377 protein-coding genes and 1 other RNA gene (1 of these 378 running past the window's edge) are annotated in these 400,900 nt (G+C 36.4%); 194 read left to right on the top strand and 184 right to left on the bottom strand.

Features of this window, described 5'->3' with window-relative positions; translation table 11 throughout:
- The 5 genes from AC27VX_RS03810 to AC27VX_RS03830 form a co-directional block, all read left to right on the top strand.
- Window positions 1-138: the final stretch of a DEAD/DEAH box helicase gene (locus tag AC27VX_RS03810; protein WP_488693939.1), read on the top strand. It extends 1,005 nt beyond the left edge of the window; the window shows 138 of its 1,143 coding nt (coding positions 1,006-1,143); its start codon lies off the left edge, out of view; its stop codon occupies window positions 136-138.
- Between the two features lie 203 nt (window positions 139-341).
- The gene (locus tag AC27VX_RS03815) at window positions 342-878 is read left to right on the top strand and encodes a YfiT family bacillithiol transferase (RefSeq protein ID WP_236859263.1); all 537 of its coding nucleotides are present in this window, start codon (window positions 342-344) and stop codon (window positions 876-878) included.
- The gene (locus AC27VX_RS03820; protein ID WP_236859264.1) at window positions 872-1,333 is read left to right on the top strand and encodes a DUF1569 domain-containing protein; all 462 of its coding nucleotides are present in this window, start codon (window positions 872-874) and stop codon (window positions 1,331-1,333) included. The genes AC27VX_RS03815 and AC27VX_RS03820 overlap by 7 nt, the downstream gene beginning before the upstream one ends.
- Window positions 1,330-1,710, top strand: coding sequence for a bacillithiol system redox-active protein YtxJ (gene ytxJ, locus AC27VX_RS03825; protein ID WP_236859265.1), 381 nt, complete (start codon window positions 1,330-1,332; stop codon window positions 1,708-1,710). The genes AC27VX_RS03820 and ytxJ overlap by 4 nt, the downstream gene beginning before the upstream one ends.
- Window positions 1,707-2,303 (top strand): Crp/Fnr family transcriptional regulator, encoded by a 597-nt coding sequence (locus tag AC27VX_RS03830; RefSeq protein ID WP_236859266.1) that lies wholly within the window; start codon window positions 1,707-1,709, stop codon window positions 2,301-2,303. Before ytxJ ends, AC27VX_RS03830 begins: the two co-directional genes overlap by 4 nt.
- Before the next feature lie 10 nt (window positions 2,304-2,313).
- Here the strand turns inward: AC27VX_RS03830 and AC27VX_RS03835 are convergent, their stop codons facing one another.
- On the bottom strand, window positions 2,314-3,726 hold the full coding sequence (locus tag AC27VX_RS03835; RefSeq protein WP_300691161.1) for an aminotransferase-like domain-containing protein: 1,413 nt from the start codon (window positions 3,724-3,726) through the stop codon (window positions 2,314-2,316).
- A 95-nt stretch (window positions 3,727-3,821) separates the two neighbouring features.
- Between AC27VX_RS03835 and AC27VX_RS03840 the strand changes: the two genes are divergently transcribed.
- The 5 genes from AC27VX_RS03840 to AC27VX_RS03860 all read left to right on the top strand — a co-directional run bounded on the left by AC27VX_RS03840 (window position 3,822) and on the right by AC27VX_RS03860 (window position 7,147).
- Window positions 3,822-4,706: a DMT family transporter gene (locus AC27VX_RS03840; protein WP_488693943.1), complete on the top strand. Its 885-nt coding sequence runs from the start codon at window positions 3,822-3,824 to the stop codon at window positions 4,704-4,706.
- Window positions 4,707-5,026: 320 nt separating this feature from the next.
- The gene (locus AC27VX_RS03845) at window positions 5,027-5,638 is read left to right on the top strand and encodes a Crp/Fnr family transcriptional regulator (protein ID WP_236859269.1); all 612 of its coding nucleotides are present in this window, start codon (window positions 5,027-5,029) and stop codon (window positions 5,636-5,638) included.
- 179 nt (window positions 5,639-5,817) lie between these two features.
- Entirely contained in the window at window positions 5,818-6,120 is a 303-nt protein-coding gene (locus AC27VX_RS03850) for a hypothetical protein (protein ID WP_236859270.1), read from the top strand.
- Window positions 6,121-6,134: 14 nt separating this feature from the next.
- Window positions 6,135-6,518, top strand: a complete 384-nt coding sequence (locus AC27VX_RS03855) for a hypothetical protein (RefSeq protein ID WP_488693945.1) — start codon at window positions 6,135-6,137, stop codon at window positions 6,516-6,518.
- A gap of 128 nt (window positions 6,519-6,646) precedes the next feature.
- A complete protein-coding gene (locus AC27VX_RS03860; RefSeq protein ID WP_236859272.1) occupies window positions 6,647-7,147 on the top strand; it encodes a CinA family protein in 501 nt (166 codons plus the stop codon).
- 14 nt (window positions 7,148-7,161) lie between these two features.
- Here AC27VX_RS03860 and AC27VX_RS03865 read toward each other — a convergent pair whose 3' ends face one another.
- A complete protein-coding gene (locus AC27VX_RS03865) occupies window positions 7,162-7,962 on the bottom strand; it encodes a helix-turn-helix domain-containing protein (protein ID WP_300691238.1) in 801 nt (266 codons plus the stop codon).
- Window positions 7,963-8,149: 187 nt separating this feature from the next.
- On the opposite strand from AC27VX_RS03865, the gene AC27VX_RS03870 reads away from it, so the two are divergent.
- From AC27VX_RS03870 to AC27VX_RS03880, 3 genes are all read left to right on the top strand, one after another.
- Window positions 8,150-9,292: an Atu1372/SO_1960 family protein gene (locus AC27VX_RS03870; protein WP_236859274.1), complete on the top strand. Its 1,143-nt coding sequence runs from the start codon at window positions 8,150-8,152 to the stop codon at window positions 9,290-9,292.
- A gap of 523 nt (window positions 9,293-9,815) precedes the next feature.
- The gene (locus tag AC27VX_RS03875; protein ID WP_488693948.1) at window positions 9,816-11,693 is read left to right on the top strand and encodes a hypothetical protein; all 1,878 of its coding nucleotides are present in this window, start codon (window positions 9,816-9,818) and stop codon (window positions 11,691-11,693) included.
- Between the two features lie 276 nt (window positions 11,694-11,969).
- Window positions 11,970-12,908 (top strand): hypothetical protein, encoded by a 939-nt coding sequence (locus AC27VX_RS03880; RefSeq protein WP_300691182.1) that lies wholly within the window; start codon window positions 11,970-11,972, stop codon window positions 12,906-12,908.
- Between the two features lie 113 nt (window positions 12,909-13,021).
- Here AC27VX_RS03880 and pdxR read toward each other — a convergent pair whose 3' ends face one another.
- On the bottom strand, window positions 13,022-14,455 hold the full coding sequence (gene pdxR, locus AC27VX_RS03885) for a MocR-like pyridoxine biosynthesis transcription factor PdxR (RefSeq protein WP_488693950.1): 1,434 nt from the start codon (window positions 14,453-14,455) through the stop codon (window positions 13,022-13,024).
- 101 nt (window positions 14,456-14,556) lie between these two features.
- Here pdxR and AC27VX_RS03890 point away from each other — a divergent pair, with 101 nt between their 5' ends.
- The 3 genes from AC27VX_RS03890 to AC27VX_RS03900 all read left to right on the top strand — a co-directional run bounded on the left by AC27VX_RS03890 (window position 14,557) and on the right by AC27VX_RS03900 (window position 16,369).
- Entirely contained in the window at window positions 14,557-15,012 is a 456-nt protein-coding gene (locus tag AC27VX_RS03890) for a cupin domain-containing protein (protein ID WP_236859278.1), read from the top strand.
- A 228-nt stretch (window positions 15,013-15,240) separates the two neighbouring features.
- Window positions 15,241-16,125, top strand: a complete 885-nt coding sequence (locus tag AC27VX_RS03895) for a dihydrodipicolinate synthase family protein (RefSeq protein ID WP_488693952.1) — start codon at window positions 15,241-15,243, stop codon at window positions 16,123-16,125.
- A 10-nt stretch (window positions 16,126-16,135) separates the two neighbouring features.
- Entirely contained in the window at window positions 16,136-16,369 is a 234-nt protein-coding gene (locus AC27VX_RS03900) for a thioredoxin family protein (protein ID WP_488693954.1), read from the top strand.
- 105 nt (window positions 16,370-16,474) lie between these two features.
- Here the strand turns inward: AC27VX_RS03900 and AC27VX_RS03905 are convergent, their stop codons facing one another.
- Window positions 16,475-16,981 carry a pyridoxamine 5'-phosphate oxidase family protein gene (locus AC27VX_RS03905; protein WP_236859281.1) on the bottom strand — a complete coding sequence of 169 codons (507 nt, stop codon included), beginning with the start codon at window positions 16,979-16,981 and terminating at the stop codon, window positions 16,475-16,477.
- Between the two features lie 273 nt (window positions 16,982-17,254).
- Between AC27VX_RS03905 and AC27VX_RS03910 the strand changes: the two genes are divergently transcribed.
- From AC27VX_RS03910 to AC27VX_RS03920, 3 genes are read left to right on the top strand one after another with little or no spacing between them, the layout of a single operon-like run.
- Window positions 17,255-18,493, top strand: coding sequence for a Na+/H+ antiporter (locus AC27VX_RS03910; protein WP_236859282.1), 1,239 nt, complete (start codon window positions 17,255-17,257; stop codon window positions 18,491-18,493).
- A gap of 2 nt (window positions 18,494-18,495) precedes the next feature.
- Window positions 18,496-19,296 (top strand): AraC family transcriptional regulator, encoded by an 801-nt coding sequence (locus AC27VX_RS03915; protein ID WP_488693957.1) that lies wholly within the window; start codon window positions 18,496-18,498, stop codon window positions 19,294-19,296.
- 60 nt (window positions 19,297-19,356) lie between these two features.
- Window positions 19,357-20,313: a nitrilase family protein gene (locus AC27VX_RS03920; RefSeq protein ID WP_236859284.1), complete on the top strand. Its 957-nt coding sequence runs from the start codon at window positions 19,357-19,359 to the stop codon at window positions 20,311-20,313.
- 78 nt (window positions 20,314-20,391) lie between these two features.
- On the opposite strand, the gene AC27VX_RS03925 is transcribed toward AC27VX_RS03920, so the two are convergent.
- The 4 genes from AC27VX_RS03925 to AC27VX_RS03940 form a co-directional block, all read right to left on the bottom strand.
- Window positions 20,392-20,745 (bottom strand): rhodanese-like domain-containing protein, encoded by a 354-nt coding sequence (locus AC27VX_RS03925; protein ID WP_488693959.1) that lies wholly within the window; start codon window positions 20,743-20,745, stop codon window positions 20,392-20,394.
- A complete protein-coding gene (locus AC27VX_RS03930) occupies window positions 20,742-21,044 on the bottom strand; it encodes a DUF3817 domain-containing protein (protein ID WP_236859286.1) in 303 nt (100 codons plus the stop codon). The genes AC27VX_RS03925 and AC27VX_RS03930 overlap by 4 nt, the downstream gene beginning before the upstream one ends.
- A 2-nt stretch (window positions 21,045-21,046) precedes the next feature.
- A complete protein-coding gene (locus AC27VX_RS03935) occupies window positions 21,047-21,505 on the bottom strand; it encodes a hypothetical protein (RefSeq protein WP_300691209.1) in 459 nt (152 codons plus the stop codon).
- A gap of 68 nt (window positions 21,506-21,573) precedes the next feature.
- A complete protein-coding gene (locus AC27VX_RS03940; RefSeq protein WP_236859288.1) occupies window positions 21,574-22,164 on the bottom strand; it encodes a TetR/AcrR family transcriptional regulator in 591 nt (196 codons plus the stop codon).
- 152 nt (window positions 22,165-22,316) lie between these two features.
- Between AC27VX_RS03940 and AC27VX_RS03945 the strand changes: the two genes are divergently transcribed.
- Complete coding sequence (locus tag AC27VX_RS03945) at window positions 22,317-23,537, top strand: MFS transporter (protein ID WP_236859289.1); 1,221 nt, start codon at window positions 22,317-22,319, stop codon at window positions 23,535-23,537.
- Between the two features lie 154 nt (window positions 23,538-23,691).
- On the opposite strand, the gene pdeM is transcribed toward AC27VX_RS03945, so the two are convergent.
- From pdeM to AC27VX_RS03975, 6 genes are all read right to left on the bottom strand, one after another.
- On the bottom strand, window positions 23,692-24,336 hold the full coding sequence (pdeM, locus tag AC27VX_RS03950; protein ID WP_236859290.1) for a ligase-associated DNA damage response endonuclease PdeM: 645 nt from the start codon (window positions 24,334-24,336) through the stop codon (window positions 23,692-23,694).
- Between the two features lie 83 nt (window positions 24,337-24,419).
- A complete protein-coding gene (locus AC27VX_RS03955; RefSeq protein ID WP_236859291.1) occupies window positions 24,420-25,022 on the bottom strand; it encodes a 2,3-bisphosphoglycerate-dependent phosphoglycerate mutase in 603 nt (200 codons plus the stop codon).
- 264 nt (window positions 25,023-25,286) lie between these two features.
- Window positions 25,287-27,719: a ligase-associated DNA damage response DEXH box helicase gene (locus AC27VX_RS03960; RefSeq protein WP_488693963.1), complete on the bottom strand. Its 2,433-nt coding sequence runs from the start codon at window positions 27,717-27,719 to the stop codon at window positions 25,287-25,289.
- A gap of 1 nt (window position 27,720) precedes the next feature.
- The gene (locus AC27VX_RS03965; protein ID WP_488693965.1) at window positions 27,721-29,301 is read right to left on the bottom strand and encodes an ATP-dependent DNA ligase; all 1,581 of its coding nucleotides are present in this window, start codon (window positions 29,299-29,301) and stop codon (window positions 27,721-27,723) included.
- Window positions 29,298-30,320, bottom strand: coding sequence for a ligase-associated DNA damage response exonuclease (locus tag AC27VX_RS03970; RefSeq protein ID WP_236859293.1), 1,023 nt, complete (start codon window positions 30,318-30,320; stop codon window positions 29,298-29,300). Before AC27VX_RS03970 ends, AC27VX_RS03965 begins: the two co-directional genes overlap by 4 nt.
- Before the next feature lie 223 nt (window positions 30,321-30,543).
- Window positions 30,544-31,992, bottom strand: a complete 1,449-nt coding sequence (locus AC27VX_RS03975) for a S41 family peptidase (protein ID WP_488693967.1) — start codon at window positions 31,990-31,992, stop codon at window positions 30,544-30,546.
- 183 nt (window positions 31,993-32,175) lie between these two features.
- Between AC27VX_RS03975 and AC27VX_RS03980 the strand changes: the two genes are divergently transcribed.
- The 3 genes from AC27VX_RS03980 to AC27VX_RS03990 are packed head-to-tail and all read left to right on the top strand — an operon-like array spanning window position 32,176 to window position 34,192.
- Window positions 32,176-32,964, top strand: a complete 789-nt coding sequence (locus tag AC27VX_RS03980; RefSeq protein WP_236859295.1) for an SDR family oxidoreductase — start codon at window positions 32,176-32,178, stop codon at window positions 32,962-32,964.
- A 4-nt stretch (window positions 32,965-32,968) separates the two neighbouring features.
- Complete coding sequence (locus AC27VX_RS03985) at window positions 32,969-33,370, top strand: GlcG/HbpS family heme-binding protein (protein WP_488693969.1); 402 nt, start codon at window positions 32,969-32,971, stop codon at window positions 33,368-33,370.
- An 18-nt stretch (window positions 33,371-33,388) separates the two neighbouring features.
- A complete protein-coding gene (locus AC27VX_RS03990; RefSeq protein WP_300691232.1) occupies window positions 33,389-34,192 on the top strand; it encodes a helix-turn-helix domain-containing protein in 804 nt (267 codons plus the stop codon).
- Window positions 34,193-34,415: 223 nt separating this feature from the next.
- Here the strand turns inward: AC27VX_RS03990 and AC27VX_RS03995 are convergent, their stop codons facing one another.
- The 3 genes from AC27VX_RS03995 to AC27VX_RS04005 form a co-directional block, all read right to left on the bottom strand.
- Window positions 34,416-35,483 (bottom strand): SDR family oxidoreductase, encoded by a 1,068-nt coding sequence (locus AC27VX_RS03995; protein WP_488693971.1) that lies wholly within the window; start codon window positions 35,481-35,483, stop codon window positions 34,416-34,418.
- An 88-nt stretch (window positions 35,484-35,571) separates the two neighbouring features.
- Window positions 35,572-36,156 (bottom strand): Crp/Fnr family transcriptional regulator, encoded by a 585-nt coding sequence (locus tag AC27VX_RS04000; protein ID WP_236859299.1) that lies wholly within the window; start codon window positions 36,154-36,156, stop codon window positions 35,572-35,574.
- A 36-nt stretch (window positions 36,157-36,192) separates the two neighbouring features.
- Window positions 36,193-36,648, bottom strand: a complete 456-nt coding sequence (locus AC27VX_RS04005) for a PPC domain-containing DNA-binding protein (protein WP_488693974.1) — start codon at window positions 36,646-36,648, stop codon at window positions 36,193-36,195.
- A 258-nt stretch (window positions 36,649-36,906) separates the two neighbouring features.
- Between AC27VX_RS04005 and AC27VX_RS04010 the strand changes: the two genes are divergently transcribed.
- From AC27VX_RS04010 to AC27VX_RS04025, 4 genes are all read left to right on the top strand, one after another.
- Entirely contained in the window at window positions 36,907-37,536 is a 630-nt protein-coding gene (locus AC27VX_RS04010; protein ID WP_236859301.1) for a chloramphenicol acetyltransferase, read from the top strand.
- Window positions 37,537-37,954: 418 nt separating this feature from the next.
- A complete protein-coding gene (locus AC27VX_RS04015; RefSeq protein WP_300691138.1) occupies window positions 37,955-39,433 on the top strand; it encodes a tellurite resistance TerB C-terminal domain-containing protein in 1,479 nt (492 codons plus the stop codon).
- Window positions 39,426-40,742: an ATP-binding protein gene (locus AC27VX_RS04020; protein ID WP_488693976.1), complete on the top strand. Its 1,317-nt coding sequence runs from the start codon at window positions 39,426-39,428 to the stop codon at window positions 40,740-40,742. Before AC27VX_RS04015 ends, AC27VX_RS04020 begins: the two co-directional genes overlap by 8 nt.
- Window positions 40,739-42,883: a DEAD/DEAH box helicase gene (locus tag AC27VX_RS04025; RefSeq protein ID WP_488693978.1), complete on the top strand. Its 2,145-nt coding sequence runs from the start codon at window positions 40,739-40,741 to the stop codon at window positions 42,881-42,883. Before AC27VX_RS04020 ends, AC27VX_RS04025 begins: the two co-directional genes overlap by 4 nt.
- A gap of 61 nt (window positions 42,884-42,944) precedes the next feature.
- Here AC27VX_RS04025 and AC27VX_RS04030 read toward each other — a convergent pair whose 3' ends face one another.
- Complete coding sequence (locus AC27VX_RS04030) at window positions 42,945-43,682, bottom strand: MBL fold metallo-hydrolase (RefSeq protein WP_488693980.1); 738 nt, start codon at window positions 43,680-43,682, stop codon at window positions 42,945-42,947.
- A 334-nt stretch (window positions 43,683-44,016) separates the two neighbouring features.
- Between AC27VX_RS04030 and AC27VX_RS04035 the strand changes: the two genes are divergently transcribed.
- Entirely contained in the window at window positions 44,017-45,213 is a 1,197-nt protein-coding gene (locus AC27VX_RS04035; protein ID WP_488693982.1) for an MFS transporter, read from the top strand.
- A 158-nt stretch (window positions 45,214-45,371) separates the two neighbouring features.
- Here AC27VX_RS04035 and AC27VX_RS04040 read toward each other — a convergent pair whose 3' ends face one another.
- Entirely contained in the window at window positions 45,372-45,746 is a 375-nt protein-coding gene (locus AC27VX_RS04040) for a winged helix-turn-helix transcriptional regulator (RefSeq protein ID WP_236859307.1), read from the bottom strand.
- Window positions 45,747-45,908: 162 nt separating this feature from the next.
- Between AC27VX_RS04040 and AC27VX_RS04045 the strand changes: the two genes are divergently transcribed.
- The 7 genes from AC27VX_RS04045 (at window position 45,909) to AC27VX_RS04075 (ending at window position 51,700) form a co-directional block, all read left to right on the top strand.
- Entirely contained in the window at window positions 45,909-46,847 is a 939-nt protein-coding gene (locus tag AC27VX_RS04045; protein ID WP_488693984.1) for an alpha/beta hydrolase, read from the top strand.
- Entirely contained in the window at window positions 46,847-48,007 is a 1,161-nt protein-coding gene (locus AC27VX_RS04050) for an MFS transporter (protein ID WP_300691130.1), read from the top strand. The genes AC27VX_RS04045 and AC27VX_RS04050 overlap by 1 nt, the downstream gene beginning before the upstream one ends.
- A gap of 75 nt (window positions 48,008-48,082) precedes the next feature.
- The gene (locus tag AC27VX_RS04055; protein ID WP_488693986.1) at window positions 48,083-48,784 is read left to right on the top strand and encodes a DsbA family oxidoreductase; all 702 of its coding nucleotides are present in this window, start codon (window positions 48,083-48,085) and stop codon (window positions 48,782-48,784) included.
- Window positions 48,785-48,906: 122 nt separating this feature from the next.
- Window positions 48,907-49,488, top strand: coding sequence for a 5'-methylthioadenosine/S-adenosylhomocysteine nucleosidase family protein (locus AC27VX_RS04060; RefSeq protein ID WP_300691127.1), 582 nt, complete (start codon window positions 48,907-48,909; stop codon window positions 49,486-49,488).
- A gap of 12 nt (window positions 49,489-49,500) precedes the next feature.
- A complete protein-coding gene (locus AC27VX_RS04065; RefSeq protein WP_236859312.1) occupies window positions 49,501-50,022 on the top strand; it encodes a GNAT family N-acetyltransferase in 522 nt (173 codons plus the stop codon).
- Window positions 50,023-50,044: 22 nt separating this feature from the next.
- A complete protein-coding gene (locus AC27VX_RS04070) occupies window positions 50,045-50,620 on the top strand; it encodes a Crp/Fnr family transcriptional regulator (protein WP_236859313.1) in 576 nt (191 codons plus the stop codon).
- Between the two features lie 267 nt (window positions 50,621-50,887).
- Window positions 50,888-51,700 carry an alpha/beta hydrolase gene (locus AC27VX_RS04075; RefSeq protein ID WP_236859314.1) on the top strand — a complete coding sequence of 271 codons (813 nt, stop codon included), beginning with the start codon at window positions 50,888-50,890 and terminating at the stop codon, window positions 51,698-51,700.
- A gap of 304 nt (window positions 51,701-52,004) precedes the next feature.
- Here the strand turns inward: AC27VX_RS04075 and AC27VX_RS04080 are convergent, their stop codons facing one another.
- The 6 genes from AC27VX_RS04080 to AC27VX_RS04105 all read right to left on the bottom strand — a co-directional run bounded on the left by AC27VX_RS04080 (window position 52,005) and on the right by AC27VX_RS04105 (window position 62,907).
- Window positions 52,005-53,357 (bottom strand): MATE family efflux transporter, encoded by a 1,353-nt coding sequence (locus tag AC27VX_RS04080; RefSeq protein WP_488693989.1) that lies wholly within the window; start codon window positions 53,355-53,357, stop codon window positions 52,005-52,007.
- Window positions 53,333-54,646, bottom strand: a complete 1,314-nt coding sequence (locus AC27VX_RS04085; RefSeq protein WP_488693991.1) for a lysine N(6)-hydroxylase/L-ornithine N(5)-oxygenase family protein — start codon at window positions 54,644-54,646, stop codon at window positions 53,333-53,335. Before AC27VX_RS04085 ends, AC27VX_RS04080 begins: the two co-directional genes overlap by 25 nt.
- Window positions 54,647-54,769: 123 nt before the next feature.
- Entirely contained in the window at window positions 54,770-57,193 is a 2,424-nt protein-coding gene (locus tag AC27VX_RS04090; protein WP_488693993.1) for a GNAT family N-acetyltransferase, read from the bottom strand.
- Window positions 57,171-58,688, bottom strand: coding sequence for a pyridoxal phosphate-dependent decarboxylase family protein (locus tag AC27VX_RS04095; RefSeq protein ID WP_488693995.1), 1,518 nt, complete (start codon window positions 58,686-58,688; stop codon window positions 57,171-57,173). Before AC27VX_RS04095 ends, AC27VX_RS04090 begins: the two co-directional genes overlap by 23 nt.
- A gap of 207 nt (window positions 58,689-58,895) precedes the next feature.
- On the bottom strand, window positions 58,896-61,127 hold the full coding sequence (locus AC27VX_RS04100) for a TonB-dependent receptor (RefSeq protein ID WP_488693997.1): 2,232 nt from the start codon (window positions 61,125-61,127) through the stop codon (window positions 58,896-58,898).
- A gap of 292 nt (window positions 61,128-61,419) precedes the next feature.
- Complete coding sequence (locus tag AC27VX_RS04105; RefSeq protein ID WP_300691112.1) at window positions 61,420-62,907, bottom strand: aminotransferase-like domain-containing protein; 1,488 nt, start codon at window positions 62,905-62,907, stop codon at window positions 61,420-61,422.
- 66 nt (window positions 62,908-62,973) lie between these two features.
- On the opposite strand from AC27VX_RS04105, the gene AC27VX_RS04110 reads away from it, so the two are divergent.
- From AC27VX_RS04110 to bioA, 5 genes are all read left to right on the top strand, one after another.
- The gene (locus AC27VX_RS04110) at window positions 62,974-63,597 is read left to right on the top strand and encodes a hypothetical protein (protein ID WP_236859322.1); all 624 of its coding nucleotides are present in this window, start codon (window positions 62,974-62,976) and stop codon (window positions 63,595-63,597) included.
- Entirely contained in the window at window positions 63,590-64,699 is a 1,110-nt protein-coding gene (locus AC27VX_RS04115) for an aminotransferase class I/II-fold pyridoxal phosphate-dependent enzyme (RefSeq protein ID WP_488693999.1), read from the top strand. The genes AC27VX_RS04110 and AC27VX_RS04115 overlap by 8 nt, the downstream gene beginning before the upstream one ends.
- Window positions 64,700-64,794: 95 nt before the next feature.
- On the top strand, window positions 64,795-65,406 hold the full coding sequence (bioD, locus tag AC27VX_RS04120) for a dethiobiotin synthase (RefSeq protein ID WP_488694001.1): 612 nt from the start codon (window positions 64,795-64,797) through the stop codon (window positions 65,404-65,406).
- Window positions 65,407-65,408: 2 nt separating this feature from the next.
- Window positions 65,409-66,392: a biotin synthase BioB gene (gene bioB, locus AC27VX_RS04125; protein ID WP_488694003.1), complete on the top strand. Its 984-nt coding sequence runs from the start codon at window positions 65,409-65,411 to the stop codon at window positions 66,390-66,392.
- A 258-nt stretch (window positions 66,393-66,650) separates the two neighbouring features.
- The gene (bioA, locus tag AC27VX_RS04130) at window positions 66,651-67,940 is read left to right on the top strand and encodes an adenosylmethionine--8-amino-7-oxononanoate transaminase (RefSeq protein ID WP_488694005.1); all 1,290 of its coding nucleotides are present in this window, start codon (window positions 66,651-66,653) and stop codon (window positions 67,938-67,940) included.
- A 78-nt stretch (window positions 67,941-68,018) separates the two neighbouring features.
- Here bioA and AC27VX_RS04135 read toward each other — a convergent pair whose 3' ends face one another.
- Complete coding sequence (locus AC27VX_RS04135; RefSeq protein WP_488694007.1) at window positions 68,019-68,570, bottom strand: hypothetical protein; 552 nt, start codon at window positions 68,568-68,570, stop codon at window positions 68,019-68,021.
- A gap of 138 nt (window positions 68,571-68,708) precedes the next feature.
- Window positions 68,709-69,017 (bottom strand): winged helix-turn-helix transcriptional regulator, encoded by a 309-nt coding sequence (locus tag AC27VX_RS04140; protein WP_488694009.1) that lies wholly within the window; start codon window positions 69,015-69,017, stop codon window positions 68,709-68,711.
- 94 nt (window positions 69,018-69,111) lie between these two features.
- Between AC27VX_RS04140 and AC27VX_RS04145 the strand changes: the two genes are divergently transcribed.
- Window positions 69,112-69,528 (top strand): MBL fold metallo-hydrolase, encoded by a 417-nt coding sequence (locus tag AC27VX_RS04145; RefSeq protein WP_488694011.1) that lies wholly within the window; start codon window positions 69,112-69,114, stop codon window positions 69,526-69,528.
- Window positions 69,529-69,691: 163 nt separating this feature from the next.
- Window positions 69,692-69,877, top strand: coding sequence for a hypothetical protein (locus tag AC27VX_RS04150; RefSeq protein ID WP_236859330.1), 186 nt, complete (start codon window positions 69,692-69,694; stop codon window positions 69,875-69,877).
- 175 nt (window positions 69,878-70,052) lie between these two features.
- On the opposite strand, the gene AC27VX_RS04155 is transcribed toward AC27VX_RS04150, so the two are convergent.
- Window positions 70,053-71,258 (bottom strand): CynX/NimT family MFS transporter, encoded by a 1,206-nt coding sequence (locus AC27VX_RS04155; protein WP_236859331.1) that lies wholly within the window; start codon window positions 71,256-71,258, stop codon window positions 70,053-70,055.
- Window positions 71,259-71,328: 70 nt separating this feature from the next.
- Between AC27VX_RS04155 and AC27VX_RS04160 the strand changes: the two genes are divergently transcribed.
- Window positions 71,329-72,111 carry a helix-turn-helix domain-containing protein gene (locus AC27VX_RS04160; RefSeq protein WP_488694013.1) on the top strand — a complete coding sequence of 261 codons (783 nt, stop codon included), beginning with the start codon at window positions 71,329-71,331 and terminating at the stop codon, window positions 72,109-72,111.
- A 519-nt stretch (window positions 72,112-72,630) separates the two neighbouring features.
- Window positions 72,631-73,239 (top strand): hypothetical protein, encoded by a 609-nt coding sequence (locus AC27VX_RS04165; protein WP_488694015.1) that lies wholly within the window; start codon window positions 72,631-72,633, stop codon window positions 73,237-73,239.
- A 126-nt stretch (window positions 73,240-73,365) separates the two neighbouring features.
- Here the strand turns inward: AC27VX_RS04165 and AC27VX_RS04170 are convergent, their stop codons facing one another.
- Window positions 73,366-73,959, bottom strand: a complete 594-nt coding sequence (locus tag AC27VX_RS04170; protein WP_488694017.1) for a LysE family transporter — start codon at window positions 73,957-73,959, stop codon at window positions 73,366-73,368.
- Window positions 73,960-74,042: 83 nt separating this feature from the next.
- On the opposite strand from AC27VX_RS04170, the gene AC27VX_RS04175 reads away from it, so the two are divergent.
- From AC27VX_RS04175 to AC27VX_RS04200, 6 genes are all read left to right on the top strand, one after another.
- Window positions 74,043-74,954, top strand: coding sequence for a LysR family transcriptional regulator (locus AC27VX_RS04175; RefSeq protein WP_236859335.1), 912 nt, complete (start codon window positions 74,043-74,045; stop codon window positions 74,952-74,954).
- A 57-nt stretch (window positions 74,955-75,011) separates the two neighbouring features.
- Window positions 75,012-75,374 (top strand): hypothetical protein, encoded by a 363-nt coding sequence (locus tag AC27VX_RS04180; RefSeq protein ID WP_236859336.1) that lies wholly within the window; start codon window positions 75,012-75,014, stop codon window positions 75,372-75,374.
- Window positions 75,375-75,643: 269 nt separating this feature from the next.
- Window positions 75,644-79,981, top strand: a complete 4,338-nt coding sequence (locus AC27VX_RS04185) for a CusA/CzcA family heavy metal efflux RND transporter (RefSeq protein WP_488694019.1) — start codon at window positions 75,644-75,646, stop codon at window positions 79,979-79,981.
- Window positions 79,982-79,988: 7 nt separating this feature from the next.
- Window positions 79,989-81,140 (top strand): efflux RND transporter periplasmic adaptor subunit, encoded by a 1,152-nt coding sequence (locus tag AC27VX_RS04190; protein WP_236859338.1) that lies wholly within the window; start codon window positions 79,989-79,991, stop codon window positions 81,138-81,140.
- 395 nt (window positions 81,141-81,535) lie between these two features.
- Window positions 81,536-83,347: a hypothetical protein gene (locus tag AC27VX_RS04195; RefSeq protein ID WP_488694021.1), complete on the top strand. Its 1,812-nt coding sequence runs from the start codon at window positions 81,536-81,538 to the stop codon at window positions 83,345-83,347.
- A 196-nt stretch (window positions 83,348-83,543) separates the two neighbouring features.
- Window positions 83,544-84,488: an aldo/keto reductase gene (locus AC27VX_RS04200; protein WP_488694023.1), complete on the top strand. Its 945-nt coding sequence runs from the start codon at window positions 83,544-83,546 to the stop codon at window positions 84,486-84,488.
- A gap of 80 nt (window positions 84,489-84,568) precedes the next feature.
- Here AC27VX_RS04200 and AC27VX_RS04205 read toward each other — a convergent pair whose 3' ends face one another.
- The 3 genes from AC27VX_RS04205 to AC27VX_RS04215 form a co-directional block, all read right to left on the bottom strand.
- Entirely contained in the window at window positions 84,569-86,416 is a 1,848-nt protein-coding gene (locus AC27VX_RS04205; protein WP_300691085.1) for a chloride channel protein, read from the bottom strand.
- Between the two features lie 159 nt (window positions 86,417-86,575).
- Window positions 86,576-87,568 carry an SDR family oxidoreductase gene (locus tag AC27VX_RS04210; protein ID WP_488694025.1) on the bottom strand — a complete coding sequence of 331 codons (993 nt, stop codon included), beginning with the start codon at window positions 87,566-87,568 and terminating at the stop codon, window positions 86,576-86,578.
- Between the two features lie 48 nt (window positions 87,569-87,616).
- The gene (locus AC27VX_RS04215; RefSeq protein WP_236859343.1) at window positions 87,617-88,885 is read right to left on the bottom strand and encodes an NAD(P)/FAD-dependent oxidoreductase; all 1,269 of its coding nucleotides are present in this window, start codon (window positions 88,883-88,885) and stop codon (window positions 87,617-87,619) included.
- A gap of 161 nt (window positions 88,886-89,046) precedes the next feature.
- Between AC27VX_RS04215 and AC27VX_RS04220 the strand changes: the two genes are divergently transcribed.
- The 9 genes from AC27VX_RS04220 (at window position 89,047) to AC27VX_RS04260 (ending at window position 98,276) form a co-directional block, all read left to right on the top strand.
- A complete protein-coding gene (locus tag AC27VX_RS04220) occupies window positions 89,047-90,039 on the top strand; it encodes an aldo/keto reductase (protein ID WP_488694027.1) in 993 nt (330 codons plus the stop codon).
- Window positions 90,040-90,147: 108 nt separating this feature from the next.
- Entirely contained in the window at window positions 90,148-90,822 is a 675-nt protein-coding gene (locus AC27VX_RS04225; RefSeq protein WP_488694029.1) for a response regulator transcription factor, read from the top strand.
- Window positions 90,823-90,874: 52 nt separating this feature from the next.
- Window positions 90,875-92,161 (top strand): sensor histidine kinase, encoded by a 1,287-nt coding sequence (locus tag AC27VX_RS04230; RefSeq protein WP_488694031.1) that lies wholly within the window; start codon window positions 90,875-90,877, stop codon window positions 92,159-92,161.
- A 245-nt stretch (window positions 92,162-92,406) separates the two neighbouring features.
- Entirely contained in the window at window positions 92,407-92,571 is a 165-nt protein-coding gene (locus AC27VX_RS04235) for a bacteriocin-like protein (protein WP_236859348.1), read from the top strand.
- A gap of 78 nt (window positions 92,572-92,649) precedes the next feature.
- Window positions 92,650-93,501, top strand: a complete 852-nt coding sequence (locus AC27VX_RS04240; RefSeq protein ID WP_488694033.1) for a GLPGLI family protein — start codon at window positions 92,650-92,652, stop codon at window positions 93,499-93,501.
- Window positions 93,502-93,590: 89 nt separating this feature from the next.
- Entirely contained in the window at window positions 93,591-93,767 is a 177-nt protein-coding gene (locus AC27VX_RS04245; RefSeq protein ID WP_236859350.1) for a hypothetical protein, read from the top strand.
- Between the two features lie 92 nt (window positions 93,768-93,859).
- On the top strand, window positions 93,860-94,894 hold the full coding sequence (locus tag AC27VX_RS04250; RefSeq protein ID WP_488694035.1) for a sulfite exporter TauE/SafE family protein: 1,035 nt from the start codon (window positions 93,860-93,862) through the stop codon (window positions 94,892-94,894).
- Window positions 94,894-97,437: a TonB-dependent receptor domain-containing protein gene (locus AC27VX_RS04255; RefSeq protein WP_488694037.1), complete on the top strand. Its 2,544-nt coding sequence runs from the start codon at window positions 94,894-94,896 to the stop codon at window positions 97,435-97,437. The genes AC27VX_RS04250 and AC27VX_RS04255 overlap by 1 nt, the downstream gene beginning before the upstream one ends.
- Window positions 97,438-97,472: 35 nt before the next feature.
- Window positions 97,473-98,276, top strand: coding sequence for a phosphatase PAP2 family protein (locus AC27VX_RS04260; protein ID WP_488694039.1), 804 nt, complete (start codon window positions 97,473-97,475; stop codon window positions 98,274-98,276).
- 60 nt (window positions 98,277-98,336) lie between these two features.
- Here AC27VX_RS04260 and AC27VX_RS04265 read toward each other — a convergent pair whose 3' ends face one another.
- The 3 genes from AC27VX_RS04265 to AC27VX_RS04275 form a co-directional block, all read right to left on the bottom strand.
- Window positions 98,337-99,140 (bottom strand): SDR family oxidoreductase, encoded by an 804-nt coding sequence (locus AC27VX_RS04265; protein WP_488694043.1) that lies wholly within the window; start codon window positions 99,138-99,140, stop codon window positions 98,337-98,339.
- Between the two features lie 27 nt (window positions 99,141-99,167).
- Window positions 99,168-100,835: an FAD-binding dehydrogenase gene (locus AC27VX_RS04270; RefSeq protein WP_488694045.1), complete on the bottom strand. Its 1,668-nt coding sequence runs from the start codon at window positions 100,833-100,835 to the stop codon at window positions 99,168-99,170.
- Window positions 100,836-100,956: 121 nt separating this feature from the next.
- Window positions 100,957-102,069, bottom strand: coding sequence for a hypothetical protein (locus tag AC27VX_RS04275; RefSeq protein ID WP_488694047.1), 1,113 nt, complete (start codon window positions 102,067-102,069; stop codon window positions 100,957-100,959).
- A gap of 169 nt (window positions 102,070-102,238) precedes the next feature.
- Here AC27VX_RS04275 and AC27VX_RS04280 point away from each other — a divergent pair, with 169 nt between their 5' ends.
- Both AC27VX_RS04280 and AC27VX_RS04285 read left to right on the top strand, forming a co-directional pair.
- The gene (locus AC27VX_RS04280) at window positions 102,239-102,667 is read left to right on the top strand and encodes a rhodanese-like domain-containing protein (RefSeq protein WP_300691060.1); all 429 of its coding nucleotides are present in this window, start codon (window positions 102,239-102,241) and stop codon (window positions 102,665-102,667) included.
- 1 nt (window position 102,668) lies between these two features.
- On the top strand, window positions 102,669-103,169 hold the full coding sequence (locus AC27VX_RS04285) for a TlpA family protein disulfide reductase (RefSeq protein WP_300691058.1): 501 nt from the start codon (window positions 102,669-102,671) through the stop codon (window positions 103,167-103,169).
- A 169-nt stretch (window positions 103,170-103,338) separates the two neighbouring features.
- Here the strand turns inward: AC27VX_RS04285 and AC27VX_RS04290 are convergent, their stop codons facing one another.
- Entirely contained in the window at window positions 103,339-104,010 is a 672-nt protein-coding gene (locus tag AC27VX_RS04290; protein WP_488694049.1) for a hypothetical protein, read from the bottom strand.
- Window positions 104,011-104,017: 7 nt separating this feature from the next.
- Between AC27VX_RS04290 and AC27VX_RS04295 the strand changes: the two genes are divergently transcribed.
- The 7 genes from AC27VX_RS04295 (at window position 104,018) to mug (ending at window position 112,381) form a co-directional block, all read left to right on the top strand.
- Window positions 104,018-104,356, top strand: coding sequence for a hypothetical protein (locus tag AC27VX_RS04295; protein WP_300690826.1), 339 nt, complete (start codon window positions 104,018-104,020; stop codon window positions 104,354-104,356).
- Between the two features lie 234 nt (window positions 104,357-104,590).
- A complete protein-coding gene (locus AC27VX_RS04300) occupies window positions 104,591-104,974 on the top strand; it encodes a DoxX family protein (RefSeq protein ID WP_300690824.1) in 384 nt (127 codons plus the stop codon).
- Window positions 104,975-105,136: 162 nt separating this feature from the next.
- The gene (locus AC27VX_RS04305) at window positions 105,137-106,210 is read left to right on the top strand and encodes a sensor histidine kinase (RefSeq protein WP_300690822.1); all 1,074 of its coding nucleotides are present in this window, start codon (window positions 105,137-105,139) and stop codon (window positions 106,208-106,210) included.
- Window positions 106,191-106,892, top strand: coding sequence for a LytR/AlgR family response regulator transcription factor (locus tag AC27VX_RS04310; protein ID WP_300690820.1), 702 nt, complete (start codon window positions 106,191-106,193; stop codon window positions 106,890-106,892). The genes AC27VX_RS04305 and AC27VX_RS04310 overlap by 20 nt, the downstream gene beginning before the upstream one ends.
- Window positions 106,893-107,034: 142 nt before the next feature.
- On the top strand, window positions 107,035-110,058 hold the full coding sequence (locus AC27VX_RS04315; RefSeq protein WP_488694053.1) for a SusC/RagA family TonB-linked outer membrane protein: 3,024 nt from the start codon (window positions 107,035-107,037) through the stop codon (window positions 110,056-110,058).
- A gap of 11 nt (window positions 110,059-110,069) precedes the next feature.
- Window positions 110,070-111,509 (top strand): SusD/RagB family nutrient-binding outer membrane lipoprotein, encoded by a 1,440-nt coding sequence (locus AC27VX_RS04320; RefSeq protein ID WP_488694055.1) that lies wholly within the window; start codon window positions 110,070-110,072, stop codon window positions 111,507-111,509.
- Between the two features lie 371 nt (window positions 111,510-111,880).
- The gene (mug, locus tag AC27VX_RS04325) at window positions 111,881-112,381 is read left to right on the top strand and encodes a G/U mismatch-specific DNA glycosylase (protein ID WP_300690814.1); all 501 of its coding nucleotides are present in this window, start codon (window positions 111,881-111,883) and stop codon (window positions 112,379-112,381) included.
- A 21-nt stretch (window positions 112,382-112,402) separates the two neighbouring features.
- On the opposite strand, the gene AC27VX_RS04330 is transcribed toward mug, so the two are convergent.
- Window positions 112,403-113,008: a DNA-3-methyladenine glycosylase gene (locus AC27VX_RS04330; RefSeq protein ID WP_488694057.1), complete on the bottom strand. Its 606-nt coding sequence runs from the start codon at window positions 113,006-113,008 to the stop codon at window positions 112,403-112,405.
- A 153-nt stretch (window positions 113,009-113,161) separates the two neighbouring features.
- On the opposite strand from AC27VX_RS04330, the gene AC27VX_RS04335 reads away from it, so the two are divergent.
- The 14 genes from AC27VX_RS04335 to AC27VX_RS04400 all read left to right on the top strand — a co-directional run bounded on the left by AC27VX_RS04335 (window position 113,162) and on the right by AC27VX_RS04400 (window position 129,669).
- Complete coding sequence (locus AC27VX_RS04335; protein ID WP_488694059.1) at window positions 113,162-113,647, top strand: GNAT family N-acetyltransferase; 486 nt, start codon at window positions 113,162-113,164, stop codon at window positions 113,645-113,647.
- 96 nt (window positions 113,648-113,743) lie between these two features.
- Entirely contained in the window at window positions 113,744-114,160 is a 417-nt protein-coding gene (locus tag AC27VX_RS04340) for an RrF2 family transcriptional regulator (RefSeq protein ID WP_262912527.1), read from the top strand.
- An 81-nt stretch (window positions 114,161-114,241) separates the two neighbouring features.
- Window positions 114,242-114,955, top strand: coding sequence for a phosphoadenylyl-sulfate reductase (locus AC27VX_RS04345; protein ID WP_236859369.1), 714 nt, complete (start codon window positions 114,242-114,244; stop codon window positions 114,953-114,955).
- An 11-nt stretch (window positions 114,956-114,966) separates the two neighbouring features.
- Window positions 114,967-115,875 carry a sulfate adenylyltransferase subunit CysD gene (gene cysD, locus AC27VX_RS04350; protein WP_488694062.1) on the top strand — a complete coding sequence of 303 codons (909 nt, stop codon included), beginning with the start codon at window positions 114,967-114,969 and terminating at the stop codon, window positions 115,873-115,875.
- A 42-nt stretch (window positions 115,876-115,917) separates the two neighbouring features.
- On the top strand, window positions 115,918-117,156 hold the full coding sequence (locus AC27VX_RS04355; RefSeq protein WP_300690805.1) for a sulfate adenylyltransferase subunit 1: 1,239 nt from the start codon (window positions 115,918-115,920) through the stop codon (window positions 117,154-117,156).
- 5 nt (window positions 117,157-117,161) lie between these two features.
- Window positions 117,162-117,992, top strand: a complete 831-nt coding sequence (gene epsC, locus AC27VX_RS04360; protein ID WP_236859372.1) for a serine O-acetyltransferase EpsC — start codon at window positions 117,162-117,164, stop codon at window positions 117,990-117,992.
- A 23-nt stretch (window positions 117,993-118,015) separates the two neighbouring features.
- On the top strand, window positions 118,016-118,927 hold the full coding sequence (cysK, locus tag AC27VX_RS04365) for a cysteine synthase A (protein ID WP_236859373.1): 912 nt from the start codon (window positions 118,016-118,018) through the stop codon (window positions 118,925-118,927).
- 24 nt (window positions 118,928-118,951) lie between these two features.
- Window positions 118,952-119,797: a uroporphyrinogen-III C-methyltransferase gene (gene cobA / locus AC27VX_RS04370; protein WP_236859374.1), complete on the top strand. Its 846-nt coding sequence runs from the start codon at window positions 118,952-118,954 to the stop codon at window positions 119,795-119,797.
- Window positions 119,787-121,499: a diflavin oxidoreductase gene (locus AC27VX_RS04375; RefSeq protein ID WP_300690798.1), complete on the top strand. Its 1,713-nt coding sequence runs from the start codon at window positions 119,787-119,789 to the stop codon at window positions 121,497-121,499. Before cobA ends, AC27VX_RS04375 begins: the two co-directional genes overlap by 11 nt.
- Window positions 121,500-121,523: 24 nt before the next feature.
- Complete coding sequence (cysI, locus tag AC27VX_RS04380) at window positions 121,524-123,218, top strand: assimilatory sulfite reductase (NADPH) hemoprotein subunit (RefSeq protein ID WP_488694320.1); 1,695 nt, start codon at window positions 121,524-121,526, stop codon at window positions 123,216-123,218.
- A gap of 354 nt (window positions 123,219-123,572) precedes the next feature.
- Complete coding sequence (locus AC27VX_RS04385) at window positions 123,573-126,449, top strand: TonB-dependent receptor (RefSeq protein ID WP_488694065.1); 2,877 nt, start codon at window positions 123,573-123,575, stop codon at window positions 126,447-126,449.
- A gap of 5 nt (window positions 126,450-126,454) precedes the next feature.
- Window positions 126,455-127,972 carry a TSUP family transporter gene (locus AC27VX_RS04390; protein ID WP_488694067.1) on the top strand — a complete coding sequence of 506 codons (1,518 nt, stop codon included), beginning with the start codon at window positions 126,455-126,457 and terminating at the stop codon, window positions 127,970-127,972.
- 221 nt (window positions 127,973-128,193) lie between these two features.
- Complete coding sequence (locus AC27VX_RS04395) at window positions 128,194-129,003, top strand: hypothetical protein (RefSeq protein WP_236859378.1); 810 nt, start codon at window positions 128,194-128,196, stop codon at window positions 129,001-129,003.
- A gap of 54 nt (window positions 129,004-129,057) precedes the next feature.
- Entirely contained in the window at window positions 129,058-129,669 is a 612-nt protein-coding gene (locus AC27VX_RS04400) for a hypothetical protein (RefSeq protein ID WP_488694069.1), read from the top strand.
- A 32-nt stretch (window positions 129,670-129,701) separates the two neighbouring features.
- On the opposite strand, the gene AC27VX_RS04405 is transcribed toward AC27VX_RS04400, so the two are convergent.
- A complete protein-coding gene (locus AC27VX_RS04405; protein ID WP_300690790.1) occupies window positions 129,702-130,610 on the bottom strand; it encodes a helix-turn-helix domain-containing protein in 909 nt (302 codons plus the stop codon).
- Window positions 130,611-130,759: 149 nt separating this feature from the next.
- The gene (locus tag AC27VX_RS04410; protein ID WP_236859503.1) at window positions 130,760-131,695 is read right to left on the bottom strand and encodes an NAD-dependent epimerase/dehydratase family protein; all 936 of its coding nucleotides are present in this window, start codon (window positions 131,693-131,695) and stop codon (window positions 130,760-130,762) included.
- 410 nt (window positions 131,696-132,105) lie between these two features.
- On the opposite strand from AC27VX_RS04410, the gene AC27VX_RS04415 reads away from it, so the two are divergent.
- Window positions 132,106-132,576 (top strand): NUDIX hydrolase, encoded by a 471-nt coding sequence (locus AC27VX_RS04415; RefSeq protein WP_236859381.1) that lies wholly within the window; start codon window positions 132,106-132,108, stop codon window positions 132,574-132,576.
- A 109-nt stretch (window positions 132,577-132,685) separates the two neighbouring features.
- Here AC27VX_RS04415 and AC27VX_RS04420 read toward each other — a convergent pair whose 3' ends face one another.
- Window positions 132,686-133,177 carry a hypothetical protein gene (locus AC27VX_RS04420; RefSeq protein WP_236859382.1) on the bottom strand — a complete coding sequence of 164 codons (492 nt, stop codon included), beginning with the start codon at window positions 133,175-133,177 and terminating at the stop codon, window positions 132,686-132,688.
- 158 nt (window positions 133,178-133,335) lie between these two features.
- On the opposite strand from AC27VX_RS04420, the gene AC27VX_RS04425 reads away from it, so the two are divergent.
- Window positions 133,336-133,839, top strand: coding sequence for a GNAT family N-acetyltransferase (locus AC27VX_RS04425; RefSeq protein ID WP_236859383.1), 504 nt, complete (start codon window positions 133,336-133,338; stop codon window positions 133,837-133,839).
- Between the two features lie 69 nt (window positions 133,840-133,908).
- On the opposite strand, the gene AC27VX_RS04430 is transcribed toward AC27VX_RS04425, so the two are convergent.
- Window positions 133,909-135,177, bottom strand: coding sequence for a M24 family metallopeptidase (locus AC27VX_RS04430; protein ID WP_488694072.1), 1,269 nt, complete (start codon window positions 135,175-135,177; stop codon window positions 133,909-133,911).
- A 148-nt stretch (window positions 135,178-135,325) separates the two neighbouring features.
- On the opposite strand from AC27VX_RS04430, the gene AC27VX_RS04435 reads away from it, so the two are divergent.
- Entirely contained in the window at window positions 135,326-136,201 is an 876-nt protein-coding gene (locus AC27VX_RS04435; RefSeq protein WP_488694074.1) for a helix-turn-helix domain-containing protein, read from the top strand.
- Window positions 136,202-136,219: 18 nt separating this feature from the next.
- Here AC27VX_RS04435 and AC27VX_RS04440 read toward each other — a convergent pair whose 3' ends face one another.
- Entirely contained in the window at window positions 136,220-136,609 is a 390-nt protein-coding gene (locus AC27VX_RS04440; protein ID WP_236859386.1) for a Fur family transcriptional regulator, read from the bottom strand.
- A gap of 90 nt (window positions 136,610-136,699) precedes the next feature.
- Between AC27VX_RS04440 and AC27VX_RS04445 the strand changes: the two genes are divergently transcribed.
- From AC27VX_RS04445 to AC27VX_RS04465, 5 genes are all read left to right on the top strand, one after another.
- Window positions 136,700-137,038 carry a MerC domain-containing protein gene (locus AC27VX_RS04445; RefSeq protein ID WP_488694076.1) on the top strand — a complete coding sequence of 113 codons (339 nt, stop codon included), beginning with the start codon at window positions 136,700-136,702 and terminating at the stop codon, window positions 137,036-137,038.
- A 12-nt stretch (window positions 137,039-137,050) separates the two neighbouring features.
- The gene (locus AC27VX_RS04450) at window positions 137,051-138,250 is read left to right on the top strand and encodes a GTP-binding protein (protein ID WP_488694078.1); all 1,200 of its coding nucleotides are present in this window, start codon (window positions 137,051-137,053) and stop codon (window positions 138,248-138,250) included.
- A gap of 77 nt (window positions 138,251-138,327) precedes the next feature.
- Window positions 138,328-139,722, top strand: a complete 1,395-nt coding sequence (locus tag AC27VX_RS04455; RefSeq protein ID WP_488694080.1) for an alkaline phosphatase — start codon at window positions 138,328-138,330, stop codon at window positions 139,720-139,722.
- 221 nt (window positions 139,723-139,943) lie between these two features.
- On the top strand, window positions 139,944-141,266 hold the full coding sequence (locus tag AC27VX_RS04460; RefSeq protein ID WP_236859390.1) for a phosphatidylserine decarboxylase family protein: 1,323 nt from the start codon (window positions 139,944-139,946) through the stop codon (window positions 141,264-141,266).
- 326 nt (window positions 141,267-141,592) lie between these two features.
- On the top strand, window positions 141,593-142,081 hold the full coding sequence (locus tag AC27VX_RS04465) for a hypothetical protein (protein WP_236859391.1): 489 nt from the start codon (window positions 141,593-141,595) through the stop codon (window positions 142,079-142,081).
- A 53-nt stretch (window positions 142,082-142,134) separates the two neighbouring features.
- On the opposite strand, the gene AC27VX_RS04470 is transcribed toward AC27VX_RS04465, so the two are convergent.
- The gene (locus AC27VX_RS04470; RefSeq protein ID WP_488694082.1) at window positions 142,135-142,944 is read right to left on the bottom strand and encodes an anti-sigma factor; all 810 of its coding nucleotides are present in this window, start codon (window positions 142,942-142,944) and stop codon (window positions 142,135-142,137) included.
- Window position 142,945: 1 nt separating this feature from the next.
- Window positions 142,946-143,455 carry an RNA polymerase sigma factor gene (locus tag AC27VX_RS04475; protein WP_236859393.1) on the bottom strand — a complete coding sequence of 170 codons (510 nt, stop codon included), beginning with the start codon at window positions 143,453-143,455 and terminating at the stop codon, window positions 142,946-142,948.
- Window positions 143,456-143,605: 150 nt separating this feature from the next.
- On the opposite strand from AC27VX_RS04475, the gene msrB reads away from it, so the two are divergent.
- From msrB to AC27VX_RS04495, 4 genes are all read left to right on the top strand, one after another.
- A complete protein-coding gene (gene msrB, locus AC27VX_RS04480; protein ID WP_488694084.1) occupies window positions 143,606-144,121 on the top strand; it encodes a peptide-methionine (R)-S-oxide reductase MsrB in 516 nt (171 codons plus the stop codon).
- 120 nt (window positions 144,122-144,241) lie between these two features.
- Window positions 144,242-144,811 (top strand): fasciclin domain-containing protein, encoded by a 570-nt coding sequence (locus tag AC27VX_RS04485; protein WP_488694086.1) that lies wholly within the window; start codon window positions 144,242-144,244, stop codon window positions 144,809-144,811.
- 79 nt (window positions 144,812-144,890) lie between these two features.
- Window positions 144,891-145,604 carry a ferritin-like domain-containing protein gene (locus AC27VX_RS04490; protein ID WP_300690745.1) on the top strand — a complete coding sequence of 238 codons (714 nt, stop codon included), beginning with the start codon at window positions 144,891-144,893 and terminating at the stop codon, window positions 145,602-145,604.
- A 24-nt stretch (window positions 145,605-145,628) separates the two neighbouring features.
- Window positions 145,629-146,444, top strand: a complete 816-nt coding sequence (locus AC27VX_RS04495; RefSeq protein ID WP_488694088.1) for a ferritin-like domain-containing protein — start codon at window positions 145,629-145,631, stop codon at window positions 146,442-146,444.
- A gap of 127 nt (window positions 146,445-146,571) precedes the next feature.
- Here the strand turns inward: AC27VX_RS04495 and AC27VX_RS04500 are convergent, their stop codons facing one another.
- Window positions 146,572-147,360 (bottom strand): XRE family transcriptional regulator, encoded by a 789-nt coding sequence (locus tag AC27VX_RS04500; protein ID WP_236859398.1) that lies wholly within the window; start codon window positions 147,358-147,360, stop codon window positions 146,572-146,574.
- Between the two features lie 446 nt (window positions 147,361-147,806).
- Between AC27VX_RS04500 and AC27VX_RS04505 the strand changes: the two genes are divergently transcribed.
- The 3 genes from AC27VX_RS04505 (at window position 147,807) to AC27VX_RS04515 (ending at window position 149,652) form a co-directional block, all read left to right on the top strand.
- Complete coding sequence (locus AC27VX_RS04505; protein ID WP_236859399.1) at window positions 147,807-148,091, top strand: bacteriocin-like protein; 285 nt, start codon at window positions 147,807-147,809, stop codon at window positions 148,089-148,091.
- 340 nt (window positions 148,092-148,431) lie between these two features.
- Window positions 148,432-148,857, top strand: coding sequence for a RidA family protein (locus tag AC27VX_RS04510; RefSeq protein ID WP_236859400.1), 426 nt, complete (start codon window positions 148,432-148,434; stop codon window positions 148,855-148,857).
- 204 nt (window positions 148,858-149,061) lie between these two features.
- Entirely contained in the window at window positions 149,062-149,652 is a 591-nt protein-coding gene (locus AC27VX_RS04515) for a methyltransferase domain-containing protein (protein ID WP_488694091.1), read from the top strand.
- Between the two features lie 126 nt (window positions 149,653-149,778).
- Here the strand turns inward: AC27VX_RS04515 and AC27VX_RS04520 are convergent, their stop codons facing one another.
- From AC27VX_RS04520 to AC27VX_RS04530, 3 genes are all read right to left on the bottom strand, one after another.
- A complete protein-coding gene (locus AC27VX_RS04520; RefSeq protein ID WP_488694093.1) occupies window positions 149,779-150,609 on the bottom strand; it encodes a hypothetical protein in 831 nt (276 codons plus the stop codon).
- Window positions 150,610-151,016: 407 nt separating this feature from the next.
- Window positions 151,017-151,358 carry a helix-turn-helix domain-containing protein gene (locus AC27VX_RS04525; RefSeq protein WP_488694095.1) on the bottom strand — a complete coding sequence of 114 codons (342 nt, stop codon included), beginning with the start codon at window positions 151,356-151,358 and terminating at the stop codon, window positions 151,017-151,019.
- Window positions 151,359-151,394: 36 nt separating this feature from the next.
- A complete protein-coding gene (locus AC27VX_RS04530; RefSeq protein WP_488694322.1) occupies window positions 151,395-151,466 on the bottom strand; it encodes a hypothetical protein in 72 nt (23 codons plus the stop codon).
- Window positions 151,467-151,992: 526 nt separating this feature from the next.
- Between AC27VX_RS04530 and AC27VX_RS04535 the strand changes: the two genes are divergently transcribed.
- On the top strand, window positions 151,993-153,378 hold the full coding sequence (locus tag AC27VX_RS04535; RefSeq protein WP_488694097.1) for a tetratricopeptide repeat protein: 1,386 nt from the start codon (window positions 151,993-151,995) through the stop codon (window positions 153,376-153,378).
- Between the two features lie 648 nt (window positions 153,379-154,026).
- Here AC27VX_RS04535 and AC27VX_RS04540 read toward each other — a convergent pair.
- Both AC27VX_RS04540 and AC27VX_RS04545 read right to left on the bottom strand, forming a co-directional pair.
- Window positions 154,027-155,427: a hypothetical protein gene (locus AC27VX_RS04540; RefSeq protein ID WP_488694099.1), complete on the bottom strand. Its 1,401-nt coding sequence runs from the start codon at window positions 155,425-155,427 to the stop codon at window positions 154,027-154,029.
- Window positions 155,428-155,554: 127 nt separating this feature from the next.
- A complete protein-coding gene (locus AC27VX_RS04545; RefSeq protein WP_300690733.1) occupies window positions 155,555-155,992 on the bottom strand; it encodes a transposase in 438 nt (145 codons plus the stop codon).
- A 600-nt stretch (window positions 155,993-156,592) separates the two neighbouring features.
- Here AC27VX_RS04545 and AC27VX_RS04550 point away from each other — a divergent pair.
- A complete protein-coding gene (locus AC27VX_RS04550) occupies window positions 156,593-157,477 on the top strand; it encodes a GLPGLI family protein (RefSeq protein WP_488694101.1) in 885 nt (294 codons plus the stop codon).
- A gap of 227 nt (window positions 157,478-157,704) precedes the next feature.
- On the opposite strand, the gene AC27VX_RS04555 is transcribed toward AC27VX_RS04550, so the two are convergent.
- A complete protein-coding gene (locus AC27VX_RS04555; RefSeq protein ID WP_236859408.1) occupies window positions 157,705-158,298 on the bottom strand; it encodes a hypothetical protein in 594 nt (197 codons plus the stop codon).
- Between the two features lie 578 nt (window positions 158,299-158,876).
- On the opposite strand from AC27VX_RS04555, the gene AC27VX_RS04560 reads away from it, so the two are divergent.
- Entirely contained in the window at window positions 158,877-159,746 is an 870-nt protein-coding gene (locus tag AC27VX_RS04560) for a DMT family transporter (RefSeq protein WP_488694103.1), read from the top strand.
- A 99-nt stretch (window positions 159,747-159,845) separates the two neighbouring features.
- Complete coding sequence (locus tag AC27VX_RS04565; protein WP_488694105.1) at window positions 159,846-160,721, top strand: YDG/SRA domain-containing protein; 876 nt, start codon at window positions 159,846-159,848, stop codon at window positions 160,719-160,721.
- 77 nt (window positions 160,722-160,798) lie between these two features.
- Here AC27VX_RS04565 and AC27VX_RS04570 read toward each other — a convergent pair whose 3' ends face one another.
- Window positions 160,799-161,581 (bottom strand): YdcF family protein, encoded by a 783-nt coding sequence (locus AC27VX_RS04570; protein WP_488694107.1) that lies wholly within the window; start codon window positions 161,579-161,581, stop codon window positions 160,799-160,801.
- A gap of 248 nt (window positions 161,582-161,829) precedes the next feature.
- Here AC27VX_RS04570 and AC27VX_RS04575 point away from each other — a divergent pair, with 248 nt between their 5' ends.
- The 3 genes from AC27VX_RS04575 (at window position 161,830) to AC27VX_RS04585 (ending at window position 164,625) form a co-directional block, all read left to right on the top strand.
- Window positions 161,830-162,642 carry a DUF6597 domain-containing transcriptional factor gene (locus tag AC27VX_RS04575; RefSeq protein WP_488694109.1) on the top strand — a complete coding sequence of 271 codons (813 nt, stop codon included), beginning with the start codon at window positions 161,830-161,832 and terminating at the stop codon, window positions 162,640-162,642.
- Window positions 162,643-162,708: 66 nt separating this feature from the next.
- Complete coding sequence (locus tag AC27VX_RS04580) at window positions 162,709-163,182, top strand: DUF6265 family protein (RefSeq protein ID WP_488694111.1); 474 nt, start codon at window positions 162,709-162,711, stop codon at window positions 163,180-163,182.
- A gap of 678 nt (window positions 163,183-163,860) precedes the next feature.
- The gene (locus AC27VX_RS04585) at window positions 163,861-164,625 is read left to right on the top strand and encodes an O-methyltransferase (protein ID WP_300690715.1); all 765 of its coding nucleotides are present in this window, start codon (window positions 163,861-163,863) and stop codon (window positions 164,623-164,625) included.
- A 235-nt stretch (window positions 164,626-164,860) separates the two neighbouring features.
- On the opposite strand, the gene AC27VX_RS04590 is transcribed toward AC27VX_RS04585, so the two are convergent.
- The 3 genes from AC27VX_RS04590 to AC27VX_RS04600 form a co-directional block, all read right to left on the bottom strand.
- Window positions 164,861-165,424, bottom strand: coding sequence for a hypothetical protein (locus tag AC27VX_RS04590; RefSeq protein ID WP_300690714.1), 564 nt, complete (start codon window positions 165,422-165,424; stop codon window positions 164,861-164,863).
- Window positions 165,424-166,521: a DUF6973 domain-containing protein gene (locus AC27VX_RS04595; RefSeq protein ID WP_488694114.1), complete on the bottom strand. Its 1,098-nt coding sequence runs from the start codon at window positions 166,519-166,521 to the stop codon at window positions 165,424-165,426. The genes AC27VX_RS04590 and AC27VX_RS04595 overlap by 1 nt, the downstream gene beginning before the upstream one ends.
- A 151-nt stretch (window positions 166,522-166,672) precedes the next feature.
- Complete coding sequence (locus AC27VX_RS04600) at window positions 166,673-166,906, bottom strand: SymE family type I addiction module toxin (protein ID WP_300690711.1); 234 nt, start codon at window positions 166,904-166,906, stop codon at window positions 166,673-166,675.
- Window positions 166,907-167,055: 149 nt separating this feature from the next.
- Here AC27VX_RS04600 and AC27VX_RS04605 point away from each other — a divergent pair, with 149 nt between their 5' ends.
- From AC27VX_RS04605 to AC27VX_RS04625, 5 genes are all read left to right on the top strand, one after another.
- On the top strand, window positions 167,056-167,478 hold the full coding sequence (locus AC27VX_RS04605; RefSeq protein WP_300690709.1) for a helix-turn-helix domain-containing protein: 423 nt from the start codon (window positions 167,056-167,058) through the stop codon (window positions 167,476-167,478).
- A 78-nt stretch (window positions 167,479-167,556) separates the two neighbouring features.
- Complete coding sequence (locus tag AC27VX_RS04610; protein ID WP_236859418.1) at window positions 167,557-167,883, top strand: hypothetical protein; 327 nt, start codon at window positions 167,557-167,559, stop codon at window positions 167,881-167,883.
- Window positions 167,795-168,361 carry a DUF6705 family protein gene (locus AC27VX_RS04615; protein ID WP_488694117.1) on the top strand — a complete coding sequence of 189 codons (567 nt, stop codon included), beginning with the start codon at window positions 167,795-167,797 and terminating at the stop codon, window positions 168,359-168,361. The genes AC27VX_RS04610 and AC27VX_RS04615 overlap by 89 nt, the downstream gene beginning before the upstream one ends.
- A gap of 333 nt (window positions 168,362-168,694) precedes the next feature.
- Complete coding sequence (locus AC27VX_RS04620) at window positions 168,695-170,029, top strand: hypothetical protein (protein ID WP_236859420.1); 1,335 nt, start codon at window positions 168,695-168,697, stop codon at window positions 170,027-170,029.
- An 18-nt stretch (window positions 170,030-170,047) separates the two neighbouring features.
- Complete coding sequence (locus AC27VX_RS04625; RefSeq protein ID WP_236859421.1) at window positions 170,048-170,614, top strand: DUF6705 family protein; 567 nt, start codon at window positions 170,048-170,050, stop codon at window positions 170,612-170,614.
- A gap of 49 nt (window positions 170,615-170,663) precedes the next feature.
- On the opposite strand, the gene AC27VX_RS04630 is transcribed toward AC27VX_RS04625, so the two are convergent.
- Complete coding sequence (locus tag AC27VX_RS04630) at window positions 170,664-171,017, bottom strand: recombinase family protein (RefSeq protein ID WP_236859422.1); 354 nt, start codon at window positions 171,015-171,017, stop codon at window positions 170,664-170,666.
- A gap of 245 nt (window positions 171,018-171,262) precedes the next feature.
- On the opposite strand from AC27VX_RS04630, the gene AC27VX_RS04635 reads away from it, so the two are divergent.
- From AC27VX_RS04635 to AC27VX_RS04655, 5 genes are all read left to right on the top strand, one after another.
- Complete coding sequence (locus AC27VX_RS04635; RefSeq protein WP_236859423.1) at window positions 171,263-171,592, top strand: ArsR/SmtB family transcription factor; 330 nt, start codon at window positions 171,263-171,265, stop codon at window positions 171,590-171,592.
- A 114-nt stretch (window positions 171,593-171,706) separates the two neighbouring features.
- Entirely contained in the window at window positions 171,707-172,171 is a 465-nt protein-coding gene (locus tag AC27VX_RS04640) for an SRPBCC family protein (protein ID WP_236859424.1), read from the top strand.
- A 101-nt stretch (window positions 172,172-172,272) separates the two neighbouring features.
- On the top strand, window positions 172,273-172,851 hold the full coding sequence (locus AC27VX_RS04645; RefSeq protein WP_236859425.1) for a YdeI/OmpD-associated family protein: 579 nt from the start codon (window positions 172,273-172,275) through the stop codon (window positions 172,849-172,851).
- An 18-nt stretch (window positions 172,852-172,869) separates the two neighbouring features.
- Window positions 172,870-173,268, top strand: coding sequence for a DoxX family protein (locus AC27VX_RS04650; protein ID WP_488694121.1), 399 nt, complete (start codon window positions 172,870-172,872; stop codon window positions 173,266-173,268).
- Window positions 173,269-173,496: 228 nt separating this feature from the next.
- Window positions 173,497-174,054 carry a DUF4256 domain-containing protein gene (locus AC27VX_RS04655; RefSeq protein WP_488694123.1) on the top strand — a complete coding sequence of 186 codons (558 nt, stop codon included), beginning with the start codon at window positions 173,497-173,499 and terminating at the stop codon, window positions 174,052-174,054.
- Between the two features lie 137 nt (window positions 174,055-174,191).
- Here the strand turns inward: AC27VX_RS04655 and AC27VX_RS04660 are convergent, their stop codons facing one another.
- On the bottom strand, window positions 174,192-175,157 hold the full coding sequence (locus AC27VX_RS04660; protein WP_488694125.1) for a hypothetical protein: 966 nt from the start codon (window positions 175,155-175,157) through the stop codon (window positions 174,192-174,194).
- Window positions 175,158-175,326: 169 nt separating this feature from the next.
- On the opposite strand from AC27VX_RS04660, the gene AC27VX_RS04665 reads away from it, so the two are divergent.
- The gene (locus AC27VX_RS04665) at window positions 175,327-175,827 is read left to right on the top strand and encodes a hypothetical protein (RefSeq protein WP_236859430.1); all 501 of its coding nucleotides are present in this window, start codon (window positions 175,327-175,329) and stop codon (window positions 175,825-175,827) included.
- A gap of 65 nt (window positions 175,828-175,892) precedes the next feature.
- Here AC27VX_RS04665 and AC27VX_RS04670 read toward each other — a convergent pair whose 3' ends face one another.
- Both AC27VX_RS04670 and AC27VX_RS04675 read right to left on the bottom strand, forming a co-directional pair.
- Window positions 175,893-176,897, bottom strand: coding sequence for a phosphotransferase enzyme family protein (locus AC27VX_RS04670; RefSeq protein WP_236859434.1), 1,005 nt, complete (start codon window positions 176,895-176,897; stop codon window positions 175,893-175,895).
- A 35-nt stretch (window positions 176,898-176,932) separates the two neighbouring features.
- Entirely contained in the window at window positions 176,933-177,964 is a 1,032-nt protein-coding gene (locus AC27VX_RS04675) for a threonine aldolase family protein (protein WP_488694127.1), read from the bottom strand.
- Between the two features lie 85 nt (window positions 177,965-178,049).
- Between AC27VX_RS04675 and AC27VX_RS04680 the strand changes: the two genes are divergently transcribed.
- On the top strand, window positions 178,050-178,703 hold the full coding sequence (locus AC27VX_RS04680; RefSeq protein WP_300690682.1) for a metal-dependent transcriptional regulator: 654 nt from the start codon (window positions 178,050-178,052) through the stop codon (window positions 178,701-178,703).
- A 214-nt stretch (window positions 178,704-178,917) separates the two neighbouring features.
- On the top strand, window positions 178,918-179,637 hold the full coding sequence (gene blaIND / locus AC27VX_RS04685; protein WP_488694129.1) for an IND family subclass B1 metallo-beta-lactamase: 720 nt from the start codon (window positions 178,918-178,920) through the stop codon (window positions 179,635-179,637).
- Between the two features lie 55 nt (window positions 179,638-179,692).
- Here blaIND and AC27VX_RS04690 read toward each other — a convergent pair whose 3' ends face one another.
- From AC27VX_RS04690 to AC27VX_RS04705, 4 genes are all read right to left on the bottom strand, one after another.
- Window positions 179,693-180,859 (bottom strand): aminotransferase class V-fold PLP-dependent enzyme, encoded by a 1,167-nt coding sequence (locus AC27VX_RS04690; RefSeq protein ID WP_236859443.1) that lies wholly within the window; start codon window positions 180,857-180,859, stop codon window positions 179,693-179,695.
- 100 nt (window positions 180,860-180,959) lie between these two features.
- Complete coding sequence (locus tag AC27VX_RS04695; protein ID WP_236859444.1) at window positions 180,960-182,099, bottom strand: hypothetical protein; 1,140 nt, start codon at window positions 182,097-182,099, stop codon at window positions 180,960-180,962.
- Between the two features lie 26 nt (window positions 182,100-182,125).
- On the bottom strand, window positions 182,126-183,028 hold the full coding sequence (locus AC27VX_RS04700) for a TssN family type VI secretion system protein (RefSeq protein WP_262912529.1): 903 nt from the start codon (window positions 183,026-183,028) through the stop codon (window positions 182,126-182,128).
- A 54-nt stretch (window positions 183,029-183,082) separates the two neighbouring features.
- A complete protein-coding gene (locus AC27VX_RS04705) occupies window positions 183,083-184,024 on the bottom strand; it encodes a type VI secretion system baseplate subunit TssG (protein WP_236859446.1) in 942 nt (313 codons plus the stop codon).
- Between the two features lie 376 nt (window positions 184,025-184,400).
- Between AC27VX_RS04705 and AC27VX_RS04710 the strand changes: the two genes are divergently transcribed.
- From AC27VX_RS04710 to AC27VX_RS04745, 8 genes are all read left to right on the top strand, one after another.
- Entirely contained in the window at window positions 184,401-185,192 is a 792-nt protein-coding gene (locus tag AC27VX_RS04710) for a S1/P1 nuclease (RefSeq protein WP_488694132.1), read from the top strand.
- Window positions 185,193-185,512: 320 nt separating this feature from the next.
- Window positions 185,513-186,379 (top strand): sigma-70 family RNA polymerase sigma factor, encoded by an 867-nt coding sequence (locus AC27VX_RS04715; protein ID WP_002979276.1) that lies wholly within the window; start codon window positions 185,513-185,515, stop codon window positions 186,377-186,379.
- A gap of 81 nt (window positions 186,380-186,460) precedes the next feature.
- Window positions 186,461-187,033 (top strand): Imm26 family immunity protein, encoded by a 573-nt coding sequence (locus tag AC27VX_RS04720; protein ID WP_488694137.1) that lies wholly within the window; start codon window positions 186,461-186,463, stop codon window positions 187,031-187,033.
- A gap of 95 nt (window positions 187,034-187,128) precedes the next feature.
- Window positions 187,129-188,361 (top strand): hypothetical protein, encoded by a 1,233-nt coding sequence (locus tag AC27VX_RS04725; protein ID WP_488694139.1) that lies wholly within the window; start codon window positions 187,129-187,131, stop codon window positions 188,359-188,361.
- Between the two features lie 8 nt (window positions 188,362-188,369).
- Window positions 188,370-189,173 (top strand): alpha-ketoglutarate-dependent dioxygenase AlkB, encoded by an 804-nt coding sequence (locus AC27VX_RS04730; RefSeq protein WP_488694141.1) that lies wholly within the window; start codon window positions 188,370-188,372, stop codon window positions 189,171-189,173.
- A 12-nt stretch (window positions 189,174-189,185) separates the two neighbouring features.
- On the top strand, window positions 189,186-189,686 hold the full coding sequence (locus AC27VX_RS04735; RefSeq protein WP_236859452.1) for a GNAT family N-acetyltransferase: 501 nt from the start codon (window positions 189,186-189,188) through the stop codon (window positions 189,684-189,686).
- 31 nt (window positions 189,687-189,717) lie between these two features.
- Window positions 189,718-190,836, top strand: a complete 1,119-nt coding sequence (locus AC27VX_RS04740) for an FAD-dependent monooxygenase (protein WP_300687392.1) — start codon at window positions 189,718-189,720, stop codon at window positions 190,834-190,836.
- Window positions 190,837-190,915: 79 nt separating this feature from the next.
- The gene (locus tag AC27VX_RS04745; protein ID WP_236859454.1) at window positions 190,916-192,949 is read left to right on the top strand and encodes a S9 family peptidase; all 2,034 of its coding nucleotides are present in this window, start codon (window positions 190,916-190,918) and stop codon (window positions 192,947-192,949) included.
- Window positions 192,950-193,155: 206 nt separating this feature from the next.
- Here AC27VX_RS04745 and AC27VX_RS04750 read toward each other — a convergent pair whose 3' ends face one another.
- The 8 genes from AC27VX_RS04750 to AC27VX_RS04785 form a co-directional block, all read right to left on the bottom strand.
- Complete coding sequence (locus tag AC27VX_RS04750) at window positions 193,156-195,945, bottom strand: multicopper oxidase domain-containing protein (RefSeq protein WP_488694144.1); 2,790 nt, start codon at window positions 195,943-195,945, stop codon at window positions 193,156-193,158.
- 89 nt (window positions 195,946-196,034) lie between these two features.
- Window positions 196,035-196,508: a DUF3347 domain-containing protein gene (locus AC27VX_RS04755; RefSeq protein WP_488694146.1), complete on the bottom strand. Its 474-nt coding sequence runs from the start codon at window positions 196,506-196,508 to the stop codon at window positions 196,035-196,037.
- A gap of 121 nt (window positions 196,509-196,629) precedes the next feature.
- Window positions 196,630-197,010: an HYC_CC_PP family protein gene (locus AC27VX_RS04760; RefSeq protein ID WP_236859456.1), complete on the bottom strand. Its 381-nt coding sequence runs from the start codon at window positions 197,008-197,010 to the stop codon at window positions 196,630-196,632.
- Window positions 197,011-197,196: 186 nt separating this feature from the next.
- On the bottom strand, window positions 197,197-199,440 hold the full coding sequence (locus AC27VX_RS04765) for a TonB-dependent receptor plug domain-containing protein (protein WP_236859457.1): 2,244 nt from the start codon (window positions 199,438-199,440) through the stop codon (window positions 197,197-197,199).
- Between the two features lie 43 nt (window positions 199,441-199,483).
- Window positions 199,484-200,293, bottom strand: a complete 810-nt coding sequence (kdsA, locus tag AC27VX_RS04770) for a 3-deoxy-8-phosphooctulonate synthase (protein ID WP_076351837.1) — start codon at window positions 200,291-200,293, stop codon at window positions 199,484-199,486.
- 530 nt (window positions 200,294-200,823) lie between these two features.
- Window positions 200,824-201,354 (bottom strand): DUF1697 domain-containing protein, encoded by a 531-nt coding sequence (locus AC27VX_RS04775; RefSeq protein ID WP_488694149.1) that lies wholly within the window; start codon window positions 201,352-201,354, stop codon window positions 200,824-200,826.
- Between the two features lie 96 nt (window positions 201,355-201,450).
- Window positions 201,451-202,944: a DUF8728 domain-containing protein gene (locus AC27VX_RS04780; protein ID WP_300687381.1), complete on the bottom strand. Its 1,494-nt coding sequence runs from the start codon at window positions 202,942-202,944 to the stop codon at window positions 201,451-201,453.
- A 90-nt stretch (window positions 202,945-203,034) separates the two neighbouring features.
- On the bottom strand, window positions 203,035-206,520 hold the full coding sequence (locus AC27VX_RS04785) for a glycosyltransferase family 117 protein (RefSeq protein WP_488694151.1): 3,486 nt from the start codon (window positions 206,518-206,520) through the stop codon (window positions 203,035-203,037).
- Between the two features lie 223 nt (window positions 206,521-206,743).
- Here AC27VX_RS04785 and AC27VX_RS04790 point away from each other — a divergent pair, with 223 nt between their 5' ends.
- From AC27VX_RS04790 to AC27VX_RS04805, 4 genes are all read left to right on the top strand, one after another.
- Window positions 206,744-207,781 (top strand): PLP-dependent cysteine synthase family protein, encoded by a 1,038-nt coding sequence (locus AC27VX_RS04790; RefSeq protein WP_300687377.1) that lies wholly within the window; start codon window positions 206,744-206,746, stop codon window positions 207,779-207,781.
- Window positions 207,782-207,864: 83 nt separating this feature from the next.
- The gene (locus tag AC27VX_RS04795) at window positions 207,865-209,136 is read left to right on the top strand and encodes an aminotransferase class I/II-fold pyridoxal phosphate-dependent enzyme (RefSeq protein ID WP_236859504.1); all 1,272 of its coding nucleotides are present in this window, start codon (window positions 207,865-207,867) and stop codon (window positions 209,134-209,136) included.
- A gap of 77 nt (window positions 209,137-209,213) precedes the next feature.
- On the top strand, window positions 209,214-210,095 hold the full coding sequence (locus AC27VX_RS04800; RefSeq protein WP_236854468.1) for a DMT family transporter: 882 nt from the start codon (window positions 209,214-209,216) through the stop codon (window positions 210,093-210,095).
- A 146-nt stretch (window positions 210,096-210,241) separates the two neighbouring features.
- Window positions 210,242-212,431: a B12-binding domain-containing radical SAM protein gene (locus tag AC27VX_RS04805; RefSeq protein WP_488694154.1), complete on the top strand. Its 2,190-nt coding sequence runs from the start codon at window positions 210,242-210,244 to the stop codon at window positions 212,429-212,431.
- Between the two features lie 273 nt (window positions 212,432-212,704).
- Here the strand turns inward: AC27VX_RS04805 and AC27VX_RS04810 are convergent, their stop codons facing one another.
- From AC27VX_RS04810 to atpD, 3 genes are all read right to left on the bottom strand, one after another.
- Entirely contained in the window at window positions 212,705-213,523 is an 819-nt protein-coding gene (locus AC27VX_RS04810; RefSeq protein ID WP_488694156.1) for a hypothetical protein, read from the bottom strand.
- 80 nt (window positions 213,524-213,603) lie between these two features.
- Window positions 213,604-213,885, bottom strand: a complete 282-nt coding sequence (locus tag AC27VX_RS04815) for a FoF1 ATP synthase subunit delta/epsilon (RefSeq protein WP_236854471.1) — start codon at window positions 213,883-213,885, stop codon at window positions 213,604-213,606.
- An 89-nt stretch (window positions 213,886-213,974) separates the two neighbouring features.
- Window positions 213,975-215,483 (bottom strand): F0F1 ATP synthase subunit beta, encoded by a 1,509-nt coding sequence (atpD, locus tag AC27VX_RS04820; RefSeq protein ID WP_236854472.1) that lies wholly within the window; start codon window positions 215,481-215,483, stop codon window positions 213,975-213,977.
- Between the two features lie 288 nt (window positions 215,484-215,771).
- Here atpD and AC27VX_RS04825 point away from each other — a divergent pair, with 288 nt between their 5' ends.
- Window positions 215,772-216,698: a bifunctional riboflavin kinase/FAD synthetase gene (locus AC27VX_RS04825; RefSeq protein WP_236854473.1), complete on the top strand. Its 927-nt coding sequence runs from the start codon at window positions 215,772-215,774 to the stop codon at window positions 216,696-216,698.
- 209 nt (window positions 216,699-216,907) lie between these two features.
- On the opposite strand, the gene AC27VX_RS04830 is transcribed toward AC27VX_RS04825, so the two are convergent.
- Together AC27VX_RS04830 and AC27VX_RS04835 are read right to left on the bottom strand one after the other, a co-directional pair.
- The gene (locus AC27VX_RS04830) at window positions 216,908-217,390 is read right to left on the bottom strand and encodes a hypothetical protein (protein ID WP_488694158.1); all 483 of its coding nucleotides are present in this window, start codon (window positions 217,388-217,390) and stop codon (window positions 216,908-216,910) included.
- 84 nt (window positions 217,391-217,474) lie between these two features.
- Window positions 217,475-217,831 (bottom strand): MmcQ/YjbR family DNA-binding protein, encoded by a 357-nt coding sequence (locus tag AC27VX_RS04835; RefSeq protein ID WP_488694160.1) that lies wholly within the window; start codon window positions 217,829-217,831, stop codon window positions 217,475-217,477.
- Window positions 217,832-217,959: 128 nt separating this feature from the next.
- Between AC27VX_RS04835 and AC27VX_RS04840 the strand changes: the two genes are divergently transcribed.
- Complete coding sequence (locus AC27VX_RS04840; RefSeq protein WP_488694162.1) at window positions 217,960-218,619, top strand: NAD(P)H-binding protein; 660 nt, start codon at window positions 217,960-217,962, stop codon at window positions 218,617-218,619.
- 150 nt (window positions 218,620-218,769) lie between these two features.
- Here the strand turns inward: AC27VX_RS04840 and AC27VX_RS04845 are convergent, their stop codons facing one another.
- From AC27VX_RS04845 to AC27VX_RS04900, 12 genes are all read right to left on the bottom strand, one after another.
- Window positions 218,770-219,345, bottom strand: coding sequence for a glutathione peroxidase (locus AC27VX_RS04845; protein ID WP_236854477.1), 576 nt, complete (start codon window positions 219,343-219,345; stop codon window positions 218,770-218,772).
- Between the two features lie 36 nt (window positions 219,346-219,381).
- Window positions 219,382-220,044: a histidine kinase gene (locus AC27VX_RS04850; protein ID WP_300686793.1), complete on the bottom strand. Its 663-nt coding sequence runs from the start codon at window positions 220,042-220,044 to the stop codon at window positions 219,382-219,384.
- A 116-nt stretch (window positions 220,045-220,160) separates the two neighbouring features.
- Complete coding sequence (kdsB, locus tag AC27VX_RS04855; protein WP_488694164.1) at window positions 220,161-220,883, bottom strand: 3-deoxy-manno-octulosonate cytidylyltransferase; 723 nt, start codon at window positions 220,881-220,883, stop codon at window positions 220,161-220,163.
- Between the two features lie 131 nt (window positions 220,884-221,014).
- Window positions 221,015-222,001: a phosphatase PAP2 family protein gene (locus AC27VX_RS04860; RefSeq protein ID WP_236854480.1), complete on the bottom strand. Its 987-nt coding sequence runs from the start codon at window positions 221,999-222,001 to the stop codon at window positions 221,015-221,017.
- Between the two features lie 466 nt (window positions 222,002-222,467).
- Window positions 222,468-222,785 (bottom strand): hypothetical protein, encoded by a 318-nt coding sequence (locus tag AC27VX_RS04865; protein ID WP_488694166.1) that lies wholly within the window; start codon window positions 222,783-222,785, stop codon window positions 222,468-222,470.
- Window positions 222,786-222,904: 119 nt separating this feature from the next.
- Window positions 222,905-224,158 (bottom strand): pyridoxal phosphate-dependent aminotransferase, encoded by a 1,254-nt coding sequence (locus AC27VX_RS04870; RefSeq protein WP_236854482.1) that lies wholly within the window; start codon window positions 224,156-224,158, stop codon window positions 222,905-222,907.
- A 28-nt stretch (window positions 224,159-224,186) separates the two neighbouring features.
- Window positions 224,187-225,068, bottom strand: a complete 882-nt coding sequence (locus AC27VX_RS04875) for a hypothetical protein (RefSeq protein WP_488694168.1) — start codon at window positions 225,066-225,068, stop codon at window positions 224,187-224,189.
- Between the two features lie 33 nt (window positions 225,069-225,101).
- Window positions 225,102-226,817 carry a phospho-sugar mutase gene (locus tag AC27VX_RS04880; RefSeq protein WP_236854484.1) on the bottom strand — a complete coding sequence of 572 codons (1,716 nt, stop codon included), beginning with the start codon at window positions 226,815-226,817 and terminating at the stop codon, window positions 225,102-225,104.
- A 107-nt stretch (window positions 226,818-226,924) separates the two neighbouring features.
- A complete protein-coding gene (locus AC27VX_RS04885; protein WP_236854485.1) occupies window positions 226,925-227,626 on the bottom strand; it encodes a GIN domain-containing protein in 702 nt (233 codons plus the stop codon).
- Between the two features lie 788 nt (window positions 227,627-228,414).
- Entirely contained in the window at window positions 228,415-228,807 is a 393-nt protein-coding gene (locus AC27VX_RS04890) for a hypothetical protein (protein WP_236854486.1), read from the bottom strand.
- Entirely contained in the window at window positions 228,807-229,757 is a 951-nt protein-coding gene (locus AC27VX_RS04895) for a glycosyltransferase family 2 protein (protein WP_236854487.1), read from the bottom strand. Before AC27VX_RS04895 ends, AC27VX_RS04890 begins: the two co-directional genes overlap by 1 nt.
- A gap of 16 nt (window positions 229,758-229,773) precedes the next feature.
- Complete coding sequence (locus AC27VX_RS04900; RefSeq protein ID WP_236854488.1) at window positions 229,774-230,376, bottom strand: DUF4199 domain-containing protein; 603 nt, start codon at window positions 230,374-230,376, stop codon at window positions 229,774-229,776.
- A gap of 131 nt (window positions 230,377-230,507) precedes the next feature.
- Here AC27VX_RS04900 and ffs point away from each other — a divergent pair.
- Window positions 230,508-230,605, top strand: an RNA gene (gene ffs / locus AC27VX_RS04905) — signal recognition particle sRNA small type.
- 117 nt (window positions 230,606-230,722) lie between these two features.
- Here the strand turns inward: ffs and AC27VX_RS04910 are convergent.
- The 7 genes from AC27VX_RS04910 to gyrA all read right to left on the bottom strand — a co-directional run bounded on the left by AC27VX_RS04910 (window position 230,723) and on the right by gyrA (window position 238,194).
- Window positions 230,723-231,409 carry a metal-dependent hydrolase gene (locus AC27VX_RS04910; protein WP_300686774.1) on the bottom strand — a complete coding sequence of 229 codons (687 nt, stop codon included), beginning with the start codon at window positions 231,407-231,409 and terminating at the stop codon, window positions 230,723-230,725.
- A 74-nt stretch (window positions 231,410-231,483) separates the two neighbouring features.
- Window positions 231,484-231,771: a hypothetical protein gene (locus AC27VX_RS04915; protein ID WP_488694172.1), complete on the bottom strand. Its 288-nt coding sequence runs from the start codon at window positions 231,769-231,771 to the stop codon at window positions 231,484-231,486.
- Window positions 231,772-231,776: 5 nt separating this feature from the next.
- Window positions 231,777-232,223: an SRPBCC family protein gene (locus tag AC27VX_RS04920; RefSeq protein ID WP_488694174.1), complete on the bottom strand. Its 447-nt coding sequence runs from the start codon at window positions 232,221-232,223 to the stop codon at window positions 231,777-231,779.
- Between the two features lie 17 nt (window positions 232,224-232,240).
- The gene (gene menA / locus AC27VX_RS04925; RefSeq protein WP_236854492.1) at window positions 232,241-233,170 is read right to left on the bottom strand and encodes a 1,4-dihydroxy-2-naphthoate octaprenyltransferase; all 930 of its coding nucleotides are present in this window, start codon (window positions 233,168-233,170) and stop codon (window positions 232,241-232,243) included.
- Window positions 233,171-233,257: 87 nt separating this feature from the next.
- The gene (locus tag AC27VX_RS04930; protein WP_236854493.1) at window positions 233,258-234,094 is read right to left on the bottom strand and encodes a 1,4-dihydroxy-2-naphthoyl-CoA synthase; all 837 of its coding nucleotides are present in this window, start codon (window positions 234,092-234,094) and stop codon (window positions 233,258-233,260) included.
- Window positions 234,095-234,537: 443 nt separating this feature from the next.
- A complete protein-coding gene (locus AC27VX_RS04935; RefSeq protein WP_236854494.1) occupies window positions 234,538-235,572 on the bottom strand; it encodes a tetratricopeptide repeat protein in 1,035 nt (344 codons plus the stop codon).
- 30 nt (window positions 235,573-235,602) lie between these two features.
- Window positions 235,603-238,194, bottom strand: coding sequence for a DNA gyrase subunit A (gene gyrA, locus AC27VX_RS04940; protein WP_236854495.1), 2,592 nt, complete (start codon window positions 238,192-238,194; stop codon window positions 235,603-235,605).
- A 148-nt stretch (window positions 238,195-238,342) separates the two neighbouring features.
- Here gyrA and AC27VX_RS04945 point away from each other — a divergent pair, with 148 nt between their 5' ends.
- Window positions 238,343-238,657, top strand: a complete 315-nt coding sequence (locus AC27VX_RS04945; protein ID WP_236854496.1) for a DUF4286 family protein — start codon at window positions 238,343-238,345, stop codon at window positions 238,655-238,657.
- Between the two features lie 66 nt (window positions 238,658-238,723).
- On the opposite strand, the gene AC27VX_RS04950 is transcribed toward AC27VX_RS04945, so the two are convergent.
- From AC27VX_RS04950 to AC27VX_RS04960, 3 genes are all read right to left on the bottom strand, one after another.
- Entirely contained in the window at window positions 238,724-238,948 is a 225-nt protein-coding gene (locus tag AC27VX_RS04950) for a hypothetical protein (protein ID WP_236854497.1), read from the bottom strand.
- A 222-nt stretch (window positions 238,949-239,170) separates the two neighbouring features.
- Window positions 239,171-239,662: a GNAT family N-acetyltransferase gene (locus AC27VX_RS04955; RefSeq protein WP_488694178.1), complete on the bottom strand. Its 492-nt coding sequence runs from the start codon at window positions 239,660-239,662 to the stop codon at window positions 239,171-239,173.
- Between the two features lie 5 nt (window positions 239,663-239,667).
- A complete protein-coding gene (locus tag AC27VX_RS04960; protein ID WP_236854499.1) occupies window positions 239,668-240,180 on the bottom strand; it encodes a DUF421 domain-containing protein in 513 nt (170 codons plus the stop codon).
- A gap of 193 nt (window positions 240,181-240,373) precedes the next feature.
- Between AC27VX_RS04960 and AC27VX_RS04965 the strand changes: the two genes are divergently transcribed.
- Window positions 240,374-240,922 carry a hypothetical protein gene (locus AC27VX_RS04965; RefSeq protein WP_488694180.1) on the top strand — a complete coding sequence of 183 codons (549 nt, stop codon included), beginning with the start codon at window positions 240,374-240,376 and terminating at the stop codon, window positions 240,920-240,922.
- A gap of 78 nt (window positions 240,923-241,000) precedes the next feature.
- Here the strand turns inward: AC27VX_RS04965 and AC27VX_RS04970 are convergent, their stop codons facing one another.
- From AC27VX_RS04970 to AC27VX_RS05005, 8 genes are all read right to left on the bottom strand, one after another.
- A complete protein-coding gene (locus AC27VX_RS04970) occupies window positions 241,001-241,135 on the bottom strand; it encodes a bacteriocin-like protein (protein ID WP_410679954.1) in 135 nt (44 codons plus the stop codon).
- Window positions 241,136-241,254: 119 nt separating this feature from the next.
- The gene (locus AC27VX_RS04975; protein WP_236854501.1) at window positions 241,255-241,659 is read right to left on the bottom strand and encodes a hypothetical protein; all 405 of its coding nucleotides are present in this window, start codon (window positions 241,657-241,659) and stop codon (window positions 241,255-241,257) included.
- Between the two features lie 307 nt (window positions 241,660-241,966).
- Entirely contained in the window at window positions 241,967-242,566 is a 600-nt protein-coding gene (locus AC27VX_RS04980) for a hypothetical protein (RefSeq protein ID WP_236854502.1), read from the bottom strand.
- 9 nt (window positions 242,567-242,575) lie between these two features.
- On the bottom strand, window positions 242,576-245,407 hold the full coding sequence (gene uvrA / locus AC27VX_RS04985) for an excinuclease ABC subunit UvrA (protein WP_236854503.1): 2,832 nt from the start codon (window positions 245,405-245,407) through the stop codon (window positions 242,576-242,578).
- 311 nt (window positions 245,408-245,718) lie between these two features.
- The gene (locus tag AC27VX_RS04990; protein WP_300686749.1) at window positions 245,719-246,648 is read right to left on the bottom strand and encodes a YiiG family protein; all 930 of its coding nucleotides are present in this window, start codon (window positions 246,646-246,648) and stop codon (window positions 245,719-245,721) included.
- A gap of 29 nt (window positions 246,649-246,677) precedes the next feature.
- Complete coding sequence (locus AC27VX_RS04995) at window positions 246,678-248,561, bottom strand: type VI secretion system baseplate subunit TssF (RefSeq protein ID WP_236854505.1); 1,884 nt, start codon at window positions 248,559-248,561, stop codon at window positions 246,678-246,680.
- Between the two features lie 23 nt (window positions 248,562-248,584).
- Window positions 248,585-249,025 carry a GPW/gp25 family protein gene (locus tag AC27VX_RS05000; protein ID WP_236854506.1) on the bottom strand — a complete coding sequence of 147 codons (441 nt, stop codon included), beginning with the start codon at window positions 249,023-249,025 and terminating at the stop codon, window positions 248,585-248,587.
- Window positions 249,026-249,186: 161 nt separating this feature from the next.
- Window positions 249,187-250,599, bottom strand: coding sequence for an APC family permease (locus AC27VX_RS05005; protein ID WP_488694184.1), 1,413 nt, complete (start codon window positions 250,597-250,599; stop codon window positions 249,187-249,189).
- Window positions 250,600-250,740: 141 nt separating this feature from the next.
- On the opposite strand from AC27VX_RS05005, the gene AC27VX_RS05010 reads away from it, so the two are divergent.
- Complete coding sequence (locus AC27VX_RS05010; protein WP_236854508.1) at window positions 250,741-251,241, top strand: DUF4920 domain-containing protein; 501 nt, start codon at window positions 250,741-250,743, stop codon at window positions 251,239-251,241.
- A gap of 73 nt (window positions 251,242-251,314) precedes the next feature.
- Here AC27VX_RS05010 and AC27VX_RS05015 read toward each other — a convergent pair whose 3' ends face one another.
- Complete coding sequence (locus AC27VX_RS05015; RefSeq protein ID WP_488694186.1) at window positions 251,315-251,716, bottom strand: hypothetical protein; 402 nt, start codon at window positions 251,714-251,716, stop codon at window positions 251,315-251,317.
- A gap of 56 nt (window positions 251,717-251,772) precedes the next feature.
- On the bottom strand, window positions 251,773-252,882 hold the full coding sequence (locus AC27VX_RS05020; RefSeq protein WP_236854510.1) for a M14 family zinc carboxypeptidase: 1,110 nt from the start codon (window positions 252,880-252,882) through the stop codon (window positions 251,773-251,775).
- A gap of 968 nt (window positions 252,883-253,850) precedes the next feature.
- On the opposite strand from AC27VX_RS05020, the gene AC27VX_RS05025 reads away from it, so the two are divergent.
- Window positions 253,851-254,384, top strand: a complete 534-nt coding sequence (locus AC27VX_RS05025) for a helix-turn-helix domain-containing protein (protein WP_236854511.1) — start codon at window positions 253,851-253,853, stop codon at window positions 254,382-254,384.
- Window positions 254,385-254,442: 58 nt separating this feature from the next.
- Here AC27VX_RS05025 and AC27VX_RS05030 read toward each other — a convergent pair whose 3' ends face one another.
- The 30 genes from AC27VX_RS05030 to atpB all read right to left on the bottom strand — a co-directional run bounded on the left by AC27VX_RS05030 (window position 254,443) and on the right by atpB (window position 285,243).
- A complete protein-coding gene (locus AC27VX_RS05030) occupies window positions 254,443-255,462 on the bottom strand; it encodes a T9SS type A sorting domain-containing protein (RefSeq protein WP_488694189.1) in 1,020 nt (339 codons plus the stop codon).
- A gap of 229 nt (window positions 255,463-255,691) precedes the next feature.
- A complete protein-coding gene (locus AC27VX_RS05035; protein ID WP_236854513.1) occupies window positions 255,692-256,858 on the bottom strand; it encodes a proline dehydrogenase family protein in 1,167 nt (388 codons plus the stop codon).
- 63 nt (window positions 256,859-256,921) lie between these two features.
- The gene (locus AC27VX_RS05040; RefSeq protein ID WP_236854514.1) at window positions 256,922-257,851 is read right to left on the bottom strand and encodes a UbiA family prenyltransferase; all 930 of its coding nucleotides are present in this window, start codon (window positions 257,849-257,851) and stop codon (window positions 256,922-256,924) included.
- Window positions 257,852-257,861: 10 nt separating this feature from the next.
- Entirely contained in the window at window positions 257,862-258,788 is a 927-nt protein-coding gene (locus AC27VX_RS05045; protein ID WP_236854515.1) for a mevalonate kinase family protein, read from the bottom strand.
- 161 nt (window positions 258,789-258,949) lie between these two features.
- Window positions 258,950-261,112: a M12 family metallo-peptidase gene (locus AC27VX_RS05050; protein WP_236854516.1), complete on the bottom strand. Its 2,163-nt coding sequence runs from the start codon at window positions 261,110-261,112 to the stop codon at window positions 258,950-258,952.
- A gap of 179 nt (window positions 261,113-261,291) precedes the next feature.
- A complete protein-coding gene (locus tag AC27VX_RS05055) occupies window positions 261,292-262,782 on the bottom strand; it encodes an MFS transporter (RefSeq protein WP_236854517.1) in 1,491 nt (496 codons plus the stop codon).
- A gap of 106 nt (window positions 262,783-262,888) precedes the next feature.
- Window positions 262,889-264,067, bottom strand: a complete 1,179-nt coding sequence (locus tag AC27VX_RS05060; RefSeq protein WP_300686726.1) for an acetyl-CoA C-acyltransferase — start codon at window positions 264,065-264,067, stop codon at window positions 262,889-262,891.
- A 58-nt stretch (window positions 264,068-264,125) separates the two neighbouring features.
- On the bottom strand, window positions 264,126-264,542 hold the full coding sequence (locus tag AC27VX_RS05065; protein ID WP_488694193.1) for a hypothetical protein: 417 nt from the start codon (window positions 264,540-264,542) through the stop codon (window positions 264,126-264,128).
- Window positions 264,539-264,943, bottom strand: coding sequence for a hypothetical protein (locus AC27VX_RS05070; RefSeq protein ID WP_236854519.1), 405 nt, complete (start codon window positions 264,941-264,943; stop codon window positions 264,539-264,541). The genes AC27VX_RS05065 and AC27VX_RS05070 overlap by 4 nt, the downstream gene beginning before the upstream one ends.
- Before the next feature lie 378 nt (window positions 264,944-265,321).
- Complete coding sequence (locus AC27VX_RS05075) at window positions 265,322-266,704, bottom strand: nucleoside permease (protein WP_236854520.1); 1,383 nt, start codon at window positions 266,702-266,704, stop codon at window positions 265,322-265,324.
- 22 nt (window positions 266,705-266,726) lie between these two features.
- Window positions 266,727-267,326 (bottom strand): bifunctional nuclease family protein, encoded by a 600-nt coding sequence (locus AC27VX_RS05080; protein WP_236854521.1) that lies wholly within the window; start codon window positions 267,324-267,326, stop codon window positions 266,727-266,729.
- A 195-nt stretch (window positions 267,327-267,521) separates the two neighbouring features.
- Window positions 267,522-268,469, bottom strand: coding sequence for an electron transfer flavoprotein subunit alpha/FixB family protein (locus tag AC27VX_RS05085; RefSeq protein WP_236854522.1), 948 nt, complete (start codon window positions 268,467-268,469; stop codon window positions 267,522-267,524).
- 38 nt (window positions 268,470-268,507) lie between these two features.
- The gene (locus AC27VX_RS05090; RefSeq protein ID WP_236854523.1) at window positions 268,508-269,254 is read right to left on the bottom strand and encodes an electron transfer flavoprotein subunit beta/FixA family protein; all 747 of its coding nucleotides are present in this window, start codon (window positions 269,252-269,254) and stop codon (window positions 268,508-268,510) included.
- Between the two features lie 149 nt (window positions 269,255-269,403).
- Complete coding sequence (locus tag AC27VX_RS05095) at window positions 269,404-270,111, bottom strand: SDR family oxidoreductase (RefSeq protein ID WP_236854524.1); 708 nt, start codon at window positions 270,109-270,111, stop codon at window positions 269,404-269,406.
- Between the two features lie 80 nt (window positions 270,112-270,191).
- The gene (locus AC27VX_RS05100; protein WP_488694197.1) at window positions 270,192-271,106 is read right to left on the bottom strand and encodes a T9SS type A sorting domain-containing protein; all 915 of its coding nucleotides are present in this window, start codon (window positions 271,104-271,106) and stop codon (window positions 270,192-270,194) included.
- Between the two features lie 252 nt (window positions 271,107-271,358).
- The gene (locus tag AC27VX_RS05105) at window positions 271,359-272,738 is read right to left on the bottom strand and encodes a dipeptidase (RefSeq protein WP_236854526.1); all 1,380 of its coding nucleotides are present in this window, start codon (window positions 272,736-272,738) and stop codon (window positions 271,359-271,361) included.
- A 169-nt stretch (window positions 272,739-272,907) separates the two neighbouring features.
- Window positions 272,908-273,180: a hypothetical protein gene (locus AC27VX_RS05110; RefSeq protein WP_236854527.1), complete on the bottom strand. Its 273-nt coding sequence runs from the start codon at window positions 273,178-273,180 to the stop codon at window positions 272,908-272,910.
- A gap of 138 nt (window positions 273,181-273,318) precedes the next feature.
- Entirely contained in the window at window positions 273,319-274,464 is a 1,146-nt protein-coding gene (locus tag AC27VX_RS05115; protein WP_488694200.1) for a THUMP-like domain-containing protein, read from the bottom strand.
- A 704-nt stretch (window positions 274,465-275,168) separates the two neighbouring features.
- Entirely contained in the window at window positions 275,169-275,552 is a 384-nt protein-coding gene (locus tag AC27VX_RS05120) for a GxxExxY protein (protein ID WP_236854529.1), read from the bottom strand.
- A gap of 218 nt (window positions 275,553-275,770) precedes the next feature.
- On the bottom strand, window positions 275,771-276,934 hold the full coding sequence (locus AC27VX_RS05125; protein WP_488694202.1) for a methylmalonyl-CoA mutase family protein: 1,164 nt from the start codon (window positions 276,932-276,934) through the stop codon (window positions 275,771-275,773).
- Between the two features lie 99 nt (window positions 276,935-277,033).
- Window positions 277,034-277,390: an FtsB family cell division protein gene (locus tag AC27VX_RS05130; RefSeq protein WP_300690569.1), complete on the bottom strand. Its 357-nt coding sequence runs from the start codon at window positions 277,388-277,390 to the stop codon at window positions 277,034-277,036.
- Between the two features lie 4 nt (window positions 277,391-277,394).
- Window positions 277,395-278,009 (bottom strand): uridine kinase, encoded by a 615-nt coding sequence (gene udk, locus AC27VX_RS05135; RefSeq protein ID WP_109617533.1) that lies wholly within the window; start codon window positions 278,007-278,009, stop codon window positions 277,395-277,397.
- A 208-nt stretch (window positions 278,010-278,217) separates the two neighbouring features.
- Complete coding sequence (locus AC27VX_RS05140; protein WP_236854532.1) at window positions 278,218-278,523, bottom strand: ATP-dependent Clp protease adaptor ClpS; 306 nt, start codon at window positions 278,521-278,523, stop codon at window positions 278,218-278,220.
- Window positions 278,524-278,533: 10 nt separating this feature from the next.
- Window positions 278,534-279,892 (bottom strand): hemolysin family protein, encoded by a 1,359-nt coding sequence (locus tag AC27VX_RS05145; RefSeq protein ID WP_236854533.1) that lies wholly within the window; start codon window positions 279,890-279,892, stop codon window positions 278,534-278,536.
- A gap of 272 nt (window positions 279,893-280,164) precedes the next feature.
- Entirely contained in the window at window positions 280,165-281,028 is an 864-nt protein-coding gene (atpG, locus tag AC27VX_RS05150; RefSeq protein WP_236854534.1) for an ATP synthase F1 subunit gamma, read from the bottom strand.
- A gap of 84 nt (window positions 281,029-281,112) precedes the next feature.
- Window positions 281,113-282,690 (bottom strand): F0F1 ATP synthase subunit alpha, encoded by a 1,578-nt coding sequence (gene atpA, locus AC27VX_RS05155; RefSeq protein ID WP_236854535.1) that lies wholly within the window; start codon window positions 282,688-282,690, stop codon window positions 281,113-281,115.
- 16 nt (window positions 282,691-282,706) lie between these two features.
- On the bottom strand, window positions 282,707-283,246 hold the full coding sequence (gene atpH, locus AC27VX_RS05160) for an ATP synthase F1 subunit delta (RefSeq protein WP_236854536.1): 540 nt from the start codon (window positions 283,244-283,246) through the stop codon (window positions 282,707-282,709).
- A gap of 2 nt (window positions 283,247-283,248) precedes the next feature.
- Window positions 283,249-283,743 carry a F0F1 ATP synthase subunit B gene (locus tag AC27VX_RS05165; RefSeq protein ID WP_236854537.1) on the bottom strand — a complete coding sequence of 165 codons (495 nt, stop codon included), beginning with the start codon at window positions 283,741-283,743 and terminating at the stop codon, window positions 283,249-283,251.
- Window positions 283,744-283,844: 101 nt separating this feature from the next.
- Entirely contained in the window at window positions 283,845-284,063 is a 219-nt protein-coding gene (locus AC27VX_RS05170; RefSeq protein ID WP_034681712.1) for an ATP synthase F0 subunit C, read from the bottom strand.
- 52 nt (window positions 284,064-284,115) lie between these two features.
- On the bottom strand, window positions 284,116-285,243 hold the full coding sequence (gene atpB, locus AC27VX_RS05175) for a F0F1 ATP synthase subunit A (protein WP_236854538.1): 1,128 nt from the start codon (window positions 285,241-285,243) through the stop codon (window positions 284,116-284,118).
- A gap of 634 nt (window positions 285,244-285,877) precedes the next feature.
- Between atpB and ffh the strand changes: the two genes are divergently transcribed.
- Complete coding sequence (ffh, locus tag AC27VX_RS05180) at window positions 285,878-287,239, top strand: signal recognition particle protein (RefSeq protein ID WP_236854539.1); 1,362 nt, start codon at window positions 285,878-285,880, stop codon at window positions 287,237-287,239.
- Window positions 287,240-287,309: 70 nt separating this feature from the next.
- Here ffh and AC27VX_RS05185 read toward each other — a convergent pair whose 3' ends face one another.
- The 6 genes from AC27VX_RS05185 to AC27VX_RS05210 all read right to left on the bottom strand — a co-directional run bounded on the left by AC27VX_RS05185 (window position 287,310) and on the right by AC27VX_RS05210 (window position 292,368).
- Window positions 287,310-287,978 (bottom strand): porin family protein, encoded by a 669-nt coding sequence (locus AC27VX_RS05185; RefSeq protein ID WP_488694208.1) that lies wholly within the window; start codon window positions 287,976-287,978, stop codon window positions 287,310-287,312.
- A 64-nt stretch (window positions 287,979-288,042) separates the two neighbouring features.
- Window positions 288,043-288,702 carry an outer membrane beta-barrel protein gene (locus AC27VX_RS05190; protein ID WP_488694210.1) on the bottom strand — a complete coding sequence of 220 codons (660 nt, stop codon included), beginning with the start codon at window positions 288,700-288,702 and terminating at the stop codon, window positions 288,043-288,045.
- An 86-nt stretch (window positions 288,703-288,788) separates the two neighbouring features.
- Window positions 288,789-289,445: an outer membrane protein gene (locus AC27VX_RS05195; protein WP_236854541.1), complete on the bottom strand. Its 657-nt coding sequence runs from the start codon at window positions 289,443-289,445 to the stop codon at window positions 288,789-288,791.
- Window positions 289,446-289,907: 462 nt separating this feature from the next.
- The gene (locus AC27VX_RS05200) at window positions 289,908-290,408 is read right to left on the bottom strand and encodes a hypothetical protein (RefSeq protein WP_488694212.1); all 501 of its coding nucleotides are present in this window, start codon (window positions 290,406-290,408) and stop codon (window positions 289,908-289,910) included.
- Window positions 290,409-290,625: 217 nt separating this feature from the next.
- On the bottom strand, window positions 290,626-291,291 hold the full coding sequence (locus AC27VX_RS05205) for a porin family protein (protein WP_488694214.1): 666 nt from the start codon (window positions 291,289-291,291) through the stop codon (window positions 290,626-290,628).
- 117 nt (window positions 291,292-291,408) lie between these two features.
- Complete coding sequence (locus AC27VX_RS05210; RefSeq protein ID WP_236854544.1) at window positions 291,409-292,368, bottom strand: PhoH family protein; 960 nt, start codon at window positions 292,366-292,368, stop codon at window positions 291,409-291,411.
- 134 nt (window positions 292,369-292,502) lie between these two features.
- Between AC27VX_RS05210 and AC27VX_RS05215 the strand changes: the two genes are divergently transcribed.
- The 5 genes from AC27VX_RS05215 (at window position 292,503) to AC27VX_RS05235 (ending at window position 297,485) form a co-directional block, all read left to right on the top strand.
- Window positions 292,503-293,330 carry an SAM hydrolase/SAM-dependent halogenase family protein gene (locus AC27VX_RS05215; protein WP_236854545.1) on the top strand — a complete coding sequence of 276 codons (828 nt, stop codon included), beginning with the start codon at window positions 292,503-292,505 and terminating at the stop codon, window positions 293,328-293,330.
- Window positions 293,331-293,393: 63 nt separating this feature from the next.
- A complete protein-coding gene (locus tag AC27VX_RS05220; protein WP_488694217.1) occupies window positions 293,394-294,686 on the top strand; it encodes a dihydrolipoamide acetyltransferase family protein in 1,293 nt (430 codons plus the stop codon).
- Between the two features lie 258 nt (window positions 294,687-294,944).
- Window positions 294,945-295,292: a hypothetical protein gene (locus AC27VX_RS05225; RefSeq protein WP_488694219.1), complete on the top strand. Its 348-nt coding sequence runs from the start codon at window positions 294,945-294,947 to the stop codon at window positions 295,290-295,292.
- Between the two features lie 168 nt (window positions 295,293-295,460).
- A complete protein-coding gene (locus tag AC27VX_RS05230; protein ID WP_236854548.1) occupies window positions 295,461-296,087 on the top strand; it encodes a hypothetical protein in 627 nt (208 codons plus the stop codon).
- Between the two features lie 42 nt (window positions 296,088-296,129).
- A complete protein-coding gene (locus AC27VX_RS05235) occupies window positions 296,130-297,485 on the top strand; it encodes a chloride channel protein (protein ID WP_236854549.1) in 1,356 nt (451 codons plus the stop codon).
- Window positions 297,486-297,501: 16 nt separating this feature from the next.
- On the opposite strand, the gene AC27VX_RS05240 is transcribed toward AC27VX_RS05235, so the two are convergent.
- On the bottom strand, window positions 297,502-297,966 hold the full coding sequence (locus AC27VX_RS05240; protein ID WP_488694221.1) for a hypothetical protein: 465 nt from the start codon (window positions 297,964-297,966) through the stop codon (window positions 297,502-297,504).
- 306 nt (window positions 297,967-298,272) lie between these two features.
- Between AC27VX_RS05240 and rpsF the strand changes: the two genes are divergently transcribed.
- From rpsF to rplI, 3 genes are all read left to right on the top strand, one after another.
- Window positions 298,273-298,614, top strand: a complete 342-nt coding sequence (gene rpsF / locus AC27VX_RS05245) for a 30S ribosomal protein S6 (RefSeq protein WP_236854551.1) — start codon at window positions 298,273-298,275, stop codon at window positions 298,612-298,614.
- A gap of 32 nt (window positions 298,615-298,646) precedes the next feature.
- A complete protein-coding gene (rpsR, locus tag AC27VX_RS05250) occupies window positions 298,647-298,949 on the top strand; it encodes a 30S ribosomal protein S18 (protein WP_034706728.1) in 303 nt (100 codons plus the stop codon).
- 111 nt (window positions 298,950-299,060) lie between these two features.
- The gene (rplI, locus tag AC27VX_RS05255; RefSeq protein WP_236854552.1) at window positions 299,061-299,564 is read left to right on the top strand and encodes a 50S ribosomal protein L9; all 504 of its coding nucleotides are present in this window, start codon (window positions 299,061-299,063) and stop codon (window positions 299,562-299,564) included.
- 142 nt (window positions 299,565-299,706) lie between these two features.
- On the opposite strand, the gene AC27VX_RS05260 is transcribed toward rplI, so the two are convergent.
- The gene (locus AC27VX_RS05260; RefSeq protein WP_488694225.1) at window positions 299,707-300,510 is read right to left on the bottom strand and encodes a helix-turn-helix domain-containing protein; all 804 of its coding nucleotides are present in this window, start codon (window positions 300,508-300,510) and stop codon (window positions 299,707-299,709) included.
- Window positions 300,511-300,646: 136 nt separating this feature from the next.
- Here AC27VX_RS05260 and AC27VX_RS05265 point away from each other — a divergent pair, with 136 nt between their 5' ends.
- The 5 genes from AC27VX_RS05265 to AC27VX_RS05285 all read left to right on the top strand — a co-directional run bounded on the left by AC27VX_RS05265 (window position 300,647) and on the right by AC27VX_RS05285 (window position 306,414).
- The gene (locus tag AC27VX_RS05265) at window positions 300,647-301,981 is read left to right on the top strand and encodes a TolC family protein (RefSeq protein ID WP_236854554.1); all 1,335 of its coding nucleotides are present in this window, start codon (window positions 300,647-300,649) and stop codon (window positions 301,979-301,981) included.
- Window positions 301,982-301,986: 5 nt separating this feature from the next.
- Complete coding sequence (locus AC27VX_RS05270) at window positions 301,987-303,033, top strand: HlyD family secretion protein (RefSeq protein WP_488694227.1); 1,047 nt, start codon at window positions 301,987-301,989, stop codon at window positions 303,031-303,033.
- A gap of 1 nt (window position 303,034) precedes the next feature.
- Window positions 303,035-303,295: a hypothetical protein gene (locus AC27VX_RS05275; protein ID WP_236854556.1), complete on the top strand. Its 261-nt coding sequence runs from the start codon at window positions 303,035-303,037 to the stop codon at window positions 303,293-303,295.
- Window positions 303,285-304,847 (top strand): MFS transporter, encoded by a 1,563-nt coding sequence (locus AC27VX_RS05280; RefSeq protein WP_236854557.1) that lies wholly within the window; start codon window positions 303,285-303,287, stop codon window positions 304,845-304,847. The genes AC27VX_RS05275 and AC27VX_RS05280 overlap by 11 nt, the downstream gene beginning before the upstream one ends.
- Window positions 304,848-305,052: 205 nt before the next feature.
- Window positions 305,053-306,414, top strand: a complete 1,362-nt coding sequence (locus AC27VX_RS05285; RefSeq protein WP_488694229.1) for an aldehyde dehydrogenase — start codon at window positions 305,053-305,055, stop codon at window positions 306,412-306,414.
- A gap of 63 nt (window positions 306,415-306,477) precedes the next feature.
- Here AC27VX_RS05285 and AC27VX_RS05290 read toward each other — a convergent pair whose 3' ends face one another.
- A complete protein-coding gene (locus tag AC27VX_RS05290) occupies window positions 306,478-307,041 on the bottom strand; it encodes a thioredoxin family protein (RefSeq protein WP_488694231.1) in 564 nt (187 codons plus the stop codon).
- 81 nt (window positions 307,042-307,122) lie between these two features.
- Here AC27VX_RS05290 and AC27VX_RS05295 point away from each other — a divergent pair, with 81 nt between their 5' ends.
- The 3 genes from AC27VX_RS05295 (at window position 307,123) to AC27VX_RS05305 (ending at window position 309,668) form a co-directional block, all read left to right on the top strand.
- Window positions 307,123-308,001 carry a lysophospholipid acyltransferase family protein gene (locus AC27VX_RS05295; protein ID WP_236854560.1) on the top strand — a complete coding sequence of 293 codons (879 nt, stop codon included), beginning with the start codon at window positions 307,123-307,125 and terminating at the stop codon, window positions 307,999-308,001.
- Window positions 308,002-308,013: 12 nt separating this feature from the next.
- Window positions 308,014-308,997 (top strand): glycosyltransferase family 2 protein, encoded by a 984-nt coding sequence (locus AC27VX_RS05300; RefSeq protein WP_488694233.1) that lies wholly within the window; start codon window positions 308,014-308,016, stop codon window positions 308,995-308,997.
- Window positions 308,998-309,113: 116 nt separating this feature from the next.
- Window positions 309,114-309,668: a 3'-5' exonuclease gene (locus AC27VX_RS05305; protein WP_236854562.1), complete on the top strand. Its 555-nt coding sequence runs from the start codon at window positions 309,114-309,116 to the stop codon at window positions 309,666-309,668.
- 70 nt (window positions 309,669-309,738) lie between these two features.
- Here the strand turns inward: AC27VX_RS05305 and apaG are convergent, their stop codons facing one another.
- The 7 genes from apaG to glgB form a co-directional block, all read right to left on the bottom strand.
- Window positions 309,739-310,128, bottom strand: a complete 390-nt coding sequence (apaG, locus tag AC27VX_RS05310; protein WP_236854563.1) for a Co2+/Mg2+ efflux protein ApaG — start codon at window positions 310,126-310,128, stop codon at window positions 309,739-309,741.
- Window positions 310,129-310,209: 81 nt separating this feature from the next.
- Window positions 310,210-311,463, bottom strand: a complete 1,254-nt coding sequence (odhB, locus tag AC27VX_RS05315) for a 2-oxoglutarate dehydrogenase complex dihydrolipoyllysine-residue succinyltransferase (RefSeq protein WP_236854564.1) — start codon at window positions 311,461-311,463, stop codon at window positions 310,210-310,212.
- Between the two features lie 38 nt (window positions 311,464-311,501).
- Window positions 311,502-314,315: a 2-oxoglutarate dehydrogenase E1 component gene (locus AC27VX_RS05320; protein WP_488694236.1), complete on the bottom strand. Its 2,814-nt coding sequence runs from the start codon at window positions 314,313-314,315 to the stop codon at window positions 311,502-311,504.
- Between the two features lie 125 nt (window positions 314,316-314,440).
- Window positions 314,441-315,481 (bottom strand): SRPBCC family protein, encoded by a 1,041-nt coding sequence (locus AC27VX_RS05325; RefSeq protein ID WP_488694237.1) that lies wholly within the window; start codon window positions 315,479-315,481, stop codon window positions 314,441-314,443.
- 197 nt (window positions 315,482-315,678) lie between these two features.
- Window positions 315,679-316,947 (bottom strand): glucose-1-phosphate adenylyltransferase, encoded by a 1,269-nt coding sequence (locus AC27VX_RS05330; RefSeq protein ID WP_236854567.1) that lies wholly within the window; start codon window positions 316,945-316,947, stop codon window positions 315,679-315,681.
- A gap of 296 nt (window positions 316,948-317,243) precedes the next feature.
- The gene (locus tag AC27VX_RS05335) at window positions 317,244-318,650 is read right to left on the bottom strand and encodes a glycogen synthase (protein ID WP_488694239.1); all 1,407 of its coding nucleotides are present in this window, start codon (window positions 318,648-318,650) and stop codon (window positions 317,244-317,246) included.
- A gap of 3 nt (window positions 318,651-318,653) precedes the next feature.
- Window positions 318,654-320,600 (bottom strand): 1,4-alpha-glucan branching protein GlgB, encoded by a 1,947-nt coding sequence (gene glgB / locus AC27VX_RS05340; RefSeq protein ID WP_488694241.1) that lies wholly within the window; start codon window positions 320,598-320,600, stop codon window positions 318,654-318,656.
- Between the two features lie 195 nt (window positions 320,601-320,795).
- On the opposite strand from glgB, the gene AC27VX_RS05345 reads away from it, so the two are divergent.
- From AC27VX_RS05345 to AC27VX_RS05395, 11 genes are all read left to right on the top strand, one after another.
- A complete protein-coding gene (locus AC27VX_RS05345) occupies window positions 320,796-321,917 on the top strand; it encodes an alpha/beta hydrolase-fold protein (protein ID WP_488694243.1) in 1,122 nt (373 codons plus the stop codon).
- A gap of 81 nt (window positions 321,918-321,998) precedes the next feature.
- A complete protein-coding gene (locus AC27VX_RS05350) occupies window positions 321,999-323,414 on the top strand; it encodes a M17 family metallopeptidase (RefSeq protein WP_300687580.1) in 1,416 nt (471 codons plus the stop codon).
- 141 nt (window positions 323,415-323,555) lie between these two features.
- Window positions 323,556-324,770, top strand: coding sequence for an ATP-grasp domain-containing protein (locus AC27VX_RS05355; RefSeq protein ID WP_488694245.1), 1,215 nt, complete (start codon window positions 323,556-323,558; stop codon window positions 324,768-324,770).
- Between the two features lie 4 nt (window positions 324,771-324,774).
- Entirely contained in the window at window positions 324,775-325,026 is a 252-nt protein-coding gene (locus AC27VX_RS05360; RefSeq protein ID WP_488694247.1) for a hypothetical protein, read from the top strand.
- Window positions 325,027-325,077: 51 nt separating this feature from the next.
- Window positions 325,078-325,791 (top strand): alpha/beta hydrolase-fold protein, encoded by a 714-nt coding sequence (locus AC27VX_RS05365; RefSeq protein ID WP_488694249.1) that lies wholly within the window; start codon window positions 325,078-325,080, stop codon window positions 325,789-325,791.
- 177 nt (window positions 325,792-325,968) lie between these two features.
- Window positions 325,969-326,922 (top strand): ATP-grasp domain-containing protein, encoded by a 954-nt coding sequence (locus AC27VX_RS05370; RefSeq protein ID WP_488694251.1) that lies wholly within the window; start codon window positions 325,969-325,971, stop codon window positions 326,920-326,922.
- A gap of 28 nt (window positions 326,923-326,950) precedes the next feature.
- The gene (locus AC27VX_RS05375) at window positions 326,951-328,069 is read left to right on the top strand and encodes a carboxylate-amine ligase (RefSeq protein ID WP_236854577.1); all 1,119 of its coding nucleotides are present in this window, start codon (window positions 326,951-326,953) and stop codon (window positions 328,067-328,069) included.
- 33 nt (window positions 328,070-328,102) lie between these two features.
- Window positions 328,103-328,936, top strand: a complete 834-nt coding sequence (locus tag AC27VX_RS05380) for a type 1 glutamine amidotransferase (protein ID WP_488694253.1) — start codon at window positions 328,103-328,105, stop codon at window positions 328,934-328,936.
- Between the two features lie 79 nt (window positions 328,937-329,015).
- Window positions 329,016-330,194 carry a hypothetical protein gene (locus AC27VX_RS05385; RefSeq protein ID WP_488694255.1) on the top strand — a complete coding sequence of 393 codons (1,179 nt, stop codon included), beginning with the start codon at window positions 329,016-329,018 and terminating at the stop codon, window positions 330,192-330,194.
- Between the two features lie 661 nt (window positions 330,195-330,855).
- On the top strand, window positions 330,856-331,182 hold the full coding sequence (locus tag AC27VX_RS05390; RefSeq protein WP_488694257.1) for a hypothetical protein: 327 nt from the start codon (window positions 330,856-330,858) through the stop codon (window positions 331,180-331,182).
- 36 nt (window positions 331,183-331,218) lie between these two features.
- The gene (locus tag AC27VX_RS05395) at window positions 331,219-331,668 is read left to right on the top strand and encodes a hypothetical protein (RefSeq protein WP_488694259.1); all 450 of its coding nucleotides are present in this window, start codon (window positions 331,219-331,221) and stop codon (window positions 331,666-331,668) included.
- Between the two features lie 74 nt (window positions 331,669-331,742).
- Here AC27VX_RS05395 and cphA read toward each other — a convergent pair whose 3' ends face one another.
- Window positions 331,743-334,373: a cyanophycin synthetase gene (cphA, locus tag AC27VX_RS05400; protein WP_236854583.1), complete on the bottom strand. Its 2,631-nt coding sequence runs from the start codon at window positions 334,371-334,373 to the stop codon at window positions 331,743-331,745.
- A 198-nt stretch (window positions 334,374-334,571) separates the two neighbouring features.
- On the opposite strand from cphA, the gene AC27VX_RS05405 reads away from it, so the two are divergent.
- The 3 genes from AC27VX_RS05405 (at window position 334,572) to AC27VX_RS05415 (ending at window position 336,876) form a co-directional block, all read left to right on the top strand.
- Complete coding sequence (locus AC27VX_RS05405; RefSeq protein WP_236854584.1) at window positions 334,572-335,462, top strand: cyanophycinase; 891 nt, start codon at window positions 334,572-334,574, stop codon at window positions 335,460-335,462.
- 234 nt (window positions 335,463-335,696) lie between these two features.
- Window positions 335,697-336,539, top strand: a complete 843-nt coding sequence (locus tag AC27VX_RS05410) for an isoaspartyl peptidase/L-asparaginase (RefSeq protein WP_236854585.1) — start codon at window positions 335,697-335,699, stop codon at window positions 336,537-336,539.
- Between the two features lie 100 nt (window positions 336,540-336,639).
- On the top strand, window positions 336,640-336,876 hold the full coding sequence (locus AC27VX_RS05415) for a YtxH domain-containing protein (RefSeq protein WP_236854586.1): 237 nt from the start codon (window positions 336,640-336,642) through the stop codon (window positions 336,874-336,876).
- A 113-nt stretch (window positions 336,877-336,989) separates the two neighbouring features.
- Here AC27VX_RS05415 and AC27VX_RS05420 read toward each other — a convergent pair whose 3' ends face one another.
- The 9 genes from AC27VX_RS05420 to AC27VX_RS05460 form a co-directional block, all read right to left on the bottom strand.
- On the bottom strand, window positions 336,990-337,781 hold the full coding sequence (locus AC27VX_RS05420) for a class I SAM-dependent methyltransferase (RefSeq protein WP_488694262.1): 792 nt from the start codon (window positions 337,779-337,781) through the stop codon (window positions 336,990-336,992).
- 95 nt (window positions 337,782-337,876) lie between these two features.
- Entirely contained in the window at window positions 337,877-338,524 is a 648-nt protein-coding gene (locus AC27VX_RS05425) for a GNAT family N-acetyltransferase (RefSeq protein ID WP_488694264.1), read from the bottom strand.
- A gap of 7 nt (window positions 338,525-338,531) precedes the next feature.
- Window positions 338,532-339,371 (bottom strand): PH domain-containing protein, encoded by an 840-nt coding sequence (locus AC27VX_RS05430; RefSeq protein WP_488694266.1) that lies wholly within the window; start codon window positions 339,369-339,371, stop codon window positions 338,532-338,534.
- A gap of 11 nt (window positions 339,372-339,382) precedes the next feature.
- Window positions 339,383-340,255: a PH domain-containing protein gene (locus tag AC27VX_RS05435; RefSeq protein WP_488694268.1), complete on the bottom strand. Its 873-nt coding sequence runs from the start codon at window positions 340,253-340,255 to the stop codon at window positions 339,383-339,385.
- Between the two features lie 174 nt (window positions 340,256-340,429).
- Window positions 340,430-341,290, bottom strand: a complete 861-nt coding sequence (locus AC27VX_RS05440; RefSeq protein WP_236854591.1) for an SHOCT domain-containing protein — start codon at window positions 341,288-341,290, stop codon at window positions 340,430-340,432.
- Window positions 341,291-341,530: 240 nt separating this feature from the next.
- Complete coding sequence (locus AC27VX_RS05445; protein WP_488694270.1) at window positions 341,531-342,616, bottom strand: leucine-rich repeat domain-containing protein; 1,086 nt, start codon at window positions 342,614-342,616, stop codon at window positions 341,531-341,533.
- The gene (hisS, locus tag AC27VX_RS05450) at window positions 342,613-343,992 is read right to left on the bottom strand and encodes a histidine--tRNA ligase (protein ID WP_236854593.1); all 1,380 of its coding nucleotides are present in this window, start codon (window positions 343,990-343,992) and stop codon (window positions 342,613-342,615) included. Before hisS ends, AC27VX_RS05445 begins: the two co-directional genes overlap by 4 nt.
- A gap of 125 nt (window positions 343,993-344,117) precedes the next feature.
- The gene (locus AC27VX_RS05455; RefSeq protein ID WP_488694272.1) at window positions 344,118-344,573 is read right to left on the bottom strand and encodes an HRDC domain-containing protein; all 456 of its coding nucleotides are present in this window, start codon (window positions 344,571-344,573) and stop codon (window positions 344,118-344,120) included.
- Window positions 344,574-344,587: 14 nt separating this feature from the next.
- Window positions 344,588-344,920 (bottom strand): single-stranded DNA-binding protein, encoded by a 333-nt coding sequence (locus AC27VX_RS05460; protein WP_236854595.1) that lies wholly within the window; start codon window positions 344,918-344,920, stop codon window positions 344,588-344,590.
- Between the two features lie 339 nt (window positions 344,921-345,259).
- Here AC27VX_RS05460 and AC27VX_RS05465 point away from each other — a divergent pair, with 339 nt between their 5' ends.
- The 4 genes from AC27VX_RS05465 to AC27VX_RS05480 all read left to right on the top strand — a co-directional run bounded on the left by AC27VX_RS05465 (window position 345,260) and on the right by AC27VX_RS05480 (window position 348,764).
- The gene (locus AC27VX_RS05465; RefSeq protein WP_236854596.1) at window positions 345,260-345,634 is read left to right on the top strand and encodes a helix-turn-helix transcriptional regulator; all 375 of its coding nucleotides are present in this window, start codon (window positions 345,260-345,262) and stop codon (window positions 345,632-345,634) included.
- A gap of 134 nt (window positions 345,635-345,768) precedes the next feature.
- Complete coding sequence (locus AC27VX_RS05470) at window positions 345,769-346,644, top strand: AraC family transcriptional regulator (RefSeq protein ID WP_488694275.1); 876 nt, start codon at window positions 345,769-345,771, stop codon at window positions 346,642-346,644.
- Between the two features lie 68 nt (window positions 346,645-346,712).
- The gene (locus AC27VX_RS05475) at window positions 346,713-347,879 is read left to right on the top strand and encodes an iron-containing alcohol dehydrogenase (protein ID WP_488694277.1); all 1,167 of its coding nucleotides are present in this window, start codon (window positions 346,713-346,715) and stop codon (window positions 347,877-347,879) included.
- A 162-nt stretch (window positions 347,880-348,041) separates the two neighbouring features.
- Window positions 348,042-348,764, top strand: a complete 723-nt coding sequence (locus AC27VX_RS05480) for a polysaccharide lyase family 7 protein (RefSeq protein WP_488694279.1) — start codon at window positions 348,042-348,044, stop codon at window positions 348,762-348,764.
- A gap of 105 nt (window positions 348,765-348,869) precedes the next feature.
- On the opposite strand, the gene AC27VX_RS05485 is transcribed toward AC27VX_RS05480, so the two are convergent.
- Window positions 348,870-349,196: a hypothetical protein gene (locus AC27VX_RS05485; protein WP_236854600.1), complete on the bottom strand. Its 327-nt coding sequence runs from the start codon at window positions 349,194-349,196 to the stop codon at window positions 348,870-348,872.
- 177 nt (window positions 349,197-349,373) lie between these two features.
- On the opposite strand from AC27VX_RS05485, the gene AC27VX_RS05490 reads away from it, so the two are divergent.
- The 11 genes from AC27VX_RS05490 to AC27VX_RS05540 all read left to right on the top strand — a co-directional run bounded on the left by AC27VX_RS05490 (window position 349,374) and on the right by AC27VX_RS05540 (window position 357,546).
- Window positions 349,374-349,967 (top strand): HPP family protein, encoded by a 594-nt coding sequence (locus AC27VX_RS05490; protein ID WP_488694281.1) that lies wholly within the window; start codon window positions 349,374-349,376, stop codon window positions 349,965-349,967.
- Window positions 349,968-349,974: 7 nt separating this feature from the next.
- Window positions 349,975-350,319, top strand: coding sequence for a hypothetical protein (locus AC27VX_RS05495; protein WP_236854603.1), 345 nt, complete (start codon window positions 349,975-349,977; stop codon window positions 350,317-350,319).
- A 30-nt stretch (window positions 350,320-350,349) separates the two neighbouring features.
- Window positions 350,350-351,261, top strand: coding sequence for a TIGR01777 family oxidoreductase (locus AC27VX_RS05500; protein WP_488694283.1), 912 nt, complete (start codon window positions 350,350-350,352; stop codon window positions 351,259-351,261).
- A gap of 9 nt (window positions 351,262-351,270) precedes the next feature.
- Window positions 351,271-351,846, top strand: coding sequence for a hypothetical protein (locus AC27VX_RS05505; protein ID WP_488694285.1), 576 nt, complete (start codon window positions 351,271-351,273; stop codon window positions 351,844-351,846).
- A gap of 90 nt (window positions 351,847-351,936) precedes the next feature.
- Window positions 351,937-352,518: a GDP-mannose pyrophosphatase NudK gene (gene nudK / locus AC27VX_RS05510; protein ID WP_236859506.1), complete on the top strand. Its 582-nt coding sequence runs from the start codon at window positions 351,937-351,939 to the stop codon at window positions 352,516-352,518.
- Between the two features lie 59 nt (window positions 352,519-352,577).
- Complete coding sequence (locus tag AC27VX_RS05515; RefSeq protein WP_236854606.1) at window positions 352,578-353,036, top strand: DUF2750 domain-containing protein; 459 nt, start codon at window positions 352,578-352,580, stop codon at window positions 353,034-353,036.
- 14 nt (window positions 353,037-353,050) lie between these two features.
- Complete coding sequence (locus AC27VX_RS05520) at window positions 353,051-353,746, top strand: DUF2306 domain-containing protein (RefSeq protein ID WP_488694287.1); 696 nt, start codon at window positions 353,051-353,053, stop codon at window positions 353,744-353,746.
- 511 nt (window positions 353,747-354,257) lie between these two features.
- A complete protein-coding gene (locus AC27VX_RS05525) occupies window positions 354,258-354,638 on the top strand; it encodes a VOC family protein (RefSeq protein ID WP_488694289.1) in 381 nt (126 codons plus the stop codon).
- 262 nt (window positions 354,639-354,900) lie between these two features.
- Entirely contained in the window at window positions 354,901-355,665 is a 765-nt protein-coding gene (locus tag AC27VX_RS05530; protein ID WP_488694291.1) for a hypothetical protein, read from the top strand.
- 293 nt (window positions 355,666-355,958) lie between these two features.
- The gene (locus AC27VX_RS05535; protein ID WP_488694293.1) at window positions 355,959-356,750 is read left to right on the top strand and encodes a retropepsin-like aspartic protease; all 792 of its coding nucleotides are present in this window, start codon (window positions 355,959-355,961) and stop codon (window positions 356,748-356,750) included.
- 349 nt (window positions 356,751-357,099) lie between these two features.
- A complete protein-coding gene (locus AC27VX_RS05540; protein ID WP_236854612.1) occupies window positions 357,100-357,546 on the top strand; it encodes a KTSC domain-containing protein in 447 nt (148 codons plus the stop codon).
- 299 nt (window positions 357,547-357,845) lie between these two features.
- On the opposite strand, the gene AC27VX_RS05545 is transcribed toward AC27VX_RS05540, so the two are convergent.
- The 4 genes from AC27VX_RS05545 to AC27VX_RS05560 all read right to left on the bottom strand — a co-directional run bounded on the left by AC27VX_RS05545 (window position 357,846) and on the right by AC27VX_RS05560 (window position 364,157).
- On the bottom strand, window positions 357,846-361,031 hold the full coding sequence (locus AC27VX_RS05545) for an efflux RND transporter permease subunit (RefSeq protein WP_300687526.1): 3,186 nt from the start codon (window positions 361,029-361,031) through the stop codon (window positions 357,846-357,848).
- A 7-nt stretch (window positions 361,032-361,038) separates the two neighbouring features.
- Window positions 361,039-362,100, bottom strand: coding sequence for an efflux RND transporter periplasmic adaptor subunit (locus tag AC27VX_RS05550; RefSeq protein ID WP_236854613.1), 1,062 nt, complete (start codon window positions 362,098-362,100; stop codon window positions 361,039-361,041).
- A gap of 6 nt (window positions 362,101-362,106) precedes the next feature.
- Window positions 362,107-363,474, bottom strand: coding sequence for a TolC family protein (locus tag AC27VX_RS05555; protein WP_236854615.1), 1,368 nt, complete (start codon window positions 363,472-363,474; stop codon window positions 362,107-362,109).
- Window positions 363,475-363,563: 89 nt separating this feature from the next.
- Entirely contained in the window at window positions 363,564-364,157 is a 594-nt protein-coding gene (locus AC27VX_RS05560; RefSeq protein ID WP_236854617.1) for a TetR/AcrR family transcriptional regulator, read from the bottom strand.
- A 185-nt stretch (window positions 364,158-364,342) separates the two neighbouring features.
- On the opposite strand from AC27VX_RS05560, the gene AC27VX_RS05565 reads away from it, so the two are divergent.
- The gene (locus AC27VX_RS05565; RefSeq protein WP_488694296.1) at window positions 364,343-368,251 is read left to right on the top strand and encodes a DUF7948 domain-containing protein; all 3,909 of its coding nucleotides are present in this window, start codon (window positions 364,343-364,345) and stop codon (window positions 368,249-368,251) included.
- A 38-nt stretch (window positions 368,252-368,289) separates the two neighbouring features.
- Here the strand turns inward: AC27VX_RS05565 and AC27VX_RS05570 are convergent, their stop codons facing one another.
- Window positions 368,290-369,114: a CvfB family protein gene (locus AC27VX_RS05570; protein WP_236854619.1), complete on the bottom strand. Its 825-nt coding sequence runs from the start codon at window positions 369,112-369,114 to the stop codon at window positions 368,290-368,292.
- A 141-nt stretch (window positions 369,115-369,255) separates the two neighbouring features.
- On the opposite strand from AC27VX_RS05570, the gene AC27VX_RS05575 reads away from it, so the two are divergent.
- A complete protein-coding gene (locus AC27VX_RS05575) occupies window positions 369,256-369,702 on the top strand; it encodes a hypothetical protein (protein WP_236854621.1) in 447 nt (148 codons plus the stop codon).
- A 224-nt stretch (window positions 369,703-369,926) separates the two neighbouring features.
- Here the strand turns inward: AC27VX_RS05575 and lpdA are convergent, their stop codons facing one another.
- From lpdA to recQ, 4 genes are all read right to left on the bottom strand, one after another.
- Window positions 369,927-371,330: a dihydrolipoyl dehydrogenase gene (gene lpdA, locus AC27VX_RS05580; protein WP_488694298.1), complete on the bottom strand. Its 1,404-nt coding sequence runs from the start codon at window positions 371,328-371,330 to the stop codon at window positions 369,927-369,929.
- 209 nt (window positions 371,331-371,539) lie between these two features.
- Complete coding sequence (locus tag AC27VX_RS05585) at window positions 371,540-371,890, bottom strand: hypothetical protein (protein WP_488694300.1); 351 nt, start codon at window positions 371,888-371,890, stop codon at window positions 371,540-371,542.
- Between the two features lie 67 nt (window positions 371,891-371,957).
- Window positions 371,958-373,037, bottom strand: a complete 1,080-nt coding sequence (locus tag AC27VX_RS05590) for a glycosyltransferase (RefSeq protein WP_236854626.1) — start codon at window positions 373,035-373,037, stop codon at window positions 371,958-371,960.
- A gap of 410 nt (window positions 373,038-373,447) precedes the next feature.
- On the bottom strand, window positions 373,448-375,652 hold the full coding sequence (recQ, locus tag AC27VX_RS05595; protein WP_236854627.1) for a DNA helicase RecQ: 2,205 nt from the start codon (window positions 375,650-375,652) through the stop codon (window positions 373,448-373,450).
- 158 nt (window positions 375,653-375,810) lie between these two features.
- On the opposite strand from recQ, the gene AC27VX_RS05600 reads away from it, so the two are divergent.
- The 5 genes from AC27VX_RS05600 to AC27VX_RS05620 all read left to right on the top strand — a co-directional run bounded on the left by AC27VX_RS05600 (window position 375,811) and on the right by AC27VX_RS05620 (window position 384,766).
- Window positions 375,811-376,770: a KpsF/GutQ family sugar-phosphate isomerase gene (locus AC27VX_RS05600; RefSeq protein WP_236854628.1), complete on the top strand. Its 960-nt coding sequence runs from the start codon at window positions 375,811-375,813 to the stop codon at window positions 376,768-376,770.
- A gap of 179 nt (window positions 376,771-376,949) precedes the next feature.
- On the top strand, window positions 376,950-377,777 hold the full coding sequence (gene tatC / locus AC27VX_RS05605; protein WP_236854629.1) for a twin-arginine translocase subunit TatC: 828 nt from the start codon (window positions 376,950-376,952) through the stop codon (window positions 377,775-377,777).
- Between the two features lie 271 nt (window positions 377,778-378,048).
- Window positions 378,049-380,994: a reprolysin-like metallopeptidase gene (locus tag AC27VX_RS05610; RefSeq protein ID WP_488694303.1), complete on the top strand. Its 2,946-nt coding sequence runs from the start codon at window positions 378,049-378,051 to the stop codon at window positions 380,992-380,994.
- A 147-nt stretch (window positions 380,995-381,141) separates the two neighbouring features.
- A complete protein-coding gene (locus AC27VX_RS05615) occupies window positions 381,142-382,773 on the top strand; it encodes a M1 family metallopeptidase (RefSeq protein WP_488694305.1) in 1,632 nt (543 codons plus the stop codon).
- 136 nt (window positions 382,774-382,909) lie between these two features.
- On the top strand, window positions 382,910-384,766 hold the full coding sequence (locus AC27VX_RS05620) for a M61 family metallopeptidase (protein ID WP_236854634.1): 1,857 nt from the start codon (window positions 382,910-382,912) through the stop codon (window positions 384,764-384,766).
- 144 nt (window positions 384,767-384,910) lie between these two features.
- Here AC27VX_RS05620 and AC27VX_RS05625 read toward each other — a convergent pair whose 3' ends face one another.
- The 4 genes from AC27VX_RS05625 to pepE form a co-directional block, all read right to left on the bottom strand.
- Entirely contained in the window at window positions 384,911-386,077 is a 1,167-nt protein-coding gene (locus tag AC27VX_RS05625; RefSeq protein ID WP_236854635.1) for a sensor histidine kinase, read from the bottom strand.
- 7 nt (window positions 386,078-386,084) lie between these two features.
- Window positions 386,085-387,458 carry a D-alanyl-D-alanine carboxypeptidase/D-alanyl-D-alanine endopeptidase gene (dacB, locus tag AC27VX_RS05630; protein ID WP_488694308.1) on the bottom strand — a complete coding sequence of 458 codons (1,374 nt, stop codon included), beginning with the start codon at window positions 387,456-387,458 and terminating at the stop codon, window positions 386,085-386,087.
- 93 nt (window positions 387,459-387,551) lie between these two features.
- A complete protein-coding gene (locus AC27VX_RS05635) occupies window positions 387,552-388,418 on the bottom strand; it encodes a hypothetical protein (RefSeq protein WP_488694310.1) in 867 nt (288 codons plus the stop codon).
- The gene (gene pepE, locus AC27VX_RS05640) at window positions 388,418-389,110 is read right to left on the bottom strand and encodes a dipeptidase PepE (protein ID WP_236854639.1); all 693 of its coding nucleotides are present in this window, start codon (window positions 389,108-389,110) and stop codon (window positions 388,418-388,420) included. Before pepE ends, AC27VX_RS05635 begins: the two co-directional genes overlap by 1 nt.
- Before the next feature lie 196 nt (window positions 389,111-389,306).
- Here pepE and AC27VX_RS05645 point away from each other — a divergent pair, with 196 nt between their 5' ends.
- Both AC27VX_RS05645 and AC27VX_RS05650 read left to right on the top strand, forming a co-directional pair.
- Window positions 389,307-389,861, top strand: coding sequence for a tetratricopeptide repeat protein (locus tag AC27VX_RS05645; RefSeq protein ID WP_488694312.1), 555 nt, complete (start codon window positions 389,307-389,309; stop codon window positions 389,859-389,861).
- A gap of 936 nt (window positions 389,862-390,797) precedes the next feature.
- The gene (locus AC27VX_RS05650) at window positions 390,798-392,195 is read left to right on the top strand and encodes a hypothetical protein (RefSeq protein ID WP_488694314.1); all 1,398 of its coding nucleotides are present in this window, start codon (window positions 390,798-390,800) and stop codon (window positions 392,193-392,195) included.
- Window positions 392,196-392,412: 217 nt separating this feature from the next.
- Here the strand turns inward: AC27VX_RS05650 and AC27VX_RS05655 are convergent, their stop codons facing one another.
- Window positions 392,413-392,907: a YdeI/OmpD-associated family protein gene (locus AC27VX_RS05655; protein ID WP_236854642.1), complete on the bottom strand. Its 495-nt coding sequence runs from the start codon at window positions 392,905-392,907 to the stop codon at window positions 392,413-392,415.
- Window positions 392,908-393,121: 214 nt separating this feature from the next.
- On the opposite strand from AC27VX_RS05655, the gene fsa reads away from it, so the two are divergent.
- Window positions 393,122-393,775, top strand: coding sequence for a fructose-6-phosphate aldolase (fsa, locus tag AC27VX_RS05660; protein WP_236854643.1), 654 nt, complete (start codon window positions 393,122-393,124; stop codon window positions 393,773-393,775).
- 128 nt (window positions 393,776-393,903) lie between these two features.
- On the top strand, window positions 393,904-394,896 hold the full coding sequence (locus AC27VX_RS05665) for a serine hydrolase domain-containing protein (RefSeq protein WP_300687346.1): 993 nt from the start codon (window positions 393,904-393,906) through the stop codon (window positions 394,894-394,896).
- 64 nt (window positions 394,897-394,960) lie between these two features.
- Here the strand turns inward: AC27VX_RS05665 and AC27VX_RS05670 are convergent, their stop codons facing one another.
- The 5 genes from AC27VX_RS05670 to AC27VX_RS05690 form a co-directional block, all read right to left on the bottom strand.
- Window positions 394,961-395,833, bottom strand: a complete 873-nt coding sequence (locus AC27VX_RS05670; RefSeq protein WP_236854645.1) for a GLPGLI family protein — start codon at window positions 395,831-395,833, stop codon at window positions 394,961-394,963.
- Between the two features lie 7 nt (window positions 395,834-395,840).
- Window positions 395,841-396,413, bottom strand: coding sequence for a sugar O-acetyltransferase (locus AC27VX_RS05675; protein ID WP_236854646.1), 573 nt, complete (start codon window positions 396,411-396,413; stop codon window positions 395,841-395,843).
- 204 nt (window positions 396,414-396,617) lie between these two features.
- On the bottom strand, window positions 396,618-397,523 hold the full coding sequence (locus AC27VX_RS05680) for a GLPGLI family protein (protein WP_236854647.1): 906 nt from the start codon (window positions 397,521-397,523) through the stop codon (window positions 396,618-396,620).
- A gap of 58 nt (window positions 397,524-397,581) precedes the next feature.
- Entirely contained in the window at window positions 397,582-399,570 is a 1,989-nt protein-coding gene (locus AC27VX_RS05685) for a M56 family metallopeptidase (RefSeq protein ID WP_488694317.1), read from the bottom strand.
- 6 nt (window positions 399,571-399,576) lie between these two features.
- Complete coding sequence (locus AC27VX_RS05690) at window positions 399,577-399,942, bottom strand: BlaI/MecI/CopY family transcriptional regulator (protein WP_236854650.1); 366 nt, start codon at window positions 399,940-399,942, stop codon at window positions 399,577-399,579.
- 334 nt (window positions 399,943-400,276) lie between these two features.
- On the opposite strand from AC27VX_RS05690, the gene AC27VX_RS05695 reads away from it, so the two are divergent.
- Window positions 400,277-400,858, top strand: a complete 582-nt coding sequence (locus AC27VX_RS05695; RefSeq protein ID WP_236854651.1) for a hypothetical protein — start codon at window positions 400,277-400,279, stop codon at window positions 400,856-400,858.
- Window positions 400,859-400,900 lie beyond the last annotated feature (42 nt).

A 400,900-nucleotide genomic window follows, 5' to 3' on the forward strand; every position in this document is an offset into this window, starting at 1 on the left:
GGCCGTGCCAACGAAAAAGGAACTGCTATCAGTATTCTGACGGATGATGAACTGCAGCATTTCAGAGTGATTCAAAAGAAAATGGGTAAAAAAGTAACTTTACAAAGAACAGAGGGTATTGACCTGCATGGTTATTAACCGATCAATTAAAATACAAAAAAGCTTCAATTTTATAGAATTGAAGCTTTTTTTATTCCGTGAATGCATCTTCCTTTCATAAGTACAATTAACACTTTTTTTACATTTGAATTTCTCGAATTTTTGATAAATTTACAAACATAACGTCCAAACACTGAATGATCGGACAAATCGGCAATATTAAAAAATTAAAACCTTGAACAATGAGTGATTTAGAGAATAAAAAATTTCCAATAGGGCCGTTTGAAGCTCCTGAAAATATCTGTGACACAACACTAGATACCTATATCAAAGTGATCAAAGATTTTCCGGGCAGGCTGAAAAATCTCATTGAACATTTTACAGAAGATCAGTTAGATACGCCTTATCGCGACGGGGGATGGACTGTAAGACAGGTGGTAAATCATCTTTCAGACAGCCACATGAATAGTTTTATCCGTTTTAAACTGGCTTTAACGGAAGATAACCCGACCATTAAACCCTACGATGAAGCTAAGTGGGCAGAACTTCAGGATAGTTTTCATATGCCTGTAAAACCGGCCATGAGAATATTGAAAGGAACACATCAGAGATGGGTTACATTGCTTAAAAGTCTTACTAATAAACAGTTTGAGAGAACATTTCATCATCCTGAGCACAATAAAAACTATGATCTCAGGGAAAGTCTTGCATTATATGTCTGGCACTGCAATCATCATTTTGCCCATATTGAAAATCTGAAGAAAGAAAAAGGTTGGTAAAGAAAAGACTTGGTAACCCCATATATTATAAGGAAATTGTGGACAGAATTTCCAAATTATCTGAAAACTCCTCTGGGAAATGGGGGAAAATGGATGTGTCTCAAATGTTTAAGCATTGCGACCTTGTACTGCAGGTGGCTTTGGGGAAAATTGAACTTCCTCCTATCAACGTCCTTTTTGAGACAATAGGGGTGATCACTAAAATAGAAATGTATGTTTTCAATAACGGAATTCCCAGAAACATGCCCACTTTTCAAAAACTTATCGTTAATTTTGAGTGTGATTTTGATGAATCAAAAACCAATCTACTGAAAACACTGGAGGGATTCCGGGCGGCCTGTGAAAATAAAAGCCTTCCCGGCCACCACAGATTATTCGGGAACATGACTGAAAAAGACTGGGAATTTTTAGAATATAAGCATCTTGATCATCATTTAAAACAATTTAATGTATGAGTTTTTTTGATAAAATATTTGGTGGAAAAAATGAAACCCCTGATCAAAAATCTTTTTGGAAAAAGATAGAATCTGAGGAAGATCTGGCAAAAGCCATTGAGGAATCTTACCAACATAAAATAGCGATATTTAAGCATTCTACAAGTTGCTTTATCAGCAGGACGGTATTGAAAAATTTTGAAAAAGAAGTTGAAAGCTCAGATCAGCCTGTGGAAGTCTATTACCTGGATTTATTAGCTTACAGACCTATTTCTAATAAAATTGCTGAAGACTTTGATATCAGACATGAAAGTCCGCAATTAATCGTTATAGAAAATGGAAAACCTGTGAACAATGCTTCCCACCAAAGTATTTCTTTAAGCCAGATTATATCATGAAGAATATCAATAATTATTTAGCCAAAGTTTTGAATGTTCCGCTTCAGAGTGTGAACACCTGCAGCCTGCATTACGAAGTAAAAAAGATCCCTAAAAATCAGTTTCTTCTTCAGTATGGTGAAATATGCAGACATATATTTTTTGTAGAAAGAGGGCTGATAAAGATGTATTCTATAGATAAAAACGGGAAAGAGCACATTATACAGTTTGCTCCGGAAAGCTGGCTGATCTCAGACCGAAGCAGTCTTTATTTTAATGAAAAATCAAATTATTACATAGAAGCCGTTGAAGATTCCGAAGTGTTATTTTTACATCCTGATTTTTTCAATAAACTGGTAGAACAATTTCCGAACAGTATTGAAAGAAGTGATTTTCTACTTCAGAAACATATCAGAAGCCTTCAGAACAGGATCAATTCTTTATTAGGGGAGACTGCAGAAGAAAGATACATGAAGTTTATTAAAATGTATCCGGATTTATTGCTTCGTGTTCCCCAATGGATGATTGCTTCTTATCTGGGAATTACTCCGGAGAGCTTAAGCCGTGTGAGAAAAGAGCTGGCAAGGAAAAATTTCGTTCCCGATAACAAATAATGATAAGTCTTTAAATCTTTTTTGCAAGATTTCCGATCTGTCTGAGCTTTGTTTGGGTATCTTCTGACCACGGAAGACCAATACAAAGCCTCATACAGTTTTCAAACTGCTCCTGAAAGGTAAACATCCTTCCGGGAGCTATGCTTATATTCTGTTTAATCGCAAGATCATAAAGTTCAGTAGTACGAATCTTTTTATCAAATTCTACCCAGAGAGAAAGCCCTCCCTGCGGACGGCTTGTTCTGGTGCCTTCAGGAAATGATTCTGCAATAGTCTGTACATAATTCTGATAATTACTTTGAAGCGTTTTACGAAGCTGCTGAAGGTGTTTTTCATATTTCCCAGATTTTAAAAAATTAGCAACCGCTTCATTCACAATTGAAATGGATGAGGTAGAATGAAGCAACTTAAGCTTTAGTATTTTCTCTTTGTATTTGCCGGGAGCAATCCAGCCTACGCGATATCCGGGGGCCAGTGTTTTTGAGATAGAACTGCAGTAGAGTACACTGCCGTCTTTATCGAAAGATTTACAGCATTTTGGACGGGACGACCCGAAGTAAAGGTCTCCGTACACATCATCTTCAATAAGCGGAATATTATTTTCTGAAAGTATTTTTACGATTTCCTTCTTATTTTCATCAGGCATACAACTTCCCAGAGGTGAGTTGAAATTGGGAATCAGCAGGCACAGATCAATTTTAGGAATTAATTTTTTTAAGGCATCAATTTCTATTCCTGTAGTAGGATGGGTAGGAAGTTCCAGAACTTTTAATCCCATACCGTTGGCGAGCTGCAAAATGCCGGGGTAGCAAGGGCTTTCGATAGCGATGGTATCACCGGGTTTTCCTAATGCCATCAGACAGAAAGACAATGCATTCATTCCTCCATTGGTGGTAACCAGATCATCTTCTTTAAGATTGCCTCCCCATTGAAGGGAGCGCACAGCAATCATTCTTCTGAGTTTAAGATTCCCCTGAAGTTCTTCATATTCCGTTCCGCCTTCTTTAAGCTCACGGATGGCGTTTACAATCTCCTTTTTCAGTTTAGCCTGAGGGAGAAGATCTCCGGAAGGGATTCCAATAGAGAAAAAGGTAAGATCTTTCCGGCCCATATTTTCATAGATCTTACTGATCAGCTCATCAGGTTCATCATTATTGGCAATTAAAGAAGGGCGGCTTACCTCAGGCAGAGGAAGTTTCACAGATAGAAGCTGGCTTACAAAATAGCCCGATTGAGGCTTGGATTCAACCATTGATAGTGATTCAAGCTCCAGAAAAACTCTTTTTGCGGTATTCATGCTTACCTGATGCTCCTGGCACAGCATTCTTACTGACGGAAGCTTGTCCCCAGCTTTTAAAACGCCGTTTCTGATCTGATTGGCAATACCGTCTGCAATTTCTGTATATAAAAATTCTTTGCTCATAATTTTAAACTGTGCTCGTGCAAATATACAAAACTGATACTGTGTTTATTTGTTTTTCCTTTCTAATTTTGGCCCAATAATTAAAACTTAAAGAAATGATGATCAATACAATCTCAAAAGACCAGGCTCTAAGCGGCTGGATCAACGGGTTCATAGGAGTATTGCTTTTTAGTGGGTCTATGCCCGCCACCAAGCTTGCAGTAATGGAAATGGATCCTATATTTGTAACTATTGCACGGGCTGTGATTGCAGGTGTTCTTGCTCTCTCAGTATTGATGATCTATAAAGAAAAACGTCCTGCCAAAAACCAGCTGTTTTCTTTGGTTTTAGTAGCAATAGGATGTGTAATAGGGTTTCCGTTGCTTTCTGCATTGGCACTGCAATACCTTACTTCAGCACATTCTATTGTATTTCTTGGAATGCTGCCATTGGCCACTGCCATTTTTGGAGTAATCCGTGGGGGAGAGAGGCCTCATCCTATATTTTGGATGTTTTCTATTATCGGAAGCCTTCTGGTCATTGGTTATGCTTTCTCTCAGGGTATTTCTGTATCTCCAATAGGAGATATTCTGATGCTTCTGGCAGTTATTGTATGTGGAATGGGGTATGCCGAAGGAGCAAAGCTTTCAAAAACATTAGGGGGATGGCAGGTTATTTCATGGGCATTGGTAATATCCCTGCCAATAATGCTTCCTCTGTTTTTTGTCTATTTTCCTGAAAATATTGAAACGGTAAGCTTTAAAGGATGGTTTGGATTGGGCTATATTTCTCTATTCAGTATGTTCATTGGTTTTATATTCTGGTATAAAGGACTTGCGCAAGGTGGTATTACTTCTGTAGGGCAGCTCCAGCTTTTGCAGCCTTTTTTTGGGCTGGCGCTGGCAGCTTATCTTCTCCATGAACAAGTCAGTATGGGAATGTTGGGAGTAACTGTAGGGGTTATTTTATGTGTGGTAGGAACTAAGAAGTTTGCTAAATAGAACAATTTATAGATAGAGGAGATGATATTCTGAATTCTCAAAAGATAATTCCCCGGATAAAAAGACGAATTGAGTAATAAGTCAAAGCCTGTTTTCATTTTATGAAAACAGGCTTTTTTATATCTGATATTTTGAATGAATTGGAATGGTTTATTTTTAATAAATAGTCAATAGTCGTTTTTTGATGGTAAATAGAATTATATAAAGATGATAAATGAGAAATTTGATAATTAATTTAACGATATTTAACATTTTTATTAATTTGTAAGGTTTAATATTTGTATAATATAAAGACCAATTATAAAAACCAACACGAAATTATGAAAACGATAAGTTGTATGAATATCGATGAGAATTTGCTGTATTCATGGGGTGCAGAAGATAAAACTTACAAGCCCAAAGAAATGATTTTTGAAGAAGGCGATCATACCCTTTATTATTTTCAGATTGCTAAAGGAAGAGTAAAACTCAATAACTATAATGAAGATGGAAAAGAGTTTATTCATAATATTCTGGGGAAGAATCAAAGCTTTGGTGATCCTCTGCTTTTTCTGGATCATCCTTACCCTATGAATGCAGTATGTATTGAATCCTCAGATATTATAAAACTTCCCAAAAGTAATTTCATGGAAATGCTTAGAGAAAATCCTGAGCTTTCGCTTGAAATGAATGCCTGCTTTTCTCAGCAGGTGTACTATAAACTAATTATGATGCAGAGTCTGGCTTCACAAAATCCGGTTCAGCGGTTAAAGGGAATTCTTAATTATCTCAAAAGTTTTCATGATGAAGGCTGTGGGAGTTTTCAGGTTTCTTTTACAAGACAAGAACTTGCTAATCTGGTAGGGTTGCGCGTAGAAACCGTAATCCGTACTTTAAAAAAAATGGAAAAAGAAGGGAGTATAAGATTAGAAAACAGAAAAATATTTTATTAATATGATCCAAGTCATAATGAAGTGAGTTATTTTGACGTAAATTTCAAATATAAATTTTCAACAAAATTCTGGTAAGCTCAGAGGAAAACTGGAGTAAAGTTTTTAGCTTTTATCCCACAATTTTTCGGAACAGGTTCTTCTTAAGATGTATGGTTACCACGAACTCAAATATATGATGTATGGATTCTCAGAAAATAATAAAAAATTTAAAGCATAAAGATTTTGTAAAAGTACCCAATATAGGAAAATGGTATGAAGAAGGATCTGCTATTTATGCCAAAGAAATAAAAGAGAATATATTTCTGTTATTTATTATCTTAAAAGGTATAGATATAGAAAACATAAAAGCCTTGATAGCCTGCTTCGACTGTTTCAGCAGTATTGGAATTAAAGAGCCTGAACAGATCATGTTCTACCTGCACATTAAAGACAAGGATGATCTTCATTATTTTGAACAATATTTAAAAACTTCCAACAACTAATGACCATTTAAAATATGATATTTGAAAACGAGACCTTACTGCATTCCGGATTGAATGATAAAAATAATGCTATTGAAAATGAATCTTTATTTCCGCTTATTATCAATTCATATGGAGTAACCGCATTTCTCATCAAATCTTTGGAAAAAATTAAAAACAACGCGAAATGTGAGGTGCTTAAAAAAGTAATTGACGGTTATGTGGAAGAATATTTTCTTCATATCCGTGAGTTTCATAGTAAAAATACAATGGAAACAGCAGATGCTAATGATGAAATAAGAGTAGAGACCGATTCTTTTACTTTATATGCCAAAACAGCATATTATAAAGTAAAAAAAGAGGAGGAGTATATGAACAGGTTTCTTGAAATACTTGAGAATAGCAAGAAAATAGATTAAATATAATCTTCACCCCCAATCTGGTATATAAGAGAACTAAAAAGCCGCTGTTCCTATCCATTCAGCAACTTTTTCTTCCTTATTTTTTCCGGAATAAGATGATCACCAATCCCTTAAAATAGTATATTATGGACTTTCAAAAAAATCTGCTGGAATATATCAGCCAATCTCTACTGTCGATAGACGAAACGATTGCAGTGGCCGAAAGTGTTACTTCCGGATGTTTACAGCTTGCTTTCTCACAGATGCCCAGTGCCTCTTTATTTTACAAAGGTGGAATGACAGCCTATACCTTGCCGGAACAAGTGAGGTTATTAAAAGTAAGCAGAGAAGAAGCAGAGGATTGCGATTCTGTTTCAAAAAATATAGTTGAAACAATGGCACTGCATATTGCAAAGTTATTTGAATCTGACTGGTCTATTGCCACTACCGGTTATTCTACATCAAGCGAAAATTCATCCTATAAAGTATTTGCGTATTTTTCATTTTCTTATAAAGGAGAGATCATTTTCACCAAGAAATTGGAACTGCATCCTAAAACGCAGGCTTTGAACGCTCAGCTATATTATACAGAATTTATTTTGGGCTGCTTTAAAAGTCAGCTCAACAGATTATTAATTTTAAAATAATACCACACATTTTATCAGTGTTCTCTTTTATTTTTATTGTTTCCCGGCTTTGCTTTCATCACAGTGAAATAAGAGGATGTAAAAGCTGAGAGACTCTGATAACCTATTTTGTAGGCAATCTCGCTTAAAGTATACTGTTGGGAATCTATCAGTTCTATACTTTTTAAAATCCTTGTAAGCTGAAGGTATTTTTGTAAAGTGATACCTGTTTCATTTTTAAAGATCCTCTGAAGAGATCTTACAGACATCTTAGCTTTTTCAGCTAAAGAATCAATGTCCAGATTATATTTAAAATTAGCGTTAATCTCGTTACAAACAGGGATCAGCCTCGCATCGGTGGGCACAGGAATTTCCAGTCCGTTACTTTCTTTACAGAAGTTAGGCAGACTTTTCAAAATCGCTTTGAAGAAAATATCCTGCTCATCATTTTCTATTAAAGATTTATTCCATTTTGAAGCATAAAGCAGCATCTCTTTGAGAACAGTGGGAACGGCAAAGACATGAATATTCTGATAAAACTCTTCTTCAAAAACTGATTTGAATAAAAATACCATCAGATTGACCGTTTTCGCCTCAGAAGTTATTTTGTGTGCTTTTCCGGAAGGTACCCAGATCACATGATGCTGAGGCACAAGGTAAATCTTGTGATCAATATGGAAATACTGATAACCCTCTTCTACAAAAGTGAGCTGAGCGCGATGATGAATATGCTCATAATCATCATGTTTCCAGTTTTTTTCACACCATACATAGGCTTCCTTATCAATGGTATCTACAAACTGGCTCTCTGTTTTCTCTAGCAGGCCGCATTTCATTGTCGTTTTGGATATATATTTTGGCAAATTTAATAAAAACGCCAATAGTAATTTTGTAACATCAAAGAAATAGATATTTTAAGTCATCATTTTTTTAATCAGAGGGTGATGATAACCTGCCTTTTCAGGGATTAAAATATAGCATTGAGAGTCAAACAAAAAAATATAAACTTATATCTTATTTATAATGAAAAAACTATGTTCTTTTTTTATCTTAATTTTACTATTAAACACCATTCATATCATGGCACAAAATAAAGCTAAAATATTGGTTTTGATCCATTCTGATAATGGAGGAACCTACCAACTGGCTAAAGAAATAGCCAAAGGCATTGAAAGTGAAAATAATGCAGTCTCTTATATCAAATTGGTTAAAACATCACAAAATCCTACTCTTAAAAACCTGCCTGTAGCAACAGTAGATGAACTTACCAGCTATGATGGAATTGCTTTTGGTTCTCCTGTTTATTTCGGAAATATCAGTACTGGGATGAGCGAATTTTTATCAAAAACCGTTCAGCTTTGGACCAATCATGGATTGGAAGGTGTTCCGGCTACAGTTTTCATGTCTGCGGGAAGCGGCGCAGGAAAAGAACTGGCACTTCAGGCATTCTGGAATAGCCTTGCTGTCCACGGAATGGTTTTGGTTTCGAACGGAATCCGCGGTACTGAAGAGCTTAATAAATCGATACCTCAAGGAAATACAGTATTGGGAATCACCAGTATGGCTTCCTTAAAGGACGTAGAAAGACCTACAAAAGATGAGCGTCAGCTGGCAGAACTTCAGGGGAAAAACTTTGCAAAAGTAGCCCTGGCAATGAAAGGTACTTTCAGTAAAAAAATGACAACTGCTTCTCCTGCAGTACAGGCTGAAGGTATCAATACCGTTTTAAAACAGAAGAATATAACATTACCCAAGGTTCCCCAGCCAGCAGGAAATTATAAACCTTTTGTACGTTCAGGAAACCTGGTGTTCATTAATCAGGTTGCTTTGAAAGACGGTAAGATTCTAAATCCCGGAAAATTGGGTGTGGATGTTAATGAACAGCAGGTAAAAGAAGCTACTAAAGCCACAATGCTTAATGTTATTGCAGTGTTAAAAGAAGCTGTTGGGGGAGACCTGGACAAAGTGAAGCAATGTGTTCAGCTTACAGGGATTTTCAATACAAAAGATGATTATACAAAACATGCTGACCTTATGAATGTAGCTTCAGACCTTACCGTTGAGGTTTTTGGAGAGAAAGGGAAACATGCACGGGCTACTTTGGGCGCCTCATCTATTCCTGTGAATTCTTCCGTGGAAATTCAGGCTGTTTTTGAAGTCGAATAAAAAAATTAAACAGATATTGAGACCTTGCGCTTACTTGTAAGCGCAAGGTTTTTTTTATCAGGTTTTGAAATCCGGTTTTTTTTGCTGGTTATTCACTCTTTTATTTTTTTTTAGGTATAAACTGGCGTTAATAAAAAATCATAGAGCAGTGAATTTTGGATAAAAAAAACATTTTTCTGTTAATATTCGAGAATATTAATAGACGTTTTGCTTTTCTTTTTAACAGTTTTAAACCCATTCAATATGAATGGATTACCCTTTTTTACTATTTCATTCAAATGATCTGTAAGGTATTAATATTCCAGAATATTAACAGCTATCTTATTGCAGAACGGTTTAGAGAATCCTAAGTTAACTGCAGAAAAGCAAATAAGCATTACAGATCAAATCACTCAGTAAACTGAAATCATTTTAGCTGACGGTTTAAAAAGGATATCTGTCTTCTGCGGTTTTGTTTTTTAAAATTTATCATGTTAAAAATTTATCACCAATAATCATTACTAATTTTAAAAAGATCACCAATATGAAACTAATACAAAACGGGCAAACATTTCTGTCAGCAGGTATGATTCTTTTCTCTATATCTGTCTACTCCCAAATAGGAATAAATACTCCGTCTTCTGCTGCTACTTTAGATATCAAAGCTAAAAATGAAACAGGAACAACCTCTAATGTTGATGGACTTCTCATTCCAAGAGTCGACCGTCAGAGGGCAGAAAGTATGCTTGGAGTTCCTGCGTCAACATTAATCTATATCAATAACGCGACAACAGGCTTTGGGGTGGGGCAGGCGGCTAATATTACATCTACTGGATATTATTTTTATGATGGCAGTGCATGGGTAAAATTAATAGACCCTAACAATTTGAATATTTATAACAGTAACGGATTTCTTACAGAGAACAGACTGGTAAATCAACTTGCTTATCAACTTGCTTTTATAGGGTCGGCAGAGAATGCGTTTTCTATAGACAGAAATACTTTTTCAGTGGATGCCGCCAATCACAGGGTAGGTATAGGCAGTATTAATCCGGTACAGCGGCTTACTGTTGTAGACGGAGATACCACAAATCTTTATCAGGTTATTGCTTCATTTATGAATGCGAATCTTACGGGAGGTTTGGGAATTGGTTCTACAGGGATACAAACGGTAGGTTCAACTTCTAATCTTGATCTTACACTAAACGCAAAAGGAAAAGGGAATATCATCATGCAAACTGCTGATGGTGTCGCTGGAAATGTTGGAATAGGAACTTCTGTTCCTCAAAAGAAACTGCATATCAATGGATCAATGCAATTAACCAATGAACTGAACGTGGGAGGGAATGCAACCGTATCAGGTACAGCGGGGACGTCAGGGCAGGTCCTTACATCGAATGGTGCCGGAATAGCCCCTTCATGGACAACAGCTGCTGCTAATATCAACATCTACAATTCAAATGGAACGATCAAAGAAGACAGAACCGTAACCCAGGAAGATAAGTCACTAACATTTACCGGAACCACAACCAATATGTTTTCTGTAGATGGAACTACTTTTTCTATAGATGCTTTGAATAAACGAGTAGGGATAGGTACTTCTAACCCTCAAACCAAACTGGATGTGACTACTTCCAATAATTCTTACGGAATACAGCATAGTAACGGAACGGTGAAGTTAAGATCATATATAGGTACAGATGCTGCCTGGCTGGGCAATTACAGCAGCCATTCCTTATATTTTATGACCGGCAATTCTGTACGTCTGGGGATAGATACCAGCGGTAATGTAGGGATAGGTACAACGACTCCGGATACAAAACTTCATGTGGCTGGCGGCGCTAAAATTGAAAGTCTCCCGCTGAGTACCAGTACTTCGGATGTTGCTTTGGTAGCAGATGCAGACGGTACCATAAAAAAAAGGAGAAATGATGTTCAGGGAATTACCAGAGCTTATCTGGCTCAAAACAAATTAACGGGGCCAGGTTTATATTCGATCAATAGATTAACCGGTTTTACAGCTATTGATAATTTAGGAAGCTATTTCAATACAGCCAGTGGCTATTTTACAGCACCGGATACGGGGATGTACCGGATTTCTATGACGGTTTCCTCTAAGTTCACGGACCCTAACCAAAATATATCTTCAATTTCTAATGTTATGTTTGGCTTTGTAGATGGAACAAGTAACAATTGGGTGATGTGTTTTTCAGTTCCTTCTTCTTATATAAAAGGGGATTTTGGAACAGGGATTAACAATGTAGGCGTAGCCAACACCTTCCTGGGAATTTGCCAGTTAACTGCTGGTAAAACCTATTATTTCGGTGCTACAGGAGGACTTACCCTTATATCTAACCCTACTACACTTTCAGGGGCGGGTGTCGGAAGTTATTTTGAAATTCAGTTACTGAATAATAATTAAGGATTATAAAAAATATAAACATATTATCTTATTCTGAAAATTCTTAAACGGAGTAGTTCAGCATATCAAATAATGGTACTTTCACTATAGTAGATTTTGGTTGATATGCTTACTGCTTTTCGTTTATAAATCAATTCATTATATATTGATGTTTAACACTATGATTTTATTCACTTATAATAGGATATTGTGTGAAATAATTTTGTTATATGTTTTTTTTGATTTAAATTTATATACCATTCATTACTGAAAATTAACAATCATAAAAAATATTAAATGAAAACAAGTTTATTAACCACAGCATTTTTATTTTGTTTTTCGCTAAATTTTGCACAAGTAGGGATTAATAATGTTCTTCCAAAAGCAACATTAGATGTTACAGCAAAAGCTGTTGACGGAACAAGCGCTGAAGGAGTAATTGCTCCCAGGCTGACAGGTGATCAGTTAAAATTAGGGGATTCAAAATATGGATCTGATCAGACTGGAACATTGGTTTACGTCACCTCTCCCGTTACAAGTCCTTCTATTAAAACGGTTAATGTTGTAAAATCCGGCTACTATATGTTTGATGGCAGTGTATGGAAATACGCATTTGGAAGTAGTGAAAATGATGGAAGTATTGATAAAGGTGAACAAATTTTTTATCACGGAACCTGGGGAAGTGCGAATTTAGGGGGAGGAGGAGTCAATGGAACGATTTCTTCAAACTGGCTAAGTTCCAATTTATTTGATCTTCCAATTTTAGGGGACAAGATCAGACTTGACGGGTATTTTTCAAGTCCTGTATCCGGATCTTCCTCTATTGCCTTCAATCCCAGATTAGTGAATATTTCTAATGCAAAAGTAAAAATCTGGGTTTCTGCCTTGTCCAATGTTGACCGGTTTGCTTATAGTAATATTGTTCTAAATCCTGCAGGTTCTTCCAGTGGAGCACCGGGAAATGATGGCTCCTTATCAAGTACAACAGCCAACGGAGGCTGGGTAAATCTGGATAATGGAATTTATCAGGGATATGGCGACAACCAGACTCTTACAGGAACAACTACAGCCAATATAAATCCTACAACCCCTTCTCAGGAAGTAGAAGTGCTGGATATCATCATGGAAGCAAAATGGTATAGAGTCTATTTCTTTATCATCGTAGATAATAAAGATGATACTAACGTGGCCAATATGAAGCGGGAGGTCTATCTCTCCATACAAAGGCTGTATTAGGATATATATAATTCGCCCGCTTTTTACAGATTTACATAGTTTTTCAATAGAACTGTCTCAATACAAGAGTAATAAGGATTGACTTTGTAAATCTGTTTTCAGTGGCTGAAAAACTATTTTGATAACTTTGTAAAGACCATGGAAATAGTTTTAATACTTTGTTCCAGCTGCTCTTCCGGAAGTGCTCCGTAGCTTAATCTGAAACCATTAACGGGATGATGGCTATATTGCTTAGGATGAATGATTTTAATATTTTTTTCCAGTAATAATGCGGTAACTGTATCCCAATCGAGTTTTGCTTTTGGTACGATCCAAAAAGCAAGGCCTCCTTCGGGTAATACAAAATCAGCAACTTCTTTCATATATTGGGTTAAAAGCTCATAGACAAAGTCTCTCTTATTTTTGTAGTGAATGGTTGCTTTTTTAATATGTTTTTTTACCGCCCCCTCCTTGATGAGCTGAAGAACGGCATGCTCCATAATTACGTCCCCATGTACATCAATAATCTTTCTCAGATTTCCTATTTTTTCTAATAATTTTTGATCTTTGGTCGCAAGATAGCCAATTCTTAAAGCAGGTGCTACCACTTTACTTAACGTCCCAATATAAACATAATTATTCAGCTCAGGAAAACTTGAGAGAGGAAGAATGGGACGATATCCGAAATGAAATTCATTATCATAATCATCTTCAATAATGGTGATATTATACTGATTGGATAGCTCTACCAGCCTAAGTCTTCGTGCCAAACTGAGAGTGACTGTTGTAGGATACTGTCTGTGGGGAGTAATATAAATTGCTTTTATATTTTTATTTTGGTTCAAAAGTTTTTCGACAGATTCAATACAAATCCCTTCTTTATCTACAGGTGCAGGCACAAGTTGGGCCCCCGCATATTCGAAAGCCTGCCATGCCGGTTTATAGCCGGGATCTTCTACAATAATGTAATCATCAGGGGCTAATAAACTCTGAGCAGTAAGAAACATAGCCATCTGGCTTCCTCTGGTGATAGAAATTTCATTTTCATCAATTTGCATTCCCCTTTGATGGTTGAGCATTTTGGAAATCATTTTCCGGAATTCCGTTTCTCCATGTTCATTTCCGTATCCCATCATCTGCCACTTTGCTTTTATACTGAAAATCTGTCTGTAAGCTCTGGCAAGTTCGTTTACAGGTGCAATTTTACTGTCCGGATGCCCATCATCAAAATTAATTATGGCTCCATGTTGCTGGACTCCCCGGTCTGACTGAACAGGGGTTTTTTCTTTCCTTTTTTCATTTAAAACATGGAGCTTGTCAGAGATAAAAATTCCTTTCCGTTCCTTAGAAATCACCCATTCTTCATTGATCAGTACCTGATATGCTTCCACAACCGTATTTCTATTGATTTTTAGTGTTGCTGCCATATTTCGGCTGCCGGGAAGTGCATCACCTGCTTTTAACCGGCCAGAGCGTATATCTGTTATAATACTGTCAGCAATCTGCAAATAAACTGCTTTGTCAAGATTTTTATCTATTTCCAATTCTAATTTCCAAGGTCGAAGCATCTGGACTATCTATTTATGTGAAAACTGAGTCATTTAAACAGTCCAAATATAAGATAATTTTGTCATGCAATAAAGCACAAAACAATTAATTTTAAAACATCATGGACAAAAAAGATTTCAGTTCAAAAGATTTTCACGAAACATTTGCAAGACCAAAGTATGTAAAGCCAAGCCACTTAATCCATAAGAATGTAGAGAATGCAGGGGAGCATAATCAGTTTTCTACAGAAAGAAAGCATCCTGTCTTCTTTGTGGATCTTCCGAGTAAAAATGTAAGCATGACGATTGGCGGATTGCTTCCGGGGCAGCAAACCAACAGACACCGTCATACGTATGAGACGGTACTTTATGTGATTGAAGGAAAAGGATGGACAGAAGTAGAAGATGAAAGAGTATACTGGGAAGCGGGTGATGCAGTTTATATTCCTTCATGGGCATGGCACAGGCATCAAAACCTCAGCGATACAGAATCAGCCAAATATCTGGCATGTGAAAACGCACCCCAGCTGCAGAATCTTGGCGTAGCCTTGAGAGAAGAAGAGGGGAGAGACCTGTAAATCATTAAGAATAGGTAAAGTTTAAGCAGATTAAAGAGAACTAAGCTTATTTTAAATAAAAGGCGAATCAAATACTATTTAATCATGGTGAAAATCTTCTGAAAAAAACACAATACAGATAATGAAGATTTTTAAAAAATTAAAAAAGACTGATTGTTTTCTTTACGCTTAAACTTTTCTTAATGATTAATAAGAAATAAACATCTTTAATTTTAAAACATATAAAACATGAAAAATGTTCCATTTAAAGGAATAATCGCTTATCCTATCACTCCTTTTGACCGGAATGAAAAGGTAGATATTCCTCTCTTTAAAAAATTGGTAGAAAGACTCATTGTTTCCGGAAGCCACGGGATTGCACCATTGGGAAGTACAGGGGTAATGCCTTATCTGTCTGATGATGAAAAGGAAGCAATTACGGAAGCAGCGGTACAACAGACGGGCGGAAGGGTTCCTACGCTGGTGGGAGTATCAAATCTTACCACTGAAAAGACTATTCATCATGCTCAATTTGCTGAAAAAGCCGGTGCTGATGCTGTTATGATCATTCCTATGAGTTACTGGAAGCTTACTGATGATGAAATTGTTACCCATTATGATGCTGTTGCAAGTAAAATTTCGATTCCTATTATGGCTTATAACAATCCGGCAACCAGTGGAGTGGATATGTCTCCGGCTCTTCTTAAAAGACTTTTGGAGATTCCAAATGTTACTATGATCAAGGAAAGCACGGGAGATATCCAGAGAATGCATTATTTACGAAAAGAACTGGGTGAAGAAACAGCTTTCTATAATGGTTCCAATCCGCTGGCACTCGCAGCATTTACTGCGGGCGCAAGAGGATGGTGTACAGCAGCTCCCAATTTGATTCCGGAACTAAATATCGATCTGTATAGGGCTATTGAAGAAGGGAATCTGGAGAAAGCAAAAGATGTATTCTACAGACAGTTTGACCTTTTGAAATTTATTGTCAATAAAGGTCTGCCAAGAGCTGTTAAGGCAGGTTTAAACATCTTAGGAGAAGAGGGCGGAAATTTAAGAAGTCCGTTAAAACCTCTTACTGAAAAGGAAACAGAAGAACTTAAAACAATTCTTAATACGATTAACAGTTAAAGTAGATCTTATGAAAAAGCCAATTTTTTATCACGCAGGATGTTCAGTCTGTGTAAGTGCAGAACACGATATTATCAACCTTATCGGGGCCGGAAATATAGAGGTTGTACATTTGGGAAATGACAGAAACAGAATTCAGGATGCGGAAAAAGCCGGCGTAAAATCTGTACCAGCTTTGGTAACGCCAAACGGAAATGTTCTGCATATCAATTTCGGAGCATCAATGGAGGAGGTGAAAAAATAAAAAGATTCTAAAATCAGTGATCAGGATTCTGAATCCTATGTTTTTTATTGCCAATATTTTATGTTGTAAAAAGATGGATCGGGAAACCCCGATCCATCTTTTGCTTTATACAATTGCGTTTCCTTCTACGCCGTCAGAGTTATTTGTTTTATGACCTACAATAGCAGAGGCTACAAAGTTGAAAAGACTGACCAGTTTTCCTGCTTTAGTATCCCAGTAGTACGTTTCTTTGGGCTCTACACGAATGATTGTAACGTTGGGATCATCTTTTCCGTCAAACCATGCTTTTGCAAGAGGAGACCATTTTTCTTCTATGGTTGCTTTATCTTTATAGACAGAGGCTTTACCGTAAACTGAAAGATATTGGGCATCACTATTATTCATAAAAAACAACTGTACTCTGCGGTCTTCCTTTATTTCAAAATTTTTATTGCTGGTTCCGCTGCTGATAAACCAGAGATTGCCGCTGTCATCAGTTTCCTGTAGTGTCATAGGGCGGGAATTGACAGGCACTGTTTCTAATTCTGTACAAAACATACATATTTTTGCACTTTCAGAGAGTTCCTTGATCTTTTTGATCGCTTCCAGATGGGTGAGATTTTGTGTTGACATATTATATTATTTTAAGTGATTTGGAATTTAGAGTAATGAAGAAATAAATTATTTCAACTTACAGGATAGAGTTCAAAAATCTAACCAAAAAAAAAAAACCAATTTATATTCATAAATAAAGCTTTTCCAGATCATTTTTTACTGTTGGTAAAATGATTTTAAAGGCAGGTAAATTATAATTAAAGCTTAAAAAAGGCAGACGCTCATTAGAAATAATTACTTTTGCTGATAAGAATTTATGTTTACAAACTTTAAAAGATTCAATACAGTCTGATGGAAAACTATGCAGTCATATTAGTAATCATGGCCTTAATGATCGGATTATCAGGACTAGCCGGAAAAATAAAAATTCCGGTACCTATGCTTCTTTTAATTGCAGGTATTATGATAGGTTTTGTTCCTGCAATGCCTGAAATAGAAATCAATCCTGAAATTATTATGCTGTTGTTCCTGCCTCCGCTGCTGTATGATGCGGCTTTTAATATTTCTTTTCAGCAGTTTAAGACCAATCTGAATACCATTGGAACATTAGCCATAGGACTTGTATTTCTGACTACAGCCGGTATTGCGGTCATTGCCTATTATTTAATTCCGGGGATGACATGGCCTCTGGCCTTTGTTCTTGGCTCTATTCTTTCCGCTACTGATGCTGTAGCCGCAGTGGGGGTTACGAAAGGACTTGGGCTTTCGCACAGAACAATAACTATACTGGAAGGGGAGAGCCTCATCAATGATGCTTCTGCTTTGGTTGCCTATCGCTTTGCCATAGCAGCTGTTACAGGGATCAGTTTTGTAACCTGGAAGGCTTCGCTTGAGTTTTTTATGGTTTTAGGAGGTGGTTTTTTGATTGGCTGGATTATTTTTAAAGCTTTATCCCTTACCATCGGTTTTTTTCGAAAAGATGCGATGGTAGTTAACAGCTTAATTCTTTTAATGCCCTTCGTTACTTACCTTATCGCAGAACATTTTGAGGTATCAGGAGTTATTGCCGTTGTCGTATTGGGGCTGGGAATGTCCAGACTCAGCAGAAATAAGTTTCCGGATCATGTGAAAGAACAGTCCAGAAATTTTTGGGATATTATTATTTTTCTGCTTAATGGCCTGATCTTTTTGTTAATAGGTCTTGAATTTCCGATTATCCTGAAAAAAATCCCTCATATTCAGGTATGGACTTATGCAGGATATGCTCTGGTAATTGTTCTGGTCACTTTACTGATAAGGATGGCAAGAGTGTATCTGCAGCAGTTTAATCTTCAGAAAGCATTTCAGGGTAAAAGAAAAATCAGTGAAGAAGCATTATTCGACTCCAAAACCAGTTTTATTATTACCTGGTCGGGAATGCGTGGTATTGTCTCATTAGCGATTGCTTTGGGGATCCCTGTGACGTTAAATAGCGGTGAATCTTTTCCTCTGCGAAGCGAAATTATTTTTTTATCGATAGCGGTTGTATTAATATCACTTTTAGGGCAAGGACTTACTTTGCCGTGGATCATAAAAAAGCTTAAATTGTAGTTATGCAGATCGCTCCTCCCAAGCCACTGGCAAGTTATATAAAACATTATATCTTTTTAAAAAATCCAGAAGATATAAACAAAAATCTGCGGTTATTTGCTGATGGTAATACAGGTCTTATCATTTCACCGGATATAAGTATGTATAACGGACAGAATAAGAACCTGCCATTATCTTTTTTCTATGGACAGCCTACACAGTATAAAGATCTGAGTACAAAAGGACGGTTTTCTTTACTGGCAGTTGTATTTCAGCCTTATTTTTTTAATCTTCTTTTCGGTGTTGCAGCCAAAGACATCAAAAATGAAATTATCTCAGCTTCAGATATTGTAAAGGATGAGCTTCTTCCATTCCAGGAAGGTCTTTATAATAACGAAGATCCCCAATCCATCATATCGGCATTGAATCATTATTTCATGGAGCTTATTTCGGCCAGAAACAATCCGGAATTGTGGCTTATTAAAGTTCAGCAGTATATACTCCTGAAACGGGGTGTCTTGTCTCTGAAAGAACTGGAATATTTTACAGGGTATTCTGAACGGCATATTGAACGCAAGTTTGAAGACCATATCGGGCTGTCTCCTAAGAAATACAGCACCATCATCAGACTTCATCATTTTTTAAGCCTGATGAAGAATAATCCAAATCAAAAAAATATAACCAGTCTTTCCTATGAAGCAGGTTATGCTGATCAGTCCCACCTGATCCGGGAATTTAAAAATACCATCGGACTCACTCCGGGGCAGTATCTTAAAACAGAAAATAAGCTGGCTGTCAATTTTATAGAGATTCCGTTTACATAGCAGATGTCGGTTTTATACAATTTCCAAATAGAACTGATGGATAGCTTTGCAGAAAAAAAGATGAACAATCTCAAAATTTCAACCGCACAATTTGAAAATAAAAGCGGAGACAAAGAATACAACCTTTCAGTGATAGAGAAACTGGCATCCGAAGCCGCGGCGAAAGGTTCACAGGTTATTGCTTTTCACGAATGTTCCATTACCGGATATACTTTTGCCAGAAAACTTTCCAGAGAACAACTGCTTGATATTGCTGAACTTATCCCTGAAGGAAAAAGCATTCAGAAGCTGCAGCAGATTGCTGATACCAATAATATCACAATACTGGCAGGTCTTTTTGAAAAAGATGAAAATAATAATCTGTTCAAAGCTTATGTATGTGTTGATAAAAGCGGTCTGAAAGCCAAGTACCGAAAGCTGCATCCATTTATCAATACCCATCTGACTCCAGGAAATCAATATTGTGTTTTTGATATTCACGGCTGGAAATGCGGCATCCTTATCTGCTATGATAATAATATCGTTGAAAATGTAAGAGCTACAAAACTTCTTGGTGCTGATATTATCTTCATGCCTCATGTTACAATGTGTACTCCTTCAACCAGACCCGGAGCAGGTTTTGTAGATCCTGAGCTTTGGCAAAACAGAGAAAAAGATCCTACCTCCTTACGTCTGGAATTTAACGGAATGAAAGGACGGGACTGGCTGATGAAGTGGCTGCCGGCAAGAGCTTACGATAACGGAATTTATGTGGTTTTCTCAAATCCTGTAGGAATGGATGATGATCAGCTGAAAAACGGATGTTCCATGATTATTGATCCGTTTGGCGATGTCATTGCAGAATGCCGTTCTTTCGATGACAGTTTTGAAACGGTTACTATTTCCGGTGAAAAGCTTATTCAGTCGGGGGGAAGCAGGTATGTAAAAGCAAGAAGACCGGAGCTCTACAGAGATATCATTGGTATGGATCATGATTCTGAGCAAAAGGTAGTCTGGATGAAAGACAATACGATTTAGCCTGATTTTCATTAAAGAGTAAGGACACTGGCTGGAAAAGGGATAATTGTTTTCAGTAATTCCCAGATCCGGCCTTCCTTATTTTATAATTTCCTGAAGATCACTCCATGCACCTCCGTTATATACATGTTTAAAACCTCTGTCTTTCAGAATACTTTCAGCTTTTACACTGCGTAACCCGTGCGAACAGACCGTGATATAAGTTTTATCAGGATCAAGTTCCGTATATCTTTCCCTTATAGTTCCCAGTGAAATATTAACTGAACTTTCGATATGGCCCATATTATATTCTTTTTCTGTCCTTACATCAAGAATGATGGCACCTTTCTCAATAAGCTGGTTCAAGCCATCATCTAATGTCTGATATTTATATAGGCGGTAAATAACATAAACGCTGAGAACTATTCCGCAAAAGATCAATACGTTTTTCATAATCTGCTGAGAATTTTTTTATCAATATAAAATGTTCCGAAAGGAATGAAACAGGCTAAAATCACTTTCCAGGTAGTTTCTTTAAATTTCCATTGCTGCTCAACGCCCACACTTAAAGTATTAAACAGGAAAAGCAGAAATAAAGTTCCGTGAACCGGGCCCATCATCTTTACCATGGCAGGGTTTCCCAGCCAGTATTTCATTGGAACAGCTACCAATACAAGAGTAAGAAGAGAGATCCCTTCCAGAATAGCCAGAATTCTCAGGCGTCCGATTTTTGTTTTTAATAAATGTGTCATAATTATCTGAAATAAGGTCTGTTTACAAAAGGAGAGAAAGGCCATGGAATTGCTATAAAGATAACAGCCAGCGCGGCTGCGAACCAGATAAGCATCGTTTTGAATTTTTCAGGGTCTGTGCTTTTTCTTTTGGACAAAGCGGAACCAATGGTTAGTGTAACAACAGCCGAGATCATAAGTACGATATGAATCAATCCAAAGAACAGTAGGTCCGGAGATTCTTTCGCTTCACTGAAATTCTTCCAAAAATACTTAACAACAGGACTTTTAATGTAGAGAATGATCCCTAAGATCAATTGAATATGAGCAACTGTTGCAGTCCAGTGACGCACAGAATCATCCGTTTTTGAAAATGTTTTGTGATAAAAGCAGCCTCTGTAAGCTCTCCATAAAGCGTAGATCATGCTTAACAAAACCACCCACCGGAATGTGGAGTGCAAAAATGTAAGGGTCTGGTACATTGTTCATTTTTTGAATGCACCAAAGATATATAAAAAACATACTAATTAGTATGTTTTTGTGCAAAAAATTATTCCAATGATTGAAAATAAGACTTAAGTCCTTTTAAATAAATAAGATAAACTGATTTTGAATTCTCCAGTTTTCCTAAATTGCGTACGCCCCAATAGCCGGACATTACAAATACAGCAATTTCTTTGGCATTCACATTCTGTTTTACGGTACCTTCTTTTTTACCATTTTCAATGCAGTTGATCATAGCATTTTCCCAGCGTGAGGAGAGTGCATTCAGTGCTTTTGTGAAATCTGTATGCCAGGGAGCCATTTCCTGTGTAAAATTGGAAGTCGGACAGCCGTACTCAACCTTCAAAAGATCATTTTCCATTAAAATACCATATACCATCTTGTAAATAGTTTCCAATGGATGATCACTGTTTTCAAGCGGTTCAATAAAAGTACTTTTAAAGTTATTTTTCAGAAGTTCATTGATGATTGCCAGACCCATCTCATCCTTGGTTTTAAAATGATAATAGAAAGCACCTTTTGTAACCTGCGTAGTGGCAATAATCTCATCTATACTGGTGGTCTGATAACCTTTTGCGTAGATGAGTTCAAAGGCTTTCTGAAGGATGTTCAGTCGGGTTACTTCTGATTTTTTCATTAGGATTCTTTGGCTTTTTGCAAAGGAACGGATTTTTTATGTAAAATGACAAACTATCATTATTATGATATATTGCTACAATTTAAATAATTTTTATAATATATTATTTCGTCGGAAATTTGCACTGTCAACATCAATAAAATTACAATACAATGAATTTCCAAAAAGAAATACAGATCAGCCCGGCCTCAAAAAGCCTCAAAAATAAAGGTCTTCCTGCTGCATTATGGGCACTTACTATAAGTGCATTTGCCATAGGAACAACGGAATTTGTGATCGTGGGACTTCTTCCCACAGTTGCAGCAGACCTGGGTATCACGATCCCTTCAGCAGGCTTATTGGTAAGTCTCTATGCAATAGGGGTAGCGATTGGAGCACCGATTTTAACAGCCTTAACAGGTAAAATTCCCCGCAAACAACTTTTGGTTTCAATCATGCTGTTATTTGTAATCGGAAATGGACTTGCCTCTGTTGCTCCCGGTTTTATAACCCTGATACTGGCCAGAATACTGACAGGATTTGCACATGGGGTTTATTTTTCTATAGGTTCTACCATTGCAGCATCACTGGTTCCTGAGGAAAAAAGAGCAACTGCTATCTCTATTATGTTTGCCGGGCTTACCCTGGCGATTGTAACAGGAGTGCCATTGGGAACTTTTATAGGACAGCATTTCGGATGGAGAGCAACCTTCATAGGTGTTTCTATTCTTGGAATAATCGGATTGGCCGCCAGCCTGCTGCTCGTTCCAAATAATTTAAAGAATGGCAAAACAGCTTCTTTAAAAAGCCAGTTTAAAGTATTGGCTAATAAACGATTGATTTTCGCCTTTTTAATGACTGCTATGGGATATGGGGGAACATTTGTGGTATTCACCTACTTATCACCTGTTTTACAGGAAATAACAGGATTTCAGGAGACTACAGTAACTTTTATACTGCTCATCTATGGAGTGGCAATTGCTTTGGGAAATCTGATTGGGGGTAAAGTTGCCAATAAAAATCCATTAAGAGCACTTTTGTGGATGTTTGCAGCTCAGGCATTAGTATTACTGGCGTTCTATTTTACAGTAAGCAGTCCGTTACTAAGTATCATTACTCTTTTCTTTCTGGGAGCTTTATCTTTTGCAAGTGTTCCGGGGCTGCAGCTTTTGGTAGTACAGATCGCTGAGAAAGAACTTCCGGGAACCGAAGATGTAGCATCAGGAATTAATATTGCCGCATTCAATATTGGTATTGCTATCGGATCTTATGCAGGAGGGATTATTGTGACTTCAGCCCTGGGACTGGAAAGTACACCATGGATAGGCGCATTATTTCTGGTTGTTACCGTATTTATAACGCTGTACAGCATCCGTTTAAGCAGAAAGAAATAATGACCTTTCTTTTTTGCAATGATTTATTCTTTCAGCCACTAATTCAAAAAGAAAAAGAAGTGATCTCACTTTTGGGGATAACTTCTTTAATTTTAAGGCAAACGTCGATAGAGTATCTTATTCTCCGGTTAAGTATTTGTTTTCGGAAGTGCTTCTATATTTCATAGATATCAGTATCCGTAAAAACAAAAAATGTGCTCTTTTTCGGCAGATTTTTGGTATCCAATCCTGTAAATTCACTAAAAGCAGGTAATAATAATTGATGATCAGTAAGAGCAAAGCAGGGGAGTCTTATTTTACTTACAGCTGAGTTTAAAACTATTCCAGGATGAATATGTCCGGTAATCTGAAACTCTGATTTTGTTTTCTCAAAATCATGAATGAAAGTAAACTTATCCATTTCCAGGGAAGCTGTTCTCAAATTTAAACAAAGCTTTTTCTCCAGCGATTTTGAAATGCGGTCATGATTTCCTTCTATCAGATAAAATTCTATTTCAGGATATTGATTTCTCCACCTGCAGAACTCATCCACATCAGAATTGTCGCCTGCATGCAGCAAATCTCCAACCACAATGAATTTGTCGGGATGAAAGTATTCAATCAATGCCGACAACCTTTCCAGATCACTTTTCATGATGTGATTGGCAAGTGCGATTCCGTTTTTCCGAAAATGCGCTGTTTTTCCGATATGAAGATCAGAAAGGACTAATGCTTTTTCTTTTTCAAGGAATGCAGCCCGCTGATTGGTGAGAATGAAAGTCTCCTTTTGGACGGTAATTTTTTTGGTGGCTATAAACACTGATAATAAGATGAAGTTAAAAAATATGAATGGTATTGAAATTTGTTTTTTATGCTAATAAACTAAATATTTTTCAAAAAGAATCAGTTTCCTTTTCTGCTGCAATGAAATTTTTCATCAAAGATATAGGTCAGGGGAACTCCGGTAGCGATTTCCCTTTCTAGAATTTCATCCGGAGAAAGATGTTCCAAATACATAATCAGCGCCCGGAGACTGTTTCCGTGGGCGACGATTAATACATTCTTTCCCTTTTTCAAAACCGGTAAAATTTGACTTTCATAATAGGGAATAACCCTGTTGTAGGTGTCTTTAAGGCTTTCTCCTCCCGGCGGGACCACATCATATGATCTGCGCCAGATATAAACCTGTTCATCACCATATTTCAGGGCAGTTTCAGCTTTGTTGAGCCCTTCAAGATCTCCATAAGAGCGCTCATTCAGGGCTTTATCAATAATGATTGGAATGTTTCTCTTTCCCATTTCATCAAGAATAATAGTGAGAGTATGCTGTGCCCTGATCAGAGCAGAAGTAAAAGCAATATCTATAATTTCTCCTTTCAGTGCAATTCCTGCTTTTTTTGCCTCTTCAATCCCAACTTCCGTAATATCTATATCTTGCCATCCTGTAAATCGGTTTTCCAGATTCCAGAGTGACTGTCCGTGACGGACTAAGAATAATTTTGCCATTTGTATATTGTATTTAACCTTCAGAGAAGATACTCTAAGTTACGATGATTATTAAACTTTTCAAAGGATTTTAACTATAAAATACGGAAACATTCCAGACGATTGTCGCCAATCGGATGAGTAATTATTATTTTGATGACAGGTTTGGGATAAAGCTCTTTTGAAATGAATATTTATTCTTCTTCTGATTTATTTTTAAGCTAAAACAATACCTCTTTCAGATAGATCATTTTCAACCTTCAACTTCGCATTTCCCCCTTTTCCCTACAGTTTCAGCATTCTTTTAATTCTCGCATCCAGCCCTTCACTGGAAAGGGTTTGACGTAGGCTGTCTACTTTTATAGGAAAGCTTAACGGAGTGAAAGAACGGGAACGTTTTAAAATAATTTCAGATTTTTCAATTCTTTTAAAGGCTTCCACGAGTCTCTGTTCCTGAAGCTGCATATTAAAAACTTCAGTATAGGCCTGCTTGATGAGGAAATGATTGGAGTCATAGTCTTCCAGCACTTTAAAAATAAGTCCTGCGGAGCTTTGTAAAGATTTATTTGATCTCTGTTTGCCTGCATAGTTTTGGATTACCATTCCTGAGATAACAGCTATATCCCTGAATTTTCTTCTTGCCATTTCTGCAGAATTAATACTTGCTATCACGTCATTCATAAGATTATCTCTGCTTAATATCTGCTGGAGATTGTCTTCATTGAGTGGAATTTCCTTATCGCTGAAGAGCTCAAATCCATAGTCATTCATTGCCATAGAAAAAGAGATGGGAGCAAGTTTTGAAACCCGGTAAGCAATCAATGCTGCCATTACTTCATGCACCAGACGGCCTTCAAAAGGATACATAAACAAATGATAGCCTTCACGGTTTCTGATCATCTCTACCAGAAATTCATCTTCTTTTGGAATATGGGAGTTTTCTTCCTGATTGATCAACAGCGGATGAAGGAATTTCAATTCTTTTTCTGAAGCTTTAGGATTTAATGCATGGGACAGTTTTTCTCTTAGAAAATGCCCTAGATTTGAGCTTAGGGGCAGTCTGCCACCGAGATAACTTGGTACGAGAGCTTTTCCTTTTGCAGCCCTCACATAAACTGTCATATCCTTGATCATTGCTACTTCAAGCGTGCGTCCTGCAAGAATAAACTTTTCTTCCTTTTTCAGTTTTGAGATAAAGTATTCTTCAATCATTCCGACATAACCACCGGAAATGAATTTTACTTTCAGCATTGCATCACTTACAATGACTCCCATATTCATACGGTGGAGCATTGCAATTTTCCGTGAGGTTACTTTGTACAAGCCGTCTTCCAAAATGACAATTTTATGGAATTCTTCATAGTTTTTTAAAACGCTTCCGCCGATGGTGAGAAACTCAAGAATTCCCCGCCACTCTTCATCCATTATCTCCTGAAAAGCATATACTTTTTTTATCCTCTCATAGACCTCATCCGGGTAGAAACCATCACCCACAGCAAGCGTCATCAGAAACTGAACCAGTACATCAAAACATAAAACCTGAGGTTCTCTGGGTTCTACAACATTTTGTTTCACAGCCTCTTTTAAAGCTGAAACCTCTATAAGTTCGAGGGAATGGGTAGGTACACAATAAATTTTGGATGTTTCAAAAGGCGAGTGCCCGCTACGTCCTGCCCGCTGAAGGAATCTGGCAACTCCTTTTGCCGAACCAATCTGAATAACAGTATCAACAGGTTTGAAATCGATTCCCAAATCCAGTGATGAGGTTGAGACGACGGCTTTTAATTTTCCCGAACTCAAATTTTCTTCGATCCAGATTCTTAAATGGGCATCAATAGAACTGTGGTGGATGGCAATTTGCCCCGCAAAATCAGGATAAGCATCCAGTAATAGCTGATACCACATCTCACTCTGGCTTCTGGTATTGGTGAAGACAATTGTAGATCTGGAATCAAGGATGATCGGAACAACTTTATCCGCCAGTTTGTTTCCCAGATGTCCCGCCCAGGGTAATATCTCAATTTCATTGGGGAAAACAGGAATGATATCTATTTTTTTATGTTCTTTGGCGGTAATTTTTACTTTTTTAATGTCATACGGAATCAGAACTTCCATTGCCTCATCCAGATTACCGATGGTTGCGGTAATACCCCAGATTTTAATCTTCGGAATATATTTTCTGAGTTGTGATATTCCCAGTTCTACCATTACCCCTCGTTTTGAGCCTAAAAGTTCGTGCCATTCATCAACAACGACACATTTAATATCACGGAAAAAAGTTTCATTATTCTTCTGAGCCAAAAGAAGGTGTAGGCTTTCTGGGGTGACGACAAGAATTTCCGGCATTTTTTTTATCTGCTGTTGTCTTACTTTCGGATCAGTATCTCCGTTTCTTACCCCCACAGCCCAATCAAGCCCGATTTCGTCAATGGCTTCCTGCATTGCTTTGGCAATATCTTTAGACAAAGACCGAAGTGGAGTGATCCAAATCATTTTCAGCCCCTTTTTATAGTTTTCCGGATGGTTCAGGAAATCTGAAATCAAACCCAGAAAAACAGAATAAGTTTTCCCAAATCCCGTAGGCGCTACAACCATTCCGCTATAGCCGTTACCAAACTTCCACCATGTATCAATCTGGAATTTAAAAGGGGATATGCCTTTATCCTTCATCCATTGCTGAATGATCTTAAATCCGTCGGTATGTTCAAAGGCTGCCAAATTATTGTATTAATTTTTTGATTTCTTCTAAATGGTCAATTTCATCCACGGTTTTGTCTTTCCGCCATCGTACAATTCTTGGAAAACGCAGTGCTACACCACTTTTATGCCGGTTACTGAAACCTATTCCTTCAAAGGCTATTTCAAAAACAAGTTCTGCCTTTACCGTTCGCACAGGCCCGAATTTCTCAATGGCATTTTTGTTTACAAATCTGCTTACTTCCATAATCTCTTTATCTGTTAATCCGGAGTATGCTTTGGCAATAGTTACCAGCGTATCCCCATTTTTAACGGCAAAAGTATAATCCGTATAGTAAGCACTCCTTCGGCCGCTTCCTTTTTGTGCATAGATCAAAACAGCATCAATAGTGAATGGATTGATTTTCCATTTCCACCAGTCTCCCTTCTTCCGTCCGGAGTGGTAGGGGGAGTTTTTTTGTTTAAGCATCAGCCCTTCACTGTTGACGTCCCTTGAATGGTCTCTGATGAGGTTCAGCTCTTCCCATTTTTCAAAACCTATACTTTGGGAAAGTCTGATGTTCTCAGGGTTCTGATTTAATAATAATTCTTCAAGCATGGCCCTTCTTCCTGAAATAGGTTTTTCTCTGAGATCATTATTTTCAAATTCCAGCAGATCATAAGCAAATACTTCGATCGGGATTTCGGAAAGCATTTTCTTAGTTAAAGTTTTCCTGTTTAATCTTTTTTGTAATTCGTTAAAATTTAAAACCTTACCTTCCTTTACCGCAAGTATTTCTCCATCTAAAACGAAATTCCCTTTCATTGCTTTAATGGTGTCAGCGATTTCAGGAAACTGTTCTGTAACAAGCTCTTCTCCTCTTGACCAAATGAAGACTTCATCATTTCTGCGGATAATCTGACCGCGTATTCCATCCCATTTATATTCTACCAGCCATTCATCCGGTTCTCCAAGTTCTTCAGTCTTTTTTTCCAGAGGATAGGCAAGGCAGAAAGGATACGGTTTGGAATTGTCCGGGTTTATATTTTCAGCTGAAATGAGTTCCTGAAAAGAAGCTTCAGCCGGCTGCCATTTCCCCATCAGGCTGTGCATGAGTGTGCTGGATTCCTGTCCGGAAAATTTTGTCAGGGCATTGATTAATGTTTTATCGGAAACACCAATCCGGAAGCTTCCGCCAATTAATTTATTGAAAATCAATCGTTCTGTGTAATCCAGGCCGTTCCATGAATTGAGTACGAATTCTTTTTTTTCAGTCTCTGTTTTATCTTTTAAATTGACAATATCATTCATCCATTGTGATAAAGTACGTTCAATTTTCTCTTGAGGTGGCGGAAGAATCAATGAGAGGGTTTCTCCAAGATCGCCTACAGAAGAATAGCTCTCCTGAAACAGCCAAAACGGAATACCGGTGATTTCCAGTGCCCACTCTTTCATATAATTGGTATTGACATTTCTTTTGGGCCTTTTTCCTGTAAACAGAGCAATGAACCATACTTTATCTTCATCCGGAGCACGTTCCAGATAATCGATAATGGCCTCAATTTTTGCGTTGGTTTTATTGGTGGTTTCCAAGGCGTTGATTAAGTCTGCAAAATGTCTCATAGCCCTTTGTTTTCAATGGTTTCCTTTTCTGTCTCTTCGTCATCTTCACCAAACAGGGTTTCCACAACATCTGCCCGGACTCCGATTTCATTAAGGTATTTTGAAAATACTTCCGTCTGCCCATGGGTAACATGTACAATCTCTGCCTCAGTAGCTTTTACAGTTTGTAATAAGCCTTTCCAGTCTGCATGGTCGCTCATGGCAAATCCAGCATCTGCGCTCCGCCACCGTCTGGCGCCACGAACCTGCATCCAGCCGGAGCATAGGGCTGTTGCGGGATCTGGAATCTTTTTAATGATGTTACTGTCTAACAGAGCTGGCGGAACAATTACAATTTCATGCTCCATTTCTTTAGGGCGTTCTCTGAAATCAGCAATCGTATACTCCGGAAGGTTGATCCCCACGGTTTCGAAAGCTTCATTTAGTTTTCCTATGGAATAATGAACATATATTTTCCCCAATCCTTCAACTGCTTTCATAATACGCTGAGCTTTACCAAGAGAATATCCGATAAACACAGAAGTTTTATTATTTTCCTGATTTTTCAGTACCCAGTTCTGAAGCTTTTGATTGAGTTCAGGAACTTCCAGCCAATTGTAAATAGGCAGCCCAAAGGTACTCTCAGTTACAAATTCATTACATTTTATAAGCTCGAAAGGAGTACTCAGACCATCGTCCTGAATTTTATAATCCCCCGAAATTACGGTTACATACCCTTTATATTCCAGCCTTACCTGTGCTGAACCAATAATATGCCCAGCAGGATGAAGGGAAAGTTTGACTCCATTGATCATCAAAGCTTCACCATATCCAATACTCTGACATTCTATATCAGCCCCAATTCTTTGGTAGAGAATAGGCTTTGTAAAATGATGACAAAGGTATTTTTTCATTCCCCAGCGCGCGTGATCGGCATGTCCGTGGGTAATGACAGCCATATCAACGGGCCTCCATGGATCTATATAGAATTTTCCCTGCGGACAGTAAATTCCTTTTTTGGTAAATGTGATTAATTTCAATGGTGTGATTGGTTTGTAGGATAAGCTTCAAAAACTTAACCAAATTAGAATAATGAGTTGAAATTTTCACTAAAAATTAGTGTTTTTTTGGTTCAAAAACGGCAGAAGCACCAAGTTTTCATTCTTTATTCTATGTTTAAAGCGCAGGAAAGTTCAAATACCATGAAAATAAATATCTGACATAAAAAAAACAGGCTGCTTCTCCTGGAAACAACCTGCTCTATTATTTTTCATTAAGTACATCACTTACAAAATCAATCCATTGATAAACAGGAATTGTTTTGTCTATAAAGTAATCCGGCTGAATACCTTTTTCGTCTATCGCCATATCCGGGATTCGGAAGCTTTTGGAGAGACTGTATCCCATTTTAAATTCGTTGCAGGGAGAGTTGACAAAGTACATATTTGAAATATCCAGTACTCCAGCTGTAGTAGTCCCGAAAAGTTTCACTTTTTTACTTTGCTTTGCTGCAAGTAAAAATTCTTCAGCTGTACTTCCGTTGCCGTTATTGATGATAATTCCTATATTTTTTGGAAAAGGAAGAACTTTATCTAATTTGTTTATACTTACCGGACTGCCGTCACCCTGTATTGTGATAAACTTGCCCAGATTGGCATTTAGCTTATCATAAGCCTTTTTTAGATATTCTTTTTCTTCAATTGGAATTCCATACTTCTCATAGTTTTCATATAAATCAAGCATTCTCTGGTTATTCAGTTTGGTAGAATACATTTGTGTTCTTATACTTCTAATAGGATTGGTATAGAGATAAGGAATGATTTTGGCAAAACTGTTATCACTTCCCCCGCCATTATTTCGGATATCTATTATAAGATTTTCTGTGCTTTCTATTTTTGCTTTATTTGTGGTAATTACACTGTCTATCTGCTTTTTTATGGCACCATTGAATGAGGGTATTCTTAAAAGAAGGGTATTTTTATTAAGTTCTTTTAAAAACGGACCCTGAGCCTGCATAGCTTCATAATACGTTTCAATTCCTTCTTCACGTTCAAATACCGGGGAAACTCTTTTTAAGGTAAAATCTCCGACTTCAAGATAATTTTTTCCGATCAATTCAATATGGTTTATGTTCTGACCAGATTTGTCTCTTAAATAATAAATACCTTTTGTTTTGTCAGCATTTATCGTGAATTTTAATTCGCCTGGCTTCCAATTGTCAGCACTGGATTTAATAATAAAACCTTTGTAAGTATCACCGAGCTTTTTAACTCCTATGGTATAAGGATTAGCTTCCCATATACCTTCAATGTCAGAACTCTTTTTAGACTGAACTTCTTTTTTAAACTTTTCAAGATCTATTTTTACAAGCTCTGTTTGAGGCTGTTGTCTGGGAGAGGGTTGGGTTTGCGGGGTTTTATTGTCAATTCTTGATATTGAAAGGTGTCCGGATCTGAAGAACTTCATCCAGTCATAGATAGTCTGCGTACATTCAGCATCTGATTTTACATTTTTTATCCTATTCAGAAAATCGGTATTATGCGCCTGGTATGCTGAATTACCTTTTTTATCAATGACGTATTGAAATCCTGCATCATTTTCCTCGAAGGTTTGTTTTACCCATTGAAAATTACTTTCACATGTACAGTTTTGGGCAAAGCCAAAAGCAGAAGACGCTATGAAAACTAAAAAAAAGGTTTTAATTTTAATCATGGTTTAGTTTTTACTTATAAATATTTTGAAGGTTACAAATCTAACAATAAATAAAGTTTAATCTTCGCTATGAAAAAAAATGATAAATAAAGTAAGCTTTTGAGCAATAAAAAATGAACTTCTTACCAATACTGATCCTCCGGAATTCTTTGAAATTTGTATCATCATTTTAAAAAAAATACAATGAACAAAACAATTCTGATCACAGGCGCCGCAAGCGGATTCGGAAAAATTGCCGCATTTGATCTTGCCAAAAAAGGACATAAAGTAATTGCCACCACACAGGTTTTTCCTCAGATGAGTGATTTGATCCGTGAAGCGAAAGAGCTGGATATAGACCTGACAGTTGATAAACTTGACGTAATGAATCCAAGGGATATTGCTTATATACTGAACAAATATGATATTGATATTTTAATAAGCAATGCAGGCATTATGGAAGGCGGCCCTGTTGCCGAGCAGCCTGTAGATATTATCCGTTCCATGTTTGAAGTGAATGTTTTCGGTGCATTGGAACTTGCTCAGGGGTTCATCAAAAAGTTTGTTGAAAAAAAGAGTGGTAAAATTGTCTTCACCTCATCAATGGGAGGTTTATGGACTGTTCCTTACGTGGCCGCTTATTGCGCTTCAAAACACGCTTTGGAATCAATTGCTGAGGGATTAAAAACAGAACTCGCTCCATTTAATATCAAAATAGCGACCTGCAATCCGGGTGTTTTTGGAACAGGTTTCAATGACAGGGGAGTAGATTCCATATTCCGTTGGTATAATCCGAAGGTAAATTTCACGCCTGAATCAGCTTTTGATGCAGCAGCGGAATCTCTTGCGCATCAGCTGGATCCGCAGTCAATGGCACAGGTTATTGTGAATGTAGCTTTGGATGATGACAGTAATTTCAGAAATGTACATCCTAAAGATACTGAAGATTTTGTAAAACAGCTTCAGGCTGATGCCTGGACAGTAAAAAGCTAATAGAATGGAAATGAGTTATAAACTTGCTGAAAAAGTACTTTCTGCAGCTCAAGAAAAGGCTAAGGCGTTCAACATTCCTGTAAGTATTGCGATTGTAGATACGGGAGGACATCTTATGAGCTTCGCAAGGCTGGATAGCGTCTATGGTGTGGTTGATTTTGCTGTTAAAAAAGCGAAAACTGCTGTTATGTTTGGAATTGACAGTGAGATAATGGGAGATATTATTTCAGGTGCTGGCCCTCAAAGCTATGGAATGCTGAATTCGAATAACGGACTTCTAACCATTGCCGGAGGTGTTGTTATAAAGAATAAAAATGGAAAAGTAATAGGCGCTATAGGTTCATCCGGAGGAACTCCTGAACAGGATAAAGAAATTGCTGTGACAGGAGCATCTGTTATAGCTTAAATTTCAGATATTTGTATAATGGAAAAAACGTCTGAGATCATATTTGATAAACTGGCTTATTCATGTTCCTTTGAATCTTACCGTGGACATGAGGAGTTTATTCCTGACCATTTTCTGGGATTTCAGATATCAGGGGAAACACATGCTTTTCATGAGCAGGGCAAAACTGTGATAAAAGAGAATACCGTAGTTCTTGTACGGAAAAACCAGCTGATCCGAACAATAAAGCATCCTTCGAAAACTCAAAAATACCAGTTTGTATCTATTACTCTTGACGATGAAACTCTCAGACGGTATGCAGCAGAAAATAAAATAGGAATAGCAACTCCTTTTCCTGATTATAAAAGGCTTTTTTTTGAACCGGACGAGTTTTTTAAGAGCTATTTTGCCTCGCTTGTACCCTATATCAACAAAACAGAAAGTATACCACCCAGGCTGGCTGTTTTAAAAGTAAAAGAAGCCATAGAACTTCTTTTGCTGAGTAATCCTGATCTTAAAAACCTTCTTTTTGATTTTTCTCAGGCACATAAGATTGATATTGAGGAATTCATGAACAAAAACTTCATGTTTAATGTTTCCGTAGACACTTTTGCCCGGCTTACAGGACGCAGTCTTTCCGGTTTTAAAAGAGATTTTGACAAATCATTTCAAAAGAGCCCGAAGCAATGGCTGAAAGAAAAACGATTAAAGGAAGCTTATTATTTAATAAAAAATAAAGACAAAAAGCCTTCGGATATCTATCTTGATCTGGGATTTGAGAATTTGTCACATTTTTATTCTTCTTTTAAAAAACAGTTTGGTGTAACCACTACAGAAGTTTAGTCAGGTGATAACAGGAAATAATAAGACACAAAATTACAGCCATAAGAAAATTAAAAATTTAAGATATCTTTTATTAACCACGAATGCACGAATTTTATTTGATTCGTGCATTCGCGGTAATTATAAATCTTTCGAAGATTAAGCATATTCGAGAAATTCTTAAGTAAATATACTCTGATAGATGATATTCTACCTGTAAGAAAAACGGTATGCTTTATCCTGTTTAAGGAATCATTTTTTCAGCTTTCAGTCTTTCAAATACTTCTATAAAAGAATCTTCAGTGCTTTTGAATGCTGAAAAGCCTAATTTTCTGCTTCCGGACATATCACACATCACTTCCAGAGGTCTTCCAAGATCAAGATCCGTATGCCAGGCTGAAGATAAGCGGTCAATATTTTGCTCATTCAGACTATATTTTTTAGCTATTTCTTTCCAAATCTGATGATCATTTTCCAGCTCTTTTTCCAGGGGTCTTATTGTATTTTCAAAACCTTCAGATTCAATTCCAAACCAGTCTGCCAGCCTTTTCCAGAGCCATTTCCATCTGAAAACATCTCCATTGGTAATATTGAAGGCCTGGTTTTTTGCAGAATCAGTACTAGCTGCCCATACCAGCTGTTTGGCCAATATTTTCGCATCTGTTACATCAGAAATGCCATTCCATTGAGCTTCAGATCCGGGCCATATCAACTTTCGTCCGGTTTCTTTACATATACTTGCATAGACTGCTAAAGTGGTTCCGATATTCATCAGATTCCCAACGGCATAGCCTACAACCGTATGCGGTCTGTGGATGCTCCATGTAAAACCATCTCTTTCAGAAGCTTTATAAACTTCATCTTCCTGAGCGTAATAGAAATTGGGAAGAGGAAGTCTTGGATGTTCTTCACGCACTGGGGTTTCAGGAAGGATACCATTTTTAGCATAAGCCTCAAAAGGCCCAAGATAATGCTTAAGCCCTGTTACCAAGGCAACGTGCTGAACTGATTTTTTTTCTGATAAGACATTCAGCAGATTTCTGACTAGTGAACTGTTGACCCGGATGTTTTCCTCTTCAGTGTCATTTCGCATCCATGTTGTAAAATAAACATGCGTAGGAGAGATTCCTTCCAATGCTTCCGTAAGGTTTTGCTCATCCATCAGGTCTGCCTTAATGGGGCGAAGATTTGGAATATTGTTATTCGGATTTCTGGACAGTCCATAGGTAGTCCAGCCCTGTGCGATTAATTCGTCTGCAAGATTACTTCCAGTAATTCCGGTAGCGCCTACTACCAATGCAATATTTTCCATAAGTATTGTTGTAAAATTTCTTAACAAAATTATGGCTGATATCACGCTTTTGCACTTGATCTGAATCATGCATTTGACTTGATCTGGATCAAGTATTATTCAGGGAAATCTTCTTACGTATTCTGCTTATCGTTTCCGGAGCCAGCCCAAGATAAGAGGCAATAAGGTTGTGTGGAACCCTTTTGATCATTTCAGGGTTTTTCTGTGCCAGCTGAAGGTACTTTTCTTCGGCCGTATAGCTGTTGGAAACTATTAGCCGGTAGTCTTTCGTGACAAGGCTGTTTTGATACAAAATCCTGAAATACCGGTCCATTACAGGGATTTCTGACAGCATTTTATCATAATCTTGCAATGTGATCATCAATATCTCCGTTTCCTCTACCGCATCGATATTCAGAACCGCTTTTTCCTGATGAATAAAGCTGTTGAAATCGGATATCCACCAGCCTTCAAAGGCAAACATATTGATATGTTCATTTCCTTTTTCATCCGAAAAATAGGATTTGAGTAATCCTCTACTTACAAAAGACAAACATTTGCAGATATCTCCCTCCTGAAGCAGATATTGTTTTTTTTTAAGCTTTTTAAAAGTAAAGAAAGACCGCAGCTGTTTTTTCTGATCTTCGGTTATATCAACCTTATTCTGAATATGGGAAAGAAGGACGTCTAACATCAGATAAATATTTCATCAAAAATAAGACTTTGAAGACTATTGTTCAAAATCATAAAGATTAATCCCGGTTTCTTCATTTTTAGCCTTTACCATTCTTGTATTAAGAGGATAGAAAATAAATTCTGCAGCGCCCTGAATCCTGGCTTCCAAAAGATGACCTGCCAGTGCGGTATAATCTTCTCTGCCTAAAGTAATGTGAAGATGAAGCATTATTTTTCCTTCTATTTCTGATACATTTCCGGAAATATTGGTTACTTCCATCTGTTCTTTAAACGTTTTATCAACATAATTTTTAGTGGAAGGATTAAAAAAACGAAGGGTCGCTTCACTCACAGCACCAATTCCGGTAACTTCTCCTGCCTCAATTTTTTGATTCTGGACGAAGTCTGTTAAGGTTTCTACAATATGGGAATGATTTTTAATACTTACAATATAAATATGATCCACTTTTCTTGCCGACCAATGATTTCCTTTAAGGTTTTGTACATTCATAATACTAAAAAATTAAATGATTGTTGAGTCAAATAAAAGCTTTTAATGATCTTCGTTTTAAAGACTTTATATTTGAAAAAATGAGTCATAAAAATGCTGACAAAAGCATCAGTTCTCATCCTTTCTTATTCGAATGCAATAATTATGCTTTGCCTGCCTGTTTAAGAAAAAAAACTGATCATTTGCTTTGAAATTTATTGGCTGTAAGACCTGAAAACCGATAAAAAATCCTGAAATTTGCAGCAAAATAAAAAATCAATGAAGATCGTAGACCTTGAAAAATGGAACAGAAAGGAGCATTTTGAATTTTTTTCAGGAATGGCAAGCCCATACTTTGGATTTACAACAGAAGTAGACTGTACTAAAGCTTATGATACAGCAAAAAGTAAAGGGTATTCATTCTTTGCCTATTATTTTTACAAATCTATGGTTGCTGTTAATACCGTTGATGAATTAAAATTAAGAATTATTGACGGACAGGTTGTTCAGTTTGATACCGTTCATGCTGGAAGTACGATTGGCAGACCAGACGGGACTTTTGGATTTTCATTTACCCGTTTCTCAGAAGATTTTGAGACCTTTAATGCCGCTCTGCAGGAAGAAATAAAAGGAGTACATGAAACTTCAGGACTTCGCATAAGCAATGAAAGACTGGGAAAAGACCATGTAAGACATACCACCATTCCATGGAATTCTTTCAGTGCCATTCTGCATCCTACAGACTTTAATACGGGTGAATCTATACCGAAGATTGCTTTTGGAAAATTCAATATTCGTGAAGGTAAAAAATATCTTCCTGTTTCTGTTGAAGCCCATCACGGATTAGCAGATGGAATCCATCTTGCGAAATATATGGAAGAATTTCAGAGACAGCTTGATCTGGAGTAATATTTTTGGTTTTAATGTTGGAAAATTTGAAAATTTTAAGTTCGATAGGAGTGAAGGGGTGGTAAGAAGCCAATATCAAGGATAAAAACATATCATATTCATTTTCAATTCTCAGCTTTCAATTCAATAATTATAAAAGGTAGAACAGCCATCCTAATTTTAAACTTTCCGCTTAATTTCCAACTCCATTACGGTTTTCCGTAAAGAATTTTTACCCGTTTTCAGTACATTTGAGGCAATATATTGCTATATTAGAGCATTGATCTTTCCTTTAGGGGAAGCTAATTAACCAATAACTCAAATGTATTAAGATGACCAGTTTTGAAAATTCGGACCTACAAATATTCATGTTCACGACAGCGGATCAGGGAGATAATTATTCAAAAAGAAGGTTATATAATTAACAGCCTGATGACCCATGCAGAACGATAACCATTCTCTACATACCGATGATTTTATTATCGATGTCTCCGGAAATACTGATATCCCGATTCATTTCAGGAATGATATTTATCTTTCCGAAAGTGAACCCATACCTCATCAGAACGGATCTTATAATACTGATTCATGGAAAATCGGTAAAAAATACAGCAGGAAACTGAATCTGACCGAAGATCAGATTAAAATACTGGATAAAATGTCCTTTTCAGGAAATGTATTTAATGAGATTGAATACTGTAAAATCCAGATATTAAAACAGTTTTTAAGAGCGGTTGATTACCTTTATCAACACTGTATTCCTGTCAATAAATCTTATCTGACAGTCATTGATGAATTATCGGAAATCATCGTTTGCCTTCGTTACAATTACAGAAAAGAAAGCTTGAACTACAGCTACACTTATGATTCTGTACAAACGGAAATTTTCAACCATATTTTGAAACTGTGCGAAAATAATGTCCGTGAAATCTATGGTATTAAAAGAAAAATTAATACTGATTTTAACTATAATGAACCTGATATTCTTCATCAATACAACAAAAAAATAGTTTCTAAACTTGAAATCTTTCTGAAAGAAAATCAGCATCAGATTCTGGATGCAGATTATAAGACGAATATTATTCTCAACGAAAATAATACCAGCCGATGGAAGACCAAATTTGACCTGATTAAAGAAGATTATTCAAATCCTCTTGCTTTTGAAAGAGAAATTTTCAGACTTGTAGAGGTGAACGTGAAAAATCCATCTGCTGATGCTATATTCTTTGAGGCTTCAAAATTTGCGGCAGACTATGACAGAACCTGTGCATTGCGGCTTTATATCCATTATCTGGAAAAAGATCTCAACTCATCCAGATTTGATCAGAGACCACTGAACAAAACGATTCAGAAGAGCTTATTTTCAACCCGGGAACAGCTTGCCGATTTTGAGAAAATTCTGAATGACTTCATTGCAGACAGAAATCTGGAAAAGGCTATTGAAAGTGCCAACCTTCTTTATCAGCCTAAAAGAAAAAAAATTACGATTGATCCGGAAGCCATTAAAGATATCCAGGCCCAGGATTCTGAAACAGCGGATATTCTGGGACAGATTCTCAATACTGAAGATGAAGACGAAACTTTTATAGAAACTGTTCAAATTACTAAGGAAGAAGAAGAACTTACTATTACCATAAGTCCTCAGGTTTCTGAAAATCAAACTTCCAAATATCTTGATAGTTTGAATTTATCAGATATTCAAAAGGAAATTCTGGATCTATTTGAGAAAAACAGTTTCAATATACTTCAGTGTGATTTTGGAGATTTTATAAAAACAAAAGGTCTGTTTATGGGCTCTGCAATAGATTCTATTAATGAATGCTGTTTCGAGACCCTGGATGATGTCCTGATTGAAGAAGAAGATGAATATTTTATTATTAGCACAAATTATTACCAAAAACTTTTAAATAATGATTGACAATATTAAACCCAAAGAAGCAACTTCCATTATCAACTCTCTGGTAAGCGGGGTAGTACCTAAAATTGGAGTTCAGCATATTACCGTGGGAAGATCTGAGGAGATTAACGCTGTTATAGGCTCTTTGGAAGATGTGAAAAATGGTCTCAGCCTGGTCAAATTCTGGATCGGAGACTTCGGAAGCGGAAAATCATTCATGCTTCATTTGTTGAATACAGTAGCTTTAAAGCAAAAATTTGTAGTAGCCAATGCAGATTTTACACCAGATAACAGGCTCTATGCCAATGATGGGAAAAGCGTCATTCTATATTCTGCCATCATGGATAATATTGCCATCCAGACGAAACCCGAAGGTGGAGCATTGCAGACCTTACTTGAAAAATGGATTGAGCAGGTGATTACAAAAACGGCTGAAGAAAATCATCTTTCTCTGATGGAGATCAGGAATGATCAGTATTTAAGCCTAATTCAGAATTCTATTATAAAAACAGTCAATGAAATTACAGAAGTAGGTGGTTTTGATTTTGGTTCTGCGATTGTCAAATATTATGAAGGGTATATCAAAGGGGATGAACTTCTACGTAGAAATGCCCTGAAGTGGCTGAAAGGAGAGTACACTACGAAAACGGAAGCCAGACATGACCTTGGAATAAGAGAGATCATCAATGATTCCAACTACTATGATATGCTGAAGAATTTCTGTAAGCTCTTTGTGAGTATGGGATATAGCGGTTTTATGATCAATCTGGATGAGGCCATTAATCTTTATAAAATTTCTGTTGCAGCTTCCCGTGAGAAGAATTATGAAAAAATTCTCTCTATTTATAACGATTGTTTTCAGGGAAAAGTAGCCAATCTATTCATTAATTTTGCAGGAACGAAAGAATTTCTCGAAAATGAAAGAAGAGGGCTATTCAGCTATCCGGCTTTAAAAACAAGGTTAGAATCCAATAAATTTGAAACTTCTGAGCTGCGTGATTTTGCACAGCCCGTTATTAAACTGATGCCTTTGAATCATAATGAAATTTTTGTTTTGCTTAAAAAACTCAAGCTGATCTTCGATTTCAATTATAAAATAGAACTGAATATTACTGATGAAGAAATTTCCTTATTTATGGAAGAAATATTCAATAAACCCGGAGCCGCAGAATTTCTTACGCCAAGGGAGGTCATTCGTGATTTCCTGAATATCCTGAACATCATCAGACAAAATCCTGACGTGGATAAAAGAATACTTTTTGGAGAAATTGAAATTGCTGACGAAAGGCCGGATGATCTTGTTCTTTTAGACAGTATTGAGGAATTATGACAGCATTCGACCAGCTTTCTGAACCAATCAGAAAATATATCCGTGATAAAAAATGGGAAAGTTTAAGACCTATTCAGGAAGCGGCTATCCAAAGGATTATTTCCACTGACAATAATTATATTTTAATATCAAGAACAGCTTCAGGCAAAACCGAAGCTGCTTTTCTTCCTATTTTATCAAAAATCAATTTTAAAGAACCGGGAGTAAAAGTATTGTATATTTCTCCGTTGATTGCCCTGATTAACGATCAGTTTTTACGGGTCGGAAACCTTTGTGAATATTTGGATGTTCCTGTAACGAAATGGCATGGAGAAGCCTCGCGGGGAGCCAAAGACAGACTGCTTAAAGCTCCGGAAGGGATTGTTCTCATTACCCCGGAATCTTTAGAAGCCATGTTTGTGAATAAACCTTACAACATTCACCATCTTTTCTCTAATTTGGAATACATTGTTATTGATGAGATCCATTCTTTTTTAGGTTCCGATCGGGGTACTCACCTGCAGTCGCTATTGAATCGTCTTCAAAAAGTTAATATGAAGAAATTCAATATTGTGGGGCTGTCAGCAACGGTAAGTGATGCTAATCAATATCAGGAGCTTAAAGACTTTCTCGGAGATCCGGATCGTACAAAGATTATAAGAGATAGTACGCCGAAACCAATCAATGCTGTTTTCAAATATTTTGCAGGAACGGTTGATGAATTGCCTTTACCACTCTTGAAAGATCTGTATACCCGGACAAGAGACAGCAAAGTTTTGATATTTCCCAACGCAAGAGGAAGAGTAGAAGAAGTTGCTGTAAAGCTGAAACAGATCTCTGAAAGAGTAGGAGGTCATAAGAATTACTTTTCCCATCACTCATCTGTAGACCGGGAAGTTCGTGAATATGTAGAGTTTTTTGCAAAAAATTCTACTTTACAAAACTTTTGTATTTCCTGTACATCAACTCTGGAACTGGGAATTGATATAGGGAATGTAGATGAAGTGGTACAGATTGATGCCACTCACAGTATTGCTTCTCTGATCCAGCGGGTCGGGAGAAGTGGCAGAAGGGAAGGTAAAGCCAGTAATCTGTTTCTATATGCTACAGGACCATGGAGCTTGCTTCAGTCTTTAGCGTGTTGGTTATTATATAAGGAACATTATATAGAACCTGTTTCTATCAATAAAAAGCCTTATGATGTGCTTGTTCATCAACTTTTGTCCATTGTCAAAGGGACATCTGGGATTCCTCTGCCTCAGCTGTTGGGAGAGATTACGTCCAATATTACTTTTTCAAATATTAAAGCAGAGCAGATAGAAGAAGTAATCACCTATCTCATAGCTAATGATTTTTTAGAGAAACTGGGCAGCGAACTGATCATTGGTATTGAAGGAGAAAAAGTGGTCAACAGTAAAGATTTCTACACTCTTTTTGAAACACCTGTTTTCTTCAAAGTTTCAGGGAATGGAGTGAAAATCGGAGAACTTCCGTTAACTCCACAGATCAAAGAAGATGAAAATATTTACCTGTCTGCCAGGATATGGCGAATCATTGATATTGATTATAAATCAAAGAAAATTGAAGTGGTTCCTGCTGTAGATGGAAAAAAACCGATGTTTCTGGGTGATTCTGCTGACACAGCGTATAAAATCCGGGAAAAGATGCTCGAAATTCTTGTTTCAAAAGAGGAATTTGATCTTTTAGATCAGACAGGGCATGAAGCTATTGAGATTTTACGTAAAGATTTTTCTGTTTTTAAAATCAATGATTTCAGAACAGACAGACCTTTGCTAAAGCGTAATGAAAACCTTACTTTCTATTCTTTTACAAGCTCTAAAATCAACAAAACACTGCATTTTATTTTAAACAGGCTGGGAATAGAAAATGTACTCACCGATAATGAAAGTTCATTTGAAATAAAAAGTTGTCTTGCGTCTGAATTTATAATCGCTCTCAAAAATACGGATCAGGCCTCAGAGATTACGGATGCCCTTACTGAATTATTGGAAGATTCTCCTGGGATGATTGATTTTTCAAAATGGGGAAAATACCTACCGATTCAATATCAGGCAGAATTACTGAAAGAAAAATATTTCGACTTTGAAGGCTGTTATGCTTATCTCCGGAATTTAGAAATCATAGAAAATAATCCACAATAAAAAGGATATTTTTATCATCGGGCTTTCTCAAAAGTGAGAAAGCCCGATGATTTATTTGAGATTAATCATTGATTTCAATTACATCGTTATCCAGATCGTGATAAAGAAGGATTTTCCAGCCATTATCTCTGGCTTCTTTTTCCCATTTGAGCCTTAGTTCCATTGCTTTTCTTCCGTTAAAATCACTTTTGTAAGCGAGTTGGTATTTCAAATAAGAAGCTTGCGGAAGATCATCAGCACCATAGAAAACAGTTTCTCCATTCTCTCTGATCCAGAAAACCTGCATAAAAGGCGTATGCCCTCCCACGACTTCGTAGGAAATTTCATCAGTAATATTTCCCTTATCATCATCCATCCAGATAACATTGGGCAGCTGAATCAGTTTTTCCAGAATATCAAAATCGAAAGAAGGATTCCCTTTATTTTCCATAGCAAAATCCAGCTCACGCTTTTGAATATAGATTTCCGCATTTGGAAAAACAGCTTCAAAACCATGGTCCGTAAGTCTTACAGCTCCTTCAATGTGGTCTTTATGCAGATGGGAAAGCAGTAGTTTTGTGATCTGACCGGGACTGATTCCATTTTCTTCAAGAATCTTGGAAATTACAGATGTTCCGGTTTCATTTTTCCAGCCAATACCTGCATCTAAAAGGATATAATCATTTTCAGTAATGATAAGAAAAGGCTGTACAGACATTTTAATTCCTTTAACGGTATCAAAATTGTCTGTTGTTAAAAGAGTAAAGTCTTTGGCTTTGCTTGCTGAGAAATTACCTTCTTTAAGGGGAATGATTTTCATATTGCAAATTTCCTTACTATTTCTAAAATTTCAAAGGTTTTCCGTCAATAAGGATTATCAACAAAAACAATCTTAGTGTATGATCCGGTTTTTATCACCGATTTTATCCGTAAAAAGCAGTAAAATACTATATACAGGCTAAGAAATATTGAAAAAATATTTTATTAATGCTTATTGGGAGACTTTGGTTTATATATATGAGATTAAATTAATAATTTGTTTTTATTAAAATAACTACCTTTGGGCTCTTTAAAAAGCAGCAGATTTCTGAATGTGATAACATATTTTGATCATCCGAAACAGCTTTTCTATTCACTAAAACTTTATTTGTAGTATGCAGGAGAATTCTTCCAATGGCATTTCCCGGACTGTTATATGGCTGATGGCCATTATTTCCGGACTTGTGGTGGCCAATAATTATTATAACCAGCCTTTACTGGCCCTTATTTCTGAAGATCTGAAGGTTTCTGAAAGTGCCGCCAGTCGAATTTCCGTACTTACACAGATCGGGTATGCATTAGGGCTATTGCTGATTGTACCTCTAGGGGATAAATTCTTTCGTAAAAGATTGATTTTGATTGATCTGTTCCTTGTTTTCGGATCTTTGCTATGGATGACTTTTGCCACTCAGTTGTGGATGCTGTACGCAGCCAGTTTACTGATTGGAGCAACATCTGTTATTCCGCAGTTATTCGTTCCCATAGCAGCTGAGCTTTCATCAGACAAAGAAAAATCTGCTAATATCGGGCTTGTCATGTCAGGACTTTTGCTGGGGATTCTTCTTTCCCGTTTCATAGGAGGTATTGTAGGAGAAGTCTGGGGTTGGAGGGCGATGTTTGGTATTGCAGCGGGGCTCATGATTTTAGTTTGGCTGGCTGTCTATAAAATGCTTCCGGAACTGCATCCCAATTTCAAAGGAACCTACAAAGAACTGATGCGTTCTGTAGCCCACCTTGCCAAAACACAGCCTATTCTTCAGCTTGCGTCATTCCGTGGAGCAATGGCTTTCGGTTCTATGTGCGCATTGTTTACAACATTGGTATTCCACATGGAAAAACCACCTTTTAATGCCGGATCTTCTGTGGTAGGAAGCTTTGGACTGGCAGGGGCAGTTGGGGCTTTAGCAGCAGCTAAAGTAGGGAAGCTGCAGAAATATCTGGATATCAACCGTATTATACTATATTCATTACTGATTGTTATAGGAAGCTGGGGATTCACTTATTTTGCAGGAGAAACCTATTGGGGGCTTATTATAGGAGTTATTTTGGTAGACCTTGGCGTACAGTCAAGCCACATTATGAACCAAACGAACTATTTCCTTATAAAATCCAATGCAGTTAACAGACTGAATACGGTATATATGGTTTCCTATTTTATTGGAGGCTCTCTGGGAACATGGTTAGCTTCTGTTGCATGGCAAAAAGCACAATGGGGAGGTGTTTGCTTTGTAGGGACAGTATTTGGAGTGCTGGCGCTCATCGCTCATATCCTTTTCTGTAATAAAGTAAACAAGCATACTTTAAATACTTAATTCTTACTGGAAAAGCGCATAAAGACATAAATGTAATGCATTCAATTTTATCAGAGATTGATATGAGAAAACTTACGTCTTTATGTTTTTTGATATTTTAAACTAACAAATTTTTAGATATTTATTTGGTGAATATCTTTGATCAGGGGGGAAGGATTTTATTCAGATTCTTCCTGTTCCTGGATCAATTCTCTGTGTTTTCCACCCCATTCACTCAGGGAATTCCATATTGGGATCAGTTCTCTTGCAATATCTGTAAGTTCATAATCTACTCTTGGCGGAACCTGAGCATAAACCGTTCTTTTTACCAACCCTTCCTTTTCAAGCTCTCTCAGCTGTAAAGTGAGCATCCTTTCCGTTATTCCTAAAATAGATTTCCTAAGCTCACTAAACCGTAGCTTTTCGATCTTTAACTTATCAAGAATCAGAAGTTTCCATCTGCCTCCGATCTTACAGACGGCATAGGTCAAATCACACTCATGGATATACTGTCTGTTGATGCTGTTCGTTGAATTTTCTTTTATCTTTCCCATTACTTACAAATTTGTTAGTACCATACAATTCGCTGTATACCGTGCAAATGTAAGGCTTGAAGTTTAATTTTGCTAACAGAAAAAGAAAATAGTCAGCAGTAAAGAACAATAGCGCTCACGTTCACTGCAAAAAATAATACTAACATAAATTTTAAAACAAAAATGCAGTTAACATCCAAGGTTACCCAGATATTAGATCATTTAGATAAAATACAGCCGTTCAATGCTCAGAATCCATTAGATGGAATGCGGAAATATCTTGAAACAATGTCTTTCCAGCTCAGTGGAAAAAAAGAGCCGGTAGTTATGATTGAAGAAGTCAGTATTCCAAAAGAAAATCACCGGATTCCTGTTCGTATTTACCGCCCTAAAGGAATGAATGTTGAGAAATCATCTGTTATTATTTATATCCATGGCGGATGGTTTATTGCGGGAGGTTATGAAACCCATGATGCGGTAGTTCGTAAATTAGCCAATAAAACAGGATCTGTAATTGTTTTTGCAGACTACCGTTTAGCTCCTGAACATCCGTTTCCGGCAGGTTTGAATGATTGTATGGATACTGTAAAATGGATCGTAGATAACGCAGAAGTTCTGGGAATTGATCAAAATAAAATAGGCATTATAGGTGACAGTGCAGGCGGAGCTCTTGCAACAGCGGTCTCTACCCAAATGGGGAAAGATTTTAAATTTCAGGTATTAATTTACCCTGCGGCGGATAATAAGCTCAATACAGGAACCTGGGAAACCTATGAAAACGGCCCGGTTCTCAACAGGCAGGGCGGTGTGGAAGCATGGAATTCATATCTTCCCGAAGAAGAGATTGATAATCCTCTTGCTATCCCTGTTTTGATAAAAAATTTTAAAGAAACACCACCCACTTTGGTCATCCTGGCTGAACATGATCCGTTGCTGGACGACGGGAAACAGCTTTCTGGGAATATGAAAAATGCCGGAATACCTCTCCAGACACGTTTTTATAAGGATATGATTCACGGGTTTATGCATATGGGAGATGTACTGGATGAAGTGCAGACCGCAATAGATGAGATGTCTCTGTTTGCCCATCAGAATTTTGAAAATGTCAAAAAACATCAATAATGAAAACATTCGCCTATATTGGATGTCTTGGATTCATTGCTGTTATTACCACAGAATTCGGGATTATCGGAATTCTGCCACAGGTTGCAGAGTATTATAAGATCAGTATTGACAAAGCAGGTTATCTTTTAAGTGCCTTTGCATTGGTGATTGCTCTTACAGGTCCTTTTATGACCTTATGGACTTCGGGGATTGACCGGAAGAAAATAATGTCAGCATCCTTATTTATGTTTCTGATTACAGGGATTGTTTCCTCTTTTTCACCGCCTTTCTGGCTGTTGATGCTGGTAAGGATTCTTCCTGCATTTTTACAGCCTGTTTACATTGCCACCGCTTTGTCTGTGGCAGTAGCTCAGGCAGATGAAAGTAAGAAAAATGAACTGATGAGTATCGTTTTCAATGGGGTAACAATTGCTATGGTAACTACGGTTCCTTTTGCGACATGGATATCAGGGCTTTATTCCTGGGAATATTCTTTTATGGTGCAGACAGCGGTAAGTTTAATAGCCTTAATTATTATTCAGCTGATGCTGCCTTCTATTCCGGTAAAAGAAAAAAAATCCTATGGAAGCCAGATCAATATTCTGAAAAAGCCTGTATTTATTTTCAGTACGCTGACTAATTTTTTTATGATTACAGCCTGGTTTTCTACCTACAGTTATTTCGCTGATTATCTGAGTAAAGCAAAAGGAATGGATACTTCAATGATCAGTTATATGCTTTTCCTGTTCGGAATTATAGGAATTGTGGCGAACTGGACGGCTGGCAAGATGCTCAATAAAAATGTAGCGGGGACGACTGCTTTTTTCCTTTCGGGAACGATTTTGATACCGATACTCTTTTATATTTCTGACGGAAACCTTTGGGCTACCATTCTAGTGATAGGTATTTGGGGTTTTCTTTACTCACCAAGTTTCCTGAATGCATCTACGTATATGATTTCTTCAGCTCCTGGTGCACTGGAGTTTGCCAACAGTCTGGCTACATCATTTGGAAACCTCGGAGTTACCTTAGGGACCACAATTGGCGGTTGGATCATTGTTACAAAAGGAGCAGAATACACTCCATGGATTGGTTTAGTTTTCGGGCTTCTTGCTTTTTTAATGATGATTTTAAGAAGCATATTTGAAAAGCGCAATCAGCAGTTAGCTCCTTGTTAAATTTAAACTGTAATAAATTTTATTACATTAAAAAAATGTCGTAAATTTGTAGCCTAGAATTTAATATAAAATACAATGAAAATAGAAATCTGGTCGGACGTAATGTGTCCGTTTTGCTATATCGGAAAAAATAATTTTGAACAGGCTTTAGAGAAACTGCCATTTAAAGATCAGGTAGAAGTAGAATGGAAGAGTTTTCAGCTGGACCCAACTTTAGATCCTGGCAAAACTCAGAATACAATAGAATATTTTAAAGAAAAGAAAGGTTTTCCTGAAGCTCAGGCTTCACAAATGATCAGCCAGGTTGCCCAAATGGGAAAAGGAGCCGGAATTGACTTTAATTTTGAAAAAGCTTTGATTACAAATACCTTTAGTGCTCACAGACTGCTTCATCTAGCAAAAAAGCATAACAAATCGAATGAGATGGAAGAAGCTTTATTTATTGCTCATTTTATTGACGGTAAAAATGTAGGTGATGCTGAAGTATTGGTATCTCTTGCTGAAAATGTAGGAATTGATAAAGAAGAAGCTATGCAGGCTGTTACTTCCGATCAATTGGACTACGAAGTGAATAAGGATATCATGGAAGCAAGAAATAATGGCGTTTCCGGCGTACCATTTTTTGTGCTCAACGGTAAATATGCAGTTTCCGGAGCCCAGCCGGTAGAAGTGTTTGAAAATGCGCTTCAGCAGACGTATAATGAAACCGTAAGTCCTTTCAAGGATCTTTCCGGTGGAAGCGGTGCTTCCTGCGATGCTGACGGATGCAGTATTTAATCTTTAACCCCAGAACAAGTGAAACCGTTTTGGGGTTTTATTTTTTTATTTGGGATTGATTGTTTATAATATCTCTCTTATCTTTGTAGAAACCGCTAAGTAGATACAAATCCATTTTTTCAATGATAAAAATTAATAATGAGCTCCATTATCCTATTGCAGACACTCTTTTTGTTTTTGCATTGGATTCAGAAGCAGGAACAGTGTTTGAAGGGAAAAACAAATTGATCACAGGGATCGGAAAGGTGAATGCAGCTATTGAACTGACCAAAGAAATTCACGCAAGGAGACCGAAACTGATTGTCAATTTAGGCTCTGCAGGGAGTAAAGGATTTCATAAAGGAGAAGTGGTATGCTGCACAAAATTTATCCAGAGAGATATGGATGTAAGGGGCCTTGGATTTAAATTATATGAAACCCCTTTATCCGGAGTTCCTCCTGTACTTGAATATGGTCTTAAAATGGATACTTTGAAAGAAGGGACCTGTGGAAGCGGCGACAGTTTTGAAATGAATCATACCGAAACAGATTATAATATCGTAGATATGGAAGCATATCCGCTGGCACTGATTGCCAGGAAGGAAAATATTCCGTTTCTATGTTTAAAGTATATCTCTGATGATGCAGGAAGTGACGCGGCGGACGATTGGAGTGTACAGGTACATCTGGCTTCTGAAGCATTTAAAAAAATATTATTTTCATAAAATCTGACAGTCATGACATCCATTATTATCAATAAAGCTTTATCTGAAGATGTAGAAATTATCCGTGATCTGGGGATACAGACTTTTTCTGAAACGTTTGCAAAAGACAATTCTGCAGAAGCCATGAAAAAATACCTGGAAGAAAGCTTTAATGCGGAAAAGGTAAAATCAGAGCTAAACAATCCGGACTCTCATTTTTATATTGCCTGGGAAGAGGACAATCCTGTAGGATATCTGAAAATGAATATAGGGAATGCCCAGACGGAATTGCAGGACGAGACGAGTCTTGAAATTGAAAGGATTTATGTAAAGAAAAGTCATCATGGTAAAAAGGTAGGCCAGCTTTTGTACAATCAGGCACTGGAAACCGCTCAAAGTTTTAAAAAATCTTATGTATGGCTGGGAGTTTGGGAAGAGAATCTAAGGGCTTTAAATTTTTACAGGAAAAATGGCTTTATTGAATTTGATAAACATATTTTCAGGCTAGGTGAGGAGGAACAGACGGATCTTATGATGAAGAAAATGTTGGATTAAAAATGATATTCAATTTCCCATCATGAACAACTCTGAATTTTTGAAGCAGCTTAATCAGTATTATCCGTTATCCGATGAAACGGTTAAAGACCTGATGGATATTTGTACAGAAGAAAGATATGTGAAAAATGAGCTTCTTCTGGAAGCCGGGAATATGGCAAGGTATTATTATTTTATAAAATCAGGGCTGATAGGATATTATACAACAGATCACGATGGAGATACTATTTATAAAATTTTCTTTGAAGAAAACAGTTTTGTAGCTTCTACGGCTGCCATTATTAAAAATGAGCCCAGTGATTTTAATATTATTGCTCTTGAAGACTGTTCAGTAATACAATATCCCGTAAAAGCCTATAGAGATCTGCTTACAAAACACCATGATCTGGCTCTTTTTCAAATTCATTATTTAGAAAAAAACTGGGTGGTAAAAAAAGAACCGCTGGAAGTTTCTTTGAAATATGAAACAGCAAAGAAACGGTATTTACAGCTCCTTGAAAACGAATCCCTTTATAAAAGATTAAAACAGCATCATATTGCTTCCTATCTGGGGATTACTCCTACACAGCTTAGCCGCATAAAAAAGGAAATAAATTAACAAACGCTTCAACATATGTTGAGGCGTTTCTGTTTTTTTCAACGGACCTTTGTCACGTCATAAGATCAAAGTATAAATTTTTAACTACAGAGATGATGTATAGAGGTCCGTTTTAATCAGTCATATCTGATTGTATTCTTAACCATTATATATTCGTGAATCTTTAGGTTAAAATTTATAAAACTCTTTTATTTAAAACAAAAACAGCTTAAATTTATAGAAGATGTACTCTGATGCGATGCTCATCATTAATTAAATATTTCAAGCATGAAAAAGTTAATCAACATTCTATTTGTTCTGACTGCTTTTGCACAGTTTTCAGCACAAAAAATTATTCATCAGGAAATTTTCAGTCCGAAAATGAATAAAAAGATCAAAACCATTATTATCACTCCTAATCTTCAAGCCAATACAACGTATCCATCGGTGTACATTCTTCATGGTTTCAGTGGAAATCCGGATAGAATTATCAAACAGGACATTCCGGATCTTGTTCAGAAAGCTCAGCAGAACAAAACCATTTATGTTTTGCCGGACGGAAATTACAGCTCATGGTATCTGGATAGTCCAATTATCAAGGATTCACAATATCAGACTTTTATAGGAAAAGAACTGGTAGAATTCATTGATAAGAACTATCCTGTGAAAGCTGAAAAAAAATACAGAGGTATTTTGGGCTGGAGTATGGGCGGCTATGGTGCTACAAACATCGGGGTAACTTACAATAAAACATTTGGAATTGTGGGAAGTTCTTGCGGTGCATTGGATTTCAATGTATTTGGAGAAGGGTATCAGAAATACATGGTTAATAAAGTAGCTGGACCATTAGAGTCTATCAATCCCAATTTTCTTACTGATAATAAAATAAAACTTATGGCCGCGGCAGGACAGCAGTATATTTTTGACTGTGGTACAGACGACACCCAAATGATTGCCATGAACAGGAATTTTCATAAGAAGCTGACGGAACAGAAAATTCAGCATCTGTACACGGAATCTCTGGGAGGACACGTTACCGAATACTGGAGCAGGTCATTATCAGAACAACTGGCTTTGTTTGACCGATTTTTTAAACAATAAATTATAAAACCCTCATACAGTACAGATGAGGGTTTTGTTTCTGATGTAAAATCAGGAGATTTATGTAATCTGATGTTACGAAACACCGTATTTGTAAGTTTCGGCTAAAGCCTATGGAATTCTAATTTTTTAGTAAAACGGACTTTAGTCCGTTTTTATTGAATAGAAATCTTCTGTATATTTTCAGAATGATAAGCTTTAGCGAAAACGTAAGAAAAACAAAACTCCGGAAAAATTAATTCCAGAGTTTTTAGTAAAATAAGATCTTTATGTGACTTTGATTATATTGCTGTATTACAAGTTTTTATGAAGTTTCAATTATAGCTTTATTTAACTTGGTTTTATAATTCTTAAGTAAAAATAAAGTAACAATTCCTACTGTTAATTCTATCATTGCGCTTCCCCAATAAATACTTTTAATTCCAAAGTAATGCGGTAAAATCAGCATCAAAGGAATATAAAGAATAATCTGACGGAAGAAAACCAGAAAGCTGGCTTTCTTACTCTGGTTGACGGCCGGATAATAGGAGAGAGCCAGCACGGTAACAGGAAGTAAAGGCAATACTGAAAAGAACAATCTGAAATCAATAATTTGATGGTACTCGGCAGAATAACCGGGAAGCATCAGGCCAATCAACTGTTCCGGGAAAACTAGAGCAACCAGAAAGAAGGGGGAAAGAATACCTACTCCTGCCAGGATATAGGTTCTGAGGAATTTTTTGGCCCTGTTATATTGTCCGGCCCCAAAATTCATTCCTACCACAGGCTGCAAACCTCTCATCAATCCAAATAATGGGGTCATCAGAAAGAGGAAAAGCCTGTTCAGAACCGTAAAAAAGGAAATATCCCTTTCTGTTCCATAGGCAGCAATAGCATTAAAAATAATAATGCTCTGAATGACTCCCATTACTGATAATATCATCTCCGGAAGGCCCAGTTTTAAAATTCTTTTTCCAATATTTTTATCATAAGAGAGGGATTTCCAGTTGGTAGAAAAAGAGCTTTTTCCTTTAGCATAATAATAAAATCCTAATAGAGAATAAATCAGCATGCCGCAGTTGGTAGCCCATGCAGCTCCGGCCACTCCCCATCCGAATACAGAGATAAAGACAGGTTTTAGGATAATATCAATAATAAGTCCCACGGTGATCATTGACGCTGCAGTTTTCATTTTTCCTTCCGCTCTTACCAGCATATTCAATGCTAAACCGTAAATCCAGAAAACGGTTCCGATAAGGGTAACCCGGAAATATTCTACAGCAATATTCTGGAGATTTCCTTTTGCGCCCATCATTGCCATTAATTCATGGGCATAGATATAAGCAGGGACGGTACATAAAATTGAAAAGCAGATACACAGGACATTAAAGCTTCCAAATAACCGGTAAAGCTTATCTTTATTATTTTCTCCTATCCAGATGCTGACTGCCGCTCCTGCTCCGGTCCCGGCTAGCCTTCCAAAGCCCAAAACAATCTGAGAAAGGGGATAGGCCATTCCTACAGCAGCTAGTGCCTGAGTATTGATAAGATATCCTACAAAAATGGCATCCAGAAAATTGTTGATTCCATAGAGAACGATAGCCGCAACGGCAGGCCATGAGGTTTCCCACATGACCTTTTTCATATCACCTTCTAAGATGAATGTTTTGCGGTCCATGTTTTTTGGGTATTAAACTCCTGAAAAGCAATTCTTTTTTCCACTTTATAAATTTCTCTTCCGGCAATAGCATTAATGATCAGTGCATTTCTGTAGGCTCCCATCCCAAGATCCGGTGTTACAAAACCATGGGTGTGAAGTTCTACATTCTGCACAAAAATATTTTCTGCCTGATCTACCGTGTAATAACGGCTTACTTCAAATAGCCCTTCTTCAGTTCTCTGGATAAGGTTTTCTATTCCTTTTAAGAACTTCGGCTCTTTGTATTGGTAACCTGTTGCGAGGATTATATAATCTGAAATATGTGTAAATGTGGTATTATCCTGTATATGTGTAAAATTCAATGCGTAAGAATTTCCTTCAGGAAGGATGTTATCCAGTTGGCAGCTAGGTTTTAGTGCTACGTTTAAAGGTGTGTTTCCTACACTCATTCCGTACAAGGTGTCGAAAATATCATTGATAAGCTCAAAGTTGATCCCTTTATATAGCGGTGGCTGCTTGGCAAGAACTGCCTTACGTTGTGAAGCAGGCATATTATAAAAATGATCTACATATTCCGGTGAAGTTAATTCCAGAGTTAATTTGGAATATTCCATTGGGAAAAATCGGTCCGGTCTTGTAAACCAGCTCATGAAAAAACCATTTTCCGTTTCCGGAAGAAGATCCTGGAAAATTTCTGCAGCACTCTGCCCGGAACCTATAATGGAAACGGAATTTGCATTAAGTATATTCTCCTTATTATTCAGGTATTCTGAAGTATGAATAACATTTGGGAAGTCTTTATCCTGCATAAATGCCGGTAGGCTTGGTTGTGTACCCGTTCCCAATACAATCTTTTTAGTCTGATATTTTTTAACATCATTATTCTTAAGATCCAGTACATCAATGATAAATACCTGTTCAGCTTCGTTATAGGCAATACTTTCTACTTTTTTTCCAAACAAACAGCTCTGCAGCTGATTAGCAGCCCACTGACAGTATAAATTATATTCTTTTCTTAAAATAAAAAAATCTTCCCTTATATAAAATTTGTACAGACGATCTGTTTCTTTCAAAAAGTTGAGAAAGCTATATTTGCTTTTCGGGTCAGCCATTGTTACCAGATCTGCCATAAAAGGAACCTGTAATGTTGCATTATCAAGCATCAGCCCTGGATGCCAGTCAAAACCATCCGCCTGATCCAGAAACAGGGCAGAAATACTTTCTACAGGATCAAGAAGAGCTGCCAATCCAAGGTTGAAAGGACCAATCCCGATCCCGATAATATCGTATGTTTTATTATTTTCCAATGTATTCTATTTTATAAATTCTTAGTAAAAACTTCGACTCTTTTCATGTAATTTTTTTGATTACAGTCAGGCTGAACAGAGTCGAAGCCTGATCATTATTTTTTTGAAAGCCTTTTCAATCAATTATGCATTATTTGCCTCCAATTTACTTTCCGGGCATTTTTCCCAGTAATTTTCACGGGTGCAGAAAGTAAGATAAGCTGTTTTATGAGGCATGGTAATGATTCCTTCTCTTGTATACCCTAGCTTGGTGATCAGCCTGTCAGTAGGAACAGCCTCTACAGAAGCTTCACCAATGCATTTTCCAACTTCCGGAAGAGAGAAAATATAATCTAACGCCACCTGGAAGGATTCAAAAGAATATTTTTTATCCTTATGGGTTTCTGCAACAAAGAAGTGGGTTCCGTAATCTGTAGGAAGGGAATCATAATAAGCCCCTACAATGTCTCTCATTGGCCAGTAAGGCTCAAAGCTGAACTGTGGTATACCGTTTATTTCTCCGATAAAGCTGTGTTGCTCATCACTTGGAAGAATTGTTCTGAACCAAAGTTCGAGATCTCTTTTCGGACCATCCATTTTCCAGTAAGGTTTTGCGTGTTCCATATTGAACCATTCATGGATCATTTCAAAATCATTTTCAATATCGAAAGGCCTGATGCTGATGGTTAGATTTTCATCCTCAAAATGACGGGAATACACGGTTTCAGTTGTAGAAGGCTTAATCAACTGATGACTGTAGAAATATTTGGTAAGAGGGTTAGGCGTATCAAGAAAAACAGCCGGATATTCCAGAGACTCATCTGCCTCATTGATATTCTGTAAGCTGGTGATCAGATTTCCTTTAGTATACCAGTTTCTTTTGTTGGTAATATAGCTTACCAGCCCTGTTTCGTCTTCATTTTCAAGCTCTTTGAAGGCTTTGTATACCAGGTTGATCAATTTTTTCTCATCCGCTAACCTGTTGCATCCTAAAGCGTTAACCACTCCTAAGATATTGTTGGTGACCAGATAATAAGTGTACTTTGGTGCAAGAGATTCTTCATCGATAATCGATTGACTTTCATCTGCTATTCCCGGAAGAGCGGCGGAAACCAGTTCTTTTCTTCCTTCTCTGAAGAAGAATCCCTGATTGTCTCTGAAGTAAATTTTCGCAGGAAATCCGTTTTTATCAAGCTCTATCATTACATTTTGCTGGTGGAATTCACAGGCAAGTCCGTAAGTATTCAGGATTCTTACAATAGGTCTTACACAAAGGTGAAGATATTGTTTAAACCATTCTACAGCAATCTTTTCTACAGATTGGCCCAGTTTTTCAGCGGTAGTTGTAATAATGTTTTGTAGTCTTGAAGGTTTTCCAAGAATTCCGTCCTGGCATAAAGCAGCTAAAAGAGTTACATTTTTATTTTTGTTCTCTCCCTGAAAAGGATTTCTTCTGATGCTGATATTGAATCCGTTGATGACCTTTCCATTAAAGGTAACAGCCATAAAAGCGGGATCAACCATAAAATCTATTTCCGGAAAATCTCTCTGTAGATTGGTACCCCAATCTGTCTTCAGAAGCCTGCTGATATCATAACCGCGATGAAGTTCCGGGTACAGATTGATCCTCTCAGAGTTGGTGATTTTTACATGCAGAGAAAACTTAAACATCCATTTGTTGTCTTCACTGTATACCGTTCTTACCGAGGAAGTAGGAGTGAAGTATTCTCCGTAATGTCCCAGTGCAAAAAGGACGCCCTGTTCCTCCATAATCTGTACATTTTCCTGACCTAGCAGATAATCAGCTTCCCAAGGGTGCATAGGTAGAATATGATATTCAGGATGCTGATCCCAAAGTTTCTTGTGCTCAGGATTTAGAACCGGATAGATTTTTTCACCAAGTTCTTTGCTTACAAGCTCTCCGTCGGCATTTTTTTCAATCATATTTTCCGGATTCACAAGGAAATAAAATAATTGAAATCTTCCGGAAGTCTCAGGAGAATACTTCAACAGGTCTTCACCGTTAAACCCCTGTTTCGATTTTGGAACCGGATGAAGAATATGCCCTAAAATAAGAGACTGCTCAGCTTCAATGAAAGACATTTCCAAATCATTGATCGGCTTTTTCGTATGTATCGAATGATAGAGATATTCCGTCAGATTGTCAATACTGTTATTTAATCTTTCCAGAACATTGGAAGCATCGATGCCCGGATGAAGCTCTTTTGAATATTCTGCCGTAAGAGTCATAAAGCCGTAAACATTCAATTCTGAAACTTCGTCCGTATTCAGATCTCTCATCAATACCGGAAAATCAAAAAGGTGTCTTCCGCTCTCAGAAAAATAGGCAACAGGAATATAAACGTCACATCCTATAGAAGAAAAGTCGATTCTGATGTGAAGATTCGTTGGCGTTTCTTTAAGATAGGCAGCGATTGCTTCATCATATTTAGGAATACCAAGGTAACGGCTCCAGTTTGTAAATTCTTTCATGTAGCAGTTGATAAGCGATGTGTAGTTTATCTTTTCTGCATATTCTGATATATTAGTTGACTTCAATGTATTCATTTCCGTATTTTTTAATGATGTTAAGTATAGATTTAATGTCTTCAATGGTGGTAAGAGGATTAAGGATGGTAAACTTCAGATAAAACTGTCCGTTTACTTTAGTTCCTGCCGTAAGTGCATTTCCGTGTTTATAGAGTTGTGATTTGATGTATGTATTGATCCTGTTCAGGTCAAAAGTTTTAAAGGGGTCTGCAGAATAACGGAAAACTAATGCTGAAATATCAGAAGAGTTTAGAAGTTCAAAATGAGGGTCATTTTCCAGAGCTTCAACTGCTTCACAGGCAGTCTTGATAATCCTGTCTATATAAGTTCCCAGTCCTTTTTTACCAATAATTCTCAGGGTGAACCAAAGTTTCAGTGCGTCAAATCGTCTTGTGGTCTGGATCGATTTATTAACCTGGTTGGGAATTTCATCTTCATCATGATCCTTAGGATTCAGATAGTCAGCATAATGGGTGATAAGTCTGAAATAGTTTTTATCCTTTACCAAAAATCCGCTGCTGCTTACCGGCTGGAAAAAAGCTTTATGATAATCTACTGTTACAGAATCTGCTTCTTCAATTCCATTGATCAGATGACGGTGCTTTTCTGTCAAAAGCAATGCACATCCGTAGGCTGCATCTACATGAAACCAGAGATTATGTTTTTTGGCGATCCCTGCGATACTGATCAGAGGATCTACATTTCCAAAATCCGTAGTTCCGGCAGTGGCTACAACGGCGATAGGAATGTTTCCGTTTTCAATTTCCTTTCTTATTGCATCTTCCAGCAATACACTGTTCATCCTGAAAGAACGATCTGTTTTTATTTTAATAACAGCCTGTTCGCCAAGACCTAACATGGACGCGCTTTTCTGAATACTGAAATGAGCGGCTTCAGAAACAAAAATCCTGAATCGGTGTGCTTCTTTAGGAAGTCCGTCTTTCTTAATGTTATGATTTAAATATTTAACAGAAAAATGATCTCTTGCCAAAAGCATTCCCATCAGATTGCTTTGAGAGCCTCCGCTGGTAAAGATTCCGTCTGAATATTGATCAAAACCTATCTCACTGCAGGTCCATTCAATAAGTTTCTGTTCCATCAGAGTTCCTCCGGCACTCTGATCCCAGGTATCCAGGGAAGAATTGATGGAGCTGATCATTGCTTCTGCTGCAACAGCAGGTATCACTACCGGACAATTGAGGTGGGCTACATATTTAGGATGATGGAAGGCAACTGCGTGTTGTATATAGAGATCGTTTACCTCATCAAACAGCTCTTCGTAGCTTATAGGAGGAGAATTAAGGTCTATATATTCAAACTGCTTCCTCAGCTCTTTGGGCGAAACACCACTGAAAGGCCGGCGGGTATCCTCTAAAAATGCAATGACACTCTGCTGTGTTCTATGCATCGCACTCTGATATTCGTGAATGTTTATATCACAGAATAAATTTTCCAGATTTGGGAAAAGAGTATCCTTTTCCGACACAATCTGCTCGGTAATAGCTGTATTCATAGATAAGGTGAATTAGTGTTCTTTTACTCTCTAATGGTAAATTTTGATGTATGAATTTAAAAACTGATATACTTTAAACCACTGTGTCAAATTCTTGATCTTCATCCCTTAAAAGATTTTTGTTTGATAAGGTTTTTATAAATTTTGACTTCGTCAAATATTTGATTTGTGGCTTAAAATAGATCAAAATAGTAATATGATAAGAAATTAATAATTAATCGTGTAACCTACAGAAAACGTTGTTCCGCGGCCCTGATAAGCAAATGCTTTCTGAGGAGCACCATAGAAAAATTCTGAACGCTGCCCCCAAATGGTTGTATATTGCTTATTGAAAATATTCTGTACCCCGAAGTTGATGGTTCCCTTATTGAGTTTTACATCTCCTACAAAATCAAACAGGGTATAGCCGTTGATTTTCATGTCTGCCAGATCTGTGTAGTTCATTGAGTTTTGCATTTGTAATCTCAGTGAGAATCTTTTCGCATTCCAACCTGTGAAAACCATGAACTTGGAAGGGTTGGTGGTATATACGGACTGATTTTGCCAACCTTTATCTACTGTTTGGGTTTCAGACTGCATAAGCAGAAGATTTCCTCCCAATTCAAGTCCCTGAGCAAAACGGTATCCTACCGCTCCTTCAAAACCGTAATTTCTGAGCTTCTGATCAAGAAGAGAAACCGTAAATGCGGCATTATCTATTTTTAAAGTTTTACTGGATAGCGCATAGAAAAAAGAGCCCTGTGCGTATAATCCAGCCTCAGACGTTCTGTTATGTCTGAACCCGAGCTCTATCTGGTCTGTCTTGATTCCGCTTAACGGCTGCTCGGCGATATTCATACTGTTTAAAAGATTCCAGCGATTATTGTCCAGCTGGTATTTTCCAAAACCATAAGATTTTGCAGCATCCGGAACCGCAAACCCTTGTGAAAAGCTGAACCAGGTCTGCCATGCAGGAGTGAATTTATAAAGTAAACTTCCGTTCAGTAGTGTAACATCGTAATTGTTTTTTCCTCCTTTTACAACATCTGCGGAATTTCCATATCCGAAATGCATATAAACCTGCTCTTTAAATCCAACAAAATCATCAAGCTTTACATTGATGAACTGCTGTCTTACCCCTCCGGATAAAGTAAGCTGTTTTGTAATGTTCCAGTCAGCCTGAATAAAACCTGCCAGAGTGAATATTCTGGTATCCGGATACCTTCCTACAAAAGCATCTGCTTTATTGATCAGTCCACCGGATTCACTGCTTATTTTTGGATTGAAAATTGCCTGGTCACCGTTGAAACTTTCAAAATCTAAATCTGTTCCGTAAGTAAAATTAAAAGCGTTCCATTTTTTTGACAAAACAGCTTTGGCTCCGTATACATCAGTATTTCCTCTTCCTGAAGAAAGAAATACCGGAAGAACAACACCTGCCGGAGGCTTTGGAATTTCTGCAAAAGAAGCCCCGAAATCAGCTTCCTCACGTCTTCCGTAAGCCTGAACAAGTAAATTGTGACCTCCTAAAATATTACGCAGACTATACTGTAAATTAGCCATGAAACGCTCTGTACGGGGTACTACATCAGAATCAGCCCCTCCAAGTACATTGATAAGATCCGGATTTTTAGTGGTAAATCCAGCGAAGCCAGGACCAAAAGAAAGCCATTTTTTATTTCTGACCTTTGAGTTATAATATTGAAGATCTACACTTATATCCTGATCAGGACTTAATTTGACACTCAGGCTTCCTAAAAGATCAATAGATCTGTTGTACTGATAGTCAGCCTGTTTCACATCCGTAATGATTTGATTTCCATCCGCGTCAAAAGCACCTTCATTTTGAGTGAAGGCAGCTCCGAGTCTGAATTTTACCTTATCACTTCCACCTTCAATTGACTGTGCAATTCTTTTATCCAGATCATCTTTATTAAAACCTGTTTTAAGCCCCGCAGAAGTTTCGAAAGCCAGTTTATTTGAGGTTGGTTTTTTGGTGATAATGTTGATGATCCCTCCCGTAGAATCTCCACCGTAGATGGCCGATGCACCGGATAAAACCTCAATTCTTTCGATATTAAAAGGATCTATTGCGTCAAACTGTCTGCTGGCAGCTCTGGTACTGTTCAGTGAAACCCCGTTGAGCATTACCAAAACATTTCTTCCTCTCATATTCTGAGCATAATTGGTCCTTCCCTGATTTCCAAAATCAAAACCGGGAATCATATTTCCCAATACCTCTTTCAACCCGGCACCGCCTCTGATTTGTGTCTGGAGTTCTTTTTCCCCAATGATCCAGACCGTTCCCGGAATATCGCTGATTTGTTTCGGAGAACGTGAAGATACCAGAATAACTTCGTTAATATCTTTTGTGGTAATACTGTCCTGCTTGCTTTGAGCAGAAGTATGTGCAGTAAGGGCAGTCAGTAGAATGACTGAAAGTGCAAATTGTCGTTTCATTTATTTAGAACAATTAAAAATAGTGGAGTAAATATAGAATATTATTGAGTAAAAAATAACCATGATTTTTATCACATATTTCAAACCAATGTGAGTACGGCGATAATAAGTCACAAACAGAAGACCTCTTTTATCAAGATTTATGCGGTACAATTAATTTTTTTCAAGTCTCAAAATGAGACAAAAATAAATGTAACGAACTTCAGAATTAACGAAAATGTAATATTAAAAAGGGTAGAAAAGGCTAAAAAAGCATCAAAATGAAGACTAAAGAAATCCCCAAAATGATAAGCTAGGCAAACCATTTTGAATTTTTTGAAAAAATCTCAACACTTTTTTCCATTTCACCGGCATTAAGATCTCCAAATCCTAATCTCATGGCAGTCAGGTTTTTATTCTGATAAAGCAGCGTTTTTGGGATAAAAAGATTCTCACTGGCACAATTGCGGCTGAGCTGCATCAGGTTGACAGGAATATTCCATTCCAGCCAGATGGCCAGACCTCCGGAAGGTTTTTGAAAAGAAATGAGATCACCTAAGTTTTCCTGTAGTAAATTGCTGAGATAATCCCGTCTTTCCTGATATACCTTTAATGATTTTTTCAGATAACGATTTATTTCTCCCTCAGAAATCATTTCGCCAAGGGCCCTTTCCATCAGAATATCTCCTTGTCTGTCGATGATTCCAAGATATTTCCTCATTTCTGCCATCAGATTTTCAGGTGCTACAATAAAGCCGGTTCTGAAGCCTGGAGCCAATGATTTGCCGAAAGATCCTATATAGATAACCATTCCATTGGTATCTGCACTGGCTAGAGGGAGAATCGGGCTTTTATCATAATGAAATTCATAATCATAATCGTCTTCAAGAATGATAAATCCATATTCATGGGCAAGCTCCAGAAGTTCCAGTCTTCTTTGGGCACTTAGGGCAACAGTAGTAGGATAGTGGTGGTGGGGAGTAAGATAAAGCATCCTTATCTTCTGCTTTTTGCACGCTTCCCGTACATTTTCTACAATAATTCCCTCTTCATCTATAGGAATTGAGACCATATTAACACCCGCTTTCATGAAGATCATATTCACCGAAAAGTAACTTAATGCTCCTACCAGAACTACGTCACCGGGAGAAAGAAGGATTTCGGAAACAATATAAATACTCATTTCTGTACTTCTGGTGATCAATAGGTTATTTTTAGAAATAGGTAGTCCACGTGATAAATTCAGGTATCTGGATAAATGTTCTTTGAAAAATTCACTTCCATCATGGTTGTAATGGCCGGATATTTTTTGATGAGATTTACGCTTAAGAATAGAGCTGTAAAACCGGGAGTGCTGTCCGATCTGAGTGAGCCTGATATCCGGTACCCCGTCATTAAATACAAATTCACAGTCTGAATGTTCAAACGGATTATCAAGGATATTTGATGTTTTAAATGAAAAACCAGTGTTTTTTGGATAGTTTTGAAGGTTGTTTTGTTCAAAGTCATGAACTTTAACAGGTTTTTCCTGTTCTTTTCCAATGATGAACGTTCCTTTATTCGGCAGACTCTCCGTCCAGCCCTGAGCTGATAATTCATCATATACTGCCACTGCTGTATTTCTATGAATATCGAGCATATCACTGAATGTACGTGTCCCGGGAAGCTTCGTTGCAAAGGGTAAAACGCCTCTCTGAATGGCATTAACCAGCTGATTGGCTATCTGCAGATAAATTGACGTTTCAGATGTTCTGTCAATTTTTATAAAACTTTCATAAGGAATTCTAACCGGACTATCCATAATATCAAAACTGGCACCATGTAACCATCCGGCAATATACTACTTTTGACATCAAAATAAAAGTCTATGGAATTTCAACACCTCTTAGAAAAGATTGTGCAGGAAGGGAGCACTCATGCAAAATGGCTGAATACGCTTTCTTTTATGGAAAATGCCGGAGCCAGAAAAATATCAAAATGTGAACATCCGGTTCTGGTAACCCAGATTCAGTTGAAGCACGCTGCAGAAGAACATCGTCATGCCTATTATTTAAAAAAACAGATTGGAAAAATAGATGAAGAACTTTGCAAAACATACGAAAGTCAGGAACTTCTTGCTCCTACAGCTACTCGTCAATATCTTCATTCTTTAGATGTCAAGGCCTGCAGATATCTTCAAAAGGCCTTCCAGCTGAATAAGGAAGATTTAAAATATGCGGCCTACCTTTTTGTAACCTATGCCATCGAAGTGCGTGCTGATGAATTATATCCCGTGTATCAGGATGTTTTGACCAAAGAATCTTCAAAAATCATGGTAAAATCTATAATTCTCGAAGAAGAAGGCCATCTGGAAGAAATGATCAATCAGCTTAATGAATTTTCAGCAGACTGGAAAAGCCATGCAGATCATATTCTGACCATTGAAAAAGAATTGCACGAACAATGGATCAATGCGATTAAAGAGGAGGTAACTCAATTCAATTATGCTTAATACCATTGAAAATTTCCAAATATCTCTTGATAAACGGAAAGAACAGGGCATATTAAGGAGTTTAAAGGTTCAGCCAGCGGGAATAGATTTTTATTCTAATGATTATCTGGGATTGGCCAGAAATAAAGATCTTCAGAATGTATTGCTTCGAAAAGTTACGGAGAATCCTCACTGGCTTTCAGGAAGTACAGGTTCAAGGCTGATTAGTGGAAATAGCATTACAGCGGGGCTTACGGAAAAGTTTATCGCTGACCAGCATCAGTTTCCGGCTGCTTTACTTTTTCCGTCCGGTTATAACGCGAATCTGGCTTTGTTTTCTACTCTGCCCGGCCGTCATGATACGATCATCGTGGATGAGCAGATTCACCGTTCTGTACATGATGGGTGCAGATTATCAAATGCCAGAAAATTAAAGTTCAGACATAATGATCCCGAAGACCTGGAAAGCAAATTGAAAAGACAGAAAGGACATTGTTACATTGCTATTGAGAGCCTTTATTCGATGGAAGGAGATTTTGCTCCTGTTTCAGAAATGGCTTCACTTGCTAAGACATATGGAGCAAGTCTGATTGTAGATGAAGCTCATGCTTTTGGCATTTTCGGATATGGATTGATCGATCAATATCAGCTTCAGGAACAGATTGCAGCAGTTGTTGTGACCTACGGAAAAGCATTGGGATCACATGGGGCTGTTATACTTTGTAATGAAGTGATCAAGTCATACCTGGTCAATTTTGCATCATCTTTCATTTACAGTACTTCTGCGCATGATTTTCAATGGATGAGCATTAAAGCCGGATATGAATTTTTAGAATCTGATAAAGAGCCGTCAGAAACGCTTCAGAAAAATATTAAAACATTTCGGAATCAGAATTTGGGATCTCCGTCTTCAAAAAAAAGTCCTGTTCAGGCAATTATGATCCCGGATAACCAGAAGCTGAAAGAAGTACAAAATGCTTTATCGGAAGAAAATTTTTTAACATATCCAATTTACAGCCCGACCGTAAAAGAAGGGACTGAAAGACTTAGAATATGCCTTCATAGCTTCAATACAGAGGATGAAATTGTAAGACTCACTAAGATTATTGGCGAATTTATTTAAAGTAATAAGATGAATAAAAAAGAGGAAGAACGGATTTGCTTTTTTAAGAATATCGCATAAATCCCGAAACTCGGATTATACATCACGTACCCCATATGAAATTATTTATAACAGGAATAGGAACTGAAATAGGAAAAACCGTTTGTTCGGCTGTTTTGGTTCAATACTTTAAAGCAGATTACTGGAAACCTGTACAGTCAGGAGATCTTCATTATACCGACAGTCACAAGATTGAAGCCTGGACAGACAGTACAAAATGCTATCCGGAAACCTGTCGTCTGAAATTGGCGGCATCTCCTCATCAATCTGCACGGGCAGAAAATGTACAGATCAATCTTGATGATTTTCAGCTTCCTGAGACAGATCGCCCTTTGATTGTAGAAGGAGCCGGAGGCTTGATGGTTCCACTTTCTGATAACAGCTTCATGATTGATTTGATAGAAAAATTAAATCTTCCTGCTGGGCTTGTTGTGAGGGATTATTTAGGATGTATCAATCACAGTTTGCTGTCAATCATGGCTTTAAGGCAAAGGAATATAAAATTAGAATATCTGATTCTTAATGGAAGCTTTCCTGAGGACACTGAAAGAGTGATCTGCGGCTTCATTGGAAAAGAAACAAAAATAATCAGGATTCCCGAAGTTGAAAGCACTGATAAAAAATATATAAAAGCTGCTGCAAAGCAATTAACAATAACAAAATTATGATAATGGATCAAAAAACAGAAATTAGGAATAACTGGACCAAAGAAGAGATTGAGGAAATTTACCATTTACCTCTTATGGAATTGATTTATAAAGCAGCCACTGTACACAGGGAATGGCATGATCCTTCTGAAGTACAGATTTCCACCTTATTATCAATCAAAACCGGAGGATGTCCGGAAGACTGTTCTTATTGCGGACAGGCTGCCAGATATCATACTAATATTAAAGTACAGGCTTTGCTGCCTACAGAAACTGTAATTGCACACGCTCAAAAAGCTAAGGATAGCGGCTCATCCCGTTTCTGTATGGCAGCAGCATGGCGTGAAGTCCGTAATAATCGTGATTTTGACAGGGTAATTGATATGGTAAAAGGAGTGAATGACTTAGGTTTGGAAGTATGCTGTACTCTGGGAATGCTTACCGAAGAGCAGGCTGTAAGGCTTCAGGAGGCTGGATTATATGCCTACAACCATAACCTTGATACTTCGGAACAATATTATGAAGAAATCATTTCCACCAGAACATTCGATAACAGAATCAATACGATCAACAATGTACGAAAAGCAGGAATCACAGTATGCTCCGGAGGAATTATCGGATTGGGAGAAACGCACAGAGACAGAATTTCAATGCTTTTAACCCTGGCAACGATGCCCAGACACCCGGAATCTGTTCCCATCAATGCATTGGCAAGGGTAGAAGGTACCCCATTGGAAGATAATGAAAAAGTAGATGCCTGGGAAATGGTAAGAATGATTGCTACAGCAAGAATTGTAATGCCTTCTTCTATGGTAAGACTAAGTGCCGGACGAATTGAAATGAATGAAACGGAACAGGCATGGTGCTTTATGGCAGGGGCCAATTCTATTTTCACCGGTGAAAGAGAAACGTTGTTGGTGACTCCTAACCCGGGAGTTTCTGAAGATATGCAGATGCTGAATACTCTTGGTCTTAAGCCAATGATGAAAAAAGAAGTTTGCTGCTAGATAATCAGGAATTATAAATAATAAATTATGGGTTTTTGGATTTTAATCATGAGTATTTTAAAATGTATTGTGAGTTTGCTGTTGAGATTGTTATTCTGTTAATCTGTAGATTAACTTCCTGATTCTTTAACACAGTTTCTCGTGAAATAATAAGATCGGACAGTATAATATTCGTCTAAAAAGGCATTTGCTTGAGTAAACAATTCATTACTATTTCAGATTAAGATCCAAAACTCATAATACATTTTAGATCAACATATGAATACAATAATATCAACCAGTCTTCAGGACAGAGATAAAGCCGTCAACTGGCATCCGTACACCCAAATGAAGACTGCAGACAGTATCATTCCTATTGTACGAGGAAAAGGAATCTACCTTTATGACGAAGAAGGGAAAAAATATATGGATGTGGTTTCTTCATGGTGGGTGACTTTACATGGGCATTCTCATCCTTATATTGCACAACGTGTTTTCGAACAGTTAAACACGGTAGAGCAGGTTATTTTTGCAGGTTTTACCCATAAGCCTGCGGTGCAGCTTTCGGAAAACTTACTGAAGTTGCTGCCGGCTAACCAGGAAAAAGTTTTTTATTCTGATAATGGTTCTACCGCCGTGGAAGTGGCTTTGAAAATGTGTATTCAATATGCTCACAATCATGAAAAAAAGAAGACTAAAATTCTGGCTTTTAAAAACGCGTATCATGGAGATACTTTCGGAGCTATGTCTGTAAGTGGGAAAAGTTATTGGACGCAGCCTTTTGAAAGTATGCTGTTTGAAGTCATCTTTATTGACGTCCCCAATGCGGAGAATATAGAAAGCTTACGATTTCAGATTAAAGAATTAGCCGATGAAGTGGCTTGTATTATTTATGAGCCTTTAGTTCAGGGAGCAGCCGGTATGCTGATGTATGAGGCAGAAAATCTGAATAGTCTGATGAGAATATGCAGAGAATATGATATTCTCATGATTCAGGATGAAGTTTTTACAGGATTTGGAAGAACAGGAAAGTTATTTGCCGCCAATCATCTTAGTGAAAAACCGGATATTATGTGTTTTTCAAAAGGATTAACAGGAGGAACAATGCCAATGGGAGTCACTACCTGTTCCAATGGTATTTATAATGCCTTTCTGTCTGATGACCATCATAAAACCCTTTTTCACGGGCATTCTTTTACCGCTAACCCCTTAGCCTGTACAGCTGCTCTGGCCAGTATGGAAATATTACTTAAAGAAGAAACCCAAATGACTGTACAGCGAATTACTGAGCAGCACGCTGAGTTTGTAAAAGTTCTTTCTTTCCATCCTCAGGTAGAAAATGCCCGCCAGATAGGAACTATTTTGGCTTTTGATTTTAAAACCGGACACGGAACCTCTTATTTTAATGAGATTGGAAAGAAACTTTATCATGAATTTTTACAGAGAGGAATTATTATGCGTCCACTGGGTAATGTATTGTATCTGGTGCCTCCTTACTGTATTTCTGCTGAAGAATTAGATTTTGTTTATCAGAATATTCTGGAGGTTTTGGATCAATTCAGGGATTGAATTAATCATTAACATTACCAAACCTTATAGGCTTCAAAAGCCTGTAAGGTTTGGTAATGTAACTTTTAGCAGAAGCTTTTAGAGCTCAAGCTCGGCGGTTTTTAAAATTCTCAACAATTCCTTTAATTCTTCTCTATTATATTCAATTAAATTCTGACTGTAATTGTTTGAAGGCATTTTTATATAATTAGCCCGATTGTTCAGGTTTTCATGATAAACACTTCCGAATTCAATATTATTTCTTGTGACGAACTTATACTTGGCTTCAATATTCGTTTTTTCATTCTCTTTTTGTTCTAAAGTCTGAAGTGACTGAATTAATTTACCCAGCTCGTTTTTATCAATTGTAAGCGTTTTCCTTGAAATTTCATCAAATGTTTCATATTCATACATGATTCCAAGAAGGCTTTCTGATGAATTATCAGAGACATCTTTCGTTACAATTTTCTGAATATTTAAGTTCTTAAACTTGCCTAAAGGAGTTGTTCGTTTTTCAATTAATGTACTTTTTCTTGTATTGATGGCAAGTCCATTAGAAGTTGTTGAAGATCTGGAAATAGGAGGAGGTGGAATCTGTGCTATAGCTGAAGAGCAAAAGACACCGAAAATTAAAATAATAATTTTTTTCATTTACAGAATAATTTGGGTTATAATTTTTATTACAGTAGAGATTAATATTCTATTTTAGTCTAAATATATAAAACTTCATCAAATTTTAGAAAATGTTCCTCCAATAAAAAGCGGATTTAACAACTCTGAAAAATACTATCATAAGCTAAGTTCGTTTCCCCATGAATGCAGTTCGGATAGTATAGAGCCAGGTTTCTTTCCTTTTTCTGTCAGTTTATAATAAACTTCCGGAGGAAAATTATAGACTTCAGTCCGTTGGATAATATAATCCTCTTCCAGTTGTTTTAACTGTTCGGAAAGGACTTTTTTGGAAACTCTGGGCATTTTTATCCATAGTTCTGTAAAACGTACTGTTCCTTCTTCAAAAAGATTGTGTAAAATCAATGGCTTCCACTTTCCTGAAAGGATATCCAGGCTCTTTCTTAGGCCGCAGTTTTCAAAATTCATAAGATACTTGAATATATATATGATTAACCTTTTGGTAACCTTCTATTGTTTTACCGCAGTCCCGCAATAGTTTTGCAGTACAAATGTAAACAAAATGAAACTACAATTATGGCATAATGCTACACTGCTATTGAATATCAACGGAATTTCCATATTAGTAGACCCTATGCTCGGAGAAAAAGGCGTGCTGGGTCCATTTCCTATGACGGATAATGAATTGCTAAATCCTTTAATAGATTTTCCGTTCAGTCAGGAAGAATTAATCAAAAAACTTCGGTCAATAGATGCCGTTGTGATTACCCATCTCCATCCTGATCATTGGGACTCAAAGGCTATAGAGCTTATTGGTAAAAACGTGCCAGTTTTATGTCCTGATATTATCGCAGATCAGATTACCCAGCAGGGGTTTCAAAATACGGTGCCTGTCAATACATCTATTCATTGGGATAATATTGAAATCTTTAAGACAAAAGGACAGCATGGTACAGGAGAGATTGGTGAGAAAATGTGAAAAGTAAATGGATTTGTTTTTAAAACAGAAGCTAAAACAGTTTATATTGTCGGAGACAGTATCTGGAATAAAGAAATAGCAGATGAAATCCACAAACACAAGCCTGACCAAATTATTGTAGCAGGCGGAGCAGCTTCTTTTTCAGTGGGTGACCCCTATTATCATGACCGCTAAAGATATTATTGAAGTCTGCAAATATTCTCCTGAAGCTACAATATGGGTAACCCAACTGAAAGCGTTAAGCCATTGCAAAGAAGACAGAAATTATATTCAGAATAAAATCAACGAAAAAGGATTTGAGAAGAGGTGTTTTATATTAAAAGATGGTGAAGAAGTTGTTCTTTTATAATTGGGACATAAGTGGCTTGCAAGTATTAAAATTACTTAAAGTATCAAAGCAAATAATGATAGAACTTCGGTTCTATCATTATTATTTATAGTTTAAAATTATTTATAAGAATGTTATAAATGCTAGTGATGTACAATTGATTTTGTTAGTGAATTAGTGGATAAAATATGAAATTTTAATCCTCCACACATTTATTTCTCGCAGCCTTCATTCCAAAGAAAAACATCAGCAATACTGCAGTACTCATAAAATAAAATGAACTGTTCCAGGAAGTATCCCAATCATGAAGTTTACCAAATACAGGAGGTCCAAATGCTGCAATCAGATAACCGACAGACTGTGCCATTCCGGAGATTTTTACGGCATTGATGCTGCTTTTCGTTCTTGTAGAAAAGAACAGAATAGATAAACTGAAAGACAAGCCATTGGCAATGCCTATGATAACGGCATTTACATAGATCCATTCTGATTTCATGAATGCAAACATCATTGTACTTATAAACATTAAAGCACATACAAAAACAATCATTAATCTCTGGTCTTTCATTTTGCTTGCAATGATCGGGCAGCAGAAGGTCACCGGGATCATTGTAATCTGAATCACAAAGAAAACCCATCCTGAGCTCTCACTTTCCATATGATAATCCGCAAGGAATGACGGAAGCCAGGCAACGAGGCAATAGTAGAATAAAGACTGCAGCCCCATGAAAATACTGATATTCCAGGCCTGAGAGGACTTAAACATATTAAAATCTGAAGTGCTGAGTGCAGCCTTTTGCTGATGAGTATTCTTTCTGTTGAAGATGAATTCCAGAATCAGAACCAGAAATGCCAAAGCGGCAATCACCAGCCAGATTCCCAGTGAACCACGCCATCCAAACCCCGTCCATTCTCCTATCTTCACACTGAAACCTGAAGCTAAAGCAGCGGTAAGATTCATTGATACCGCAAAAATACCCGTCATCAGGCCAATCTGCTTTGGGAAATTGTTTTTAACATATCCGGGAGTGACTACATTTCCTATACATATTCCCAGGCCAATGAATATAGAACCCAGAAATAACAGCCAAAGAGAACCTGTAATACGGAGAAACAATCCAAAACTCAAAATAATCAACGAATACATTAAAAGTTTACTGATTCCCAGCTTACCGGAAAATCTGCTTACCAAAACAGAGCACACGGCAAACATAAAGAGTGGAATAGAGGTTAGCAAACTAACCTGAAAATTATCCAGCTTCAGTGTATCTCTCACCTCTCCAAGTACCGGAGCTACAGCAACAATAGGAGAGCGCAGATTACTGGAAATAAGGATAACTACCAGAACATTAATGATTAATAAAACATAGGAAGCATTCTTTTTTACTTCATTCTTCATCATGATAAAACTTTTGCACAAAATTAATACAGTAATTTTGTTTAATTTTGCCAAAGTTTTAACCTGAAACGACATGAATGCCAACGACAGTATAGAGATAGATGAACTGAGTAAACCTTATTTTGTATGGTTTGAAGAAAACTGGATCCATGATGATATTCTTCACCAGCATCAGAAAGGCCAGTTGGTCTATGTAGAAAGTGGTTTCCAGTACATAACCATTGAAGAAAAGATCTATCTTCTTCCACAGAATCATGCCGTATGGATTCCGTCCAATACTATTCATAAAACCAATTCACATTCTGAAAAGATCAAGCTGATGATCATGTTTGCCGATACGGAAGGCAGCAATCCTTTTTATGATGAAGTAAATGTGTTTTCTGTTCCTCCGGTACTGAGGGAAATGATAAAATATGCTGAAAAGTGGTCAAAATTATTTATAAAAGATCACGATGAAACCTTGTTTTTAAAGGCTCTTTTTAATGAACTTCCTCATTTTGTAGAGCATTCCCTGAAACTCCATATCTGCCTTCCCAAAGATAAACGTCTCACTAAAGTCATTGAACATCTTCATCACTATTATCGTGAAGAGATCAGAATAGAGGAACTAAGTGACACAGCACTATTATCTTTGCGTACCCTGGAGCGAATCTTCAAAAAGGAAACAGGATTAACATTGATTAAATACCAGCAAATGCTCCGTATCATCAAAAGTCTCGAACTTCTGAGTTCCGGCAGTTTTACGATTTCGGAAACGGCATATGAAGTGGGGTACAAGAGTGTCCAGGCTTACAACAGAAGTTTTCAGTCCGTTATGCAGTTCCGGCCCACAGATTTTGTTAAAAATATTAAATAAATTTAGAATTAAAAAGAAGACTTATAATAATATTGAAGATTCTTTATTGACTTGTATTAGGGCCTTCGCCTTATATTATCAATTCTGATATTTCACTTTAAATATTTCCATATAATCATTAAAATTTAAATTACATCGTTAATCAAATAAAAAGGCCCCCAGTGATGGAGACCTTAAAAAAACACAAATGATGAAAAAAAATTATTTCGATTCACAAATATAAGTAAAAATTACATTATGTATTGCATTATAAGCGTATTTTTTTAAATATTATTTATTTTAATTAAAAATAATCATCCTTCAAGTGATATTCATTTTCTTTGATTTTTCGAAAATATGCTCTGTAATCATTCTAAGGTAGAAAACACTAGTATTATTCATGGTTTTTATCTTTCTGTAGAAAAATATTTACATGTTTAATTTGTAAGAGTAAAAAATAAACATTATTAAATCCGTTATTTGTGACTCCGCTCATATAAAGATCCCGGAAATTTTCGTTTATTTGTCTTAAAACGGCCTATGAAACCCAAGCAGATAGAAGGTGTTCCAGAACAAAAATCCGGTGGATTTCACGATACCGAAAGTAAAAAGCAATTTGAGCATCATCTTATTTCTCAGAAATTTGAGATTCTGAAAAAACGGTTTTTTTCTGTCAATGAATGGGGAAATTATGGCGGAGAAGCTTTTGCTGCTTTTAAGCTTTATGATGATAAAGGCAATGCGGTAGAGCGGGAACCTCAAAAAGGAGATTTTGTGAGAATCAATATTCCCGGTCCGGGAGAAACAGAAGCAGAAGGATATGACTGGGTAGAAATTACAGATCTCTGTTTTTGTCAGGATACCATTTCCGAAAATATCATGATGACCTGCAGGCCTTCCCGTGATCCTGAGCATGGCCAAAACAAGCATATTGCTCATTTTTACAGCTCCGAAGCCAGTTCTACTTTTATGATCTGCAGAAGTTCAACCCATTTGAAAGCCGCAGTATATGGCAGAAATGAATCTCCCAATTTTGATGCCCAGTTCATTGATGTTGTCAGAAATATGATGGTAGCCGCAGGAGGAATTGTGGGAATAGCCAAAATTCAGTGGAAAGAGCTGACCGATGGCTTTCTGGATTTAAACTGAAAAAAACTCTTTTTGACCTAAATCAAAGTTTTGAAAAAAAATCAGACTTCGATTGTATTCAGTTTTTTCGGCATGTTGTTTCTATTCAAGAGACCATAATTCATGAAAGAGTCTGGTAGTTTCCGATTATAAAAACAGACTTACTGCACAATACAGCAGAAGTACTCCCATCACGGTATTGACTATTTTGTAATGTTGATTTAAAAACTGATTAAGCCTCTGTCCAGCCACTGCCCATATCCAGGTTGCGGAGTTTCCGATAAAAGAAAGAAGAAAAGCAAAAATCAGAATGATCCACAGCTCACTGAATTGAGGAAAGATAAAACTGCTGAATGCTGTTATTCCGTAAATGATAATTTTAACATTGACTAACTGCAATAGAAATCCTTTCCAAAAATCCTGGGTCGTTTCCGATGGCTTTTTCCCATTTTCAAGATCAATTTCTGCCGGTTTTCCGGAGATTGCAGACCATGCGAGATAAACAAGATAAACTGCTCCTACATATTTCAGATAATTCAGAAGGAAACCATAAGAACTCAAAAGCAAACCTGTAAATATGGCTGCCAGTATCATCACAACTGTAAATCCGGAATATATTCCCAATAATAATTTTTTACTGTTTTTATAACCCGATTTCATGGTGCTGTTTAGTGCCAGGATATTATTAGGCCCGGGAAGAAGCGCTGTAAGAACAGTGTAAATAAAAAATGAAAACCACATATCTTTTTTTTGACAAAATTAATGAGCTTAAATACTTCAGTCAATCGGAATTATTTATACTTTTACTTCGAAAAATTTAAAGTATGGACATTCACCAGCTCAGAAGTTTTAAAACGATAGTGGAAAAAGGTAATTTTCAGGACGCTGCAAAAGAGCTCAATTATTCTTTATCTGCCATCAGTTATCAGATTCAACAGCTTGAAAATGAGGTTAAATTTCCTTTATTTGAAAAAATAGGAAGAAGGATGATGCCTACAGCCCAATCTCTGAAGCTGATCCCGCATATCAAAAAAATAGAAGAGGAAATAGAACAGATCAGACAACTGAATTCAAAAGACAGAAAGGTAGAAGGAGATCTTACTATTTCAGCCTCTGACAGTTTACTGACTTATATCCTGCAGCCTGTTCTAAAAGAATTTATTGAAACAGCGCCTGGCGTAAAATTAAAGCTAAAGGTTAGAAACTGCTATGAAGTACAGAAAGAAATCATCCGGAATAATGTTGATCTGGGAATTCATTATCAGGTAAATGGATATGATGATCAGATTAAAGTAACCGAACTGTCCTCATTTACTGTAGGAGTGATGGCATCTCCGGTATTTTCAGAACAGGAAAAGAATTTCGACAGAAAAGATCAGACAAAATCATGCTCGATTATTAATAATGACCCCAATGGTGTTTATCAGCAGTATTTTGACGAGTATCTTAAAAAAAAGAATATCAGAACCGGACAAAGTATTGAACTCTGGAGCATCGAAGCGATCAAAAAAAGTATAATGAATAACCTGGGAATAGCCTGCCTGCCGCATTTTGTAGTTGCAGAAGAACTTAAAAAAGGGGAGATAACGGAGCTCAACATCAAAGGATTTCAGCGTACCATTACCATGATTAGTGCTCATCATTGTAATAAATGGATCAGTCCTGCTATGGAGCTCTTTTTGAAAATTCTTAACAGGCAAATGGCTTATGAACCCGTTCAATGCTCTTTAAATTAAAAAAAATTAATACTGAAGAACTTTTCAGGGAAAAATTTAAGCCCTATATTTGCAGTAATGATAAAATGGTTCTCCATACTATGCTCGATGATGTATGTGCTGGCTACCACCAATGCGGGGGAAGTACTTAAGGTGCCTATGTTTGTGGAACATTTTATAGAATATCATGGGACTTTATCAGAATTTGTCATGGAACACTATGACAATCACCAAAAAGATGCCGACTGGGATTCTGATCAGAAGTTACCTTTTATTAATCCACCTATTGTCCTTACAGTACATGCGCAGCTTCCTGAACTTACGTTCGAAATAAAGAAACCTAAAGAAGTTGCTGTTCCTCAGAAAAACAGTATTTATAAGGAAAAAGATTTCTCAAACCTTTATCTTTCCACAATTTTTCAGCCTCCACGGCTTTCTTAATCTGATTCTTAATTGAAAATTAATGCTTTACGTTTTTACTTAAAGCAGTGAATCCTTGTTACATATCAACTGATTCGTTGTGTATTGTAAACACTGTTTATGCTCCGGCCACAAAAGCTTTGCTCGAAGATATGAAGACTTTTTCAAGTTTGTATTTTGTGAATTTGAAATGCCTTTTGAGTACACTTTTACTATTCCGGCTTTTACGATCAAAAAAAGTTCAAACAGTTTTTATAAAACATTTCGGGTTATCAATTAATAGTTTTTTCATGTTAAATAAAATTATTGAGTTTTCTGTAAAGAATAAACTCATCATTGCCCTGTTTACAGGAGGTCTCATCCTTCTTGGTATATATGAGACCACCCAACTCCCTATTGATGCTCAGCCTGACATTACCAATAACCAGGTTCAGATCATTACGACAGCTCCTTCTTACGGGGCTGCAGACATAGAACGTCTGGTAACGTTTCCTATTGAACAGTCCACGAGCAATATCAGCGGAATTACGGAGCTCCGAAGTCTTTCACGGTTCGGGCTTTCTTTGGTGACTGTAGTTTTTGATGATAAAACAGATGTATACTGGGCCCGCCAGCAGGTTCAGGAACGTCTGCAGCTCGTTCAGGATAATATTCCCGAAGGTATTGGAAAACCGGAGCTTGGGCCTATCTCTACCGGATTGGGAGAAATCTTCCAGTATGTCGTAAGAGCGAAAAAGGGATACGAAAATGTGTATGACGAGACAGAGCTCAGAACCATTCAGGACTGGGTGGTAAGACGTCAGCTGCTGGGAACTAAAGGAGTGGCGGATGTCAGTAGTTTCGGAGGAAAGCTGAAACAGTATGAGATCGCTATCAATCCCAACAAACTTCAGGCATTCAACATCAATATCAACGATGTTTTTGCTGCTTTGGAAAAGAATAATCAGAATACGGGAGGCGCTTATATTGAGAAAAAAGAAACCGTTCTTTTTATCCGAAGTGAAGGGCTTTTGGGAAGTAGTGAGGATATTGGAGGTATTCAGGTGGCTGAAACGAAGGAGGGTATTCCTGTTCATATCAAAGACGTAGCTTCTGTAAAGATTGGGTTTGCTACACGATATGGGGCAATGACCTATAACGATACAGGCGAAGTTTCAGGAGCTATTGTTCTGATGCTTAAAGGCGAAAACGCCAATGAAGTGATTGGAAACATCAAGCAGAGACTTGAAAAGATACAGGAATCCTTACCGGAGGGCGTTGTGATTGAACCTTTCCTTGACCGTGCCAAAATGGTAAACAATACGATAAGTACGGTAAAGACCAACCTTATGGAAGGGGCTTTGATCGTCGTTTTTATTCTGGTATTATTCCTCGGAAATTTCAGAGCAGGTTTATTAGTGGCTTCCGTGATTCCTTTGGCAATGCTTTTTGCCATTATCATGATGAATATCTTTAGAGTAGGAGGGAATCTGATGAGCCTCGGAGCTTTAGATTTCGGTCTTATTGTGGATGGTGCTGTTATTATTGTAGAAGCCGTTCTGCACCAGTTAGCCCATAAAAAGCATTTTGGAAAAGACAATATGCTCAGTAAAAAAGAAATGGATGAACAGGTTTCCGGTTCTGCAACGAAAATGGTCAACAGTGCTGTTTTTGGACAGATTATTATCCTGATCGTATATCTTCCGATTTTTACCCTTCAGGGGATTGAGGGTAAAATGTTTAAACCGATGGCACAGACCGTGGCATTTGCACTGATAGGAGCCTTTATTCTTTCCCTTACATATATTCCAATGATGAGTTCTCTGGTGCTGAGCAGAAAGAAAAAGGAAAAAGAAAATATTTCAGACAGAGTGATGGGGAAAGTAGAAATAGGCCATCAGAAGCTCCTGATGAAGGCACTTAAATTCCGAAAAACCATTATCATCAGTGTACTGGTTCTTTTTGCAGGAGCCATTTATACTTTATCTAAAATGGGAGGTGAATTTATTCCTTCTCTTGAGGAGGGTGATTTCGCAGTTGAAATGAGAGTACTTCAGGGAAGTAATATTAACGAAACGAAAAAAATAACCACACAGGCTTCAGGTATTCTTTTAAAGCAGTTTCCGGAAATACAAAAGATAGTTGTGAAGATCGGTAGTGCAGAAATCCCTACAGAACCTATGCCTATGGATGCAGGAGATATGATTATTGTTTTAAAACCTAAAAAAGAATGGACTTCCGCAAAATCCTTCCCGGAGCTTTCTGATAAAATGAGTAAAGCTTTAACGGTTATTCCCGGACTAACAACCAGTTTTCAGTTCCCTGTACAGATGCGTTTCAATGAGCTGATGACCGGAGCAAGACAGGATGTGGTTTGTAAAATCTATGGTGAAGATCTGGACAGCCTTACAGTATATGCCAAAAAGCTGGGAAGCATCATCAACACGGTGAAAGGGGCCCAGGATCTTTATATAGAACCGGTGGTAGGAGCGCCCCAGGTGGTGATTGATTATAACCGTTCAGAATTATCACGTCATAATATCTCTGTAGCAGAGATCAACAGGGTCATTAATATGGCTTTTGCAGGGCAGACTGCAGGTGCTTTGTATGAGGGTGAGAAAAAGTTTGATATCGTTGTCAGAATGGATAATGAATACAAGAAGGACCTTACAAGCATTCAGAATCTATTAGTGCCCACTGCTTCAGGAGAGCAGATTCCATTATCTCAGCTGGCTAAAGTAGAGCTTAAAAACAGTCCGAATCAGATTCAGAGAGAAGATACCAAAAGAAGAATTATTGTCGGTTTTAATGCGAGAGGAAAAGATGTACAGACCATTGTAGAAGAGCTTCAGCACAAAGTGGGTAAAAACCTTAAATTCTCTCCCGGATATACCATTTCTTATGGGGGTACATTTGAAAATTTAAATCAGGCAAAATCAAGATTGGGAGTTGCCGTTCCTATTTCTCTGGTTATGATTTTCTTACTGTTATTCTTTGCTTTTGGTTCAGTGAAGCATAGTTTACTGATCTATACCGCTATTCCTTTATCAGCCATTGGCGGGGTGTATTTTCTTGCTTTAAGAGGAATGCCTTTCAGTATCAGTGCAGGGGTAGGATTCATTGCTTTGTTTGGTGTTGCTGTACTTAATGGAATAGTTTTGATATCGGAATTTAACAGATTGAAAAATAATGGATTAAAGAATACGAGCAGAATAGTTTTAATGGGAACAAGAATAAGACTTCGCCCGGTTTTAATGACTGCTTTTGTAGCATCTTTAGGATTTTTGCCGATGGCACTGAGCAACGGTGCGGGTGCTGAAGTACAAAGGCCATTAGCTACCGTAGTTATTGGAGGTCTCATGCTGGCAACCCTTTTAACCCTATTTGTACTGCCTATTCTATACGTCTTGTTTGAACATATTAATAAAGATAAAATGAAATTTTCTAAAAAACTCAACTATAAAAAACTGTCTGTTTTTCTGGTTTTACTTTCTTTTGGAAGCTTTAAGGCTCAGGAAAATATTACCTATGAGCAAGCTTTGGAAAAAGCTTTTCAACAGAACGGAACCCTTAAAAATTCAAAACTAATCTCTGAATATCAGGAAAAACTGAAAGCCAGCTATCTGGATATTCCCCAGCTGGAAGTTACCGGAGGATTCGGGCAGATTCAGGGCGAAGAGACGGATAATTCATTCGGGATCTCCCAAAGATTCAGCTTTCCTACCGTATATTCAAAAAGAAAGCAGATGCTGAATGCAGAGTGGACGGCAAGTGTGATTAGCCAAAACCTGACAAAAACTCAGCTTACCAAAGAAGTTACGGATGTTTTCTATAGGACTTTAGTCCTTTTGGAAAAGAAAAAAATATTGGAATACATCAGCAAGCTTTACAATAATTTTGCTGAAAAAGCTGCTTTAAGGCTAAAAAAAGGAGAAGCCAATATTTTGGAGGAATCTACCGCCGAAATTCAAAAAGAACAGATAAAAGTACAATTAAGCAGCCTTGAAAATGATCTTAATGTAGCAAAACTTCAGCTTCAGCTTCTCTTGCAGTCTGAAAATCCTTACCAGCCTGTAGCAGATAAACCGATAATAGATGTTGCCCTTCAGATTTCTGAGGATAAAGTAAAGCAGCATCCGGAGCTTCAGTATCTTCAGCAGCAGATCAAGGTGGGAGAAGCCGAAGTACAGCTGGAAAAAAGCAGATTGCTTCCAGATCTTCTTGTAGGATATACCAATCAGAGTATGAAAAACATCAACAATAACCGTTTCAATTCGGTTCAGGTGGGTGTTGGAATCCCTTTGTTTACAAAAGGCCAGAGAGCAATGGCAAAAGCTGCACAGGCAAAAATTGCCATCACAGAAAATCAGTACCATCGAAAAGAAATTGAACTCAAAAACAGACTGGGGCAGCAGATCAGTAATTATGTAAATCAACAGAGAATCATTGAGAATTATGAGCAAAAACAGCTTCCAAAGTCCGAAACAATCTTAAAAACAGCTCAAAAACAGATGGAAGTGGGAGAGATTGATTATCTGAACTGGGTAATACTGGTGAATCAGGCTGTAAAAACAAAAGCAGACTATATTGACCAGCTGGAAAGACTTAATCAGATCGGAGCGGAACTTAATTTCTTAATTTCAAAATAACAGCGTAATGCATTTCAAAAAAATATCAGTATACAGCCTTGCCTTAGCATTTGTTTTATCTTCTTGTTCAGGAAAAAAAGAAGAAGAAAAAACGGTCTATGAAAACAAAAAGTTTAGTAAAAGCACTGAAAATACAGTACATCTTACAGAAAAACAGCTTCAATCTGTAGGGTTAACCACCACCTCCATTCAAGACAGGAATATGGAAAAACTGGTACGTCTGAACGGTAAAGCAGAGATTGCCCCGTCACATATCAGCTCTATTTCAAGTATTATGGGAGGGCACATCAAGTCCGTTAATGTGATCAATGGTAGCCATTTCACCAAAGGGCAGATATTGGCCGTGGTGGAAGACCCGCAGTTCATACAGCTTCAGCAGGATTATCTGGTTACAAAAGCTCAGCTTGAAGCCGCACGACTGAATTTTAACCGTCAGAAAGACCTTAATACAAGCAAAGCCAGCAGCGACAAGACGATGGAGATGGCTCAGGCAGACTACGCGACTCTGAATGCCACCCTGAAAGGACTTGAAGAAAAACTTCGGATCATAGGAATAAGTGCTAAAGGCTTAACCACCGGAAATATCAGAAGCCGGATTAATATTTATGCTCCGTTCACAGGTTTTGTAAGCAAAATTTCAGTGAATAACGGACAATATATCAATCCGGCAGATACTTTATTTGAACTCATCAATCCTTCGGGATTACTGTTGGAACTGAAGGTTTTTGAAAATGATGTGAATGATGTGAAAGTAGGCCAGGAAATTTTAGTTTACAATAACCAGAAGCCGGACGTGAAGTCAAACGCTAAAATTGTAAGTGTAGTTCCAAGTATTGAAAACGGAGGTTCTGCCACAGCCGTAGCCAAACTTTCTTCTGTAAATTCTGATTTTGTAAAAGGAATGTATGTGAATGCAGAAGTGAATATCAGCAGCCGTTATACACAGGGACTTCCCAATGAAGCGGTGGTGGCTTATGAAAACAAAAATTATGTTTTTGAAGATCTTGGAAAGTCAAATTATAAAATGATCCCTGTGGTTGCCGGAATTTCTGATGATCAGTTCACGGAGATTGTAAAAGCAGATTTTCTAAAGGATAAGAAAATTGTACAGAAAGGAGCTTACAGTCTGCTGATGATGCTTAAAAATAAAGCTGAATAACAGAACTGTGAGATTGATATAAAATCTATTCTATCTAAGGGAGCAAAAGAGAACTATTTTAGAAACTGATCTTTTTTGCTTCCTTTTTTTATATTCCGTTTCGAACTATATACTTTAAATACACTAAATAGAAGAAATCTGAATTCTAAGCAAATAGAAATGGTTCGATTAAAAAAACAGTGTGTTTCTTATTTTTTATATGAAAAAAAATCTTTTTCTGTTTCAAAAACCTTTCATTTAAAAAAATGCTTTCGAAAAGAATGATATTTGACAGGTTTTTGAATATTAAAAGTATTATTTAATGCATAGCTCATGGTAAAATAATATATTTAGGAAGTGAATAGTTTTAAGAGGATTTTTAGATGTATTACGAAAAGAACTTTTATCGAAAATATATGACAAAAAAACCTTTGCACAATTTCCATATTCCGGTAATGGGTCTGGCTTACACAATAGACAGCCCGATCCGTGTAGCACAATATGGAATATCTTCCGTAATTTCTATTATTGATGACGAAATTTTGGAAAAAATGAAAAACTTTTATAACAGGAAGTTCAACCTGGATTATTTAGGAATTTCAACAAAAACGGAAGATTACAGAGCGAAAAGAATTACTGCCTATCTTGATATGGTAGATGATATCGTGAATGAAAAATTTGAATCTTTCAAACAGGAAATCAGCAAAAATAAAGAGTCTTTAAAAGACTTTATGGCAATGTTGCCCAATACTTCAGATTTGAAGAACAGCCTTCAGAGTTTTATAAACCAAAAGGATAACTGGAGCTCAAATATTAAAAATTTTATTGAGTCCAATTTAAAACCGGGAAGTATTGACGTAAACATCATGACGAAAGTTGATAAAGATAATTATCAGAAAAATGAACAGCTTCCGGTGATGTACAATGATGCTCATGCTTCACTTCGTGGATTTGCAATGAGTAAATTATCTTCTTCTATGGTTCTTTCTGCAGGGATGAATCCCCGCCTGTATAGTTATATGGAAGAATTTGAAGACTTCTTTCCGGATGACCAAGGAATCATAAAAAAGAAAATCATCCTTAAGGTGAGTGATTTCCGCTCTGCAATGATTCAGGGGAATTTTCTGGCGAAAAAAGGGCTGTGGGTTTCCGAATACAGGATAGAGTCCGGACTGAACTGTGGTGGGCATGCATTTGCTACCGACGGGATGCTTCTGGGCCCGATCATGGAGGAATTTAAGCAGAAAAAAAATGATCTGATACAGTCAGCCCATGCTTTAATGAGTACTGCTTTGGAGCAAAAAGGAAAACCTGCTGTTTCTGAGCCTTTAGAAATGAAAATTACGGTTCAGGGAGGAGTAGGAACTTCCGAAGAGCATGATTTTTTACTTGCCAATTATGATGTAGACAGCGTTGGATGGGGATCTCCATTTCTATTAGTACCTGAAGCCACTTCAGTAGATAAAGAAACCAGAAACCTTCTATTACAGTCTAAACAGGAAGACCTTTATCTGAGTAATATTTCGCCTTTAGGAGTGCCCTTCAATACCGTAAAGGGGACCTCCAATGAAATACTGAAATATAAAAAAGAGTCCAATGGCAAATATGGAAGCTCATGCCCTAAGAAATTACTGGCATTGAGTAAAGAATTTTCACAGGAAGGAACTTGTACAGCTTCAAAGAAATACCAGGATATTAAACTCCGTGAGCTTGATGCTGAGCGAGAGAGCTTAACGATACGAGAGTTTGAAAAAAAGAAAGCTGAAATTACCGATAAAGCCTGCCTTTGTGTAGGGTTGGTGAACGCTGCCTATATGGAACAAAACCTTGAAATAAAAGGCGAAAAACAAGGTGTAGTAATATGTCCGGGACCGAATATTGCGTTTTTTGATAAAGAAGTTTCCCTTTCGGAAATGGTAAAGCATATCTATGGAAACACCAATATTCTTTCTGACAATAACCGCCCGAATATGTTCATCAATGAACTGAAAATGTATATCGACTATTTGAAAAAGGAAATTACAGATTCTACCGTTCAGATTACAGCTTCCCAATCCAAAAAGTGGAATACCTTTAAGAAAAATGTATTGGAGGGAATTGATTATTATAACAATCTGTTTACAACATCATCATTCTTTAGTAACAGGTTACAAACCATAAACCTGCAATTGCAGGAATATAAACTAATGCTGACAGCCATTGAGGTTCCTCAGGTTGTAAAGCAATAGTATTTTTTTAATTGATAGAGTATAAAACAGTCTTCTTCTGAAGGCTGTTTTTTTATTTTTAAACTTCATCTTTATCAAAAAAAGTGAGTAATGACAAGTGTTTTCATTTATATTAACTATAAAAGGAATGGCTATTTTGAATCTTACATCTGCCTTTATATTCCTTACCTTAGAGGTTACTAAGTAAAATTATTTTATGGAAAAAAGAAAGATCAAAAATACGGATCTGGCAGTAGCCCCTATCAATTTTGGAGGGAATGTTTTCGGATGGACTCTGGACGAAAAACAGTCTTTTGATATATTGGACCGCTTTACAGGTGCCGGATTCAATTTTGTAGATACAGCAGATACGTATTCATGGTGGGTCAATGGAAAAGGCGGTCAATCTGAAGAAATCATCGGGAAATGGATGAAGAGCCGTGCAAACCGTAAGGATATTGTACTGGCCACCAAGGTGGGCTCTGAAACAAAAGAGCATGGTTTTGATATCAGTAAAAAACATATCTTACAATCGGTGGATGAATCGCTGCAAAGACTTCAGACTGATCATATTGATATTTACTATACTCACTTTGATGATCATACCACTCCGGTAGAAGAAACTCTTTCTGCATATGATGAGATCATTAAAGCAGGAAAAGTACGTTATATTGCAGCTTCTAATCTTTCCCCGGAACGTCTGAAAGCCTCATTTGAAGCTTCCGAGAAATACAATCTGCCTAAATATGCAGCACTACAGCCTCATTACAACCTTATGGAAAGAGAAGGCTTTGAAAAAAATTATGCTCCGCTGGTTGAGCAGTTTGATCTTAGCGTATTTCCATATTGGTCATTAGCCGCAGGATTTTTAACAGGAAAATACCGTAATGAAGCAGATCTTGCTAAAAGTGCGAGAGGAGAAGGAGTAAGAAAGTACTTGAATGCTAAAGGTATTGAAGTATTAAAAGCTTTGGATCAGGTAGGAGAGAAGCATCAGTCTCCTCAAAGTACGGTTGCTCTTGCCTGGTTATTGGCCAATCCTTTGATTACGGCACCTATTGTAAGTGCTACCAGCGCTTCACAGCTCGACACCTTATTCAGTGCCCCTAAACTGGTTTTAGATCAGGAAGATATTGATTTGCTGAATAAAGCAAGTCATTAGTCTTCACCTTTCATTATAGATTAAAATGAAATCCGTTCAATACTGAACGGATTTTTTATTGATAATGGTTTAAATTTTTATTAATCAGAATACTCTTTCAGCAGTTGCCTGTAGCTCATCAGAATAGAAGATTTTGAAATAAATCCGATGAAATCATTGTTATCACTTACCACCGGAAGATTCCATACTCCTGTATCATCAAAGATCTGAAGGATTTCCAGTGGCTTGTTCTCACGGTGAAGTATCGCGGGAGGAGCTTTCATCACCTGAATTATTTTTTCCAGCGGATCAATATCTTTATTGAACAGATAAGGTCTTACATCATCCAGAGTAAGAACTCCTTTCAGTTTCCGGTTATCATCCACTACAGCAAAGATATTTTTATTTCCATTTTTCACCAGTTCAAACAACTCTGAAATGGGGTCATTTTCATTGATGGTCTGCGAATATTTATCTATAAAATCATCTGTTCTTAAGGCAAAAAGAAGGTTTTTATCGTGCTTGCTGGTAAATATTTTCCCTTCATCAGCCAATGATTTCAGTTCCGGAGAAATAGGAGAGAACCATTTGGCGATAAGGTAAGATATCACAGAGGCAATCATTAAAGGAATGAAAAGATCATAGCCATAACTGGATTCCGCAATCAGAAAAATAGCGGTAAGAGGTGCATACAGTACACCACTCATTGCACCTGCCATTCCTACCAGAACCAGATTGGTCACCGGAACATCTGTAAATCCCAAATGCTGACAAATTAATGCAAATAAATACCCTAAAGTACCTCCTGCAAAAAGTGAAGGTGCAAAATTACCTCCGTTTCCACCACTGAATATAGTAAAAGAAGTCGCAAAAGCCTTTAAAAGCAACACTAAAATCAAAAATATAATAATGGTCCAGTCCCCGATTTCAAAATATCTGAAAAAGCTGTTCTCAATAATTGAATAGGTATTTCCGTTAGTAAAAGCTTTTACCGTTTCATATCCCTCTCCGAATAAGGGAGGAAAAAGAACACATAATAAGGAAAGAACAGCACCTCCAAACATTGCTTTACGCATTCTTGAAAGCTGGAGACCTTTTATAAAGTGTTCTACTTTTTGGGAAATGATAACAAAATAACGGGCATACAAACCGGTAACAAGCCCCAAAATAAGATAATAAGGTACATTTTTATAATTGAAAGGATCTCTTGTATAAAATCTGAAAAGAACATCTTCCTGAAGAAGTATTCTTGATAAAAGACTTCCACAGACTGCTGCTACTACCAGTGGAATAAAATCAGTAAATACAACTCCGGTCAGCAGGATCTCAAATGCAAACATAATCCCTGCAATAGGTGCATTGAAGGCAGAAGCAATCCCTGCCGTTGCTCCCGCAGCCAGAAGCAGTGTACGCTCTTTATAGCTGAGCCTGTAGGTCTGTGCATAGTTTGAACCAATAGCAGCTCCTGTAACGGCGATAGGGCTTTCTAACCCTGCTGATCCTCCCAAACCGACTGTAATGGCGCTCTGAATCACCTGCGAATACATTTTAACAGAAGCTACAATGCTGGAATTCTGTGCGATTTCATAAAGAATAGCACCAATACCTTTTCTGTCCTGTCCTTTAAACAAGGTTAAAACAATTAGCGTTGTAAGCACAATCCCTAAAAAAGGAAAAACGATATAAAATAAAATCTGATATTCAAAATGAACTTTATTCGTAATGAAGTAATGAATGTTGTGTACCAGAGTTTTCAAAATAACTCCGGCAAGGCCAGCCGTACAGCCTACAAGGATTCCGGAAAGTACAAGAAACTGGTTTCTGCTCAGTCTGTTGTTCAGCCAATGCAGAATAAGCTCGTAACTGCGCGCTTTTTCCAATCCATATTTCTGGAAGTCTCTTTTAAATTTAAGGAAACTTAGGTACTTTTTTTTGTTGTGAATTTTCACCTGGAAGAATTTTAATACTGTGATCAGTTTGATCCAGTTCCGTAAATTTATGAAATATCTTATAAAATACCTAAAAAGGACTTTTTTAAACCAATACAACATCTGGTATTAAAAAACATTTAACCCCTTACAATCAGAAGATAATAGTAATTTTTCAGATTATACTATTTTTTTTGTTTTGCCTGAAAACAGGACGCCTAATGCTATTGCTGCTATAATTCCGGCACCTGCCCGAATTACTGTTTTTGAAGATAAGGAGAATACTGTTTTTCCATGAACTTCCATATTACCCTGTGACGGTTGCAGCACATTCCCTATCGTATTTTCATCTTTACGCGATTTTCTGATTGCCAGGCGCATTCCCGCAGATGAGAGGTGGCGGATAGCCCCGGGAAACATTTCATATAAGTTTTTAAACACTATCGCTGACCAGTCAGGATAGTTTGCCGCCACGGGATTTTTTGCTGTTTTTACAATGGAAGCGGCGAGTTTACGTGGGTCAAATGAAGGATAGGGAGTACCGATTGACATTCCGGAATAATTGGCAGCATGTTCTATTCCTGATGACTTCTGGAATCCAGGGTAGAGGGCACAGATATGAATGTCGGGGAAATCTGAAACTTCTCCCTGAAGAGTTTCTACCATTCCCCTAATGCCAAATTTTGAAGCTGTATATGCTGCACTGTAAGGAGCAGGAACCCATCCTGCAATTGAAACATTATTAATTAAAACACCTCTTTTCTGCTTTTTAAACACCGGCAATACAGCATGCGCAGAATACATATATCCCAGAAGGTTTGTTTTAATAACCTGCTCAGTTACTTCCTGGGGGATTTCCTCAAACCTGCCCAAAGCCATAACTCCTGCATTGTTTACCCAATAATCAATCTTTCCACTGAATTCTATCGCTTCATCCACAAGATGCTGTACATCTTTAGCTACAGAAGTATCCGTAGGTACAGCAAGCACATTGGCTCCAAGTTTCCGGCATATTTCTGCAGTTTCATTAAGTGCTTTTTCTCCCCTTGCAGCAAGGATAAGGTCTGCTCCCTGTTCAGCAAAAGCTTCTGCTGTGGCTTTACCGATTCCGCTTGAGGCTCCGGTAATGACAACTGTTTCTCCAAAAAAAAGAGGTTTTCTTTGATTTTTCATACTATTGGAATTTGAGTGTGTTTAGAATTATTATTTTCATTCTGATGATTATCTGTTCCCATTATTTTTTTTAGGAAACAATATCAGTCTGATGGAAGGGTTATTTGTAATAAATAAACGGAACCAGTCTAAAGCGAGCTGTATTTTACTCCGGAATCCAACCAAAGGAATAATATGGATGAAAAGCCATGTAAGCCAAGCTGCGAATCCTTTGAAGGAATGTTTCGGAAGGTCTACCACAGCATTATATTTGGAAATAATAGCCATACTTCCTTTATCATGATAATAGAATGGTTCCAGTACCTTACCTTCTTCTATCCGCCTGAAATTGGCAGCCAGATTTTTACCCTGCTGAATGGCAACCTGTGCAAGCTGAGGGTGCCCTTTCGGATATTTTTCTTCAGAAAGCATTATGCAAATATCTCCCAGAGCATAAACATTGGAGGTTCCTTCCACTTTATTGTAAGCATTTACTGCAATCCGTCTTCCTTTTCCTATGCTTTCTTCGGGTAATCCTTTAATTTCTCTACCTATGACTCCGGAAGTCCAGATCAGAGTTTCTGTCTCAAGAGATCTTCCGTCACTTAATATAACTTTGGAATCAATATAGTCTTTCACCGAGATGTTCAGGATAATCTTAACACCCAATTCTTTCAATTTTTCATAAGCACTTTCTTGTGCCAGACTGCTCATAGGAGAAAGCAGAGTGGGAAGGGCATCTATGAGATAAATATTGGAAAGTGCCAGTTTTATTTCGGGATATTCTTTCTGGGCGATATAATGTCCCATCTCTGCCAGCATACCTGCCAATTCTACGCCCGTAGGTCCGCCGCCAGCAATTACGATATTCTGAAGTTTTTCAGCTTCTTTAATGTTTTTGTTTCTGGCAGCTTCTTCCAGAGTCAGCAGGATATGATTCCGCAGATACAGTGCTTCTTCAATATTTTTCATGGGAAGTGCACACTTCTGTACATTTTCCATTCCAAAAAAATTAGATTCTGTTCCTATCGCCAGGACAAGTTCGTCATAGCTCAGGTTTCCGGTATCTGTTTCAATGGTTTTATTATCAGTATTTACCTTAATCAGGCTTCCCATATGGAATTTAACATTTTTATTCTCTGAAAATAATTTTCTGAAGGGATAACTGATATTAGAGGCTTCTATGAATGAGGTTGCAACCTGATAGATCAATGGTGGAAAAAAATGATAATTATTTTTATCTACCAGCGTAATTCTGAATCTGTTGTCGTTCTTAAGAGATTTGATGAGATTAATGCCTGCAAATCCTCCGCCTACGATTACAATGTGCTTTTTCATATTAAGTGGATATTGAAATGGTGTTCCTTATTCAATTCAAGAACAGGACCAAAGAATGCGGGAAACAAACATTTAACATAAAATAAGGAAAAATGAAATCTCAGGATTAAGTCTGCATGATGTTTGCTGGTTACCTATCCAGACATCCAAATAATATTACTATGAGCCGAGCTATTTTAAATGAAAATCACAGACTGGGACTAGGCGGTGTTGCTATAGGAACCGCTTTTGAAAATATTACAGATGAACAGGCGCAGAAAGTACTGCAGGCAGCATGGGATACCGGAATCCGGTATTATGATACGTCTCCCTGGTATGGGCTTACCAAAAGCGAAAGAAGATTTGGCCGTTTTCTGAAAACCCAAGACAGAGATGACTTTATATTCTCAACAAAAGTAGGCCGACTTTTTAATCAGGTTCCGGAATCTGAAGTTCCGCCTACCATGTGGAAAAAACCTCTTCCATATGATTTCAGACATAATTATACTGCTGACGCTGTAAAACAGTCTATAGAAGAAAGTATGAAAAGAACCGGTCTGGATTATATTGATATTGTATACGTGCATGATTTATCTGAGGATCAGGTAGGTGACCGCTACCCTTATTTCCTTGAACAAGCACAAAAAGGAGCTTTTAAAGTTCTTTCTGAGCTAAGAAATCAGGGGATTATTAAAGCCTGGGGAATGGGAGTCAATAAAATTGAACCCATTTTAGATTGTATTGAATCAGCAGATCCTGATATTTGTCTTTCTGCAACTCAATATTCTATATTGGAACATGAAGATGCAGTTGACAGGCTTCTTCCTGCAGTAAAAAAAGCAGGGGTACAACTCGTTTCCGGAGCTGGATATAATTCAGGCTATATTGCCGGGAGAGAACGTTATAATTATAAAGATGTAATCCCGAAAGGGATGAATGAAAAACGAGCCGGAATTTCTGCTATTGCAGATAAATATGGTATTCGCCTTATAGATGCTGCTCTGCATTTTGTTCTCGCTTGTGATGAGTTTTCATCTATTATACCGGGAACTGGCAGCCCAGAGCAGGTAAAGGATAATATACGGGCTCTGAAAACCAATATCCCTTCGGATTTCTGGAAAGAGCTCAAGGAAAAGGGGCTTATTTATGAAAAAGCTCAGGTTCCTACTTTGTAGAATTAAAACTGGGTTTGGGATAAGGCCATATGGATAGGAACCCAAACTCAGTGTAATTATTTTATCTGCGTTCAAAATTTCTTCAAAATTTAATGATAGTTTTATAGCATGAAAATTCTAATTGTAGAAGACGAAACCGAGCTTGCTAAAAGTATTACTGAATATCTGTCAGAGGAAAACTACCTCTGTGAACGGGCCGGTACCTATACTGACGCTATGAATAAGATAGGGATGTTTCATTATGACTGTATTTTATTAGACATTATGCTTCCTGACGGAAATGGACTTAGAATTTTGGAAGAATTAAAAAAACAGCAGAAACAGGATGGCGTGATCATTATTTCCGCTAAAAATGCACTGGATGATAAGGTGGAAGGTCTGAAATTGGGAGCCGATGATTATCTTACCAAACCTTTTCATCTTTCAGAACTGATGGCCAGAGTATATTCTATTATCCGCAGAAAACAGTTTCACAGTTCTAATGTGGTGACCCAAAATGAACTTCAAATTGATCTTTTGGCTAAAACAGTAGCCGTTAATGAAGAAACAATTGCATTGACGAAAAAGGAGTTTGACCTTCTGATCTATTTTATCGGTAATAAGAATAAAGTGATTTCAAAGAGTACATTGGCGGAACACCTTTCGGGGGATTTTGCAGATATGCTTGACAATCATGATTTTGTATATGCGCATGTGAAAAATCTTAAGAAAAAGCTATATGATGCCGGCTCTGGACATTACCTCAAAACAGTGTATGGAACGGGATATAAGTGGGAATCGTAAACCCGATACTTTCTAAAATCTGATCATCAATAATTCTTAATTCATCATTCCTGTGAAGCCTCTATTAAACAAAACCACAAAACCCTTTCTTATCTACGTTCTTATTGTATTAACGATAAGTATTCCTGTATATTATTTTGTGGTAGATACAATCTGGAAAAGTGAACTGGATGAGCATAACCAGATTATTGTAGAGAAAACAGCCTATGAATTCAATCAATTAAAACTTTCTGATGAAAAGCTGGAGAACAGTCTTGATTTATGGAATCATATTCAGCCTGAAACCAATATTGAAAGAATTCCGGCAGATAAAATTAAAGGAGATACCGTTTATACTTCCGAAAAACATCTTCCATTTATTTCTTCTAATAAAAAGGAACGTTACCGATGTCTTCAGAAAGTAATATATATTCACGATAAACCTTACCTTTTTACGATACAGACCAATATTGAGGAATCTCACGAGACAATTGCCGTGATCGCTATGATTACTATATTTTTCTTTGTGATGATTGTAGTTGGGCTTTTATACTTAAACAGAAGACTTTCCGCTTCCATATGGAAACCCTTTCGGGATACTCTGGACCGGTTAAAAACCTTTAAACTCAACAACCAGTCTAAAATTGAACTTCCCGCTTCTGATATCACAGAATTTGATGAGCTCAACCAATCTCTTTACAAACTGATTGAGCATAATGTTTCTGTATATAATACCCAAAAGGAATTTACCGAAAATGCATCTCATGAACTGCAGACTCCTCTTGCTATCATCAAAAATAAGCTGGATCTTTTACTTCAGGATCAGGCTTTGACGGAAAGGCAATACCGCATTGCAGAGGAAATGAACAGAGCCCTGACGAGAAGCTCACGAATCAATAAAAACCTCTTGCTGCTTGCTAAAATAGATAATAATCAGTTTGATAACTCTGAAGTCATTTCTTTTGATCATCTGCTTCATCAGAGTATAGAAATTCTTCAGGAACATTTTGAACAAAAAAACATTTCTGTAAAAGAAGATATTTCTTCTGATGTAAAAATAAGTGGTAACAGCAGTCTTACGGAGATTATGATCAACAATCTTATCATCAATGCTATCCGCCATACTTCTCCCGGGGGGGGGATTTTAATGAAACTGACAGATTCTGCTTTTGAAATTTCCAATTCGGGAACAGAAAGACTTAATGCGGATTTATTATTTAAAAGATTTTCAAAACTCTCCACAGAGAGCGGGGGAAGTGGTCTGGGATTATCTATTATACAGGAAATTGCTAAGTTTCATCACTGGACAATCGAATATAAATTTGAAAATAATCATCATATTTTCACTGTTAATTTATAGTTAACTTTTGATTTAAATTTTGGCTGATATTAATTATTTTATATATACAAAAATACTCAAAAGCATTCGTGAAGAATGCTTTTTTATTCTCATAATAAGATAAATTAATTCAATATCGCACGAAATATTTTCAAATATAAATTACGGTTTTCCACATTAAACAAGGCACTTAACATAATAAAAAATATCTCTTTGATATGAATTAATCATATATATTTGAAACTTAATCTTAAATTTTCACAATTATGAAAAAACTAAAAAAATTAACTCGAGAAGACCTTAAAACATTGAAAGGAGGTCAAGTTTGGATTGCAGAATTTTGCGGTCAAACTGCTACTACAACTCAAGATTGGACACCACAACAAGCAAATCAGTGGCTTGCTGAACTTGAAAAAAATTACTGTAATTAATATTTGTTCATATTAATTATTTGCACTTATGACCTAATACAGTTATAAGTGCATTTTTTTACAATCAAAAATAATTCTATGTATTATTATAAAAAATTATTTCAATTATTAGCCTTATTTTTTAGTGTCTTATTCTTTTCTCAATTACATAAAAAAGATACTGTGTGTGGTGAATTTACCTATTTATTAAAAGCTAAACTGAGTACATTAACTCCTGATTATAAACATGAAGAATTTTTTTCATTACAGATAGGTGATAAACGTGCTTTTTTTGCAAGTACACAATCAATTAAGAGAGATTCTACATTTCAAACAACCCAACATAAGAAATTGGATAATGGTGGGATTCTTTTAAGTACAAAAGGAATGAATATACCAAAAACCCAATTCTATTATACAATTATACAATCAAATGAAAACATACAGTATTTTGAGTCTGTTTCGATGTCATTACTTATGTATAAAGAACCCGTAATAAAAAATTGGAAACTTATAGACGAAACAAAAATAATCAATACAATTACTTCTAAGAAAGCAGAGGTTAATTTTAAAGGTCGAAACTGGATAGCATGGTATTCTCTTGAAATTCCGTTGCCCTATGGTCCATATAAATTTAGTGGCTTGCCAGGACTAATTGTCAAAATAACAGATGATAAAGAAGAATATGATTTTGAATTAGTAAAATCTGTACCTACATATAAATTAAAAGATAAATTAATTACCATTAAAAAGAGCAGATATACAGAAGCCATAGAAACAACACAGCAAAAATTAAAACAAGCAATTAGAAATGCTGATGCAAATGCTGCTGCTGTACTTGCAAGTTACGGAACTACTATTATACAAGGTCAAGAAATTATAAGGCAGCGACAAAAAGAAAAAGAGGAAAATAAAAAATACGAAAACCCATTAGAATTAGAAAAAGATTAGCCATTAGCTAATCTTTTTTTTCGTTTTGTATTCAAACAGTTAGCTTATTCGTTAGCTGAATATATAATACAAATATAAATTTCAATAATATGAAATCTTTAAAAGAATTTCTCAACGAACAATTGGAAAATCCGATCGAAACTCCTTTACAGGAAGAGCAAAGTCCTGAAGCTACTAATACTAACATTCAAGAAGCTGGGAAGTCTTCAGGTAGTTTATCAGATTTAAAGGAAGTAGATGGTACATTTAAGTATATCATTATCTAAAAAATATCAGGAACCAGACAATTCAAAATTTCTTCTAAATCGGATTGCACCTTTGTATTGAAAATATACTGAAGTGTAAAATTAATTTAGAAATGATTTTTAAAATTGCCCTTTTATTCGCAGGAACAATACTTGCATTCTGGATCAGCGCTATTTGTGGAGGCGGTGCAAGTCTGATTTTGATTCCTATCCTAAACCTTCTGCTTCCCACATCATTGGTCCCTTTCTCTTTGACGCTAGGTACTTTTACAAGTTCGGCCTCCCGGATTGCTGTGTTTAAAAAACATATCAACTGGAAAATATTTTTATGGTTTGTTCCGTTTTCTATTCCGGCAGTTCTGCTGGGTGCTTATATGATCAAATATGTAAACCCCAATTATCTGCAGCTTATGGTTGGTTTCTTCCTGATTGCAAATCTTCCTCAACTTTTTGTTTCTAAAAATAAAAAAGAAGAATCAGGAAAGCCTTATCCCAAATCTGCATTAGCAGTTATTGGTTTCTCAGCGGGTTTTATTTCAGGAATAACAGGTGCTGTAGGACTTCTTTTCAACCGCTTTTATTTAAAGTTCGGACTTAAAAAAGAAGAAATAGTGGCAACTCGTGCAGCAAATGAAATTTTCCTTCACCTGATCAAGCTTATCATTTATATCTCGCTGGGCTTATATTCCAATACCGCATTATGGCTGGGAATTGCGATAGCAGTAGCGGCAGTAGTGTCTTCATATACCGTGAAGTATATTCTTCCCCATCTCAGCGAAAACCTGTTCAAAAAGATAGGGTATGGAGCGATGGTAGTTTCCGGCATTACTTTGATGACCTCTACCTCCGGCAAAATAATCCAGCAGGATCAAATTGCTGTTAATACTTCGTCTACAGAAAATAAAAATGTGTACACCATGTCCTGGAGAAATATCCGTGTAGTATTGGAATATAAAGCCAATAAAGGACTGGAACTTGAAAAGAGCATCCAGCCGGAAGAACTTTCCGGAAATCTTAAAACGATGTATCATACACTAAAAGAACATTATGATGATGTACATATAGAAAAAGTATATGCGCTGGGGAAAGAAACGACTCATGAGTTCTACTGTTATAAAAACAATGTGCTTACCAAGTATAAAGCCTGATGAATCAAGCAGAAAGTATAAATACAATCCTCTTAAAAAAAATATACAGTCTCAACTTTATCAAAGATCAAAATGCCTGCGCCTTTGCGCATAATAAAAAAGAAACATCAACTAATATCAACCCAATGACCAGCACTAAACTGTTACTTTTCCCATCTATTGTTATTTCGTCTATGGCCTCAGCACAAACCACTTCTGTGACTGTGTCAGGTAGAATCACCAATAAAGACAAGGCCGCATTGCCTTATGCTGGTATTATTTTAAAAAAGGAAAAAGACAGTACGTTTATTACCGGAACAATTACCAATGAAAACGGAAGATTTTCTATGACAGGGATAAAACCGGATCATTATCTTATTGAAGCGTCTGTTACAGGATACAATACAAAGTTACAGCCCATTTTCGTCGGAAGTCTTTCAGAATTTCTGGAGATTCCCGGCATTGAACTGGGACCGAAGAAGGATACGGAAACAAAAATAGAAGAAGTGACCATTACCGCTTCCAAAAAGTCTGAGATAGGTAATCAGCTTGACAGAAAAATATATTCTGTGGCGGATAATATCAGCCAAAGTGGAGGATCTGTATTACAGAGTATGCAAAATCTGCCTGGTATTACCATTCAGGATGGAAAAGTACAGCTTAGGGGAAATGATAAAGTTACGGTTCTTATTGATGGAAGGCAAACGGCAATGACTGGTTTCGGAAGCCAGACAGGCCTTGACAATATCCCTTCTTCATCAATAGATAAAATTGAAATCATCAATAATCCTTCTTCAAAGTATGACGCTAATGGTAATGCAGGGATCATCAATATTATCATGAAGAAAAATAAAAAGAATGGATGGAACGGGAAAGCAGGTTTCACAGCAGGACTTGGATCTCTTTGGGTAAGAAAAGAGAATCTGCCAACCATCCGTCCCCAGTATACGATGACGCCAAAGATCAATCCTTCACTTTCTCTTAATTACAGAAAAGATAAGGTGAATATTTTCCTGCAGGCTGATAATTTATATACTCAGACGCTTAATAAGAACGAATTTGTAACCCGTACTTATGACGATGGAACTGTTATCAATTCACAATTGAAAAGAAACAGAAATACTAATTTCTTTACCACAAAGGCAGGAATAGACTGGAATATTGATGATCAGAATACATTGACGATTTCAGGGATGTATGGCAGTGAGAAAATCATTGACCGTGGGGACCAGCCGTTTTTCAACGGAGATTTCTCTCAGCGTCTTCGGCTTTGGCAGTTTTTGGAAGATGAGTTAAAAACAACGGTTATGGGAGCAGCTTCTTATCAGCATAAATTTAAGGAAGCCGGACATCTGCTGAATATAGGTTTTAATTATACTTTTCACAGAGAAGACGAAAAATATTTCTATGACAATTATTTACCTGCTACTACAGGAACTGATGCTTTCAAATTATTATCTGATGAACAGGTGTATGACTTTAATATAGATTATATAAAGCCTTTAAAATACGGGAGAATTGAAACAGGAATTAAGCTTCGAAACAGAAGTATCCCAACCAATATGCAGTTTTTCCCCGGAAGCAGCTCTGTATTGGATGCCTCTGCGGGCGGAAAAGCTGATTATAAAGAATTTATACCTGCTGTATATGGAAATTATGTATTTGAAAATGACAAATGGGAAGCAGAACTTGGGCTAAGACTGGAATATGTGAAAATTCAGTATGATGTGAACCCCAACCATCCTACTTATAAAAGTGACGGTTATAACTATACTCAGCCATTTCCTAATTTTAGACTGGGCTATAAGCTGAACGATCGTCATAAGTTCTCCGTCTTTTATAACAGAAGGGTAGACCGTCCTAATGAAGTTGATATCAGGATTTTTCCAAAATATGATGATGCCGGGATTATTAAGGTAGGAAACCCCGCATTAAGGCCTCAGTTTACCAATTCTGTTGAACTGGGGTATAAATACAATTGGGGCATCGGGTATCTGTATTCTGCATTATACCATCGTTTTGCCAATGGAACAATTACCCGAATTTCAAGTATCGTTCCGAACAGTACGCTGATTTATGCTATATTCCAAAATACCGGAAAGAGCTACAATACCGGTATGGAAGCAATATGGAACCAAAAGATATCGGATGTATATTCTTTCAATATCAATGGGAATCTTTACCACAACCAGATCAATGCATTTTCAGTATTGAATCTCTATCCTGAACCCAGTACATTCTCTGCTGATAAGCAGTCTGCCATTTCAGGAAACCTTAAAATGAACAATATTTTTCACTTTTCAAAAGGGCTGGACCTACAGTTTACTGCAGTTTATCTGGCTCCCGATGTCATTCCTCAGGGAAGAATACAATCAAGATTTTCTATAGATGTGGGAGTGAAAAAAGCGATTCAAAAAGGGAAGGGAGAAGTGTTTCTCAACGCTTCAGATCTACTCAATACAATGGTCATTAAGAAAAAAATCCAGGGTGTTGGATTTGCTTATACCAGCAATGATTATTATGAAACGCAGGTAGTAAGATTGGGATACAGTTACAAATTTTAATACAGCATTTAAAAACTTTATAAATATGATTTAGGATGAAAAAGCAATTTCAAAAAAAATGGATGTATTTAGCTGTCTTAATTTCAGCTTTCAGCAATGTGAATGCTCAAAACAATAAAGATACGATTACGGTTCAGGAAATAAAACAAGACAGTATTGTAAGTATTCAGCAGAATAAACTGAATTACAAAAGCCTGATTATTCCCGCCGTATTCATTGGCTACGGGGTTGCCGGATTATCTATGAATAAACTGAGACAACTTAATATATCTACCAAAACCGAAATCAATGAACACCAGCCCGGCCGTACAATATTGGATAATTATACCCAGTATGCCCCTGCTGTAATGGTATATGGCTTCAATGCAGCCGGGATAAAAGGAAAGCATAATCTGAGAGACCGTACAATCATCTATGCCTCTTCACAGCTTATCGCTGCTGCATTCACAATGCCTTTAAAATATCTGATGAAAGAAGAAAGGCCAGACGGATCAAATACGTTGTCTTTTCCTTCAGGACACGCTGCCACAGCATTTTCTTCTGCGCAGTTCATGTTTAGGGAATACAGAGATACCAATTTCTGGTTAAGCCTTTCAGGATATCCGTTCGCTGTTTTTACCGGGGTATACAGGATGGTGAATGATAAGCACTGGCTGGGAGATGTAGTTGCAGGAGCGGGTTTTGGAATTCTTTCTACAGAACTGGCTTATTGGCTGTTTCCCAGAATTGATACTATACTGAGGGGGAAAGATAAAACGAAAAATAAGTTGTCATCTACAATGGTTATGCCTTTTTACCAGAACAAAACGCTGGGAATAGGATTGGTGAAAAACTTTTAAAATACAAACTCTTTCATACAGGAATTTCGGGCCCTTGAAAGGGAGAAATTCCTGTTTTTGTTAAACCACCTTTGCTTTACGGATTACTTTAGCTAATAATGACGGGAAGAATCGTTTAAGATAAACGGCCATTACTTCCTTCCCTCCAATAGCTTTTTGATTTTTCCGTTTTTGAATAGCATAGAGCATTTTTTTTGCAAAAACATCCGCAGGCATACCTTTTCTTGTGGCATCATCCATAGTGCCTTGCTGTGAGCCATCTCCGGTTACTGCATGGATAGAAATATCGGTCTGTATAAAACCGGGACAGATAATAGTAACCAGTATTTTATAATCATATAATTCCGCACGTAGAGCATCAAAAAAGCCATGTAAAGCGTGTTTTGCGGCTGCATATCCGCTTCGCATAGGGGCTCCGAATATTCCCATAAGGCTTGATACAACAGCAATCTGCCCTCCGCCATTGCTGACCATGTAGGGAATCACTGCTTTAGTAAGGGCAGCTGTTCCAATAAAATCAATATCCATTAGACGTTTATCTACCTCTATATCCGTTTCTATGGCTAAAGAACGCTGGGATAGTCCGGCATTGTTGATAAGAAGGTCAATCTTTCCAAATTGTTCTATTGCCTTTGCTGCAATAGCGGGCATATCTTTATAGTTCATGAGATCTAAAGGAAGCACAGCATACCGTTCAGCAGAAAGGCCTGCTTTTTCAGCAACGGTATATAATGGCTCTTCTTTTCTTGAGGAAATAATGATTTTGGCATTACTATTTAGGGCAAGTTCCTTTACCAAAGCTTCTCCAATTCCTGAAGAAGCTCCTGTGATCCAGATGACCTTGTTGTCAAAATATCGGTTCATATCTACATATCAGTATTTTCAGGTAAATTATTTCAATCCGGCAATATATTTTCCGGCCTTCATTCCGGAGAAAATACATCCTCCAAGAAATGTTCCTTCAAGCGCACGATAACCATGCATTCCGCCACCGCCGAATCCTGCGGCTTCTCCTGCAGCAAAGAGTCCTTCGATAATGCTTTCATCTTGTCTTAAGACCTGTCCGTTCAGATTAGTCTTAATTCCGCCTAATGTTTTCCTGGTCAGAATATTAAGGCGTACAGCGATCAATGGTCCGTTTTCAGGAGAGAGTATTTTGTGCGGAGCGGCAACCCGACCTAGCTTATCACCTAAATAATTGCGCGTATTTCTGATATAGTTAACCTGAGTGTCTTTTGAAAACTTATTGTCAAGCTCCCTGTCTCTTGCCTCTATCTGTGATTTTATATAATCATAACTCAGGAGATGATCGCCTGACAATATATTCATTTGATCTACCAGTTCTTTCAGATTATCGGATACAATAAAATCTTTACCATGTTCTTTAAATGCTTCTACAGGCTCCGGAGCCTTTTTCCCAAAGATTCTTTTCAGAAAAAGAGAATAATCTTTATTCGTAATATCCGGATTCTGCTCAGAACCGGAAAGGGCAAATTCTTTTTTAATAATTTTTTGGGTAAGAATAAACCATGAATAAGAGAAACCTGTTTCCTGAATATATTTCAAGGTCCCCAGTGTATCAAATCCCGGAAGAAAAGGAGCCGGCAGCCGTTTTCCTTTAGCATCAAACCATAGGGAAGAAGGTCCGGGTAAAATTCTGATTCCATGGTTAGGCCATATCGGATTCCAGTTTTGTAAACCTTCCGTATAATGCCACATTCTGTCGCGGTTAATAATATCAGCACCTGCATTCTCTGCAATTCCGATCATTTTCCCGTCTACATAAGCGGGAACTCCACACACCATATTTTCGGGCGCTTTTCCTAATCTTTCGGGCCAGTTTTTTTTTACCAACTCATGATTGGCGCCAATTCCACCGGAAGCGATGATAATATTTGACGCTGTATATTCAAATTGTGAAATAATATTTCGGTTTGTCTCAGCACCTCTTTCTTTATCATCATTCTCAAGAATGTCTCCTTTGACACTTTTTACATTTCCATTTTCAAGGATCAGTTCTGTTACTCTGCGTCTGAACTTCATTTGCAGCAATCCTTTTTCCTTAGCCTGGTAGGCTTTTTCCACAAAAGGCCTTATAACACCTGTTCCGGTTCCCCAGCTCACATGGAAGCGGGGAACAGAATTCCCATGACCGGTTGCTGATCCGTCACCACGTTCTGCCCAGCCTACCATGAACATCAGTTTGATTCCCAGCTTAGAAATGTATTCATATTTTTCACCTGCAGCAAATTTCAGATAGGCTTCAGCCCATTTTCGGGGCCAGTAATCTTCTTTGCGGTCAAATCCTGCTGTGCCTTTCCAGTCCTGTAAAGCCAGTTCATAAGAATCTTTAATTCCCATTCTCCGCTGCTGAGGTGAATTGATCAGAAAAAGTCCTCCAAATGACCAGAAAGCCTGGCCTCCAATATTTTCTTCTGTTTCCTGGTCTAGTAAAAGGACCTTCTTCCCGGCATTGGTAATTTCCATTGCAGCAGTAAGCCCGGCAAGCCCGGTTCCTACAATGATGGTATCAGGCTGAAATGTTTCTTCTATATTCATGGACTGAAATTTTTGTTCTAAATACTTATATAAATGTATAAAATATTTGTATTCACAGAGGATTAGAAGCAGCCAAATATCAATCTTAAATTTGATTTAAAGGATATATAGCCATGTTCTTTTATTCTATGATCTCAACTTCCATCTTAGCTCCTAATTCTTCCAGTTGCTGGCAATGATAATCCAGCCATTTATAATAGCCTGTCGTAAACAAAATCCTGTCGTTTTTACTTAAGGCCAAAGCTTCTGATCCGGAAAGTTTATGTTCCTTTTTCAGCAAAGCAATAATCTTTATTTTATTCGGACCGATATCGGTAATGTATAAATTGGCTTTCCGCCAGTCAGATTCACTGGTTTCAGTTTCTGCGTTTTCCTCATCCATTTCCGGATTATTTTGAATCGCCTCTAAAACCTCTTCCCAAAAAGGATTTTCTATGTCTTTATATTTTGAAAAATAATCTGCCAATGCATTTTTATCAGATCTTACAGAAAAGGTATCATCCACTATTTTCTGAAAAATGTCTAAGCTCTCAGCTATTTTTAAAGGCTCCCAATATCCCTGGCCATGATAGGCAAAGTACACAGGAAAGCCCTTTGATTCCTCTTTTAAACTGATAAAAAACGGATCAGCAAAATAATTAACAGCCAATACAACCCAATCTGGTTTGAAATCCCCGGGATTATTTCCGGTAAGCACCTTATTCTCAATAGAATTGTAGTGGTAGCCTTCCTGAAAATAATAGATACGGTCTGCTGCAGCATAGTTCTCAGGAAGCATAAGGCCCTCTGTAACAACTTTTTTGTCCAGAAAATTTATTATAGCCGGATGAGAAATGATGTGCTGAAATAAAACCTCATTTTTTTTCATTATCTCCTCTTGATCTTTAGTAGATAGAGTGGTCTGCTCTCTGTCAAAAGGGAATTTTCGCTGCATCCAGTGCATCAGATCACGGTCCAGAACTTCCAGCATTTCTTCCTGTAACGTACCATATGAACTTAGATACACTTTAGTATCGTTTTCTTTTTTGGAGATAACAGCAACCTGTCCACCTGAATCATCTGCAACAGGGATGTAATCTGGAAGGAATTCTTTAAACTGATACGTATTGTATCGTTCTTCGATATCTTCTTTGGTACGGAGTACACGCACCATATCATAAACGATCTCATCTTCAAATTTTTTTGTAAAGTTTTTTATAAATTCAAACCAATGAGCGGGAGGGCTTACTTTCATAGACGTACAATAGTATTATGCTTTTCGGGGATTTATGATCAGGAAACCTTTTATTATCCATAATCATCACTAAGGTACAAAATGCGGATCCATTTTTAATATTTCTTTTAATTTTTTACTTTCAATTTCCAATTTTGAACTTCTTATTTATCTTTGTGAAAAATAGAATATGAAGTATTTGTTTATCATTGCGTGCTTTGTCTGCTCTACATTCAGTCAGGCACAGCAAAAATCTGATCCATGGAAAGACAGCCAACTTATGGATCCTGCACTTCTTGCATCCAGAATTGAAAAAAAGAAAACAAAAGATCTGGTTATTATCTCGGTGGGGCCTGAAGCTATTATTAAAGGTTCGGTAGATATAGGGCCTACCCATGAACCTGAAAACCTTGAAAAACTAAGAAATTATCTTAAAAATGTCCCTAAGGATAGAGAAATTGTAATCTATTGCGGATGCTGTCCTTTCGTAAAATGTCCAAATATTCGTCCGGCATTTAATCTGCTGATGGAAATGGGGTTTAAAAATGTAAAACTCCTTAATCTTCCTAAAAATATTAAAACAGATTGGCTAGATAAAGATTATCCTACAAATGACTAATATGAAGATGCGTTTTACAGTATTCCTTTTAATGATCATTTCCGGATTCGCTTTTGCCCAGAATACTAAAATAGAAGTAGGTAAGAAAGCTCCTGAAATTACAATGGCTAAAGCAGACGGAACCTCGTTTTCTCTTTCTACACTGCAAGGAAAGCTTGTCTTAATAGACTTCTGGGCTACGTGGTGTGCGCCATGTGTGGAAGAACAGCCGGAACTGAAAGCATTCTATGATACGTATGCTGATCACGTGAAAAACAATAAATTTGAAATTCTGGGTGTTTCTCTGGATAAAAATAAAGAAAGCTGGCAGAAGGCTATAGACCGTTTTGGTATTAGCTGGATTCAGATCAGTGATTTGAAATTTTGGAAAAGTCCGGTTGCAAAAACATATGAAATTGATGAACTTCCCTTTAATGTTATTATCAACGGGGAGGGAATGATTATTGCCAAAAATCTTCATGGAGATGAGCTCAGTATATTTTTAAAGAAGACTTTACAATAGCATTAAATATTTTAATAAAATATAAAAGAGTGACAGTAATTGCCACTCTTTTGTATTTGTGTATTAGAATCTAAAGCTTAATAATTGTTTTAAATTATTGCATAGTATACATAAGAAAGATCATTATGAGGGAAATAATGATCTCTTTTACATTTAATGATTATTTTTTTTAATCAATTCTGGTAAGAACAATTCTATAGGTACGGCTTACGTTTCCGTTATTAGTTACATTAATAGTTCCTGCAGAAGGCATTGCCAAGGCATAGTTGAGAGCCGTATTATTGCCTCCATCCTGGCATCCTGATATTCCAGTCCACTCAACAACAATGTTTGTTCTTACAGTTTGTGTGAAAGTAGGGCGGGCAGGCGGAGTTCCGTTAGTGACATATCCAATCTGTCCATTAAGTCCAAAATTATTATTAAAAGAGAAGTTGTGAACTAAAAATTCAGCAGTGCTATAATTAACACAAGCATCACTTACAATAACAGTGGCTTTATAGATTCCCTGGGCCAGTCCGGTTATCAATGTACCTACACCTGCTGAGGCTACGGTTACCTGGTTAGATGTTAATCCACCATAATTAGAGGAAGGGGATGCTTTCACTACAACTCCTGTAGGGTCTACATAAATTGGCGCAATTACAGTTGAGCCCGTAGCCTGGCTTACTGTTCTCAGTCGGGTCGTTCCGTTCACATCTAGTACGTTAGTGGGAGTCCCAGTTCCAATCCCGACATTGCCAGTTCTGATTGAAATAGCTCCTGCTCCCGAGTTTGAACCAACAGCTCCTCCTAAAGAAACATCACCATTATCATTCAATACCATTCTGCGGATATTATTCACACGATCAATGATTTCAAAAGAATTGGCAGAACCTGTTGTTCCACCTGTAGTGGGAGATATTCCCCAGGCAGAAGTGGTTGAGCTAAAACGGGACTCGCCACCATCTACGTGGAGCTTTCCGGCCGGAGTATTGGTTCCCACTCCCAGACTTCCTGTAGGGGTTACCGTAACGTCATTGGCTTGTTCAGCTGCTGTAGGAGTGCCTGTTGTGGGATTATCTTTCGCGGCATCTATGGTAAAAGCACCCTGTGGATTTGGAGTATTAATACCTACCTGTGCATTAATTTTAATGCAAAAAGATGTAGCAGTTATTACAACTGATAGAAATGTTTTTTCATATTTTTAATGATTTAGGTTAAATGAAGCTTTGGTTTACATTGAATGCAATATAATAAATTATCATAATATTTCTATATTTAGAGATTTAATTAACATTGTACTGAAAGAAAAAAGGGATAGGTAAAGATTACCATTATTCCGCAAATTATATTTACGACGTAAATAAATCCTTCGTATACGTCTAATAGTCATTGGTCTGCAAAATAATACAATCAGTTATCCTGATGTATATTTTTGTTTCATGAAAAATAATTTCTTTCTTCGTTTTGCGCTGTCAGTTATTTTACTGATGCATAGTACAATGTCTATTTTCAGTGGTGATGTCAATAATTTTGGACTACAGTATCTGGATGCCATAGGATTTAGTCCGGTAGGGCTTTATATAGCATGGACAGTCAAATTAACTCATCTTGTCTCTGTACCTTTGCTCTGGCTGGACCGATACATCAAACCGGTAGCCATCTGTAATATTTTGATTTTTGTTTTTGGGATTTACTATGTCCATTGGCAAAATGGCTGGTTCGTAGTAGGAGGAGGGACTAACGGCGCTGAATTTAATTTCCTGCTGATATTTTGCTTTCTGAATCTTATGTTTCCAAAAATTCGTTTAAAAAAAACATCATAAATTCTATCGATGAAGCGTTCTGCAGAAAGAGAGAATTAAGTTTAAAATGATCAGATAAGTAAAAAATAGGGTAGTTTGTAGATGAATGGCAGGATTTCGTAGCTTTTATCTTTTTATCTTTGGCTTAATGGTATTACTTTGTATTCTTAAAACTCTATACGCTTGAAATCTGATAAAAAATCCAAGTTACAGATTCATTTGCTGTTTTGGATATTGTATTATATGCTGGAGGCTTATCTCGACTTTTACTGGTCCAGATATCAGTTTCCGGATTTCAAATGGCAGCTTCGGATTCAGAATACACTTGTTCTGGAGCTGGGATATCTTCTGATTAAAATTCCGCTTGCTTACAGTCTGCTGTATGTGTATGAGAAGATGAATATCAGAAGCTTTTTCAAATATGTTCTTTACATAGTGATCATCGTGGCAGCTGTCTTCGGACACCGTTTTTTTACGCATTATATCATTTATCCTTACATCTATGGTATTATAGAAACGTTGGATGGCAAGCAGCCGTCAGGATATATGAATGGGTTTGTGGTATTCAATTCATTTATGGATCTTATTTTTATGGTAGGATTGGTCTTTGGTGTTGAGATAACAAGACAGAAAAACCTTCTGAAAGAGCAGTTTTCACAGTTGAAATCAGAAAAGCTGGATCAGGAATTAACAATGCTGAAGGCTCAGATCAATCCGCATTTTCTGTTCAATACACTCAATAACATTTATGGAATGGCTTTAAAAAAAGCCGATGAAACACCTGATGTCATTCTGCAGCTTTCAAAAGTGATGAGGTACAACATCTATGAAGCAGCAGAAAAAACCATTTCTCTGGAGAAAGATATTGAAAACATTAAGGATTTTATACAAATTCAGAAAATCCGCCACCGCCAACTTACAGTAGATCTTACGGTAGATATGGATAATCCTTCTCAGAAAATTTCTCCTCTTATATTGATTCAGTTTGTGGAAAATGCTTTTAAACATGGTGTTTCAGAAAGCCTGGGAGAAAGTTTTATTCATATTGATATCCGGCTGAAAGACGGAATCCTTACTTATTTTATTGAGAACTCAAAAGAAGAAAGATCTGTAGAACATTCAACTAAAATAGGAGTAAAAAACATCCACAGACAGCTTGAACTGCTTTATCCCAAACACACTCTTTCTGTTGAAAATAAAAGAGACCGTTATATTGTAAAACTAACCATAGATTTCCATGATACATTCAACGCCTAAAAAATACAACTGCATTATTGTAGAAGACGAACCTATTGCCGCTGAAATTCTGGAAAACTTCATTTCCAGAGATAAAGAGCTTAATCTGGTAGGGAAGTGCGCTGATGCAGTATATGCCAGCAGTCTTCTTACTATTCATGAGGTAGACCTTATGTTTCTGGATCTTCATCTTCCGGTAGTGAAAGGTTTTGATTTTCTGAGGAAATTGAAAAATCCCCCATTCGTTATTGTCACCACAGCCTATCATCAGTATGCTGTAGAGGGCTATGAGCTGGATATTGCTGATTATCTGATGAAGCCTATTCCGTATGATCGTTTTCTGGCAGCTATAGGAAAATTCAAGTATTTAATGGAAGCGGAAGATGCTTTACTTGAAGTTGCAGACCGGGAGCATATTTTTATCAGCAGCGGAAAAAAACAGGTTAAAATTATTCTTCAGGATATTTTCTATATTGAAAGCTTAAGGGAATACATTAATATTCACACGAAAGCTGAAACATTCACTTTTAAAATGCCAATCAGTAAAATAGAGGAAAGTTTGAACCCCAGGCTTTTTACCCGCATTCACAAGTCTTATATTATTTCCAAATCAAAAATTGACATGAAGTCTGCCAGCATCATTCAGATCAATGGGAAAAAACTTCCGATCGGCAGAACCTATAAGCCCTCACTGGAGCTTTAAATACTTTAGAACAAACAGTATAAATCATGGATTAAATAATTTATATTTTTAGTAGACGCTACTCAGCCGTTGATATATAGCTTTCTCCATAATCTTCACTAATTATTGAATTTTGATAAAACAATAAGAAAAATCAATAATTATGAAATACAAATTGAAGCTTCTGAGCGTGGGGGTTGCTTTTTTCATGGGAAGCGAAACCTACTTCAGCCAGGGCAGGCGGGACACCCTTAAAACACAGAATATTGAGGGAGTTGTAGTGACCGCTTTAGGAATTAAAAGAGAAAAAAGATCTCTTGGCTATTCTACGCAGGAAGTGAAAGGTGAAGATATCAGCAAAAATCCTACTACCAATTTCCTGAATAACCTTTCAGGCAAAGTAGCAGGCCTTGAGATCAGACAATCTACCAATTTTGGAGGTTCTGTAGATGCAGTGTCCAGAGGCTACAAATCTATTCTGGGAGATAACCAGGCTCTTTTTGTTGTGGACGGAGTTCCAATTATCAACAGGAACATCAATTCCAGTGTTCAGCAAAACGGATTTGGAGGTTATGATTACGGAAGTCCTGTTTCAGATATCAATCCCAATGATATTGAAACGATAAACGTTTTAAAAGGGGCTGCTGCAACCGCTTTATATGGATCCAGAGCCCAAAACGGAGCCATTATTATCACAACAAAAAAAGGAAAGAAAAATACGCAGGGTATTGGTCTGGAATATAGCGCAGGTATTTCCGTATCTACCGTAGATCAATCTACATTCCCTGAATACCAAACTGAATATGGACAGGGATATTGGGGAAACCATTTCCAGTCTTATGAAGGCGGTCCTTTGGCTTTTACATTACACGATGCTTCTTATGGAGCTCCTTACGATCCTAATCTTATGGTTTGGCAATATGATGCCTTTATTCCGGATTCCCGGAATTTCGGAAAACAGACTCCCTGGGCCATTGCCAAAAACGGCCCGGTAACTTTTTTCGAAAAAGGGATTAACCGAACCAATACTATTGCACTGAGTGGCGGAAGTGACATCGCATCATTCAGATTGAGCTATTCCAATACTTATGCAACTGATATTTTTCCTAATTCTTCGCTCTCAAAGAATAATTTTGGAGGAAATGCTTCTTATAAGATCACAGATCAACTTACTGCCTCCATTTTTGCCAATTACATTGTGCAAAGTACCAAAGGAAGAAATACAACAGGATATGGAGATAATATCATGGGGAGTTTCCGCCAGTGGTGGCCCACGAATGTAGATATTAAGTATCAGAAATACCTCTATGATACTTTTAATAAAAATTATAGCTGGAACATCAAATCTCCTGTTAACCTGGCTCCCAATTACTGGGACAATCCTTATTTTGTAAGGTATCAGAATTACCAGAATGACAAAAGAGAACGTTTTGCGGGGAACTTCAGTCTGAACTACGATCTATCAAAAAATATTAATATTCTGGGAAGAGTAGGTATTGACGGTTATAATATGATTATTGAAGAAAGAAAGGCAGTAGGCTCGGTTCCCGCATTTTTCAGTTTCAATCCTATAGAACAGCCTTCAGGATATGCGGTGACCAACCTCCGTTTTACGGAAACCAATTATGATCTCATTGCGACTTATAAAAAGAATATCACTGAAGATTTAAATGTTCAGGCCCTCGCAGGAGGAAATATCAATGTACAGACCAGCTATTCCAATGCACAGACTACATCTGGAGGACTTTATATTCCGGGGCTTTATACCATTGCCAACTCGGCATCATCCCCTGCAAGACCCCTCATCACAGATACCTCCAAATATATTTACGGGGCTTTTGTTCAGGCTTCTTTAGGATATAAAAATACCTATTATCTTGAAGGAACTTTCAGAAGAGACCAGTCTACAGCACTCCCAAAAGCAAAGAATGCCTATTATTATCCTTCCGTTTCGGCAAGTTTTGTATTTTCCAATGTACTGAAACAGCAATGGATGAGTTTTGGAAAATTCCGGGCCGCTTATGCTGAAGTTGGTTCTGATACTGCTGCGGATCAGCTGCGGAATAGGTTTACCGTGCAGACCTCATTTGGAAACAATCCTGTATATTCCTACAATACCACATTGAGAAATACTGATCTTCTTCCTCAGAAATTGAAAAATTTTGAAGCAGGAACTAATATGCAGTTTTTCAAAAACAGAATCGGGTTTGATCTGGCGTGGTTCAGAAATATTGCATCTGATCAGATTCTGCCACTTCCCATATCACTCGGAACCGGTTCCGGGGCTAAAATTCAGAATACAGGAGAACTTACTACCAAAGGGGTGGAGTTATCTCTAAATACCGCTCCGGTGCGGCTCAATGATTTTACCTGGGAAATGGGACTCAACTGGTCCAATCCCAAAACTAAAGTGACCGCTTTACGGGAAGGAATTGAGAATATTACCATAGGTACTTTGCAGGGCGGAATTACGATCAATGCACCTCTCCATGAAGAGTACGGAAGCATTTGGGGAGCTGATTTTGTATATGACTCCAGCGGGAACAAAGTCATAGGACGAAATGGTGCTTATCTTCATACTGATGATTCTAACCATAACCTTGGAAGTTTTCAGCCGGATTTTATTGCAGGATTAACTAATTCTTTTACCTATAAAAATTTTAATCTAAGCTTTCAGATTGATTGGAAAAAAGGAGGAAAGATATTTTCCCTAGACCAGTACTACGGCTACGGAACAGGACTGTATCCTGATTCTGTTGGTTTAAATGACCTTGGAAACCCTGTCAGAAATACATTAGCTAATGGAGGCGGGGTTATTTTACCGGGAGTCATGCAGGATCCTAATAATCCAGGCTCTTATATTCCCAATACGATCCGTCTGGACCGTTCCATGTCCAGCCAGACTCTGGAAACAGATCCACCTGTGGCGGCATTTGTATATGATGCAAGCTTTATCAAACTACGTCAGGTTTCTATTTCCTATACCTTTAATAAAGATCTTTTTAAAAACATAGGGGTTCAGGCGCTTACTCTTGGATTAACAGGAAGCAATCTCTGGATTATTCACAAAAACCTTCCTTATGCTGATCCGGAAGCGGGACTTTCGTCGGGAAGTATTCAGGGATATCAATCCGGGGTTATGCCTTCCACAAGAAATTTTGCATTCAATCTGAAAGTTAATTTTTAAAAACTATTACAATGAAAAATACCATTATATTAAGTTCTTTTTTAGCATTACTGCTGGTAGGATGTACATCAGACGACGTCAATCTTGATCCCCATGTCGTCTACAATGCAAGTCCTGAACCTCTTATTACTTATGCGCAAAAGGAGCTGAGTGATTATATGACCACGCCGAGTGTTAACGAAAACAATTTCCGGCTTACCATGCAGTACTGGCAGGAAACCACTTACGTGAGTGAAAGCAATTATAATTTTACGGGCCGAAACGTCTCTAATAACGTATGGGGTGATCATTATGTAAATGTGCTTAATAATCTTAATAAAGCAAAAGAATTTATAGAACAATACCAGCCCGTTCCTTCAGAGCTCAGCACATGGCCTGCGAAGAAAAAAAATCAGTTAGCCATTATAGATATTCTGTCCGTTTATACCTTTCAAACCTTAGTTGATACTTTTGGAGATGTGCCCTACAGCCAGGCTCTTAACAATGATCTGTTTCCGCTTCCTGCTTATGATGACGACGCAAAAATCTATGAAGACCTGATCAGCCGTTTAAAAATTGATATCAATAATCTGGAAACAGAAAAGGGGACTTTTGGCCCGGGGGACATCATCTACGGAGGTGATATCGGAAAATGGCAAAAGTTTGGAAATTCGCTGCTCCTGAAGTTGGGAATTGCAATTTCTGACGTTAACCCTTCCTTTGCACAATCCAGTATTAATACGGCAATTACGGGTGGTGTTATTACAGATGAATCACAGAGCGGCCTTTTTGGATATCTTGCTGCCACTGCCAATTTTAATCCGTTATTTGAAAATCTGATTGTGAGTGGAAGAGATGATTTTTTCGCGGGTAAACCGTTTGTCAATTTCCTTAATACAACCTCAGACCCGAGAGTTTCCAAATACTTCCAGGATGTAGACGGAGAATACATTGGGCAGACTATTGGTGTAGCCGGAAATTTTACAGATTTTTCTGCTCCGGGTATTTTTGCTTATACTTTGACAACTCCGGGAAATCTCATTACGCATACTGAAGTTGCTTTTTATCTGGCGGAAGCTGCCGCAAGATTCGGAATTGGCGGAAATCCCGAAATCCTATATCAGAATGCAGTTCAGGCTTCATTCAGAGAATGGGGTCTTACCCATCAGGAGGCTCAGAATTATCTTACAGCCCATCCTTACAATGCGGGCAACTGGAAAAAATCTATTGGAGAGCAAGCGTGGGTTGCGATGTATAATCATCCTGTGGTCTCCTGGAATTTTTACCGCCGTCTGGATTATCCTGCATTACAGGCCCCGCCTACCGCCATTGCCAACGCAGATGGAAAAGTACCCGTAAGACTTCAATATCCCACTCTGGAAGCCACTACAAATGGAACCAATTATGCCAAAGCCGCCGCGGCAATAGGAGGAGATAAACTGACCACCAAAGTTTTCTGGGATATACATTAATGAAACAAAAAAACCAACAGTTGTGAATACAAACTTTTTAATAAATGAAATTTTAGACTGTCTTGATGTGCAAAGATGAGTTTGTAGATGAAGAACCTCCATTGATAGATATTTTTATCGACTCCCGATTCGTTAGTCTAAATTTACAGCAGAGAACAAAGGAGAGTCAGAGCAAACGCACAGATGATGAGAGGATATTCATTACTAAAATTCAATATTAATATAATGTGGTTGGTTTATTATTCCCATGTTGAATAATGATTTGGCTTAATGATCAGCAATGATCTTAAGCCAATTTCTTTTTATAGGAACTTCTTTATTTCTGAAATAAAATACATACATTCACTTCTTTATTGCAATCTAATTCAGATATGTTAACAGATATTATTGCTCCTGATCTTCAGGTTATTTTTTGTGGAATTAATCCCGGTTTAAAATCAGCAGACGATGGCCATCATTTTTCAGGAAGAAGCAACCGCTTTTGGAGGGTTCTGCATCAATCCGGTTTTACGCCTTATGAGATTGAAGCTGTGCACGATACTGATCTTTTAAATTTTGGATATGGGCTGACAACCGCTGTAGCAAGAGCGACTTCCCGTGCTGATGAACTTTCAAAAGAAGAATTTGACAATTCCCTTGAAGATTTCAAAACTAAAATTACTCAATTTCATCCTCAATATCTGGTTTTCCTTGGCAAGGCAGCCTATAAAGCATTTTCTAAAAAGAAAGACATTCTGTGGGGAGAGCAGGAAGAAGACTTCTGTGGTGCTAAAGTCTGGGTTTTACCTAATACAAGTGGCTTGAACCGGGGATTTTCTCTTGATGATCTTGTTGCCCATTACCGTGCATTTTATCAGGTTATTTCAAAATAAAATTAATCCTGCTTTTTAACATTAAATTTTATTAGGTTTACTCACATATTTATTCCCTTTTACAAAAAAACGCCATGGCAAAAGGGCATCTTCCTGTGCATATGCAACTCCTATACGGGGCCCCGCTATAATTTCATCATCATTATATTGAAATCCTTGATCTTCAATCCATATTTCATCTCCGGTCAGCTCTTTTTTATTAAAAGTAAGGTCGATACCTAATGCTTTTGCAGCAGATCCGGGACCGGAAGATATCGCAGCTTTAGCAGCCGGCATTTTTCGTCTGGCTTCCATGATTTCTTTGCCTATCAATGGTTCAACAGCCCTTATTAATACAGCATTTGGTTCATTTTCAACGGAGGTTACAATATTAAAAAGGTGATGAATTCCGTAGCATAAGTACACATAGGAAAGTCCTCCATGGCTGTACAATATCTCAGTACGGTTTGTACGTCTGCCTCCATACGCATGGGAAGCCTTATCCTGTATTCCGAAATAAGCTTCTGTTTCTACAATGATTCCGCCAGTTATATCACCGTCAATATCTGTAAAAAGTACCTTTCCCAAAAGGTTTTTGGCCAGAAAAAGGACATCCTGATTTGAATAGTAGGAAAGAGGCAGTTTCAAGTGAATGATTTTTATCGGTTAACAGATCAAATTTAATATAAATCCACCATTTTCAGGCAGATTTTAGTCATGTCAACAAAGTTTTTAAGGTCAGATTTTAGTTTATTTACGTATTTTTATATATTATTCAGTTTGAATCACATTACTATCTCTATGCATTACAAAAACGACATGATCATTATCCGTGAATTTGTTCCACAAGAGTTTGCGCTGTTTTTAGAGCTGTTTGATAACGAAAATGTTACAAGATATCTGCCCTATAAAACACCTGATGAATATAAAGAAATGTTTGACAAAGCATTATCGGATTACAAAGATGGCCCCTTCAGCAGATGGGGAATATTTGATGCTCAAACCAATGATTTCGTAGGAATGGGTCTTGCCAGAACTTTCCTCGATAATCCCGAACAGATAGAAATAGGATATACATTAGGAGAAAACTATTGGGCAAAAGGATTGGGAACAAGCGTATGCAAAGCACTTGTTGAGTACTGCCTTTCTCTGCATCATCAAAAAGATATAGTTGCGGTAACTGATCTGGATAATATTGGCTCTCAGAAAGTTCTTCTGAAAAACGGTTTTGGCAGAACAGAAAATCTGGTGAGAGGAGATAGGGAACTGGCTTATTTTATATTGTAAACATTCATACAGCTGAAACACTCAAGAGATTATTAACTCATTTCATTTATTATTACATTTCATTTATCAGATAATTTGTCATAACTTGCAGGAATTATGATGTCGAAACGTTGCAAATACGCGCTAAAAGCAATGGTCAGATTAGCAAGGAATTATAACCAGGGCTTTCTGTCAACATCCATTATTGCACAAGACGAAAACATCCCCAAAAAATTCCTGGAACAAATACTCCTTGAACTTAAAAGAGCTAAACTTGTTAACAGCAAGCAGGGAAAAGTAGGAGGGTATTATCTTCTGAAATCGCCCGATGATGTTTCATTAGCAGACATTTACCGAATCTTTGACGGTCCTATTGCTCTTACTCCATGTGTATCTTTAAATTTTTACGAACCCTGTGATGATTGTGTAGACGAAGCTTCATGCTACCTCAGAAATGAATTGATTATCGTCCGTGAAAAAACAAGAAAAAGCATGATGGAGGCTACTCTGACTAAATTTATCAACAACGGATAATTTTTTTTATTTAAATTCTACTATTTTGATAGGAGTTGTAGAATTTTATATATATTTGCAATATTAAAATTTCAAATAGTAATGGAAAATAGTCTGAAAAATGAATTTGAAACACTTCTGAAAGCAGCTTCTGAAGGCTCTTTTCGGGATAATGCACTGCAGATACTGGTAGACAGATTTCCGGGTAAGGTTATTTTTTCTACGAGTTTCAGCTATGAAGATCAGGTCATCACCCATCTGATAAAAGATCTCAATATTGATATTTTCACATTGGATACAGGAAGACTTTTTGAACAGACTTATGAAACATGGAGTAATACAAGAGCTTTTTTCAAAAAGAATATCAAAGCTTATTATCCGGATACAGAAGAACTGAAAAACTTTGTGTCGGAAAATGGACCGGATTCCTTTTACCAGTCTGTAGAACAGAGAAAAGCATGCTGTACGATCCGTAAGGTGCATCCGTTGAAAAAAGCACTGGAAGGGTATCAGGTATGGATCACAGGTTTGAGATCAGAACATTCTGCCAACCGCCAAAATATGCCGCAGTTGGAGTGGGACTCTGATAATAAGATCATCAAATATCACCCGATCCTTCACTGGAGCTCCGAACAGGTGGCAGACTATGTAAAAGCATATCATCTACCATATAATCATCTTCATAAAAAAGGTTTTGTAAGTATAGGCTGTGAACCATGTACCAGAGCGGTTAAAGAAGGAGAAGATTTCAGAGCGGGCCGCTGGTGGTGGGAAGATGCCAACAAAAAGGAGTGCGGTTTACATATTCATCAATAAAAAGAGAAAAAATGTCGATACATCAGTTAAACTATTTAGATCAGTTAGAATCCGAATCTATTTATATATTAAGAGAAGTTGCAGGGCAATTTGAACGTCCGGCTTTATTATTCAGTGGCGGAAAAGACAGTATTGTACTGGCTCATTTGGCCAGAAAAGCATTTCTTCACGGAAAAATCCCGTTTACATTTGTTCATGTAGATACCGGGCATAATTTCCCTGAGGTTTTAGAATTCCGGGATCAGCTGGTTGCTCAGCTGGAGGTTAATCTGGTAGCAAGAAAAGTGGAAGATACCATTAAAAGTAAAAAGTTAACTGAAGCAAAGGGTAAGTTTCCCAGCAGAAACTGGCTTCAGACCCATACCTTACTGGATACAATAGAAGAATTTGAATTTGATGCCTGCATTGGAGGTGCAAGAAGAGATGAGGAAAAAGCACGTGCGAAAGAAAGAATATTTTCTGTCCGTGATGAATTTGGACAATGGGATCCCAAACTTCAGCGTCCTGAACTGTGGAATATTTTTAACGGAAAAATCCACAAAGGGGAAAATGTAAGGGTATTTCCGATCAGCAACTGGACAGAACTTGATATCTGGAACTATATCCGCAGAGAGAAAATAGCATTGCCTTCTATCTATTATTCGCATGAAAGGGAAGTAGTAGACCTTAACGGGCAGTGGCTCGCGAATTCTGAATATGTGTTTTTAGAATCTGATGATATTGTCACGACAAAAAAAATACGCTACCGTACCGTTGGAGATATGACCTGTACCGCCGCAGTAGAATCTACCGCTACTACTATAGATGCTGTTATTGAAGAAATTGTAGCCACAAGAATTTCGGAGCGCGGAGAAACCCGGATTGATGACAGAGTGACAGAAGCAGCAATGGAAGATCGAAAAAAAGGAGGGTATTTTTAATAAATGATTTATGATCATTCACAATTTATAATTCAAAAACGGATGGATATATTAAGATTTATAACAGCAGGAAGTGTAGATGACGGGAAAAGTACCCTTATCGGAAGACTGCTTTACGATAGCAAAAGTATTTTGCAGGATCAGCTGGAAGTACTTGAAAAACATTCAAAAAACAAAAACGAAGACGGAGTAGACCTTGCTCTTTTAACAGATGGACTCCGGGCAGAAAGAGAACAGGGGATTACCATAGATGTTGCCTACAGGTATTTTTCAACTGCCAAAAGAAAATTTATTATTGCTGATGCTCCGGGGCATGTACAGTATACCCGCAATATGATCACAGGAGCGTCAAACTCTGACCTTATGGTTGTCCTTATCGATGCGCGTAAAGGAGTTATAGAGCAGACAAGAAGGCATTCTATGATAGCATCACTGTTAAAACTGAAAAAAGTTGCTGTAGCCATTAATAAAATGGATATGGTAGAATATTCGGAAGACGTTTTCGAAGCCATAAAATCAGACTACTCCAAAATTGCAGAAAATCTGGAACTGAATGACGTGAGTTACTTTCCCATTTCAGCACTGAAAGGAGATAATATTGTTTCAAAATCCACAAGAACAGACTGGTACAAAGGAGATTCTCTTCTGGAATATCTTGAAAAGGTAACCCTGAATGAAGAAATTAATGCCGGAAGCCGTTTTCAGGTTCAGTACGTAATCCGCCCCCAGACTGAAGAACTGCATGATTACAGAGGATATGCAGGACAGGTGTTAAGCGGACAATTCAAAAAAGGAGATAAAATACAGATTCTTCCTGCGGGATTAATTACAGAAATTTCCAGGATTGAGATCAACGGATCTGAAAAAGAAGAAGCTTTTGAAGGACAGCCGGTTGTTATCCATACCACTCATGATTTAGATATCAGCAGAGGTGATATTTTCGCCACTGAAGAACAGCCTCCTGCCGTAGAAAAAGATCTGGAAGTTCTCTTGTGCTGGCTGGATCAGAAACCACTGCAGCCAGGCAATAAATACCTGTTGCAACAGAACAGCAGATTGGTAAAAACCGTCGTCAAAGAAGTAGATTACAAGATCAATGTCAATACCCTCGGCCGGGAACGGATAGAAAGTGATATTAAACTTAATGAAATTGTGAAAGTTACATTGCGAACGGCACAACCTTTGGTCTATGATAGTTTTATCAATAATAAAACAACAGGATCTGCAATTTTAGTAGACGAAACTTCTAATTCAACTGTTGCAGCCTGTATAATTCAATAGAAATAATGGCAATTTCCGATCACTTAATTCAAAAAATTCATGAGACCAAACAAAATAATATTCATGGATTTTTTGACAAAATAAAGACTAAAAAATTTGTAAAGGATTTATACGAAGCGCTTTTCCTGCCTCAAAGGGATAATACGGAAGATGAGTTGAAAAGAAATTTTGAAGCACTCCAAAAAACGCTTTTTGATCTGATCAACACTGTCACAGGAAATGATGAAATTACAGAAAGGCAGGTAGATGAGTTTCTTACAGCTTTACCTGAAATTTACGGGCAGTTGGTTCTGGATGCAAAATCTATTCTGGAGTTTGACCCTGCAGCAGACTCTCTGGAAGAAGTATATCTGGCATATCCAGGATTTTTTGCTACATATGTATACCGTATTTCGCATCAATTGTGGAATCAGGACGTAAAGATATTACCACGGGTTATTTCAGAATATGCCCATAGTAAGACAGGAATAGATATTCATCCCGGTGCAGTAATTGGAAAATCATTTTTCATTGATCATGGAACCGGAATCGTCATCGGAGAAACGACAATTATAGGAAACAATGTCAAAATTTATCAGGGAGTAACCCTGGGAGCGTTGAATGTTTCGAAAGAAAAAGCCAATCAGAAAAGGCATCCCAACATAGAAGATGACGTCATTATCTATTCCGGGGCTACCATTTTGGGAGGAAATACCACCATAGGAAAAGAAAGTATTATCGGAGGAAATGTATGGGTTACGCAGGATGTGCCCGCCCATTCTCTGGTTTATCATAAAAGCGAAATAAAAATAAAGGATAACAGTTCATTACCTGAATCTTTAACCTTTGTGATATAAAAAAACAAAAAAATTACATTGATATGAAATTTCAGAACGCATTAGAAACGATAGGGAATACACCCGTCGTAAGAATTAACCATCTTTTCAATACAGATCATGAAATCTGGATTAAACTTGAAAAAAGCAATCCGGGAGGAAGCATCAAAGACAGGATTGCATTAGCAATGATTGAAGATGCCGAAGCCAAAGGATTATTGAACAAAAACACCACAATCATAGAACCTACCAGTGGAAATACAGGAATTGGATTGGCATTGGTAGCTGCAGTGAAAGGTTATAAACTTATTCTGGTAATGCCTGAAAGTATGAGTATAGAGCGCCGTAAGATTATGGAAGCTTATGGGGCCGAATTTGTACTTACCCCAAGAGAAAAAGGGATGAAAGGAGCTATTGAAAAGGCCAATGAACTGGCAGCAGAAACTCCCAATTCATGGATACCAAGACAGTTTGATAATCCTGCCAATGTAAAAGCACACACAGAAACAACAGCTCAGGAGATTTTAAAAGATTTTCCTGACGGGTTAGACTATATCATTACAGGAGTAGGGACCGGAGGACATATCACCGGAATAGCAAAAGTAGTAAAGGAAAAATATCCCAACGTAAAAGTAATTGCTGTAGAGCCGGAGCTGTCTCCCGTATTAAGCGGAGGAAGTCCCGCACCACATCCTTTACAGGGACTGGGAGCCGGATTTGTACCTTCTATTCTGGACATTACCCTTTTGGACGGAGTGATCACAGTAGGGAAGGACGAAGCGTATGAATACACCCTTAATGCTGCAAAAAAAGAAGGTCTTTTTGTAGGAGTTTCTACAGGAGCCGCTTTAGCAGCCATAGCAAAGCATTTACCTCAAATACAGTCTAACGCTAAAATTCTCACCATCAACTACGATACCGGAGAAAGGTATCTGTCTGTAGAAGGACTCTTCTAAATCCTTAACTAACACTGACTTTCAATGAAAACAATTATAAAATCACCAAAGGTTTACCTTATCGGTGCAGGGCCCGGCAACCCTGAACTGATCACTGTAAAAGCAGTTAAAGCCATCGCAGAAGCAGACATCATTTTATGCGACCGCCTTGTAAGTCCGGAGATTCTGGAAGCTTACGTCAATCCAAACGCTAAAGTCATCTATGTGGGCAAAGAATGCAGCAAAAGTGCATCTACTCCTCAATCTCATATCAATACTTTAATGGTGGAGTATGCCCGTCAGAATAAAACGATTGCTAGGCTTAAAGGGGGCGATGTTTCCATATTTTCCAATATTCTGGATGAATTGCAGGCTTTAAAAGAAAATCATATTCCTTACGAAATCATCCCCGGAATTACAGCCGCCCTCGGGGCAGCAGCTTATGCAGGGATGCCTTTAACAGCAAGAGGATATTCAACATCGGTGCGTTTCTTAACGTATTATAAATCTGATATTCTGAATGAAGACTATTGGAAAGAACTTGCCGGAACCAATGATACCCTTGTTTTCTATATGTCAAAAGGAAATCTTACCAGCCTGGTTGAGAAATTCCTGCAACTAGAGATTTCCGGTGATAAAAAAATTGCCATTGTGGAACAGGCTACAACACCTTATCAGAAAGTCTATACCTCTTCATTTGAAACTTTCAATGCTGCTTTTGGACATAAAACCTTTGCTTCACCTTCATTGGTCATCGTGGGCACAATCGTTACTCTGCATGAGGAGTTTTCATGGCTTGAAAATACAGAAAAAGAAGGTCTTTACTTTAAATCAGTGGAGAACGGAAGTTTAGTCCCTAAAAATCAAAATTTCTTTGAATATGCTGTCTGAAAATAAACTAAACGTATTAAAACAAATCTCCGGAGATTTTTCCAGAGATGAAGCCATCTGGGCCAGCGGATATCTGGCAGGCCTTGCGGGAGGAACTTTATTAACGGCTACATTGCCCCCTACGCATACCAATACTCTTATTCAAAGTGTTGTAAAGAAAATAACTCTGGCCTATGGCACAGAAACCGGGAACAGTAAAAAGCTGGCAACTGTATTGGCAGGAATTATTAAGAAAAAAGGAATTCAGGTTAAATTAGCTGACCTTTCACAATATAAACCTAAAGATCTGGGTAAAGAAGAGTTCTTTTTTGTGATTATAAGCACACAGGGAGAAGGAGAACCACCGGCTCTTGCCAGAAAATTCTATAATTATATTCATGAAAATGAAATTGACCTCAGCAATCTCAAATTTGGAGTTCTGGCATTGGGAGACAGTAGCTATCCTCAATTCTGTAAAACCGGAGAAGAAGTAGATGATCGTTTTGAAATAATAGGCGCACAGCGTATTATTCCCCTGAAAAAATGTGATATAGATTATGAACAGGAAGCTGCACAATGGATAGAACATGTATTTGAAGCGGTAAATAAAAGAACTGATAACCGTATACAAAAAAGTTCAGCGCCAAAAGTTTCTACAGGAAGAAAAAGATACAAAGGAAAGGTTTCTTCGATCATTAATCTGAACGACATTACCTCTGAAAAAGAAACCTATCACATTGAAATAGAAACGGATGAAGCTATTGTTTATCAGCCTGGTGCAGCTTTAGGAATCGTTCCATTCAATTCAAAAGCGACCGTTGACGAAATTATTACCCTGACAGGAGTTGATCCTAAAAAGAAAATTGAAACGGCAAAAATAACTGATAGCGTAGAGGGGCTTTTACAAAAGTATCTTAATATCAGCTATTTACTTAAATCCGTGGTTGCTCAATATGCAAAGATCACAGGCCATTCCATTCCGGAAGTGCGTTTAAGCCTTCTTGATCTCCTGAGGATTTATCCTGTAAAAAATGCTGGAGAATTTGAAGAAGTTATTCAGGTATTAACAGGCCAGGCGCCCCGTCTTTACTCAATATCTTCCTCTTTGGAGGCTCATGGTGAGAATGAAATTCACATCACGGTGGCCAAATCAGAATTTTTTATCGATCATCAAAAAAATAATGGTCTTTGCAGTGGCTTTTTAAGCGAATTCAACGCAGGAGAAGAGATGGAATTCTATATTCAGGAGGCCGGGCATTTCAAACTGCCTGAACCGGATAAAGATATCATTATGATTGGTCCGGGAACAGGGATTGCGCCGTTCAGATCATTCCTTTGGGAGCGGGATGCTGCTGGAGCGGAAGGAAGAAACTGGCTATTCTTCGGAGACCGGAATTTTGTATCAGACTTTCTTTATCAGGCTGAGCTTCAGGATTTCCTTAAAACAGGAAGCCTGACCCATTTAGACCTTGCTTTTTCAAGAGATACAGCCGATAAAATATATGTGCAGCACAAGCTGGAACAGAAAGGGCAGGAAGTTTTTCACTGGCTTGAAGGAGGAGCTTCTCTTTATGTATGTGGAGCAAAAGAACCGATGAGCCTTGATGTAGAGCAAACTCTCCTGACTATCATTCAAAATGAAGGAAAACGCAGTCAAGAAGAAGCTCTTCATTATCTTGAAGAACTGGAACTTAGCGGCAGATATGCAAAAGATGTTTATTAATCGGGAACAGAAGTACTTGTAAAAATTAAAAGAAAACAGTTTATGAATAGTAAAGATAATCTTTCACCGGTAGAAAGGATCAAAACCGGCAGTAACGGGCTCAGAGGAACTTTAAAGGAAAGTTTGCTGGATGACGTTACAGGAGCGATCAGAGAGGATGATCAGACCTTGATTAAGTTTCACGGAATGTACCAGCAGGACGATAGAGACAGAAGAGAAGAACGCGTTTCAAAAAAACTGGAATGGCTGTATTCCTATATGATCCGGCTAAGGCTTCCGGGTGGGTTTTTAACTCCGGAACAATGGATAGGATTGAATGAAACCGCCGAAGATCATTCTACGGGAACAATAAAAATTACAACAAGACAGACCATTCAGCTGCATGGTATTTTAAAATCGAAATTAAAACCGACCATTCAGAGTTTTAATCTGAAACATTTAGATTCTATTGCAGCCTGTGGAGATGTGAACAGAAATGTAACCTGTACCGCAAACCCTTCAGAGTCCCCGTTGCATCAGGAAGCGTACGAACTGGCAGGAAAGATCAGTGAAATGTGTCTTCCAAAAACTCAATCCTACTATGACATCTGGATTGATGATGAATTGATTGTAGACCGAAAAGCAGAAGAAGAAGACCCCCTTTATGAAGACCGGTATCTTCCCCGAAAGCTTAAAATAGGAATTGCAGTTCCTCCTAATAATGATGTGGATGTCTTCATCAATGATATCGCACTGATTGCTATTATTGAGAACAATACAATCGTAGGTTACAATATTGCAGCTGGCGGTGGATTGGGAGCTACCCACGGAAATGAAGCCACCTATGCGCGTCTTGCCTCCATAATCGGATTTGTGGATACAGAAGAAAAAGTACTGAAAGCCGTTTACGAGATCATCACCGTACAAAGAGACTTTGGAAACAGAAGCGACAGGAAATTGTCAAGATTAAAGTATACGATTGACAGGCTTGGAATAGATCAGTACAGAGCCGAAGTGGAAAAACGAACAGGATTCAGTTTTGAGCCTGCCAGAGAATTTAAATTTGAACAACGAAAAGACCGCTACGGATGGACCCGGAATCATGAAGGAAAATGGTTTTATACATTGTTTGTAGAACATGGCCGAGTTCTTAATACTGAGGAATATCCTCTCAAAGCAGGATTATTAAAGATTGCTCAGACCGGGAATGCAAATTTCCGTTTTACATGTAATCAAAACCTTATTCTGGCGGATATTCATGAAGAAGATAAAGCCGAAATTGAAAATATTTTACAAGAGTACGGAATTTCGGGCTATACAGACGGAGCCAGTGCTTTGCGTAAAAACTCTGTGGCCTGTGTTGCATTAAATACCTGTTCATTGGCTTTAGCTGAAGCACAAAGGTATTTGCCCTCTTTGGTGACCAAAATAGAACCTATCCTTGAAAAACATGGTCTTTTACAAGATGATATCACGATCCGTATGACAGGTTGTCCTAATGGCTGCGGAAGATCTCCTAATGCTGAAATTGGATTTGTGGGAACAGCATATGGCAGGTATAATCTCCATATCGGAGGCGACCGTCTGGGAATGCGCCTTAATACAAAGTTTAAAGAAAATATAGACGAAGACGAGATTCTTACAACGCTGGATGAACTTTTCGGAATTTATATCCAGAAAAGGCTTACAGAAGAAACATTTGGTGATTTTTCATACCGTTACTTACAAAATTTAAATTGAAAATATGGCTGACTTTCATTATGATCTGAAAAAAAATAAAAAAACTCAACCTCTTCTTTTTAGTAGACGAATGTGTATGTGTTGTTAATTCTCAACTAACAATACAATCAAAGCTGTTTCAACTTTTTGACCCCATCAAGGAAAGTGAATACCAGATATACTGTAATAATAACAGTAATTATTTTCACGGTTTAACCACCCCCGTCAAATCCTTGATTTGCCACCCCTCCAAAGGTGGAAAATTCTAAACCCTTCAATGGTAACATCACTCGTAATGAAGATTTTCATTATCGAAAAACTGTCATGGTAAAAAAGTTCAGACAGCTTCATTCTCAACCTAAAAATGAAGAAAAAATGAAAAATAAAAAACAGGGAAATCTTTTGCCTAAAGCAGGTATTATAGCATTTACATTTCTATTTTTTAATCTGGCCGAAGCTCAGCAGCAGCTTATCGAATTAAGCGGGAGCATCAAAAGCACAGGAACACACAAAGGACTGGATTCTGTAAAAGTAAAGATAGAAAACACAGAAGATACAGCATTCACAGATCAGCTGGGAACCTTTAAGATACGAACAAGAGTTACCATACCATTCCGTCTTGTCATTAATAAAGACGGATTTGCAAGCCAGACTCTTGAAGTTCTTTCTCCCTCCAATAAAATAACCATCGGGCTTAATCCTCAGAATACCATTATTGATGCTGTTGTGATTTCAGCATCCAGAGTTCCTGAAAAAATACTGCGCTCTCCGATAGCGATTGAAAAAATTGATATCAGAACAATCAGGGAAAGTCCCGCATCTTCTTTCTATGAAACATTGGAAAATGTAAAAGGACTACAGCTTTTGACCTCCAGTCTCACATTGAAAATCCCTAACTCAAGAGGATTCAACTCTCCTAATAATTTCCGATTTATGCAGCTGGTGGATGGCGTAGACGTACAATCCGCTACATTGGGAGTGCCGCTGGGAAATGCCATAGGACCTACAGAACTGGACATCCAGTCGATGGAAGTTACTTCCGGAGCAGCTTCTGCATTGTACGGAATGAATGCCATTAACGGATTGGCCAGCCTTCAAACCAAAGACCCTTTTACTTCCGAAGGAATCAGTGTTTATTTCCGGGGTGGAGTCAATCATGTAGACAATGCCAACCATAAAATAAGCTCTTTGGGTGAAAGTGCAATACGGTTTGCAAAAGTGGTCAATAAAAATTTTGCTGTAAAGGTAAATGCATCCTACTTCAGCGGAATAGACTGGATATCCAACAACCTCACAGATCAGAATCCAAATTCATTGATTACAGCTAATCCTAATTTCTCATTAGTTAACAATCCCGCTGAAGATCTGTGGAATAAGTACGGTGACGAAAGGAATAACAGGGTTTCTGTAAAAGTGGATTACAATGGGAAACCAACCACATTTAATGTTTCCAGGACAGGATATCTGGAAAAAGACCTTGTAAGTCCGGAAGTGAAAAACATTAAGTTTGATGCAGGATTATATTACCGTTTTGGAGATCAATGGAAAGCTTCCTATGTATACCGCTACGGATTGCTGGACGGAACTTTCCAGAGAGGTAACAAAATCCGGCTGCAAAATGCCACCGTTCAAAACCACAAAGTAGAACTTACGGGCAAAGAACTTACTTTCAGAGCCTATGTATCTGTTGAAAATACAGGAGATTCTTATAATCTTAAACCTTTGGCGGACAATCTGGATCTTACCAATCTTTCGAATAATAATTGGAAAAATATATTTCAGACAACGCTCCAGAATACTATAAATTCAGGAGTAAACCTTAATGATGCTTTTATTCTGGCCCGTAAAGAAGCCGATAAGAATAGAGTAGTCCCCGGAACAGCCGCCTTTGAGCAGCTTAAAAATACCATTATCGGAATTAATAACTGGGATTCTGCCAACGCCGGAATTGCAGGAGCTCCGGCAACGGGAGGCGCTAAACTCGAACAGAAATCCCGATTTTATCAGGGAGAACTTACCTATGATCTTACAAGGTTTGTAAAAATATTTAATCTCCTTGCAGGGGTAGATTACCGGTTGTACAGTATAACTCCGGACGGAAACAATTTTGTTGATTTTAACAGACCTGTGAATGAAAGAAATATTCCTTTATCTGATGGTACTTTCGGGAAAGATGTTACTTATCAGAAATACGGAGCTTTTGCACAGATTACCAAAGTTTTCTTTGATGAAAAATTAAAACTGAATGCCGCTTTACGTATCGACAGGAACCCTGAATTTGAAGCCAAACTAAATCCGAGAATAAGTATTGTGTATTCGCCTGTCAATCAACATAATTTCAGAGCTTCTTTCCAGAACGGATACCGTTTCCCGTCACTGTTTGAAGCGCTTTCTTTTGTGAATAACGGAAACGTAAGAAGAGTGGGAGGCCTTTCAAAAGTGAACGAGGGACTTGGTTATCTGGAAAATTCCTATACTCTTTCCTCCATAGACAGGTTCACGTCTGCTGTGAATAGCGATGTGGATGGAGGAAAGAGCCAAACTCAGGCAGCACAGGATAATAAACAGCTTTTAACAGTTGCCGGTCTTCAGAAATTAAGGCCCGAAAAGATCACCTCTTTTGAAGTGGGATACAAATCTGTTTTCTTTAATAGCAAACTCGCTCTGGATTGGGATTTCTATTACAATATTTATGATGGATTTCTCGGTCAGGTAGAAGTTGCAGTACCTAAAAACAGTCAGGTAGGAAGTAATACAGCTGTCTTAGCCATGCTTGACAGAAGTAAGCAGGAGAGGTACAGAGTCTATACCAACAGCAATACCACCTACAAAAGCTATGGTACTTCTTTGGGAGTGCGGTACAATATAACAGGAAATTATAATGTTAATACCAATGTTTCCTATAATGCGCTTGCTTCCAATAACTCATCCGATCTGTTTATTACCGCTTTCAATACTCCGAAGTGGATGGTTAATATAAGTTTGGGAAATAGAGAAATCTTCAAGAATATAGGTTTCACCGTCGTTGCAAGGTGGCAGAACAGCTTTATGTGGGAGAGCCCTCTGGCTTCAGGAGAAATCCCCGCTTATTATACCCTTGATGCACAGGCTACCTGGAAACTTCCGGACATTCATGCAAATGTGAAAATAGGAGCAACCAATCTGCTGAACCGACGATACTTTCAGTATGCTGCAGGTCCGGAAATCGGAGGACTGTATTATCTCGCTTTTACTTACGATATAAAACTATAATTAAGATGAATAACTCCTTATATCCCATATTCTTAAAGCTTGAAACTTTGTCCTTACTCATTGTTGGAGGCGGTAAAGTCGCTCTTGAAAAATTAGATTCTGTACTTGGCAATTCACCGGACACGGTCATAAAAATTGTAGCAAAGGAAATTATTCCGGAGATCAGGGCTCTGCAAAGTCAGTTTCCCAATATAAAACTGCATGAAAGAGCTTATAACGACACAGATTTTGATACTGTTGATCTCGCTGTTATTGCTGTAAATGACATTGTATTGGCCGGACAAATCCGTGATCGTGCCCATCAGAAGAGTGTATTGGTTAATATTGCAGATAAGCCTGATCTGTGTGATTTCTATTTAGGTTCAATCGTAAAAAAAGGCAATCTTAAAATCGCTATTTCAACCAACGGAAAATCCCCGACGATAGCCAAAAGATTAAGGGAAACATTCACTGAAATTATTCCGGATGAAATGGATCATATATTGGACAATATGCAGAATATCCGGAATCAGCTAAAAGGGGACTTCAATTATAAAGTAAAAGAACTCAACAAAATAACAACTCAATATCTGTCTGACGGAAAAATTCCTCCTGCCCAATCAGAAATGGAAATTGAAAAACTGATCAGCATTACCAAAACAGCCCAGAGAAAAGCCAATATTTATCTGGCTATCATTGGTATTTTGCTTTTGTTTGGAATATTAGGACTGGTGGTCTACCACTTCAATCTTTCCGGGGATATTCAGTATTTTCTAAATAAAGACGGACATATTTTTTACTGGATGCTGTTTGCAGGTTTTATGGCAGAAATTGTGGCCGGATCTATGGGAATGGGCTATGGCGTAATCTGTACAACCATACTTTTATTACTGAACGTTCCGCCTCCGGTTGTAAGTGCAAGCATTCATTCTGCAGAATCTTTTACTACGGCGGCCGGGAGTTTCAGCCACTATAAACTGGGAAATGTCAACAAAAAAATGGTTTGGGTATTGTTTCCCCTGGCAATCGTAGGTTCTGTTATCGGAGCATTAACATTGTCTCATTATGGTGAGGAGTATGCCCATATTGTAAAGCCTGTTATTGCCTGCTATACCTTATACCTTGGAATCAATATTTTAAGAAATGCTTTTAAAAGCAAAAAATCAAACCCCGTTAAAACCAAACGAAGAACGAATCTCAGATTATTAGGATTGGCAGGTGGTTTTATAGATTCCTTTGCAGGAGGAGGATGGGGCCCGTTAGTTACCGGAACCTTGATTAAAGAAGGAAGAATTCCCCGTTATGTAGTAGGAAGTTCAACGGTAGCTAAGTTCCTGCTGACCATTACAAGTGCTGTTACCTTCATTTTTACAATTGGGATTCACCACTGGAATATTGTTTTAGGCCTATTACTGGGAGGCGTTTTTACAGCACCTTTCTCAGCGATGCTTACCTCAAAACTTCCCACCAAAAAGATGTTTATAGTAGTTGGGATAGTAGTGATCATCATGAGTCTTATTTCTATCATCAAATCTTTCATGTAAAACTGCAAGCATGTATGGATTGAAAAGCTCTCTAAAAGGGAGCTTTTTTAGTTAAGAACACTTGAAATATGAATTCAAATGATCAATCTTAGGCATTATTCAGTTTTTTTAACCCCTAATTTCTTTTCAAACGGAAAAAATACCTGAAATCAGCTAATTAAATTCCCTTTCTATTCAATAGCTTTGTAAAAAACAATCATTCAATAATAAAGAAGTAGAAAATGATGAAAAAGAAATTATTTTTAACTCTGTTATCCTTCTCAGGATATATTTTTTTATCAGCACAGGAAGCCGATAATTCTTTACAAGGTTATTATAAGGCAAGTAATGATACAACGCTTTACAGTAGTTTTAATTTTGACGGAAATGGAAAAGTCTTAATATCTGATATGGACTATGGAGATTATTTTACCAGGAATGACAGCCTGATTGTTTATCCTGATAAAAGTATATTCGTCTTCAAAATTAAAAAAGGAAAATTAACCGGAATTTCAAACTGGGTAGAGAAAGGGGTTTGGGTTCCTAAAAAAGACAGTTCAGAAATCAATAACAGACGTAATCCGGCAGATGCTAAAAAGAAAGCTCAGCTTTTGGCCGAGTATTATGATAAGACCAAGAGCTCCTCCGGATCAGATCTTGATTTTGAAGCATTATTTTCGGGGAAAACCTCCGGAGTGAATGAAGATCTGTGCAATAAAGGTTTAGCAAAAGCTTGTATGAATCTCTTTGGATTAAAAATGATGCAGTACACTCCCGGTCTTCTAACTGATCCCGTAAAAATTCCTTCCAAAAAGATAAAGCCTCACCCGGAATTAATTGCACTATCCAAGAAAATTATAGATCTCGGAGAACCGGAAGGATATACGGTATTAGGAAGTTATTATTTCACATTGGGATTAAGGGAAAAAGCTTTTAAAACCTGGGAAGAAGGAGAAAAAAACGGAAGTTTAAAATCCGGTACTACAAAAGCTTTAATCGAATTTCAGGAAGAATTACAGAAAGAAGTTGATCAAGAAAAAAATACTAAGTGATCCTGTAAAACTAGTTTCACAATAAATATTCTATTATATACAACGCTTTACAATATGTACTTCAACAAAATATACTTTTCATTACTCTCTCTTGCGATGGTTGCGAGCTGCAAGCCGGAAAAAAAGACTATTAGAGAAACCAAGTCCCATGATACCATTCAAACTCCTGCAAATAGGGTAAAAGACCATGACAGTGCTGTAACAGCTATAAAATTACCCGTTATTGATACCACAGCAGTACTGCTTGCGTTTAAGAAAGCATCAAAAACAGATTTTTTCGGTAAAGAATTGGGCTTCAGTTATGATGATGACCTTTCCGGTTCTATTTTTGATTCAGAACGGCCCATTCTTATAGGCGATCTGAATGGCGATCATTTGGAAGATGCCATTATGCCTTTCACTATAGAAGGACGTGATGGCGGTAATAACTGGGACGCACATTATGCCATTTTTATCAATAAGAATGGTGAACTCCTGTATAAGTATTCTTTCAACAGAGGTGGTGATCTGGCAGAAACGCAGACCTTTTTTAAAAGTATACAAAATGGAGTAGTACACGGAATGCAGGAACCTGGATTTCATTTTTCTGATGGAGAAAGCAGCCCTGTCCGTTTTGTTTACAAAAATAACAGACTTTCTGAGGTTACTTCTTCAAAAACCAGATAAATGATATCCTGTTACTTAGCACAGGAGCATTTTCAATTGAACGTCTGCCTGAATTCCAGGGGTGAAATCGCGGTTCGGTTTTTAAATAAACGGTGAAAAGATTGAGGATGCTCAAATCCTAAATGATAGGCAATTTCTGAAACAGACATTCCTGTAGTAGACAACAACTCTTTTGCTTTCTCTATCAATCTGTTCTGTATATGCTGTTGGGTGGTCTGTCCTGTATGAACCCTTAGCATATCACTCAGATAATTGGGGCTGATATTCATTTCTGAGGCAATGAACTGTACTGTGGGAATCCCGTCAATCGTTAATCTTTCGCTTTTAAAATAATCATCCAGTATATTTTCAAGCTGGGTCAAAAGATCATGATTCACTTTTTTTCTGGTTAAAAACTGGCGGTTATAAAAACGGTCACAGTACTTCAGCAGCAAATCGATATTGGAAATTAACAGATCCTGAGTGAAAACATCCATATTATTTTCCGTTTCCCTGCGGATATTATCAATGATGTCTGTGACGGACTGTTCTTCTCTATCAGACAGATGCAAAGCCTCATTGGCAGCATATGAAAAGTAGCCGTATTCTTTGATCGCAGAAGCCAAAGGATATCCCTGTAAAAAATCAGGATGTACAACCAGTACACTTCCTTTCACTTCAGAAAGCAGGATATCTTCAAACTGTACCACCTGATTAGGTGCAATAAAATACATGATCCCATCATCAAAATCATAATAATGCTGGCCATATTTGAATTTCCCTGCACAGTCACTCTTAATAGCCACAACATAAAAATCTGTGGTTACCGCAGTTAGAAGGGTTTTAGGATCAACAGAAACCTCATTAAAATCAAAAACACTGATTAAGGGATTGGAAGGTCTTTTCAACTTTAAGTAAAGATGCAATGCTGTAATGGAGGGTACTCTTTCCGGTGTTTTCATTTGTTTTTATTATATCCGTTTCTATTTAATTATCATTTTATTCTGCTTAGAATCACTTCCGGCAAGAAAAATTCTTACTTTTTCGCTTAAGTGGTTAAACATTTTTGTAGCTAAAAGAAATCAAATTCTAAATTACAATTTTCAAAGCATTATTTTTCCTTTTGCTGTTCTTTTTTGATCTGCTCAATTCCCTGTCTGTAAGCAGTCACCTGAAATTCAGGAAATCTCTTTCTGAACTTTGAATCATCAAAAACATTGTCATACTCATATCTTGGAAGAAGCTCCAGCAGTTCTTTTGCATTTTTATTAAAGAGAGATCCAATTTTAAAAACAAATTTCGGAATGACAGAATAATTGAGCTTTTTTCCGTAAATCTGAGATGCCAACGCAATAAATTCTTTATAATTCAGCTTGTGATCATCCACAGGAAGATGCCAGGTCTGTCCGAAAGCATCAGGAGTATTTCCTATCAGAGCAGTGGCCCGGCTGGCATCCGGAGTCCAGATCAGGCTTCGTAATTTGTTGTCTCTCAAAGGTACTTTCAGTTTTTTATCCTCTTTAATAGCATTGAAAACAAGGCTGTTCGTAATACTTTGAGTTTTGCCCGGACCATAAAATTCCGGAGCTCTGCAGATGACGGCTTCTATGGCTCCTGCCCCCATTTCTTTCAGAAGCATATCGGTCATTTTTTTTCTTACCATCCCTTTTCTTCCTACAGGGGCAAATTCCGTTTGCTCGGTGAGGACCATACTGTTTTGAGGATACATATAAGTATTATCAAAATACACCAGTTTTGTTCCATTGATCTTACAGGCATCAATTACATTTCTCATGATCAGAAGGAATTGTTTTTCCCATAATTCAGTATCCATGGGAAGACCTAGGGTGAAATAGGCAATCTCACTGCCTTTTACAGCTTCTATTGCTTTTTCCCTGTTCGAAAGGTCTGCTGAAAATACAGTGTCGGTATCATTTACTTTTCCAGGCTTTCTGCTGACAATTCTGATGTCTGAAGTATAATTTCTTTTCAGTTCTCTTGCCAGTTCTTCACCTATTTGTCCGTTAGCGCCTAATATAGTTTGCATCATTTTTTATTTTGAGGGTTATTCATTCAATTGGAAATAAGCAGGATAATTTCAGTGCCTCTCTATTTCTGATACAAAATTCGGGCATAAGCAGGAAAAGAATGTATCCCAATCTATGGAAGTTGTAACATAATCTCTGCCAATCCTTAATCAGTGTCCCGCAACTATTAAGATTCTTTAAATATCACCACAAATGATACAAAGGCTATTTTAAAAGCTTAAAGGCTCTCGAAAGAATATAATTACAAGGTTGTAAAGGCTTATTTGTTTTATTTTTCAGTGTAATGATCAATTTTAAATAAAATAGCTCAATTTTTTATGCTTTTTGTATTTAAATAAAACCAATTAATAATCAATTGTCAATCCATCCTGTTTATTTTTCATAACTTTAATCATCAATCTTTAAGTCGATGAAAACAAGCTCCGGCATTTTACTCTTTAAAAAAGAAAAAGAAGGTTTATATTACTTTCTGGTTCATCCGGGAGGTCCGTTCTGGAAAAATAAAGACTTAGGAGCGTGGTCCATTCCTAAAGGTGAGATAATGCCTGATGAGGACCTTCTGGAGCGTGCATTGATTGAATTTACTGAAGAAACCGGAAAATCTGTTACCGGAGAATTTATAGAATTACATCCTGTCATTCAAAAAGGAGGAAAAACGGTATATGCATGGGCACTGGAAGGAGATATGGATACTTCAGGACTTTACAGCAATACTTTATTGATAGAATGGCCACCCAGATCAGGTAAAAAACTTGAAATACCGGAAGTGGACCAATGGAAGTGGTTTGTTTCAGAAGAGGCGAAACAACGGATTAATGCAGCACAGATCAGATTAATAGAAGAATTGGAAGAGATCGTGAAAGCTAACGATCACCAGTAGTCTATTTTATAAAAGTACAATTAATTATGACAAGCTGCGAGTACAATACTATAATCCTTTTACCAGAGTATGATAAAGGGATTACAGTAATATTTCGGTAAACCGGAATTTATTTTTTGATTCCAATTGCTTTAAGTGCGCTGGATGTCAGGTAAATATCATCAAAAACAGCAAGCGATTCTACGTCATTAAATCCTAAAGGAAACAGATCATTTTTATTGAAAGACAATTCTATAGAAGGATCATATGAAGCTATAATCCTTACTTTGGAATATCCGTTATAATCTACTTTAAAACCTTCAAACATACAATTCTGCTCTGCTTTCTGATACCCTGCATACTCTTCAAACCCTGCAATATCAGTCCTTTTACCATCATTATGGTCAAGGGCCTTCCATGATGTATAATTTTTGGGTTCTTTAAGAATATTTCCATCCTGGTCTACAGGAACAAACATTCCGAGAGCCAGGCGTTTCTTTAAGAAATTGGCATAATTATTCATCAAATTTAAAATTTGAAGATCGGCATATCCTTCATGTGAATAATATTCAATTACAAAGGTCGTCATCGGGATCAGCTTATGAGAAGCGTCAGTCGGCATAATTAGTCTTTTCTTTTATCGGACGATAAAAATAGTATTTTTATTTACTTTTCCCAACGGAAAGGAATGAATAGAGCGGTATTTATACCCATTCTGAATAACAATAACGGCGAAGAATCCCTTTATTTTTCAGTATTTTTGAGGGTAAGAAAGGAATAATGATAACGAATACGACTTTACACGACACAGAAGAAATTTTTGACTTATACAAAATGGCTTCTGATTATAAGAAAAAAATATCCGGTGTACAATGGCCGGAATTTGATCGGAATATGATTGAAACTGAAATCAAAGAAAACCGTCACTGGAAAATTATTATAGACGGCCATATTGCCTGTATCTGGAGTATTACACTAGAGGATGAGCAGGTTTGGGAAGAACGTAATGCCGACCCTTCCGTTTATATTCACAGAATTGCTACCAATCCTAATTTCAGGGGACAGAAGTTCGTAGAACAAATTGCGGAATGGACCAAAAAGTATGCATTGGAAAATAATAAATTATACGTAAGAATGGATACCACAGCAGGAAACCAAAGGCTTACCGACTATTACATAAAATGTGGGTTTTCTCATCTGGGGGCTAAAAAGATACTCAATACCCAGGGGCGCCCTGCCCATTATCATAATGCAACTATGGAGCTTTTTCAAATGAAAGTTTAAAAAAGTTTGAATCATGAAAATATTTTTTCAAGCTTCCCAGTTATACAGGAAGCTTGAAAAAATTGCAGTTTAATACTGCGCCCTCATAAGATAGGTTGAGTTTTTATTAAGCTCAATTCCTTCATTTTCCCCTACGATTACCGTTCCTCCAAGGTTAACCAAATGTCTGTCAAAAGCACAGTTGGGCTCAAATGCAAAGCACATTCCGGCTTGCAGCACTAAATCTCTTCCGGGATTTGGTAATCTTCCTGCATTACCATATCGCATGGCTTGCGGCAGCACTTCAATACCGGGAGCTGTTCCAAATCCAATGGGGCCGTAAGGATTGATACTGTGAATTAAAGGATGTACATGCCAGCCTCCTGATTCTAAAAGCGGTTTTTCCATGGTATCAACCACTTCCCCAAATGTAACTCCGGCTTTCAAAGCGCCAAGACCTTCTTCATAGCATTCACGGGCAACAGCTGCTGCACGTTCCAGATCCGGATGGATATCTCCAACTGCTACTGCTGCCTGATGCTGCGTTTCGTACATTCCGTACAACGCAAATATTTCAGACAGAACAATATCTCCTTCCTGAATAATTCTTGGCGCCTGAGAGCGGTATTGCCAGGCAGGAGGTCCCCATCCAATATATTCAGGACCTGACCCCAATAATATTTCAGCGGTAAACCCTCCCTTTGCAATACAGGTAGAAGTGATGGCCGCAGCTACTTCAGCTTCGCTTATTCCGGGTTTAACGGTTGCCTGCATGGCATCACTCATCGCCTCACCAATGTGCGCTGCATATCTTATCAAAGCCAGCTCTTCCTCACTTTTTGAAGCCGTAAGCTTGAAGAAATCATGATAAACTGCTGTTATTTCAGCCTTAGGAAAAGCTTCAATGATTCCTTTCCATGTGCGGTGAGGCAGTGCGCCGTCAAAATAAAATGGGGGATAAGGCTCCAATCCTATAATCCCTATTTTCGGATGATCGGAAAGACCTATTGCTTTCAGCATTGCTCCGATATTTGAACCCGTCTTGCCTACATAAATTTGCTCAGGTTCAATCCATTGCTGGTCTCCGCGTAAAGATGCCTGCATGTGATCAGCAATCATCATAGATGCAAAAGTAATGATGACAGGCTTCTTATCCTTATGGAAAATGACAACAGAGCCAAGTCTGTCATTCGTAAAATAATGGTCGATACAAAATGGCGCAGGAGCAGCAGATTCTCTGTCTCCATAAATAATAAGAGTGTCCAGCTGATTTCTTTCCATGATTGTTTGTGCTATTTTCCAACGGCGGTCGCGCTCCGCCAATGATAAAGGTAATGGAATGGTCATTGATGTTTTCATAACTCAATTTTTAATTTGTTTATAAGATTGAGTACAAAGTAAAAGCTTCTTGTGCCGTAGAATATTATCCGAAAAGAAGAATAAATGTGCAATAGGTTTGTTTTATTAAAATATAAATCATTCCTTTATCTGGCACATATTTCATGAAATGGAAAAAACAGGTGGTATAGAAAACTATGATATATCCTTTGTATCTGAGAAGATAGGATTACAGGATGTAGAAGGAATTGCAGTGAACAAAACAGAGGATGCAGTCAGAAAAGGACTGACAAATTATCCTCATTCCGTAAAAGGGTTTATCTGTGCTGTATGCATCAAAGGCAGGGCAGAGCTGAGAATCAATTTTCAAAAAAGGGAGCTTACTCAGGGGACTCTTATGGTTGTATTGCCAGGATCGATGATGGAACCCATCGAAGTATCGGAAGATTTACATATAGATACTGTTTTTTTCTCCCAGGACCTGGTTTCCGGAGATTCTTTTTCGAATAATTTTATTCTTTTTCAGGAAATTCGCCAGATGCCCTGTATTTTGTTAAATGACGATTGTTTTGAAATTTTCAGAAAGCACCATCTCAATATTTCAATGCACTATTACAGGGATCAGTCCAGAAGTAAGAAAGACATTCTTCAGTATCTTTTATTAGCTCTTCTCTGTGAGATCAAAGATCTGTATAATGATACTACGGAGCAGAATAACCCATACACAAGAGGAAAAGAATTAACCTATGTTTTTTTTGACTTACTGTATCAATATCATAAAGAAGAAAGAAGTGTGCTTTTTTATGCTGATAAGATGAATCTTACAAGCAAATACCTAACGACTATAATCCGCAAACAAACAGGAAAATCTATTCTTAGCTGGATCAATGAAGCGGTCATTGCCCAGGCAAAATCCTTATTGAAAACAACCAATTTATCCGTCATGGAGATTACCGATATATTACATTTTACCGAATCGTCGCTCTTTTGCAGATTCTTTAAAAGACATACAGATATGACTCCATCTGTATACAGACACAGTTAATCTAAATAATATACATGGCTATTTTACAGCACATTTACCACAGATTCCGCTGATGATAAAATTATATTCCTGAGGAAGAAAGGCATCAGGTAAGCTAATGTCCGGAATGGCATTTTCAATACACGTCACAGAATGACATTCTTTGCAGTTAAAATGAACATGGTTGTGAAAATGTTTTTCTGTAGTACATTTTCCACTGCATTTTGCAAAATTAACCACTCCGTCCACATTGACTATTTTGTGGATAGCTCCTTCGTTTTCAAGTCTTTCCAGAACTCTGTAAATCGTAACCCTGTTGCACAGATCCCCTAATTTCTTCTGGATATCAGAATGGGTAAGCGCTACATCAGAATCATTAATAAGATTAAGAATCTCTGTCTTCGACTGGGTATTTCGTATTTGTTTCATTTTTTTAATGCAACATAGTTGCTTTATTTAAAAATTAATATCTACTTTTGCAACAAAGTTACGATAAGAAATTTAAATCTTCTATACCTCATGAAATCAAAAATACTTGACACCATAGGAATATCAGCAGCTGTACTCTGTCTTATTCACTGCATTACTTTTCCTTTATTAATGATTATTCCTTTAGGTATATCACACAATCCTTACATTGATCTGGCATTCCTGCTTATAGGAGCTGTTGTGGTCTTCAGAATCACGAGATCTATGGCCAACCGATGGCTAAAGCTTTTATTCTGGCTTTCCATTGCCTTTATTTCAATATCGGTAATGGCGGATCTGATATTTGAGGTCCATATTCCTCTCATCTATGTAGGAGCAGCAGGATTGATCTCCGGGCATATTATCAATTTTAAAAATCATAAACACTAATTATTTACAGATATGACTAAACTTCCTGTAACCGTACTGAGCGGTTTTCTCGGAGCCGGAAAAACCACTTTACTGAACCATATTCTTCACAACAAAGAAGGATTAAAAGTAGCAGTGATCGTTAATGACATGAGTGAAATCAACATTGATGCCCGTCTGGTAGAAAACCAGAATACACTTTCCAGAACAGAAGAAAAGCTCGTAGAAATGAGCAATGGGTGTATCTGCTGTACCCTCCGGGAAGATCTGATGGTAGAAGTAGAACGCCTGGCGATGGAAAACCGCTTCGACTATCTGCTTATTGAAAGTACGGGGATCAGTGAACCGGTTCCGGTGGCTCAAACCTTTACCTACATAGATGAAGACAGTGGTATAGACCTATCCCGGTTCAGCTATGTAGATACTATGGTAACTGTAGTGGATTGCTTTAATTTCATGAAAGATTTTGGCTCTGGTGAGCTTCTTACTGACCGTGATCTTACCGATATGGAAGGAGATAACAGAACCATCGTGAACCTTTTGACCGATCAGATAGAATTTGCCAATGTGATTATTTTAAATAAAACAGATCTTGTGGATTCGGAAACATTGAGTTTTTTAAAAGCAGCAATACAGAAATTAAGCCCTGAGGCTAAAATTATCCATTCTGAATTCAGTCAGATTGATGTAAAAGAAATCATCAATACAAGACTTTTTGATTTTGATAAAGCCCAGTCCTCTGCAGGATGGCAAAAAGAGTTAGAGGCGGGGCATCACACCTCTGAAACAGAAGAATATGGTATCAGTTCAGTGATATTCAGAGATAAAAGACCATTTCACCCGATGAGACTGTGGGGATATCTTAATGATACGTATCCTGAAGGGGCACTCAGGGCCAAAGGTTTATTCTGGCTTGCTTCGCGGCCGGATGATGCGCTTAATTTTTCTCAGGCAGGAGGCTCATTCCGTTTAGAAAAGGCTGGAGTCTGGTGGTGCAGTATGCCTATGAGCCAGAGGGCGCATTATGCTTCGTTTATAGAAAATCAGGATTTCATTGAAGGCAGATGGGATAAAGACTGGGGAGACAGAGTCAATGAACTTGTCTTTATAGGACAGAATCTGGATAAGGATCAGATGCTTGAAGACCTTCAGAAATGCCTTATTACTCATGAGGAAAAAGCATTTGTAAACAGGAAAGATTTTTTTCAGGATCCTTTCCCTAAAGAAATTTAAAATTAACGATTTATTAATGCAACAACGTTTCGATAAAAGAATAAATGAAATAACTTGCAGTCATATTTTTTAAGAAAATGGATAGAAGAAAATTTCTAAAGGGTTCAGCATTACTTTCCGGTGTTCTTACTTTATCACCATTTGAACTTTTCAATGCTAAAGATAAGATTAGTCATAACACTCTTGGGAAGGCAAAAAATATCATATTTATGGTCAGTGACGGGATGAGTCTCGGTACACTTTCTATGGCAGACCTTTATTCAAGAAATATTTTGGGAAAAGAGAGCAACTGGATGAGTCTTTATCATGAGAAGAAGGTTTCCCGTGCATTGATGGATACTGCCTCCGCAAGTTCTATTGTAACAGATTCTGCAGCAGCAAGTTCTGCTTTCGGAGGTGGAATAAGGGTAAAAAACGGGGTACTGAATATAGGCGCTAACGGAGAAAGACATCTGCCCATCTGGCAAAAATTCAAAAAAGCGGGTAAAAAAACAGGCTGTGTTACCACAGTTACCATTACTCATGCAACGCCGGCAGGTTTTTGTGTCAATTCCACACAGAGAAATGCTGAGCCAGAGATTGCAGAAATGTATGCTGATCTTGAAATTGATGTTCTGATGGGTGGTGGTGACGAGTTTTTTAATCCTGAAAAAAGAGAAGATAAAAAAGATCTGTACGCTGTATACCGGAAAAAAGGATATCAAATCCTTAAAAACCGGGCTGATCTTAAAAGCATAAACCAAAAGGGAAAAACCCTGGGAATATTCAATACCGGAGCTTTACCATACAGTATAGACAGAGCCAGTCTTTCAGAATATAAAGAAACACCTACACTGGCAGATATGGCTAAAACAGCAATTGACCAGATGAAAGACCATCCAAACGGTTTTGTTCTTCAGATAGAAGGCGGAAAAGTAGACTGGTCTGCCCATGCCAATGACGTGGCTGCTCTTATCCATGATCAGCTTGCCTTTGATGAAGCAGTAAAAGCAGCAGTAGATTTTGCCGAAAAAGACGGAAATACATTGGTAATCATCACTACAGATCACGGAAATGCAAATCCCGGAACGATCTATGGAAATGATGCGACCAAAAACTTCAACAGTATCTCGGATTATAAATACACGAATGAATATCTTCTCAACAAAATTCACAAAGAGTATTCTGAAAAAGATATCAAAGACTGGATCTATGAAGGAAATAAAATTGTACTGAATGATGACGAAGCCCAACATCTCCGCAGTTTCTATAACGGGCTTGAAAAGGAAGATGGTCTCTATAATTATAAAAAACTGCCTTTCAAGCTATACTCTGAGATTCAGAAAAAACATAATTCTGTAGGATGGATCAGTATGGATCATTCCGGGGACTATGTGGAAGTAGCCGCTTATGGCCCCGGCAGTGAACTTTTGATGCCTTTTGTTAAAAATACAGATCTGCATTATTTAATGCTGAAAGCTTCACATATATAAGACAACATATTTTTTACACACAGTATACATTTTTTAACAGATTTGAGAAACAGAGCGGATAACTTTCGCTCTGTTTTGTTTTGAGAGAGCGTTTCAAAGGAGTATTTATTATCATAGCTTAGGTATTTTTACTTATCTCACTTTAAGTAGAAGTACTATTGTGTTTTTTAAAAAACAGAGGTAACTTTATAGTATAAAAATAACCTTTAAATACTCATATTATGAACCATGTAAAATACAGAGTAGGAAAATGGCTTCCCTCTGACAGAGAATTTCTCAACAGCTGGATAGAGAAAAAAGTGAATCAGGTAAAGCACAACAAGCTACCCTTAAGCCCCGCCGTTGCAGACCTTCGGGATGCCATATACAATGATCCCGTTTTATACATGAGTTTTACCAGTATGTATGATGAAATTCCGCAAGGATACAATGAACCTGTGAAAAACTTTGAAACAATGCTGCTGATCATCAATCAGGTGCTGCAGGAAGCTCCCTGCTACAGTACTATAGAAGACAGTATTGGCCTGGTAGGTTTCCCGATCAATGCTATTGTTGACTGGGCGATGGGCACACAGGCAGGATATTTAACATTTCTGCATCCTGTAGTTAATCAAAAGCTAAGTGTTATTTTAGGAGAATGGAAAACATTTCTGGAGACGCCCGCATCACAATATGTTCTGGTAGAAGGTCCTGTAAAACAGCCACAACCTGATTATACCAATCCTATCGGCTGGTTTTCGCCGGATGCTTTAGAAGCTATTGCAGCAATGGATCCCCTGAGAGGTCAGGGAAGTAATCCGGAAGATGCCTTAAAGAATTTCATATACAACTACCAGTGCCAGCCCAATCAGCCTCATTTTGGGTTTAAGAGCTGGGATGATTTTTTTACCAGAGAGTTTAATCCCGGTATACGGGAGGTAAGTCCGGAAGATCAGGATCCTTCGGTGATTGTCAATGCCTGCGAATCTGCACCCTATAACTGCGTGACGAATGCAAAAATGAAAGATAAATTCTGGATGAAAGGACAGCCTTATTCCCTGCTTGATATTATGAATCATCATGAACTGGCTCAGCAGTTTGGTGATAACAGTACTGTTTATCAGGCGTTCTTATGTGCAAAAACATATCATAGATGGAATAGCCCTGTAGATGGCAGAGTAGTGGCTATCCAGAACGTTCCGGGAACATATTATGCTGAAGCTCCCATCGAAGGCTATGATCCTTCAGGACCTAATGATTCTCAGGGTTACATTACAGAATTGGCAGCCCGTGCACTGATATTCATTCAGTCGGATAACGAAAAAATCGGACTGATGTGCTTTGCAGCAATTGGCATGGCAGAAGTTTCCAGCTGTGAGATTACTGTACAGGAAGGACAACGTATTAAAAAAGGTGATCCTATCGGTACATTTCATTTCGGTGGTTCCACACATTGTCTGATCTTTAGACCGGAAGTTCATATTAACTTTGATTTTCATGGCCAGACTCCCTGTTTAAATACGTATAATATTCCTCTAAAAGCAAGAATTGGAGTTGTTGGATAAGCAAATCAATAATCATTTAGTAACTATAAGTTCCAAAAAGACAGAGAATTATTTTCTGTCTTTTTACTTTTACGACAGAAAGTAAGAAACTTATTCCAAATTCGATAAAAGCAATGATATCAGCAGGTTAATCTCTTGGTTATCAAGCAATCAGATGAATATTAAATACGAAATTGATTTTTAAACTCAAATTTTTAACTCTTCTATCTGAATGGTCTTGCTATTTTTAATTAAAGGAATACGAGCTGATGAAAATTTAAGAAATAAATGGCAGAAACATTTAATAAAAAAAAGGTATATTTACATACACCATAAAATTTATTAATATGTCATTCATAACACCAGAAGGGGCCAGAAAGGCTCAACTCGACTTATCTGAGAGGACAACTGTAGCCAATGCACTTCTTGCAGGTACAGAAAATATTTCAAAGTATAACACAGGAGTTTGTCATGATGTGGTAGCCTATGCCTTGTATATGCGGGGTGCCAGAATAAGCCCCACTGAACTTGCAGAATCAACGGGACAAAGATGGTTAAACAAATTCAACTATTTGGGAGGACAAAAGTGGAACGGATATTCTGTAATTCCTAAGGGAAAAGCAATTGGTTTCTATAGAGTTATAGACAAAACATTCTTTCATTCTGCGATCAGTACAGGCCACATGAATCAAATCCGTTCTGTAAATGGATTTAAATTAGGTTCAGCCTGGAACATTCATGCCGACATGAAATATGAATTAGGAAAAATAGATCCTACGGACGGTACTTTTATGTATGATGGTACCAAAGTAGAAGTTTATATCTCTGACCTATAATATCTCCATCAAGAGATCATCACATCTTTTGAAAAGCTCGAAATGGCTGGAAATTAAACTCCTCCCATTACGTACATATTTTCCATAGTAGGTACTTTGCTTCCGCCTTCTTTTTCAAGAGTGATAGCAAATGCCTGCGCCTGGGGAATATTTGCCAATGCAACAAGACTGTCTTTATCTTCAGAGTAAAGACCTGCACTTACAGGTTTCCCATCAGCGATAGCCCATAGCTGATACTGCATTCCTGCAGGAGCTTTAGGTAGACTTCCGGCGCTCAGATATACTTCTTTGGTCTTTTTATCCCAGAAAACAAGCGCTTTAGAATCAGTATGTTTTTCTACTCCTTTCAGCGTAACCATCTGCATATCCGGGTTAGAAAACATTTCTACTTTCTGGTTCATTTTCTGAATCATCAGATCCTGAGACTGCTTTTCAGTATTTAGCTTTGCAATTTCCTTATGTGTATCAGATTGTTCTCTGATCCAAAAAAGATTTCCGGCAATACTGCCTAAAAACAAAACAGAAGCAGCTATTGCTAAACCTTTCCAGTTATTATTCCTGTGAATTCTAACTTCTTCCTGAGGTTTCGCCACAGGTATATCTGTAACAACAACAGGTTTAATTTCGTTAGAAGTCTCTTCTTGCTGAATTTTGCTCCAGATCTTAGATTTTAAGTCATTTGGAGGTGTTACAGCCTGTGCTGTAGCAAGATTTTCCAAAGTTTTCTGAGCCTCTTCAAAAGCTTCTTTTACCTCAGCATTATTTTTCATCACACACTCCAAAATCCCTGCTTCCTCATGAGAAGCATGGCCTAGAATATAAGATTCTATAATTCCGGATGAGATGTATTCTTTAGTGTTCAATTTATTGATAATCTTTTAACAAATCCTTTAGTGTCATTAATGCATTCCGCATTTTCGTTTTTACCGTTCCCAGCGGTATCTTCAGTTTATCGGATATTTCAGATTGGGTATATCCCTGATAATAAGCTAAATTGATAAGTTCCTGCTTATCAACTTCAAGACCTTCAAGTACATTATTAAACCCGATATAATCGGAAGAATGATTGGTCGTTGAAAGCTCTGCAGTATTATATACGAAATCTGGAAGTGATTGGTTTTTAAGCTGATTTTGAAATCCTTTAGATTTAAGATAATCTATTGCTGTATTCCTGGCAATATTAATCATCCAGGTATAAAATCTTCCCTTAGAAGTATCATATTGGTGGATAGAGTGCCAGATTTTAACAAAAACATCCTGAATAACTTCTTCAGTGTATTCTTTAGACTGAACAATTCGAAGAATAACTCCATATAACGCACCAGAATAGTGGTCATACAGGTAATGAAAACCATTTTCGTTTTTTTCTTTCAATAAAACGATAAGTTCCTCTTCCGAATAGGTTGTTTTAATAGCTTTATTTTTTCAATCCAAATGTAGTGAAATAAAACACATCTCCAATAAAATCCGAATAATATTTTATTTCGTACATGATAATAGGAGAATATTTGAAAAATATTAAATATGAAAAACTTAACTTCAAAAGCAATACTTATCTGTTGTATTGCACTAGCCACCGGAAAATACAAAGCTCAGACAGATCATCTTAAAACAAAAAATCCCTATTACTCCCGTACAGCACAAAATAAACTGACGGTAAGTAATGCGGAGTGGAAAAAAATATTAAATCCTGAACTGTATAAGGTTGCCAGGGAGGGTGCTACAGAGACTGCTTTTACCGGAAAGTATGATGAATTTGATGAAAAAGGAACTTACTATTGTGCAGTATGTGGAAATCCGCTTTTTCTTTCGACCTCTAAATTTGCTACCACATGCGGATGGCCTTCTTTCTTTGAACCTATCCGTAAAAACAGTATAAAGTACAGAAAAGATACTTCTTACCATATGGTGCGGGAAGAAGTACTGTGCGGAAGATGTGATTCTCACCTTGGGCACGTCTTTGATGATGGCCCGAAACCAACGGGAAAAAGGTTCTGTATGAATTCCGTCTGTCTTGAATTTGTCCCAAATAAAAAATAAACACACTGATTTACAGCTTATTAAATAAAATTCAGTTTTTTTTTAATCTAAAACAAAACCAAGCTCGTAAATGACATTAAGAACGCAAATTATTTATAATTAACTAAAAAAATCAACGAAATGAACACACAATCAAAAATCGCAGTTTTAGCAATGGTCGCTTTATCATTTGCTTTTAGCGGGAAGGTAACTGCACAAACGATGAAAGAAAAAACAGTAATGGTAGGAGGAGCTCCTATGTATCCATCCAAAAATATTATTGAAAACGCAATGAATTCTAAAGACCACAAGACTTTGGTGGCTGCTGTAAAGGCTGCCGGCCTGGTAAGTACTTTAGAAGGAGCAGGACCTTTCACTGTATTGGCTCCTACAGATGCAGCATTTGCCAAACTTCCGAAAGGAACAGTAGAAAATCTTGTAAAACCTGAAAACAAGGCAATGCTTACCAAAATACTTACTTATCATGTACTTGCAGGAAAATACAGTGCTAAAGATATCTGGGCAGCTGTGGCAGCAGGTAAAGGAAAAAGTATGATGAAAACTGTAGAAGGAGAAGACCTTACATTCTGGACAAAAGGTAAAGACCTTTACGTGAAAGATGCTAAAGGAAACAGTGCAAAAGTTACAATAGCTGATGTAAACCAGTCTAATGGTGTGATCCATGTAATAGATACGGTTCTGATGCCGTAATAAAATTAGTTTTTAAAACAGCATAGCAATATGCTGTTTTTATTCTTGTTACTTATACAAACACTTAAAAATTAATAATATGAAAAATACAATTCATGTATCTAACAAGGGAGCAACTCTTGATACTGGCAGAAGAAACTTTCTGAAGTTAAGTGGAGTAGGAATCGCTATTGCAGGCCTTACGCTTATAGGCTGCAGTGATAATGATGATTTTGAAATTATCAATAACAACCCGGTTTTTGACCTGGGAACAGGAGATGTGGGTATATTAAATTATGCCTATGCTCTTGAGCAGCTTGAAGCCGACTTCTATACTAAGGTAGTTAATAATTTCTACTCGGGAATCTCCAGTATAGAAAAAGAACTTTTCACAGATTTGTATCACCATGAAGTTATTCACCGTGATTTTTTTAAGGCTGCTATCAGTGGCGCCACACAGAATATACTCCCTACACTGGAATTTCAATATACTAATGTCAATTTCAATGACAGAAATTCGGTATTAGCAACTGCAAAAGCACTTGAAGATACAGGAGTAGCAGCGTATAATGGAGCAGGAAAATACATTACCAATCCTGATTATCTGGTGATTGCAGGAAAAATTGTTTCTGTAGAAGCCAGACACGCATCTGCAATCAGAAATTTAATCAATCCGGGAACTGCTGCTTTTTCAGGGGATGACGTGATTGATGCAAACGGACTTGACGTGGCAAAAGAACCTAAAGACATCGTAATGGCTGCCGGAGGGTTTATAAAAACGCCTTTCACATGGAAAGAAAGAGGCATTAACTAATCATTCACCTTTAAATCTTGTATTATGAATATTCTTAAATTATTAGACAAACTTTCTAATGACAAGTTTTTTACTGAGAAAACTTCAAGATTAGATTCTCTTCATACTATTTCGGCATTTGGAAAAAAAGCCGCTATATCAACTGTTCCCCTTGGACTAGGCACAATGATGTCAACTCCGGTAAAAGCAGAAGCACCAGATACAAAGGAATCTGCAGCCTTTTTGAAAAGCACTTTAACGGATGCTTTGCAGCTTGCCTTGGTACTGGAATACCTTGAAAATGAATACTACAATATCGGGCTTTCTACAGCAGGACTTATACCGAGTGCAGACAGAGTTGTTTTTATGCAGATCTCAAAACATGAGTCTGCCCATGTTAATTTTCTGAAAAGCACGCTTATCTCTCTGGGAACAACTCCGGGGACAAAACCTACTTTTGACTTTACAGCAGGTGGTAGTTTTACTCCGTTTACAGATTACAATCAGTTTCTTACTCTGTCTCAGGCTTTTGAAGATACAGGGGTAAGAGCTTACAAAGGCCAGGCAGGAAATGTGATGTCCAATAAGGCTGTTCTACAGGCAGCTTTACAGATTCACTCGGTAGAAGCAAGACATGCTTCTCAGGTAAGAAGAATGCGTGGTAATAAAGGCTGGATCGAACTGGCGAACGGTGGAAATATGCCTTCTGCGACCAATCCTGTCTATGCAGGCGAAGACAACGTTAACCAGGCTGGTTACAATACATCAACTTTATTTGGCGCTGCAGCAGGTTCTGCGGCTTACGATGAAGTTCTTAGTGGTAGTGATGCACAGGCCATTGCTTCATTATTTATAGTATAGTTAATTATATTTAATAATATGAATGGCGGAGTCCTTTTCCATACTATATGGGAAGGGACTTTTTTGTCGAAAATTTTAATATTTAAAAAGGCTTTCTATTGAGCTAAAAAGCCTTTTATTAATAGTATCATGAAGTTTTACGGCGCTTACCGGAAACTTTACGGTCAAGATCTTTGATGTCCTGTCTCAGCTCACGGAACATTTCTTTAAAATTATTACTTTCGTAATCTCCCGGTTCAAAGTCTTCGGGGAAAATTCCTGAAGCATACTGCCATATTTCTACCACTTCGTCAAACGGAATATCATAAGCTTCATAGAATGAGTTGTCAGCACTTACACAGATTGAATTTCCTTTTCTTTCCTTAAATCTCTTATAAGTAATACCGTCATTCAGCGTTACAAATACATATGTTTTTCCGGGTTTCAGCTCATTGATACCTTCTACATATTTACCTACTATATAAGAACCGTTTCTGAAAGGCGGCATAGAGTCTCCGTCGGCAGGAAAAGCTCTGTACTTTCCATTGGTAAGAAAGGGAAGGGCAATGCGCTGAAGACTTTCAATATATTCCACATCGCTATAGCCTTCCAGATATCCCATTGAAGCTTTCTGAGGAATAATCTCTATGGTATCATTTCCATAGTTATCTACTGCCACGGGAAGTACAATCCTGTTGTCCGGAAGTTTCAGCATTTCCTCTATAGGATATTTCTGAATGTCTACAGACAGCATAAGATCAATACTCACATGGAAATATTTGGATATCTTAATAAGGAGCTCAATAGGAGGTTCGGATATTCCATTTTCGTATTTGGAATAGCGGACTCTTGAGATCGTTAATTCAGTGGCGACATTTTGTTGGGAAAGCTTTCTCCCGGCTCTTAAGAAGCGTATATTATTTGAAAAAATTGACATTAATAATAGTATAGATAAGCAAAAATACAAAATTTGATATTGTTATCAATAATCAGAACAGGTTTTACCATAAGAAGTGAAGAATTTCTGCATTTCTTTCCTGTTTTTTTGAAATCGAAGGTGATAAAGCTTTTTTACAACAAATTTTTCTTCCGCTAAAGTCGATATCAGCCCGAATATCTACCTGTTTTATCTGCTTTGAAGAATAATCATAAATAAACAGTATTTGATGCAAAATATTAACTCTACATTTTCCAAATTGAGTTATTTTTTTTAACATTTAGAAAATCAATCAGATATAAATTAAAATGATATTTTCATTAAAACACCTTTATATTAATAGAATATTAAATTATAAAAATATTTAATTATTTTATTCGAAATAATACCATCATATTGTAATTATTCATATATTCGTGATGTAATAATCATATAAAATTATAGTTATGAAAAACTTAAAAAAATTAGACAGAAACGAACTAAAAACTATTTCAGGTAACGGACTACTAGATCCAATCGGTGGATTACTAGGTGGACTAGGAGGAGTAGTTGGTGGAGTAGTAGGTGGTGTAGGTACTATCGTTGGCGGTGTAGTTAGCGGTGTTGGATCTACAGTAGGTGGAGTAGTTGGCGGCGTAGGTACCGTTGTAGGAAACGCATTATGCCAAACACAGTGTGTAATCAATGGTGTAATCCACATCAGATTATTAGAGTGTGGTTCTACTTGCTAATCAGCAGACCCCTTAAGATGTAAAAAATTCAACCGCTCTGAAAAGAGCGGTTTTTTTATTATTGCATGGGAGGAAATACTAGAATAGTCAGTTATATTTTAAATCAATATCACTGCAATGGCCTATTGTAAACATCCATCAGAAAAATCTGTAAATATACTGTTCTTAAAAATGAATAATATCAACATATGTATAGTTTTCTTATCATTTAGCAGCCTAGATTTGCTTTAATAATTTAAGAAAAAATACAATGAACTCTATAGTATTAAGTTTACCGGCTCTCTTTATGGGATTTCTGGCATTTTCACAAAATACGGTTAGTAACAATAAACAAATGAACATGAATACCATAATATACAAAAATCCAAAAACTCTTTTTGATCCGACGCCCTATGCTTTTTCTCATTCTGCAGTACCTGTAGAGTCTGAAGGCAAATATGTATTTATATCCGGGCAAAGTGGCGGTGAAGGGTTAAACCATTATCTTTCCAAAGACTTCCGAACCCAGGTTAGAACCTCACTGCAAAATCTGGAGACTGTACTGGATGAATATGGATTAGAAGTCAAAGATGTGCTTAAGATCACAATTCTGATTGTGGATCATAACCAGGAGAAACTTAAAATATGGTCAGAGGAAATTCATAAAGCATGGAAAGGTCATCAGTTTCCGGCAAGCACCTTAATCCCGGTTCCAAAGCTAGCACTGGATGATATGCTGATAGAGGTGGATGCCGTAGCTTTTATGAAAAAAAATAAAGGAGAATAAACCCTCTCTGCCAAAACAAATATTGGTAAGTATGTATCGGCAATTAAGTAAATTAAAAGTTATTTCAGAAAAGTCTGAGTTCTCACAGATCTGTAGTTTTTCTGAAATAACTTTCATCAATTTTAAACTTTACACCTTGTAGTATGATTTTTGCACTGAAGTAGATGATTTTTTACTAATGAAGAATATATACGTTGTACACAAATGATTTTTAATGACATTAAATCAAATAAAGAGGTGAAAGACAGCACCTTTAATAAGCTATATCCCAAACATATCAATGAATTGGCAGGTAATCATTGGACTCCTGTTGCCATAGCAAGAATGGCAGCAGCGTATCTGGCTGAGAAGCCCAACAGTAAAATATTGGATATTGGTGCCGGTGCCGGAAAATTTTGTCTGGTAGGAGCTGCCTCTACAAAAGGAATGTTTTTTGGCGTAGAGCAAAGAGAATCCCTTACCAAAATATCAAAAAAAATAGCGGAGAAACATAAAATTTCTAATGTGGAATTTATTCACTCCAACATCAATAAAATCTCTTTTTCCGACTATGATGCCTTCTATTTTTTTAATTCTTTTTACGAAAATATAGATACTTTATCTTTAATAGACAATACCATACTTCCGGATAAAGACTTATATTTTGCTTATTCGGATTATGTAAAAGAACAGCTCGACAAAACCCCTTCAGGGACGCGTCTGGTAACCTATTGGAGCAAATGGGATGAAGTCCCCTGCAGTTTTAATTTAATCGCAACAGACTGCAACGGATTATTAAACTTCTGGGAAAAATAAAGTCTGACTTTACAAAACAGACAATAGCTTTATAAAAATTTCTGAAAAAACCGGAAATTCTTATAAAACTATTATTTTATTCCTTTGCAGTATTCCAATCAGGCAGAAAATTTCACAGCTCCGGATTTAGTTGGTAGGTATAGCATAGATTAAGTTTTCAGACCAGCTTCCTCCATATGCATTAATAGAAGTAGCGGCTGTTGCAGTTCCTGCGACCACGGCATTTCCTACAATATATTTATATCTTTTAGTCGTTCCGGAAGAATTTTCTATATAAATATTTCCGGTTGTCATTGTATATCTTGAATTTCCTGCTGACATACTTGTTGGGCCCTGTATCTGTGTACTTACATACCTTGGTGTCGTGTTTACATCATTTGATCGAATGCCGGTATCGCCAATAGCAATGCCTGCTTCATCTGAAAATGTACTTCTTATCCACATCCAGTCATTAGCTGTTAGATTAGTTCCTATAGGAGCTACGATCTGAGTGACTGATACCAGCCATTTTCCCGGTCCCAAGTCAATATAAGACCCAGTATACACAAAAGTTGAGCTTGCTACAAAGGGGATATTAACGCCTGGACCATTTACCCCTCTGGTTAAACCTAAGGTAATTGGTTTCCAGTGTCCTTTACCATCGGCATCAGACGTTAAAACATAATCTTTAAACTCCGATCCGTCTTTTATGGTAATACCTGAAATGGGAGCCGTAGGTGTACCTTTTGTTTTTACTTCGATACCAGTTGTAGGATTATTCGTTCCTATCCCTATGAAGCCATTGGAGTTAATGACAACATCATCTGCCTGGTTCGCCAGACTTATATTGCCTGTAGCCTCATTATTTTTTGATCCATCAATGTGAAGGATTGCTTTGGGATTAGGAGTATTGATACCAACTTGCCCAAAAAGGGCAGTACCAATACAAAGAATGCCAATACATGATATTTTTTTCATTTTCTTAGGTTTTTTTAATCTATTACTGTTTTAAACTATAGTTTTCGGATCTCTGTTCTCAAAAGATCATTTCAGGTTTTTATATTTATTGACCTATTTATTGAGGGTTGTTTTGGGAATATTATATTCTTGTATGATCTGTGCATTGTTTTTTGTATTGGTCTGCAGAAGTTCCAAAACAAAAAGAATCATCTCTTTTGTATAAATGTTTTTTTCTAAATTCCTGGCATAGATTTCTCGGTACAAGAGGTGAGATTATATCCCATTGATTTCGACGGCGAATACAGGATCAGATGTTGAGTATAGAGCCTGAAAAAATCATAATCCAGAATCTTTCTCCACTTTAAAATAATATGAGTGTCCAGAGATTCATAATTTACTTATATTTAATCACTTGAAAACAATCACTATACTTTTTCCAGAACCTTTTTTCTCCATTTTGCAATGGTATTTCTACTCATTTTAAAATGGATTGCCAATTGAGAATTATTCAACTTATTTTTCCTCTGATATTCCAAAATAGCTATCATATCTTCTTTGTTGTAGGAACGGTGCGCTTGATTAAACTTTTGCGTTTTGGGACTTTCAAATCCAAATATTTTTTGATTAAGATTAATAATATCAAGACTGGAGAGTTCCTCTTTATTAAGTGTATTTCTGCATTCTTTTTCTTTATATGGATATTTCATTTTAATGATATCCTCAAAAATCCTTTTGTAATTGGGAACTTCTATTTTACATTTTTTCATGATTAATAAGTGTTGGGATGAGACATTCTTAAAAAATCAGTTCAGTTTTTTATCTTTATTAACCCATTGATACAATGTTGTTTTGGGAATATCGTACTCTTTGATAATCTGGGCATACGTGAAATCAAAATATTAGTCTCTTGCACCATTTTTTCAATATGTGTTCCGATATGTATTTGTTTTAAACTTTCCATAATTTAGAATTTTATGTATTTATATTTTTTGTTTTTCCGGGAGATCGGATTCCCACCTGCCCAAAATGGATTGTTATTTATTGCTCTGTTTCATACTTCTTTTATTATTTAATAATTAAGGGAATTCAAATGTGTGTTTAGAATCGTAACTCGAAAATTGACTAGTATAGTTTTCACGAATTGATGTTGCAAATCTACAGCCGCAGAAGTTAAAAAAAGGTACTGCATTCCCACTGCACAATTTCAAAATACTGATTATAAATACTTTATGCTTAATTAGCAGTAGAAGAGTAGTATGGGCCAGAAAGAGAGAATTGAAATTTATTCTATGAAATTCTACTTTTTACGATGTATTTTATTAGTAAATAAAAAATTAATATTTATTTTTGATATAAACTTTTCAGATGTTCCCAACCACTTTCATCATAAAGATATTTTATGTGTTATCTTTATTAATAATTATACCATGCAGCGCTCAGACCTATAGTTTGACTAAGCTTGACAGTATAACCAAAAAGTATAAAGATGAAGGAGATATAGAAGAGGCTGTACAGTTTAATATCAATGCACTCAGGCATTTTGACACGCAGAATAATAGGGAAGGGCTTGTTACAGCATATATTAATATTGGAAATTTGCTTTGTACACTGAGTAAATATAAAGAAAGTCTCATTTATCTGGATAAAGCCAAAGGCGAAATAAATGAGGTGAAAAATCCTAAATTATTGTCAAGACTATACAATGAATATGGTAGGAATTATGCCCTTTTAGGACTGTCTGACCAGTCTAATAGAAATCTCGACAAAGGAATTGACTATGCGAAAAAAATTCCTGATCTGAAACAAAAGAATTATCAGCTTTATTATAGTTATGCATGGAAATGGTTTAATTTTGATAAGCTCCACCAAATAGATTCTCTAAACAGTATGCAAAGGAAAAGCCTTCAGGTTTCTTCAGAGCCAATAGTTTTTGTAAAGGTTGCCTATAAATTCATAAAAAACAAAACACATTTAGATTCCGCTAAATATTATCTTGATAAGGCATCTAATTCTGTAGATAAGTATCCTGTAGAGCAGAAGGGAATGACATTAATGAATTATGGGATTTTTTACATGATTCAGGGAGAGAATGAAAAAGCGTTGGATTATTACCTTCAGTCCCTTGCAATCTATGAGAAAATAAAGAATACTTCTGAGGTCAGAAATTTATACAGCTATATTGCCTACTCGTACAAGCAGTTGAATAATACAGAAAAAGCAGCCGAATATTCTGAAAAACACTCTGAATTAAGCGAAAGAATGAGGGTAGAGAGCAAAGAAGCTATTAATATAGCGGTTGACAGGCTTGAAAAAGAGAAGCAGGAAGAACAGAATCAGGAAAGGAAAAAGCTTTATTTTTTGATTTTCTCTGTTATTACTCTTTCACTCGTTACTATATATTTTATCCGTAAAGCTTATGTGAAAAAGCAGAAGCATACAGATAAAATTATTGAAGTGAAGTCATCGGAAACTGATGAACTAAAAAAGAAAATTAACTCATCTTTCGAAGAAGTTGCTCATTTAGCAAAAGCAAATGATCCTTTTTTTCTTGTCCGTTTTAAAGAGGTATATCCTGAATTTTATCATAACTTAATCTCCAAACATCCCAGTCTTTCGGATCATGATATAAAGTTTTGTGCCTATATCAGATTGGATCTTTCAACAAAAGAAATCGTTGAGTTTGAAAATATAAGTAAACGTACCGTAGAGGCTAAAAAATATAGACTTAAAAAGAAGCTGGAACTCACACCTGAAACTGATCTGAAAAAATGGATTATGGATTTATAGAATTCATTCTTACGGATTTTTCAACTATGATATGTCTGAAACCTAAAAACGAAAACATCATTGAAGAACTTGATATTTAGATGATTACCTCCAAAAGATACAGACAGAATACCTATTTATGATCTCCAAAGAAATACTTCCGAATTATATCCATTGGAATTATATGACGTGATAGAAGAATTGAAAAAGAAGTCTATAGAAGATATATTATCAGATTATGATGAAGAATCTAAAGAAATTTTTTAGCAATATTTGAATCTGCTGCTTGAAAAAGAATATGGGTTTTAAGCTTCTTTTTGAAAAAAGGCTCAGATTATAAATCCAAGCCTTAATTTTTACACTTTGTAGGAAAATGTCTTTAAGAAAAATTCTTCAGTAAAATTATTATTAAGAATTGAAAAAGAAGTCTATAGAAGATATATTATCAGATTATGATGAAGAATCTAAAGAAATTTTTTAGCAATATTTGAATCTGCTGCTTGAAAAAGAATATGGGTTTTAGGCTTCTTTTTGAAAAAAGGCTCAGATTATAAATCCAAGCCTTAATTTTTACACTTTGTAGGAAAATGTCTTTAAGAAAAATTCTTCAGTAAAATTATTATTAAGAAAGGATTGGGATACTTCCCTTGTACTTTACCTATGGTATATCTATTGTATTTGCTGATATGTAATTGATGATTCATTCCAGTCAAATCTAACATCGAATGAGACCATACCAGCCGTACTAGAAACATTATCTGCGAGTAGGTAATAAGTCTTGTTAGCGCCACTACTATTGTTAACCGCTAAATCTCCTCTTACAATTCCTCTCTGTTCAGATTTTCCGAAGCCTGCTGAAGCTAATCTAGGTAAAATTGCATCAGGTGAAAAAGTTGTAATTGAGACATCTGCTGTAGTATTTGCGATTCTGAATCGGATAAAATTACTTCCTTTAACATAGGTATCTGTTGCTGAATTTATAAATTCAACTCCTAATGTTACATTTAATAACCATTTTCCAGGAGGTAGTGTTATAGGAACTCCCGTATATTTTGCCATATTATTATTCTCAGGATGGGTATAGGTTATTGAAGGGATAGGTAAGGATCCGAAAGAAATAGCTGTTGATTTCCAAGTTGCCAAACCATTACCATCAGATGTCAATACCTTACCTGCACCCTGTGTTCCATCAACAATTTTAAGAGCTGCTATTGGGGCTAATGCTGTTCCACCAGATTGTACATCTAATCTGGCAGCAGGATTTGTTGTCCCTATTCCTATGTTCCCTGATGACTTTATTGTCATTCTAGCTGCAAAATCAGTAGTATTTCTTGTGTGAAATTGCAATCCCGCATAAGCATTAGTAATATCTCTGTCAACTCCTATTATTGCTGCTCCACTAAGTCCCAATGGATTGTTTCCTGGTATAAAATCGATACTTCCAAACCTTGAATTAGTTCCATTAACATTATATAAAGTAATATTTCTAGCTGTACCCTGCCCACATGGTGCACCACAATTGTTGATTCCTGATGTAAAAGCATCTACTGTATTTCCGGCGTAAGCGTTTCGTACTGATAAAATAGCCGTTGGCGCATTAATTCCTATACCTACCTTATTAGTAGCTCCATCCACTGAAAATGCAAAATTATTCACAGAAAAACCATTTGGTTGATTTGTTGTGAAAGCTAATGTATTTGCTCCCTGAGTAACCGTACGGTTTCCGGTAAGTGTTCCGTTTGAATTATAAATATTAGCATTAAGCTTAATCCAGGCACTGCCGTTAAAATAATAGTAACCTATTGCATCAATATTTACAGCAGTACCTTCTAGTGTTCCGGTAGCTATATTATTTACATAGATCATTGTAGAAGTTTCTACTCCTGTCATAGACTGTGCTTTTTGTCTGTCTATTCTTGGTATCAATATTCCCTCAGGATTTGTAGTTATTCCTGTAGAATTTTTAGCCATGATATCTAAAGATGCTTTTGGGTCTGAAGTATTGATACCGACTTGCCCGAAAAGGACATGACCAATACAAAAAATTGCAATACTTGATATTTTTTTCATCTGCTTAGGTTTTTAAGATTTCTTAGCTTTATAATTTTGATTGTACATTTTACAATCGTGTTTTGATAAATTTTTAAAGTTAGCATGTAATAAATTTTACTGAGCTTGCTTAGAATATTCCAAAAAGTCAGTTCAGGTTTCTATATTTATTAAACCATTTATAGAGAGTGGTCTTTGGAATGTTATATTCTTGTATGACTTGAGCTTTGGTTTTTATATTGGTCTCTAAAAGTTCCATAATAAAAAGAATGATCTCTTTCGTATAAATATTTTTTCTAAACTCCGGTAGGCTGGATTTTTCTATAAGGCTGGTACTGTTATATCCCATTGATTGTTGTGGTGAGTACAATATCAGATGCTGCGTGTACAGTCTGAAAAAATCATAGTTAAGAATCTTGCTCCATTTTAAAATAATATGACTGTCAAGAAATTCGCATTGGTACATATTTTCGATCTGCCTTCCATCACAATTAAAATAGTTGCATAGGCGTGAGAGCGAAATATTAGTTTCTTTCACCCTCTTTTCAATAAAGGTTCCGATATGTATTTGTTTTAAACTTTCCATAATTTTAGTGCTTTATGTATTCATATTTTGTTTTTCCGGGAGATCAGATTCCAACCTGTCCAAAATAATTGTCATTCATTTTTGTGTTTTATGCTTCTTTCATTGTTTAAAGTTTTAAACAATTCAAATGTGTGGTTAGAATCGTAACTCGAAAATTGACTAGTATAATTTTCACGAGTTTGATGTTGCAAATCTACAGCCGCAGAAGTAAAAAAAAGGTACTGCATTCCCACTGCATAATTTTAAAATATTGATTATAAGCATTTTATATTTACCGAGCAGTAGAAGAGTAGTATGGGCTAGAAAGAGAGAGTTGAAATTTATTCTATGAAATTCTACTTTTTAAGATGTATTGTATTAGTACATAAAAAATTAATATTTATTTTTGATATAATCTTTTCAGATGTTCCCAACCACTTCCATCATAAAGATATTTTATATGTTATATGCCCTTTTAGGACTGTACTTATCAGTTTATCTTTGATCCGCAAAAAATCCATTAATAAACATTGCATAATGTTCATATGGGGTAGGACGGTAGGGTTTAAAGATGATTATTATAGAGACACTCAGGAAAATTAATTTCAAAAAACGATACGAATGAATGAAAAATTAAAATCAAGCGACTTTTTACGATGCAAGCAATCTAAAGAAGCTTTTAAGGGTCTGTTTTCTAAATTTGAATTGAAAATAACACACCAATTGAAATTTATTTTATTTTTTTCACTACTGTCAACATCTTTTTTTTCACAAAAGTTTAGTTTTATTTATGAAGCTAAATATAGAACAAGTAAAGAAAAACCTGACAATATTAATACTGAAAATATGATTTTGGATTTTGAGAATAATACTTCTATTTTTAGAGATTCCATGTCCAGAGATGCTGATTCCCTGAAGCTCATTAATAAAAATGGAGGCTATATAATGGGGGTTGAAAATCAATTTTATATTAAAAAAGATATTATTAATAAAAAAATAGAAAAGATTATTACTTATTTAAAGGCAAATTATCTTATCCCGATTGATGAACAATTAAATTGGAAAATCATACCGGAACAAAAGACTATTGGAAAATATAAATCGCAAAAAGCAGAAGTTAGTTATGGTGGTAGAAACTGGATTGCTTGGTTTACGATAGAATTGCCTTTTAATGATGGTCCCTATATTTTCAATGGATTACCCGGTTTAATCATTTCCATTGAAGATACAGAACATGATTACTCATTCAATTTAATACAGGTAAAAAAAGGCAGCAATTGGTTTGATGTAAGGACAAAAACCATTAAAATCGACTGGACACAATATGATCAGCTAGGAAAATCATATTATAATGACCCTTGGAGTACCAAAACAGCCAAAAAAGTTATATTTACAGATCCTCAGGGAAATGAAAAAGATATGAATGGAATGATCAGAGAAGCGCAAAAATCTATTCTTGAAGAAAATAATCCTTTAGAGTTGAATCATAAAATCAATTATAAATAAAAACTTCTGCCGGAATGGTATTGCCATTTTGAAATTACCAATGGTTTAAATACTTCAAAACCCCTAAAATTTGGTTATTATGGCTGAACACAAACTTTTGAAAGAGCTTAAACAGGGAAGTCTTCAAAATGTTTATCAAGTCTTCCGTAATATTCAATTTAACATAATATAAATTATAGGATTTTTATAGCGTTATTGAAGTAGAGCATTATACCGCTTAGAATCCGTTATTTTCCAAATTTTCCTTCCAGATATTCTTTAACGACTTTCTGGAACTCTTCTTTAGTCATATACTTGTCCAGAAATGTTTCCAGGTTTCTTTTGTTCTCTATTTCCTCAAAATAACTTTCGTGGTCCGTACCATATACTGTTGGATTATTTTGGTCAGGATCTGTGAGGCATACAAAATAATGATCCGGATATCCATAAGAATAAAATATACATATAAATTCCATTTCTGTTCCCTGTACCGTTTCCCTGATTTCATTTTCCTCTACAAATCCTTCCAGCTCGCCAAAATCTTTTGAATCTTCTTTAAATGGCGTAAACAGCCAGTCTTTATAAAAATCCTGCCCATAAAACTGTTCATGGTTTGAAAAATAATGCTCCAGCAGATTGGTGTAGAAAACTTCCTTGTCACTGCTGTACAGATCTCTGTTATTCTCGTAGAACTGATCTATTCCGTAAACATCCCATTCCTGATCATATAAATAATTGCTGAATGTCAGGCTTTTCCAATTCTCCGCGAAGCTTTTTCCCGGGCTTACAGCATCTGTATTTGCACCTAAAGCATTCAGTTTTTCTAATATATTCGTATACATTATGTTAAATTAGTAGTTTAACTCATTTAAAATCAACTTGATAATCTCCAGTGTTCCACAGTTTCTCCGTGGTCTCTTCCTGGCTGTATTCAAAATAATTCCCATTTTTATCTTTATTTCGCTGGAACAAGCTTAGATTATTTCCTGAACCGGACTGAATCCGGTGGGTACTAAATTACATCATTTTTTAAAAACAGTCCTTAGTCTCTTGCAGGTGATTCTACTTCCTGAAGCGTATTTTTCATCATTTCCAACTGTTCTTTAAAGTACAAAATCTTGTCACATGACCGCTTTTATTCAATTCATACCAAAAAAAATTAATAATATGAAATCTAAATGATCTGGTCCAATCTGGAGCGTGCCTACAAATTCTATTAGGTAATCTTTAAATTTTTTTTCCTATATTTGGCCTTCAATTTATCAATATGAACCGCGCGAACTGTCTGCCTCCTCCGGCACCTTAATATTTTCAAATTAATTTGAAGCCTTCTTATGCCATTAAAAATTAATGGCCGGAATTGTTATGCTTCAGATTCTGATAAAAAAATATTAATTCAAATCTTTACAGTTCATTCTCAATGAAAAAATCATATGTATTATTACATCTGGCCGTTATTCTGGCCGGATTTACAGGTGTGTTCGGAAAATTAATCACCCTTAATGAAGGACTGCTGGTCTGGTACAGACTTCTCTTCTCCTCTATTATTTTATTTTTTATTTTAAAATTGCTGAGAATTCCCTATAGACTTTCTACACAGGAAAAAATCCATATAATGAAAGCTGGGCTGCTTATCACCATGCACTGGCTTTTTTTCTACGCCAGCATCAAATACTCCAATATCTCAATTGGTGTGGTATGCTATTGTCTCACCAGTTTTTTTACTGCGGTATTCAAGCCCATCATTGACAGGGAGAAATTCAGAATCTCAGAACTTCTTCTCAGTGCACTCACTTTACTGGGAATCAGCCTGATCTTTCATTTCGATGCTTCTTATCAGCTGGGGATTATGCTGGGTGTTATTTCTTCTGCTTTAGGAGCGCTGTACACCATTTATAATAATCGCTTGGTCAGACATTTTGATACCAAAGTAATCAACTTTTATCAGATGATTGGCGGTACTTTAGGCCTCGGAGCAATTTTGCCCATATATCTACTTGTTTTCCCGGCAGATAGCATAGTACCTGACTGGAAAAACACGGCTTATTTGGGCGTTTTAGCTCTTTTTTGTACAGTTGGATTATATGTGGCTTTTGCAGAGGTTTTGAAGAAAATTTCGGCATTCACTGTGAATTTAACCTTCAATCTTGAACCTGTTTACGCCATCATTATAGCTTTTCTGTTTTTTGGAGAAAGCAAAGAAGTAGGATTGGCATTTTATGTAGGATTGACATTCATTATTGCTTCTGTTATTTTGCAGACAATTATTTCTATTAAGAAAAAAGAATAGGAAATTCAATATATTAATAATAAAATATCCTAAAAAAATATACTTACAGTTATTTTTTTTCACTCAAAACCATATATTTGCTGCCAAACAAAAATAACTGTGAGTAGACCTATTATATTTGGTGAGATTGAAGGTATTGAAGAGGGGTTTCATTTTAATAAAAGAAAAGAAATGATGTCAACAAGCTTTCATAGAAATTGGGCGGCAGGAATTGATGGAAATGCCACAGAAGGGACTTCTGCTATCGTTCTGTCAGGAGGATATGAAGATGATTTAGACTTTGGAGAAGAAATCATTTATACAGGCTCAGGTGGTAATGATAGCAATACGGGAAAACAAATAACAGATCAAGTTTGGGAAAAAGGAAATGCAGGACTAAGAATAAGTATGAACCAAGGATTACCTGTAAGAGTTATTCGTGGAGCAACTCATAAGTCTGAACGTTCACCTAAAGAAGGATACTTATATGCTGGTTTATATAGTGTTGTTGATGCTTGGGAAGAAACAGGAAAAAGTGGGTTCAAGATTTGCAGATTTCGTCTAGAATATTCTGGTAGTAATGAACTAAAAAAGACTGTTAGACAAGTTGATATAGACTATTCTGAAAGAGCAAAAAAAAGAATAGAAAGCACTATTTTAAGAGTTGTACGAGATTCAAAAGTTGCATGGCAGATAAAAAAATTATACGATTTTAAATGTCAAGTCTGTCAGACTTCAATTCCTACCAAACTAGGCCATTATGCTGAAGGGGCTCATATCAAACCATTAGGTAGGCCCCATGATGGTGATGATAATCCTGATAATCTTATTTGTCTTTGTCCTAATCATCATGTCATGTTTGATAAAGGAGTATTTTCAATTACTGATAATTTACAATTAATTGGCGACTTATCTGGCGACTTGGTAATACATGACAAACATACATTGAACCTTTCAAATCTAGAATATCACCGTCAAACACACGGTTTTGAATAAAAAAGGGCCTCTCAATATACTATTTCTGGGAGGCTCTTTTATTTAATTTTGTATCACTATTTTTCACCAAAACAGTACTATCCATTCATTCCCAAACTGTTATATAATTGAACCTGCCAGATTCCCAATACTTCTTTTAGCATCACAAAGGTAAATGCGGCATTATAGCTGTTTGGAAATATCGTTATTTCGGTATCTATAAAATCTGATGCTTGTGGAACAGGATTCAATCCAAATGTCTGAAACAGAGAAACAGATCTCTTCATATGAAACCCGGAAGTTACCAGATATACACTGGAAGGAGCCATTTGCTTTATTATTTTGCTGGAATATTTTGCATTTTCATAGGTATTCATGCTTTTATCTTCCCTGATAAGATCAGAATCTGATACCCCCATACTTTTAAAATTTTCACTGAATAGCTCAGCTTCACTCTTATGTCCCCTTCCCTTTCCTGAAATCAATATTTTACAGGGCTGATTATTTTTCTTGTATTCATTATACAATTGATAAGCTTTGACGATTCTGGAATAAGACATGGTATGCAGTGTTTCGGTATTGTCAAAATCTATCACACCACCACCCAATACTACAATAACAGCACTCTGAGAAGATGTATCTTTAGTATTAGAAGTATTAACATAACTTTTCTGCAGATATCCGGAGGTTAGTTTGCCTAAGAAACCATTTCCTATAAAGATAATCATTAAAACAGCCAATATCAAGATTCCTGTCCTCAGATTTTTACGCTTATTTTTTCTTTTTAACAGGGCTATACTTACTACCGCAAGAAATACTAGGAAATAAGGCTCTGTAAACAGCTGAAAAATACGAAATAAAAGGTCTAGCAAAAATTTCATTTTTTGATATTATTGATTAGTGTTTAAATAAAATATTTTTCAAAGATAGGCTAATTTACCCATTGCATAAGTTTCAATGTGTTTTAATAACCTCATAGATATTTCAATTTCCCTTCCTTGTTTAAAAAAAAGAATTCTGTTTTTTACATTAATCTGATGATCATCTGACACTTTTTATTTCTCATTTTCAGCATTCTACTATTTTATTTTTTATTTAATAATTTTACAAGATTAGAATATTGAGTACAATGGATTATCAAACCTTCCAGCCACAGCCGGATCTGGCTTCTATCATAAAATGCTACTGGACTCTGGACAGCCCCAGAGAAGCCGTTCCGCAGGTACAAACCATTGTTCCGGATGGCTGCATGGAAATGATCATTCATTATGGTGATCTTTATCATCAATATATTGACGGGAAACCAGTTCTACAGCCTAGAAGCTGTGTTTTTGGACAGTTGACCGAACCCTTGAAAATAGAGCCCACAGGTATTACCGGTATTTTCTCTGTTCGCTTTCATCATGATGGGTTCATTCCATTTGCTACAATTCCTATTAAAGAAATGGATGATCAGGCTATTCCGTTGGAAAAACTCTTCGGAATACAGGGCGTTGAATTAGAAGAAAATGTATTAAAAGCTTCAACAGTACAGGAAAAAATAAGCATTGTAGAAACGTTTCTCCTGGACAGACTTAATACAGAAACCATTGATAGAATTGTACAATCTACCGTGGATTTTCTTTTGAATGTCGACGGTAGAATATCAGTCAATGAACTTTCAAAACAGACCAATATCAACAGAAGACAACTGGAACGTAAGTTTTCTTCAGCCATTGGATTGAGTCCGAAACAGCTCTCAAAAACCATCCGGCTTCAAACGACAATCAAACATCTTCTCAATAAAGAATATGCCAGTCTTACAGCGCTCGCCTACGAATCCGAATATTACGATCAGGCTCATTTCATCAAAGATTTTAAGGAGTTTACAGGATTTACCCCCAAAGAATTTTACGGAGATACGCTGCAAATGTCTCTTCTATTCTACAGAAAAGATTCCTGATGTCGCATTTTTACAATTTTAAGACCGTTCTTATTTTCAATTTTGCTGAAATAAAATCATCTGACAATGAAAACAAAATTAATCCTTGCAATGATCGGTCTATCCATTGCAGCCAGCTGGACACAACAACAAAGTGAAATTAAAAAAATTGAATGGCTTCTCGGAACCTGGGAAACAAAAACCTCCAAAGGAAGCCTCTACGAAACCTGGACCCGAAAAAGTGATACCGAACTCCAGGCAAAAAGCTATTATCTGAAACAAAAAGACACCATCCTTTTTGAATCTGTCCGCTTGGTAGAAAAAGATAAAAAACTGCACTATATGGTATCTGTAAAAGGTCAGCATAATGAACAGCCTGTTGATTTTGTATCAACTTCTACGTCCATGCCCCATGCACTTATATTTGAGAATAAAGAGAATGACTTTCCCCAAATAATTACTTACAAAAAGATCCGCAAAGATTCTTTATTTGCTGAAATCTCAGGAATGATGAACGGAAAAATGGCCAGACAGGCATTCCCTATGAAGAAGATACAGTAAATGCTGTCTTTTTATCGTGCTTACCATAACCAGAGCTTTGTATTTTTACAAAGCCCTACAATGTATTGACAACAACAGACCATGAAAAATTAGTAGAATAATTTCGACTCATTTATCTTTTTGTTTATACAAAATTATTTATACATTTGCACTCATCAAACAACACACTTTTTGGTGTGTTAATAGAAAAGCAATACCTACCCGTGAAAAAGCAAAAAAGGATCGCCGTTTTTATAACCGTACTCCACATATTTTTGGACAGACATTTTTGTAAACAAAAAAACAAAAACTCCGCCTTAAATATAAAGAAACGACTGTAACCTTAAACAGGTAAATACAGATTTTGTATCATAAAAATCAAAGACTATAGTCATGTGCGATGTCAGGCTGATATCGCACATGACTATAGTCCAAAAAAAAATGCACATCCCAAAATCTGTGAGAGATCATTCTCCGTTTTATCAGGCAAACTCATATGCTCATCTTTATCTTACTGAAAAAAGAAATCTATTTTTGAAAATGTACGTTTAAATAAAAAATACGATTTATTGTTGATTAATTACTGTATATATTATTAAAAGATTATAAACAAATTTGATTTCAAAATTAATATTGTCTCAATGCAATGTGGTTTTAAAAAAAATACATTTGTCTTGTAACTTTAACACAATCAATGATATGTCAACAGTTCTCAAAACATTTGTAGCTTATCTTAAAAGACCTGCTCTTTATCCCGAACTGGGCAGAAAAATTATTAAAAATACAATCAACAGAAGAAGCCCGTTCAAAGGAAAAGCAAAAACAAATTCCTGGGCTGCTTCCATAGCGGTATCCCAAAAAGAGGCCGTTTCCAGGCTTTTCTCTATGGATACTGATCATTTCAGAGAGATATATGCTGATACGCTGAAAGAAGCAAACTTAAAAGAAAAAGAATGCCCTATCAAAATGGGCGGGCCTGGTGCCCTGGAGCTTATTTATTATGCGTGTGAATTTACCAAAGCACAAAACGTTCTTGAAACAGGAGTGGCTTATGGATGGTCTTCTTTAGCCATACTGCTTTCAATAAAAAAAAGAAATGGCACGCTATATAGCTCAGATATGCCTTATCTTGCTCAGGATGGTGATCGCTATGTAGGCTATATTGTTCCTGAAAACCTCAAAAAGTTTTGGAAGTTATTTCGTTTTGCAGATAGAGAATCTTTGCCTAAAATCTTTAAAAAAGTATCTTTTTTTGATGTTTTCCACTACGATTCTGATAAAAGTTACTACGGAAGAATGTGGGCTTATCATCAAATTTATAAAAGATTGAAACCCGGTGCCGTATTTATCAGTGATGATATTGGCGACAATTCTGCATATCAGGATTTTTGTCATAAAAAAAAGATTAAAACTTCTGTTGTACAATACTGTGGAAAATACATCGGAGTTTTTATAAAACAATAAAGAAAAACGATCCACATCGTTTCATCAGGCAAGTTTACTTACAACTCTTAGCTCCCTAAAATATAAAACCCTTCCTCTAAAACTTTGCGTTTAAAAATTCTAATAAAATATCTGAACCATTAAGAAGGATTAAGCAGTTAAGAATATTAAGGAAATAGAAAAAAATCCCGGATCATTAATCCAGGATTTTTTTATTATTCTATTTGGAAATTGAAGCCTAAATTCATTTATTATTCTAGTTTCCTTTAATTTTTACACCAAGGCCAAACTTAGGATTAGTCATTTCTTTACCATTCTTATCATGATATACCATAGGATAAGTTTCAAATACAGCTTTTTCTTTTGGAATGATAACATAATACTTTCCTTTTCCATAAGAGTTAAGTAAGTTAAGAAAATAGTAAGCCTTTACTGATTGAGCCGCATCATAAGTTTCTCTGTCTACAGTGGCCTTTTGAAGCATAGAATAAACAACTTTTTTATTCTTTACAAATAAAAACATTGAGGTATTATCAGACTCCCAGGTAAAATCATCACCTATAGGTAATTTCATTCCTAACTCTTTTTCCGCTTCCTCATTCAAAGAAATTGGCATCATAATAAGTAAAGAATCCCAATCAAAACAATGAGTATCTTCCTTTAAGTTAATCACTTCTCCAATTTTATTTTCAGCATTTACTTTTGGAGACAGTTTTTCTCTAAGTTTTATCAGACATTCCTGATTATCTTGTCCCTTACAGGAAAATAAAAAGAATAGTAATACAAAAAATATGGATTTGGTACTGACGTTATTTCTCATTATTGATTAGGTTGAGTTTGAATTTGTCCGCTATTGACTGCTGCGAAAAAATCATAAAGAAACTTATCTATGTTATTATCCGGGTTACCATTCTGTGAATACCAATTAAACCCCCATTGATTATTGTGCAAATCCATAGCATTTGAACCATCGGAAGCCGGATTTGCCGTTTCATGCAATGTATGAAAATCTTTGGCTTTATTCAATCCTAGATCGGCAGCGTCTAAAGCAGACCATAGAGAATGTCTTAAAGCATCACCAAGACCATTATGGAACCCTGGTTGAGTATTTGCATAAAGATTGGCTTTTTTTACATTATCCCTCATTTTATCTCTTTCAGCTGCAGATGTATTTAATAATAACCATGCTAATTCTCTTGCTGAAGGAACTTCAAGTATTCCGTCCGCTGTTCCAGCTGTCGGAGTTGTTCCACCAGTTCCTCCGCCTCCGCCAGAGCCTCCAGAAGAACCATTTCCACCTCCACTATTATTGCATTGCCCATACATTTCGCATTGTCCCGGGCCTATTATACCCATATCATCTGAAGGGTTTGAAGGACCTGTAATTACAACTTCCTCAATATCTGTAACTCCTTGACCTCTAGAAAACATGTTCCTATTAGAATGATTAAATGCTCTCTCAAATGCCGAAAATATATCATTATATTCGGGGATAGTATTTTTTAGCTTATATAATCCTAGAATAGTATTTTCTTTATTAATAGAAGAGAAATAAATATCAGAAATTTTTTCATTCTTCATTACCGGAAAGTACATATATAGATTGCCTTCTTTATCTTCAATTATTTGAGAATGTAATAGGAAATTAATGTATGAATTTGAAATTGGTGATTTTATATTAAGTCCTGTGTAGTTTGTCCCATTTTTTAGATCATAAGAATAATAAGCTTGTAAAAAATCTAAAGCATAAGATTTACTTAAAAAAGAACTTTCTTTAGATATTTTGGATTTTTTATAACTTTCTTTATTAAAAAGTCTAAATGTTTTTTCTTGCTTTTTACTTTCTAATGCTGTCTCCTCTTCCCTACAAGAAGAAAGTCCTATTATTAGAAATAGGACGTAAATACACTTTCTCAATTTGTGCTTCACTTTTTAAATATTATAATTAATTTTTCAAATATAAAAAATTATTCTCGATATAGAGAAATTTACCTACCTCCTAATTCAATAATACAGGAGGAAATGCAATTACATTGCTCTTTTTCACTATTTTACATTTGCTAGATATTTATCCCTCAGAATCTACTTCCCTTTCCAGAATAATCTGGTTTCTGCTCACCGTAACCAGTATTTTATCTCCTGCCTGAAAACCACATTGCTCTACCCACTTCCCTGCAATTCTTATTTCCGGGAAGTACACTATTTTGCCATACGCTCTTGAAAACGATTTGAGGGAAACCGTAAGGTTCCGATTGAGCAGTTCATTATATTTGTTCTGGCTCATTCTTCTTTTTCTTTTCATATTTGTTATTTTTAGCAAATCACGAAATAATAAGGGAGCTATCTCAGTTTATGAACAGATATTTTATTCGAAGCAATGGATATTTTAGAATAAAATTTATTGATAAATAGGGCTTTCTTTTTAGAACGTAAAGTTTTATATTTGTTATTATGAGTTACACAGATATGCAAAATAAGAAAATACATCAGGGTAGAAATATAAAGCGTTTCCGCGAAATGCTGGGTATCAAACAGGAAGCATTAGCTTTTGAAATGGGAGATGACTGGAACCAGAAGAAAATCTCCCTTTTAGAGCAAAAAGAAACCGTAGAATCTGATATTCTGGCGCAGGTAGCTCAAATTCTGAAAGTTCCCGCAGAAGCGATTGAAAATTTTGATGAGGAATCAGCAATCAATATTATAGCCAATACTTTCCACGATAGCGCTGTTGCAAATACTTTTACTGACGGTGGACAAGCAAATTTCCATTGTACTTTTAATCCTCTTGATAAAATGGTAGAGCTTTATGAGCGTATGCTGGAGCAGCAGAAGGAGATGATTGAGAAGTTGGAGAGGTTGATTGAGAAAAGATAACAAAAAACTCTTTTACAGAAACTAATAACTATAAATCGTATAATATTAATTGGGAATGGTTTTGACCTTGCTCATGGAATGCCGACAAGCTATGGTAACTTTATAGATGATTATTGGCAAAATGCAATAGAAAAAATCAGAAATAAACCACATTGGGAAGATGGCTTTGAAAATGATGAATTCTATATACAACCACTTCCAGAAATTTGGGAGGGTAACAATGATTATGAAGCTTTACAATATAACTTAAGTAATATTAGCAACAACATCAATTTTAAAAATGATTTTTTTGCTGCTCTTAATAAGCTTGAATACAATGAAAAAAATACTTTTTATTATAATAATTACACTGTCGAAAGTAATAAATGCCCAGACAGTATCTTTGGAATTTATGGCGCAATGTAGAGCTGATCCATCAGTTTGTGTTGAAAATGTTGAATATGTTAAAGATTTTAATAATCTTTTAAACAAATACGTTGGAACATGGAAGGGAACATTTGATGGTAAGAATTATGAATTTAATTTTATTAAAAAAGAAAATGTTGAACGTGGATCTTCAGGTATTAGATGGGATAGATTAATAGGAAGAGTTAAAATTACAGACCAGAATGGGATAGTGGAATACGATAATTTTAATAAACCAGATAGCGAAGCTAATCTAGGTGATAACTTTTATAAAGATTTGACCGTATACCTAACAATATTTTCAGGGGCTAAAGTAGGATGTATTGATTACGGATATCTTAATTTACGGATAAAACCTGAAACACCAAACAATATGACAATTTCTTTTGTACCGGATAATGATATAGTAAAACAGGATTGTACTAATTTTCAAACGACAATACCAACGAGTGTAAAAATTAATTTAACAAAACAATAAATTACCTCGAGGTATTCTCTTCGAATAAATTATAATCCCGGATTTTGAATCCGGGATATTTTTTTACCAATTTTTATTTTTTGGGCTTCAATACTTTTTTTCTCTAATTAGGGGTCAGCTCACGAAAAGTAAAAAAAAACCGGGTTAAGGATAAAATCTATAAGTATTAACCATCTGATAGGTTTTATAAATGAATTGGATTCAGTCACGAAAAATAAACTAATCTTTTTAATATTAAATTCTCACCATATATAGAATTAATTTTATATTTTTGCCCTCGAAAATTTTTAATATGTCATGTTTTGGCGCATTAAAAAAACACATTTATAAAAAATGAAGAAAAATTATTTTACAGCTCTTATAGCTGGAAGCTTTCTCTTCCTTTCTTCTCTCCACTCCTGTATACATGAGTCCCTGGAAACTGAGATCACCAATGTTCAGCAGGATCCGGTATTCTATATCAAAAATGAATACATGAGAGGAAAAGATATGGTTGCTGGAAAGCTTATTGAATGGGAAAAAGTAAGAGAGTACAAACATGAAGGGACCGTTGTTCTTATTACAGTACCGGTCAAAAATGAAGGAAACAGGCTTATTGAAGAGCTTACTTTCAGAATAGATAATGGTAAAGTTTCCGGGCATTTATGGAAATTTGAGTCAAATTCTGATTTTACTCCTTCAGATTACAATCTGACTGCTCATGAAATTATGGGAAAAATGACCGGAAAAGTTTCTTATACATCCCTGGAAGGCTCAATGCGTTATGAAAAGCAGATCGTAAGAGGAGAAATGATAGACGAAGTAGCTAAAAGTGGTTCAGGATCTGCTGATGCTCCAGCATGTAGAGCCTGTCATGACAGGAATGGTGGGCTAATTATTGGGACTCCAGGAAATCCAATTGATACAGGGCCTGTTGTTATTCCTAATCCTGGAGGCAGTGGTCCAACCAATCCATTCCCGCCGGATAACCCAACGATTCCTATTCCGGGGGTAATAATTATTCCTAATAATCCTCCAGGGAATGATCCTTGCAGTAAAATAAAAGGGCAAAAAGGTACAGCTGCTTATAATCAGAATATCAGTGACCTTAAAGGAAAAACGGGAGAGAAAAAAGAAACAGGCTATTCTCAGAAAGCAAATGGAGAATTTACTTATCATAGTAAAGCTTCCACTAACGAAGGCTCGAACTCCCTTTCACTTCCTGATGCTACTGTTTATAAAGACGTTAGTGGTTATATGCATACCCATGTTGATAATACTACCTATTTTGATGATGCTGGAAATGAAATTACTAGAACCGGAATAAAAATGTTTTCTCCTGCCGATGTTGATTATTTTATGGATATGCTTGCTAATGCCCAGGCAGCAGGAAGGCCGTTAAATGATGTTTATGCAGTAATGGTAAGCACTAACTCTATTTATCAGATAAGGTTTACAGGAACAGCAGGTCAAGTTAAAACTTTTACCGATGACCAAATGAAAACTTTTTCAGATCCATATATAAAACAAATGGAAAACTCTAAAAATTTAGCATCAGATTTTTTAAAATTCTTAAAAGATAATATGGGAATTGAGGGTGTAAATTTATACAGAATACAACAGATGGGAAAAACGACTGAAATAAAATTAGGACCTGACGGTAAAACAAAAGAATCAGATTGTCCTTAATAATTAAAATTAAATAATATGAAAAAAATACTTTTTATCATGATAATGGCATATTCAGGAATATTCAATGCACAAATGGTATCCCTCGAATTAATGTCGCAATGCCGTTTTAATCCAACAGTTTGCCCAGAAAACTACAATTATGTAAAAGATGTAAATAATCTGCTTAATAAATATGTAGGAACCTGGAAGGGATCTTTAGAAGGGAAAAATTATGAATTTAATTTTATAAAAAAAGAAAATTTCCAAAGTGAATATACAGATGTTAAATGGGATATGTTGATAGGACGAGTTAAAATAATTGATCAGAATAGTACTGTAGAATTTGATAATTTCAGTAAGTCAGATAATGACGCAAATTGGGGAATTTATTTTCAACCAGATCTTAAAGCATATTTAGTCACCTTTTCAGGTGAAAAATCAGGATGCATAGACTATGGAAATCTATATTTACGAATAAAGCCAGAAACACCTGATCAAATGTCAATTTATTTTTTGCCAGCTATGGATATAGTACAAAAGGATTGCAGCAATTTCCAAACGACCATGCCTACTAAAAAAACAATAAACTTATTAAAACAATAAATTATATTCCCGGATTCAAAATCCGGGATATTTTTTATGTCATTCTTTTTTAAGCTTCAATGTTATTTCTATCTAATTTCTGGAGAATTCTATAAATTGTAGCAGAATGGACTTTAAATGTTTCAGCTACCTGCTTAACAGGACTTCCGCTATTAATAAGGGTTTTAACAGCATCTATCTGTTCCGGACTAAATTTACTGGGTCTTCCAAATTCAACTCCATTTTTCTGTGCAAGCTTTCTGCCTGCTGAAGTTCTTTCAATAATCAGTTCTCTTTCAAACTCTGCTATTCCTGCAAATATGGTCAAAATCATTTTTCCTCCGGGACTGGAGGAATCAGCCCAAGACTCCGATAGGGATTGGAAAGAAGCACCTGCATGATTAATTTTTTCGCAGATATTCAAAAATAAATCGGAAGTATGGGTTAAAAACCTGAAAAAAGATCTCTATCTGGAGGAAGCCATCCATATAGTTGAAGATCTGGAAGTAAGATCGTAAGCCTACTTCTTTATTCAAAATTTAAAATTACAGAGCTCAAAAATGTATTTCCCTACATTTTTGAGCTTTTTTTATTAAAATCAAAAATTTTACATAAAATATTTGCGTAGCTAAATAACTACACATATATTTGTAGTCAAATAACTACACGATGAATTTAAGGAGAGATGTTTTTCAGGCAATTGCAGATCCTACGAGACGATCTATATTGATGTTGGTGGCGGCACAGTCGATGACAGCGGGAGCTATAGCCTCCAACTTTGATACGGCAAGACCTACCGTTTCAAAGCATCTCCAGATCCTCACCGAATGTGAACTGCTGAGATCTGAACAAAATGGCAGAGAAGTTATCTATCACCTCAATCCCAATAAAATGAAAGAAATAGCCGATTTTATAGAGCCATTCCGCAAAATGTGGGACGAAAAGTTCAACAAGCTGGAAAGTGTGATGAAAGCGTATCAGAACTTGAAAAAAGGATAAAAAGAGATAAAAGATGAGAGACGAATAGATAATAGACTTCAAATAGTATCAATTTTCTCTCACTCTCATACTCTCCAACCCTCTCACCCAAGAAACCCTCAAACACCAAAAATCATGGAACTCAAAACAAAAATCCAAGCTGAAGACGGCAAACAGGAAATTTTCATTACCAGAGAATTTGATCTTCCCATAGAACTCCTTTTCAAAGCCTATACAGAAGCTGAACTTTTCGAGCAATGGATGGGAACCAAAGTCACCAAATTCGAAAACAAACAACACGGAAGTTACCGTTTCGAAACCTTAAATCCTCAAGGCGGTGTAGTTTTCAGTGCCAACGGAACCATTCATGATATTGTTCAGAATGAGAAAATCATAAGAACTTTTCAAATGGAAAATACACCTTTTCCGGTTCAGATCGAGTTTTTAGAATTTGAAAAGCTAACAGATACAACGAGTAAAATTACCATTCAAACTGTATATAAATCGGTAGATTTCAGAGACCAACATCTGAAAATGCCTTTTGCAAAGGGTATTAATATGGCACATAATCGTTTACAGGAAATAGTAGGTAGCAGATAGTAGGTTTCAGGTTGTCAATTATAGAGATAATCTCATCCAAAAACACAATACTCTCCCACTCTAATACCCTAATACTCAAGAAACCCTCAAACATAAAACACATGAATCCAAAAGTTAATTTTTTCTTTAATGATGCCAAGCAATGGCAAAAAGAGTTTGAAAAATTAAGAACAATTGCCTTAAGCACTGAGCTTGCAGAAGATTTAAAATGGGGATGTCCCTGCTATACCTATGAAGGGAAAAATATTTTCCTGATCCACGGTTTTAAAGAATATTGTGCAATTCTCTTCTTTAAAGGAGCTTTGATGAAAGATCCTGATCAGATTTTGATTCAGCAATCTGAAAATGTACAGGCTGCAAGACAGGTTCGTTTTACTGATGTAGAGCAAATCAATGATCTGGAGGAAGTTCTTCGCTCTTATATGTTTCAAGCCGTTGAAATTGAAGAATCAGGCGCTAAAGTTGAAATGAAGAAAACAAAAGAATTTGAAATAGCTGAAGAGTTTCAAAGTAAACTGGATCAGAATCCTTCATTAGAAAAAGCTTTCAAAGCTTTAACGCCGGGAAGACAGAGAGCCTACCTACTTCACTTTTCATCTGCCAAGCAGTCTAAAACCCGTGAAGCCCGCATTGAAAAATGCATTCCACAAATAATGGACGGAATAGGATTAAACGACTAACTATAAAAAAAACAGATCATGAACACCCCTCAACAATCACAAAAAAGAACAAAGATTATTTACTGGATATTTACCCTATGGATGGCTCTGGGAATGGTTTCCACCGCCATTGTCCAACTGATGAAAAGTAAAGATGAATTGCTCAATTTTACCAATCTCGGCTATCCTTCTTATCTGATGACCATCATTGGAGTCTGGAAAATCCTGGGCGTTATTGCCATATTGATCCCGAAACGTCTTTTATTAAAAGAATGGGCATATGCCGGCTTTTTCTTCGTCATGTCAGGAGCTGTAATTTCCCATCTGATTGTGAGTGACCCAGCAGGAAGAACTTTTCCCGCAGTATTATTATTTGTGCTGGTTCTTATTTCCTGGTATTTCAGACCTGCAGATAGAAAAATCACTATTATTGATTAATAATTTGAATATTAAAAGTTATTTAAAGGTTTAATAAAATCACAAAACCTTCCGTTTCAATAAAACATTTAAACCCAATAAAATAATTTCAGAATAATTTTAAAGATAAAGAGTCAGAAATTTTATCGAAGATAAAATCCTTGCCCATAAACAAACCCTCATTGGCGAAAATTGCGCCTTTGCCATTTCCAACAACACAATACAACAAACTATAAAACAGAATTTAATATGAAAAAGAAAGCATTAACTCCTGAACAAAGCGAAATTTTTTTAAAAGTACTTAAAACCCGCTTTGAGAAGAATATGAGCCGCCATAAAAACCTCAGCTGGGAAAAGATCCAACCAAAACTGGAAGCAGCACCCGAAAAACTATGGTCGCTGAACGAAATGGAAGAAACGGAAGGCGAACCCGATGTAATACACTACGATAAAAAAACAGACGAATACATCTTCTTCGACTGTTCTCCGGAAAGCCCGAAACGCAGAAGCCTCTGCTATGATCATCAAGCCTGGAATTCCCGAAAAGCCAATAAACCGGAAAGCAACGTCATCGATAAAGCTGCTGAAATGGGTATTGAACTTCTAACCGAAGAGCAATACCGTGACCTTCAGGAATTGGGGAAATTTGATCTTAAAACCTCAAGCTGGGTACAAACACCTAAGCAAATCCGCGAACTGGGAGGTGCTATTTTCTGTGACCGCCGTTACAATACTGTTTTCATGTACCATAATGGAGCAGATTCTTATTATGCGGCGAGAGGGTTTAGAGGAAGTCTAAAGGTGTGAGAATATGAGAGTTCCGGAGGAATAAATAATAGTCTTTTTAAGAACTTAAGTATACTTTATATGCGCAACACTTTAAACTAAAAAAAGCTTAAAGGTTATAAAACTTTTGTGGCCTTTTATGTTTGCCTAATATTATATCAAAAGTCAGAACCTTTTAACCACGGAGTTTCTATGCTCCAGAATATAATATTCACATCCAAATAATGTTCGGCATACTCTACAAATTCTTCTTTGGTAAAAGGTTTCCTGGTTTTTGGATTTTTATAAGTCAGCGTAGGTTCCTGAACTGCCATCGCCACTAAAGGCAATTTTCCTTTATATTGATTGAAAAATGGATAGGAATTTTTCATTTGGGCATTTTTATTCGGAACAATATCCGGTCCTCCCAATCCTATATTATTTTTTGCAGCAAATTCAAATAACCTCGACATATACTGATGATCATTTTCCCATTCACACGGGAAAAAATTGACATATTGCAAAACGTAAGATTTTTTGAAAGCAGCTCTTGCAAATTTCAGATTATCCAGTTCTGCCTGAAAATACCGGTCACAGCTGAAACCTGTTTTATCTTTTTTCACATCAATATCGATGGCGGTTTCCGGAAGGTTAATTCCCTCTATCTTTCCGTCAAATTTCTTAGCCAGTTCAGCAATCAGTTTCTGATATCTTTTCTGCACTGCAGGATTCCACTGCTGTGTTACCCAGCCGTTTCCGATGGGTTTATTTTCGCCCGGATTATCATATTGAGGAACCAGCCCGCCGGTGTATTCTTTTTCATTTAAAATATAATCGGGAACATATCTGGCTTCCGGTTCAAAAAATCTGTCCTGAAGCTGAATGAAGAGTTTTCTTTCTAATGAAGTTAGATATTTTAAATCGTTTTCAATTCCCGAAAAATCATAAATATCTTTTGAGGTTTCCAACGATCTCCAGTTGTAAACGATCTGTACGCCACCGATATCTTTTCTGGCAATCATTTTTTCAATATTCCGCAGATCACCGGATGATGTATAAATATAATTTTGAGGAGCCTGACCCATTGAAAAATAAAATCCAAAAAATAACAACCCCAGTTTTAACGCCTTGAAAGCTTCTTTCATAATGAATGAATTAATAATAAAGTAATATCAATCATTTTTCGTGCCCAATTCGTTGTACTGCTCTTTTTAAACTTCAGGAAATTACTTTTATTTATCCGGAATATTCTTTAATATATAAATAGTATTGCTAATTTAGCGCTTCAAAATTTGATTTTAAATAACTAAGGATATGAAGAAATTAATTTTACTGGGTGCTATTTCAGTATTGATGATCAATTGCAACAAAAAAACTGAAACTACGGCTCCGAAAATTGAAAAAGACACTATTGCAGTGGCAGAACCTGTGGTAGACACGCTGGGACCCAAATCATATTGTTATATAGGGGCAACAGGAAAAGACAGTGTTTTTGCTTCTATCGATGATAATTTAGGAACTATTATCGGGAAACTAGCTTATAAAAACAGCGAAAAAGACAGCTCTAAAGGTGATGTGACGGGTTTCAAATCCGGAGATACCCTGAAACTGACTTATGAGTTTACCTCTGAAGGCAAGAAGAGCAAAAGAGATATCTACTTCCTTCAACAGAATAATAGTTTAACAGAAGGAATTGGTGACCATAAAGAGGAAGATGGATTGTCTAAATATGCTGACGAGAAAAAAATCAGTTACAAAGACGGACAGAAGATGAATACGGCAGACTGTAAAGTTGTAGCCAAAGCTTTGAAATAATATTCTTCGGATATTAAAGTATAGTATAACAGCTGTTCCTCATAGGGGGAACAGCTGTTATATTTTTATAGTTTATCTTCCTTGTCCCAATATTTCTCTGCTACATTCTTTAGAATCCCAATGTATGCTTTAAGCTGTGAAGTTTGGCTAAATGCGTAAAACTGATCATGTGTGGTATGAAAATTCATATAAAAAAGCCAAAATCCGAAAGTCAGGTAAGGGACCACAGCAAGTTCCTGATCACTGATAAAGCGGTGTTCCCGATAGCCGCCTAAAAAAGTGTGGTAAGCATCCTGTACTTCTTCAGGCGTCATCTTACCCACAAATGCATGTAAGGCCAGATGCTGCCAAAAGGTCATTATATCATTCACCAGCCAGCCATACCCCATAAAATCAAAATCGAAAAGTGTAACTGAATCATTTTCAAAATGAAAATTTTTAGGCAAAAAGTCAAAATGACAATATCCTTTTGAAAATGAAGAAGTATCAATCTGTGAGAATTTATCTTTTAGCTGATCAATCTTCTTCTGCAGCCAAAAATAATCTTCCTGATTTTCCGAAAAAACAAACTCCAGCTTTTTCAATGGTTGAAATAAAGTGGTTTCCAGATCAAAATTCCATCTTGTATTTCCTAATTGGATAGATGATGATACATTATGAAAACGGGCCATTTCATTTCCTAATGCACGAAGCTGTTTTGTATTCAATTGCCCGGATGACTGCCCTGGAGCGTAAGAGAATAATACAGCATGCCTTTCCCCTTCCGGAGCATTGATCTTCAGAATAGTCTGCCCGTAAGCATCAGCAATGGGATAAGATACAGACACCTGTGCTTCTTTCAATGCCAGCAGCAAGCCTACTTCTTCCTCTATCTGTGATAAGCTCCGGTGGGAAGAACGATAAACCCTAAGTATAAAACAGGCTTCTGAACACTCCACACGGTAGGTATCACCTACTCCACGAACTAAAAAATGGCACTGAACATTTTCCAGTCCATACTTTTCCGTAATCAGTGATGATAACGCAGTAGAGCAAAGTGTTGAATAAATCGTCGGGAAAACAGGTTCCATAGAATTTGGATAAAGATGTGGTATATTTAGAATAATTACAATTCTCTTTCAATGACTTCAATAAAACGGGTTACCGCTTCATCGCCCGTACTCCAGGAAGTAATAAGACGAATTGCTGAAAAGTTTTCATCAATCTTTTTCCAGACAAAAAAATCAAAATATTCTGATAAAATTTGGATAAGACCATTGCTTAAAATTGGGAAAATCTGGTTAGTATAAGTATCTGAAAGAAACTTCACACCTTTTCCCTGCATTGCTTTTTTCATTTTCATAGCCTGCTGGTTGGCGTGTTTTGCCAGATCAAAATACAGATCGTCTTTCATCAGCTCAAGGAATTGAATCCCCAGAAGCCTTCCTTTGGCAAGTAAAGCTCCTTTCTGTTTGATATTAAAGGCAAAATATTCCTGAAGAGATGGATTGTTAATCACAATAGCCTCTCCTATTAAAGCTCCGTTTTTAGTACCTCCCAGGTAGAATATATCTGTGAGTTCAGCCACTTTTTCAATAGTAAGATCGCTTGTTTCTGCCGTCAGCCCGTGTCCCAATCTCGCCCCGTCCATAAACAGATACAATTGATGCTGTTTGCAAAAATCAGACAGATCTTCAAGCTCTTCTGCTAGGTAGATGGTACCCAGTTCTGTAGAATTGGAGATATACACCATTTTTGGCATTACCTGATGCGGAACATTGCTATGGCCCTCCAAAACAGGAAGGATATGTTCCGGTCTTAGCTTTCCATCTTCAGTTTCTATACTTAATACCTTATGTCCGGTGGCTTCAATGGCCCCAGTTTCATTATTTAAAATATGCCCTGGTGCTGCAGATATTACACATTGGTAAGGTCTTAAAATTGCAGATATCACAATCAGATTTGCCTGTGTTCCTCCAGATACCAGATAAACTTCAGAATCAGGCTTTTTAATTTTCTCTTTGATCAGTGTTTTTGCCTGCAAAGAATATTTATCCTCTCCATATCCGGCCTGCTGTTCAAAATTAGTCTTTGTAAGTGCTTGTAGAATATTCGGGTGACAGCCCTCTGAATAGTCGTTTTTGAATGAAAATTTCATACTGTAAAATTAAAAAAAGTTAAAATAACAAGAGCAAAATTTCAATTTTATTTTGTTAGATTTGTAGTGAAAATCATCTAACATTTTGAGAACAACCCTAACAGAAGAAAATTACCTGAAAGCTTTGTTTCACTTAGTTGACAATGAAGGAAAGGTTACGATTAACGAACTCAGCAAATTTTTGAATGTAAAAATGCCGAGTGTTAATAATATGATGAAGAAGTTTGCAGACAAAAAGTGGGTCATCTATGAAACCTACAAACCCTTAATCGTTACAGAAAATGGGAGAAGGGAAGCTGCATTGGTAGTCCGTAAACACCGATTAACCGAAATGTTTCTGGTTAAGAAAATGAATTTTGGCTGGGAAAATGTCCATGAAATTGCAGAACAGCTGGAGCATGTACATTCTCAGGTTTTTTTCGACAAAATGGATGAAATTTTGGACTATCCTAAATTTGATCCACACGGCGAACCTATTCCTGATAAAGACGGAAATATTATTTCCCAGGACCTTCAGAAACTGAGCAGCTGTGAACCTGGTGAAGATGTAGTCTTCGCTTCAGTAACTCTTTCTGATGATGCCTTTTTAAATTATCTGAACGATAGAAAGCTTCTCCTTAACACGAAAGTAAAAGTCCTTAAGGTTGAGAGCTTTGATAAATCGATGGCTATAGAAATCGATGGTAAGACAGAAATTTTAAGTAAGAAAGCAACTGAGAAAATATTGGTTAAGAAGTAGTTTTAACCATTACAAATAAACCTCACAGATTCTAAACCTGTGAGGTTTACTATTAAAAAAGATTGTGTCTCTACATGTATAACTGTTAAAAAACGGTTAAACTTCCTTTCCTGAAATACCTGAAAATTTATTTTTAAGTAGGTTTGTAAAATCTTCTGTTTAGAATATTCTTTTTAACCAACACTAGAATTTTAATTACTATCTTAAAAAAATTATGAAAAAAAGCATTCCGTTTTTTATTATTTCGATGCTGCTAAGCCCTTTTGCCAGCGCGCAGGTAAGAGACTTTGTCATTGAACCGCAGATCAAACCCAATTTTTATATTTATAAAACATTTGGTGTTTTCGGAGGCAAAGAATATTCCACCAATGCAGTGTATCTTATTACCAAAAAAGGCGTTGTATTATTTGATGTTCCATGGCAGAAAACACAGTATCAAAGTCTGATGGATACTATTAAAAAACGCCACAATCTACCTGTCATTGCTGTATTTGCTACGCATTCCCATTCTGACAGAGCCGGAGATCTAAGCTTTTATAACAATAAAGGAATTAAAACCTATGCAACGGCAAAGACCAATGAGCTGCTGAAGAAAGAAGGAAAAGCTACTTCTACAGAAATTATAAAAACAGGAAAAACGTACCGTATAGGTGGAGAAGAATTTATTGTTGATTTTCTGGGGGAAGGACACACAGCAGATAATGTAGTGGTATGGTTCCCAAAATATAACATCCTGGATGGCGGATGTCTTGTAAAAAGCAGAACGGCAACAGATCTGGGATATACCGGAGAAGCCAATGTTGCTGCATGGCCACAGACTATGGCAAAACTGAAATCCAAATATTCACAGGCAACCCTTATTATTCCGGGACATGACGAATGGAAAGGAGGCGGCCACGTAGAACATACACAGAAACTTCTGGATAAAAAATAGAGACAAAATTTACATAATAAAAGCCCTGGTATCTAATCTACCAGGGCTTTGTTATTTATTGCGCCAAAAGTTGGGATACTCTTTCTATTTCTTCTAAGGTGTTGAAATAATGAGGAGATAACCGGATGGCATGATCCACATTCTTAAATGTAAAATCAATTAACGCGTTATTTTTATTGCTTACAGTAAAGAATACATTGTTTTCACGCAGTACTTTCTGAATGGTTTCAGTATTGCCATCCTGCTGGCAAAAAGTAATAATACTGCTTAGATTATTCCCTTTGTCCAATACCCTGAAACCCATATTCTGAAGATTTACTCTCAGTTTTCCTGATAACTCCCGGTTATATCTTTCAATATTATTCATTCCCAGAGTGTTGGCGTATTTTAAAGCTTCTTTTAGACCAAGCAGTGAAGCACTGGATCTTTCGAAGTGTTCAAATCTTTTTGCCGTCCTGCTCAGCTGATATTCCTCAAAAGCGGTCCATTTTGCTCCTTCATTATCTAAAAATAAGGGAGCCATTTCAGTATGTAAGACCCTATCCGAAACATATAAAAGACCTGTTCCTCTGGGGCCTCTCATAAATTTCCGCCCTGTAGCGGTTAAAAAATCACAGCCAATTTTCTCTATATCCACAACACACTGGCCTACTGACTGGCAGGCATCTACAAGGTAAAGGATATCGTATTGTTTACAAAGCTTTCCTACCCCCTCTACGTTTTGAATGAGCCCGGAATTGGTGGGAATATGAGTGACTGCAACTAATTTAGGCTGATGTTTTTTAATCAGCCTTTCAAAATCTTCCAGATCCAGTTCATGATCCGGGAGATTAGCCACTCTCACGATATCAATATGGTATCTCTTCTGCAAGGAAATAAAAGCAATCTGATTGGATACATAATCATCATTGGTCGTAATGATACAGTCACCTTTTTTAAAAGAAATACTGGATAAGGCCTTTGCATAGCCATCTGTAGAGCTTGCTACAAAGGCTATATTATCTGGTTGGGTATTAATCAATTTTGCAGCTTCTTTATAAAACTCATTGATTAGGGCAGAATTTCTATTAATTGTTTCATAGCCTCCGAACTGCTGTTCCTCATATAAGTAGTTCACAACAGTATCCACCACAATCATAGACATTAATGATGAACCGGCACTATTTAAAAATATTTTATCTGAACATCCTGGTGTGTCCTTTCTTATTGCATTTAAATCCATTTATTATAAGTCTGTAAAACGTAAATTTACTTTTATTTTTTTCGCTGGTAATAAAAAAATTCCCGAATTTTCATCCGGGAATTATATTAAATAAGTTATTTTAATCTAAAACACTCCAACCTCTTTTTGGGTTTGTGTTGGTAGAAACTTCCTGCTCATTAACAATGATATTCTCTTTTCTCTGACCAATATAATCAAGCTCGCTCAGCTTAGAAAAAATAGTTTCCAAACTTCTCAGCATCTGTTGAGTATAAAGCAAAGGCTCACCACAATTATGATGATCATAATTGGTTTCTGCTACAATAGAAAGCTGGTTCAGTAACGTATGAGGAGCAATCTCACTCCACTCTAAACTGTAGTTCAGCATTTCTTCCAGTTCAGCAGGAACAAGAAGCTGCGTTGCGTTATATAGGTGAAGCGCCAGTCTTGCAAAAGATTCAATCAAAAATACAGGAGGCTGCCAAGGGGTAATATTTCTAAACTGAAAATACATATCACCAAAGGTATTCACCATTGTGCTGCACAGAAACTTTACATTTTGTGCCAAGGCAGTATTTTGATTTTTATGAGATGTTTTCTGAATGATTTTAAAAGCGTACTGCTGAAGGTTCCCGATAGACTTTGCAAAGCTGCTGTAATAGTCTACCAAAGCCGGATGACTCTGAACAGATGTACAAGGCGGAATAAAATTGGAATCTACCTGAGCAATATTCCCTTTTAAATCAACTTTTCCTATAATCAGATAATTCCCTCCGGAATAGCTGCTGTTCAGCGAAGTTACGGGAAGTAATTCAATATGGTGGTTTGGCTGTGCGCTTGGATGGCGTGGTGGAATTTCTTCCGGATCAATATCCCCAAAAGGTACTTTGTCAAAAGGATTTACAGAAATCAGGATATAGTATTCTCCGTCTGCCTGCTCTTCATTCATGGATTTTGCCAGCGATTTTACACTGACCCTTCTGTCTGTCAGCTCAATTCGATAACCCGCCATGGTAACAGCGCTGCAACGCTTTATCACCAGCTGCACATCATTGGTGGCCGTGTTGTGAACATCAAAAATAGTACGGTCCGTAAATTCATTGGAGATAGGCAGAAGCCCATAATTATAGTTAGTGATTCCAATGGAATTGGAGTCTCTTATAGTGTCAATTAAGAAGTTATCCTGATCATTAAGGTGTCTCTGGGAAACCTTCATCCCATCTACCCAATTGATTGCAAAATGTTTAATAGGCTGTATCATGTTAAATACTTTTTAAATTTTTGTGGTTATGATTTTCTTGCGACTCCCTCCTCTTCATGCTGAATGACTCTCTTACAGATCACCACTTCATTTTCAGAAATGTTGTTTGTAGTAATATCCTGGTCGAAATCTATATATTTTCTAAAACTAAAAAACGATTTTTTAGTGTAAAATATCCAGTAATACGGCTCATTACTATCGTCTGAAAGATGAATAACAGAACCGGGATTTTTGTGATTGTAATCATCTACTACTCTGTAGAACCAGTCTCCAAAATTAACTCCGGTAGGAAGTGTTTTTGCTTTAATTCTGAATCGGTTGGTATCTTCTAATTTTTTGCTCAACTCTACATTCAAAACCATTAATCTGTCAAAATCTGCTCCCTCAAAATCAGGAAGTTTCTGATCAGGAGAATATCTCCAGGTTTTATAGATATCAAAAGGAATACTGATAAACTGGATATAACAGTAATAAAATACCATTGGAACCACAAAAATCAGCATACTTGTTGCAGCCATTACCGCATATCCTGTTCCTCTGCTCATCCAGTTAAAGATCAGGGTAAAAAGAAATCCGCCCAGAGCAATACATGTAAGTGACAATATAGATTCAAACAGAATACTCATGGCCAGAGATTCAATATGTTTTTTGAAATACCTGTGTAGTAAGTTAACATGAATAATCCCGAAAATAAGGTAGATAACCTGTGCTATAAGATACCAGTACGGATTAAACAGGTTTCCGGCAAATCCAAAAACTCCGGGAATAGCCAGGCATAAACTGCATAGAAGGACGTATACAATAATTACTTTAATTTTTATCGCAGGTTTATTTCTCCTGATTACACCCAGTATAACCATCATAATAATTGCGATTAAAGGCATTAGGATATACCTTAAAAAAATACCTTTTACTGAAGAGATTTCCATTTGTTTCTTTTCGAATTTATACTTTGTTGGTAATTGTAAATATAATAAAATAAATTAGAGGAACGTAGAGTATCCAAGGCGGCTGGCATTTCTTTCATCATCTTCAAGACTGAAAGAATATTCCTCCTTTTCTGTAACAAAATTCTCTTCCACATCCACTGTTACCGGAAGAAAATAGTCGTACAGCGTCTGAAGAACTTTTCTGAACGGACTTCCCGGGATGTATCTTTTCATTTCCTCATAAGGAATGGGGCCTATATTGACTACCCAGTTCCGCTGCCCGTCCATATGCCTGCCACTTGGAATATAAGTGACCCCTAATCGTGAGTTTCCCAACAGCATAGAATCATCATTTTTCTCTATCCCATCAATAATATTGGGCGAAAAACTAACCTCTACCGGTACCTGAAGAAAGGCGGTCATACATCTTTCAAACCATTTTTTATCTCCTCTGATCTGATGAAAAAACGGCAGAATATGCATGAAAATATAGGCATTATGCTTATCCAGCATCTTGATCAGCGGCAAAAGTTCACTTACCGTTTCCAGCAGTGAATCTGTATTGCTTGTAATGTCATATTCCGACTCTTTAAGCAATGCGCTGATCTCCGTAAAAAAGACTTCCAGCTCAAAAGGACGGAAAAACTTCCTTGCATCTTCTTCTACCCTTTTCTGCTTCCGGATTTCCCTTACTACAGTATCCACATTTTTTCTGGAAGCTCCAAGTGAAGGTGGATGAAACAGCCCTTCCGGAAGATAATCATAAATACCCTCCCTGTAAGTTTCCAGCGTAAATACTTCTTCATCAAATCCCAGATAACTGCTTGAAATACTTTTAATATCCTTCAGGTAAGCACGGTCGTTTACTCCGACACGCTCAATGAATATATTGCTTACTGCCCGATGATATTTTAAAAGGTTAACTGCCACTGCTTCAGCCTTATAATCTGTCTGAAGCTTATTGTAATGCATATCTACAATATTATTCTCATACATAGTGTTTCCTGTGATTATGACTTGTAAAGATAATATATCTCGCAAGTTTGAAAAAATATTTCATTAATAATTTATCCTAAAAGTACTAATTTATTAATATTACCCGGAAAAAAATCAATTAAATTCCGTGAAAATACGGTAATGAGCAGGAATGTTCAACGTTCTAAATTGAAATTTTCAAGCTTTTTGAGTCATTATTTTGCATTTACCGTCCTTTACTATATACACTCGTAAAATTCTTCCCAAACCTAGTAACAATTCCCTATCTTATTTAGATTAATTTTTATTAACATCATATTATAGAATAAAATCAAGATAATTAACGCACATTCCGAAAGTGGGACGTATCTTTGCAGACTGAAAATTGTTATTTAAAATGAAAAGTATTTATTCTAAAATTCTGATTTTAGCATTCATTTCCTCTTCGCTTTATTCTTATGCATGGGGACTTACCGGACATAGAGTAATTGCAGATATTGCACAGAACCACCTTTCCGGAAAGGCAAGAAGAGAGATCAAAAAAATAATGGGCAGGGAACGCCTTGCTTATTGGGCTAACTGGCCAGACTTCATTAAATCTGATACTACAGGAGCATGGAAACAGGCTTCATCATGGCACTATGTAAACATTGACCCACAGACTGACTTTAAAGCTTTTGAAGAGAAATTAAAAGCACAGGCAGGACCAAGTCTTTACACACAGGTTAATACCCTATCCAGCCAGATCAAAGACAAAAACACTTCTGAAAAAGACAGAAAAATTGCTTTGATCTTCCTTATTCACATTATGGGAGACCTTGCACAGCCTTTACACGTGGGAAGAGCTGACGATTTGGGAGGAAACAAAATCAATGTAACTTACTTTGGCGAGAAAACCAACTTACACTCAGTTTGGGATGGAAAATTAGTTGATTCTCAAAAATACAGCTATACTGAGTATTCTAAACTTTTAGATATTAAATCTAAAGAAGAGGTAAAGCAAATTCAATCGGGAACAGTAGAAGACTGGTTATACGATTCTCACAAAATCGCAAACAAGATCTATGCACAGACTCCTAACGATTCAAAATTATCTTACGACTACCAATATAAGTTTAATGATACAATGGAAAGACAGCTTCTATACGGAGGTCTGAGACTGGCAAAAGTATTGAATGAACTTTTTTAATTGAAAGTTAAAAGTTATTTCAACATAGAAATTATAAAACGGGACTTCGGTTTCGTTTTTTTTTGCTCAAAATTTTAAAATTACAGAGGGTAAAATTTGTTTAAAATACCAAATGTCCCTATTTTTTGAAATTAATATCTGTTTTAATTTCAAAAAAAAGAATTAACCATAATGTTTTAATTATCAATTAATTGATGTGTATTCGGAAATTATTAATACCCTTTATCTTATATATTTTACAAAAAAGATTGCATAGTGTGTAACCTTTTCACCTCTTCAAACGTATATTATATAGTAACTCTTTTTTGAGGATAAAATAAATGAGACAATTAAAAATCACTAAGCAGGTTACCAACAGGGAAACTGCTTCATTAGACAAGTATTTGCAGGAAATTGGTAAAGTGGAACTGATTACTGCGGACGAAGAAGTAGAATTGGCACAAAGAATACGTGCTGGCGACAGAGCTGCACTGGAGAAATTAATCAAAGCCAACCTTCGTTTCGTAGTTTCTGTATCTAAACAATACCAAAATCAAGGTCTTTCTTTACCCGATTTGATCAATGAAGGTAATTTAGGATTGATGAAAGCGGCAAAAAGGTACGATGAAACTAGAGGTTTCAAATTTATCTCTTATGCAGTATGGTGGATCCGTCAATCAATTTTACAGGCATTGGCTGAGCAGTCAAGAATTGTAAGGCTTCCGTTGAACAAAATTGGTTCCATCAACAAAATCAATAAAGCATACGCTCACCTTGAGCAGGAAAATGAAAGACCACCTTCTCCGGAAGAATTGGCTGAAGTTCTTGACATGAGCGAGGAAGATATTAAAGAATCTATGAAAAACTCCGGTAGACACCTGTCTATGGATGCACCTCTTGTAGAAGGTGAAGATTCTAATCTTTATGATGTATTACGTTCAGGAGAATCTCCAAGTCCAGATAAAGATCTGATGCTTGAATCTCTACAAATTGAGATTGAAAGAGCATTGAATACGCTGACTCCAAGAGAAGCGGATTTGGTAAGATTATACTTCGGACTGAACGGAAAACACCCAATGACTTTAGAGGAAATTGGTGAGACTTTCGATCTAACAAGAGAGAGAGTTCGTCAGATCAAAGAAAAAGCAATTAAGAGACTAAAACACAATACCAGAAGCAAGATCCTGAAATCTTACCTAGGTAAATAATTTTAGCGTAAAAATTTTTATAGGCGGAGTCTGTTTTCAGGCTCCGTTTTTTATAGGTATCAATATTAAAATATTTTTATAATGAAATCATTAATAAAGCCCAAACCGGGTGATCTGTTCTATATTCCCTCAATCAGTCAATCGAATGAAAATGGATTTGTTATTGCCCGTTATATTGAATTTATTAAACCGAATCTGGGCCATCTTATTGAAGTTTTTGATCATTTTTACACCGAACTTCCAAAAAATATTTCTGATGTAGATACAAGTAAGAAACTATTCCAGCCTATATTTTGCAGCATGCGTTTCTCAGGAATTCCAAGATGGAAAATACTCTTTAATCATCCTGAATATGATAAATCAGAATCAGATTATAAGAATATTGCGTTCAAATTTGATGGAAGTATCTGGATTGGTGGTGAAAGCAGAATAACAGAAAATGAGGAATTACAAAATATGGAACCTTCTATTTGCTGGCGTATGGACCATATTATCTTTAGAGTATTATATCATTTAAAAGGATTTCTGTCTTACGATGAAATTATGAATTACGACAAGATACCTACTGAATACAGGGTGGATAATGAAAGTGCTCAGAAAAAAGTTATTGAAATCACAAAAATTATAGATAACAAGTTCAGGAGCTGGGGATAAAGAGTTTAAGAATCTAAATTCTATTTCATAAGTTTTTGTAACAAAACTAAAATTGTATTCAACTAATACCTTATAATAGCTTATTAAAAAAAACAATGACTACTCTACCATCTGAAAATAAAATTACTCGAGACAAAAATATTCTTGTTGTTCTACAGCAGGATAATGATATCAATCCGGAGCTTCAATATTTAATGGATCACTTTTGCGGATCGGTTGTCGATAGACTTTCTGATATAAACACTGATGTAAGCAACAAAAAAATCTATGTTTGCGGAGACCTTAAGAGCCTTGAAGAAAACACTCTGTATTTATCCGTTATAAAAGAACTTTCGGTGAATGATGATAATTATCCTGGAAACTTTTTAAAAACAGTAAGCTTGGGAGAAGTTCCCATTATTATCAGCAATGCCGGAGTTTATTACAGAAAACTGTTTGGTGATGACTACAGTTTCGATACCATTAAATCTCAACACGACTTTCAGGAATTAACAGAGTCTAACAAAGAAGTTAAGGCTTTCAGAAAAGGAATCTACCTGAGTAAAGTTACCAAAGAAATTACCGGGGAAGGAAAAGAAGCTTTTCACTACAACCTTTTACGATGTTCAAGCAATTTAACAGGACCTACCGATAATTTCCGTGAAATTGATACAAATATTATCAACCTTCTGAATGAATGTGTACAGGATACTTTTGAGTACAGCACAGACATGAACCATGCTCTTGTACAGATTTATGAAAATAAAAAAAAAGTAACTGATTCTGATAAGGAAGTAAAAGCCAAAATAAAAGCCCATTCCGACAAAACGAAAGATATGCCTAAAGAAGGGCTTATTGCGTTTTGTACGTTCTATGACCGTTCAAATACAGAACAATTAAAACCTTCAGCTACTGACAGGTTCGACTGGTGTTATAAACAGACAAGTGCTTTAACAAGACTTCATTTCAGGTTGAAAAAAACAGTTGAAGACGATTCATTGGAAAAAGAGTTTACCGTTACCTTATATCCAAATTCTGCGTTTTTTATTCCCCTTTCTACTAATAGGCTGTATACTCATGAAATCAGACCTTCAGTTTTGGGCGTTAATCAAATCCCGATAAGAATGGGATATGTAGTCCGCTGTTCTAATGTGGAAGCGATGCATACCGATAATCAGACTTATATAAAAGAAAATGGCCATTATATTAAGCTTGAAGAGATGACCCCGGAACTTCGTGAAGAGCTAAGAAGTTCTTATTATGAAGAAAACAGCACTGAAAACATGATAGAATATGGCAAAGTTCATTTCAGCATGAACTCAGGAGATTATGAGAAACCTATATTTTAATAGAAAAAATGAATAGAAGCGACTTTCAAAAAATACAGCTTCCTTTAGACCGTAATATGTTTATGGATTTATTCCATTCAGCTGAATTTGAGTTAACAGGAAAAGGAAGACTTGGAAATCATCTGGTAAAAGTGGAAGGTAAAGATATCTCAATTGTAAGAACCACGACCCGATATCATATTCCGGCAGCTGCGTTTTCGGAAATTCATGAGAAACTTATTGAACAGATTAATGCAACTCTTTTATCCGAAAATACAGAAATACCGGTACAGTATTTTGACAATGCGTTAATTGAAGTGTATGATTCTACTTACTCCAAGATGGGTTTTCATTCCGATCAGGCTTTAGATTTAGAAAGTAACTCTTTTATAGGACTTTTCTCATGCTATGAGCAGCCGGACGAACTGGAAGATTTTCAGTTGAGAAAACTTGTCGTGAAAGATAAATTAACAGATGAAGAATTTGAAATTATTTTGCACCATAACTCTGTTATTTTATTTTCTGTGGAAACCAACAGAAAATTTCAGCATAAAATTGTGCTGAATACAGCACCTGATCCAAAAAAGGCGGCCAATGATAATAAATGGCTGGGAATTACGTTCCGAAAGTCGAAAATATCTGTTCAGTTCAATAATGAAAAGCCTCATTTTTCAACTGGGGAAGTATTGACATTAGCGAACAAAGAACAGGAATCAGAGTTTTTTAAACTGAGAGGTCAGGAAAACAGATCATTGGATTTCGTTTATCCCCCTCTGCTGTACACCATTAGTCCGGGAGATATGATCCCTCCTGTTGAGAAGAAAAATATTTAAAACCAAACACTTATGAAATATACTACAAAATGGCTCACTGATAAAGCACGTGTAAAAGAACTGGTAGACTTTTTTATCACCCATAAAACTGATTCCTATATTTCCCATGGCGAAATGATGTCCGGAAGAGCGATAGATTCTCATCACTGGAATCCAGATCTCGAAGTGATATTAACAGAGCAGCTCATTACAGATTTTAATTCTGACGGCAGTTCTAAACTGAATATTTTAATTGCAGAAAATGAGAACGGAGAGATTGTCGGAATGATGGTTTTCAATGTGATCAACAGCCCTTTTAAAAAGTATGCGATTTTAGAAGATATGCTGTTGGACCAGTCGGTACGCGGGCAGTCTCTTGGAAGCAAACTTTTGGAGAAAGCCATTCAGGCGTCTAAAGGCTGGAACATAAGCTTCATTTTACTGGAAAGCGGTGTGAACAATCATGGAGCCCATAATTTTTTCAGTAAATATGGTTTTAAAAAAGTATCAGAGAGCTATATTTTAGCGTTATAAGTTTTATATCAACAAGCATTGAATCAATCTCATGAATACCATTTCAATCATCGGAGCCGGAATTGGCGGACTTACATTAGGGAATGTTCTGAAGCAGCATCAGTATGATTTTACGATCTATGAATCTGCTCCGAAAATAAAACCTGTGGGAGCCGGAATAATGATGGCCGTTAATGCGATGCAGGTTTTTGACCAATTGGGATTGAAAGAAAAAATTGAGAATGCCGGAAATAAAATTCACAGAATTACAATAGCCAATGAAGCTTTAAAACCTATTTCCAAAACAGAGGTACTTGAACTTGAAAACCAGTACAATTCCTGTAATGTAGCCATCCACAGGGCCGATCTTCAGAAGATTCTGGCTGAAAACTTAAATCCTAATTCTATTAAGCTGGATCATTCTTTGGAAAAAATAGAGAAAAAGGAAAATTACGTCTTAGATTTTAAAAACGAAATTCAAATTGAAAGTAAAATAGTTTTTGGAGCGGATGGTATAAAGTCCCCTATCCGAAAGCAGATTTTAAAAACCGGAATTATCCGAAGCTCAGGCCAGAAATGCTGGCGTGGCCTGCTGGATTTTGATCTGCCGGAGAAATACCATCAGGAGGCCTTCGAAATATGGGGAAAAGGAAAACGGTTTGGCTTTGTCAAACTTTCTGACAAAAAAGTATACTGGTATGCATGTATCAATGAGAATAGCTTTGACAGCTCTTTAAAGTTACGGGATATTTATCATGATTTTGATCCTTTAATTTTAAATATTATTGAAGCCACTGTTGAAGAAAATCTGATATGTAATGACATTTCCGACCTCACTCCTATTCCAACATGGTATTCTGAAAACCTGTGCCTGATTGGTGATGCCGCACACGCCACGACTCCGAATATGGGACAGGGAGCCTGCCAGGCGATTGAAGATGCTTATATTATCGGAAGATTGCTGGAGAAAGACAGGGACTTTAATGCTGTTTTTGAAGCGTTTCAAAATGTAAGAAGGAAAAAGGTGGATTATATTGTCAGTACAAGCCGTAGTATTGGGAAATTTTCTCAATGGGAACGGGGAAATACACTGCGTAACTTCCTGATGAGTATGATTCCTGAGAGCATTCATCAAAAGATGGCAAGAAAAATTATAGAACTGGAAATGTAAAGCTTTGAAAAAATCACCATAAAAAAGAATATGTAAAAAAGTATAATCATCTATTCATCACAATCAAATAACAAATACTATGAAAAGAATTTTTTATGTACTGCTCTTATTGATAGGAGTTAATACGGCAAAAGCGCAGGAAGCTCCATTACTGGACAGGGGGTTATTCTTTGGAAACCCTGAAATTTCGGGAGGACAGCTGAGTCCCGATGGTAAATGGATCTCATTTACAAAAGAATACGGGGGAATCATGAACATCTGGGTAAAAAAGATTGATGAACCTTTTGAAAAAGCACGCCCATTAACAGACAGCAAGCGTCCGATTAATGCCTATTTCTGGTCAGAAGACGGAAAATACATCTTGTATGTAAAAGACAATAATGGCGATGAAAATATGAACGTTTTTGCGGTAGATCCTATGGCAAAAGCAACCAACGGAGTTCCCGCATCAAGAAATATAACACCTCTCAAAGAAGTGGCAGTCCAGATCTATCTGATAAGCAGAAAAGATCCTGACCAGCTGATGATAGGGCTCAACAACCGTGATAAAGCATGGCATGACTTATACTCACTGAAGATTTCTACCGGCGAACTGAAAAAAATCTATGAAAATAAAGATCGTATTACAGGGTATGACTTCGACTGGGATGAAAAATTGAGAGTTTTATCCAAAACAGACGATAAAGGAACTACGACCTTCTTTTATAAAGAGGGCGAGAAGCTAAGCCCTATCTATGAGACACTGGTAACTGAAAATGCATACATTACAAGCTGGAATGAAGATAATTCTAAATTCTACCTGGTGACTAATAAAGGAGACCTGGACAAGTCGGCATTATTCCTGATGGACCCAAAAACAAAGGAAATCACAAAAGTAGAAAGCGATCCTAAAGGCAAAGTAGATTTTGGAGGGTTATTTATGGACAGAAATACCAGAAAAATCATTTCCACTTCTTATACCGGAGATAAAACCGAATATTACTGGAAAGACAAAGCGTGGGAAGCCAACTATAAATTCTTACAAAGTAAATTCCCTGGAAGAGAGGTCAGCTTTGCCAGCTCAACGAATGATTATTCTAAATTTCTAGTCTCCGTAGGAGGTGATAAATATGCTTCCGAAGCTCATTTCTTTGATCCTAAAACCCAACAGCTTATTTTCCAGTATACTCCGAGAGCAGAACTGAAAAAAGTAGAAAAGTATCTGGCTCCTATGACTCCTGTCAGCTATAAAAGCAGCGATGGACTTGAAATTCCTGCTTATCTGACTCTACCCGTGGGGTCAACCGGAAAGAATGTTCCTGTAGTTGTTTTAGTTCACGGAGGCCCAAAAGGTCCCAGAGATTATTGGGGATATAACTCAGTAGTACAATTCTTAGCAAACAGAGGATACGCTGTATTACAGCCTAACTTCAGGGCAAGCGGAGGCTATGGTAAAAAGTTCCAGAACGGAGGAGACCTGCAATGGGGGAAACTGATGCAGGATGATATCACGTGGGGAGTAAAATATCTGATTGATCAGGGAATTGCTGATAAAAATAAGGTTGCCATTATGGGAGGAAGCTACGGTGGATACGCTACACTGGCAGGTCTTGCATTCACGCCCGATGTGTATGCTGCCGGAGTAGATATTGTAGGACCAAGCAACCTGTTTACCCTACTGGATTCAGTACCTGCGTATTGGGAATCCGGACGTGCTTTCCTATACGGAATGGTAGGTGACCCCAGAACTGAGGAGGGTAAGAAACTAATGCATGATGCAAGTCCCCTATTTAGTGTAGATAAAATCAATAAGCCATTGCTGATTGTTCAGGGTGCTAATGACCCCAGGGTAAAGCAGGCAGAAGCCGATCAGATTGTCATTGCACTTCGTGATAAAGGTAAAAAGGTTGACTATATTCTTGCTGATGATGAGGGCCACGGATTCCGCAAACCGGTTAACAGCATGGCTATGAATGCCGCAGCAGAAAAATTCCTTTCAGAAGTCATTGGAGGAAGGTATCAGAAAGAAATGCCTGAAAATGTGGCAAAACGTCTGAAAGAAATGACTGTTGATATAAAAAAGGTGACCTACACCCCAACAGAAAAGAAAAAAACTGCAGAAGCTTCTAAATAAGACATCTGATTTAAATAGAATAAAGCCATCTCAATATTGAGGTGGCTTTTGTTTTGATCCTCTTTATGTTTTGTAATTTTTTTAGACCACAGATTTTCACAGAATAACAAAGATGATTATAATTATTTACAGTTCTTTACAAATCATTGGGTTAAGAAAAAAGACTGCCTCAATGAGACAGTCTTTTTATATATAATGGATTTTAATTAATAGGTAAAAGTAAGGCCAGCACCCCATCCCATTTCGTTATCATAATTTCCTGAAAGAGATAACCATTTCTGAACGATATATCTCACTCCCGTAGAAAATTCACCATCTGAATTGACACTGAAGTTTCCTCTCAGCCTTCTGGAAAGCGGAATATCTTCTCTGCTCAACTCTAAAAGAACTTTCCCGTTTTGATCTACACTTGCGTCAGCAGTAATCAGCATAGGTAATACATACTGCATCCCGACAATGAATGCAAACTTGTTTTTTGAAGCTTTCTGCTGTCCAAACCAGGTCTTCTTACCATGAAAATCCATTCCCATATCTTCGGCCATCTTTCTTTCCATAATCTCATGATTTTTTTGAACTCTGACTCCTGCATAAGGCAGTGCCCATTGGAATTTCCCTAGGAATCTTCCCACTTTAGCGCTTCCTTCAAAATGATCAAAATTCCAGTTAGAATGAAACTCATTAAGATTCGCCCATCTTGGTCCGAACATCGTCATTGTTTCAGCATGTATCTTATTGCTTGCTACATCCAGCATCGCCATAGAACTGGTCATTTTATTATCCTGAATAAAGTTTTTCCATGCCAGTTTTCTGTTCGGAAGCTGTGGATTCGGTTTAGAATTTTCATAACTGAAAATTCTTCCCATTCCTGCCATCATATGATATAAGATATGACAGTGGAAAAACCAGTCACCATCCTGATTAGCCGCAAACTCTATCGTTACCGTTTCCATGGGCATAATATCTACCACATTTTTCAATGGCGAATATTCCCCTTTTGAATTAATCAGTCTGAAATCATGACCATGAAGGTGCATCGGGTGCCGCATCATAGAGTTATTATACATTTTAATTCTAAGGATCTCCCCTTTTTTGATCATGATCTTGTCCGTTTCTGTAACCGTTTTATTATCTAATGTCCACAGATAGTGGTTCATATTTCCTTCTAAAGTAAACTTTATCTCACGGATACTGTCTGTTGGAAGAATTGTTTTTTCCGGAGATTTTAAAATATTGTAAGACAGTCTTTTAATGGTTTTCTCCTCTTTCATATCCATCCCTGAATGCTGAGAGTGGTCCTCTTTTTTCTCTTCTTTACTCTTCACTCCCATCATCTCATTGATGTGCTTTGCAGTAGTTTTTCTTTGGTTTTCAGATAATTCCGGGTACATTACTTCGTTCATATCCATCATCTGATTACCCATTGTCATGTTCATCGGCTTCATATTCCCGCTCATTTCCATCATCCCGTTCATCATTTTCATTCCTTCAAAAAGCATCAGTCTTGGAAGATTGGGAGCTTCAACCTTTTCACCTGCTCCAAGCCAAAGTGAAGCATGCCCTATCCTGTCTTCTGAAGTCGCCCGGAACTCAAAGCTTTTATTCTCAGGTATAGTCACTTCAATATCATAGGTTTCTGAAACCCCTACTATCAAACGGTCAACTTCTATCGGAACTACATCATTACCATCATTTCCTACCACTTTTATTTTTCCGCCGCCGTAATTCAGCCAGAAATAAGTAGACGATCCGCCATTTGCCACTCTTAATCTCACTTTATCGCCCGCTTTTAAATTGGAATAGTCTGAGCTGGGAGTCCCGTTAATCAGGAATTTATCGTAATATACATCACTTACATCCATTGCTTCCATCCTTTTCCATTCATTTAAGGCTTTCGTTCCGAAATTTCCGGACTTGATAGCTTCCCAATAACTCTGTACAGCATTTTTTTTCACTGCATACCAGTCTGTATTGGCCATGTGAAGTCTTCGGGCGATCTGCATGGGATCATCATCACTCCAGTCTCCTAACAGTACAGGAATTTCAGCGTTATACTCGGTTTTTGGCTCTCCTTCTCTTTTTTTGAAAACCAGAATACCGTTCATTCCTATCTGCTCCTGCAGAGCTTCGTGAGAATGATACCAGTACGTTCCATTTTGAGATACTCTGAATTTATAAAGATGAGTTTCGCCCGGCTTTACAGGTTTAGTAGTAAGATACGGAACGCCATCCTGTTCATTTGGAAGAATGACGCCATGCCAGTGGAGTCCTGTGTTTTCCTTAAGCATATTGTGCAGGTAAATTTCAGCAGTATCTCCTTCCGTAAAATATAAAGTAGGAGCCTGAAGCTTTCCATTAATAGCGAGCGCTCTTCTGTTTTTTCCTGTAAAATTAACAATGGTATCTTTTACATACAGATCATAGCGAACTGTCTTTCCTCCAAAAGTAACTTTCCCGTTTTCAGAATTTCTTTTCAAAACAGACTTTTCTTCTTTCTGAGCTTCAGCTTTAGGCTGATAATTTTCTTTTTCAATAAGATCCATCCCGCATTTCGGGCAGTTTCCCGGTTGAGAGGAAATAACTTCCGGATGCATCGGGCAGGTATAAGAAGCTTTAGCCTGGGATTGAGGATTAGATGGGAATAAAATCTGTGATTTTTGAAGTATTGAAGGCTTTGTAATCTTAGCTTTACTAGGCTCCTGAGTCTTCTTTACTTTTTTTAAATCACTCTTTTTTTCAACTTTGGTTTTATTGATTTTTGTCTCTGCCGGTTTTATTTTGGGCTCTGTTTTGGGTACAGCTTTCACCTGTGGCTGAGCGGCTGCTTTAGGCTTTATAACCACCGTTTTCTTTACCAGAGTCATTTTACACTTCGGGCAGTCTCCTGGTTTTGGAGAGACTACTTCAGGGTGCATAGGACAGGTATAATACGTTTTTGCAGTTTGTGCGAAAGTAAAAACAGAGAATAAAAGAAGCAGAAACATTATTAGTTTTTTCATAATATTTCGAACTTTTTAGAAGCTGTATACCTTAAAGCTAATGATAACTCGAGGTATACAACTCATTATTTTAAAGAATAATACAATAATTATTTAATTTCTGACTTTACACTTCCGCAAGAAAGCATAGATTTCCCGTAGTAAGGGTTGACGATCTGCTTTTCGTCACTTAGCCAGTTGCCGTCTGCCATAGGGCAATACTGTACATAGACTGTTTTCTCAGAAACCTTGAACTCTTTGGTCAGCGCAATCATATTGTCTGAAAGATTTAAAAAAGTTTCTCTTTGCGCAGTTACATTTCTTGCGTCAGAAATTACAGAGGCATCTTTTCTAAGAACATTAAGATTTCCCTCAGAGACTAATTTATAATCAATGGTTGAAGCTGTTTTTATAAATTCGTTTGCTGCTTTTGAAGTTTTTTCAGCATCATCAGAAGCCAACGCTGATTTGATTGCGATGTAATTCTGATACAGTTTAGAAACCTGCGCATCCTTTTTAGACTGTGCTGAAAGTGAAATAATTGAGAATAGAGATAAGGCTGCTGTAATGATATACTTTTTCATTGTTTTAAATTTTAGAATTAATTTTTTATAAAGAATAATAAATAGGCAACGCATAGGTAAATGCGTCAGTGCATATCGTCTGCAGCAGTATTTTTACACTACCGGAAACGACTGACAGATTCTAAATTCTAAAATTACAATGATTGATGTAGATCGGTACCGGGCGGTATTCGGGCGGTGCATTGATCTGGATCTGAGTAAATTTCGTAGCCGAAAAAGATTTGTCAATATCCGTAAACTGATGTTTCACCGGAATTTCTGAGATTGCACTTAAAAAATCGATTTTAAGAAAATCAGACTTTTGGGAATCATCTACTTTTACTATTTTTATTTCTGTTTTGCAGCATCCTTTTTTATCTTTAACGCCGCATTTTCCGCAGATGTCATCTACTTTCTTACTCACAGAAACAAATTCTTTCATACAATAATGAACGCTGAAAGCTGCTCCGGAAGAAAACCCGAAGTAGAAAATAGAGAACAATATGGCAAGAATCTTTTTCATTGACAGGACAAAGTTAGAAATATCTATGAAACCGTTGTTATAAAATTTAGTATTGTTGTTATAAAATTCCGGAAAACAAAAAAGCTCTCGAATATTTTTCGGAAGCTTTTTCTATATTTTTATTTCTCACAGACTTAGGAGGCTGGGCAGATTTTATTCAATAGTATTGAAAAATCAAAGGCAGTTCTACAGTCTGAATTCCAGTTTTACATTAAAGAAACGTCCTGTAAGACGTACCGGAACCGGATACATATTAGTGGATGTAGAATTATAATCTGTGATCCACTGGTTGGCAACCGTATTGTTGATATTAAATGCGTTGAATACCTGAACGCCTAATGTCAGTTCCTCGAAGTTACCCCAGAAGCCGGATCTCTTGCTCTTCTCTTTCGGATCAATAAATACTTTTGTTAAACCGATATCCACTCTTTTATAAGACGGAAGTGTTTTCTGGTAATTGTATGCTGAAGTAAAATCAGGCTGTCCGTTACTGTTAAACATAACAGGCGCTCCCGTTGGAAGTCCCATTGCATATACCAGTGTAAGATTCACCCTCATAGAAGGGAATTGCGGCATATAATCCTGATAAAACATTGCAAATCTTAATCTCTGATCGGTAGGTCTCGGAATATCTCCTCTCCCATCAATGTTTTCATAAACTCTCGCATAACTTGCAGATAACCAAGAATCTACTCCGGGAACAAATTCACCGAACAATCTGGTATCAATACCGTATGCATATCCTTTAGAATTATTCTGTCCGGCATAACGAATCCTTACATTATCCATATAATATGGAATCAGGTTATCCATTTTCTTGTAATAAAGTTCCGTTGTCAGTTTAAACGGTCTGTCATACATCTGGAACTCGTAATCGTTGGCTAGAATTACCTGGATAGAGCGTTGTGATTTTATATTCGGGTTGAAATTACCATCAAGATCTTTGATTTCTTTGTAGAAAGGAGCCTGATAGTAGATACCTCCTGAAATTTTGAACAACATATCACTGTCCCAGTCCGGTTTTATGGCAAACTGAGCTCTTGGTGAGAATATGGTTTCTTTATTAAAACTCCAGTTGGCAACACGCACTCCGGCATTTACAAATACTTTACTGGCTCCCCAGTAAAATTTCTGTGAATACTGCGCATAAGCCGAAAGCCTCGTAGGTTCTATATTATTTTGTCCTGCAATATAATAAGCCAGCTTAAGGTCTCCTGTAGCTCCGGTTCTCGGATCAATGATTTCCGGTCTTGGAAGACTGTATCCTGCAGAGTCTACAAGTTTCCATTCGTTGGTAAGGTCTTTAAGGTTTTCTTTCTCGTATTTAAAGCCGACTTCGATATCGGTATTTATATTAGGAGAAAATTTAGCCCTGAACTGTGTTCCGTAAGTTCTTACAAATAAATCGTTTCTGGCATGCTCTATCTGCCCGCCAACGTCATAAGAAGCTACAGGCTCCTGAGTCTTAGGATCAAATGTCTGCAATTCATAGGCTGACTGTATGGTGTAATATTCTTTTTCTCTGTTCTGATAGGCAAAAGCATCCAACGTAAGCTTCCATTTGTCTGCAGGCTTATAGTTCATAGAAACTGTACCCATCATGTTCTTATACTGGTCATTCTCCTTACCTCCATATCCGATGTTAACGGTAATAGGCTGCTGAAGACTCCCGAAAGTAACACTCTTCTGCTTAGGAATCATTTCGTAATCATTCTTAGAATAATATCCTATGAATGATACAGAGAATTTGTCATTGACATGATAGTTAAGATAAGATTGGAAATCCCAATAGGTAGGGTTAAAATCCGTGTCTTCCTTTAAGGTATTAAGAACAAGATTAGTGTTTCTGTATCTTCCGGAAAATAAAGCGGTAAACTTTTTATTTTTAGAAGCCAGACCGGTTGTCAGTCTGCCCCCAATTAAGCTTGCTTCTCCCGAAACTTCAAATTTCTCGGGCTCACGGTAATAGATATTTAAAGCAGAAGACATTTTATCACCATACTTGGCTTCAAATCCTCCGGCAGAAAAATTCACACTGGAAACCATATCGGGATTAATGATACTCATCCCCTCCTGTTGAGAATTTCTGATCAGGAAAGGTCTGTAGATCTCAATATCATTAATGTAGATAAGGTTTTCATCATAGTTTCCACCACGAACCATGTATTGGGAAGACAGCTCAGTATTGGAGTTTACGGAAGGTAATGTTTTTAGCAACCCTTCAATTCCCCCATTAATAGAAGCTACTGCTTTAGCTTCTTTTGCTGAAATTCTTACATTGGTAAGGTCGTTGGTTCTTCCGGTTGTTTTTTTCTGGAAGACAACTTCCTCTATATCGGTCACTTTAGTGGTCACTGTATCCTTTTTCCTATGTTGGGAGAAAAGCAGTACAGGAACCATAAGGCTTAGCGGTAAAACTAGTTTTTTCAAAAGAAATATTTTAGAATTTCTAAAATTAATGTTTTTTTAACAATTACAAAATGGATTCTCTAATTCTTGTTAATTTTTGTAACAAATCTTCTAATAAATCAAGTCTTAACATATTAGCGCCATCAGATAATGCCGTTTCCGGTGTAGGATGTGTCTCAATAAAAATTCCGTCTGCTCCCACAGCAATTCCTGCTTTGGCAACAGTTTCTATAAGATCCGGTCTTCCTCCTGTAACTCCTGAGCTCTGGTTAGGCTGCTGTAATGAATGGGTAACATCCAAAATAACGGGAGCATATTCTCTCATCGTAGGAATTCCTCTGTAATCTACAATCAGGTCTGTATATCCGAAAGAATTTCCTCTTTCAATGATCGCTACCTTCTGATTATCAGAATCTGTCACTTTCTGAACGGCAAACTTCATGGATTCCGGAGAAAGAAACTGTCCTTTTTTCAGGGTAACACATTTACCTGTTTTTGCAGCTGCTACCAATAAATCGGTCTGACGTACAAGGAAAGCAGGAATTTGTAAAACATCCACATATTGTGCGGCCAGTGCGGCGTGTTCATTTTCATGAATATCCGTTGTGGTAGGAATATTGAACGTCTCTCCTACTTTTTTAAGGATCTCAAGAGATTTTTCTTCACCAATTGAGGTAAAAGAATCCACACGGCTTCTGTTGGCTTTCTTGAAGCTTCCTTTGAAAATATAAGGAATATTATACTTGTCTGTAATGTTTATAACTTTTTCAGCTATTCTAAGCGCCATATCTTCACCTTCAATAATACAAGGTCCTGCGATAAGGAAAAAGTTCTTTGAATCTTTGTGCTGAATATTATCTAAATACTGAATCATACTGTTGTCATTAAAAAGTTCAGTAAAAATACTGAGAAAGTTTCACAAATGGAAATTATTTGACGGGAATAGATGTAAGATTCGGGAACCGGAAGTCATAAAAGAGAAAGACAGAACGGAGATCTTATATTTCAAACTCTGGACAACAGCGACTTGGCATTGGGGAAGGATTTTTATCCTTTGTTTGGGGCTAGACTGTTTACTATAAATCCAAAATTATCTTTTCCGGATGTGATTACAGCAACAGATTATTGCTTTAGGGAGTTCTGAAGTGTCTCCAGGTACTTGGATAACGGTCTCCAGCCAGTTGCTCAACGGTATCGAGCCCCTTCTTAAGAGCCTCGAGGCACTTACCTAAGTACCTTTAGCCACTTACCTAAGGGGGCAGAGGGACTTCCGAAGACCCTCGGGACGGTTATATAACCAGGTCGAGGTACTTCCGAAAGGGGGTAAGTGAGTTTTGGAAGAATATTGCAGTCATGTCCGCAGTTTGAAAAGAGACTTTTTCTGCTATTCACAACCATAGATCGTCAGGCATTCATTTTCTTTAAAACCCTTTCAAATGTATTGATATTCCGGCTGGTGAACTGGTCTTTCAGGCTTTTCTTTCCTAAAACTTTTCCAAACACGGAATCTAATGTATTCCCTTTTGGAACCTTCCAGTAAAAAATATCGTTAACGATTTCAGCCCTTTCATTCTCAGCCTGAGCCGCTTTCTGAAACTCTTCCAGCAAAACTTTTTCTACCCCGGGAATTCCTACGAAAGCGTAAATATGAAATCCTTCATTGGTTTCAAAAGGAATACTGTTCCAGAAAACCTCTGTTTCTTCCTGAGATTTTATAAACAGAAAGGCTTCATAGGAAAAACGCTCTGACATTGCTTTTTCTAACAGTAACTTTAAATCTCCGGCATTTTTATCTGAAGAAAAAACAATATTTCCGGAGGCCAGAATAGACGTTACCCCGTCCATTCCGGCTTCTTTAAAAACCTGGCAGACATCAGCCATTTTCATGTTGGTTCCTTTTACGTTAACGCCGCGGAGAAAAGCACAGTATTTCATTTTTTCAGGGATTAGGTGTCATTAGAGGGTGTCAGAGAGGTATAACTATTGAAGATTAATCATAATTTTACCTCTCTGATTTTTTAATTTTTATTTTTAATCTACTCTTATGTATAAATTATAATCTGTTCCGGAAGGTTTCAGATGGTAGATTTTCTCTAAAATTTTGTTATCACTGTTCAGGTGGTCTTTCACTCTGAACTCTTTTAACAGTTTATAATGCGTCTGATAGTATTCAGAATCTGCATCATTTCCTTCGTAAAGATTTTTATAAGAAAGTAGGTATTTTGGTTTTCTGGCTTTTACGGTATTGATCCAGTAATTAACTTTATCTTTTTTGATCTCTTCCTGAATCTGCTTGTCTACCAGACCTACTTCATCAATTGTTTTTAATCCGGAAAAATAAGGTACATAGCCAGCAGGTTCCAGCAAAATCCACTGGTTTTTATCTTTTTCGTATTTATTTAAAAATAATCCGATTGTTCTTCTGTAGTTCCACTCACCATTTCCGGTAGCAATGCAGTGAATAGTCTGGAATGCCAGCATCGGAAGGATATAAAACAGAGTAAGCATAGACAGCCATAGGTTTCTCTTCTCTTTCTGCTCCAGTACAAAGATAAGAACCGGAACGAAAAGCAGAAGCTGCGGCACCCAGTAATACCAGTCGAACAGGCTTTTCTGAGAGATAAAAAGAATTTGTTTTGTCCATCCGAAAATAAAGATGATCCATAAAAAATAGTTTCTCTTCTGTCTCTGTCTGATTAGGTAAATGAAACAAAGAAGTTCAAAAATAAGGACAATGACGGTCACAGGATTGAAATCTCCCGGAAGCTTCAGCATTCCCCAGAAGTTCCCAAAACTTTTGAAAAAATAACCGATATGCTGTTGGAAAGTAAAGCTCTCTTCATACAGAAGCTTCTTTGCAGTGATGGTATTGTTCACCACTTCTCCGAAATAAAACCAGTTAAAAGCGACTGTAAGTACCCCTCCCAGAATACCTCCGAAAATATAATTCCATCTGATTTTTCTGTTCCAGAATATATCGACAAGAAATACAATTCCTAAGAATATAACTGTATCAATTCTTGTAAACATAATCAGAACCGGAAGAAGAGTCAGCACCCATTTCTTACCTTTATTGAACCCGTAATACAGCAATGCCATTTCGAGAAAAAACAGAATTCCGTATTCCATTCCAAGGATTGAAATCTTAATTGCCGGCGGCAGAATACCGACTAAAAATATGAAAGCAGCCTTATGCCAGGGGTTTCTAAGAACCAGATGAGACAGAAATAATGTCCCTATTGTAAACAGTATTGAATTGAAGATCAAAAGAGGTTCTATAAAATATTCTTTTCCAAAAACCAGATTAAAAATGTAGGACACAAAAACGTACAGATGTGTAGTGGACGCAGAAATTTTGGTATCTCCATTGAAACCTATTACTCCATAATCCAAAAGATTTTGTGCTACTCTCCAGGTGATAAATGCATCTTCCTGAATGTAGTGCGTCAGTAAAAAAAGAAGTTTAAAAAGAACCGTAACAATGACGGCATAGATTGGGAACCTGCTATTTTGTGTTTCGGGCATTCTGTATTTTTAATTCCACAAATATAATCTTAAAATTCAGGATTCCCAATAATAAAAAAACGGAACCGAAGTTCCGTTTTTAAAAGTATTTTATTTTGTTGCTTTGATAATCGCAGTGGTAATCTGATTTTCTTTTTCTTTCGAATAAGTAGAATCAAAAGGTTCCATTACATCAAATAGATACTGATAGAATGGCGTGATCTTTTGAACTTCTTCAGATTCTTTCATCGCTTTTTCTTTGCCCATCTGCTCAAGATCTTTTACAAAATCATTGAACTTCTTATCAATTGGCTCTATAGATTTTACCAGATAAGCATATGCTTTTTCTTTCTGTCCAATTTTAGTATAAGCATCTGTAACTGCTGAAACTACAAGAGAATATTCCATTGGTTTTGTTCTCATCTGTCTTCTCAGATAGCTTTGGTCAGCTTTAGAAAGGCTTTGGTAATAATCGTATTCTTCAAAGATTCCTTTTTTAAGCACTTCTGCAAGCTGAAGACCTTTCTGCTCCTGTCCTGCAATAATATATCCTGATACCATAGAGCTTAGTGAACGGGGATCATTGTATTTTTCAGCAGGAATTTCTTTTGCTGCAAGATCCAGAATTTCTATTGCTTTTGCTTTCTGTCCGCTTAATGCAAGTGCTGAAGCAGCTCTGCTTGCTGACATTCTGTAGCTGATAATATTAGAAGTAGCTGTTTCGTCAAAATGAGCATTCAGATCTTTAAAGTTCCCCCATCTGAAATTTTTCACCACATTATAAAGAGAATTGGCATCTACTCTTCCCATATCACCATCAGGTGTAGGCAGTGTCTGAATTGGAACTAATCTGTAACTGAAACCGTCAAACTGAAGATAATCGTTAAGATAGAAAATATTTTCACTGTCATAGATTCCTCCTGATGAAAAGTTGATTGGACGTTTCCAGTCGAAGTTCGCCAATAGGTCCATCAGGATCAGGTTATTTTTATAAAGAGTATTTCCTTTGTAAGTAATCATAATCTGATTGGCTACATTAGGAAGGTCTGCCTGATTAATGATCCCTGCTTTTAATGCATTTTCCTTATTTACAGGAAGGATGAATTTGTTTACAGGAAGGATGTTATATTTCTCATATTTCTCTTCTCCGAAGTACATTTTCAGTAGCTGATCTTTTTCAGGGGATTTGAACTTAATGAAGTTGATTGCTTCTTTCAATGTTAAAGAATCCTGTGTAAGATATTTTCTGAAATCCTTGAACTCCGTATCCGGAACTCCCTGTTCTTTCAACATAGAGAATACTCCTTCCCAGTCATCTTTCTTCATCATATAGATCTGGTCGTTTACACCATCTCTGTAATCTTCGTGTGTAAGCTGGCTAGGAATTCCCTTTGCATTGTAAGTTCTTCTTTTCACCTGATCAAGGTTCCAGGGTGTAGACGCAAGAGTAAAGTTTACTACCTTAACGTCATCTCTGAATCTTTCCGTTTCCTGGATTGCCCAAACCGGATAAGTATCGTTGTCACCGTAAACGAACAATATGCCATCTTTCGGTAATGATTTTAAAACTGAATAAGCATAATCATAGGCTGTATAACGGTTACTTCTGTCATGAACATTATAGTTCTGGAAGCCCATCATAAAAGGAACTCCTAATAATACAACTCCCAAAGCGATGTTAGCTCCGTTAGATTTTATTTTAGACTGTAAGAACCATAAAATAGCTCCCGCTCCCAGTCCGATCCAGATCGCAAAAGCGTAGAATGAACCTACCATTGCATAATCTCTTTCTCTAGGTTCGAAAGGTTTTACTCCTGTGTAAAAAACAATTCCCACACTGGTTATAATAAATAAGGACAGTAATGCATAGAATCTTCCAAAATCCCTGTTCAGCTGGAAAAAGAATCCGATCAATCCTAAAATCAATGGAAGGAAGAAGAAGGTTACTGTACTTTCATTTTTAAATTTAGCAGGCATTTTATCCTGATTTCCTACAATAGCATTATCAATGAAAGGGATACCGGAAATCCAGTTTCCTTTCGTACTTTCCATGTTTCCTTCAAGGTCGTTCTGTCTTCCTACAAAGTTCCACATCAGATATCTTACAAAATAATATCCGTTCTGGAAAGAAATGAAATAATCCATATTCTGAAGTAAAGAAGGCTTCTGTACGTTGATAAGATTGTAAGGTTTTACTTTCAGATAATCAGAAGCAGTAATCGACTTATCTTCATACTTCGCTCTCAGTTCATCAAAAATCTGCTTAGCCTGGGGATTGTCTGCCACATCTTCATTCGCATAATTGAATGTAAAATCAGGCGCTCCATACATTGAAATGTAGTTGGCCATTACATCTTTATCCTCGTTGAACATTCTTGGCATTAAGCTTACCTGAGACTTGTTGAATACATAATTGAATCGGTCTCCAGTTTTTCTGTACGTTCCGGTTTTTTCATCTTTTTCGTAGATTTCACCGGTCTTCTTTGTCTTAAAGCTTCCGTCTTCATTTTTTTCAATTCCGTTAGCATCAAGGAACGCGGTATAGTTTTGTCCGTAGATTGTAGGCCAGTCACCATACTGCTCTCTGTTGTAATAATCCAGCATACCAATTGCAGTATCCGGATCATTCAGGTTCATTGGCGGGTTAGCATTCGCTCTGATTGGGATTACCATCCAGCAAGAGAAACCAATAATCATATACACTACAGATAAAGCTATAGTCTGATATAGATTTCTTTTTGTTTTTCTGGCATATCTGATAATGAAATAGCTAAGGGCAGCCATCAGAATGAACGCTACAATTGTTCCTGAGTGGAAAGGAAGTCCAAGACCGTTTACAAAGAATATTTCCAGTCTTCCGAACATCGTCATGATCAGAGGGAAAATAATTTTGAAAACAATGATCAGAATCGCCAGCGTAATCAGATTAGCGATGATGAAATTTTTCCATGTAAACTTGTAGTTTCTTGCGTAATATACAAGACATACCATAGGAGTTGCCAGCATACACATCATGTGTACCCCAACAGAAAGTCCTAAAACGAAGAAAATAAGGATAATCCATCTTTCACTGTCTGCTGCCTGATACTCATTTTCCCATTTCGTAATCAACCAGACCAAAAGAGCGATAAACATTGAAGCCATTGAGTAAACTTCACCTTCTACCGCAGAAAACCAGAATGTATCTGAGAATGTAAAGCAAAGTGCTCCAACTGCTCCTGCAAATAAAATGGAGATTTCCTGATGTTTAGTAATTTCTTCAAAATCCTTGTTTAAAAGTCTTCTCACAAAATGAGTGATCGTCCAAAACAAAAATAAAATAGTCAGCGCACTGAACAATGCAGACATCGCGTTGATCACGATGGAGTAATTCTCGCCTTTCCCTAATGCAAAAATGGCTGCCACGGCACCCACTATCTGGAATAAAGCCGCTCCTGGAGCGTGCGTTACTTCAAGCTTTACTGCAGAAGAAATGTACTCTCCACAATCCCAAAAACTGAAATTGGGTTCTATTGTGGACAAGTACGTGAAAAACGCAATGACGAAAATCACCCATCCTGAAACGGTGTTCCATTGCCTAAAAGTCCAATTTTTCATAGTATTAAATCAATTATGCGAAAATAAGGCTTTTATCTTATTTTATGCGGGTTTTAACAAATTTTAAAAATTTTGGCGTGGTATTTGCGACCATAGAGATGTTAAAACTGAAAATACGAAAATTTTTTTTTACCTGAACACGCCCTAGAAATCAAACAAAAGTTTAGTAATTATTTATTTTTTTGTATTTTTGCAGTCAGATTTTTATTGAAAATAACAAATAATGAGTAATGTTTACGATAATATCCTTGGCCTGATAGGAAACACCCCTATGGTGAAGCTAAATACTGTTACAAAAGATATTCCAGCAACCGTTTATGCCAAGTTAGAATCATATAATCCTGGACATTCCACCAAAGACCGAATCGCACTTCATATTATAGAGAACGCAGAGATAAAAGGTTTTTTAAAAGAAGATTCTGTAGTTGTAGAAACTACTTCCGGAAATACAGGGTTTTCTATTGCGATGGTATGTATCATCAAAGGATATAAATGTATTCTTGCAGTAAGTGATAAAACCAAACCTGAGAAAATCGCTTATCTGAAAGCATTGGGAGCTACGGTGTATATCTGTCCTGCCAATGTACCTGCAGATGATCCGAGATCATATTATGAAGTAGCTAAAAGAATTGCCCGGGAAACACCTAATTCCATTTACATCAATCAATACTTTAACGAGCTGAATATTGATGCCCACTATCAGACCACAGGTCCTGAAATCTGGGAACAGACAGAAGGTAAGATCACTCACCTTTTTGCCTGTACCGGAACTGGAGGTACGTTATCCGGTTCAGCAAAGTTTTTGAAAGAAAAAAATCCGGATATTAAAATTATCGGAGTGGATGCGGATGGCTCTATCTTGAAGAGCTTTCATGAAACAGGAGAAATTCACAAGGAAGATGTACATCCATATCAGATTGAAGGAATGGGGAAAAACCTGATCCCTTCTGCCCTTCTTTTCGATAAGGTAGATGAATTTGTAAGGGTAAATGATGAAATGGCAGCTTACAGAACCCGAGAGATTGCTTTGAAGGAAGCTATCATGGGAGGATATACCACCGGAGCGGTTACTCAGGGATTAATGCAGTATGCACAATCTCATGAGCTGACGGCAAACGATATGATTGTCCTGATCTATCCTGATCATGGTTCAAGATACATCACTAAAGTGTACAGCGATAAATGGATGGCAGAACAAGGGTTTGTCAACAATTGTGTTCACAATTATGACGAAGTCTTCAAGACTGAGTTTATCAAATAAGAATATATAAATCACAATATAAATCAAGCCTTTTGCGTGTTCTACAAAAAAGGCTTTTTTACTTAAAATTACGATATAAAATGTTGGATATTTTTGAAAGAATAAAAGAAAATCCAGGACCTCTTGGACAATTTGCAGATTATGGTGAAGGCTATTTTATTTTCCCAAGATTGGAAGGGCCTATCGGTCCAAGGATGCAGTTCCAAGGTAGAGAGGTAATTTTCTGGAGTGCCAATGATTATTTAGGATTATGTAATCATCCTGAAGTAAAGCAGGCAGATGCTGATGCTGCTGCAGAATACGGAATGTTTTATCCGATGGGAGCAAGAGCAATGTCTGGAGAAACGGAGCAGCACCTTCAGTTAGAAAAAGAATTGGCAGACTTTGTACAAAAAGAATCAGCATATTTATTGAATTTCGGTTACCAGGGGATGGTTTCTACCATTGATGCTTTGGTAAGTAGAAATGATGTAATTGTTTATGATATGGATTCTCATGCTTGTATTGTAGATGGAGTAAGACTTCACTCAGGTAAAAGATTTACCTACAAGCACAACGATATGGAAAGTCTTGAGAAAAACCTTCAGAGGGCTACCAAAGTGGCTGAAGAAACAGGAGGAGGAATTCTTGTCATTACCGAAGGGGTTTTCGGAATGAGAGGTCAGCAGGGAAAACTGAAAGAGATCTGCGACCTTAAATCAAAATATAATTTCAGACTTTTGGTAGATGATGCCCATGGATTCGGAACCCTTGGTAAAACAGGAGCCGGAGCTGGTGAAGAGCAGGACTGCCAGGATCAGATAGATGTATATTTCTCAACTTTTGCTAAATCTATGGCAGGTTTCGGAGCGTTCCTTGCAGGTGACAAAGAAATCATCAGATATCTGAAGTTCAACCTTAGATCTCAGATTTTTGCTAAATCTCTTACAATGCCAATGGTAATAGGAGGATTGAAAAGATTGGAGCTGTTGAGAACAAGACCTGAAATCAAAGCTAAACTTTGGGAAAATGTTTATAAGTTACAAAACGGACTAAGAGACAGAGGCTTCAACATTGGAGATACCAATACCTGTGTAACTCCTGTAATGATGCAGGGAACTCCGGTGGAGGCTACTCTGCTGGTAAAAGATCTTAGAGAAAACTACGGTATATTTACTTCCGTAGTCGTCTATCCGGTCATTCCAAAAGGAATGATTCTCTTAAGACTAATTCCTACTGCTTCTCATACAGATTCAGAGATTAATGAAACTCTGGCCGCATTTGAAGCTATTCATGATAAACTAGTAAGTGGTTACTATAAAGAACAGGAACAACTGTTACTACAGGAACAGGGATTAAGTTTTAAACCGATTTAATCTTAAAAATAGAAAAAACCACTGATTGACTCAGTGGTTTTTTTGTTTATAAACACATTAAAATTATAAAAAAACAAGTGAAACTTAGAGGTTACCTGCTTGGGATTCTGTCTGCCGTTTCCTATGGGCTGATTCCAATTTTTATTCTGCCTGTCAAGCAGGCTCATTTTTCTATGGATATAACTCTGTTTTACAGGTTTTTCATTTCTGCCTTAATGGTTGGCGGTTATCTTCTGTATTCCGGAGAAAGTTTTAAGATCAGTAAAAAAGAAGCGTTCATATTAGCTGTTCTTGGAATCTGCTATGCTTTCTCTTCGGAGTTTTTGTTTTTAGGATATGATTTTCTCTCTGCAGGAATTGCTTCTACTGTTTTATTTATTTATCCCGTCATTGTAGCATTGATTATGTTTTTCTTTTTTAAAGAGAAACTTACGAAACTATCCGTTGCTTCTCTTCTTCTTGCTTTTGTGGGAGTTATTATTTTATGTTTAAAAGGCAATGGCTTCGAGATTAATTTTGCAGGATTGGGAATTGTAATGCTCAGTTCGCTTTTTTATGCACTTTATATGGTGATTGTAAGCAAGTCCAATATTAAGGTTTCCGGATTTAAGCTATCTTTTTATTCGATGCTCTTTACCTCTTTATTTTTCATGACAAAAGCCGGAATGACGAGAGAATCTTTTGCTATTCCTTCCCTATCTCTTTTTTTTAGTCTTACAACATTTGCTTTTCTTACAACGGTAATTTCCAGCTTGTGCCTGGTATTTGCTATTAAAAATATCGGCTCTACACCGGTAGCAATTTTAGGAGCTTTAGAACCAGTTGTTGCTGTATTTATCAGTGTACTCATGTTCCATGAAAAGTTTACTTATAATCTTTTGATCGGGATTTCCTTCATTCTTTTGGGAGTAAGTCTTAACGTTATCGGAGACCGGAAAAAAGTAAGCCCTGTCCATTAAAACTGCTATTTGATCGATATGAGTATTGTAAAAGACAGGCTGGTAAATGATCCTGCTATTCTTAACGAATTTTTCTCCCTGTTTATAATCAGGGCAAAAAATTTTTTTCTAAAAAAACTTTAGAATAACTTTGCAAAAAATTTCTGTTGAAAGACCTGCTTCTTATTACTCCGCCTTTTACCCAGCTCAATACTCCTTATCCTGCAACAGCGTATATCAAAGGTTTTTTGAACACCAAAGATATTTCCAGCTATCAGATTGATTTGGGAATAGATGTCATTTTAGAGTTATTTTCAAAAGGAGGATTACAAAAGGTTTTCAATAAAGAAATTGATCTTCAGAATATTTCTGAAAATTCTCAGAGGATTTATGCATTACGAGATGAATATTTAAAAACCATCGATCAGGTAATTCCTTTCTTACAAGGAAAAAGCCCAACATTGGCCCGACAGATCTGCAGTATGAATTTTCTCCCTGAAGCCTCCCGTTTCAATCAATTGGATGATATGGAATTTGCTTTCGGAAATATGGGTTTACAGGATAAAGCAAAACATCTGTCAACCCTTTATTTAGAAGATATCTCAGATTATATTGTTGAAAATATTGATGCTGATTTCGGTTTCAGCAGGTATGCAGAGCGACTGGGGAAAAGTGCAAATTCTTTTGACGAATTGTACTCCAAACTATCTGGTGAGCAAACATTTATAGATGCATTTACATTAAAAATTCTAGGTGAAAAAATAGAATTGGTGCAGCCTAAATTGGTTTGTTTTTCAGTTCCGTTTCCCGGAAATCTGTATTCCAGTTTCAAATGCGCCCAGTTTATAAAAAAGCATTATCCCCACATTAAAATTGCAATGGGAGGAGGCTTTCCCAATACAGAACTAAGAGAGGTTAAAGATAAAAGAGTATTTGAATTTTTCGACTTTATTACCTTAGACGATGGAGAACTTCCGCTTGATCTTCTCTGCCAAAGTTTAGAAATTTCAACAGAAGAAGCTGAATTTAAAAGGACATTCTTAATCGAAAATCAGGAAGTAGTTTATAAAAACAATTCCAAAAAACACGACTATAAACAAGTTGATGTAGGAACTCCGGATTATACAGATCTGAAACTGGATCAGTATATTTCTGTTATTGAAATTGCCAATCCAATGCACAGTTTATGGAGTGACGGAAGGTGGAATAAGCTTACTATGGCTCATGGGTGCTACTGGGGTAAATGTACTTTCTGTGATATTTCTTTAGATTATATTAAAATATATGAGCCTATCTCTGCAAAAATTCTTGTAGACCGAATTGAAGAATTGATCAAAACAACAGGAGAAACCGGATTCCATTTTGTAGATGAAGCAGCACCTCCTGCATTGATGAGAGAAGTTGCACTGGAAATTCTCCGAAGAAATCTGGTTGTTACCTGGTGGACCAATATTCGTTTTGAAAAAAGCTTTACACGAGATCTTTGTTATCTCCTGAAACTTTCCGGATGTGTTGCCGTTTCCGGAGGACTTGAAGTTGCCAGCGACCGATTGTTAAAATTAATAGATAAAGGAGTATCTGTAGAACAGGTTGCCAATGTTACAAGAAATTTTACAGAAGCAGGAATTATGGTTCATGCTTACCTTATGTATGGCTACCCTACCCAAACCGTTCAGGAAACAGTAGACTCTATGGAAATGATTCGCCAGATGTTTGAGATGGGAATTCTTCAAAGTGGATTCTGGCACCAGTTTGCCATGACTGCACATTCCCCGGTTGGTATAAGCCCTGAAGACTTTGGAGTAATTCCCGTGAAACAGGAAATACAGTTTGCGAACAACGACATAGACTTCAAAGATAAAACCGGAATCGATCATAATAAATTCAGCATAGGATTAAAAAAATCTCTTTTCAATTATATGCATGGAGTTAATTTTGAAATGTCTCTTCAGGAATGGTTTGATTTTAAAATTCCAAGAACAACTATTCATCCCGACTATATTCATGATTGTCTATTGGAAGATGCTCAGTTTAATTTCAAAGGAAATTCAAAAGTGATCTTTTTGACCAAAAACGTAATCGCTGAGAATCGCATAAAAAATAAAAAGAAACATTCTGGTACGTACACCGTTCTTACATTCCACTTAAAAACCAATATTGTAAAGGTTGAACTGGAAGAAGACAAAGCAACATGGCTGATGGGCATATTAGATGAAAACTCTATAGAGAATCATAAGAAGCCTACAGTTCAGCAACTTAAGAATAAATTTGAAGAAAATTTTGAAGATTTTGAGCTGTTCTGGTTTTCAAAACCTATGCAGCAATTGAAGGAAAATGGCGTAATTTTGAGTTTGTAAAATTTTTCGTTTTTTTCTCAGGAATTTTTAAAATTTCATGAATTTGGCTGTTTTTTAGAAAAAAAACAGATTTTTGAAAATTACCGAACTTTTATCAATTAAGAAAATTCCCACTTGCCATTTCCGAAAAATATAGAACATAATTTCTATTGTGATCAATTTTGGTTAAACACAATTTTACATAAGCTTCTAAAATAGCAAATAAACATACTCTTTATCATCCCGAAGAAATACAGAAGATTAAGACTTTTGTTTCTTATTGAAGATATTCTATTAATTAGGAGTATCCTTTGAAACAGGTCCTACCGATACTTTTTCCTGAATTTTAATAAAATTAGGATCCATAATAGCCATACGCTCTGCAATAGCTTTATAAGTAGGATATTTTAGAATGGATGCTCTTCCTGACATCTCTCTGTAAAGTGTAAAGCTTTTTCCTCCTGCTGTTTTCAGCTGTTTTGTAGTGGTAATATATCTTCCGATTAATTTACTTTTAGCATCATAAATTTCAATATCTATAAAAGTTTTGTCCATGATTGTATCATCTGAACCAAAACTTACAGGTAAATTGGTAAAGTAACCTACCGGAACACCATTACTCAGAATCTCACCAACCTTATTGACTTCAATATTCATTTTATCAATCTTCTTTCTGATAGCATAAGCTTCTTTGGTCTTGTTGTCAAGTTTCCTTTTTGGAACATTTGAGAAAATTTCATCAAGGTTTTTTACATTGATTCCTTTATTATCAATTATTTTAAGGTCTTTCACGGAAGTAAAAACCGCTGATTTCTCTTCTCCGGAAAATGCAGAAGGTGATGAGTAATCCAGTTCTATAGTCTTGTCTCTATTATAAACTCTATTGATACTAATATAGCTGTCTCTCACTGAATCTACAATACTTCTATCAATGAATTTTATTGTATAGAGCGGGGTTTCCTTTAAATCCATAAACGTATATTCGCTGGATTTATTAGAGAGTTTGGCTACGGGAATTCCGTCTACATTAATAATTCCTCTTCTGGTCTTAATATTCTGGGCATGGAGAAAAACTCCCAGCACTGTAAAGAATATGATTATACTTTTCTTCATAGAATCAGACTTTTACATAAAATAAAAAAGTGTAACACAAAGTTACACTTTCTTGAAAATATATTTAGCTTTTCATTTAATTATTCACAAAGGATAATTCCTTTATTATGATTAAATTCTACAACACCGCTTTTGATAGAGTAAGAAAAAACAGAGTCTTTCCCACCTTCTGCAGTAAAGTTTTTAGCAAAAGCATCATCAATTGAGTTAGCGAAAAGCTTTACTTTACCACCTACTAAAGAAGAAACGATTCCTGCGTGGTTTTTCATGATGTGAAATTCACCATTTTTCCCAGGCAATAATACTGAGTTTACTTCTCCTTCAAAAACTACGTATTCTGGTGTTAAAATTTTTATATTCATTTTAATTTAGATTTGAAGATTTCAGATTTCAGATTTCAGACAACCTTAAAGTCTCATGTCTGGTATCTGCTATCTTTATGTCTAATTTATTAAGCGTTTTCAGCTAACATTTTTTGTCCTGCTTCGATAGCTTCTTCGATAGTTCCTTTCAAGTTGAAAGCAGCTTCTGGTAAGTGATCTAATTCACCATCCATAATCATGTTGAATCCTTTGATTGTATCTTTGATATCAACTAATGATCCTGGAATACCTGTAAACTGTTCTGCTACGTGGAAAGGCTGAGATAAGAATCTCTGAACTTTTCTTGCACGGTAAACAACTGATTTATCTTCTTCAGAAAGTTCTTCCATACCAAGGATTGCGATGATATCCTGAAGCGCTTTATATCTTTGAAGAATTTCTTTTACTCTTTGAGCACAGTTATAATGTTCATGACCAATAACTTCCGGAGAAAGAATTCTTGAAGTAGAAGCCAATGGATCTACCGCTGGGTAAATACCTAATGAAGCAATCTTTCTGTCAAGTACCGTTGTTGCATCCAAGTGAGCAAACGTAGTTGCAGGAGCCGGGTCAGTTAAGTCATCCGCAGGTACGTATACCGCTTGTACTGAAGTAATTGAACCATTTTTAGTTGAAGTAATTCTTTCCTGCATTGCACCCATTTCAGAAGCAAGAGTTGGTTGGTAACCTACCGCTGATGGCATACGACCAAGAAGTGCAGATACCTCAGAACCAGCCTGTGTAAAACGGAAGATGTTGTCTACGAAGAAAAGTACGTCTCTACCTTGTCCGCTTTCTCCACCATCTCTATAGTACTCAGCTAATGTAAGACCAGAAAGTGCTACTCTAGCTCTTGCACCTGGCGGCTCGTTCATCTGTCCGAAAACGAATGCTGCTTTGGATTCTTTCATAGCCTCTAAGTCTACTTTAGAAAGATCCCAACCTCCATTTTCCATAGAATGCATGAAATCATCACCATACTTGATAATACCTGATTCCAACATCTCTCTTAAAAGGTCATTTCCTTCTCTCGTTCTTTCACCTACTCCGGCGAAAACAGAAAGACCTCCGTGTCCTTTTGCAATATTGTTAATCAACTCCTGGATCAATACTGTTTTACCTACACCAGCACCACCGAACAAACCGATCTTACCCCCTTTTGCGTAAGGCTCAACTAAGTCGATTACTTTAATACCTGTAAATAAAACTTCCGCAGAAGTTGAAAGTTGATCAAATTTTGGAGCTGGTCTGTGAATTGGAAGACCACCTTCCTTAGATATATTTTGAAGTCCGTCGATAGCATCACCAACAACGTTGAATAGTCTTCCGTTTACGGCCTCACCGATTGGCATAGTAATAGGATTTCCGTATCCAATTACATCTTGACCTCTCTTAAGACCATCAGTAGCGTCCATTGCGATACATCTTACTGTATCTTCGCCAATATGTTGTTCTACCTCTAAAACTACTTTTTCACCGTTTTCTTTTGTAATTTCTAACGCGTCATAGATTGAAGGAATTGCTTCCACACCTGTGAAGACAACGTCGATTACCGGACCAATAATTTGAGAAATTTTACCTTTAATTTGGTTTGCCATTGCTAAATTTTTTCTTGGTGCAAATATAGTGATTCTTCATAAACCCGCAATTGGTAAAAAAAAGATTTTTATCATGCTTTTTCAGAGAAAGCATATTGTGATAAATAATATGTAAAATTCAATATCTACGGCAATTTTTAAAAACAAATTTTCAAATCACCAGATTCACCTTTATATATTAATATACAATATACCCTTTCGTTTCAAAACATTTCATTTTCAAATTTTAAAATTCCTCCGCTACATTCAAAATAAAGGCTTTATATTTGCAATCAAAATTTTTCCGTTTTGAAAGTTTTCAAGAATTTCACAGATTATTCCTCTCAGAAACCTCTAGCATTGTCTTTAGGGATGTTTGACGGGGTACATCTAGGGCATAAAAGTATTATTGATGAATTGATAAATGTAGGCACAGAGAATAATCTGGAAACTGCAATATTAACTTTTTGGCCCCATCCAAGATTTGTATTTAATCCTAATGAAGATTTAAAGCTTTTAAATACTTTAGAGGAGAAAAAAGAGCTGGTTGAAAAATATGGGATTGATAATCTGTTCCTTAAAGAGTTTGATGAAGAATTCAGGAACTTAACAGGAGAAGAATTTGTTCGTCAGATTTTAGTTGACCAGCTTAATGTAAAATACCTTATTATAGGATATGACCATTCTTTCGGAAAAAATAAAACCGGAAATTTTGAACTGCTTCAAAAATTATCAAAAGAACTTGATTTTGAAGTAGACCAAATGGAAGCGATTAATATTCACGAAAATAATATCAGTTCTACCAAAGTTCGTAATGCCCTTTTGACCGGGAATATTAAAGAAGCCAATGAGATGCTTGGCTACTCCTACTCTGTTTCAGGGACTGTAGTTCACGGAAAGAAAATTGGAAGAACCATTGGATATCCAACGGCTAATATTGAGACCGAATCTATTAAGCTTCTACCAAAAAAGGGAGCCTATATTGTAGAAGTAGTGGTAAAAGGCCAGCAGTATAAAGGAATGCTGAGTATTGGAACCAACCCTACTGTAAATGGAGAAAAACTGACTGTTGAAGTCTATATTCTCGATTTTAATGATGATATTTATGATGAAAAAATTACGGTAACTTTCAGGGATTTTCTTCACGATGAGATAAAATTTGAGGGTCTGGAAAAACTGATTGAAAGACTGGATCTGGATAAGGAAATTACAAAAAACTATGATTTCAAAGTGTGATAATTTTGAGTTCATAAAATTTATCATGAGCTCCTCATGAAAAACGTATATATTTTTGAAATCCGATTATAAAACAAGGGGCTGTACTAGTATGTACAGTCTTTTATTGCATCTAATCCTTTTATTTTGGCTACAGATACTCATAGAATTTTGGGTATTTACAGCTAAAAATAAAGGCTGCCCCCTGATAGGAAGCAGCCTTATATTATTTATTTCAATATTTTTAAATAGACCTGCTGGGTCTCATTATTTACTTTCACATTAGGAAATTTCTTATCGTAATCAATAAATATATCTCCTTTTTCACCAGCTTTTCCATTGCCGTCAGAATCCCAGCTTACTGTCACATAATACTTCACGGGCCCTTTAGGTTTGGGCGTAATCTTACTTTCAGCATCTTTAGGTACTGGCAAGTCTATAACAAATGGTACCGATTTCTGCTCATAATCTTTTTCAGTGATTAATGTAGCCGGTGCATCAGCCAAAGTTTCATCCACTCCATATAAACTTACTTTAAGTTTTGGATTTTTGATGATAAAGTCACCCATCCCTGAAAATTCTATTTTAATATTATCAGTGGGGCTGTTTGAATTGTCAACAGCAACAGGAGTACTTGTTTTAGCCTCCGGTTTATTACAGCTTGATAACATCAGTGTACCTGCAGCCATAAATAATAATAAGTGGTTTCTCATTTGTTCTTTTTTTATTACTATAAAATTTAATATTTCACGACTAATAGATAACAAATTCCGTACCTAATCATGAATGCTTTTATTTTACAAAGACTCGTTTACAGCATTCTGGGCCTTTTTCGTCAATGATTTAAAAACAAGGTCGTATGAATGGTCAATAAGTTTAAAGATTAAATCTCTCTTCAAACCGTCTGTCATCACAGAATTCCAGTGTGTTTTATTCATATGATAGGCTCCTGTGATCTGAGGGTATTGCTCACGGAGTTCGGCACTCCATTCCGGATCTGTTTTTACATTAATGGACAAGGGCTGTTTTTCAAGGCCCATCAGCAGAAACATTTTAGTATCTACTTTCAGAACGAGGGTTTCGTTATCAAAAGGAAAGCTTTCTGTAACTGCTTTTTTGGCAAGACAATAGTCTAAAATTTCGTTGGCATCCATGGGGTTAATTAAAAATTGAGAATTACAAATTAAAAATATAAAACTGATCTTTGAAAAAATCTTTTAATCTTTAGTTCAAATTTAGTAAATTTAAGAAAGAAAACATCATTACATAAAATTACATTCTTATGAAGGCTTTAGTAATCGGTGCCACAGGTGCTACAGGAAAAGATCTGGTTAATCAGTTGCTCAATGATAAAGACTTTGAGGAAGTTCATATTTTTGTAAGAAAACCCGTTAATATTGAACATGAAAGGCTTAAAGTGCATATTGTCAACTTTGAAAAACCTGAGGAATGGAAAGAAAAGGTAAAAGGAGATGTTGCATTTTCATGTCTGGGAACTACTTTAAAGGATGCCGGAAGTAAGGAGGCTCAGAAGAAGGTTGATTTTGATTATCAGTATGAATTTGCCAAAGCTGCTAAGGAAAATGATGTGGAAGATTATATTTTAGTTTCGGCTTATGGAGCGAATCCTGAGTCCAAAATCTTCTATTCTAAAATGAAAGGAGAACTGGAAGAAGCTGTAAAACAGTTGCATTTCAATAAAATAACTATTTTTAACCCGGGAATGCTGGAGCGTAAAAATTCTGAGAGAACAGGTGAAGTGCTTGGCAGCCGGATTATAAAGTTTGCCAATAAGTTGGGCTTACTGGAGAGTCAAAAACCTCTGCCGACGGATGTTCTCGCAAAAGCGATGATCAATTCTTCCAAAATAAAAAGCAATGGTTACTCCAGTATCAAACTTGGAAATATATTCTGTTTTGCAGAAAAAGTAATTGATAGCTAAAGATATAGACTGTTTTGGATCATTCCCTGCCCATTATACATGACTATAAATGCCTCGACTCCGCTTAGCATGACATATCCGATACCGGATATCAAAATCGATGCTGAGCGGAGTCGAAATATGCTAAGCTCGGGGCTTATTCTTATATTTTTACTTCAAATACTTCGTGATGGCATGGTCCGTTGGCTTTGTAGTACTCACAAAAGTATCAATAAGCTTCCCGTTTTCATCCACTAAGAATTTGGTAAAGTTCCAGAGAATGGTTGTATTTTTCACTCCGTTTAGCTCCTGCTCTGTTAAATATTTAAAGATAGGTGCCGTATCATCTCCTTTTACAGAAACTTTTGCTGCCATCGGGAATGTTACTCCATAATTTTTCTGACAGAAGGCTCCGATCTCAGTATTGGTTCCCGGCTCCTGGCCTCCAAAATTATTGGCAGGAAAACCAATGACTACCAATTTATCTTTATACTCTTCATATAGCTTTTCAAGCTCTTCATACTGAGGGGTAAATCCACATTTTGAAGCAGTATTTACAATCAGTATCTTTTTTCCTTTGAAATCTGCGAAATTGATCTCCTTACCGTCAAGACTTTCAACTGTAAAGTCATATATTGTTTTTCCCATAAGTTCGTTGGTTTTAGCTTTAGAAATTTCACTTTTTTGATTGGTGCAGCTTTGCAGAAATGCTATAAAAGAAAGCAGCATTAGAAAAATATTTTTCATTTCTTATCAATTTTTACGCAGTTGGCTGCAGGTGAATTAAAACTTAAAAATATTGGCAGGAAACACTTTGTTGATATCAATTCTGTTTAGTATCATAACATAGTCTCCATCTTTCTTAGAATTTGACGATTCTATTCTGAAAGGCATACTAAAATTTCCTACTTTTTTATAATCAAAATATACGAGTGTTTCATCTTTTTTCACTTCTTTTAAAAGCATATAAGTCTGTGTATCAAAATAGTACATATTCTTATTAACATTCTTGGTAAGTTCTACTTTATGACAGTAGATCTCTCCTACTTTTTCTTTTCCAAGATATTTAGCCTCAAATCCTTTATTTTCCCAATCAATGAAGTCGTTATCAAAACTTTCAGGAATATACTCAGGGTATTCCTGCAGTTTATTGGCTGCATAATTCATCGCATAGCCTTTTGTTCCGTCAAAGCCTTCAATAGCTGTTTCCTTTCCATTGGTTGTAATCAATGTTTTTGTAAGATTAGGACGCTGCTGATATATTTTTATTGGATATTCATCTTTGATTCCCAGTACCACCTTTCCCTGAAGCAGTACCGAGTTTAAAAGTTTCCAATTGGTAAGCCCTCCGGACAATTCAATATTTTTATCTATAATTTCCTTTGCCGTCTGTGCAAATGTTAAATGTGAAAATATCAGTCCAAATACTAAGAGTAACTTCTTCATTAATTTTATTTATAATTCCAAATATAGGAGGATTTGAGCGAAATTGCAAAAAGGTAAGAAATGCTAATGCATTGTAAAGGCAAATTTGCCAATAAATGAATGTACTGTTCTTATTTTTAAATCAGCTTTCTTGCTTTTTCTAAATCTTCGGGGGTATCAATACCTACTCCTATGAAATTGGTTTCTATCATCTTGATTTTCATACCATATTCAAGATAGCGGATACATTCTATTTTTTCGGATATCTCCAGAGGTTTCATTTCCAATTTGGAAAACTGCAGTAATGCTTCTTTTCTGAAAGCGTACACCCCAATATGTTTAAAATAACTTATATCATAAGAAACTTCTCTGTGAAAAGGAATTACAGAACGGCTAAAATATAAGGCAAAGCCATTGTTATCCGTAATGACTTTTACATTATTCGGATTTTCAACTTCTTCTTTTTCAAACAACTGTATTTTTAAGGAAGCCAACGAAATCTCCTGTTTCTCGTCATTTTTAAATACTTCGATCAGTTGTTTTAAAGGCTCCAGTTTGAGAAAAGGTTCATCTCCCTGAACATTGATTACAATGTCACATTCAATGTTCTGAACGGCTTCGGCAATACGGTCGCTTCCTGTTTCATGCTGTCCTGTCATGACAGCTTTTCCTCCGTGTTTTATAATTTCATCTAAAATAATTTCAGAATCTGTAGCCACAAATACTTCATCAAACAGCCCTGTTTCCACTACATTCTGGTAAGTTGTAGTGATAACGGTTTTTTCTCCCAGAATCTGCATCAGTTTCCCCGGAAAGCGGCTTGCTTCATAACGTGCAGGGATAACAGCGATTATTTTCATTAATTCAAATATTAAGATAGGTCTTTTTTGAACACTGCCATCCTTCTTTTCAAAAGATAAGAAGGAATAACCGTGTATATTCTGATCAAAAGTAGTAAAACTATTTCACTTTGTTCCGTAAAAAGTCATATTTAAAAAGAAAGTTTCACCCCTGCCATATTATATTCCCATTGGCGGGATGCTATAAAGTTGAGTTTATATTTTGTAGTTCCTACAGTACCCTCTGAACTGGTATATCTGCTTTTTGATATTGTTTTTCCTATAAAATATCCCATTAATAAAGCTAAAGGATAATCTGAAGCCCAGTGAACTTTACTCTGCATCATCTGAAAGCATAAAGCTCCTGCCAGGGTATATCCTACCGGCTTTATCCATCTTGCATCCGGATAATTATCTGCAATTACAGTAATACCAGCCATAAAGGTGGTTAAATGTCCTGAGGGCATTGCATCATAATTAGAGGTATTCTTGCCAAATGCTGAAAAACTTGGAAACGGATTCCAGGCACCTCCTTTATTGCCATTTTCTTCTGCAATAAACGGGCTTTCTCTTCCGGTAATTCTTTTAAGGGTTTGGGTGAAAACTCCGGAAAGGATTAAACTTTCCATTAATCCACTGGCGGTAGCCTGCGCTCTGTAATCATTTTTGATCAAACCATAAGCTCCGAAACCTATTCCAAGAAAGACAAGCGTAGAGCCGTTTCCTATCAGATACAAGGTAGATCCTATGTCCTTTGGTATTTTAAAGACGCCGCCAAGTTTGGTATAGTTATTATCCTTATCCATACCCCATCTTTCCCCAAGCTCCCTTGAATTGTCAATTAATTTCTGGTCAAAGGGTAAAAGAATCAATGTTGCGGCAACTGCCCCTCCCAGATAATAAGCATGATCCTGTGCTACAAAATCTTTATTGGTATTAATAAAGTTTCTTGGTAGTTTGGTCACAAAATCCAAAAGTTTAGGTTTAGGATAAGTTCTTACGGTACCGTCTTTTAAAGTATAAGTTTGAACCTTTGGTAATTCAGGCTCCATTGGTAATTCTGTTACCTTTAATGTATCCACCTCTTGCGAGCACACCAATATAGATACTGGCAATAGCAGAAATCGTAATTTTTTCATCGTAGTTTTTTTCAACCTTATTTAATTCTTAGCTTTATAAAAGCCCCAAAGGTAATCCCTATCTAAAGTAAGTGCAAAATGTTTGTTTAATTTTTAATGTTTATTTAATTTTTTTATAAAATTGCAAGAAGTCTTCTGCGTCAGCAATATCTTCTTATAGCTATAGAATACCTATAACCTCTCTTGTTCTTTGTTTAATTTATATAGTTGAATATAAATATAATTCCATAGATCCAGGATACATACAGGAGAGAGTAGAAAAAGCCTAATCCAAGACTTTTCAATACATTTCCTTTACACTTTCCAGAGTTTTTAAATACAAGCCGTAACGCACGGAAAAAGATCCAATACAGCATAGCTGCAAGAAATAATACTGCAGACCAAAAGAAAAGCCCAAGAAAAGATAAAAGAAATACAAGCACTACGGAAAATATAATCCATAAAATAATAGAAAGTATCGCAGCTCCTATTCCTTCACCAATATCCGGCGGATCAAATCAAAACCGCCATTTGGAAGGTTTTTATCCGAAAACTTTTTTATTTTTTCTTTGTTTAAAATACTGCCAACGTTATCTTTTAATTTCAAACCATAATATAATCCCAAGGTTATAAACAGGAAAAATACTCCTGCCAAAACAGAGGTAGATAAGACAGAATTCTGAAATAATGAACGATGGGATCCTTTCCCTGCAAGCCAGACACTTAGGATCACAACTGCTATGATGGCTAATGTTGAATAAAACAAATATTTTGTTTCAAGAAAATATTTCCGTGGAATCTTCATAGGTTTTTGTTTTTATATAAAAAGACTTCGACTCCGGTCTGCCTGACACTGCTAATACGATTTTTATGTTTTAACGGTGTCATGCTGAACGAAGTCGAAGCATGATATTTTATTTAAATTTATTTTAAAGCATTTAATGCACTTTCCATTTTTGGAAGCATTACTTTAATCTCATCAGTGGCCAATCCTCCTACAGAAGCACGGAACCACGGCTCAGATTTGTCTTCTCCGAATGCAGAGAAAGGTACCAATGCCACTCCTGCTTCATTGATTAAATAGAAAACAAGATCAGAAGAGTTCTCAATAAGAGTTCCATCCGGTTTTGTTTTTCCGATATATTCTAATTTGATAGTCAGATAAAGCGCTCCCATTGGTTCAATACTGTCTACAGCTAGACCTTTGGCTTTTAAGTCCTGAATACCTCCATGAAGAACTTTTAAACTATTTTCCAGTTTTGCTTTAAAGTCATCCACAAATGTATCTACATTTTCAGGATTTTCATAGAATTTTGCAGTAGCTTCCTGCTCAGGTTTTGGAGCCCATGCTCCTACGTGAGTAAGAAGAGCTTTCATCTTATCAATAATATGAGCCGGCCCGAATCCCCATCCTACACGCACTCCAGTTGCTGCAAGACATTTGGAAATACCATCGATATAAATTGTATATTCCTTCATTTCCGGGAAAAGAGAAACCGGATCTACGTGCTCAGCCCCAAAAGTTAGGTTAGAATAAATCTGGTCATACATTAGATACAACGGCTTTTCATTTTCACCTCTTTTTTTATTCTCAGCAATCACCAGTTCACAGATTTCTGAAAGCTGCTCTCTTGTAAACATCGTTCCTGTAGGGTTCAATGGCGAGCAAAGTGCCAATAGAACGGCTCCATCCAAATGAGGTCTTAAATCATCAGCTGTTGGAAGGAAGTTGGTTTCAGGTTTTGTTTTTACTTCTACAGCATTGGCTGAAGTAAGGTAAGCATAATGGTTGTTATTCCAAGATGGCGTAGGATATATTACTTTGTCTCCTTCATCCACTATAGTTTTGTATACCGCATAAATCAAGGGTCTTGAGCCTGCAGTAATCAAAATATCGTTTGGAGAATAATCCAGGTTCCATCTGTTTTTCAGATCTTTGGAAACTTCTTTTCTTAAAGATAAAAGTCCGTTTGCAGGAGGATAATTTGTCAGGTTATTCTGATAGGCTTTCTGAATTTCTTCCTTCAGCAAGGCTGGAATAGGATAGATATTAGAATTCAGGTCACCAATAGTAAGATTGGCAATTTCTGCTCCTTTTGCTTTTAGATCATTTACTTCGTTACCAATTTTTACAATTTCAGAACCGATCAGGTTCGCTGCTAATTTTGAAACTTTCACTTTTATTCTTATTTAAAATTTACTACTATTATCTTCTTAAATTGAGTTTCTCACCTATCTGATCCTCAGGGGTATGAGCGTCATAGGCGGCTATTAGTTCTTTAGTTTTTTTTGCGGTCCTGGAGTTAGGGTACTTTTTGATGATTCTGTTGTATTCTTCCATTTTGTCATCAAAAATTTTCCTTTCTTCGCTGTCATAAATCAAATTACTATCCATTCCCAGAAGATAATCCGACAAATAGCTATAATAATGATCTGTTATTGATTTGATTAATGGACTTTTAGGATATTTATTCATTATATTTTCCCAAACGATTAACCGGTCTCCCAGTTCTTCCCAGGTGATCATCAGACTTCCGTTTATAGCATAATTTTCTTTGTTATCTTCCGCCATCTGCGAAATATAAGCACCATAATCAGGGGTTACCTTATTTTTAAAAACAGACTCATAATATCCGGGTAATGAATGAATTTCAGTAAGTCCCTCACCCATTTCACGAAATTCCAGGCCTACTTTATTCAGCTCTGCAGCTATTTTTTTCACATTGGCCGGCAGATTATTAGTATCCGGTCCTGTGTGATAATCAATATACTTATCTAATATATCTGTATGCAGATCATTGAGACATTCTGTATATTTCTCTCTTATTGTCAGGTAGTCTTCGTATACTTTGTCGTTCTGTTCCGGGCTGTTTCCTGCAATCTCCTTGTCAATTTTAGTCCGATACCATTGAAGAGCTGTGATGTAATCCTCCGTTTTGTTGGCGGGAGTACAAACGGTATCAATAGGTTTATACTGATCTTTGGTTTCGTTTTTGACAATTGAGTCATTTGCCGGTTTTGTGTCAGAAACTGCAGTCTCTTTTTTACAAGAAACTACAGCGGCCGACAGTAGGCAAATTGCTACCATATTTTTTATCATCTATGTGCTGTTATCAGGAGATTAGTCCAGTTTTAAATCTGTTTTAACGGCTCCTATTTTAGCTTCCAATGATTTTAATTTATCTCTGAAGTCTGCTTCTGAAGAGATAGAGTCTCTTACGGAAACATAAAACTTAATCTTTGGTTCTGTACCTGAAGGCCTTACGCAAACTTTTGTTCCATCTTCTGTATAGTAAATCAGTACATTAGACTGCGGAATATCGTTCATTACTTTTTTCTCGCCCGTAGAAACATTAAAACTGGTTTGTTCCTTAAAGTCGTTGATTTGTAGTACTTCTGAACCTGCCAGTTCTTTTGGAGGATTTTCACGGAAGTTTTTCATCATATTCTGGATTTCTTCTGCTCCTTCTCTTCCTTTTCTCACAATATTGATCAGTCCTTCATAGTACATTCCAAGATCTTTGTAGATCTCGATCATATACTGATACATTGTTCTTCCGTTTGCCTTGCACCAGGCAGCAATTTCGCAAGCCAGGATGATACTTCCACATGAATCTTTATCACGTACAAAGTCTCCTGTCATAAAACCGAAGCTTTCTTCACCACCACAAACGAATTTCTGTGTACCTTCTGCTTCACGGATCATTTTTCCGATCCATTTGAATCCAGTAAGACCTATTTTACATTCAACACCAAATTTATGAGCAATCTCAATGAAGATATCGGAAGTAACGATGGTAGAGCCTATAAATTCTTTTCCGGTAATTCTCCCCTGCTTTCTCCATTCATTAAGGATATAATAAGTAAGGATGGTATTGGTCTGGTTTCCGTTCAATAACTGCATTTCACCATCCAGGTTTCTTACAGCAATTCCCAGTCTGTCACCATCCGGATCTGTTCCGATAACGATATCTGCATTGGTAATTCTTGCCAGATCCATTGCCATTTCCAATGCTGCAGGCTCTTCCGGGTTTGGAGAGTCTACTGTTGGGAAGTTTCCGCTAGGGATCATCTGTTCTTTTACAAGATCTACTTTTTTGAATCCTGCTTTTTCTAAAGCTTTAGGTATCGTAGTGTAAGTTGTTCCGTGGATAGATGTGAAAACAATATTTAGGTTTTCTTTTCCAACATTCTGATAGGTAGAATTTTCAATACAAGCATCAATATAAACATCATCCTGCTCTTCTCCGATCCACTCGATCAGATCATCATTTCCGTTGAATTTGATTTCCTCAAACTTTACAGAATATACCTCGTTGATGATGGCTTCATCATTAGGTGGAACAATCTGAGCCCCGTCGTTCCAGTATACTTTATAACCATTATATTCCGGCGGGTTATGAGAAGCCGTTAATACAATTCCTCCGTTACATTTTTTATCACGAACTGTGAAAGATAATTCAGGAGTTGGTCTGTGATCTTTGAAAAGCAATACCTTAATTCCGTTAGCTGTCAGAACATCTGCAACCAATTTTCCAAATTCTTTTGAATTATGACGCACATCATAGGCAATGGCCACTTTAATTTCTTCTCCCTTGAACTGTTCCAGCATATAGTTTGCCAGTCCCTGGGTAGCCTGTCCCAAAGTATATTTATTTAAGCGGTTGGTTCCTACTCCCATTATCCCACGCATTCCTCCGGTTCCGAATTCCAGTTCTCTGTAGAAAGAATCTTCAAGATCAGGGGAATTGCTGTCGATCAGTGTCTGTACAGCATCTCTAGTTTCTTTATCGAAGGTATCACTTAACCAAAGCTTCGCTTTTTCTAATGTATTCATATTTGTATGTTGTTCTTTTTATAGTTTATAAAGTTCCATTTTAAAATCAGACCGTTTTTGTATCAAATAAGCTAAAAAAGCTGTCTAAATTTATATTTTTCTTCCGATTACTCCAGTTTTTTATTCTCAACCTTCGTCGTCTTATCAATTTTAAAAGCCCTGATAGGGTCGTTATAATAGATAAATTTTGCAGTGTTCTGAATATGTCCTTTTAAAGAATCTTTTACATTAACCTCTGCGTAATTTCCATTCTTAGAATCGATATTCAGGTTTGTGATTTTCCAGTAAGGCGCTATTAAACTTGCTGTATCTGAAATCTTTATAACGGCATCTTTAGATAATCCCAGAAAATTGGCGCGGCTTCTGTTGTGCATTTCCACTTCTGCTCTTCTTGTATTGACTGACCCCATGAAACTTGCATTATTTTTCATATTAAGTCTGAAATTATCAGTTTTGATTTCGCTGGAAATATTTACTTCAACAGAATCAGAAACGGATACTTTTTCAAGGTTATATTTTGAATAGATGGTTACATTATAAAAATCCACTCCTTTTGTTCCTCTTTTTTCTTTGATAACAAGCGTTTTGTCTTTTACATCTACATCAAGGTTACCTGCCACATTCGGGTACGTTTCTATCTCCACAAAATTTTTCGGACCTCTGGCGTAAAATACTCGGAACTTCCCTTCCAGATCCAGATTAACAAATTCCGGAACATCCACATCTTTCTTTTCAATATTTCCTTTTGGAGAAACTTTTCCACAGGAAACTACTGCAACCAGCATCAATGTGTACACTACTTTTTTCATATTCAATTTTAAATATCTATTTATAATCGCAATGATCTGCTCTGCTGAAAATTTCTGGATTGATTTTTCTGTATCTATCACAGGACTTTCAACAATATTTTTAACAAAAATAAGATTTAAATTTCTAAAAAACTTTGTCTTTTGACAATAAAATACGTGATAGTTTTCAATTTTCTGCTTTTCAAATGAAAGTGATGGCCATTCCGAAAACAGAAGTATTAAAGCTAAGAAAAGTAATCCTTAAATAGGAATAAAATCTATATTTCAGATCGTTTTTCTTAAAAATCCCCTATTTTCTGTCTGATTTTACTTTTCTATAAACCCAGGTTTTAGGAGCCTTAAGTACTGAAAATAGGAATAAATAATCTTGGCTGATATAGGAAATTTTCATTTTGGTGGTATCCGCGCCGTCTGTGTATTTCATGTTCAGCAGCTTTTTTTCTTTTTTATAATTCCCTGAATTTCCCATAGAATCAAAGGAACCGTCCTTAGGAAAGGTCAAAATTCCTGTTCCCTATCTGGAACTGTTATTTTTAGACTTCAAACTATCTGCATAACGAATTTCACCATCATAAATATCAACAAATTCCCAGGGACCCAATAGTTTGCTTGAGGAACATGATGTAATAAAAATCAGCAAAAGAGAAATGATAAAAATTCTGAACTGCAACATGAGATCGGGTTAAAAGTTTTTACTAAAAAAAAAGCACCCTATAAATAGAGTGCTTTCCGTCTTATTTTATTTTTAATCTGTAATTACTGATTAGCTATTACCACTTTTTTATTGTCTAGCTATTTTCAACAGAAGTACCATAAATAATTAAGGCTAAAAGAATTGCAACTATAATTACGGCAATAATTAATGGCTTCCATATAGCTTTCTTAGGATACTGTTCTTCATTTGGAAAATATTTAGGCATAAAGTAATAAGCAAGGAAAGCTCCCCCACCAAGTCCACATAAATAGGCTAATGAGCTCTGAGGATTTTCCGGGATATTCACAACAATGGCAGTCAATATTGTTATTGCAATAGAAATTCCCAATACAATATAAGCTTCTTTCTTTTTGTTGATCTCAATTAGATTTTGGTATAACAATATTCCTCCAAAAAGAGTTGACATAAAGATAGAAAATCCTAAAACAGCTTTTTTAGAATATATTTTCGGTAACTTCTCCTCCATTATATTACATCATCAATATTGTAATTCTTATGCTCACGATTTGTTCTGATGATCATTTCTCCTAAGAATCCTGCTATAAAAAGTAGTGTTCCCATAATCATCATTGTCAGAGCAATAAAGAACCATGGATTATTGGTAATTAAATGCCCGTAAATCCCTCTGGCTACGTCTATCAGCTTAGAAAGTCCCAGCCAAAGTGCAGAAAGAAAACCAACAATAAACATTATAGTTCCCACAGCTCCGAAGAAATGCATTGGTCTTCCTCCGAAACGGCTTACAAACCAAAGGGTTATTAAATCTAAAAATCCTCTTACAAATCTTTCGGTTCCGAATTTTGAAGTTCCGTAAGGTCTTGCCTGATGCTGTACTTCTTTCTCTGTAATTCTTCTGAAACCTGCATTGGCTGCCAGTACCGGGATGTAACGGTGCATATCTCCGTACACATCTACAGATTTTACAACCTGTTTTTTATAGGCCTTCAAACCACAATTAAAATCATGAAGATAAACTCCCGAAACTTTTCTGGCTGCTGCATTAAACAGTTTTGACGGAATATTTTTCGTCATCACATTATCAAAACGCTTCTTTTTCCAGCCGGACACAATATCATAATTGTCATGCACTACCATATTGTACAGTTCCGGAATTTCTTCAGGAAAATCCTGCAAATCTGCATCCATGGTAATAACCACGTCTCCGTTTGTTCTTTCAAAGGCAGCATGAAGCGCCTGGGATTTCCCATAATTTCGGGAAAATTTAATAGCGTGGATCTGAGGATACTGTACTTTCATATTCTCAATGATACTCCACGACAAATCCGTACTTCCATCGTCTACAAACCAGATCTCATAAGATAAATTACTGGTTGTGCACACCTTATCAATTCTTGAAAAAAGCTCTTCCAGAGAGTCTTCTTCGTTCAGTAACGGAATAACTATAGATAAATTCATTTAATTTTAATAAAAATTATTCTTGATTTGTTTCTTCGGGCTGATGAATCGTTCTTGTTCTGAAAAACGCTCCGAAAAACACTGACAAAACTACGTAAAATATAAGAATTGCTGCAAAATATCCTGAAAAATGACTTGCCGTAAGCATATCTTTTCCTTTAACAGCCTCCGGAGTGAAGCTCTGTAATCTCTCTTTGTACTTCTGGTCCAGCTCATCAATATCCTTCTGATGTTTCAAAATCTTTCTGGCAGACGTGTATTCTGTATCCAATTCTGATTTTTGTCTTTGAACATATTGGTAGTTCAACAGCTTTTTCGCATCAGTATCCGCAAAGTTTAAAAATGCATAAATACTGAATATGGAAAGTATTCCCCCAATAAACATTGGTACAAATGCTCTTTTGAAAGCATCCTTGAATTTTACCACTCTATGGTTATTCCAATATATTTTTACAGACCAAAAAGCAGCTCCTGCGTATAAAAGAGGCAGAACAAAAGCATTGGCTTTCAGAGAGATATCAAAATAGTTAACTCCTGAGAAAAAAGTATATACTACGAAGAAAACGATCATTGTAGCTATAAAAAGTATAATTCCTAGTGTTGATGGACTTTTAGTCATATTTAATTTTTTAGAAAAAAGTTGAAAAATTATTCCCCTAAATGTCAGCTATTTAGCTCTAATACTGCATTTTTTCGACTAATTTTCTTTAATAAAGTTTTGAAGTTTATAAATTATTCCTACCTTTGCAACGGCAAGTCCTAAACAACTAGCTCCTGACAATCCTCCAGGGTGGGAACGCAGCAAAGGTAATCGGTTGTAGCGGTGTGATTTAGGTAGCTTGCCATTTTTTTTTGTTTTAAAGTAAGAAGAGAGGTAATTTGATAATTATCTTTTTTTGTTTTTAATACCTTACGCATCATTTTCATTTTTTCTAATTTTCAGATTACCCCGATCCAGTTATTGATTAAAATTCGAACGTCTCGCCCAGTTTTGGTAAAACAAGTTCTACATTTCTATCTGCAAAATGCTTTAATGCACTTTCATGATTGATTTCAATTGCCGGGAAAGTATCAAAGTGACATCCGATTACTTTCGGTGTTTTTAATAGCTCAGCTGCTGCGAAAGAAGCTTTTCTCGGGCACATTGTGTAATGACTTCCGATCGGAAGAATAGAAAGGTCAAGATTCCCGTATAGTCTTGGGAACAGCTCCATATCAGCCATTACTCCTGTATCTCCTGCTAAATAAATATTTTTACCTTCAGGCAATCTGAAAATATACCCCACAGGAACGCCTCCGTAGCTCCCATCCGGGAACGAACTGGTGTGATGAGCCGGAACCATGGAAATTTTAAGATCGTCGATTTTTGCTGATCCTCCTAAGTTCACATCATCTTTGTTTTTTGCGGATGTAAAGTAAGCGCATACTTCAGGTACTCCAATTACGGTAGCCTCCGGATAATGCTGCAACACTTCTCCTACATCAGCAATATGATCGCCATGTGCATGGGTCAGAAGGATGTAATCAATTTTTTGAGCGGCGATATCAAAACCTGACTCCGCTTTTTTGTAGTTGTAGAATGGGTCACTTAAAATTGTCTTGTCCTTGTAGGTAAACAAGAAGCAATTTTGCCCTAAGAATTGTATTTTCATTTTAAATTTAGTTTTGAATTTATTGAATAAAGATGATTTATTACTTTAAGTGAAATTAAAATATCTTTTTTAATTTAAGAACATCCCATTGGCTGCTTTAAAAAAAACTCATACAGCAGCAGACAGGTTGGTATTATTATTAAAATCTGAAGAACCAGTAAAGGTCTCATTGGCTGTAATTTTCCGATGAACAGATAAAAGCCTAAAACAGCATTGGCCATAATAATCAAAGTAATAAAGGCTGGAATAAAATCAATTTCAAGCACTGACATTCCTCCTATCAACTCTTCAGCCAAATAATAAATAAGTACCAAACCCAGGATAACAGATAAACTGGAAGTTATTTTTACAAAGGTCTTCATATTATCTATTTCTTGGGAAATTTATCCTGAATCAGATTCAGATTAATACCATGCTCCAAATAAGCTTTACAGCCGTCTAAAACTGTTGTAAAGCCTCCTGTGTTGTCATTGATCACTTTTACAAGATCTTCGCCTGTCTGACCGAATCCATAGCTTCTGATCACAACCAGTGTTCCGTTTTCCATTGTCGTGAATTCGTAGTCTACATTTGTTGAAGGCTCACTCCACTCTGTTCTGATAAGCTTACCGGGAATTACCTGATTAACTTTCACCACAGATTTTACACCATACATTTCCCATTCCCAGGTTACCGTCTTACCTTCTTTTAATTTTCCGGTAGATTTTGTAAACCAGAAATTAGTGGTTACTTCAGGATTGATAAACGCTTCAAAAACATCTTCAATCGGCTTTCTGATGAGCATTTGAGCTTCAACGCAGGCAGTAGAATTCACGATATTCTATTTTAGAGTTAGTTAAATAAATTAAGTCCGGCTGCTGTAAGAATTGCCATTATAAATGTCATAATTCCTACCTGCTTTAAATACTGATCCAGTTCTTTTGGTTCTTTTACCGACATTATATTTCTTCTAAGTTTTGAAAGTGGGAACAAAAGGATCATTACGATGAAAACATAATAATTCTGAGCCTGAATGAATCCGTTTACCCCCAGAAACATAAGAATAAGCAATAATGGAAGCTGCAACAGAATCATTTCGTAGATCATTGCATTTTTGAATCCTATTCTCAGCGCAAAACTGTTTTTCCCTGACAGTCTGTCACTTTCGATGTCTCTCATATTGTTCAGATTAAGAACCGCCATACTCATCATACCTACCGCAGTCCCCGGAAGCAGCATATCCCAGCTGAAAGTTTTTGTAAACAGGAAGTAACTTCCACATACAGAAACAAGTCCAAAAAAGATAAATACAAAAATATCTCCCAGTCCCATGTAACCGTAAGGTTTTTTACCTACTGTATATCCTATAGCCGCCAGAATGCATGCCACTCCCAGTCCTATGAAGATGTAAAACTCATTCATATAATTGGGAATGAAGGCCACATACAATAAAGCAATAGTAGCCATGAAAGATAGTGCTGAGAAAAGAATTACTGCATTTTTCATCTGTTTTGCTGTAATCTTCCCTGATGCCACTGCTCTGGCTTCTGCCTCATTGATTCTTTTAGCATCGGTACCTTTTACCCCATCGCCATAATCATTGGCATAGTTTGATAAAATCTGATATAAAAGGGTTACCAGAAGGGCCAGTGCAAAAATTTTCCAGTCCCATGTTCCTCCTTCTCTGTAAAGCCTCCATTTTGCAATGAAAGCTCCCATAATAATCCCGCTTAAAGAAAGCGGTAAAGTCCTTAGCCTTGCGGCTTTTATCCAATCAGTCATAATTTTTATAATGTAAAATGTATGATGCACAATGTAAAATACATTAATAAAGTCATTAATACATTTTACATTGTACTTTTTACAATTTTAAGATATCCATTGATCTTCTCCGAAGTTCGGTTTTCTTTTTTCAAGAAACGCATTTCTTCCTTCCTGAGCTTCTTCCGTCATGTACGCCAAACGGGTTGCTTCTCCCGCAAATACCTGCTGCCCAACCATTCCGTCGTCAGTAAGATTCATTGCAAATTTCAGCATTCTGATAGAAGTTGGAGATTTTGCTAATATTTCCTGAGCCCATTCATAAGCTGTATCTTCTAATTCAGCATGGGGAACTACCTTGTTCACCATTCCCATTTCCAAAGCCTCCTGAGCGGAATAGTTTCTTCCTAGAAAGAATATTTCACGGGCTTTCTTCTGACCTACCATTTTAGCAAGGTAAGCTGATCCGTAACCACCGTCAAAACTTGTAACATCGGCATCTGTCTGCTTGAAAATAGCGTGTTCTTCACTCGCTAAAGTAAGGTCGCAAACAACATGAAGGGAGTGTCCTCCACCAACTGCCCATCCCGGAACCACTGCAATTACTACTTTTGGCATAAAGCGGATCAGACGCTGAACTTCCAGAATATTCAAACGGTGTCTTCCGTCTTCTCCTACATACCCCTGATGTCCTCTAGCCTTCTGGTCTCCTCCACTACAGAAAGCCCAGCCACCGTCTTTAGCGCTTGGCCCTTCTCCTGAAAGCAATACAACCCCTATTGAAGGATCTTCATAGGCGTCATAAAAGGCATCATATAATTCTGAAGTTGTTTTAGGTCTGAAAGCGTTACGTACTTCCGGTCTGTTGAAAGCAATTCTTGCCACTCCGTTAGACTTTTTATAGGTAATATCTTCGTATTCCTTGGCGGTTTTCCACTCGATCATCTTATAAAAATTTTTCTCAAAGATACGGAATTGCAGAGAATTTTTAAGGGTGAAATTTAATGATAAACTCTGCAAAAAGGAGAATTTTTAAAATTTAGTTTTTGAATTAGATACAGGTAATCAGAACTCATTTTATGATCTTTTTTAATAATACCAAATTCTGCATCACTGTTAGGTAAGTACTATTAGCCAATAAATTAACATAAAAAACATCAAATACAAGAGTCGAAAGGAAAAATTGTATAATCAGTGAAGGCTTAGTATTGTTTATTGAAAGAAGTAATTTTTCTGAATGTATGTTATAAGGAGGCGAGGATGAGATCAACTTCATTGGTTCTTTCTAAGCTAATGGATAGATCCTATATTCTATTTTGATTTCAAATAATAACAAAACAAAACCGGGACATTTCTGCCCCGGTTTTTATAGTTGGTTATTAAAACGATTACTTTGCAGCAGCACTTAATTCTGCTTCTTTAGCTTTCATTTCTTTAACTTTATCCATATTTTTAGTTACTACGTAAATTTCTTTTAACGCACTAACTGCATCAATACTCTTTGGATTTGCCTTGTACCATCCTTCAGCATAAGGTAATGCTTTGTTGAATCTTTCTCTTCTCTCATCGATCAATTTGGAAGCTTCATCCGGCTTGTCTTTTCTCAATGCATTGATCTTTGTTACGATTCCTGCATCATCTCCAATGGTAGTGTATACCAGGTTCTGGTAGGCATCAGAGAAATCAGGCTTAAGTTCAATTGCTTTTTTGAATGCTGCTACAGCATCTTCAACAGTAGCTGGAGTTTTAGCCTGCATTACCCCAAGGTTATACCAATTGGTAGCATCGTTCGGGTTTTTTGCTAATTGCTCTTTCAGACCTGAAACAAATTTATCTGTGTTTCCTGACTGAAGGTATGCAGTACTCTGAGCTTCTTTAAGCTTAGCATTATTAGGATATTTAGCTAACCCTTTCTCAATTATCGTAAGAGCTTCATTAGATTTTTTTGCATTAAGAAGTAATGAAGACAGAGTTTCATATAATTCCGGCTCTACACTTTTCGACTGCTCTGTTTTGAAGTCGCTGTAATCGGCATTTTTCTTCATAAGCTCCCAGGTAGCTTTATCTAAGCTCACCACCTGTCCCGTCTTCTTTTCCTTTGCAGTATAAGTAGTTTCTACTCCTGTAAATCCGGAATTGATCAGGTCTGTATATATTTTGATAGATTGGTCACTGTTATTGGCTAACGCATGACTAAGCCCTGCATAATACATATATATTTTATTATCCTGACCGCTAGACTTTAATAGGTCATAAACTTCAACAAACTTAGGTGCTGCCGCTGCGTAATTTTTTGCATTGTAGGCATCCATTGCAGCTTTGTTAGCTTCCTGAAGTTGTGCATTCAAAGCATTGGCATCTTTTTTCTGTCCAAAAGCAAAGGCAGATGCTACGATAGCCATTCCTAAAATCAGTTTCTTCATAATAACTATTTTTATATTTTATTGTACAATTTATTCTTCAGAATCAGAAACCTCATTATCCTCTGCTGGGTTTTCGTTATCAGCCTGAGGTACTGTATTGTTTTCTTGGTTATCAGTTACAGTTTCTCCTTCAACTCCTTCTTCATTCTCTTCAGAATCATCTTCTACATCCTTATCCATTTCTACTTTTGCAATGGCTGCAATTTCGTCATTTTTCTTAAGGTTGATCAGCTTTACTCCCTGTGTATTTCTACCCATCACTCTCATTTCATCCATTCCCATTCTGATGGCAACACCGGACTTATTGATAATCATCAATCCGTCTTCGTCTGTCACATTCTGAATAGCAATCAGATTTCCTGTTTTTTCGGTAATGTTTAGGGTAATAACTCCTTTTCCTCCTCTGTTGGTAATCCTGTAGTCTTCTACTGCAGTTCTCTTCCCGTATCCTTTTTCAGATACTACAAGTACTGTTTCTTTTTCCACATCATTCACAACAATCATACCAATAGCCTCATCATTGTCTTCCATAGCAATACCACGAACCCCGATAGATCCTCTACCTACTTCTCTTACTTTTTCTTCAGGGAAACGGATACATTTACCATTTTTGGTAGCAATCATGATCTGAGAAGTTCCGTTAGTAAGGTAAGCTCCTAATAACTGGTCATTATCTCTGATTTCAATTGCGTTTACACCATTTACTCTTGGTCTTGAATAAGCCTCCAGTGATGTTTTCTTGATCGTACCGTTTTTGGTTACCATCACCACACTCATTTGGTTTACATATTCAGAATCCTTCAGGTTGTTAGTTCTGATATACGCTTTGATCTTATCATCCGGTTCGATGTTGATCAGGTTTTGTACGGCTCTTCCTTTTGATATTTTGGAACCTTCCGGAATTTCAAATACTCTCAGCCAGTAACATCTTCCTTTTTCTGTAAAGAACAGCATATACTGGTGGTTGGTAGCTGAAACAATGTATTCAAGGAAGTCAGCATCTCTGGTTGTCGCCGCTTTATTCCCTACACCTCCTCTACTTTGAATTTTGTATTCTGAAAGGGAAGTTCTCTTAATATATCCTGCATGAGAAATGGTAAGAACTACAGATTCATTAGGAATAATATCTTCAATAGACATTTCTCCTCCTGAATAATCAATTTCAGTTCTTCTTTCGTCTCCGTATTTTTCTTTGATTTCGAGCAATTCTTCTTTAATGATCTGGAATCTTCTTGGCTCGCTGGCTAAGATATCTTCTAAATCAGCAATTTCTTTCATGATGGTATCGTATTCATCTCTGATCTTATCAAGCTCCATCCCTGTAAGACGTGCCAATCTAAGATCAAGAATTGCCTGAGCCTGAATGTCAGAAAGTTCAAATTCCTGAATCAAGCCATCTTTTGCCGCCTGTGGGTTTGCACTGTGACGGATAATTGCAATTGCTTTATCGAGAGAATTCTGAGACCCGATCACTTTCATGAACCCTTCTAAGATATGCGCTCTTTCTCTTGCTTTTTTAAGCTCGAATTTGGTTCTCCTAACGATTACCTCATGTCTGTGCTCTACAAAGTGATGAATAATATCTTTTACATTCAGCTGCTCCGGTCTTCCGTGTACCAATGCAATATTATTTACACTGAAAGAGGTTTGAAGGGCTGTATATTTATAGAGTAAGTTCAGAACAACATTTGGAATCGCGTCATTTTTCAGTTCATATACAACACGAAGTCCTTTTCTGTCTGATTCGTCTCTGATTTCGTGGATGCCAGGGATTTTTTCATCTTTAACAAGTTCTGCTGTTCTGGCAATCATTTCTGCCTTGTTAACCTGATAAGGAACTTCTGTTACAATAATTGCATTTCTGTTTCCAATTTCTTCAAAGTTAACTTTAGCTCTTAAAACCACTCTACCTCTTCCTGTGTGAAATGCATCTCTCACTCCATCATAGCCATAGATAATCCCTCCTGTAGGAAAATCCGGAGCAATAATGTGCTGCATCAGCTCATCAATCGTAATTTCTCTATTATCGATATAAGCACAGATAGCATCCACAGATTCGCGTAAGTTATGCGGTGCCATATTGGTAGCCATCCCTACTGCAATACCTGAAGTACCGTTTACAAGAAGGTTCGGAACCTTGGTAGGCATTACTGTTGGCTCCTGTAAGCTGTCGTCGAAGTTATTCTGAAAATCAACTGTTTCTTTGTCTAAGTCTGAAAGAACCTCATCAGAGATCTTTTTCAATCTTGCCTCGGTGTAACGCATTGCTGCAGGCGGGTCACCATCCATGGAACCAAAGTTCCCCTGTCCGTCTACCTGAGGATAACGTAAGCTCCAGTCCTGAGCCATTCTCACCATCGCGTCATATACAGAGGAGTCTCCGTGCGGGTGATATTTACCCAAAACATCCCCAACAATTCTCGCAGATTTTAAATATTTTCTATTAGAAAAAACCCCTAGTCCATACATACCGTAAAGCACTCTTCTATGAACGGGTTTCAAGCCATCTCTTACATCAGGTAACGCTCTTGAAACGATAACTGACATCGAATAATCGATATAAGATGACTTCATTTCATCAACAATGTTGATAGGAATCAGTCTTTCTCCTTCTTTTTGCATAAACAAATTTTATTATAATGATAGTCAAACCTTTAGCTGAAAGGCTGAAAATTATTTATTTTGATTTTTTATTAATGGGCTAATTTACGAAAAAATTGCCGATTTTTGCGCTAGAATTTATCCACAAAATCTTAAAAATTCTTAAAATATGAGCGTATTAAGTATAACTTTCCACTGCACGAAAAATAATCTGGAAGAATGGGAAAATTATATTGATGAAACACTGGTTTTAATGACCGAAAATCTGATGGATGTCACCAAGTATATGCTTTCTGAAGTTCACAGTGATTATATAGAAGACGGAAAGAATTATAACCTGCTTCTTATCTTTGATAATGATGAGTTGAGAAGTGATTTTATCGAGAGCGAACTGAAAAATATATCTGAACGCATTGAAAGTAAATTCGGACAGGAAGTAATGATCTTCAATACATTTCTGAATCCTAGAAAACAAAGAATGTAAACCGGAATTATCTAAATATAAAATAAACACTGAAATTTTCTCAGTGCTTATTTATTGTACTACATTTTATCTGTGAAATCCGTTATGATGACCTCCACCATGGTGATAATATCCCCCGTGATGTCCACCATAAACATATACTCTCTGTGTATATCTGGGACCATAACCATAGTATCTTGGTCCGTAATATCCATATGCAGGCGTACTTACTCCATAATATCCGTCAGCTGCACAAGATGACAGCATGAATATTAATGTCATGACCATTACAGCCTTAAACAAAGTTTTCATTTTTTTGTCACTTTTAATTCTGTATTAAAGGGATCAATGTTGATGCCAAAGTGCTGTAAAAAAAGGTTTAAATCTTCTATTTTTTTATTGATATCCATTCCTTTTTTTCACTGGCCCGGAGTATCATCTTTTGTCCTTCCTCCTTAGATCTTCTTAGCATTTTTTCTGTCTGATATACGCTGTTATCACAGATAGTATATAACGGGCACAGCAACCGAAGGATTACACTATACTGCTTCTTTTTTCCATCATAACAAGATCTTTCCACTCGCCATTGAGCCTTCCAATTTTCTTACGTACACCCACTATTCTGAAGCCGTTTTTCTGATGGAATTTGATTGAGGTTTCATTTTCGGAAAAAATATTGGTCTGCAATGTCCAGAATCCATGATCTTCACTATCCAAAATCAGCTTTTTAAGCAATACTGAACCTAATCCTTTACCCTGATATTGATTATCAAAATAAATACTCACTTCTGCTACTCCTTTGAACGCTTCTCTTTTGCTTATCGGTTTTAAAGCACACCATCCTACGACATCATTATTTTCGTTTTCCAGCACCCAGCGGCAGTCATGGAAATATTCCATACTCCAGGCTTCGGCAGTTGGAACTTCAATTTCTAAAGTAGCTATACCGCTATCAACTCCCTGCCTGAAAATCTCCAGTACTCTGGGTTCGTCATTGGGAAGCATTTCTCTTAATTCGTAATTCATCGTATTTAATGGTATTTTCTTTTAATTTTTCTTTTAATTCTTGAATAATGGGTCTGTTTACTTTTTTCATCTTCAGAAACCACACTGATATTCCCATCCACTTCCAGAACGGAAAGCTTTACGTTCTGTATCTTTTCAATGCCGTGTTCTCTTATTGCTTCTTCCAGTTCACTCTGGGTAATTTTCACTCTGTTTAAGGCAGCCTGATCTGCTACCCCATCTCTGATAAGGATTACGGGATCATCTTCCATGAATGTCTCAAAGGAACGGTTGGAAAACATAATTCTTTTTAAAATAAAATTAGCAACAAAGAGAACCAGTGCGGCAACAATTCCGCCCTGCAATGAGGTGTCCGGGCCTACCATTGCATTCTGAACCGCATTGGAAATTAACAGCAACAAAACAACATCTCCCGCATTAAGCTGGGAAAGCTGGTTTTTGCCAAATAAACGGATCGCGATCACCATGAAAAGGTAAACACAGAGGGAACGAACAGCTACGTTAAAAATGGAATCCACAATTTTTTTTATCTACTCAAATGTATTAATTTTTTACTATTTTATTGATGTATCAAAGGAAAATGTATTTACAGGCATTGATTGGTCGCTGGCTGCTATTTAATTATTAAAAATGTATGGCATCCAGAGGTAAAATAAATTGTATTTCTATTGGTATGAGATTTGACCATCTTCATAAAATCATAATTTAACAATGAAAAAACAATTATTTTTCTATCTGGGTATTCTTTTATTTTTTGTGGCTTGTGAAAAGAAAAAGTCTGCAGCAGATATTTCTTCTGATAATGCTGTGCGTATGAAAGTCAATGAACTTTATTCAAAATATGGCAATTCTAATGAAGTCATTTACAATCAAACTATTCCGGCTACTTTGTTTTCAAAGGATTTAAAGGAAACATTAGAAAATGCAATACGTGCATCAAAAGCAGATATTGAAAAGGTGAAAAATAGTGATCATTCTGATGAGAAGCCATTAATTTTTGAAGGGGCTATGTTCTCCAGCTTGTATGAAGGATTTACAGCCTATACAATTAAATCCGTCAAAATACAAGATAAAATTGCTGATGCCCAGGTAGAATTTGAGTATAATATGTCGTCACCAAAAGTAACATGGATAGATACGGTACATCTGATCAATACAGAGAAAGGCTGGAAAATAGATAATATCACTTTTGACAAGAAGATGGCTAATTCAGGCGATCTTAAAGCAAGAATGATTGATTTTGTGAAAGGAACACTGTGAAATTTTGCAGCATTTCATAAATGAAACCATCATCATTATAAAAGAGGCTATCTCACTTTTGAGACAGCCTCCTGTTTTTTATGGACACTGAACGATTGGAACTTCGCTGCAAAATACTTTATTTGCCCACTCACAATATGTGCAATATTGTTTTGGCTGTCCACCGTACACTGATTTTAAATCTGACTTAGCCAGTTTCTTTAAATTTTTCATATAGTTTTAATTTTATGGTTGAGTAAAATTAAAACCAATCTGGTTTATTTTTATTACAATTTAATAGTATATTTTTCCATTATTCACACTTTAATGATAAAAAAAATACATTATAAGTACTATCTGTTATTGATCTCTACTGTTACGGGCATTACGTAAGTGTATGCAACCATATTTTCACTCAGACTTTTGCGGTCTACTTTGTAATCAAGTTCGCTTAAAACGGTTTCAATTTCTTTGTTGACGCTTTTGCAGTCTCCTTTAGAATGTACATTGACAATTTTCCCGTTTTTTGCAATATCAAACTTCACTACAGAGTTGACAGTTCCCTGCTGGTATTCCGGATTGGTAAGATCGAAATTAGCCATCAGTTTTCCTCTGATATCATTAAAAGTTTCGTTCTTATTCAATTGAATTTCCTCAATGGTATTATGATCCGAAGTCTGTGCTTTGGTTGTGTTCATTACAACAGCAAATCCACAAACAAACAATGAAGCAATCAATAGCTGTATTTTATTTCTCATAACAATCTGGTTTTTAATATTATACTAATCCTATTTTGGATCTCTTAACCAAAGTTATTAAAAATAATTCATATTAAATTCACTTTCAGTTAATATTGAGTTAACATTAGCCCATAATCAACTGATTATAAATAAGATAAAATATTAAAATAATTGAAAAATTAATATTGGCAATCCAATAATAATACAAATTGTAGGGAATTAACTATTTTTACCGGCTTCAATTAACACTTAAGAAATGATCTGGACAAAAAAAGAATCTGCTTTCGCAAATTCTTTTATGTGACTTGTTATATATTCAGGCGGATTATTGTCCTTTGATTATTCTTCTTGTTTCAAGTTCATCAATGATAAACTGCGCATCACTTTCTGTAATATATTTACTTTCATAAAGCCAGTGAATCCTTGCGATCTGTGTGTGGACAGGAATCAGATTGTCTACTCTGTAATATTCTTTCAAATAATAGTCTTTTCTATTCTTTCTGATTTCGACAATAAAGGCATCAACTTCTTCCATTTCTTTTTTTGAATATGAGAAATTAATTGGTTTTGCTGCTGCGAGACTTTTGGAACTTACCGTCTTGAATTCATTATTACACAATGCGGTTACAATAAATGCAGGCAAGAGAGCAATAATGAAAACTACCATTCCTGCTGACATGGAAAGATGATAGCTCATATTAATCACAATAGTGAGCAATATTGAATTCATCGCGACAGATAAGGTGATTAATAAAAGTACCCAATCTTTTGATTTTCTAAATACTGTTTCATCATCATAGATCTCTGAAAAATGGACTTTATATTCATGCAGCTCTTTTATAAAACTGTTCTTTACAAAGACTCCATCTTCCTTAATTTCGAAATAACACGCATTTCTTCCATTCTTTTGCAACAGCGTTTTCATATAAAATCTTTATTCCAGTTCCCTCTTCAAAAACTTTCCGGTTAAACTTTTCTTAGACTTTACAATTTCTTCGGGAGTTCCCTGTGCTACGATCTGCCCTCCATACTTTCCTCCTTCCGGTCCAACGTCAATAATATGGTCTGCAAGCTTAATGACATCCATATTGTGTTCAATGATAATGAATGAGTTTCCTAGTTCCACCAATTTATTAATGGCTTCCATCAGGATTTTCACATCTTCGAAATGAAGTCCAGTAGTTGGCTCATCAAGAATATAAAGGGTATTTCCGGTTTGTCTTTTTGCCAGTTCAGTTGCTAACTTGATACGCTGCGCTTCACCTCCCGAAAGGGTTGTGGACTGCTGTCCTAAGGTAATATATCCTAATCCTACATCCTGTAATGTTTTTACTTTTGCAAAAATCTTAGGGATGGGCTGGAAGAAATCAACGGCTTCATCAATCGTCATATCCAGAACATCAGAGATTGATTTTCCTTTATAACGAACCTCAAGGGTTTCTCTGTTGAAACGTTTCCCGTTGCAGGTCTCACAGTGAACATATACATCCGGAAGGAAGTTCATTTCAATCACTTTCAATCCTCCACCCTGACAGGTTTCACATCTTCCTCCTTTTACATTGAAAGAGAATCTTCCCGGCTTGTAACCACGGATTTTACTTTCCGGCAGTTCTGCAAAAAGGTTTCTGATGTCTGTAAACATCCCGGTGTATGTTGCCGGGTTGGAACGTGGCGTTCTACCGATCGGTGTCTGGTCAACATCTACAATTTTATCAATATTATCCAGACCTTCAATTTTTTTATAAGGTAAAGGTTCCTGAACTGCTCTATAGAAGTGTTTATTAAGGATCGGATATAAAGTTCCGTTGATCAGAGAAGATTTTCCACTTCCTGAAATTCCGGTTACCACCACCAGTTTTCCCAGCGGAACATCCAGCGTTACATTTTTAAGGTTATTTCCTGTAGCTCCTTTTAGTACTATATTTTTACCGCTTCCTACTCTTCTTTCTGCAGGAATTTCAATTTTTCTTTTCCCATTGATATACTGAGCAGTAATAGTATCTGCATTCAATAAATCTTTTGGTTTTCCCTGCCACAATATCTCTCCGCCAAATTTTCCGGCTCTCGGACCAATATCAAGCACCTCATCGGCTTCCAGAATCATGTCTTTATCATGTTCTACTACCAATACAGAGTTTCCGATGTCTCTAAGGTTTTTCAAAGAATGAATAAGCCTTTCGTTATCTCTCTGGTGAAGTCCGATACTCGGTTCATCAAGGATATACAATACATTGACCAGCTGAGATCCAATCTGAGTTGCCAGACGGATTCTTTGTGACTCTCCTCCTGAAAGGGTCTTGGAGCTTCTGCTCAAACTAAGATAATCTAAACCAACATCCAGCAGGAACTGAAGTCTGGTCTCTATTTCTTTCAAAATCTCGTGGGCAATGATTTTGTTTTTCTCAGAGAATTTATCTTTAACGTCAGCCAGCCAGTCTTTTAAATCTGCTAAGCTTAATCCATTTACCTCAGCAATATTCTTTCCGTCTATTTTAAAACTTAAGCTTGAAGGCTGAAGGCGGGTTCCTCCACATTCCGGGCAGGTTTCTTCTGTTGTAAAGTGTCTTTCCAGTAAAATTGCTTCATAAGATTCTCTTTCATCGATCATTTCTTCCATGAAAGCAATCAGACCATCAAAACTGATCTTTATTTTCTTAGTGATCCCTGCGTATTTCAGGTCTTTATTAAATTCTTTGTGACATCCGTTATAGATATAGTCCAGTGCTTCTTCCGGAATATCCTTCAATGGAGTTGTTAATCCCAGCCCGAAGATCTCCAGAATATTTTTTATCTGTGACAGAATCCATTTATTGGATTTAATATCTTCTAATGGTAGTAAACCACCCTGGTTAATTGATAGTTTTGGATTATCAACGAAATAGTCGGTATTGATTTTTTTGATCGTTCCCAGTCCTTTACAGTTCGGGCAGCTTCCTTTAGGTGAATTGAACGAGAATGTATTGGGTTCAGGTAACGCCAAAGAGTGTCCTGTTTCTGCATCCATCAGGTTTTTGGAGAAGTATTCAATAGCAGTGCTTCCCAGTTTCTGAATTCCAATAATCCCTTCACCCATTTCCATTGCTGTACGCAATGATTTTTCCATTCTGCTCTCAGACGCATTTTCCCCGATAATCCAACGATCGATTACAATATCAATATCGTGGGTTTTATAACGGTCAAGTTTCAGGTCATATTCAATATCCTGTAATTCGCCATCAATTCTTGCCTGTCCATAGCCTTTTTTAGCCATCTGTACAAAAAGTTCATGGTAATGTCCCTTTCTAGATCGTACTACAGGTGCCATCAGCATGATTTTTTCTCCTTTGTAGTTTTCTTTGATCGTCTCCAGAATCTGATCTTCAGTATAGCTTACCAGCTTCTGTCCTGTAGTTAAGGAGTAAGCATCAGAAACTCTAGCATATAACAGACGCAGATAATCATACAATTCTGTAACGGTACCTACAGTGGAACGGGGATTTTTATTGGTTGTTTTCTGCTCAATGGCAATAACGGGAGAAAGTCCCTCAATTTTATCTACATCAGGACGCTCCAAACCACCTAAAAACTGACGTGCATAAGCAGAGAAGGTTTCTATATACCGACGCTGGCCTTCTGCAAAAATAGTATCAAAAGCCAGTGAAGATTTTCCACTTCCTGAAAGACCGGTGATAACAACCAATTCATTGCGTGGAATTTTAACATTAATATTTTTCAGATTGTGTTCACGTGCTCCGTAAACTTCTATATATTCAGTTGATTTGCTCATAATTTGGAGGGATTTTGCCTGAAAATCACAACGTGCAAAATTACGGAATTTTATGGAATTTTTTTTATTATAAGGGATAGAAAATTATTATAATCAGACTTTCCTTTTACCAGATACTAATAAGAACGTCTTGATATTCATTTCTATTGAATTTCTTTTTTGTATGAAGAATTAATGACCTACAAATTATTAAGTTTAGTCTTCAGCCTACTCCTAATAAATCTCTTTTAAAAATTGATTACAAAAAATGCCGTATTTCTACGGCATCCTTATCTTATAAACCAATTCTTGGTTTTCTTTAAAAATAAAAGTTATTTTACAAAAGTGTTGTATGCACTAAGCACTGATTCATATGAAGAATCAATCTGCTGGAGATCAATATCCGGGATTTTACCTGCTTCTTTTGAATCTCTTATTAATTTTCTGTATTTATCTAAAAAGCCTGAAGCTGTTTTATTAAAAGTTTCAAACTGAGACTTTTTATAAGAATACTGCTGATCTTTAACATTAAAATTCATTTTTGAATTGGCTTCGACCAGTTTTGCAAATTCATCATATTTTTTCTGGGCCTCTGCTTCATTAAACTTTCCTGTATATTGTTTGCCTAAAAGATCAACTACAGAATCCAGTGAATTCATTACATTTTTGGAAGACATAATATATTCTTTCATCGGATGATCCTTTAAAATAACCTCTTCAGCCACATCAGTAGCAGGCTTGATCCTGGCCATTACATTTTCACCTGAAGTATACAAAGCGTCAGCATCGGCTTCAATTTCTTTTTTGATTGCTTCTGCCTTAGCTCCTTTATCATCTTTATAATCTTCAGAATTCATATATGACTTAAGCTCTTCTATTTTTTTCTCTATATTTTCTTTTTTAGCCTTATAGATATTAAAATCAGCTTCAATGGCAGCCTTATCTTTCCCAAAACCTGACGGAACTTCTTTAATTCTGGAGAGAGTATAATCCATTGTTGTGGTCATTAGAGGTAATACCATAAACTTCGCGTCTTTGGATTTGGCTACTACATCATCCGCATATTTTAAGAATCTTTCCAAGCTTTTAGTTGTGTTTTTATAAGAATCCACAAAGTTATTATTAAAGTCAATAATTGCATTGGCATCTGATTCTCCTCCTAGATTTAAAATGGTATTACCCATTTTATCAGCTCCTTTTTTGCAACTTACAACACTAGTTGTCAAAGATATAGCCATAGCCAATATCATAATCTTTTTCATATTTTATTCATTTAAGTTTTGGTGTTCAATTATGCATCCTGAAATTCAATATCTTCATTGCTTATTCTTACAATATACTCAATCCCATCTATCGCTTTGGCAATAATCTGGTTTCTGAGGATATTGGACATATTTTCCCAGTATGCTCTTCCATAGAAAGAATAATTCTGTGGGACGATCTCCACCTCAACGGTTCTTACAAAACCTTCTTTGGGTCTGTTACTGATCATAGTTCCTCTTCTTACTCTTACTTCTCTCAGCTCGTCTTTCAGAATCATCCGACAGTAATTTTTGACATCTTCAAGGGAAATGATCTTATCTCTTGTTGTCAAAGCATATTTATAGGCCTGTATACTGTCTGTACCTTTTTGTTCTTCGGCTCCTCCTAATGTTTCTGTAAGCAGTATAACGGTCTGTGATTTCAACTGATTGGAGAGTTCTGTTCCGGGGCGCATATGATTGGCCAGGGTACAATGGGTTACCCAAAAAGCAGCATAGGTGTGATCTGTTTTTTCTACAGGTTCCATGATCACATAGTTCAGTTCCTGTCTGATATTTCTTTTTGCATTATTTACTTTTTGCACCATAGATTTCATCTTGTCAGACATTTCGCTAAGAACTCCTTTTACATTATCTCTGTTTAAAAGGGAAAATGCGGCAATCTCATCTCTGGTAAGCTCCAGAACATTAGCAATCATATCTACAGCATTTCTATTGGTGAATCGCTCCATCCCTCCTTTCCTTACTGTATACAATCCTTTTTTAAGATCATCTGCCGGCGTGAATGGAATTTCACTATACTTTCTTCCATCACCGTCCTGAACTTCATCTACGTAAAGAAAATGCTCGCCTTCGTCTGTGACCAAAGGAATATTATTCCCCATAATATCCAGACTGTATTCTGTTTTCTTCCAACCTCTGTTGTAGATTGGGAAAGCATTCAGAACGAAAGAGAAGTTATCCAGTATTTCGGCGGAAAACTGAGGCGGAAACTCAAAAGTAAGCCACAGGTATTGTTTATTTTCTAAATATTTTACAATTTCTTCTTTATCTGTAAGGAAATCCAGGTTCTGCGGCAGTTGTCCGGGCTCAGAAAAAAGACTGTTAGAAATTCCTGTAATCTCAATGAATTTATGGCGATAGATGCTTTTAATATCTTCAATGACCTTATTTCTGATAGACTGTTCTTTAAACATCTGCTCATAGCCGTCTGCAGGGCTTTCTGTAAGGTAGCTAAGCCCTTCTCTTACAAATAAAGGGTTTCCGTTGCTGGAAACATTAATATAAGGCAGCAGCTTATATACAAAATCAAGATGCTCAAAAGCAGGATTGGAACAAAATATACTCAAATATTTAGGAAATTTTTCGCTTACATATTTGCTCACATCTACTCCAATTGTAATTTTTCTGTAATCTTCAGGTCTTCCCTGAAATCTTGCAATAGGAATTTTGTTGAATCTGTCATCAATGCTATAGCACGTATTTCCTACAAACATGATAGAAGTGTGCACTTTGTTAATTCTTACATTCCCTACCGGAGTAAAAGGAATATTAAGTTGTTTATCCGATTCTGATTTTACAGTAGAAGTCATCTGCTTACGAAAGAAAAATTCCGTATGCTCCAATAAAATTTCGGAAGACTCATAAGGCTGCGTAAAAGCAACAGAATGGGCTGGTATAGGATGGGTATATATAGACGGAGTAAGGAGTTTTGCCAGTTTCTCCAGAATCCTGGCATTCACCGTTTGTATTTCGTTATTCGCTTTAAAAACTTCCGTGCTGAATGCGTCTATCAATAATTTTACAAAAGGGTCTAAAGACTGCGGGCTTTTCAGTCCCCATACTTTAGTTGCATTCTGAAGCATTCTGGCTTTTACAGATTCTTTGGAATAAATATTCTGATCTAAATTCATATTTTTTCTGTGTGTTAAAAATATTAATCAATAGACATAGGACTCAGGAACAATTCTGTTGAAAAGCTGAAGCGTTCTCCTGTTTCCTCCATCTTTGCATTGATGGCAATTCTTACTTTCTTTTTGATTTCGGTGTGTTCTTTGGTATCGTAGCTGTGTTCTACAAATTGGATGTGAGCATCTATGTGCGGACTGACGATTCGGGGCTCATATTCCTGAATCTGTCTTTTAAGGCTTTTTACAAAAACATTTTCCCAGATAGCACTTGTCACTCCATTATCGAATTCCAGGTTCCAAACATCGTTTCCATAGTTTTCATCATACCTGTTCTCTCCCTTTTTGGTGGTGATCAGCAGCATAATATTGTGAGCAATACTCTCTCCCATATCGCAGGTATCGATACTTCCGCCCTCGGTCATTAAAGTAGACGGCACGAAAGGCATTCTGTAATTTGGTGTATCCATAATGTATTAATTTTTCTTCATGGTCCCGTTTACTTAAAAACGAGATACCAAAATACACATTTTCACTAAATAATTATCAAAATACATTGAAATATTATTCAAAACAAAGGCTCTCAAACCAAATTGAAAGCCCTTATGATGAGTATCTATTCTTACATAGTTTAGCTGTCTACCTTTTTCCGGTTAATAAAATAGTATACGGGAAGGCCCAGTAAAACTAATACAAACCCCGGCCATGTATATTGCTGCTTATAAATTAAAAGTAAGATACAGAAACACGTTCCGATGACTAGATAAATGATAGGTGTCATTGGGTAAAGCCATGTTTTATAAGGTCTCTCCAGGTTAGGTTGTTTCATTCTTAAATACATAACGCCAAAAACTGTAATCATATAAAAAAGGACGATAACAAAGGATATCATATCCAGCAGGTTTCCGTATTGTCCACTCAGGCATAAGATAGAAGCCCAGACCCCCTGCATCCATAAAGCATTTTGCGGCACTTCATTTTTGTTATTTTTTACTGCTGACTGAAAAAACATTCCATCTCTGGCCATGGTCTGAAAAACTCTAGCTCCTGCTAAAATCAGTCCGTTATTACATCCAAATGTAGACACCATAACCAATAATGCTATGATAATTGTCCCTGCACTTCCGAAAATGTTCTGTGATGCGGCAACGGCAACCCTGTCATTGATGGCAAAAGCAATTCCGTTTCTATCCAGTGCGTTAAGGTATACAAAATTCACTGCTATGTAAAGAGTCATTACGGCAGAAGTACCGTATATCATTGATTTCACTACATTTCTCTTTGGGTTGTCAATTTCCCCTGAAACAAAAGTTACACTTTCCCAGGCTACGGAACTGAAAACAGAACCTACCATAGCTGCTGCAATGCCTCCCAACAAGGTCATTCCGCTGATAGGCTGCCATCCTTCTTTAAGAAAGTTACCACTCACATCTTTTTTAAGGTTACTAAAGGAATCCGTTCCCAGACTAAAATTTTCAGACATATGTGAAAAATCAACCATTATAAAGCCCAGTGCTATAAGACCTAATAATGCTATGATTTTAGAGGCTGTAAATATATTCTGAAGGATTTTTCCACTCTGTACTCCTCTCGTATTAATATAGGTAAGGAGAAGAATTACAGCAATAGCCAGAATCTGGATCCAGGTAATTTTAAATTCACCACTTTGGAATATAGGTGCGGCATCGTTAAGTGATGGAATAATATAGGCGGTAAACTTTCCAAAAGCCATTGCCACTGCGGCAATAGTACCCGTTTGTATTACGGTAAACAGTCCCCAGCCATAAAGGAAACCCATTCTTTTGCCAAAGATCTCTTTCAGGTATGTATATTGGCCGCCGGCTTTCGGAAACAGGGCAGAAAGTTCTCCATAGCTTATGGCTGCGGCTACCGTCATCACCCCTGTAATTACCCATACGGCAATCAGCCAGAATCCGGATCCCAGATTCCTCATCATGTCAGCACTTACAATAAAGATCCCACTTCCGATCATAGACCCCATTACAAGCATAATGGCATCCCATAGTTTCAGTTTTTTTTGCATAGTCAAGTATAGGGCTCAAATATAAACAAATCTGCTTTTCATTTTGAATTTTATTGAAATTTCCTTAAAACACCTGTTTTTTATCATTTATTATTCGGTTATGATTCGATTTTAATTAGTATTTTTGACAAAATATTAAAAATGAAATTTAAGACTATATTATTTGTCGCTGCTGTAAGTGTTTCTTCTTTAGCATTTGCACAGGAAAGCGGACCACCTGCAGGAAAAGCTTTGGTAGGTGATACCTATGGGGGTGAGGTAGCTTCCTCTATTGAAGCTAAAGCTGTGACCGTAGATAAACTGAACAAACAGCTTAAAAAAGATAACAAAAAGGTTGAAAATATAGCCGTTAAAGGAAAAGTAACTGATGTCTGCGATAAAAAAGGCTGCTGGCTTACTATTCAGACGGAAGACAATTCAAAGTTCTTCGTAAAGATGAAAGATTACGCTTTCTTTGTACCTACAGCCTTAAAAGGGAAAAATGTGGTGCTGGAAGGAAATGCCGAAAGAAAAGTAATATCTGTTAATGAGCAGAAGCACTACGCTGAAGATGCAAAAAAGCCTCAGTCTGAAATTGACGCGATTACACAGCCAAAAGAGGAAATCAGGTTTGTAGCTAACGGAATTAAGGTTATCAACTAATCTATTTCAAACAATAAAAAAAGCGTTCTCAGATATATTTTGAGAACGCTTTTTTATATAGATGATTATTATCCTATTTACTTTGTTTCTTTTCTTTCTCCAGCATAACCGGATAGACAGGCAGAAAATCATATGAAGGATAAAATTCTGTTTTGAATCCACCCCACGCTCCACTTTCAAATACCTGATTAACTTCTCTCGTATACTCAGGTTTGAATCGTAAAGTAATAATCTGGCCTATCCCCATTACTACGTTCCACGATACAATTCGGGTGTGGCTTTTATCCAGTTTCTGATAAAACTTTTGTTTCATTACCCTTGCCTGAATAGAATCTACAGGGTTTTCCTGTATATGGCGCATTATTACAGTTACCATTACGCTGTCATTCGCCTTATAGGGTATTGATGATTGGTTTTGTGCCTTTAAAGACAGTCCCGTGATCGTCAAGATTAACAATGTCAGTAAATTTTGCATAGTATATTTAACCTTTTGATTCAATGTCTAAAAATGTATTGGGTACTTTGAATTTTTTAATCTTCTATTTTAAATTCCGCGACTGCATCCAGTTTAGGATATTTAGTAGCAGATATAAATTTCTTCCCGGTACATTCTATTTCCAGCCATCCTTTTTTTCCCTTCACATCTCCCACTTCCATAACAAAAGGAATAAAGGAAATTTCATCTTTACCTGCTTCTTTCATCTCTCTGTACTGAACCGCAATGTCTAAGATACATTCATGTTCCGTATTCAGTTTTACATTTCTGTAAACGATATCATAATGGGTATCCTTATTTTCAGGGATATCAAGATAAGTCTCCCATCCTGTAATATCCGAGTTGAATTCACTGATTGCTTTCAGCGCATAATAAAGAGCTATAGTATAATATTTTCTGGTCCCTTTTCTTGTATAATCGTTAACGAAGTGTCCGCCTTCAAATAATATAGTAGGCATTCCTGCCCTGATAAAGTTATCACCTGTAGACGTAGGATAAAATTCATCAGAATATCTCCCGACCTGATTGGGGATCATTTCTTTTAAATGATTATAAACACTTCCGATTACTGCCATACACTTTTTCCTGTTTTCAGTAACTGTACGTTCTACATTTTCTGAGGGAGCCAAAAAAGAAAGTGTAGCAGGGTGGATACCATCTGTTGTAAAAATGGTTCTCTGCTCATGGAGATTTAATGCGTAGTCATACTTCTTTGAAGCGGCAGCATTTTTCAGGAATTTAATCTCTTTACTGGCCTCGTTATGAAAATCTCTGTTCAGATCAATATCGGCAGCATTCAGTCTGGTCCATCTTTCAGATCCATCAGGATTCAGCATGAAAATAAAGTCTAACTGTATTCTAGAGAAGAGCTCTTCTTTAATCTCCGGAGCTTTATCCAAAGTTTTTAATAGATCGAGCATAGCATGGGTTGCGTTCGATTCATTTCCATGCATCTGCGACCAGGCTAACACCTTAATGTTTCCGGTTCCTATACTTAACTGATAGATGGGCTTCTCTAAATAAGATGTTCCTATTTGCTGAATATAATCGCTGAGATTGTTCTGTAGGTAAGAAAATAATTTTTCAGGAGAAATATAACGATTTGAGAAATCGGGGTTTTGAGAATAGATCTGTTCAAAATTCATTGTTGGAATAATTTACAAGAATCAAATTTAGCCATTTTTGGGCAAAAAAGTAAATTAACATCTGTAAATAACAGCAAAATTCAAGAATTTACAAATCCAAACCGTTTTAAAAATATTTTACAAGAGTTAAATTTACCCGTTTGAAAATTTCAAAACAGGATTAACATATGTAACTACACTAAACATCCTCATCCGTCAATTTGTCTGTTGGTAAAATTGTGGATTGCGAATAATTTAATTACATATATTTAAATATCACTATTTCAGTAAGTTATATCATTTATATAAATAGTATTTATAACTATACTTGAAGTGTAAAAAAGCAGGTTTTAAGCACTTTATGAGTTATTTATTTAAACATTTAAAATGTGGAAAACCTAGATGTTTACTTGTTTATACAAATGTAAACCATAGAAAATGTTCAAAATTTCACTTTTAATTCTTTAATCTATCCTTTTTCCGGGACATTTTACATCCTCATAAAATTGGTGTTTAAGAAAGATCATAATGAACCTAAAACAACCCCTTAATTGAGGTTTAAAAGGGCATTTACATCAGTAATTTACCTTTGTAATACTTTAAAAACGGTATTTAATAGACAATAAAGGCTTATTAAATCGATTTTTTAACCTGATACCAGGTTTCTGTTAATTAATAATGTAAACAAACATAAAGAGGTTGTTTTATACACTTAATATGCTCTTAAAGAGGTATAGTTTACATTTTTAAACAGTATTGTAAGCAAAAAAAGACCCGAACTTAAAGAAATATAATTGAATAAATAAGGTCTGTAGCTGATTAAGGTATTGAAAAGATACAAATGTAACTGAATGGTAATTTATTGGTTTAAAATACTTTACTTTTAGTTTACATTTGTACATCAATAAGTATTTAAATTATTTACATTTGTATTTTGCATTTGTAAATTTTATTATTTACATTTGTAATATAATTAATGACTTATTTTTATGAGTTTAAACGATAGGATTTCAAAAGTTATAGAGTATTCCAATCTTACTCCTTCAGAATTTGCAGATGAAATTGATGTGCAGCGTTCATCTATTTCGCATATTACTTCGGGGAGAAATAAACCTTCTCTGGAATTTATCATAAAAATAAAATCCCGTTTTCCTGAACTTCTATGGGATTGGCTAGTTACCGGAGAAGGGGAAATGCTGAAATCTGAACTTCCCAACACAGAAATCAGAGTTGAACATGCAGAAGAGGAAATCGTAAAAACGACTCCTCTCCCCGACTTGTTTACGATGATGAATGATGATGACGAATTCGGAAGCGAAACTGAAATTGAAGCTCCAAAATCAAGCCCCGGAGAATCGTTTTTACCGCCCCAGGATAAAGCTCCGGAAAAAATATCCAATTCTCAGCGATTAGAAAATTCAAGCGATCAGATATTGGGGCAAATACTTGGAAATCAAACTGATAAAATAAAACGTATCGTTCTGTTCTATGAAAACGGAAAATTCGAAAGTTTTGAGCCATAAAAAACCTGACCAGAGAAAATTGGTCAGGTAAAAAAATATTTGAAGAAGAAAACTAAAGTTATTGCTTGATAAGTTTTGTAATTTTCGCAGGTCCGCTCTCATTCTTTATTTTAAGAATATAATTACCTTTTGGCAGATCCGAGACGTTATAGCTTTCAGCAGCATTTAATGTTTTTATAAGTCTGCCGGAAAGATCCATAATCTCTACAGTAGTTATTTTCATTTTTTCCGGATTGTTAATCCTGAAATGATCAGTTACCGGATTAGGATATACCTGTACTCTATTATCATACTGAATAATCTCTTTGGTTCCCAGTGTAGGAGATGTAAAAGTAACCACAAAAGGCATATCTAAAGGGAAATCCGGAGCAGTTGTAGGATTTCCGTCATCTATAATAGAAACCCATGTTCCCGCAATCGCATTAAACTGCTTAGCATTAAAACCCGGAAGCCCTCGTGAATCTACAACCGTAACCGGTGGTAAAAAGCCTCCCGTAGCCGTCACAACATTCTGCAGTTGATATTTTACCCAATATATTCCTGCAGTTAAGGTAACCGGTGTATTGGCTGTCACTTTCCATATTTTTCTGTTAGTGGCTGGTGTTGTAGCAAGGGGTACAGTCGTATTTCCAATCCTGTAGATGTTGGCATCAGTTCCTGCACTGAATCTATTGGTTGTATCATCACCAAACACACTTACCGCCCCCGCAACAGAGGGGTCGGAGCTGTATATATTAACTCTTACTGTATTAAACGGAGAAGTAGTCCCTGTATAGCTTGTCTGATAGCCAAAGAAATCAATCGTACTGATCTGCCATGAACTACCCACGGGAATCGTAAAGTCATCAGCAAGGAAAAGACTTGAAGCGGCAGAGATAAAAGTCCCGCCTAACCCAAGACTGGTATTAGATTCTGTAGTATTTCCTGCATTATTCTGTAATTCAGACCAAGTATATCCTGCTGGTGCAGTAACATTGCTTTTCGTGTTTACTCCAGTGCTTAAACCTCCATTACTATAAGTTTGAGAGAAGTAAAAGTTAGCTGCCAGTAAAGCAGCAACAAGTAGATTTTTTTTCATTGTTTTAGTTTTTATGATTTAATCAAATGTAAAAAATAAAAATGAAATCTACAAAGAAATCTTAATTATATTATACAATATTTTAAAATAAATAAAATTCATTAACAATCATAAATTGATTATTAAGTTAAATATCTTCTATATTGGTCATCAGCAGTATGTTTTATTCAATTAATTCTAATAAAAAAAGCCCGCAAAATTTGCGGGCTTTTGATCTATTTTTATCCTATTATTTTTTTCTTCTTTGAAGCTCTTTACTGATAAGGCCAAGTTCTCTTCCGGTTTGTCCTGCAACAGAAGTATTTTCCCTTGCTCTTCTTGTAAGATAAGGAACAACATCTTTCACTGGTCCATATGGAAGGTATTTCGCAGCGTTATATCCTTTATCGGACAGGTAGAATGTAATATTATCACTCATTCCGTAAAGCTGTCCAAAATAAACGTGTGGATTATCATTTTCCAGAGATTTGGCCTTCATTTTATCCATAATCAATTCTGAAGAAATTTCATTATGAGTCCCGAAGAATGCTGATACTTTGTCCAGATGATTCATCACAAAATCGATTCCGGAGTTATAGTTCTTATCTGAAGCTTCTTTATTTGGCTGTATCGGATCCTCGTACCCTTTCTCTGCTGCTCTGGCCCTCTCTTTCTCCATATAGGCACCACGAACGATCTTATACCCAATGAAGTAGTTCTTTTCTCTTGCTCTCTGAAGATTTGCTTCCATATATTCAAGTCTTTTGGTTCTATACATCTGGATGGTATTCCAAACGATAGGCTTCTCCTGATTATATTTTTCCATCATCTCTTCGCAAAGATGGTCTGCTGCATCCTGCATCCAGGTTTCTTCAGCATCTACCATTACTTTTTTATCATTCTCGTGGCAAAGTCTGCATACCTCATCAAATCTTCTTACCACTCTTTCCCATTCTTCTTTCTGGCTTGTAGTAAGCTCTGCCCCTTTTCCAACGGCTTCATAAAGATCAATCCTTCCGAAAGCGGTAGGTTTAAAAACGATAAAAGGAATCGCCGGATTTCCTACAGAAAATCTTACAATATCTTTAATCTCTCTGCATACTGCATCAAAGGTTTCTTCATCTTCCTTTCCTTCAATAGAGTAATCAAAAATACTTCCAACTCCCCTTTTAAAAAGCTGTTTTACCACTTTCATGCTTTCTTCACGGGTTTCACCTCCGCAAAACTGCTCAAATAAAGTGTTTTTTACAATTCCTGTAACGAAAGGAAAATTATTGTGTACCGTGAAATTAAGAACAGATGTTCCAAGGCTTGTAAGAGCGGGTTGTTCAATCATTTTAAACATCCAGTAAGCCTTTCTCAATTGTGCATCAGACTTGTCTGCAAATGCGACTTTAGTATCATTAAAAATGGGCATTCCTATTTATTAAATTTAATTATGCAAATGTAATAATAACCTCAGTTTATTTAAAGATTTTTTTTACAATTTATGCTCTATTCCGTTTAAAAGCATGGCAATAATTCCTACAAAAACCCAGAACCGTAATACATTCAGAATAAGAAAGTTACTCCTTCTGGTTGAATTTAAAAAAAGATAGATACAGAAAATCATGACTAGCAGCCCTCCGGAAAAGTAATATGCCATAAATCCGGAAATTCCGGTTTTGGTAATAATTTTCATAGAAACGGCCATCATAATAAGCAATAGGGAGATCAAAATAATTTTTGTATTTCTGCCTTTAAAATAATTGGGAATGGTAATATATCCAAATGTTTTATCAACGGTTTTTGTAAGGGTATCTTTTACAATATCAATACATAAAAGGATCAGAAACAGGAAGACCGCCATCAAAAATACCTTCTTTGAAAAAGTTTCATAATAGACCATCATTCCAAAAAATGGATATAACGTAAGGCTTACAAAGGTAAAGTTGTTTAAGATCAGTATCCGGCTCAGTTTGTGGCTGTACAACCACATAAAAAACTGATAGACTACAAAAAAAATAAAAACGTTGTGGGAGATCATCCATGCTACACCTAAAGAAATAGCACTCAATCCCAAATAGGCATATAAGAAATATTTTTGTTTGATGAAACTCTGGATTCGGGTTCGGAAAGGTTTTACGATGTGGTCTTTTTCCAAATCATAAAACTGATTGATAATGCCTCCTGCCAGAATGGTAAGAACGGTACAGAAAATAATACCGTGTACTTTAAAATCAAATACAAAATTACCGAAAGATTCATCCTGATTAAACAGGAAAAAAGTAGAAACATACAGGGCAAATGTCAACAAGGCTGCTACAAAAAAGCGTGCTCCGAGCAGAAAGCCCACGAATTGTGAAAATCTGTAAAATAGAGATTTTGAGATGAAATTTTTAGATTGGAAAGGTTCTTTTTCAGAATTCATTCCAATCTTTTTAAAATCTGTAAATCACTTCTTTTTGGAAGCCGTCAAGCATTTTTTCAGCTTTTTCGTAGTCTTTGGTAAATCCTAAAATATAACCACCACCTCCGCTTCCGCAAAGTTTCAGATAATAGGCATTGGAATCCAGCCCTTTTTTCCAGATATTAAAGATACTTTCAGGAATCATTGGACGGAAATGCTCATACGCCCAGTGAGAAAGTTTTTTTAAGTTTCTGAAGAATGGATTCATATCTTTTTTAAGAAAAGACTCTATACAGGCATTGTTGTACCGGATAAACTCTTCTTTCAGCGTCTTACGGAATCCTTCTGTTTTCATTTTTTCAAAGAAAATCTGAATCATAGGTCCGGTTTCTCCAGTCATTCCAGAGTCTATCAGGAAAATAGCTCCTTTCCCTTCTTCTCCATCCGGAATATCTACCCTGTCCAGGTTTTCTTTATTTTCAATAAGAATCGGAAGGTTCATATAGCAGATCAAAGGATCCATTCCTGAACTTTTGCCATGGAAATAGCTTTCCATTTCACCGAAAACAGCTTTTAACTTTTTAAGATTGTCTTTTGAAATGTTATCAGGATTTAGCTTACTTATTGAATATTTTTCAAAGATAGCAGCTACTAAAGCTCCTGAACTTCCCACTCCATATCCTTGCGGGATATTGGAATCAAAGAAAAGTCCGTTTGAAATATCATTTTTCAGGCACTCAATATCCAACTTAAAATCGTCAGATAGATCAAGCGTTGTAAGAAAGTCTGAGTATTTCTGCAGATGTCTGTTGGAATTAAGCTCAAATTCAGAATTTAAATCTGAAAATTTCAAAGTCCCTTTATAGAAGCTGTAAGGTACTACAAGCCCCTGGGAATCTTCAATCATTCCATATTCTCCAAACAGAATTATTTTTGCATAAAATAATGGGTTGGTCATTTTGACAATAAATCTTTTTGCAAAGTTAAAATTATTCCCCTGAATATAAGCAAAACTTAGGCCGAAATATCGGTTATTTATACTTTATATGCTTTATTTATACTTTAAAAATAATAAAAAAGCCTGAGAATCTCAGGCTTTTTATCAATTTATTTTAGAAATTATTGCTTTATCAGCTTCTTGCTGATTGTCTGCTTTTCAGTTTCAATGCTTATTACATAATTTCCTGTCTGCACAGAGGAAAGGTTAACTTCATACTGAGTTCCTTTTAATGAAGAATCTGAAAGGATCAATCTTCCGGCTTCATCATATATTTTATACCCTTTTAATCTTTCTTGGGAAGAAATTGTAATCTTATTTTTAGCAGGATTAGGATAGATATTTATTGAACTGTTTTTTATACTGCTCTCTTCCACTGCCAGAACACTGCATAAGAAATTCACATTCCAGCCATTTCCGGTAACGCCTCCATCTGAAACAAATCGTACCGTTATCGCTCCTGAAGGATCTGTAGATGTAAACGGACCCGGAACCGTAGTCCCTGTCAGGTTATTTCCATTCGCAAATAATGGTGAAGCGGTAGAAGGACCATTATATATGTACATGAAATCATAACCCTGTTCAAGATCGAATGCTGTAAAATTCATTGTCATCGCAGAACCTGACGCAGGATAAAATGTTTTTATAATTTCTTCATTATCCCCATACTGACCTGCAGCACCTCCTGTATCTGTAAACTGAACGCCATCACACCATGCTGCATCTGTTAAAAAGAGCTTTGATACAAGGAATGCATTAGGCCCGCTGCAATCAGTACCTACATTAAGTTTGTAGTAAGTAGCCGGCTGAAGATTAGTAAAATTAAAAGAAGGTGTACCTGCACTTCCTGTAGATACTGTTGTTCCGTTAGTGGTAGTGAGTTTGTACTTCCATGATGCTGAAGTGGCATCGGTGAAAGTTGCATTTGCGGAGGTCTGTGTGATGTTTGCAATATTAAAATTCGTAATCGAGGAAGAGCATGAGGTTGTGCAATTGGTACCAAGACACCCTTTTGAATCGATGGTATTTCTGATCAGTGTTCCTGGCTGCACACCAAATCCATTGGCAAAATTAATACCTACACTGCTTACCAGGTGGCAATAGCTCATAATAGTACCTCCGCCTACAGCAGGAAGAGCAGCTGTACATCCTTCATTGTTTCCTGACGCAGGCCCGCATCCATCAATAGCGGTATTATTTCCATTCCAGAAACAAGCATGGGTATGAGGTGAACCTAGATTATGTCCTAGTTCATGGGTCATTGCTTCTATATTCCATGAGTAAGTGGGTACATTCTGATAGGTGAAGTTGACCCCGCAATAAGAATATCTGAAATTAGTACATAAAGAATTAACAAAAGCAATGCTTGTGGTAGCAGGATTTCTTAACAATTGGGCAAGATCTCCATTAAATATTGTTCTGGTATTTTTAAATTGGTTAAGAATTGCACTTGGCGATCCTGTATAAGGATCAGTAGTTGTCCAAACATAAACTCCGCTTAAAGCTACATTAACATTCTCGTTTGCGTACAATGTTGAAATATTATTATGCATAGCAGTAACCCAGTCAGTAGTAGTGGTCGTATTGCTTCCATTTTGGGTATAAGGTCCAAAACCTGCTTCGTAATAAATCCTTACACAATTATCCGTTTTTTTATTACCTGCATTTTTAGGATTAAAGGGTGCTCTTTGAACCTGATTTTCTTTCAATCCGTCAACATTACATACAAATGGGTTGGCACCTGTTAGTTTAGAATCTGAATAGCTTACAAAATCTTGCGAATTTTTAGCTTTTCCTACCACAACATTTCCCAGTTCCGGTGTGGAAGCCACTCCCATTATATCATTATTGAAAAAGCTGAAAGCAACAATAGAAGCATTATCCCCTTTTACAATTCCCTGATAATAGACACCTGGTGTATATTCTACTATTTTACCCTGATCTGTAACTACTTTGAAATCGTTGGTTAAGATCTGATGTTTATACATTTCAACAGTGATCTTCTTTCCGCCTTCAAAGGGAAAAGTGATTTCAAGAAAGTCAGGTTTTTCTTTGATTAATCTTTTCAGTTCAGCAGATTTCAGAGACAACACTGTGATATCAGTTGCAGCACGTCTGTATTCCGCTAATTTATCAGCATCTGTATTTACCTCAAATAAATCATAGCTTTTAAACTCTGCTTTTTCATTATGATATTCTGATACTTTTTGGGCAACTGGTTTTAAATTTTGAGAAAAACCAAAAGCAAAACATTGCAAGAAGCAAATTAATAGGAATTTTTTCATTATTTTGATAATTTTATCGCTTTGACAAATTAATAAAAAAAATCAAAATATAGTGAAAAATAAATGCTATTTCCTATTATTTAGTTTATGCTCATTAGTATATTAAATAAAATCAACAATTAGATGTTTTTTATTCATACAAAAATAAAAAAGACGTTAAAAATAACGTCTTTCAATTTTTATAAAGTTTCTCTTTCTTTTCTCATCTTGACTTTCAGGAATCTGATAAGGATCAGCCCTGCCCCAAAAAATAGGGTCATTGACAATGCTGCAATACGCATATTATTAAAGTGCTCAATTAATGTAGCAAAAATAAATGTTCCTATGATTATCGCAATCTTCTCCAATACATCATAAAAGCTAAAGTAAGTTGTATTTTCCATTGAATCTTCAGGAAGAAGTTTTGAATAAGTAGATCTGGACATTGCCTGAAGACCACCCATTACGAGCCCCACAACTGCGGCTACTCCATAAAACTGATATTCTACATTAGGATTTTCTTTGTTCAGGAAATAAGCCCATAAACATGCTACAATCCATAGTATAATTGCAATAGATATTACGTTTTTGTTTCCGATTCTTTTTGATAATCTGGAGAATATCACAGCTCCAATAATCGCCTCAATCTGAATAACCAGTAATGTTCCTATCAGTTTATCTTGCGCAAGATTAATTTCACTTTTACCAAATAAGGTTGCCATCAGAAAAATCGTCTGCATCCCGACACTGTAGAAGAAGAAACTCGATAGAAAGAACTTCAGGTTTCTGTCTTTAAAAAGAACTCCTCCTACTTTGAACAGTTCGTGAAAACTTTCTTTAGCTATATCTACATAGAAGCTCATATTATCTTTCAGCACTTCGAAAAAGCCTCCCTGTTCTTCATGTTTTTTAAAGATATTTTTATAATTCAGCAATACAAGATCTTTTGGAAGCTTCTCTTTTACATTTCCAAATTGTGGAAGATGTTTAAATGTATATTGAGAGAATCCAAACCACCATGCTCCTGTTAGTAAGAAACTGATTCTGGTAAATAACAATTGCTGAGCGGCTCCTTTCGCAAAGACCTGAATCATAATTAAACAGATTACGACCAAGACAACAGAGCCGATATACCCGTATACATATCCTTTTGCAGAGAGCGCATCCTGCCTGTCCTGTGTAGCGATATCCGGCAGGAATGAGTTGTAGAATACCAAACTTCCCCAAAAGCCGACACTGGCCGTAATACTGAAGAGAAGCCCCAGAAATACATTATGCATTCCCGTAAACATTGCCAGTCCCATACATGAAGTAGCTCCCAGATAACAGAAGAACTGCAGAAATGATTTTTTGTTTCCAATAGTATCTGCCAAAGAAGATAAAAATGGAGAAAGCAATACCACAATAAAGAATGATATTGTCAGCGAATACCCATAGACCGCATCGGGCTGATATTCGTTTCCAAAAATTTTGATCATATGCCTTACCGGAACATCAATCCATGTTTTTGTTTCCGCTATATATTCTTTCTTCTCATAAGCAGTAGTAAGAATGGAATAATAAATTGGGAAAATAGTAGAGGTAATAACCAGGGAATAAACGGAGTTTGCCCAGTCATATACAGCCCAGGCTTTCATAATCTTCGGATTATTCTTTATGTTTTTAGGCTGTCGATTCTCAGTTTCAGACATTTCAAATAAATATTAGTAGCACAAAAATAGAAAAACCATTAAGAAATGGATAAGATTTTAAAAAAATTATCAATCCCTTAATGGTAATTCATTATGAAACAAGACGTTATATATTCTCAATAACAATTGCAGAAGCTCCACCACCACCGTTACAGATCGCAGCAGCGCCATATTTTGCATTGTTTTGTTTCAATACATTGATCAATGTAACGATGATTCTTGAACCTGAACTTCCCAGCGGATGTCCTAATGCCACAGCACCACCGTTTACGTTTACTTTTGCAGCATCCAATCCTAAGATTTGATTATTTGCCAATCCTACTACAGAGAAAGCTTCATTAAACTCAAAGAAATCGATATCTGAAACTTCCAGACCTGCTTTTTTAAGAGCAATAGGTAATGCTTTAGCCGGAGCTGTAGTAAAGTTTTCAGGCTCCTGAGCAGCATCAGCATAAGAAACGATCTTAGCCAGAGGCTTAAGGCCCAATTCTTCCATTTTTTCTTTAGAAACAAGGATCAATGCAGATGCACCGTCATTTAAAGTAGATGCATTAGCTGCAGTTACTGTTCCTTCTTCTTTTTTGAACACTGTAGGAAGCGTTCTGATTCTGTCAAAATTAACCGCTTTGTACTCTTCATCTTCAGCGAAAACCACTGGCTCTCCTTTTCTCTGAGGAATAGAAACCGGTACAACTTCTTCTTTGAATTTTCCTTCGCCCCAAGCGTTTGCTGATCTTGTGTAAGATTCTATTGCAAAGTTATCCTGATCTTCTCTCGTAATGTTATAATCAACTGCACATTTCTCTGCACATACGCCCATATGCACTTTATTGTATACGTCAGTAAGGCCATCTAGCACCATACCGTCCTGCATTTTGATATCGCCTAATTTTGTAGCAACTCTTGCATTATAATAATGAGGAACTAAAGACATATTTTCCATACCTCCTGCAACAATTACTTCAGCATCACCTGCTTTAATAGCCTGTGCAGCCATTGTTACAGCCTTCATTCCTGAAGCACATACTTTATTGACTGTAGTAGAAGGTGTATTGATTGAAAGACCTGCTCCTAAAGCTACCTGGCGAGCCGGTGCCTGACCTTCTCCTGCCTGTAGAACATTTCCCATATAAATCTCCTGAACAGCAGCAGGATCAAGACCAATTTTATCTAATGCTCCTTTTACTGCTGCAGCTCCCAATTTTGTAGCCGGAACCGTTGATAAGCTTCCCATAAAACTTCCTATAGGCGTTCTTACTGCGGAAACGATGAATACTTCTTTCATGTATATAATTTTTATTTTTAGATAAAATGAAACTATTGCTTCATTTTTATAATTAAATTTATTTTGTTTTTATGTAAACGACATCAAATTGATTTTCTTCAATTTTAATATTCACTTTCAAAAGATTATCCTGAGTCGCTACTATTTTATTATTGAAAACAGCTCCTATCTGTGTGGGGTCATTTTTGTCAGACTTCTCCAAAACAATTGCTTTATAGTTGCAGTCATCTACAAAAACTAATGTTGACTTTATAAAATCCTTTCCATTGTTATAATATTCAGTCTGAACATTATCTTTGATGGTCATATACCATATCTCTTCCGGATAATTGGCACGTAGAAATTTACCTTCTTTTATATTTGAACATTTAGCAGGATTATCCGGCTTTTTTGTTTCTATGGTCTGAGCCTTAGTCTTAGCGGCTGTCATCAGTACGGTTCCAGCTAAAAGTATCTTTAATAATTTCATGTTCATATCTGTGTCCTTTTATTTACTTTTTTGTTACCTCCGGCAAAAACCATTAAAAAGGCTCCTAAAAATTCTACGATCCAGCCCCATTTTAGTTTAACTACTCCGGCGAATGCTTCTCTCCATGATTTGAAAGGTAAAAAGCTGAAGTATTGTAAAGACTGCATTTTCACAGCTACTAAAGTGAATGCAAATAAGAGAATAAGCAAAACACCAAAAAACCTTACCAATTTTGGGTTGTTATTTACAATTCCAAAAACAGCACATGCTGCAAAAAGCCAGCATGCAATGGCCAGATAATAGTCAAGTTTCCAATAGTTCCAATTTCCTATAATAGGAACATGTACTAATGGTAAAAAACTGCCGACAATCACTAACAGTAATCCTAATAACTGTATATTTTTCATATTTACTAAAGTGCCAAAATACAAAAAAAAACACACTTTTAAAGACTGTGTTTTAAAAATAGGTTTTCCATTCACAAACGTTCGTTAGTCATAAAAAAAAGCAAATAATTTTAGCTATTAAGTAAAGAAATGATTTTTTTTTTACCGAATTAAAAATAAACATTTGTGATTCCTATGCTTATCTGAAGTCCATATTTTTCTTTAGCAAAGCATTAACATTGAAAACCGGGGTAATTATTTTAAATAAACAAGGTTAAAACCATAATAACTGACTTCACATTCTCTTATATTATCTTGCGCAAAAGTTAGCTTAAAACAAAAAAATTGCATTTTTTTTCAAAAATGCAATTTAATATTTTAAATAATCGTTCATTAAAATTAATGTTTCACTGATGAAACGTCTTCCGGATTATGTTTGTGCTTGAATAATATTGCAAAGAATATCGCAAGTACTAAAGCGTATATTGCAAAAGAAAGCCATATCTGCTGCCAGTCTTTTACCATAACAACAGAAGAAAGAGTTCCGTCTGAATTGATCGCTGCGTTGAAACTATTTTTTAGAATTTCAAGGAAAGTAGGATTATCAGGTGTTGTTTCCAGATAAGCAGATAAATCTGAAGCTGTTGTAAACTTATGCGTGAAAAACTTATCAATAGCCCATCCTGCAATAGAACTTCCAAAAAGAGCCCCAAATCCATTCGTCATCATCATAAACAGCCCCTGTGCTGAAGAACGCATCTTCTTATCTGTAGTGGTTTCTACGAAAAGAGAACCTGAAATATTGAAGAAATCAAATGCCATTCCGTATACGATACAGGAAAGAATAATCAGTGAAAGCCCGAACCCATCCGGCACACCATAAGCAAAGAATCCAAATCTTAAAACCCACGCCAGCATAGACATCAGCATTACTTTTTTGATTCCGAATTTCTTCAGGAAGAAAGGAATTGCCAAAATAAATAATGTTTCTGAAACCTGAGAAATTGACATAATGATAGTAGACCTCTGGACTACAAATGAGTCCGCATATTTTGGAAAATGAGCAAACTCACTTAAAAAAACATCTCCATATGCATTCGTCAGCTGAAGTGCAGCTCCCAAAAGCATAGAAAACATAAAGAACAATGCCGTTTTATAGTTTCCAAAAAGCTTAAGTGCATCTAAGCCCAGCTGCTCGGATAACGGAGCTTCTTTATTGATCAGTTTTTGTGGCGGACATTTTGGTAATGTAAGAGCGTATATTCCTAGAAATATAGCGACTACTCCACCAATATAAAACTGTCCTTCCGTGGCTTTATTTCCAGTAAGGTTGGTGATCCACATGGCAACAATAAAACCAATGGTTCCCCATACACGAATGGGTGGAAAATCCTTCACTACATCCATATTATTATTTTTAAGGATAGTGTAGGAAATTGAATTGGCCAGTGCAATAGTTGGCATATAAAAGCACATCGCAACAAGCATTACCGAAAAGAATGAATTCGGATCTGTAGAGTGCGGCAATATGAAAAGCATAGCCCCATAAAGGATGTGTAATACTGAGAACATACGCTCCGCGTTTATCCAACGGTCTGCAATAATTCCAGTAATGGTAGGCATAAAAATGGAAGCAATTCCCATTGTTCCGAAAACAGCTCCAAACTGAGTTCCATCCCAATGTTTTGTGCCAAACCAGAAGTTAGCCATCGTAATCAGCCATGCTCCCCAAACAAAAAACTGGAGAAAACTGAGGATGGTCAGTCGTAATTTTAAATTCATAGTTTATATAAAAAGTATCTCTTTAATCAATGTTCTTTTTCCTCCTCTTGATTTCTTCCTGAATTTCAAGGGCGGTATCATAATCTTCTTCTTTAACGGCGTCATCCAGCAACTTCTGAAGTTCTTCCATAGAAAGAGATTTTAAGTTATCTTCTGCCTGTACGGTTTCCGAGAAAGGCTGATCTTCTTTTGAAACATCTTCCAGTTCCAACAGGATACCGGCTTCGTTCAGAACCTGCTGTGTAGTAAAGATAGGTGCATCAAATCTTACAGCCATCGCAACGGCATCTGAAGTTCTTGCATCAAGGATTAATTCTTCTTCTGTCACCTTATTTTTAAAGTTGATATTTGAAAAGAATACTCCGTCTACAATCTGATAAATAATGACAGATACCAATTCGTAATTGGCAGAAACTATAAATTTTGTGAATAAGTCATGGGTAAGAGGACGCGGTGGATGAATATCTTTCTCCAGTCCAAGAGAAATAGACTGAGCTTCGAAATTTCCTATAACAACAGGTAATTTTATGTGTGTTTCTTCATGCTCCAATAATAGTGCGTACGCCCCTGATTGAGTCTGGCTGTACGATATTCCGCGAATAATTAGCTGCTTATAATCCATAGCTACAAATATAGATTAATTTTTTATTGTGATTTTACTTTTTTACACAAAAATAAAAGCCCGGAAAGCCGAGCTTTTAGTACATTATGTATGATTATCAATCGTCAATAGTTAATTTTGTGATACAGGTGAATTCTTTTATTATTTATTAAAGAATCGATGAGTAAAACATATTGACTATTGCCAATTCTTTTTTTATCCTTTTATTGCTTTGATTTTCTCTGTAAGTGCAGGAATAATCTGGAAAGCGTCTCCTACTACTCCATAATCAGCAGACTTGAAGAACGGTGCTTCAGGGTCGCTATTGATTACTACGATAGTTTTTGAAGAGTTTACTCCGGCAAGGTGCTGAATGGCTCCTGAAATCCCTACAGCGATGTAAAGATTGGGTGCAATAGCTTTCCCTGTTTGTCCTACGTGCTCTGTGTGAGGTCTCCATCCGATATCAGAAACAGGCTTAGAGCAAGCTGTAGCCGCTCCTAACACGTTGGCAAGGTCTTCGATCATTCCCCAGTTTTCAGGACCTTTCATCCCTCTACCTGCAGAAACAACGATTTCAGCTTCTTTAAGATCCAATTTACCTGAACTTTGCTCATGAGAAATCACTTTAGTATCTTCATTCGCTACTGAAAGGTTTTTCACTTCTTCTGAACCTGATACTGCGTTTTCTTTTACTCCGAAAGCATTTTGAGAAACAGTAACGATCACACCGTTTCCTTCAGCTTTTGCATGCATGAAACCTTTTCCTGAGAATGCTCTTCTCTTCAACTGGAACGGAGAAAGGCTTTCAGGAGCTTCCAATGCATTGGTCAGTAAAGAATAGTTCTTCATGATTGCAAGCATTGGAGCAATTGAAGAAGCATCTGTAGTGTGAGGGAAAACGATAATGCTTCCGTCTGCTACTTCACTTACAGCCTGTGCGAATGCTTTTGCTGAAAAGCTCTTAAGACCTTCGTCTTTGATATTGATAACGTTTGATGCTCCATATTTGTATAATAAATCTGAAGAATCTGTTGGGTTTACAGAGATCGCTGTAACGGTATCTCCCGCTTTATCTGCAATAGCTTTAGCGTAAGAAACTGCTTCAAAAGCTGCTTTCTTGTAAACTCCGTTTATATTTTCTGCGTATACGAATACTGCCATTTTCTTAAATTTAAAGATTAAAAATTAAAGGATTAAGATTAGATTACCTTAGCTTCTTCGTGAAGTAATCTTACCAATTCGTCCAGATTGTCAGGAGAAACCATTTTCACAGCAGCTCTCGCCGGAACGCTGTCATAAGATACTCCCTGAACTTTTACTTCTAAAGAAGTTGGCTCTACCACTTGCAATGGCTTTGTTCTTGCAGACATAATCCCTCTCATATTCGGTATGATAAGGTCTTTTTCGTCTACTAATCCTTTCTGACCTGCAATAATTGCCGGTAATTTTACAGAAATAGTTTCTTTTCCCCCTTCAATTTCTCTTACTGCAGTTGCTTCGCTTCCGCTTACGTCTAATCCTACTGATGCGTTTACGAAAGGCAGATTCAATAACTGAGCTACCATTCCGGGAACAGATCCTCCGTTATAATCAATTGATTCTTTACCGCAAAGGATAAGGTCATATCCTCCGTTTTGAGCCACTGCAGCAATTTCTTTTGCTGTAGAATAGCTATCCTGCGGATCCAGGTTTACTCTTACGGCATCATTGGCACCGATTGCTAAAGCTTTTCTGATTACAGGTTCTGTAGCAGCATCTCCTACGTTGATTACTGTTACGGCCGCTCCCTGAGATTCCTGAAGTTTAATCGCTTTTGTCAGCGCAAATTCGTCTAGAGGGTTGATTACCCACTGAATTCCGTTTTTGTCGAAAGCAGATTTGTCTGCTGTAAAGTTAATTTTGGAAGTAGTATCCGGAACACTACTAATACAAACTAATATTTTCATGTGTACTATTTTATTTTTTCTCTTTTATGCATAAAATCATGACAGTTTATGCAGAGATTTTGTTTGAATTAATTTTTGCTAATATAGATAAAAAATATATTATGCATGCATAATACTTATTAAATTATTATTCAATACATTAGATGTACTTACTTGCCTGGCCTTGTTGCCCTAAACTCTATTTTACTTGGCAAAACCCTTGCATTCATCTTCAGAACATCCAATATAAGATTCCCCATATCTTCCGGCTGAATCTTCCAATTATCTTTTTCTGAAGGAATATTTCCGTTAAAATGAGTGGCTACTGATCCCGGCATAATAACCGTAGATTTGATATTATATTTTCTCAGATCAATCATGGCAGCCTGAGTAAAACCTACTACACCAAATTTTGAAGCGTTGTAGCCGGTTCCGTTTTCAAAGAAATTGGCTCCTGCCAGACTGGAAATGGTAATATAGTACCCTTCTGTCTTTTTCAGCGCTTCTACGGATGCTTTTAAGGTATAAAAAACGCCTGTAAGATTTGTTTCTATCATATCATTCCATTCTTCGGCCGTCAGCTCATCTACAGGTTTAAAAATCCCCAATCCAGCATTGGCTATTACATAATCCAGCCTTCCGAACTTTTCCAGAATGTATTTCACGGCCTCCTGCTCGCTTTCAAGACTTCTTACATCCGAAACAATTCCCAGTACATTTTCTGAATATTGCTTAAGCTCTTCTTCAGCCTGCATGACATCTTCTCTCTTTCTTCCTGAAAATGCAACCGAGATTCCATTTTCAAGTAAAATTTTAGCAATCCCGAAACCAATACCTTTGGTTCCTCCTGTTATATACGCTGTTTTATTCTCTGACATAGAATCCAAAATTTTAATTCTCTAAAATAACAAAAACGCTCCAATTGAAGCGTTTTATATATCCTAAGATTTATCAGGTATTATTTTTTTATGAATTTTTCGGTACTGCTTCTTCCATCAGTTTCTATAGTAAGTAAATATTCTCCAGCAGACAAATTTCTTACATCTATTTCATCTCCATATCGTTTAACATCAATTCTTCTTCCATTAAGATCATAAACCATTACATTCTTGATTTTATTCTGAGAATTAATTTTTATAAAGTCGGATGCCGGATTCGGATATAATGATACCAGTTTAGTATTGGTTTTAAGGTCATTGACCCCCAGTACGACTCCGTTGGTGATCACAATATTATCAATATAAGCACTCCCCAATGCATTATTATGCACAAAACGAAGCTGACTGATATCTACTGCAGCAGCGGAACCTGTGTAAATCAAAGTGTTATTAAGATAATATTTAATATCTGTGGCAGTTCCCACTATCCTGCATTTATACCAGATGTTCTGTGTCCAGATTTCGGAAAGAGAAATAAGAGTTTGTGTTCCTGAGATCATATCCAGAATTTTCACCACACCCGTCTTATCAAAATCCACTCTTACTGCAAACTGTTCTTCTGTACTGTCTACTGCCTGAAATCCAAAAACGGAACCGTTACGCTGTGACATATTAATTTCAAAAGAAATAGAAAAATCAGCAAAGGAAATAGGGGTCTGTAAATTATAAAAACCTCCTATTATGGGATCAGTCTGCGTTCCATAGGTAGATTCTTTGACGATCTTCAGGGAACGAATTCCATCACTGGCATTATCTGTACTGATCACCTGATTGGTGACATTGGCAGGTATTCCACCTGTAGGAGTGCTTATCCAATTCACCTGTCCGTTTACGTCTATTGGTGAAAAGCCTTCAGCATCTTCAAAAGAAATGATCTGCTGTGCAAAAGAAAGTATTGAAAATAAGATCAATACAAATGAGTAGTGTTTTTTCATGGTAAATTAAGTTTTACAATAAAAATAATAAAAAATTCCATCAAAAGTGAGATATAATATTAAATAAACAACAATAAACGTTTTATTTTTAATTAACTCAACTTAAAACTCACTATAATTAATATCTATACAATCTGAAATACAGCATATAAGGACACTTTTCCTCAAGATAATTTGTTAAAATCAGACACTTATAAAAAAGTAAAGGCGCCTCCTGATAGAAGCGCCTTACTAATTTTATAAGTTTAATTCTTATTTTGAATAATTTTCAAAAAACAATGGAATACTTTCAATCCCTTTATAGAAATTAAACAATCCATAATGTTCGTTTGGAGAGTGGATCGCGTCGGAATCCAATCCGAAGCCCATCAATACCGATTTAGCTCCTAAAACCTTCTCAAACATCGATGTAATTGGAATACTTCCTCCACTTCTGTATGGTAAAACTTCTTTACCAAATGCGGTTTCCATAGCCTGCTTAGCTGCTAAGAATTCCTTTGTATCACTTTGCAGAACGTAAGGCATTCCTCCATGGTGAGGAGTTACTTTAACTTTTACAGTATCCGGAGCTATTTTTTCGAAATATCTGGTGAATTTTTCTGTAATTTCTTCAGGAGTCTGATAAGGAACCAAACGCATTGAAATTTTTGCAAAAGCTTTTGAAGGGATAACTGTTTTAGCTCCTTCTCCTGTATACCCTCCCCAAATACCATTACAGTCTAAAGTAGGACGAATGGAAGCTCTTTCCAGTGTTGTATATCCTTTTTCACCTTCTACATCGCTTAAGCCTATTGATTTTTTGAATTCTTCAGGGTTATCCTTCAATTTATTCATTTCTGTTCTGTCAGAATCAGATACAATCTCCACATTATCATAGAATCCATCAATAGTGATATGACCATCTTCGTCAATCAGGTTAGCAATCATTCTTGAAAGTACATGAATAGGATTCGGAACGGCACCTCCGTAAAGTCCTGAATGCAAGTCCCTATTTGGTCCTTCCACTTCTACTTCCACATAGCTTAATCCTCTTAACCCTGTAGTAACGGTTGGCTGCTCATTGCTGTAGATATGGGTATCAGAGATCAGAATACAGTCACAAGCCAGTTTTTCTTTGTTTTCATTTACAAAGTCTCCCAGGCTTACTGATCCTACTTCTTCTTCTCCTTCCAGAATAAATTTAACATTACAAGGAAGTGCATTGGTTCTCATCATTGCTTCGAAAGCCTTCAGGTGCATAAAGAACTGTCCTTTATCATCTGCTGACCCTCTTGCAAAAACAGCGCCCTCGGGATGAAGTTCAGTTTTCTCAATATAAGGCTCAAAAGGAGGTTTTCTCCAAAGCTCCAGTGGATCTGCAGGCTGAACGTCATAATGTCCGTATACCAATACCGTTGGCAGGTTTTTATCTATAATTTTTTCTCCGAAAACGATAGGATACCCTTTTGTTGCACATACTTCAACATTATCAGCTCCAGCATTTCTAAGGTATTCTGCACATACGTCTGCACACTTCAATACATCATCTTTATATGCCGGATCTGCAGAAATAGAAGGGATTCTCAATAACTCAAATAATTCATCCACGAAACGCTGTTTGTTTTCGTTGATGTAATTTAATGTCTCTTGCATTGTAAAATTTTATTTTGTTAAAATTAAAAAAAATGCTTCGCTGGACCAAGCAAAAACGCAGGATTTTCCAATAAATTGCTTATTTCCCGGTAATTCAGCCTTCTGTCATTTTTATTAATAAAAAATGCCCTGCATAGAAACAGGGCAATTGTATATTGTATACTTATAATTAGTGTTCAGCTTTTGGAGCTTTTTCTGCTGTTTCAACAGGCTTTGCAGCAACAGCACTGTCTGTTTTAGGAGCCGCAGCTTCAGACTTTACAGCCTCTTCTTTATGATCAGCAGCAGCCTCATGTCCATGAGCTTCTCCTCCCTGAGGATCGTCAGAATATCTTTCTACTCCTTCTTCCAGTTTCAAAGTACCTCTGTTTCCTCCGTTCGGTACCTTTTTACAGCTTACCGCTACCGTTGCAATCGCTAAACATATAACTAATTTTTTCATATGTAAAATTTATTTTTTTTAAGGTTATATGGAACCGCACTATTTTAGCTTATTTTAAGTATCTAAACAGCGAGCGATTTCATGCTTACATTTTTGATTGCCCAAAATTAAGAAAACCTACTTTTTTCGGCAACATTTTTATACTGATTTTAAAATTATTTTTCCTTTTTTAGATTGTGTAAAAATAAGATACTTCTCACCACCATCTTTCAACCCATATTTCTTTTTAATATCTTCGGGTTTTAAGGGGTGATTTTTTGAAATAATATTATACTGTTCTTTCTTTTTAACACCTTTTGAATCAATAGATTCCATTTCTAAAATCCTTCCTGGGAAATTTGTTATTCTTTCTCCGCTGGTATAAATATGGGTATTAGGATGAAGCTTTTTCAATCCGAATTTTGCTGAAATCAAATTAAAGATTCCTGCTTTTAAAATGGAATTATTGGGGATATAAATGAATTTTTCAGGTTCATCATACTCAGATACTGCATTTTCTTCTTCTCCAAAAACAAAAGTAAAGGCAGGTTCCCCACTTTCAAGATTCACACAATTGCAAATAATTTCTTTTTTATTTTCATCGGATAAGAAGATGACAATCTCTTTTACATCATTTTTTAAAGCAACAATATCAATCCTGAAGATTTGAGGCAAAGCAGAAACCAGGTATTTCATATCAATCAATGGAGATAGCTTAATTACGACCTGATTTGAAATTGAAAGTAATTTTTCCCGGATTTCAAGAATATTTGGAGATAAGTCCTCCAAAAGGAAAACTTTGTTTTTATTCTGGTCTCTTCTGGCCGGATCAAGATAAACGACATCAAAATGCTCCTGATTTTCATTTAAAAAGTCTTCCAGCTTTCGGTTGATAAATCGGGCATTCCTGCTCAAAACATTCCAGTTATGCTCTACAATCTTTAAAAGTTCCGCATTCTGCTCTATTAAAGTAATATCCTTAAAATCCTGAGACAGATAATAAGCATCAATACCGAAACCACTTGTAAGATCAATGAATTTTTTACCTTTTAAAATTTCTGATTTATAAAGGGCTGTTTTTTCAGAGGACGACTGCTCGAGGCTAAGCTGTGGAGGGAAAAGAATGCCTTCTTTCAGCAAAAAAGGGAATTTTCTTTCTGCAACCTGCTTTCCTTTGATCTGTTGTACTATTTCCTGCATAGAAACCTCTGGAAATGGGGATTTTTTCAGTAGCAGTGTGTGTAAATCTGCATTCAGATTTGCATTGATGTAATTTTGAACTTCTTTGTTTAATATTTTAACCACAGATGAGATGGATTTTCACAGATGTTTATATTTTATTTTTTTATGTATTACTACGGTGCAACTATACTTTTAATTTCTTCTTATTCTAAAGCTCTTTGTAATAAGATATGTGAATTAGGATATCTATTTTTTAACCGCAGATGACACGGATTTTCACAGATGTTTAGGTTTTATTTGTTTATGTATTACTACAGTGCAATTATACTTTTTGTTTCTTATTATTCTAAAGTTTTGTGTAATTATATATGTGAATTAGGATATCTATTTTTTAACCGCAGATGACACGGATTTTCACAGATGTTTATATTTTATTTGTTTATGTATTAATACGGTGCAACCATACTTTTTGTTTCTTGTTATTCTAAAGTTTTGTGTAATAATATATGCGAATTAGGATATCTATTTTTTAACCGCAGATGACACGGATTTTCACAGATGTTGAGGTTTTATTTTTTTATGTATTACTACGGTGCAACTATACTTTTTGTTTCTTCTTATTCTAAAGCTCTCTGTAATAAGATATGTGAATTAGGATATCTATTTTTTAACCGCAGATGACACGGATTTTCACAGATGTTGAGGTTTTATTTTTTTATGTATTTTAATGCAGGTACGAGACATTGATATCTTTTTCTTCTGATTATTTTAAAAAATATGCGCAATCATCTGTGAAAATCTGCGTAATCTGTGGTTAATAAAAAAAATCAGTCCAAATCTCCTCTTACTTTCCGAAAAATACTTTTACTAATATAATCAGTATTAAAGTTAACCAGAATCCCTAGTTTCAATCCTGTTAACTTTAGATAGGTTAATAATTGCTGGTGATGAACATTTGCTATTTCTGTTACCGCTTTTATTTCTATGATCACTTTATCTTCAACAATTATATCAGCGACAAAGCTAGAGTCAATAATAGTATCTCTAAATGTAATCTTCATTGGCACCTGAGTATTCACTTTTAATCCGTTATTCTTAAGTTCGTAAGCCAAAACTTTTTCGTAAACCTTCTCCAAAAGCCCCGGTCCTAGTTCATTATAAACAGAAAAAATAGACTTCCTGATAAAAAAACTTATCTCATTTTCTTTCATAACATTTGTATTTTGTGTTTTTATAAATTTACACAAAATCTTTACAGAAAATGATCACTTATCAAAATTATCTCTGATAAAAAATATAATCAGATGTGCTGATATTATACCATTTTGCCTAAGTAAGATTGATTTGCCCTCTTATCAAGATCTTTCTCAGCTTGCGAAAAACTATAATAGGAGAATTAGAAGACTTTTTCATGATGTAAAGAATGTTTTTATTCAAACATTTCAGCCCAACGAACCGCTTTTATTTCTTTTTCGCTGTATAGGTCTGCTATTGACTTTTTAACCTCCAATTTGGGGTATAAATTAACGCCAATCAGCTTTATTTTCCCCTCTTCGATCCATTGTTGTTCTTCAATAGCGTGATCATAAATTTTCTTCTGAATAACGCCCTGCTTTAAAAGCTCAAGATAGCCTCCTGCTTCTTCCATTTCAACAAATAAAGCCCATGACTTGTCTGCAATCTGACGGGTAATATCTTCAATGTAGTAACTCCCATTAGAAGCATCTTCAAATACATTGATGATACTCTCATAAGCTAAGACAATCTGTTGCTTGAAAGAAATTTCTTTTGAATTATCTGTACTCCTGTCAACAAGGTAGTTATTGGTAAAAACGGCATCTGCTCCACCAATCATTGCGGAAGCAAGCTCTAATGTAGAACGGATCAGGTTGTTTTCACTATCCGAAACGGCTTTATTTCTAAAAGATGTTTCTGCAAAAATGTAGGGAACTTCATCCATACCGTATTCTTTTGAAAGCTGATTGAAAACTATTTTAAAAGCTCTCAACTTTGCCATTTCAAAGAAATAGTTACCTCCAACAGCGATTCTGAAGATCAGTTTATTGATTATTTCTGCACCATATGCCTCTATCAGCTCTTTAGTTTTTGCCAGGGCAATCCCCAGCTGCTGATAAATAGCAGCTCCGGCATTCTGATGTAAGGAAATATCAACACAAATGTTTCTTTTGAATTCTTTTGACAATAATTCTTTTGCCAGCTGGTCATCAATGCTTCCCTCCTTCTCGTTAAAAACATCAATGAGAGAGAAATACTGATCTTCTTCTGTAGGACTGATATGCCCTGCCAGATCTTTATTATTGATAAAAAGAGTTTTCACGGTCAGATTTTCAACATTCTGATCCAAAAGAAATGCAAATACTTCATCTTCCAGACTTTCGTGGTAGCAAGCTACCAAATGGGTACTTTCTTCAATTCTTGGCAGATTTACCAAAGGCTTCTGAACATCTGTGTAAAAAGGCTTTACCTCTATTCCCTCAAGGTTTGCTTTTTCCAGAACGGGATAAATATCCTCTGTTTTAAGCTGCTTTTTTACTAGTTTTTCCCAGTTTGGAAGTATATCTGTATTTGACATTAGTTTTGTTTAATGGAGTGAGTTATCGATGGTCAATTTTACCTGATTAAGTGAATAGTATCTCTGACTATTCACTATTGAGGTTTTTATTGCATTATTTTATTTTTTAGCGACTTTTGTACTGTCTACTACCAGAATAAAGATTTCTTCATTCGGCTTTTTCATAAAATAATTTTCTCTTGCATATTTTTCTTTCTCTGACTTGTTGTTCATCAGTTTTTTATAAAAAGCATCATTTTTTTCGTATTCTTTTTTATAATACTCCAATTGCTCTTCATTCTTATGAATCTCGCCATTCAGTTCGTTAATTACAAGAAATGAGGTTTTGTCGAAGAAAACCATCCATACCAAAAACATGCAGATCGTAATGGTATACTTATTCAAAAAATATCTCTGGATAGTTTTGAATGTTTCAGATTTCGGCTGAATGTCTTTGATAAGTTTGTTTTCTTCCATTTTTTTAATGTTTTCTCAACGAGTTTTTAATAACAGTAGTTAAAAAATCAATCGCTACGGAATTCTGTTTCATATTAGGAATAATAAGATCGGCATCATTTTTAGACGGCTCGATGAATTCCTGGTGCATAGGCTTCAGGGTAGTCTGATAACGGTGCAGTACCTCACTCAGATCTCTTCCTCTTTCCTGAGTATCTCTTCGGATACGCCTGATCAGCCTTTCATCTGAATCAGCATGAACAAAAACCTTAAGATCGAATTCTTTCAGCAATTCTTTGTTGGTAAGGACAAGAATTCCCTCTACTACCAATACATTTTTAGGTTCTACAGTGACATGATCTCCTGTTCGGGAATGTGTTACAAAGCTGTAAATTGGTTGCTCAATGGGCTCATTGTTTTTTAAAGCTTTAACATGTTTTATCAGTAATTCAAAATCGATGGACTTCGGATGGTCATAATTTAAAGCCTCTCTTTCTGTCAGTGTCAGATTCTGATTGTCATGATAATAATTATCCTGAGAAAGGATATTCATTCCTTCAATATCAAGCTGTTGAAGTATTTTATCAACAACTGTAGTTTTGCCAGATCCTGTACCACCGGCAATTCCTATTACAAGCATTCTTTTTTGTTTCTTTATAGTTGGTACAAATATACTATTTTAGATAAAATATGGCAATGTAAGAATATAATTTGAAAAATTAAGAGATTAGGACATTCAGGGATTATTGAGGGAAAAGTTAAATGTTTGAGAAATTTACAGTACAATCACTGCCTATTTGCCTCATTTTTCAATAAAAAATCCGGCAAATTGATTGCCGGATTTTATTTTATATAATTTCGCTTGTTAATTCCCTTGAAATTAATTTTTCATGCATAGGCTTCAATACATCTATTGATCCTGTTTTTACGGTGCATTTGCCTTTATAATGTACGAGCATTGTGCACTGCTCGGCCTGTTCCATTGTATGCTTGCATATTTCGATCAGACAATCAATTACATAATCGAATGTATGAATATCATCATTATGAAGCACCAGTTTATAGACATCATCCGTATCATCCAGTACCATTACTTCTTCTTCATACTGGCGCTTTGGATTTTCGTAATCTCTTATTGTATTATAAAAACTCATTCTGATTGTTTTAAACTTCTCCAATTTTATCTGCTAAGTTGTCAATAGCATTGGGTTCCTGATAGATCAATTCAACAAGCTCTACACTCTTATTATTCATTTTCAGAATTTTGAAATGATAGTTATCAAGGTCAAACTCCTGATTTTCCTCAGGAATTTCTTCTAGCTCATATAGGATGAATCCTGCCAATGAATTGTACTCGCTTTCCTCGGAAAGAGGCAGTTTTTTAGGTAAATGTTCATTGATCTCATCCAGAGGCTGGGTTGCCTGAACCCAATAGGTATTATCTGCAATTTTATCAACGATCTTTTCTTCTTCATCTTCTTCATCCTGAATTTCACCTACCAGTTCCTCCAGAATATCTTCTAATGTAATAATACCTTCAGTTCCTCCAAATTCATCAATTACAATCGCCAAATGCTGCTTTTTCTGCTGGAATGTTTTTAATAAGTCTGAAACTTTTTTACTTTCTACCACAAAAAATGCATCACGCATCAGATCTTTAAGGTCTTCATGATCAAGATCTCCTTTTCTTTTGACAAATTCACGGATGATCTCTTTGGTATAGAAAATCCCGATTACGTTGTCTATTGAGTCCAGATACACCGGAATACGGGAATACCCGCTGTCCATGATCTTGTTGATAATATCATTGATATCCTCTTCAAAGTCGATAGAAGTAATATTCTGTCTTGGAACCATGATCTGCTTGGCAGAGTGATCTGTAAAATCAAATGCATTTTTAATGATCTCATAGTTCTCTTCTTCAATCTCTCCGCTGTCTGCACTCTGCTTTACCAAAAGCTGAAGCTCTTCTGTAGAGTGAATTTCCTGTTCCGAAGCCGGATGGATTTTTATAAGTCTTAAAAAGCCATTGGACATTGAGTTCATCAACCAGATAAACGGTTTGAATATTGTATAGAAAACCCTCAACGGAACTGCAGTAGCCATTGTAGTGGCTTCTGATTTTCTGATCGCAATTGATTTTGGAATAAGTTCACCAAATACAATATGCATAATGGTAATCAATACAAAACTGGTCACCACTGAAACAGTGGTAATTGTGGTTTGTGTTAAATCTATATTTAAAGAGTGGAAGATACTTTCTACCACATGATGCAGGGCGCTCTCTCCTACCCAACCAAGGGCAAGGGATGCCAATGTAATTCCTAATTGTGTAGCAGAAAGATATTCATCAAGATGTTTGATAATGTGTTCTGCCTGTTTAGCCATCGAATCGCCTTCTGCGGCTTTTAGTTGGATTTGTGAGTAACGAACTTTAACAATTGAAAATTCTGCGGCTACGAAAAAGCCATTTAGTAAAACAAGAAATAAGGCCAGCAAAAGCCTGACTATGTCCGAGTCCATTTAGAAGTTGTATAATTTTATTAGGTACAAAGATATGCAAAATATAAATAACCTGAATCCGGGATAAGGTATTTCGGTACGGGAATTTTTGTAAGATAAAAATGAAGCGCCCACATATGGCTATTTTGAAATAAAAAAAATCATTGGACCCGTACTTCAATTTCGCTGTAAAAAGGGAGTTTTTGATCACCAAATGGCCGTTTTTAACTTCTTATACAACAAAAAAAGCATCGATAGTATCGATGCTTGTAATAGTATGTTAAAATAATTCTTTAAGAATTTTTCAAAGCTTCTGCTCCTGAAACGATCTCTAAGATTTCGTTTGTAATTGCAGCCTGTCTTGCTTTGTTGTAGAAAATCTTCAGATCATTTCTCATAGCCTCTGCATTGTCTGTAGCTTTGTGCATAGCAGTCATTCTCGCTCCGTGTTCAGATGCTACTGAGTCTAAGATTGATTTGAAAACCTGAGTTTTAATAGACTTAGGAATCAAGTTATCCAAGATCTCTGCTCTGTTCGGTTCGAAGATATAATCTGTTTCAACCTGTGGCTCAGTAGTTTCAGGCATTGAGATAGGAAGAAGCTGCTCTGTAGTTACTACCTGACTCGCAGCGTTAACGAATTTGTTATAAATAACATATACTTCGTCAAACTTACCTTCTCTGAAACTTGTCATCACCCCTTCAGCAATATTAGCTACTGCATCAAAGTTCAGATTATCATAAACGAAACTTCCATTAGTATATACTGTATGACTTCTTCTTACAGCATCATATACTTTTTTACCTACAGGAAGAACTTCAACCTCGTACTGAGATTTGTTCTGAAACTGAAGGTTAAGCTCTTTTACGATAGAAGAGTTAAAAGCACCCGCAAGACCCCTGTTTGAAGTAACAGCGATGAAAAGTACTCTTTTAACCTCTCTTTTCTGAGCATATACAGAAATCTGATCAGGATCTGAGCTAGAATTTACATTCTGGATTAGCTCCTGTAATTTTTCAGAATAAGGTCTTAGCATTACGATTGCGTCTTGTGCTTTCTTCAGTTTCGCAGCGGAAACCATTTTCATAGCACGAGTAATCTGCATCGTAGATGAAATTGACGTAATTCTGCCTCGTATTTCTTTTAAGTTTGCCATATTGGGTTAGTTGTTGGTTGTCGGCTGTTGGTTGCTAGTTTTAGAAAATTCTGTCAACTATCAACCAACAACCATCAACTAATTTTAGTTGTATTTAGAAGCTAAATCGTTAGCTGCCTGCTTAAGAACACCTGTAATATCGTTATCGATTTTTCCAGATTTAATTGCAGCCATTGTATCAGGGTGCTTAGATCTTAGGAACTCGATATATTCGTGTTGGAATTCTTTAATTTTGTTCAATGGAACGTTTCTCAATAGGTTCTCAGTACCAGCATAGATCATAGCAACCTGGCTATCTACCGGAAGTGGAGAGTTAACTGGCTGCTTAAGAAGCTCCACGTTTCTTTCTCCTTTAGAGATTACTGCTAAAGTAGAAGCATCCAGATCTGAACCGAACTTAGCAAACGCTTCTAATTCTTTATATTGAGCCTGGTCTAACTTAAGTGTACCAGATACTTTTTTCATTGACTTGATCTGAGCATTCCCTCCTACTCTTGATACAGAGATACCTACGTTAATCGCAGGACGAACCCCTGAGTTGAATAGATCAGACTCCAAGAAGATCTGTCCGTCTGTAATAGAGATTACGTTTGTAGGGATATATGCAGAGACGTCACCTGCCTGAGTTTCGATAATCGGAAGGGCAGTTAATGAACCACCACCTTTAACGATTGGCTTAAGAGATTCTGGTAAGTCATTCATCTGACGAGCAATATTATCATCAGCAATCACTTTTGCAGCTCTTTCCAATAGTCTTGAGTGAAGGTAGAAAACGTCTCCAGGGTAAGCTTCACGGCCCGGTGGTCTTCTTAATAGTAGGGAAAGCTCACGGTAAGCAACAGCTTGTTTAGATAAATCATCATAAACGATCAATGCTGGTCTACCTGTGTCTCTGAAGAACTCTCCAATAGCAGCTCCTGCCATTGCAGAATATACCTGCATAGGAACTGGGTCTGATGCGTTAGCCGCAACGATTACAGTATATGCTAAAGCTCCTTTATCAGAAAGAGTTTTAACGATTTGTGCTACAGTAGACGCTTTCTGCCCGATAGCAACATATATACAATATACTGGTTTCCCAGCTTCAAAGAATTCTTTTTGGTTGATGATCGTATCGATAGCAACAGTAGTTTTACCTGTCTGTCTGTCACCAATGATAAGCTCTCTCTGTCCTCTTCCTACAGGGATCATAGAGTCAATCGCAACGATACCTGACTGTAAAGGCTCAGTTACCGGTTGTCTGAAGATAACTCCGGGAGCTTTTCTTTCTAACGGCATTTCATATAATTCCCCTGAAATAGGACCTTTACCATCAATAGGGTTACCAAGAGTATCTACTACTCTTCCTAACATACCTTCTCCTACTTTGATAGAAGAGATTCTGTTTGTTCTTCTTACTGTATCCCCTTCTTTTACTAATTTACTTTCACCTAGTAAAGCAACACCTACGTTGTCTTCTTCAAGGTTAAGTACAATACCTTCTACATCACTAGAAAATTTCACCAACTCTCCGTATTGTACGTTTTCTAACCCGTATACACGAGCAATACCATCACCGATGGTTAAAACTGTACCTACTTCCTCAACGTTTGATTGAGTATCGAAGTTGGCCAATTGCTGTTTTAAGATCGCAGATACTTCTGCCGGATTTATTTCTGCCATTGTATGGTTGTTTTTCTTAATTTAATTGAAAATCTTTTTTAACTTGGTTTAGTTTTGTCTTCACAGACGCGTCTACCTGCTGATCACCTACTCTTAAGATGTATCCACCTAAGATATCGTGGTTGATATTTACTTTCAAATCATAGTTTGAATTAGCATTTACCAGGCTGGTAGATCTTAGTATCTGATCGATATTTTCTTTTGAAAGCTGAGTAGCTGTAGTAAGCGTTACTCTCTGCACTCCATTGATATCTTCAACTTTTTTGATGAATTCCTGAGCGATATTTTTCAATTGGTTCTCACGTCCATGCTTGATTACCAACTTGATCAAATTCTGAGAAGATACTGATAAACCTTTGAAAATTTCACTTGCTACCTCTATTTTCTTTTTTGCATCAATGTAAGGCGTAAGGAAGAATTTGTTCAAATCTTTGGATTCAATCATAATCTTCACTACATCTTTCATTTCAGAAAATACAGCAGCTGTCTCACCTGATTCATTAGTGAATTCAAGCAAACCCTGTGCGTATCTTTTCGCTACTTTAGATGTAAGCATTATTAGTTAAGGTTAGATTTGTTGATATAATTTTGAACTAATTCGTTTTGAGCTTCGTTGTTATCTAACTTTTGTTTCAAGATAGATTCTGCAATGTTTACAGATAAAGCACCGATCTGAGTTTTGATGTCTGCCATTGCAGCATTTTTCTCAGCGTTGATAGTTTGCTTAGCAGCTTCGATCAATTTGTCTCCTTCTGATTTTGCAGCATCTTTAGCTTCACCTACGATTCTGTCTTTAATTTCTCTAGCTTCTTTAAGGATAGCATCTCTTTCAATTTTAGCCTCACGAATGATTCTTTCGTTGTCAGCTTTAAGATCTTCCATCTCTTTTTTCGCCAATTTAGCTTGGTTCAATGCATCAACAATAGATGTTTCTCTTTCATTAACAGCATTAACAATTGGTTTCCAAGCGAATTTAGCTAGAAGAAACAATAGGATAACAAATGTAAGAGTCATCCAAAACAAAAGTCCAATTCCAGGTTCAATAATTCCCATATCTGTAGATTCTTTTTTTAAGTGTTATTTATGGATTGTTTTTAAAATTCTTAGCAGCAGCCAACCGCTTAACTGCTAAGAATGTTTTTTTTGAGGATAGATTACTTGATGAAAGCACCAAAGATAATCGCGATAAGACCAGCTCCTTCAATAAGACCAGCAGCGATAAGCATTGCTCCTTGAATCTTACCAGCTTGTTCTGGTTGTCTAGCGATAGCATCCATTGCATGTCCACCGATTTTACCGATACCTAGACCTACACCTAGTACTGCTAAACCGATACCTACGTAAACTAATCCTGTTCCAGTTGATAAATCCATAATAAATAAATATTTAGTTAAAAATTATTTTAAATTCTTTTTTCTTAATTAATTAGTGAGCGTGTTCTTCATGACCGTGCTCATGCTCATGTTCCGCCACTGCGATACCGATAAACAATGCAGATAATACTGTAAAGATATAAGCCTGTAGTGCAGCAACTAGTAATTCCAATACAGAAACGAATAATGCTAATGGTACAGATGCAAATCCTAACAATGGAGACTTGAAAATGAAGATCAATGAAATAATCGCCAAGATCATAATGTGTCCCGCAGTGATGTTAGCAAAAAGTCGCATCATTAAAGCGAAAGGCTTTGTAAAGATTCCGATAATCTCGATTGGAACCATAATTGGGTACAATAAGATTGGAACCGGCGGCATAAAGATGTGTTTCCAGTAATCTTTATTAGCACTGAACAATGTAATAATTAATGTAATGATCGCCAGCACACAAGTAATCGCGATATTACCAGTAAGGTTCGCTCCGAAAGGAAAGAACGGAATCAAACCAAAAAGGTTATTAATCCAGATAAAGAAAAATGCAGTTAATAAATAAGGCATATATCTTTTATATTTAACAGACCCGATGTTTGGAATAGCCACCTCGTCTCTGATAAATACAATCACTGGTTCCAATAATTTTCCAATTCCTTTTGGAAGTTGTGATTTTTTGTAATTTCTTGCCATCCCTATGAAGATTACCGCCATAAAAATTACTGACAAGAACATTGAAGCTGCGTTTTTCGTTACTGAAAGATCAAAAAACACTTCGTTTGATTTTTGTTTTCCACTGATGATTGCAAATAAAGTAGCTTTTTCAATCCCTTTAGTAGAAACTACCTGTCCTTCTTCCAAAGTATACCCATCATGTTCATGTCCGTGAGCAATACTGCTGGAAAGAAAAGTATGCCACCCTTGGTTATCCTTAATAATAACCGGCAAAGGGATAGAAACGTGATGCTCTTCACCACTGTCATCTTTTGTAGTCCATAAATGCCATTCATTTGAATCACCGATGTGTTCCATGATCACTTTAGTTGCATTGAAGCCTTCTTTTGCTTCTCTATGCTCTACTTTTTCAGCTGTTTTTTCCCCTTCAGTTTCGTGCTGTGCAGCAGCTAAACTGCTAATAAACACAAACAAAAATGCGAAAAATAACGAAGAAATTTTTCTGTTCATATCTCTTTTTTAATCGTGTGCAAATATATCGATTTTATTAAACTTTACCAATATTAAAAATTGATTTTTATCATCAAAAAAATCAAGATTTATTAATGAGTTTTATTATAGGTAAATATATAAGGAATGACGCTATAATAAAGCATACAAGTAAAAACAGAAAATTTTCTTTTGTTTTGTCAATAATCAGTAACGAAACCACAAGCCATATAATATCTTTAGGGATATTAAAGGTGAGAAACTTGAGGGCTGCATCCTCTCTACCGTGTAAATACTTTTTAAATATTATATAGACCGCTGTATTGAGAACAACAGCCAATGCTACAATAATAAAAACATCTGAAAAATTCATGGTGCAAAAATAACACTATAATTTTTTAAACAAAAAAAATCTCAAAATCTTCTATCATATATATATATTATAGTAAAAACCAAACAAAATGAATTAGAGAAAATGTCATCTGCACATTTTTAAGGCTAAAACAAATGGGATTGTGCATAAAAGAACTTTCTTTTCTTGTTCTAATTTCCTTTCTTTATTTGAATTTCAATCTAATCCTTATAATATTAAGCGAATACTACTCAGATTTCTTAAAAATTCCTTATTTTTGCAAACCTATAATTTACAATAAATATGTTTAATAGTTTACAGGATAAGTTAGACAAGGCATTACACAATATTTCCGGACGTGGAAAAATTACTGAAATCAATGTTGCAGAAACCGTAAAGGAAATCCGCAGAGCATTGGTAGATGCTGATGTTAACTATAAAGTAGCAAAAGATCTTACTAAGAGAGTTCAGGATAAAGCATTAGGAGAAAACGTTCTTACGTCCCTTACTCCAGGACAATTGATGACCAAAATCGTTCATGACGAGTTGGTAGATCTGATGGGAGGTTCTCAGGAAGGAATCAATCTTTCAGGAAAACCATCTGTAATCCTTATTGCAGGTCTTCAGGGTTCGGGTAAGACTACTTTCTCCGGAAAACTTGCTAATTATCTACAAACAAAAAGAAATAAAAAGCCTTTGTTGGTTGCCTGTGACGTATACCGTCCTGCAGCGATTGATCAGCTGAAAGTATTGGGAGGGCAGATTAATGTTCCTGTTTATACAGAAGAAGGGTCTACCAACCCATCTACTATTGCGGAGAATGCAATTAATTTTGCAAAAGCCAATAACCATGATGTTGTTATTGTGGATACTGCCGGCCGTTTGGCAATTGATGAGCAGATGATGAACGAGATTAAATCCGTACATTACTTCATTAAGCCGCAGGAAACACTTTTCGTGGTAGATTCCATGACAGGTCAGGATGCCGTGAATACAGCAAAAGCATTCAACGATGCTTTGAATTTTGACGGAGTTGTTTTAACGAAATTAGATGGTGATACAAGAGGGGGTGCGGCATTAACAATCCGTTCTGTTGTTGAAAAACCAATCAAGTTTATCTCTACAGGAGAAAAAATGGAAGCTCTGGATCTTTTCTATCCGGAAAGGATGGCAGACAGAATCCTTGGAATGGGAGACGTTGTTTCCTTAGTAGAAAGAGCTCAGGAGCAGTTTGACGAGGAAGAAGCTAAGAAACTTCATAAGAAAATTGCTAAAAATGAATTTGGTTTTGACGACTTTTTAAAGCAGATCAACCAAATTAAGAAGATGGGTAACATGAAAGACTTGATGGGAATGATCCCGGGAGTTGGAAAGGCAATCAAGGACGTAGAGATCAGTGATGATGCATTTAAGCACATTGAGGCTATTATCTACTCTATGACGCCGGATGAAAGAAGAAGACCGTCTATCATCAACACGCAGAGAAAGAACAGAATTGCAAAAGGTGCAGGAAGAAAAATTGAAGATGTGAACCAGCTGATGAAGCAATTTGACCAGATGGGTAAAATGATGAAAATGATGCAGGGGCCTCAAGGAAAGCAGATGATGCAGATGATGAGCAAAATGCCTAACATGCCTGGAATGGGTGGAATGTTCGGTAAATAATTTGAAACAAAAATGATCTATAAAAAAACTCTCAGAAATTTCTGAGAGTTTTTTATTTTATCGGTATCGTTTATTTAAACTTATACCCTATTCCAAGCTGGAAGAAATTCATTTTCAACGTCTCTCCATCTACAGGATTCTTGATCATATTGGTAAGTCCAAAGCTATAACGTGCATCCACGAATAACCCTTTATAAACATTATAATCTGCTCCTAAGAATAAACCAAAATCAGTTGATTTTAAACCATTATTCAACTCTCTTTCCAAATAACGCTCCCCTTCTTTAAGTCCTGAAGGATCTACCATACCGGCATTAGGACCGCTTACTTCAAATTTTACTGTATTATTTGTTTTAAAGCTTACATAAGGACCTGCATAAATTCCCAATTCCGGAGTCGCATAATATCTTGCAGATACAGGAATTACAATTCGGTTAAGATTCATTTTTTCAGTTAATGTAAAACCTGTGCCTGGTATCCCAACTTCTGCTTTTCCTCCAAGATTGGCATATTCAACCTCTCCCTGAAGAGCAAATTTAGCAGTAATTTTATGCTCAACTAAAGCTCCGATATAAAACCCTGACTTTGATTTTAAACTTCCTTCTATCCCCCCTAATTCGAAATCTCCTTCGCTAGAGTTTAATTTTGATAGAGCATAGCCAGCTTTTACTCCAAATGTAGTTTGTGCATTCAGCCCTGTAAATAAAGCAAGCGCTGATACAAATAAGATTTTTTTCATGATTATTATATTAAATAGTTTTTTTAAGAAAACTTTCAAATTTATGATTATATGTTTTTGTCTATTATTTTGCAAATACATATTTAACTCCAAATGTTACAGAAGCCAGATTTACATCAAATTTATAGTTATTCTGCCTCTTCGCACCATCCAGATCCCTTTTATTGGTATTGTATCCAAACTCACCAAAGGTAGCTTCTATTGACCATTTTTTACTTAAAAAATAATCCACACCCGGCTTGATATTAATTCCAATATGGGTGTAATTATTTTTCCCTTCAAAAGAAGCAAGCTCTGGATCTCCCATCTCAATATTACTGTTTGCATCCACTTTCTCCTGTCCAAATTCCAATGGAATCTGCAGTTGGCCAAATATATATAATTTGTGCGATAAAGTCCAGTATTTTCTAATGAATGGAGCTACAACAAATGCATTCTCCGTATCTTTTATTTCCAGCAGATTACTGATGGCAGCATTCCCTAATTCATACTTTGTAACAGTACTTTTATAGCCTGCTCCCAGTCCTATCGCTAAGTTTGTAGTGACAAAATAACCTGCCGTAGGAAGAATTTTCACCACATCATCCTTTCTTTTTTGAGTAAATTGGTTATTCTCACTGTGGCTATATTCTACCTGTCCGGAAAGATAAGTTGTTCCCTTAACAATCTGGGCATTTGAAAAGCCGAAAAGAGCAACCGCACATGCTAATACTATTTTTTTCATGATTATTATAGTTATATTATTAAGTCTTTTATGCTAAAAAAGCCCTAAGATATTTCTCAGGGCTCTATTGCTATATGCTTTGTTTATTATTTTGCAAATACATATTTAACTCCGAAAGTCACAGAAGATAAATTCAGACCGAAGTTATAGTTGTTTGTAGCATCACCATCTTTTGGCTTGTAGTTGTTGTAACCAAACTCACCGATAGTAGCTTCGATAGACCAGTTTTTGTTTAAGAAATAATCTAAACCTGGCTTCACAGTAACACCAATTTGAGTGTATTTAGCTTCAGTAGAAGTAGAGTTAGAAACTGTAGTCGTTCCAGAAGTTGATACTGAGCTATTTTCAATTTTAGTTTTTCCAAACTCCATTGGTACTGCTAATTGTCCGAAAATAAATAATTTATCAGATAAAGTCCAGTATTTTCTTACGAAAGGAGCAACAACGAAAGCTGGCTTCTTAGTAATATCCTCGCTTACAGTTGTTGTATTAAGGATAGATGTAGTAGTAGTAGATGTAGTTTTTTCAGTTTGGTAACCGATCCCTAAACCAATTGCTAAGTTTGTGTTAACAAAATATCCAACTGTAGGTAATACGTTGAAGTTTTCTGTTTTAAGGTTACCATTGTTAGTTTCTTCCTGAGAATAACCAACAGATCCTGATAAATATGTAGTTCCTTTAGCAATTTGAGCGTTTGATAAACCAAAAAGTGCAACAGCACCCGCTAATAATATTTTTTTCATTTTAAAAAATTTTAATACTTTCTGAGGGCAAATTTACAGTGGTAGCCACTAATATTAAAATTTGTTAATGTGATTAATATCATTGTTAAAATCCGGCACTTTACAAAAATAAATCTTATTAAAGAGAAGTTTTTGATTTTTTCACAATTTTATGAATAAATAGACTCCAAATCATCAACAGGAATTCAATATATCTAATTTTTTAAATTTATCAATTTCAGATAAAACCCGTAAAAACTATCAAAGCAATCAGTAATTACCTGTTTCAAATGTTAATATTTAATGCCTTAACTCATAAAATCCCAGCAAATATTTATAATTCAAGGGCTTTAACAGCCTGTCATAAGCTCATCATTGATGCGAATTGAAAGCTTTTGTTAAGAATTCCTTCTATTTGTTAATAGTCCCTTAATAAAAACTCCGGCCTTTCGGCCGGAGTTCTCTATATTTTTAAGAATATTATTATTTAATGAAGAAGTTATATCCTAAATTAACAGCTCCAACGTTCCAGGTATGACTCCCCCACCCCGGAAGATCACGCTTGTTGCTTATAGATTGGTATCCTATATACAACTCTCCTTTTGACATCTGGTATCCAAATTTTGGTTGTGCATAGAAACCACCATCCATTCCGTCTTTTGTAGAGATACCATATCCCAAGTCCAATCCTACAAAGATAGGTGCTCCGGAGAATCTGTATTTACCGGAAACAGCTACAGGAACAAACCCGAAATCATCAAAATGATCTTTTCCGAAGAAATGAGAATACCCTGTGGTTACCCCAAGGTCAAGACCTTTAGCAATATTCCACATATAAGCAGCATCTACTCCTAATGTAAACGAAGCTACATCACCTGCGTCAGCTACAGGAACACCAATATGTCCTCCAATTTTAAAACCTTCCTGTGCCTGAAGAGCACCTCCTAATAGTGCAAAAGCACCTACTAATAATAGCTTTTTCATTTTTTTAGTTTAAAATTACCGGCCAAAAATACTAATTATTTTCATCATGAGTACAAATGCAGACATGTTTAAAAGCCCGAACCAGACAAAAAATGAATTAAGATTTAAGTTTTTGCTGGTTTAGTGGCTAAACTATAGAGAAAAATATTCTGTTAAAATAAAGAAGCAGGACTTATTTTGTCCTGCTTCTTATTGTTTTTATTTCCGAATATCAGAATTAGTTTCCTCCGAATTTGAAACCAACACCTATCTGGATAAAGCTGTTAGTAGCCTTTTCATTTCCTTCTGCATGTTTTGCAAGATTAGAAATCCCAAGATTGTATCTTGCATCAAAGAATAATCCATTTTCCAATGCGTATTCAGCACCAAGGAAAGGAGCAATATTCAAAGTATTCATCTGATCTTTTATATCTGTTTCATCATCTCCGTTAAGCTCTAATCCCGGAATTCCGAATCCAAAATCTGTAGTAAGCTTTTGCTTTGCTGAAAGAATCAAACCAAAGCTTGCTCCTGCAGAAACAGATAAGCCTTCAGTAATGAAATATTTAGCAGAAACAGGAATTAATAAAGTATGGAAAGTCTGTTTTGCTTTGAAATCTAAAAATGTAGCCGGGTTAGACGGATCAGATTCAGATATCTTTACTTTTCCTCCCAGTTGAGAATATAAAAGTTCTCCCTGAAGAGCGAATTTGTCACTTAATTTATATTCAGCCATACCTCCTATATAAAATGTGTGTAAAGGGTCTGATGTTTCAGACTGACCATCACCTTTCATTTTTATTGTAGAGTATGAATATCCTGCTTTAGGACCAAATCGAAATTCTTGTGCGTTAACAGAAATTCCCATAACAGCGACTGCTGCAACAAGTATAAGTTTTTTCATTGTATATTAGTTTTTACATTTAAGGATGCAAAACTAATTATTTTTTTCAAATTAACAAATTTAATAATCATTATTCATGGTTAATAAAAGGTTAACAACACTTTTACTTATTTAGAATCAATCATTTCTCAGCCTCTTTTCTTCATCATTATAAGCCAGAATAATTTTTCTTACCACAGGATGTCTCACAACATCTTCTTCCGTAAGGTGTACAAAACCGATTTCATTCACTCCGTTTAAAATTCTCATCGCTTCCTTCAGCCCGGATTGCTGGTTTTTTGGTAAATCAACCTGGCTAGGATCTCCTGTAATGATAAACTTCGCATTCATCCCCATTCTCGTAAGGAACATTTTCATCTGAGCATGCGTAGTATTCTGTGCTTCATCAAGGATAACGAAGGCATCATCCAGAGTACGCCCTCTCATAAATGCCAATGGGGCTACTTCAATTACCTTTTTCTCCATAAAGCCTTCCAGCTTTTCATGAGGAATCATATCACGAAGTGCATCATATAGTGGCTGCAAATACGGATCCAGCTTTTCTTTAAGATCTCCCGGTAAAAACCCTAGGCTCTCCCCTGCCTCTACAGCAGGTCTTGTAAGAACAATTCTTTTTACTTCTTTATCCCTCAAAGCTCTTGCTGCCAAAGCAACACTGGTATACGTTTTTCCAGTTCCTGCAGGGCCAATGGCAAAAACCATATCTTTTTTCTCTGTTTCCTTAACCAGTTTTTTAAGATTAGTGGTCTTAGCTTTAATTATCTTACCGTTTACCCCTTTTACAATAATATCCTGGTCAAAGATCAGATGTTTCTCATTTTCATCTTTAATATTCAGGATATTTTCGACGTCTTTGAGCTCTATTGAATTATTTTTAGAGATGAATTTTACGATATCATCCAATTTTATTTTCAATATATCTAAAGCTTCCTGATTCCCAATGGCAAAGATAAAATGGTCTCTTCCTGTAATTTTAATGGTTGGAAAGCTTGATTTTAGTAGGTTGAAATATTGGTTATTAACTCCATAGAAGATTTTTTTATCGAGATCTTCCAAATCATACGTTAATTCAAACATGCAGTATTTTTATTTATTAGATTTTAAAATTAAAGATTTTTTTCAAATTTATATCAAATTCTTTTCAACAATCTTTCGGGCTTTCTTTTTATTTTAAATAACTTTGCAAGACTACACTATTCTAGAAATTGCTCATGTCAATTATTACCCTTACTTCGGATTTCGGAAATTTAGATTACAGAGTTGCCGCTGTGAAAGGCAAAATTCTGTCTCTAAATCCTGAGGTTAATATTATTGATATAACCCACGATATCCAGGCATTCAACCTTATACAAACTTCATATATTGTAAGAAATGCTTACAAATATTTTCCAAAAGGAAGTATTCATATCCTTTCGGTAGACAGTTTTTACCACAAATCAAGAAAAAATATCCTTTATAAAGCTGATGATTCCTACTTTTTGGCGGCGGACAATGGTCTTTTAAGTCTGATATTTTTTGATATTAAACCCGAAGCGATCTATGAGCTTACCCTCAATAACCGCTTTGATGATATTATCAATTTTACTTCTACAGACATTTTTGTTCCTGCAGCAGTGCATCTTGCCAATGGCGGACTTCCTGAAGTGATAGGACGAAAAATAGATACTGCGAAGGAACTGATGTTTCCCAAACCGGTACACAATGAATCTGAGGGAATGATCATTGGAGAAGTCACTTATATTGATAATTTCGGAAATATAATATCAAATATCAACAAAGATTTTTTTGAAAATATCAGCAAAGGATACAATGCCTTTACTATAAAATTCAGAAACCTCAGTCTTTCCCGTATATTTTCCAGCCATACGGAAGTGGTTTCGGACTGGGAAAGAGAAACGGAATTTCATGGGCAGTCTGCGGCAATCTTCAATGATAGTCAGTTCCTGGAGCTTTCTATCTATAAAGGGAGTAAAAAAAACGGGGCTAAAAGCCTGTTTGGATTGAATGTAGGCGAAAATATTTACATTGAATTCAGCTAAAATTATATATTTCATAAAAAAACCGATTTTTTTTATATATTTGTCAAAATCTAAAAATCAAAAATGGCAGAATACAAATTATTGCTTCCTTCCATGGGAGAAGGTGTTATGGAAGCGACAATTATCACTTGGTTATTCAATGAAGGTGATAACGTAAAAGAGGATGACTCCGTAGTAGAAATTGCAACAGATAAAGTAGATTCAGACGTACCGACACCAGTTTCGGGGAAAATTGTAAAAATTTTAAAGCAAAAAGACGAAGTTGCAAAAGTAGGCGAAGCCATTGCGATTTTAGAAATTGAAGGAGAAGGTTCTGTTTCTGAGGAAGTAAAAACAGAAACTCCGGCTGCCACTCCGGATACTGAAACTTTAAGCACTATTGAACAGCCCTTGCAGACTGTTCCTGCAAACGTAGAATTTTCAGGAGATCTTTATCTTTCTCCGCTTGTAAAATCAATTGCACAACAGGAAAATATTTCTGAAGCTGAGCTGAAATCCATCAAAGGAAGCGGTTTAGAAGGAAGAATCACTAAAGAAGATATACTGGCATACGTTGCCAACAGAGGTAAGCAGCCAGCTCAACAAACAGCAGCATCTACTCCAAAACCTGCAGTTTCTGCTCCGGCAGCTACTATTCCGGTAAATGCAGGTGATGAGATCATTCCAATGGACAGAATGAGAAAGATCATTGCTGAGAACATGGTGAAAGCAAAACAAATTGCTCCACATGTAACCTCTTTCATTGAAACGGACGTTACCAACGTTGTAAAATGGAGAAACAAAAACAAAGCGATCTTCGAAAAACGTGAAGGTGAAAAACTTACTTTCATGCCGATTTTCGTGAAAGCTGTAGTAAAAGCGATTCAGGATTTCCCTATGATCAATGTTTCTGTAAGCGGTGAGAACATCATCAAAAAGAAAAACATCAATATAGGTATGGCTACTGCCCTGCCAGACGGAAATCTTATCGTTCCTGTTATCAAGAATGCTGATCAGCTTTCTCTTTCAGGTCTTGCAAAAGCAATCAACGACTTAGCTTACAGAGCAAGAAACAAAAAACTAAGACCTGAAGATACTCAGGGAGCAACGTATACAATTTCTAACGTAGGAAGTTTTGGAAACCTTATGGGGACGCCAATTATTCCTCAGCCTCAGGTGGCTATCCTTGCCATTGGAGCTATCGTTAAAAAACCTGCAGTTCTTGAAACGGCTGATGGAGATGTAATTGCGATCAGAAACCTGATGTTTATGTCTCACTCATATGATCACAGAGTAGTAGACGGATCTTTAGGTGGAATGATGCTGAAACATGTTCACGATTATCTTGAGAACTGGGATCTGAATACAGAAGTATAAAAGAACAGAAATAACTCCTCTGGAATTGAATCCAAAACAGAATTTTAACTAATAACGAAAACACCTGAAGATGAAAAACGCAACATTAATCGCAATAATTTCATTAAGTCTAATTATTCTTATTGACCTTATACAGTTTGTTGGCAGCTTTTGGGATTTATACTCTATGGAGATATACCGTGTTTTTGGTGTTTTAAATCTTATTGGATTTATTGGAATACTGCAGTTTTTTGTCAAATTATACAATAAACAAAAGGAATGAGTCCGGAATTAAGAGAGCTTTTTGAAATCAAACAGGACGAAGAAACAAACAAGCAGCCTGATAATCAAAATGTAATAAATCATATTTTGATACGTCTCGCAGTAATAATTTCCGGAACTATTGTTTTCCTTATTGCCATGAGCCGGGCAAAGGGATGGGATGGGCTAGCGTACTTAATCTTTATGATGGCCTTCCATGGACTTTGGTTTCTCTTCATTGTTATTGAAACAGTTGTTCTTGAGAATAAAGGCAAATCCAGGCTCAGAAATGTTAATTTAATTTTCATAGGTGTTCTGTTATTAATCTACGGTATTGGAGCTGCCCTTCTATTCGGTGGGTCTTAAATATAAAGCATAAAGCTTCCCCACCGGGAAGCTTTTTTTGTTTGAGCCACAAATTCAGAAATCTGTTTGACCGCACTTTGCGTTTTTTTTATTGGGAGGCTGCCTTTATTACTCTTTGAATCATAGAATTTAATGAAATAGTTTTATCTTTAATAAAATATTTCACCAATGGAGCTTGATTTTAGAAAACTATATGTGACCAAATTGTTTGATTTTTCTAAACAAGAAGAAGAATTGATTTTTCAGGTTTATGATGCCTTATTGGAAATGTATGATATTTCGGTTGTCAATATTGAAGATTCTCCTTATCAGAAATTCAGTTCTGAAACAGTGGATTTTCTAAAAGAGCCAAAGATCTGCTACGCTGTCACTGATAAAGATAAAAGGACAGAGTTCTATCTATTTATCATCAATAAAATCAGTCCTTCATTCCGGTGGGTCCGTACCACTGACAAGTATGATACCTTAGAAATTTGGGGATTAAAAAAACTGAGTGAAGACTTTGGTTTTATATCCATCAACAAAAAGAAGCTTACCGATAAAATAGCGGGGATTTTCAGCAGCTTTAATATTAATTTTAAAGAAAACAGGGATTTCAAAGATTTTTACGTGCTGGGAAGTGATCCTTATAAAACGATGACCTTTTTAAATCCGGAAAGAAAGAAAACTATACAGTCTGTTGCTGATGGAAGTTTCAGCCTTGAAGTTAAAAATGATATATTATCTTTTGGATTCCCAAAAACACTGAGTATTGATAATGCTCTGGCTATATCAAAATTTTTAGAAAAAATCTGATTTTCGTTTTTTTGCCGTAATTTCATCTCACAAAACTAACAAATGCTGAAATTTTTCACCTCCATACGGGAGGCTCTTAAAAATTCCTTTGACAATATCAGGAATGAACAGCTGAAGAACAACCTGCTTCAGGCTATTCCTTTCTGGATTGCCTCTGTTATTACCGGTTTTTTCGCTGTACTCTATGCGAAGGTATTCGCCTGGGGTGAAAATTTTATGAATTTTATCTTTGACTGGCATGCCTGGATGATCTTCATTATCGCTCCTATTGGGTTTGTACTTTCATGGTGGCTGGTAAAAGAATTCGCTCCCAATGCCAAAGGAAGCGGGATTCCACAAGTTATGGCTGCGGTAGAACTTGCCAATCCGAAAGAGCATACGAAAATCCGAAGCCTTCTAAGCATTAAAATTATTTTTTTCAAAATTCTGTCCTCGGTTATTTTAGTTATAGGAGGAGGCGCTGTAGGACGTGAAGGACCCACTATTCAAATTGCAGGTTCTGTTTTCAGAAAAGTCAACGAGTACCTTCCCGAGTGGTGGCCCAAAATTTCGAAGAAGAACATGATTATGACCGGTGCGGCTGCGGGTCTTGCGGCGGCTTTTAATACGCCTTTGGGAGGAATTGTATTTGCTGTTGAAGAACTGTCAAAAACGCATATCAATTACTTTAAAACAGCTCTGTTCACTGCTGTTATTATTGCAGGCTTAACAGCTCAGACCTTAGCAGGATCTTATTTGTATTTAGGATATCCCAAAACAAATGATGTATCTTTAATGGTTATGTTTCCCATCATTCTTGTTGCAGCTACAGCCGGCATTTTTGCCAGTCAGCTTTCGGTGATTATGCTTAAAATCAATGGCTGGAAAAAGAAAACCCTGAAAACAGATAAAGCCAATGTAGTATTTTTAGTTATTTGTGCTTTAATTATTGCATCGATTGCTTATTTTATCAACAGAGAAATTCTGGGTTCCGGGAAAGAAATTATGGAACGTGTTCTCTTTACCAAAAACAAACACGAAGACTGGTACGTTCCTGTTTTAAGGATGCTTGGCCCTGCCCTGTCTTTTACATCAGGTGGTGCCGGTGGTATTTTTGCTCCGGCTCTTACCGCCGGAGCAAGTATTGGCTCTGTCATTTCAGGAGCTATTCATTTAACAGCTAACGAAACCAATGTCGTTATTCTGGCGGGAATGGTAGCTTTTCTTACCGGAATTACAAGAGCACCATTTACATCTGCTATTATCGTTTTAGAAATGACCGACAGGCATTCATTAATCTTTCATCTCATGCTTGCCGGAATGGTTTCTTCTATCGCCTCTATCCTGATAAGCAGACATTCTTTATATGATGTACTGAAGGTTAATTTTTTGAAGGAAATTAGGGGAAAAGATAATTGATAATTGATAATTGAAATTATTTCTCATTCAGCTTCTTCTCCTTTTTTAGCATAATTCTTAAATCCTTCATTGCTCCTAACAGATTGGCTGCAGCCTCATAATCCGTCATCTTGATGACCAGTTTTTTAAGTTCTCTTTTTGATTTACTGATTTCATAGGTTACAATATTCAGATAGGCAATATTATCTTTCCTTTTTGAAAGCTCATGAAAGGCAACAACTTTACTCAGATCCCACAAGTTACCTTCATGCACAATTTTACCTTTTTTATTCAAAGAATTGATCTTAATATGATCTCCTTCAAAATAAGCCTTTAGGGACAGATCATTCCTATCCCTGTCAATTCCGTACTCGTTTATTTGGGATATCATAAAGTTTCTGGCTTCATCTGCAGTCTTATATTTCCCCAGAACTTCTGTTTTACCATTATTGTAAGTTATTTGATAAATTTCAGATTTGTCTAATGAGTGAGTGGGGGCCATCAGAACTATCCAGTTCTTTATAGGTAATATTTGAACTCCCTATTTCTAAAAGTTTGACATCCATAGAGGTTCCGTTTTTTCTGGAAATTATGTCTTGGGAATAACATGATATTGCCATTAATAATAATGGAAAAACATAATTTTTAGTTCTCATAATGAAAAGTCTTAGGTACGAAAATACAAAAACGTCAATCATCTGTCAGCAGAAAAGTGAAAACTATCAATTATTCCGCTCCCACTGTTGTATATTACAAATATATTCTCTAATTTTGCACCTCGAAATAATTAACAAATTCATTTAACATTATGAACAATTACGAAACTGTTTTCATTTTAACTCCCGTTCTATCTGAGGCACAGGTAGAGGAAGCAGTGAACAAGTATGTAGATCTTATCAAAGAAAAGAACTGCGAAATCATTGCTAAAGAAAACTGGGGATTAAAAAAACTAGCTTACCCAATCCAATTGAAAAAGAATGGGTTCTATACTTTAATCGAATTTAAAGGAGAAGGTACTGTAGTAGCTGACTTAGAATTAGCATTCAAACGTGACGAAAGAGTAATCCGTTACCTAACTACAAAACTTGACAAGCACGCTGTTGAGTACGCTGTAACTAGAAGAGCTAAAGTAAAAGCAGCTAAAGCTTAATTATTAACCCTATTTTTTAAAAAAGACAAGACATGGCAATAGATGAAATGGCTAAACAAGCCTCTGCAGGAGGAGAATCAGAAGTAAAATTCCTTACTCCACTTGATATCAATACAAAATCTGAAAAGAAATATTGTAGATTCAAAAAATACGGAATTAAGCACGTTGACTACAAAGATGCTGATTTCTTATTACAATTCGTAAACGAGCAAGGTAAAATCTTACCAAGAAGATATACTGGAACTTCTTTAAAATATCAAAGAAAAGTTTCTGCTGCTATCAAAAGAGCAAGACACCTTTCTTTACTACCTTACGTAGCTGACTTATTGAAATAAGACAAAAAAATAAATAAAAGAAGAGGGCAACCTCTTCTTTTGTTGCTGAATAAATAATTAATTCTAACTTGATTTTGGATCACTCTAAAATCTAAAAAAAGGACAACAACAATGGATATTATCCTAAAACAAGACGTAGAAAACTTAGGACTTGAGTTTGATACAGTAAGCGTAAAGCCAGGTTATGCTAGAAACTTTTTACTTCCTAAAGGAATTGCACTTTTAGCTACACCTAAAAACAAAGCAGCTCTAGAAGCTACTTTAGAAGCTAGAAAAGAAGAAGAAGCTAAATTAATCGCTGCTGCTAACGCTGTAGTAGATCAATTAAAGAAAACTTCTATTACTATTCCTGCAAAAGTAGGTTCTGGTGATAAATTATTCGGATCTATCAACAATGCAGATCTTTCTGCAGCTCTTGCTAAAGCTGGAGTTTCTGTAGAGAAGAAATACATCAAAATCCCAGGGAACACTATTAAGAGAACTGGTAAAGTAACAGCAAACATCAGATTACACAGAAACGTTGAGTACAATTTCGAATTTGATATCGTATCTGACGCACCGGTTGTAGCTGCTCCTGCTGCTAAGAAGGAAGAAGTTAAATCTGAAGAAGCTTAATCAAGCAACCGAGATTTTCTCACCATATAAAGACCACTTCAATGTAATTTGAAGTGGTTTTTTATTGGATATAATTTTATAGAGAGGCTTTAGAAATAATATCGTGTATTGTAAGTCTACATTATCCAGCCTGCCCATACAGTTAGCGGTCACCTCTCAATTTGTGCTGATATTCTGTGGGGGCCACTCCAATTATCTTTTTAAAAATATTGCTGAAGGAGGATAAACTGTTATACCCTACCATCATTGCAATCTCATACATATTGTATTTCCCTTCTGATATAAGTTCAAGGGATCTGGTAATTCTCAAAGCTCTCAGAAAACGGACATAATTCATGCCCAGAATCTCCTTAAATTTTCTGGAAAGGGTTCTGGTACTCATTCCAAATTCTTTAGCTGTAGATTCAATCGTAAGAGGCTTCCCAAGGTTTGCATGAATATACCTGGCAATCTTCAATAAAGTTTCATCTTTAGGAAAGGGATGCTGTACAGGAAATGCAAGCTGTTTATCTCTTTTCTCAGGTAAAACCCCTTTCAATGCTTTGAGAAAAAAATATTTAGAACCATCATTTTTTGTGATTTTTCCATCCCAGTCTTTCGTATGCAAAATCATCTCACGAAGCAGATTATTTACAGAGTAGATATTAATTTCATCAAAAAAGCCACTTTCGCCATCTTCTTTTTTAAAATAAAAATTGTACAAATCAACTTTCGGACTGGTAGAAAAAATATAATGTGGCGTCCCGGCAGGTATCCACATGAAACATCTTGCCGGAAGATACCAGTGCCTCAAATCAGTAAAAATATGCACAATACCCCCTTCTGCGTACACTAACTGCGCCGAACTGTGATAGTGAATTTCTGTTGTTACATTTCCCGTAAGTACGTGATAAATGTAAAACTCTGAATCTTTATCTTCAACTTCTTTAAAATGGTCGTGGTTCATGAAATAAAGATAAGGAGAATTTTTAAATTGGCGTAAATGAGCAAATCTTTTTCTGTTTTCACAAATAGAGTCTTCTCCTTCCGGGCGTAACTTTGCTGCATCAAAATCATTTTAGCAAAAATCCTTTAATTAATTTATGAATATCACATTTAACGCAGGCAGATATCTGTGCATTGCGTTGTGCTTGTTATTGAGCAATATTTTACATTCACAGATGATAGACTACCAACATATTGGTTTACAACAAGCTATAGAAGTTGGGTTGAAAAACAACAAAAACATTCAGATAAGTCATCTAAAACAGGAAATGTCCGCCACCAAAGAGAAAGATCTCAAAATGGAAAAACTTCCGGACATAGAATTCCATACAAGCTATACTCAGGTTACCAACCTTTTTCAGTATCAGGATGGCGTGTTCAATAAACCGACAAAATACGATGCCATCAATGGAATGTATGATTTTACACTCTCCGCTTCCATCCCGGTGTATATGGGTGGGAAAATCAAAAACACTGAAAAGAAAGCAGCCATTGACACTGAGATTTCAACTCTAAAGACCCATCTGGATGAGAGACAGCTTAAAATGGAGATTATTACTGCCTTTTTACAGATTCACCATCTGAAAGAGCAGCAAAATCTTATCAATGACAAAATGAAAGAAGATTCTGTAAATATCAAACAGGTTAAAGTTCTTAAGGCAAATGGTGTTGTAACAGTAAATGAAGTGCTAAGAACCTCTTTGCAGCTTTCTAATCATAAAATGAGCTGGACAGAACTGGATAATGACATACAGATTGCAGAACATAAGCTGAAAACAATTCTGGCCTTACCGGAAAGTCAGGAAATGCACGTTAACACAGAAGATCTGATTTCGGATAAAGCGGGAATTCCTTACATTGATGAATTGACGGAAACAGCCCTCACCAAAAATGAATCTGTTGAAATGACTCACAAAAATCTTTCTTTAAAAGAGCTGGATCAGAAAATCACCAAAGCTAATTATTTACCTAAAATAACAGCTGGTGGAGAATATTTTATAAAGTATCCGAATATGATGTTCTTTCCTCCGGAGCCTTATGCTTACCGTCTGGGAATGCTTGGCGTAAATCTTACTTACCCTATTGAAAACCTGTACAAAAACAAATACAAAATGCAGGAAGCAAAGGAAAATATTGATCTTGCCAAACTTCAGATAGAAGAGAATGAAGAGAAAATAAGACATACGGTATATGAAGCCTACAAAAAGTTTCAAGAAACCGATCAGAAAGTAAAAATAGCAGAAGAAGCAATTGATCAGGCTAAAGAGAATTACCGTATTGTAAGAACAAAATATGCCAATAAGCTAAGTCTTATCACAGAATTAATCGATGCTGACAATACTTATCTGGAAGCAGAATCTAATTTAATATCCGTAAAAATCAACCGACAACTAAAATACTATCAACTCCAATATACGATTGGAAACTTATAAAAACTATGGCACAGAAACAACTGACACAAAAGGAAAAAAGAATCAACAAAACAATTACCTTACTGGCCTGGATCCTTATTATCAGCGGAATCACAGGAATGGTAAGTTTCTATATCTTTTCCAGAAGTAATGTCACTACTAATGACGCACAGATAGAACAGTATATCACTCCGGTATCAAGCAAAGTTTCAGGATTCATTAAAACCATAAAATTTAATGAGAATCAGTTTGTACATAAGGGAGATACTTTAATTGTCATAGACAACAGAGAATATACGAATCAGGTACAAATGGCAGAGGCTAATCTTCATGCCACTACAGCTACTATTGCCACTATCCAGAGCGGAGTGAATACCAAAGAAAGTGATACAAAGATCATTGATGCAAAGATTACTTCTGCAAAAATTGATATATGGAGAACAGAACAGGATTTCAAACGATATAAAAACCTGCTGGCCGAAGATGCTGCTACAGAACAGGATTTTGAAAATATAAAAGCTTCTTACGAACAGTCAAAAGCCAACCTTTTGGCATTGGAACAGCAAAAAAATGCAGTAAAAGCAGGAGCTAATGAGCAGCAGACCAAGGTTGCTCCTGTTAAAAGCCAGATTCAGCAAAGTTCTGCCAATCTTAATAATGCCAAACTGTTCCTGTCTTACACCGTAATTACAGCACCTTATGATGGCTGGGTAGGTAAAAAAACGATTCAGGAAGGGCAGCTCATCAAAGAAGGACAGGCACTGGTACAGATCGTAAGCAAAGAAAAATGGATCATTGCCAACTATAAAGAAACACAGCTTGGACAGATTGATCAGAAGCAGGAAGTAATTATCACTGCTGATGCTTATCCTGGGATTGAATTTAAAGGAAAAATCCTTTCAGTTTCTCCTGCATCGGGATCGCAATTTTCATTAGTAAAACCAGATAATGCTACTGGAAACTTCGTAAAAATTGAACAGAGATTTCCTGTGAAAATTCTTCTCGATACCAATAAAGATAATGAAAAGCTTCTTTCCGGGATGAATGTTCTGGTAAGTGCTAAGAAAATATGATATGAGTATTGGAAAGCCTCAGAAGGCTCTCTGGTTTAATTCATTTTCAATTTTTTTAAAGTTAGATTTTTTTTACCGCGAAAAGGCAAAACCGCAAAATAGCGAATCTGCAAATTTTTTCTTGAGCATATTTGCCATTTTACCTTTTACTTTTACACCTTTGCCCTTTTGTCTTTTCGCATTTTTTAATTCAGGCACAAAAGTTTTATTAACCATAGCAGCTTTCGCAGCCTATTTCGCTATCAAAAACAATGCAGCATAATACAGTTTATCATAAATGGGTACCACAATGGCTGAAACTGCCTCTCCTTACACTGGCACTGTTTCCCCATTTGATGTTGTTGTCGCTCTTACATTCAAACAGCGCCTTCACCTCTTCTTTTATGGATGTAGATTCAGATGACATCCAGTATTTAATGATTTTGATGTATGGGACATTTGTGGTTACCCTTTTAGTTTTACAGCGGTTCATGGCTTACTTCAGTGTGAAGTATTACATTCTGCTCATGGCATCTGTTTCAGTGATTATTCTTTACGTCCTATCCGTCACCAATGATTATCATGTCATATTGGTTATCCGGTTTTTAGAAGGCATATTCGGGCTTCTGGAAGGGGCTATTTTCCTTCCTTTGATTGTTGCAGAATTAAAAACAAAACATGCTAAAGTTTTCTCTTACCTTCTGATGTATGCTATTATGCTTACAGGAGGTACAGTGACCACTTCCCTGTTAAAATCAAGTATTGAAGATTATGATTTCCGGCATATGGTTTTAATGATGGTTTACTTTCATGTATTTGTTCTGATTATTGGGATCACTATTTTTAACAGAAACCGTTTCTTTCCAAAAAAACCCTTATATCAGCTGGATATTACCAGTTGGTTTTTACTTTGGGTTTGTCTTCAGGCCGGCGGCTATGCTATTATCTATGGAAAAAGATTAATGTGGCTTGAATCTGATACGATTATAATGTGTCTGTTTGTTTTTTTGCTTTCAGGAGGTTTATTTATGCTTAAACAGAGAAATTCCAAGAGACCTCTGTTTCATTTTGAGGTTTTCGGTTCTAAAAACGTGATTGCCGGGATGATTCTGTTCTTTATTTTTTACCTGATCCGCTCCGGCCTGAACAATGTATACAGTATCATGGCTACAGTCTGGAAATGGCCGTGGGATTATATTGTGAACATTCAGTACTGGAATGTTGCGGGAACGCTGTTGGGTGTATTCGTGTCAGGAATATGTCTGGTAAAAGGAATTTCATCAAGAATTGTTTTCTTTACAGGTTTTCTGCTGTTGGCCGTAGATTGTGCATGGTTTACGTACACTTTCTATCCGGACACCAGTCTTTTCACCATCTGCCCGCCTCTATTTTTACAGGGAGTTGCTCAGGGACTGCTTTTTACTCCTTTGGTTTTCTTTCTGATTTCAGGAATGCCGGAAGAATATGTAGCCAATGCGACTGCTTTAGGAACTACTACCCGTTTCTGGACTACTGCTATTGGGTATGCTCTTATGCAGAATCTGATGCTATTTTTAACGTTAAAACATTCCGATACCCTTAGCTTTAACCTTACCGATACCAATCCTGTTTTTTACAGCCAGTGGAACCAGATTTTTGGAGCTAATATTTCAAAACTTCCCGTCAATGAATCCTTATCTATGACAGCAGGTGCTTTTAAAGCTAAAATAACAGCACAGTCGATTTTACTTTCCAATATGGAAATTTTCACGGGGTTATTCTGGCTGTCATTTATTACAGCACTTCTATTGCTGCTTTATCATCCTGTAAAAATAGCAGTAAGAAATATTATGTAATAAGGATAAGCCTTTAATATGAAAAACTAAAGATTTATTGTTTCTTAATTATTTTCACACAATAGCGCTATTTCCATTCTTATCGTTAATTAAGCAAAATCAAACAATACAACCTCTGTTTTTTTTAACTTTGGCCGGCTTATTGTTCATTTTCCCCAATAAGAATATTGCAGTTATAACTACTATTTAATGTAAAAGCTTACGAATGGAAATTGAAAAAATTGTACTGAGTCAAAAAGATTTCTTTAAAACACAGCAGACCAAAAGCCTTGCCTTCCGGAAGATCTATCTTGAAAAGCTTCGGAATCTGATAATTACCAATGAAGATATGCTGTATGAAGCGATTTACAAAGATTTTGGAAAATCTAAATTTGACACATTCACTACAGAACTGTCTTTTATTCTTCATGACATAGATTATTACTTAAAGAACCTAAAGTCTCTTGCAAAACCTAAAAAAGTAGGCACCAATCTTGTCAATCAGTTTGGAAACAGTAAAATTTATGCTGATCCACTGGGTTGTGTACTGGTTATCGGAGCATGGAATTATCCTTATCAATTATCACTTTCCCCGATTGTTGCTGCCATTGCTGCTGGAAACTGCTGTATTCTAAAGCCCAGCGAAATTGCTGAAAATACGATGAAAGCGATGGCTGAAATTATCAATAAAAATTTTCCGCCCGAATACCTGTATGTATACGAAGGCGGTATTGATGAGACTACAAGACTGTTAGAGTTAAAATTTGATAAAATATTTTTTACAGGAAGTACAAAAGTCGGAAAGATTATTTATAAAGCGGCTTCGGAACATCTTACTCCTGTTGTTCTTGAGCTGGGCGGTAAGTCTCCGGCTATTGTTACTAAAGATGCCAATCTTGACATTGCTGCCAAAAGAATTGTATGGGGAAAATTCCTTAATGCAGGGCAAACCTGTGTTGCGCCGGATTATTTATTGGTGGAAGAGGTGATTCAGGAACAGTTTCTGGAAATGCTCAGGAAATACATTAAAGAATTTAAATACAATGCTGATTCTGAACAATATACAAGAATCATCAACCAAAGAAATTTTCATAGACTAACTAAGCTTATCAGTCCGGAAAAAATATACTGTGGTGGAGGTTTCAGCGAAGAAAAATTATATATAGAACCCACCATTCTTACTGATATCCATTGGAACGATGAAATCATGCAGGAAGAAATTTTTGGCCCGCTCCTTCCTGTTCTCAGTTTTCAAAACTATAATGCCGCTTTGAACTCCATTTTAGAACTTGAAAAACCTCTTGCGGCATATCTTTTCACTAATGATACTGAAGAAAAAGAGATATTTACAAAAAGGCTTTCTTTTGGAGGAGGCTGTATTAATGAGACTATTATGCATTTGGGCAATGGGAACCTGCCGTTTGGAGGTGTAGGAAATTCCGGGATAGGAAATTATCACGGGAAATATGGTTTTGATTCTTTTTCTCATCAAAAATCTGTTCTTGAAAAAGCTACCTGGGGTGAGCCGAATATTAAATATCCACCCTATTCTGAAAAAAAATTAACGTGGATTAGAAGGCTGTTATAATAATACACCAACTTTTACAAAACAATAAAAACTCTTTTTAGATGACTAAAAAGAGTTTTTATTTTACACTTTACCTTTTTCCAAAAATTCCTTCACTTTTTCTTTGCTATAGCCCTTTCCTTCCTCCAGAACCTCGCTTTGCTGGACGTGAATTTTTTTCCCGTTTTTATCTAAAATAATAAAGAATGGATAAGCTTGCTGTTCGTTTGTATTAATATACTGAGCAAAAACTTTTTCATTTTTATTATCCGGAGAATAATTCAAATGATAATACACATATTTTTTGTCTGCAATCTCCTTCAGTTCAGGAGTTGTCTGTACAAAATTATTAAAACGAAGACACCAGATACACCAGTTTCCACCAGCCTGAATCAAAATATTCTTCCCTTCTTTTTTTGCCTTGGCAATCGCGTTATTGATATCTGCATGTGCATCAGCCTTTGGATTATAAGGCTTAGGCAATTTCACTTTTTCTTCAGCAGCTTTTTTCTTTGCTTCTAAATCTTTCTGCTCTGTCTGCACTATAAGAGCTGTTTTTTGCTTTCCTTTATCTGGTAAATTCTTTACCTCCTGAGAAAAAGCAAGAGCGCTTAATCCTACGAAAGCTAGTATTGTCAATTTTTTCATAACATAAAAGTAAAAAAAATAATATATATCCCCCTGCAAAAATAGAACCATAATTTTATTATTACTAAATTTGCCTGTTTTATGAATTTCCTAATCAAAATATTATACTTCATCTCTAAGCTTCCGCTTAAAATATTATATATTTTTTCGGACGTTATCTTCTTCTTAAATTATTATCTGGTAGGTTACAGAAAAAAGGTTATTACCCAAAATCTGAGAAATTCCTTTCCTGAGAAATCTGAAGAAGAGATCAGAGAAATCCGCAAAAAGTTCTATCGTAATTTCTCCGATTATCTCGTAGAGACTATAAAATCATTCAGTATCTCTGAAAAAGAGGCAAGAGTGAGGATGCAGCACATTAATCAGGATGTATTTCACGAGGTCCAAAAAGAAGGTAAAAATATCATTCTGCTTGCCGGACATGTATTTAACTGGGAATGGATCAATGCATTGGCAAGAATTGTCCCTCAAAAACATTGTCACCCTGTTTACAGAAAAGTAAACAGTGATTTTTGGGAAAACCAGATGAAAAAAGTCCGTAATAAATTCGGAAATGAAGCATTGGAAGCCAATGAGGTAATCAGAAATATTTTCAGAACTAATAATGACGGAAGTTCTATTTATATGTTTGTTGCTGATCAGACTCCCCATTTCTCTCATGTAACTTATGGGCTGAAGTTTCTCAACCAGCGGACACCCGCTTTTATAGGATATGATAAACTGGCAACCAGAATGGATCTTGCCTTTATCTACTGCGAGATGAAAAAAGTAAAACGCGGTTATTACCAAGTTAATTATCACAGAATATATCCGGACAATGAAAAGTTTACCGAACACGAAGTGGTAAGAAAATTTCATAAGCTGCTAGAGAACACCTTACACAAAAATCCGGACAATTATCTTTGGTCCCACAGAAAATGGAAGTATCAGGATTCTATCAAAACATTTGATTCTGAATAAAAATAGATTGACATGCAGAAAAAACTGGCAGTTGCCATCTTGAACTGGAATGGCAGAAATTGGCTTGAAAAATTTCTTCCAAATGTAGTTGAATTTTCTCAAAATGCAGACATTTATGTTATTGATAATCTTTCTACAGACGATTCCGTACCCTTTATAAAAGAGCATTTCCCTACAGTAACGGTCATTAAAAATGAACAGAACTATGGGTTTGCGGGAGGCTATAATGAAGGGCTAAAAAAAATAAGCAATCCATACTACTGTCTTCTCAATTCTGATGTAGAAGTTACAGAAAACTGGATAGAACCTGTATTGGAGTTGTTTGAAAAGAATGTTTCAGTCGCCGCAATTCAACCTAAAATTTTATCTTATCATAATAAAAGTTATTTCGAATTTGCCGGAGCAGCCGGTGGTTTGATTGACAATCTTGGTTATCCCTATTGCAGAGGAAGGGTTTTTGATGATCTGGAAGAAGACAAAGGACAATACAATGATGAAACAGAAATCTTCTGGGCATCGGGATGCTGTCTTTTTATCCGTTCAAAAGATTTTTGGGATCAAAATGGCTTTGATGCCAGATTTTTTGCACATCAGGAGGAAATTGATTTATGCTGGAGGCTTATCAATACCGGAAAAAAGATCTTTTACACAGGAAAATCCAGTGTGTATCATGTAGGGGGCGGAACGTTGAATAAGCAGAGTGCTCAGAAAACGTTTTTAAACATCAGAAATAATCTTTCTATGATGCTGAAAAATCTTCCTTTCCCTCAATTGATATGGCTTATTTTTTTCAGACTCTGTCTGGACGGTATCGCAGGAATTTATTTTGGCTTCAAACATGGATTTCTACACCTGTGGGCTGTAGTAAGGGCTCATTTTGGATTCTACGGGCAGCTTCCGGGGACCTGGAAACTTCGACAGAAACATCAGAAAAAGAATTTCTACCAATCGAAATGGTTAATCTTCAGACACTTTCTGGGAGGAAAAAACAAGTGAAAAATTAATAGTTATGGAAAAGACATAAATAAGTGTATTGTCTTACCAACTAAGGATATATTATTCTTTGTCAACTTAGAACCATTAAACAATAACAACTAATTTACAATGTAACAATGGATTTCTGTGCAATAGATTTTGAAACAGCAACTCACGAGAGAAGCTCAGCTTGTGAAATGGGAATTTGTGTGGTACAAGACTCTAAAATTGTAGAGACTAAAACCTGGCTGATCAAACCGCCAAGTTTCCCTTATTTCAATAAATTCAATATTGCTGTACACGGGATTCATCCCGAAGATGTACAAAATGCACCTACCTTTGATGAAATATGGCATGAAGCACAAGATATGATGTACGGAAGCCTTATGATTGCTCATAATGCGAGTTTTGATGCTTCCGTCTTAAGAGGCTGCCTGGAATATTATGGATTGTTTACTCCCAGCGTAAACTATCTGTGCAGCATTCAGCTTGCTAAAAAATCTTGGAATTATCTTCCAAAATATGGATTGAAACCTTTGGCGGAATACCATAATATTAATTTTAACCACCACCGCGCAGGCGCTGATGCTGAAGTATGTGCCAAAATATCTCTGCTGGCTTTTGAGAAGCTCTTTCTCACCAGTAATGATGAAGTGCAGGATTACATGAAAGCAAAAATCAAAAAGCTTTAGTAATTATACAATAATTAAAACCCGGGTTCTTTTTATCTGACCTCTGTACCTCGTTAAGATACAGGAAAAATTAATTACTTAAAACTTCAGACAACAGGTTGAATTTTGGAATATCCACTTCAAAAGTTTCCTGCGTTTCCATGTTTTTAATCAGGTATTTTCCGCCCATATTCCCTACTCCGGAACGAAGCATCACATTTGAAAAATAAGCGAAATTTTCACCTTGTCCTATTTCAGGAGTCAGACCTATTACGCCGTCTCCTATAATCTCTGTGTATCCGAATCCTACATCAAAAATTAACCATTTTCTTTTCAATACTTTGATAGGAAAGCTTCCGTCATTTTCTATCGTAATATTGTATTTAAAAACATAACGGTTTTCGGAGGGATAACTGTTTTTACTATCATATTCAGGTATTACTGAAACTTTGATATTGGAAGTCATTTTTGAAAACATCATTGTCGTATTTTCTTAATAGATACAAAAATCTCGCCTTTTTTAAGGCGAGATTATATATTTATATTATAATTTTATTAAAACTTATAATCCAAGGCCTTTTCTCTCGTTACCTCCCATCAATACTTCAACAGGATTGTCAATGCCTTCTTTTACCGCAACAAGGAATCCTACAGATTCTTTTCCGTCGATAATTCTGTGGTCATAAGACATAGCCACATACATCATTGGCCTGATAACTACCTGTCCGTCAACAGCTACTGGTCTCTGGATGATATTGTGCATTCCAAGAATTGCAGATTGTGGAGGGTTGATGATTGGTGTAGACAACATAGATCCGAAAGTACCGCCGTTTGTAATAGTGAAAGTACCCCCTGTCATTTCATCCACAGTAATCTTACCGTCTCTTACTTTTACAGCAAGATCTTTGATGTTTGCTTCAACTCCGCTGAAAGTCATGTTTTCTGCATTTCTCAATACAGGAACCATCAATCCTTTAGGTCCTGAAACTGCAATTGAGATATCACAGAAATCATAGTTTATTTTGAAGTCTCCGTCGATAGATGCATTTACATCCGGATACATCTGTAATGCTCTGGTAACTGCTTTTGTAAAGAAAGACATAAACCCAAGTCCAACTCCGTGTTTTTGAGCAAATTCTTCTTTGTAAAGTTTTCTTAATCTGAAAATTTCAGACATATCTACTTCGTTGAAAGTTGTCAACATCGCTGTTTCGTTCTTTACAGAAACCAGTCTTTGAGCGATTTTTCTTCTTAAAACTGAAAGTTTAGTCGTAGTAGTAGTTCTTGCGCCTGTAGCAGTTAAAGAGTTTCCTCCTAATGCAGGAACTGCAGCCAGTTCAGCATCAGTTTTAGTGATTCTGCCATCTCTTCCTGTTCCGGAAACCTGTCCTGCATCCATTCCTTTTTCGTCAAGGATTTTCTTAGCTGCCGGAGATGGAGCCCCTGTAGCATAAGTTTGTGGAGCGGCTACCGGAGCAGCTGGTTTTGGAGCCTCTTGTTTAGCAGGTTCAGCAGCTTTTGGAGCTTCTTCCTGTTTCGGAGCTTCAGCAGCAGGTGCAGCACCTTCTGGTCTGGCAGCATCCATATCAATTAAACAAACTACCTGACCTACTTGTACCACATCACCTTCTTCTGCTTTTAAAGTGATAATTCCACTTTGTTCTGCTGGCAATTCAAGCGTTGCTTTATCTGAATCTACTTCAGCGATAGGTTGATCTTTTTCTACGTAGTCACCATCTTTTACAAGCCAAGTTGCAATTTCAACTTCTGTGATTGATTCGCCCGGTGAAGGAACTTTCATTTCTAAAACTGACATATCGAGTATTTTTTATTTTTTAACTGATTATTATTTAATTAAGCTGTAACAGGTCTTTTTACCGGAGCATCATCTCTGTCAAAGACTCTGTTGATTACTGCGTTCTGATTTTTTTCGAACATTTTGTGGCTACCTGGAGCCGGAGCACCGCTTGGTACCGGAGCAACAACCTCAATTCCTGTGTTTCTGAAGTTTCTTAGGATATAAGACCACGCTCCCATGTTTTCCGGTTCTTCCTGAGCCCAAACTAATTGTTTTTTGTTCTCATACTTGCTGAAGATAGCTTCAATAGCATCTGTCTGAAGTGGATATAACTGTTCGAATCTTACTAAAGCAATATTTTCACAGTTTAATTCTTCTTTCTTCGCTAATAACTCGAAGTACAGTTTACCTGAGCAAAGAACTACTTTTTCAACTTTCTTAGGATCTGCAGTAGGATCGTCTAGGATTGGCTGGAATGAACCGTTTGCAAAATCTTCAAGTGGAGAAACAACTTTAGGGTGTCTCAATAGAGATTTAGGACTCATTACGATCAATGGTTTTCTGAATCCCCACTTCAATTGTCTTCTTAATAAGTGGAAGTAGTTTGCCGGTGAAGTAATGTTAGCTACCACCATGTTTTCATTGGCACAAAGTGTAAGGAATCTTTCCAGTCTTGCTGAAGAGTGTTCTGCACCCTGTCCTTCTGAACCGTGAGGCAATAGCATTACCAATCCATTCTGAAGTTTCCATTTTTCTTCTGCAGCTGCCAGATACTGGTCAACGATGATCTGAGCTCCGTTCACGAAATCACCAAACTGAGCTTCCCAGATTGTTAATGTATTTGGAGAAGCCATTGCATATCCGTAATCAAAACCTAGAACACCATATTCTGAAAGGTGAGAGTTGAATACATCAAATCTGCTTTCTGATACATGTCTTAGTGGAATATATTCTTCTTCTGTATCTTCTGTTTTTACAACAGCATGTCTGTGAGAGAATGTACCTCTTTCCACATCTTCTCCGGAGATTCTTACATTATGACCTTCTACAAGCAGTGTTGCATAAGCTAACCACTCTCCCAATGCCCAATCTAATGAATTGCCTTCAATAGCTTTGATTCTGTTTTCGAAAAGTCTTGTAATTTTATTGATGAATTTTTTATCTCCAGGAAGTGTTGACATTTTAAGGGCCAATTCTTTCAGCTTCGCTGCGTCATATTTTGTATCAACAGGCAACTGAACTGCTCCTCTTTTTCCGATCGGATAGTTAGTCCAGTCTTCAGACATGAAGAGATCCATTACGTTTTTCTCAATTTCTTTGGAAGCATCAAAGTCTTTATCTAAAAGAGCCTTGAAGTCAACCTCCATCTTTTTGATGATATCATTTGAGATAACGCTGTCGTTGATCAGTTTATCTTTATAAATTTCTCTCGGGTTCGGGTGCTTGGAAATAGCTTTGTAAAGATTGGGCTGTGTAAACCTTGGCTCATCACCTTCGTTGTGACCATATTTTCTGTACCCTAAAAGGTCGATATAAACATCTTTTCCGAATTTTGCTCTGAAATCAGCAGCAAAATGGATTGCATGAACTACTGCTTCAGCATCATCAGCATTTACGTGCATTACAGGAGATTCTGTAACTTTTGCAATGTCTGTACAGTATGTTGAAGATCTTGCATCAAGGAAGTTTGTGGTGAAAGATACCTGGTTGTTTACCACGATATGAACAGTACCTCCTGTTTTATAGCCTTCCAATGTCATCATCTGAGCTACTTCGTAAGCAATACCCTGTCCGGCAATAGCACCATCACCGTGAATGATGATTGGCAATACTTTAGAGTAATCTTTGTATTTGTCATCTACTTTCGCACGGCAGATTCCTTCTACCAAAGCTGCTACGGTTTCAAGGTGAGACGGGTTTGGAGTAAGATTGATACAAACCTCTTCTCCTGAAGCTGTTTTGACCTTTTTAGATGATCCTAAGTGATATTTAACGTCACCTGAGAATACATCTTCTTCAAATTCTTTTCCTTCAAATTCTGAGAAGATCTGCTTGTAAGATTTCCCGAAAATATTGGATAATACGTTCAGTCTTCCTCTGTGAGCCATTCCCAATACTACTTCATCTACTCCTAATTGAGAAGATCTTGAAATTAATTGGTCTAAAGCAGGAATTAACGTTTCACCACCTTCCAGTGAGAATCTTTTCTGACCTACAAATTTTGTGTGAAGATAGTTTTCAAAGGCAACTGCCTGGTTTAATTTTAATAAGATTTCTATTTTTTCATTTGCAGAAAGACTTGGGTGGTTTTCATTTACCTGAAGCCATCTTTTGATGAAATCTTTTTCTTCAACATTGTTGATGTAAGTATATTCTACTCCGATAGAATCACAGTAGATACTTTCTAAATGCGTAATCAAATCTGCTAATGTAGCAGGCTCTTTCATTCCTGTTTCAACAGCACAGTTGAATTTAGTATTTAAATCTTCTTTAGAAAGCCCGAAGTTTTCGATATCTAAAGTAGGTGTATAGTGTCTTCTTTCTCTAACAGGGTTTGTTTTTGTAAACAAGTGCCCTCTTGTTCTGTAAGCTTCAATAAGGTTTACAACCTTGAATTCTTTTTTGATATGCTCAGGAACCTCTCCATTTGATACTGCCTGAGAAATCTGTTGTACTGCCGGAGCAGCATTGGCCGGAGCCTGAATAAATTGAATGTTATCGTCATCACCATAGTTCTCTAAAGCAAAATCGAAGCCTTGAAAGAAGGCTTTCCATGATGGTTCTAGAGAGTCCGGGAATTTTAAGTACTGTTGGTATAAATCCTCAATTAATTGAGAATGAGCTGCGTTTAGGAATGAAAATCTGTCCATTATTACAGTTTATCTATTTATTAAAATTTATTTGTAGAATTAATCTTCAAATTTAATAAAAAAAACCGAGTTAGAACAGTCTCAAACCGTTAAAAAAAATTAAGAAAATTAAAAATTAAAAAAAATCACTTATACACTGATAATGAGAGCTTCATATTCACTTCCTGCCCTTCCATAGGACGTTCAATAAAAGTCTGAAGGATGTCTCCGAAGCGCATCTCGTCTTTTTTCGCTTTCTGAATCAGCTGCTGAATTGCCTTAATTCGGCCTTCATAACTTCCTTTGTAGTACATCACGTAATTTTGAGACGGATTTACGGACCTAAAATTGAAATTATTATCAGACACTCCTATTTTCTTGGAAAGTGGAATTCCCAGGAAGTAAGAAACCTCTTTGTCCTTGTAATTATCCGCATCAGTCATCATAACCGGATATCCAAATTCATCATCTTTTTTCCCCATATCCATCGTCACAAAATTATACACTTTGTTATAATTCATCACGATATTTTTGTAAAGGGCGTCTTTCTTGTTTGAAGTACTTACATTGATCCCGAGCAACAGCTTATCTTCTTCTTTCTCCACCATCAGGCTGTCATATTTAATGGCTGCCATCCGGTTATCTTTTTCAACTTTATTTCCTAAGGAATTTTTAAGATTAACCATACTTTTGTTGATGTTCTCGGCAAAGCGGTCTTCGGTCCAGAAATTCTCTACCCTTTTCCACACAGAAAGTTTTGGGGTGTGCACATACCAGATAATTTTTGTCTTTTCTGCAGAAACAGGCTTAAATTTAACGTCAACTAATGTCGGATTTTCATTTTCATCCTCAAAAAGCTGATATTTCAGAGTTTTATTCAGATTCTCATACCTGATAAACATTTCCCCATCGGTATCGTTTTTAGGATCTACGTAGCTAATAGAGCTCCCCTGTCCTTCATAAGGCGTATAATAATCAATATCTATGGATTGTGAACTGGTAAAAAAGTTGTTCCATCTTGTAAAATTTTGAAGATTATTAAATTGAGTAAACACTTTATCCACCGGATAATCGATCTCTTTTTCTATCGTAAAGTTTTTACTTTCGTCAACAAAATAATACATGGAAGCAGCATAAGCTCCCCCCAGCAAAACAATAATTACAGTTAATATTTTAAAAATACGCATCGCACAAAAATAATACAAATAAAAAGAGTGAACAATATGCTGATCACTCTAGTTTTATGTTTAACAATAATTAACCTAGTAATCAATTTTCAGGATGGAAATCACATAAATGGGGTTAAAAATAATTGTTCGGAGCTTCATCTCCATAATTAACTGCCTTAATAATTTACTTTCTCCAACTTCAAATTTCTTTTTTACTACCCTATATGGGTGCCCGGAACCAATACAGCTCCTTTTTTTACAACAACGATACCATCCTGTACAGAATAAGTTCCGTAGTCTCCATCAGGAATATGCTTCCCTCCTATGATTTTTACGTTATCGCCAATGTAACAGTTTTTATCAAGTATTGCTTTTTCTATGTAACAATACTTACCAATTCCCATATTCGGACGTCCTGCTCTGTCATTCAGGACAATTTCGGTGGTATTCTGATAGAAGTCAGCTCCCATTACGTAAGAGTTGACGATAGTACTGCCTTTATCAATTCTTGTTCTGTTTCCGATCACTGAATTTTCAATTTTATCTGCCATAATGATACATCCGTCTCCAAAAACTGCCTTACTTACATAAGATCCGTTGATCTTGGACGGAGGAAGCATTCTCGCTCTTGTATAGATAGGTGAAGACGAGAATAAATTGAACTGGGGAAGATCCAGACAGAGATCCAGATTTGCCTCATAAAAGGATTCTATCGTCCCAATATCAGTCCAGTAGCCCTCATATTGATAGCTTAATGTTTTATATTTCCCAATGGAATTCGGAATAATATCTTTTCCAAAATCATCACCTGCTCCTTCGTCAAACATCTTTTTAAGGATCGTTTTTGTAAAGATATAAATCCCCATAGAGGCTAAAAACTCTTTCCCTTTATGCTTGTTTTCCTCGGAAACTTCGGATTTAAGGCCTTCCAGCATATCAAAATCCGGTTTTTCATAAAAAGAAGTGATATTTCCTTCATCATCAGATTTTAAGATCCCAAAGCCTGTCGCATCTTTAGCATTTACAGGAATTGTTGCTATGGTAAGATCTCCGCCATTTTCAATGTGAAAATTCAGCATTTCCCTGAAGTCCATCTGATACAACTGATCTCCTGAAAGAATCAGGATATAGTCATAATCATACTTTTCAAGGTGTTTCATAGACTGCCGTACGGCATCTGCCGTTCCCTGATACCAGCTTTCATTTTCTACATTCTGCTCGGCAGCCAGAATATCAACAAAACCTTTACTGAAAATATCAAAGTGATAAGAATTCTTGATATGTGAGTTAAGAGAAGCTGAATTGAACTGTGTTAGAACAAGGATTTTATTCAATCCTGAATTCAGACAGTTTGAAATAGGAATATCTACCAGTCTGTATTTCCCTGCAATAGGTACCGCTGGTTTTGATCTTGAATACGTTAACGGGAATAATCTTGTTCCTCTTCCGCCGCCCAATACAATAGAGATTACATTTCTGTTCATAAATATCTTGCGTTTTTTTATTTTATTAAGTTTACTGTTCTGTTCTTAGTGTTTGCATGAAGTGTACAGCAGTTAATTCTATTATCATCTTTATCATACCCATACACTGCCAATTCGTACATATCTGAATTACTGAGTTATTTTACCTCCTTATATACTCCGTCTATTTCTATATTGCATTTTTTAAGTTGTTCCCTGAAAGCCCCAGCGGTAATTAAAACATCCACCATATCAGATTTCTTCGATGTAAAATCATCTAAATCCTTTTCATACCTTGCTTTCCAGTCTTTACCATATCAGCTATTATATAAAGCTATGTATTTTTCCGCAGATTTCTCCCATGTAAAATCAAAATTCATGTTGGCATGGATAAGATCTTCCATCACTCCTTTTTGATTGTAAATTCCCAACGCCCTGTTTATTGCGTGCACAATATCATCCACTCCCGCATAGGTAAAGTTTAATCCCGCTCCTCCAGTTGAAATATCTTCTACAGTATCTCTGAGTCCGCCCGTATATCTTACCACCGGTACCGTTCCATACCTCATGGAATACATTTGATTCAATCCACATGGCTCTACTCTTGACGGCATCAGAAGAAAATCTGCCGATGCATATATTTTGTGTGAAAGATGTTCTTTGTAACCTAGATCCACTGCAAAATTGGTGTAGGTATAATTATATTCCTTCAATTTACTCTCAATATAATGGTTACCAGAGCCCAGAATCATAATGTTTAAAGCCCCATAACTTTGCTTGATACTTTTCCAAACAACATCGGGCAGCAGATCTGCTCCTTTTTCTGTAGCAAACCTACCGATAAATGCAAATAAAGGAAGTTCAGGCTTCAATCCGTATTCTTTACACATTTTTTCTTTATTCTTTTTCTTTTGGGCAACTGCATTTTCAATATTAAAATTAAAATCCAGCATTGGATCAGTTTCGGGGTTCCATATTTCGGTATCAATGCCGTTAATAATTCCGTATGCTTTTCCGAATTCCTGACGAACTAGGCTTTCCAGGCCGCGGAAGCTTATAAAAAGTTCTTCCAGATATCCTTCAGAAACAGTAGTAAAAGCATGAGAACATTTGATCATACTGGCCAGCGGGTTCATGAATCCGTTCCAATCCATTAATCCCCATTTATAGGAATCAAATGCAGGCATATAATTTGCCATATTCCAGCTCATCATCCCCTGATATTCTCCATTATGGATTGTTCCTATTGTTTTTACGCCTTTTAAGAACTCAAATTCCGGACAATTTTCTACCATAAATGGAACCAAACCGGTATGATAATCATGGCAGTGTAAAACATCAGGTCTGATCTCCATAGCACACATCCAGTGTAATATGCCCTGCTGAAATGCCATAAACTGAAAACTTTCATCCTGATATCCGTATGGATTATCTCTATCCAGTAATCCGGGAATTTTTACCATATAAAGTTCAAACCCCAAAACATCCGTTTTTTCTTTTAATACCTGAATCTGTAACCTGTTTGGCCCCTGATGAATAAATCCATCAAAAACCACATCAAATTCATGATCATACACAAAGGGCTTATTATACCATGGCATTACTACTTTGGCATCTATTCCTTTTATTTTGTTCTGATATTTAGGCAGCGCTCCAACTACATCTGCCAGACCTCCTACTTTTGCTACAGGGTAACATTCTGTACTTAAATGATAAATAACCATTCTTTATCTCTTATGTTTAATTCTGTGTAATTTATATTTTTTATCTTTCTTCTGCCTTAAAATAACTCCTGCTAAAGGGGGCAGCTTGATAGTCATTGATTTCTGATGGCCTCTCCATTCTTCATATTTCTCCTCTACTATTTCAGGCTGGACACCGCTTCCACTGTATTTTTCATCATCAGAGCTAAGAATAACCTCCCAGTGTGTACCGGCAGGAATTCCGATTTTATAATCCATTATCTTAGGCTCAAGATTCAGCGCAATCATCATTACATCATCTCTTCTCTTGCCCTTCCTAAGGTATATATAGACTGAGTTTTCCAGATCATCTGCTTCCACCCACTCAAAACCACTCTTATCAAATTGATTTTCATAAAGGGCACATTCTGATCTGTACAGATGATTCAGTTCTTTTACAAGCTCCTGTAATCCTTTATGAACCGGATATTTCAATAAATGCCAATCGAGGCTTTTGGTAAAATCCCACTCACTGGTCTGCCCGAATTCGTCACCCATAAAAAGCAGTTTTGCTCCCGGATGGGTAAACATGTAGACATACAGAGCACGGAGATTGGCAAATTTCTGCCACTCGTCGCCCTTCATTTTATAGATTAAACTCGCTTTTCCATGGACCACTTCATCATGGGACAGGGGCATCATATAATTTTCGTTATACATATACATGGAAGCGAACGTAAGCTTATGATGATGGAATTTACGGTTAGAAAAATCTTCTTTAAAATAATCCAGTGTATCATGCATCCAGCCCATCATCCATTTCATTCCAAAACCTACCCCTCCGTCATGAACAGGTTTCGTAAGCATGGGGAAGTCAGAGCTTTCTTCCGCAATTGTTATAATACTGTTTCCAAACTCTTTGTAAACAGCGGTATTAAATTCCTGTAGAAAAGCTTTAGCTTCCAGGTTCACATTTTCACCATATATATTAGGGTCCCATTCCCCTTCGTTTCTTGAATAATCTAAATGAAGCATGGATGTTACCGCATCTACACGCAGTCCGTCAGCATGATACCGATCCAGCCAGAACATGGCATTTGAAATCAGGAAAGATTTCACTTCATTTCTTCCATAATTGAAAATATGCGATTTCCAATCCGGATGAAACCCTTTTTTTGGGTCCGGATGTTCATATAAATGAGATCCGTCAAAACGATACAGTCCATTCGCATCTCCGGGAAAGTGAGAGGGTACCCAATCTAAAAGAACTCCTATTCCGTTTTTATGAAGTTCATCAATAAGATACATAAGATCCTGAGGTGAACCAAAACGTGAAGTTGCCGCATAAAATCCCGTAATCTGATATCCCCAGCTGGGATCATATGGATATTCCATTATTGGCATAAACTCTACGTGGGTAAATCCCATTTCCATTATATAGGGAACTAATTTTCTTGCAATATCCCGATAATTTAAAAACCGGTCCGGCTGCTCTTCTTCTCTTACCCATGACCCCAGATGCAGTTCATAAACAGAGACAGGCGCTTCCAAACTATTATTTTTCCAGCGGTTTGCCATCCATTCCTGATCATTCCATTCATACCAGGTAGTGGACACTAATGAAGCAGCCTGAATATTCTGCTCCCAGCTTAAAGCATACGGGTCGCTTTTTTCCAGAATTTCACCTCTGGGTGTTTCGATCGCATATTTATATAGCGTACCCCAGCTTAACCCCTCAATAAATCCTTCCCAGATACCTGATTCGTCCCATCTCGGAAATAAAATATGATCTTTATGATTCCAGTTATTAAAATTTCCGATTACTGACACTTTCGTTGCATTAGGTGCCCATACTGAAAAATAAATTCCTTTTACCCCTTCTTTTACCACTGAATGTGCTCCAAATTTACCATACAGCTTATAATGCCTGCCTTCTTTGAAAAGGTACACATCATGATCAGTGAAAAGCGTATAGGTTTTAACAGAATTCATCAAGCTCGGTTTATATTTTTTTTGAAACTACGAAAAATACTGATAACAGGGATTAATTATTCTTCAAATAATTGTCAAGTCAGTTTCTCCTTTTGTATTCCTATCAAATATATCATTTTTTAACCCATATTTTTATGATTTCAAAACAATCTTTTTTTTATAAATTTAACCGCAATATTTTATTAAACACATACGATGAGGTTTGAACTTTATACAGAAGAAAAAGACGACAGACCGGTATTTATTACCGGGAATTTCAACAACTGGAACCCCAAAAACTATGCCTTTCAGCTTACAAAAGTGGATTCATTCAATTATTTTATAGAAATTGAAGATCAGATTCTTGCTACAGAAATTGAATATAAGTTTACCAAAGGAGGCTGGGAGAACGTAGAACTGGATAAGCATGGAAAGATTACTCCCAACCGGAAAGTGAAAAAATCAGATTCCAAAATTTCGGATACTGTTGAAAAATGGAGGTTAAACTGGGGGCCCTTCAAAGAAGAATATTTTCCCACAGCAGAGGTTATATCTGAAAAATTTTATATTCCGCAGCTTGACCGTTACCGTAAAGTCTGGGCGCTTTTACCCTATGACTATCATACCACAGACAAACGATATCCTGTTTTATACCTTCAGGATGCCCAGAATCTGTTCAATGAAGGAAGTGGTTTCGGGAACTGGGAGATTGATAAAAAACTTTCTATTCTTGCTGAATATGGCCGTGGCGACGTTATCATCATTGCCATAGAGCACGGCAGCGAAGACAGAATAAAAGAATATATTTTCGACAATGATAATATTGCCAACGGCTCTGAAGGGAAAAAATATATCCGCTTTATCACAGATACTCTAAAACCGTTTGTTGATGAAAACTACAGAACCAGGAAAGACCGTGAGAACACAGGAATCGGAGGCAGTTCTTTAGGGGCGCTGATCAGCATATACAGCGGTTTTCTTTATCCTGAAGTATATTCAAAATTATTGATATTCTCTCCTTCTTTATGGGCAGAACCTAACAACAACTTTCCGATGATGAATTTCCGGGTTCCTTTTAAAATAAAAATTTATCTATATGGCGGCGGACAGGAAGGATCCAAAATGGTAAAAAGAATTCACATTTTTGAAGAATATATGAAAAGGTGGGAAAAGAAAAATCTTTTTGATTTTGAGTTCAGAACGAGCATCAATCCTGAGGGAACCCACAATGAGTTCTATTGGTCACAGGAATTCCCAAGGGCTATTGAATGGCTCTTCTATGACAATACTGAAAACCCTGTGGAAGTAAAGCCACAACAACAAAGCATTAAAAATTAGGACTATGAAATCACCAGTGCAAAATATCCTACAAAATAGAAGGTGATTGTATACAAACCTTAGATAAAAAATAGATCCATTATGAAATTAATTAATAAAAAAGACAAAAATTACACTCAGGTTTTTCACATATTCACGGAGGAAGAATGGGCGAAAACAAGTAAAAATTTCAATAAAAATATTTCTACTTTTTTTACGGGAAAGAAGTATGAGGTTTTCATTAATGCCCATGAAGAAGGTATTACCTATTTTATTGGATTAGGAAAGTCGGGGTTACAGAATTTCGAAATCCAACAGGTTGCTGTAAAGTTTTCACAGACTCAAAAAGAAAAAATACAGACAGTTCCTACTTTATTTCTGGCAGATTTTATGAATGAAAAACAATTCGAAGAATTTGCCAAGGGATTATTGACCGGAACTTACCATTATCCATTTCAAAAAAGCCACGCTTTCTGGGATGCAAAATTTGAAATACACTTTGAAAATCTGAGCCAGAAAAAACTTGATCATATTAGTCAAAAAGCGGAAGCGTTAAGCAATGGACAGACTGCGTGTCAGGACTGGCTTAATAAACCTGCCAACCTTAAGAAACCCGACATTTTCAATGTATATCTTAAAAATTTGGCCAAAAAGCATGAATTAAAGTATACCGTTTTCAACAGGAAAAAATGTGAAGAATTGGGACTAGGTGCTTACCTTTCTGTAAATCAAGGAAGTGCTTATGATGCAGCGTTCACTATTTTAGAATATAAAACCACTGTTAAAAATGCGAAGACCTTTGGATTGGTTGGGAAATGTGTGTTATTTGATACTGGCGGTATATCGTTGAAAAATTCAGCTAATCTGCATTATATGAAATCTGATATGGGAGGTGCTACAGCGGTTCTGGGAACACTGATCTATGCAGCTGAGATGAAGTTACCAGTCAATATCATAGCTATTCTGCCTGTCACAGATAATGCAATATCAGAAAAAGCACTGCTTCCAAGTGATGTCATCACAGCTTATAACGGAAAGACCATTGAGGTACTCGACACGGATGCTGAAGGACGACTGATCCTGGCTGACGGACTCTCTTATCTTTCTAAAAACTACAAAACGGATTACCTTATTGATCTTGCTACTTTAACGGGAAGTTCGGTGAGAATGTTTGGAGATACTTGCGGAGCCCTATTTTCCAATAGTGAAGAATTAAAAAATATATTATTAAAAACGGGAGATCATACCAATCAAAGATTATGGAATCTGCCTTTATGGGATGTTTGGAAAGATGATATTCAATCTGATGTGGCTGATCTTAAAAACATCTCTATGAAACCCATAGGAGACTGTATTATTGCTGCAAAATTTTTAGAACAATTCATTGAAAACCATTCTAAATGGGCTCATTTGGACATTGCTGGAGTAGCCTTTGGAAAGGTGGGATATGCCAAAGAAAAAGCAGCAACAGGTTTTGGAGTTCAGTTGCTCGTGGATTTAATTGAAAATTATCACTAAAAATTAGTTTTTTTCAAAAAAACTCTGTATACTTGATTAGTAGATTTTCAAAAACGCATGGTATATTAGTTTTCAATATTAATAAAACAAAATATAAACGCTTTTATTTTTGAATATTTACTAAAACTAAAAAAACATTATATGGAGAAGAAAACTATTGTATGTATTTCGTGCTACTACAAAGGCTACGATTTTATGGACGAAATGAAGACACTCGGTAATAAAATCATCTTAGTAACATCTGAAAACCTTAAAGAAAAAAACTGGCCCTTGCATGCTATTGATGAAGTTTTTTATATGCCGGAACTAAAACCGTCTGTATGGAATCTTGAACATCTTATCCAGGGATTTTCACACCTCATGAAAACCAGGAAAGTAGATGCTGTAGTGGCACTTGATGATTATGATGTGGAAAAAGCAGCATTAATCAGGGAAACATTCCGCATTCCCGGAATGGGACAGACCACTCACCGCTATTTCAGGGATAAGCTGGCAATGCGACAAAAGGCTAAAGATTCAGGCATCAGTGTTCCGGAATTTACAGCAGTATTTAATGATGATGAAGTTAATGAGTTTATATCCCGGGTACCGGCACCATGGGTACTGAAACCCCGTTCAGAAGCTTCAGCATCAGGAATCAGGAAGATTACAACCAAGGAACAACTTCATGAAGCTCTAGAAGTTCTTGGAGAAGAACGACACCTTTTTTTATTGGAAAGCTTTAAGCCCGGGAATGTTTATCATGTAGACAGTCTTACCTTTAATAAGGAAATTGTATTCACTTCAGCCTCCAGGTATCTGTCCCCTCCTATGCAGGTTTCGCATGAGGGAGGTGTATTCAGGTCAAAAACCCTTGGAAGATATTCTGATGAATTCAAGGCACTGGAAGAAATGAATTCCAAAGTACTTTCGAATTTCGGTCTTCTTAACGGAGCTACCCATACAGAATTTATCCGGGGACAAGAAGATGGCCAATGGTATTTCCTTGAAACCTCATCAAGAGTAGGTGGTGCCCATATTCCAGATCTTGTGGAAGCATCAAGCGGAATCAATATATGGCGAGAATGGGCTAAAATAGAGGATGCTCTTCTCAGAGGTAAAAGCTACAGGGTTTCACCACCTACAGGATACTATTCCGGGCTGATTGTTGCTCTGATTAAAGATAAAGAACCCGATTACAGCGATTTCCAATGTGAAGAAATTGTAAAGTTCCTCCCAATAGACTATCATGTGGGAATTGTTTACAAATCCAGTGATGCAGATATGATACAGAAAAGGCTGGACACTGCTGCAGAAATTATTCATGCAGAAATGCTGAACATTCTGCCGCCTAAAAGCAGTAAGTTAACTTCATAAGATTATGAATAAGGAGATTGACATTAAGAATATTATTAAATTCTTAAAATATAATCTACCCGACAAATCTCTCATAAGAAGTAATTTAGACCAAATAAATCCCGGAAAATGGGAAAGCAAAACCTATTATAAATTCGTCGATTCTACCAGTGCCAATCAGTTGGGTTCAGGATTAATATTTAAAGAGAATATCATTCCGGAACATCCGGCGTTATATACTATAGTATTGGACATTATTGGACATGACCAACTTTGAGGAATCGAGTTTATGACATTATAACCTCAATATTAAAAATCAACAAGAAAAATGCCTCATATAGAACACACAGATTATTATTCGAATATATTAGGAATAAGCCTTAAAGTGGAGGTAACAGGGCATTATGGCCATCCTATTATTATGTTTCCAACTTCACAGGGGCAATATACCCAGAATCATGATTTTCATCTTAACGGAAGTATCAATTGGTATATAGAACAGGGAAAGGTAAAACTTTATAATATTCAGACGATTGACGGCTGGAGTTTTTATGATGAAAAAATAACACCTCAGCAAAGAATAAGAAATTATGAACGCTATGTACAGTTTTTGATTCAGGAGTTTATCCCTTACATTCAGAAACTCCATAAAGAGCATCGTGTAGCAGTTGCCGGGGCCAGTTTCGGAGGTTATCATGCAGCCAATTTCGCATTCAGGTTTCCAGATGTGGTTTCCCATTTGTTCTGCCTTTCAGGAGCGTTCAGTATCCGAAACTTTATGGACGGCTATTCTGATGAACTGGTCTACTTTAACTGTCCCAGAGAGTTTGTACGGAATGATGATGCCTGGAAATACAAACATATGCATATTGTATTAAGTACTTCTGATCAGGATATCTGCAAAGATAAGAATATTGAAATGGCTGAAATTTTAAAAGCAAAAGGCATTGATTTCTGGTATGACGAAAGAAAATGGATCGGTCATGACTGGCCATTATGGAGAATGGTGTTTCCAACATTTATAGGAGCCTATTTCTCTTAATACAGTTTTTCAGATCTCTTTTTATACTTAAGTTTTAAAAATATCTGATGATCAAGAAATTACAGGTAAATACATAACAATTTCTTTTCACATACATCGGGAATCGCAAGATATAATGATAGGGAAGAAAGATTTTATTTATTATAAAAGTATACGCCAATTTAAAAAACAAAAATTATGACAAAAAAAGTAGGAATTTTATTCGGTATGGAAGATACGTTTCCCTGGGCATTTATTGATAAAGTAAATGAGCTGGGTGGCGGAGATATTCTAGCGGAGCCTGTAACCATTGACAAACTGGAACAGGGAGCAGATTATGGCTATGCTGTAATCATTGACAGAATTTCGCAGGATGTTCCCTTTTACAGAGCTTATCTGAAGAATGCAGCACTTAATGGTACTTATGTGATCAATAATCCTTTCTGGTGGAGTGCTGATGAGAAATTTTTTAACAATGCACTGATGTCTAAGCTAGGAATTCCTCTTCCTAAGACTGTTTTGCTACCGTCCTATGAAAGACCGGACAATACGTCGGAAACTTCATTCAGGAATCTGAAATTCCCCCATGACTGGGAGTATATATTCGAGCATATTGGTTTTCCGGCTTACATGAAACCCCATGACGGAGGTGGGTGGAAAAGTGTTTACAGGGTAGAGAACCCAGATGATCTTTGGAATAAATTAGGAGAAACAGAACAGCTGGTAATGATGGTTCAGGAAGAGATTGTCTTTGATGACTATTACAGGGTATACTGCCTTGGCAGAAAATACGTCCACATCATGCCTTATGAGCCCAGAAATGAACCCCATCTAAGATACGCCACTACTCATCAGACAGAGGGGAAAGAGCTTGAAAAATTGTTGAAAACCATTCATGATTATACGATTACAATGAATGAGGCTCTTGGATATGATTTCAACACCGTGGAGTTTGCTGTAAGAGATGGTATTCCTTATGCTATCGACTTCTGTAACCCCGCTCCTGATGCAGACAGAAATTCTGTAGGAGAGGAAAATTTCGCATGGATCATAGAACATGCTGCCAAACTGGCTGTAGAAAAAGCTAAAGAATATGTTCCGGGGAAACCTAATATTGAATGGGGGACTTTTGTGAAAAATTCCATAAAATAATATTGAAAAAAATAAAAAACACAAGAAAATGCATCAGTTTACTATTGGAATTGAAGAAGAATATCAGATCATTGATGTTGACAGCAGAGATCTTGTTTCTCACGTTTCAAAAATCATTGAAGGTGGAAAAGCTGTTTTAAGTGAAAATTTAAAACACGAAATGCATGAATCCATGATTGAAATGGAAACAGGCATCTGCCAGAATATTCAGGAGGCCAGAGCAGAATTAACGAGTTTAAGAAGACATCTTATCAATACTGCTCATGAACAGGGACTTCGTGTTTCCGGAGGGGGTACACATCCTTTTTCGCATTGGTCTGACAATACGATCACCCAGGGGGAAAGATATGTGAAAATTGTAGATGATATGGGAGATGTAGCCCGGGAAAATCTTATTTTTGGACTTCATGTACACATCGGGATCCCAAATCGTGAAGAAGGGGTTAGAATTCAGAATGTAATGCGCTATTTTCTGCCTCATGTGTATGCCCTTTCTACTAACTCGCCATTTTGGATCGGAAGATATACCGGCTTCAAATCCTACAGACAGGAAATTTTCGTAAAATTTCCGAGAACCGGTATTCCGAGTTATTTTAATTCTCTGGCAGAATTTGACAGCTATGTTGATCTTCTGGTGAAGACCGGAACCATTGACAATGCCAAGAAAATATGGTGGGATCTGCGGGTTCACCCATTCTACCCTACTATTGAATTCAGAATCTGCGATATGCCTTTAAGGATTGACGAAACAGTATGTCTAGCAGCCATCATGCAGAGTCTGGTGGCAAAGATCTATAAGCTGCATCAGCAGAATCTGAGTTTCAGAAGCTACAGAAGGCTGCTGCTGAATGAAAATAAATGGCGTGCTTCCAAAAGTGGTATTGAAGCTCATTTGATTGATTTTGGAAAAGAGGAATCAGTTCCTTATCCATATTTATTAAAAGAACTGCTAGAGTTTATTGATGATGTGGTAGATGATTTAGGTTGCCGTCATGAGGTAGAATATGCCTGGAAAATTCTGGAAAACGGAACCGGAGCAGACCGACAGCTTCAGATCTTTAAGGAAACAGGCGATCTTACAAAAGTTGTAGATTATATGATTTCTGAAACAGAATATGGCATCACCCATGGGGAAACTGCTTCATAATATTTTTGGTAACTTTACAAAAAATATGATGTAATGAAAGATATTCGAATTGCCCTTCTGGACATGAATAACAACCATGTCAATCAAGGCTTTAGAAACATTAAAGAAATTTCTGAAGCTTTTCAGAAGAGCTCTGAAGAAAACGTTACCATCAAGACGTTTGATGTAAGGTTTAAAGATGAAATGCCGGAGATTACAGACTTTGATATTTTTATTTCTTCGGGCGGACCGGGAACTCCTCACAGAGAAGGTCTTGCCTGGGAAGACAGATTTGCTGATTTTTTGAATGCTGTTTTTGAGCATAATCAGCATAGTGATGATAAAAAATATCTATTTCTGATCTGTCACTCATTCCAACTGGCAAGCATTCACTGGCAGTTAGGCAATATCTGTAAAAGAAAATCCTACTCTTTCGGCGTAATGCCTGTTCACAAAACAAAGGAAGGCAAAGAAGAGTTTTTATTTAAAAATCTTAAAGATCCATTCTATGCAGTAGACTCCAGAGCCTATCAGTTTATTGAGCCGGATCATGACCGTTTGGAAGAACTTGGAATGACCATAATGGCTATTGAGAAGTTCCGCCCTCATATTAATCTCGAAAGAGCAGTGATGGCTGTTCGTTTCTCAGATGAAATATTCGGAACCCAGTTTCACCCTGAAGCCAACCCTGAGTCTCTGATTGAAAATCTGAAAGATGATAAAAACAGAGAAGCGATGATTGAAAACTTTGGAATGGAAAAATATCTTGAAACGATGGACAGAATAGATGATGAAGATAAAATCATCCTGACCAGAAATCAGATTCTTCCAAAATTCCTTCAGTTTGCAAAAAAAAACATTTTGAAAGAAATTGAGTCTTTGGCTTAGCAAACCACTATTTCTTTCAATTACAATACTGAAATCGGGCAGAAATGCTCGATTTTTTAACATCACAAAAGAAAAAAATATGATCCCAAAATACAGACAACAGTTTAATCAGGAATTTTCACAGGAAAAATATCAGAAGCTTAAAGATCTTCTAACCCAAAAAGGAGGTATAGAACCTACTTTCAGAGTTTCAGAAAGTCCTATTTTTCTGACTAAAGAATTTCAAAACAAACTTATTGATGCCAGCGAGAGTATCATCAGCCAGATTAAAGCTATTCCGGCTGAAATTCTTCAGAATGCGATCCCTGAAAACTGCAAAGTGCCCAACGATACAGCCCAGCCTCACTTTTTTACCATCGATTTTGGAGTTTGTAAAAGTAAAAACGGAGAAATTGAGCCGCAGCTTATAGAACTTCAGGCTTTTCCTTCATTATATGCTTTCCAAAAGGTATATGAAGAGACTTTCTGTGAGGTTTATCCTTTTCTTTCAGAAATCAGAAATCCCATGGCTCCTGAAATTTTCAAAAAACTTTTAAGAGAACTGATCGTAGGGGATGAAAATCCTGAAAATGTAATCCTGCTTGAAATCTTCCCGGAAAAACAGAAAACAGCTATTGATTTTGCTTTAACAGAGCAATTATTAGGAATAAAAACAGTCTGCCTGACAAAGGTAAAGAAAACGGGCAAAAAGCTTTATTATGATAACAATGGAAAACTGATAGAAATTAAAAGAATCTACAATAGAGTTATTTTTGATGAGCTGGATCGTATTCCTGATCTTACTACTGAATTTAATTTCCGTGATGAGGTTGATGTAAAGTGGATTACCCATCCGAACTGGTTCTTTAAAATATCAAAGTTTCTTTTACCTTTATTACATCATCAATTCGTCCCGAAAAGCTATTTTCTACATGAGTTTCCGGAACATGAAAATCTTGAAAATTTTGTTTTAAAACCTCTATTTTCATTTGCAGGAAGCGGTGTTAATTTAAATCCGACTCAGGAAATTACAGCTGCTATTGAGGATAAAGAAAATTATATTCTGCAGAGAAAGGTAAACTATGAACCTATTTTTGAAGATATCAATGGTGAATATTCAAAAGCTGAGATCCGTTTGTTGTATATTTGGCGGGAAAATGATGAACATCCTATCCTATTGGAAAATCTTAGCAGAATGACTAAGGCAGCGATGGTAAATGTAGATTTCAATAAGAAAGATGCCATCTGGATTGGAAGTTCTAATGCATTTTTTGGATAAAATAATTTTAAAACTAATATACATGAAAGAAAGCTCAGCAACTTTCAAAGAATTTGACAGTAACAACAGGGTAACAAGAAGAAGAGATCTATTACCTGTATGGATAAAATTTTCTTATGGATCTTTTTAATTGGAGGCCCAATAGCCGCTATTTTATTAATCTTAGACCCTTTTCTCAACCATACCAACCTATCTATATATGGAATTAACGCCCATCATCCTTATTCAATGACAGAACTTTTGATATTACTATTTATTTACAAAGGCATTGTGACCTACGACTTTAGTTTGAACAAAAATGCCCCCCAAGCGCTATCATTGATGCAATAATAGGCATTGTCATTTGCTTTATTATGATGGCAATTATCCCTTTTACTATCCCCAATATCAACTTTACACTGAGATTAGAACTTATCCCGTTGCATTTTCACCTTATAAAAATGCAATAAAGAAAATCTGGGAAAATTCTTAACAAACAAAAACCTCCAAAATTCTGGAGGTTTTGTTTTTTCTTATTGTTCTTTCATTAATTCCTGATCTATCATAATCAATTATTTATCAGTACTTCTTTTTCTATTTTTTTAAAAAATCACAACCAGAAAAAGTATAGGAAATTATCGTTAAACCAATACCTGCAAAGGTTTCTAAAACTCCATTAATTGTGATTTATTTCAAAAACAAAAGCTATTTATTGTATATTTGCCGCGGAAAAGTTACTACTCCCAATGGTACAGTTTATGCTCTGGTAGTAACAAATCCTGCCGCTATGAATCAATTTCTACAAAATTATCCTTATACACAAGTTCCAGGGTTTGCTCCAAATTTTCCGCTTCCATTGCGAGATGAATGGGCTGAATTTGATGGAAATAGAGAAATGTCATTATCTTATATTCTGGATAAATATAATGCCGGAATGGCTTTATTAAAAAGAGATAGTAACAGTAATTTTAAGAAAATTAATGTGGGTACAAAAACAAAGCCTGATTGAACTAAAGCAAATACCCAAACACCATGCCCTTAAATTATGAAAAACATATTCAATTTTTTTTTACTAATAACTTTAAGTTTCTTTTTTAAAATGAATGCGCAGGAAAAAATATATTCAAAACACAGTATAGGAAAGTTTGAAGTCAACAAAAATTATTACAAAGGTAAAAAAGTCAAAGATTTACTGAAGGATTTAAAGTTAGATATTCAACTTTTAATCATAGGAGGTGGCACCCATGAAGAAAATAATTTTATTGCAATAAGATTTATTGACAATACAACGAATCCAGATATAAATGCTAAATCAGCGAAAATCACACTCTTTATCAAAGAACGTGATGAACAAACTAACAAATTATTTTTTAATGATTCATCTTTCAAGAGAATTAAAAGAGATAATGTGAAGTATAAATCCAATGAAGATTTATTAAGAGTATATGAAAATCTTACTATTTTAGACATTTATGCTAGTTCTGAAAAAAACTAAATTGAATTTAGTTTTTTAGATAAAGCATCGGCGGAACCTTTGGTTCCGCCGATGCTTTTTATGATTATATATCTTTATAAATTCTTATTATCTTCCAGCAGCTCTCTTGCTTGATATTCCTGTACCAGATCAATGGCATTAGAGATCACATCGCTCAAAGCCGTGATAAAAGTTCCTTCTTCAGCCATTCCCATAGCATGCTTTAGGGCTTCAATTTCTTTAGGGATAATTTCATAGCTTACATCTTTGCCTGCTTCATTGATTCCGTCGATAATCAACCCGTTAATTTCTTCCTCGGTTCTTCCACGAAGATGTTTTTCATTTCGGATGATAATATAATCGAACATTCTTCCGGCAATCTTACCACATTCTCTGATATCATTATCTCTTCTGTCTCCCACGCCCGAAATAATACCTATTTTCTTGGTAGATTCAACATTTTTAAGATAATCTTCAATCGCTTCATATCCGGAAGGATTGTGAGCAAAATCGATCAGCACTTTAAAGTTTTTAAACTTAAATACATTCAGTCTTCCCGGAGTCAGTTGAGCACTTGGAATGAAAGTTCTTAAAGAGTTGGAAATATCTTCAATCCCAAATCCATACAGGTAACTGGCTAAACTGGCTGCAAGAACATTTTCAATCATAAATCGGGCCTTTCCTTCCATCGTAATCGGGAAGTCTTTGGCTTTTCCAATTCTGATTTTCCAGTCTCCTTTTTTAATGGTCACAAAACCTTCCTCATAAACGCAGGTGATTCTACCTTCTTTTGCAAACTTAACAATATGGGGATTATTTTCATCCATACTAAAGATCGCAACATTAGAATCAAGATCATTCAGAATTTTCATGGAATATTCATTGTCTGCATTCAGTACACTCCAGCCACTTTTCTTTACACTGTCCAGTACTACTCTTTTTACTTTGGTAAGGTCTTTCAGGTTATGAACATCATTCATACCCAGGTGATCTTCTTCAATATTGGTAAGAACTCCAATGTCACACTGTGAAAATCCAAGTCCGGAACGTAAAATTCCCCCTCGAGCTGTTTCAAGAACAGCAAATTCAACAGTAGGATCTTTCAAAATAAACTCTGCAGAAAGAGGCCCTGTTGTATCTCCTTTTGTAAGCATCGTATTCTGAATATAAATACCATCTGAAGTAGTGAATCCTACTCTGTAGCCATTACTCTTTACAATATGTGAAATAAGTCTTGTTGTAGTCGTTTTTCCATTGGTTCCCGTTACTGCAATAATCGGAATGGTAAAAGGCTTTCCTTGGGGATAAAGCATATCTACTACCGGTGCAGCTACATTTCTTGGCAAACCTTCACTTGGCGCCAGATGCATTCTGAACCCCGGAGCTGCATTTACTTCTATGATAGCACCTCCGCTTTCTTTCAAAGGCTGCGTCAGGTTTTCTGCCATAATATCAATACCGCAGACATCCAAGCCAATAATTTTGGATATTCTTTCAGCCATTGTAATATTTTCCGGATGTACCATGTCTGTCACATCTATTGACGTTCCTCCGGTTGAAAGATTGGCTGTTGATTTCAGATAGACCACTTCTCCCCTTTGCGGAACTGTTTCAAGTGTATAATGAAGCTTTTCAAGCAACTCTAGTGTGTCCTTATCCACATCAATCTCAGTCAGCACATTTTCATGACCGTAGCCTCTTCTTGGATCCTTGTTTTCTTTTTCAATAAGCTGCAGAAGGTTATGTTCTCCGTCCCCTACTACATGAGCAGGAACCCTTCTTGCTGCCGCCACCATTTTATTATTAATTACCAGCACACGGAAATCATAGCCCGTAATATATTTTTCAACAATTACTTTTTTCGAATATTTCTGAGCATGCTCCAATCCTATTTTAGCAGATTCCCAGTCATTAACATTAATGGAAGATCCTTTTCCGTGATTTCCATCCAAAGGTTTCAGAACTATAGGATAGTGTATCTTTTTGATTACCTGATCCAAACCTTCTTCATCCACTACCAGATCTCCTATAGGAACCGGAATAGCTGCATCATGAAGCATTCTTTTCGTGAGCTCTTTGTTACAGGCAATATCTACAGCAATAGAACTTGTCTTTCCGGTAATTGTAGCCTGAAATCTTTGCTGGTTTACACCATACCCCAGCTGCACAAGGGAATTGGTGCCCAATCTTATCCATGGAATTCTTCTGGAGGCAGCTTCCTCTACAATACTTCCGGTAGATGGTCCCAGACGCACACGCTCCCGGATCTCTTTTAATTTTTGAATACACGCGTTCAAATCATACTCATGACCTTCTATCAATGCAGCAGCGATATTCACTGCTTCTTCAGCGGCATAGATTCCTGCATTTTCTTCAAGATAATTGAATACTACATTGTACACTCCCGGAGTCTTGGTCTCCCGGGTTCTTCCAAACCCTACATCCATCCCCGCCAGGGTCTGAATTTCTAAAGCAATATGCTCAATGACATGCCCCATCCAGGTTCCTGTTTCCACTCTATGGAAAAAACCTCCTCTCACTCCTTCTGAGCATCGGTGGGTAATCAGCGAGGGTATTAATTTTTCAATCCTCTCTCTGAATCCATCGATTTTATTAGTCGGATAATTCTCCATTTCTTCGAGGTCCAGTCTCATTTGTATCAGCTTCTTTCTTCTGACACTCCAGATGTTAGGACCACGTAGTGCCTGAATCTTTTCAATTTTCATAGTCTATTGGCAATTTAACAGTTAATAATAACTACTTTTATAGCCAAAGATAATGCAAAACCCTAAACAAAACCATACCTGGTTTAAAGATTTATTAAAAAAATATTAATTTCTATTAACATTCCTAAACGATTAAAAATCAAGTAAAGATGGCACGAATTTCGCAAAATAATGTTAATTATTTTTTAATTTTGTACCATGACTAAACCTGTTGGAAAATTAATAGTTATTGGAGGGGCTGTAAACAAAGGTAGTTTTGCCGAAACCGATTATGATCAGAATATTGAAAAGAATCTTAATTTTTTTGAGCGTGGGATCTTAAGGAAGATTATTAACGAATCAAAACACAAAGAAGATTCTGTTATTGAAATCGTAACAACCGCTTCCCAGATTCCTCAGATCGTAGGTGCTGAATATAAAAAAGCATTTGAATTTCTGGGTGCTAAAAATGTAAACATCCTTGATATCCATAATCGTGAAGAAGCCAATTCTGATGCAATGGTGGCAAGAGCTAATGCTGCAGATGTAATGATGTTTACCGGTGGAGATCAGTTGAGACTGACTTCTATCCTTGGAGGAACGAGGTTTCACGATACCATCCTGCTAAAATATCAGGAGCAGGATTTCATCTATTCCGGAACTTCTGCAGGGGCTGCTGCTGCTTCTGAAAATATGATCTATCAGGGAAGCAGCTCTGAAGCTCTGTTAAAAGGAGAAATCAAAACAACCCAGGGACTTGGTTTAATAGACAATGTCATTATTGACACTCACTTTGTACAGAGGGGAAGAATTGGGCGTCTTTTCCAGGCTGTTGTGAACAATCCCAGAACATTGGGAATCGGACTTGGGGAAGATACAGGGCTTTTCATTCATAATGACGTGATGACCGCTGTTGGTTCAGGCCTTGTTATTCTGGTAGACGGTAGATTTATTAAAGATACCAACCTTACCAATATCAATCTTGGAGAACCGATCTCTATTGACAACTTAACGGTTCATGTAATGTCTATGAATGATCATTATGATCTTACCACAAAGGTACTGACGATTGAAAACTCACAGTTCAATCCCATTCCTCAGGATAAATAGACCTTTTGTAATTGATAATTGATAATTGATAATTGATAATTGATAATTGATAATTGATAATCAAAAATAATATGGCTTACTATATAGATGGGACTTCGGTTCCATTTTTTTTGTTTAAAATTTAAAGATATAAATATTGAGAATCTATTATTTTCAGGAAATCTAAAAACGTTGGAATAAATTAAAATTTATCAATTAACTTCGTAGAAGAATATCAGTAATCATTTATATTTTATGAAAATTATCATCCATGGTGGCTTTTTCTCTGAAAGTGACCAAAGCCATGAAGTAAAGACAGCAAAACAAAACTCTTTAAAAGAAATTGCTGAAAAAGCATTTAACTATCTTCAGACGCACTCTGCTTTTGACACGGTTGCCTATGCGGTTTCCCTGTTAGAGGACGACCCATTGTACAATGCAGGAATTGGCTCTCAGATTCAAAGTGACGGCATTATCCGTATGAGCGCAGCAATTATGAATGGAGAGACTCAAAAACTAAGTGGCGTAATCAATATTGAGGATGTAAAGAATCCAATATTTGTTGCCAAAGAACTGATAGGAGAAGATGACCGGGTTTTGGGCGGACAAGGCGCAAAAAACTATGCTTCAAAACACGGATTCGAAAATTTCTCTACAGAGCTTCCCCAAAGAAGAAAAGAATACGAAGCCAAACTTAATAATGGAGGAAAAGGAACGGTAGGTTGCGTAGCGCTTGATAAAGACGGTAAATTGGCCGTTGCTACTTCCACAGGCGGAAAGGGTTTTGAGATTCCCGGAAGAATTTCAGATTCTGCCACTGTGGCCGGAAATTATGCCAATGAAGTTTGTGCGGTAAGCTGCACAGGTGTAGGGGAAGATATTGTGAGTAATGCAACGGCAGCAAAAATCGTAACAAGAGTTACAGATGGTATGAGCCTTGAACAGGCTTTTGATAAGACTTTTGATGAACTTAAAGCTATTGACGGATTTGCCGGAGCCATTGCCATTGATAAAAATGGAAATATTTTTCATCAAGACTCCTATCCTACCATGGTTTTCGCCAGTTTTGACGGCAAAAAATTTCAGGCATTCTCTTAAATTTAACAATTTTTTATAACTCTATTCAATTTTTTGGCACGTAATTTACATATGTACTAATAACAAATTTTAATATTAATACCTTAAAAAAATAGAAATCATGGGAAACAAAACAAAAGGCTTATTAGCTTTATTAGGTTTAGGTGCTTTAGCTTATTGGAAATATAAGAATTCAAGCCCTGAAGATCAACAAGCTGTAAAAGATAAACTTAATACAGCAAAAGACAATTTTAATAAATGGGGAAACGACCTTAAAAGTAAAGCTAATGATGTTGCTTCTCAGGTTCAGAGTAAAGTAGACGAAGTGAAAACAAAAGCTGAGGACTCTTTAAACTAAAAAACAGATAGTTTTTTTAACATTCATATATAGAAAAAGGCCATTGTAATTATTACGATGGCCTTTTTTTGATTTTAAATTTTTCTATCATTAAGCTATTAAGCTCAAGCAGATTATTTTTTCTCTGCAATCAGCGCGTAGACCAATGGCATTTTATCTCCAAACTGGGGAATTCTCCATTTTCCATTTTCAAACTCTTCTACATGTCTGAAACATGGATATGGTGACCAGTCAAATTCTTTAAACGTTTCCAGTTTTATTTCCTTTTTAATAAGACTATCGAGAACTTCGGCTAAAGAATGATTCCACATTACATACTCCTGTACAATTGGTGCAGACTGATCTGCATAAGTTCCTTCATAAGTTTCTACAATAGGCTTTTCATTGAAATAATTATAAGTTATTTTCGTGAAATCGTCATCAAACATCCAGACAACCGGATGAAATTCTGCCATAATGAACTTCCCTCCCGACTTTAAGAAATGAGAGATCACTTCTGCCCATTTTTCAAGATCAGGAAGCCAGCCTATTGTTCCGTAGCTGGTATAAATGATATCGAACTTCTGATCCAGTACATTTGGCAGATCATATACATCAGAACATATAAATTCTGTGTCTGTGCCACATTTCTGTGTCAGATCTCTGGCTGTTTCAATTGCTTTATCTGAAAGGTCAACCCCGGTCACTTTAGCTCCCATTCTTGAAAGGGAAATTGAATCCTGACCAAAATGACACTGCAAATGCAAAATATTCTTCCCTTTTACATCTTCCAGAAGCTCAAGCTCTATTGAGTTCAGTGACGTTCTTCCTTTTAAAAATTCATCCACAAAGTAGAAATCTGATTTCAGATGAGGTTCTACCTTGGCATTCCAGGACTTTTTATTTATTTCTAGGTAATTTTCCATTATTTAACTTTTAAGTAATTTAATTTCCCTGAATAATGTAGTTCTTGGTCATTAATTTCTCTCAGCTTTACCAAATACCAATTTGATAAAAACATTTATAGCTGAGCAGGAATGACGAGAGAAGTATACAGGCTGTACGATTTCCAGCCTAAGGTTTCATATAATAATTTTCCTTTTTCCGTTGCCACCAAAAAATTATTGAAAATACCTTTTGATAAAGCGATATTCTCCAATTCTTTCATTAAAAAAGAAGCCAGCCCTTTTCTTCTGTGTTGTTCTTCCGTTACAATTCTGTCATAAATTGCCAGATCGTCTATCAAAACCACACGTCCTATTGAAGCTTGTTTACCACCTTCGGCAATAATTTCAACTGTAAATGTTGAGTTATGATGAGTATATTTTACAAGATACCCTTCCGGAAGAGAAACATCAGAAATATTCATAGGATGAAAGCAATGCATCATATACCCTTGCGGTTGAAGCTCCCACCTTTCAGGTATCTTATCTATGAATTGATGCGGAGGTACACATACTTTCAAATAAACCCATGTTTCAGTAATTGATTGGGAAAGCTGAAAAAAATCTTCATTAGATTCAGCAAACACATAGCGCTCTTTTTGCTTTTCATCACCCACCTCTACTTTAAAACCGGATTTGTATTGGGCAGGTAAAGGTAATTCTCTAGATAAAGCCCACGCTGTTATCCATTTTTGAAGTAAACCATTAGAAACTTTATTTTCCATGATCTTTTTATTTGAGGCGTTCCAAAAGTTTCTTTTTTTGCTCGGCAAATTCTGCATCTGTCAAAATACCGTTTTCCCTTAATTTTCCTAATTTCTCCAGCTGTTCAAAAACGTCTTCTGCAGGTTTTTCATTTACTTCCGCAATCTGTTTCTGAGCAGCTGCTGGGGGAGCATTGTAAATTGCTTTTATAATATCATAGAATTTTTCAGCATCTTCCTTATCCATATAGCATTCAAACTCTACTATTCTTTCATCCAGATGCAATCTAACCACTGGAGATCTCGGATCAGCAATAAAACTTACCGATTGGATCGTCTCATTAGGATAATCACTTATTTTGGCAGATCCAAACATTGATTTTGATACAGAAATCATCCTTAAAGATGTTGCTACTAAAACTCCGGCATCCAGTGTATTAATAAACTGCGCATCAGTGATAGCTATAATTTTTTCATCCTCCGGAATCAGATAAGGGAGTTCTTTGATCTCTCCTCTTGTAAAAGCAGAAAGATTTGCATTGAGCTTTTGCGGTTCATATTTTATTTTTCTCTTTCTGCGTTTAAACACTTCATTTGAAATACTTTGAGGTTCAGAAGTTGTCAGTACAGGAAGATTTTGCTCTGTTATTATTAGTGGCTGTACGGGTTCTGTTTTTCCTGTTCTCAACATATCATGAATGTCCTGAATACTGAATTTATTGAGGTTATAAAGCGATTCTTGGTTGATATTGCTTAGTTTATCCAGACATTTATTGCATAAAATACCTCCGTCTGAAAGTGCATTAGCTCCCAAAAGTGTATCCATGGAGGTTAATTCCGTATTGCACAATGAACAATTATTACTCATTTCTGTTATTATTATAATTTATCAAGCAGTTTTTTTTTCTGTACTGCAAATTCTTCATCCGTTAAAATACCGGATTCCCTTAGTTTGCCTAGTTTTTCAAGCTTATCAAATATAAGAGCCGGGTCTTCCTTTTTCACTGAACTGTTTTGCTGTTTCTGAGTCTGCTGTACAGATTGAACCTGTTGTTGTTGTTGTTGTTGAGAAGTATAAACATTATTTTGTATTGCATCGTAGAAAACTTTTGCTGCACTTCTGCTATACAGTTTAAATTCACCTTTAAATCCTTCTGTAAATAGTTTCAGTTCTGATGAAAGCAAACCACTGCTATGCTGCATAGAAGTAATTTTGCAAAGGGGAAATTCATTTTCAAATACTCCTCCGAAAAACTTTTTATCAACAAAGACTACCCGCCTTTCCGTGGAAACCAAAATTCCTTCAAGATTATTATACAGATATTTTCCTTCCGCAATAGCAATAATTTTCTCACTTTTATCAAGAACATTCACCAGTTCATTTACCTCACTGTTTACAAAGATGCTGAGCTTAGCATTCAAGGCAGCAATCTGATCTTTTATTTCATCAATTCTACTGGGAGCTTCTATGGTAGAATTAAATAGTACAGATTCGGGAATTTCTGTCACTCTACCAGGTACAGGAATTTCTTCTTCTGTTGGTTCTTCCCCCTGTATGCTTTCTTTTACTACAATATCTCTGATTTGTATCAGGCTGTAATTCGTAAGATCAGATACCAGATCTTTATTGATATTGGTCGCTTTATTCAGGCATTTATTGCACAGAGCACCGCCATCTGAGAGCTTATTTTCTCCCAAGAGGGTGTCCATTGACGTTAATGGTGATCCACATAGAGCACAATCCGTGTTCATTCTAATTTTTATGTTTAAAAGTTTTCAGATCAAAACAGAAGATAAACAAAACCTGTTCTGTATATTTTTATCCAAATTACAGATTATGGATATATTTGAGGCTTTCTCCCCCTTCATTTTCTATATTTTTCAGAGTTTTTATAGTACTTTCCGTTTTTGATAGTGAATAGAAATTTAGAGTTGAGCCAGCAGTTTTTTCTTTTGTTCGGTAAACTCTTCTTCAGTAAGAATTCCCATTTCTCTTAGCTTTCCAAGTTTTTCCAACTGTTCATAGATCGTTCCGGATGATTCTTTTCCAGTATTGAATATATTTTCCTGACTCAGATCCGGAATGGTTTGTGAAAATGCCTCCAATGGTCTTGAATTCTGACTAAATGATTTTTCTGAATAATTGAAATTCTTTTTTAAAATCTCAGCAAATCCTCTTCCATCGTTTTTATTATGAAGCTTAAATTCTGAGGCACCTGCATTTGTATTAATCTTTAGTACCGAATACAAAAGGTGCTCGATATGATCAATAGAAGAAATGCTTTGGAGAGAAAATTCATTTTTTGCTATGCCTCCCAGAAATTTTTTATCAACGAAAGCGATTCTTTTCTGCGTTGAAAAAATAATCCCTTCTCTCTTACTTTGAAGATCTATTCCTTCAGCAATGGCAAAAAGCTTCTCGTCTCTGTCTAAAATATTAGCCAGCTCATTCACCTCTTCATCTGCAATGACGCTGAGTCTTGCATTAAGGGTTACAATCTGATCTTTGATTTCGTCCAGTCTGGAAGGAGCATCATATTGGTAATAACTTCCGGTGTACTGGTGGCCATCAGGACTTTGACTTGCATCTATTTTACTTTTAAGAAACATTCCGGTAATTTCCGCGAAATAAAACTGATCGAGATTATTGATAAGGTCTCTGTTGATATTAACAGCTTTCGTAAAGCATCCGGCACATAGATAACCGCCGTCCGCAAGTTTATTTTTACCTACGAGCGTATCTGTTGCTGTAAGTGGTGTTCCACACAATGCGCAAATAGTGTTCATTTGGTTTTTATGTTTAAAAGTTTTTTAGTGAATACAGAGCTTATTTTTAACTCTGTTTTAATAATACTGATCCAAATTACAAATTCTAAACCGATTTTAAAGATCAAAAATATTTAAATCTTCTGATTCTTCAAACTTACTTTTCTTTTATCTCTTAATTCTAAACCTGTTTGATATTAACAAAAACAGATCCCTTATAGAGATCTGTTGTATAGTATTCAATTATTATTCGGTTTAGAATTACTTGTACGGATTGACAGTCGTAATTCTAACATTGGGTATTGTTCTTTTTAGCTTGGCTAATTCTTCAGGAGAAATTTTATTACCCCAAAAACTTAAATTTTTTAAATGTTTAAGTTTATCAATTCCGGGAGGCAGGCTTTCAATCTGGCAATCCGAAAGATCTACAGATTCTAAATTTGGTATATTATAGAGTTCTGAAAGAGCTTTTGATGTTATTCTACTTTTGGTGGCAAAAAAATACTTGAGTTTGCTCATTTTTTCAATTCCCGGAGGAAAAGATTCAATTACATTTTCATTATAATCTATTCTTTCTAAATTTTCAACACCATATAATGCTGAAGGGAATATTTTAAAGTTATTTTTACTTATATCTATAGATATCAAATTCTTAAGCTTTGAAAAACCAGCAGGAAGATTTTCCAAATAATTCTCTCCCAGATTAAGAATTTTAAGACTTTCCATTCCCCCAATTTCTTCTGGGATACTTTTCAACATATTTTTTGTGGCAAAAAAATTCTCCAGTTTTTTCAGATTTTTAATGCTTTTAGGAAGACTCAAAGGCTGAAAATAAAATTCTTTTCCGTTAACAAAAGCCATTTTATATTCTCTATTAAAAAGATTCAAGGATTTTAAATTCCCTAAATTCCCAAGATCTTCCGGATAACTTTCCAAGTATGGGCACAGTAAGCTAAGCTTTTCCAGATTTTTAAGTTTTAAAAACGGAGAAGGGAATTTTTTAATATAATTGGAATAGATTGTTATTTCCTTCAGATTTTGCAACTCTGCAAAGCCATTGGGAAAAACAGCAACACCCGTTCCACCGCTCATGCTGAAAGTTTCAAGATTCTTTAATTTTTTTATTTCTTCCGGAATATGAGTAAAATCTTCTTCACATGCAATATTTAAGTATTTAACATTCCAGCTTAAAATCTGTTTGGGAAACACTTTTATATTAATGATATTGACTCTTTCACTTTCTTTAGAAAAATCAATTTTATCCACAGGAGGTAGTTTCATAGCTTCCTGTTGTGAATACAGCAAAGCTCCCGAGCATATTAAAATAGTAACTAAGATCTTTTTCATTGAGTGATATTTCCTAAGAATTCCTCTAAAGAAACCGTTGTCTTTTCTCCTGCTTCAAGATCTTTAAAAGTAACGGTGTTATTTTTAAGTTCTTCTTCACCCAAAAAAACCACTTTCTTTATTCCTTTCTTTTCTGCGTACGTAAATTGCTTATTGATTTTTGCATTTTCAGGATATAACTCTGCGGAGATTCCTTTTGCTCTTACCTGCATGATCAGCTTCAAAGCTTCTGTCATTTCCTCACCTCCAGAATTTGCAAACAGGTATTCTATTTTAGAAGATGCTTCTTCAGGGAAAAGATTCAATTCTTCCATGACCAGATAAATTCTGTCCAGGCCGAAGGAAATTCCAATTCCCGGAATATTTTTAACACCAAATACCTCAGTAAGGTTATCATATCTGCCACCGCCACCAATGGAACCCATAGCAACTTCATCTGCTTTCACTTCGAAAATAGCTCCTGTATAATAATCCAGTCCTCTTGCCAAGGTAATATTAAATACAAGGTTTTGCATATCCACACCAAGGTTCAGAGATTGTGTAAGAACATATTCAAGTTCTTCTACACCTTTAAGGCCTATCTCATTTCCTGCAAATTTTTCTTTCAGCTGAAGAAGGTTTTCCAGCGCATCGTCTGACTGGCTGAATAGGAAATCCAGTTTATCAATAGATTCCTGAGCAATTTCTCTTTCCAGTAATTCTTGTACAACTCCTTCTTTTCCGATCTTATCCAGTTTATCTAATGCTACCGTAAAGTCTATCAGTTTATCTGTGATTCCTGCATATTCTGCCAATCCGGAAAGAATCTTCCTGTTGTTCATATGAATGGTTACCGGAACTTTCAGATCTGCAAAAGATTTCAGATACAACTGAACCAGCTCTACTTCCTGCAATAAGCTCTCACTTCCTACAACATCCGCATCACATTGATAAAACTCTCTGTATCTTCCCTTCTGAGGTCTGTCTGCTCTCCAAACAGGTTGTATCTGAGAACGCTTGAATGGGAAAGTCAGTTTTCCATGATTCATTGCTACAAATCTTGCAAAAGGTACCGTAAGGTCATAACGAAGGGCTTTGTCTGTAAGATTTTCTGAGCTAAAAGGTTTATCTAATGCCCGTTGAAAATCCTGAAGCATTAAAGTCTTTTTATCTTCTTTTGCTTCGTTAATACTTGAATTTAAAATTTTAAAAATCAGACGATCTCCTTCTTCTCCGTATTTTCCTGTCAACGTAGAAAGATTTTCAAAACTTGGAGTTTCCAATGGCTGAAACCCGAATAACTCAAAATTATTCTGTAAAATACTAATGATATATTTTCTTCTGGAAACTTCCTGTGCTGTAAAATCTCTTGTTCCTTTTGCTAAACTTGGCTTCATTTCTTGTATGTCATTTTGATAGATGCAAAAGTACACAATTGAACGGAATTTTACACAGCATAACAAAGCTGAAGAAGCAAACTTCCCCAGCTTTTGTTTTTGAGTTATCATTTATTCCAAAAAAATCAGATACTTTCTAAAATCTCCAGTATTTCTTCACCATAATTTTCAATCTTATGTTTTCCGAATCCTTTGATCTCCAGCAATTCTTCCTTTTTAGCAGGTCTATACCTCGCTACAGACAATAATTCCTTATTACTCGCTATAAAATAAGTAGGGAGATTTTGTTCCCGTGCTTTCTCTGATCTCCAAAGCTTCAAAGCATCCAAAATCTTTTCCTCATCAGCATTTAAGGAATCATACTCTGCAGAATATTTAACTGCCTTTGGTTCTTTCACTGTATTTTTTGTAAGTTTTACATCTTCAAAATACAATATTACAGACCAATAACGTTCTTCACTTACAAAAGCTGTTTCTACTTTCATAATTTCGTGTTCTTCCAGAAAACTATCCAGCATTTTCTGATCTTTGAAGAGAAATTCTTCGGGAAGCCTGATTTTAAAAACTTTTACTTTCATCATTTGCATTTTTAGAATTATTTGCCTCCCAAAAGAAGAATTTCATCTACACGGATCTCCGTGATATATCGTTTAATTCCGTCTTTATCATCGTATGATCTGTACGTAAGCTTTCCTTCAATAGCAATTTCTTTTCCTTTGGAAACATATTTCTCAAAGATCTCTGCAGTTTTCCCGAAGGCAATCAGATTGTGCCATTGTGTTTCTTCTACTTTATCGCCTTTAGCATTCGTGTAATGATCACTGGTGGCTAAAGAGACACTTGCTTTCACGTTTCCGTTTTCGAAGTTTACCATTTCAACTTCTTTACCTGTGTAACCTATTAATGTTACTTTGTTTCTTAGTGACATAACTTTTAGATTTTAAATATTAATAATTCAGATAAGAGACGTTCACTGTGTTTCTCAAATCTCTGTTACAAAGATTGTGACTCTCACGCATTATAACCGGTGATAAACTACTTAAATTCGTTTGTAGTCGTTTGTAACCGGATATAATCGCCGAAGAAATTTTATTGAGGTTATAAAAAATAAATAAATAGGCCTATTAGATTAAAAAAAAGACATCATAATTATCGTCTTGTAAAATAAATTTAAATGCTATCCAAGAACATTAAAACCTTATTTATTATAGAAGAATTTTACTGTATAATTTAATTTTTTTTTTGCAAATTTGTAAAAACGTCTAATATGCAAAAAGAAAAACTCCGTACAGTAAGAAAGAGAAAAGGCTACACCCAGCAGCAAATGGCTGATGTAATCCCAACTGACGTTTCCAATTATAGCAGGAAAGAAAGCGGTGTTGTATCTGTAACACAGGCAGAATGGACCAAACTTGCCAGTTTTTTAGAAGTTCCTGTTGAGGAAATTTATGAAGAGGATGAAGCAAAAGTTATTATAGAGAATCCTGTGTTTAATGACAGCCCTGGTGCAAACATTGGTAATAGTGGTTTTTCTGCCAACAATATGGGGTATATCAATAATGAATTAAGCATAGAGATCATTAAAACGATGCAGGAATATATTGTTTTGCTGAAAGAGGAAATCAGCAGACTGAAAAAGTAGAAAACGAAAGGAGAAATTTTCAGTATCAGCAATTGGTGCAAAAAACATATACCAATCAGAGTAGAATTCTTCTATTCTGATTTTTTATTGACACCGAATGCCATGAGATTTTTTGAAAATAACGAAATGAAAATATGAAGAAGTTAGAAATTAAAAAGAATATTCAAAAAGAGGAAGATAAAAATCTTTCTTTTCGCATCTTCGATTTAAGAAAAGAATATTTGAATGATTATTTCAAACCTCACAAAAAAGATCATTTCCTGATTATCGTCATTGAAAGCGGAACGCTACAGCTTCATATTGAAGACAAAATTCATTTTTTGAAACCCGGAAAAATATCGGTAGTATTTCCGGAGCAGGTGCATTTTATTTCTGATATAAGTGAAGACCTGAAAGGAAAAATCATTTTGTTTGAAGAAATATTATTCTGTTCAGATATTTTGAAAAATGAACTGAGTACTTACAATGTAAATCTTTCTACACAACTTCACTGCACCATTTTATCTTCAGAAGATTTTCAGCAAAGTTTGTATACAATTTCTATCATCAAGGAAATTTATCAGAATCCAAGTCTTATTAAAAAGGAACAGGCAAGATTTCAAATTAAGATTTTTCTGTTAAGCCTGATAGAATCTGTTCACGGGCTGCATCCTATTTTATATAAAGAAACAACTGATAAGCCGATCTATGTGCGATTTAAAAAATTATTAAATGAGCATTATAAACAATACAGAACGGTACAATACTATGCTGATGAACTGGCCATTACTACAAAGAAATTAAATTCCATCACGAAGAAACATTGTGGAGAAACAGCTATACAGGCAATTCATAACCGAATTTTAATTGAAATAAAACGCCAGTTGATGTTTTCTGATCTCTCTCACAAGGAAATTGCTTTTGACCTCGGTTTCAATTCTCCTTCTGCTCTCAACAAATTTGTAAAAGCAAAACTGAAAGAAACGCCTACCGAACTTCAGCAGGAATTGGCGCAAATGTATAACACATAATCCTGTTTGTATAACATCTTCCATTCAGGCTTATCTAATTTTGTCTCATTAAAAATTAAGTAAAAAAAATGAGCAAATTATTTATAGCAGGAGAAGTTTTCCACGGTGCAGGAAGTCTTTCGGAATTAGCGAATATTAAAGGTAAAAAAGCGGTAATCGTAACCGGAGGAAGTTCTATGAGAAAGAGCGGAACTCTGGATAAAGCTGTTGCTTACCTTACTGAAGCCGGGATCGAAACCCAGGTTTTCGAAGGTGTGGAAGAAGATCCATCCTCTGCAACCTGCCTGAAAGGGGCTGAACTTATCCAATCATTTGAACCGGACTGGATTATTGGCTTAGGAGGCTGCTCAGCGATTGATGCTGCAAAAATCATGTGGGTGTTTTATGAATATCCTCATGCCGATTTTGATGCAATGACCAAACCTTTCACAGTTCCGGTTTTAAGAAATAAAGCAAAATTTATCGCCATTCCATCTACGAGTGGAACAGGAACTGAAACAACAGGCCTTGCCGTGATTACAGACAGAGAGAAAGGGGTAAAATATCCTATCGTTTCTTATGAATTAACACCGGATATTGCTATTGTGGATGGAGAAATCTGTGCTTCAATGCCAACTCACGTGACTTCAAATACAGGTCTTGATGCGTTGACTCACTGTGTAGAAGCTTATGTTTCTAATATAAACAACAATATTGCAGATGCTCTTTCAAAAGGCGGTCTGGAGATTGTTTTTAATAATTTAAAAGAAGCTGTAGAAAATCCCACCAATATCACTGCCCGTCAGAATATGCATGATGCTTCTTTTATGGCAGGTTTAGCATTTAATAATGCATGGCTGGGAATTGTACATTCATTGTCTCACCAGGTTGGAGCCTTATACGGAATCCCTCATGGAGCTTCTAATGCGATTTTCCTTCCTAATGTTATCCGTTATAATGCACAGGCCACAGAACGTTTTCCTGATTTAGCCAAGGTTATCGGTAAAGAAACAGCAGAAGATCTGGCTCAGGCAATTGAAACGTTACGCTCTGAAGTTAACAATCAATCTGCAATAAAAGAGTTTGGAATTTCAAGAGAAGATTGGGATAAAAACCTGGATTATATTGCAAAAAATGCGCTGGCAGATCCTTGTACGGGTTTCAACCCTAGAGTTCCATCGTTAGACGAATTGAAAGCCATTTATAATGCTTGTTATGAAGGTTTTGTTTACACAGAAGAACTGGTTGCAGGATAATTTACATTTAAATTTCAGCACTGATATAAAAACAGAAAGTCAAATTGACTTTCTGTTTTTATATTTTAAATCCATAAGCCAAAAAAAATGTCCTGGATGAGAATCTTATCAGTAAAAATATCTAAATTCGTATGTACTTTTTAACTTTTAATAAAACCGGCTATGAAGAACTTCTTTAAAATCATAGTAAATTGTGGATTATTTGTAATGTGTCCTATGCTTTTTCATGCACAGAAAAACATCTATGCTAAAGCTCCTCAGGCCCAGTTTGATCTGACAGGTTTTAATCTTCAGCTTCCGGTTCCGAAAAACAATTCTATCGCCATTATCAAAGGTTCTGAAATAGCCCAATTCTCATCAGAAAATTTCTACTATTCCAGTGAGGATAAAAGTATCCGTTTCTTTTGTTCTTCGGATGGACAAGCAACCAAAGGGTCTCATTATCCCAGAACGGAATTACGCCAAACTGATGAATGGCATTTTGAAAACAAGCATACTTTGCATGTAAAAATGTCTGTTTTGAAACAACCTAGCTCCGGAAAGATTATTATCGGGCAGATTCACGGAAGTTCAAAAGGTACAGAAGCAGTAAAACTGTGGTGGAACAACGGCGAGTTGCAGGCAGGTTTCAAAAAAGAGGTGAATGGTAAAGAAGATCGTGTCACTCTTTTGAAAAATGTTCCCTTAGGACAGGCTTTTGAATACAGTATTCAACAGTATGGTTTAGATGTTCAGGTAAAAATCAATCAGCAAACTACTAATTATACGCTGGGAGACAGCTGGAAATCAGAAGCCGTTTATTTTAAAGCAGGAAATTATCTGCAGGATAATAAAATTCCGGTATCATCAGGATTAGTCGCCATTTATGATATTAAAATATTTTAATATCTTTTTCTGTAAATCACTGGGAAAACTAAGACACTGTTCACGATAAATGATACAACCTGTGTCTTAATTTTCTACATAATCATCTTCCAAAATATTTTTCATCTATTTCTCTACAGATATTGAAGTGAAATTATTGGGGAAATTATTCATTATCAAAGGAATAAGCATTCCCATATATTGAGCTTCCACCTGAGAGCTTTCTTTATCAGTAAAGTAAAATAAAACTCTATTTGAATCTGACTGGGCATAAACTACAAACTTCGCTTTATCTTTATAGTTTTTGGATTTATGAGTAAATACCGGTCGGGTTGTCCCTACATTTGTTTTGTAATCATCAATGTATAGCCATATACTTTCATCACTTTTCAGATAATTTTCTATAGCATCCCTAAGCTTTACAGGATTATCTGAATGAACCAATAATTTCATTATTTATTTTTTAATATTTATAAATTGCAATATATATTTATTTTCAAAGACCTTATTACGGGTTTCCGTACATCAAATAAAAAGTAAATGTGTAAAAGTTTCTGATACCCAATACTATCCATTTACAAACGGATAATTCCGTATCTTTGAATTAAAATAATAAATAAAGAAGACTACATGAAGAAGACTATAAAAAGGACATTCAGAGTCTCAAAGTATGTGATCTATAAAGAAACGCTTGTTGATTATAAGGAGCATTTCTGGTCATTTTTGGGCGCATTTTTCGGGATCGGGATTATTGCATTTATCCAGTCCCATTCTCTGGCACAGACAGAAAATATATTTCTGATCGGTTCTTTCGGAGCATCCAGTGTCCTTATTTACGGAGCTATTCAGAGCCCTCTGGCTCAACCCAGAAACCTGATAGGAGGACACGTACTTTCCGCTATTGTGGGCGTTACGGTTTATAAGATTGTCCCGGATATCATCTGGCTTACTGCACCGCTAGCCGTTGCTTTTTCTATTGTGCTGATGCAATATACAAAAACCCTTCATCCACCAGGTGGTGCTACAGCATTAATCGCTGTAAGTTCTACCGGTAAAATTCCGGAATTGGGATATTGGTACGTTATCTCCCCTGTTCTTTCGGGGTGTATTATCCTGCTTCTTGTGGCTTTATTTTTCAACAATATAACGCCCAACAGGAGCTACCCTTCCCACAGCAGTTTTAAGAGGCTGCTGAAAAAAAGACATACCCACCACACAAAATAAGTACATTATGAACTGCCTTGAATGTGGCGAAAAAATAATCGGAAGGTCTGATAAAAAGTTCTGTAATGATGCCTGCCGAAATGCCTACAACAACAAACAGAATAAAGATTCTACGAATCTGATGCGGAATGTCAACAACAAACTCCGAAAAAATTATCGTATTCTTATGGATATTAATATTGACGGGAAAACAAAAGTTGCAAAATCCAGGCTGGATGGTCTGGGTTTTGATTTTGATTATTTCACCAATCTGAAAGTTTATAAAAATGGTTCTGAATACAAATTTATTTATGATTATGGCTATAAACTTCTGGAAGATGATTTTATTCTGATTGTAAAAAGCCAGACATAATAAAGCCTGCATCCCATTAAATGTACTACTATGAAAGAAATTGTTCTCATCACCGGAGCCAGCGGCATGATTGCCAGGCAGCTGGCAAAAAAGATAGAAAAAGAATATGAACTCAGGTTTCTAACCAGAAAAAAGGAACATTCTAATGAGTATGAATGGGATATCAGAAAAGGAACTATTGATGAAGCTGCTTTGGACAACGTTTCTCATATCATTCACCTGGCCGGTGCCAATATCTCAGAAAAGCGCTGGACAGAGGAAAGGAAAAAAGAACTGATTTCCAGCAGAATTGATTCAGCAGCATTACTTCGAACTGCATTAAAGAAAAATAAGATTAAACTTAAATCTTTTATTTCAGCTTCCGGAATTAATTTTTACGGTACAGAAACTACCGAAAAAATTTTCACAGAAAACGATCCGCCGGGAAATGACTTTTTGAGTGAAGTTGTTGTTCTGTGGGAAAAGGCTGCCGATGATTTTAAAGAACAGAATCTTGCTGAAAGAGTTGTTAAAATAAGAACAGCGGTTGTTCTTTCTGAAAAAGAGGGTGCATTAAAGAAAATGGTTCCTCCTATTCAATATTATATTGGTTCTCCATTAGGAAACGGCAAGCAATATATGCCATGGATTCATATTGAGGATATCTGCTCCATATATGAACTGTCTTTAAAAAACTCACTGCTGGATGGTGCTTATAATGCTGTTTCGCCACAACATGCTACTAATAAGGATTTGACTGAAAAAATTGCTGAAGTACTCAACAAGCCTTTATGGATGCCTAATGTTCCCGCATTTATTTTAAAATTGATATTTGGAGAACTGGCTAGTGCTATATTGGAAGGCTCAAGGGCTTCTTCAAAGAAAATTCGGGAGACAGGATTTCAATTTCAGTTTCCGGATTTGAAGGAAGCACTTGATAATTTATTAAATAATGAAAAATAATTTAATATTATGGAAAAACAATTCATGTTGATTCTTCTTCTAATACTTTCTGTTTCCATTTTTGGGCAGAAAAGCGGAGTATTAAATTCAAAGGAGAAAGCTATTACCGAGCAGTACAAAAATGAATATAAAAAGAAAAACTATAAAAAATTTGCAGGAAAAATCACTGTAAAAGATAATCTGGTAATGTTTGATGATAAGATTATTTACTACGATAAAAGTGATAATCAGACAAAAATACTGCTTCAGGAAGGTATTATCTATCCACAGCTTTTAACGGATTATCAAATGGACAAATTCCTCACGGATACCACTGACAAAATGCAGAGGAAATTTTTCAAACTTCAAAAAGATCCCCGAGCTTCTTTTGATGTTTCCAATATGACAATAAACGATACTCATTATCTGAGTTTTCTAAGTTCAGATCCCAAAGTGAAAGTATTCAATCTCATTTGTAAAGATGGCAGATCGCCAGGGACTACTACGTATCTGATAGAACTCACCAATAAAAATGCTGCCATTGGGACTTCTGTGGAAGATTTCATCAGAAACTCCAAGCTCACTTTCATTCTAAAGAACCATTAATTTTTTAAGTTTTAAAAAATCATCACAAATAAATCCCAAAATTTAGAAATTGTTACAAAACAATTTCAATATACCATGGAAAAAACTCTTATGCAAAACAGTAAAATAAAAATATTAAAAACGGAAATTCTTTCTGACAACTGGTACACTTTAAATAAAGTGACTTATGATATTCTAAAAAACGACGGAACTACAGAAACCCAAAGCAGAGAAGCTTATGACCGTGGAAACGGAGCAGTTATTCTACTTTATAACAAAGTTTCCAATACCGTTATCCTGACCAGACAATTCAGACTACCTACTTATATCAATGGAAATTCTACAGGAATGCTGATTGAAGCCTGTGCGGGACTTTTGGACAATGACAATCCCGAAGACTGCATCAAACGGGAAACAGAGGAAGAAACAGGTTATAAAATCTCAAAAGTAGAAAAAGTATTTGAGGCATATATGTCCCCCGGATCTGTAACCGAGATTCTTCACTTCTTTATTGCAGAATATTCAAATGAAATGAAAATTGCTGATGGCGGCGGTCTGCAAGAAGAAGGTGAGAATATTGAAGTTTTAGAACTTCCTTTTAATCAGGCACTTTCTATGATAGATAACGGAGAAATCATGGATGCCAAAACAATTATGCTGCTGCAATATCTAAGACTTAAAAATATTATATAGTTTTGAACTAACTCTACAAGAAAGAAATTCCCATATAGTCTATAATAATTACTTTTAAAATGATACAGGACCACATTACCGTCAAAAACCGTTATAAAGATTTCATTAAAAAAATCAGTGAAACAGAAACCGTATATGCCTTAAAGGATGAAAGTGGATATGCTACATCCTACTCCAGCGAGATAGAATATGAAGATGGCGAACCTGCAAAGATCGTTTGTTTCTGGTCTGATGCTGCAAGAGCAAAGTCATGTGTTGAGCAGGAATGGGATCATTATGAGGTATCCCCTGTCGGCCTGACAGAATTTATAGAAAACTGGTGTTTAGGAATGAACAATGACGGGTTTATCGTTGGAACCAATTTTGACAGCAACCTTATTGGTTATGAAGCAGAGCCTCTCGAAGTTATTCTTGACAGTATTGAAGAACTTAGGAATACAGGAAAATCTCTGGAACTAAGAAAATTTGAAAACATGGATGACCTTGAAAACCAAATCAAAGAAATTTTGAAAGATTAGTTTACAATATTGCAATGAAAAAGTCTTTGGGAATAAAAATCGTCACAGTAATAGCTTTATTTTCAGTTATGATTTTCAGTATTCTGATGCTGAAGACGATTTCCCAATATACTTCTTTTGAAAAAAATATAGGTTTTCTACTCTTTAAGCAACAAGTAGTCAGCAATCCGTATTGGATGTTTTTTTTCTATGTCCATATTTTTTCAATAACGCTTTGCCTTTTGGCAGGGCTCACTCAGTTTTCGAATCAGTTCTTAACTGAAAACAGAAAGCTTCATAAGATCATTGGCAAAATGTATGTTTACAATATCCTCATCATTAATGTTCCTGCCTGCTTTGTTCTGGGTCTCTTTTCGAATGGAGGACTCATCGGAATCACAGGTTTTCTGATACAGGATTTCCTTTGGGCCTATCTGACCGTAGCAGCAGTGCTTTCCATCAAAAAAGGGAATATAACGAGGCACAGGAATTACATGATTTTAAGTTATGCTGTCACTACAACCGCTATCACCTTCAGAATTATTAAGAATCTTTTTTACAATGAAAAGCTTCATAATTATGAACTTTTCTATGGTTTGAATGTATGGATGGCCCTTTTCATTAATCTTATCATTGCTTATTTAATTCTTAAAAGAAACTCTGCTCTATCGATCAATAGCAACGGTTTTAAAACAAATATAAAGACTGATAACCAATATCAAAAGAAATGATCATGAATATTGTCGTATTTAAAAGCACTTTATATCTATGTTTATGAGTCCATTGATTAAAAAGACGCATCACCAGATAGGACATCCCTGCAAAAAGAGCAAGAATAAACAGGAAAAAAGAGAGGATAAAAATATAAATCCAGTCGAAAATCATATAATTAATTGAGGTAATAAGTATTATTTAAAATGTCTCTTATCGGGAAAAATTAACATTGGCAAAGAAAATATAAAGACTGAGAAATGATATCAGAAAAAATGATCCGATGAATAATAAGGTATTAAAAAGTACTTCATATTTACTCTTCTTTGTCCATCTTGTACAAAAACGCATGATCAGGTAAGAAATTCCTGCAAACATGGTAACAACAAAGAGTAGGAAAAAAAATATCATAGGTATTAATTTATGTAAATCTATTATTTTTAATACAAAAAAACAATTAATATTTCTACAGAAGACTCTTGTATAGCTTTATTTTTGAAAGGAAATTGTGTTTAAAATAAAAAGTAAATTATGGAAATAAAAAATCTGGATCATCTTGTCCTAACCGTAGCCGATATCAACACAACTATTGAATTTTATACCCAAATCATGGGATTTGAAGTGGTTACCTTCGGGGATAACAGAAAAGCTTTGATTTTTGGAAATCAAAAAATTAATCTCCATCAGAAAGGGCAGGAATTTGAACCTAAAGCAGAAACACCCACCTGTGGTTCTGCGGACCTTTGTTTTATTGCCAGAACAGATATTCATGAAATAATGAAAGAGCTAAAGCAGAAAAATGTAGAGATCATTGAGGGAATTGTAGACCGAACCGGTGCTGTGGGAAAAATAAAATCGGTCTATTTCCGTGATCCGGATCAGAATCTTATTGAAGTGAGCAATTATGTTTAAAAACTTTGTAAATCAAGTGCCCAAAATTCCGGTACTGTCTTGCTTTTTTATTATGTAATTTCATCCTGGTGTTTCCTGTATCTCCGATAGTTAAAGGCTTTAACCGGAAGTGTTCTACAAAACATAAAAGCTTCGCTACAAAATCTTTATAAAAAATGGAAAATCAATTGAGAAAATCTATTTAATTCTTTAGATTTCAAATTTAAAGCCTTAATTTTGCATAGAAATTCAGAAAATTCGGATTCTTTCAACAACTATGCGCATGAAAAAAATGATGATCGGGCTTTCTTTGGCCTTATCCATTGGTATATGGGGGCAAAAGACTCCTGCAAAAACAAGCAATCTGGCACCTTATAGCTATCAGACTTTCAATTGTGACAACAAAGGATATTTTGATTCTATTAAGTATAAAAAAGAGGAAATAGACGGCGTTAATAAACTTTTATATCAATTCAACGGCGTTCAGTTTGACATCCGTCCTGTTTTTAAGCTTTCTCAACTTGAAGAAATCCGTAAAAACAGAGAAACTTACTTAGAAGACCTGGAAAAACAGTATCAGGAAAAGAAAAAGGAACTATACAGCCTGAAGGTAATAGACCTTCCTATGTGGAAAAAGCTTCAGGAAGAAACCATTCAGTCTTTTGAGAACGAATACCAGCTGAATAAAGAGGAAATCATGGCGTATTCTGATCCCTCCACCCTTAAAAACAGTAAATATTATACAACATGCAAAGAACATATTGATGCCATCTCATCTCCGGACAGAGAAGCCATGTTTGCAGCATGGAAAAATTATACTGAGCTTAAAAGTAAAAACAATTCTGACCCTAAAGGGGTAATGGCCAGATTTAATATTAAAATGAATGATCCGCAGAAAGAGGATTATGCAATGATTGATATGATTGGTCTGGGTTTTCATAACTGTGCCAACAGCAGCTTCAGGCAGAAACGTGAGGATGAAGAAGTAGTTTATAAGGATTTTGACAAGATCTTCACAAAGCTGAAAAGGAATTGTGATGAGCCATAGAGCTTATTGAAAGAAAGATAAAGATAATAATAACAGTGTCCGGTTTGGGCGCTGTTTTTTTATTTAATAATGAGAGGTCGAACTCCCCCAGAACAGTTAAGGAACGGTTAATCATCGGTTAACGCTCCGTTATTTCTTTGTGAAAGTTACAATTCCACCTATTTTCGTGAATCTAATAACACAGTCTCATGAAACCTATTTGTATTTTTCTGACATTCCTGTTTAGTATAGGAGTAATAGCACAAAAAATACCTACAGTGATACCTTTTTCTCTGGAAAAAAATTCGATTTATATGTATTGTAAAGTTAATAAAACCGACAGCATCAGGTTTCTTTTTGATACCGGTGCAGACGGTTCTGTAATTAACATCAATTCAAAGAAAAAAATACCTTTGAAAATTGACGGGAAATCTGAAAACAGAGGATCAAACGGAATGAATCCCGTTGAATACAGCTCCAACAATACTGTAGAGTTCGGAAATATACAGAAAACCAATATACAACTTACCATGATTCCTTATAACAACGCTAATTTTGACGGTGTTTTCGGAACAGACATGATGATAGGGAAAATTATTGAAATTAATTATCATCAAAAAGAAATCCGTTTTTATGATGAAAATGATCCTTCTGTCAATTTCTCAGGATATGAAAAAATGAAACTACATCTGATTGACAACTATCCATGCATAGAAAGCAGTATCACGGCAAACGGCAAGGAATATTCTGGATTTTTCGGTCTGGACAGCGGAGCGGATGATGCGCTCACCATGCCTTCACCCTTTGCAAAGAAAAACGATCTGGCTAATGTGATGAAAAAAGTGGGGAAAGCTACAGCTCAGGGCTCAGACGGATCTGTATACGAAATGCTTGTTGTCCTTTGCCCCTCTGTCAAATTTGCTCAGAAATATCTTTACAATGTTCCGATTACGCTCTCCGTCTCCACAGAAGGAATGGATTCCACTGAAAAGATGGCAGGTTTTTTTGGAAATAAATTCTTAAAACGGTTCAATACCATTATCGATTTTAAGAATAAGTATATTTATTTTAAGCTGAATAAAAACCTATACTCAGAATTTAACTAGTATTACTACTGCTAACCTCTGACAATAGAACATGGTATACACTTCATTATACACAGTAGAGTTAACTGTTTTTCCAGTTATTTAAGAAGTGATTCTTCTTCGGGCGGGAAAGACAGTCTTCTTAACACTGGAAAGACGGTCTTCGCAGTGTTAAGAAGAGATCCTTCCAGGGATTATGCGGTAAGCAACTAAAAAAATATAAGTAAAAAAGAACATAACTTCAGTGTTCACAATCATATACCTACATTATAAAAGCACTCCCGTAAGCCTCAAATAAATTAATAATGAATAAGTTATGATTTTATGGATTTAATTTCTTAATTTTGCACCCCGAAAATAAGGAATACCTATGAAAAAAATTGGTGAGCACAGAACACTTCTTGGGGTAGACAAAAATGCTACTTTAAAAGAATTAAAAACGATTTACAGAAATGTGATGAAAGATACACATCCTGATAAGTTTATCAATGATGAATCCGGAAAACTGGAAGCCGAAGAAAAAAGTAAATCTGTGATTGAAGCCTATCATTTTTTGGTAAGCATTAATCCTGAAACACAGGAAAAATATAAAGAGGAATATACTGAAACCATCACAAAATCTAATATTCAGGATTTTTATCTTGAAAAAGCAGTGTTGAAGGTTCAGCATTTGAACGGCAATATGTACGAATATATCGGTGTTCCAAGAAATACCTATATCAAAATGGTAAATGCTGATTCTCCAAGCCGTTTTGCAAGAAGACATATCTACGGAAACTTTATCTACAGAAAGTCCGGAGAGGCCATGGCAGATTAATTTTTTTCAAATAGAAATATATAAAGACTTTCGGCATATTCCGGAAGTCTTTTTTTGTTTTATTGGAAAATCGAAAAGGCTCAAATTACAATGGAAAAATGGGATGAAAGATGCAACATTATATGTAATAAAATTTCACACTTAGCAGATGAGAATGTTTAATTTTATTGCGTATTATAGGCTGACGAAATTTACGCTTATTTTCCTCTCTGTATTTTTTCCTCAGATAAGCTTATTTAAAACTAAAAAAGCGCCTCAGAAATTCTGAAGCGCTTTCGGTTAATTGAAGGTTGTTATTTTTAGTCTAAATGTTTAGGAGTATATCCGTCCTCACTTAGTTCTCTGTGGTCATATTCAGCCTTCATTTCAGCTTCATAGTCAACTTTGGTATCTTTCCCCATTCTGCGTAGAATAGAGTCAAATAAAGAGTATACTACCGGTACAATGATCAGGGTAAGGAATAGTGACGATGTCAAACCACCGATTACCACCCATGCAAGACCTTTGTTCATTTCCGCTCCCGCTCCTGATGCCAATGCGATTGGTAACATACCGAAGATCATGGCAATGGTTGTCATCAAAATCGGACGAAGACGTGCGTGGTTGGCCTGAATCAAAGCATCGTGAGTGTTGGATCCCGCTGCTTTTCTGGCATTGGTAAAGTCAACGATAAGGATCGCGTTCTTCGCTACCAGACCAATCAACATGATCATACCCAACATGGTAAAGATGTTCAATGAGTTAGCTGTTAAAGCAAGGATTACCATTACCCCGATCATCGCCAATGGAATTGAGAACAATACCACAAACGGATAAACGAAACTGTCATACAGGGAAACCATTACCAGGTATACCAATACGATAGCTGCTAATAACGCAATACCTAACGTACCGAAACCTTCCTGCTGGTTTTCCATATCTCCACTCCAGATGTAGTCTACACCTACAGGTTTCTTCTTGCTGTCCATGAACTGCTTAGCCCACTCGTTTGCCACGTCACCTACAGGTCTACCTACCGCTTTTGCTCTTACTTTTACGGATGGAGATTTGTCTCTACGTTCAAGCAAACTTGGTCCTGAACCCATCTTCACATCAGCAAACTGGCTCAAACGAACCTGCTGTCCCTGAGGGTTTGTAAACATAAGGTTTTTAACATCATCAATAGATTGTCTGTTGACATCTCCAAAACGGATGTTGATATCATATTCATATTCTCCGGCTCTGAATTTTCCATCGGTATTTCCATTAAATGCTGTCTGCATTGTCTGTCCTACACTTGAAAGATTTAAGCCTAAAGAAGCCATTTTATCTCTGTCAATACTTACCTGTACTTCAGGGTTTCCTGAATCTGTAGATAATTCTGCATCTACTGCTCCCGGAACTTTTTTCAGTAATTCTAAAATTCTGGTTGCTTCTTTTACTGCTGTTGCATTATCCGGAGCGGTTACCACCATTTCGATTGGAGCATTTTCTGCACCCATAATACCGATTGGAGCTGTTTTGAACTCAACTCCAGTGAACTTCTCTTCTAACTGTCTTTTTATTTTCGCAGCTTTGATGTTGGTACTTTCAGAACGTTCAGATTTATCTGTCAGGTTTACCTGAACCTCAGACTGGTATGTAGTTGCCTGAGCTCCTCCAAAACCTGTTGACTGCTGTCCTACTGTAGTAATCAAATCCACAACATCTTTATCGTTTCTTAAAAACTTCTCAACATCTAATGTTAACTGATTTGTTTTTTCAACTGTTGCATCTTTCGAAAGCTCCATCTGTACCAGGAACTGACCACGGTCAATTGGCGGGAAGAATTCACCCCCAATGAAACCGAATGCTACCAGCATGAATGAACTGATCAAAACAATGAATGTGATAATCACCGTTGAAACTCTTCTTAAGGTAGTTTTCAAACACCATTCAAGAATACCGGTAATCCAGTGTGTAAACTTATCAATTAACCCTTCAAACCAAAGGATGAATTTCTCAAACCAGTTTTTACCTGTTAAGTGTTCTAGTTTACCAAATCTTGATGATAACCAAGGAATGATGGTAAATGAAGCTAACAATGATAATAAGGTTGCAATTACTACCGTGACGCAGAATTGGGCAAGAATGTTCGCTACAAGCCCTGAGCTCATCGCAATTGGCAGGAATACCACTACAATTACTAAAGTAATCGCAGCAACGGTAAACCCGATTTCTGAAGCTCCGTCATAAGCTGCTCTGATCTTACTTTTCCCCATCTCCATGTGACGGTAGATGTTTTCCAGTACTACGATCGCATCATCCACAAGGATACCTACTACCAGCGAGAGTCCCAGTAAACTCATAAGGTTCAGAGTATACCCCATTAAGTTCATTCCAATGAATGCAGCTATAAGGGAAGCCGGGATAGAAACCATTACAATAAATGCGTTTCTGATACTGTGAAGGAATAATAGCATCACAATGGCCACAAGAATAATCGCAAGGAATAAGTCGAAAATTACGTGGTTGGCTGATTCCAGGGTGAACTCTGTTGTATCATTTACGATTTTCACTTTCACTCCCTGAACTTTATACGCTTCTTCTACCGTTTTAATCGTCTTCTGAACACTTTCAGACACTGCAACGGCATTGGCATCAGACTGTTTTTTAACCTGCATCAAAATGGTCGGAAACTGATTGAATCTTGCTACTTTTTCAACGTCTTTCTGAGCGTCAAAAACGGTTGCTACATCAGATAAACGAACCTGAGCTCCATTTTTATTAGAAACTACAAGATTGTTCATTTCCTCAATTGACTTGTATTTTCCGGATAGTCTGATGGTAGATTTTGCAGTTCTGGTTTTCAAACTACCTGTAGGGAAATCAAGGTTTGATGAAAGAATAGACTGTTGTACATCTGCTATTGAAAGTCCGTACCCCTGCAATTTCTTTTCATCCAGATTCACCTGGATTTCTCTTTCCTGTCCACCTACAAGGTCTACCTGTGCGACTCCGTTAACACGGGAAAAGATAGGTTCTATTTTCTTATCTAATAGATCATAAAGATCTTTGCTGTTCAGTTTATCAGATGAAATACTCATCGTAATAATTGGTAAGTCGTCTAAGGAGAACTTATTCAGGGACGGTGCTTTCACATCTTCCGGAAGGTCTGCCAGAATAGCATTTACCTTTCTCTGGGCATCATTCAAAGCGTAGTCTACATCTGCCCCATCGTTCAGCTGAACCATGATAACAGACAAACTTTCATATGAAGAAGATTCTACTTTTTTTACGTTTTCCAAAGATCCCACTGCATCTTCAATCTTCCGGGTGACGGAGGTTTCCACCTCTGCCGGTGAAGCTCCCGGATACACCGTAGAAATTGTTACCATATTGGTTTCAAACTTCGGAATCAATTCGTATCCCATGAGCGTATAACTCAGGATACCCCCCAACGTCAGAATTGTAAATAATACAATAACCAACGATGGTCTTTTAATCGATATTTCTGCTAACTTCATAAACCTACTACTTTATAATGTTTACTTTAGAACCATTGTCCAGGTTGATCTGTCCGCTGGTTACTACCTGCTCGCCATCATTCAGTCCGCTTAGTACCTGAACTTTATCACCGTAAACTTTTCCTACAGTCACTTTGATCAATTTGGCAACACCATTCTGAACAACGAAAAGCTGTCCTGAACTTACCCCGTTTACAAACGCCTCAGCAGGAACTGTAAGCATATTCTGAGTAGCGGCACCGTTGTTTGTTTTAAAGGTAGCAGTGGCATACATACCCGCCTTTAAATTCCCTCTGTTCTGAACTTCGATTTCAACAGGGAAATTTAAAGAAGCATCACTTTTTGGAGCAATAAATGTAATTCTACCTACGAAAGAATCTTCAGGTAAAACGTTTACTTTAATTGGAACTTCCTGACCCATCTGAATTTTTCCGATCTGGCTTTCATCTACTAATACAGACAATTTTAAGCTATTGATATTCACAATTTCAAACATTGAAGTTCCAATGGAAACAACCGTTCCAGGCTCTACCATTTTTTTATTGATCGTACCGCTGATACCTGCACGGATGCTTGTATCATTTACTCTTACTCCCTGAGCTTTAACGGCAGCCTGCATATTTTTCAGCTGCAGTCTTGAGTTATCAAGCTGTTGTTTTGTAACACCACCTGTTTTGAATGCGTTTTCGTAGCGTTGGTTATCTATGATCGCGTTCTGAAGGTTATTTTGAGCCTGCGAAACGTCTACTTCGATAGCATCTCTTTTGATTGTTGCTAAAACCTGTCCGGCAGAAACTCTGGAGCCTTCTTTTACCAGAACATTGACAATACGACCTGCAATTTCAGAAGACTGGTTCATTTCCTGCTTAGGAAGGAATGTTCCGTTTGCCGAGTAGTCCGTATCAATATTTTCTCTTGTAACGGTTACAATATTTACGTTGATTTTATCTACCTGCTTGGCAACCTCCTTTACTTCCTTAGTCTGTTTTTCTTTGTTGCCAGCAATCTTATAAGCGGCCAAACCTACAAGTACAGCTGCTACGATGATATATATTAAAGTTTTTTTCATTGTCTATTATTGATTTTGTAATGTGTTTAACTCTCCTTTCGCTTTAATTACCTTGATCTCGGCTTGTTTATAGTCCAGCAATGCATTAGAATAGTTCTGTTTAGCCTGTGTAAGCGAGTTTTCAGTATCCAATACTTCAGTAAGTGTTGCCAATCCATATTGATAGTTAGACTGGGTATTCTTCTGTACTTTTTCTGCCAGGTCCACATTATCTTTCATACTTTGAATATTGATTATAGCATTTTCCATATTAGAAATCGCATTTTTATAATCTAAACTAAGGTTGAGCTTTTTATTCTGGATGTCCTGATCCAGATCCAGAATATCAATTTCTGCCTGTTGAATCTGAGATTTGGTAGCCCCACCCATGAAAATAGGAATCTTGATGGCTACACCAATTGAAGCATAATCACCCCAGGTAGTTCCCTGGCTGGATCCTGTAGTATAAGGAAATTTATTCCCTAATCCCTGCCATCCATAGTTGGCATTAAGTCCTACCGTGGGATAAAGATTAGCTACAGTTGCTCTTTTACTATATTCTAAAAGTTCTTTCTGTTTATTTAAAACTTTTAATTCTGAACGGGTCTCCAAATTGACAGTTGTTGCCAATAATTCCGGATTAGGTACAATCTCTTTTTCTTCAAGCTCAATAGACGTCTCAATAGGAACTCCCATATAAAACTTCAAAGAATTTTTTGAAACTTCAACAGCATTAATCAGCTGCTGCTTATTGGATCCTATATTGGTAAGCTGAACATTGGTACGATCCAAATCGATTGGTTTTGCCAATCCATTATCTACGAGACTCTTGATTACATTTCTTACCCGTTCAGTATTGGCATAGCTTTCTTGCACGGTTTTAAGATTCTCTTCCTGAACGAATACCTGATAGTATGCCGTAGCTACATTCTCAATGATCTGCTCATTGGTTAATTCAGAATTCAAAAGGTAAAATTCCCGTGTTGATTTTGCAGCCTTAAGACCAATAAAAACTCTCTGGTCAAAAATACTCTGGTTAAGAGTTACAACGTTTACAGATTGCCATTTTGTTCCGAAAGCAACCGGAATAAGCTCACCTGGTTTCCCTAAGATTTCTCCGGGAAGTACAGACTTCTGCAAAACTGGGTTGTACGTATTGTTTATACTGGCACTTATCTGAGGTAAGGCCCCGGCTCTGGCTTCACCAATCTTATATTCGGCTTTTTTTACCTGTAAGGCTGCTTTCTTAGCTTCTGCCTTATTTTGAAGTGCCTGTTTTATTGCTTCCTGCAGAGAAACCTGCTGCTGGGCAGACACCGATGAAAAACCGAAAATCATAAATGCTGCAGCTATCCCAATTTTTAGCTTTGTAGCAGTTATACGTTTTCTTTTCATAATTTTATACTTCGTTTATTTTTTTATTAAGTTGCTTTCGTCAATTATTCCTAAAGGACGAATGATTTTCAGAAATACTTTATACTTTCTTAATTTTTAAACAACATGTTGATAATTATTCCTTTTCGTTCAGAAATAATCTGATCATATTCTTCATCATTTATTAAAAGATTCTCCATAAACAATGGTCTTATGGCACTTGGAAAAACTAACAGTGAAACCATGTTCAGGATAAACTGAACCGGAGCCATTTTTTCAATATTTCCCAATTCCATTTCTTTTTCGATATCACTATACATCTGGTTTAGTATATCTTCTTCAATTTCTCTCTGATGGCAGTTTCCTTTATTAATCTGTGAAACAATATAGGTTTCCAGATACGGATACTGAAGACTCGTTGCAAGGCTGCTTTCTATGAACTGGCTAATCTTCTCCTTAAAGGGCAGGTCGGCATTCTGAATAATTTTAGATTTTTCCTGCTCTACTTTCTGTGCTTCATCAAAGATGATCTGCAGCAGTTTATCTCTTGATCGGAAATAGTAGTTGATAAGGGTTCTGTTCACTCCTGCTTCATCGGCGATCTCCTGCGTAGTAGCATCAAATTTTCCTTTCACAAAGAATAAATTCTTCGCTGTCTCCTTGATCAATTCCTGTGTTTGGTCTTTTTTTGCTTGATTTGACATTTTTGTTAAACAAATTTGTGCAAATTTATATCAAATTTTATTTTTGACAAAATTGTTAAACAAAAATATTAAACACAATTATTATGATATCCATCATATTTTTGAAAAGAAATCATGAATAAGAGAGTTGTTATTATTTAATGGAAAGCTGATTTTTATATCTTTGCCGCAAAAATTAATAACCGATGAAAAAAATTTTATTACTGTTCTCAGTTTTGAGTGTAATACTTCTATTTTCACAGAAAAAGACTTCGGAAAACAATTCATACTATTTTTACGAAAACAAAGGCCAGATCATTGATCAGGACGGGAAAGAAAATAGAGATGTGAAATACCTCTTTCATTCCAACGGGCTGAATGTACAGCTTCGCTCCGGCGGGTTTTCTTATGATGTATATGAAGTAAGGAAAACAGCTAATTCCAACTTCTTGCAAAAAAAAGAAAATATTCTTCCCAATCCTAAGCTCTATAATACTGATGAATTCATTTATGAAAAAATGAATCACAGAATAGATATTGAACTTTTAGGTTCCAATAAAAAAGCGATTATCACAGCAGAGGACAGATCCAGGGATTATGAAAACTATTATAACCTTCCCAATAATTCTAAGGGTATAACTAACGTGCATCGCTATCAAAAAGTAAAATACAAGAATATATACCCAAATATAGACCTGGTATTCTTCAAACCCAAGGATACTTTAAAACCCATTGAATATAATTTCCTCATCAATCCGGGCGGAAAGGTTTCAGATATAAAAATGAAATTCAATGGTTCTCCTGCCTTAATCAAAGACGGTAAACTAACCATGGCTGTAAGGTTTGGCGAGATTCATGAAGATATTCCCAATAGCTGGATTGCAGGGAGTATTCAGAAAAACATTGATGTTACTTTTAAAGATTTTGGAAACCAAACTTTTGGTTTCACTACTCCAATCAATACTTCAAATAAAATGATCGTCATAGATCCTGTACCTACAAGAATATGGGGAAGCTATGCAGGAGGCTATGGGGATGAATATGGAAAAATGAAGACAGATATTCAAAATACAGGTTATTTACATGGAACAACTACCAGTACAACAAACTTTGCAACATCAGGAACATATCAGCAAAATTTAGCAGGAAATTTCGATGCTTTTTTACTGAAAATAAATAAAGATGGTCAAAGGCTGTGGGGAACGTACTACGGTTTTGGAATGACGGATGGATTTATGGATGTTGATTTTGATGAAAGCTTTAATATTTTTGCCGGAGGAACTGTTCAAAGGGGGCCATATAACGAAAATATTGTTTTAACAAAATTCAATAGTAACGGAAGTCTCGTATTTGAAAAGGAATTTGTTTCAAGCAGACAAGATGAGCTTTATACTGTTTCTTATAACCAAAATCATGTATATATTGGTGGAGATGCTTTCAGTCCAGATTTTCCTACAGTAAATGCAATGCAGCCTACAAAATCTACTCCTATAGGATATACAGACGGTATTTTAGCCTCTTTAAATTCCACCACGGGCAGCGTTGACTGGGCAACTTATTTTGGACGGAGTGATGGTTCTACGTCTATTTTTCACATTTTCTCTTCTGTTAATGATCTGGAGATTATTGGAGCTACACAATCTTCGACCATTCCTATGGTTAATGCTTTCCAGCCTGTAAAAGGCGGTGAATCTGATGGTATTTACTTAAAAATGTCAAAATCCGGAAATAACATTCTCAGATCCAGCTATTACGGCAATTCAGGGTCTGAATTAGTATGGAAAGCAAGAATTGTTAATAATACTTTGATTCTTGCCGGAAAATACTCTACACCAGCGTCTTATATGGGACAACCAGGTGTATGGCGTGTGGATTTAACCACCAATGCAATTACAAAAAGCTACTTTAATTTTACCGGAGACCCTCAGATATTAGCCTATCCAGACACTTCCGGTAATGTCTTCTTTACAGGACTGCATTCAAGCGGACAGCCCGACATATCCACTCCGGGGGCATATATGGGAATGCCGGCCATGTATATTTCAACATTCTTAATTAAATACAATCAAAACGATGTAAAAGAATGGGGAACTTATTATAAAGGAAATGGAGCTACACAATTAGGTCTGGTAACAAAAGATGAAGACGGCGCTATTTATCTTACCGGAATGTCAAGTGGAAACTCTTCCGGTATTGCAACTCCCGGAACATTCCAACAATCACAAGGCGGTGGTAATGATATGTTTATTGCAAAATTTCAAGACTGTACTTCCGCGGCAGTAGTTACTTCCAATTCTCCGGTATGTCCTAATAACACGGTTCAGCTCAATGCTACAGGAGGGACAACTTACCATTGGACCGGACCCAACGGCTTTACATCAAATCTGCAAAATCCTACTATTCCCAATGCTGCAGCGGCAAGCTCAGGAAATTATACATGCCAGGTTTCCGGCTCCGGAGCCTGTGACGGTAGTTTTACGGTAAACGTTGTCGTAGGTGATGCTATTGCCCCCGTTCCTAATACTTCCAGCTTAGCAGATATCTCAGGAGACTGCCATACAGTAATCACCAATTTCCCAACCGCTACGGATAATTGCGCAGGAACAATTACTGCAACAACAACGGATCCACTATCCTATTCAATTCCCGGAAACTATATTGTCCATTGGACTTATAATGATGGTAATGGAAATACTGCAAGTCAAAATCAAAATATAATTGTTACATCACCTTCTCTTCCGGTCGCAACTAACTTAAATCAAACTTTCTGCGCTACCAGTAATCCAAAAATATTAGATATTCAGGTTACAGGTCAGAATTTAAAATGGTATGATGCTGCGGGAACAGTCTTGCCGGTAACAACACCTCTTGTGAACGGACAGACTTATTATACTTCCCAAACGATCAATGGCTGCGAAAGCAACAAAATTGCAGTTCAGGTAACGGTAAATACCACTTCTAAGCCAAGTGCAAATGCTAACCAGGATTTCTGTGCTTCTGCCAATCCTACATTAGAAAAATTGATCATAACAGGCGTTTCACTGATATTTTATAATGCTGCGGGGACTGTATTACCTGTAACTACTCCACTTATCCATGGGCAGACCTACTATGTAACTCAAACTATCAATAACTGTGAGTCTGAAAAACTGGCCATCACGGTAACACTTTCTTTAGGCAATGTTCCCGCAAAAGGTTTTGCAGACACATTTTGTAATGATACTACCGGAAATACAATGACGGTTAATCTTCATAATTATGACGCCAGTATCATTAACAATCCGGGCAGTTATATTATCACGTATACTGATGGAGCAGGAAACCCTATAGCCAACCCATCTGCTTATATTATGAATACAGGATCATCACTTATATATGTAAAAGTAGCTACAACAGATGGATGTTTTAAAGTGGTAAGACTGGATCTGACTATCAATCCAAAACCTTTTGTTAACCTTCCTGAAAAACTGGATTTCTGTCAGGGAAAGTCAGTTATTCTGGATGCAGGATCAGGATTTAAATCTTATCTGTGGAATACCGGCGCTACCACTCAAACCATTACAGTATCAGTTCCCGGAACATATTCGGTAAAGGTCACCAATAATTTTGGATGTGAAAACAGCAGCTCTACGCAGGTTACCTATTCATTACTAGCTCATATTGTATCGATAAATATTACTAATAACACCGCTACAGTTATCCTTTCCGCATCCGGAAACTATGAGTATTCTCTGGATAATGCTACATGGCAGGACTCTAATATATTTACCAATTTAACAATGGGAGAATACACGGTGTATGTGAGAACAAAGTCCGGCTGTTACATCGGGCAGAAAAACTTCTCTATATTTAATATTCCTAATGCTATAAGCCCTAATGGGGACGGAGTGAATGACACATGGAAAATATCAGGACTGGAAAATTATCCGGGAACAGAAGTTTATTTATATGACAGACAAGGCGTCATAATTTATAAAGAAATTATAAACAAGAAACCCTTCCAATGGGATGGCAAATATGATTCACAGCCTGTGGCTACAGGAAATTACTGGTATATCATCAAAGTTTCTGATGGAAGAATATACAACGGCTGGCTTCTCATCAAAAACAGATAGCAACAAAAAAGAGCAGAAAATTCTGCTCTTTTTATTTTTTATAGTAATTTGATTTTGTCTTCTAAAATATCAATGATCTTATCCTTATAAAGTCCGCCGATAGCCTTTTTAAAATTCTTTTTGCTCATATTCAGCTCATCTTTGATTTCTTCAGGAGTTGATTTATCTGACACATAGAGAAGGCCGTAATTTTCTTCTAGCTTATTCAGAATTTTTTGCTTGAATTCATCAATATTCTCAAAACCAACCGGCTGAAGGGAAATATCAATTTTACCATCTTCACGGATATCTTTTATATATCCTGTCTCCTCTGATAAAGGATATAATTTTTTAAAAACATCAGAAGCATATATCAAACCGATATACTGTTTATTGATCACCACATTCCAGCCCAATTCGCTTTCATTCATCATTAGAAGATCTACTTTGTCTCCTTTTTTGAACGGAAGATCCTGATATTGTGGATTTCTTTTGAATTTTGTGGTTCCTGTAATCAGCCCCATCTCTTCCTCCACGTAGATATAAACCAGATATCTTTTTCCTTCGATAATTTTGGTTTTCTGCTGCTTATAAGGGATAAATAAATCTTTGATGATTCCCCAGTCCATAAATGCACCGCTTGGAAGGCTCTGTACACAGCCCATTACGGCGAACTCACCTACTTCAGCCAAAGGAATTTCAGTAGTAGCTTTTAATTTGTCGTCATCCTGATACACGAAAACCTCAACCTCTTCTCCTGTTTCTTTTTCTTCCTGGATGAAAATTTTGGGCAGAAAAGCTTTCTCGCCGGATTCGTCCACGAGCATCCATCCTGAATTGATTTTTTCTGAAATTTTTAAAGTCTGAGTTTTTCCGAGTTGCATTGATGATAAAATTAGCTGACAAAGGTACGGAAATTTGAAGATGTCAACCTAGTTAATACTGGTATAATCTTTCTAAGACTGACTTTATCTTTCATAAAACCTGCAAAACGTGTACATTTGAATAAAGAAACGCTCAAAAATATGAAAAAATATTTTGTACTGACTTTAATCTTCTGTCTAATCTTCTCAAAAGCTCAGGTATTGAAGAAAACAGCAGTTAATCTTGCCTACCGTTATACAGGAAGAAACGTACTGCAGGCCGGATTAGAATATAGATTTGGTGATGGTAATTATAAATCTATCATTATTGGCCCTTCCATTCTATATACCCGTATCAACGAGACAGATAAATTTATTCCGGAAGCAAATATTAATTTTCTCAATAACGGAATGATGTTTGGTATATCCGCGAACCAGTATTCATTGGAGCCTAGACTTGGCATTTCATTATTCAATGTTTTCTTTATCAATACAGGATATGCTTTTCCTATTCAAAGAGATAAATACTTTAAAGGGGTAACCTTTGGGATACAATTCAATATTGCTCCAAATAATACAAAATTTTACGACCGGATGAAGATGATGTAAGAAGGATAAGTTTTAGCTTAGGCTGGTCTTTGTGATAAATAATAAATGGACTTAAAGCCCGTCTGTATTACATTTTATCAGATTTAGGTAGAGAACCTTCATGTATTTGTACATCTTCTTCAAACCTAATTTTTCAAAAATCAGTTTCCATTTTGATAACGAAAAAGGAGAAACCTGATGGTCTCTCCTTTTTATATTGAATGATTAAGTCTCCTAATCAAATTTTACATATGGATTGGTCTTTTTCCTGTAGCATCCAATGCTGCTTCTTTAATAGCTTCTGCATATGTTGGGTGAGCATGAGAACTTCTTGCAATATCTTCAGCACTTGCACGGAATTCCATCGCAATTACTCCTTCTGCAATAAGGTCAGCAGCTCTTGCACCTATAATATGCATTCCTAAAACCTCATCCGTTTTTTCGTCAGCAATGATCTTCACAAGACCATCGATATCACCACTTGCACGGCTTCTTCCTAATGCTCTCATTGGGAACGAACCCACTTTATAAGCGACACCTTCCTCTTTCAGCTGCTCTTCAGTTTTACCTACTCCGGCAACTTCCGGCCAGGTATAAACAACACCAGGAATTAAATTATAATTGATGTGCGGCTTTTGCCCTGCTAATGTTTCAGCAACAAAAACACCTTCTTCTTCAGCTTTGTGAGCTAACATTGCGCCTTTGATAACATCTCCGATAGCATAGATATTAGCAACATTAGTCTGTAAGTGGTCGTTTACTTTCACTCTTCCTCTTTCGTCAAGCTCTACTCCCGCCTTTTCAAGACCAAGACCATCTGTATAAGGTCTTCTTCCTACAGAAACCAGACAGTAATCTCCTTCTACTACTACTTCTTCACCTTTTTTATCTTTAGCAGTAATTTTTACGGTATCACCGTTTCTTTCAACCGCAGAAACCGCAGTAGAAAGCATAAACTTCATACCCTGTTTTTTAAGAACTTTAGTCAATTCCTTGCTTAAAGCTCCATCCATTCCAGGGATGATTTTATCCATAAATTCAACAACAGTTACCTGAGCTCCTAATCTTAGGTATACAGAACCTAATTCTAATCCGATAACTCCACCTCCGATTACTACTAAATGTTTAGGAATTTCTTTAAGGTTTAAAGCTTCTGTAGAAGTAATCACTCTTTCTTTATCTAAAGAGATGAAAGGTAAAGCGGTTGGTTTAGAACCTGTTGCAATAATTGTATATTTGGATTCTACTGTTTCAGAAGAACCGTCGTTTTTTGTGATTTTAATCTGAGTTGCAGATTCAAAGCTTCCTAATCCTTCAAAAACAGTGATTTTATTTTTGTTCATCAGGTAATTGATCCCGTCTGTATTCTGTTTTACCACTTCATTCTTACGCTCAATCATTCTGGCAATATCTGCCTGAGGCTCATTGATGATAATTCCGTGGCCTGCAAAATTGTGTTTTGCATTTTCGAAATGTTCAGAGCTGTCAAGAAGCGCTTTTGACGGAATACATCCAACGTTAAGACAAGTTCCGCCTAAAGTTGAATATTTTTCAATAATTGCTGTTTTGAAACCTAATTGAGCTGCACGGATCGCAGCTACATATCCTCCAGGACCAGAACCTATTACGGTAACATCGAATTGACTCATGTTATTGTATGAATTTGTTTATTATTATCTATCTTAATTCTCACAAATTTACATATAAATTACCAAGCACCAAAGTGAGTTTTATCAATTTTAAAAATGATAATTATATGCTTTAGTTTTATGAAAATTGTTATTTTATGAGCTTTATATTTCCCTCACCGTCCTCCTTCAAATAAATTGCGCCAAAACAAATGGTTTTTCAGCTAATATTATAAACTCACATCCAGTTTTCCCTGCCCAAATGCACCGGTAGTTTCAAAAAAAGAACCGCCATACACATACCATTCAAGGCTTTCCAGATATTCTACTGCGTTTTCCGAAGTGATCTGTGAACGGTCTTTTTTCGACACTATTCCTTTGTACCATCTTCCTGATTTAGAGAAGCTTTCATATTCCACAAAATAATGAATCCATATTCTCTGGCACAACTTGCACTGTTGAATCGTTACCTCTCCATATCTTCCATTAGTATGATCTGTACCTAATTCCGAGCTTCTATACTCAGTATAATTAGAGTCAGGTTTTTCACAAGCGCATCCTATTTGGGGAATTTTATTCATTTACATCTATTTTATCAGACCCAAATCTAAGAAAATAAAACTGCATGAAACAAATGACATGGTCATATTACTTCATGAGATCCAGCAAAACTTTCTCATATTCATCTAATATAATATTCTTTGAAAACCTGGATTTAATTGAATTTTTTATAGCGTCTCTGTTATAGTTATTTTGAAGTACTTTTATAATCTGCTGGGCAAAACCATCATAATTTTCAATATCCGCAACTTCACCATTTACATTGTTCTGGATAATCTCATTAATCCCTCCCGGGCAGTTATTGGCTAGTGAATAGGTTCCACAGGCTCCTGCTTCAAGAAGAACGTTGGGAAAACCTTCATATCTTGAAGAAAGGACAAATAAATCAGCATACTTCAGATACTGATAGGGATTATCCTGTCTGCCATGGAAAATAACTTTTTTCAATCCTAAAAGTTCTTTTGTCTGCAGGAGAAGCTCTTTATCTTTTCCGTCACCCAGAATATGAAGCATGATGTTTTCATTTTTCAGTCTTGAAAAAACCTTCAACAGATTATCAAAACCTTTTCTGGAAGATAAATTGCCGATTGCAACCACGTTCTTATAATTGTATTTGAAACATTCGGGTTTTAAAGACAATGCTATTTTATCCTCAATAAAATCAAAATCTACAGGGTTATTGATCTTAACAATTTTTTTCTTTTTAATATTAAAATTATCAACAAGATCATACATCATATCATCACTTTGCGCAATAATTCGCTGATAATTATTGTAAAAATTATAGAAAAATTTAATCTCTTTACGGGTTACATGCTGGGTAACCACATTGGTTTCTCTGGCTATAAATTTTGTTCTTGGAAACAGTTTGATAAATAGCGACAAGTAAGCATTCACTTCCCCAAAACCGGAAAACACAATATCAGGTTTTCTTCTGTAGATCTCGCCTAAAATTGGCTTTAATGAATGTCTGATTCTCTCAGTATTGATATCTATGATTTCAATATCTTTTTTCAGGAAATTAAGATATCCGCCTTTTTTACGTAACAGCAAAATCTTTGGCTCAAACCGATCTCTGGAAAGATGATTCGCTATAGTGGTAACAATTCTTTCAGCACCCCCGGTTTCTAAGTCCGGCAGGATAAATATTACTGATATCTTTTTCATTAGTTAAAGTTACTAAAAACTTTCATTATGAGTCAAATATTGAGACGCTGAAGATTGCTTATAAGCAAAATTTAATCCTTCTTAAAAGTGAAATACTATTCAATATAATGTTGAAATAATGCAAAACTTTGTCTGCGATAAAATTGAAAGTGTTCTTTTATTCATTGCAAATAAGATCCTCACTCTTTCTTTGCTGGAAATCTTTGATTTTCCAGCGTCTTATATATTCATAGTAAGATCAATTCTTTGCGCCTTTGCGTGTTCCAATATTTAATAATTATTCAAAAAAATATTTTCATTTAGTTGACAAACAACAAAAAAAAATTATTATGGAATAACAAAGTTGGAACATATACAATAAAAAGCTCCCTTTTTTCAAAGAGAGCTTTTAATATTTTTTTAAAACGTCCTTAGTTAGCTACATCACTGATAAATTTAATTCTCAGCATTCTCACTTCTTCATCAGAAAGTTCATCTCCGAACTCATCAAGTAGTACTTTCATACTATCACTTTCGGATTCATTCATGAATTCCATGAAGCCATCCACAATATCTTCATCAAAATTATCTTCAATATAATAATCGATATTCAACTTCGTTCCCTGGTATACAATACGCTCCATTTCTTTCAGAAGCTCATCCATAGAAAGATTTTTAGCTCTTGCAATGTCTTCAAGATCGATTTTTTTATCGGTACTCTGGATAATGAAGACCTTGTGGCTTGATTTATTGGCCACCTGCTTCAGTACCATATCCTGGGTACGTTCTATATTATTATCCTCAACATATGTTTTGATATAATCGGCAAATTCCTTCCCGTATTTTTTAGCTTTTCCTTCCCCTACTCCGTAGATTTTATTGATTTCATCTACACTTGTTGGGTACTGAACTGTCATATCTTCCAAACTTGGATCCATAAACACAGTATAAGGAGGAATTCCATGTTTTTTGGCAACTTTTTTCCTTAGCTCTTTGAGTAGATTAAAAAGGTTCTGATCAAGACTTCCATTAGCCTGCTGCTGTACCTGGTCACTCTCTGCTTTGGCTTGTGTAAGATCAAATTCTCTGTCTTCAGCTATTAAGAAATTCTCTTTGGATTTACCATTCAGAAAATTTCTGCCTTTTTCGGTAATCTTTAGAACACCATAGGTTTCAATATCTTTCTGTAAATAACTCTGAACCGTTGCCTGTCTCAGAATCGTTTTCCAATAATTATCTTTTTCTTCTTTTCCAAAGCCAAAATAAGAGCTTTGCTCAAGTTTATAAGATTTTGTCACTGCATTTTCCTTTCCTACAATAACAGAAATAAGGTCTTTGGACTTAAATTTTTCTCCGGTGTCATTAATCAGTTCCAGAGATTTCTTTAAATCTAAAGTAGCATCTTTTAATTTTGGGGGATTGGATGAATTGTCACACATATTCGCACCAGCTCCTTTCACCGGATCAAAGTTCTCACCAAAGTAACACAGAATATACTGTCTTCTGCTCATAGAAGTTTCAGCATAGCCTACTACTTCATTCAGCAGCTGCAGTCCTATTTCTCTTTCAGAAACAGGTTTTTGTGCCAGGAATTTTTCTAATTTTTCAATATCTTTCGGATCATAGAATGCCAGGCAGTGTCCTTCTCCACCATCTCTTCCTGCTCTTCCCGTTTCCTGGTAGTAGCTTTCCAATGATTTAGGAAAATCATAATGAATCACAAATCGTACGTCCGGCTTGTCAATTCCCATTCCGAAAGCAATGGTAGCTACAATAACATCTACTTCTTCCATCAGAAATTTATCCTGATTGGCTACTCTAACTTTCTGATCAAGACCGGCATGGTAAGGAAGTGCGTTGATTCCATTGACCTGCAGAAGCTGGGCAAATTCTTCAACTTTTCTTCGGCTCAGGCAATACACGATCCCTGATTTCCCTTTATGCTGATTGATAAATTTAACGATCTCCCTGTCTACATTGATTTTAGGACATACCTCATAATATAGATTTGGCCGGTTAAAGCTCTCTTTAAACACCAACGCATTCGTCATTCCTAAAGTTTTCTGGATATCATCCTGAACTTTAGGGGTTGCCGTTGCTGTTAAAGCAATCACCGGTACGTTGGCGATTTTATCTATAATCTGTTTCAGATTTCTGTACTCTGGCCTGAAATCATGTCCCCACTCCGAAATACAGTGTGCTTCATCAATAGCAAAGAATGAAATCTTCACATCTTTCAAAAACTCCAGATAATCATCTTTAATTAATGATTCAGGAGCTACATACAGGAGCTTGGTTTTGCCGCTTTTTATGTCGTCAAAAACCTGTTTGGTCTGCGTCTTATTCAATGATGAATTCAATACATGTGCTACCCCATCATCCGATGAAAGGCCATTCACTGCATCTACCTGATTCTTCATCAACGCTATTAGGGGTGAAACGACTATTGCCGTACCTTCCGAAATAAGTGCCGGAAGTTGATAACATAATGATTTTCCACCTCCCGTAGGCATCAAAACAAAAATATCCTTCCCATTCAATAGGTTATCTATAATTTGTTCCTGCTGGCCCTTAAATGTAGAAAACCCAAAATACTTTTTCAATTCGCCTGATAAATTGGCTTTTTTTGCGCTCATCTAATTTTCTATTGCTAAATTTGCATGTCACCCAAAGTTATAACATTTCTGCTTAAAATAAAAGCGAACGAATTTATAAAAAATAAAACTTATATTAAATATTCTTTTTAAAATATAACGTTTTTTAAGAACTTTTTTGTATACCTTATCATCATAAAATGGATAGAACTAACATTGTATCAATTGCTAAAAGCACTTTAGAGATAGAAATTTCTGAACTTGAAAAATTAAAAAACAGAATTGATGACCAGTTTGCCCAGGCAGTAGAGATTATTCATTCAGCAAAAGGGAAGCTGATTGTAGTAGGAATAGGAAAATCTGCCCATGTCGGCAATAAGATTGTTGCAACTCTTAACTCTACGGGAACACCTTCTCAATTTTTACACGCTTCGGAGGCTATTCATGGAGATCTGGGGGTGATCCAGAAACAGGATGTTGTTTTGTGCATCTCCAATTCCGGAAACTCTCCTGAAATAGCGAATCTTGTTCCTTACTTAAGGGATTATTCTTCGGCATTAATCGGAATGACGGGAAATAAGAACAGTAAATTAGCTGAATTTTCAGAGTTTGTCTTAGATACCCATGTGGATGTTGAAGCTTGTCCTAATAAACTTGCACCAACAAGTTCCACAACAATTCAGATGGCCCTGGGTGATGCTCTTGCAGTTGCTTTGATGGAACTCAATGATTTTAAAGCTAATGATTTTGCCAGATACCACCCCGGAGGGAGCTTAGGAAAAAACCTCACCTCTAAAGTGGAACAATTCCTTTCTTCACAGAAGCCTCAGGTAACAGAAGATGCTTCAATAAGAGATGTTATCATCTCCATCAGTGCATCAAGCCACGGAATCACAGTAGTTACCCGTGAGGATCAGATCATTGGAGTCATCACAGACGGCGATCTGAGAAGGATGCTGATGAAGGAAGAGGATATCAGTAAAGTATTTGCAAAAGATATTATGTCTGCCTACCCAAGAACCGTAGAAAAAGGTGCACTAGCTAAAGAAGCGATGAAAATTCTGAAAGAAAACAATATCGGACAGCTGGTAGTGACAGAAAACGGAAAGTATTTCGGAATTATAGATCTGCATAAACTTTTAGACGAAGGGATTAATTAGAAATCTGAAGTTTGAAGTAATTAAGATAGAATGGCTCATCAGAATTTTTTATTGTAAAAAATGAATATTAAAGAAAGAGGATATGACTTCAGTTTATATAAACGGCAATAATTTAAATTTCAAACATCAGACATTTATCTAAATATTTCATAAATTTGTCACTTTAAAAAATTTATTCTGTGAGTGAAGGTAAAGACATGTCCTTTCTAGGGCATATTGGAGAATTAAGAGGGCACCTGATCCGCTCAATTATTGCTATAGTAGTTGCTGCATTTGTGGTTGGTTTCAATATCAACTGGATTATGGACCATATCTTTTTTGGCCCAACGAGGAATGATTTCCCTACTTTCAGAGTTGTGAATCACTTTTCGAGAATGATTCTGGGGGAAGACAGTATTCATCTTCCAAAAGAGTTCCCAGTACGTGTACAAAGACTATATCAGCAGTTCAATGTGATGATGGCGGTTTCTGTTTTTGGCGGAATGGTAGCGGCATTTCCATATATTGTATGGGAGTTGTGGCGTTTTATTGGTCCTGCTTTGCATCCAAGAGAGAGAAAGAACTCCATCTATATTATTAATTCGGTATGGATCCTTTTCATGACCGGAGTGCTATGTGGTTATTTCTTAATCCTTCCATTTGCTGTTAACTTTGGAGTGATCTTCAAAATTTCAGATATTATAGTTCCACTATATGACTTAAGTGATTACACTACTTTATTCCTGCAGGTAGTTTTAGGTATGGGGATTATTTTCCTTTTTCCTATTCTTATCTATTTCCTTACAAGCATAGGAATTCTTACTCCTGCATTTATGAAGACCTATCGCCGTCATGCAATTGTTTTGATCATGATTGTTGCTGCGATTATTACTCCGGCAGATGTTTTAAGCATGATAATGGCCGCACTTCCACTGCTTGTTTTATATGAGTTCAGTATTATGATGTGTACATTCACCTATAAAAAAGTACAGAAAAATAACGGAACCCTTCCTGCTGTAAAGGAATAACAAAAAAACAAAAGGCTATTATATAGAAATAATTTATTTAATAACCTCCCCTAATCAAATACAGGTGCTAATTTCCCACTCGGGAGGTTAGCACTTTTTTTTGATTCCCATAGTACTACCTGTTTTTTCACTAAAAGACAGGAAACAAAAAGAAGATGAATCATTCTAAAAACTAATTTCGAGAACAGAATACGACAGAATTAACAGTTTTTATTAAATAAATAATAAAAAAATAGTATATTTATCGACATCATTACAATTATAATAAAATATGAAAAAGAGAATTATTTTCGTTTGCGCATTAGCATTAAGCTTAACCGGTTTACAGGCACAACGCTGGGAACCGGTCTCTGAGAAAGTGACCCCTATAAGAAAGGAAGTCAATGTTTTATATTCCTATAAGTTTGATCTTGCCTCTTTGAGGGATTTCTTAAAAAATGCTCCTGAAGCGGGACACGGAGCAAGTCCGGTAATAGTCTCCCTACCCACAACAGATGGGAAAGTTGAGAGGTTTTCTGTTTATAGCTCACCGGTAGTAGAGAAATCTATGGCAGAAAGATATGAACTAGGGGCCTATACAGGTGTAGGAGTAGATAATCCTAATAAGCGGATCAGATTTAGTACTGCACCTAATGATTTTCAGTCTATGCTTTTTGACTCCAGTACTGGAAAGTATGAGTTTATTGAGCCTCTTAATAAAGAAAAAGATGTTTATGGAGTCTTTTTTAAATCAAACAAATCGCAGAATGATCCTTTTGATTGCAGAACCTCAGAGCCTGAAAGCTCAAAAAAGGCAATCGCTAAGCTGTTAAAGTCGAAAAATGTCCTGAAGGGCTCAGGAAATTTTCATAAAAACAGTGAGCAGAAATACAGAACTTATAGAATCGCCATTTCTGTAAATGGTGAATATACGCAGCTTGCGGGGGGTGTACCTGGTGCAGCAGCCCGTATCAATGCTACGATGAACCGTGTAAACGGAGTATTTGAAAAGGATTTTGCTATTCACATGATTGTTCAGGATTTCCCTCAGCTGATCTTTACTGATCCGGCTACTGATCCCTATACAACGGTTGTTACCAATGCTCCTGCAGCTTGGAATCTGGAAGTTCAGCAAACCCTTACCAACACTCCGGGTGTAGGCAGTGGAGCTTATGATATCGGACATTTCTTCGGCCACAAAGGAGGTGGAGGAAGTGCCGGTGATGTAGGAAACGTCTGCAGAAATCCTGTTGACAATGATGATGACACTTCAAAAGGAGCTGGAATTACATCACCGAGTACAGCCAATCAGCCCTTCGGTGATAACTTTGATATAGATTTTGTGGCTCATGAAATTGGCCATCAGTTTGGGGCTGCCCATACGATGTCTCTTGCGCTACACGGTGCTCACATGGAACCTGGTTCAGGATCTACAATCATGGGGTATGCAGGGATTACCAATGCGAATGTTCAGATGCACTCAGATGCTTATTTTCATACCAAAAACATAGAAGAAGTAGCAAAATATACCAACTCTCAGGACTGTGGTAACATTACACAGGTTTCCAATACACCTCCTGTAATACAGCCGATGGCCAGCAAAATGATTCCAAAAGGAACTGCTTTTGTATTGACTGCTTCTGCAACGGATGCTCAAAATGACCCAATGACTTATACCTGGGAACAGTATGATCTTGCAGCTTCTACTTTCGGACCTGTAAATGCAGCCCGAAATAATGGAGCGAACTTCAGATCTCTGACCCCAACAACCTCTCCTACACGTTATCTTCCTAAGTTGTCCACCGTTCTTAATGGCACTCTTTCAAATGCCACAGATTTTGAAACCGTTTCCAACGTACCTAGGACGATGAATTTCAAGGTAACAGTAAGGGATAACAACCAGGATATCAGCCAGCAGCAAACTCAAAGCAGTTTGATGAAGGTAGATGTTGGAAATGAAGGACCATTCAAAGTGACTTCAACTACAATATATAATAATACTCCTGCGGCAATTACCTGGGATGTAGTGAATACCAATAATGCCCCCTATAATGTGCAAAATGTAAAAATAGACTACACCACAGATAATGGTACTACATGGACCGTAATTACTCCGTCCACTCCAAATGACGGAGCAGAACCTTACTCATTTACTTCCTTGGCAGCCAACTCTACAGTAAAACTAAGAATAAGTGCTGTGGATAATATATTTTATGCAATAGGTAATGCTACTGTTTCTGCATCTGCAGGTGCGTGTACTACAGCAGCGGCAACAGGAATTACGGTGACAGGGATTACAAAATCTTCTGCAACTGTGAAATGGACCGCCCTGCAGGGAGCTACTTATTCTTTAATGTATAGAAAAATAGGAACAACAATATGGACTACAGTTCCTGTATCTACCAATGCCTACAATATCACCGGACTTATGGATGCCTCTCAATATGAGGTACAGGTAGCCAATGTATGCGGAGGAACACTAGGAAGTTATTCCACGTCAACCAATTTCTCAACCCTTTCATTCGCAAAATGTAATATTACAGGAACAAGCGCAGCTGATGAGTATATCTCTAATGTTACTGTAACGCCTGTAGGAATGAACCCGGTTTCAAATAGCAGCAGCAATACTCCTTATACTGATTATACCGCAGATCCTTCGAAATTGATTACCCTTTCACAGGGATCTTCAGGAAATGTAATCAGTATTACCAAAGCATGGACCAGCCCTGATCAATACAATGACGGAGTTACGGCATGGATTGATTTCAATAGAGACGGAGTATTTTCTTCCTCCGAAATGATCTATACCAGCGTACCTAGTATAATTACTCCTGTTTCAGGAACCTTCTCTGTTCCTGCAGACGCTTATACCGGAGGAAATGTTATCATGAGAGTTGCATTAGGCTATGATGTTCAGCCAAGCAGCGGATGCAGCAGTCTGCAGTACGGTGAGGTTGAAGACTATCCGGTTATTATTCAGCAGCTGCTTGCTACCACTGACGTGATCAAAGATAAAGCTTCAATTCAGATCTTCCCTAACCCGGTAAGTGATATATTAAATGTAACACAGGTTTCATCTAAAGCTTTATATACCATCACCAATATGGCAGGACAGAAAGTAATGAGCGGTCAGCTTACAGATAATAAAATATCTGTATCAAGACTAAGCACAGGAGCTTATATTATTTCAATTGAGGATAAAGGAACAACTTCAAATCTGAAATTCATCAAAAAATAGCATATTATCATAATATATATATATTAAAGCCCGGTTATTTCCGGGCTTTGGTATGTATTAAAAAAAATAGCTGATCAATTTTTGTTCTCTGCCCTTTGGCTGTTAATTTAATTTTCTATTTTTGAAAAGATTATAATAAAGTATTAAATGAAAAAATTATCATATACACTCTTATTTGCATCAGGGCTGGTCTTTGGTCAGTTCTTTGAAAAAGATAAGGTTTTCACCAAACAGGATACATTAAAGGGTTCCAATACTTCATTCCGGGATTTCTGGGATGTAAAGAAATATGATCTTTCTGTAGAACCTGATTTTGAAAAGAAAAGCATCAAAGGAAGTAACAAAATAAGCTTTGAAATCATAAAAGATATTACCAGCCCTACATTCCAGATTGATTTACAACAGCCTATGAAAGCTGATAACGTATCCGGTAACTTTCCTATTGCCAATTATAAGCAGGATGGTGATTTTATTTTTATTACCACTCAGAAGAAATTTAAAAAAGGAGAAAAATATAGTATTGATGTTACTTATTCCGGAAACCCCACAATTGCTAAAAATGCGCCATGGGACAGTGGGTGGGTTTTCACTAATGATGAAAAAGGAAATCCATGGATGAGTGTCGCAGATGAAGCAATCGGGCCATCTATCTGGCTTCCTACCAAGGACATATGGAGTGACGAACCTGATAATGGGATCGTTATGAAAATTATTACTCCCAATGATCTTGTAGGCGTAGGAAACGGAAGACTGATTGACAAAAAGACTGAAGGCAGCAAAACAACCTATACCTGGCAGGTAAAAAATCCAATCAATCCATATTCTATTATTCCTAATATAGGTAAGTATGTGAATTTTAAAGATACTTTCGATGGGGAAAAAGGAAAGCTCGACTTAGATTACTGGGTACTGGATTATAATCTTGATAAGGCTAAAAAACAGTTTCAACAGGTAAAACCTATGCTTTCCGCTTTTGAATATTGGTTCGGACCTTATCCATTTTATGAAGATTCCTACAAACTGGTAGACTCACCGTATCTAGGAATGGAACATCAAAGTAATGTGGCCTATGGAAATGACTATCAGAACGGCTACCGAGGAAGGGATCTTTCCGGAACCGGTGTGGGAATGAAGTGGGATTATATCATCATCCATGAAAGCGGCCACGAATGGTTTGCGAACAATATCACGGCAAAAGATCAGGCAGATATGTGGATTCATGAGAGTTTTACCATGTATTCCGAAGTCCTTTTTACCGAAAAATATCTGGATAAAAAATCGGCAGATATCTATATGATAGGTCTTAGAAATATCATTAACAATGATGTTCCTATCATCGGAAAATATGGGGTAAGGAATGAAGGAAGCGGTGATATGTACCCTAAGGGAGCCAATATGATTCATACGATAAGACAGGTCATCAATAATGATGAAAAATTCAGACAGATTTTAAGAGGGCTGGGTAAAGATTTTTATCATCAGACTGTTACCACCCAGCAGATTGAAAATTATATTTCATCAAAATCAGGAATTGACTTTTCAAGTATTTTTGATCAGTACCTGAGAACTACAATGATTCCTACTCTTGAATATTCTCAAAATGGAGAAACCCTGAAATTCCGCTATACGGAGGTCGTGAAAAATCTAAAATTACCTGTAATAATCAATGGTGATCAGACTATTACTCCTACTGATCAGTGGCAGACTGTAACCCTTAAGAAAAACAGTCCGGTTGAGTTTAACCCGAACTATTATATTAATTATAAGAGTGTTCAATAAAATGAAAAGGCAAATTCGCGATTCAGCAAATTTGCCTTCTTGCTTTTCTGTAATAAAATTTTAAGAAAAGTTTAATACTCCCATCCGTAACAAAACGATAAAAAAAGCAACTATTTAATTATAAGATTTAAACCTAATGAGAAAAATAGCATTAAGTCTGGGCCTATTCGCAGCTTTCTTAGCGAATGCACAGTCCATCAAAACAACTATTGACCTTGTGAATGTAAAAGATGACAAGGTTGCCGTTACTATGGAATTTCCAAAAATGAAATCCGGTGATGTCAAATTTCATTTCCCTAAAACGGTTCCCGGAACCTATTCTGAAGATGATTACGGAAGATTTATAGAAGGAATTAAATTCTATGATAATAAAGGCAAAGAACTTACCTATACAAAAGTAAATGATAATACATATTCTTTAAAAAACGCTCAAAACCTGAGTAAGATATCTTATCTGGTGAACGACAGTTTTGATGAAGAAATGGATACGTCAAAGCATAAAGCTGTTTTTTCTCCGTCAGGAACGGATATTGAGCAGGGAAAAGTTTATATGGTTAATACTCACGGATTTATTGGCTATATAGACAATATGCAAGATGTTCCTTATCAGCTGATTATTCAAAAACCAACTGATTTCTACGGTACAACAGCTTTAGTAGATCAGGATAAATCAGATTCTACAGATACCTTTACATTAGCCAATTATGCTAAAGTAACAGATTCGCCGTTAATGTATACCAAGCCTGATTTCATTACCTTCAATGCAGGAGGAATGGAGCTTGTTCTTGGAGTGTACTCTCCGACCGGAAAATACAAAGCAGCGGATTTTAAAGATAATCTGGAGAAAATGGTTATTGCCCAGAAGAAATTTCTGGGAGATATGAATACCAACAAAAAGTATGCGATCATGCTTTATCTTGCCGGAGGAGACGGGCCGAAAATCAAAGGATTTGGAGCGCTGGAACACCATGAGTCTACCAGCGTTGTTCTTCCTGAAGGAATGCCGAAAGATGCTATTGACAATACGATTACAGATGTGGTTTCTCACGAGTTTTTCCATACTGTCAACCCATTAAAAACCCATTCTGAAGAGATTCATTATTTCGATTATGCAGATCCTAAAATGTCTCAGCATCTATGGATGTATGAAGGCGGAACAGAATATTTTGCCAATTTATTCCAGGTTCAGGAGGGCCTTATTGATAAAGAACACTTCCTTCAGAGAATTGGTGAAAAAATAGCAAACTCCAAAAATTATGATGATACCATGCCATTTACGGTAATGAGTAAAAATGTATTGAAGGAGCCTTATAAAGATCAGTACAGAAACGTTTATGAAAAAGGAGCTCTGTTGGCAATGTGCCTTGATATTGAACTGAGAAAGCTTTCCAATGGAGAAATGGGCTATCGTGATATGATCAGAAAGCTGTCTCAGAGATTTGGAGAAAACAAACCTTTTAAAGATGATAAGCTGATTGACGAGCTGGTAACCGTAACAGGATATCCGCAGGTAAAAGATTTCTATAATAAATATATTGCAGGAAACCAGCCAACTCCCTACGCAGAATACCTGAAAATGGTAGGTGTAGATATACAAAAGCAGGAAAGCCGGCCTCTTTTCTGGTTTATTAAGGATCCTAATCAAACCGGTTTTGATGATAAAAACAACGCATTTGCTTTCGATGAAAGTTCCGCCCTTTCACCTTTCGCAAAAAGTATAGGATTTAAAATCACCGACCAGGTACTTGCTTTAGATGGAAAAACTGTAGATATCAAAAAAGTACAGGATTTCATTGGCTATACCCAAACCATCAAAGACGGGCAGGATGTCACGGTAACTATCCTGAGGGATAATGCCGGAAAGAAAGAGAAAATGACTTTAAAAGGAAAAGCTATTCTTGAGAAAATGACCATGGAAACACCCGTATTCAAGGCCAATCCAAGTCCGGAAGAGCTGAAACTTCAAACCCAGTGGCTTACTGGTAAAAAATAGAATAAAGGCGAGGCTGTTCTGAAAAGTTCAGCCTCTTTTTTTAGATATGAAATCCTTCTATGAGAATATTTATAGCAAAAAAATAAACGTTATAAGTTTAGAAACCTATAACGTTTTAATATTTAATCAGGAAAGATATTTTATTTACCCTTTTTTTATCGTTATTCTGAAGGTACTTCCCTTTCCTATTTCAGTCTGAGAAATCTTAATATCTCCGTTGTGGTACTCATGTATAACCCTTCTTGCTAAGGAAAGCCCCAGTCCCCAGCCTCTTTTTTTGGTAGAATATCCGGGATTAAAAGCATTTCTCGCCTGCTGTTTTGTCATTCCGCTTCCGTTGTCTTTTACTTCCACCAGAATATTTTTGTTCCTTTCAAATACAGACATGGTGATGGCTCCCTCCCCTTTCATAGCATCTACTGCATTTTTCACAAGGTTTTCAATCACCCAGCTCATCAGAATTTTATTATGCGGAACCAAAAGCGGATAGGAAGGAAGATGGAGCGTGAAATCTATTTTCCTGGAAATTCTGGTTTTCAGGTAATCATAATTCTCCTGAATCGTTTCATTGAGATTCATATCATTCAGCTCAGGAATAGAGCCTATTTTTGAGAATCGTTCAGAGATTGTTCTTAGTCTTTCGATATCTTTTTCTATTTCATGTACACCTTCTGATTCGGGATTATCCAGCTTCATGATTTCCATCCAGCCAATCATTGAAGACAAAGGCGTTCCGATCTGATGGGCTGTCTCTTTAGCCAGACCTGCCCAGAGGTAACCTTCATCTGTTTTTTTAATGGTTCTGAAAAACCAGAATGAGAAACCAAAATACAGAAGAATAAACAATCCCAAGATATAAGGGGAATACCGCAGATTGTTGAGCAGCTTCGAGTTATCATAATACACAAACTGATTATTCCCGTCCGGCACTTTGATCTCTATCGGATCATAGTTTTTCTCCATATTCCTTATAAGATCATTAAGCTCTTCGGGGTTTTTGATGGTGCTTTCAGGGATATTCCTGTAATATCCAAGATCAAGAATCGGATTTTTGTACTTATCCGTTACAATAAACGGAATGGTATTATTAATATTAAGGATATCCGGGAGCAGATCCAGAACGTCAGTATCCGGAGTTTTTACTTCCTGCTGTATCCGAATGGCTTTGGAAAGAAGGCTGATCCTTTTTATCTCCTCTTTTCTGAGAAAATTAATAAGCGATGTTGAAGCCGCTACAATGGCAATTACCAAAGTAGTCATAACTACAAAAATAATCCAGTTATTCAGTCTGGTGAGTATTGATTTTCTCAAAGTTATTTTATTTTAAAACATTCAGGATTTTCTGCAGTTCTGTACTTCCGCTACCCTGATAATTGTTGATAATAATCGAGAATACATATTTTCTGCCATCTTTAGCGGTATGATAACCGGCAAAAGATTTAGTGTCTCTCATCGTCCCGCTCTTCATTTTCATGCCATTGTCCTGCATGGGAAAACCATCGTAATAGGCATCAAACCATGACTGTTTTTTAGCATATAAAAGAGCCTGTACTTCTGCTTTCGCGGCAACGTAGTTCTGAGGGGAAAGTCCGCTTCCGTCTGCAAAATTGATCATATTTGGGTTGATTCCCTTTGATTTCCAGAATTCTTTCAGATAAGAAACTCCACTTTTAAAGCTGGGATCTTCTTTTTTCTCTTTTCCAAGGGTTTTAATTAAAGTTTCACCATAAAGATTGATACTTTTTCTTAGAAACCAATAAACAATTTTATCCAGAGATGGAGACTGATAAGTCAGAATGATATTGTTTTGGGGAGCTTTCAGAATCTGTTTACCTTCTATTTCAAGCTGTGAATTTGTCACTGCTTTTCCGGAAAGCTCAACTCCTGATTCCTTCAGCCACTGTTTCACCTCTGCAGCCAGCTGCAAAGGCGGGTTAGGAGTAGATCCGGAAACCGTTACAGCCTTTCCTCCCGGAAGCATTCCGTTAATCAGGGCGACATTAGAATGAGGGGCAGTGAAAATCAAACTCTGATCTGAGCTTCCTCCCGTTTTCAGGTCATTCAGCCATTGTACTCCTTCTAAAGGATAAGAAAATCCTTTAAAATCAGTCCCGTTCATGGTCATATCAAACTGGTTTTCTCTCCAGTTGATTCCCCAGACTCCTGCTCCATAATAATTTCCCAGATCATCCCACGGCCATCCTCCCGGAATAGTCTGATGATCAAAGTAAGAATCATCAATCACCAGATCGCCTGATATTTTTTTGATTCCTGAGCTTTTAAGAGCTTCTATAAATTTCTTTTTAAAATTTTCGGGTTTATAGCCCTCATAGCGCCAGCTTCCCAGTGTAGGATCACCATTGGAACGTATAAAAAGATTTCCATTTAAAGTTCCTCCTGACAACGTTCCGGAATATCCGGAAGTTGTGGTATAGGTATAATTCTTCCCCAGGGTTTCCAGAGCAGCGGCGGCTGTGAAAATTTTCTGGGTAGAGGCTGTCGAAAGCCCCTTATTCCCCTGATATTCATAGATGAAACTACCATTTTCATCAGCAACATAAAATGACAGGCCGGAAGAAACAGCGCCGGAAGAATCCATAAAATCTTTGGTTGCTTTATCCAGTTTCTGAGCAATATTCTGAGCAGAAACAACCTGTATACACAGGGTAAGGACTGCAAGTGTTTTTTTCATTACATTGTAGTTTGGTTCTTTACTTTACTGCTATTCTGAGGTTCTACTGATTACAGCAGTCTTTTTAGCATTGTAAAACTTTATCAAATATAGTTAAAAATGCATCTTTTCATATTCTCTAAGATCTGCATATCCAAAAAGGACCTGATGATCAGGAGATTTCTCGAATGACCGGTCATATCTAAAATATTTTTCATAATCATCTTCATCTATATAGATATCGATCTGACAGGCTTTTATATAATTTCCTTTATCACTATGGCTTTCCTGAGACATTTTAGAATTATCCCAGGACTCATTGTGGCAGCGAAGACACCATTTTTTGTGAATGGCTTTGTTCCCGCATATTTCACAGTATTCCAAATGCTCAAACAGTTCAGAAATATTCTTTTGCTGATCTTCCGGAAACAGATGAAGAGGAAGCATTTTCAAAAGAAGATAATAGTTAGGCTCCTGCCACGAAAAACTTTCCACTTTATCCTCTGCCACGGATCTATCCTCTTTATACAGCCATACTCTCTGAAGATCATAATCCACTTCAGCTCTAGCAATATCCCGAACATTAATAATGGTCTTTTTTCTGACTTTAATATTCAGGTCATCATCAAGCTCAATCATTGACTGGCGATCAAGATAATGATTCAGACATAAGGTGGTTTCCCCGGAATCAACAGTTCTTTTTTTTCCTTCGCTTCCACAGATCTCACAGGTTTCTGCAGATATAACCAGATATTTACCGGTAATATCTTTAATAATCCCGTTGAGTTCCGGATTTTCTGAGTAAGTATAACACCTTAATTCTCCAGACATTTCTTTTCCGAAGACATCTTTTTCAAGATTCCAGCCTCCTATGGCGAATTCAAATAACATCTGCCGGATGATTTCATCCCATCCGGTACTGTTAACTGAGAAATTTTTAAGATTACGCTCTATAAAACGGTCAATATCATCCTGTTTCATTATAATGAACTTCCGGATTCTATTTCATAAGGTTCTTTATCTTTTTCAAAGATTCTCGTCAGTTCACTTCCTTCAACGGTTATATTATTCCCGGTTCTTCTGATCCAGTTTCCTTCTCTCAGCCCTATTACTTTATTTTCATTCTGAGTAAGGAATTCTTTAATACGCGTTTCTCTGGTTTCTCCGTTGTGCTTCAAATCCGGGTTTGGATCCAGGTAATGAGGATTGATATTGAACGGAACCAGCCCCATACATTCGAAGCTCGGCGGATATACGATCGGCATATCATTGGTTGTTTTCATATTCTGACCGCCAATATTGCTTCCTGCACTGCATCCAAGATATGCTTTTCCACCTGTTACATTTTCTTTTAAAACAGACATCAAACCTTCTTCATGTAAAGTTTTAACCAATAAAAAGGTATTTCCACCTCCTGTAAAGTAGCCTTTGGCCTGATTTACGGCTTCTGCTTTATCTTCAAACTCATGAAGTCCTTTTACCTTAATATTGATGGTTTCAAAAAATGAGCGGGCTTTTTTCGTGTACTCATCATGAGAAATACCTCCGGGTCTTGCAAAAGGAATAAACATAATTTCGTCAATTCCTGTGTATAACTGAATTAATTCTTCTCTTAAATATTCCAGATATTCTCCACCAAAAATGGTAGAAGTTGAGGCTAATATAATATTCATGCGGGGATTTTAAATTATATGTATTAAAAAATAATCGAATGACAAAGATAAACTCAAACATCAACGAATCAAAAATTAAACTAAAAAAAACATGAATCCCGTTAATATTTTCTAAAAAAACTTAAAGCTTCTAAAATTTAAGCCTTTCTGGAATTATTCTTGAATTTCAGAAACCAGAACTTTAAAATATAAGATTATGAAAATGGCTAAGATTAATATTAAAAATCTATTTTTAGGTTTAATACTTGTAGGAAGTGCAGGTTTTGTAAATGCACAGACTACTCAGTCGGATAGTACTGCAGTTGCTGCAACTGCAACAAGTCAGGCAGGTAATCCTGCTATAGAAGGGCTCAAAAAACAAATTGAGGCAAACCCAAAGGATACAGAATCACTTGCAAAACTGGCAGCTGCCTACCAGGAAGCTTCAGACTGGCCTAATGCAATTGATACCTGGAAAAAAATATCAGCTTTATTACCAGATTGGGCTCCGTCTTATTACAGTCAGGCCTATGCCTATCAATCTGCTAAAGATGACGCTAATGCAAAAATGGCTTATGAAAAATATATTGCTACTGTAAAGCCTGCTGAAGTAGAGCAAAATAAGAAGAATCTGGCCTATGCTTATTTTTATATTGCTTTTTCAGAACAGCAAAGTGACCGTGCTAAAGCAAAAGAGCATATTGCAAAATCATTACAGTATGACCCTACCAATCAGGACGCTTTAAAACTAAGTAAAGCTTTAAATTCATAAAAGGATATAAATCCTGAAATTTTATAAACTGCCCTCAGAAAGTGAAATACTTTTTGGGAGCAGTTCATTTTTTACAACCATGTCTTTGTGGCATTTCTAATAAAAACAATCAGCCAACCCCACAGGAAAGGTTACTATCTTACTGCATAGGCGAGAAAGCCCACAAAAAAGTGGGAACAGATAAAGCTGGATTCCTACGGAATCTAAACATTGTATAGTTCTAAAAAAACTTGAGTTCACTTTAGAAAGTGTAGTACCTTCCTGTATAAAGAAGTTCACTTCAGATGAAAATCAAAGATTTTCAAAAACTTATGTGTACTTTATATCAGCAAAGCCCGAAGCTTAAAATAACAAAAGTATTAAAAATATTTTGTCACTTTTAACTTTCTTGATTCTTCGGTTTGTGGTTAAATAAAACATATAAAATTAATCTAGCTTTTGGTATTATACAGCTTATTTTCCTACCTGTTCTGAAGTGTCTCGACCTGGCTACACAAGTACCTACACCCCCTTGGGTAAGGGGGTAAAGACCGTTCGGAAGTACCTAAAGACCGTTCATCAAGTACCTCCAGCCCCTTATGCAAGAGGGTAAAGACCCTTCGGAAGTACCTAAAGGCCGTTCACCAAGTACTTCGAGACTCTTCCACCAAGCCTGTAGACCTCTGGAAGGCCATTTACGCTTTTCACGCCTTCATTAGGCAGCAGAACATCTATATATCTATCAAACTTTTCCTGAAATCATTAAATCCTTATTTTAGGAGGCATTTTTTATAAAAATCCAGTATTTATACGTAATCATATCATTAAAATTTGAAATAGTTTTGTAAATCCAATTTCACAATATCATTGATATATCTTGTTTTACGTAAAAAATAATCGCATAGATATATTCATGATTGATTAAAAACTAATATACCAAAAACTAATAACTAAGGCATGAAAGTTAAACATTTTTATTCCCTGATCGTCCTATGTACGGCGGTCCCCATGGCGTATTCTCAGGTAGGAATCAACACCCCCACCCCGCACGCAACTTTGGATGTTGTGGCAAGTACAAACCCTAATGTGACGGATGGTATTTTACCTCCCAGAGTTTCTAAACAGCAATTGGCTGAAAAAGAATCCGGAATTTACGGAAGTGATCAGACAGGAGCAATTGTTTATATTACAGACGCTACTGCGCCCTCTGGATCAATACCGAGTATAGCGCGGGTTGGCAGTATTCACAATACAGGATATCACTACTTCACAGGATGGCAGTGGGTTCCTTTTTCCGTAAATCTTTACAATTCGGATGGAATTCTTTCGGAAAACAGAGTGGTGACACAAGATGCCAATACTTTAGCATTTACTTCTACTTCTGTCAATGGTTTTTCTGTAGACGGAACTACACTTTCTGTGGACGCTTCTAATCATAGAATTGGATTTGGAACAAGCTCACCCGAAACAAAATTTCATGTAGTTTCTACCACTCCGGGAGCAAACAGATATAATCTTATTGATGCTACCACCGGAGCAAGTCAATATGGAATTATGGCCTTAAGAAATACTTCGGCTTTGGCTTCAGGAAATTATTCTTTACTTGGCTTTACCAATAATGGACCCTCTGCGGGAGGTGCCAACTGGCTGTTGGGATCTATTCGTACCGGGGCAACGTTGACGAATGGTACAGAGGAAGATTTCTATATTGGAAATTCAATAGGCGGAATTTTAAATGAAAAAATGAGAATTAACCCTATCACAGGAAATATAGGTATAGGAACAACGGCTGCTACGAACAGACTTCATATAAATTCTAACAATCCTGTTAGACTGGAAGGACTACAGCCTTCTTCAGGCTCTACAGGAACTTTAACGGTGAACAATAAGGGTGTTGTACAACTACAAAACTCATCAAGCATAAGTGCCGTAAGAGGTACTGGATCTGCAATCATCACGTTGAATAATACACTTACCAACACCGTAATTTCCACAAAAAATTTCGATAACCTGAATGAGCTTACGGGAAATACATTCACACCGGTTTCAACCGGGCTATATAAGATTGATTTTATAATTAATTATCCTCAAAGAACTGTGGATGAAGACAATGGGGATGGCTATTTAGGATATTCTAAAATCAGCTTAAACGGAGTTCAGCAGTCATTCACAAGCACCAAAGTAACTGTACCGGAAGCATCCGGAACCCCATCATTTGTGACGTGCACGAATTCAACGGTATTAAAGATGAGTGCTGGTGAGATACTTTCATTTCAGGCGCTCTCTTTCGGATCAACGGCAGATTCTTCAAATATTACAGCACCTTTTACCATTAATGTAATTCGAATAGATTAATCATTTATTTGACTGAAAATAAACCGGGTAAAAATTCCCATTTACCTTTAGAGACAGGATTCTATCAACACAGATAAAAAGGACATTTGCGCTTCAGCAGATGTCCTTTTTTATTAAGCACTCTTGTAATATAACATTTGTAAGTGAGGACAGTCCCCGTTATCACACGATTTGTACGGTGTGATTTTTATTTCAAAAGACTTTGATCTTAAACGTTTTATCCTTCATTAATTTTTTTCCCGAAAAAATCTGTTTCTCCGTGCAAATGGCGGATGATCTTTTCAATATTCCTTTCTCTGCCTGCTTCTGTTTTCAGGTTATTGATGTACCGGATAAGTTCATTCTTTCTGGATGGGATCAGGTTTTCAAAGTTTTTACCTGCAACTGAACTGGCTTTAATAGCTTCATCCAGTTTGGGGTGGATAGAAATGCTTCTGTCAGAATCATCATATTCTAATTCTACTTCAATGATCTCTCCTACTCTCTTCGGCGAATTTTTCAGCATTGTTGTATTGATGTACAATCTCCATTCTCCCAGATACTTCATAAGGTTCTGCCGGAATTCTTTTCCATTCACAGATCCTTTCACCGGTATAGGGCTTTTACTCTTTTCTGAATTTTCAAAAATGACATTCAAAATTTCTTCGGGAACAAAAACAAAAGGATTGATCCCAATAATTTCCAATGTAGTGCTGAAGGTATTTGTTTTCATGAAAGATGAAGGTTAAGCGTTGACAGTAAAATTAATTATTAGATTTTAAATCCGCTGAATTTTATTTTTTAGCCAGTTTCAGGAACCAAACCCAAAATCCCAAACTTTCTGTTCTATCAATTCTTAACACTTTTCCGCCACTTTATGTTTCAATTTTAAGTTTCATCTCCTACATTAATTCCCTATCTTTGCATCAATAAATCTATTTATCAAAATGAAATTTTTTATTGACACAGCTAATTTAGAGCAAATCAAGGAAGCAAGAGACCTTGGAATTTTAGATGGTGTAACCACTAATCCTTCATTAATGGCTAAAGAAGGTATTCAGGGAACTGAAGCTATCAAAAACCATTACAAAACGATCTGCGAGCTTGTAGACGGAGATATTTCTGCGGAGGTTCTTTCTACTACGTATGAAGAAATGATCAAAGAAGGAGACGAATTGGCTGCTATCCACCCTAATATCGTTGTAAAAATCCCAATGATCAAAGATGGGATCAAAGCTTTGAAATATTTTTCTGATAAGGGAATCAAAACAAACTGTACGCTTATTTTCTCCGCAGGACAGGCACTTTTAGCAGCTAAAGCTGGTGCTAATTACGTTTCTCCTTTCTTAGGAAGACTGGATGATATCTCAACAGACGGATTAAACTTAATCCAGGAGATCAGATTGATTTTTGATAACTATATGTATGATACAGAAATCTTAGCGGCTTCTATCCGTCACTCAATGCACATCATCGACTGTGCTAAAATTGGGGCTGATGTGATTACATCTCCACTTCCTCCGATCTTAAGCTTATTAAAGCATCCATTAACAGACAGCGGACTGGCTCAGTTTATTGCAGATTCTCAGAAATTGGCATAAAACCAGACCACATTTTATATATAACCCCCGGAACTTCGTTCCGGGGGTTTTCAGTTTATGATGATAAATTAAATATCATATCTTGATTTAACTACTTTCTCACATCTGAATCCAAAAAATAAAAGATCATGAAAAAAAATATGCTTTTATTCGCGTTATGTTCTTTTATCTTTGGGTTTTCTCAAAACATCATCTTTTCAAAAGAAAAACTGGAACAGCTTGATGAATTCAATCATGAAAATAAGAGCCGGGCTTTTATCATCTATCAAAACGGAAATATCATTAGTGAAAAATATTTCGGCACAAAGATCATCAATAAGCAGCCTTTTGATGAAAATTCCAACTGGTACTGGGCTTCTGCAGGGAAATCTCTAACCTCTGTTCTCATCGGGATTGCCCAGCAGCAGAATTTCTTACATATAGATGACCCTGTTTCAAAATATTTAGGTAAATGGACAGGGATGGATAAAAAAGATGAGGATAAAATCACCATCAGAAATCTTCTGACAATGACTTCCGGAATAGATTACACTCAGGATCAGCAATGTAAATCCGGCAATTGTTTTGTGTTTAAGAATCCTGCGGGAAGTTTCTGGTATTATGACACTTCCGCATATTCCCAACTGGCAAAAGTAATAGAAAAAGCAAGCAGTAAAAGCATGGATCAATATACTTCGGAAAATCTATACGGTTCAGGAATTTCAGGAAAATGGATTCCTACTCAGAACGGGCTGCTGTTTTCAAGTAATGCGAAGAGCTTTTTGCAGTTTGGGAAACTGGTTTTAAACAAAGGGAAACTGAATGGGAAAACTTATTATCAATATGATGATTATTTTCAGCAGATGACCAGTACTTCCCAGAATCTGAATCTTTCCTACGGCTACCTGTGGTGGCTCAATGGGAAAGGTGAGATAAAAGTACCCGGATTTGAAAAGTCTTTCAACCAGTCATTGGTTCCTGATGCTCCTAAAGATATGTTTTCTGCATTGGGTAAAAATGGCCAAATTCTTGATATTATTCCCAGTGAAAATATTATTATTCTAAGAATGGGTGAAAACCCGGATGTATCTGATAGCATTATAAAGTTCCACAAAGAGCTATGGGATAAGATTCTGGAATAAATGAGATTGTCTCAAAAGTAATTTTATTCTACTTTTGGGACAATCTCTGTTTTTTTGGTGGGTATTATCTCAGGAGATCCAGTTCAATGATGTTATTATCCTTTTTTATATCACTTATCTGCCTGGCTTCTCTGTCTTTTTTACCTTTCTCAGAGGTTGCCACTGTTTTCCCTGAATCATCTATTTCTTCAATAACAATACCCTGAGCTATCATTTGTCTCTCACTTTTCATGGGATCGGCACGATAGTCTTTAAAGGCTTTTCTGTATTTTGCTTCATTCACTGTAATCAGAGGGCTATAACGTTCTTTATTTTTGGTACTCTTCCATTCGTATCCTGCCGGAAGTTTTTTATTCCCTTTTAATTCAAATGAATGAGAATGAGTAACATCTTCAAGTTTTACGATCAGTCCGGGAAGTCCATAAAATTTATATGGGCCATCCTGAATAGGGAGATCAGAGGTAAACCAGGCGGTCCATTTTCTTCCTGCAAAGTCACAAACGGCCTTCTGAGTAGTAAGTCCTCCTACTTTTTCTTTATCCGGCAGAATCTTCCAGTCCTGTTTTCTTACATCCTGCACCATATATTCTTCAGCAGACAGATTATTGAAAAAATTCATCGCGTAATTGGGATACATTTTTTCAACCGTGTAGCGTATTTTACCTTTAAATTTAACTGATGACAGGTCTAATTCATTATTCCCTGCCTGAAGCTGCTTTTCCATAACAACTCTCATAAGCGAGTCTGATTCAAAAGAATCTTTACTGTAGAATTTTGATCCTTTAGATGCAACATCAAGAAGCATTATTTCAGTTTCCGCTTTGTCTTTAGCAGTAGAATCAATGATATATTTATACTCATAAATAAATCGCTGGTTCTGAGCGTTCATCACGACTCCCAATAAGAGAGTCAATGTGATGGTTATCAGTTTTTTCATTAGTATTTTAGTTTTGGTTCTCTCCGGAAATATCTCTCACTACTCTGCATGGGTTTCCTACTGCTACTACACTATCCGGAATGTCTTTGGTAACAACGCTTCCCGCACCTACTACAGAATTCTTACCAATAGAAACTCCCGGAAGAACAACAACATTCCCTCCCAGCCAAACATTATCTCCTACGGTAATAGGACGAGCATATTCCAGCCCTTGATTTCTCTGTTTGGCATCCAGCGGATGGCCGGCTGTATAAAAACTGCAATTAGGCCCAATGAAAACATTATCTCCAAACTGAACTTTGGCGCAGTCTAAAATGACAAGGTTGTGATTGGCATAAAAGTTCTCTCCCACTTCTATATTATACCCATAATCACACCAGAATGACGGTTCTATACAGAGGTTTTCTTTGGTACTGCCAAGGATATTTCTAAGCAATTCACTTCTTCTTTGCGCATCAGAATTTTTCAATCCGTTATATTCCACACAGAGATCTTTACAGGCAATGCGTTCCTGGATCAGCTGCTTGTCATAATTGGCATCGTAAAGAAGTCCCGCTGCACATTTTTCCTTTTCTGTCATAAGTTTTATAATTGATAATTATTGGTTTTAAAGCCTTAATGTGTTGTTACTTGAAAGTTAAGAATTTTCTAATAAAAAGATCAGCTGATATTTATCAATCAAATTCCTTTAAATGACTGCCAATATTTCATTCTTTTTCTTGTTTTAATAACAGAAAAAGGATGTCAATCAATGACATCCTGCTGTATAAAAAATGATATAATTTTAATTCACCAGATCCGGTTCAATCGGGTTGTTATCCTTCTGAAGTGCTTCTTTTGTACTCTTTTCCATTTGCCTGAAAACCTGATTGGGATCTGAAATTTCTTTACCGTCTGCAGTCCTTACTTTGAAAACCACTTTGGTATTGCTATCTCCGCCGTTTTTCATCATCAGTTCTCTCATATTTTTGGAAGGATCGTTTACATAAGCTTTCCATGCTTTCTTAAACTGATCTTTGGTCACTTCGATATCTTTTCCGCCAATTCCCAGTACTTTTACATGATCAGGAATCTGCAGGTCTGCTTCTGCATCTGGTGTTTTGATGGTTTTATTACCTGCCAGTGTCATACTGTGGGAACCTGTAGCATCTTCTATTTTCACAATCAACCCTGGAAGTCCGTAAAAAACATAGGGTCCATCCTGAAAAGGAAGATCGGTTGTAAACCATGCTGTCCATTCTCTTCCGCCAAAACTGGTAACTGCTTTCTGAGCATTGTACTCACCTATTTTTTGTTTCTCAGAGGTTATTTTCCATTCCGGTTTTCTGTCTTCTTTTATTTTATATTTATCTGTGGAGATATTTCTGAAAAGATAGGTTTTGAAATCCGGATATTGTTTGGTTACTTTATAAGAAACCTGTCCCGGTTTTTCACGTCTGTTGACACTTATATTTCCACCTCCTGCTTTCAGCTGCTTTTCAAGTTCAGCTTTTCCTATGGAATCTGCCACAAATTTATCCTGACTGTAATAAGTGGAGCCGTTTTTATCAATATCCAGCAGCATTATTTCTTTCTTCACCTCTTCCTTATTATTAGAATCCGGAATAAATTTATATTCGTAAAAAAACCTGTTAATCTGAGCGTTGGCTAACACTCCCAGAAACATAAAAAATAGAATTTTGCTTTTCATAATGAATGATTAAAAAAAAGGCTTTGTCAATATGATATTAACAAAGCCTGATGGAACTTTATTTTTTTGTCTGAATTCTTATTTCGCTTTTCTTAGCGTCTCCTTTCCGCTGATTATTAATCATAACGCTGGATATATCACTTGTATTCAATGAATTAATATCATCTTTAGAGACCTCTCTGCCATCAATATAGTACTTGGACTTCATATCGTCTCCTCCACTTATATTAAATCTTTTTACCCCATTCATGGCAATATTTCCGTTGCCATCTTTTTTGATGAAATCTGCCTGCATTACCATTACTTTGGAAGAACCATTAATCCTTGAGAAATGAATATCCTTAAGGTTTTTCTGGGCTTTCAATCTCATTTTTTCACTTTCTATTCTTGCTTTTGCTCCCTCTATTCTGTAAGCCTCACTTTCTTTTCTGGCTTTATCACCTTCTATCTTTGCTTTTGCACTCTCTATTCTGGCAGCTTCACTTTCTTTTCTGGCTTTATCACTTTCAATCTTTGCTTTTGCACTTTCTCTTCTGTAAGCCTCTCTTTCTCTTATGGCCTTTTCGCCTTCTATACTGGCTTTTGCGCTCTCTATTCTTGCTTTTTCTCCCTCAATTCTGGCTTTCGCCGCCTCCTTCATTGCTTCTTTAGCTTCTTTAAGCGCTTTACGTACTTCTTCTTTTTCTTTACGGCTTAAGTCTTTATACTGAACGGTATTGTTCTTAAAGTATATTACTTTAGGGGTCTTTGGTGCTTTTGCGGCTCCGGGGGCTGCCGGAGGCGCTGGCGAAGCTTCAGGAGAATCAATGTCAACATCTAACTCAGGTATATCCGGTATCTCAATTTCCATATTATCAAGAGCCTTCATCTGGCTTTTCCATTCAGGAGATTTGAAATAACTGTCAACTGATGTAGATACCTGTCCAGCGATTTTCCCCATTTCAGAGGCCAATACATTAATTTCTTCTATCTTTTTGTTAAAGGCAGCGCTTTCTGGTGTCAGTTTGCTTAGCTCTTTGCTTTTTTTATCCAGTTCTTTTTGGATTTCCACCGATCTTGCTTTCAGCTTGGGAAGTCCAGGTATTGGATCTGTATTTTCTTTCTGTTGTTCTTTTTCAGGTCTTACTGTATCTTTCTGTATTTGTGAAACCGCTTTTTTAATATTAAAATTGGTTTCTTCAATTTCTCTGTTTTTTGCATTTACCAGATAGGCAAAAGCGACTGAAAATAAAACGGGCAGTGCAAAAATTCTTCGCGCATATCCGAACTTGGTTTTTGGTTTTTGTAACATCTTAAGTCTTTTTTTAAGGTTTGAACTTAGAAACGGACTGGTGGCAGGCAACTGTGTTCCGGAAAAGTGGCTTGCTAAAAGCATCTGCGCAAATGCTTTGGTGTCCGAATTTTTAACGGCTTTCTTATCAGCCAGATATTCGTGGATTAAATTAATTTCTTTTTTGATAATATGGAAAAAGGGATTGAACCAGAAAACAGCGGTAATGAATTCGATAAAGATCTTATCAAATGAATGCTTCTGCTCAATATGTACCATCTCATGCTTTAAAATCTGCCTTCCCACTTCTGAGTTCAGCGTGATTGAATTTTTCCAGAAAAGGTTTTTAAAGTATGAAAAGGGTGCTTCGGTGAGGTCTGTACGGTAAAAATTGATCCCGTCAAAACTTTCTTTCTGAAACTGTTTTTTAAATTGCTGGATTTTAAAAATCCCGTATACCAATTTCCCTAGAAAATAGAGAGAAACAAGTCCCAGAGCTGAAAAAATAAGGTTAAAATAAAGGTTACCATTGTTTAAGTTTTTTTCTGTATTAAAATTCTGAATTTTATCAAGAAGTCTGTATAGATCATTATTTACCTCTATCGTAAAATCTTCTACTCTGATGAGTGGTAAAAACAGCGATACCAAAACTGCCGCCAACAGATAAAACCTGTTATAATGATGGAATGTCTTGTCTTTTAAAGACAACTGATAATACAAAAACGTTACACCTGAACATATAATTGTTTTTCCAAAGTATAAAAGTATTGCTTCCATAGGCCTCTAGTCTTTCTTTTTGAGTTCATCCAGTAACATTTCAAGATCTTCTACCGTCATTTCATTTTTTTCTACGAGAAACGAAACGGCACTTTTGTAAGAACCTTTAAAATAGTTTTTCACAAGACTCTTCATGGTTTTCCCGGAATACTGCTCTTTTGAAACCAGTGGAAAATACTCATGCTGTCTTCCGTGTACACGATAATCTACAAATTCTTTGTCCTTTAATACTTTTAAAATGGTGGAGACAGTATTGGTATGGGGTTTGGGCTCAGGAAACAGATCGAGAACATCCTTAAGAAATCCTTTTTCCAGTTTCCACAGATACTGCATTACCTGTTCCTCTGCTTTTGTTAAAGTCTGAATTTTCATATCCTGTACATTTATTCATCTTGTAATAAAGAAACGTTCAATTCTCTATCACTAAGAAATTAGTTATACAAATGTAGAAATAATTTTGACTCAGACAACTATTTTTTTAGTGATAAAATATTATTTAATATTAACTAATTGAAAATCAACATTATAAAATTAATTTAAATATATTAATTTTATAATGGAGAAGAGTCAGCACCCATCTAATCAACAGAAAAAGGATAATTTCAATTGTAAATTCTTAAAACTTGTTAATTTTTATTAAATAAAATTAAAATGAATTTGTTTTAACCGGGAAAATATATTTATTTTAGTGCTTTAAAAATTTCTCATGAAAAGATATAATTTATTGATTGTACTATTACTACTTATTTTTAATGTTACTACAGCGCAAAAGAAAAATTCTCCGGCTGCTGACCTTAGTATATTAAAGGATACAAAATCAAAAATTGAAGCTACAGTACCATTGGTTATCCAACATCTTCAGACCATTGCTACAAAAGAAGGGGACAATAATATTGTTACCAACGGAAAAATTGCAGTGGGTAAAGAATATCGGATTTTAGAATCTGAATGGTATTTATACAGAAACAATATGAAAAACTGTATCCTGAACAATTCTTCCAAGAAAGCTAAAAAGTGCATGGAATACCATACGCAATATCTGAGAAATACACTGATCAACTACAGCAACTATATTTCTAACCTTACAAGAAAGAATGGATATTTAGGAGTAGAAGGTGATACAAAATTTGAATTTAAACCTGCTGAAATAGCTACAAAACTAAGTGAAGCTTACTTCAATGCTAATGATGCTGCAGGAAGAATGAAGGCTGATCAGAAAAGAGAGTTTTTGGGACAAACGATGTCTGATGACAACAAGCTGACTCCATTTGCTCAGCTGGCTCAATAATAAGAACTTACCCCTGAAAATAAAAAAAGAGAACTGCAAATG

It is taken from the genome of Chryseobacterium sp. 14P4.3.2 (genome assembly GCF_057799275.1).

Bases quoted from the DNA above. Each gene is read 5' to 3' on its own strand.
- cobA (WP_236859374.1), top strand. From the start codon at position 118,952: ATGAAAACAATTATAAAATCACCAAAGGTTTACCTTATCGGTGCAGGG.
- AC27VX_RS05575 (WP_236854621.1), top strand. From the start codon at position 369,256: ATGAAAAAATATTTTGTACTGACTTTAATCTTCTGTCTAATCTTCTCA.
- AC27VX_RS05085 (WP_236854522.1), bottom strand. From the start codon at position 268,469: ATGGCAGTATTCGTATACGCAGAAAATATAAACGGAGTTTACAAGAAA.
- AC27VX_RS05100 (WP_488694197.1), bottom strand. From the start codon at position 271,106: ATGAAAAAACACTACTCATTTGTATTGATCTTATTTTCAATACTTTCT.
- AC27VX_RS05415 (WP_236854586.1), top strand. From the start codon at position 336,640: ATGGGAAACAAAACAAAAGGCTTATTAGCTTTATTAGGTTTAGGTGCT.
- AC27VX_RS05650 (WP_488694314.1), top strand. From the start codon at position 390,798: ATGAAAGTTAAACATTTTTATTCCCTGATCGTCCTATGTACGGCGGTC.
- AC27VX_RS03900 (WP_488693954.1), top strand. From the start codon at position 16,136: ATGAAAAAGCCAATTTTTTATCACGCAGGATGTTCAGTCTGTGTAAGT.
- AC27VX_RS03840 (WP_488693943.1), top strand. From the start codon at position 3,822: ATGATGATCAATACAATCTCAAAAGACCAGGCTCTAAGCGGCTGGATC.
- pepE (WP_236854639.1), bottom strand. From the start codon at position 389,110: ATGAATATTATATTAGCCTCAACTTCTACCATTTTTGGTGGAGAATAT.
- AC27VX_RS04555 (WP_236859408.1), bottom strand. From the start codon at position 158,298: ATGTATACGAATATATTAGAAAAACTGAATGCTTTAGGTGCAAATACA.
- lpdA (WP_488694298.1), bottom strand. From the start codon at position 371,330: ATGAGTCAATTCGATGTTACCGTAATAGGTTCTGGTCCTGGAGGATAT.
- AC27VX_RS05210 (WP_236854544.1), bottom strand. From the start codon at position 292,368: ATGTTTGAATTAACGTATGATTTGGAAGATCTCGATAAAAAAATCTTC.
- AC27VX_RS05080 (WP_236854521.1), bottom strand. From the start codon at position 267,326: ATGGATTATAAGCAGCTAATTATTCGCGGAATATCGTACAGCCAGACT.
- AC27VX_RS04115 (WP_488693999.1), top strand. From the start codon at position 63,590: ATGCTTAATACCATTGAAAATTTCCAAATATCTCTTGATAAACGGAAA.
- AC27VX_RS04845 (WP_236854477.1), bottom strand. From the start codon at position 219,345: ATGAAAAATATTTTTCTAATGCTGCTTTCTTTTATAGCATTTCTGCAA.
- AC27VX_RS05410 (WP_236854585.1), top strand. From the start codon at position 335,697: ATGAAAATTATCATCCATGGTGGCTTTTTCTCTGAAAGTGACCAAAGC.
- AC27VX_RS04570 (WP_488694107.1), bottom strand. From the start codon at position 161,581: ATGAAATTTTTGCTAGACCTTTTATTTCGTATTTTTCAGCTGTTTACA.
- AC27VX_RS04055 (WP_488693986.1), top strand. From the start codon at position 48,083: ATGAAAATAGAAATCTGGTCGGACGTAATGTGTCCGTTTTGCTATATC.
- AC27VX_RS04450 (WP_488694078.1), top strand. From the start codon at position 137,051: ATGACTAAACTTCCTGTAACCGTACTGAGCGGTTTTCTCGGAGCCGGA.
- AC27VX_RS04515 (WP_488694091.1), top strand. From the start codon at position 149,062: ATGATTTTTAATGACATTAAATCAAATAAAGAGGTGAAAGACAGCACC.
- AC27VX_RS05525 (WP_488694289.1), top strand. From the start codon at position 354,258: ATGGAAATAAAAAATCTGGATCATCTTGTCCTAACCGTAGCCGATATC.
- AC27VX_RS04875 (WP_488694168.1), bottom strand. From the start codon at position 225,068: ATGGTAGCAATTTGCCTACTGTCGGCCGCTGTAGTTTCTTGTAAAAAA.
- AC27VX_RS04090 (WP_488693993.1), bottom strand. From the start codon at position 57,193: ATGAATACATTGAAGTCAACTAATATATCAGAATATGCAGAAAAGATA.
- AC27VX_RS03925 (WP_488693959.1), bottom strand. From the start codon at position 20,745: ATGAAAAACGTATTGATCTTTTGCGGAATAGTTCTCAGCGTTTATGTT.
- AC27VX_RS04790 (WP_300687377.1), top strand. From the start codon at position 206,744: ATGAGTAATGTTTACGATAATATCCTTGGCCTGATAGGAAACACCCCT.
- AC27VX_RS04950 (WP_236854497.1), bottom strand. From the start codon at position 238,948: ATGAAAACTTTGTTTAAGGCTGTAATGGTCATGACATTAATATTCATG.
- AC27VX_RS05185 (WP_488694208.1), bottom strand. From the start codon at position 287,978: ATGAAAAAAATCTTATTTGTATCAGCGCTTGCTTTATTTACAGGGCTG.
- AC27VX_RS04965 (WP_488694180.1), top strand. From the start codon at position 240,374: ATGAAAAAACAATTATTTTTCTATCTGGGTATTCTTTTATTTTTTGTG.
- AC27VX_RS05485 (WP_236854600.1), bottom strand. From the start codon at position 349,196: ATGAAATTATTGGTTCATTCAGATAATCCTGTAAAGCTTAGGGATGCT.
- AC27VX_RS04780 (WP_300687381.1), bottom strand. From the start codon at position 202,944: ATGCCCGAAACACAAAATAGCAGGTTCCCAATCTATGCCGTCATTGTT.
- AC27VX_RS05645 (WP_488694312.1), top strand. From the start codon at position 389,307: ATGAAAATGGCTAAGATTAATATTAAAAATCTATTTTTAGGTTTAATA.
- AC27VX_RS03975 (WP_488693967.1), bottom strand. From the start codon at position 31,992: ATGATTAAAATTAAAACCTTTTTTTTAGTTTTCATAGCGTCTTCTGCT.
- AC27VX_RS04645 (WP_236859425.1), top strand. From the start codon at position 172,273: ATGAATCCAAAAGTTAATTTTTTCTTTAATGATGCCAAGCAATGGCAA.
- AC27VX_RS05045 (WP_236854515.1), bottom strand. From the start codon at position 258,788: ATGACCAACCCATTATTTTATGCAAAAATAATTCTGTTTGGAGAATAT.
- AC27VX_RS05570 (WP_236854619.1), bottom strand. From the start codon at position 369,114: ATGCAACTCGGAAAAACTCAGACTTTAAAAATTTCAGAAAAAATCAAT.
- AC27VX_RS04485 (WP_488694086.1), top strand. From the start codon at position 144,242: ATGAACACACAATCAAAAATCGCAGTTTTAGCAATGGTCGCTTTATCA.
- AC27VX_RS05000 (WP_236854506.1), bottom strand. From the start codon at position 249,025: ATGGATACACCAAATTACAGAATGCCTTTCGTGCCGTCTACTTTAATG.
- AC27VX_RS05490 (WP_488694281.1), top strand. From the start codon at position 349,374: ATGAAGAAGACTATAAAAAGGACATTCAGAGTCTCAAAGTATGTGATC.
- AC27VX_RS04910 (WP_300686774.1), bottom strand. From the start codon at position 231,409: ATGAAAATACAATTCTTAGGGCAAAATTGCTTCTTGTTTACCTACAAG.
- AC27VX_RS04510 (WP_236859400.1), top strand. From the start codon at position 148,432: ATGAATACCATAATATACAAAAATCCAAAAACTCTTTTTGATCCGACG.
- AC27VX_RS05305 (WP_236854562.1), top strand. From the start codon at position 309,114: ATGGATTTCTGTGCAATAGATTTTGAAACAGCAACTCACGAGAGAAGC.
- epsC (WP_236859372.1), top strand. From the start codon at position 117,162: ATGGCAATTTCCGATCACTTAATTCAAAAAATTCATGAGACCAAACAA.
- AC27VX_RS05055 (WP_236854517.1), bottom strand. From the start codon at position 262,782: ATGTCTGAAACTGAGAATCGACAGCCTAAAAACATAAAGAATAATCCG.
- cphA (WP_236854583.1), bottom strand. From the start codon at position 334,373: ATGAAAATTGAAAAGATTCAGGCACTACGTGGTCCTAACATCTGGAGT.
- AC27VX_RS04775 (WP_488694149.1), bottom strand. From the start codon at position 201,354: ATGAAATACTGTGCTTTTCTCCGCGGCGTTAACGTAAAAGGAACCAAC.
- AC27VX_RS05600 (WP_236854628.1), top strand. From the start codon at position 375,811: ATGGATAGAACTAACATTGTATCAATTGCTAAAAGCACTTTAGAGATA.
- AC27VX_RS05365 (WP_488694249.1), top strand. From the start codon at position 325,078: ATGCCTCATATAGAACACACAGATTATTATTCGAATATATTAGGAATA.
- AC27VX_RS04410 (WP_236859503.1), bottom strand. From the start codon at position 131,695: ATGCAAACTATATTAGGCGCTAACGGACAAATAGGTGAAGAACTGGCA.
- AC27VX_RS04185 (WP_488694019.1), top strand. From the start codon at position 75,644: ATGTTAAATAAAATTATTGAGTTTTCTGTAAAGAATAAACTCATCATT.
- AC27VX_RS03835 (WP_300691161.1), bottom strand. From the start codon at position 3,726: ATGAGCAAAGAATTTTTATATACAGAAATTGCAGACGGTATTGCCAAT.
- rpsR (WP_034706728.1), top strand. From the start codon at position 298,647: ATGGCAATAGATGAAATGGCTAAACAAGCCTCTGCAGGAGGAGAATCA.
- AC27VX_RS04280 (WP_300691060.1), top strand. From the start codon at position 102,239: ATGAAGTATTTGTTTATCATTGCGTGCTTTGTCTGCTCTACATTCAGT.
- AC27VX_RS04155 (WP_236859331.1), bottom strand. From the start codon at position 71,258: ATGATGAAGAATGAAGTAAAAAAGAATGCTTCCTATGTTTTATTAATC.
- atpG (WP_236854534.1), bottom strand. From the start codon at position 281,028: ATGGCAAACTTAAAAGAAATACGAGGCAGAATTACGTCAATTTCATCT.
- AC27VX_RS04260 (WP_488694039.1), top strand. From the start codon at position 97,473: ATGAAAAAGCAATTTCAAAAAAAATGGATGTATTTAGCTGTCTTAATT.
- AC27VX_RS04700 (WP_262912529.1), bottom strand. From the start codon at position 183,028: ATGGAAATCTCTTCAGTAAAAGGTATTTTTTTAAGGTATATCCTAATG.
- AC27VX_RS03965 (WP_488693965.1), bottom strand. From the start codon at position 29,301: ATGAGACATTTTGCAGACTTAATCAACGCCTTGGAAACCACCAATAAA.
- AC27VX_RS04310 (WP_300690820.1), top strand. From the start codon at position 106,191: ATGATACATTCAACGCCTAAAAAATACAACTGCATTATTGTAGAAGAC.
- AC27VX_RS03910 (WP_236859282.1), top strand. From the start codon at position 17,255: ATGGAAAACTATGCAGTCATATTAGTAATCATGGCCTTAATGATCGGA.
- AC27VX_RS04590 (WP_300690714.1), bottom strand. From the start codon at position 165,424: ATGAGAAATAACGTCAGTACCAAATCCATATTTTTTGTATTACTATTC.
- AC27VX_RS03920 (WP_236859284.1), top strand. From the start codon at position 19,357: ATGAACAATCTCAAAATTTCAACCGCACAATTTGAAAATAAAAGCGGA.
- AC27VX_RS04160 (WP_488694013.1), top strand. From the start codon at position 71,329: ATGAATGCCAACGACAGTATAGAGATAGATGAACTGAGTAAACCTTAT.
- AC27VX_RS05030 (WP_488694189.1), bottom strand. From the start codon at position 255,462: ATGAAAAAAAATCTACTTGTTGCTGCTTTACTGGCAGCTAACTTTTAC.
- AC27VX_RS04030 (WP_488693980.1), bottom strand. From the start codon at position 43,682: ATGAAAATCATTCCCCTTAAAGAAGGTAATTTCTCAGCAAGCAAAGCC.
- AC27VX_RS05165 (WP_236854537.1), bottom strand. From the start codon at position 283,743: ATGGGAATTATTGAACCTGGAATTGGACTTTTGTTTTGGATGACTCTT.
- udk (WP_109617533.1), bottom strand. From the start codon at position 278,009: ATGCTTGTAATAGGAATTGCCGGTGGTACAGGATCTGGCAAAACTACA.
- AC27VX_RS05295 (WP_236854560.1), top strand. From the start codon at position 307,123: ATGAATTTCCTAATCAAAATATTATACTTCATCTCTAAGCTTCCGCTT.
- AC27VX_RS05060 (WP_300686726.1), bottom strand. From the start codon at position 264,067: ATGAAAGAAGTATTCATCGTTTCCGCAGTAAGAACGCCTATAGGAAGT.
- AC27VX_RS05670 (WP_236854645.1), bottom strand. From the start codon at position 395,833: ATGAAAAAACTGATAACCATCACATTGACTCTCTTATTGGGAGTCGTG.
- AC27VX_RS04930 (WP_236854493.1), bottom strand. From the start codon at position 234,094: ATGATCGAGTGGAAAACCGCCAAGGAATACGAAGATATTACCTATAAA.
- AC27VX_RS04110 (WP_236859322.1), top strand. From the start codon at position 62,974: ATGGAATTTCAACACCTCTTAGAAAAGATTGTGCAGGAAGGGAGCACT.
- AC27VX_RS04665 (WP_236859430.1), top strand. From the start codon at position 175,327: ATGAAGAAATTAATTTTACTGGGTGCTATTTCAGTATTGATGATCAAT.
- AC27VX_RS05615 (WP_488694305.1), top strand. From the start codon at position 381,142: ATGAAAAAATTATCATATACACTCTTATTTGCATCAGGGCTGGTCTTT.
- AC27VX_RS04275 (WP_488694047.1), bottom strand. From the start codon at position 102,069: ATGAAAGTAAGCCCTCCCGCTCATTGGTTTGAATTTATAAAAAACTTT.
- AC27VX_RS04785 (WP_488694151.1), bottom strand. From the start codon at position 206,520: ATGAAAAATTGGACTTTTAGGCAATGGAACACCGTTTCAGGATGGGTG.
- mug (WP_300690814.1), top strand. From the start codon at position 111,881: ATGTTAACAGATATTATTGCTCCTGATCTTCAGGTTATTTTTTGTGGA.
- fsa (WP_236854643.1), top strand. From the start codon at position 393,122: ATGAAATTTTTTATTGACACAGCTAATTTAGAGCAAATCAAGGAAGCA.
- AC27VX_RS05105 (WP_236854526.1), bottom strand. From the start codon at position 272,738: ATGCAAGAGACATTAAATTACATCAACGAAAACAAACAGCGTTTCGTG.
- AC27VX_RS05500 (WP_488694283.1), top strand. From the start codon at position 350,350: ATGAAAGAAATTGTTCTCATCACCGGAGCCAGCGGCATGATTGCCAGG.
- AC27VX_RS05355 (WP_488694245.1), top strand. From the start codon at position 323,556: ATGGAGAAGAAAACTATTGTATGTATTTCGTGCTACTACAAAGGCTAC.
- glgB (WP_488694241.1), bottom strand. From the start codon at position 320,600: ATGAATTCTGTTAAAACCTATACGCTTTTCACTGATCATGATGTGTAC.
- AC27VX_RS05005 (WP_488694184.1), bottom strand. From the start codon at position 250,599: ATGCAAAAAAAACTGAAACTATGGGATGCCATTATGCTTGTAATGGGG.
- AC27VX_RS05065 (WP_488694193.1), bottom strand. From the start codon at position 264,542: ATGAACATGAAATTATTAAAGATACTTTTAGCTGGAACCGTACTGATG.
- bioA (WP_488694005.1), top strand. From the start codon at position 66,651: ATGAATACAATAATATCAACCAGTCTTCAGGACAGAGATAAAGCCGTC.
- AC27VX_RS04525 (WP_488694095.1), bottom strand. From the start codon at position 151,358: ATGAAAAAATGTAAAATAGAAGTTCCCAATTACAAAAGGATTTTTGAG.
- AC27VX_RS04075 (WP_236859314.1), top strand. From the start codon at position 50,888: ATGAAAAAGTTAATCAACATTCTATTTGTTCTGACTGCTTTTGCACAG.
- AC27VX_RS03995 (WP_488693971.1), bottom strand. From the start codon at position 35,483: ATGGAAAATATTGCATTGGTAGTAGGCGCTACCGGAATTACTGGAAGT.
- AC27VX_RS04095 (WP_488693995.1), bottom strand. From the start codon at position 58,688: ATGAATACAGCTATTACCGAGCAGATTGTGTCGGAAAAGGATACTCTT.
- AC27VX_RS04810 (WP_488694156.1), bottom strand. From the start codon at position 213,523: ATGAAGAAAAGTATAATCATATTCTTTACAGTGCTGGGAGTTTTTCTC.
- AC27VX_RS04165 (WP_488694015.1), top strand. From the start codon at position 72,631: ATGAAACCCAAGCAGATAGAAGGTGTTCCAGAACAAAAATCCGGTGGA.
- AC27VX_RS04850 (WP_300686793.1), bottom strand. From the start codon at position 220,044: ATGAAGAAGTTACTCTTAGTATTTGGACTGATATTTTCACATTTAACA.
- AC27VX_RS04505 (WP_236859399.1), top strand. From the start codon at position 147,807: ATGAAAAACTTAAAAAAATTAGACAGAAACGAACTAAAAACTATTTCA.
- AC27VX_RS04605 (WP_300690709.1), top strand. From the start codon at position 167,056: ATGAGTTACACAGATATGCAAAATAAGAAAATACATCAGGGTAGAAAT.
- AC27VX_RS04375 (WP_300690798.1), top strand. From the start codon at position 119,787: ATGCTGTCTGAAAATAAACTAAACGTATTAAAACAAATCTCCGGAGAT.
- AC27VX_RS04735 (WP_236859452.1), top strand. From the start codon at position 189,186: ATGAAATATACTACAAAATGGCTCACTGATAAAGCACGTGTAAAAGAA.
- AC27VX_RS04240 (WP_488694033.1), top strand. From the start codon at position 92,650: ATGTATTATTATAAAAAATTATTTCAATTATTAGCCTTATTTTTTAGT.
- AC27VX_RS04755 (WP_488694146.1), bottom strand. From the start codon at position 196,508: ATGAAAAAGTATATCATTACAGCAGCCTTATCTCTATTCTCAATTATT.
- AC27VX_RS04245 (WP_236859350.1), top strand. From the start codon at position 93,591: ATGAAATCTTTAAAAGAATTTCTCAACGAACAATTGGAAAATCCGATC.
- AC27VX_RS04865 (WP_488694166.1), bottom strand. From the start codon at position 222,785: ATGAAGATTCCACGGAAATATTTTCTTGAAACAAAATATTTGTTTTAT.
- AC27VX_RS04150 (WP_236859330.1), top strand. From the start codon at position 69,692: ATGACCGCTAAAGATATTATTGAAGTCTGCAAATATTCTCCTGAAGCT.
- AC27VX_RS05235 (WP_236854549.1), top strand. From the start codon at position 296,130: ATGCTGAAATTTTTCACCTCCATACGGGAGGCTCTTAAAAATTCCTTT.
- AC27VX_RS04900 (WP_236854488.1), bottom strand. From the start codon at position 230,376: ATGACTAAAAGTCCATCAACACTAGGAATTATACTTTTTATAGCTACA.
- AC27VX_RS05610 (WP_488694303.1), top strand. From the start codon at position 378,049: ATGAAAAAGAGAATTATTTTCGTTTGCGCATTAGCATTAAGCTTAACC.
- uvrA (WP_236854503.1), bottom strand. From the start codon at position 245,407: ATGAGCAAATCAACTGAATATATAGAAGTTTACGGAGCACGTGAACAC.
- AC27VX_RS04210 (WP_488694025.1), bottom strand. From the start codon at position 87,568: ATGAAAAATCAAAGAAAACCTCTTTTTTTTGGAGAAACAGTTGTCATT.
- AC27VX_RS04460 (WP_236859390.1), top strand. From the start codon at position 139,944: ATGAACCATGTAAAATACAGAGTAGGAAAATGGCTTCCCTCTGACAGA.
- AC27VX_RS04340 (WP_262912527.1), top strand. From the start codon at position 113,744: ATGATGTCGAAACGTTGCAAATACGCGCTAAAAGCAATGGTCAGATTA.
- AC27VX_RS04335 (WP_488694059.1), top strand. From the start codon at position 113,162: ATGCATTACAAAAACGACATGATCATTATCCGTGAATTTGTTCCACAA.
- AC27VX_RS04420 (WP_236859382.1), bottom strand. From the start codon at position 133,177: ATGCCGACTGACGCTTCTCATAAGCTGATCCCGATGACGACCTTTGTA.
- AC27VX_RS05470 (WP_488694275.1), top strand. From the start codon at position 345,769: ATGAAGAAGTTAGAAATTAAAAAGAATATTCAAAAAGAGGAAGATAAA.
- AC27VX_RS04345 (WP_236859369.1), top strand. From the start codon at position 114,242: ATGGAAAATAGTCTGAAAAATGAATTTGAAACACTTCTGAAAGCAGCT.
- rpsF (WP_236854551.1), top strand. From the start codon at position 298,273: ATGAACAATTACGAAACTGTTTTCATTTTAACTCCCGTTCTATCTGAG.
- AC27VX_RS05075 (WP_236854520.1), bottom strand. From the start codon at position 266,704: ATGAATTTAAAATTACGACTGACCATCCTCAGTTTTCTCCAGTTTTTT.
- AC27VX_RS05025 (WP_236854511.1), top strand. From the start codon at position 253,851: ATGAGTTTAAACGATAGGATTTCAAAAGTTATAGAGTATTCCAATCTT.
- cysD (WP_488694062.1), top strand. From the start codon at position 114,967: ATGTCGATACATCAGTTAAACTATTTAGATCAGTTAGAATCCGAATCT.
- AC27VX_RS05090 (WP_236854523.1), bottom strand. From the start codon at position 269,254: ATGAAAATATTAGTTTGTATTAGTAGTGTTCCGGATACTACTTCCAAA.
- AC27VX_RS04005 (WP_488693974.1), bottom strand. From the start codon at position 36,648: ATGAATGTACAAAACCTTAAAGGAAATCATTGGTCGGCAAGAAAAGTG.
- AC27VX_RS04445 (WP_488694076.1), top strand. From the start codon at position 136,700: ATGAAATCAAAAATACTTGACACCATAGGAATATCAGCAGCTGTACTC.
- AC27VX_RS05360 (WP_488694247.1), top strand. From the start codon at position 324,775: ATGAATAAGGAGATTGACATTAAGAATATTATTAAATTCTTAAAATAT.
- AC27VX_RS04225 (WP_488694029.1), top strand. From the start codon at position 90,148: ATGAAAATTCTAATTGTAGAAGACGAAACCGAGCTTGCTAAAAGTATT.
- AC27VX_RS04675 (WP_488694127.1), bottom strand. From the start codon at position 177,964: ATGAAATTTTCATTCAAAAACGACTATTCAGAGGGCTGTCACCCGAAT.
- AC27VX_RS05495 (WP_236854603.1), top strand. From the start codon at position 349,975: ATGAACTGCCTTGAATGTGGCGAAAAAATAATCGGAAGGTCTGATAAA.
- blaIND (WP_488694129.1), top strand. From the start codon at position 178,918: ATGAAAAAAAGCATTCCGTTTTTTATTATTTCGATGCTGCTAAGCCCT.
- AC27VX_RS05465 (WP_236854596.1), top strand. From the start codon at position 345,260: ATGCAAAAAGAAAAACTCCGTACAGTAAGAAAGAGAAAAGGCTACACC.
- AC27VX_RS05420 (WP_488694262.1), bottom strand. From the start codon at position 337,781: ATGGAAAATTACCTAGAAATAAATAAAAAGTCCTGGAATGCCAAGGTA.
- AC27VX_RS05280 (WP_236854557.1), top strand. From the start codon at position 303,285: ATGCAGCATAATACAGTTTATCATAAATGGGTACCACAATGGCTGAAA.
- atpA (WP_236854535.1), bottom strand. From the start codon at position 282,690: ATGGCAGAAATAAATCCGGCAGAAGTATCTGCGATCTTAAAACAGCAA.
- AC27VX_RS05440 (WP_236854591.1), bottom strand. From the start codon at position 341,290: ATGAACACTATTTGCGCATTGTGTGGAACACCACTTACAGCAACAGAT.
- AC27VX_RS04200 (WP_488694023.1), top strand. From the start codon at position 83,544: ATGGAAAAAAGAAAGATCAAAAATACGGATCTGGCAGTAGCCCCTATC.
- AC27VX_RS04405 (WP_300690790.1), bottom strand. From the start codon at position 130,610: ATGAAAACACCGGAAAGAGTACCCTCCATTACAGCATTGCATCTTTAC.
- AC27VX_RS04435 (WP_488694074.1), top strand. From the start codon at position 135,326: ATGGAAAAAACAGGTGGTATAGAAAACTATGATATATCCTTTGTATCT.
- AC27VX_RS05550 (WP_236854613.1), bottom strand. From the start codon at position 362,100: ATGAAAAAAACTTTAATATATATCATCGTAGCAGCTGTACTTGTAGGT.
- AC27VX_RS05195 (WP_236854541.1), bottom strand. From the start codon at position 289,445: ATGAAAAAAATATTATTAGCGGGTGCTGTTGCACTTTTTGGTTTATCA.
- nudK (WP_236859506.1), top strand. From the start codon at position 351,937: ATGCAAAACAGTAAAATAAAAATATTAAAAACGGAAATTCTTTCTGAC.
- AC27VX_RS04610 (WP_236859418.1), top strand. From the start codon at position 167,557: ATGCCGACAAGCTATGGTAACTTTATAGATGATTATTGGCAAAATGCA.
- kdsB (WP_488694164.1), bottom strand. From the start codon at position 220,883: ATGAAAATAATCGCTGTTATCCCTGCACGTTATGAAGCAAGCCGCTTT.
- AC27VX_RS04720 (WP_488694137.1), top strand. From the start codon at position 186,461: ATGAAATCATTAATAAAGCCCAAACCGGGTGATCTGTTCTATATTCCC.
- AC27VX_RS03985 (WP_488693969.1), top strand. From the start codon at position 32,969: ATGGAAATGAGTTATAAACTTGCTGAAAAAGTACTTTCTGCAGCTCAA.
- AC27VX_RS04740 (WP_300687392.1), top strand. From the start codon at position 189,718: ATGAATACCATTTCAATCATCGGAGCCGGAATTGGCGGACTTACATTA.
- AC27VX_RS05220 (WP_488694217.1), top strand. From the start codon at position 293,394: ATGGCAGAATACAAATTATTGCTTCCTTCCATGGGAGAAGGTGTTATG.
- AC27VX_RS05130 (WP_300690569.1), bottom strand. From the start codon at position 277,390: ATGGAAGAAAACAAACTTATCAAAGACATTCAGCCGAAATCTGAAACA.
- AC27VX_RS05110 (WP_236854527.1), bottom strand. From the start codon at position 273,180: ATGAAAAAATTAGTTATATGTTTAGCGATTGCAACGGTAGCGGTAAGC.
- AC27VX_RS05270 (WP_488694227.1), top strand. From the start codon at position 301,987: ATGGCACAGAAACAACTGACACAAAAGGAAAAAAGAATCAACAAAACA.
- AC27VX_RS04945 (WP_236854496.1), top strand. From the start codon at position 238,343: ATGAGCGTATTAAGTATAACTTTCCACTGCACGAAAAATAATCTGGAA.
- AC27VX_RS04695 (WP_236859444.1), bottom strand. From the start codon at position 182,099: ATGATACAGCCTATTAAACATTTTGCAATCAATTGGGTAGATGGGATG.
- AC27VX_RS04540 (WP_488694099.1), bottom strand. From the start codon at position 155,427: ATGAAAAAAATATCAAGTATTGCAATTTTTTGTATTGGTCATGTCCTT.
- AC27VX_RS04415 (WP_236859381.1), top strand. From the start codon at position 132,106: ATGAAAACAAGCTCCGGCATTTTACTCTTTAAAAAAGAAAAAGAAGGT.
- AC27VX_RS04390 (WP_488694067.1), top strand. From the start codon at position 126,455: ATGAATAACTCCTTATATCCCATATTCTTAAAGCTTGAAACTTTGTCC.
- AC27VX_RS05345 (WP_488694243.1), top strand. From the start codon at position 320,796: ATGAGGTTTGAACTTTATACAGAAGAAAAAGACGACAGACCGGTATTT.
- AC27VX_RS03875 (WP_488693948.1), top strand. From the start codon at position 9,816: ATGAAACTAATACAAAACGGGCAAACATTTCTGTCAGCAGGTATGATT.
- cysK (WP_236859373.1), top strand. From the start codon at position 118,016: ATGAAATTTCAGAACGCATTAGAAACGATAGGGAATACACCCGTCGTA.
- AC27VX_RS04440 (WP_236859386.1), bottom strand. From the start codon at position 136,609: ATGAAACAAATACGAAATACCCAGTCGAAGACAGAGATTCTTAATCTT.
- AC27VX_RS04195 (WP_488694021.1), top strand. From the start codon at position 81,536: ATGACAAAAAAACCTTTGCACAATTTCCATATTCCGGTAATGGGTCTG.
- AC27VX_RS04175 (WP_236859335.1), top strand. From the start codon at position 74,043: ATGGACATTCACCAGCTCAGAAGTTTTAAAACGATAGTGGAAAAAGGT.
- AC27VX_RS03830 (WP_236859266.1), top strand. From the start codon at position 1,707: ATGAAGAATATCAATAATTATTTAGCCAAAGTTTTGAATGTTCCGCTT.
- AC27VX_RS05285 (WP_488694229.1), top strand. From the start codon at position 305,053: ATGGAAATTGAAAAAATTGTACTGAGTCAAAAAGATTTCTTTAAAACA.
- AC27VX_RS05260 (WP_488694225.1), bottom strand. From the start codon at position 300,510: ATGAACCACGACCATTTTAAAGAAGTTGAAGATAAAGATTCAGAGTTT.
- AC27VX_RS04980 (WP_236854502.1), bottom strand. From the start codon at position 242,566: ATGAAAACGCTGTTGCAAAAGAATGGAAGAAATGCGTGTTATTTCGAA.
- AC27VX_RS05690 (WP_236854650.1), bottom strand. From the start codon at position 399,942: ATGAAAATTCAGACTTTAACAAAAGCAGAGGAACAGGTAATGCAGTAT.
- AC27VX_RS04250 (WP_488694035.1), top strand. From the start codon at position 93,860: ATGATTTTTAAAATTGCCCTTTTATTCGCAGGAACAATACTTGCATTC.
- AC27VX_RS04320 (WP_488694055.1), top strand. From the start codon at position 110,070: ATGAAAAATACCATTATATTAAGTTCTTTTTTAGCATTACTGCTGGTA.
- AC27VX_RS04575 (WP_488694109.1), top strand. From the start codon at position 161,830: ATGGATTATCAAACCTTCCAGCCACAGCCGGATCTGGCTTCTATCATA.
- AC27VX_RS05070 (WP_236854519.1), bottom strand. From the start codon at position 264,943: ATGAAAAATATACAGTTATTAGGATTACTGTTAGTGATTGTCGGCAGT.
- AC27VX_RS05555 (WP_236854615.1), bottom strand. From the start codon at position 363,474: ATGAAAAGAAAACGTATAACTGCTACAAAGCTAAAAATTGGGATAGCT.
- AC27VX_RS05675 (WP_236854646.1), bottom strand. From the start codon at position 396,413: ATGACAGAAAAGGAAAAATGTGCAGCGGGACTTCTTTACGATGCCAAT.
- AC27VX_RS04100 (WP_488693997.1), bottom strand. From the start codon at position 61,127: ATGAAACGACAATTTGCACTTTCAGTCATTCTACTGACTGCCCTTACT.
- AC27VX_RS04935 (WP_236854494.1), bottom strand. From the start codon at position 235,572: ATGAAGAAACTGATTTTAGGAATGGCTATCGTAGCATCTGCCTTTGCT.
- AC27VX_RS04760 (WP_236859456.1), bottom strand. From the start codon at position 197,010: ATGAAAAAGATTCTTGCCATATTGTTCTCTATTTTCTACTTCGGGTTT.
- AC27VX_RS05385 (WP_488694255.1), top strand. From the start codon at position 329,016: ATGATCCCAAAATACAGACAACAGTTTAATCAGGAATTTTCACAGGAA.
- AC27VX_RS04270 (WP_488694045.1), bottom strand. From the start codon at position 100,835: ATGAATATAGAAGAAACATTTCAGCCTGATACCATCATTGTAGGAACC.
- AC27VX_RS04885 (WP_236854485.1), bottom strand. From the start codon at position 227,626: ATGAAAAAAGTAGTGTACACATTGATGCTGGTTGCAGTAGTTTCCTGT.
- AC27VX_RS04890 (WP_236854486.1), bottom strand. From the start codon at position 228,807: ATGGAGGAGAAGTTACCGAAAATATATTCTAAAAAAGCTGTTTTAGGA.
- AC27VX_RS04625 (WP_236859421.1), top strand. From the start codon at position 170,048: ATGAAAAAAATACTTTTTATCATGATAATGGCATATTCAGGAATATTC.
- AC27VX_RS05590 (WP_236854626.1), bottom strand. From the start codon at position 373,037: ATGAAAAAGATATCAGTAATATTTATCCTGCCGGACTTAGAAACCGGG.
- apaG (WP_236854563.1), bottom strand. From the start codon at position 310,128: ATGATGTTTTCAAAAATGACTTCCAATATCAAAGTTTCAGTAATACCT.
- AC27VX_RS04550 (WP_488694101.1), top strand. From the start codon at position 156,593: ATGAATGAAAAATTAAAATCAAGCGACTTTTTACGATGCAAGCAATCT.
- AC27VX_RS05265 (WP_236854554.1), top strand. From the start codon at position 300,647: ATGAATATCACATTTAACGCAGGCAGATATCTGTGCATTGCGTTGTGC.
- AC27VX_RS04705 (WP_236859446.1), bottom strand. From the start codon at position 184,024: ATGTATGAGAATAATATTGTAGATATGCATTACAATAAGCTTCAGACA.
- AC27VX_RS05200 (WP_488694212.1), bottom strand. From the start codon at position 290,408: ATGAAAAAGCTATTATTAGTAGGTGCTTTTGCACTATTAGGAGGTGCT.
- AC27VX_RS04545 (WP_300690733.1), bottom strand. From the start codon at position 155,992: ATGGAAAGTTTAAAACAAATACATATCGGAACCTTTATTGAAAAGAGG.
- kdsA (WP_076351837.1), bottom strand. From the start codon at position 200,293: ATGATTCAGTATTTAGATAATATTCAGCACAAAGATTCAAAGAACTTT.
- AC27VX_RS05560 (WP_236854617.1), bottom strand. From the start codon at position 364,157: ATGTCAAATCAAGCAAAAAAAGACCAAACACAGGAATTGATCAAGGAG.
- AC27VX_RS05620 (WP_236854634.1), top strand. From the start codon at position 382,910: ATGAGAAAAATAGCATTAAGTCTGGGCCTATTCGCAGCTTTCTTAGCG.
- AC27VX_RS04105 (WP_300691112.1), bottom strand. From the start codon at position 62,907: ATGGATAGTCCGGTTAGAATTCCTTATGAAAGTTTTATAAAAATTGAC.
- AC27VX_RS04585 (WP_300690715.1), top strand. From the start codon at position 163,861: ATGTCAACAGTTCTCAAAACATTTGTAGCTTATCTTAAAAGACCTGCT.
- AC27VX_RS03865 (WP_300691238.1), bottom strand. From the start codon at position 7,962: ATGAAATGCGGCCTGCTAGAGAAAACAGAGAGCCAGTTTGTAGATACC.
- AC27VX_RS04425 (WP_236859383.1), top strand. From the start codon at position 133,336: ATGATAACGAATACGACTTTACACGACACAGAAGAAATTTTTGACTTA.
- dacB (WP_488694308.1), bottom strand. From the start codon at position 387,458: ATGAAAAAAACACTTGCAGTCCTTACCCTGTGTATACAGGTTGTTTCT.
- AC27VX_RS04600 (WP_300690711.1), bottom strand. From the start codon at position 166,906: ATGAAAAGAAAAAGAAGAATGAGCCAGAACAAATATAATGAACTGCTC.
- AC27VX_RS03880 (WP_300691182.1), top strand. From the start codon at position 11,970: ATGAAAACAAGTTTATTAACCACAGCATTTTTATTTTGTTTTTCGCTA.
- AC27VX_RS04640 (WP_236859424.1), top strand. From the start codon at position 171,707: ATGGAACTCAAAACAAAAATCCAAGCTGAAGACGGCAAACAGGAAATT.
- AC27VX_RS05655 (WP_236854642.1), bottom strand. From the start codon at position 392,907: ATGAAAACAAATACCTTCAGCACTACATTGGAAATTATTGGGATCAAT.
- AC27VX_RS03980 (WP_236859295.1), top strand. From the start codon at position 32,176: ATGAACAAAACAATTCTGATCACAGGCGCCGCAAGCGGATTCGGAAAA.
- AC27VX_RS05240 (WP_488694221.1), bottom strand. From the start codon at position 297,966: ATGGCCCCCACTCACTCATTAGACAAATCTGAAATTTATCAAATAACT.
- AC27VX_RS03935 (WP_300691209.1), bottom strand. From the start codon at position 21,505: ATGTACCAGACCCTTACATTTTTGCACTCCACATTCCGGTGGGTGGTT.
- AC27VX_RS04955 (WP_488694178.1), bottom strand. From the start codon at position 239,662: ATGAATTACGAATTAAGAGAAATGCTTCCCAATGACGAACCCAGAGTA.
- AC27VX_RS04140 (WP_488694009.1), bottom strand. From the start codon at position 69,017: ATGAATTTTGAAAACTGCGGCCTAAGAAAGAGCCTGGATATCCTTTCA.
- AC27VX_RS04880 (WP_236854484.1), bottom strand. From the start codon at position 226,817: ATGAATACATTAGAAAAAGCGAAGCTTTGGTTAAGTGATACCTTCGAT.
- AC27VX_RS03870 (WP_236859274.1), top strand. From the start codon at position 8,150: ATGAAAAAACTATGTTCTTTTTTTATCTTAATTTTACTATTAAACACC.
- AC27VX_RS05380 (WP_488694253.1), top strand. From the start codon at position 328,103: ATGAAAGATATTCGAATTGCCCTTCTGGACATGAATAACAACCATGTC.
- AC27VX_RS05050 (WP_236854516.1), bottom strand. From the start codon at position 261,112: ATGAAAAAATTCCTATTAATTTGCTTCTTGCAATGTTTTGCTTTTGGT.
- AC27VX_RS04750 (WP_488694144.1), bottom strand. From the start codon at position 195,945: ATGAAAAAACTAATAATGTTTCTGCTTCTTTTATTCTCTGTTTTTACT.
- AC27VX_RS05460 (WP_236854595.1), bottom strand. From the start codon at position 344,920: ATGTCACTAAGAAACAAAGTAACATTAATAGGTTACACAGGTAAAGAA.
- AC27VX_RS04235 (WP_236859348.1), top strand. From the start codon at position 92,407: ATGAAAAAACTAAAAAAATTAACTCGAGAAGACCTTAAAACATTGAAA.
- AC27VX_RS05140 (WP_236854532.1), bottom strand. From the start codon at position 278,523: ATGAGTTTTTATAATACAATAAGAGATTACGAAAATCCAAAGCGCCAG.
- AC27VX_RS04660 (WP_488694125.1), bottom strand. From the start codon at position 175,157: ATGAAAGAAGCTTTCAAGGCGTTAAAACTGGGGTTGTTATTTTTTGGA.
- AC27VX_RS04915 (WP_488694172.1), bottom strand. From the start codon at position 231,771: ATGAAGACCTTTGTAAAAATAACTTCCAGTTTATCTGTTATCCTGGGT.
- AC27VX_RS05190 (WP_488694210.1), bottom strand. From the start codon at position 288,702: ATGAAAAAAATAGTATTAGCATGTGCGGTTGCTCTTTTCGGCTTTTCA.
- AC27VX_RS04010 (WP_236859301.1), top strand. From the start codon at position 36,907: ATGAAGATCGTAGACCTTGAAAAATGGAACAGAAAGGAGCATTTTGAA.
- bioD (WP_488694001.1), top strand. From the start codon at position 64,795: ATGAAATTATTTATAACAGGAATAGGAACTGAAATAGGAAAAACCGTT.
- AC27VX_RS05430 (WP_488694266.1), bottom strand. From the start codon at position 339,371: ATGAGTAATAATTGTTCATTGTGCAATACGGAATTAACCTCCATGGAT.
- AC27VX_RS05585 (WP_488694300.1), bottom strand. From the start codon at position 371,890: ATGAATAAAATTCCCCAAATAGGATGCGCTTGTGAAAAACCTGACTCT.
- AC27VX_RS04715 (WP_002979276.1), top strand. From the start codon at position 185,513: ATGAGACAATTAAAAATCACTAAGCAGGTTACCAACAGGGAAACTGCT.
- AC27VX_RS04135 (WP_488694007.1), bottom strand. From the start codon at position 68,570: ATGAAAAAAATTATTATTTTAATTTTCGGTGTCTTTTGCTCTTCAGCT.
- AC27VX_RS04650 (WP_488694121.1), top strand. From the start codon at position 172,870: ATGAACACCCCTCAACAATCACAAAAAAGAACAAAGATTATTTACTGG.
- AC27VX_RS04045 (WP_488693984.1), top strand. From the start codon at position 45,909: ATGCAGTTAACATCCAAGGTTACCCAGATATTAGATCATTTAGATAAA.
- AC27VX_RS05480 (WP_488694279.1), top strand. From the start codon at position 348,042: ATGAAGAACTTCTTTAAAATCATAGTAAATTGTGGATTATTTGTAATG.
- AC27VX_RS04020 (WP_488693976.1), top strand. From the start codon at position 39,426: ATGATTGACAATATTAAACCCAAAGAAGCAACTTCCATTATCAACTCT.
- AC27VX_RS03930 (WP_236859286.1), bottom strand. From the start codon at position 21,044: ATGACACATTTATTAAAAACAAAAATCGGACGCCTGAGAATTCTGGCT.
- AC27VX_RS04635 (WP_236859423.1), top strand. From the start codon at position 171,263: ATGAATTTAAGGAGAGATGTTTTTCAGGCAATTGCAGATCCTACGAGA.
- AC27VX_RS05370 (WP_488694251.1), top strand. From the start codon at position 325,969: ATGACAAAAAAAGTAGGAATTTTATTCGGTATGGAAGATACGTTTCCC.
- AC27VX_RS04815 (WP_236854471.1), bottom strand. From the start codon at position 213,885: ATGAATATAAAAATTTTAACACCAGAATACGTAGTTTTTGAAGGAGAA.
- AC27VX_RS05205 (WP_488694214.1), bottom strand. From the start codon at position 291,291: ATGAAAAAACTTATACTTGTTGCAGCAGTCGCTGTTATGGGAATTTCT.
- ffh (WP_236854539.1), top strand. From the start codon at position 285,878: ATGTTTAATAGTTTACAGGATAAGTTAGACAAGGCATTACACAATATT.
- AC27VX_RS05290 (WP_488694231.1), bottom strand. From the start codon at position 307,041: ATGAAAAAATTGACAATACTAGCTTTCGTAGGATTAAGCGCTCTTGCT.
- AC27VX_RS04315 (WP_488694053.1), top strand. From the start codon at position 107,035: ATGAAATACAAATTGAAGCTTCTGAGCGTGGGGGTTGCTTTTTTCATG.
- AC27VX_RS05170 (WP_034681712.1), bottom strand. From the start codon at position 284,063: ATGGATTTATCAACTGGAACAGGATTAGTTTACGTAGGTATCGGTTTA.
- AC27VX_RS03845 (WP_236859269.1), top strand. From the start codon at position 5,027: ATGAAAACGATAAGTTGTATGAATATCGATGAGAATTTGCTGTATTCA.
- AC27VX_RS04190 (WP_236859338.1), top strand. From the start codon at position 79,989: ATGCATTTCAAAAAAATATCAGTATACAGCCTTGCCTTAGCATTTGTT.
- AC27VX_RS04395 (WP_236859378.1), top strand. From the start codon at position 128,194: ATGATGAAAAAGAAATTATTTTTAACTCTGTTATCCTTCTCAGGATAT.
- AC27VX_RS04995 (WP_236854505.1), bottom strand. From the start codon at position 248,561: ATGAATTTAGATCAGAATATTTATTCCAAAGAATCTGTAAAAGCCAGA.
- AC27VX_RS04620 (WP_236859420.1), top strand. From the start codon at position 168,695: ATGAAGAAAAATTATTTTACAGCTCTTATAGCTGGAAGCTTTCTCTTC.
- AC27VX_RS04895 (WP_236854487.1), bottom strand. From the start codon at position 229,757: ATGAATTTATCTATAGTTATTCCGTTACTGAACGAAGAAGACTCTCTG.
- AC27VX_RS04495 (WP_488694088.1), top strand. From the start codon at position 145,629: ATGAATATTCTTAAATTATTAGACAAACTTTCTAATGACAAGTTTTTT.
- AC27VX_RS03895 (WP_488693952.1), top strand. From the start codon at position 15,241: ATGAAAAATGTTCCATTTAAAGGAATAATCGCTTATCCTATCACTCCT.
- msrB (WP_488694084.1), top strand. From the start codon at position 143,606: ATGAAAAACTTAACTTCAAAAGCAATACTTATCTGTTGTATTGCACTA.
- AC27VX_RS05035 (WP_236854513.1), bottom strand. From the start codon at position 256,858: ATGCCCATTTTTAATGATACTAAAGTCGCATTTGCAGACAAGTCTGAT.
- AC27VX_RS04065 (WP_236859312.1), top strand. From the start codon at position 49,501: ATGACATCCATTATTATCAATAAAGCTTTATCTGAAGATGTAGAAATT.
- AC27VX_RS04615 (WP_488694117.1), top strand. From the start codon at position 167,795: ATGAAAAAAATACTTTTTATTATAATAATTACACTGTCGAAAGTAATA.
- hisS (WP_236854593.1), bottom strand. From the start codon at position 343,992: ATGAAGCCAAGTTTAGCAAAAGGAACAAGAGATTTTACAGCACAGGAA.
- AC27VX_RS04355 (WP_300690805.1), top strand. From the start codon at position 115,918: ATGGATATATTAAGATTTATAACAGCAGGAAGTGTAGATGACGGGAAA.
- AC27VX_RS05375 (WP_236854577.1), top strand. From the start codon at position 326,951: ATGCATCAGTTTACTATTGGAATTGAAGAAGAATATCAGATCATTGAT.
- AC27VX_RS04265 (WP_488694043.1), bottom strand. From the start codon at position 99,140: ATGAACCGATATTTTGACAACAAGGTCATCTGGATCACAGGAGCTTCT.
- AC27VX_RS05455 (WP_488694272.1), bottom strand. From the start codon at position 344,573: ATGATGAAAGTAAAAGTTTTTAAAATCAGGCTTCCCGAAGAATTTCTC.
- AC27VX_RS05635 (WP_488694310.1), bottom strand. From the start codon at position 388,418: ATGAAACAGGATGATATTGACCGTTTTATAGAGCGTAATCTTAAAAAT.
- AC27VX_RS04255 (WP_488694037.1), top strand. From the start codon at position 94,894: ATGAATCAAGCAGAAAGTATAAATACAATCCTCTTAAAAAAAATATAC.
- AC27VX_RS04520 (WP_488694093.1), bottom strand. From the start codon at position 150,609: ATGAAAAAAATATCATGTATTGGCATTCTTTGTATTGGTACTGCCCTT.
- recQ (WP_236854627.1), bottom strand. From the start codon at position 375,652: ATGAGCGCAAAAAAAGCCAATTTATCAGGCGAATTGAAAAAGTATTTT.
- AC27VX_RS05015 (WP_488694186.1), bottom strand. From the start codon at position 251,716: ATGCAAAATTTACTGACATTGTTAATCTTGACGATCACGGGACTGTCT.
- AC27VX_RS04465 (WP_236859391.1), top strand. From the start codon at position 141,593: ATGTCATTCATAACACCAGAAGGGGCCAGAAAGGCTCAACTCGACTTA.
- AC27VX_RS05445 (WP_488694270.1), bottom strand. From the start codon at position 342,616: ATGAAAAAGATCTTAGTTACTATTTTAATATGCTCGGGAGCTTTGCTG.
- AC27VX_RS04670 (WP_236859434.1), bottom strand. From the start codon at position 176,897: ATGGAACCTGTTTTCCCGACGATTTATTCAACACTTTGCTCTACTGCG.
- AC27VX_RS04035 (WP_488693982.1), top strand. From the start codon at position 44,017: ATGCAGGAGAATTCTTCCAATGGCATTTCCCGGACTGTTATATGGCTG.
- AC27VX_RS03850 (WP_236859270.1), top strand. From the start codon at position 5,818: ATGGATTCTCAGAAAATAATAAAAAATTTAAAGCATAAAGATTTTGTA.
- AC27VX_RS05040 (WP_236854514.1), bottom strand. From the start codon at position 257,851: ATGAATTCTGAAAAAGAACCTTTCCAATCTAAAAATTTCATCTCAAAA.
- AC27VX_RS05505 (WP_488694285.1), top strand. From the start codon at position 351,271: ATGGAAAAACAATTCATGTTGATTCTTCTTCTAATACTTTCTGTTTCC.
- AC27VX_RS04830 (WP_488694158.1), bottom strand. From the start codon at position 217,390: ATGAGAAACCACTTATTATTATTTATGGCTGCAGGTACACTGATGTTA.
- AC27VX_RS04000 (WP_236859299.1), bottom strand. From the start codon at position 36,156: ATGTTAGACGTCCTTCTTTCCCATATTCAGAATAAGGTTGATATAACC.
- AC27VX_RS03890 (WP_236859278.1), top strand. From the start codon at position 14,557: ATGGACAAAAAAGATTTCAGTTCAAAAGATTTTCACGAAACATTTGCA.
- AC27VX_RS04860 (WP_236854480.1), bottom strand. From the start codon at position 222,001: ATGAAAAAATTACGATTTCTGCTATTGCCAGTATCTATATTGGTGTGC.
- AC27VX_RS05350 (WP_300687580.1), top strand. From the start codon at position 321,999: ATGAAATTAATTAATAAAAAAGACAAAAATTACACTCAGGTTTTTCAC.
- atpB (WP_236854538.1), bottom strand. From the start codon at position 285,243: ATGAACAGAAAAATTTCTTCGTTATTTTTCGCATTTTTGTTTGTGTTT.
- AC27VX_RS04580 (WP_488694111.1), top strand. From the start codon at position 162,709: ATGAAAACAAAATTAATCCTTGCAATGATCGGTCTATCCATTGCAGCC.
- AC27VX_RS05215 (WP_236854545.1), top strand. From the start codon at position 292,503: ATGTCAATTATTACCCTTACTTCGGATTTCGGAAATTTAGATTACAGA.
- AC27VX_RS04430 (WP_488694072.1), bottom strand. From the start codon at position 135,177: ATGAAAACATCAATGACCATTCCATTACCTTTATCATTGGCGGAGCGC.
- AC27VX_RS03905 (WP_236859281.1), bottom strand. From the start codon at position 16,981: ATGTCAACACAAAATCTCACCCATCTGGAAGCGATCAAAAAGATCAAG.
- AC27VX_RS05685 (WP_488694317.1), bottom strand. From the start codon at position 399,570: ATGGAAGCAATACTTTTATACTTTGGAAAAACAATTATATGTTCAGGT.
- AC27VX_RS04300 (WP_300690824.1), top strand. From the start codon at position 104,591: ATGAAAAATAATTTCTTTCTTCGTTTTGCGCTGTCAGTTATTTTACTG.
- AC27VX_RS04015 (WP_300691138.1), top strand. From the start codon at position 37,955: ATGCAGAACGATAACCATTCTCTACATACCGATGATTTTATTATCGAT.
- ytxJ (WP_236859265.1), top strand. From the start codon at position 1,330: ATGAGTTTTTTTGATAAAATATTTGGTGGAAAAAATGAAACCCCTGAT.
- AC27VX_RS05330 (WP_236854567.1), bottom strand. From the start codon at position 316,947: ATGAACAGAAATGTAATCTCTATTGTATTGGGCGGCGGAAGAGGAACA.
- AC27VX_RS05665 (WP_300687346.1), top strand. From the start codon at position 393,904: ATGAAAAAAAATATGCTTTTATTCGCGTTATGTTCTTTTATCTTTGGG.
- AC27VX_RS04455 (WP_488694080.1), top strand. From the start codon at position 138,328: ATGGATAGAAGAAAATTTCTAAAGGGTTCAGCATTACTTTCCGGTGTT.
- AC27VX_RS04060 (WP_300691127.1), top strand. From the start codon at position 48,907: ATGATAAAAATTAATAATGAGCTCCATTATCCTATTGCAGACACTCTT.
- AC27VX_RS04050 (WP_300691130.1), top strand. From the start codon at position 46,847: ATGAAAACATTCGCCTATATTGGATGTCTTGGATTCATTGCTGTTATT.
- AC27VX_RS05405 (WP_236854584.1), top strand. From the start codon at position 334,572: ATGACTAAACCTGTTGGAAAATTAATAGTTATTGGAGGGGCTGTAAAC.
- AC27VX_RS05425 (WP_488694264.1), bottom strand. From the start codon at position 338,524: ATGGAAAATAAAGTTTCTAATGGTTTACTTCAAAAATGGATAACAGCG.
- AC27VX_RS04725 (WP_488694139.1), top strand. From the start codon at position 187,129: ATGACTACTCTACCATCTGAAAATAAAATTACTCGAGACAAAAATATT.
- AC27VX_RS05395 (WP_488694259.1), top strand. From the start codon at position 331,219: ATGAAAAACATATTCAATTTTTTTTTACTAATAACTTTAAGTTTCTTT.
- AC27VX_RS03940 (WP_236859288.1), bottom strand. From the start codon at position 22,164: ATGAAAAAATCAGAAGTAACCCGACTGAACATCCTTCAGAAAGCCTTT.
- odhB (WP_236854564.1), bottom strand. From the start codon at position 311,463: ATGTCAGTTTTAGAAATGAAAGTTCCTTCACCGGGCGAATCAATCACA.
- AC27VX_RS04500 (WP_236859398.1), bottom strand. From the start codon at position 147,360: ATGTCAATTTTTTCAAATAATATACGCTTCTTAAGAGCCGGGAGAAAG.
- AC27VX_RS04990 (WP_300686749.1), bottom strand. From the start codon at position 246,648: ATGAAAAAGATTATGATATTGGCTATGGCTATATCTTTGACAACTAGT.
- AC27VX_RS03915 (WP_488693957.1), top strand. From the start codon at position 18,496: ATGCAGATCGCTCCTCCCAAGCCACTGGCAAGTTATATAAAACATTAT.
- AC27VX_RS05225 (WP_488694219.1), top strand. From the start codon at position 294,945: ATGAGTCCGGAATTAAGAGAGCTTTTTGAAATCAAACAGGACGAAGAA.
- AC27VX_RS04215 (WP_236859343.1), bottom strand. From the start codon at position 88,885: ATGAAAAAGCACATTGTAATCGTAGGCGGAGGATTTGCAGGCATTAAT.
- AC27VX_RS04295 (WP_300690826.1), top strand. From the start codon at position 104,018: ATGATTTCAAAAGAATTGGCAGAACCTGTTGTTCCACCTGTAGTGGGA.
- AC27VX_RS05020 (WP_236854510.1), bottom strand. From the start codon at position 252,882: ATGAATTTTGAACAGATCTATTCTCAAAACCCCGATTTCTCAAATCGT.
- AC27VX_RS04690 (WP_236859443.1), bottom strand. From the start codon at position 180,859: ATGGATTTAAATGCAATAAGAAAGGACACACCAGGATGTTCAGATAAA.
- AC27VX_RS04710 (WP_488694132.1), top strand. From the start codon at position 184,401: ATGAAAAGTATTTATTCTAAAATTCTGATTTTAGCATTCATTTCCTCT.
- AC27VX_RS05230 (WP_236854548.1), top strand. From the start codon at position 295,461: ATGGAGCTTGATTTTAGAAAACTATATGTGACCAAATTGTTTGATTTT.
- AC27VX_RS04745 (WP_236859454.1), top strand. From the start codon at position 190,916: ATGAAAAGAATTTTTTATGTACTGCTCTTATTGATAGGAGTTAATACG.
- AC27VX_RS03945 (WP_236859289.1), top strand. From the start codon at position 22,317: ATGAATTTCCAAAAAGAAATACAGATCAGCCCGGCCTCAAAAAGCCTC.
- AC27VX_RS03860 (WP_236859272.1), top strand. From the start codon at position 6,647: ATGGACTTTCAAAAAAATCTGCTGGAATATATCAGCCAATCTCTACTG.
- AC27VX_RS05120 (WP_236854529.1), bottom strand. From the start codon at position 275,552: ATGAAAGAAAATGAGATAAGTTTTTTTATCAGGAAGTCTATTTTTTCT.
- AC27VX_RS04400 (WP_488694069.1), top strand. From the start codon at position 129,058: ATGTACTTCAACAAAATATACTTTTCATTACTCTCTCTTGCGATGGTT.
- AC27VX_RS04070 (WP_236859313.1), top strand. From the start codon at position 50,045: ATGAACAACTCTGAATTTTTGAAGCAGCTTAATCAGTATTATCCGTTA.
- menA (WP_236854492.1), bottom strand. From the start codon at position 233,170: ATGACTGATTGGATAAAAGCCGCAAGGCTAAGGACTTTACCGCTTTCT.
- AC27VX_RS05530 (WP_488694291.1), top strand. From the start codon at position 354,901: ATGAAAAAAATGATGATCGGGCTTTCTTTGGCCTTATCCATTGGTATA.
- AC27VX_RS04040 (WP_236859307.1), bottom strand. From the start codon at position 45,746: ATGGGAAAGATAAAAGAAAATTCAACGAACAGCATCAACAGACAGTAT.
- AC27VX_RS04080 (WP_488693989.1), bottom strand. From the start codon at position 53,357: ATGGACCGCAAAACATTCATCTTAGAAGGTGATATGAAAAAGGTCATG.
- AC27VX_RS05565 (WP_488694296.1), top strand. From the start codon at position 364,343: ATGAAAAAAATTTTATTACTGTTCTCAGTTTTGAGTGTAATACTTCTA.
- AC27VX_RS05540 (WP_236854612.1), top strand. From the start codon at position 357,100: ATGAAAAAAATTGGTGAGCACAGAACACTTCTTGGGGTAGACAAAAAT.
- AC27VX_RS04840 (WP_488694162.1), top strand. From the start codon at position 217,960: ATGAAGGCTTTAGTAATCGGTGCCACAGGTGCTACAGGAAAAGATCTG.
- AC27VX_RS05300 (WP_488694233.1), top strand. From the start codon at position 308,014: ATGCAGAAAAAACTGGCAGTTGCCATCTTGAACTGGAATGGCAGAAAT.
- atpD (WP_236854472.1), bottom strand. From the start codon at position 215,483: ATGGCAAACCAAATTAAAGGTAAAATTTCTCAAATTATTGGTCCGGTA.
- AC27VX_RS04655 (WP_488694123.1), top strand. From the start codon at position 173,497: ATGAAAAAGAAAGCATTAACTCCTGAACAAAGCGAAATTTTTTTAAAA.
- AC27VX_RS04560 (WP_488694103.1), top strand. From the start codon at position 158,877: ATGAAAAAATCATATGTATTATTACATCTGGCCGTTATTCTGGCCGGA.
- AC27VX_RS04975 (WP_236854501.1), bottom strand. From the start codon at position 241,659: ATGAGAAATAAAATACAGCTATTGATTGCTTCATTGTTTGTTTGTGGA.
- AC27VX_RS04385 (WP_488694065.1), top strand. From the start codon at position 123,573: ATGAAAAATAAAAAACAGGGAAATCTTTTGCCTAAAGCAGGTATTATA.
- AC27VX_RS04145 (WP_488694011.1), top strand. From the start codon at position 69,112: ATGAAACTACAATTATGGCATAATGCTACACTGCTATTGAATATCAAC.
- AC27VX_RS05095 (WP_236854524.1), bottom strand. From the start codon at position 270,111: ATGTCAGAGAATAAAACAGCGTATATAACAGGAGGAACCAAAGGTATT.
- AC27VX_RS04285 (WP_300691058.1), top strand. From the start codon at position 102,669: ATGAAGATGCGTTTTACAGTATTCCTTTTAATGATCATTTCCGGATTC.
- pdxR (WP_488693950.1), bottom strand. From the start codon at position 14,455: ATGCTTCGACCTTGGAAATTAGAATTGGAAATAGATAAAAATCTTGAC.
- AC27VX_RS03955 (WP_236859291.1), bottom strand. From the start codon at position 25,022: ATGGCAAAATTATTCTTAGTCCGTCACGGACAGTCACTCTGGAATCTG.
- AC27VX_RS03990 (WP_300691232.1), top strand. From the start codon at position 33,389: ATGGAAAAAACGTCTGAGATCATATTTGATAAACTGGCTTATTCATGT.
- AC27VX_RS04970 (WP_410679954.1), bottom strand. From the start codon at position 241,135: ATGAAAAATTTAAAGAAACTGGCTAAGTCAGATTTAAAATCAGTGTAC.
- AC27VX_RS05475 (WP_488694277.1), top strand. From the start codon at position 346,713: ATGAGCAAATTATTTATAGCAGGAGAAGTTTTCCACGGTGCAGGAAGT.
- rplI (WP_236854552.1), top strand. From the start codon at position 299,061: ATGGATATTATCCTAAAACAAGACGTAGAAAACTTAGGACTTGAGTTT.
- gyrA (WP_236854495.1), bottom strand. From the start codon at position 238,194: ATGCAAAAAGAAGGAGAAAGACTGATTCCTATCAACATTGTTGATGAA.
- AC27VX_RS04180 (WP_236859336.1), top strand. From the start codon at position 75,012: ATGATAAAATGGTTCTCCATACTATGCTCGATGATGTATGTGCTGGCT.
- AC27VX_RS05275 (WP_236854556.1), top strand. From the start codon at position 303,035: ATGAGTATTGGAAAGCCTCAGAAGGCTCTCTGGTTTAATTCATTTTCA.
- AC27VX_RS05545 (WP_300687526.1), bottom strand. From the start codon at position 361,031: ATGAAGTTAGCAGAAATATCGATTAAAAGACCATCGTTGGTTATTGTA.
- AC27VX_RS05515 (WP_236854606.1), top strand. From the start codon at position 352,578: ATGATACAGGACCACATTACCGTCAAAAACCGTTATAAAGATTTCATT.
- AC27VX_RS05010 (WP_236854508.1), top strand. From the start codon at position 250,741: ATGAAATTTAAGACTATATTATTTGTCGCTGCTGTAAGTGTTTCTTCT.
- AC27VX_RS04170 (WP_488694017.1), bottom strand. From the start codon at position 73,959: ATGTGGTTTTCATTTTTTATTTACACTGTTCTTACAGCGCTTCTTCCC.
- AC27VX_RS05125 (WP_488694202.1), bottom strand. From the start codon at position 276,934: ATGTCAAATACAGATATACTTCCAAACTGGGAAAAACTAGTAAAAAAG.
- bioB (WP_488694003.1), top strand. From the start codon at position 65,409: ATGGATCAAAAAACAGAAATTAGGAATAACTGGACCAAAGAAGAGATT.
- AC27VX_RS04490 (WP_300690745.1), top strand. From the start codon at position 144,891: ATGAAAAATACAATTCATGTATCTAACAAGGGAGCAACTCTTGATACT.
- atpH (WP_236854536.1), bottom strand. From the start codon at position 283,246: ATGCTTACATCTAAAGTAGCGAAAAGATACGCACAGGGTTTGCTTGAA.
- AC27VX_RS04220 (WP_488694027.1), top strand. From the start codon at position 89,047: ATGAGCCGAGCTATTTTAAATGAAAATCACAGACTGGGACTAGGCGGT.
- AC27VX_RS05435 (WP_488694268.1), bottom strand. From the start codon at position 340,255: ATGAACACGGATTGTGCTCTATGTGGATCACCATTAACGTCAATGGAC.
- AC27VX_RS05695 (WP_236854651.1), top strand. From the start codon at position 400,277: ATGAAAAGATATAATTTATTGATTGTACTATTACTACTTATTTTTAAT.
- AC27VX_RS05325 (WP_488694237.1), bottom strand. From the start codon at position 315,481: ATGCGTATTTTTAAAATATTAACTGTAATTATTGTTTTGCTGGGGGGA.
- AC27VX_RS05335 (WP_488694239.1), bottom strand. From the start codon at position 318,650: ATGGTTATTTATCATTTAAGTACAGAATGTTACCCTGTAGCAAAAGTA.
- AC27VX_RS04025 (WP_488693978.1), top strand. From the start codon at position 40,739: ATGACAGCATTCGACCAGCTTTCTGAACCAATCAGAAAATATATCCGT.
- AC27VX_RS03815 (WP_236859263.1), top strand. From the start codon at position 342: ATGAGTGATTTAGAGAATAAAAAATTTCCAATAGGGCCGTTTGAAGCT.
- AC27VX_RS05680 (WP_236854647.1), bottom strand. From the start codon at position 397,523: ATGAAAAGCAAAATTCTATTTTTTATGTTTCTGGGAGTGTTAGCCAAC.
- AC27VX_RS05520 (WP_488694287.1), top strand. From the start codon at position 353,051: ATGAAAAAGTCTTTGGGAATAAAAATCGTCACAGTAATAGCTTTATTT.
- AC27VX_RS04835 (WP_488694160.1), bottom strand. From the start codon at position 217,831: ATGGATGCCAACGAAATTTTAGACTATTGTCTTGCCAAAAAAGCAGTT.
- AC27VX_RS03855 (WP_488693945.1), top strand. From the start codon at position 6,135: ATGATATTTGAAAACGAGACCTTACTGCATTCCGGATTGAATGATAAA.
- AC27VX_RS05535 (WP_488694293.1), top strand. From the start codon at position 355,959: ATGTATTGTAAAGTTAATAAAACCGACAGCATCAGGTTTCTTTTTGAT.
- AC27VX_RS05145 (WP_236854533.1), bottom strand. From the start codon at position 279,892: ATGGACTCGGACATAGTCAGGCTTTTGCTGGCCTTATTTCTTGTTTTA.
- AC27VX_RS05320 (WP_488694236.1), bottom strand. From the start codon at position 314,315: ATGGACAGATTTTCATTCCTAAACGCAGCTCATTCTCAATTAATTGAG.
- AC27VX_RS04730 (WP_488694141.1), top strand. From the start codon at position 188,370: ATGAATAGAAGCGACTTTCAAAAAATACAGCTTCCTTTAGACCGTAAT.